Here is a 455,781-nt window from a genome sequence, read left to right on the forward strand (position 1 = left end):
CGGTCGACGCCGTCACCTGTGACGGACTGCGCTACTCCTTCGGGGAGACGCAAGCGGTGGACGGCCTTGACCTGTCCGTCCGTGACGGCGAGGTGTTCGGACTGCTCGGCCCCAACGGAGCCGGCAAGACCACGGCCATCCGCTGCATCACCACCCTGCTCCCGGTGCCGGCCGGCAGGATTCGTGTGTTCGGCCACGACGCGACCCGCGAACGCATGGCCGTCAGGCGCCTGCTGGGCTATGTGCCGCAGCAGCTCTCGGCCGACGCCGGGCTCACCGGGCGGGAGAACGTCGCCCTGTTCGCCCGTGTCTTCGACGTCTCCCGGCGCGAGCGCGCCCGGCGGGTCGAGCAGGCGCTGGAGGCCGTCGATCTCACCGCCGCGGCCGACCGGCTGGCCAGGACGTACTCCGGCGGCATGGTCCGCAGGCTGGAACTCGCCCAGGCCCTGGTGAGCGCGCCCCGGCTGCTGATGCTCGACGAACCGACCATCGGCCTCGACCCGATCGCCCGGACCAACGTGTGGGAACACATCAACGCCGTGCGTGCCGCCACCGGCATGACCGTCCTCGTCACGACCCACTACATGGACGAGGCCGACCAGTACTGCGACCGGCTCGCCCTGATGCACCGCGGCCGCGTCCGCGCGCTCGGCACCCCCGACGAGCTGAGGACCGGTCTCAGGGAACGGCTCGGCACCGAAGGCCCTCTGCCGACGCTGGAAGACGTCTTCCGCGACGTCGCCGGCAGCGGACTCGACGATCAGTCAGGAGACTTCCGCGATGTCCGAAGCACCCGCCGCACCGCGTCCCGTGTCGGCTGACCCCGTCCACCTGGCGGACCTCGACCTGCTGGTGGTCCCGCCCCGGGCCCGTACCGGCTGGAAGGTGCTGCCCGCACGGGTCGCGGCGCTGTGCGCGGTCGAGCTGCAGAAGCTGCGCCACGACCGCACCGAGCTGTACACCCGCGCGATCCAGCCGGCGCTGTGGCTGCTCATCTTCGGTGAGACGTTCACCCGGATCAGGGCGATCCCGACCGGCGGCATCCCGTACCTCGACTACCTGGCCCCCGGCATCATCGCCCAGTCCGCGATGTTCATCGCCATCTTCTACGGCATCATGATCATCTGGGAGCGGGACGCCGGGATCCTGACCAAGCTGCTGGTCACACCGACCCCGCGTTCGGCACTCATCACCGGCAAGGCCTTCGCGGCCGGGGTCAAGGCGCTGATCCAGGCGATCGTGGTCGTGCTGATCGCCGCCGTGCTCGGGGTCGCGATGACCTGGAACCCGCTGCGACTGCTCGGTGTGGCGGGGGCCGTCGTGCTGGGCTCGGCCTTCTTCTCCTGCCTCTCGATGACGATCGCGGGCATCGTCCTGACCCGTGACCGGCTGATGGGCATCGGACAGGCGATCACGATGCCGCTCTTCTTCGGCTCCAACGCCCTGTACCCGGTGTCCGTCATGCCCGGTTGGCTCCAGGCCATCAGCAAGGTCAACCCGCTGAGCTACCAGGTCGACGCCCTGCGCGGACTGCTGCTCGGGACGCCCTCGCACCTGCTGTCCGACTTCGCCGTCCTTCTGGTGGCCGCGGCCCTGGGCATCACCTCCGCCTCGTCGCTGCTGGCGCGCCTCGCCCGCTGACACGGCGGTCACCGCCTCTTCCAGAAGGAGGCCATCAGGTCCGCGAGGGCCCTGATGATCTCGGGACGATCCGCCGCCTCCGCCCGGCGCAGGCTGATGAGGAGCGACAGCAGGATCATGACGACGAAGAGGCCTACGACGTAGAGGAAGAGCTGCGGAGCGGCAGCGGCCACTTGCTCCAGCACGGTCCACACAGTGCCTCCCGGACGGTACCGGCCGCTGCTTCCGGGAGGCTTCGCCACGGTGCGAAGGCCTCGACGGAGGCAGGCGGACACCTGTCATCTCGCAGCGCCCGCCGGCTGCGGACCTGGCGGCACGGTCCCGGGAGGGAAGGCGGACCCCAGCGAGGAAGCCTTCCTCCACCCGGGCGGCATGGTGTGGCGCTCGTGGCCGAGCGGTTCGGCGCCACTGCCGCGTGTCCTGTCCCGCGAGTCCGGCGGGGACGGCGTCTTCGAGTCCGGCGAGTTCGGTGACCTGTACGGCCCCGTCTCGTCGACGCTGGCGGTGCCGGGGCAGACTCCTCGTCGCCGCCTGACCAGTAGCTTCGCGATATCGACCATAACCGCGCGAGCAACCCGAACACGCGTGACCCGCACATTCGTTCACCCGTTAGGTCGTGCGACGTCCTTGCGTCCGTGCATGCCGGGCGTGTGCACGGACGGGCCGCGCCGACCGTCCCGGGGCGGACGCGCCAGCCGAGGGCCCGGTTCTTAGACTGGGAACGGAGGCCCGGCTTCCGAAGGTCTGTCCGGTGCGGGAAGGCGGTGGCGCCGATGCCCTACGTGAGTGTGAGCGCGCTGAGTCATCCGGGACTGCTGCGCGAGCGGAACGAGGACAGTCTTGTCGTCGGACCGTGGACCCTGTGCGCCACGGTGACCGAGAATCCGCAGACCCTGGTCTTCCCGCCGGGGACGCCGCTCGTCGTCGCCGTCGCGGACGGGCTCGGCGGGCACCCCGGCGGCGATGTGGCCAGTGCCCTGGTGGCGCGTCGGCTCGCGTCGGTCGGCGCCGTCCTCACGGACGAGGACGCCGTGCGCGACGCCCTGGACGCCTGCAACCGCGCCGTGTTCGAGGCGTCCGGCGGCGACGAGGCGACCGTGCTCGCCGCCATGGGGACGACCGTCGCCGGCATCGTCGTACAGCCCGGCTCCCTCCTGGTCTTCAACGTGGGCGACAGCCGGGTCTTCCTCGTCTCCCACGACGGGCTGCGCCAGGTCAGCGTGGACGACAGCCCACCGGTCGAGCCCGGGCGGCGCACCACGTCCCTGGTCACGCAGTGCCTGGGCGGCAGCCTCACCCATCGCGCCGTCCGGCCGCATGTGGCCACCGCCGCCCTGGCGCCCGGCGACCGCTACCTCATCTGCACCGACGGTGTGACCGACCCGCTGACGACGGACGTGATCGAGGACGTGATGAGCGAGCAGGACGACTGCCGCGCGGCCTTCGAGCTGTGGAAGGCCGCCATCGCGGCAGGCGGCCCCGACAACATCACACTGGCGGTCGTCCGGATGACGGAGGACTAGCCGGGCCCCGGGCCGCCCCACGGGCGAGCTCCGGACCCTTGCTGTACCGCGCGGAAACCGTACGGAGCACGCGACGCTCCGCCCCGTCAGGCGAGATTGCCGATCTCGATCGCCGGGCAGTGGTCCATGACCATCTCCAGGCCGGCCTCACGGGTGCGGTGGTACGCCTTCTCGTCGACGACGCCCAGCTGGTACCAGACGGCCTTGGCGCCGATCGAGACGGCCTCGTCGGCGATCGAGACGGCCTCGTCGGCGACCGCCCCCGCCAGATCGCTGTTGACGAAGACGTCGACCACGTCGACCGGGAACGGGACGGCGTCCAGCGAGGGGTAGCCCTGCTCGCCGTGGACCGTCTCGGCCTTCGGGTGGACCGGCACGATCCGCTTGCCGAAGCGCTGGAGGACGGCGGCGACCCGGTAGGCGGGACGGTCCTGGTTCGTGGACAGGCCCACGACGGCCCAGGTGTCGCCCAGCTCGGTGAGGATCTTGCGGATCGTTGCTGAGTCGCCGTACACGGCCGGTCTCCTTCGACGTCCCCGGAGCGGCAGTTCCGCCCCGGCTGCTGTGGGGGCAACAGCGGGCCGGACACCGGGATTCCCCCAGGAACCGCGGGACATCGGTTCGTGCCCCGAGGGCTCTGTGTGTCCGGAAAGCCGCCCGCTTCCCGGCGCCGGGACGCTTGCACGCCTACGCTCGCTGCGTGCTCCGTATCATCGACGCCCGCAGCGGCGAGCCCACCGAGGTCCGTCCGGGTCTCCTCCGCGTCCACGCGCATGTGACCGCCGCCGACACCTCGGCCCTGCGGGTCCTGCTGACGGCCGACGTGCTGGCCCGGGCCCTGGAGATGGGCGGAACACCCGTCGTCACGGTCGCCGCCCCGACGCCCGCGCTCCGGGCACGCGCCGACGAACTCGGCATCCGGCCCGCCGAGCCGGACGCCCCGGGGGTCGGACGGGTGCTGCACGTCGTCGGGGTGCGGGACACCGCACCCGACGGGGTGCGGGTCGAGGTCGCCCCGGTGACCGGCCCGGCCGGCCCCGCCGGCCCCGCGTCAGCCGTACGCCTCGCCCTGCTCGCTCAGGCGCGCCGGCAGCCCGTGGACCTCGGCGCGGCATCCCTGACCGGGGCACGGGACACACTCGACCGCTGGCGCGCGGCCGTCGCCGTCTGGGCGACCCGGCCCTCCAGGCCCGTCCCCGAAGAAGTTCGGGAGGGGCTGCGCACCGCCTGGGAGGACGATCTCGACGTACCGGCCGTGCTGGCCACGCTGCGCCGTGTGGAGGACGCCGACGACATGCCGGACGGGGCACGCTTCGAGGCCTACGCCTACGCCGACCGCCTGCTCGGTCTGGAACTGACCCGGGAGATCGGGGCCTCGGCATGATCACCCGGTCCCCGGGGGGCCCGCTGCGCCGACTCGTGGTGCTCCGGCACGCCAAGTCCGCCTGGCCCGCCGGAGTACCCGACCACGAGCGGCCGCTCGCCCCGCGCGGCCGCCGCGACGCGCCGGCGGCCGGACGCGCACTCGCCGAGTCCGACTGGCTGCCCGATCTCGTCCTGTGCTCGACGGCCGTTCGCGCCCGCCAGACCTGGGAGCTGGCCTCGGCCCAGTGGGGCACCCCGCCCCCCGTGCGGTTCGACCCCCGGCTGTACGCCGCCGACGTGCCCGAACTGCTGGAGAGCGTGCACCACGCGCCCACCGAGGCGCAGACACTGCTGCTGATCGGCCACAACCCGGGGCTCACGGACCTGGTCCTCGAACTGGCCGGGGACGGCCTCGACGACACCGTGGACCGGGTCAGGGCCAAGTTCCCCACCTCGGGGATCGCCGTCCTCGCCCGGCACGGCGGAACCTGGGACTCACTGGCACCCGGCACGGCACTCCTGACGGACGTGATCGTGCCGCGAGGCAGGAAGGGGCAGGGCACCCAGGGCGGTACCGGTCCCGCCACTCCTCCGGGCTACCTCTGAAGGCCGTCGGCCACTCGTATCACATATCGTCACGATCGAGTGACATTCCGTGCATGCAGGCTTGGAGGTGGAGTATGCGACGCGATCCGTCCCGCGAACCCCCTGCCCAGCGAATACGCCCAGGCGTACGAATCGTCCTGGCGGCCGCGGCCGGCATGGCAGTGGCCGCAGGCGCCATGGCCCTGGTGCCGAGCTCCTCGACCGTCGCCGACAGCCCGGCACCCCTGGCGTCGTCGGCCGTGCAGCCGCCCGGTGATCGGGACTCCCCACCACAGGGCTACGCCGACGCGCCGCCGGGGGACAACGACCGGTCGCAGGAGAGGTCGTCACTGCCCACGGCCTACGCACTGCCCCCCGGCTGTCCGGCCGTCCCGCCACCCGCGTATGCGCTGCCGCCGGGGTATCCGAGCGCCCCCGCGACGGCCTACGCCCTGCCGCCGGGGTACGCGGCCGTACCGCCGCCGGTCTATGTGGTGCCGCCGGGGTATCCGATCGTGCCGCCGCCGGGCTACGCGCTGCCGCCCGGATATCCGAACATCCCCGCACCGACCGATGCGGCGCCCCAGGAACACCCGTCCACGCACGACGGCACCGGGTCGGCTCCTTCGGTGGCCCAGGGGGCGTACCTCCTCCCGGGCGCCGGCCTCACCCTCCCCGCGACCTCCTGATCGCGCCCCCTAGGCTGGTCGGATGCAGGACGAGTACCACACGGTCGCCCGCGCGGGCGTACACGAGACCGAGATCAACCGCTCCCGGTTCCTGTGCGCCCTGGCCCCGGCCGCCGGCGAGCAGGAGGCCCAGGACTTCATCGCCGCCGTCCGCAGGGAACACGCCGACGCCACCCACAACTGCTACGCGTACGTCATCGGCGCCGACGCCGCGGTTCAGAAGGCGAGCGACGACGGCGAACCCGGCGGCACCGCAGGCGTGCCCATGCTCCAGATGCTGCTGCGCCGCGACATGCGCTACGTCGTCGCCGTCGTCACCCGGTACTACGGCGGCGTGAAACTGGGTGCCGGCGGACTCATCAGGGCGTACGGGGGTGCCGTGGGGGAGGCCCTCGACACCGTCGGGACGATCACCCGCCGCCGCTTCCGGCTCGCCACGGTGACGGTCGACCACCAGCGTGCGGGCAAGGTGGAGAACGACCTGCGGTCGACGGGGCGTGCGGTCCGGGACGTGCGGTACGGGGAGGCCGTGACGATCGAGATCGGTCTGCCCGACTCCGAAGTGGAGGGCTTCCGTGCGTGGCTGGCCGACGTCACCGCGGGCACGGCCCGGTTCGAAACGGGCGGAGAGGCGTACGGGGACGCATGACGGACGGACCGGACGTCCGGGGCAGTCGGCCCCGAGGGGCTGATACGGGAGTAACCGCCCGTGGTGTCGGACCCGCCCGTTAGTCTCGGGGATCATGAGGCTGCTGCACACTTCCGACTGGCATCTGGGCCGGGCGTTCCATCGGGTGAACATGCTCGACGCCCAGGCCGAGTTCGTCGGCCACGTCGTCACCACCGTGCGCGAACGCGGTGTGGACGCGGTGGTCGTCTCGGGAGACGTGTACGACCGTGCGGTGCCGCCGCTCACCGCCGTCGAACTGTTCGACGACGCCCTGCACCGGCTCGCCGGCCTCGGCGTGCCCACGATGATGATCTCCGGGAACCACGACTCGGCGCGCCGCCTCGGCGTCGGCGCGGGGCTCATCGGGCGTGCGGGCATCCACCTGCGGACGGATCCCGCGGCCTGCGGCACGCCGGTCGTGCTGTCCGACGCCCACGGGGACGTGGCGTTCTACGGCCTTCCCTACCTCGAACCGGCCCTGGTCAAGGACGAGTTCATGGTGGAGCAGGCGGGCCACGAAGCGGTGCTCACGGCCGCGATGGACCGGGTACGGGCCGATCTCGCCACGCGCGCGCCGGGCACACGTTCCGTCGTCCTCGCCCATGTGTTCGTCACCGGCGGAGAGCCCAGCGACAGCGAGCGGGACATCACGGTCGGCGGCGTCGCCGCGGTCCCCGCCGGTGTCTTCGACGGTGTGGACTACGTGGCGCTCGGACATCTCCACGGCAGCCAGACCATCGGCGAGCGGATCCGCTACTCCGGCTCCCCCTTGGCGTACTCCTTCTCGGAGGCCGGTCACCGCAAGAGCATGTGGCTCGTGGACCTCGGAGCGGACGGCTCGGTCACGGCGGAGCGCCTCGACTGCCCGGTGCCGCGCCCCCTCGCGCGTATCCGGGGCCGGCTGGAGGACCTGCTCGAGGATCCTGAGCTGGCGCGCCACGAACAGGCATGGGTGGAGGCCACCCTCACCGACCCGGTCAGGTCGGCCGAGCCCATGGCCCGGCTGGCCGAGCGCTTCCCGCACACGCTCAGCCTCGTCTTCGAACCGGAGCGCGGCCCCGAGGAGCCCGAGGCGTCGTACGCGCGCCGGCTCGCGGGCCGATCCGACCAGGAGATCGCGGAGGACTTCGTCGCGCATGTGCGCGGCTCGGGGCCCGACGAGCGGGAACGGCTCGTGCTCCAGGACGCGTTCGACGCGGCGCGCGCCGACGCGGCGGCCCGGGAGGTCGCCCGGTGACCATGCGCCCGCCCCACACGGAGGAAGCCCAGTGAGGCTGCACCGGCTCGACATCACCGCCTTCGGACCCTTCGCCGGGACCCAGCGAGTGGACTTCGACGAGCTCTCCGCCGCCGGTCTGTTCCTGCTCCACGGACCGACGGGCGCCGGCAAGACGTCCGTCCTGGACGCCGTGTGCTACGCCCTGTACGGCGCCGTGCCCGGCGCCCGGCAGAGCGGCCAGGGTGTGAACCTGCGCAGCGACCACGCGACTGTGCAGACCCGCACCGGGATCAGGCTCGAACTCACCGTCGCCGGACGCCGGTTGGAGGTCACCCGGCAACCGCCGTGGGAGCGCCCCAAGAAGCGCGGCACCGGCACGACGACCGACAAGGCCCAGACCTGGCTGCGCGAGTACGACACGGTGGCCGGTGCCTGGAAGGACCTCAGCCGCTCCCACCAGGAGATCGGTGAGGAGATCACCCAGCTGCTCGGCATGAGCCGGGAGCAGTTCTGCCAGGTCGTACTGTTGCCGCAGGGCGACTTCGCCCGTTTTCTGCGCGCCGATGCGGAGGCCCGCGGCAAGCTGCTCGGGCGTCTCTTCGACACCCATCGCTTCGCCGAGGTCGAAAAGCGCCTCGCCGAGCGGCGCAGGGCGACCGAGTCCGAGGTGCGGGACGGTGACGCCGTACTGCTGGCGGACGCCCACCGGATGCAGCAGGCGGCGGGTGACGCCCTGCCCCTGCCGGAGCTCGCCCCGGGCGAGCCAGGGCTCGCCGACGCCGTTCTCGGCTGGGCCGCGGTCGCCCGCAGCACCGCCCGTGAGCGGCTCACCCATGCGCACTGCGCCCGCACCGCCGCCGAGTCGGCGCGGGCCGAGGCCGAGGGGCTGCTCGGTGGCACACGCGAACGGGCCCGGCTCCAGCGCATGTTCGCCGAGGCCCGGGAGCGGGCGGCACTGCTCGAGGAGCGGGCGGTCCTGCGCGGCGAGGCACAGGCGCGCCTGGAGCGCTCCCGCAAGGCCGAGAGGGTGGCGCCCGCGCTCGACCTGCGCGACAGCGCGGAGGCCGAGCACCGGCGGGCCGCCACCGACGAGGCACGCGCGCGTTCGCGGCTGCCCGGGACGTTCGCCCAGGACGGGGCGGCGGGGCTCGCCGCCGCGGCGCGCCGGGTCGCCGAGGAGCTCGGCGGACTCGAGTCGGCCCGCCGCGCCGAGCAGCGTCTGGCCGAACTCGCCGCGGAGCGCGCGGATCTGGAGCGCGAGGAGCGCGCCGACGAGACGGTCCTGCAGGATGCGGAGGAGTGGCTGGCCGGATGGGAGGAGATCCGGGCGGACCTGCGGGCCCGGATCGACGCGGCACAGCAGGACGCCGCCCGGGCCGAGCAGCTCGCGGTGCAGCGCGAGCCCGCGCAGCGCCGGCTGAGGGCGGCCCGTCAGCGTGACGAGCTGGCCCGGGACACCGAAGCGGCCCAGGCCGGTACCCTCGCCTCCCGCGAACGTGCGCTGAAGAGCCGCGAACACTGGCTCGACCTGAAGGAACAGCGGCTCAAGGGCATCGCGGCCGAACTCGCGGCGGGGCTCGTCGACGGCGAGCCCTGCACGGTGTGCGGCGCCGTCGAGCACCCCGCGCCCGCGCAGAAGGTCGCCGGACACGTCGACCGTGAGGCGGAGGAGCGGGCCCTCGCCGCCCACCGCGCCGCCGACGAGCAGCGCGCCGAGGACGAGCGGCGGCTCGGCCTCGTGCGGGAGGCGCTCGCCGCGGCGACGGCCGAGGCCGGGGATGCCCCCACGTCCCTGCTGGCCGAGGAGTCGGAGGAAGTGGAGCGGCTCTACGGCACGGCGCGCACCGGCGCCGCACAACTGCACTCCGCGCAGGAGGAGTCGAGGCGGAACGAGCACGAGTGGGAGCGGCGCACCACGCAGCGGCAGCAGGCCGCGCTGCGGGGAGCGGCCCGTATCTCCCGCAGGGACGCCCTCGACCGTGAACAGGCGTTGCTGGAGGAGGAGTTGTTGCGCGCCCGGGGTGACGCGGCCAGCGTCTCGGCGCGCTCCGGGCAACTGGAGCGCAGGGCCGCGCTGCTCGCCGACGCCGCCGACGCCGCCCGCGCCGCGCAGGACACCGCGCAGCGGCTGAAGGACGCCGACGCGCGCCTCGCCGACGCGGCGTTCCGCGCCGGGTTCGACACCCCCCGGGCGGCGGCCGAGGCCCTCCTCGACGACGAGGCCCACCGCGAGCTGCAGCGGCGGCTCGACGCGTGGCAGCAGGAGGAGGCCGCGGTGCGCGCGGTGCTCAGCGACGCCGACACCGTGGCGGCCGCGCAGCAGCCGCCCGCTGACCTCGAAGCCGCCGAACGGGCCGCCGAAACCGCCGTCCGGCGGCTCCAGGAGGCGGTTTCCGCCCAGGACGCCGCGGCCCGCCGCTGCACCGAACTCGACCGGCTGTCGGCACGGGCGGGCGCGTCCGTCCGCCGGCTCGCGCCCCTGCGCGAGGAGTACGACCGGGTGGCCGGGCTGGCCTCGCTGGCGTCGGGCACCTCCGCCGACAACGAACGGAAGATGCGCCTGGAGTCGTACGTGCTCGCCGCCCGCCTCGAACAGGTGGCGGCCGCCGCGACCCTGCGACTGCAGCGGATGTCCTCGGGCCGCTACACCCTGGTCCACTCGGACGACCGCTCGGGCCGCGGCCGCAGCGGTCTCGGCCTGCACGTCGTCGACGCCTGGACCGGGCGGGAGCGGGACACGGCGACCCTCTCCGGCGGGGAGACGTTCTTCGCGTCCCTGGCGCTCGCCCTCGGACTCGCCGACGTCGTCACCGACGAGGCCGGTGGTGTCCGCCTCGACACACTGTTCATCGACGAGGGGTTCGGCAGCCTCGACGACCAGACCCTGGACGAGGTCCTCGACGTCCTCGACTCGCTTCGGGAGCGGGACCGCAGCGTGGGCATCGTCAGCCATGTCGCGGACCTGCGGCGCCGTGTCCACGCCCAGTTGGAGGTCGTCAAGGGCAGGACGGGTTCGGTCCTGCGGCAGCGGGGCTCCGGCTGAGACGGATCAGCGGCCGAGGGGACGGCGGGGGAGGGGCGACGAGTAGACGACACTCGTCGTCACCGAACCCAGTGCGCCGATCCTGCCCGACACTTCCTCCAGATGCCTCATCGAGCGCGCCGCGACCTTGATGACGAAGCAGTCGTCGCCCGTGACATGGTGCGCCTCGAGGATCTCGGGCGTCGCGGCGACCAGGTCGTGGAACGGCTTGTAGTTTCCGTTCGGGTACCGCAGCCGCACGAAGGCCAGGATCGGCAGCCCGAGCCGCTCGGGATCGACGACCGCCGCGTACCCCTGGATGACTCCGGCCTCCTCCAGTCTGCGGACCCGTTCGGTCACCGCGCTCGCGGACATGGCCACGGCGCGGGCCAGCTCGGCGAAGCTGACGCGCCCTTCGTGCTGCAGGACGTCGAGAATGCGCCAGTCGGTGGCGTCCGGTGAATACGCGGTCATTTTCGAGAGATAACAGGCGGATCCCCGGCCGATCAAGAGGTGTGCCGTGGATCGCATCTTCAGGACGCCGAAGGACGACCGTAGATTTCGGGTCAACGAGACACCTCCCTGAAAGGGCCCGACGTGAGCGACACCACGACCCGCGCCAACCCCGTCCTGCGCATCCCGCCCGCCGCCCCCGCGATGGCCGCCGCCCACTTCCGGGCGAGCCTCGCCTTCCACACCGACGTGTCCGACGTGGCCTCCGCGCTGGCGACCGGGGACCCGGGATTCACCCTCCTGGACTCGCGGTCCACCGCGGCCTGGGACCAGGGACACATCCCGGGTGCGCTCCATCTGCCCACCGCCCTTGTTCCGGAGCAGGCCGAGCGGCTGCTCGACAGGTCCGTCCCGGTCGTCACCTATTGCTGGGGTCCCGGCTGCAACGGTGCGGCCCGTGCGGCCCTTGCTCTCGCCGAGCTGGGGTTCTCGGTCAAGGAGATGCTCGGCGGCTTCGAGTACTGGGCGCGCGAGGGTCTCGAGTTCGAGACCCGAGAGGGCCGAGGGCGTCACTCCGCCGACCCGCTCTCGGGCCTCGCGGGTGCTCGCACGGAGGAGCAACCTCCGGCGCCCGCACAGCAGTTGGACTGCGGCTGCTGAGGTTCCGCGGCCGCTCCGCCCACCCTGCGGAAGGGGTGCCTCCGCCGCGTCGCGTGCGTGTAGCTTCTGAGCATGGTCAGTCATACGGATCAAGGTGCGGTCGAGTGGGTGGAGTCGGGCGGCGGGCCGCTCATCGCGATACCGGAGGTGGTGCTGCCGTTCTGGGCGGGCGCCGACGGCGACGAGACGTCCTCCGACTACGACCGGGCCTGTGAGATCGAGGGATACATCGGGCTGGTGCCGGTCGGGGACACCCGCGCCCTGGTCCTGGGCGACGAGCCCGCCTCCACCGCCTTCCTGGCGGAGTTCGGCACCTTCGTACGCTGGTGTGCCGCGGACTCCGAGGCCGCGCTGCTCGACCGCGTCCCCGAAGCGCTCCGTACCGCGGAGTGGGAGCCGGAGGTGCACTGGGACGTGCCGGGCGACGTGGTGTTGTTCGACGCGGCCTGGCCGGGACACGAGTCCACACGCACGGATCATGTGCGGGTGGCGCTCGAACCGGGGCGGTACACGGTGCGGGCGGCGTACGTGGAGCCGGGCCCCGAGGTCTGGATGGGGCTCGTCCAGGTCCGCCGGACGGGCGGCTGACGTGCCACGGCTCCCGTCCCCCACCCTCGAGGACCTCCGGCGCGACCCCCTGCCCCTGCGCGGCAGGACCGCCCTCGTCACCGGCGCCGGCCGTCGTGGAGGCATCGGTTACGCGGTGGCCCGGCGGCTGGCCGCCTACGGCGCCGGCGTCTATCTGCACCACCATGTGCCGCACGACGCCGCGATGCCGTGGGGCGCCGACCGTCCCGAGGAGGTCGTCGCCGGAGTACGCGCGGCCCTCGGCGACCCGGCCGCCCCGGTCGCCGACGGGCCGGCCGACCTGTCCGACCCCGCCGCCCCGGCCGAACTGATCGCGACGGCCGCCGAGGCACTGGGCGGACGACTGGACATCCTGGTCGCCAACCACGCGCTGAGCGGCAGCGACGGGACGCTCGACACCGTCGACGCCGCCATGCTGGACGCCCACTGGGCGGTGGACACCCGCTCGGTCCTGCTCCTGGTCCAGGCGTACGCCCGGCTGCGCGCGGCGACGCCCGCGGTGGGAACGGGCGGACGGGTGGTGATGATGACCTCCGGGCAGGACATCGCGGGCGGTATGCCCGCGGAGATCGCCTACGCCCTTCAGAAGGGTGCCCTCGCCTCGATCACGCGCTCGCTCGCGACCGCGCTCGCGGAGCGGGGCGTCACCGTCAACACGGTCAACCCCGGCCCCGTGGACACGGACTACCTGACCGGTGATGCGTACGAGGCCGTCGCCGCCCGGTTCCCGGCGGGACACTGGGGCATGCCGGACGACCCCGCCCGCCTCATCGCGTGGCTCGCCACGGACGAGGCAGCCTGGATCACCGGTCAGGTCATCGACTCGGAGGGCGGCTTCCGCCGGTGACGGCCGGACCCGGAGGCGACGCCCCGGGACCGGCCGCCCGTCCGGCTCAGAGCCGCGACAGTTCGTCCACCAGGTCGTCCAGGCCCAGCGAACCCTGGGAGAGCGCCGCCATGTGCCAGGCCTTCGCGTCGAACGCGTCGCCGTGGCGCTTCCTGGCGTTCTCCCGGCCCAGCAGCCAGGCCCGCTCGCCCAGCTTGTAGCCGATCGCCTGGCCGGGCATCGACAGATAGCGGACCAGTTCGCTCTCCACGAAGTCCGCGGGACGGCTGGAGTGGGCGCCGAAGAACTCCTGCGCCAGCCCGGCCGTCCAGCGCTCGCCCGGGTGGAACGGCGAGTCGGCCGGGATCTCCAGCTCCAGATGCATGCCGATGTCGATGATGACGCGGACCGCACGCATCATCTGGGCGTCCAGATAGCCGAGCCGCTGCTCCGGGTCGGTGAGGAAGCCGAGCTCGTCCATGAGGCGCTCCGCGTACAGGGCCCAGCCCTCGGCGTTGGCGCTGACACCGCCCACGGTCGCCTGGTAGCGGGAGAGGTCCTGCGACACGTGCACCCACTGGGCCAGCTGCAGATGGTGGCCGGGGACACCCTCGTGGTACCAGGTCGAGACCAGGTCGTACACCGGGAACCGGGTCTGGCCCATGGTCGGCAGCCAGGTCCGGCCGGGGCGGGAGAAGTCGGCCGAGGGCGCCGTGTAGTACGGCGCCGCCGCGCTGCCGGGAGGCGCGATGCAGGACTCCACCCTCCGGACCTGCTCGGCGAGTTCGAAGTGCGTTCCGTCGAGGGCCTCGATCGCCTCGTCCATCAGGCCCTGCAGCCAGGCGCGGACCTCGTCGACGCCCTCGATGTGGGTGCCGTGCTCGTCGAGGTGCGCCAGCGCGACCCAGGGCGTCGCGGCACCGGGGAGGACCTTCTCGGCCTCCTTCTTCATCTCGCCGAGGAGCCGGTGGTACTCGGACCAGCCGTACGCGTACGCCTCGTCGAGGTTCAGGTCCGTGCCGTTGAAGTAGCGCGCCCAGCGGGCGTAGCGCTCGCGGCCGACCGTGTTCGGCGCGCCCTCGACCGTCGGCGCGTAGACGTCGCGCATCCAGTCCCGCAGCTCCACGACGGCCGCGGTCGCCGCACGGGCCGCCTCGTCGAGCTGCGGGCGCAGTGCCTCGGGCCCCTGGGAGGCGAAATCCTCGAACCAGCCGCGGCCCCGGCCGTCCGTGTCGGACCACTCGGTGAGCTGCTCGACGAAGGTCGCGGTCGGTCGCGGTCCCGCGTGCAGCTTGCGCTCGAGACCGAGGGCGAGGGACTCGCAGTAGCCGGCCAGTGCGGTGGGAACGGCGCGCAGCCGCTCCACGATCGCCGCCCAGTCCTCGTCCGTCGTGGTGGGGGTGATCGTGAAGACGTCACGCACGGAGTGCACGGGGCTGTGCAGGTTGCTGACCGTCCTGAGACCCTCGTCGGCCTCGTGCACGGCGAGTTCGGCGGTGAGCCGCTCGCGCAGCAGTCGCGCGCACCGTCGTTCGATGTCGCTGTCCGCGCCCGGGCGGCGCTCCGCCTCGTCGAGCCGGGCGAGGGTCGCCCGCGCCAGCTCGGCGAGCGCCTCCTGGCCCGCGGGCGATGTGTCGGGCAGCTTGCTCGAACTCTCCTTCACACCGAGGTAGGTACCGGTGACGGGGTCGAGGGCGACGAGGGCGTCGACATAGGCGTCGGCGACCTCCCGGGGCAGAGGGCTCCTGGTGGTGTCTGACATGCGGACCATCCTGATACGACACCGTGGTGCGCGTCACGGGGATTCCGCGCTCGGCTTAGGCCTGTTCAGTGGGTTTCGGCGGGCCCTGGCCCGGTGGCAGCAGGGGACCGCAGTCCCATTGCTGGAAGATCAGCCGGGTCTCCACCCGGGCCACCTCCCGCCGGGCCGTGAACTCGTCCAGCACGAGCCGCTGGAGATCCGTCATGTCCGCGACCGCGACGTGCACAAGGTAGTCGTCGGGGCCGGTGAGGTGGAAGACGGTCCGGGACTCGGGCAACGCCCGGATCCGTTCCACGAAGGGACCGACCAGCTCCCGCCGATGCGGTCTGACCTGCACCGACAGCAGCGCTTCCAGTCCGCGGCCCAGCTTCGCCGGGTCGAGCCGCAGTTGATGGCCGAGAATGACGCCCGAGCGGCGCAGCCTCGTCACGCGGTCGAGGCAGGTCGAGGGCGCGACGCCGACCTGCGCCGCGAGGTCGCGGTACGTCGTCCGGGCGTCGTTCTGCAACAGCCGCAGAAGATGGAGATCCACCGGGTCCAGTACGACGGATTCGGCCATACGGCGAACGTAGCACGGGCTTCGGCGCCATGACCCCGGCTTGTGTTCAGTCTGCCGTCCATGGACTCCCGTACTCATGGCACCTACGACGCGCAGGACGGATTCGCGGTGGATCTCCCCGCCCGACGGGCACTGGCCACCGAGGCCGTGCACGCCGGACGTGAGGACCTCGCCGAGTTGGGGCTGCACGCCCCGCCCCTCGACTTCTCCACGACCTACCCCTCGTACGACAGCCGCGACGAGGCCGCCCGTATCGACGCCTTCGCGGCCGACGGCGCGGAACCCGACGGGCCGCCCGTGTACGGACGGCTCGGCAACCCCACCGTCGCCCGCTTCGAGACCGCGGTCGCGCGGCTCGAGGGCACCGGGAGCGCGGTCGCCTTCGCGAGCGGCATGGCAGCGCTCAGCGCCGTCCTGCTCGCCAGGAACACGCTGGGACTGCGCCATGTCGTCGCCGTACGGCCCCTGTACGGCTGCAGCGACCATCTGCTGACCGCCGGGCTGCTGGGCAACGAGGTGACCTGGACCGACCCGGCGGGCATCGCGGACGCCCTGCGCCCCGACACCGGACTCGTCATGGTCGAGTCACCGGCCAATCCGACGCTCGCGGAGGTCGATCTGCGCGCGATCGCCCACGCCTGCGGCTCCGTTCCGCTGCTGGCGGACAACACCTTCGCGACGCCCGTGCTGCAACGGCCCGCCGGGCTGGGGGCGCGGCTGGTGCTGCACAGCGCCACGAAGTACCTCGGCGGGCACGGTGATGTGATGGGTGGGGTGGTGGCCTGCGACGAGGAGATGGCGTGCCGGCTGCGCCAGATGCGCTTCGCGACGGGTGCGGTGCTCCACCCCCTGGCCGGCTACCTGCTGCTGCGCGGTCTGTCGACGCTGCCGGTGCGGGTCAGGGCCGCGTCCGCGACCGCCGAGGAACTCACCCGCCGGCTCGCCGCCGATCCGCGGGTGGCCCGCGTCCACTACCCGCGCATCGGCGGCGCGATGATCGCCTTCGAGGTGCACGGCGACCCGCACGCGGTGATCGGAGGGGTCCGTCTGATCACGCCCGCGGTCAGCCTGGGCAGCGTCGACACCCTCATCCAGCACCCGGCGTCCATCAGTCACCGCATCGTCGACGCGACGGACCGCCGGGACGCCGGGGTGAGCGACCGGTTGCTGCGGTTGTCGGTGGGCCTGGAGGACGTCGAGGACCTGTGGGCCGATCTGGACGCCGCGCTGGGGGCGGAGTCGTCTCCGGCCCCATGGCGGCAGCGGGCGGCCGCGGGCCGTTAGGCCGGCTACGGGGTGCGGGTGTCGTCCGCGATCGGCCGGCCCCCGTACGGCGAACGGCCCGGCGGATCGCGCCGGGCCGTTCGGTCGGTCGTGTGTGCCGGGGTGCGGGACGGTCAGTCGCGTGCGCCCCGAGCACCGTGCGACCCGCCCGCCTCTCCGTACGGCAGGCGCGAGGCCACCGGGGTCGCGTCCAGCCGGGCGGTGATGACGAGGGTCCCGTCCTCGATCTGGTAGTCGAGGGGCAGTCCGAGACCGCGCATCGCGGCGACCATGCCGGTGTTGGACGCCTGGGTGACCGCGTAGACGTTCTCGCAGCCCGCCTCGACCGCCATTGTCACCAGGCGGCCGAGGAGTTCGGTGCCGATGCCGCGTCGCTGCCACGCGTCCTCGACGAGCAGCGCGACCTCCGTCTCGTCGCCGTCCCACAGCAGGTGTCCGAGGCCCACGACGCGGCCCGACGTCGTCTGCACCGCGAGGGTCCGGCCGAACCGCGGGCTGAGCAGGTGCCTGAGGTAGCGGTCCGCGTCCCCCACCGGCCCGTGGTAGCGCATGCCGAGCGTGCGGGCGGAGCACCGCTCGTGCATCTCCTTCGCCGCCTGGAGGTCCGCGGCGTCGGCCCGCCGTACGGTGATGGACTTGCCCTCGGGCAGCGTGAGGACGTCCTGGCTGCGGGGGATGCGCGGTCCGAGCCGGGCGTCCAGCTCGACCAGCGCCCGCGCCCGCGCGAACTCCGTGGGTGTGAACGGCAGATACGGCCGCTCCACCGTGATCACCCCGCCCTCCGGTGCCCGCAGGCGCATCACCGTGTCCTCGAGGGTTCCCTCGACGGGAACGTCGTCCTCCGGCCGGCCGGAGGCGGGGGAGACGGCGGGCAGGGAGCGGATGGTGCAGCGGCCCAGCAACTGCCGCAGCGCCAGCGGGAGTTCCGCCGCGTCCAGCGCGGTGCGTGTGGCCAGGCCCAGAACCCGGGTCGGAGCGTCGACCAGGTCGTGCGCGTCGGCCCGCTCGATCCAGGTCCCGGTGCCGCCCGCCGAGGCGACGACCCGCGAGATGCCGGCCGCCTCCAGCTCCGCCGGGGCCCGCAGCAGGAACTCGTCGACCGTGCCCTGCGCCAGTGGATGCGTCTGCAGGCTGAGGATGTCGATCCGGAGCGAGGCCAGCGCCGTGCACAGGGTGGCCAGCGAGCCCGGTTCGTCGCGCACCGTCGTCCGCATCCGCCACAGCGCGGTGGGGGTTGCGGCCGTGTCGGTTCCGGACGGCCCGGCCTGCCGCTCCTCGGCGGGGGGCCGGGCGCCGGTATCGCTCACGGGCGGTGCGTGACCGTGGCGGCGTGCCCACCATGTGTGGAATCCGGCCGTCGCGACCAGTGCCGCCGCGGACAGCCCGAGGAGCGCGGGTCCGTCGGGTCCGTGCCCGACGAGGTTGGCGACCGCGTCGGCGACCGCGACCGCTGTGAACAGGGCGGCGAGCTCGATGACGTCCCGGCGCCAGTGGTGCACGGGGCGGCCGTGCCTGGCTCGCCTTACATCAGACATGTCTGGAGTCATGCAACCACTGTGAAGGAAGGGTGTTGCGTGATCACGAACGTCGTGTGTCTGATGGGTAAAGTATGCTTCTGTCCTTTTTGTTGCTCTTTTGACCATGGCCTGGCGCACCGGTCCCCGTGGCCGGGTGCCCGCCCGTGAGCCGCGCACCGGGGGATGACTCCGGTGCGCGGCGTGGTGACCGAGGGTACGCGAGTCGGCGCCCGAACACGGAACCGGCAGCCGCGGTGCGGCGTTTCCGCTGCTCGGCGACCCTCCCCCTCAAGTCACCGTCAACGGGGGTGAGTTACTGCCCTACGCGGCCCGGTTGCAACACCTGGGTGAACAGCACGGTACCGTCCTGCTCCCGCAGCCGGACGGTCAGCTCCCCGCTGCCCCCGTCGATGTCGACCTCGCCGAAGAACTGGTAGCCGCCCGCCAGGGAGACGTTCGAGTCCGTCGGCGCCTTCACGAACACCCGCTCGGGGCCGAACGTGCCGTCGAGCGCGCTCGCGGGGAACGCACCGGCGTTGAGCGGCCCGGAGACGAACTCCCAGAAGGGCTCGAAGTCGGTGAACGCGGCGCGCGAGGGCTGGTAGTGCTGCGCCGAGGTGTGATGGACGTCCGCGGTCAGCCACACCGTGCCGGTGATCCGCCGGTGCTTGATGAAGCGGAGCAGTTCCGCGATCTGCAGTTCGCGGCCGAGCGGCGCGCCCGGGTCGCCCTGTGCCACCGCCTCGATGTTCGGCAGGCCCTCCGTGGTGTCGGGCACGACCAGCCCGATCGGCATGTCCGCCGCGATCACCTTCCACACGGCGCGGGACCGGGACAGCTCCCGCTTGAGCCACTCCAACTGCTCGGCCCCGAGGATGCCCTGCGGGTCGACGGCCTGGTCGTCGGGCGAGTTGGCGTTGCGGTAGGTGCGCATGTCCAGGACGAAGACATCGAGCAGCGGACCGTGCCGCATGACCCGGTACACGCGGCCGTGGCGGTCCTGCGGCTGGAGGGTCGAGAGGGGGAAGTACTCGCTGAACGCGCGCCGGGCGCGGGCCGCGAGCACGTCGATGCTCTTCTCGGTGTAGCGCGGGTCCGCGGAGGTGATGACCTCGCCCGGGTACCAGTTGTTGCGGACCTCGTGGTCGTCCCACTGGATGATCGACGGCACCTGGGCGTTGAACCGCCTGAGGTTCTCGTCCAGCAGGTTGTAGCGGAAGTTGCCGCGGTACTCGGCCAGGGTCTCGGCCACCTTGGACTTCTCCTCGGTGGTGATGTTCCGCCAGGCGCTGCCGTCGGGCAGGGCCTGGGTGGCGGAGAGCGGGCCGTCGGCGTAGACGTTGTCGCCGCTGCACAGGAAGAAGTCCGGGTCGAGCTTCGCCATCGCCCGGTAGATGGTGTAGCCGCCGAAGTCGGGGTTGATGCCCCAGCCCTGGCCCGCCAGGTCGCCCGACCACAGGAAGCGCACCCCCCGGCGCCGCCCGAGCGGCGTGGTGCGGAAGGTGCCCCTGACGGGTTCGCCGGTGCGCCGCGGGTCGTCGGGATCGGCCAGCAGCACGCGGTAGTGGACCTGCTCACCCGCGGGCAGCCCGTGCAGCCGTGTGGTGCCCGTGAAGTCGGTGCCGGCGCCCAGCAGCGGGCCGTGCCATCTGCGCGGATTGCGGAACGACTCGGTCGCGGCCGTCTCGACGATCATCCGGGCCGGGCGGTCGGAGCGCACCCAGACGAGACCGGAGTCCGCGGTCACGTCACCGGCCTGGACACCCCAGCCCGCCTTCGGGCGTCCCGACAGGGCCAGCGCCGGTGCCGCGCCGAGCGTGGCGGGCAGGGTGAGGGCGGCCGAGGCGGCCAGGGAGCCGCGCAGCACGCTGCGGCGACCGGGCGTGGGACGGTGTGACATGAAGCGCCTCCAGGTTCGGTTCCGGGCGATGGGCACTGCCACAACTACGCGTGTGCCGCAGCGCACATGGAAACCGCACATGAACAACTGACCGCCGTGACGCGGGGACCACGGACCGGATGCGGCATCCCGGGCCGGGGGAGGGGCGGCGGCGACACGGCGTCCGGCGCTGGTCGCGCGGGTGCCCCCGCGGGCGCCCACCGCAGCCCAGGCCGCCCCGGGCGCAGGCGCGTCGGGGCCGTCGGCGCACCGGTCCCGCCACCCTGCGGCCTCGCGGACCGGGACGGTCAGCGGCTGCCGTCCAGGATGACCCGCGCGACCAGCGCCGGATCGTCGTTCATCGGCACGTGACCGCAGCCGGGCAGTCGCACGAGCCGGGCCCTGGGGATGATCTGCTTGGCGCGGACGCCCTGACGGCGCACCAGAAGACGGTCCTTGGTGCCCCACGCCACGGTGACGGGCAGTCCTGGCAGGTCCTGTGTGAACCGGACGGAGGCACCCGCCCGGAGGGTCGCGGCGAAACCCTCGGCGCGGGCCAGCGCGAGCGTCTCGGCGACCACGGCCTCGGGCGAACGGCGCCCGGGGCGGGCGTAGATGGAACTGGTGAGCACGGTCCGGCCGGCCGCCGTGCGCGCCAGCCGCTGCACGAGCGGCAGCGGAATCCTCTGCGCCGTGTGGCGCATCGCGAGCAGCACCGCGAACGCGTACCGCCGCTCCGCCGGGGTCCAGAACCCCGCCGGGGAGAAGGCGGTGACGGATCGTGCGAGCTTCTCGCGACCCAGTTCCAGGGCCAGCAGACCTCCCAGGGAATTGCCGGCCACGTGCGGTCGGTCGACGTCCAGCGCCCGGCACAGCGAGCCGAGCGCGGGCACCACGGTCGACAGGCCGTACGCGAGTCCGTCCGGCAGGGCCGGGGACGCACCGAAGCCGGGGAGGTCGACGGCGATCACGTCGCGCTCGGTCGCCAGGATGTCCACCACCGGGTCCCAGGCCTGACGGTGATGGCCGATGCCGTGCAGCAGGAGCAGGGGTTCGCCGGATCCCACGCGTGCGTAGGAGACGGTCACGGTCCGCGGGCCGTGCGGAGAGGTGACGCTGAAGGAGACCGTGGCGGGCATACTGCTGCTCCTCGTCCGAAACACGCCGGCGAACTGTCGTAGACAGCTTGTCAGCAACTGCTACCGGCGGGTAGCCCCCGATCGTGGTGAACCCCGTGGGCACGGCGGCCCGTTGACTGTGTCCTGTCCGACAGGTGCGTCACCTGGACAGGGCGGAGCGTGTCGGATGGGATGGAACGGTGACCACCGACACCGCGACCGAGGTCTTCGAAGAGCATCGCCCCGTACTGATGGGTGTCGCCTATCGCATGCTCGGCCGGGTGAGCGACGCCGAGGACGTGGTCCAGGAGGCGTGGCTGCGCTGGTCCCGCGCCGACCGCGACGCCGTGCGCGCGCCGCGCGGTTACCTGGTGCGCATCACCACCCGGCTGGCGGTCGACCGGTTGCGTCAGGCGCAGGCGCGCAAGGAGTCCTACGTCGGTCCTTGGCTGCCCGAGCCGTACGCCACCGATTTCGGCGACGCGGTGCCGGACACGGCGGACCGGGCCGTACTCACCGACTCCGTCTCGCTCGCCGTTCTGGTCGTCCTCGAGTCCCTGTCGCCGCTGGAGCGTGCGGTGTTCGTACTCAGGGAGGCCTTCGGGTACCCCTTCGCGGACATCGCCGCCACCCTGGACCGCAGCGAGGCCGCGGTGCGCCAACTCGCCATCCGGGCCCGCAGGCACGTCGACGAGCGGCGGCCGCGCTACGAGGTCGACCCGGCCGAACGGCGCGATCTGACCGAGCGGTTCCTCGCCGCGTCGGTCGAGGGCGACCTGGACGGGCTGCTGCGGCTGCTGGCCCCGGACGTCCGTCTGGTCGGCGACAGCGGGGGCCGCACCAAGGCGCCGCTGCGGGTCCTGGAGAGCGCCGACAAGGTCGGCAGGTTCTTGGCCGGGGTGGCCGGGAAGGGCGTCCAGGACGTGTCGTTCCGATTCCTGGAACTCAACGGAGGCACGGCCCTTCTCGTCCTGTCGGGCGGCAAGCCGGACAGCGTCCTCCAGGTGGAGGTCGCGGACGGGCTCATCCAGTGCATCTATATCATCCGCAATCCCGACAAGCTGGGCTCCCTGTCCGTCGGCTAGCCGCCGTGCGGACCATCCCGTAGCCCCGGTTCATGAACGTCTTCCGAACCGGGGCTTCGCCGTCATGTCACCGGAGGCGTCCACCGCGAACGCCGTGTGAACGCTCTGCGGTGCGGAGCCTGTGCGGTGCGTAAGGGATCGAGGATTGGTCTTGACCAAGGGTGGGGGCCGCCCTATGGTCGCAGAGAAGTGCAACAACCTTTAATAAACAAGGGCGCTTAAACGCCGGCGCGCCACGGCGATTGCGGAGGACAGGGTGGGGACCACGCAGCTGGAAACGGTGCCGGAGCCTAAGTACTGGCACCTCAAGACCGTACTCACCGAAGCACTCGACTCCGAGTTCTCCGTGGGCGAGATCCTGCCCAACGAGCGGGACCTCGCGGCCCGCTTCGGAGTCGCCCGGGCCACGCTCCGCCAGGCGCTCGAACAGCTCGAACTGGAAGGCCGGCTGCAGCGCCGCCGCGGTGTGGGCACCACCGTCGCGCCGCCCCGCATGGGCGTGGCCGTGGGCTCCGAGCAGCACACCTGGCCGGGTGCGGCAGACGACGCCTGGAAGCCCACCGACTGCACGCTCGCGGTCCCGCCCGCCGCCGTGGCGGACCTCCTCGAGACCGACCGTGACGAGAACGTGCACACGGTGCGCCGTTCCCGGGTCAGCCACGGGCAGCCCGTCGCGGCCGAGCTCATCCACATCCCCGGGTCCTCGGTGCCCGACCTCTCCGCGATAGACGCGCCTTCGGGCCCGGCGCGGGCGCGTGCGCTGCTCCGCGAGCTGCAGCACCTCGAGCTCGAGGGCCAGGAGCAGTCCGTGGAGCTGGGTTCGGTCAGCGCCGAGGACGCGAGGGAACTCGACCGGCTGCCCGGCGCCCCCGTCCTCGTCGTCACCACCCGCTTCTACGCCGACGCGCGCACGGCGGCGGTCTCCGTCGCCACCTACCGTGCGGACACCTGCCGTCTGACCTTCGGGGCCACCGGCGGTGTGGAGATCCACCACGACCCGGAGCGCCGAGCCTCCTGACAGCTCCGCCCGGTGCCCGTGACCCCACCACGGTCCACCGGCCCTCCAGGGCTTGCCCACGACGTCGCGCCCCGGACCCATCGGTCCGGGGCGCGACGTCGTGGGCGCACCGTGCCGCCGTGCGGCCTGGCTCAGCGCCGTGCCGTCACGGTGCCCTCCACCGCGAACAACTGCTCCTCGACGTGGTCAAGCGCCAGCCGCAGGGCGCCGGTCGCCACCGCGGCCTCGCCCAGCTGCGAAAGGGTCACCTTCGGGGGGCGCAGGCAGTAGCGGGCCAGCTCGTTCCGCAACGGGGTGAGCACGCCGTCCAGGCCCGCCGCCCAGCCGCCGATGACGACCAGCTCGGGGTCGAGCGCCAGGACGAGCGCCGCCACATCGTGCACGAGCCGCTGTATGAAGCGGTCCACGGCGGCGCGGGCGCGCTGGTCGCCCTCCCGGGCGAGTGCGAAGACGTCCGCGACCTGTTGCTCGTCCAGCGGATGCAGCGGCTGGTCCGTGGTCGACAGCAGTGTCTCCGGGGTCGCCTCCCGGCCCAGCAGGTGCAGGGCCCCGATCTCCCCGGCCGCCCCGCCGAAGCCGCGGTGCAGCCGGCCGCCGATGAGCGCACCGGCGCCCGGACTCAGCCCGGCCAGCACGAACACGATGTCGTCGGACTCGGTGGCCGCGCCCTTCCAATGCTCCGCGACGGTCGCCGCGTTGGCGTCGTTCTCGACCAGCACCGGGCACTTGAAGGAACGGCTGAGCCGGTCGCCGAGCTTCAGCCCGGTCCACTCGGGCAGCGCCGTGCCCAGCCGTACCGTCCCGTCGGCCTCCACGATCCCGGGACTGCCCACGCCGACCGCCCGCAGCGAGTCGCGCGCCACGCCCGCCCGGCGCAGCAGCTCGGCCACCGTGCCCCGCAGCCGCTCCAGACGTTCGTCCGCCGGTGCCGTCTCGGAGATCTCCTTGGACAGGGTGCCGAGCTCCCGGCCGTCGAGATCGGCGAGGACCGCTGTCACCCGGTGCGCGCCCACGTCGATGCCCAGCAGATGGCCTGCCTCCGCCCGGAAGCGGAATGTCCGCGCGGGCCGTCCCTGACGCCGGGCGGCGCCCTCCTCGGCCGCCTGTTCCACCACCAGCCCGGCCTCGATCAGACCCTCGACGACGCCCTCCACGGTCGGCCGGGACAACCCCGTCACCCGTGTGATCTCGGTGAGGGTCGCGCGGTCCGTGGCGCGCAGCGCATGCAGCACCACCGCCGAGTTGATCCTTCTCAGCAGAGAGGGGTCCCCGCCGGTCAGCCGCCCCAACGTCCGTCCTCCCAGCTCGTGCGCGTGTTGGGCGGATCGTACTCGGCGCCGCGCACACCCGCGAGGGCCAGGCAGCAAACGAGCGGATCGACCTTCCGGGCAGGCCGCGCATCACGGGCGAGCCGGGCCCGCGCCCACCGCCGAATCGGTCCGGCACCACGAACCCGGACGTGCAGGCCGAGATCACGGCCTGCGTGCGGTCGCGCGCCCCGACGAGGCCTTCACGGTGCCGACTCGCGGCATCACCGGCTCCGTGGCGACGACCGGATGTACGGCGGTCTCCAGGTCCGGCGGGCAGCGCGCCATCAGGCGCAGCGCCTCCGCCCCCCGAACGGCCGGCGTCGCCCGGCGCAGCGTCTCCCGGGCTCGTGCTTGCCTGTGCCTCCGTACGCCGCGGCCCCACCCGACCGGTGATTCCGCATGAGACACCCGACGGGATGCTCGGACCGTGGACCGGGCTCGCCGTCACGGTCCGGTGCGGCGTTGCTCGCCGGTGCCCGGTGCCCGGTGCCTGGACCGCCGGGACGCCTCACACCTCATCGGGCCGCCGAACGAACCGAACCCACAAGGTGGCTGACCCCCCGCCAATTGTCAGTGACGACTGCTGTACTGGACGTATGACCATCGACCAGCACCTGGCCACGATCGACCTGCTGCGCGCGCGGGAGTTCCCCGCGCGGCGCGGTGCGTCGGACGTGGGCTTCGGGGGCCCGGGGTTCCACATCGCCCCGTTGGCGGTGAGCGCCGGCCTCGGTACGGGCGACGGTGCGGAGCGGGAGCGCTGGGCGGAGGACCTCGACGCCTGGAAGGAGGCCATCGCCCAGCGGCTGGACGACCGTTGGGGGGAGGGACTGCGCTGGTGGTCGCTGACCGTCGGGGTCCGCAAGGCACGTGGCGAGGAGATACCGGAGCCCTGGGCGACACTCGGCGACCTCGTGGACGAGCTGTATCTGTGGCGGCCGGACGGCAGCGGCCGATGGGTGGCCCTCGGCGTGGCCGAGCGCGACGGGGCGGACGAGGTACGGCTGCTGGCCGCCGTCACGGACCGGGACCCGCCCTGACCCGCTAGCTCTGCGCGGCCTCGCGCAGCCGCCCGTACTCCTGCGCCATGGTCGCCGCCGTCCAATGCGCGTTGAGGCCACTGGGGTTGGGCAGGACCCAGACCCGGCTCGACCCGATCGTACGCTCCTGCGGACCGACGACGGCCCTGCGGTCGTCGAAGGCCGCCCGGTACGCGGTCACCCCGACGACCGCGAGCCACCGCGGCCGCAGCCGCTCCACCTTCGCACCGAGAACGCGCCCGCCCTCCCGGAACTCCTCGGCGTCCAGCTCGTCCGCCCGTGCGGTCGCCCGCGCCACCACATTGGTGATGCCGAGCCCGTACGTCAGCAGCTCCGCCTGCTCCGACGGCTTGAACAGCCGCGGAGTGAAACCGGACAGGTGCAGTACGGGCCAGAAGCGGTTGCCGGGGCGGGCGAAGTGATGGCCCGTCGCCGCCGTCATGAGACCCGGATTGATGCCGCAGAACAGAACGGCGAGGCCGTCCGCGACCACGTCCGGTACCAGACGGTCGCGGGCGGCCTCCAGTTCCGCCGGGGTGAACCGGGTCAGAGGATCGCCCCCGGGGTGTAGCCTGCGGCCTCCGGGCGCTGCTTCACGATCTCGTCGACACGGCCGACGACCGCGCCGACCTGGTCGGCCGCGGCGCCCGTGAAGGACAGTTTGTCGGCCATGAGGGCGTCCAGCTCGTCGCGGTCGAGCGGGATGCGCTCGTCGGCGGCCAGCCTGTCCAGCAGCTCGTTGCGCTCGGCGCCCTGCTCCCGCATGGCCAGGGCGCAGGCGACGGCGTTCTCCTTGATGGCCTCGTGGGCGACCTCACGGCCGACGCCCGCGCGCACCGACGCCATCAGCACCTTGGTCGTGGCGAGGAACGGCAGATAGCGGTCCAGCTCACGTGCGACGACCGCGGGGAAGGCACCGAACTCGTCGAGCACCGTCAAGAACGTCTCGAGCAGCCCGTCCAGCGCGAAGAACGCGTCCGGCAGCGCCACCCGGCGCACCACCGAGCAGGAGACATCGCCCTCGTTCCACTGGTCGCCCGCCAGCTCACCGGTCATCGAGGCGTAGCCGCGCAGGACCACCATCAGGCCGTTGACGCGCTCGCAGGAGCGGGTGTTCATCTTGTGCGGCATCGCGGAGGAGCCGACCTGCCCCGGCTTGAAGCCCTCGGTGACCAGCTCGTGCCCGGCCATCAGCCGGATCGTCTTCGCCAGCGACGACGGGGCCGCCGCCAGCTGGACCAGCGCGGTGACGACCTCGTAGTCGAGCGAGCGCGGGTAGACCTGGCCGACCGAGGTGAAGGCCTGCGAGAAGCCCAGGTGGTGGGCGATCCGGCGCTCCAGTTCGGCGAGCTTGGCCGCGTCGCCGCCGAGCAGGTCGAGCATGTCCTGCGCGGTGCCCACGGGTCCCTTGACGCCGCGCAGCGGGTAGCGGGCGAGCAGCTCCTCGACCCGGCCGAAGGCCACCAGCAGCTCGTCGGCGGCGGTGGCGAAGCGCTTGCCGAGGGTGGTGGCCTGCGCGGCGACGTTGTGCGAGCGACCGGCCATGACCAGCTCGCCGTACTCGCCCGCCAGCTTGCCGAGGCGGGCCAGTACGGCCACCGTGCGATCGCGCATCAGCTCGAGCGACAGCCTGATCTGCAGCTGCTCGACGTTCTCCGTCAGATCGCGGGAGGTCATGCCCTTGTGCACGTGCTCGTGCCCGGCCAGGGCGTTGAACTCCTCGATCCGCGCCTTCACGTCGTGCCGCGTGACCCGCTCACGCTCGGCGATCGAGGCGAGGTCCACCTGGTCGAGAACGCGCTCGTAGTCGGCGATCGCCGCGTCCGGGACCTCGATGCCCAGGTCCTTCTGGGCCCGCAGCACGGCGAGCCAGAGCTGCCGCTCCAGCTTCACCTTCTGCTCGGGCGACCAGAGCGTGGCGAGCTCGGCGGAGGCGTAGCGTCCGGCGAGGACGTTCGGGATACGGGGCTTTGCGGGCGCAGCAGTCACGTGCACCGATTCTACTGGCGATTCGTGCAGGCCAGCGCCATGGGCCGATTCGGCGGAAACCACGAGACCTGCGTCACTGTGGACGGCTCCCCCGCAGCGGACGCGTGCGGGACTCGTGGTGCCCGGGTCCTACGACCGGTGCCCGGGGTCCCCGGGGCGGTCCGCGATCTCCGCCAGGATGTCGCCGTGGCACGGCTCGGGCGTGCACCAGCAGGCCAGTGTCCTGCCGCGCAGCGCGGGGACCAGCTCCAGCAGATCGGGGCGGGACCGCAGGTGCTCCCGGTACTTGTCCATCACCTCGGCCCGTGTCCCGTCGCGCTTCTTCTGCGGGGTGTCGATCTGCAACGGGTTGTACAGCGGGTGTCCGGGGAGGTGCCAGCCGCCCCTGACCATGCGGCGGCCGATGTAGACGACGTCCGCCGGGCCGTCGTCCAGTGCGGGGCCGAACTCCTGAAGGCGGCCCTTGAGGTTGATCACCGTCGTGGTCATGCACGGCCCCCTTCGAGGCGTTCCGTTCCTATACGGCGGGTCCCTCGTACGGCAGCAGGTCCGGGCGCTTGGCCGGGAGGCCGTCGCCGGACGAGCGGCCCGTCAGCCTGCGGCCCATCCAGGGCAGCAGATGCTGCCGGGTGAAGTGCACGTCCGCGGTCCGGCGGGCGAGCCAGTTCGGCGGTGCGGACGGGGGCAGCGGTGTACGCCACTCCGTGTCCGCGGCCTCGTACCCGAGGGTCTGCCATACCGCCTCTGCCACCCGGCGGTGCCCCTCGTCCGTCAGGTGCAGCCGGTCCACGTCCCACATTCGGGGATCGGAGAGCGACGCCGCCCCGTACAGGTCGACCACGAGGGCACCGTGCCGCTGTGCGAGCTCGTCCACGCAGGCGAACAGCTCCTCCATGCGGGGCCGGAAGCGCTCGAGGACCGGGCCCTGCCGGCCGGGGCTGCGCATCAGGACCAGCTGCTTGCACGACGGTGCCAGCCGCTCCACGGCCTCGGTGAGCAGGCCTCGGACCCGGCCCATGTCGCACCTGGGCCGCAGCGTGTCGTTCAGCCCGCCGACCAGGGTGATCACATCGGCCTGCATCGCGGCCGCCACATCCACCTGCTCGTCGACGATCTGCTTGATCAGCTTGCCGCGGACCGCGAGGTTGGCATACCGGAAACCGGGCGACCGCGCCGCCATCCGGCCCGCGAGGACATCGGCCCAGCCGCGGTAGGAGCCGTCGGGCAGCAGGTCCGACATGCCCTCGGTGAAGGAGTCGCCGACGGCGACCAGGCTGGTGTACATGGGGTTCGTCTGCATGGCGCCGTTGATGGTATCCCGCGCGCATACCCGCCGGTCGGTCGCCCCGCAGCCTCCCCGACGGCTCGAGCCCGGCCCGTCGGGGAGGGGGCGTGTCAGCCGACGGTGCCCGGCTCCCGCGGCTGTCCGAACAGCTCCCGCAGTACGTCTTCCATCGTCACCAGCCCGGCCAGCCGGCCGTCCTCGCCGTTGACCGCCGCGAGGTGCGTACGGTTGCGGCGCATGGCGGTGAGCACGTCGTCGAGCGGGGTGTCCTCCCGCACCCGCGGGACGGCACGGATGTCCCGCAGCCGGAACGGCTCGTCGGGCGCGGACGCGTCCAGCGCGTCCTTGACGTGCAGATAGCCGATGATCCGCCGGTTCTCGTCCACGACGGGGAAGCGCGAGAACCCGGACTCGGCGGAGAGCCGCTCCAGCTGATCCGGGGTGACGCCCACATGTGTGTAGACCACGCGTTCCAGCGGGACGACCACGTCCCGCACGGGCCGGCGACCCAGTTCCAGGGCGTCGTGCAGTCGCTCCTGGGCGCGGTCGTCGATGAGCCCCGCGGCGGTGGAGGCCTTGACCAGCCGTGCCAGCTCGTCGTCCGAGAAGGTGGCGGTGACTTCGTCCTTGGTCTCCACACGCAACAGTGTGAGCAGGGTGTTCGCGAAGGTGTTCACGGTGAAGATCACCGGACGCAGGGCCCGGGACAGTGCCACGAGCGGGGGGCCGAGCAGCAGCGCCAGGCGGACCGGCTCCGCGAGCGCGACGTTCTTCGGCACCATCTCGCCGAAGAGCATGTGCAGATAGGTCGCCAGGGTCAGCGCGATCACGAACGACACCACACGGCCCGCTTCCGGTGGGATGCCCACCGCATGGAAGACGGGTTCCAGCAGGTGTTCGATCGCGGGTTCGGCGACCACACCGAGGACCAGGGTGCACAGGGTGATTCCGAGCTGTGCGGCCGCCAGCAGCGCCGAAACGTGCTCCAGGCCCCACAGCACACTGCGGGCGCGCCGGTCGCCGGCTTCGACATGGGGTTCGATCTGGCTGCGGCGCACGGAGATCAGCGCGAACTCGGCGCCCACGAAGAACGCGTTCGCGACGAGGGTCAGCAGACCGATCAGCAACTGGACGACGGTCACGGCTCCCCCTCCCGCTCCACGACCGGCGCGTGCATGAGCACACGCGCGGCCCGGCGCCCGGAGGCGTCCACCACGTCCAGGCGCCAGCCGGCGACCTCCACGTGGTCGTCCTTGGCGGGTATGCGGCCGAGCTCCGCGGCGACGAGTCCGGCGAGCGTCTCGTACGGGCCTTCGGGCACCCGCAGCCCCACGCGGGCCAGCTGGTCGGTGCGGGCCGAACCGTCGGCGAGGTACAGCGTGCGGCCGGTGTCGTCCGTGCCGGCCGGGGCCAGGTCGGGCGCCTCCTGGGGGTCGTGCTCGTCGTGGACCTCGCCGACGACCTCCTCGACGATGTCCTCCAGCGTGACGACCCCGGCGGTGCCGCCGTACTCGTCGATGACGACGGCCATGGTGTTCTTGCCGGAGAGCCGGTCGAGCAACCTGTCGACGGTGAGGGACTCCGGGACGAAGAGCGGTTCCCGCATCACCCGGGCGACGGAGCAGTGCTGCCGCTTCTCGGCGGGCACGGCCACGACGTCCCTGATGTGCGCGATACCGACGACCGAGTCGAGGTTCCCGCGGTAGACGGGGAAGCGCGACAGACCGCTCGCGCGGGTCGCGTTCGCCACGTCCTCGCACCGGGCCTGCGCCTCGAGGGCCATGACCTGGACGCGCGGCGTCATCACGTTCTCGGCGGTGAGATCGGCGAGGTTGAGGGTGCGGACGAACAGTTCGGCGGTGTCCGCCTCGAGCGCGCCCTCCTTGGCGGAGTGCCGCGCGAGTGCCACCAGTTCCTGGGGGCCCCGCGCGGAGGCGAGCTCCTCGGCCGGTTCGAGACCGAAGCGGCGTACGACGTGGTTCGCCGTGTTGTTGAGATGGGTGATGAAGGGGCGGAAGGCGGCGCTGAACAAGCGCTGGGGTGTGCCGACGCGCCGGGCCACGGCCAGGGGCGAGGAGATCGCCCAGTTCTTGGGCACCAGCTCGCCGACCACCATCAGGAACACGGTCGACAGGCCCGTGCCGATGACCAGGGCGAGGGACGTGGCCGCGGAGCGCGACAGTCCCAGCGCTCCGAGCGGGCCGGCGATCAGCTTGGCGATCGACGGTTGGGCCAGCATGCCGACCACGAGGTTGGTGACCGTGATTCCGAGCTGGGCGCCGGAGAGCTGGAACGTCAGGCTCCGGACGGCCTTGAGGGCACCTGTGGCGCCACGCTCGCCGCGCCGGGCCGCATGCTCCAGGGCGCTGCGTTCGACCGTGGTGAGTGAGAACTCCGCCGCGACGAACCCACCGCAGGCGAGTGAGAGCAGCACCGCCACCAGCAGGAGGAGCACTTCGGTCATCGGGTCACCTCCGTCCCATGATCGGCCAGGGACGCGGGGACCGCGCGAGGTCGGATACTGGGAGGCTCGCCCATCGGCGGACGCTCACACCTTTCCATGCTGGGACGAGTTGACCCGTCCGGGGGAGGGCAGGACGCCTCCATGGTAAAGGATCGGCAAAGTTGCTCAGTCCGCGAGGGGTTTCACCCAGCGACGCCAGTGTTCCTCGGGCGTGTACCCCGACGACCGCCATGCGTGATGGGCGGTCGTGTTGCGCTGAAGGACCATCGCGTCCCCCCGGCGCCCGCCGAGCCGGACGAACCGTTCCTCGGCGGCGGCCAGCAGCGCGGAGCCGATGCCCGAGCGTCGCCGCTCGGGATGCACGGCGAGCCGGTACAGATGGCAGCGCCAGCCGTCGAAGCCCGCGATCACGGTGCCGACCAGAGTGCCGGCGTCCTCGGCCAGGATGAGCGCCTCGGGATCGCGGGCGACGAGGCCCTCCACACCGTCCCGGTCGTCGCTGATGCCCGTGCCCTCCGCGGCCGTCTTCCAGAAGGCGAGCACGGCGTCCAGGTCCTCGGGGCGCGCGGGGCGTATCCGCAGATCGGTCATGCGGGGATCCCATCACGGAGGGAGGCGGCGGACGCGGAATTTCCGGCATGCGGACGGCTACTTTCCGCGCAGGGACTCGATCACCGGCGCGAACGCCTCCATGTACGGCTCCAGAACCGTGAGATACGAGAATCCGAAGCGTTCACGCTGGGCCCGCACCCGCTCGACGATCTCCGCCAGGGGGCCGGCCAGGACGACGGGAAGCGCCAGAGCCCCCTCGAGGGTCAGGTCCGGGTTGCGCCCAAGCAGCGGACGGACCACACCGGCGGGGTCGTCGGTGACGGCCACCATCTGGATGAGCAGATTGAGTTCGGCGGGCTCCTCGCGGCCGGCCGCGAGCCGCCGGTACAGGGCGACGCGCGCGTCGAGCTCCTCGGCCGGGAGCGGGACCAGCCGGCCCGTCGTGCTCCCGGCGACCGGGCGCGCTCCGGTGAAGGCCGCGATGTCGGCGTGCTCCGCGGCGATCCTCAGCATCCGGTCGCCGTTGGCACCGATCAGCAGCGGCACGCGCGGCTTCTGCACCGGCCGCGGCAGATGCGTCTCCGCGCCGAGCAGCCCGTCCAGCTCCCGCACCGTCCGGTGCAGATGATCCACGCGTTCGCCCGGCGAACCGTAGGGCAGTGCGGCCGCGTCGTGCTCCGACTGCACGTATCCGGTGCCGAGGCCCAGCTCGAGGCGGCCGCCCGTCAGCGCGTCCGTCGTCGCCACCTCCCGCGCCAGCAGCGCCGGATTCCAGAAGCCCGTGTTCAGCACGAACGTGCCGACCCTGGGACGCTCGGTGGCGTCCGCGGCCGCGACCAGGGCGGGGAACGGCGCCGGCCGGCCGAGATGGTCCGGGACCAGGATGACGTCGTAGCCCAGCCGCTCGGCCCGGCGGCACTTGGCGCGCCACTCGCCGACCGGTGCGGGCTCGAGCAGGTTGACGCCGAAGCGGAACGGGCGCGGCATGAACTCTCCTCAGCGGGACGCGACTTGAGTACATGCCGAGTACATCATTCGTGTGCGATCGCCGCCAGCACATTCATGCGCGACGCGCGCAGGGCGGGCAGCAGCGCCGCGACCACACCCACGACCGCCGATCCCACGACCACGGCGACGATCGTGCCCCACGGGATCTCCAGGGCCTTCATCCCCTGCAACGCGAGCACCTGCTGGGTGCACACACCCCACACGAGGCCCAGGGCAAGACCGAGCACGGCACCGAACACGGCGATCACCACCGACTCCAGCCGGATCATCCGCCGCAGCTGTCTGCGGGCGAGCCCGATCGCGCGCAGCAGCCCGATCTCGCGGGTGCGCTCGACGACCGACAGGGCAAGGGTGTTGACGACTCCGAGCACCGCGATGACGATCGCCAGGCCGAGCAGCGCGTAGACCAGGTAGAGCAGCACGGCGATCTGGTCGTGCACCAGCTTCTTGTAGTCGGCCTGGTCGCGGACCTGGACCTGGGGGTACGGGTCCAGGGTCTTCTCCAGGCGGGTGCGCAACCCGTCCTTGGGGGTGCCGGGTGCGGCGTTGACGTACAGGCCCGAGTCCTGCCCGTCCGGCACGTACTTCTGGAGCGTCGCCATCCCGAAGTAGAGCCCGCCCTGGGTGCCGAAGCCGCCGGACCCGCCCTGGTCGGTGAGCGCGCCGACCCTGAGATCGGCGTGCCGCCCTGCCGGGAACGTGACGGGGACCGTGCCGCCGATGCGGACGCCGTGACTCGATGCGAACTTCCTGTCCATCGCGAGCGACCCGTCCGCGAGCGCGGCGGCGGTGTCGCCCCGGGTGTAGGCGATGTGGGCGACATCGTCGAGCCGCGGGTCGTAGCCGGCGGCCGTCGACTCGACGCGCTTGCCGTCCGGCAGCTGCACCGCGACGGGCGTGAACCGCTGGCGCACCACGAGCCCTACGCCCTCCGTGGCGCGGACCCGCGCGGTGATCTCCTGCGGGAAGGGCCGGAAGTTGCTGTTCTGCACCACGAAGTCGGCGCCCAGCGTCTTGTCGATCTGCTGGTCGAACGACGTGGACATGGACGCGCTGGCCACCGACATCCCGCCCACCAGCGCGAGTCCCACCATCAGCGCCGACGCGGTGGCGCCGGTGCGCCGTGGGTTGCGCAGGGCGTTGCGCTGGCTCATCCGTCCGACCGAACCGAACAGGGCCGGGAAGGCGCCGCCGAGCACCCGGATCACCGGTCGTACGAGCAGCGGTCCCGCGATGACGGTCGCGACGAGGGTGAGGACCACTCCCAGTCCCAGCAGGGAGGCCGCGGGCGCGGTCTTCGTCGCCCGGGCGCACCCGGCCAGCGCGGCCACGCCGAGCGCGCCGACGATCGCCCCCGCCACCGCGCGCAGCTTGAGCGGCCGACCGACACCGGCGACCTCGGCGTCGGCGAGGGCCGCCATGGGGGACACGCCGGCCGCGCGCCGCGCCGGGAGGTAGGCGGCCACGAAGGTCACCCCGACCCCGACCACGTAGGCGGCGACCGGCGTCGTCCAGCCGATCACCATCTCGGTGGACTTCAGGTTCATGCCGAAGGCGCTCATCAGCCGGATGAGTGCGGCCGCGAGCCCGATGCCCGCGGCCAGCCCCAGCGTCGAGCCGACCACGCCGAGCAGCAGCGCCTCCGTCAGCACCGACCGGCGCACCTGCCGCCGGTCGGCGCCCAGGGCGCGCAGCAGCCCCAGTTCGCGGGTGCGCTGGGCGATGAGCATGGAGAACGTGTTGACGATGAGGAACACGCCGACGAGCACCGCGATGCCGGCGAATCCCAGCATCACGTACTTGATCACGTCCAGGAACGTGCCGAGTCGGTCGGTGTCGGACTTGGCCTGTTCGCTCGCGGTCTTCAGGTCGTAGGCGGGGGAGCCGAGGCGTGCCGCGATCCGCTGTTCGAGCCGGGCGTCGCTGACGCCCGGCGCCGCGTCGACCGTGATGCTCGTGGCCGCCCCGGGACTGCCCAGCAGCCTGGTCTGGGCGGTCGCGGTGTCCAGGAAGACCAGGGCGGCGCCGGGGTTGGTGGTGGTGAAGGTGGCGATGCCGACGACCCGCACCGTGAACGAGCCGGGCCGGGCCAGGACCGTGAGCGTGTCGCCGATCGCCACGTGCTTGTGCCGGGCGGTGTCGGCGTCCAGGAGTGCCTCGCCGGGGCCCTGCGGCGCATGGCCGGAGGTGAGTTCGACCGGGCTGCGCTCGGTGACGTACCAGTTCTTGGCGATGGTGGGGGCGCCGGTCGTGGGTCCCACCGGGTCGTTCCTGCTGTCGACGACCGTGAGATCGGTGACGGAGGCGTCCACATGGGTGGCGGCGACGCCGTCGATCCCGGCGATCCGCGCGGCGAGCGAGGCGGGAAGCGTCGGTGTCACCCCGGACGGGATCTGCGAGGTCAGATCCTCCTTGGGGCTCACCGTCACGTCGGCCGCCGTGGAGGCGAACAGCCGGTCGAACGTCCGGGTGACGGTGTCCGAGAAGATCAGGCTGCCCGCGACGAACGCCACGGACAGCACGATGGCGAGCGCCGAGAGCGCGAGCCGTCCCTTGTGCGCGAGGAAGCTCCGCAGAGTCGCCTTGAGCACGGCGGACTCAGTCCCCGGGGCCTGACGCGTCGCCGAAGGCCGCCCGGATCGTGTCGAACCGCTTCATCCGCTCGAGCACCGCCTCCGCCGTGGGCCGCTCCATCTCGTCCACGATCCGCCCGTCCCCGAGGAAGAGCACCAGGTCGGAGTGGGCGGCCGCACCGGGGTCGTGCGTGACCATGACGACGGTCTGCCCCAGTGCGTCCACCGCCTCCCGCAGGAAGCCGAGCACCTCCAGCCCGGCCCGGGAGTCGAGGTTGCCCGTCGGCTCGTCCGCGAAGATCAGCTCGGGGCGCGAGGCGAGTGCCCTGGCGCAGGCGACACGCTGCTGCTGCCCGCCCGACAGCTGTGCCGGACGGTGCTTCAGCCGGTCCCGCAGCCCCAGCGTGTCGATCACCTGGTCCAGCCACTTCGGGTCGGGCTTCTGGCCCGCGATGTCCATGGGAAGCGTGATGTTCTCGGCGGCGTTCAGGGTCGGGATCAGATTGAACGACTGGAACATGAACCCGATCCGGTCCCGGCGCAGCCGTGTCAGCTCGCGGTCCTTCAGCCCGGTGATCTCGGTGTCGCCGAGCCACACCTGACCGGCCGAGACGGTGTCGAGTCCGGCCAGGCAGTGCATCAGCGTGGACTTTCCCGATCCCGAGGGACCCATGACGGCGGTGAAGCGGCCGCGTGCGATGTCCACGTCGACCGCGTCGAGGGCGAGCACCGTCGTCTCGCCCGAACCGTACGCCTTCGTCAGGCCCCGGGCGCGAGCGGCGGTGCCGTCCGACCCCGAGCGGCCCCGGGCGTGCTCGGCAGCAGCAGTGGACAAGACCGCCTCCTCGTTGGTGGACGTCCCCACGTTCCGGTCTCCCTGTCCGCAGAGCGTAGTGTGATGCGGCGCACACCCGGTATCCCCCCGAAGTCCAGACACCCCTCCACCGAAGGTCGTGCCCCTGAGGCCGGTGTAAGGGGCACCTTCCACTCCGCGGTGGAGGCCCGTCGCCCTCTTGCCGGTGCTAGCGCACTCGCGCTAGCGTCTATGTATGGCGAAGACCCAGCTGAACGTGCGGGTGGACGAGGACACCGCCCGAGCCGCCCGTGAGCGCGCCCTGGAGCGTGGCATGAGCGTCAACCGGTACATAGAAGAGCTGGTCCGGCAGGACACCGGAGAGGCCGGCCATACGTTCGTCGAGGCCGCCGCCGACTTCATGAAGCAGTACGAGTCGGTCTTCGCGGAGGAGTTCGGCGCCGCCCGGGGCGAGGGTTCGGGCGCACAGCGGAGCGAAGGTCGTCACTGAACCGTTGAACGACCTCTCCATCGACCTCGCCTGGCTGCTGATGGTCGCAGAACAGAAGACACCCGGCGACCCGCAGGTCACCGACTGGGGCGCGCTGGTCGCCGCGGTGAGCCGGCACGACGCGGAGATATTCGGCGTCCCGGTCTACGACACCCCGTACGCGCGCGCCGCGGCCCTCCTCCAACTCCTGCTGCACGTCCCGGCGCTGGAGCGGTCCAACGCACTGTTCGCCTCCGCCGTCGCCTACGGCTATCTGGTCGCCAGCGGCGTCAAGGTCGTCACCTCGGCGGAACAGGTGCGCGACCTCGCCCGGCTGGTCAAGGGCGGTGAGGCGTCGGTCCACGACATCGCGCGGGAACTGCGGCAGTGGAGCCTTTGACTAGTCCTCGGCGCCGGGCCGCCGCGCCGTGCCCAGGACGCAGTACGAGGAAGGCAGCCGGGGCCCCTTCTCCGGGACCAGCACCCGGCGGTAGGGGCCCGGTTCGAAGCCGGCCGACCTGATCGCGGCGATCGGGTCCCGGCCGACGTGGCAGTTGCCGAAGAGCCGCGGCCACACGGTGCGGTCCAGCGTCCTCTGGGTCACCTTCATCAGGCGCCCGCCGCCCCGGCCGTGTTCGAAGAACCGCAGCTCCCCACCCGGGCGCAGCACCCGCCGTATCTCGGTCAGGGCACGCGCGAGGTCCCGCACGCTGCACAGCACCAGCGAGGCGACGGCGGCGTCGAAGGCCTCGCTCTTGACCGGCAGCGCCTCCGCGGCGCCCGGCACCACGTCCACCGGCACGTCGGCGCGCAGGGCGGCGGTCGCTGCCAACTGCCGCAGCGCACGTTCCGGTTCGATGGCGACCACCTCGGCCACGGTGTGCGGGTAGTGCGCGAAGTTCAGACCGTTGCCCGCGCCGATCTCGATCACCCGCCCCGACAGACCGGCGAGGAGTTCGTCCCGGTGCGGGCCGACGGTGCGTTCGGCGGCCACGCTGCAGCGGGCGTAGAAACGTGCGAACAGCGGGTGGTGAACGATGTCCTGGGCTGCGCGAGGCGGCATGACGGGCCTCCCGGAGGGCGGGCGATACCGGGATTCTCCCCCGGATACGCCGGGCACACGCCCGCCCGGCCTTACGGCGAAGGGCGAACCGTCACTTCGTCGCGCCCGCCGCCCGGTGGCACGACATGGTCACCGGCCCGCCGCTACGACGCGAACTCCGAGGTGAACGCGCCCGCGTCCCATGTCCCGCCCAGCCGCGGTGCCAGCCACCCCGGCGCCGCGGCGCGGAAACCGGCCGGTGGGTGCGTCCCCGCTCCGGCGGGCAGCGCACCGAGCAGGGGTGATCCGGCGACCACCGGCAGGTCCGCGAGATTGCACCGTGAGGCCAGATCGGCCGCGACGGGCCAGCTGCCGATGACCACGCCCGCCAACTCAAGGCCTCGCTGCCGCAGTTCACGTGCGGTCAGTTCGGTGGAGTTCAGTGTGCCGAGACCCGCCGCAGAGACCACGAGCACCGGAGCGGCCAGCAGCCGGGCCGCGTCCGCCAGAGTTCCGCCCTCGTCGTCGAACCGCACCAGCAGTCCGCCGGCCCCCTCGACGAGCACGAGATCGTGCCCGGCGGCCAGTTCGGCCGCCGCCTCGGCCACCTCGTGCGGCCGCACGGCCCGCATGCCCGCCCGTCGTGCCGCGGTGGCCGGGGCCAACGGCTCGGGATAGCGCGCCAGTTCCCGGGTCGTCACGGCGCCGGCGAGCCGGGCCACCTCGTCGGCGTCCCCGCGTTCGTCGGGCCGCACCCCCGTCTGTGCGGGCTTGAGGACGGCCACCGACCGGCCCGCGGCGAGGGCCGCCGCCGCCACGGCAGCCGTCGTCACCGTCTTGCCGACTTCGGTGCCGGTCCCCGTGATCACCAGTACGGACATCTCAGCCCTCCCGTGCCGCCGCGCGCATCGCGCGCGCGATCCGTGCCACGTCCGCGTCCCCCGTGACATAGGGCGGCATCGTGTAAACGAGGTCGCGGAACGGGCGCAGCCAGACGCCCTCCCGCACCGCCGCCCGGGTGGCGGCCGTCATGTCCACCTCGTGGTCGAGCTGGACGACCCCGATGGCGCCGAGGACCCGCACCTCACGCACGCCCGGCACGGCCGCCGCCTCCGCGAGCCCCTCCGTGAGACCCGTCTCGATCCGCTTGACCTCCGCGTGCCAGTCCTGGCCGAGCAGCAGCTCGATCGAGGCACGGGCCACGGCGGCCGCCAACGGGTTTCCCATGAAGGTGGGCCCGTGCGCGAGCACCGGAACCTCTCCCCGGGAGATCCCCTCGGCCACCCGCGGGGTGCACAGTGTCGCCGCCAGGGTCAGGTAGCCGCCGGTCAGGGCCTTGCCGACGCACATCACGTCCGGGGTCACCGCCGCGTGGTCCGCGGCGAACAACGCGCCCGTGCGGCCGAACCCGGTGGCGATCTCGTCGAACACCAGCAGGACGTCGTGCGCGTCGCACGCCTCGCGCAGTACCCGCAGATAGGCGGGGGAGTGGAAGCGCATGCCGCCGGCGCCCTGCACCACGGGTTCGACGATCACCGCGGCCAGTTCGTCGGCGTGACGCGCGATCGTGTCGCGCAACAGGTCGGCGTAGGACTCCTCGTAGGCGGCCGGCGGTGCCTCGGTGAAGAGCTGCCGCGGCAGGACGCCCCGCCACAGCTCGTGCATCCCGCCTTCGGGGTCGCACACGGACATCGGATGCCAGGTGTCGCCGTGGTAGCCGCCCCGCCAGGTCAGCAACCGCTGTTTGGCGGGGCGGCCGAGCGACCGCCAGTACTGCAGGCACATCTTGACCGCGACCTCGACCGAGACGGATCCGGAGTCCGCGAGGAAGACATGCTCGAGACCGTCGGGCGACATGTCGACAAGGAGCTTCGCCAGCCGGACGGCGGGCTCATGGGTGAGCCCGCCGAACATCACATGGCTCATCCGCGTCAGCTGTTCGCGCACGGCCTCGTTCAGCACCGGGTGGTTGTAGCCGTGGATGGCCGACCACCACGACGACATGCCGTCGACCAGTTCGCCGGAGCCGTCGGCCGGACGCAGGCGCACTCCGCTCGCCGACTCCACGACGAGCGGCTCCTGCCGGCCGGGCATGGGACCGTACGGATGCCAGACGTGCTGCCGGTCGATCGCCAGCAGTTCGTCCACGGACAGATCAGGCATTGGGCGCGAGATCCGTTCCGGCGCCCCGGCGGCGGACGGCGACGAGATCGGTGCGGGGCTCGCCGGCCTGCGGCGCGGAGTCGGACCCACCGGCGACGCCGTCCTCGTGGGCCCCGCACCCCGCGCCTTCGTGGGCTCCGCATCCGGCGCCCTCGTGCGATCCGCAGCCACCGGACACACGGTGCTCGGGCAGCGTCAGCCGGTCCGTGCCCTCCACCTCGAACCCGGCGTCCGCGATCATCTCCAGGTCGGCCCTGCCCGCCTGGCCCTCGCTGGTCAGGTAGTCACCCAGGAAGACGGAGTTGGCCAGGTGCAGGGCCAGCGGCTGGAGCGTGCGGAGGTGGACCTCGCGCCCGCCCGCGATACGCACCTCCACATCGGGGCACACGAACCGCACCATCGCGAGGATCCGCAGACACCGCTGCGGGGTGAGGTTCCACTCCTTGGCGAGCGGGGTGCCCTCGAAGGGGATCAGGAAGTTCACCGGAACGGAGTCGGGGTCCAGTTCCCGCAGCGCGAAGACGACGTCGACCAGGTCCTCGTCGCTCTCACCCATACCGGCGATCAGTCCCGAGCAGGCCGACAGGCCGGCGGCGTGCGCCTTGTTGACCGTGTCGACGCGGTCGGCGTAGGTGTGGGTGGTGGTGATGTCCCCGTACGTCGCCTCGGACGTGTTGAGGTTGTGGTTGTAGGCGTCGGCGCCGGCCGAGTGCAGCCGTTCGGCCTGGCCGTCGGAGAGCAGGCCGAGGCAGGCGCACACCTCGACGCCCTCGTTCTGCTCCTTGATGGTCCTGATGGTGTCGGAGACCCGGTCCACGTCCCGGTCGGTGGGCCCGCGGCCGCTCGCCACCAGGCACACCCGTTTGGCCCCGCCCGCGACACCGGCCGCCGCGGCCCTGGATGCCTCCTCCGGCTTGAGCCAGGTGTACTTGAGGATCCCGGCCTTCGAACCGAGCCGCTGGGAACAGTAGGAGCAGTCCTCGGGGCACAGGCCGGACTTGAGGTTGACGAGATAGTTGAGTTTCACCCGTCGGCCGAACCAGTGGCGGCGCACCTTGCCGGCCGCGGCCACCACATCGAGCACGTCGTCGTCGGAAGTGGCGAGGACGGCCAGAGCCTCCTCGCGGGTCGGCAACTCGCGCCGCAACCCCTTGTCCACCAGCGTGTTCAGCAGGTCCATGGAGACCGATCCTGTCCTACCCGAGGGGTCCGGGCCAAGGAGACTTCGCACAACAGACTCCGTTCGACGTGTGGGTATTGCCACACCCTGGGTGGCTGGTCGTCCCGCTAGTGTCTGTGCACTGCCTACAAAAGACCCGGAGGACCCATGGCGTTCGGCTGGATCGACGAGCAGGCGCGGGCACGCCGCCGAGCGGGACTCGTGCGCACGCTGCGCCCCCGCGCCGCCGACTCCCCGCTCCTCGACCTGGCGAGCAACGACTATCTGGGTCTGGCACGCCACCCGGAGACCACCGAGGCGGCTGCGGAGGCGGCCCGGGTGTGGGGCGGCGGCTCGACCGGCTCCCGGCTCGTCACCGGCACCACCGAGCTGCACGGCGATCTGGAGCGCGAGCTCGCGGAGTTCTGCGGTGTCGAGTCGGCCCTCGTCTTCTCCTCCGGATATGCCGCCAACCTGGCGGCGGTCACCGCACTCGCGCCGCACGGCTCCCTGATCGTCTCCGACGCGGGCAACCACGCCTCGCTCATCGACGGCTGCCGGCTCGCGCGGGGCACCACCCAGGTCGTCGCGCACGCCGATCCCCAGGCGGCCCGCAAGGCACTCGACACCCACCGCGGGCCCGCCGTCGCGGTCTCCGACACGGTGTTCTCGGTCGACGGCGACGCGGCCCCGCTGGCCGAACTGGCGTCCGTCTGTCGTGAGTACGACGCCGGCTTGGTCGTCGACGACGCCCATGGACTCGGGGTGCTCGGCGCCGGCGGACGGGGTGCCGCGCACGCGGCGGGCCTCGCGGGCGCGCCGGACGTGGTGGTGACCGTGACCCTGTCGAAGTCGCTGGGCAGCCAGGGCGGCGCAGTCCTCGGGCCTGCGCGGGTGATCGACCATCTGGTCAACGCGGCCCGGACGTTCATCTTCGACACCGGGCTCGCTCCGGCCGCGGCGGGCGCGGCGCTCGCGGCGCTGCGCCTGCTGCGCCGCGAGCCCGAGCGTGCACAACGGGCCCGCGCGGTGGCGACGGCGCTGTACGCACGTCTCACGGCCGAGGGCCATGAGGCGGTGCGGCCGGACGCCGCCGTGGTCTCCGTGCGGGCGCCCTCCCCCGAACTGGCCCTGCGGTGGGCGGCGGACTGCCGCTCGGCGGGGCTCGCCGTCGGCTGCTTCCGCCCACCGTCGGTGCCCGACGGGATTTCACGACTGCGACTGACCGCTCGCGCCGACCTGACCGATGAGCAGGTCGAGCGCGCCGTACGTGTGATCGGCGAGACGCGGCCGTGAGTCGGCGAAACGGCCGTGCATCGCGCGTCGTACGGGTGGTGCGCCCGGAGTCGTAGGCAGTCGTGAGGGAGTGATCGCTACGGAAGTGACTCGGAAATCAGCGGAAATTTGGCTGATATATGCCTGAGTTGCTTCGAAGGTGATCAGCTCAGTCCGGTCAGAAAATCCTCCCAGGCGTCGGGGGTGAACAGCAGGGCGGGGCCGGTCACGTTCTTCGAGTCGCGCACGGCCACAAGTCCGGTCCAGCGCCCGGCGGTCGGCCGCGCGGTCTCCACGCAGTTGTTCATTCCCGTACTCCGGCTGCTGCGCAGCCATCGCACGCCGTGCAAGGAGGTACTGGCGGGGATGTGCCGAGGCAGTGCTGACATGGTGCCTCCTTATGCTTCGCCGGCCAACGCGGCGATGTAATCCAACGAGTCCTCGGGTGAAAGGGCGTGGATCTGAAGGGCGTCGAAGGCCTCGCTGTAGGCCTGGAGGTCTTCTTTCCGCTCGAGGTAGAGGCTACTCGTCAAGTGGTCGAGAACGACGACATCCAGATCAGATCTGCTCGGAAATGAGAAGATTACGAAAGGCCCGGTGACCCCGATGTGTGCCCCGGCGGCGAACGGCAGGACCTGAAGCCGCACCTGCGGCAGCCGGGCCGCCTCCCGGAGCCGCTGCAACTGGTGCGCCATCACCTGCGGGCCCCCGACCACCCGGCGCAGCACCGCCTCGTCCAGGACGGCGGACAGTTCGAGCGGGGGATCCGCACGCAGTACGTCCTGGCGGGCCAGCCGCACCTCCACCAGGGTGTCCAGCTCGGCCTCCTGAAGCGCGCCCACGGCGGCCCGGGTGACGGCGCGCGCGTACTCGGGCGTCTGCAGCAGCCCCGGCACCACGGAGGTCTCCAGCGTGCGCATCCCGCTCGCCTGCGACTCCAGACTGATGAAGTCGCGGTAGGTCGGCGGCAGCACCCCGCGGTACGCGTGCCACCAGTTCTGCCGCCCGCCGCCGTCCTCGGAGCCGGCCAGTACGAGCAGCAGTTCGCGCAACTCGGGGTCCTCGGCACCGTACGCGTCCAGCAGCAGACGCACATCGGTCGGTTTCACACCGCTGGCACCCGTCTCGATCCGGCTCACCTTCGACTGGTGCCAGCCGACGAGAGACGCGGCCTCACCACTCGTGAGCCCCGCCCCGGTCCGCAGGGCACGTAATTCGGTGCCGAGTTTGCGACGGCGCACCGCTGGTCCGTACTGCATGGCCGACTCCCTCCGCATGGCGCGCGGTTTTCACGGCGACGGTAGAGGATGCGTCCGTCACCCACCCAAATACGGTCGGTCGTCGCAGAGTTCACCGCTTCGGGCGACAGATATATGCATATCTCGAGGGATCGCACCCGATGGGGCCCTGGTGATGGCAGTGTGGCGCGCAGCACCAAGTCCGGGACCGCTACTGAACCAACCGCTCCGTGTCGGACTCCGGTCCCGAGGGAAAGGGACGACGTCGCCATGGCAGACCATCAGGAAGCATCCGTCACTCTGCCGAGCGATCCAGCCTCGGTGTCCGCCGCCCGACAATATGTTTCGAACGTCCTCGCCGAATGGGGACTGCCGAGCGACACCGAAGTCGCCGACACCGTACGCCTGATCGTCTCCGAACTCGCCACCAACGCGGTGCAGCACACCCTTGGTCAGTCCCCCACGTTCACGGTCGACATCGTGCTCGACCGGGACGAGTTGCTGCGCATCGGGGTCACCGACAGTCATCCGCGCTTCCCCAAGCGACTGCCCGCGGCCGTGCAGCAGGACAACGGCCGCGGCATGGTGATCATCCGCTGGCTGACCGCGGAGCACGGCGGCAGACTCACCGTGCGACCCACCCGCGAGGGAGGCAAGACGGTGGCGATCGAACTGCCGTGGGCCGCACCGGTGCAGTCCGTCACGGCCGTCGGTCAGCAGGAACCTTGAAGCGGCGGTGGCCGTGCCCGGACCGGCGGGCCCGACGCCGCGCCTCCTCAGACGTGCCGGGCCGCGCGGCCGAAGGCGCCGCGCAGCAGGGCCCGGAAGGCGTCGGCCGCGGGTGCCGCCTCGTCGGTGCGGTAGGCGACCGAGACAGTACGGCGCAGGGTGCCCGGTTCCAGATGACGCGACCCCACCGGTGTCGCCGCGGTCCTGGCCACCATCTCCGGCACCACCGCCACCCCGAGCCCCGCACTGACCAGTGCGCACACCACGGCGTATCCCGGTGTCTCCACCACCACGGACGGGGTGGCCCCGGCAGCGGCGAGAGCGGCCTCCACGCCCTGCCTGGCCGGGTGCCGCGGCGCCATGCTGATCAGCGGCTGCCCGGCCAGCTCGGCGGGGGGCAGCCGTGAGGCGTCCGCGGTGAGCGCGTGGCCGGGGCTGGTGACCAGCACCAGCTCCTCGACCAGTACCGGGTCCAGGGACACCGAGGCCGGCAGCGGTACCGGTTCGGCGGGCTCGTAGGTGTGCGTGAGCGCCAGGTCGATGTCGCCCGCCGCGACCGCCTGGACCCCGGTCGGCGGGTCGTAGTCCGCGACCGCCAGCTCGACGTCCGGATAGGCCCGGCGGAAGGCGCTCAGTGCCGGTGGCAGCAGATGGATTCCCGCGGTGGGGAAGGTGCCGAGCCGCAGGGTGCCACCCGCGAGGCCCGCCAGGCGTGCCAGTTCGTGCCGCGCCCGCTCCAGCTCGTCCAGTACCCGTCGAGCCCGCACCACCAGCAGCTCGCCCGCGCCGGTCAGCCGCGTCCCGCGGGCGTGGCGCACCAGCAGGGCCGCTCCCGCCTCGCGTTCCAGTTTGGTCAGCTGCTGGGAGAGCGCGGGCGCGGTGTAGCCGAGTCGCTCGGCGGCCCGGGTGATCGAACCGGCCTCGGCCACCGCCACCAGCGCCGCGAGTCGTGTCGGGTCGTACACATGGGCCCCTTGGGTTCGGGGGATCGACGAGACCAAAGAGATGCTTAAGACAGACCCAGGATATTCCATATACCTGCTGAAGGCCCGTGCCCGGCAGGGTGGGGCGCATGGACACACAGCTCATCGCCTTCACCGGGGTCGCCGCAGGCATGGTCGCCATGCCCGGTGCCGACTTCACCGTCGTCGTGCGCAACGCCTTGATCTCCCGGCGGGCCGGTGTCGCGTGCGCCCTGGGGATCGCGGCCGGGCTGCTCATCCACACCACGCTTGCCGTCGCCGGGGTCGCGACGGTGCTGGTGGCCGTGCCCGGGCTGTTCCGCACGCTCCAACTGCTCGGCGGGGCCTACGTCCTGTATCTGGGTGTGCGGGCACTGGGTGCGTCCTGGCGCCCGCGCCCCGCCGCCGCGCCGCCGCGGGCGGAACAGGAGGCCTCTTCGGGGCGGCCGATGTGGCAGGGGTTCGTGACCAACGCCCTCAACCCGAAGGCCTCCCTCACGTTTCTGAGCCTGCTGCCGCAGTTCGTGCCCGCGGGCAGCCCCGCGCTTCCCCGGACCCTGGAGCTCGCGCTGATCGTTCTCGTGCTCGCCCTGGTGTGGTTCCCCGTCGTCGCGCTGCTGGTCGACAGGCTCGGCAGGTGGCTGCGCAGCCCGCGCACGGCACGAGCGCTGGAAGCGGTCACCGGGAGTGCTCTGACCGCTCTGGGCCTGCTGCTCGTTCTGGAGCCGCTGCTGATCTGACGACGGCCCGCTGGACCAGCCGGGGCATGATGCGCCACAGCCCGGCGCAGACCACGAAGGTGCCGGTGGAGGCCGCGATACCGGCGGCGCGGCCGAGGGACACATCCACCACCAGCAGCACCGACCCGGTGAACGCGAGTGTGAGGACCACCAGTCCCGCGGCGGCCAGACGGGACGAGATCCGCACGATGGCCGGCTTGGCGTGCTGCTGGAAGAGCGTGCGGTGCAGCGCGGCGGGTGCCATGAACAGCACCGCGGCCAGCATGGAGAGCAGGAGGGTGCAGACGTATGTGGTGCGCTGGGCGGTGTCGAGGGACGGGAAGCGCTGGGTGAAGGCCAGGGTGAGCAGGAAGGCGAAGAGGATCTGCACACCTGTCTGGATGACGCGCAGTTCCTGCAGCAGCTCGGCGAAGTTCCGATCGGCGCGCTCCAGCGGCGTCTCGTTCCGTTCGTCGTGGGGGGATCGGTCGGCCATGGTCAACGAGTAACCGCTCCGGACCGCCTCACGCGCGGGTGGGGCGGCGGCGTGTCGCGCCGCCACCCCACCGGCCGGGTCAGCCGACCCGGCCGTACCACACGCGCTTCGTCCACAGCTTCTGGAGCCTCACGACGTCACCGGTCTTCGGTGAATGCCAGATCCTTCCCTTCCCGGCGTAGATGCCGACGTGGTAGACGTTCCGACCCGAGTGGAAGAACACCAGGTCTCCGGCCCTGCGCCGGGAGGCGGAGATGTGGTGCGTCCTGTTGTACTGAGCCGCGGCCGTCCGGGGCAGCTTCTTGCCCGCCTTCTTGAACGCGTACAGCGTGAGCCCCGAGCAGTCGAAGCGACGTGGCCCGGTGGCCCCGTACTGGTACGGGGCGCCCCTCTTCGCCGCCGCGACCTGGAGAGCCTTCGTCGCCAGGGAAGCGGCCGCCGCGTCGGCGCTGAGACCGGGGACGGTGATGCTGCCGCCGACGGCGGCGAGGGTGAGGGCCGAGGCGGTGCCGGCCCGGGTCAACAGCGACGGGACACGATTGAGCGCAGACATGCGCAACCCTTCGTCAGCCGCCTGTGAAGGATGACCTGTCGGATTCGGGCTGGCGAAGTAGCCCGGCCGCTCACGCGGCTTCACCCCAAGGACCGTCCGGATCTCTCTCGGACGGCCCGCCTTGCCGGGTCCTCCACTCCTGCCGATCCACTCCTGTCGACCGGTCGTCCGGGCGGCGGCAGGATTCGGCGTCCGCCCGGACCGCCCCGCCGCGGGTGGCGGGGGCTTGTCGTCAGGAAGGGATCTTCACGTACAGGCGTCGGAAAATCACAACGAAATCGGGGGTTTGTGGTGTTACTCACCACTCACTCGTTCGGCTGGACATCCCTGCGACCGGGGGCCGTTGGGGGGACGAGTGAGGCCCCGACCTGCACCGGAGCACCTCATTCCGCCCTCGGGCTACGCGCGTTGCCCAACTTCGCGGGCTCTCCGAAGGAGGGGTCCCTACTCCAACCAGGGGTACACCATTTGGTTCGTTTGAACCGCGCGTGGACGGTCGGTGCCCCCCGAAGCACCACACGACGACCCCTGCCGCCGCAACTCGCCGTCCACTGCGCGTCAGTCACATCCCGTCAATCCGCACCGGGCGGCAGCGCGATGCGGGCGGCGCGGCGTTCGCCGTCCAGGACCCGCAGCGCCCGGGTGAGAGTGGGGCCGTGCAACTCGTTCTCCCCCCTCTGGTGCATGAGCGCCAGCGCCTCCCGCAGTGCCGACGCCTTGCTCACCAGGGCCTGGGCGGCCCGCAGTCCGCGGTAGGTGTCACCGGAGTGCACCGGGTTGATGCGGCCGAGGAGATCGACCACATCGAGGTAGCGGTCGATCAACTCGGCCTCGGCGCGGGTGAGTGCGGGCAACGGGGGAAGTTCGGGGGGCAGCATCGGGCGCTCACCTCGCGCCGGGCGCGGTGCGGGACGCCTTGCGGCTCGTGATGATGCCGTCGACCAGCCCGTACTCCACGGCTGCCGGCGCGTCGAAGATCTTGTCCCGCTCGATGTCCGCCGCGATGCGCTCCGGGCTTTGGCCGGTGTGCCGTACGAGCATGTCCTCCAGTTGATTGCGGGTACGCGTCAACTCTGCGGCCTGAATGGCCAGATCGGTGGCCTGCCCCTGGACGGGCTCGGGCAGGGACGGCTGGTGGATCAGGATCCGTGCGCCCGGCAGTGCGAACCGCTTGCCGGGTGCGCCGCCCGCGAGCAGAACGGCCGCCGCGGACGCCGCCTGACCGAGGCAGACCGTCTCCACGTCGCAACTGACGTACTGCATCGTGTCGTAGACGGCGGTCATCGCGCTGAACGAGCCGCCGGGGGAGTTGATGTACAGCGAGATGTCCCGGTCCGGGTCCAGGTACTCGAGGTGCATGAACTGCGCCATCACATCGCTGGCCGAGATGTCGTCGACCGGCGTCCCCAGGAACACGATCCGCTCGTCCAGCAGCTTTGCGTACGGATCGAGGGTCCGCTGCCCGTAGCCGGTGCGTTCGGTGAACTCGGGCAGCACTGAGCGGGCGGTCGGTCGGTTCATGGCACGCGCCTCCTCGGGATCGCTTCTGTAAAAAATGTACAGGACGTACGTGCCTGGAGGAGGGAAGCACGCTGAGAGCGAAACGGCGCCGCCGCGGGACAGGGGGGACGGGCCGCCGGCCTTTTCATGTGTGCAACCGGACGGGGCTTTGGGGCGGGCGTTCCCCTCGGGGCAGAACGGGATCTTTGGTCGGGAGAGGCCGGTCAGGGCCTCCGTCTAAGCTGGACCACATGGCCTACGAGATTTCGGTGACGCAAGCCAGGGCTGAACTCGCCGATCTGATCAACCGTGTGGTGTACGGCGGCGAGCGTGTCGTCGTGACACGGCACGGCAAGCCTCTCGTCGCCCTGGTCTCCGCCGCCGACCTGGAGCGCCTCGCCGCACTGGATGCCGAGGAGGAGCAGGTGATCACCTCGGTCTCCAGCGTCCGCGAGGTCTCCTCCGCCCCGCGCGAGCGGCACCGGTTCGGCATCGCCGCCGAGCACCGGGGGCACAGCGCGTCCTGACGGCGTACCGCTGAGGGCACCGTCGTGGCGGCACCCGGCACCCGGTGCCCGCGTGCGCCGCCGGGGCGCGGTGGGTGCGGTCGGCGGTGCGGGTTCGGGTCGCGCTGACGGCTGTCGTGCGGTATACGGTCCCGCCCCCGCGTGCCCTGTTCCGGTACGGGTGCGAATCCCGGGACGGCCGGGATCGGCCCGGGACCCCGACGGCCGCGGAGACGCCGGAACGCCGTCGACGGGCCCGGTCGGCCGTACGGGGGACGGGCGCTCGTGGTCCGGTCGGGATCACAGCTCGGTTAACGTCCTGGAAACCCGGTCCAACTAACCTGCCCCTCCACGCCATCAGGGGCTCTGCCCCATGGCCGCGGCAGCCGGGCCCCGCCGGGTCCGAAGTGAGGACTGTGAGGTGGGACGTTGCAACTGACCCCGCACGAGCAAGAGAGGCTGCTGATCCATGTGGCCGCCGACGTGGCCGAGAAGCGCCGCGCCCGGGGACTGAAGCTCAACCACCCCGAGGCCGTCGCGCTCATCACGTCGCACATCCTGGAAGGCGCCCGTGACGGCCGTACGGTCGCCGAGCTGATGGCATCCGGGCGCAAGCTGCTCACCCGGGACGACGTGATGGCGGGCATCCCGGAGATGGTCCACGACGTCCAGGTGGAGGCCACGTTCCCCGACGGCACCAAGCTCGTCACCGTGCACGACCCGATCGTGTGACCAGGGAGCGGCCATGATCCCCGGAGAGATCCTGTTCGCCGACGAGCCCGTGCTCTGCAACGCGGGCCTCGATGTCACGCGGCTCACCGTCCTCAACGCCGCCGACCGGCCCGTCCAGGTCGGATCCCACTACCACTTCGCCGAGGCCAACCCCGGCCTGGAGTTCGACCGGGCCGCCGCACACGGCAGACGGCTGAACATCGCGGCCGGCACCGCGGTGCGCTTCGAGCCCGGAATCCCCGTCGCCGTCGAACTCGTCCCGATCGGGGGCGCCCGTGTGGTGCCCGGCCTGCGCGGAGAGACCGGAGGTGCCCTCGATGCCTGAGATCTCGCGTGCCGCGTACGCCGATCTGTTCGGGCCGACCACGGGGGACCGCATCCGGCTCGCCGACACCGATCTGATCGTCGAGATCGAGGAGGACCGCTCCGGCGGGCCCGGACTCGCCGGGGACGAGGCCGTGTTCGGCGGCGGCAAGGTCATCCGTGAGTCCATGGGCCAGTCGCGCGCCACGCGTGCGGACGGGACCCCGGACACCGTGGTCACGGGTGCCGTCGTCGTTGATCACTGGGGGGTCGTCAAGGCCGACATCGGCATCCGCGACGGCCGGATCAGCGCCATCGGCAAGGCCGGCAATCCGGACACGATGGACGGAGTGCATCCGGACCTGGTGATCGGCCCCGAGACGGAGATCATCGCGGGCAACGGGCGGATCGTCACGGCCGGCGCCGTCGACGCCCATGTCCATTTCATCTGCCCGCAGGTGGCGGAAGAGGCGCTCGCCTCGGGCATCACCACCCTCGTCGGCGGCGGCACCGGACCCGCGGAAGGCTCGAAGGCGACCACGGTCACTCCCGGTCCCTGGCACCTGGCCCGGATGATGGAGGCGATGGAGCAGTACCCGGTCAACCTCGGTCTCCTCGGCAAGGGCAACACCGTCTCGCACGACGCGATGCTCTCCCAGATCCGTGGCGGTGCACTCGGGCTGAAACTGCACGAGGACTGGGGCTCCACGCCGGCCGTCATCGACGCTGCCCTGACCGTCGCCGAGCGCACCGGCGTCCAGGTGGCCATCCACACCGACACGCTCAATGAGGCCGGTTTCGTGGGCGACACCCTCGCCGCCGTCAACGGGCGCGGCATACACGCGTACCACACGGAGGGGGCGGGCGGCGGCCACGCTCCGGACATCATGACGGTGGTGTCCGAGCCGCATGTGCTGCCCAGTTCGACGAACCCGACTCGTCCGTTCACCGTCAACACGGCGGAGGAGCACCTCGACATGCTGATGGTGTGCCACCACCTGAACCCAGCGGTGCCTGAGGACCTGGCGTTCGCCGAATCCAGGATCCGGCCCTCCACGATCGGGGCGGAGGACATCCTTCATGATCTGGGCGCGATCTCGATCATCTCCTCCGACTCCCAGGCCATGGGCAGGGTCGGTGAGGTGATCATGCGGACCTGGCAGACGGCCCATGTGATGAAGCGGCGGCGCGGCGCGCTCCCGGGTGACGGTCGCGCGGACAACCGCCGAGTGCGTCGCTATGTCGCCAAATACACCATCAATCCGGCGCTCGCCCAGGGCCTCGCCCATGAGATCGGTTCCGTCGAGACCGGCAAACTCGCCGACCTCGTCCTGTGGGAACCGGCGTTCTTCGGCGTCAAGCCTCATCTCGTCATCAAGGGCGGCCAGATCGCCTACGCGCAGATGGGCGATGCCAACGCGTCCATCCCCACCCCGCAGCCGATTCTGCCGCGGCCGATGTACGGGGCGATCGGGCGGGCTCCTGCGTCGAACTCGGTCAACTTCGTGGCACCGTCGGCGATCGAGGACGGACTGCCCGAACGGCTCTCGCTCGGCAAGAAGTTCGTGGCCATCGAGTCGACACGCCGGGTCACCAAGGCGGACATGCGCGAGAACGACGCACGTCCGCAGGTGCGGATCGACCCGGACAGCTTCGCCGTGCACATCGACGGGGAACTGGTCGAGGCGGTGCCTGCCGCCGAACTGCCCATGGCCCAGCGGTACTTCCTCTTCTGATGTCCAGGGCAGCGCTTCTCGTCCTGGCCGACGGCCGCTTCCCCGCCGGCGGGCACGCACACTCCGGCGGGGCAGAGGCGGCCGTGCGCGCCGGACGGATCACCGGGGCCGCGAGTCTGGAGGAGTTCTGCAGAGGGCGTCTGCACACGACCGGGCTGGTGTCGGCCGCGCTGGCCGCGGCGGCCGCACTCGGCGCGGACCCCGCCGTCCTGGACGAGGCCGCGGACGCCCGGTCGCCGTCGCCCGCCCTGCGTGCCGCCGCCCGCAGGCTGGGACGGCAGCTGTTGCGGGCCGCCCGGCCGGCGTGGCCCGGCCCGGAACTGGACGCGGTGGCACGGCAGTTCCCCAAGGGAGCGCACCAACCCGTCGTGCTGGGGCTGGTGGCACGGGCCGCCGGGCTCGGGGCGGCGGACGCGGCGCACTGTGCGGCGTACGAGTGCGTGGGCGGACCGGCCACCGCGACGGTGCGGTTGCTCGGCCTGGATCCCTTCGAGGCCACGGCCGTGCTGGCGCGGCTGGCGCCCGAGATGGACCGGGTCGCCGACCGGGCCGTCCGGGCCGCGTACCGGGTGCTGGACCAAGGGGCCGACGCCCTGCCCGCGGCCTCCGCCCCGCTCCTCGAGATCGGCGCCGAAGCACATGCCGCGTGGCCCGTACGTCTGTTCGCGTCCTGACCCGGACCCCGCCCGAGACCTTCCACCGACCTTGCCGTCCCGCCCCCGGGCGTCGGACGGCCGATGCCGGCCGACCCCGGCTGAACAGGAGCCGCAACCATGCATCTCGACCATGTGCACGACGGCCCGGCGGGCGTCGGCGCCGACGCCCGCCGGCCGGACGGCACCCGCCGTGCCCTGCGGATCGGGCTCGGCGGGCCGGTGGGTTCGGGCAAGACGGCGACCGTCGCCGCACTGTGCCGCGCCCTGCGCGACGAAGTGTCGCTCGGTGTCGTCACCAACGACATCTACACCCGGGAGGACGCCGCCTTCCTGCTGCGTGAGGCCGTACTGCCGCCCGAGCGCATCACCGCCGTCGAGACGGGGGCCTGCCCGCACACCGCCATCCGGGACGACATCTCGGCCAACCTCGAGGCCGTCGAGGACCTGGAGGACGACACCGGCCCGCTCGATCTCGTCCTGGTCGAGTCCGGCGGCGACAACCTCACGGCCACGTTCTCCAAGGGGCTCGTCGACGCCCAGATCTTCGTCATCGACGTTGCGGGCGGGGACGACATTCCGCGCAAGGGCGGTCCCGGGGTGACCACGGCCGATCTGCTCGTCGTCAACAAGACCGACCTCGCCCCCTACGTCGGCTCCGATCTCGCCCGGATGGCCGCCGACGCGAAGGCGCAGCGGGCGCAGCTGCCGGTCGTGTTCCAGTCACTGCGCACCGAGCCGGGTGTGACCGCCGTCGCCGACTGGGTGCGGGCGCGACTGGCCGCATGGACGGCGTGAGCAGGGGGGTCAGGGCCGCCGCGCGGATCGTGGCCCGGGGGGACGGACGGGGCGGCACATCCCTGCCGGTGCTCGAGGGCGAGGGGCCGCTCGCAGTGCGCCGCACTCGGGCGAGCGGGGACGAGGCGCGCGTCCTGCTCGTCGGTGCCATGAGCGGACCGCTCGGCGGCGACCACTTCACGGTCGAGGCGGAGGTGGCGGACGGCGCCCGGCTGCACCTCGGCTCGTCCGCCGCCACCATCGCCCTGCCCGGGCAGACCAAGGAGGAGGCCCACTACGAGCTCCGTCTGGACGTGGCCGCGGGGGGAGAGCTGCACTGGCTGCCGGAGCAGTTGATCTCGGCGCGGGGCAGTGGGCTGACCGTCACCGCACGCATTCGGCTCGCCTCCGGTGCCCGTCTCGTGTACCGCGAGGAACAGGTCCTCGGCCGCTTCGGCGAGGAACCAGGGCGGCTCACCAGCCGACTCGCCGTACGTCTGGACGGGCGGCCGCTGCTCGACCAGGAGCTGTCCTGCGGGCCCGGCGCCCCCGGTGGATGGGACGGGCCGGCCGTGCTGGCCGGACATCGGGCCCTCGGTCAACTCCTCGTGATCCGCCCCGAGTTCGCCGACACACCGGTGGCGGCAGGACCGCTCGGTGAGTACGCCGCGCTGTGCCCGCTCGCCGGACCCGCCGTGCTCGTCACCGCGGTCGCGCCCGACGCGCTGCGCCTGCGCCACGTCCTGGACGGCGCGTTGTGCGACCTGAGTTGAGTCCTCTTCTCCGCTCAACGGAGAGTGACGTACCGCTTATCGGATTGGCAAAGAAAGTCAAGCGACCCCTGTTCTCAGGGACCTCACAGACGGAAGGATCTCCGTACCCATAGGAAACCTTGGAGGGGGAGGTCCCACTTGAGGGGATTCAGACCGACGCGACGGGTCACCGCGCTCGCTTCCGCGGGGGCGCTCGTCACGGCGACGCTGATAGCCGGGGCCGTGGCGGCTCCGTCGGCCACCGCCGACTCGCGCCACGGCCAGGACCGGGAGGCGCGCGGCGCCGCGATCGCCGCGGCGCGTGCGGCCAGGACCGGCATCGACTGGAAGGACTGCCCGGCCGACTGGGGTCTGGTGAAGCCCATCCAGTGCGGGTGGGTCACCGTTCCACTCGACTACGCCCACCCGGACGGCAAGCAGATCAAGCTCGCCGTCGACCGTATCGGGAACACGGGCACCAAGCAGGAGCGCCAGGGCGCTCTCGTCTACAACCCGGGCGGACCGGGCGGCTCGGGGCTGCGCTTCCCCACCCGGGTGACCGGCAAGAACCCGATCTGGGCCAACGTGGCGAAGGCCTACGACTTCGTCGGCTTCGACCCGCGCGGTGTCGGCCACTCGGCGCCCATCTCCTGCGCCGACCCGCAGGAGTTCGTCAAGGCGCCCAAGGCGGACCCGGTCCCGGACAGCGAGGCGGACAAGTCCGCCCAGCGCAAGCTCGCCCGTGAGTACGCCCAGGGATGCCTCGAGCGCACCGGCCGCACGATGCTGCAGCAGATGACCACGCCCAACACCGTGCGCGACCTGGACGTCATCCGCGCAGGGCTGGGCGAGAACAAGCTCAACTACCTGGGCGTCTCCTACGGGACGTACATCGGCGCCGTCTACGGCACGATGTTCCCGGGCCACGTCCGGCGCATGATCGTGGACAGCGTGGTGAACCCGTCGCGCGAGAAGATCTGGTACGAGGCCAACCTCGACCAGGACGTCGCGTTCGAGGGCCGCTGGAAGGACTGGGAGGACTGGGTCGCGACGAACGACGCCTCCTTCCACCTGGGCACCACCCGTGCGGCGGTGCAGGCGAAGTGGCTCCAGCTGCGTGCCACGGCGAAGAAGCAGCCGATCGGCGGCGTCGTCGGCCCGGCCGAGCTGATCTCCTTCTTCCAGAGCGCCCCGTACTACGACTCGTCCTGGGTGCCGGTCGCGACCGTCTTCAGCCAGTACGTCGCCGGTGACACCCAGGCGCTCGTCGACGCGGCCGCGCCCGACCTGTCGGACACGGCGGGCAACATCTCCTCGGAGAACGGCAACGCGGTCTACACGGCCGTCGAGTGCACCGACGCCAAGTGGCCCACGAGCTGGCAGAAGTGGGACCGGGACAACAGCCGGCTGCACAAGGACTACCCGTTCATGACGTGGGCCAACGCATGGCTGAACCTGCCGTGCGCCACCTGGCCGGTCAAGCAGCAGACCCCGGTGAACGTGAAGACCGGCAAGGGCCTGCCGACCGTCCTGATCGTGCAGTCCACGCGTGACGCCGCGACGCCGTTCGACGGCGCGGTCGAGCTGCACCAGCGCTTCAAGGGCTCCCGCCTGATCATCGAGAAGGGCGCGGGCTCCCACGGCGTGACCGGTCTGGTCAACCCGTGCATCAACAACCGGGTGGACACCTACCTGCTCACCGGCAGGACCGACGGCTCCGACGTGACGTGCACGCCGCACGCCACTCCGCAGCCGTAACCGGGCACAAACGCGAGGGGGCGGCCGGAATCCCGGCCGCCCCCTCGTCGTACCCCTGCGGTGCCGTCAGGCGCACCGCAGGGAGTGTCAGTAGGGACCGTTGACGTTGTCGATCGAGCCGTAGCGGTGGTACGCGTAGTTGCACGCGGCGGTGATGTTGGCGACCGGGTCGTAGATGTCCCACGAGGTTCCGGACACGTGGTACGCGTTGAACGTGGGCTGGATCGTCTGCAGCAGGCCCTTGGAGGGGATGCCGGCGGCGGCGTTGGAGTCCCACAGGTTGATGGCCCTGGGGTTGCCGGAGGACTCACGCATGACGTTGCGGTAGATGCCGTTGTAGGACCCCGGAATGCCGTGCTGCGCCATGATGGCCAGCGACTCCCGGATCCAGCCGTCCAGGTTGTTGGCGTAGGTCTTGGCCGGGGTGGCGGCCTTCGCCGGGGTGGCGGTCTTCGCGGGGGTGGCGGCCTTGGCCGGGGTGGAGTCCTTCGTGGACGTGGCGGCCTTCGCGGGGGTGGAGCTGTCGCCGGAGTTCCCGTCGGGCGAGGTCGAGCCGTCGGGAAGGGTCAGGACCTGACCGATCGCGAGGTGGTGGGGGGACCAGATGTCGTTGGCCTCGGCGAGGGCCTCCCAGCCGCCCGGCACCTGGTAGGTGTGGGCGATCCGGTACAGCGTGTCGCCCGGCTGGACGGTGTAGGTGGCCGCGGACGACCGGGCGGACGAGCCGGAGTCGCCGCCCGACGAGGAGAGGTTCAGGACCTGGCCGGGCACGAGGGTGTAGGGGCTGGAGATCTTGTTGGCCTCGGCGAGAGCCTGCCAGCCACCCGGCACGTGCGCGGAGCGGGCGATCCGGTAGAGGGTGTCGCCGTTCTGGACGGTGTGGGTGGGCACGGAGTTTGCGGCCACAGCCTTGGCGGCGGGTGCGGCGTTGGCCTGGACGGTGCTCAGCACGGCCGTGCAGCACAGGGCGAACATGCCGACAACGGTGGTTCGTCCCCCGAGTCGTCGGACCCGGGCCTTTCGGTGAGAAGCAGGAATAGGCATGGTGCGGACCTCGTTCTAGCGATTGCCTGTCCGCAGCTGCCGATTCCCGTCGACAAACAGCCCCGCATTTCGGTTAGCGGCGCGCTGCGGCGGAGTCATTCTTAGCCGCCGCAAATTACTAATCAATTACCCTCTGTACTAAGCAGGCTAGTGGGGGCAGAGCCACTCAGGGTCCCCTTTGCCCCGGGAAATCAGGGCAGTAAGGACCGGATAAAGCACTAGCGGGCTTCGTAAGTGAAGTGCATCACGTTCCACGCAAAGCGGGAATGGGCGTGATTCAGGGAACAGTAATGCCGCTTTCTTCGTGCACTTAAGCGGCAGTTCATCTCAAGGGGGCCCAATGAGTCAAATAGCAATTAGTGCCGCAATGAGAATTAAAAGCCCAAATCGGACACGCGGGTGTCCGTTCGCCGTAGAGGCGAGGTGTCCCGGGGGCGCCGGCCGCGTCAGCTCAGCGGCATCCTGGGGAACCTGCCGGCCTTCTGTGCCGTGTCCTGGGCCTCTTCCGCCTTGACCGCGGCCGCGTACCGGTCGACGTACTCCTGCTCGGAGAGCGACAGGATGGCGTACATGATCTCGTCGGTGACGGCGCGCAGGATGGCCTTCTCGTTCTCCATACCGGCATAGCGGGAGAAGTCCAGCGGCTTGCCGAAACGGATCACCACCGGGTGGACGTTGGGGATGACCTGCCCGGGCGGCTGGGCCTCGAACGTGCCGATCATCGCGCAGGGGATCACGGGGACCCGGGCCTTGAGGGCCATCACCGCGACGCCCACCTTGCCCTTGTAGAGGCGGCCGTCGTGGGAGCGGGTGCCCTCCGGGTAGATGCCCAGCAGCTCGCCCTTGCGCAGCACGCCGAGGCCCTCGCGGATGGCGGCCTGCCCGGCGTCCTTGCCGGAGCGGTCCACCGGGATCTGCCCGGCGCTGCGGAAGAAGGCGGCGGTGAGGCGGCCCTTGATGCCCGGCCCGGTGAAGTACTCGGCCTTCGCGAGGAACGTGATGCGACGCCTCAGGACGGCGGGCATGAGGAAGTGGTCGGAGAAGGAGAGGTGGTTGCCGGCGACGATGGCCGCGCCGTCCGCCGGTACGTGCTCCAGGCCCTCGATGCGCGGCCGGAAGACCAGCCTCAGCAGGGGTCCCAGCACCACGTACTTGAGCAGGTAGTAGAACAAGGGGTGCTCCTCACTCCAGCGGATCGGCTCCACCGCCGCGTTCTAGCAGCTCAACCGGACTGTCGTGGGGAGTCTAGGGTCAGGTACGGTCCGCCGGAACCGCGGCGGACCGTACTCGCCCTGTCGGCGCCGTTTCTGACGGTCCGGCAGCGAGATGGGCGGGCCGCACACGCTTCGTGCGGCCCGCCGGGGCGGACCGCACGAAGCGTGTGGATGTCGCGGAGCGGGAGGTCACTGGTATTCGTCGTCCCCCTGCTCGAGGGAGAACGTCCTCTCCTCCGTCCGGCGGCCGTCCTGCCGTCGCGCGTCCTGCCGGTGCTGACGTTCCTGGCGCTCCTGCTCCTGGGCGCCGAGGGTCTCCTCTGTCATGTCCCTGAGGTGGCCCGATTCATCCGCGTACCGGTCATGTTCCCGATCGGTCATGTCGGCTCACTCCTCGACGAGGTGAGACAGGGGCGCAACTCCGCCCCCGATCAGCCTGGCACGAGTCGGATTCCCCTGCATATCGGCGGAGTGCGGGGCACGCGGGGTGCCTTATGTCTCCTCCTCCATACGGATCGACTCCCTGAGCTGTTCCATGGCGGGGCTGTCTTTGCCATCGTTCATTTCCAGCAATGCGCGCGATCGCGTCGAGCTTGCGCTGTACGGCGTGCTCTGCCCGCATCTCCGAGTTCTTGAGCAGCGCGAGGAGGAGCAGCGTGACCGCCGTCATGGACTCCCCGGCGAGCAGGAGCCACTCCAGCGGGAGCTTCGCCACATGGGCCGAGACGAAGAAGCCGACCAGGGCCAGGCAGATCAGGAAGAAGAGCGGGGAGCTCGTCAAATTGGAGACTTTCTCCGCGAGTTCCTCGAATCTGCCGCGCCGCGGACCGCCGCGCTCGGCGGGACTCTGAAAGGTCATGGCGGAAGAATCACCCGGCTTTGCCCGCGGCCGGGGGAGGCCCTACCGCCGAGCGGTCCTCCTGCACGGGGCATGCACCCGCGCGGGGGACCTTCGCGGCCGCGGCCCCTTGTGGCACCGGGACCCCCGGTGAGGCTGTGGGCCGTGGCGGTCCGCCGGGCGTAACGTGCCCGCGGGAGGTGGGCCGGCATGGCGGTGCAGGTGGCGGTGTGCGGACCGGCGCGGTGCGGCGAGCGGGAGTGGGACCTCGCACACGAGCTGGGGCGGCTGCTCGCCGAGCGGGGAGCGGTGGTGATCTGCGGCGGGCACGGCGGGGTGATGGCGGCCGTCGCGGCGGGCGCACGGTCCCGCGACGGCCTGGTGGTCGGAGTGCTGCCGGGCCCCGATCGCACGGGTGCCGGGCCCGATCTGAGTGTCGCGATCGCCACCGGTATGGGGCAGGCGCGCAACGCGGTCATCGTGCACAGCGGGGACGCCGTCGTCGTGGTCGGCGGATCCTGGGGGACCTTCTCGGAGCTGGCGCTCGCGATGCGCCGGGGCGGTGTGCCGGTGGTGCAGCTCGGCGACGGCTGGCGTCCGGTCGACGCCGACGGCCGGGATCTGCCCGGCGTCGGTTACGCGCGGACGCCCGCCGAAGCCCTCGACCTCACCGGGCTGTGGCCCTGACCGGCAGTTCGACCTGCCAGGTGTGCACGGCGTAGTGCAGGGCCATGCCGTGGCGCAGATACAGCCGCAGCGCCTCGGAGGTGTTCTGCGTGTCGACGCCGAGGCCCACCGTGTCCCGCCCACGGGCCGCGAAGGCGCCGAAGGCGTGCCGTAGGAGGTGGCTGCCGATCCCGCGGCCCCGGGCCGCCTCCAGGACGCCGAGATGGCGGATCCAGCCCATGCTCGTGTCGTCGTTCCTCGCCATGAGGACGCCCGCGTCGCCGAAGCCGGCCAGGGAGGCGATCCACACCAGTGACCAGTCGGTCCGGTCGGGGCCGAGACTCTCCAGCCATTGGTCGTAGGGGCGCGGGTGGTACTCGAAGTGGTCGGCGAAGGCGGCGTCCAGCAGTTCGTGCACACGCCGGCGGTCGGCGTCCGTGCGGCACTCGCGCGGCGTCACGCCCGTCACCGGGCCCGGCACGGGCAGTGGGTCCCCGGCCGCCGACAAGGGGCGGGTGAGCACGTTGAACCGCCGTATCACCCGCCAGCCGCGGGCGGCGAGCAGCGTCGTGTCCAGGGTGGGGGAGGAGTTGAGGTACAGGTGCACCACGGCGCTCGGGGCGCCGTTCTCCGCGGCCTTCTGCGCCGCCCGGGCCTCCATCAGCTCCAGCAGCCGACGTCCCGCCGCGTCCTCGGCGGGAAGCGTGTACAGGTCGACGTCGATCCGCTCTCCGCGGGCCACGTCCCACAGCAGCCCGTACGCCACGAACCGGCCGTCCCCGTCGACCCCGACCCATGAATCCCGCGCGAGGTCGACCCCCGGACGCCGCAGATCGGACTCGACGGTGTGCGGATCGGTCTCCGGCCGCCCGATCTCGGCCAGATCGACGGCGTTCAGGAGTTCGCACAGGCCGGTCACGTCGTCGAGGGCGGCCGGGCGCACGGTGAGGGTCATCCGCTCACTGTCGGGGAACCGTCCCGGACGCCGCAAACGGATTCGGGCGCGCCCGGGGGCCGTACGCGGGCACGGCGCCCGGGGCGGTTCCCGACCGTCCCGGGCGCCGTGCCGTGTCAGGCCGCCAGCGCCTTCTCCAGCGTCTCCAGGGCCGACCGCAGTTCCGCGTCCGTGACGGTCAGCGGCGGGGCCAGGCGGATCGTGGAACCGTGGGTGTCCTTGACCAGGATTCCCTCCTGCATGAGCCGCTCGCTGATCTCGCGGCCCGTGCCGATCGCGGGGTCGACGTCGACGCCGGCCCACAGCCCGCGGGAGCGGAAGCCGACGACGCCCTTGCCGACGAGCGCGGCGAGCCCGTCGCGCAGCACCACACCGAGCTCGGCCGCCCGCCGCTGGAACTCGCCCGTCTCGAGCAGGCCGACCACCGCGGAGCCCACCGCCGCCGCCAGCGGGTTTCCGCCGAACGTCGAGCCGTGCTCACCGGGCCGCAGCACGCCGAGGACGTCCCGGCCCGCCACCACCGCGGACACCGGCACGATGCCGCCGCCGAGCGCCTTGCCGAGCAGTACGACGTCCGGTACGACCCCTTCGTGCTCCACGGCCAGCGTGCGGCCGGTGCGGCCGAGGCCCGACTGGATCTCGTCGGCGATGAACAGGCACCCCGCCCGGCTGGTGAGGGCACGCACCCCCGGGAGATATCCCTCGTCGGGGATGATCACGCCCGCCTCGCCCTGGATGGGCTCGATCAGCACGGCCGCCGTCGTCTCGTCGACCGCCGCCTCCAGCGCGGCCAGGTCGTTGTACGGAACGATCCGGAATCCCGGTGTGAAGGGGCCGAAGCCCGAGCGTGCCGTCTCGTCCGTGGAGAAGCTGACGATCGTCGTGGTGCGGCCGTGGAAGTTGCCGGACGCCACCACGATGGTCGCCCGGTCGGCCGGGACGCCCTTGACCTTGTACGCCCACTTGCGGGCCACCTTGACGGCGCTCTCCACCGCCTCCGCGCCCGTGTTCATCGGCAGCACCATGTCCTGGCCGGTGAGCGCGGCCAGGGACGCGGCGAACTCGGCCAGTTGGTCGTTGTGGAAGGCGCGGGAGGTGAGGGTCAGCCGGTCCAGCTGGCGGTGCGCCGCATCGACCAGTACCGGATTGCGGTGCCCGAAGTTGAGGGCGGAGTAGCCGGCGAGCATGTCGAGGTAGCGGCGGCCCTCGACGTCCTCGACCCAGGCGCCCTCGGCGCGGGCGACGACCACCGGAAGCGGGTGGTAGTTGTGCGCGAGGACCGGCTCCTCGGCACGGATCAGCTCGGCGGACGAGCGGGTACGGGCGGGTGCGGTCATGGGCGGATCTCCTGAGTGCAGCACTTGATGCCGCCGCCAGCCTTCTGGAACTCCGACAGGTCGACGGGGACGGGGTCGTAGCCGTGCTCGGTGAGCCGGGCGGCCAGCGCCTCGGCCTTCGGGGCGATGAAGACATGGCGTCCGTCGGAGACGGAGTTGAGGCCGAAGGCCATGGCGTCGTCGTGGGTGGCGAGCACCGCGTCCGGGTACAGCCGGGCGAGGACCTCGCGGCTGCCGGGGGAGAACGCCTCCGGGTAGTAGGCGATGTTGTCGTCGTCGAGGACGAACAGCGCCGTGTCCAGGTGGTAGAAGTACGGGTCGACCAGGGTCAGGCTGATCACCGGGTGCCCGAAGAACTCCTGGACCTCGCGATGCGCCTCGCGGGTCGTACGGAATCCGGTGCCGGCGAGCACATAGCGGCCCGTCCACACCAGGTCGCCCTCGCCCTCGCAGACGGACTCGGGGCGATGGACGGTGTAGCCGGCCGCCTTGAACCACGTCTCGTAGTGGAGGGACTCGGGACGCCGCTCGGGCGCGTGGAACAGGGAGCCGAAGACACGGCCGTCGACGACGACCGCCGAGTTGGCGGCGAACACCATGTCCGGGAGACCGGGGACCGGCTCCACGGTGTCCACGGTGTGGCCGTGGTCGCGGTAGACGTGGATCAGCGACTGCCACTGATCCCGGGCCAGATCCACGTCCACCTGCAGGTCGGGATGCATCCAGGGATTGATCGCGTACTGCACGGCGAAGTGTCTGGGTTCGCAGACGAGGAAGCGCCGCCGCCGCGGCACACGGATGTCGGGCACAGAGGGGTTCCTCCGCTTCCTGGGGCGTTGACAGGGTGAGACCAAGGTAGGAAGCGACGGGGACGGCCGACAAGCAAGGATGGCTGCGCGTCGACGCATGAATGATGCGTCTTCGGGCTGGTCAGCGCACGTCTGCTGCGCTGTCGGGGGCGACGTGGCTCGCGCCCGCCTCAGGGCTCTCCGGGAGCAGATGGGACAGTACCATCACGCTGATCGTCTTCCGGATGAACGGCTCCGTGCGGATGCGTTCCAGCACCTCCTCGAAGTGCCCCACGTCCCGCGCCCGCACGTGCAGCAGCGCGTCCGCCCCGCCGGTCACGGTCATGGCGGCCGTGATCTCCGGATGGTTGCGCACGACCTCCGCCAGCCTCCGGGGCGGCGCCGCGCCCTCGCAGTACACCTCGACGTACGCCTCCGTGCGCCAGCCCAGCGCCGACGGCTTGACCGTGGCCGTGAACCCGGTGATCACACCCGTCTCGCGCAGCCGGTCCACCCGGCGCTTGACCGCTGTGGACGACAGGCCGACGGCCGCGCCGATCTCGGCGAAACTGGTCCTGGCGTTCGCCATCAGGGCGGTGACGATCTTCCGGTCGAGCTCGTCGAACGGCGCTGGCCTGCTGTTCATGCGGGCACTGTATCCAGCGGGAACGTCCATGCTGCGCACATGTCCACACGTGCGGAATGCTCCTAGACTCCACGTTCATGCTGCGCGCCCTCGCCGTCGACGACGAACGCCCCTCTCTCGAGGAGTTGTTGTATCTGCTGCACGCGGATCCGCGGATCGGCAGCGTGGAGGGCGCGAGCGACGCGACGGAGGCGTTGCGCCGCATCAACCGTGCCCTGGAGTCCGGGCCCGCCGGCCCCGACGCGATCGACGTGGTCTTCCTCGACATCCACATGCCGGGACTCGACGGCCTCGAGATGGCCCGGCTGCTGACCGGGTTCGCCCGGCCGCCGCTGGTGGTGTTCGTCACCGCCCACGAGGGATTCGCCGTACAGGCCTTCGACCTCAAGGCGGTCGACTACGTCCTCAAACCGGTGCGCCGCGAACGGCTCGCCGAGGCCGTGCGCCGGGCGGCGGAACTGCGGGAGGCCACACCGCTGATACCCGTGCACGAGCCCGACCCTGACCACATATCCGTGGAGCTCGGCGGTGTGATGCGGTTCGTGCCGGTCGAGGACATCACCCATGTGGAGGCGCACGGCGACTACGCCCGCCTGCACACCGCCCAGGGCAGCCACCTGGTCCGCATCCCGCTGTCCACCCTGGAGGAGCGCTGGCGCACGCGCGGGTTCGTCCGCATCCACCGCCGTCACCTCGTCGCCCTGCGCCATGTCGACGAACTCCGCCTGGACGCGGGCACGGTGAGCGTCCTCGTGGCCTCGGTCGAACTCCAGGTCAGCCGGCGTCACGCCCGTGAGCTGCGGGATCTGCTCATGCGCCGGACCACCGGCCGATGAGGGGCAACGGCGTGCCCCAGGACCCCACCGAACGGCGTGTCGTCGTCACCGGTCCGCCCCGGCGTACCCGCAGGACCTCCGGGTACTACCGGCCGCGTACCGAGATCGACGAGCAGACCACGCTCGGCCACACCTATGTCCGCTCGTTGATGCGCAGTCAGCTGCGTGTGGCCGTCGTCGTGTTCACCGTGCTGGTCCTCCTGGTGGGGCCGCTTCCCCTGGTGTTCGCCACCACACGGAACGCGGGCCTCGAATGGGTGGTGCTCGGCTTCTGCCTCTACCCGGCGCTCGTCCTGCTCGCCCGCTGGTACGTGCGCCGCGCCGAGCGCAACGAAAGAGACTTCGTCCGGCTCGTCGAGGACCGCTGAGGGACCGTCGTGAACCAGAACTACGTCGTTCCCGCGGTCGCCCTCGTCGTCCTCGCCACGGTGCTCGTCGGCGCCTTCGGGCTGCGGATCTCCCGCACCACGTCCGACTTCTACGTCGCCTCCCGCACGGTGGGGCCCCGTCTGAACGCCGCCGCGATCAGCGGTGAGTACCTCTCCGCCGCCTCCTTCCTCGGCATCGCGGGCCTTGTCCTCGTCCAGGGCCCCGACATGCTCTGGTACCCGGTCGGCTACACCGCGGGCTATCTCGTCCTGCTCCTGTTCGTCGCCGCCCCGCTGCGCCGCTCCGGTGCCTACACACTGCCGGACTTCGCCGAGGCCCGGCTGGCCTCGCATCCCGTGCGCAGACTCGCCGGGGCCTTTGTCGTCGGCGTCGGCTGGCTGTACCTCCTGCCCCAGCTCCAGGGCGCGGGACTCACCCTGACGGTGCTCACGGGTGCGCCCGACCCGCTCGGCGGGATCATCGTGGCGGTCGTGGTGGTCGCGACCGTCGCCGCCGGCGGTATGCGCAGCATCACCTTCGTCCAGGCGTTCCAGTACTGGCTCAAACTCACCGCTCTGCTTGTGCCCGCGCTCTTCCTGGTGCTGGCCTGGCAGGCGGACGGTGCGCCGCGCGGGGCCTTCGCCGAGCCGCCGGCCTTCCGCGACCACCGGGTGGTGCGGATCGACGAGAGCCTCGATCTGAAGCTGTCCCGCCGGCTCGACGTCACGGCCACGGGCACGGTCGACGGCCGGCGGTACACGGAGCAGCGCGTGGACCTGGCCCCCGGCGTCCACCACATCGAACGCGGTACCCGGCTCGCCTTCGGCAAGGGCGACCGGGTCCCCGTCGCCGACGGCGGCGGCAACGGCGACATGTCGACATCCCCTGAATCCGGCAGCGAGGAACGCCCGCTGTACGCCACGTACGGACTGATCCTCGCCACGTTCCTGGGCACCATGGGGCTGCCGCATGTGGTCGTCCGCTTCTACACCAGCCCCCACGGTGTCGCGGCCCGTCGCACGACGGTCGCCGTGCTCGCCCTGATCGGCGCCTTCTACCTCCTGCCGCCCGTCTACGGGGCTCTCGGGCGGCTCTACGCCCCCGAACTCACCCTCACCGGGGACGCGGACGCCGCCGTGCTGCTGCTGCCCGACCGGATGATCGGCGGAATCGGCGGGGACCTGCTGGGCGCGCTGGTGGCGGGCGGGGCGTTCGCGGCCTTCCTGTCCACGGCCTCGGGACTGACCATGGCGGTGGCGGGAGTGCTCACCCAGGACGTGCTGCCGACGCGGGGCGTACGCCACTTCCGGCTCGGCACGCTGCTGGCCATGGCGGTGCCGCTGGCGGCGAGCGTCCTCGTCGGCGGGCTCCCCGTGGCCGACGCGGTGGGGCTGGCGTTCGCCGTGTCGGCGTCGTCCTTCTGCCCGCTGCTCGTCCTCGGCATCTGGTGGCGCCGGTTGACGCCGCCCGGGGCCGCCGCGGGCATGCTGGTCGGGGGCGGTTCCGCGTTCGTCGCCGTCACGGCGACCATGGCCGCCTATCCGGGCACCGGGACCCTGCACGCCCTTCTCGCCTGGCCCGCGCTCTGGTCGGTGCCGCTCGGATTCCTGACCATGGTGCTCGTGTCACTGGCGACGCCGGGGCGGGTGCCGGCCGAGACGGACGCGATCCTGGCCCGGTTCCATCTGCCCGAGGAACTGCGGGCGGAGGTGAAGGCGTGAGCGGCTTCCTCGCGGGTCTGTGCGTGGCCGTACTCCCGCTGCTGGCCGCCGGGTTCTGGCTGGGGCGGCGCACCGCGCGCCCCGAGAGTCTCGGCGGGCTCGGCACCCCCGTCGAGCACGCCACCTTCCAGACCCTGCACACGGCTTCCCTGGCGGCTCCGCCGCTGCGTGCGGGGCTCACCGGGGAGACGGCCCGCAAGTCCGCACGCCGGCTGCGCACACTGCTCGGCACGGACGCGCTGTGCCTCACCGACAGGGCGGCGGTGCTGGCCTGGGACGGCGCCGGGGAACACCATCGCGACGAAGTGCTGGGCCGGCTCGTCGGCCCGCTGGAGACCGGCCGCGGTGAGGCCTTCCGCCTGCGGTGCGACGAGCCGGACTGCCCGCTGCGCTGGGCCGTCGTCGCCCCGCTCACGGTCGACGACCGGGTGCACGGCGCTCTGGTGGCCTGCGCGCCCCGGGAGTCCGCCGTGCTCGTCCGGGCGGCCGCCGAGGTCGCGCGATGGGTCTCCGTGCAACTGGAGCTGGCGGACCTCGACCAGTCCCGAACCCGGCTGATCGAGGCCGAGATCAAGGCGCTGCGCGCGCAGATCTCCCCGCACTTCATCTTCAACTCGCTGGCAGTGATCGCCTCGTTCGTGCGCACGGATCCCGAGCGCGCCCGCGAACTTCTGCTGGAATTCGCCGACTTCATCCGCTACTCCTTCAGAAGCCGCGGCGACTTCACCACGCTCGCCGACGAACTGCACGCCATCGACCACTACTTGGCGCTGGTGCGGGCCCGTTTCGGCGACCGCCTCTCGGTCACCCTGCAGATCGCCCCCGAAGTGCTGCCGGTCGCCCTGCCCTTCCTGTGTCTTCAGCCGCTGGTGGAGAACGCCGTCAAGCACGGTCTGGAGGGGACGGCCGACAAACGGCACATCAGCATCACGGCGCAGGACACGGGCGCCGAGGCCCTGGTCGTCATCGAGGACGACGGCTCAGGCATGGACCCCGAGCTGCTGCGCCGGATCCTCGCCGGAGAGGTCAGCCCGTCGGGCGGCATCGGCCTGTCCAACGTGGACGACCGGCTGCGGCAGGTCTACGGCGACGACCACGGGCTCGTCATCGAGACCGCGGTGGGTGCGGGCATGAAGGTCACCGCCCGGCTGCCGAAGTACCAGCCGGGGGTGCACTCGGCGGGTCGGTTCCCCCGGCAGTGACCCTCAGGAATTGCGGGTGGCGACCATGCCGAGGGTGATCAGGCCGAGCACGATCCAGCCGAACCACAGCCAGCCGCTGCCGCCGAGCGCCACCGTGTAGGCCGTCACCACCACGAGCCCACCTACGGTGAGCACCCCCATCGCCTTCGTGGAACCGGGCATCGCAACACCCTCCTCATGGTTCGTCGCTTCCCATGGTGCCCCGTTCTGTCTGCGTACGGTGCAGACGACCGGATGAGTTCCGGACATCCAGGCACCTTTGCCCGTCCACGAGGCCGATGCGCAGCGGGACAAGTGATGGCCGTACTCGCTCGGCGGCACGTCCCGCGCGCCTGCCGCGTCCGAGAGACTCCCGGTCTGCGCGAGGGCGGTGTCCGAGGCCAGCCGGGTGAAGCCGAGCATCTGCCGGTCGTGGTTCCCCCGGCAGGACACCGGCCGGCCTGCGACGGTCCCCGAGCGGCCCGTACACCGGTCCGTGCGCCCCCAGCGCCGGGCAGGCGGTGCGCCGCCCGGGCCGACTCGAAGCCGGCGCAGGTGGGCACCACGGCCAGGCTGCGGACGTCGGCGAGCCCTTCCCTGGCCTCCTGCGTCCGCTGCTCGCACTCGGCGCGTCCCCGGACGCGTGTCTTCTCGGCGGACGTGGTGGACACCAGGGCCATCACCTGCCCGTCCGGCGCCTTCCCGGCGCAGCCCCGGTCCACGGCCGGTCGTGGCGGTCCGCCCCGGAAGCGGACGCCGGGCCGGTCGGCGATGACACGGTCCCCGACCAGGACGAGTCCGGGGCCGCAGGCGGCCGGCGCGCGCAGCACGGGTGAGCGTTGCGGATGATGGTCGCGGCGGCCGAGCGGCGGGCCGAACCAGTGAAGCGTGATTGCCGCATCCGCCGAGGAGCGGTGCGCCGGCCGGCAGGAGACCGGTCCTCCGGACCGCCGATCTCCCGGCCCGTCGCACAAGAGCGCGCAGTGCCATCACCGCTCCCCCCGGGCGCTCCCGCTCACCCTGCGAAGCGGAGGCAGGGTGTCAGGCACCACGCTACCGAACCGGGCGGCAGTTCAGACAGGCTGAAGAGATAAGGGAATCAAGCGGTGCGACGGAACTCAGTTGCCGCGGGCGTTGAGCGAGGCGAGATAGGCGTTGTACGCCTCGAGTTCCTTGTCGCCGTCGCGGTCCGCGGCCCGGTCCATCCGTTTGGCCTGCCGCTGTTCGGAGCTGTACCACTGAAAGAGCAGGGCCAGGAGGACGAGCACCGAGGGGACCTCGCTGAACGCCCAGGCGATGCCGCCCGCCGAGGTCTGGTCCGCCAGCGCGTCGATGCCGAGGGAGGCGGGCGGGTGCTCGTACGTGCCGACCAGCGGGGTGGACGCCATCATCAGCGCGATTCCGAAGAACGCGTGGAACGGCATGCCCGCGAACAGCTCCAGCATGCGCATCAGATGGCCGGGGCGGTGCGGTCCCGGGTCGATGCCCATGATCGGCCAGAAGAACACCAGGCCGACGGCGAGGAAGTGCACCATCATCGCGATGTGCCCGGCCCTGGACGCCATCAGGAAGTCGAACAGGGGGCTGAAGTACAGGCCGTACAGGCTCGCGATGAACAGCGGGATCGTGAAGGCCGGGTGGGTGATGATCTGCATATAGCGGCTGTGCAGCAGCATCAGCAGCAGTTCGCGCGGACCCTTGCGGCCGCGGCCCGCGGTCGGCAGCGCGCGCAGCGCCAGGGTGATCGGCGCGCCCAGCAGGATCAGGATCGGGGCGAGCATGCTGATCACCATGTGCTGCACCATGTGCACGCTGAACATGACCATGCCGTAGTCGTTCAGCTTCGTGCACATGGACAGCATCACCATCAGCACGCCGACGGCGTAGGCGATCGTGCGGCCCACGGGCCACTTGTCGCCACGCCGGACCAGCCGTGCGACACCCCAGCCGTACAGTGCGAGCCCGGCCAGACAGGCGACGAGGAAGAACGGGTCCGTGGACCACTCCAGACCCCGTCCCAGCGTGAACGGCGGCAGATCCGTGGTCATGCCGTGCCCGCTGTGATCCATCCGCCGGCTCCTGATTCGTGGGGGTGTGCGCTGTCTGTCCGCACCAGAGTAGAACCGCCCCCGGTCGCGCTCGCGACCGGGGGCGGCTGGAGCCGGACGGTGCCTACAGGACCGTCTCGGCCTCGGCGTAGCGCTCGGACGGCACCGTCTTCAGCGTCTCCACCGCCTCCGCGAGCGACACCATCAGGATGTCGGTGCCGCGCAGCGCGGTCATCTTGCCGAACTCGCCCCGGTGCACCGCCTCGACGGCGTGCCAGCCGAATCGGGTGGCGAGCACGCGGTCGTACGCCGTCGGCGTGCCGCCGCGCTGGACGTGCCCGAGGATGACGGGACGGGCCTCCTTGCCGAGCCGCTCCTCCAGCTCCACGGAGAGCTGGCGCGCGATACCGGCGAAGCGCTCGTGACCGTAGACGTCCTTGCCGCCCTCGTCGAAGTCCATGGTGCCCGCCTTCGGCTTGGCGCCCTCGGCGGCCACCACGATCGCGAACCGCTTGCCGGCGTCGAACCGCTCACCCACCCGGGCGGCCAACTCCCCGATGTCGAAGGGGCGTTCCGGAACGACGATCGCGTGGGCGCCGGCCGCCATGCCCGAGTGCAGCGCGATCCAGCCGGTGTGTCGGCCCATGACCTCGACGATCAGCACCCGCTGGTGGGACTCGGCGGTGGTCTTCAGCCGGTCGAGGGCGTCGGTCGCCACGCCCACGGCCGTGTCGAAGCCGAAGGTGACGTCCGTGACGGCGATGTCGTTGTCGATGGTCTTGGGCACGCCGACGATCGGCAGACCGTTGTCCGACAGCAGCCGGGCCGCCTTGAGCGTGCCCTCACCGCCGATCGGGATGATGGCGTCGAGACCGAGCTCCTCGACATGGCCCCTGGCCCGCTCCATACCGTCCCGCAGATGCTCGGGGCGGACCCGGGAGGAGCCGAGGATGGTGCCGCCGCGAGCCAGGATGCCGCTCACCGCGTCGAGGTCGAGCTTGAGGTAGTCGCACTCCAGGAGGCCCTTCCAGCCGTCGCGGAAGCCGATGACCTCGTCGCCGTGGTCGACGACGGCGCGGTGCACGACGGACCGGATGACGGCGTTCAGGCCGGGGCAGTCACCGCCGGACGTGAGGACACCAATGCGCATAGCCCGAAATACCTTCTCCACGTGGGCCGGGGACCGGACCACGCTGTCCGGTTCGATCCCCGCCAGCCTACCGGCGGAGGGGGGCGGGGCCGCACTGTGCGTCCGCCTGCTGGACGCGCCCGCTCAGCTGTGCGGACAGGCCGTCAGACGGGCCGGTCCCGCCCGTCGGCCCGGCCGGCGTACACGCCCTCGGGTGGACGGCGGAGAACCGTTTCCGGGCCGGCGGGGCAGACCCTAGGCGGGCTGCTGGGCCGACGTGATGCGCTCGGTGCGCAGCGCCTCGTACCAGTGGTCGTCGACCGGCGGCAGCGCGTTCACGTCGAGCGCCAGTTTCAGCAGCATGTCCGCGATCAGCGGATTGCGTGCGAGGACGGGACCGTGCATGTACGTGCCGAAGACCGTGTCGTTGTACGCGCCCTCCGTACCGTCGCCCGTGCCGTTGCCCCGGCCGAGCCGCACCTGCGCCAGGGGACGGGCGGTGGGACCGAGGTGGGTGACGCCCTGGTGGTTCTCGAAGCCGGTGAGCTGGGGCAGGCCCAGGCGCGGGTCGATGTCCCCGAGCACGTCGCCGACGCACCGCTCGCCCTCGCCGCGCACCGACACCACGTCGAGCAGGCCGAGGCCCGGTTCACGCTGCCCGAGGTCGTTGACGAACTCGTGGCCGAGGATCTGGTAGCCCGCACAGACCGAGAAGACGATCGCACCGTTCTCGACGGCCCGGTACAGACCGCCGTCACGGCGCAGCCGCTCCGCCGCGAGCCGTTGCGGACGGTCCTCACCGCCGCCGATCAGGTAGATGTCGCCGGAGGTGGGGATGGGCTGGTCGCTGCGTACGTCCAGGCGTGCCACGTCGAGTCCGCGCTGACGGGCCCGGCGCTCCACGACGAGGGCGTTGCCCTGGTCGCCGTAGGTGCTGAGCAGGTCCGGGTAGATCCACACCAGACGCAGGCTGTTGTCACTCATCGAAGATCGTCCTTAGTGGTCAGTTGCCGACGCGGCGGCGCAGGTCCTGGAAGGCCGTGTAGTTCGCGATGACCTCGATCCGTCCGGGCGGTGCCTGCTGGACGGCCTGGTCGAGGTTCTCGCAGACCTGGAAGGACTGGTTCGCGACCTCCAGGCGCACGGCGAGGTCCAGCTTGCGGTCGCCGATGACGAAGATCGGGTGGCCGGTCAGCCGCGTGTAGTCGACGTCCCACAGCCAGGAGGTGTCGGTGCCGTCCGCGCCGCGGGCGTTCACCGAGAGGATCACCGGGGTCGGCGGCGGGTCAATGAGCGAGAAGGTCTCCAGCCAGCCGGCCGGGTTCTTCGCGAGCAGCAGGCGCAGGTCGCGGCCCTGGAACTGGACGACGTCGTAGCGCCCGGCCACCGCCTGGACCTGGTACATGCGCTCCAGGGCGACCTGCGGGGGCACGCCGAAGACGGCGGCCACCGCGGCCGAGCTGGCGGCGTTGGCCTTGTTGGCCCGGCCCGGCAGCTGGAGGTGGATCGGCCAGGCGGAACCGTGCGGGTCGAGGACATGGTCGCCGGACAGCGCCCAGGACGGGGTCGGCCGGCGGAATCCGCACTCGCCGCAGTACCAGTCGTCGCCGGGGCGCTGCATCACACCGCCGCAGGACGGGCAGGACCAGGCATCGTCCTTCCACATCTGCCCGGCGGCGACCCAGACCACGTTGGGCGAGGAGGAGGCGGCCCAGACGACCAGCGGGTCGTCCGCGTTGGCGACCACGACGGCCTTGGAACCGGCAAGCCCCTCGCGCCAGTTCTCCGCGAGCATGCGGGTCTCGGCGGCGCGGTCGAGCTGGTCGCGGGAGAGGTTGAGCAGCGCGATGCACTTCGGGTCGGTGTCCCGGGCGACGCCGGCGAGGTACTTCTCGTCGACCTCGATGACACCGAACTTGGCGTCCGAGCCGCCGGCCAGCGCCGAGGTGATGCCCGCGGGCATGTTGGCGCCGAGCGCGTTGGAGACGACCGGGCCCGCGGCGCGCAGCGCCTCGGCGATCAGCCGGGTGGTCGTCGTCTTGCCGTTGGTGGCCGAGACCAGGATCACGTCCAGGTTCTGGGCCAGTCGGGCGAGGAGGTCGGGGTCGAGTTTGAGCGCGACTCGGCCGCCGATCACCGATCCGCTTCCGCGTCCGGCGGCGCGAGATGCCGCAGCGACCGCCTTGCCCGCGGTCACGGCGAGCTTGGCCCGCGGCGTCAGCGGGTCCGAGTTGCCTGCCATCAGTTCTCGATCCTCCTTGCATACGGCGCCGCGCCCTGTCCCGGCAACGTGTGGACCTCAGCCTATCGAGATCCGTTCACGCACCCGAATCGTGGCACCACGCCGACGTTCGCGCCGCCTTGAGGACCGTACCCTTGCCGCCATGCGACATGGCTCGATCCCGGGCGCCCGAGGGCGCGTGAGGCCCGTCACCCTGCTCGGTGACCCGGTACTGCGCAACCCCTGCGAGCCGGTCACCGACTTCGGCCCCGAACTGGCCCGGCTCGTCGAGGACATGTTCGCCACGATGTACGCCGCGCAGGGAGTGGGCCTGGCAGCGAACCAGATCGGGCAGCCGCTGCGGGTGTTCGTGTACGACTGCCCCGACGACGAGGACGTCCGCCATCTGGGGCATGTGGTGAACCCGCGGCTGGTCGAGGCCGACGGGGTGGTGCTGCGCGGTCCGGAGGGATGTCTTTCCCTGCCGGGCCTCGAAGCGGGCACGGAGCGGTACGACCATGCCGTCGTCGAGGGCTTCACGGTGGAGGGCGAGCCGGTCACGGTGCACGGCACCGGCTGGTTCGCCCGCTGCCTGCAGCACGAGTGCGACCACCTCGACGGAGGCCTGTACGTCGACCGGCTCGACGGCCGCCGGCAGCGCCGGGTGATGCGGCAGGCGGCCAGGGAGTCCTGGGGCCGCCGGGTCGCCGCCGGCCCCGGTTAGCCGCGCCGGTCCGTGCCGTTCGGCGTCGGGTGGGTGCGCCCGGCCCCGGTGGAGCCGCCGCCGGGCGCCCGCTCAGAACCCCGGGCCGCCCACACGGTCCCCGGCGGCGGCCAGCCGGCCCCACAGCAGGTCCGCCAGGCTCCGCACCAACTCGGCCCGGGAGCAGGGCCGCTCGCCGAGCCACCAGTCGCCGGCCGCGTGCATCATCCCGACGATGCCGTGGCCCCAGACCCGCGCGAGCTGGTGGCTGCCCGGGCCGAGGTCCAGCCGCTCCTCGATGAACACGGCCAGCTCCTCACCCATCCGGCGCAGTACCGGGATGGAGTGCCGGCTCGTGTCGAAGCCCTGGTCGCTCGGCGTACCGCCCTCCGCCGGATGCATCAGGAAGCGATAGACCTGCGGACGGGCCTCGATCGCCGCGAGATAGGTGTCCAGCGTGGCCTCGACCCGCTCCCTCCGCTCGGCCGGGGCGTCCAGGGCCGCCCGCAGCGAGCCGAGGAGCGCGTCCGTGTGGCGCTTGGCGAGAGCGGCGTACAGGCCGCCCTTGTCGCCGAAATGGCGGTAGAGGATCGGCTTGGTGATGCCTGCCTCGGCGGCGATGGCGTTCATCGAGGCCCCTGGGCCGTCGCGCAGCACCACCCGGTCGGCGGCCTCCAGCAGCTCGCGCCGTCGGCGGTCGGCGGACCGCTGCTGATCGGCCCGCTGCGTGGTCTCCATGATCTCTCCCCACCCGTGCTGTATCGGTGACGCCTGCGCAAACTAACACTGAAACGCAGGTCGGTATCGAACGAGCTGCCGACCACCCGTCGAAGACCTTCGGCTCCGGCCGGGGAGTTGACTTTCCTACTGGTGAGTAACAGACTGAGGTTACCGCAAGTAACAGCTTAGCGCAGCGCTGGAGGGGACATGGCCGAGTTCACCATGGAGCTCAACGACGAACAGAAGGAGGTCCGGGACTGGCTGCACGGCTTCGCGGCCGATGTGATCCGCCCCGCGGCCGCCGAATGGGACGAGCGTGAGGAGACTCCCTGGCCGGTCATCCAGGAAGCCTCGAAGGTCGGCATCTACTCCCTCGACTTCTACGCCCAGCAGTACTTCGACCCCACCGGCCTCGGCATCCCCGTGGCGATGGAGGAGTTGTTCTGGGGCGACGCGGGCATCGCCCTGTCCATCGTCGGCACGGGCCTCGCCGCCGTCGGCGTCCTCGCCAACGGCACCGAGGAGCAGATCGGCACCTGGATCCCCCAGATGTACGGCGACCCGAACGACGTCAAGGTGGCCGCCTTCTGCTCCTCGGAGCCCGACGCCGGCTCCGACGTCGGGTCCATGCGCACACGCGCCGTGTACGACGAGGCCAAGGACGAGTGGGTGATCAACGGCACAAAGACCTGGGCGACCAACGGCGGCATCGCCAACGTCCATGTCGTCGTCGCGGTCGTCGACCCCGAGCTGGGTTCGAAGGGCCACGCTTCCTTCATCGTCCCGCCGAACACGCCGGGCCTCGCCCAGGGCCAGAAGTTCAAGAAGCACGGCATTCGGGCCTCGCACACCGCCGAGGTGATCCTCGACAACGTGCGCGTCCCCGGCTCCTGCCTGCTCGGTGGCAAGGAGAAGCTGGACGAGCGGCTCGCCAGGGCCCGGGAGAAGGCGAAGGCGGGCGGGGTGTCCCCGGGCGAAGGCTCGGGGCGGGTGAAGAACGCGGCCATGGCCACGTTCGAGGCGTCCCGTCCCGCTGTCGGCGCGATGGCCGTGGGCACCGCCCGGGCGGCCTACGAGGTGGCGCTGGACTACGCGAAGACGCGCGAGCAGTTCGGGCGGCCGATCATCGACAACCAGGGCGTGGCCTTCCAGATCGCCGACATGCGCACGCAGATCGACGCGGCGCGGCTGCTGGTGTGGCGGGCCTCGTGGATGGCGATCAACGGCAGGCCGTTCACGGCGGCCGAGGGCTCCATGTCGAAGCTGTTCGCCAGCGAGACGGCCAAGAAGGTCACGGCCCAGGCGATCCAGATCCTCGGCGGCAACGGCTACACGCGCGAGTACCCGGTCGAGCGGATGCACCGCGACGCAGGCATCTACACCATTTTCGAAGGCACGAGCGAGATCCAGCGGCTGGTGATCGCGCGTACCCTCTCGGGGCTGCCGATCCGCTAGTCACCGGTGCCTGAGCGGCGTCAGCTGCTCGATGTCGTACCGTCTGCGCAGTTCCTCGATCGCCTCGTGGTCCGGTGGTCCGGCCTGCCCCAGGATCTCCAGCAGCTCCTCGAAGTACCGTTCGTGATCGGGCGGCGGGGAGGCCTGGAAGAACATCTTCGCCGGGGTCTCCGTGGGGTTCGCGAAGGCGTGCGGGCACCCCGGCGGGACCACGATGATCGTGCCCGGGGTCGCCCGCACCACCCGGGTGCCCGACCGGGACTCCCATTTCTGCCAGTGGTCGGGGGTCCGCACGCGCGGTTCGAAGGCGAGCACGTCCAGCTCGCCCTCGAGCACGTAGAACAGCTCCTCGCTGCGTGTGTGCACATGCGCGCCGACGTCGAACCCCGGCGGCACGATCACCTCGAACGTGGACGCCGTGCGCGAGTGCGAGCCCGTCACCTTGAACGTCACATGCTGGGCCGGTGTGCGCACCACGCGTCCGTGGCCCGGCGGCACGAGCAGCCCTTCGCTCGCCCGGGCCTCGTCGCCCGCACCCGTGCCCTCGGCCGCCGCCATTCCTTCGGTCGTCGTCATGAGCCGCTCACCACGTCACAGGCGGGGCCTCGGGCCCACGGATCGACGCGCCCTTCCCGAAGGGGATCCGGGCGCGGGATACCGTGAGCCGCGGCCCCGGCATCCGGTCGAGAAGGGCGTCCACCAGCAGTCCGGCCCCCGGCCTCGCCGGCATGCCGCCGGGGCGGCAGTGCGGGCCGAAGCCGAACGCCCCGAGCAGCTCCCGCGCCCTCTCCCGCAGCCGGTCGACACCACGTGCCGTGAAGGCGGGCGCGACCGAGCGGCGCAGCCGGGTGCGGTCGGGCGGGTCGAGGAGGCCGACGGCGCCGGGCCGCGGCACGAAGTGCGCGGGGAACCGGGCGGATTGACGGCCCGCCACCGTCTCGCGGCCGGAACACGGAGCGTTCGCGACCGCGCGCACGGCGTCGTAGCCCGTCACGAGCCAGGACCGGCCCTCACCCTCGGGCAGTTCGATCCGGGTGACCGGGCCTTCGTGCATCAGCTCGGCCGGCGCCGGGTCGCATTCCACACCGATCGGCTCGGCGGCGGGCCGGGAGCGGACCGGCGGCAGGGTGCCGCTGATCGTCTCTTCGGTCATCTCGCGCCGCCTCACTGTCCGTGCCGGTGGTCGTCTCACTTGGACCCGTTGGCCGGGATGTGCCAGCGGCCCAACGCCATCTCCGCGGTGATGCCCGGTCCGAAGCCGGCCAGCAGACCGCGGGCCGAGTGCTCCGCGCCGCCCGCCTCGAACAGCCGGCGCAGGGCGTCCAGGACGACCGCGCTCGCGATGTTGCCGTACTCGGTGAGCGTGGCCCTGCTGAACCGGAAGGCATGGGGCGGCACCTGCAGAAACCTGCACAGATCGTCCAGGATGCGCGGGCCGCCCGCATGGACGATGTAGAAGTCCAGGTCGGAGGCGTCCCAGCCGTGTTGTCGCGCCAGTTCCTGAAGTGCCGGGGCGAGCGGTTCCATCGTGGTGGGAACCCGTTTGTCCAGCAGGAAGTGGAATCCGGTGGCCCGGACGTCGTACGCGATCCACTCCTCCGTCTTGGGGATCAGGTACGAGCCGTTGCGCTCCAGCTTGATGCCGGTACCGCCCTTGCCGCGGACGACCGCCGCCGCGATGCCGTCACCGAACAGGCCGTTGGACAGCAGTGAGCCGACGCCCAGATCGGTGGGCTGGTAGCACAGCGAGCAGAACTCGCAGGCCACGATCAGCGCGTTGGCGTCGGGGTACGCGGTGCAGAAGTCGTGCGCCCGGTTGATGGCCGCGCCGCCGGCGGCACAGCCCAACTGGGCTATGGGTATCTGCCGGGTGTCGGTTTCGAAGTCCATCGAGTTGATCAACCACGCGGTCAGCGAGGGCATCATGAAGCCGGTGCACGACACATAGATGATCACGTCGATGTCCCGGGTGAGCAGTTCGGCGTCGTCCAGGGCCTGCTGGACGACCGCGGGCACCCGGGCTTTGGCCTCGGCCTCGTAAAGGTTGTTGCGCTCCTCGAACCCGGGGTGCTTCAGCGTCTCCTCGATGGGCTGCACGATGTGCCGGGTTCGGACCCCGGTGTTCTCGATCAGTCGCAGTGCCAGCGGGAGTTGGGGGTGGTCCGGGTGGCGGGTACGCGCGAGTTCGAGCGTCTCCTCCATCGTGATCACGTATTCCGGAACGGAGACCGCGGGTCTGCACAGAGTCGCCATGGAGCGCGCCTTCTTTCGCCTTGGCGGGGGACTTTGCTCCCCCGGCGGAAGGGGGTGTTCACCCGTCTGCGGGTGCCCACCCACGATCACCCGGTGCCCCGGGGATATCTCGTCGGCGTACTCCACTTCAGCGATAAGCGCAGAGTGAACAGTTGATTACTATGGGTGATAGTTGCTGGTGGGGCCGGTCTCCCGGCCGAGGCGCGGTAGCCGCGGGGGCAACCAGCGCCCCGGTCGTCCTTCCCGTGCCCTAGCGGCGTGAACTGTGCGCGATGCAGGCCACGTCGATCCGGTCCGCCAACTTCGCGAGCTCGATGGTCAGTGTCGCCACCGTGTCCTCGTCCAGGCCTTCCTCGCCGGCCTCGACCAGGCGCACCCACCGGCCGCCGAGCGTACGCAGCAGCTTGCTGACGTCGGCGGCGGCCACCTGCAACGTGCCGTGGTCGTCGACGATCAGAGGGAGGGTCACTTCGCGGTTCACAGAGGGGATCGTAACCGTGGAACGCTCACGCTCCGTGCCATACCGTGGTGATGTTGCAGAACTCGCGGATTCCGTGCCCGGACAGCTCCCTGCCGTACCCGGAGCGCTTCACGCCGCCGAACGGGAACGCCGGATGGGATGCCGTCATCCCGTTGACGTACACGCCGCCCGCCTCGAGATCCTGTACGAAACGGTCCAGTTCGACGCCGTTGTGCGTCCAGACGTTGGAACTCAGTCCGAACGGCGTGTCGTTCGCCACCGCCACCGCCTCGTCGAGGTCCGCGACCCGGTACAGCGTGGCGACCGGGCCGAACGCCTCCTCCTGATGGATCCGCATCCGGGGGGTGATGCCGGCGAGGACCGTCGGCGGGTAGTACCAGCCCGGCCGGTCGGGGCGCTCACCCCCGCACAACACCTGCGCGCCCGCCCCGACCGCGTCCTCGACGAGTTCCTCCAGGTCCGCGCGGCCCTGTTCGGTGGAGAGCGGCCCGACGTCCGTCGCCTCCTCCATCGGGTCGCCGACCTTCAGTGCCGCCATGCCGGCCGCGAACCGTTCGGCGAAGGCGTCGAACACGTCCGTGTGCACGATGAACCGTTTGGCCGCGATGCACGACTGCCCGTTGTTCTGCACCCGTGCCGTCACCGCGACCTCGGCGGCCCGGTCGAGCTCCGCCGAGGGCATGACGATGAACGGATCGCTGCCGCCCAGTTCCAGCACCGTCTTCTTGACCTCGTCCCCGGCGACCGCGGCGACGGAGCGGCCCGCCGGCTCGCTGCCGGTGAGGGTCGCGGCCCTGACCCGCGGGTCGCGCAGCACCCGCTCGACGGCGCCGGAGCCGATGAGCAGGGTCTGGAAACAGCCTTCGGCGAAGCCCGCCCGGCGCAGCAGGTCCTCCAGGTAGAGCGCGGTCTGCGGGACGTTCGAGGCGTGCTTGAGCAGCCCGACGTTGCCCGCCATCAGTGCGGGCGCCGCGAAGCGGACCACCTGCCACATCGGGAAGTTCCACGGCATCACGGCGAGCACCGGGCCCAGCGGCCGGTAACGCACCAGCGCCCAGGAGGCGCCCGAGTCCTTCACGTCCCGCTCCGCCGGTTCCTCGTCGGCGAGCAGTTCCTCCGCGTGTTCGGCGTACCAGCGCATCGCCTTGGCGCACTTGGCGGCCTCGGCGCGGGCCTGCTTGATCGGCTTGCCCATCTCGGTGGTCATCACCCGCGCGATGTCCTGCTGGTCCTCGTCGAGCAGGTCGGCCGCCCTGTTCATGCGCAGCGCGCGTTCCGCGAACGTGGTCGTACGGTGGCTGCGGTAGGCGGCATCGGCGATGGCGAGCCTGCGTTCGATCTCCTCCTCGCCGAGGGCGTCGTACGTCTTGAGCGTCTCGCCGGTCGCCGGGTTCACGGTGGCGATGGGCATGGCTGACCTCCTGGGAACAGGCTGTGTCTCGACCTTCCCGCGCGACGGCGGCCACCGCAACGCGTACTGTGCACTCAGCCCGAGTGCTCCGCGAGCCGGTCGAGAAACGCCGCCTGGGCCGTCACGATCAGATCCCGGGCCCGGTCGAGGCCGAACCACTCCACGCGGTCCAGTTCGGGGAACTCCTTCAGCTGCCCCGACCTCGGCGGCCACTCCATGGTGAAGGTGCCCGGCACGACCGTCGCCGGGTCGAGGTCCGCCTCGACCGCCCACGCCGTGACGGTCTTGCCGCCCGCCTGCCGCACCTCACCGAGCGCAAGGGCCTCCCCGTCGGGCGGCGGCAGTCCCAGTTCCTCCTGGAACTCGCGACGGGCGGCGTCCCACGGGGGTTCGCCGGGCTCGTACTCGCCCTTCGGCAGGGTCCACGCCCCCGCGTCGCGGCGAGCGAAGAACGGGCCGCCCATATGGCCGAGCAGCACCTCCGGGCCGTGCTCGGTGCGCCGGAAGACCAGGAGGCCGGCGCTGCGCCTCGCCCGGCCGCTCACGGGGCCGCCTCGGGGTGGGCGGCCAGCACGGTCTCGACCGTGTCGGCCTCCTCGGGCCGCTTGTCCTCGCGGTAGCGCACCACCCGGGCGAACCGCAGGGTGACGCCCGCGGGATAGCGCGTCGACCTCTGCAGTCCGTCGTAGGCGATCTCGACGACCAGTTCGGGGCGTACGGTCACCACCCAGCCGGTGTCGTCCACGGCCAGTTCCCGCAGCCGCTCGGTCTGCCAGGCGAGCATCGTGTCCGTCATGCCCTTGAACGTCTTGCCCAGCATGGCGAAGGAGCCGTCCGGGTTGCGCGCGCCGAGGTGGAGGTTGGAGAGCTTTCCGGTCCGCCGGCCATGACCCCACTCGGCGGCCAGTACCACCAGGTCGAGGGTGTGGACGGGCTTGACCTTCAGCCAGGAGGCGCCGCGCCGGCCCGCGCTGTAGGTCGCGTCGAGCGCTTTGACCACCACCCCTTCGTGGCCGCGAGCCAGTGTCTCGGCGAGGAAGTCCTCCGCGGCGGGCACGTCCTCGGGCCCCTCCACCAGCGTGCGCCGCACCCGCATCGGCTCCGGGACGAGCCGGGCCAACTCGGCGTGGCGTCGGATGAAGGGCAGGTCCAGCAGGTCCCGGTCGTCGACGGACAGGACGTCGAAGAACACGGGGGAGACGGGCACGGCGGCGGCGGCCGTCGCCACGTCCACCCGTGACCCCACGCGTCCGGCGGTCTGCTGGAACGAGCGCGGACGCCCCTTCTCGTCCAGGGCGATGACCTCGCCGTCGAGGACGAACCGCTCGCCCGCCAGCTCCAGGGCGGCCGCGGTCACCTCGGGCAGGCGGTCGGTGATGTCGTCGAGCGTGCGGGTGTGGACGCGTACCGTGTCGCCGTCCCTGTGTACCTGGACGCGGATGCCGTCGAGCTTCTCCTCGACTGCGCAGGCGCCCAGCTTCGCGACCGCTTCCGCGACCGACGACGCCGTCCGCGCGAGCATCGGCAGCACCGGGCGGCCCACCGTGAGCCGGAACCGGTCGAGGGCCGCCGGGCCGTCGGCGAGCAGGGCCTGCGCCACGGTCTGCAGCGAGCCGGCCAGCATGACCGCCCTGCGCACGTCGGCCGGGACGGCCCCGGTCGCCTCGGCCAGGCCCTCGACGGCGAGGGCGTCCAGGGCGCCCTGGCGCACCTCGCCGGTGAGCAGTCCGACGAGGAACCGCTGCTCGTCCTCGGTGGCCGCCGCCAGCAGCTCGCCCACCAGCCGCCTGCGTGCGGTCTGCGACCCTGCGCCGGTCGCCGCCCCGATCCCGGTCAGCCGGTCGTCGACGTCGCGCACGGAGAGCGTCGGCCCTGCGGCGGGCGGAACCGGCTGACCGAGCAGCTTCCACCCGATGCCGAGCCGGCCCTGCGGCAGTCGCCCGGCCAGATACGGAATGACGATCGGCACGTCGTCCGGGTCGGCGGCCCGGAACAGCTCGCCGAGCAGCGCGATCTTCCGTGATCGCGCCGATGTGGCGGCGACCTCCCTGGACACCTGGGCGAGCCGGCTCAGCAGCATGCAGTCATGGTGCACCGCGGGCGCCGGGTCTACACCCGCGCGACCGCGTCCAGGTCGGTCATCAGCAGCTCGCCGTTGATGGCGGCACCGGCCCGGTAGCCGCGGCTGGCCGCGTTCACGACCTGCTCCGCGAAACCGCCGGCGTTGCCCGCCGCCCACAGGCCGGGCACGGTGGTCTGCCCCCGCTCGTCGATCACCGGGTAGCTGCCGAACGGGGTCTCGTTCAGCTCGGCACCGAGGCGCTCGAACAGGCCGATCTGCGGGACGGGGCGGGGTGCCACGAACAGCACCGAGCGGTCGTGAACCGTGCCGTCCGCGAGCCGGACGCCGGTGAGCCGGTCGTCGTCCACCACCAGCCCGGCCACCTCGCCCGGAACCACCGCGACCCCGGCCGCCGCAAGCCGGCGCAGGTCCTCGGCGGAGAGCTCGCCCTCGGTGACGGTGTGCAGGAACAGGGTCACGTCCTTCGACCACTGCGAGACCATCAGGGCCTGGTGCACGCTCATCGGTGTCGAGGCGAGCACCCCGAACGCCTGGTCGCGCACCTCCCAGCCGTGGCAGTACGGGCAGTGCAGCACATCATGCCCGAAGCGCTCGGCGACGCCGGGAACCGTGGGCAGCTCGTCCTTCAGGCCGGTCGCCACCACCAGTCGCCGGGCGTGCAGAACGGGACCTTCCGCGAGTGTCACCTCGAACTCCCCGAGCGCGTCCCGGACGGCGTCCACCACCCGGCCGTGCCGAAGCTCCACGCCGTACCGGGCGATCTCCTCGCGGCCCACGGCGAGGAACTCGGCGGGCGGCATGCCGTCGCGGGAGAGATATCCGTGCATGTGGGCCGCGGGCGCGTTGCGCGGCTCGCCCGCGTCGACGACGAGCGTGCGGCGCCGCGCCCGCCCCAGGACCAGGGCCGCGGACAGTCCGGCCGCACCGCCGCCGACGACGATCACTTCGTACTTCTCGGTCATGGTGACCACCTCCGCGGAGACAGTCGCCCGACCGGTGCGGGATTGACAAACAAGTTTGCCGTAACTGCAATACCTGTCATGACTACGGACGAGGTTCTCGCGGAGGTGGGTCCCCGGCTGCGGCGGATCCGGAAGGAGCGGGAGGTAACACTCGCGGGGCTGTCCGAGGCGACCGGCATCTCCGTGAGCACTCTCTCGCGGTTGGAGTCCGGGCTGCGCAAGCCCAGCCTCGAGTTGCTGCTGCCGATCGCGCAGGCCCACCAGGTGCCGTTGGACGAGCTGGTCGGCGCCCCGCCGGTGGGGGACCCGAGGGTGCGGTCCGAGCCGATCGTGCGCCATGGCCGCACCCACTGGCCGCTCACCCGCCAGCCCGGCGGCCTTCAGGCCTTCAAGGTGCTCGAGCCGAAGCGGCGTCCCGAACCCGATCCGCGTACGCACGAGGGCTACGAGTGGCTGTACGTCCTGTCGGGGCGGCTGCGGCTGGTCCTGGGTGAGCACGACGTCGTGCTCACGGCAGGGGAGGCGGCCGAGTTCGACACCAGGGTCCCGCACTGGTTCGGATCGACGGGGGAGGGCCCGGCGGAGTTCCTGAGCCTGTTCGGTCCGCAGGGGGAGCGGATGCACGTACGGGCGCGGCCCCGCCGCTCATGACGGGCGGTGCCCGCCGTTGACGCACCCGATGGTTCCCTGATCGGCAAGCGACCGCTTAGTATGCGATCGGCCCCGATCGGTCCCTTCACCGGCCGAGGCCCTCCGGAGGCGGACAAGACAAGCTGGAGGCCCCGCATGCAGGCATGGCAGGTGCACGAGAACGGCGAGCCGGGCGAGGTGATGCGGCTCCAGGAGGTGGACCGGCCCACGCCCGGCGACGGCCAGATCCTGCTCACGGTGCGCGCCGCGAACATCAACTTCCCGGACGCGCTGCTGTGCCGGGGCCAGTACCAAATCAGGCCGCCGCTGCCGTTCACCCCCGGCGTGGAGATCTGCGGCGTGACCGAGGACGGCCGTCGGGTGATCGCCAACCCCGTGCTGCCGTACGGCGGTTTCGCCGAGTACGCCGTCGCCGACGCCGCGGCCGTGCTGCCCGCACCCGATGCGCTCGACGACGCCGAGGCCGCGGCCCTGCACATCGGCTATCAGACGGGCTGGTTCGGTCTGCACCGGCGCGCCGCTCTGGAAGCCGGCGAGACGCTGCTCGTGCATGCCGCGGCGGGCGGGGTCGGCAGCGCGGCCGTACAGCTCGCAAAGGCGGCCGGCGCCACCGTCATCGGTGTCGTCGGCGGAGCCGGGAAGGCCGCCGTCGCCCGGGAACTGGGCTGCGACGTGGTGATCGACCGGCACGCACAGGACGTCGTCGCGGCCGTCAAGGAGGCCACCGGGGGCCGGGGCGTGGACGTCGTCTACGACCCGGTGGGGGGCGACGCGTACACGCAGTCCACGAAGGTCGTCGCCTTCGAGGGGCGGATCGTCGTCGTGGGCTTCGCCGGCGGGTCCATCCCCAGCCCGGCGCTCAACCACGCCCTGGTCAAGAACTACTCGATCCTCGGCCTGCACTGGGGCCTGTACAACACCAAGAACCCCAAGCTGGTGCAGCACTGCCACGAGCAGCTGACCGCACTGGCCGCTCGTGGCGCCATCAAGCCCCTCGTCAGCGAGCGGGTGCCGTTGAGCGGGGCGGCGGCCGCCGTCCAGCGCGTCGCCGACGGCGTGACCACCGGCCGGGTCGCGGTCGTACCGGGGAACGGAGCGTCCGCATGACCGACTCGGCCGAACTGCGGGACCGTACGCGGGAGTTGCTGGCCGCGCACCCGCCGGCCGCCGCCGGCCGCCTCGACTTCCTCAGGGCCCGCTTCGACGCGGGGCTCGCCTGGGTCCACTACCCGGAAGGGCTCGGCGGCCTCGGCGCGCCACGCTCGCTCCAGGCCGTGGTGGACGCCGAACTGGAGGCCGCGGACGCCCCCGACAACGACCCCCGGCGCATCGGTATCGGTCTGGGCATGGCCGCGCCGACCATCCTCCGCTACGGCACCGAGGAGCAGAAGCAGCAGTACCTCAGGCCGCTGTGGACGGGCGAGGAGGTGTGGTGCCAGCTGTTCAGCGAACCCGGCGCCGGATCCGACCTCGCGGCGCTCGGCACCCGGGCCGTCCGGGACGGCGAGGGGTGGAGGGTCAACGGGCAGAAGGTGTGGACCTCCAGCGCCCATCTCGCCCGCTGGGCCATCCTCATCGCGCGCACCGACCCGGACGTGCCCAAGCACCAGGGCATCACCTACTTCATCTGCGACATGACCGACCCCGGTGTCGAGGTCCGGCCGTTGCGGCAGATCACCGGCGAGGCCGAGTTCAACGAGGTCTTCCTCACCGACGTCCGCATCCCCGACTCCCGGCGTCTCGGGGATGTCGGAGACGGCTGGCGTGTCGCACAGACCACGCTGATGAACGAGCGCGTCTCCATCGGCGGCATGCGCATCCCGCGCGAGGGCGGCATGATCGGCCCGGTCGCGAAGACCTGGCGCGAGCGCCCCGAACTGCGCACCCACGACCTGCACCAGCGGTTGCTGCGGCTCTGGGTGGAGGCCGAGGTCGCCCGGCTCACCGGCGAGCGGTTGCGCCAGCAGCTCGTCGCGGGCCAGCCCGGACCCGAGGGGTCCGGGATGAAGCTCGCCTTCGCCCGCCTCAACCAGGAGATCAGCGGTCTGGAAGTGGAACTCCTCGGCGAGGACGGCCTGCTGTACGACGACTGGACCATGCGCCGGCCCGAACTCGTGGACTTCACCGGCCGTGAGGCCGGGTACCGCTACCTCCGCTCCAAGGGCAACAGCATCGAGGGCGGGACCAGCGAGGTCCTGCTGAACATCGTCGCCGAGCGTGTGCTCGGACTGCCCCCCGAGCCGCGCACCGACAAGGACGTCGCCTGGAAGGACCTCGCCCGATGACCGATCTGCTGTATTCGGACGAGGAAGAGGCGCTGCGGTCGGCCGTCCGCGACCTGCTGGCCGACCACTGCGACGCGGCGGCGGTGCTCGCGCGCATCGAGTCGGACACGCCGCACGACCGCTCGCTGTGGAAGCTGCTCACGGAGAGCATGGGCCTCGCCGGGCTCCTCGTGCCGGAGTCCCTGGGCGGCCAGGGCGCCACGCACCGTGAAGCCGCCGTCGTGCTGGAGGAACTGGGGCGCGCGGCGGCTCCCGTGCCCTACCTGACGAGCGCGGTGGTGGCGACCGAGGCCCTGCTCGCCTGCGCGGGGGCGGAGGCCGAGAAATTGCTGACGGAGCTGGCGTCCGGGCGGACCGTGGCCGCGCTCGCCGTCGGGCTCGCCGTACGGCCGGAGGGCGACCACGGTGTCGTACGGCAGGAGGGCAATGCCCTGTCCGGGCAGGTCACCGCGGTCGCGGACGCGGCCGTCGCCGATGTGCTGCTGGTACCGGCCGACGACGGGGGCCTGTACGCGGTGGCTGCGGACGCCGTGACCGTCACCCCGCAGGTCTCCCTCGACCTCACCCGGCCGGTCGCCACCCTCACGTTCGACGGGGCGCCCGCGCGCAGGCTCACCACCGACGCGCCGACCGCCGTACGACGAGCGCTGCGGGCCGGCGCCGGACTGCTCGCCTCCGAGCAACTCGGCGTCGCCGACCGGTGCCTGACCGAATCCCTGCGCCATCTCAAGGAGCGCAAGCAGTTCAACCGGGTGGTGGGCGGCTTCCAGGCGCTCAAGCACCGCCTGGCCCAGCTGTGGCTGGAGGTCGTGAGCCTGCGGGCCGCCGCCCGGAACGCCGCCGACGCGCTCGCCGGGGGCGGTGAGGACGCGGACATCGCCGTCGCCGTCGCAGCGGCCTATGCGGCACCCGTCGCGGTCCACGCCGCCGAGGAGGCCCTCCAGTTGCACGGCGGGATCGGGATGACCTGGGAGCACCCGGTGCATCTCCACCTCAAGCGCGCCAAGGCGGATTCGATCGCGTACGGAACGGCCGGTGCCCATCGCGAGGCACTGGCCCGACTGGCCGACCTGCGGCCGCCGGTGTAGGCCCCGCACGGAGCGGGCCCGCGACCCCGGGGGACGCGGGCCCGCTCCGGGACCGCCGCCCGGACGAAGTGAACGAGCGGCGGCGGTCCGGCCAACTCCTGCCGGGGCGGCGGAAGGCGAGCGCGGAAGGGCCGCATACTCCCTGAGGTCCGGTAAGGCCCTACAAGGGAGGCAGAGCATGACCCTCACCACCCGTCGCAGAGCCCTCACCACCCTCGGCGCCGCCCTCGCCGGCTCGCTCGCCCTGCCTGCCGCGGATGCGTGGGCGGGTGCGGGCAAGCACGGCCCCCGCCCGCTGTGGCGGGCCCACGCCCACAACGACTACGACCACCCGCGCCCCCTCTTCGACGCCCTCGACCACCGCTTCGGCAGCGTCGAGGCCGACATCTACCTGGTCGGCGACCAGCTTCTGGTCGCCCACGACCCCGTCGACCTCGACCCGAAGCGGACCCTGGAGTCGCTCTACCTCGATCCGCTGGCCGCCCTGGTGAAGGCCAACCACGGCTCCGTGTACCGGGGTCGGCGGGCACCGTTGCAGCTCCTGATCGACATCAAGACGGAGGGCGCCTCGACGTACCTGGAACTCGACCGTCATCTCAGGCGCTATCGGCACCTGTTCACGACCTGTGCGCACGGTCGTGTGCATCCGGGCCCGGTGACCGCGGTCGTCTCCGGTGACCGCGCGGCCCGCGCCCCGATGGAGGCGCAGACCGTACGGCGCGCCTTCTACGACGGGCGTCTCAGCGACCTCGGCACCTCCGCGCCCGCCTCCTTCATTCCCCTGCTCAGCGACAACTGGACGCTCAACTTCAGCTGGACGGGCGACGGTCCGTTCCCCGACGACGAGCGGCAGAAGCTGCGCGCGATCCTCACCGAGGCGCACGGTCGCGGACAGAAGGTGCGCTTCTGGGCGACGCCCGATGCCGCGGGACCGGCCCGGGACGCGCTGTGGAGCGCGCTCTTCGACGCCGGGGCCGACTACTTCAACACGGACGACCTCGCCGGCCTCGAGTCGTTCCTCGGCTCTCACCGACGGCCGTAGAACCACACGTTCGGGGGACACGTCAGCCGCCCGAAGGGACCCTCCGCTACGCCACACTTGCGGCCGAAAGCCGCGTAGTGACGTGGCGGAGGAGGCTGAGGGTGGCTATTTCCATCTCTGTGGTGCTGTTGCTCCTGATCATCATGGTGATCTACATGCGCAACGGCGCGCTGAAGATCACACACGCCATCGTCTGTTTGCTGCTCGGGTTCTTCCTGGCGAGTTCGAGCATGGCTCCGACCATCCACCAGGGGCTGGCGGCGACGGCGCAGATCGTCGGCAGCCTGCGCCCCTGACGCTCACGATCCGGAGAAGACCCCGACCCCGTCCGGGACCGGCCGCTCGGCGCCTCCGCTGGGGTGGTTGCGCACCGTCACCGTGCGCGCACCCGGAGCCCGGGTGACCAGTGTCGTGGAGCCTCCGCCGTCCAGGTTGAAGCCGTCCGTCGCGCCCGATGCCCGCAGGACAGCGGCGACTTCGGCGACGGTGAGGCCGCTGCGGTAGGCGGCCCCGCCGTCCGTGGCGAGCAGCAGCAGTCGGCGGCCGCCGTCCGCGATGCCCACCGCGGTACGCACCGCGGACGTCTCGCCGTCGAGTCGGGGCAGCGGCGCGCCGTGCCGCAGCACGGGGAACCCGCCGATCGCGAAGAGACAGGGAACGCCGGACGAAGCCGCCACCAGGCGGTGCTGCACCTGGACCGGTTCACCCTCGAACAGCTTGCGCAGATGCTGAGCCCCCGCCTCACGGCCGACCAGCACCGTGGTCCCGCGTGGAATGGAACCCCGGCCGGGAGCGTCGGCCGCGGCGACGACCCGTCCGTTCCTGACCGTCACCTCGTAGGTGTCGCCGCTGCACGGTGCGCCGCGGTCGGTGTCGGTGCCGCAGGTCGCCCGCACCCGGGACACGCTGCCCCAGTCCGAGGTGTACGCCCCGATCGAACCCTGGGGCAGTGCGTACTGGTTGAGCCCGCGCAGGGGCAGCCGTTCTTCGGGGGTGGTCACGGAGCCGGTGAGGGACAGCCGGTCGAGGCGGGCCCTGCGGTCGGTGCCGACCCCCAGCACGTCCTCGGTCGTCGTACCGGCAGGCAGGCCGGGACCGAAGCGCTGGCCGCGCGGCACGGCGGCCTTCAGCGCACGTCCGTTCGCGACGGCGGGGCCCACGGCCGAGTTCGTGGCCTGGACCCCCGGGTGCTGGGTCTCGGAGATGTTGAAGAAGTCGCCGTTGATCCCCGCCACGGCCCGCTGGGCGTCGGCGAGGTGCGACACGACGTCCCGCGCCGCGACGACACCGGGGTGCAACAGGCCCACGCGCACACGGGGGTTGCCCAGGTCGACGGTGACGAGGTGGGCGTGGGTCACCCCGTGCGAGGCGGAGATGTCGAACTGGCTGTACCGGACTCCCGGTGCGACCGTCCGGGCCTGGGCCGCGGCACCGGCCGGACCGGCCGCCACAAGAGCCGCGCCGGTCAGCGCGCTCCATGCCACGAGAATCGTCAGTGCTGTCCTGAACCGTCCGACGCGACGCGTCACAACTCCCCCTGATGTCTCGTCACCTCTCGGGATTTCAGGGGAAGTGCACCAGACCGGCGGGCCCCGCGCGGTGTTCAGGCGTCGACGACGCGGGAACGGATGAGAAAACGCACTCCTTCGGGTGCTTCCAGGGAGAAGCCGCTGCCGCGGCCCGAGACGACGTCGACGATCAGCCGGGTGTGGCTCCACACCTCGTACTGGCTGCGGGACATCCAGAAGCCCACCGGTTCGTCGACACCGTCGACGTCGAGCTCCGCGAGCAGCACGTCCGCTCCACCGGTGCGGAACTCGCCCCGGGGATAGCACATGGGGGCGCTGCCGTCGCAGCAGCCGCCGGACTGGTGGAACATCAGCGGTCCGTGGACCTCCCGCAGCTGCCGCACCAGCTCGGCGGCCGCGGGGGTGAGCTCCACGCGCGGAGTCATGTCCGTCGTCACGCGCCCCATTCCAGCGCGGGACACGTTGCAACGACGTTGCGCCGGCGGGACGTCACCGGCCTCGCTCAGATCCGGTAGCCGCGCAGCTTCCGGTAGAGCGTCGCCCGGCCGATCCCCAATGCGGCCGCCGTACGCGCCTTGTTGCCGCCGTGGCGGCGCAACGCCTCCAGGATCGTGGTGCGTTCGGCGTGATCCATCGGGCTGAGGGGCCGGGCCGCGGGCCCCTCGCGCACGGGGTCGGGCAGCTCCTCGCGCCGGACCGGTCCGGACGTCCGTCGGCCCTCGGCCAACGCCCGTACGACATGGGCGAGTTCCGTGACGTTGCCGGCCCAGGGATACCGTTCCAGCGCCCGCAGCGCGTCCAGCGTCCAGGTCAGCGGAGGCTGCCCCGGGGCCGGCCGCGGGGCCAGGGCGGGCAGCAGGTCCCGTATGTCCTCGGGGCGTTCCCGCAGCGCGGGGAGGGTGACCGAGCGGGCGGCGAGCGTGTCGAGGAGCCGTTGGAGACAGGGGCCGGCCGCTGCTCCGGGGGTGTAGGTCATGAGCAGCCGCGCGTCGGGATGCGTGTCGAGCAGGGAGTTGAGAGCGGCGACGCCGGACTGGGCGAGCCGCTCGGCGTGGCGGAGCAGGAGAGGGCGACCGGCCGCCAACTCGGCCAGGTCGGTGTCGAGTTCGCTGTCCTCCGCGGCGTCGGCCACCCGGGCGGACCGCTCGCCGAGCAGTTCCCGGGCCAGTGCCGTCTTTCCCGTCCCCCGCTCGCCGGTCAGCAGCAGCGGCTCGGGGACGCGGGCCAGGGCGACGGCGCGCCCGGTGGCATGCCGCCACGGGACCGAGGAGCCGATCAGGGCGACGGACCGCCGCGGCGGCGACGCCACGGCGCCGCTCAGCGGCTCGAGCACCGCCACGACACCGACGGCCACTCCCTCATGCCGTACCGGGGTGATCCGGGCGGTGCACCCGGTCCCCGCGGGCAGGTCCGGGACGGCGGGATGGCCGTTCCGGCGAACGGCGATCGCCGTACGCTCCAGAGCATCCAGGGCCTGCGGCGACAGGATCCGCTCGGCCGCCGCGCTGACCAGGCGGTTGCGGCCGTCCAGCACGGCCACCGCACGGCCCTGACCCTGCGCGGCCCGCAGATAGGCGTCGAGCAGCACCCGCTCGGTCCGCCGTGCCCGGGTGAGGAGTTCGGCCTCCACCGCCGCCGCGGCGGCCTCGGCGAGCGCCGCGCCCGGATGCGGTCCCGCTGCGGACCACAGCGGGGACACGACGGTCACCGTGCCGAGCGCCTGACCCGTCTCCGGGGCCGTCACCGGGACGCTGACGCCCGACACGTCCTGCCAGCGGTCGAGGAAGTGCTCGGGCCCGTGCACCTCTGCCCGGCGCCGGCTGCGCACCGCGAGGGCCGCGCTGTTGGGACCCACCGTCCGCTCCGACAGATCGGTCCACGGCTGGGGTCCCGCTGCGCCGCCTGTGCTCCACAGCACCCGGGGCCGCTCGTCGGTGAGGAGGAGGACGCAGTGATCAGTGCCGAGGGCGGGCGCGATCCGCTCCAGCACGGGGCGAGCGGTGCCGAGCAGGGCCGCCCCGGCCGGCCGCAGGGGGCCGGCGGTGCCCTTCTGGAGGTCGTGCGGCACTCCGAAGAACCGCGCGCGCCGCCATGAGGCGACGACTTCCTCCGGTACGCCCTCGGGCAGTGGGCGCCCGGACAGGAACCGTTCGCGGGCCCGGCGCAGCGGAGTGAGGGAGATGGCGGCGGGGGAGCGCTCAGTGGTGGTCACGACACCGCCCACCGTATCGCCTTCAGTTGAAGCGACAACAACCGCGGGCCCAGGGGTGTCCTCCTCGGCCCTGTCGGGCTGTCTCGTATTGAGACACCCACGACCCCGTGGGCCGCTCCACGATCTTGGATGCCTGGTGTCCGTTCCCACCGTCAGGAGCGTCCCGTGTCCACCGTCGTCGAGACCGACGTCCTCATCGTCGGCAGCGGCCCGGCCGGTGCCTCGGCCGCGCTCGCCCTGAGCACCTACGGTGTGCCGAACATCGTCGTGACCCGCTATGCGAGCCTGGCGGACACGCCCCGCGCGCACATCACCAACCAGCGCACCATGGAGGTGCTGCGCGACCTCGGCGTCGAACAGGACGTCATCGCACACGCCACTCCGCAGCACCTGATGGGCGACACGACCTTCTGCACCAGCCTGGCCGGTGAGGAACTGGGCCGGGTGCGCTCCTGGGGCAACGACCCGCTCGTCCAGGCGGAACACGAACTCGCCAGTCCCACCCGTATGTGCGACATGCCGCAGCACCTGATGGAGCCGGTTCTCGTGAACGCGGCCGTCGCCCGCGGCACCCGACTGCGCTTCCAGACCGAGTACCTCTCCCACACCCAGGACGCCGACGGGGTGACCGCCACCGTGCGGGACCGGCTGCGCGGGGACACCTACGAGATCCGGGCCCGGTACCTGATCGGCGCGGACGGAGGCCGTTCGAAGGTCGCCGAGGACGCGGGGCTGCCCATGGGCGGTCAGATGGGCGTCGCCGGGAGCATCAACATCGTCTTCGACGCGGATCTGAGCAGGTACACGGCGCACCGGCCGTCCACCCTCTACTGGGTCCTCGCGCCCGGCGCGACCGTCGGCGGTATCGGCGCGGGGCTGGTGCGCTGTGTGCGGCCGTGGAACGAGTGGCTCATCGTCTGGGGGTACGACGTCGAGGCCGGCGCCCCCGACCTGACCGCCGAGTACGCCGAGTCGATCGTCCGCAAGCTGATCGGTGACGACGAGATTCCGGTGACCGTCAGATCGTCCTCGGCCTGGACGGTCAACGAGATGTACGCCGAGACCTACTCCACCGGCCGGGTCTTCTGCGCCGGTGACGCCGTGCACCGGCATCCGCCGTCCAACGGCCTCGGCTCCAACACCTCGATCCAGGACTCGTACAACCTGGCGTGGAAGCTGAAACTGGTCCTCGACGGCGTCGCGGATCCGAAGTTGCTGGAGACCTACAGCGCCGAGCGCGCGCCGGTCGGCCGGCAGATCGTCACCCGTGCCAACCGGTCGATCCGGGAGACCGCCCCCATATTCGAGGCCCTCGACGGGCTCTCCCCGCAGACCCCCGAGCAGTTGTGGGCCAACATCGCGGCCCGCAAGGAGGCGACGGATGCCGCCGAGACCCAGCGGGCGGCACTGCGTGAGGCGATCGCCTTCAAGGTCTACGAGTTCAACGCCCACGGCGTCGACCTCAACCAGCGGTACGTCTCGGGCGGGATCGTGCCCGACGGCACCCCCGACCCCGGCTTCATGCGCGACCCCGAACTGCACCACCACCCCTCCTCGCGTCCCGGCGCCCGGCTTCCGCACGCCTGGATCACCTCCGGCACCCGCACCCTGTCCACGCTCGACACGGTGGGCAAGGGGCGCTTCACCCTGCTGACCGGTATCGGCGGCGAGTGCTGGGTGCGGGCGGCCGAGGCGCAGGCGATCGAGATCGCCACCGTGGTCGTCGGGCCCGGCCAGGCGTACGAGGACCCCTACGGCGACTGGGCCCGGCTGCGGGAGGTGTCCGACGCGGGAGCCCTGCTGGTGCGGCCCGACGGGTTCGTCGCCTTCCGGCACGCGTCGGCGGCCGAGGACGCGGCCGGACTGATCACGGACGCACTGGAGCGGATCCTGGGCCGCGCCTGAGCGCGCGACCATGGAATGAGCGGACCTCGCAGAGGAACGAGGAGCCGGGATGAGCACGGACGCCACCGAGACCACCGTCACCCCGTTCCGGCACGCCCGCTTCGATCTCGTGCTGGAGCGTGCGACATGACCGTCCCCGCCGAATTCTTCTACGAGACCCGGCCGGTGCGGGTCGTCTTCCGTCCGGGTGCCGCCGTGACCGCGACCCCGGACGAGGCCGGACGCCTCGGTCTGCGGCGGCTGCTCGTCGTCTGCGGCGGCCGCGGCGAGCCCATCGCGCGCACGGTCGCGCAGGCGCTGGGCGACGCCTGCGTGGGAGTGCACGCCGAGGCCCGTATGCACGTACCCGCCGACGTCGCCGACCGGGCCGTGGACGTGGCGCGGGCGGCAGGCGCCGACGGATGCGTCGCGGTCGGCGGCGGCTCGGCGATCGGCCTGGGCAAGGCGATCGCCCTGCGCACCCGGCTGCCGCTGATCGCCGTGCCGTCGACCTACTCGGGTTCGGAGATGACCCCGGTGTGGGGCCTGACCGAGCACGGCGTCAAGCGCACCGGCCGCGACCCGGTCGTCCAGCCCCGGAGCGTCGTCTACGACCCCGAACTCACCCGCTACCTCCCGGTGCCGCTCACGGTGACCAGCGGCATCAACGCCCTCGCGCACGCGGTGGAGGCGCTGTACGCGCCGGACGCCTCCCCGCTCGTCTCGCTCATGGCGCAGGAGGGCGTACGGGCGATGGCCGGGGCGCTCCCGTCGGTGGCCGCCGATCCGCAGGACCTCGACGCGCGGGGCCGTGCCCTGTACGGGGCGTGGCTGTGCGGCGCGTGCCTCGGCGCGACCACCATGGGGCTGCACCACAAGCTGTGCCACGTCCTGGGCGGCACGTTCGGACTGCCGCACGCGCCGACGCACACGGTGGTGCTCCCCTACGTCCTCGCCCACAACGCGCCCGCGGCGCACGGGGCCGTGGCCGCACTGAGCGCGGCACTCGGCGCGCAGGACGTACCGCGCGCCCTGTGGGAGCTGGCGGGTCGCCTCGGCGCGCCGCGTTCGCTCGCCGAACTCGGCCTGAGGCGCGGGGATCTGGCCGTCGCCGCCGCCCAGGTCGCGGGTCTGCCGTACGCCAACCCCCGTCCCGTGACGGCGGACGGGGTGCTGGGTGTGCTGACGGCGGCCTACGAAGGTCGGGAGCCGGACTCCCCCGGGGCACCGGGATAGGACGCCGGGTGTCTCGTAATGAGACACCCGCCGCACGGTGGTGTGCCACAAGATCAAGAAGGGGGGATCGTATGCAGGCGCGGCTGCTTCGGCGTGCCCACGACCGCCGCTCGCGCGGCTGCGCCCCGAAGAAAGGTGAACATCATGGCCCTCGCACTGCTCCGGCGCCGGCGGCCCAGGGGCGCCTCTGCCGCGGCGGCGGGCCTTTCGCTCCCCCTCCCGCAGGGCGCGGGCGCCGTCGCCCGTGAGGTCGTCGACCCCATGGGCTCGCCGATGGCGGCCGCCGACGTCACGGTCACCGCGCTCGAGACGCACCGGGTGGCCGCCCGCGGCACGACCGACCCGTACGGGTTGTTCCTCGCGACGCTGCCGCCCGGCCACTACAGCCTCCTGGTCGCAGCGGAAGGGCTGCAGCCGCACCGCGAGACGCTGGAGATCGTGGCGGGCACGACGCCGGCCGGCGAGCGGATCTGGCTGCAGCCGGCCGAGAGCCAGCAGCTTCCGGTGCCCGGCACTTGGCTCTTCGACCCCCCGCACACGGCGATCCGGTTCATCGCCAAGCACGTCGGCATGGCGCACGTCCACGGCCGTTTCGAACGCTTCGACGGCGGCATCCAGGTCGCCCAGGACATGGCGCAGTCGCGCGTCCACGTCCGCATCCACGCGTCGAGCATCACCACCGGCAACAACACCCGCGACAGCCATCTGCGCTCCGCCGACTTCCTGGACGTCGAACGCTTCCCGTACATCGACTTCGCGAGCACGCGGTTCGTGTACCGGGGCGGCAGCAAGTGGAGCCTCCAGGGTTCCCTGACGATGCACGGAGTGAGCCGGTCGGTGTCCCTGGACACGACGTACCTCGGCACCGTGAACGGCGGCTACGGCGAGGAACTGCGCTGCGCGGCCCTGGCCAAGGCGGAACTGCACCGCGAGGACTACACATTGAACTGGCGTTCGATGTTGGCCCGGGGGATCGCGGTGGTGGGGCCGACGGTGCAGCTGGAACTGGACGTCCAGGCCATGTACCGCACTCACGACACGCCGACGCCGCCGGAATAGGACCCCGGAAGGCCGGGCGTGCCCCAATGCGAAGGGGGTACGGCCCGGCCTCCGGTCGTTCGCGCCCGCGGCGATGACGGGCTCGCCCGTCCGGCGCGCCGGACGACGCCGGCGCGGGCCGGACCCACCGAGGCGGGGCCGCCGGGCGCAACGTGCCCTTCCGTTGCGGCTTCGTGGGCTTGGGGCGAAGCTCAAAGGGGACTGTCCGGCTACACGAGCTGGGGTGTTGCGGTGGGTGCCATGACTCCTCCGACGTCCGGCGGCCACCGGGAGCCTTCCCCCGGGCCCTTCGCCCCCAACGGGGACCCCGTCCTCGCCGCGCGGTTCAGCGTGCCCCTGACCCCGGACACCTTTGTGCGCCGGCCCCGTCTGACCGAGCGGCTCAGCCAAGGTGTGCGCGGCCCGTTGACCCTGGTCAACGGGCCCGCCGGAGCCGGCAAGACCCTGCTCGTCGCCGACTGGATCGCCGCCGAGGGGGCGCGGGAGCGGGCGGCCTGGCTGACGATGGCGCCCGAGGACAACGGGCCCGGCGTCTTCTGGACCTATGTGCTGGAGTCCCTGCGGCGGCACGGGCTCGCGGCCGGGGACGACATCGGCAGTCCCGCGCGCCCCGGCGAGGTGGACCACTCCCTGCTGACCAGGCTCGCCGCGCAACTGAGCCGACGCGAGGGGCCGCTGCTCCTGGTCCTGGACGAGTTCGACCGGGTGGGCACGTCGGCGGAGGTCGCCGAGGAACTGCAGTTCGTGCTCCGGCACGCCGGTGACGGACTGCGGCTGGTGATCATCAGCCGTACCGAGCCGCTGCTGCCGCTGCACCGGTACCGCGCCGCCGGCGAGGTCACCGACATCCGCGCCGCCGATCTGGCCTTCCGCCCCGAGGAGACGGCCGAGCTGCTGAGCCGGCACGGCATGCATCTGTCGGACGACGCCGTCACGGCACTGACCGACCGCACCGGCGGCTGGGCGGCCGGGCTGCGGCTGTGCACCCTGGCGGCACAGGGAGCCGATGACCCGGAGACCTTCCTGAAGGACTTCGAGGCCGGCCGGAGCACTCTCGCCGACTTCCTGCTCGCCGAGGTGCTGCACGCCCAGCCCGTCGAGACGCAGGACCTGCTGTTGCGCACCAGCGTCCTGGAACAGATCCACCCGGACCTCGCCAACGCGCTCACCGGCCGGGACGACGCGGAGGCGATCCTCGCCGGGCTGCAGCGGGCGAACGCCTTCGTCGAGACCATCGGGCACGCGTGGTACCGGCTCCACCCCCTGTTCGCCGAGATCCTCCGTGTACATCTGCGGGTACGGCACCCAGGGCTCGAGTGCGAACTGCATCGCAGGGCGGCGCACTGGCTGAGCGAGGCCGGCCTGCTCACCGAGGCCCTCCCGCACGCGGCGGACGCGGGGGACTGGGAACTGGCCGCCACCCGTTTCGTCGACGAGCTGTCGATCGGCCGGCTGCTGACCGGGCTGGACTCCGACCAACTGGACGCGCTCTTCTCCCGGATGCCCCCCGACGCCACGGGCCCGGCGGCGGACCTGGTGCGCGCCGCCCGCGAACTCGCCCGGCACGACATCGACCGCGGTGTCGAACATCTTCACCAAGCCGAACAGCACCTCCCGGCCGGCGGGGACCCCAGCTCACCGGCCCTGCGCCTCAGCTGCGCCCTGCTGCGTGTCCTCGCCGCCAGGATGACCGGCTCGGCCGACCGTGCCGAGGCCGCCGCAGCCGACGTGGAGACGGCGGAGCGGGCCGTCCCCGCCGAGTCCCTGGCCCGGCACCCGGAGGTTCCCGCCCTGACGCTCACGGACCTGGGCTCGGCCCAGCTGTGGGCGGGACGGTTCGAGGCCGCACAGGCCTCGCTGTCCGCCGCCGCCGAGGTGGACACGGGACCGGAGACGGCGTTGCCGCGGCACGAGTGCATCGGCCGGCTGGCCCTGATCGACTTCCTGAACGGCTGGCCGGGCCGCGCGGAGGCGCACGCCTGTGAAGCGGTGGCCGAGGCCGAGCGGTCGGGGCTGCCGCCCGAGGCATGCACCGGCATCGCCCAGCTGGTGCTCGGCGCCGTCGCCATCGACCGCGACGACCTCGACACGGCCCGGGCCCACCTGGACCACGCAGCCTCCTCCACGCTTCCGCGCGACCCCCTCGTCAGCGCGGGGCTGGCGCTGCTGCGGTCCCGCCTGCTGCTCGCCAAGGGCCATCCGCAGGCGGCACTGCGCCTGCTGGAGGAGCACCGGCGGACGCCGGCCCTCCTCGAGCCCTCGCCGTGGGTGAACGACCGGACGGCCCTGACGATGGCGGGTGCCTACCTCGCCGAGGGCCGTCCGCAGGCCGCGCAGGAGGTGCTCGAGGAGGAGGGAGGCGGCGGACCGGAGAGCGTGGTCGCCGCCGCCCGTGCCCGGCTCGCCACCGGAGACGGCACGGCGGCACACGATCTGCTCGAGGCGCTTCCCACGGGGAACGGGGAGGGGCCGGCCATCACGGTACGAGCGCTGCTGGCACGGGCCCAGGCGGCGGACGCGGCGGGCGACGGGAGAGAGGCCGAGCGCCTCGTCGCACGCGCTCTGAGCGTGGCCCGGCCGGAGCGCCTGCGACGGCCGTTCCTGGAGGCCGGGCCCTGGCTGCGGCGGCTGGCGCGCCGCAGGCCCGACCTCGTGCAGGGCCACGCATGGCTGCCGGCCTCGCTCGTCGGGCACGTCCCGGCGGCGGACGCGCCCGACCCGTCACCGGAACCGGTGACCGAGCCGCTCAGCGAGCGCGAGCACGAGGTACTGGAGCGGCTGGCGCAGATGATGTCGACGGAGGAGATCGCCGCCGACCTGTATCTGTCGGTGAACACCGTCAAGACGCATCTGAAGAGCCTCTACCGCAAGCTCGCCGCGACCAGGCGGGGCGAGGCCGTGCGCCGGGCCCGGGACCTGCACCTGCTGTGACCGGCGCGCCGCCCGGCCGGGCGGCGCAACCACGCAGGACGGCCCCCGTGTCACTCGGGAAGGCGCCGCATCTCCACGACGTGCAGTCCGAGGGACTGACAGCGGGCGAGAAGGCCGTACAGGTGCTCCTCGTCGACGATCCGGCCGAAGAGCACCGTCTGGTCGGGCACGACGACGCTCTCCAGCTCCGGGAACGCCTTGGTCAGCACGTCCGACATCTGGCCGTCGACGCGGAACTCGTATCGCATGACAACGCCTTCCGCGGCCCGCTCAGTGGACGAGCACCTTGGCCTTGGCCGCCTCGTACTCGGCGTCGGTGATGTGACCGTGGTCGTGCAGGCCGGCCAGTGCGGCCAGCTCGTCGGCCCTGCTCGTACCGGCCTCGGGGGCGGACGCGGCCGCCTCCCGCACGTACGCCCGGAAGGCCTGTTCCCGGGCCTGCGCACGCCGTACGGCACGCTCGCCCATGGACCTCCCCCTGGCGATCAGATACACGAGGACACCGGCGAACGGCAGCACGCACACGAACAGCATCCAGCCGGCCTTGCCCCAGCCGCTCAGTCCGTCGTCGTCGAAGACGTCCCTGACGACCCGGAACAGCAGCATGAACCACATGACCCACAGGAAGAACCACAACATGGTGAGGAAGGCGCTGAGCAGCGGGTAATCGCTCACGATGACCTCCGGTGCCGGCCCGCCCCTCGGCACGCGCGGCGGGCGGTGACTCCTGACGCACTCCACGGTGGGCGCGGTGCGGGTCCCTCGGATCACCCGGGGCGGGTGGCGTCGACGGGAACTCCGCGGGCGGAGACGACCCCCCGGTGACCCGCGGGCTCGGGATCTTCCGCCGGCTCGGGGAAGCCGCGATCGTGCACGGCGCTCATGGCGCTCCGGCTCCTCAGGGATCCGTTGCCCGCATCCGGTCCGGAAGCCGGGCGCTCGGCGCGCGGTGAGGGGCCGTACGGGCGGCCCCGGGGGCGCCTACCGCTCGGCGGCGTCCTTCGGCGCCACGCACAGGGCCCAGATGATGAACCCGTACAGCGCGATCAGCGTGAGCGACCAGACGGGGTAGTACGGGATCGACAGGAAGTTGGTGATGATCAGCAACGACGCGATCGCCACCCCGAGGATCCTCGCCCAGGTGGCCATCATGAACAGGCCGATGCTCACGATCACGGCGAGCGCCCCGAGGACCAGGTGGACCCAGCCCCAGCCCGTCAGATCGAACCGGAAGACGTAGTCGGGGGTGGAGACGAAGACCGCGTCCTGGGCGATCGCCATGATGCCCCGGAAGACATCGAGGACGCCGGAGACGAGAAGCATCACGGCGGCGAAGAGCGTCAGACCGGTCGCGGCCGCCAGGGTGCCGGCCGAGCGCTGGTGCGACGGGGTGGTGGCCATGGGGGACCTCCGTTCGTTGCCCGGCTGCTGCTCACAGCCTCATCTGTGAGCGTGCGCCCGGCGCGCGCCCAATTCCTCACCCGGGAGGGGTGAGGACACCAGCGCTCGCACGGGTGATCGACCATGGCCCTGCCGGGGAGACGGGGCCCCCGCCGTCGCGCGGTCGCCGGCTCTGCCAGGTCGGCCGGGCGCCCGTGTGAGACCCCCTCAGGGGCGTGCGGTAGGGTTTACGTGCGTGATCACGCGGAATGCCGCGGAAGACGCACCGGGACGTGGCGCAGCTTGGTAGCGCACTTGACTGGGGGTCAAGGGGTCGCAGGTTCAAATCCTGTCGTCCCGACGGTGCAGTACATTTCGTCGCAGTTCAGAGGCCGTCTTCGGACGGCCTCAGCTGTGTGCGGACCGCTCACAGCCAGTCGCGACGTGCCGCGTGCCAGGCGAGTTGCATGCGGGTGGCCGCGCCGGCGAGTTCCATCATGTGCTGGATACGGCGCTGCACGGTACGCCTGCTCAGGGCCATCTGGGTCGCGATCGCCTTGTCGGTCACTCCGGCCACCAGCAGGGCGAGCAGCCGCCGGTCGGTCGCGGAGAGCGGGTCCGGTCCGTTCGTGGCGTCGGCACCCGACAGTGCGCCCGTGTCGTCGGCGCCCAGCGGTACCGCGTCCTCCCAGTAGCGTTCGAAGAGGGCGATCAGGGCGGCCAGCAGATTGCTGTCGCGTACCAGCGCGGTGGTGGGTTCGTCCGGGCTGCCGTTGGGGCCTCCCGGCACGAGCGGGAAGATCGCGATCGAGCGGTCGGCTATCGCGAGGCGCAGCGGCAGGTGCGGCACCGCGCGGGCGATCTCCCCGGCGTGTACGCCCGCCACCACGTTGTCCATGGCGCCCTCGTCGTCGAAGAAGGCCTTCTCGTAGAGCACGCGGTACCGCACCCCGCGCTCCAGGGCCTCGAACTCCGCCGTGTTGCTGCCCGAGGGCATGGCCACGTACTGGGCCTTGCAGAACCAGAGCATCTCGTCGTGCGCACTCGCCTGGATCTGCCGCAGATGCTGGCGCAGCGCCTCCGCGCCGGTGATGACCTCGATCAGCTGGCCGGCGTCCTGCCTGCGCACGGTGTCCCGGTAGACCTCGAGCAGGCTGGTGGCCTCCGCCCGGGCCAGGTCCAGCGCGTCGGCGCTGCGCTTCAGCAGGGGCAGCAGCGCCACGTCGGGGGGAGTCGCCCGGAAGTACCGGGGGATGCCGTCCGTGTGGTTCGCCATGCCCTTGGAAGTGAGCATGTACAGGATGCGGGCGCACTCGGCCTCGTTCAGCCCGGTCCTGCGCGCGACGTCGACGGTGGTCGCCCGGCCCGTGTTCACCAGCACCCGGTACACGGACTCCTCGACATCCGAGACCCCAGCCGCCTCCAGCGTCACGGCGCCCTCCCCGAGACCTCCGGTCTTCAACGGTTGGACACCGTACTGCATGGAGCGCGTAAAGCGGAGGGTGATCATGCCGGATCGGTGTCTCGTACAGTTACGTGGGACCCTCTTCGAATCATCGATACGATAACTTCGCAGTCATTGATTACATGAGCTGTTATCGTCGACCACATGGACACGAGACAGGCGATAATCGAGGCCGCGGCCGAGCTGCTGGCGCGGTCACCGAGCGGTGACGTGTCCACCCGTGGGGTGTGCGAGGCGGCCGGGGTGCAGCAGCCGGTGCTCTACCGCCTGTTCGGCGACAAGGAAGGGCTGCTCGCGGCCACGGTCGACCACGTCTGGGACCAGTACCTGGGGGCCAAGCGCGCGGCCGAGAAGTCCGCCGACCCGCTGGAGGACCTGCGCGCCGGCTGGGACAGCCACACCGCGTTCGCGCTGGCCCATCCCAACGCCTACAAGCTGATGTTCGCCCCGACCCTGCGCTCCGCGCCCGAGGCGGCCCGGGAGGCGATGCGCATCCTGCGGGAGGTCCTCGAACGGCTCGCCGTGCAGGGCCGTCTCCGGGTGCCGGCCGACGTCGCGGCCCGCATGGTCATGTCGGCCAACACCGGGATCGCCCTGTCCCTGATCACCCGGCCCGCCCTGTATCCGGACGCCGGCCTGTCGACGCTCGTCCGTGACGCGATCCACCACGCCATTCTGGTCGAAGGGGGCGCGGACACCTCGGCCCGGGACGCCCGGGCGGCCGCCGCCGCCACCCTGCTCGCCTCGCTGGACGGGCTCGCCCCCGAACCCTTCACCCCCGCCGAGTCGGGCCTCCTCGAGGAGTGGCTCGAACGCATCCCCGCCGCCGGTCCGTCCGACTGAGTGTCGCGGCCGAGTAGGGAAGCCGCCCGCACGGCGCGACCGGGGGTGTCGTCCCGGCAGCCGTACGGCCTCCGCCCCGGTCGAAGGTGACGCTGTTTCAGCGCAGAGCGGCGACGGCGGTGCGCAGGAGGAGGGCCTCGGCGCGGTCCCACGAGGTGCCGTTCTCCACCACGAGCGTCCGCCAGCCCGACGGGCCGAACCAGAACCACAGCAGGTCCGCGGTCTCCCCGACGGTGTACGGGGGTGCCGGGGCGAGTGTGTGCAGATGACGGGCGGCGGCCCGGAGCGCGTCCCGGTACGCCGTGGTGTACCGCTCCCACAGTGCCTCGCCGTGCTCGTGCACGGGCAGCGCCTTGCGGATGGCCTCGTGCACCAGGAACTGGCTCTCGTTGCCGAACCGCGTGCCGCGGGCCAGCGCCTGGAGGACCGACTCCGGTGTCCGCAGGTCGAGCAGCACGGCCAGGGCCTGCTCGTAGTCCGACTCCCGCACCCCCTGTTCCACGATCCGGTCCAGGATGTCGCCCTTGCTCCCGGCGCTCGCGAAGACCGTCTTGGAGGCGACACCGGCCGCGGAGGCGATGTCCGCGACGGTCACCCGGGCATAGCCGCGGTCGGCGAACAGTTCCGTGGCCCGCTGGAGGATCAGCGAACGTGTACGGGCGGCGGCCTGCTCGCGCAACGGCGAGACATACGGGCGAGGAGTGGGCATGGGCGCCATTCTAGTGAACGTGATCACATGGTTGCTCTATTCATTAGGCGCCCTATAACCTCAATTTGCGCAGGCCGGTGGGCCGGGCGTGTTCAGGGCTGCCGTGGCCGTCGCATCGTCGTGCGGTACGGAGTCGCACGACTGCTGAGAGGCATGAACGTCATGGGTATGGACGCCACGGACCTGGCCGAGGGGCTCTTCCGGGTCCTCGCCACGGGGGATCCCGCATTGGCCGTCGACGTGGTGCACGAGGACTTCCGCAACCGGGAAGCGGCCGTGGCACCCGCGGCGTGCGCCCTGCCGGGGCCGGCGGGCACCCTCGCCTCGGGGGCGTGGATGCGGTTCGCCTTCAGCGATCTGCGCTTCCCCGTCCTCGCCGTCGCCCACAACGACGAACAGGTCTGGGTGCGCCTGCGTATGCAGGGCCGCCACACCGGCGCGTTCGTCCGCTACCGGGACGGCGCACTCGACCAGGCCATCCCCCCGACCGGCCGTGAGATCGACTTCGAGCAGATCCATGTGCTCGAACTCCGCGACGGCAAGGTGATCGGACATGAGGCGGTCCGGGACGACATCACGATGCTCGGTCAGCTCGGGGTCTTTCCCCCGGCCCCGCCCACCGCTCTGCGCATGGTCGCCTGGCGGGTGACCGGCCGGGCCTCCCGCGCCGCGGCGCAGGTCACGGCCGAGGCGGCCCGGGCGGCCGCCGCACTGGGCGCCTGACGCGGACGCGGGAAACCCGCCGGTGGCGGCGCGCGACAGGGCTCGCGGGCGGCGTCCGTGCGGGCCCCGCGTCCCTGTGCCGTGCCGGGACGTGGCAGCGCCGTACGCCTCGATGATGCCGGTGTGCGGGCCGCGGCAGCAGGTTTTTGAACGAGGACCGCGCCCGTGCACCGGAAGCTCAGTCCTGGGCCGCCCACATGCCTCGCACATGACCGAGGTGGCGGGTCATCACCTTCCGTACGGCCCCCTCGTCCCGCTCCAGCAGGGCGTCCAGAAGCTCCAGGTGCTCCTCGGCGGAGGCGAGCAGCCGGCCGGCCTCGACCAGAGCGGTCAGCCCGTACAGGCGGGACCGCTTGCGCAGGTCGCCGACGACCTCGACCAGATGCGCGTTCCCGGCGAGGGCGAGCAGTCCGAGATGGAAACGGGTGTCGGCCTCGACGTAGGCGATCAGGTCGCCGGCCGCCGCCGCAGCGACGATCTCCCGTGCGGCCGGTCGCAGTGCCTCGAGCGAGACGCGGTCCGCGGTCCGGGCCAGATGCATGGTGGTGGGAATCTCGATGAGGGAGCGCAGATGGCCGAATTCGTCGAGCTGCTTCTCCGAGACGTCCGTGACCCGGAAGCCCTTGTTCGGGACCGTGGCGACGAGACCCTCCTTGGCCAGGTCGAGCATGGCCTCCCGCACCGGTGTGGCCGAGACGCCGAAGCGGGCGGCGAGCGCCGGCGCGGAGTACACCTCGCCGGGACGCAGCTCGCCCGCGATCAACGCTGCCCGCAGGGCGTCGGCGACCTTCTCGCGGTAGCTGCTCTTCTTGCCGCCCAGCGTGGGCAGCGACGGAGCGGCGGGGGGCGAGCTGGGGCGCGGGGCGGCCATGGGGGTCTCCTCGAACGGGCATGTGCGGTGTGGCGGGCCGACATCGCTCAGCCCCCACGATGTGAGGGTGCAATGTCACGCACCACCAGTATCCCGTGTACGGGCGCGGCGGTGTGCCGCTACAGGACGAAGCCCGCGGGGAACGGGTCCTCCGGGTCCAGAAGGTACTGAGCCGTTCCGGTCACCCACGCCCGCCCGGTGAAGCTGGGCAGTACCGCGGGGACGCCGGCGACCTGGGTCGTGTCGAGCAGCCGGCCGGTGAAACGCGTACCGATGAAGGACTCGTTCACGAACTCGGTGTGCAGGGGGAGCTCGCCGCGGGCGTGCAACTGGGCCATGCGGGCGCTGGTGCCGGTGCCGCACGGGGAGCGGTCGAACCAGCCGGGATGGATGGCCATCGCGTGCCGGGACAGCCGCGCGGTGGACCCGGGCGCGTACAGATGGACGTGGTGGCAGCCGCGGATGGTCGGGTCCTCGGGGTGGACCGGTTCCTCCTCCGCGTTGATGGCGTCCATCAGCGACAGACCCGCGGCGAGGATGTCGTCCTTGCGGGCACGGTCGAAGGGCAGCCCGAACTCCTCCAGCGGCAGGATCGCGTAGAAGTTGCCGCCGTACGCGAGGTCGTACGTCACCGTCCGCCCGTCAGGCAGGGTGGCCTTGCGGTCGAGACCGACCGAGAAGGACGGCACGTTCTTGAGGGTGACGGCCTTCGCGGCTCCGCCCTCGACGGCGACCTCGGCGACGACGAGTCCCGCCGGGGTGTCCAGGCGAATCGTGGTGACCGGTTCGACGACCTCCACCATGCCCGTCTCGACGAGCACGGTCGCCACCCCGATCGTGCCGTGCCCGCACATCGGCAGATAGCCGGAGACCTCGATGTAGACGACCCCCCAGTCGCAGTCGGGGCGGGTGGGCGGCTGAAGGATCGCGCCGCTCATCGCCGCGTGCCCGCGGGGCTCGTTCATGAGCAGCTGCTTGATGTCGTCGCGGTGTTCACGGAACCACAGGCGACGCTCGTTCATGGTGCTGCCGGGGATCGTGCCGATCCCGCCGGTGATCACGCGGGTCGGCATGCCCTCGGTGTGGGAGTCGACGGCGTGCAGGACGAGTTTGCTGCGCATGGCCCTCCAATCATGACGCCCGGGTCGCCTCGGCGGCGCCCGGCCCGAGTCGAGAGACCCACCGTGCTCGGCGTCGCGCGGGCACGGGACCCCGTGCCCGCGCGACGCGTGCGCGAACCGGCGGGTTCACGCACGGTGGTCCGTTCACGCGAGGCCGGCGGCCACGGCCTTCTCCGTCGCGGCGCGGACCGCGGCCTCCTGCTCCGGCAGCAGCGGGACGCGCGGCGGCCGGACGGGACCGCCGTGCCGGCCGACGATGTCCATCGACAGCTTGATCGCCTGCACGAACTCCACCTGGGAGTCCCAGCGCAGCAGCTGATGCAGCTGACGGTACAGCGGAAGCGCGGTGTCGAGGTCGCCGGCGACCGCGGCTCGGTACAACTGCACCGACGCCCGGGGCAGGGCGTTGGGGTAGCCGGCCACCCAGCCCTTGGCGCCCGCGACCGCGAGTTCCAGCAGGACGTCGTCGGCACCGATCAACAGGTCCAGTTCCGGCGCGAGCTCGGCGAGCCGGTAGGCGCGCCGCGGGTCTCCGGAGAACTCCTTGACCGCCTGGACGAAGCCCTCGCGGTGCAGCTTGGCGAGCAGTTCGGGGACGAGGTCGACCTTGGTGTCGATGGGGTTGTTGTACGCCACGACCGGCAGGCCCGCCTTCGCGACCTCCTCGAAGTGGGCGAGAACGGACCGTTCGTCAGCGCGGTAGGCGTTCGGCGGCAGCAGCATCACCGAGGTGCAGCCGGCGTCACGTGCCTGTTCGGCCCAGCGGCGGGCCTCGGCGGCCCCGTACGCGGAGACCCCGGGCATCACCCGCTCGCCGCCGAGCGCGGACACGGCGGTCTCCACGACCCTGGCGCGCTCCTCGGGAGTGAGTACCTGGTACTCGCCGAGCGAGCCGTTCGGCACGACGCCGTCGCAGCCGTTCTCCACCAGCCAGGTGCAGTGGTCGGCGAACCGGGCGTGATCGACGGCGAGTTCGTCGGTGAGCGGGAGGGCGGTGGCGACGAGAACGCCGCGCCAGGGGCGGTGCTTCGGGACGGTCATGGGCGATCCCCCATCTCGGTGATGTGTGACATGGTACTGATGTTGGCGTGGGTCGGCCGGTGGCTCACTGTGCATCCGGCCGTTCGTGCAGTGGTTCACGGGCCAGCACGTCCAGCGGCACCGGACGGGCGAACGGGGTGCGCGTCGCCTTCTGCGCGCAGCCGGCGACCCCGGCGACCCCGGGAGCACAGATCCGGCCCTGGCACCAGCCCATCCCCGCGCGGGTGAGCAGCTTGACGGTGCGCAGGTCCCCTGCGCCGAGCCGGTCGACGGACTCCCGTACCGTCCCGGCGCGCACTTCCTCGCAGCGGCACACCACGGTGTCGTCGTCGACCTGCTCGGCCCAGTGGGCGGGCGGTGCGTAGACGCCGTCGAGCGCGGTGGAGAACTTCCGCAGGGCGGCGCGGCCGCGGGCGGCGCGTTCCCACTCCTGGGGATCGGGTGCGGTGCCGCAGAGCCGGGCGGCGATCGAACGACCGGCGATGTGGCCCTCGGCGAGGGCGAGTGCCGCGCCACCGATTCCGGTGGCCTCGCCCGCGGCCCACACACCGGGGACATCGGTGCGCTGTTCGTCGTCGACGGCCACGCCCGCCACCCCGTCGATCCGGCAGCCGAGCGTGTCCGCGAGTTCGGTGTGCGGCAGCATGCCGTGCCCGACGGCCAGGGTGTCGCAGGGGATGCGGCGGGCGGTGCCGGGCCGCGGACGTCCGCCGGAGTCCAGCGCGGCGACGGTCACCGCCTCGAGCCGTCCGTCCCCGTGGGCCTCCAGCACCGTGTGCCGGGGGAGGATCCGTACCCCGTGCCGCAGCAGCCGGGCGGCGTACAGTGCCCCCTCGACGGCCTTCCCCGGCTGGGCGGCGAGGGCTCCCGCATGCCGGGCGAAGTCCCCGGGGCCCGCGGACTCCACGAGCGCGGCGACGGCGACCCCCGCCGCCGCGAGCCCGGCTGCCACCGGCAGCAGCAGAGGTCCGGTCCCGGCCACGACCGCCCTGCGGCCCGGCACCACGAGTGTGCCCTTGAGCATGGCCTGCGCCCCGCCGGCGGTGAGGACACCCGGCAGGGTCCAGCCGGGGAAGGGAAGCACCCGCTCGTAGCCGCCGGTGGCCAGCAGCAAGGCGTCGGCGTGGACGGCGACCGGTTTCTCCTGCCCGGGTCCGGACAGCGCGTGGACGGTGAGGCCGGAGCCGGCCCGTTCCACGGTCCAGACATGGTGGTCCGTCAGATGCGTGACACGGCCGGCCGCGAGGTGCCGGTCGAGTCCTTCACGCAGCCTGGTCCAGGTGCGCCATTGATGGTGCAGGGCCTGTGCGCGCCGGGCGCCGAGCGCGGCCGCGGGCTGCCGGTAGAACTGCCCGCCCGCCGCGGGCGCGGCGTCGACGAGCGTGACGCGTACGCCCCGCGCGGCCGCCGCGATCGACGCGGCGAGCCCGGCCGGACCGGCACCGATCACCGCCAGGTCAGTCGCCATGGCCCGTTCCCTCCTGTGTGCGGATCACATCGCCGGGCCGTACCGCTACGAGGCAGGCGCGCTGGTTCGGCCGGTCGTTGACGGTCACGAGGCAGTCGAAGCAGACGCCGATGCCGCAGAAGATCCCGCGCGGCCTGCCGTCCCGCCGGGTGGTGCGCCAGGAGGTGATGCCGGCGGCCCACAGCGCCGCGGCGACCGTCCAGCCGGGCAGTGCCGGAAGCTCGCGGTCGTCGAAGGTGACCGTGAAGGCGGGCTCAGGCCTGGCGCCGGCCAGCTCCAGGGGATTCACACGGCCTCCTGTTCGAATCGTTCCGGCCGGAACGGGGTGAGATCGAGCTCCGGTCGGCCCCCGCCGAGGATCTGCGCGATCAGGTGGCCCGTGCCGGTGGAGAGCCCGATCCCGGCCCCTTCGTGGCCGCAGGCGTGGTACAGCCCCGGTGCCCGCGGGTCGGGGCCGATGGCGGGCAGGTGGTCCGGCATATAAGGCCGGAAACCCAGGTAGGTGCGCATCGCCCGCGCCTGTCCGAGGAACGGGAAGAGCCGGGTCGCGCCCGCTGCCAGCGCTCGGGCCACCGGCAGTGAGAACGACCGGTCGAATCCGACCCGTTCACGGCTGGCGCCGATCAGGACCGGGCCCGCGGCCGTGCCCTCGACGACCGGGGAGGTCTGGAGGGCCGCCGAGTCGCTGGCCACATCGGCGACATAGTCGGCGGCGTAGACCTTGTGCCGCACCCGCGGCGGCAACGGCTCGGTGACGAGGACGAATCCACGACGGGGGAGCACGGGCAGCGTGACCCCGGCGAGCGCGGCGACTTCGCCGCTCCAGGTCCCGGCCGCGTTCACGACGGCGGGTGCATGCACGTCGCCGTGGTCGGTGCGCACGCCGCGCACGGCCCCCTGAGGTGTGCGCAGTACACCGGTCACCGTCCGCCCGGTCAGCAGCCGGGCCCGCGAGGCCCGCACCAGATGGGCGGCGGCGAGGGCGGGCATCACCTGACGGTCCTGCGGGTACAGCACACCGCCCGCGAGCCCCGGGGCCAGGTACGGCTCGAGGTCGTGCAGCCGGTCCGCGGGGACGTCCACCGCCTCGACTCCGGCGGCCCGCTGGCCGTCCGCGAGTCCTTCGAGGGCCGCGAGTCCTTCGGGGGCCGATGCGACGACGACGCCGCCCTTGGGTTCGTACTCGACGGTCCGGCCCAGTTCGCCGGCCAGTTCGTCCCACAGCCTCAAGGAGAGCAGGGCCAGTTCGAGTTCCGGACCGGGCTCCTTGTCGGAGACGAGCAGATTGCCCTCACCCGCGCCCGTCGTGCCTCCGGCCACGGGGCCGCGGTCGACGAGCGCCACGTCCAGACCGGCGCGGGCGGCGTAGAGGGCGCATGCCGCACCCACCATCCCGGCTCCCACGACCACGACGTCGCAGGTCAGTTGCTCGCTCACGTCAGTACTATGTCACATGGTTCACCGGGGAAAGCAAGACCTCCCTTGCATCGTTCGCCAACTCGCCCGGCCAGGTCCGCATTTGAACGGCGTCAGCGGCCGACGGCAAAACCTCGGAAGCCTCCTGCTTCTTTTATTGACAGCGGAAAAGAACCCACTTAGGTTCCGGGGCCATGCCCTCGAGTCCTCCCACGGAGGCGTTCCCGGCGCACACGCCGGCCGCCTCACAGGTCTTCGTCACCGTGCTCTGCCACGGTCCCCTCACCCGCTCGGACATCGGCGGGCGGGCGGGGCTGTCGGCGGCCGCGGTGACCAAGGCGGTGCGGCCCCTGATCGAGGCCGGCTACCTGGTGGAGGACGCGGGGGAGGAGACCCGCCCGTCCCTGGGCCGGCCCGCGAACCCCGTGCGGGTGGACGGCGGACGCGCGCTGTTCATCGGGATCAAGATCACCGGCGACGAGATCATCGCCGTGCTGACCGACCTGTGCTGCCGCATCCGGGTGGCCCGGCATCTTCCGCTGACCGCCCGCGATCCCGGGGCGGTGCTGACCCTGGCGTCCGAGCTGGTGCGCGAACTGCTCGCGGAGGCCGACGGGTCGGGCGCCCCGGTGCACGGACTGGGCGTCGCCGTCTCCGGCGACGTGGACCGCGCGGCCGGTGTCGTGCGCTACTCGCCCTTCCTGGAGTGGCACGACGTCCCGCTCGCCGAACTCCTCGGGATGACGACCGGCCTGAAGGTCACCGTCGACAACGACGTGCGTGCGCTGACCGTCGCCGAGCAGTGGTTCGGCGCGGGCGTGGGACTGTCGGACTTCGCGCTGGTGACCGTCGGCGCCGGTATCGGCTGCGGTCTCGTGGTGCACGGCAGGGTCGTGTCCGGTGCCCACGGCGTGGCCGGTGAGATCGGCCACGTCGTCATCGATCCCGCAGGCCCGCCCTGCCACTGCGGCAACCGCGGCTGCGTCGAGGCCATCGCCGCGGACCCCGCGATCGTCGCCGCGGTGCGCGAGAGGACGGGCGTGGCCGTGACCGACGCCGCCGGGGCCCTGGAGCTGGCCCACCGGGGCGACCAGGGTGCCCGCGACGTCTACACCCGGGCCGGGGACGCCATCGGGCGGGCCATCGGCACCGTGGCCAATCTGTTCGGACCCGAACGCGTGATCATCTCCGGCGAGGGCCTCGTGGCCTACGACCTGTTCGCCGGGCAGATCCGTGACGCCTTCGCCGCGGCGGCCTTCGGCACGGCCGCGCAGTGCGATCTCAAGACCCGCCCGCTGCCCTTCGACGAGTGGGCGCGCGGTGCCGCCGCCACCGCCATCCAGTCCTTCATCCGATCCGAAACCCGCCACTGACACCCACGGGTGCCCCCAGAACCCGGTCACGGCTCCGCCCCGAGGGCCGTGATCTCCACCCATGCAGAGCCGCCCCCGAATCCACAGGAGGTAGGACCCATGCGGTCATCCTCGTCCTTTGTCCTGCCCGTCCGCACCCTCAGAGCCGCGGCCGTGCTGGCCGTCGCCGTGGGGTTCGCGACGGTCGCCCCGATCGCCCACGCGGGCCCGACGGCCGGGACCCCGGCCGGCGGCGTCCACCGGGCCGTTTCCGCGGCGGACGCCGCGGGCGGCCAGGAGCAGGCCGCCAAGCCCTACATGGGCTGGTCGAGCTGGAGCATGCAGTCGTCGAAGTACCCCGGCCTCAACCCGGACGGCGACTACAGCTACCTCACCGAGGCGAACGTCCTGAAGCAGACCGACGCCCTCGCCGCCAAGCTCAAGCAGTTCGGCTACGAGTACGTCAACATCGACGCCGGATGGTGGCGCGACAACGCGTGGAAGCCCGAATTCGACGCGTACGCCCGGCAGACGCCCGACCCGGTCCGCTTCCCGAACGGGATGAAGTCGGTCGCCGACCACATCCACGCGCGGGGCCTGAAGGCCGGCATCTATCTGCCCGTCGGCCTGGAGAAGGAGGCCTACGGCGACGGCAAGGCCCCCATCAAGGATGCTCCGGGGTGCACCACGGCCGACATCGTCTACGGCGACCTGCGCACCACCAACGGCTGGGACAGCGCGTACAAGCTCGACTTCTCCCGCCCCTGCGCGGAGAAGTACGTCGACTCGCAGGCCCGGATGCTCGCCGACTGGGGCTATGACTTCCTCAAGCTCGACGGTGTCGGACCCGGCTCCGGCAAGAGCGGCGACCAGTACGACAACGTGGCCGACGTCGCCGCCTGGCAGAAGGCCATCGCGGCGACCGGACGCCCGATCCACTTCGAGCTGTCCTGGTCCCTGGACCGGGGTCACGCGGCGGACTGGAAGAAGTACTCCAACGGCTGGCGCATCGACACCGACGTCGAGTGCTACTGCAACACCCTGGTCAGCTGGGAGAACTCGGTCGACGACCGCTTCGACGACGCTCCCGCCTGGAGCCGCCAGGCCGGTCCCGGCGGCTGGAACGACCTCGACTCGCTCGATGTCGGCAACGGCGCCATGGACGGTCTCACCAAGGCCGAGCGGCAGACCTACGCGACGCTCTGGGCGATCTCCAAGTCCCCGCTCTACACCGGTGACGACCTCACCCGGCTCGACTCCTACGGCCTCTCCCTGCTGACCAACCGCGAGGTCATCGCGGTCGACCAGAACGCCACGCCGGCCGCTCGCCCCGTCACCCCGGCCGACGCCCAGCAGGTGTGGGCGGCCGAGAACGCCGACGGCAGCTACACCGTCGCCCTGTTCAACCTCTCCGACGCGCCCGCCGCCGTCACCGCCGACTGGGCATCCCTCGGCTTCACCGGCAGGGCCTCGGTCCGCGACCTGTGGAACCATGAGAACCTCGGCACATACAAGAACAAGGTGACCGAGGCGCTTCCCGCCCACGGGTCCCGGCTGTTCACGGTCACTCCGCGTGACGGTGCGCTCACCACGACCGCCTACGAGGCCGAGGCACCGGCGAACACGCTCGGCGGCAACGCCTCCGTTGCCGACTGCTCCGCCTGCTCCGGCGCCCACAAGGTCGGCAACCTCTACCTCGGCGGCACGTTGCGCTTCAACGACATCGTGGTCCCGAAGGCAGGCACGTACACGGTGAAGATCGCCTACGTCAGCGGTGACGCCCGCTCGGCCGCGGTCTCCGTCAACGGGGGCGGTGCGACCGGCCACAAGTTCCCCTCCACCGGGGACTGGGGAACCGTCGAGACGGTCAGCGTGCCCCTCACTCTCAAGGCGGGTGCCAACACGATCACCTTCGACAGCGGCGAGTCCGGCTACGCCCCGGACATCGACCGGATCGACGTACCGAAGACGTCCTCCTGACCGAGCCCCCACGGAGCCCGACATGTCCTTTGATCCGTTCGACCGGCCGTCCAGACGCAGCCTGCTCGCCCTCGCCGCCGCCACCGGGGCGCTCGCGTCCCTTCCCGCCTTCACCGCCACCGCGGCGCCCCGCCGCCCCGACTCCGCGCCCGAGATCGACGGAGCTGCGCGCCAGGAGCTCTGGTGGCAGGCGCCCGCCGACGACCACTCGATGATCGAGCAGGGTCTGCCCGTCGGCAACGGCAGGATCGGAGCCCTCGCGAGCAACGACCCGGGCCGCGAACTCCTGCTGATCACCGACGCCACCATGTGGACCGGCGGCCTCAACGACTCCCTCGACGGGGACGGCCAGTTCCCCTACGACCGTGAGCACTTCGGCTCGCTGACCCTCCTCGCCCGGCTCGCGGTCGACATCCCCGACCACGACCTGTCGACCGTCTCCCGCTACCGACGCGCGCTCGACCTCGCCCGGGGCGTCGTGACCACGTCGTACGTCCGCTCGGGGGTCACGTACGAGCGGCAGATCTTCGCCAGCCGCCCGGACGACGCCATCGTGGTGCACTTCACCCAGAGCGGAGGCGGTCGCTACACCGGTACCGTCACCCTGGAGGGCACCCATGGCGAAACCACCGCAGGCGCCTCCTCGTTCGGGGCAGCCTTCCCCGGCGGTCTCCGCTACGGAGCGGCGGTCTCGGCGTACGGCAGCGGCGGCCGGGTGAGCGTCAGCGGCTCGCGCATATCGTTCGCCGACTGCAAGGACCTCACCGTGGTGGTGAGCGGCGGCACCAACTACGCCCCCGACGCCTCCCACCACTACCGCAACCCCTCCCTCGACCCCGAGCAACTGGCCCGCACCAAGGTGCGCGCCGCGGCCTCCCACTCGGCGGACACGCTGCTGCGCAGCCATGTCGCCGACTACCGCTCGCTGTTCGGGACGCTGGACGTGTCGCTCGGCACCTCGTCCGAGACACAGCGTTCGCTGGACACCTGGGAGCGGGTCAGGGCCCGCGCCCTGGACAGCGCCCCCGACCCCGAACTCGAAGCCGCCTACCTTCAGTTCGGCCGCTACCTGATGATCTCCGGGTCGCGCGGGAGCCTGCCGATGGGGCTCCAGGGGCTGTGGCTGGACGGCAACGACCCCGACTGGATGGGCGACTACCACACCGACATCAACATCCAGATGAACTACTGGATGGCGGATCGGGCCGGACTGTCGCAGTGCTTCGACGCTCTCACCGACTACTGCGTCGCCCAACTGCCGTCGTGGACCGAGCTGACCCGCACCCTGTTCAACGACTCCCGCAACCGGTACCGCAACTCCTCCGGGAAGATCGCCGGCTGGACCGTCGCCATCTCGACCAACCCCCACGGGGGAGGCGGCTGGTGGTGGCACCCGGCGGGCAACGCCTGGCTCTGCAACACCCTGTGGGAGCACTACGAGTACACGCTCTCCCGTTCCCACCTGGAGAAGATCTACCCGCTCCTGAAGGGCGCCTGCGCGTTCTGGGAGGCCCGGCTCCTGCCGTACACGCTTCCCGACAGCGGGCGCGAGGTGCTCATCGCCGACAGCGACTGGTCGCCCGAACAGGGCCCGCTCGACGCGAAGGGCATCACCTACGCGCAGGAGCTGGTATGGGCGCTGTTCGCCAACTTCCGTACGGCGGCGCAGGAGTTGGGCAAGGACACCGGGTACGCGAAGACCATCGCCGGGCTCCAGGAGCGGTTGTATCTTCCCCAGGTCAGCCCGAAGACGGGCTGGCTGGAGGAGTGGATGTCACCCGACAACCGCGGTGAGACCACGCATCGGCATCTCTCTCCGCTGATCGGTCTCTTCCCCGGGGACCGGATCCGTCCCGACGGCTCGACTCCGTCCGACATCGTCGACGGCGCCACCGCCCTGCTCACCGCCCGCGGCATGAACAGCTTCGGCTGGGCGAACGCCTGGCGCAGCCTGTGCTGGTCACGTCTGAAGAACGCGGAGAAGGCGTACCAACTGGTCGCGACGAACCTCCACCCCTCCACGGACGGCAGCAACGGCACGGCCTTCAACCTCTTCGACATCTACGAGGTGGAACAGGGCCGCGGCATCTTCCAGATCGACGCCAACTTCGGCACTCCGGCGGCGATGATCGAGATGCTGCTCTACTCGCGTCCGGGGCATCTGGAACTGCTCCCCGCGCTCCCCGACGCCTGGGCCGACTCCGGCTCGATCACCGGAGTCGGTGTGCGCGGCGGGTTCGTCGTCGACCTGAGCTGGCGGGACGGGAAGCCCACCGAGGCCCGTGTCCGCAGTGTCGGCGGACGGACCACGACGGTGGAGTTCGCGGGTGCGTCCCGCACGGTGACCCTGAAGCCCGGCGGGTCCGTCACGCTGAAGGGCTTCGCGCGGTGAGGCCCCGGTACGCACACGTGCGCCGTCTGTGCGCGGTGGTGCTGATCACCACGTGCCTCCAGGCGGCGCCCGCGGCGGCGCAGGCGTCCGGTGGCCGGCACGACGTGATCACCTGGGGAGCGAGCGCCGATCGCCTCGGTGACGCCGTCGCCGACCGGAGCTACCGGCTGGTCGTGCACACCAGCGCGGCCGGGGACGATCTGCGCATCCGGTTGTCCAACGCCTTCGGCGACCGGCCGGTGACGTTCGACAGCGCCTACGCCGGCCTGCGCCGCCAGGGCGCCGAACTGGTCCCCGGCAGCAACCGGCGGCTGACGTTCGGCGGCGCGCGGTCCGTGACCGCGCCCGCGGGGGCCACCGTGTACAGCGACCCGCTCCCCGGCCGGCTGGCCGCCGGGGCGGACCTGGTCATCAGCCTGCACGTGGCGGACGCGGCGGGTCCGGCGACCGGGCACGGGATGGCGATGCAGACGTCGTACGTCGCCCAGGGCGACCACACCGCCGAGGAGAACGCGGCCGGCTGGACGGGCACGACAGGTTCCTGGTTCTACCTCGACTCCGTCACCGTGCGGACCGGCACGGCCACGGGAGCCGTGGTCGCGCTCGGCGACTCCATCACGGACGGCTGGGCGTCCTCGTCCGACGCCAACCGGCGCTGGCCCGACTACCTCGCCCGACGGCTCCAGAAGGCGGACACCGCGGTCAAGGGCGTGGCGGACGAGGGGATCTCGGGCAACAAGGTCCTCGCGGACGGGGCGGGACAGAGCGCCCTGAACCGGCTGGACCGCGACGTACTCTCCCACCCCGGTGTGCGCACCGTCTTCCTCTTCGAGGGGGTCAACGACATCAAGGCCCACACCGGTGTCACCGCCCAGGACATGATCGACGGCTACCTGCAGATCATCGACCGTGCCCACGCCGCCGGGAAGTGCGTCGTCGCAGCCACCGTCGCGCCCTTCAAGGGCTGGTCGGAGTGGGACCCGGCGGCGGAGGCCGTACGACAGGAGGTCAACACGTTCATCAGGGACAGCGGCGAGTTCGACGGGGTCACCGACTTCGACCGGATCCTGCGCAGCCCCTACGACCCCGAACGGGTCATGCCGTTCTTCGACGGCGGCGACCATCTGCACCCCAATGACAAGGGCATGCAGGCGATGGCCGACGCGGTCGACCTCACGAGCCTCGACTGCCGCTCCTAGCGCCGGAGCGGCGGGATCGGCTGGACGCCGTGCAGCGCAGGCACCCGGGCCGCCCGGGTGCCTGCGCGGGGAGCCTGGCGGACACCCGGGACCGTGAAGAGTTCGGCTCATGACGGCGTTCCCCGTCGGACCACCCACCGAGCGCCCGCTGCGGACCACCTCGCGGGCCTGCTCCGGGAAGCGAGCGAGCGGTGGGTGCGCGGCCGCAAGGGCGACATCACCGTCGTCGACAGCCGGCACCCCGTCCTCGTACGGGGACCCGGACGGGCCCCCGAGCTCCGCGGCGACCTGCTGCGCCCGGCGCGGAACCCGCCGACGGGTGTGTGCGGTGCGGGATCCCCACAAGCGCGTGGACGCCCTGCCGAGCGGCCGTCATGCGCGCGTCGAGATCGACGGCACCGGGTTCGTGACCACCGAGCACAGCACCCGCTGTCCGTACAGGTCGGACCGGGACGGTGCCGACATCCCGGCGAAGAACGAGGCGGTCGGCCTCGTGGTGGACGGGAAACATCCGGAGCGGCCGGAGAGCCCGTTCAGCGCGATGCTGTCGCCGGCCCGGCGCCGTGGAGAGCGAGGCACCGGGCCCGACACGACGTTCAGGACAGGCAGCCGACGTGCGCGAGGGCCTGCTTGAGCAGGACCCCCTGGCCGCCCGGCATGTCGTTCTGGACCACGGCCGAAGCGGCCTCCTGCGGGCTGAACCACACGAGGTCGAGCGCGTCCTGGCGCGGGCGGCAGTCGCCGGTCACCGGGACGATGTAGGCGAGGGCCACCGCGTGCTGGCGGGGGTCGTGGAACGGGGTGATCCCCTGGGTCGGGAAGTACTCGGCGACGGTGAAGGGCTGCAACGAGGCCGGGACGCGGGGCAGCGCCACCGGCCCGAGGTCCTTCTCCAGGTGGCGCAGGAGTGCGTCGCGGACCCGCTCGTGGTGCAGGACCCGTCCGGCGACGAGCGTGCGGCTGACGGTCCCGTCGGGCCCGATCCGCAGCAGGAGTCCGATGCTGGTGACTTCACCGCTGTCGTCGACGCGCACGGGCACGGCTTCCACGTACAGGATCGGCATGCGGGCACGTGCCGACTCGAGGTCGTCGGCACTCAGCCAGCCGGGCGTGGTTTCGGTCGTGTCAGGCATTGCCCGATCGTACGGTCCACAACTCGCCTTGTCCGCGTGTCACTCCAGGTCAGACGCAAGTCACACGGACGGTGCTCCTCCCGGCCCACAGCCGGCCGCCGAGAGGGGATCCGGTCGCCCGACATCGCCCGGGCGCGGACGGCGCCGAGGGCCCGCCGTGGCCGCGCTGTCCGGGCCCCGGCACGGCCTGCGACGGCCGGCCGCCGCACCGGTCAGGTCCCCGTCGGTGCCTGGTCCCGCAGGGTGTCGCGCAGCCGCCTCAGGTCGTCCGCCGGCCGGCCCAGACCGTTCAGGCCGAGCCGGGCCGCCTCCGTCCGGGGGTCCGGGTGCGTGGTGAACGCGAGGTTCAGGGCCTGGCGCACCATCCACTGCTGGCAGACGAGCAGCCGGCCCGCGCGGTGCTGGGCCGCGACGAGGTCGGGGTCGGTGAGGGGCAGACTTCGCAGACGCCCGAGCAGCCGGTGCAGGGCGACGCTCTGCCGGTGGCAGTCCCGGGCGGTCTGGCCCGGCACGGGACCGGGCTCACCGCAGGCGGCCACGGCGCGGTCCGTCATGATCTGGAGCGCCACCGCCTCGTCGAGAATGCAGGTGAGGCCCTTCAACTGGGCGGTGCGCGGAACGAGCTCCACACTGGTGGGGTACCCGTTCGGCCCCGAGCTGATCCTCCGAGACGGCTTTCGTCCGGATCCCCGGCCGTCGCGCACGGCAGCACGCCGGGGGATGTGCACCCGGGCCGCGGCTCCGGGTGGTCGGGCGGTCGCGCCCGCCCGGCACCGGGTGCTGGATCGTCGGTCGCCGGGCCGGCCGGCTCGCACCAACGGCTGAGGAGGCGATGCTGTGAACTCGCTGTCACCCGGTTTCCGCGGGCGCGCCCGTTCCCTCGCCGAGCGGCTGCCTCCCGGGCAGTACCCGACCGAGTCCTTCCCCGTGCTGTCCGCGGGGCCCACTCCGAGGGTGTCCACCGAGGACTGGACCTTCACCGTGACCACGGAACGCGGCGACACGCGCACCTGGACGTGGGAGCAGATGACGGCCCTGCCGCAGCAGGGGATCGTGCAGGACATCCACTGCGTGACACGCTGGTCCAAGTTCGACACCCGGTGGCGCGGGGTGCCCCTGGACGCCTTCCTCGAGGATGTGGCGACGGAGGCCGGCTTCGCCGTGGTCAGCAGCTACGGCGGCTACACCAGCAACATGCCGCTGGAGGACCTGCTCGACGGCAGGGCGTGGATCGTCCACACCTACGAGGGGTATCCGTTGTCGCCCGAGCACGGTGGGCCCGCCCGGCTGCTGGTCCCGCATCTGTACCTGTGGAAGTCGGCCAAGTGGGTGCGCGGGCTTCGGCTGGCTCTCGAGGACGAACCCGGGTTCTGGGAGTCGGTCGGCTACCACAACTACGGTGACCCGTGGCGCGAGCAGCGCACCTGGGGCGACTGAGGATGGCCGTGTCCTGGCGCAGGGCCCGGCTGGTCGAGCGCCGCTCCCAGACTCCCAGCGCCCGTTCCCTGGTGTTCGCCGCACCCGGCTGGCCCGGCCATCTGCCCGGCCAGCACGTGGACGTGCGGCTCACCGCCGACGACGGCTACCGGGCGGTGCGCAGCTACTCGCTGGCCGCACCCGCCGACGGCGAGAGCATCGAGCTTGGGGTGCAGACGGTGCCCGGCGGGGAGGTCTCGCCCTATCTCGCCGACGATCTGCCGCTCGGTGCGGACGTGGAGGTGCGCGGGCCGCTCGGCAACTGGTTCGTGTGGCGCACCGAGCAGCCGGAGCCGGTGCTGCTGGTGGCCGGGGGCTCGGGTGTCGTCCCCTTGGCGGCCATGATCCGCGCCCATCACCGCACGCAGTCGCGCAGCACCTTCCATCTGCTGTATTCGGTGCGCACCCCCGACGACGTCTGGTACCGCGACCATCTGGCCGACGGCGACCCCCGGCACGACGTCCGCATCGTCTACACGCGGCAGGGCCCGCCGACCGGCACGCGCACACCGGGCCGGGTCGGACGGTCCGACCTCGACGGACCTGCGTCCCGTCTGCAACCGGCCAGTCCCGTCTACGTCTGCGGACCCACCGGCTTCGTCGAGGCCGTCGGCGATCTGCTGACCGACATGGGACGCGATCCCGCCACCATCCGCACCGAGCGCTTCGGGTGACCGGGCGCTCAGCCCCTCGGGAGGTATCCATGGCAGACGGCACCGACCACCTCGACGGCAACTGCCTTGCCGGCCCGCTGTCCGAGATCCTGGCCGTGGAGCCCACCACGGCGTGGTGGCGCTGCCCGGAGTGCACCCGGTCGGGGCCACTCGCCGGGCTCCATGTCTACGGGCCCGAGCCCGGTCTGACGGTCCGCTGTCCGGGGTGCGCATACATCGCCCTGCGGCTGGTCAGGGAGGGGGAGCACATCTGGCTGACGGTGGGCAGCGGCACCGGCGCGTTCCGCTTCAGCACGGCTTGAGGGGCTCGCGTTCCGCTCCTGCACGGTCTGAAGGGCGCCCACGGCCCGGACCGGCGGCAGGGGAGGCGGTTCGCTCAGCCGTCCGCGCCGGCCGTGGAGCCGGCAGCATCCGTTCCCGAGCCGCCGGCGCGGTACTCGGTGGTCCAGTACAGGAGCGCGAGGACCGGAAGGGCGGTGCCGAGGATGCCGACCGCGCCCCAGCCGCCGTCGCGGTAGGCGATCGAGCCGATCTGGGATCCGAGGGCGCCGCCGACGAAGAAGGTGGCGATGAACGCGGCGTTGAGCCGCGCCCGGGCGTGGGGGTCGAGCTGATAGATGGTGTGCTGGCCGAGGATCATCGTGGTCTGCACGGCCATGTCCAGCACGATGGCGGCCAGCGCGATCAGCACGATGCTGTGCCCGGCCACGCCCGCGACGGCGAAGGCCAGTGCGGCGGCGCCGAACGCGATGCCGGTCATGGTGCGGGTGAGCCCCCGGTCCGCCCAGCGTCCGGCGAGCGGGGCCACGGCCGCACCGGCCGCCCCGACCAGGGCGAAGAGGCCTACGCCGACCTGCGAGTAGTGGAAGTGCGGGCCGGTGAGGAGGTAGGAGACGGTGGTCCAGAAGGCGCTGAAGGCAGCGAACATCGCCGCCTGGTACAGGCCGCGGCGCACCAGTGCGGGATGGGTGCGCATCAGCGCGATCGTGGAGCGCAGCACCTGGGCGTAGGGCACGGTCGTCGTCGGGGCGTGCCGGGGGAGTGCGGCCCGCAGGGTCAGGGCCAGCAGGGCCATCAGGACGGCCGAGCCGAGGTAGACCACACGCCAGCCGGCGAAGTCGGAGACCAGGCTGCTGACCGTCCGGGACAGCAGGATGCCGGTGAGCAGGCCGCTCATCACCCGGCCCACGATCCGGCCGCGCGCATGGTCGGGGGCGAGGCCCGCGGCGAAGGGGACCAGGATCTGGGCGACGACCGAGGTGGCACCGCTGATCAGCGAGGCGGCCAGCAGCATGGGGAATCCGGTCGCGAGGCCGGCCGCCACCAGGGCGAGCGTCGTGACGACGAGCAGGGCGGTGATGAGGGTGCGCTTCTCGAGCCGGTCGCCCAGCGGGACCAGGAAGAGCATGCCGATGACGTAGCCGACCTGGGTGAGCGTGATCAGCAGGCCCGCGGTGGCCGTGCTGACGTGGAAGACCTCGCGCAGCGAGGAGAGCAGGGGCTGCGCGTAGTACAGGTTGGCGACCGTCATGCCGCAGGCGACGGCGAGCAGCGCGATCAGCCAGCCGGGTATGCCGTGGGCGGGTTCTGCGCTGGTCCTGTTCCGGTGTGCGGTTCGCAGAGCGGATGACTGAGGCACGGAGACACTTTTCTCGAGAGGCCGGCGAATCCGGCGGGGCAGGGACTGCCTGTGGTGGCCGTGCGGCTTCGTCGCCGCATCCACGAGGAAGTAAGCGTCCGGTGCCTCGTGGTACTTCCTCACCCGCGCTGATGATTCTTGATGGTGCCCATCTCTCACATCGATGGAGCGCGGGCCCGGGACTCCGGGCCCCGGAGCGAGGGTCACTGCGCGGCGGCTGCCCGTACCGGGTGCTTGCTCAGGATCGAGACCCGGTTGAACGCGTTGATGGTGATCGCCACCCAGATCACGGCGGAGACCTGGTCGTCGGTGAGCACCTCGCGGGCCGCGGCGTAGGCGGACTCCTGAGCGGCGGCGTCGGAAGGATCGGTGACCGCCTCCGCGAGGGCGAGCGCCGCGCGTTCCTGCGGGGTGAACACCGCGGTGTCGCGCCAGGCGGCCAGTACGCCCAGCCGCTGGGTGGTCTCGCCCGCGCGCAGGGCCGCCCTGGTGTGGAGGTCGAGGCAGTAGGCGCAGCGGTTGAGCTGCGACACCCGAAGGTTGACCAACTCCACGAGGGTGCGGTCGAGTCCTGCGTCGGCCGCGGTCGCTCGGACCGTCTCGGACGTCTGGAGCAGAGCGTGATAGGCCTTGGGGCTCTGCTTGTCGATGAAGATCCGCGAGCCGGTGGGCTGCGTGTCGGTGCTCAACCTGGGACTCCTTCGGGGTCGCCGCTCCGGCTCCGCTGGTGTGGGGTGCTCCGGTCGGGTTGTCGTCCTGTGATCACGATATACTTGTTGAAATTGAAACCATCATGGGGGTGGAAGGCGGTGTCCCATGAGTAACGTCGAGGCGGAGTCCGTCGAGCTGCGCTGCGGAGCGACGGTGGACGACCGGCGGGCGTCGAAGGAGCCGGAGATCGAGGTGCTCACCCCGCGCGACGTGCCGCTGGGCGGCCCACGGGCCATGACCGTGCGGCGTACGCTGCCGCAGCGTGCCCGCACCCTGATCGGCGCCTGGTGCTTCGCCGATCACTACGGTCCCGACGATGTCGCCGAGACGGGCGGCATGGACGTCGCCCCGCATCCGCACACCGGTCTGCAGACCGTGAGCTGGCTCTTCAGCGGCGAGATCGAGCACCGTGACAGCCTGGGCAGCCACGCCTTCGTACGGCCCGGCGAGCTGAACCTCATGACGGGGGGCTACGGCATCAGCCACTCGGAGGTCTCGACGCCGGGGACCACGGTCCTGCACGGGGTGCAGCTGTGGGTGGCGCTCCCCGGGGAACACCGCCTCGCCGAGCGGGACTTCCAGCACCACGTACCCGAGCCGGTGCGGCTCGACGGGGCCGAAGTCCGGGTCTTCCTCGGCTCCCTCGCCGGACACGACTCCCCGGTGCGGACGTTCACGCCCCTGCTGGGCGCCGAGATCGTCCTCGAGCCGGGAGCGACGGTCACGCTCGGCGTCGACCCCGCCTTCGAGCACGGTCTCCTCGTGGACCACGGCCGGGTCGGCATGGCCGGCACTCCGCTCGAGGCGGCGGAGCTGGGTTACGCGCCCACCGGCAACGACTCGTTGACGCTCGTGAACGAGTCGCAGGACAGGGCGCGGACGGTACTCCTCGGCGGAACCCCGTTCGAGGAGGAGATCGTCATGTGGTGGAATTTCATCGGCCGCAGCCATGAAGACATCGTCCGCGCCCGTGAGGACTGGCAGAACTCCTCCGAACGCTTCGGCGCGGTGGAGGGATACCCGGGTGATCGCCTTCCCGCCCCTGCCCTGCCCAACGCCGTCATCATGCCCCGCAGGAACCCACCGCGACGCTGAACCGCAGCTGAAAGGCACTGACATGAGCCAGCCGTCCGCCGAACCGACCGTCGAGCGTGTCGACGCCAAGCACCGTTACGAAATCCTGGTCGACGGCGAGCGCGCCGGTCTGACCGCCTACCGCGACCATGGCGACCAGCGTGTCTTCTACCACACCGAGGTCGACGACGCCTTCGCCGGACAGGGCCTTGCGTCGCGGCTCGTCCAGGAGGCGCTGACCGATGTGCGGGCCTCCGGCAAGCGCGCCGTGCCCGTCTGCCCCTACGTCGCCAAGTTCCTCGGCCGGCACGAGGAGTTCGCCGACATCGCCGACCCGGTCACCCCCGATGTCCTGGAGTGGCTGGACACGCAGCTGGGCTGACCGAGCGAAGGGCGGAGCCGTGGTCGAGAGGCCCGTCGGTGCGCGGCCCGGCCGCGCACCGACGCCCGCGGTCCCGGTCGGCCGTGCCCCTCACCCGCAGGGTCGTCCGGCGCGGTGCGCGGAGGGCCGACGGCCGGACCGGTGCGGCGGTGCGCCTACTCCGCCGCGCCCGGCAGCAGTCCGCGCAGTGTCTCGCACTGCCGGTGGTCGATCATGTGCCGGACGGCCTCGGTGACCGTCTCGGCCAGCGTCGGCGAGACCTCACGCAGCAGCCGGCGCCCCTTGTCCGTGAGGGCCACCTCGATGCCGCGCCTGTCGCCGCACACCGAGCGCCGAGTGACCAGATCGGCGTGGTGCAGACAGGCGATCTGATAGGTGAGGCGTGTCTTGGGCCGGCCCAGCAGCTCGGCGATCCGCGACATGCGCAGTGCCGCGCCCGGCTGGTCGGCCAGCAGGCACAGCACCAGGAACTCGTCGTGCGAGACGCCGAGGGTGTCCTTGACCTGGGAGCGCAGTCGCTGCTCGATGGCCCCGGCCGCGGCCAGCAACTGCATCCAGGCCCGCAGTTCGGCCGGCAGCAGCCCGCTCTCGTCCGTCCCGTCGGATGCGGGCTGGTCGGCGGGGGCGGGTGAATCGGCCATGGTCCCTGAGTTTACCGGTTGTCCAGAATTGGATGAGAGGTGGAGTTCGTCTCCGGGGCGAACCACCGCTCCTTGCTTCTTCGCCCCTTGCTTCTCACAGTGCGGACGCCCCTCTTGACGCGGGCCGGAGCCGGATCGACACTCGGAGTGAATTTCCTAGTGGATCAGTAGGGAAGCATGGGGTGCCTGGAGCCGGTCATCGGCAGTGTGAGCCGCACACGCCGGCAGCGCCTCCTTCTGACCTCCCGCCGTCACATCGATCTGCTGCGTGTCTGCAGCGCGGCCGGCCTCCTGCGCTGAACCCGGCCCGTGCCGGGCCCCGCCGCTCACCCCCGCGCCGCCCGGGCGTCCCGACCGACCGCGGGCAGCCGCCCTCCGCACCCTCGCGCACCAGCACCCGGGGAGACACATGTCCGCTCACGACCTGACCGCCCTCCCGACGCCCCGGCCCGTCCCGGTCTTCCGGGGCCGTATCGGCCGCGACGCGCGCAGCGGCCACTACGCCGTACCGCGCCGCTACCGCCTCCATCTGTCCCTGGCCTGTCCGCACTGTCTGCGGACAGCCGTCGTGCACAGCCTGCTCGGCCTCGAGGCCGACTGCCCCGTGACACTGTTGCCCGCGGTCCCCGACGGACCGGGCGGCGAGCACTGCGAACTGCGGCCGCTGTACGAGGCGAGCGCCCACCACTACCCCGGGGCCGCCGTGGCACCGGTGCTCAGCGACGACTGGTCGGGCCGGATCGTCAGTACACACGCCCCGGACATCATGCGCGATCTGGCCCGGCACTTCGGCACGGGCGCGGTGGCGCTGTATCCGCCGGGCGCCGAAGCCGAGATCGAGGGCGTCCGGCGGTTGTGCGAGCTGGGCGTCGACGCGGCCGCACAGCGCGCCGGGCGAGTCGACGCCGACGCCGAGGAGCGGGCCGCGGCGCTCGGCTCGCTGTTGCGCACACTCGGTGCGCTCGAAGGCCGGCTGGCGGAGGGGGAGTATCTGCTCGGTGGGCAACTCACTGCGGCCGACGTCGAGTTGTGGGTGAGTCTGGTGCAACTGGACACCGTGCACCGCTGGCACCTCGACGCCGCCGCGGTACATCGCATCGCCGACCACCCGCGTCTGTGGGCCTACGCCCGCGCGCTGGCCGCCCACCCGGCCTTCGGCGGCCTTCTCGACCTCGACGGCATCGCCCGCAGGCACCACGCGCACTGCCGGGGACTCGAGGCCGCGGGGGCGGCGGTGCAGATCGTGGACTGGTGCGGGCACCTGCCCGAACCGGCGCGAACGGTCGTGGACACCCGCCGATGACAAAGGCGGCCCCGGTGGTCACGGGCCGAACTCCTGCCCGCCGATGACGGCCTCGGTCCCCGTCACGCCGGACGGTGATACGCGACCGCCCCGGCCGGATCCGATCCGGCCGGGGCGGCTGCCAGGCTGAGGCCGCTGCCTACGCGAGGGTCGTCAGCGCCTCGTTCCAGGTCGCCGACGGGCGCATGACCGCGGCGGCCTTGGCCGGGTCGGGCTGGTAGTAGCCGCCGATGTCGGCCGGCTTGCCCTGGACGGCGGCCAGCTCCTCGACGATCTTCTTCTCGCCCGCGGCGAGCGTCTCGGCGAGCGGGGCGAACGCCTTGGCCAGCTCCGCGTCGTCGGTCTGCCTGGCCAGCTCCTGCGCCCAGTACAGGGACAGGTAGAAGTGGCTGCCGCGGTTGTCGATGCCGCCGACGCGACGGGTCGGCGACTTGTCCTCGTTGAGGAACGTCGCCGTGGCGCGGTCGAGGGTGTCGGCCAGGACCTGCGCACGCTGGTTGCCGGTGACCTTCGCGTACTGCTCGAAGGACGGCACGAGCGCGAAGAACTCACCGAGCGAGTCCCAGCGCAGGTAGTTCTCCTTGACCAGCTGCTGGACGTGCTTCGGGGCGGAGCCGCCGGCGCCCGTCTCGAAGAGACCGCCGCCCGCCATCAGCGGGACGACCGACAGCATCTTGGCGCTGGTGCCCAGCTCCAGGATCGGGAACAGGTCGGTGAGGTAGTCACGCAGCACGTTGCCGGTGACGGAGATGGTGTTCTCACCGCGGCGGATGCGCTCCACGGACAGCTTCGTGGCCTCCACGGGGGCCAGGATGCGGATGTCCAGGCCCTCGGTGTCGTGCTCCTGGAGGTACTGCCCGACCTTCGCGATCAGGTTGGCGTCATGCGCACGGGTCTCGTCCAGCCAGAACACGGCCGGGTCGCCGGTGGCACGGGCCCGGGTGACGGCCAGCTTCACCCAGTCCTTGATCGGGGCGTCCTTGGTCTGGCAGGCGCGGAAGATGTCACCCGCGGAGACCGTCTGCTCGAGGACGACGTTCCCGGCCTGGTCGACCAGGCGGACCGTGCCGGTGGTCGGGATCTCGAAGGTCTTGTCGTGGCTGCCGTACTCCTCGGCCTTCTGCGCCATGAGGCCGACGTTCGGGACGGAGCCCATGGTCGCCGGGTCGTAGGCGCCGTTGGCGCGGCAGTCGTCGAGCACGGCCTGGTAGACACCGGAGTAGCTCGAGTCCGGCAGCACCGCGAGGGTGTCGTGCTCCTGGCCGTCCGGGCCCCACATGTGGCCGGAGGTGCGGATCATGGCCGGCATGGAGGCGTCGACGATGACGTCGGAGGGGACGTGCAGGTTGGTGATGCCCTTGTCGGAGTCGACCATCGCCAGCTGCGGGCCCTCGGCGAGCTCGGCGTCGAAGGAGGCCTTGATCTCGTCGCCGTTGGGCAGGGCCTGAAGGCCCTTGAAGATGCCGCCGAGACCGTCGTTCGGGGTCAGCCCCGCCGCGGCGAACGTCTCGCCGTACTTCGCGAACGTCTTCGGGAAGAAGGCGCGCACCACGTGACCGAAGACGATCGGGTCGGAGACCTTCATCATCGTGGCCTTCAGGTGCACGGAGAACAGGACGCCCTCCTCCTTGGCGCGGGCGACCTGGGCGGTGAGGAACTCGCGCAGCGCGGCGACCCGCATCACGGAGGCGTCCACGACCTCGCCCGCGAGGACCGGCACGGACTCGCGCAGCACGGTGGTGGAGCCGTCGTCGCCCTTCAGCTCGATGCGCAGCGAACCCGCCTCGGAGACCACCGCGGACTTCTCGGTCGAACGGAAGTCGTCCCCACCCATGGTCGCCACGTTCGTCCTGGACTCGGAGGTCCAGGCGCCCATGCGGTGCGGGTGGGTCTTGGCGTAGTTCTTCACCGAGGCGGGGGCGCGGCGGTCGGAGTTGCCCTCGCGCAGGACCGGGTTCACGGCGGAGCCCTTGATCTTGTCGTAACGGGCGCGGATCTCCCGCTCCTCGTCGGTCTTCGGCTCGTCCGGGTAGTCCGGCAGCGCGTAGCCCTGGCCCTGGAGCTCGGCGACCGCGGCCTTCAGCTGCGGGACGGAGGCCGAGACGTTCGGCAGCTTGATGATGTTGGCCGCGGGGGTCTTGGCCAGCTCACCGAGTTCCGCCAGGTGGTCGCCGATCCGCTGGTCCTCGGTCAGGTGCTCGGGGAAGACCGCGAGGATGCGCCCGGCCAGGGAGATGTCACGCGTCTCCACAGTGACACCCGCCTGCGAGGCGTACGCCTTGACCACCGGCAGGAAGGAATACGTCGCCAGGGCCGGGGCCTCGTCAGTGTGTGTGTAGATGATGGTCGAGTCAGTCACCGGGTGCTCCGCTCCACGTCTGCAACATTGCTCGACATCAAGATATCTCGTGAGTGCGCCCGGCTCGAGGAGGGGTCCGCGCCGGAGACGCCCCGCCCACGGCGCTCCACCGGCGGGCGGTGGGCCGCGGGCCGCCCGCGGGGCCGGCGAAACCGGTACCCGGACGAGCCCCCGCCCGCTCCAGCGGATCCCCGCGGCGCCCGGCCGCCGTGACGGGGGCCGGGCGCCGCGGACACCGTCACAGAGGGTCGATGCCGCCCTGCGTGACCACCATGTCGTCACCGCTGCGGGGGTGCGGTATGACGGCCGAGCCCTGCTGGAGCGCCACCGTCCGGGTCGGTGCCGGGATGCGGATGCCCTCGGTCCGGTACCGCTGGTGCAGACGCTTGATGAACTCGTGCTTGATCCGGTACTGATCGCTGAACTCGCCGACGCCCAGGATGACCGTGAAGCCGATCCGGGAGTCGCCGAACGTGTGGAAGCGGACGGCCGGCTCATGTTCGGGGACCGCGCCGGTGATCTCCGCCATCACCTCGGCGACGACCTCGGTGGTGACCTTCTCCACGTGCTCCAGATCGCTGTCGTAGCCGACACCCACCTGCACCAGGACGGTCAGCTGCTGCTCGGGGCGGGTGTAGTTGATCATGTTGGTCTTCGCCAGCTGCCCGTTGGGGATGACGACCAGGTTGTTGGAGAGCTGGCGCACGGTGGTCTGGCGCCAGTTGATGTCGACGACATAGCCTTCCTCCCCGCTGCTCAGCCGGATGTAGTCGCCCGGCTGGACGGTCTTGGAGGCGAGGATGTGGATGCCCGCGAAGAGGTTCGCGAGAGTGTCCTGAAGAGCGAGCGCCACGGCCAGACCTCCCACACCCAGGGCGGTGAGCAGGGGTGCGATCGAGATGCCCAGCGTCTGCAGCATCACCAGGAAGCCCATGGCGAGGACCACGACCCGGGTGATGTTGACGAAGATCGTGGCCGACGCGGCGACCCCGGAGCGGGACTGGGTGACCGTCCGCACCAGGCCGGCGATCACCCGGGCGGCCGTTCCCGTCGCCACGAAGATGAGGAGCACGCTCAGCGCCTGGTCGACGTGGTGCTGGACCGTCGGTGTGAGCGGCAGCAGCGCCGCCGCCGAGGCCGCACCGCCGGCGATCGCCGCCCACGGCACCAGCGCGCGCAGAGCGTCCACGATCACGTCGTCGCCGCTCCACCTGGTGCGCCGCGCGTGCCCGCCCAGCCAGCGCATCACGATGCGCAGCAGGAACGCGGCGACCAGCCCCGCGACGAGGGCGATTCCGGCGAGTACCAGGTCGTCGAGGGTGAGCGCGCGGTTCACCGCCCACCTCCCGCGGCCAGGAGATCGCCCGAGGGCCGGATGTGAGGAGTCGTCACCTTGCCACCTGCTCGAATACGGACCGCACGCCCGCGCGCCCACGGACGCACGACGGCGTGCAGACGGGATGCACGATCACGCCCGGAGCGGATGTGCGCCGTCCGGAGCGAAGGTTCATCCTGCCGTATCCGGGTGGCAGGCCGTCACCCGGCCGATCCGAAACGGCCACTGACGTGCGCTCAGCGCATTCGCGCCGCCGGCCGGGCACGGCCGCGGTCATCGGTTCTCCGGCGCGCACGGGGAGTTCGTCGCACCGGGGGCGGTCACAGGTCCGTGAACGACCCGTGCCGCCCGGCCCCCGAGGAGAAGCGGGCCGCGCCCTCCAGGCCCTCCGCCAGCACGTCCATGCCGTAACGCAGTTCACCGCGCATGGCCGCGGCCTCCTCCAGGCCCTCCTGGTCGAGCACGGAGGCACGGTCGCCGCGCAGGCAGGCCTGCGGGAACCGGGCGATCCCGGCGGCCAGTTCCTCCGCCTCGGCGCGGGAGCGGCCCGTCGGCACGACGCGGTTGGCGAGCCCCATCTCCTGTGCCTCCTGGGCCGGTACGGGACGGCCGGTGAGAATCATGTCCATCGCCCGGCTGGTGCCGATGAGACGCGGCAGCCGCACCGTCCCGCCGTCGACGAGCGGTACGCCCCAGCGGCGGCAGAAGACCCCGAACACCGCGTCCTCCTCGACGACCCGCAGATCGCACCAGAGCGCCAGTTCCAGACCGCCCGCCACCGCGTGCCCGGCGACCGCCGCGATCACCGGCTTGGACAGCCTCAGCCGGGTCGGCCCCATCGGGCCGTCGCCGTCCTGGGCCACGTGGTTGCCGCGCCGGGTCCCGACGGCCTTGAGGTCGGCGCCCGCGCAGAACGTGCCGCCCTCGCCCCACAGCACCGCGACCCGTGCGGAGGCGTCCGCCTCGAACTCCCGGAAGGCGGCGGCGAGTGCGGCGGCGGTGGGGCCGTCCACCGCGTTACGGGCCTCGGGGCGGGAGAGCACGACGGTGGTGACGTACCCGTGACGTTCGATCCGGACCGGCATCGGGCTGCCCCTTTCACACGGACGGGAGGGCTGGCCCCGCCGAGGTTACCCGGGAGTACGGCCGATGTCCGGTCTCAGATCACCTTCAGCCGTACCAGCGCGCCCAGGGTCAGCGCACCGGGCAGCAGGGGCAGCCACACCGTGATGATGCGGTAGGCGAGGACGACCGCGGTCGCCAGGGCCACGGGGGCGCCCGCCGCCACCAGGGCGACGATCAGCGCCGCCTCCACCGAGCCGATGCCGCCGGGGGTGGGTACGGCGGCGACCGCGATGGTCGCGGCCAGGTAGGCCACGGCCATGTGCGCGGGAGGCACCGGGAGCTCCAGCGCCCGTCCGACCGCGGCGAGCCCCGCCGCCTGGAGCGCGGGGAAGGCCAGCGATCCGCCCCACAGGGCGATCGCGCGCGAGGGACGGGTGTGCACCGTGCGTGCCTCGCCGAGCGCCGAGCGCAGGAAGGTGAACACGGCGGTGCGCAGCTTCCGGACGGCGAGGACCACCAGGGCCGCCACGCACACCACCCCGGCCACGGCGAGCAGCACCGGACCCACCGCCGGAGCGGGCACGAGGCTGTTGAGGCGGAGGGCGTTCGGGAAGGCGATCAGCAGCGCCAGCAGCAGCCCGGTCCGGGCGATCGACTCGGCGAGCAGATACAGCGCGACCGCGGCGGAGGAACTGGCCAACGGCACCCCGCACACCGCCATGAAGCGCAGATTGACCGCGCTCGCGCCGAGCCCGGTCGGCAGCAGGTGGTTGGCCGCGCCCGCCGCGAACTGCGTGGCGAGCAGCCGGCGCACGGGCAGCCGCTGCACCACGGCGCCCTGCCGGGTGAAGGCGGCCGCGACCCAGGTCAGACAGGTCGCACCGGCGGCGGCCACCAGCCATGGCCACTCGGCCGAGGCCAGCTGGCCGAATCCCGCCGCGAGCACGGCCCGGTGCTGTACCGCGACCACCAGTACGAGGACGAGCGGGAGCAGGCACAGGATCTGGCGGACCGGAACACGTCTGGGGAATCCCTGGGGGAGACGTACGGCACTCACATCGGCAGAGGTTCTCCGCGCCGCACCAACGTGAGGTTGCGGGCGTGGGGACAGCGGCTGACGTGCTGGGCAAGGCACGGATACGCCGAGGTGCGCAGCCGTCGTCCGCCCGGGCGCGGCCGCCTTTTCGCCGGGGCCCTCGGCCCGCGCACCTCGTCCATTGACCTCAATATCGCTCGAGGTTCTAACGTCGGTCACATGAGTATGGAGACCACCGCCTGGCAGCAACTGCACAGTGTCATGACCGCGCAACGGGAGCGCCGTCCGTTCGACCGCGGCACGCTGCACCGCATCGGCGCGTTCGCCCGTCCGCACCGCCGCCGCATCGCGCAGTTCGTCGTGGTGAGCGTGGTGACCGCGCTGCTCGCCGTCGCGACGCCCGTACTCGCCGGACGTGTCGTCGATGCGATCGTGTCGCACGGCGACGGGGGGAGGGTCGTGCGGCTCTCGCTGCTCATCGCCGTCATCGCGCTCGCCGAGGCGGCGCTCGGACTCCTCGCGCGCCGGCTGTCGGCCTCGCTCGGAGAAGGGCTGATCCTCGATCTGCGCACGACTGTGTTCGATCATGTGCAGCGCATGCCGGTCGCGTTCTTCACACGTACGCGTACGGGTGCGCTCGTCAGTCGTCTCAACAACGACGTCATCGGTGCGCAGCGCGCCTTCAGCAACACCCTCTCGGGAGTCGTCGGCAACTTCGTGACGCTGCTGCTCACACTCGCCGTGATGCTGACGCTGTCCTGGCAGATCACCCTGCTCGCACTGCTGCTGCTGCCGGTCTTCGTGGTTCCGGCCAGACGGACGGGCAGCCGCATGGCACGGCTCCAGCGCGAGGCCGCCGACCTCAACGCGGCGATGGGCACGCGGATGACCGAACGCTTCTCCGCGCCCGGTGCCACGCTCGTGAAGCTCTTCGGACGGCCGGAGGAGGAGTCCGCCGAGTTCGCGGCGCGAGCCCGGCGGGTGCGGGACATCGGGGTGCGCACGGCCATGGCGCAGTCCGCGTTCATCACCGCGCTCACCCTGGTGTCCGCCCTCGCGCTCGCCCTCGTCTACGGACTCGGCGGCTGGTTCGCCCTGCGCGGCACCCTGGAGGCGGGATCCGTCGTCTCGCTCGCGCTGCTGCTCACCCGGCTCTACGCGCCGCTCACCTCGCTCGCGGGTGCGCGGGTCGAGGTCATGAGCGCGCTCGTCAGCTTCGAGCGTGTCTTCGAGGTGCTCGATCTGAAGCCGCTGATCGAGGAGCGGCCCGATCCGCGCGAGATCCCCGAGGGGCCGGTGGCGGTGGAGTTCGACAACGTCCGGTTCGCCTACCCCAGCGCCGACAAGGTCTCCCTCGCCTCGCTTGAGGAGGTGGCGGTCCTGGACACACGGGGCGGGACGGAGATCCTGCACGGGGTGTCGTTCCGTGCCGAACCCGGGCAGACGGTCGCGCTGGTGGGGTCCTCGGGCGCCGGCAAGTCCACCATCGCCGCGCTCCTCCCGCGGCTGTACGACGTCGACGAGGGCGCCGTGCGCGTGGGTGGCGCCGATGTCCGCGACCTGAGCGCGCGGTCCCTGCGCGAGACCCTCGGCATGGTGACCCAGGACGGGCACCTCTTCCATGACACGGTGCGGGCCAATCTGCTCCTGGCCCGCACGGACGCGACCGAGGACGACCTGTGGAACGCGCTGCGCCGGGCCCGCCTCGAGGACCTCGTGCAGTCCCTGCCCGACGGTCTCGACACGGTCGTCGGCGAGCGCGGCTACCGCCTGTCCGGCGGCGAGCGCCAGCGGCTGACCATCGCCCGTCTGCTGCTGGCACGGCAGCGTGTGGTCATCCTGGACGAGGCCACGGCCCATCTCGACAACACCTCGGAGGCCGCCGTCCAGGAGGCGCTGACGGAGGCGCTGGAGGGCCGCACCGCCGTGGTCATCGCCCACCGCCTGTCCACCGTGCGGTCCGCCGACCTGATCCTCGTCGTCGAGGAGGGACGCATCGCGGAGCGGGGCACGCACAAGGAGCTGCTGGCCGCGGGCGGGCGGTACGCGGAGCTGTACCGGACACAGTTCGACAAGGCGGCGGTCCGTGGGACCGGCGCCGAGGCGGTGGCCTAGTCGCGGTGGGCGTCCGAGCAGGCCGGACCTTAGCGTGAGGGTGGGGAGGGGCGCTGCTGAGGGAGACGGTGACGATGTCAGGGATGGATTACGCGGCACTGTTCGCCGCCACGCCGAGCCCCTATCTCGTGCTGGCTCCCGACCTGACGATCGTCGAGGTGAACCAGGCCTATCTGGACGCGACCAAACGGACCCGGGACAACCTCATCGGGCTGCACGTCTTCGAGGCCTTCCCCGACAACCCGGACGATCCCGAGGCCGACGGCGTACGGAACCTGAGCGCCTCGCTGCACCGGGTCCTGATCTCCCGGCGCCCCGACACGATGGCGCTGCAGAAGTACGACATCCCGATCATGGGCAGTCCCGGGGCGTTCGAGGAGCGCTGGTGGTCCCCGATCAACACACCGATCCTCGGTCCGGACGGCAGCGTGACGTGCATCATCCACCGAGTCGAGGATGTGACCTCCTATGTCCGGACCCACCTCCGGGGCCGCTGGCCGCAGTCCGAGCGGCTCAGCGCCCGCGAGGCGCTGGAGGCCGAGCTGTACTCCAGGGCGCGCGAGTTGCAGCGGCTGAACGAGGAGCTGCGGCTCGCCCACACCCGGGAGCGACGGGTGGCCGTGGCGTTGCAGGAGGCGATGCTCCAGTCGCCCGACCTGGCCCGGCACGAGAACGTCGCGGTGCGTTATCTGCCCGCCACCGGCTCCCTGAACGTGTGCGGCGACTGGTACGACTTCATCGACCTGTCCGACACCCGCTTCGCGGTGGCGGTCGGCGACGTCGTGGGGCACGGACTGGAGGCCGCCGCCGTCATGGGGATGCTCCGCAGCGCGCTGAGCGCGGCCATCCGCGCGCTGGAGCGGCCCGCCCAGGCGCTGGAGGTGCTGGGTCTGTACGCCCGGTCGGTGGAGGGCGCGCTGAACACCACCGCCGTCAAGGCCATGGTGGACACCCGCAGCAAGCTGATCATCTACAGCAGTGCCGGTCACCCGCCCCCGATCCTCGTCCACGTGGACGGGTCGCACGAGCTGCTCGACCAGGCGACGGACCCGCCGCTCGCGGCCCGGCCGCAGCATCTGCCCCGCCCGCAGGCCGGCCAGACCTACACCCCCGGCGACACCCTCGTGCTCTACACCGACGGGCTGATCGAACGCCGCGGCGAGCACATCGAAGCCGGGCTGGCCCGGCTGACCGAAGTGCTCTGCCGGCACTGCGCACTCAGCCCGGAACACCTCGCCGACGTCCTGCTGGCGCAGCTCGGAGTGGAGGGCGGCGCCCGGGACGACATCGCCCTGGTCGTCGTCCGGCTGTGACGGCCCGCCGCGGCCGCCTCCGGCGGACGCACCGGCCCCGGAGGAGCGACCGCGGCCCCCGGGGAGGCGCGGCCGCCGGACGTGCCGCGCGATGCTGCGGCGCGGCGCCCAAGGCGAAGCCCTTCTCCCGTACGTCGGAGCCGAGCAGCGGGGTGGGGTCGGTGCGGCGTAGGGGAAGATCCGGCTCCTCCGGCCGACGCCGGCCCCCTTCCGCCCGCTGCCGTCGGGCCGGCCGGCAACGGCGTGGCGCACACCGCGGTCCCGCTGCCTCGGGCACCGTCGTCGCCGGGAGGGCGGGCGGAGGCGGCCGGCTCAGTGGCCGATGGTGTCGAGCTCGGCTACGGCGTCGGCGGGCAGGACCAGATCGGCGGCGGCGATGTTCTCCCTGAGATGGGCGGGCGAGGAGGTGCCGGGGATGACGACGACGGCGGGTGAGCGCTGCAGCAGCCAGGCCAGGGCGACCTGCTGGGGCGAGGCCTCCAGACGTGCCGCCACCTTGTGCAGGGTCTCGGACTGCAGCGGGCTGAATCCGCCCAGCGGGAAGAAGGGGGCGAAGGCGATGTCCTCGGCCGTGCACCGGTCCAGCAGGGCGTCGTCCTGCCGGTTGGCGAGGTTGTAGAGGTTCTGCACGGTGACGACGGGCGCGATGGACCGGGCCTCGGTGAGCTGCGCGGCGCAGACGCCGCTGAGCCCGAGGTGACGGATGAGGCCCTGCTGCTGGAGCTCGGCGAGGGCGCCGAACTGCTCCGCCAGGGGTTCCCCGTCCGGGGCGTCGTGGCCGCCGACGCGCAGGTTGACCACGTCCAGGGTGTCCAGTCCCAGGTGTGTGAGGTTCTCCCTCACCTGCGCCTTGAGGTCCGCCGGGTCCAGTGACGGGACCCAGCTCCCGTCGGCGGCCCTGCGGGCGCCGACCTTGGTGACGATGTGCAGGCCGGCGGGGTACGGGAAGAGTGCTTCCTTGATCAGTTCGTTGACCACGGCGGGGCCGTAGAAGTCGGCGGTGTCGATGTGCGTGATGCCCGCCTCGACGGCCGCGCGCAGAACCGCGACGGCCTGGTCGCGGTCCCGGGGCGGCCCGAACACGTTCGGTCCCGCGAGCTGCATGGCGCCGTAGCCCATACGCGAGACGGTCATGCCGTCCGCGAGGTCGAACGTGCCGCCGGCAAGGGTGGTGGTCATCGGGGGTTCCTCTCGTTCCATGTCCCGCAACGGATCTGTGCCCTTGGCAGACCCGGATGCCGTCGCCGGGGGGATCGCCCGGCGTGCCGTCCATCCTCGAAGCGTGTCGAGGGCGACGGCAGTTCCCCGGTGTTCCTGGGACCGGCAGGACCAGCCAAGGACGTCCGGGCGGCCTGCCCCGGCCGCACCCGTGACCACACGCCTCCGCGTGACCAGGATCTCGTGGCCGGACTGTTCGAAATTCGGGCAAACCCTGCTAGGAATGTGTAATAGTCATCTATTTCCTTCAGGAAAGCCCGCTCATGGCCCACGAGAGCACCCCCGACCCTCACATATTCGAGATGGACCTCACCGCGGACGAGGCGCGCCGGCGTACGGAGTTCTTCGCGGCGATGGAACCGGACTGGGACCCGGTGGCGGCGATGGCGGCCGAGGACGAGGCGTACCGGATGCTGTACTCCGGCCTCGACGAGCATCAGCAGCGGATCTACGAGCGCCTTGTGGCCGCCGGAGTGCTGCCCCCCGACCTCGGGCAGGGCCGTGCTGCCGATTGATCCCCACGCCGACCGGGCACGCCGCGCCTGGCTCCCGTGTCCGAACTGCCGGGACCACGAGGACTGCGAGAACTGCCTGGCCGGCCGCACCTGCCACGTCCACTGGCGCTATCTGCTGTCCAACTCAGGGCCCGTGGTCCATCTGCAATGCCCGAACTGCACCCATGTGTGGTTCGAGGACACGGCGGCATGACCCCTTCGACGGGCTCCTGCGTATTCGGTGCGGCGAGGTCCGCCCGGCCCCACCGGGCAGGGAGCCTGCCTCGCCGAGTTTCTGCGGACCTGCGCTGCGGGGAGGGTCCTGGTGTACGAAGACCGCCGCCCGGCCTGGCGGTCCCCCCGCGAACAGGGCGGACGGGAAGTGGGACAGAGCGGGCGGCCGGGGCCCGACGGCCGTCGGACCGCACGCGGCCTTCTCCACGGAGTGATCACTCGGCCGCCGGGCCGGGCGGCTTGCCGCCCCGGAAGTCCGGGAGCCGCCGGCGGCGCGTATCGCGCTGAGCGCGGTGGTCTGCTGGACCCGGCGCCAAGTCATGTACGGCAGTCGATCCCGTCTACGCCTTTGATCACGCGTTCGCGTCCACCCACGAGTGGTCGGCCCGCCAACCAGTAGTGAGGCACACCGCCGACGTCGACAAGCCCGCGGGGATCGGCGTACCGGGCCGACCTCGGCGTACACGTGCTTGAACCCGTCGGCGGCCGGCTGCGGCTCATCCCAGACCTCGGCCCCCCGGGCAGGCTACCGGCGGCCACACCGTGTCGCGGCTCGTGGACAGCTCCGAGCGGATGTGTCGGCCCGCCCCGCGCTACGGCGAGGTGGGCGGGTGCGGGGAGCGGAGGACGAGCAGGGTGATCTCGCTGGGGGCGAAGACGCGGAACGGCGGGCCCCAGAAGCCGGTGCCGCGGCTCGTGTAAAGGAGGGTGCGGGTGCCGTGGTGGCTGAGGCCGGCGAGGGCGGGCTGGTCGATGCGGACCAGGTGGTGGAAGGGCCAGATCTGACCGCCGTGCGTGTGGCCGGAGAGTTGGAGGTCGATACCGTCGGCTGCCGCCCGGTCGACGAACTTGGGCTGGTGTGCCAGGAGCAGGACGGGCAGGGCGGGGTCGGCGCCGTTCAAAGCTTCGGCGAGGTCGGCGCGGTGACCTGCCAGGCCGGAGGACTCGGCGGTGACGTCGTCCACGCCGGCGACCACGAGGGTGTCGCCTCCGCGTTCGAGCAGCAGATGGCGGTTGCGCAGCGGCTCCCAGCCCAGCTCGTCCATCAGGTCGACCCAGCCCTGGGCCTCGCTGTAGTACTCGTGGTTGCCGGTGACGTACACACGGGCGCGGGTCGCCCGCACGGTACCGAGTGGGGCGGCCTGGGCGCGGCGGCGTTCGGCCGTGCCGTCAGCGATGTCCCCGGTGTGGCAGACCACGTCGGCTTCCAGAGCGTTCACTGTCTCGCACACCCGTGCCGACCAGCGAGCGCGATCGAGTGGGCCGTAGTGGGTGTCGGTGATGAGGACGACCCGGAGGCCGTCCAACCCGGCACCCAGTCGCGGGAGTCGCACGTCGAGACGGCGCACGCGTGGCACGCGGCGGGCCTCGGCATACCCCCAGCCGAGCAGTACGACGGCTGCGCCGAGGACGGCCCAGGTGACGATTCGGGCCCGGTCCTGGCTGCCGCCGACGCCGGCCACGGTCAGGGCGAGCCGCAGGAGGATGCCGAGCAGAACGGACCAGGTGAACAGAATCCAGCTGGTGCCCAGCAGGGTGTCACCGATGATCGCCGCCCGGTCCTGCTGGCGCCGGCCGTGGCCGCGCACCATCGCGAGCGGCATACCGATGAGGCCGAGGGCGAACAGGGCGGTGCCGACCAGCGTGACGGGCACCGGCCAGTGCTGGCCGGTGTACAGGAGCGCCCAGCAGGGCACGGCCCACAGCAGGACGGGGGCGATCAGGGGGATGTAGCGCATCAGGCGGTGCAGTCGACTCTGCCGCGGAGCTTGCGCCTCGCTGTCGGCGGGACGGGTGTCGCTGGTGTCGGTCACGCTTCCCCTCCCTGACCAGGCTGCCGTCTCGCGTACTGTATCCGGTCGCCTTCGGGCCGTCCGGACCGGCGTTCATGGGTGCGGCCCCTTGGGGCGGAGGGTTCTCCGCCGGACGGCGGGGCTGGCCCGCAGACACCTCCATCGGCATCAGCCGCGATCAGGGCGCTGCCCGCGGGTGAGCTGTTCATGCGGGCTGAGAGCGGATGTCACGCACCAACTCGACAGGTGATCCCGGGAAGTGACCCGCACTCCTATTTCGCTGATGTGACGTCAGGTGTGTCGGTGTTTCCTCAGTGGCAGTCCCGGCGCATTCGGCGACGAGGGACCGGGCAGGCGCACGGTCGGCGACGTCACGACAGCCGGGTTCGCGCGGAAGCCCGGGCCCGGGGCCTTCTCGGCAGGGGCAAGCGACGTTCCTGGCGATCGTCGGGTCCGACACGTGCCGGTGTAGGGTAAAGAACGCCCTTGACCTGCAGAAAGCGGGCAGGGAGCTGTCTTTCAGGAGCCCAAAATGCTGCGCACCATGTTCAAGTCCAAGATCCACCGTGCCACCGTCACCCAGGCCGACCTGCACTACGTGGGATCGGTGACCATCGACGCGGACCTGCTCGACGCGGCCGATCTGCTGCCCGGTGAACTGGTCCACATCGTCGACGTCACCAACGGCGCCCGGCTGGAGACCTACGTCATCGAGGGCGAGCGCGGTTCCGGCGTCATCGGTATCAACGGCGCGGCGGCCCATCTTGTGCACCCCGGCGACCTGGTGATCGTCATCAGCTATGCCCAGGTCCCCGACGCCGAGGCGCGGACCCTGCGGCCGAGGGTCGTGCACGTGGACCGCGACAACCGGATCGTCGCACGGGGATCGGACCCGTCCGCCCCGGTACCCGGCTCGGACCAGGAGCGCAGCCCGCAGGCCGTCACGGCCTGATCGAGGGGGAAAACGTGTCCACAGGCGACGGCGGGGGGCGCGGCGCGCTCGCCCTGCTGCACACCTCACCCGCCCACGTCCCCGTCTTCGACGCCCTGCGGGACCGGTTCCATCCCGGGCTCGAACTCAGGCATCTCGTGGCCGAGGAACTCCTCGAACGTGCCCGCGTGCACGGCCCGGACGCCGTGGCCGACGCCGTCCGGCACCTCCTCGACGCGGCGGTCGCGGCGGGCGCCCGCGCCGTGCTGTGCACCTGCTCGACCATCGGTGCGGTCGCCGAGCGCACGGAGGTGGACGTGCCCGTGCTCCGGGTGGACCGGCCGATGGCCGCCGCAGCGGTGGCGACGGGCCCCCGCATCGTCGTGATCGCCACGGTGGAGAGCACCCTGGCGCCCACGATCGCGTTGATCCGGGAGGAGGCGGCCGGAGGCGACGCCGAGGTGCGCACCGTACTCGTCGAGGGTGCGTGGGAGCTGTTCGAGGCGGGGGACACCGACGGATACGTGCGGGCGGTCGCGGGCAGCGCCGACACGGTCACCGGTGCCGACGCGATCGTCCTGGCCCAGGCGTCCATGGCCCCCGCTCAGTACCTGACCTCGACCGGTATCCCGGTCCTTGCCAGTCCTGAGCCCGGGCTCGCGGCGGCCGCTGCGGCGCTCCATGGCGCCGCACAGCCGACCGGGTAGATTCCGGGCGGTCGGTGGCCCACCCGGTCCTGCCGACGTCCCGCGACGGGGTGAGTGCCGATCGGTGCCCCGGGTACCCGGGGCACAAGTCCAGGGCCGATGCAGCGAATGGCTGGAGGACACGATGACGCATCCGTTCCCCGATCCCGCACGGCCGGGACCGCCGCCCGGACCGGGACCGACCCCGGGACCGGATCCGACCCCAGGACCGGTTCCGACCCCGGAGCCGGGACCCGCGCCGGGCCCGGAACCCGTGCCACCCGAACCCGTACCGCCCGGCCCGGCACCGGTGCCGCCCGGACCGGGCCCCGTTCCGCCCGGTCCGGGACCCGACCGTCCGCGTCCCGGACCGGAACCCGTGCCCGACCCGGAACCCCGGCCCACCCCTCAGCCGCCTCCGTCCCCGATCCCGGAGCCGCCGGGTCCCGACCCGGTGCCCGGGCCCGAGCCGGGACCGCCCCTGACATAGGCCGACCTGCGCGGTGGCCCGGTGCCCGGAGGGAGACCTCCGGGCACCGGGCCACCGTCACGCGCGGCGTGGGCGCGCTACGCCCCGACCTCCGTCCGGTCCCCGCCCCACAGCGTGTGGAACGAGCCCTCGCGGTCGGTGCGCCGGTACGTGTGCGCCCCGAAGAAGTCCCGCTGGCCCTGGGTGAGCGCCGCGGGCAGCCGTTCGGCCCGCAGCGCGTCGTAGTAGGCGAGCGCCGCGGAGAACCCGGGTGCCGGGACGCCCTGGCGGGTCGCCGCGACGAGGACCTCGCGCCAGTCGTCCTGCGCGTGCGCGATCTCACGGGCGAAGGTCTCGTCGGAGAGCAGGCTCGGCAGGTCCGGGCGGGCGTCGTAGGCGGCGCGGATCCGGTCGAGGAAGGCCGCGCGGATGATGCAGCCGCCGCGCCAGATGGAGGCGATGCTGCCGAGGTCGATGTTCCAGTCGTACTCCTCGCTGCCCGAGGCGATCTCGTGGAAGCCCTGGGTGTACGACACGATCTTCGACGCGTACAGCGCCTGCTCCACCCGGTCGGCGAAGGCCCGGGCCTCGTCCTCGGCCAGCGGCGCGGGCTTCGGGCCGGCCAGGTCGCGCGAGGCCTCGCGCAGCGCCGAGTGCCCGGACAGCGAACGCGCGAACACCGCCTCCGCGATACCCGACACCGGCACCCCGAGGTCGAGGGCGATCTGCACGGTCCAGCGGCCGGTGCCCTTCTGCTCCGCCTGGTCCTGGACCACGTCCACGAACGGCTTGCCCGTCGCCGCGTCCACGTGCGAGAGCACCTCCGCGGTGATCTCGATCAGGTACGAGTCGAGCCGCCCGGTGTTCCAGGTACGGAAGATCTCGGCGATCTGCGCGGGGGAGTAGCCGGCGACGTCGCGCAGCAGCTGGTACGCCTCGCCGATCAGCTGCATGTCGGCGTACTCGATGCCGTTGTGCACCATCTTCACGAAATGGCCGGCGCCGTCGGGTCCGACGTGGGTCACGCAGGGTGCGCCGTCCTGGGCCTTCGCGGAGATCTTCTCCAGCATCGGGCCGAGGGAGGCGTAGGACTCGGCCGAGCCCCCGGGCATGATGCTCGGGCCGTGCAGCGCGCCCTCCTCACCGCCCGAGATGCCGGTGCCGACGAAGTGGATGCCCTGTTCGCGGAGCTCCTTCTCACGTCGGCGGGTGTCCGCGAAGTGCGCGTTGCCGCCGTCGATGATCATGTCGCCCGGCTCCAGGAGCGGGGCGAACTCCTGGATCACCGCATCGGTCGGCGCTCCGGCCTTCACCATGATCATCAGACGTCGGGGCCGCTCGAGCGCCGCGACGAAGTCCTCGGCGGTCTCGGTCGCCACGAAGTCGCCCTCGTGGCCGAACTCCTTCACAAGGTCGTGGGTCCGTGCCACGGTCCGGTTGTGCAGGGCGACCGTATAGCCGTTGCGCGCGAAATTGCGGGCGAGGTTGCGGCCCATGACCGCGAGACCCGTGACGCCGATCTGGGCTGAAGTGCTCATAACGGTTGGCTCCTAGAGGTCCTGGAATCGGCGGTGCCGGTTCGGTCCTGAGGACGTCCTCAGGGGGTGGTGCCGGTCGTGTTCGTCAGTATTGCCCGGTGACCATCCTGACGTGCCGGTACGCCCGGCGCACATCCGCGTGTCGCGGCAGGGGCGTGCAGGTCGCACCCGCACCGGCCGGTCGTCCGGTCCCGTCCGGAAACGGGGGGCGGAACCAGGTCAGTTGATCCGCCGAAGAGGCCGATTGCCGTCTTGTCATGGCCTGTTCGCAACATTTACTTTTGCCCCTCCTGACGCATGTCGAGGGGGTCCCCATGGCCGTACGCGGCCGGCACCGCCGGTATCAGCCGACAAGGATCAACCGCGCCTCGCTCACCCTCACGGCGGGCGGTGCCGGCATGGCCATCCCGCTGATCGGCGCCGGGGTCGCGCACGCCGCGGACGTGGGCACCTGGAACAAGGTCGCCGCCTGCGAGTCGACCGGCAACTGGAGCATCAACACGGGCAACGGCTACTACGGCGGACTGCAGTTCACACAGTCCACCTGGGAGGCCTACGGTGGTACGGCCTACGCCCGGCGTGCGGATCTCGCCACCAGGGACCAGCAGATCGCGGTGGCCGAGAAGGTCCTGAGGGGGCAGGGCCCGGGCTCCTGGCCGGTCTGCTCGGTACGCGCGGGCCTCACCCTCGCCGGCCCCGGGACCCGTTCGAGCGGTCCCACCGGAGACACCCCCGGCCGCGACACCCCCGGCACCGCCTCGCGGGCCGCCGAGCGCTCCGTACGGGAGGTGAAACCGCAGACCACACCCCAGTCGCAGGCGGGCACCGCCGAGATGTACACAGTGGTGCGCGGGGACACGCTCTCCGGGATCGCCGACACGCATCATGTCCGGGGTGGTTGGCAGCGGTTGTACACGGCCAACCGTGAGGCCGTCGGGGCCGACCCCGATCTGATCCTGCCCGGCCAGCGGCTGGAACTGCGGGCCAAGGCCCCGGTGCGCACGGAACCCGCACCCTCCCGCACCCACAAGTCGTCCACCCACCGACCCACTTCGGACCGCACCGCCAGCCACTCCATGGTCGCCCCGGTGACCGCGGCCATGGGCACGCCCTACCATGCCGCGGGCGGGGCGTGGTCGAAGGGTTACCACACGGGCGTCGACTTCCCCGTGCCCACCGGAACCTCCGTGAAGGCCGTGGCGCCGGGACACGTCGTCGCCGCGGGCTGGGGCGGCTCCTTCGGCTACCAGGTGGTCATCCGGCATGCCGACGGCCGCTACACGCAGTACGCCCATCTGTCGGCGATCTCCGTGAAGGACGGGCAGAGTGTGGTGGGCGGCCAGCGCATCGGCCGCTCCGGCTCGACCGGCAACAGTACCGGCCCGCATCTGCACTTCGAGGTGCGGACGGGGCCCGCGTTCGGCAGCGACATCGATCCCCTCGCCTATCTCCGCGCGGGCGGCGTCAGGCTCTGACGCCCGTCGCGAGCGGTCAGGATTTCACGCGGGCCCGATGCCTGTCCGGGGCGGGCACGGGCACGAAGGGTCCGGCGTAGAAGGGGGCGTACAGCGGGGCCGGCTCCCAGCCGTCGTACGCGTCCTCCTCGACGGCCGTCGCCACGGGCACGTCCTCCTCGGCAGGGGCGGGCGCCTGCGCGGGGACCGCGGCGATCACCGTCTGGAGCGGCTCCGGCTCGGAGACGGGTTCCGGGGCGGCCGATGTGGCCGCTGCCGTGCGCTGCTCGCCGCCGATCCGCTCCGTGGTGAGCAGGATGAGACCTCCCGCGGCGACGACACCGCAACCCAGGGCGAGCGCGGTGCCCGTGGCGCCGTAGCGGAAGGTCTCGCCGAACATGGTGATGCCGACCGCGGCCGCCGCCACCGGGTTCACGACCGTCAGCGTGGCGAGCGGGGCGGCGAGGCCCGCACCCCGGTAGGAGGCCTGCGACAGCAGCAGACCTGCCGTGGCGAAGACGCCTATCACCGCGAGGCTCGGCACATCGGCGAGCGCGACCCCGCTCTTCCAGTCCACGGCGACCGTCTTCGTGAACACCGACGACATGCCGAACGCGACCCCGGACGCGACCGCCAGCAGCACACTGCGTACCGCCGGATGCCGGTGCGCCGCACGGGCCGCGACCATGAGCGCCAGCACGCCGCCCGCGGTGACCAGGGCCACCGTCACCCGCTGGGCGCCGCTCAGGGTCTGGGCGTCGGAGGTGCCCACCAGGGACAGCAGACCCGCCAGGCCGACGGTCGCCATGACCGCGCCCCGCCAGGCGGTCGCCCCGGACCTGCGGCCCACGAACAGGGCGGCCATGGGCAAGGCGAAGACGATGGTCAGCGCACCGAGCGGCTGGACCACGCTCAGGGGACCGTAGGCAAGCGCCGCGACGTGCAGCAACCCGCCGAGACCGTTCAGCACGACCGACGCCCACCAGGCCGGCCGGCGCAGCGGCGCGCAGGACTCGTCCGGCGAGGACACGGCGACCCGCTCCTGCACGATTGCTCCGCCGGCGTAGGCGACGGCGGAGAACAGGGAAAGGAGCACGGACAACGCGAGGGCGCTCATGAGCGGCTCCTCTGCGGGGGGCCGGAGCGTGGCGCCCGGCGCGGCTGACAGTCGGCTTCCATAATCAACACGATGCCGTGCGGAACCCTTCCCGTCGTCGTACCTGAGCACGCATTGGGTCATACTGCCGATGGAGTACGAACACGTTCCCGTCCTCCCCTGGAGGGGTGACCACGGATGGCTCCCCCCTGCTGAGAGGCCCGGCCGGCCTTGGTACTACTGGCCTTCGTGGACCTCGACCCCGAACTCGCCGCGCTCGGCTCCCTGGGCGGCTTCTTCGTACTACGCACCGGAGTGCCCCGGCGCGGGCCTCTGCCGGACCTCGCGTACGCGTACGCGGCCGCACCGTCCGACGGTCCCGACGACGCCTACCGGGATCCGGTGACTTTCCGTGTCCGCAAGGTCGCACGGAGTCTGCGCGCCCCGGAGGTCCGGGTCGCCGCCTCCATCGCCCACCAGGGACTTGCGGCCCGGCTCTGGTCCGTCGCGCTCGGGTGCGCCGCCCTGTACGGGAGGGTTCCCGACCTCGACCCGGGGCGGCTGTCCTGGGACCCGGACGGCAGCGCGCCCGAGGATCTGTGGCTGGACGAGGTGCGTGCGCTGCCGGTCGACGCGCTCGACGCGGTCGTGCGCGAGGCCCACCTCGTCCCGCTGACCGCCGCCCTGGCCTCCCGCAACGGTGTCTCCGCAGGGCTGTTGTGGGGCAACGCCGGCTCCGCCCTCGCGGGCGCCGTGCGCATGATCGGCCACTGGGCCCGGGCCGAGGGCCGCGCGGACGTCGCCGAGCGGGCCCACGGGCTGGCCGCCGGGTTGTTCACGCACCCCGACCTGTCCGGCACCCTCGATCCCGCGACCGGCCGGCGGCGTAGTTGCTGCCTCTACTACCGGCTGCCCGGCGGCGGTGTGTGCGGCGACTGCTGCTTCGACCGCCCGCCGGGCCGGGACTGACACCCGTGTGGTCTTCCGCAACCGCGGTATCTGGGTGACCATGTGGGAACCAGCCGCTGAGACAGGGGGTTCCCGGTGCGTGTGGGCCTGCTGACCCGGGAGTACCCGCCGGACGTGTACGGCGGCGCGGGTGTTCATGTCGAGTTCCTCGCCCGGGAGTTGCGCTCCCTCACCGACCTCGACGTGCACTGCTGGGGCGAGGGCGGTGCCGGGGGCGTGGTACGCCATCGGTCGTGGCCGGCCCTCGACACCGCCAACGACGCGCTGCGCACCTTTTCCGTGGACCTCTCCATCGCCGCCGTCCTCCAGGACCGCGAACTCGTCCACTCCCACACCTGGTACGCGAACCTCGCAGGGCATCTCGCCAAACTGCTGTACGGCATCCCGCATGTGATGACCGCCCACTCGCTCGAGCCGCTGCGCCCCTGGAAGGCCGAGCAGCTCGGCGGCGGGTACGCCCTCTCCAGCTGGGCCGAACGGACCGCCATCGAGTCGGCGGACGCCGTGATCGCCGTCTCCGGCGCCATGCGCGACGACATCCTCGGCTGCTACCCGGCCCTCGATCCCGCGCGGGTCCACGTCGTGCACAACGGCATCGACACCTCGCTCTACCAGCCGGACCCCGGCACGGACGTTCTCGCCCGCCTCGGCCTCGACCCGAGCCGCCCCTACGTCCTGTTCGTCGGCCGGATCACCCGCCAGAAGGGCGTGCCGCATCTGCTGCGCGCGGTCCGGCACATCGACCCCGACACCCAGGTCGTGCTCTGTGCCGGCGCCCCCGACACCCCGGAGATCGACCGCGAGTTCCGGGACCTGTTCGAGGAGCTGAGCAGACGTCGCGAGGGCGTCCACTGGATCCCCAGGATGCTGCCGCGTCCGGACGTGATCCAGCTCCTCACGCACGCCGCCGTGTTCGTCTGCCCGTCGGTGTACGAGCCGCTCGGCATCGTCAACCTCGAGGCGATGGCGTGCGGTACGGCGGTCGTGGCCTCGCGCACCGGGGGCATTCCGGAGGTCGTCGACGACGGGCGCACCGGCCTGCTGGTCGACGTGGACGACGACTTCGAGGAGCACCTCGCCCGCGCCCTGGACTCGGTCCTCGCCGATCCGACGGCGGCCGGGCGCCTCGGAGAGGCCGGCCGGGAGCGCGCGGTGAAGCAGTTCGGCTGGGACACGGTGGCCCGCCGCACGGTTCGTCTGTACGAGGAACTCCTCGAACAGGGGTAGTCAGTGAACAGAGAGCGGCACAACCGGGCTTAGAGGGGCGGCGGCATGCGGCGCGGTGGACCTTCGGTGCTGGGAATCGTACTGGCCGGCGGGGAGGGGAAGCGGTTGATGCCGCTGACCACCGACCGCGCGAAACCGGCCGTGACCTTCGGCGGAACATACCGCCTCGTCGACTTCGTCCTGTCCAACCTCGTGAACGGCGACATCCTGCGCATCTGCGTGCTGACGCAGTACAAGTCGCACTCGCTGGACCGGCACATCACCACCACCTGGCGGATGTCCAGTCTGCTCGGCAACTACGTCACCCCCGTCCCGGCCCAGCAGCGGCTCGGACCGCGCTGGTACCTGGGCAGTGCGGACGCCATTCTGCAGTCGCTGAACCTGATATACGACGAACAGCCCGAGTACGTGGCGGTGTTCGGCGCCGACCACGTCTACCGGATGGACCCGCGGCAGATGGTCGCCCGGCACATCGACAGCGGGGCGGGCGTGACCGTCGCGGGGATACGGGTGCCGCGCGCCGAGTCCCCCTCCTTCGGCGTGATCAGCCCGGGCTCGGACGGCCTGACCGTGGAGCGCTTCCTGGAGAAGCCCGCCGACCCGCCCGGGCTGCCGGACGACCCCGAGTGCGTCTTCGCCTCGATGGGCAACTACATCTTCACCACCAAGGCGCTGATCGAGGCGTTGCAGCGGGACGCCGAGGACCCGAACTCCGTGCACGACATGGGGGGTTCGATCCTGCCGGCCCTCACCGACCGCGGTGAGGCGCAGCTGTACGACTTCAGTGCCAACCACGTGCCGGGCGAGACCAGCCGGGACCGGGGGTACTGGCGGGACGTCGGCACGCTGGACGCCTACTACGACGCCCATATGGACCTGATCGCCGAGCGGCCGGCCTTCAATCTCTACAACCGCAGCTGGCCGATCTACACGCACTCCGGCCAGCTGTCGCCCGCCCGCTTCAACGCCGGTGGCATCGCCAGCGAGTCGATCATCAGCGCGGGGTCCCTGATCCGGGGGCAGGTGACGCAGTCGGTGCTGTCACCGGGCGTCGTCGTGGACCCCGGTGCCGTCGTACAGGGTTCGATCCTGCACGACAACGTCCACGTGGGACGGGGTGCGATCGTGCGCGGGGCGATCCTCGACAAGAACGTCGAAGTGCCGCCGGGCGCGACGATCGGTGTCAACCCGGACCGGGACACGGAGCTGTACACGGTGTCGAAGGGCGGGGTGATCGCGCTGGGGAAGGGACAGCACGTGCCGTAGGCGGTCCGGCCCGTGTGCCCCGCGACGGCGGCCGGGGCACACCGCACGGCCACCCGAATGACGCACCGGGCGGGCCCTCGGCAGGCAGGGCCCGCCGCCGGCCGCCTATCGTCGCCCATGAGCACGTGCCGATCGGCCCGGGAGCGAGGGGGACGCTCCGGCGCAGTACCCCGGGTCGGCGGGGGCCGACGAAAGCGAGGCCGGACATGACCGACGCGGGCGTGCACGCCCCTCTCCGCGGACGAGCGGGTCCCCGGACGCGCTCGTCGCGCGCGGCCCCCACGTCGCCGTCGGCGGCGGCACCCTCTCCAGGACCCGGAGGGGTCCACCCGTCCTGACGTCCCCACGGCGGGCCCGCCACCGATCCGGCCCCGCCCCGAACCGCTCCCCGCCGAGGGACGGGACGTCCGGACCCCGGACCGTGAACTCGCCCCGATCCCCCGGGTGTTCCGCGGCGCCAGACCGTCCCTCGCCGACTCCACGCACCCGCGCGGCCCCGCTGCCGGGCACCGGTCTTCCGCGACGCGCCCCAGGTCAACCGCCTCGGATGCTCCGGAATCCGACACGGCGCCACCACCATGTGGGCAACGACGTCGATCCTCCGGAGGTCTTCCCAGATGAGATGGACCCGGCGCCTGCGCCTCGCCGCCGCGGGCGCGGTCGCGGCCTCGGCCCTGTGCTCCCCGCCGGCCACCCCAGCCGCCGATCCGCCCGACGGCAGGCTCACCGACCTGGTCAACCCTTTCATCGGCACGCAGAACGAAGGCAACACCTTCCCCGGTGCCGCCGTTCCCTTCGGCATGGTCCAGCTCTCCCCGGACACCGGGCACAGAACCGGCTACGACTACACCCAGCAACGGATCCGCGGCTTCTCCCTCGTCCACCTCTCCGGCGTCGGCTGCGCCATCGGAGGGGATCTGCCCGTGCTGCCGACGACCGGTGACGTCACGGAGACGGACTACGCCAAGTACGCGGCCACGTTCAGCCACGCCGACGAGCAGGCGAGCCCCGGCTACTACCGGGTCCGACTCGGCGACGGCATCCAGGCCGAACTGACGGCGACGGCACGTACCGGAGTGCAGCGGTACACGTTCCCGGCCACCGGCAAGGCCAATGTGCTGCTCAACGCGGGCCAGGCGCTGCACAAGAACATCTCCTCCAAGGTCGAGATCCTCGACGACCGCACCGTGCGCACCACGATCACGGGCAGCGGCTTCTGCCGTTCGACGCGCCCGTACACGGTCTACACGGTCACCCGCTTCAGCCGCCCCTTCACGGCACACGGAACCTGGTACCAGGACTCGATCACCCCGAAGGCGACGAAGTCCTCCGGCCCCGGGCGCAACGGCGCCTACGTCACGTTCGACGCCACCAAGGACCGGACGGTGGAGGCGAGAACCGCGCTGTCGTACGTGGACGCGCGCGGCGCCGAGGCCAACCTCGCGGCCGCGCAGGCCGGTTCGTTCGACGACGTCCGGGAGGCGGCCCGTCGCGCCTGGGAGGACCGCCTCGACGACGTCCGGGTACAGGGGGGCGACCGCACCCTGCGGACCACCTTCTACTCGTCCCTGTACCGGTCGTTCCTCGCGCCGAACATCGGCAGCGACGCCGACGGCCGCTACAGGGGCTGGGACCAGCGGATCCATCGCGCCAACGGGTTCACGTACTACCAGAACTGGTCCCTGTGGGACACCTACCGCACCCAGGCCCAGCTGCTGTCCCTGCTCGCCCCGCGCGAGGCCCGGGACATGGCGCTGTCCGTGCTCGAGATCGACGCGCAGGGCGGCTGGCTGCCCAAGTGGGGCTACGGCACGGTCGAGACGAACATCATGAGCGGCGACCCGGTGACCCCGTACCTCACCCACGCCTACCAGCAGGGGCTGCTGAAGGGACACGAGGAGCGGGCCTACCGTGCGCTGAAGAAGAACGCGGACGGCGTTCCCCCCGCGAACACCATGTACGTGGGCCGGGAGGCGAACCGCGAGTACATCGCGAACGGCTTCGCGCCGTACATCAAGAACCGTCCGTACGCCAAGCCGGGCGACTCCGACTACCACTACGGCGCCTCGGTGACCCTGGAGTACGCGCTGTCCGACGCGATGCTCGCCCGGATGGCGCGCGACCTGGGCCATGACGCGGACGCGGCGCGGTATGCCGCCCGCTCGCGGAACTACCGGAACGTCTTCGACCGCTCGACCGGCTTCTTCCGCGCCCGGGACGCCTCCGGCGCCTTCGTGGGGCCGGCCGACCCGGCCAAGAGCGTGGGCTTCCACGAGGGCACCGCCTGGCAGTACCAGTGGCTTGTGCCGCAGGACCTGCGCGGCATGGTCGGCCTCATCGGGGGCGACCGTGCGGCCAACGACCGGCTCGACGCCTTCTTCGCCTACGACCGACTGCTCAAGGACCCCGCGGGGACCGCGCGCGACGTCTGGGTGAACGGGCCGTACGCCTACTACAACGCGGACAAGTACAACCCGCAGAACGAGCCGGACCTCATCGCCCCGTACACGTACCTCTCCACCGGCCAGCCCTGGAAGACGACCGACGTGGTGCACGCGGCGCTGACCCTGTTCACCGACGGACCGACGGGCATGACCGGCAACGACGACCTCGGCACCATGTCCGCCTGGAACGTGCTCTCGTCGATCGGGATCTTCCCCGTGCAGCCCGGATACCGCACCTGGGGGCTGACCACGCCCGTGTTCGACCGGGTCGACCTGGTGCTGGACCGGGCGTACTACCCCGGCGGCCGACTGACCGTCACCGCGCCCGGCACGTCCCACAGTCAGCGCTACATCCAGGGGGTGCGCGTCGACGGAAAGGCCTATGAACGGACGTACATCACCACCGACACCTTGCGCCGTCCGAGCACGCTGGAGTTCACGGTCGGCGCGCGGCCGTCCGGGTGGGGCACGGCACCGAAGGCGGCGCCACCCGCACTGAAGTGACCTCACGCGTCTCACAAAGTCCCGCCTCTCTCGGAGAGGCGGGACTTTATCTGCTGTTAACTGAGCGTAGCCTGATCGTACTTGACCGTAATCGCCAGTCGGAGGTTGACTTCGTGTTCTCCCATCGTCGACGCGAGGCAAGCCATTGACTTCCGACCTGCTCGCACCACTCGACCTGGCGTTCTGGAACATCGAATCCGCCCGCCATCCGATGCACCTGGGCGCCCTCGGGGTGTTCGCGTGCAACTCGCCCACCGCGGGTGCCCACGCCGCGGACCTGCTGGCGGGCCGTGCCGCTGCGGTGCCCGGGCTGCGCATGCGGATCCGCGACGTGTGGCTGCCGGACGGTCGGCTGAGGCGGGCCCTCCCCGCGGCGCGCCTCCCGCTCGCCCTGGGCGGCGCGGCCCGCGAGCCCGCACCGGACTTCGACCCGCTCGACCATGTACGGCTGCAGGCGCCCGCCGCCGACTTCCACGCCGCCGCCGGACGGCTCATGGAGCGCCCGCTGGAGCGCGGCCGACCGCCGTGGGAGGCGCATGTGCTGCCGGGGGAGTCCGGTACCTCCTTCGCCGTCCTGTTCAAGTTCCACCACGCGCTCGCCGACGGACTGCGCGCCCTCACGCTGGCCGCCGCGGTCATGGACCCGATGGACATGCCGGCGCCCAGGCCGCGTCCCCAGGCACCCGCCCGCGGGCTGCTGCCGGACATGCGCAGACTGCCGGGTCTGCTGCGCGGCACGCTCGCCGATGTGGGCCGTGCCCTGGACATCGGTGCCGCCGTCGCCGTGTCGACCCTCGGGACGCGTTCGTCGTCCGCGCTCATCTCCGAGCCCAGCGGCACCCGCCGCACCGCCGGCGTCGCCGTCGACCTCGACGACGTGCACCGGGTGCGCAAATCGGCGGGCGGAACCGTCAACGACGTCCTCATCGCGGTCGTCGCGGGCGCACTGCGCCGCTGGCTCGACGAGCGGGGCGACGGCAGCGCGGGCGTAGAGCCCCGTGCCCTGATCCCGGTCTCCAACCGCCGCCCGCGCACCGCGCAGCCACAGGGCAACCGGCTCTCCGGCTATCTGATACGGCTTCCGGTGGGCGACCCGGACCCGTTGCAGCGACTGCGGACGGTCCGTACGGCCATGGACCGCAACAAGCACGCCGGGCCCAACCGGGGCGCGGGCGCCGTCGCGCTGCTCGCCGACCATGTGCCCGCGCTGGGCCACCGGCTGGGCGGACCGCTGGTCAGCCAGGCCGCCCGGCTGTGGTTCGACATCCTGGTCACCAGCGTGCCGCTGCCGAGTCTCGGCCTGAAGCTCGGCGGCAACCCGCTCGCCGAGATCTATCCGCTCGCCCCGCTGGCCCGTGGTCAGTCCCTGGCGGTGGCGATCTCGACCTACCGCGGCCGGGTCCACTACGGGTTCGTCGCGGACGCGCGTGCGGTGCCGGACCTGGCGCGCCTGGCGCGCGCGGTGCCGGACGAGGTGGAGACGCTGCTGGCGGCCTGCCGCGTCTGAGCGGTTCGTCACATCCGTCGAGGGCGGCCGCACCGGTGCGCGGCCGCCCTCGACGCCGTCCGGCCGCGGGGGCGTGCGCCGATGCGGAACTCGCCCGCGCCCCCGACCGGACCTGCCGCTGTTCGCCGATCATCACGGGTTTGGAGACCCGGCCGCGCGCTCCGTAAAATTCGCTGTTCGAAAGCGAGCGCGGTCGGAGCGCTGCGCGGGTGAGCGAGGAACGGCAGCGCGATGACGGTGACAGAGGACGGCCTGGCAGGCGCCGGACCGGCGGCCATGGACGAGATGGCGTACGGCCCCGGCATCGACCCGGAGCGACTGGCCGTCTGCCTCGGCGTGCTCGCGGAACTCGACGACCTCGACGTGGACCACCCGGACGCGATCAAGGTGCGCCGGGCCACCTCGCACATCTACCGCTCGGTCAAGCAGCGCCGCCGCCAGGAGCGCCGTGCCGCCAAGACCGCCCACGACAAGGCGGTCACCGAGGCCACGGCGACCGGGTCCGCGCAGCGCATCGACGACGAGACCGAGGGCATCCTGCCGTCCTCGATCACCGGGTCCGGCCAGATCGCCGGCATACTCCAGCGCCCGCGCTCCTGCTATGTGTGCAAGTCCCGCTATGTCGAGGTCGACTACTTCTACCACCAGCTCTGCCCGAACTGCGCCGACGAGAACCGGTCCCGTCGCGAGGCCCGCGCCGACCTCACCGGCAAGCGCGCCCTGCTGACCGGTGGCCGCGCCAAGATCGGCATGTACATCGCGCTCCGGCTGCTCCGGGACGGCGCGCACACCACCATCACCACACGCTTCCCGAACGACGCGATCCGCCGCTTCAAGGCGCAGCCGGACAGCGACGAGTGGATCCACCGGCTGAAGATCGTCGGTATCGACCTGCGCGACCCGGCCCAGGTGGTGGCGCTGGCCGACTCGGTGGCCGCCGAGGGCCCCCTGGACATCCTGATCAACAATGCGGCGCAGACCGTGCGCCGTTCCCCGCAGGCCTACAGCGAGCTGGTCGCCGCCGAGTCCGCCCCGCTGCCCGCGGGCGAACTGCCGTCCGCCGAGGTCATCGGCGCGTTCGGCTCCGGAGCCGTCGCGGCGCTGCCGGTGGCCGGCGGCTCGCTGACCGCGCAGGACGTCACCGGCCTCGCCCTGGTCTCGGGTTCCGCCTCCCTGGAGCGGATCGCGGCCGGTACGGCGATCGACGCGGGCGGGCTCGTACCCGACCTGCACGACACCAACAGCTGGATCCAGGCGGTCGAGGAGGTCACACCGGTCGAGCTGCTCGAGGTGCAACTGTGCAACTCGACGGCGCCGTTCATCCTGATCAGCCGACTGCGGGCGGCGCTGTCCGGCTCCCCGGCCAGGCGGACCTACATCGTGAACGTCTCGGCCATGGAGGGCGTCTTCAGCCGCGGCTACAAGGGTGCCGGCCACCCGCACACCAACATGGCCAAGGCCGCTCTGAACATGCTCACGCGCACCAGTGCCCAGGAGATGTTCGAGAAGGACCGCATCCTGATGACCGCCGTCGACACCGGCTGGATCACCGACGAGCGACCGCATCCGGACAAGGTGCGGCTGGCAGAGGAGGGCTTCCACGCTCCGCTGGACCTCGTCGACGGAGCGGCCCGGGTATACGATCCGATTGTGCGCGGCGAGCAGGGCGAGGACCTGTACGGCGTCTTCCTGAAGGACTACGCCCCCGGGAAGTGGTGATCCGGAAGCGGTCCGGAGGGCGGCGGCGCGCCGCCCCTGGCGTGTGGCCCGTCGCCAAGTGGGAACTCGACCTGTCGTGAGTACCGCGCAAGGAGTTCTCATGGCCATTCCACACGAGATCGATCCACGCGCCACCGGCGATCCCCGCAACGTCTACACGAGCGACGAGCAGTTCTACCGGTCCGACCGTCCGGAGCGGCCTGTCCTGCCCGAGGACAGGCCGCGCGGTGGCAGGCCGGCCGACCCGGTGAGGCACCGCAGCACCTGGGCGACGGTGGCGCTGGTCGCAGGGATCATCCTACTGGTCCTCATCGGGATCGCACTGTTCCCGTGAGTGGCCGCCACCCTTCGAGCCCGTCGTCACGAACGAGGTGACGCCCGTGACATCAGATCCGATGCGGCGCACATGAGCGCAATCGATGCCGGATGGCGTACGTCCCGGAGGCGGAGGACTCCGGGACGTACGCGGGCCCGGCCCGGGTTCCGCCGTCGCCCGGCAGGTGGGTGCCGGTGATCCGGTCGGCCGTGTCCGACGCCGGCCGGAGCACGGCGCGGGCGACGTCCTCGAGCCGGCCGAAGCGGCGGAGCGGCATCCCTGCGGCGACGGCGTCCTCGCCGTGCGCCCGGACCGATCGGGCCGTCTCCGTGCGGACGAGCCCGGGGGAGTGACCCGCACCTTCGGCGCGAGTTCGCCGGCGAGATGCCGGGTGGGGTGCAGCAGGGCGGCCTTGCCGGTTCCGTGGTCGCCCACGTTCGGGTCCGCAGGCCCGCCACTCTGGGTGCAGATGTCGACCACGGTGCCGCCGCGCTCGCCCGTCCAGGCCCGCCGGATGCACTGGGCGAGCCGCAGCAGTGCCTCCACGCCGACGGTGAACGCCTCCCGTCGGCGCTCGGGTCCGGCCTCGATGAGGGGGGCCAGGGGACCGGTTGGTCGCGGCGTTGCCGACGAGAACGTCGATCCGTCCGAAGGAGCGCAGGGGCCAATGCGGTGAGCTCTTGCGGACGGACGGGGTCGGCGACGTCGCCCGTGACCCCGGTACCGCCGAGTTGCCCGGCGGCCGTCCGCACCCGGCCGCGGGTCCCGCGCACCAGGGCTCCGGCCGCCGCGGGAGCCCCCGCCACGGCCCTTTCCGGTCCCGCGCGACCCACCGGTGACGATGGCGACCCCGACCTGGAACCCGTACGGCGACGTCATCCCCGTACCGTCTCCGGACGCTCCGTCAGATGACAGGCCGGTGAGGTACGTCAGTACGAAATTCGCTGGCCGTTCCGGTGGCCGGGCGCCTAGCCTCACGCGCAGTCCCCGCCCCGTCAGGCCGGCCCGGAGCCGCCACCCGTACCGTTCGACCCCGAGGAAGGCGGCCGACCGTGAACGTCCCTCACATCCTGCTGTCCGGCATCGTCGGCTCGACGGCGTACGGGCTCGCGCACGCCGGCTCCGACGTGGACCGGCTCGGCGTCTTCGCCGTGCCCACGCAGAGGCTGCACGGCCTGCACCCGCCGAGGGAGTCCCACGTCGGTACCGATCCCGACCGGACCTTCCACGAGGCCGCGAAATGGTGCCGGCTCGCGCTCGGCGGCAACCCCAGCGCGACGGAACTGGTGTGGCTGGCGGACGAGTTGTACGAGGTCCGCACCCCGCTCGGCGACGAGCTGATCGGTATCCGCGCGTCGTTCCTGTCCGCCCGGCGCGTCCGGGCCGCCTATCTGGGCTACGCCACCCAGCAGGTCAGGAGGCTGGAGTCGCGGGGTGACCGGGACCCGTCGGCGGACGTGCGCAGGCGCACCGCCAAACACGCACGCCACCTGAAGCGGCTGTGCCACCAGGGGCTGGAGCTGTACTCCACCGGACAGCTGACCGTCCGCCTGGAGGACCCCCAGGAGTACCGCGCGTTCGGCGAGCGCGTGGCCGAGCACGCCACGGTCGCGAGGTCCTTGCTCCGGTACTACGAGAACGCCTTCGACGAGGCGCGCTGCGTGCTGCCGCAGGAGCCGGACGAGGCGGCCGCCGAGTCGTGGCTGCACCGGGTCCGTGCCCACTTCTACGCGCCGGAGGCCGCCCTCACCCGCTGAAGCCCGGGCCGGTCGGCCGCCGACCGTCGGGAGGCGGCGACGGCGAGCAGGGACAGCACGGCACAGACGGTGTAGGCTGTGCCCGGCCACGCCAGCAGAGCCGGGTACGGCGTGGGGTGCGGCAGCCCGTCTTCCATGCCGATCAGGAACGGCACCAGGCGGGTGGCCGTGGCCGCGAGCCAGGCCGCGGTCACCACCCGGCCGAGCAGCCGATGGCGCTCGGGCCCGTGGGCCGACCACATCATGGCCGGCAGGCACCAGACCCAGTGATGGCTCCACGAAATGGGAGACACCAGCAGCCCGTACAGCTCGGCGGCGACCAGGACGCCCAGCGCGTCCTGGTGGCGCACGGCGTTCCACAGTGCGCAGGCGGCCAGCGCGGTGGCCAGGGTCAGGGCCGCGCACCAGGCGAGTGCGATCGGGGTGTCGGGTCCGAGGAGCCTGCCGAGCGCGCCGAGCAGGGACTGGTTGCGCACGGACCACGAGGGGCCGATGCGCTGAGTCTGCGTCACCAGGCCGGTCCAATAGCGTGCCGACTCCTGCGGGGCGGCCACCCAGGCCAGGGCCGTGGCCGCGGCTGCGGCCACGGCAGCCCAGACGGCCGCCCGCCATTGCCGGGTCGCCAGCAGATACAACCCGCCGAAGGCCGGAGTGAGCTTCACCGCGGTCGCAAGGCCGAGGGCCGCGCCCCGGGCCGCCGCCGGGCGCGGCACGGCCACCGCCGCGAGGACCAGGGCTGCGAGCAGCAGGTTGACCTGCCCCTGGTCCAGGGTGTGCCGTACGGGCTCGAGCCACAGGCCCCCCGCCGTCCAGAGCATGACACGCGACATCCGGGGGCGGCCGCGGCCGGCGGACAGCAGCCGCTCGGCGCAGTGGACGATCACCCCCAGGGCCGCCACGGAGGCCGCCTGCCACAGGACGACCACGACCGTCCAGGGCAGGTGCGACAGCGGCAGGAAGACCAGCGCGGCGAACGGCGGGTAGGTGAACGGCAGCAGAGGGATGGGCGGGCCGGTGTGCAGCCGGTAGTCGTAGAGGTGACCGGAGAGCACCAGGGGGGAGGCGTCACGGTAGACGCGCAGATCCAGCGGCTCGGGGGAGAAGCAGACGGCAGCCAGGACGTGAAGGGCCACGGACGCGGCCAGGCACCAGCCGGCATGGCCGGCCGTCCACTTTCCGATCACGCGGAGCCGTGCCGGGGCGATTCCGTGTCGGCGGCACACTTCGCAGAGTCTGTCGCCGCCGGATCGTCCTGCTCGGTCATTACGCCGACGGCGGCATGTCGCAGGCGGCCGGGAGGCGGAGCCGCTCCCCGGCAGGAGGGCCGTCGGGGACCGCCGTCACACGGCTGCGGCCGTCGGCACGGCGTCGATGCGGTGCCGGGGCGCAGGACCGCGACGGTCGTGGTACGGCCCCGGAGGCCTCAGTCCATGACCCCCAGCCGGACCCGTCCCGCCGCCACCAGCTCCAGAACCGTGCGCCAGTCCTCCAGCACGCCGGCGTTGAGGCCCATGACCTTCGCCGCGTCATCCGCCTGACGCAGAGTGACCGCGTCCTCGGCCAGCGGGTCCCGTTCGAACGCGAGGACTTCCCGATGCGTCATGGGCCCGCCCTGGCGGCGCAGGGTGAGCGCGCTCTGCGGGGAGAGCCCGCGCTCCGGGGACACGGCCGCCAGATAGCGCTTGGCGGCCACGTGCAGGCGCACGAGGCGGGAGACCCGCTCGCCGAGCAACGGCCGTACCGCGTCGGCCGCGAGGTCGGCGTGTCCGGCGTCGTCGCCCGGCCGCAGCAGATGGCCGATGTCGTGGACCAGCCCGGCCACCTGGAGTTCCTTGTCCGCGGGGCGACTTCGGCGCAGCAGCGCGGCGGTCTGCAGGGCGTGGTCGTGCAGATCGACCGGGTCGCCGCTGCGGTCCGGGGTGTCCCATGCGCCCCGGCAGGCGTGCAGCAGATCCATCAGCTCCTCGACGCTGCGCAGCTCCATGCGTCAGTCCTCTCGCGAGAAAAGCCGTTGCCGAGTGTCAGCAGATCATGGCGAGCTTGCGACTCGGCCAACGGGACTTGAACTGAGCACGAGCCGAACCGCGCCGGGTCGAGCCACGCCGAGGAACGCTGATCCGGACATGTGAGGGAGCGATGAGCAGTTCGACGATTGCGCCGATCGGGTGTACCAAAACGGGATGACCAGCAACAAATTGGTTAATAATGAGTGGGAATGGGTGCCCCACGACTCAAGACAGTTACCTGGTTGTTTCAGCCCCATCGAGCGGCAGCCCGCTCATTTGGTTAACCTGGACCGAGCGGACAGCCATTGGGGTCCCACCCACACCCACGGTCCGTCCCGGGACAAGCCGGTTACCACGGCCTGCCCTCGTACGAGTTGCCGGCGCCACCGCGTCCGAACAGTTTCGACCCAGACCCGAGCGGACGCGCGGGGCCACGGCGGCAGGCCGGGGCGGCACGTCCCAAGGGTTACCCGACACATAAGGAGTGCGCGGTGACACCGGAGAAGACGCATCACGATGACCGCCCCAAGGAACGCGTGGAGCGCGGCGGCCTGCGGACGGAGAAGAAGCTCGGCAGCCTGGACGTCTGGGCGCGTTCGGCCCCGATCCGTCTGGCGGGCTACGAGGACGACCTTGCCGAACCCCACATCCTGCCGAGCGTCGACTGACCCGGCAGGATCCGTCGTGATCGCCTGCGGCATGGGCGTGTCGGACACGCGCCCATGCTGATCAGGGAAGCCGCGGCCGGTGACTGGCCGCGCATCTGGCCCTTCTGGCACCGGATCGTCGCCGCCGGGGAGACCTACACCTGGGACCCGGACACCGACGAGAAAGCGGCCCGCGCCCTGTGGATGGCGCCGGCCAAGCGTGTGTACGTGGCCGAGGACGACTCCGGGACGATCGTCGGTTCCGCCTTTGTCACCCCGAACTACGGCGGCCCCGCCGCCCGCATCGCGAACGCCGGTTTCATGGTCGACCCGGACCGGGCCGGCCGCGGGGTCGGGCGCGCCCTCGCCGAACACATCCTGGCCTCCGCCGAGGCCGAGGGCTATCGGGGGATGGTCTTCAACGCGGTCGTCGAGACCAACCCCGCGGTCCGGCTGTGGACGTCCCTGGGCTTCACGATCGTGGGCACGATCCCCGCGGCGTACGAGCATCCACGGTTCGGTGCGGTGGCGCTGCATGTCATGTACCGCGCGCTATGAGCGCAGGCGTGGCCGGAACCGGAGGCTCAGGCGGCAGGCGTGCCTGGCGCTCGGCGCCGTCGTTCTCTCCCCGCGTCCGGCGGTATGCGGTGTCGGGGAGGTTCGGTCACGCAGGGGGACGGGCCCGGGGGCCACGACCGCCGCGGACGCCTCATGGCCGTGCGCCGGTCCCGGCGCGGGCGCACACGATGCACAGCTCCGTGTGCGGCACCGCCAGCAGCCGGTCCCGGCCGATGACGTCGCCGCACACCGTGCACCGGCCGAACCCCGGCGTCCCCACCCGGGGGAGGGTCGCGACGACCCGGTCCAGCAGAATCCTGGCGCGGTCGGCGTCGGCGCGCAGGGCGGCGAGCGCGCTCACCCGCGCACCCACGTCGGCGGGGTCGAGGTCGCAGTCCGCGTAGAGGGCGGGCATCTTCGACTCCGCGTCCGCGAGTTCCTCGCGCAGTACGTCGGCCTCGGCGGCGAGCCGATCCGTGATCGCCTTCAGATCGTCGGCCGACAGTGTGGTGGGCATGGAGACTCCAGGTCGATCGGTGGGCGGCGCGGTCTCAGGGCTCGAGGAGGGTCTTGATCATCCCGTCCTCCTTGGCCTGGAACATCGCGTAGGCCTTCGGGCCGTCCTCGAGCGGTACGGCGTGGGTCTTGAAGCCGTCGACACCGAGTGGATCCTCGTCCGTGAGCAGGGGGAGGATGTCCTCCACCCACCGCCACACGTTCGCCTGCCCCATCCGTAGCTGGATCTGCTTGTCGAACAGCGTGAGCAGGGGCATGGGGTCGGCGGTCCCCCCGTACACCCCGGAAACGGACAGCGTGCCGCCTCGCCGCACCAGGTCGATGCCCGAGTGCAGAGCCCCGAGGCGGTCCACTGCGGCGTGTTCCATCAAGGGCTGGGCCACGGCGTCGGGCAGATGACCGGTGACCCACTGCGCCGCCTTGGCGAACGGCGCTCCGTGCGACTCCATGCCCACGGCGTCGATGACGGCGTCCGGTCCCCGTCCGTCGGTCAGGTCCCGTACGGCCTCGGTCAGGTCCCTGCCGTGCCGGCGCAGGTCGAAGCAGGTGACGCCGTTCGCCGCCGCTCGCTCCAGGCGCTCGTCCACCAGATCCACGCCGATGACCAGTCCTGCGCCGCGGTGACGGGCGATGCGGGCGGACATGTCGCCGATGGGGCCGAGCCCCAGTACGGCCACGCTCCCGCCCTGCGGAACCGCCGCGTACTCGACGGCCTGCCACGCGGTGGGCAGCACGTCGCTCAGGTACACGTATCGGTCGTCCGGCGGGCCTTCGGGCACCTTGATGGGCAGCTTGTTGCCGAACGGAACCCGCAGGAACTCGGCCTGTCCACCCGGCACCTGTCCGTACAGCTTCGTGTAGCCGAACAGCGCGGCACCGGATCCCCGCTCCTCCACCCGGGTCGTCTCGCACTGCGAATGCAGGCCCTGGTCGCACATGAAGCAGTCACAGCACGAGACGTTGAACGGTATGACGACGCGGTCTCCCGGCGAGAGGGCGTGCACCTGGGGGCCGACCTCCGCCACGACGCCCATCGGCTCATGGCCCAGGATGTCGCCCGGGTCGAGATAGGGGCCGAAGAGTTCGTACAGATGAAGGTCGGAACCGCAGATCCCGGTCGATGTGATCCGCACGATGATGTCGTCGGGCTTCTCGATCCGGGGGTCGGGGACGGTCTCCACGCGCACGTCCCGCCGACCCTGCCAGGTGAGTGCTCGCATCGTCTCGCTCCTCGAGGTCTCGTGTGCGGGGTTCGGCGCAGGCGGCGCGGGTGCCCCGGGGCGCTCGCTGTGACAGACCGCCGACGGGCCCGCCGTCGGCGGGCGTCACGGAGCGTGGTACGGCAGTCAAGTCACGGTGCCGAGCGTCCGCCGCCCGTCGCCGCGGTGCCGTCGGAGCCATGGGCGGCACCCTCCTGCCGGAAGGCCTGCGAGGGCGTCAGCGGCACACGAGGTACCGCCCTGCCGCCCCGGCGTGAAGCCGTCGGCCGGTGTGTCGTGCTCGGGTGGACCCGGCGGCCGCGACGACGTGCCGCGTGACAGCGGGCTCGCCCCTCGGCACGCCCGGGTGCGTTCCCGTGGGCCTCGACGCCCGAATCGCGAGCGCCGAGGTCAGTCCTCACCTCTGACGATGTTCGACTCCGGGCTGCGCCACGTCCCGGTACCCGTCCGGTCCTCGAGGGCCGGTATGCAGGTGCGCAAGGTGTTCTCGCGCGGGGTCCGGGACTTCGCCCAGCCCGTCTGAGGCGGGCGGACGACGGGTGTCTCGCTCGGGTGTGCGGTCACTGCGATTCATCTTCCTTCTGCATCCGACGGCGGCGAGGGCTCTCCCCACTCCGGCCACTCGGCGCCAGTCGGTCGGGTCCCCACCGACGGCTCCCCGAAACCTTCACCGTGCCCGTCGACGCCGTTGCGTCCTGCCGTCGTCACTGTCCGTGCACGCCGCGGGCCGTAACGGCCGGACCGGCCGGGCGGCCGTACCGCCCCGGCTAGCCCAGGGGTGCCGTGCGCCGCCAGGGCTGCAGCGCCTCCAGCCGGCCCGCCAGGTCCAGCAGTGCCGCCTCCGAGCCCGGCCGTCCGACCAGCTGCACCGCGCACGGCGCGCCGTTGGGGAACGCGCCGAAGGGAACCGACATCGCGGGCCAGCCCGTCAGGTTCCAGGGCGGCGTCATGGGGGAGCAGGCGGTGTTGACCAGGATGTTGCGCAGCCAGCCGCGCTCGTGCCACGGTTCCGCGGCCGGACTGCGGCGGGCGAGCGCCGGGGTCAGCAGGATGTCGTGCTCGGCGAAGAACGGCTCCAGGATCCGGCGCAACTGCTCGCGGCGGGCACCGGAGCGCGCGCCATGGACGAAGCGGCGGCCCACCGAGGCGTGGACCCGGGTGCGCCGCGCCAGCCGTCCCGTGTCCAGGCCCTCGGCGTCGACCGCCGTACCGGCCGTCCAGTGCGCAAGGGACGTCGTGCCCAGCCACCACGGGTAGGGCGGGTCGGCCGGGTGTACGTCGTGCCCCGCCTCGGCGAGCAGGGCTGCCGCGGATCGGGCCGCCTCCGCGTACGGACGGCTGACCCGCACGCCGAGCACGGGGCTGCGCAGGGAGAGCGCGACCGTGTGTGCGGCGGGCGGCTTCGTGCTTGTCTCCCGTCGGCCGGCCAGGACTTCGAACATCAGCCGCGCGTCCTCGACGGTCGTCGCGAGCGGCCCGTTCTCGGACATGCCGAACCAGTCGCCGTTGCCGATGCCCGCGGGGACCGTGCCGTGTCCCGGCTTGATGGTGACGAGCCCGCAGTTGGCGGCGGGGATGCGCAGTGAGCCCATTCCGTCGTTGCCGAGCGCGATCGGCACCAGGCCGGCGGCCACCGCCGCGGCACTGCCCCCGGAGGAGCCGCCCGCCGTGCGCGAGGTGTCCCACGGGTTGCGGGCGGCCCCGAACGCCCCCTCGGTGGTGCCGAAGACGCACAGCTCGGGCACGTTCGTGAGCCCGACCACGACCGCCCCTGCCGCGCGCAGCCGGGCCACCGTGACATGGTCGTGGTCGGCGGGCGTGTCCGGGGTCGCGGCCGAGCCGTTGCGGGTGGACTCACCACGTACGGCCAGATTGTCCTTGACGGCCACGGGGACGCCGGCGAGGGGGAGTTCGGCCAGATCGGTACGGTCCGCGACCTCGTCGGCCTCGGCCGGCGCGGAGTCCGCGCGTATGGTGCGGAAGGCGCCGACGCGGCCGTCGAGCCGCTCGATCCGCGCGAGGTGTTCGGCCACGACCTCGCGCGGGGTGGTCCGCTTCTCGCGTACGGCGGCGGCGATCTCTGCGGCGGTACGGCCGACCCAGCTGGTCACGGGCGCTCCCTGTCGGTGCTCGGCGCGGTCGAGGCGTGCACGTACTGGCGAGTACGTGCAGCACTGTGCCCTGCCGAGGGCGCCACGTCGAGACTCTGGCCGCGCCCTTGCCGCGGATGTTCCCCGGGTCACCGACGGGGTCGCCGTCTCCTCGCATCCGGGACTGAACGGTCATCCGATCACTTGCTCAAGTCCTATCGTTACGCGCCCCATTGACAGCCTCCCGGAGACAGCTCAATCATCAGACCTCCGATGAATTGGAGGTGCTCATGAACGCGTATCCAAGACGTCAGGTTCTCGGAGCCGCCGCGGTGGTGGCCGCGGGGGCGACCCTCCCCCTCTCCGCCCCGGCCTCGGCCCGGTCCACCGGCTCATCCGGCGCGGACGCCCACTGGGTTCCGGTCCCCGATCCCGTTCCCGTCGCCCTCGACGGCTACTTCGACAACGATGCCATCGACACCGCGTCCGCCCGCGGCGGCAACTTCGACGGTTCCGGCTACACCTTCCCGGGCGAGGAACTGCCCGCAGGACGCGTGGTCGTCGACGGCATCCTCTTCGACTTCCCGTCCTCCGCCGCGGGCGCCGCCAACAACATCGTCGCCCTCGGCCAGCGCGTCGACCTGCCCAAGGGGCGTTACCTCTCCGCCCTGTTCCTCACTTCGGGCAGCTACGGCAACGCCTCCGGCCAGGCCACCGTGCACTACGCGGACGGGACGACGACGACCGGCGGGCTCGGCGGGTCTGACTGGTACGCGGCGGGCGGTTCGCTGTCGGCTCCGTACCGCTATGCACCGGACGGCAGCAAGGACGAGCACACCGTCGGCATCGGCACGGCCGAGGTCTGGATCGACCCCCGGCGCGAGGCGGTCGGCCTCACCCTGCCGACCACCAACCCGGCCGCGGAGGGCAAGGCATCCCTGCACGTCTTCGCGCTCTCCCTGCAACCGGTCGCCGAGGGACGGGCGCTGGCGCTGCGCGACGCGCACTCCACGTTCTCCCTCCTCGAGGCCGGCGGTGCCCAGAGCGTGGAGGCGACCGTGGTCAACGCGGGCACGGTCGCCGTACTGGCCGCCGACGAGGTGGCCGTGAGCGTCGACGTGCCCGGTGCCCGTACCGTCGAACCGGGCCGGGTCAGGCGTCTCGACCCCGGTGAGCAGGCCCGGGTACGGATCGGCATCCGCAACCGCGGCGGCACGACCCCGGGCACGGTGCGGCCCGGCACGGTCGCGGTCCACAGCGGCCGCCGCCAGGTCGGCGCGCAGACGGCGGACCTCACCCTCGGCGTGCCGGACTACCGGCCCACCGACGCCTTGCTCGCCGGGCACCAGGCGCCCTATTGGTTCCACCGTGTGAAGTTCGGCATCTTCATCCACTGGGGTGTCTACTCCGTGCCGGCCTGGTCACCGGTCGGCCAGCAGTACGCCGAGTGGTACTGGAACAACCTGCAGAGCACGGACAACGCGGTGTACGCCTACCACGCGCAGACCTACGGCGAGGACTTCGCCTACGACGACTTCATCCCGATGTTCACGGCGGCCCGGTTCGACCCGCGGTCCTGGGTGGAACTGTTCCGGGACGCGGGCGCCCAGTACCACGTGCTCACCTCCAAGCACCATGAGGGCTTCGCCCTGTGGGACACCAAGCTCTCCGACCGCAACGCGGTGAAGATGGGCCCGAAGCGCGATCTGATCCGGGAACTCTTCGACGCCTCCGCGAAGTTCGCACCGGAGCTGCACCGGGGCCTCTACTTCTCGATGCCGGAGTGGTTCAACCCTGACAACCCGTGGATGGGCCACGCGCCGCGCAACCCGTACACCCTGGAGCCGGTCCCGTACACCGGATACACGGCGGGCAAGGACTATGTGAAGGACTACCAGGCCCCTCAGATGCTGGAGCTCGTCCACCGGTACGACCCGGCCGTCCTGTGGTGCGACATCGGCGGCGCCAACGACAGCCTCGACGTCGTCGCCGAGTACTTCAACCACGGTAAAAACCGGCCGAAGCCGTACGAGGTGGCCGTCAACGACCGCTCGGGCATCGCCTTCCACGACTTCACGACCCCCGAGTACACGACGTACGACAACACCGTCGTCGCCAAGTGGGAGGCGAGCCGGGGTCTCGACCCGTTCAGCTACGGCTACAACCGGGCGACCCCCGACGACCGCTACATGACGACCGAGGAGGTCGTGCACAGTCTGGTCGACATCGTGTCGAAGAACGGCAACTTCCTCCTCGACATCGGTCCTCGCGCCGACGGCACCATCCCGGAGATCATGCAGACCCGGCTGCGTGAGACCGGCCACTGGCTGAAGACCAACGGCGAGGCGATCTACGACACGACGTACTGGTCCCGTATGGCGCAGCTCGGTGAGGACCTGCGCTTCACGGTCCGGCAGAACGAGGCGTTCTACATCCACTCGCTGACGCAACCGGGCAGCACCCTGACGGTGGAGGCGCCTGTGCCGATCCGCGGCGGGGACAAGGTGACGATGCTCGGCCACGACCGGCCGCTGACCTGGCGGGTGCGCAACGGATCGCTGGTGATCGACGTGCCGCAGGCGGCACGCAGGGCGGGCCGCCATGTCTGGGTGTTCAAGGTGGAGTGGCACAGCTGAGGGAGCAGGGCCGTCGGCGGCGAACCTCCGGGCGTGCTGCCCGGTGCGGGGCCGGTTCGTCGCCGTTCGACGGTCCGGCGAGGGGGCGGGGCGGTCCGGTCGTCGTCCGGCCGGGGTGATCCCCGCCGCCTCCGGCGTTTCCACCGCCGTTCTCCCCGGGGGGACTACTCGCTCCCCCGGGGCAGGGGCCGCGAGTCGAGCGCCGCCCCGGTGCTCTCCCGCTCGATCAGTCGCGGCACGGGTACCTGGACCGTGCGGGCCGGGCCACCGTCCAGCAGCGCCGTCAGCTCTTCCGCCGCCTTGCGGCCGAACTCCACCGTGTCACGGGAGAGTGCGGACAGCCACGGCTTGACCATGCGGCACAGCGCCGAGTCCTCCCACGAGATCACCGAGACGTCGGTCGGCACCGCGAAGCCCAGCTCGGCCGCCGTGGTGACGCCGGCGAGCGCCATCACGTCGTTGTCGTAGACCAGCGCGGTCGGCGGTGCGTCCTCGGCCAGCACGCGGCGGGTGACGGCGGCGCCCTCCGCGTCCGAGTAGTCGGTGGTCACCGACCGCACTTCGCAAAGGCCCCGCCGTTCGGCCTCCGTGCGCAGCGTACGGATGCGGCGCTCGGTGTGCGCGAGGCCCGGAAGGCCCGCGATGTGCACGATCCTGCGATGGCCGAGCGCATACAACTGGTCGACCACCGCCGCCATCGCGCCCGCGTCGTCGGCCCAGACCGTGGACAGCCCGGGATGCCGTGCGTCCGGCACCCCGCCGATCACCACGGCGGGCAGGCCCAGTTCGTCGAGCAGATCGGGGCGCGGATCGTCCGTACGCGGATCGACCACCATCACGCCGTCCACCCGGTGCTCGGCCCACCAGCGCCGGTAGACGCCGCACTCCGCGTCCACGTCCTCCACCACCTGGAAGAGCAGGCCCAGGTGACGCTCCGCCAGTACCTCCTGGATGCCGGAGATGAGCTGGAGGAAGAAGGAGTCCACGCCCAGTGTGTCCGCCGGGCGCGCCACCACCAGGCCCACCGTGGCCGCACCCTCGCCGGAGAGCTGGCGCGCCGCGGTGCTCGGCCGCCAGCCCAGCTGCTCGGCGACCCGGCGCACCCGGTCGCGGGTGACCTCGGAGACGCCGGGCCGTCCGTTGAGCGCGAAGGAGACGGCGCTCTCGGAGACCCCGGCACGCCGGGCGATGTCCTTCATGGTCGGACGGCGTGCGGGGGACCGCTTGGCGGGCACGGCGGCCCCTTTCTGTGAGTGGACTAATGCGCTTGAGTACTCAGACCCTAAAGCGCATTAGTGAGAACCTGCAAGTATTCCTTCGAAGGGGCTCTGACCTGGACTAATGAGCGACGTATTTCATTAGCTGAGGCGAATCCATTGACTTCTCTCGAACGCGCCGTGCATGGTCGCTGGCGACACCAGCCGCCGACGCCGCAAGGGAGCCGTGTCACCGTGCCCACTCCATCCCGCAGAACATTCGCCGTCGCCGCCCTCGCCGCCCTCGTCCTGCCGCTGAGCGCCTGCGGTTCCTCGGACGACGGCGGTGGATCCACCGACGCCTCCGGCAAGGTCGAGGGGGACATCACCTTCCAGACCTGGAACCTGCGCGCCAACTTCAAGCCGTACTTCGACGGCCTGATCGCCGACTTCGAGAAGAAGTACCCCGGCACCCATGTGAAGTGGATCGACCAGCCCGCCGAGGGCTACGCCGACAAGCTCAGCGCGGACGCGGCGGGCGGGACCCTGCCCGACGTGGTCAACGTCTCGCCCGACCTGCTCGCCCCCCTGGTCAAGGCGGGACTCGCCCTCGACCTCGACAAGGCCGCGGCCAAGTACCGGCCCGAGTACCTGGACGGAGCGTGGACGGGGCAGCAGATACCGGGCGTGAGCGGTACCTACGCCTTCCCCTGGTACCTGAACACCGGCCCGATGTTCTACAACAAGGGCCTGTTCAAGAAGGCCGGACTCGACCCGGACTCGCCCCCGAAGACGTACGACGAACTCTTCACCGACGCCCTGCAGATGGCGCAGAAGAGCAACGGCAAGGTCGCCACCCTCGCCAATGTGCCCACGGTCGAGGACTTCGGCCGCTACGGCGTCGAGCTGATGAACAAGCAGGGCACGGGCTTCGCCTTCAACGACGCGAAGGGCGTCGAGCTCCTCACCAAGTACAAGGAGCTGTACGACGCCAAGGCGCTCGACCCGCAGGCCCTGACCGCCACGCCCGAGTCCTCCGGGAAGAAGTTCCTCACCGAGGCCGTCGCCATGAACCCGGGCAGCGCGCTGGACCTGGAGAACTTCAAGAAGCAGGCGCCGAACCTGTACAAGAACATCGGGATCACCGACCAGATCACCAGCACCGGTCACGTCAACATGTACGTGATGGGCGTGATGGTCAACTCCCGTACCAAGCGCACTCCGGCAGCCGTCGCCTTCGCGCACTACGTGACCGACGCGCAGAACCAGATGTCGTTCGCGAAGCAGGTGGCCATCTTCCCGAGCACCGCCGGCTCGCTCGACGACCCGTACTTCACCAAGGAGGACGGCACGGACGAGACGCGGGTGCGGATCGCGGCCGCCAAGTCCCTGAAGAACGCGGTCAACTACACGCCCGTGCTGTTCAGCGACCAGATGAAGACCGCGCTGCGCAACGAGGTCGCCAAGGCGCTCCAGGGCAAGGAGAGCCCCAAGGCGGCACTCGACAACGCTGTCAAGGCCTGCGACCAGCTTCTCCAGCAGCAGGGCTGAACCATCATGGCCACATCCACCGTGTCGCGGGTGCGGCGCCAACTGCCCACCAGCCCCTGGCTCTTCGCCGTGCCGGGGCTGGTGGTGACCGGCGTCTTCATCCTCTATCCGTTCGTCTCCACCGTGGTGAACGCCTTCACCGACCGCCGCACCCTGATCCCGGGCAGGTTCGTGGGGCTCGCCAACTTCCGCGAGCTGCTCCATGACGACATGTTCTGGATCGGCCTGCGCAACAGTGCGCTCTACGTCCTCGGGGTCGTCCCCGCGCTCGTCGTGCTGCCCCTGCTGCTCGCCCTGCTGGTGCAGAAGAACATCCCCGGTATCGCGTTCTTCCGCTCCGCCTTCTACACCCCGGTGGTCGCCTCCATCGTCGTCGTGGGCCTGATCTGGGTGTGGCTGCTGGACGAGCGCGGTCTGGTGAACTCGCTGCTGGAGACGATCGGAGTCGGCCGGGTCGGCTTCCTCAGCGACCAGTGGCTGCTCCTGCTGAGCGCCATGGCCGTCACGGTCTGGAAGGGCCTCGGCTACTACATGATCATCTACTTGGCCGCGCTCGCCCATGTCCCCCGTGAACTGCACGAGGCCGCGGCCGTGGACGGCGCGGGTGCCGTGCGTCGCTTCCTGACGGTCACCGTGCCCGCGCTCCGCTCCACCATGGTGCTGGTCGCCGCGCTCTCCTCGGTCGCCGCCTTCAAGGTGTTCTCCGAGGTGTACCTGATGGCCGGTCCCACCGGTGGCCCGGCCGGGGAGGACACGACCCTGGTCATGCTCGTCCAGCGCACCGGCACGGGCCTGACCGGCCGGGTCGGCTATGCCTCGGCGATCTCGCTCGTCGTGTTCGTCGTCACCGTGGCGCTGATGCTGCTCGTCCTGCGCGCGGACCGGAGGGAGGACGCATGAGCGTCGTGGAGAAGGCACCGCCGTCTGCCGCGCCGGCCGCCGTGCGCCGCGGACCGGTCACCGACGAGCACGGCCGCCGCATCCGGGTGTGGGAACTGGTCCTGAGGTACGTGCTGCTGCTGTGTGTGCTGGCCCTGACGGTCGGCCCGTTCCTGTGGCAGCTGTCCACCTCGCTGAAAGGCCCGACCGAGGACATCTTCAGCTCCCCGCCCTCCTTCCTGCCCGCCCACCCGACGCTGCACAACTACGCGCGCGTCGCGGACACCATCCCCGTGTGGGACTACGCCCTCAACTCGATGAAGGTCGCCACCGTCAACGTCGTGACCAACTGCGTAGGCTCGGCCCTCGCGGGCTACGCACTGGCCCGGTTGCGCTACCGGGGCCGCAGGGTCGCCACCCTCGTCTTCATCCTGGCGATGCTGGTCCCCGCGGAGAGCATCATCATCGCCCAGTTCACCACCATGCGGGAGCTCGGCCTCAACAACTCGCTGGTCGGCGTGGTCCTGCCGGGCAGCGTCGGCGCCCTGAACGTGCTGCTGATGCGCAACGCCTTCCTCAACCTCCCCTTCGAGATAGAGGAGGCCGCGTTCGTCGACGGCGCCAACGTCTGGCAGCGGTTCGTCAGGATCGCGCTGCCGTCGGTCAAGGGCACCCTCGCCGTCGTCGCGATCTTCGCGTTCATGTTCTCGTGGGACGACTTCCTGTGGCCGCTGATCGTGCTGAGCGACCCGTCGAAGTTCACCCTGACCATCGGACTCAACTATCTGCACGGCACCTTCGCCAACGACGAGCGCCTCGTCGCCGCGGGCACCGTCATCGCGGTGGCGCCGCTCATGGTCCTCTTCGCCTGCCTGCAGCGCTACTTCTTCCGCGGCGTGGGCGAGGGCGCCGTCAAGGGCTGAACCTCCGTACGCGCACCACTGTCTGAAGGAATCCGCATGCCGCATGACGTGCGCTTCGGCGTCAACTACACCCCGAGCGAGGGGTGGTTCCACCACTGGCTCGACTTCGACCTGGACTCCGTACGCGCCGACCTCGACTCGATCGCCGCGCTCGGCCTGGACCACATCCGGGTCTTCGCGCTGTGGCCCTACTTCCAGCCCAACCGCACCCTGATCCGCCCCCGCGCGGTCGAGCAGCTTCTCGCGCTCGCCGACGCGGCGGCCGAGCGCGGACTGGACGTCAATGTGGACGGTCTGCAGGGGCATCTGTCGAGCTTCGACTTCCTGCCCGCCTGGACGCAGACCTGGCACCGGCGCAACATCTTCACCGATCCGGAGGTCGTCGAGGGCGAGGCCGCCTACCTGCGGACGCTTGCCGCCGCCCTGGCCGACCGGCCGAACTTCATCGGCATGACGATCGGCAACGAGGTCAATCAGTTCGCCGCCGGCCCGCATCCGGACCCGGACCGCATCACCCCGGAACAGGCAGGGCGGTGGCTGACCCGATTGCTCGCCGCGTGCGCCGAGGGCGCCCCCGGCAGACTGCATCTGCACGCCTCGTACGACGCCGCCTGGTACCAGGACGACCAGCCCTTCACCCCCGAGCACTCGGCCCGCCTCGGTGATCTCACCGCCGTGCACTCCTGGGTGTTCAACGGAACCGCCCAGCGCCACGGCCGCACCGGGACCGCCACCGAGCACCACGCGGCCTACCTCGTCGAGCTCTCCAAGGCCTGGGCCGACGACCCGCATCGCCCTGTGTGGCTCCAGGAGGTCGGTGCGCCCGCCCCGCTGATTCCCGCGGAGCACGCCGCGGCCTTCACCGAGGCGACCGTCACCAACGCGCTCGACTGCCCGGACCTGTGGGGTGTGACCTGGTGGTGCTCGCACGACGTCAGCCGGGATCTCGCCGACTTCCCCGCACTCGAGTACGGGCTCGGCCTCCTGACCAACGACCGGCGGCCCAAGCCCGCGGCCGCGGCGCTCGCCCGGATCGCCGGTGCACAACGGGCGGCCGAGCCCGCTCCCCGCACCACCGCACTGGTCGTCGACACGACGGCCGGCCGCTCCGTCTGCGCTCCCGGCGGCCCCGTCTTCGAGGCCTTCGCCCGGCTGACCGCCGACGGGGCCCGGCCCACCACAGTTCTCGCGCGCCGCGCCGACGACAAGGAGCACCTCGCGGCGCGTGGCATCACCGAAGTCGTCACCCCCGATCAGGTCACCGAGTAGCCCGTCCCCACACCGTCCCCACGACGAAACGGAGCACACAGTGAACCTCAGCAGACGCGCGGTCCTGCTCGCCGGAGCGGCAACCGCGCTCACCCCCGTGCTGCCCACGCCCGGCGCCTCGGCGGCGACCCGAGACCTCCAGCCGCACGCCTCCTACTGGTACCCCGACTCCCTGCCCTCCGGCACCCCGGGCACCGGCATCACCTGGCGCAGCCTGAAGAACTGGAGCGCTGCCACCGACACGGACCTGGCCTTCAACGCAGCCTCCGTGCCGCTCGCCACCCGATTCACCCCCACCCCCGCGAACACCACCGCACGCTCCGGCCAGGCCCGCGTCCAGTCGCTGGTCTCGTTCGGGCCCACCTCGGCCAACCCCTCCCAGGGCGCGCCCACCGCCGACTACTACGCCCTGACCCACTGGGCGTACCTCGACGAACTGGTCTTCTGGGGCGGTTCGGCCGGCGAGGGACTGATCCTCGCGCCCAACGCCCCGATCGTGGACGCGGCCCACCGGCACGGCGTACCCGTCCTCGGCAACATCTTCCTGCCACCCGTGGCCTTCGGTGGACAGCTCCAGTGGACACGTGACCTCGTTCAGAAGGACGCCGCGGGACGCTTTCCGCTCGCCCGGCAACTCGTCGCGCTCGCGCAGGCGTACGGCTTCGACGGCTGGTTCGTCAACGCCGAGACCGGTGGCGGGGACAGCGCGCTCGGTGCCGACATGCTCGGGTTCGTCAAGGAGCTGAAGGCGCTGAGCGCGGCGAAAGGGCTGCGCGTCACCTGGTACGACGCGATGACCGTGAACGGAACGGTTTCCTGGCAGGGCGCCCTCGACAGCCAGAACCAGGCGTTCTTCCAGTCGGCGGACACCATGTTCGTCGACTTCAGATGGTCGAAGAGCTCACTGGCCTCCTCGGGCACGCTGGCCGGGCAGCTCGGCCGCAACCGCTATGAGCTGTGGGCGGGCGTCGACGTGGAGTCGGGCGGCACCGGCACCTCGGTGAACTGGGACGCGATCGTGCCGGCCACCGCCGCGCATGTCACCTCGATCGGCTTGTACCGGCCGGAGTGGACCCGTAACCACCTGCCCGCGAACCGCACACCCGGCGACTTCCACACGGCCGACGACCTCTTCTGGACCGGTGCGTCCCTCGACCCGTCCCGGCCGGACACCACGGCGAGCTGGCGCGCCCCGGCCCTGTCGGTCGCCGACCGGTCCACCGTCGACGCGCTCCCGTTCGCGACCGTCTTCAACACCGGGCACGGACTGAAGTGGTACGAGGACGGCGAGGCCACCTCTTCCACCCCCTGGAACCACCTCGGCCTCCAGGACCGGCTGCCGTCCCGCCGGTGGGTCGTCCGCACCAGTGGCACCCGCCCCTTCGTCGCCTTCGACTTCGCCGACGCCTGGCGCGGCGGCAGCAGCCTGCTGGTCTCCGGGACCCTCGATGCACCGGCCACGCTGGAGCTGTACGCGACCCGGCTGCCGATCGGCCCGCAGACGGTCGTCGAGGTGACCCATCGGGCCGACGCGGGCGACGTCCGCACGGAGCTGGCGGTCGCCACCACGGAGCCGGGCGCTGCGGGCCAGGCGCCCGCGTACACCTTCTACCCCCTGTCGGGCGGCGCCGGCTGGCAGACCACCACCGTGCCGCTGACCGGGCTGTCCGGCAGGGTGCGCAGGCTGGCCGTGCGACTCACCGGCAGCGGCGGCGAGGTGCGCTGGCGCCTCGGGCGGCTCGCCGTCCGCGACGCGATGACCGCCCCGGCGGCCCCGGTCGGCCTGCGCGTCATCGACGCCGACGGCGGTGACCTGCGCTTCGCCTGGCAGGCCGCCCCCGCCGCCCCCAGGGCCGGAGCCCCCGTCGTACGGCACCATGAGCTGTACCGGATCCTGCCCGACGGGACGCGCCGCTTCCTCGGCGGCACCTGCCAGTCGGCGTACTACGTCGGTGGGCTCACGGCGGAGCAGGGCGAGAATGCCGCACGGTTCGAACTGCGCGCAGTCGGGGAGCTCTACAACGTCTCGACTCCGGCCACGACGACCCACCGCTGGTAACACCCGCACCCACACCCCACGGAGCACCCCATGCATGACGACCGCACCCTGGTCGAAGCCCGCCTGCGCCGCGTCCTCGACGAGCGCATCCGCCCCGCCGTGTACCCCGAGTCCGTGCCGCTCCAGGTCGCTGTGTGGCACGCACCCGGGGAACCGGTACCGGTCGCCGAGGGCCTTGCGGCTCCCGTCGAACCGATCGCGGTGGGCGCTCGCTGGGGCGCCCCGTGGGGTACCAGCTGGTTCCGGGTGACCGGGACCGTGCCCGAGGCCTGGGCGGGCAGGACCGTCGAGGCGCTGCTCGACCTAGGCTTCGACGAGAACATGCCCGGCTTCCAGTGCGAAGGCCTCGTCTACCGACCCGACGGAACCCCGGTGAAGGGGCTCAACCCACGCAACCAGTGGGTGCGGATCGGGTCCCCGGCCGAGGGCGGCGAGCAGGTGGAGCTGTGCATCGAGGCCGCCTCGAATCCCGTCATCCTGGACTACCACCCCTTCCGGCCCACGCAGCTCGGCGACAGGGAGACGGCGGGCACCGAGCCGCAGTACCGGCTGGAGCGGATGGATCTCGCGGTGTTCGACGAGACCGTTTGGCAGCTGGTCCTCGATCTCGAGGTGCTCGGCGAGCTGATGGCCGAACTGCCGGTCGACTCGGCGCGGCGCTCGGAGATCCTGCGCGCGGTGGACCGGGCGCTGGACGCCGTCGACCTCCAGGACGTCAACGGCACGGCGGAGCGGGCCCGTTCGCAGCTCACCGAGGTCCTGGCGGCCCCTGCCGCGCCCTCCGCCCACCGCATCAGCGCAGTCGGGCATGCACACATCGACTCGGCATGGCTGTGGCCGCTGCGCGAGACGGTGCGCAAGGTGGCCCGTACGACGTCGAACATGACCGCGCTCGTCGAGGACGAGCCGGAGTTCGTCTTCGCCATGTCCCAGGCCCAGCAGTGGGCGTGGGTCAAGGAGCACCGGCCCGAGGTGTGGGCGCGGGTCAAGAAGGCCGTGGCGGAGGGCCGGTTCGTGCCGGCGGGCGGCATGTGGGTGGAGTCCGACACCAACATGCCGGGCTCGGAGGCGATGGCCCGTCAGTTCGTGCACGGAAAGCGGTTCTTCCTGGACGAGTTCGGCATCGAGAACGACGAGGCGTGGCTGCCCGACACCTTCGGCTTCGCTGCAGGACTGCCGCAGATCATCAAGGCCGCCGGGTCCAAGTGGCTGCTCACGCAGAAGATCTCGTGGTCGCAGACCAACAAGTTCCCGCACCACACGTTCCTGTGGGAGGGCATCGACGGGACCCGGATCTTCACCCACTTCCCGCCCGTCGACACCTACAACTGCTCGATGAAGGGCAGCGAGATCGCCCACGCCGCACGGAACTTCAAGGACAAGGGGGTCGCCAGGCACTCGCTCGCGCCGACCGGCTGGGGTGACGGCGGCGGCGGCACGACGCGGGAGATGGTCGCCAAGGCGGCACGTCTGCGTGATCTCGAGGGCTCGGCGACGGTGGTGTGGGAAACGCCGGAGAAGTTCTTCGAGAAGGCGGAGCGGGAGTACGCCCATCCGCCCGTCTGGGTGGGCGAGCTGTACCTGGAACTGCACCGCGCCACGCTGACCAGCCAGGCCAGGACCAAGCAGGGCAACCGGCGCAGCGAACACCTGCTCAGGGAAGCCGAGCTGTGGGCGGCCACGGCGGCCGTGCAAGCCGGATTCCGCTACCCGGGCGAGGAGCTGGACCGCATCTGGAAGACGGTGCTGCTCCACCAGTTCCACGACATCCTGCCCGGCTCCTCGATCGCGTGGGTGCACCGGGAGGCGCGGGCCACCTACGAGCGGATCGCCGGCGAGCTGAACGGGATCATCGAGGCGGCACAGCGGGCGCTGGCCGGTGAGGGATCGGTGCCGCTGGTGTTCAACGCGGCCCCGCACTCCCGGGCCGGGGTCCCCGCGGGCGGGGCGGGCGAGTCGGCCGGCGCGGGCGAGGTGTCGCTGACGGCGCGCTCCGAGGGCGGCTTCGTCCTGCACAACGGGCTGCTGCGCACGGAGGTCGATGCTCGGGGGCTGGTCGTCTCCGTGTACGACCTTCGGGCCGAGCGTGAGACGGTCGCACCCGGGTGCGCCGCCAACCTCCTCCAGCTCCACCCCGACTTCCCCAATATGTGGGACGCCTGGGACGTGGACGAGTTCTACCGCAACACGGTCACCGATCTGGTCGAAGCCGACGAGGTCGGGCCGGGTGAGGACGGCGTGTCGGTGCGCGTCGTGCGGTCCTTCGGCGACTCCCGGGTCACTCAGGTGCTGTCGCTGACGCCGGGGGAGCGGCGGCTGGAGCTCGACACGGAAGTCGACTGGCACGAGACGGAGAAGTTCCTGAAACTGGCGTTCCCCCTGGACGTGCATGCCGAACGGTATGCGTCCGAGACCCAGTTCGGGCACTTCCACCGGCCCACGCACACCAACACCTCCTGGGAGGCGGCGAAGTTCGAGGCCTGCAACCACCGGTTCGTGCATCTGGAGGAGCCGGGCTGGGGCGTGGCGGTGGTGAACGACTCCACGTACGGCCACGACGTGACCCGCACGGTGCGGGACACCGACTCCGGTACGACCACCACCGTCCGGGTCTCCCTTCTGCGTGCCCCGCGCTTCCCCGACCCGGAGACCGACCAGGGTGTCCACCGCTTCCGACACGCGCTGACGCCGGGAGCCACGATCGGGGACGCGGTGCGCGAGGGCTGGCGGATCAACCTGCCCGAACGGCGGATGGACGGTGGGCGCGCGGTGGAGCCGCTGGTGACGATGGCACAGGACGCGGTCGTGGTGACGGCGGTAAAGCTGGCCGACGACGGCAGCGGTGACGTCGTGGTGCGCTTCCACGAGTCCCGCGGCGGTCGCACCGAGGCCACGCTCACCGCGGGGTTCGAGGTGGCGGCGGCGGTGGCGACGGACCTGTTGGAGCGGCCGCTCGGCGATGCGCCCGCACCGCACCGCGAGGGCGGCCGGATCACGCTGCGGCTGCGCCCGTTCGAGCTGGTGACCCTGCGGTTGAAGCGGGCCTGAGGCGGACGCGGGGCATCGCGCGCTCAGTGCGCGGTGCCCCGCCGGGAGCCCACCGGGACGGTTTTGCGCCCTGGATCACCAGACGGCGGTGCGCACTCGATGTGACTCGTCCCGAGCACGGCCGTCTAGGGAGTGAGCTGCGCCCGCAGCCACTGCTCCACCTCGCCCACGTGCGCGGCGGCCGCCGCTCGGGCCGCCTCCGGATCGTGGGCCACCAGGGCACGGTGAATCGCCGCGTGCTCGCGGCGGGTGCGGGCGAAGGCGCCCTCCTCCTGGTAGCCGCGCCAGACACGGGCCCGGAAGGTGCGTGAGGACAGGCCCTCCAGTATCGCCGCCATGGTCTCGTTGCCGGCGGCGGCGGCGATCTCGCGGTGGAAGGCGAGGTCGTGCGCGAGGATCTCCTCCGGGTCCTCCGTCGCGTTCATCGCGGTCAGGTGCTTCTCGACCTCGGCGAGTTGTTCGTCGGTGATCCGGGCGGCGGCGAGGGCCGTGGCCGTCGACTCCAGGATGCGCCGGACCTCGAGCAGCTCGACCAGGCGCGGTCCGCGCGAGAGATCCGCCACCACACCGAACGTCTCCAGGAGGTCGCCCGCCTCCAGCAGGGTCACATAGATGCCCGAGCCGTGCCGCGCCTCCAGCACCCCGAGGACCGTGAGTGCACGGATCGCCTCCCGCATCGAGCTGCGCGAGATGCCCAGTTGGACCGCAAGATCGCGTTCCGTCGGCAGCCGCTGGCCCGGCTCAAGCCGGCCCTCGGCGATCATCGCCTTGATCTGCTCGATGGCGCGCTGCGTCACCGTCCCCTTCTGCGGAGCGTTCGCCGTCTTCTCCGGCTCCGTCCCCTCGGTCGGTGTCTCGTCCACGCCACTTCCTCCCGTTGCCGTGCGCGGCAGTCTAATCACTGATGTGGTCCGACCACTACGGTCGGATTACCGGAAATCTTGCCGCCGAAGGGTGTTGTGCGGGCTGAGTGGTCTGATAAGTATGCGGGCAACTGGTCGATCACGCTCGATGAGGAGCCGACAGATGGCCCGCAGGACAGTGCGGTACGGACGGCAAGGCAGGCGAATCTCGTCGTGGGCGGTGCGCGCGACGGCCGCGGCCGCCTGCTGCACCTTGGCGCTCACGGCATGCGGCAGTACGAAGGACGCCGGACCGGCCAGCGCCGGAGGCGACGGCACCGGGAAGGTCGGGGTGATCCTGCCCCTGCTGACCTCGCCGTTCTGGCAGTCCTACAACGACTACGTGCCCAAGATGGCGAAGTCCGAGGGGGTGGACGTCCTGAAGACCGTCAACTCCAACAGCGACCCGTCCCAGCAGATCACCGACATCAACAACGAGCTCAACCAGGGGGTGAAGGGCCTGGTCGTCGCTCCGCTGGACAGCGCCGCCATCGAGGCCGGGCTGGACCAGGCCGAACGCAAGGGCGTCCCGGTGGTCGCCGTCGACGTCGCGCCCGACAAGGGCAAGGTGGCGATGGTCGTGCGTGCCAACAACGTCGCCTACGGCGAGAAGGCGTGCGACTACCTCGGTCAGCACGTCGACGGCGGCAAGGTCGTGCAGATCATGGGTGACCTCGCCTCGGTCAACGGCCGGGACCGCTCCGAGGCGTTCCGCGACTGCGTCAAGAAGAAGTACCCCAAGCTGAAGGTCCTGGAGATCCCCGCAAAGTGGGAGTCCGACACCGCGGCCTCCAAGCTCGACACGCTCCTGAACGCCAACCCCGACATCAAGGGCATCTACATGCAGGCCGGCGGCGTCTACCTGGCGCCCACGCTGCAGACCCTCAAGTCCAAGAACATGCTGAAGACGGCGGGCCAGAAGGGCCACATCGCCATCGTCTCCAACGACGGCATCCCGCAGGAGTTCGACGCGATCCGCAAGGGCGAGATCGACGCCACCGTCTCGCAGCCGGCGGACTCCTACGCCAAGTACGGCATGTACTACATCAAGGCCGCCATGCAGGGGAAGACGTTCAAGCCCGGCCCCACCGACCACGGCTCCGAGATCGTCAAGCTGCCCAGCGGCATCCTGGAGGACCAGCTGCCGGCCCCGCTGGTCACCAAGGACAACGTCGACGACCCCAAGCTCTGGGGCAACACGGTCAAATGAGCACATCAGTCGTCACCCCCCTGGTGGAGGCGCGGGGGATCGTCAAGCGGTACGGCCCCACGGTCGCCCTGAGGGACGGGCAACTCACCGTGCTCCCGGGTGAGTCCCATGCCCTCGTCGGTCGCAACGGCGCCGGCAAATCCACCCTCGTCAACGTTCTCACCGGCCTGCAGGCCGCCGACGAGGGCACGATCCGCTTCGACGGCGAGCCCGCGCCCCCGCTCGCCGACCGCGACGCATGGCGGCGCAAGGTCGCCTGCGTCTACCAGAAGCCCACGGTCGTACCGGAGTTGTCGGTCGCCGAGAACCTTCTGATCAACAGGCAGCCGACCGGTCGTGGCGGACTCATCAGCTGGCGCAGGCTCAAGGCCGAGGCGGCCGAGGTCCTCGCCACCTGGGACGTGCACGTCGATCCGGACGCCCGCACGGCCGACCTCAAGGTCGAGGACCGCCAGATGGTGGAGATCGCCAGGGCGCTGAGCTTCGGCGCCCGCTTCATCATCCTCGACGAGCCGACCGCGCAGCTCGACAACCGGGAGATCGAGCGCCTCTTCACCCGCATGCGGGCGCTGCAGGAATCCGGTGTCACCTTCCTGTTCATCTCGCATCACCTCCAGGAGGTGTACGAGGTCTGCCAGACCGTCACGGTGCTGCGCGACGCGCGCTGGATCACCACCGCCCCCGTCGCGGATCTCTCCCGCGCGGCCCTGGTGGAGGCCATGGCGGGCGAGATCGTCGCCGAGCGCGCGACGTCGGCGCGGGACGCCGTGGCGGACGACGCCCCGGTGGCCCTCGAGGCGCGGGGGCTGACCTCCGAGTCGTACGACGGCATCGACCTCTCCGTGCGCCACGGAGAGGTCGTGGGACTCGCCGGCTCCAGCGGCAGCGGGAAGATCGAACTCGCGGAGACGTTCGCGGGACTGCGCACCCCGACCGGCGGCACGGCCCGGCTCGACGGCAGGCCGCTGCCGTTCGGCGATGTGCAGGCCGCGCTCGGGGCGGGCGTCGGCTGCGTGCCCCGGGACCGGCACGAACAAGGGCTCGTCGCCGGGATGACCGTCGGCGACAACGCCACCATGAGTGTCCTGGGCCGCCTGGGCAGGTACGGGTTCATCGGCACCCGGCGCAAACGCGTCTTCGCCGCCGATCTGATCCGGCGTCTCGACATCCATGCCGAGGGCCCGGACCAGCCGGTCTCCGACCTGTCCGGCGGCAATGCGCAAAAGGTCGTCATGGCCCGCGCCCTGGCCTCCGATCCGCGTCTGCTGGTCCTCATCAACCCCACAGCGGGCGTCGATGTGAAGTCCAAGGAGTCGTTGCTGGCCCGGATGGACAGCGCCCGTGAGGACGGCACCGCCGTGCTCGTCGTCTCCGACGAGCTCGACGATCTGCGGCGCTGCGACCGCGTCCTCGTTCTCTTCCACGGCCGGATCGTCGCCGAGCACCCGGCGGGCTGGCACGACCACGAGCTGATCGCCTCCATCGAAGGAGTGGACCATGGCTGACACCGAGGCCCCGCCGGTGAAGCCGGTGAGCATGCCCAACGGCCTGTCGGCGAGGGCGGTGCTGCTACGACGCGCTCGTGAACTCGCGCTCGTGCCCGCGCTGTTGCTGATGCTCCTGCTCGGGGCCCTGCTCAACGACTCCTTCTTCACCGAGGCCACCCTGATCTCCATTCTGGCTTCCTCCGCGGCGCTCGCGATGGTGGTGCTCGCCGAGTCGCTGGTGCTCATCACCGGCAAGTTCGACCTGTCGCTGGAGTCCGTGGTCGGTATCGCGCCGGCGGTGGCGGCGCTGCTTGTGCTGCCGGCCGCGAAGGCAGGCTGGGGCACCGAACTGCCCGCCTGGCTGGCCATTTTGGCCATCCCTCTGATCGGTGCGGTGATCGGTGCCTTCAACGGCCTGCTCGTGGTGAAGGTGAAACTCAACGCGTTCATCGTGACCCTCGCCATGCTGATCATCCTGCGCGGACTCCTCGTCGGCGCCACCAAGGGCAAGACGCTCTTCGACATGCCGGACTCCTTCTTCTCGCTGGCCACCACGACATTCCTCCGCATTCCGGTGTCGGTCTGGGTGGCCGGCGTCGCCTTCGCCATCGCCGGGCTGGTGCTCAAGTACCACCGTCTCGGCCGCTCGTTGTACGCGATCGGCGGCAACCTGGAAGCGGCCCGCGCCGCCGGTATCCGCGTCGACCGAGTACGGCTCGGCGTCTACGTCGTCGCCGGAGTCCTCGCCTCTGTCGGCGGCCTCATGTACACCGGCTACGTCGGCGCGATCGGCGCCAACCAGGGTCAGAACATGATCTTCACGGTGTTCGCCGCGGCCGTCATCGGAGGGATAAGCCTCGACGGCGGGCGAGGCACGATGTTCGGGGCGCTCACCGGTGTGCTGCTGCTGGGTGTGGTCAAGACGATGCTCACCATGGCCCAGGTGCAGTCCTTCTGGATCGACGCCATCTACGGCGGAATCATCCTGGCCGCCCTCATGATCGCTCGTGTGACGACGGGCCGTGCCCAGGACTGACCTTCCTCGTTGGCGCAGATCGCCGTACGACGTACGACCTCGCACGACCTCGTGCCCCGGACCGAAAGGCCTCTCGTGTCCCCAACTGCCGCCCGTATCACCGCGGTCGACACCTTCGACATCCGTTTCCCCACGTCCCGCGAGCTCGACGGCTCCGACGCGATGAACCCGGACCCCGACTACTCGGCCGCCTATCTCGTGCTGCGCACGGACGCCGCCGACGGCCTCGAGGGGCACGGATTCACGTTCACCATCGGGCGGGGCAACGAGGTACAGGTCGCGGCGATCGAGGCGCTGCGCGGACACGTCGTCGGAAGGGACGTGGACGAGCTGTGCGCGGACCCCGGCGCGCTCTTCCACACCCTGATCGCCGACAGCCAGCTGCGCTGGCTGGGGCCCGAGAAGGGCGTGATGCACATGGCGATCGGCGCGGTCGTGAACGCCGTGTGGGACATGGCCGCCACCCGCGCGGGCAAGCCCCTGTGGCGGTTGCTCGCCGAGGCCGAACCGGAGTGGCTCGTCCGCCAGATCGACTTCCGCTACATCACCGACGCGCTCACCCCCGAGGAGGCCCTGGACCTCCTGCGGCGCGGGAGGCAGGGCGCCGCGGAGCGCACCGCGCGGCTGCTGGCGGAGGGCTACCCGGCCTACACGACCTCGGCGGGGTGGCTCGGCTACAGTGACGAGAAGCTCACCCGGTTGGCCGCGCAGGCGGTCACCGACGGCTTCCGGCAGATCAAGCTGAAGGTGGGTGCGGACCTCGCCGACGACGTGCGCCGGTGCCGGGTGGCCCGTTCCGTCGTGGGGCCGGATGTCCGCATCGCCATCGACGCCAACCAGCGCTGGAACGTGGACGAGGCGATCACCTGGACCCGGGAGCTCGCCGAGTTCGACCCGTACTGGATCGAGGAGCCGACCAGTCCGGACGACGTGCTCGGTCACGCCGCGATCCGCAAGGCCGTGACGCCGGTGAAGGTCGCGACCGGCGAACACGTGCAGAACCGTATCGTCTTCAAGCAGATGCTCCAGGCGGGCGCCATCGACGTCCTGCAGATCGACGCGGCCCGCGTCGCCGGCGTCAACGAGAACCTGGCGATCCTGCTGCTGGCCGCCAAGTACGGGGTGCCGGTCTGCCCGCACGCGGGCGGGGTCGGGCTGTGCGAACTGGTCCAGCACCTGTCGATGTTCGACCTGGTCGCGCTCTCGGGCACGACCGACGACCGGGTCATCGAGTACGTGGACCATCTGCACGAGCACTTCATCGACCCGGTGGTGATCAGGGAAGGCCGCTACTCGGCGCCCACCGCGCCGGGTTTCTCCGCGGCGATGCGGCCCGAGTCCATCGCTCGGTACACCTTCCCCGGCGGTTCCTTCTGGGCCGCCGACCTCGAACAGAAGAAGGGGCATGCGGCATGAGCGACTTCGAGGGTCTCAAGGCCCTGGTGACCGGCGGGGCCTCCGGGATCGGCCGGGCCACCGCCGACCTTCTGGCGGCGCGCGGTGCCGAGGTGGCCGTACTGGACCTCGACCCCTCGCCGGTGGACAAGCCGCTGCTCGCCTACCGGGCCGATGTGACCGACGACGCGTCCGTCCGCGCGGCCCTGGCCGCCGCGGTCACCGATCTTGGCGGCCTGGACGTACTGATCAACAACGCGGGCATCGGCGCCCAGGGCACCGTCGAGGACAACGACGACGAGCAGTGGCGGCGGGTGCTCGACGTCAATGTCCTGGGCATGGTGCGCACGACCCGCGCCGCACTGCCCCATCTGCGGGAGTCGGCGCACGCGGCGATCGTGAACACGTGCTCGATCGCCGCGACGGCAGGTCTCCCGCAGCGGGCGCTGTACAGTGCCAGCAAGGGTGCCGTCCTCTCGCTGACCCTCGCCATGGCGGCCGATCACGTCCGCGAGGGCATCCGGGTGAATTGCGTCAACCCCGGTACGGTGGACACCCCTTGGGTGGCCCGTCTCCTCGACGCCGCCCCCGATCCGGCCGCCGAACGCGCCGCGCTCCAGGCCCGCCAGCCTGCCGGCCGCCTGGTGTCGGCAGCCGAGGTGGCGGCCGCCATCGCCTACCTGGCGAGCCCTCTGTCCGGCTCCACCACCGGCACCGCACTCGCGGTCGACGGCGGCATGCAGGGCCTCCGGCTGCGGCCGGTGGGTCAGTGAGCACCCTCGGCGGAAGCGGCATCGAGGTCGGTCCACTGGCCTTCGGCGCCGCCGGGATCGGCAACCTCTACACCGAGGTGAGCGAGGAGCGGGCGTACGAGGCGGTCCGGGTCGCCTGGGACAGCGGGATCCGCTACTTCGACACGGCCCCGCACTACGGACTCGGCCTGTCCGAACGCCGCCTCGGCGCTGCCCTGCGCGAGCACCCTCGCGCCGAATACACCGTCTCGACCAAGGTCGGCCGTCTGCTGGAGCCCGCGGGCACCGGCGGCGACGACCTCGCGAACGGCTTCGCCGTACCGGCCACGCACCGCCGCGTCTGGGACTTCAGCGCGGACGGCGTGCGGCGCAGCCTGGAGGACAGCCTCGAGCGGCTCGGCCTCGACCGCGTCGACGTGGTCTATCTGCACGACCCGGACGACCATGCCGAACAGGCGCTCCGGGAGGCCGCTCCGGCGCTGGAGAAACTGCGCTCGGAGGGTGTGGTGGGCGCGATCGGCGTGGGCATGAACCAGGCCGGGATGCTGACCCGGTTCGTCCGTGAGACGGACGTGGACGTGGTGCTGTGCGCGGGCCGGTACACCCTGCTCGACCAGCGGGCGCTGGACGAACTGCTCCCGGCGGCCGTCGACCGGGGCGTCTCCGTGGTCGTCGGCGGCGCGTTCAACTCCGGCCTGCTGGCCGATCCGAGACCCGATGCCACCTACGACTACGCGGCGGCGCCGACCGAACTGCTGGACCGTGCACTGCGGATGAAGGCGCTCGCGGAACGGCACGGCACGACGCTGCGCGCCGCGGCGCTGGCGTTCTGCGGCGCCCACCCGGCCGTGGCGAGCGTGCTCGTCGGCGCGCGCTCGGCGGCCGAGGTCCGCGACTGCGCCGAACAGTTCGCGGCGACCGTCCCGGCCGCGTTCTGGCAGCAGTTGAAGGATGCGGACCTGCTGCCGGCCCACGCACCCGTCCCCGTCGAGGAGCCGTCATGAGAGTCGCCCTGCACACCAGGGTCCGCGCCGATCGCATCGAGGCGTACGAGGCCGCCCACCGCGAGGTCCCCGAGGAGCTCACCCGGGCGATCAGGGCCGCGGGGGCCACCTCGTGGACCATCTGGCGCAGCGGGACCGACCTCTTCCATCTCCTGGAGTGCGAGAACTACCCGCGGCTGCTGGCCGAGCTGGAGGCACTCCCGGTCAACGTGGCCTGGCAGGCGCGGATGGCGGAGCTGCTCGACGTCGTGCACGACTACTCGCGCGAGGGCACGGACGCCGGCCTTCCCGTCGTATGGGAGCTGCCGTGACCGTCGACGCCCATCACCACGTCTGGGACCTGTCCGTCCGCGACCAGGACTGGATCACCGGGCCCGCACTCCAGCCCCTGCGGCGGAACTTCACCATGGCGGACCTCGCGCCCGAGGCACGCGCGGCCGGTGTCGACCGGACCGTGCTGGTGCAGACGGTCACGGTGGCGGAGGAGACACCGGAGTTCCTGGCCCTGGCGCAGGACGACGACCTCGTCGCCGGGGTCGTCGGCTGGACCGATCTGACCGCACCCGATGTCAAGGACGCCCTGGCCCGGCTGGGCGAACTGCCCGGCGGTCCGTACCTCCGCGGGATCCGGCACCAGGTCCAGGGGGAACCGGACCCCGAGTGGCTGCTGCGCCCCGACGTACGGCGGGGTCTGGAGGCGGTCGCGGCGGCGGGTCTGGTGTACGACCTGGTGGTCCTGCCCCACCAGCTCCCGGCGTGCGTCCGGGTGGCCGCCGATCTTCCCCGACTGACGTTCGTCCTGGATCACTTGGGAAAGCCGCCCATCACCTCCGGAGACCTCGAACCCTGGGCGTCCCGCGTGCGGTCGCTCGCCGCCCTGCCGAACACGGTGTGCAAGCTGTCGGGGATGGTGACCGAGGCCGACCATCGGGACTGGAGCCCGGCCGATCTGCGTCCGTACGCCGACACCGTGCTGGACGCCTTCGGCCCCGACCGGCTGATGTTCGGTTCGGACTGGCCGGTGTGCACACAGGCGGCCACCTATGCCGAGGTGGTGGACACGGCGGGCGCGGTCACTCGGGATCTCGGGGATTCCGAACGCGCACAGATCTTCGAGAACACCGCCGCCCGGGTCTACCGGCTCTGAGCCACCCGGGCCGCCAACCGCGTGGGCGGCAGGAACTCGCGGACATAGCTGCGTTCCCAGCATGCTCCCGTGCTGCGCAGTTCCTGCCAGGTCGTGTACCGGTAGCGGAAGAGCCGTGCCCGGACGAAACGGGGCGGAGCGTCCGGTGGGAACGGGGAGCGACGCAGGAGCCGCAGTGTGTCGCGGTCGTTCTCCAGCAGGCGCTCGACCAGTCCGCCGAACCAGGATCCCGCGTAGGCGGGGGAGAGCGCCGCGAACCACATCAGCCAGTCGAGCCGCAGATGGTACGGCGCGAACTGGCGCGGCCAGCGTCGAGGATCACCCGGCTTTCCCTTGAACTCGTACTCCCGCCAGTCGGAGTCCTCACGCGGCAGGACCTCGGCCGTGCCCTCGATCACCACCTCGTACCGGATCCGGCTGACGCTGCCGAACGCCCCGTAGGTGTTGACGAGATGCAGCGGATCGAAGGAGCGGTTCATGACCTGGCCGCGGGAGACCATGTTGCGTACGGGGTGGTAGCTGAGGACGACCAGGCCCACCGCGACCGTCAGCACCACGATCTCGTACCACAGCGGCGGCGCTGCCACACCGGGAGCTGTGGCCGGGAACCGGACCGCCGACAGGGCGAGCACGATGGTGATCCAGTTCAGCCAGGCGAAGTTGCCGGACAGGACCAGCCACAGCTGGGTCACGATCATCAGGGACGCGGCCGCTGTGGCGACCGGCTGCGGGGTGAACAGCAGGACGGGGACGAGCAGCTGGGTGACGTGGTTGGCCGCCACCTCGACCCGGTGCAGGGGCTGTGGAAGATGGTGGAAGAACCAGCTCAGCGGACCGGGCATCGGCTGTGTCTCGTGGTGGAAGTCCAGGCAGGTCAGCTTCCGCCAGCAGGCGTCCCCGCGGATCTTGATGAGACCGGCGCCGAACTCGACCCGGAAGAGGATCCAGCGCAGCAGGAACAGCACGACGACCGGCGGGGCCACCTCGTCGTTGCCCAGGAACACGGCCAGGAAGCCCACCTCGAGGAGCAGTGACTCCCAGCCGAACGAGTACCAGGTCTGACCGACGTTGACGATCGACAGATACATCGCCCACAGGGCCAGCCAGAGCACCATGCCTGCCCAGAGCGGCAGTTGGGAGTCGAGCCCGGCGACCAGCGCCACCGAGACCGCGCACCCCGCCCACGACCAGGCGGCGAAGAAGCGGTCCGAGTAGTGGAGGTGGAAGACGCTGGGGGAGTGCTTGAAGGGCATCCGGGCCAGATGGCGCGGCACGGGCAGTATGCCGCGCTCCCCGATCAACGCGCGGAACTGAAGCGCGGCGGAGAGAAAGGCGAAGAGGTACACGACGGCCAGGGCCCGCTGGAAGACCAGCCGGCTGAGCCAGTACTCGGGTGCCACGAACCAGTCCACGGTGACCGCTCCTCTCCCTCCAGTGTGACCCGGTACCCCGGTCCGGGCCGAGGGCTCCGTGACTCTCCGTGCGTTTCCTCTCCACTTGCGTAACTCGAGCGAGTGAAGCAGACATGTAGTGACGAATCGTCCTGGACGAAGCGGAGAACGCGGTGAAGACGCCCACCAGGTCGCTGAAGGCGCCCCTCAGGACACCCCATGCACCCGTCGCAACGATGAAGGCGCCCGCCAGGGCGCTGGCGGCCGCCTGCACGCTGTCGGCGGCAACCCTGCTGTGCGCCGGGTGCGGCGGGAAGGGACTCATACCGGGTCCCCCAGCCGGGGGTGACGTCTTCCTCCAGTCGGCCGCGGCCCGCGGCCCCGACCCCTTCACCGACTCGACGGTCCGCTCCGGCGCGCTGCCCGCGTCCGTCACCCGGGCGACGCAACCGGTGGCGTACGAAACCGGCGGGGCCGCACGGTCCGTCTCCGGCGCCACGCCCGGCCTGTATGCCGGTACCCGCTCCGTCGGCAGCTGCGACGTGGAACGGCAGGTCGCCTATCTGACCGCCGATCGGGTGAAGTCCCGGGCCTTCGCCCAGGCGTCCGGCATCCACGAGGCGTCCGTCCCCGCCTATCTGCGCGCCCTGACATCGGTCGTCCTGCGCGCCGACACACGCGTCACCGACCACGGTTTCCGCGAAGGACAGGTCGCCGACCGCCAGTCCGTGCTGGAAGCGGGCACGTCCGTCCTGGTCGACAACCGCGGCGTGCCCCGGGTGCGCTGTGCCTCCGGCAGCCCGATCGACGAGCCCACGTCACTGAGGGGCACCCCGACGACCCACGGCCGCCCGTGGTCCGCCTACCGCCCCGCCCAGGTTGTCGTCGTCACCCCGGCTCCGCAGACCATCGCCAACATCACGCTCGTCGACATCGAGAACACGAACACGTGGATAGAGCGCAGGACGGGGGACGACGGGCGCCGGGACATCGATGTCCGGCCGCCGCAGGCCGATGTGCAGCCTCCGCAGGTGGACGTACGGCCCCCGCGCGCCGCCGTACGGCCGCCGAGGTCCGACGAGCAGAGCGCCGCACCGGAGCGGTTCGGGATCTCCTTGCAGCCGGCGCCGATCCCGAGCGGTATCCCTCCCCTCGAGACCCCGGACCCGGCAAGGAGCGACGCCCCGCACGAGAAGAACCTGACGCTGGAGCGGCCCCGGGCCGGCTGCGTGCTGCCCAGCGTGACCGTCACCACCGCGCCGTTGACGACGCGCGAGACCCGGGTGCCGGGGGATGTCCCGCCCGGGGACGTCGACTGTCCCACCGCCTCCATCGCCGCCGCCGTCACCACGCCGCCGGTCTCGCCCGGGGCGGGCGCGCCGTCCGCCCGGCCGATCGCGCCGACGCCCGGTGCGTCCGTCGGCGGCAGTCCGGTCCCCGGCGACACGAGCACCGAGAGCCCGCTGTTCGACAGCCCGGCCGACGCGGTCGGCCGCTGAACCCTCCGGGGCGCCCGCGGCCCCGGAGACCGCTGGGCAGAAGTCGAAGATTCCGGCAAATCCTGACATCGTGGGCGCATGGCTGATCGGGCAGCGAGCGCCCTGTCGCGGTCGCAGGGCCGGCCCGCCCCACCGGATCCGATCCTGGCGCTCAACCGCATGGGCAGCTTCGACTGGGACCTGGACACCGGGCTGTTCCACTTGGACGCCCAGGCCTACGACATCCTCGACCTGCGCCCCGAGGAATACGACGGCCGCCCCGAGAGTCTCGCGCTGCGCATACCGCCGACCGAGGGCAGGCGCCTCGACGCCGTCGTCGCCCGCTCGATCAGGGACGGCAGCGCGAACTACGGAACCTACTTCCGCATCCGCCGCCGGGACGGCACCCTGCGCTGGACACACAGCCAGGGCTATATCCATCGGGACGAGACGGGCAGGCCGCACCGGATCATCGGCATCCTCCGCGACGCCACCCAGGAGCTGCGGGACGGCCGGGCCCGCAGCGAACAGACGCCCCAGGACGAGGCGCTGCGCCGGCAGACGGACGTCGTCCAGGTCACCACCGCGGCCCTGGCCCACGCCCGCACCGTGCAGGACGTCATCGACGTCCTCAAGGACAGCCGGGGTCTGACCCACCTCGGGGCGATGTCTCTCGTGGTGGGGATGGTGGAGAGCAGCCGTATCAAGATCGTCGCCGAGGGTCCCGAGGGCCGCTGCCTTCCGGGAGCCGGCGTCACGCGCATCGACGAGCCGTATCCCATGGGCGAGGCGATCAGGACGCTCACTCCGCAGTTCATCGAGTCACCGGAGGAGTTCGAGGAGCGCTACCCGATCCTGTGGCCGTACCTCACGCAGCTGGGCATCACCTCGGCGGCCTATCTGCCGCTGATCGTGCATGCGCGCCCCATCGGGGCCGTGGGTCTGCTGTACGACGACCGGTACGGCTTCACCGCCGAGGACCGCAACGTCCTCGTCGCACTGGGCAGCAGCATCGCGCAGAGCCTTCAGCGCGCCATGTTCTACGAGCAGGAGAAGGACCTCGCCCAGAGCCTGCAACAGGCGATGCTGCCGCGTTCCATACCCAGCGTGCCCGGCGCCGACATCGCCGTCCGCTACCGTTCGGCCTCCCTCGGCCGGGACATCGGCGGCGACTGGTACGACCTGATCCCGCTTCCCGGCGGCCGGGTCGGCGCCGTCATCGGCGACGTACAGGGCCACGACACACACGCCGCCGCCGTCATGGGCCAGCTGAGGATCGTCCTGCGGGCCTATGCCGCCGAGGGTCACACGCCGGCCACCGTGATGGCCCGCGCCTCGGTCTTCCTCAAGGAGCTCGACACCGAGCGCTTCGCGACCTGTCTGTACGCCGAGGCCGACCTGTCCAGCGGGGTGGTTCAGCTGGTCCGCGCCGGCCATGTCGATCCACTGCTGCACACGGCCGAGGACTGCTGCCGGCGGCTGCCCGTCGAGGGCGGGCTCCCGCTCGGGCTGTCCGCGGAGTTCGGCCGCCTCGAGTACCCGGTGACCACCGTCGAGCTGGACCCCGGCCAGACCCTGCTGCTGTGCACCGACGGACTGATCGAACAGCCCGGCACCGACCTCGACGACGGCATGCGGACTCTGCGGGACCTGGTCTGCACCGGCCCGGGCGATGTGAGCGACCTGGCCGACCGGCTCATCGCATCGGCCGAGGAGCGGGGTGGCCACGACGATGTGGCACTGCTGCTCCTCCGGCGCCGGGGGCTGGCCCAGCGGTCCGGCGGCCGGCTCCAGCACCATGTCGGGCCCGGTGACCCGCGGGCGCTCGGCGAGGCCCGGCGCATGATCCGCGCCGCCGTCCGCGCCTGGGGGGTGGGGGAGCGCTCCTACGAGATCGAACTGGTCGCCGACGAGCTGATCACCAACGTGCTCCTGCACACCGAGGGATCCGCGGTCGTCACACTTCGGGTCCTCGCCGGCCACGACCGCAGGCTGCGGGTGGAGGTCGAGGACTCCTCCAGCGCCCTGCCGCGCCGCCGGGAAGCGGGTGAGTCCGGTGTCTCGGGCCGCGGGCTGCTGCTCGTCGACCGGCTCACGGACGTGTGGGGAGTGGAGGCGCGGGGCGGCGGCAAGGTCGTGTGGTGCGAATTCATGGTTCCGCGACGCGGGTGAGACGCGTGACCGGTCGCGAAGCCGGGCGCGGGTGGCACTCTGGTACACATGCCGGAACTGCCCGAGGTCGAAGCGCTCAAGGATTTCCTGTCCGAGCATCTCGTCGGCCACGAGATGGTGCGGGTGCTGCCCGTCGCGATCAGCGTCCTGAAGACGTACGACCCCCCGGTCACGGCCTTCGAGGGCCGCGCCGTCACAGCGGTGCACCGGTACGGCAAGTTCCTCGACGTGGAGGCCGACGGACTGCACTTCGTCACCCATCTGGCGCGAGCGGGCTGGCTCCAGTGGAAGGACCGCCTGCCCGACGGCGTGCCGCGGCCCGGCAAGGGCCCGCTCGCCCTGCGGGTCGCCCTGGAGACGGGGGAGGGCTTCGACCTGACGGAGGCGGGCACCCAGAAGCGGCTCTCCGTCCACGTCGTCCACGATCCGCAGGATGTGCCCGGCGTCGCCCGGCTGGGCCCCGATCCACTGGCCGCCGACTTCGACGAGCAGCGCCTCGCGAAGCTCCTCGAGGGCGAGCGCCGCCAGATCAAGGGCGCGCTGCGCGACCAGAGCCTGATCGCCGGTGTCGGCAACGCGTACAGCGACGAGATCCTGCACGCGGCGAAGATGTCCCCGTTCAAACTGGCCTCGTCGCTCTCCCCGGCGGAGACGGGACGTCTGTACGAAGCCCTGCACAGCACGCTCACGGAGGCGGTCGAGCGCTCCCGGGGGCTCGCGGCAGGCCGCCTGAAGTCGGAGAAGAAGAGCGGTCTGAGGGTCCACGGCCGGACCGGTGAGCCCTGCCCGGTCTGCGGCGACACGATCCGCGAGGTGTCCTTCAGCGACTCCTCGTTGCAGTACTGCCCGACCTGCCAGACGGGCGGCAAACCGCTGGCGGACCGCAGGTTGTCACGGCTGCTCAAGTAGGGCCGCCGCCGGGGGCGGACCGGAGACCGGACCCACGCGGTCTCCTGCTGCTGTCCGGCGGATCGAGTGGACCCGAGCAACCGGATAGGTGGCACCGTCCCGGGCCGATGGTGCGGTGTCGCTCACGCCGGTCGCTCTTGCCGTCCGGCCGAGTGCAACCGGGCGTCGGCGGCGCGTGCCGGCGGTGCAGGCAGGGGGTCAGCGGGACTTCAGAGTGACCAGGTGCTGCCCGTCCCTGGTGCGCACCTCGAAGTGGTCGATCTGCCGGGACTGGAGCGCGGCGCCTCCGTGCACGGTGGTCGCCTCCCCGTCCTCCGCGGGCACCATCCAGCTCGTCACCGTCTGCTCCGAGCCGTCCTTGCCCACCGCGACGAGCCGGCAGGGGTGCGGCCCGGACCGGTCCTTGACCGTCACATCCACCTGGCTGCCCCAGATCCGGTCCTGCGTGCTGATCTCCGCCCAGACGCCGGTGTCCGGGTCGGTCGCGCTCATGGCGGTCGTGTCCGAGGACCCGCCGTGCCCGGAGCCGAGTGCCAGCGACGGGCCGCCGACCGCGAACAGCACGGCGGCCGCGACCGCGTACAGCAGGCGCTGTCGTCCGCTGCGGCGTTTGGCCGTCACCTCGTCGAGCACCCGCTCCAGCAGGCGGGGCCCGGGGGCCGCGAAGGGATTCACGGACCGCGGGGTCGCGTTGCGGTACAGCATCAGCTGCCGTGCGGCCGGACGGAACTCGCTCACGCGCGCCTTACAACTGGCGCATTCCATGAGGTGGTCCTCGAAGCGGAAGGCTTCCGTCTCGTCCAGAACGCCGAGCGCGTAGGCGCCGACGTCGCGATGGCGTTCCAGGGACCTCATACCAAATCCTCATGACCGGTGAGCGGGGTGGGGGTGGTGCTGCTGTTGCCCACCGGTACGGACCAGACACCCGAATCACTCAAGGCCGTTACCGAATCGCGGCCAAGACATTCGGAGCCGTCGGGCCGGCGGATTGGTCCCGGTTCAAAAAAGATGGATGGCGAGGTGCCCGAGGGGGAGACCCAGCTGCCAGGCCGGAGTCCAGACCTTGGGGCCGTCCTCCTCGCCCACAGGGACTCCGCCGGGCACCGCGTCCAGATCGGGGGCGAGCAGCTCGGTCTCCTCCAGCCAGCGCCAGGCCGCCGACGCGAGCTCCAGGTCCGGGGCGGGCCCGCCGCACGCGATCGCCTCGGCGGCCAGCTGGGCCATGCGCCGGCGTACCCAGTCCTGCCACGGCTGGTCGTACGCCGTCAGCGAGAGCCAGGTCTCCAGCTGCGAGACCACCCGGATCCCGGACAGCTCCCCGCCGGTGTCGGACAGGAAGATGGTCAGTGCCAGGGCGTCGCGCCCGGCACGGAACTCGAAGGACGTCGGCGGCATGAGGTCGCCCGTGCGGAGCAGTTCGTCCGCGATGTACTCGGCGTACAACCACGCCATGGGGACGGCCAGTTCACCGCCGCCGGTGCCGTCCGTGCTCTCTTGGCCTTTGTGCAGCATCCCTTCCTGCCTTCCTCCGGTGCGTGCGCGTCGCCCGAACCCGGGCCCCAGTCCGGAACACGGATGAAGCAAGCTGATTGCTCAACCATGGTCGGCAGCAAGGCGCTTTACGGAGGCTTGACCCAGCCTACGGTTTCACCGCAGGTCGGCCGCGTATCCCGGCAAAACTCGGCGCAGGGCGCGCAATGCGTAGTACGCGCGAGACTTCACCGTACCGGGCGGAATTCCCAGGGCCTCGGCGGCCTCCGCCACACTGGCCCCTCGGAAATACACCTGCACCAGTACGTCCCGGTGCTCGGGAGTGAGTGTCTTCACAGCCTCGCGTACGTCGAGCATCGCGGCGGATCGTTCCGCGTGGTCGGCGATCACCCTCGCGTTCTCCAGTACGGCGTCCCCGACCTCGGCAGGTCTCGCCTGGCGGGCTCGCCGCGCGTCGATCGCGAGCCGCCGGCCGACGGTCAGCAACCAGGGGCGCACGGAGTCGAAATCATGCGCTCGAAGCGCTTCGGGGTGTTGCCAGGCGCGTACGAACGTCTCCTGCAGCAGATCCTCGGCGCGTTGCCGGTCGCCGTCCGAGAGCCTGAGCAGCAGGGCGAAGAGAGGGCGGCCGTGCTCGCGCTGCAGCTCGGCCAGCTCGTGCTCGGCGGTCGTCCCGGTCGGGGTGGTGGTTACGGCCGTCATGGGCGTATGGCAACGCGGGCCGCGCCGTACGCACAGGTTCGGGACCGGGCCGTGCGGTGGGCGGTCGCTGTTCGTCGGTGAACGGTTCGGCGAGCGGTCGGCCGCCCTGCGGACGGCCGTGGGGCGCCGGTCTCCCGGACTCCGGAAGGGCGGCCGGGGCCCGGGCGACGTCAGGAGGATCCGGCGGTCCTCGCCAGCTTGGAGCGCTTGTACGAGTACCCGAAGTAGACGACCTGACCGATCGCGAACCACACCGCGAACCGCACCCATGTCTGCCACTGTAGAAACGTGATCAGCCAGACCGAGAAGACCACGCCCAGCGCGGGTACGAACGGCATCCACGGCGTGCGGAAGGAGCGCGGCAGTTCCGGCTGCCGGTAGCGCAGGACGATCACCGCCACGCACACCACCACGAACGCCAACAGGATCCCGATATTGGTCAGTTCGGCCGCCTCGCCGATGGGCAGGAACCCGGCGATGGCGGCGGAGGCGATTCCGACGATCCATGTGACGCGGGTGGGGACGTGCCGTGTGGGATGCGTCTTCGCGAACCATCCGGGCAGCAGTCCGTCCCGGGACATCGAGAACCACACCCGGGTGACGCCCAGCATGAAGGTGAACATCACCGTGAGGATGCCGATGATGGCCCCGACCGCGATCACGTCCGCCAGCCCGCTGAGTCCCACGGCCTTGAAGGCGCTCGAGAACCCGCTCTCCTTGTCGATGTCCTTGTAGTCCTGCATACCCGTCAGCACCAGGCAGGCCGCCACGTACAGAACCATGGAGATCCCCAGCGAGTACAGGATCGCCTTCGGCATGTGGCGCTGCGCGTCCCTGGACTCCTCGGCGGCGGTCGACATGGCGTCGTACCCGAAGACGGCGAAGAAGACGGTCGCCGCCCCCGTGAACGCCCCGCCGACGCCGTAGGGGAAGAAGGGGTGGTAGTGGCCGGTGTCGATGTGGAAGACGCCGACGCCGATCACGAGCAGGACCACGAGGATCTTGAGGGCCACCACCGTCGTCTCGAACCGGGCCGCGTTGCGGATGCCGAGGTTGAGCAGCCATGCGATCAGCAGGCACAGGACGACCGCGAACAGATCGACCCGGTGGCCCGCACCCGTGCCCGGGGCGCCCAGCATCCACGCCGGCAGATGCGCGCCCGTCTCACCGATGAGGAAACCGAAGTAGCCCGAGATGCCGATCGCGACCACGGCCACGATCGCCGTGTACTCCAGCAGCAGATCCCAGCCGATGAACCAGCCCGCGTACTCGCCGAGCACCGCGTACCCGTAGGTGTAGGCCGAGCCGGCCTTCGGGATGAGTCCCGCGAACTCCGCGTAGGACAGCGCCGCGCAGGCGCTCGCCACCCCCGCGACGAGGAACGAGACGAGGACCGCGGGTCCTGCCGTGCCGTTGGCGACGGTGCCGGCCAGGGTGAAGATGCCCGCGCCGATGATGCCGCCCACACCGATCGCGGTGAGCTGCCACAGCCCGAGTGAACGATCGAGCCGTGTGCCGTCGTGGACTTCCGTCTCTTCGATGCGTTCAATGGGTTTGCGGCGGAGAATCCCCTCACCCATCCTGAGCCGGGCCATGAGCCTCACCCCTTCGCAGACGGCAATGGGCTGACGGCGGATCATGATGGCGCAGGGAACGGGAGGGACGGAAGACCGCATGCGTGCCCCGGCCGGGACGAGCGCCCGCCGGACGCCGTCGGAGCCTGCGCCGCGGGCGTCGGCGGCGCCGCTACGGAACGACCGTCACCGGCCAGCGCCCCGCCTTGACCAGCCGGATCGCCACCGAACCGATGATGCGGTGGCCGGCCTGCTCGGAGGCGCCCACCACCACCGCGTCCGCCTTCAGCTCGTCGGCCGCCTTCACCAGCCCGTTGTAGGGGTCGCCGCGGAAGGTGTGGAACTCCCAGCGCACCTCGAATATCCCTCTGACGCGCTCCGTGGCGTCACGGATGTACTTGACCAGGTCCTCCGCGATCGCGTCGGTGGTGTCGGCCACCGGTACCCCGAGCGCCGCCCCCGCCGCCATCACAGGCTGCACGTAGACGACGGCCAGCAGCGCACGCTGCCGACGGGCGAGACCGCCGGCGTAGGCGGCGGCCCGGAGCGAGGAATCGGAGCCGTCGACGCCTACGACGATGACTTTGGGTCCGTCCGTCCCTCGCTCGAACTGATGCGAGTGCTGTTCCGTCACGGCCGTGAGGCTATCGGAAACCGCAGGTCCGGGGCCCGTTCGGGCGCCGGGGAATTCCACGCGGGTCGGCCGGACACGGTGGCTTGCGCCGATCCGTCCCGGGCTGTCCGCCGTCCGATCCGATCGCACTCACCGCACTTCGACCATGCGGGCGAACACCACCACGTTCCCCGCGTAACCGTGTTCCTCGGAAAAACCCCCTCCGCAGGTGATGACGCGCAGTTCCGGGGCCGCCTTGTTCCCGTAGACGCGGCTGCCGGGGAAGTTCTTCTTGTCGAAGACCTCGTTGCCGTAGACCTCGAACACGGCCGTCTTGCCGTCCAGGCGCCGTACCTCGACGCGGTCGCCCTGTTTCAGGGCGCCCAGTCCGTAGAACACCGCCGGGCCCACCTCGTTGTCGACGTGGCCCACGATCACCGCCGTGCCCTTCTCACCGGGAGAGACCCCGCCGGTGAACCAGCCCGCGAGATTGGTGTCCTCGGGCGGTGGCGCGCTCACCCAGCCGGAGGAGTCGAGGCCGACCGGTACGACGGGCGCGTCGACCTGGATCGCCGGGATACGGACACGGCTGACCACGGAGTACTGCAGCGCGGCGGGTGTTCCGGCGTGGCTCAGGGCGCCGGTGGTGCCCGCGGCCGCCGCCGAGGCCGGCTGCGGCGGGCCCACGTCGACGTGACCGGAACCATTGCGGACGAGGGCGAGGCCCGTCAGCAGGGCGATCGCCATCATGCCCCACGGGGCCCGCTTCTTCTGCCGGTCCTCCGCCCCGGCCGACCCGGACGCAGACATTCGCCAATCCCCTCTCGGCGCGGCCGTCACCACGGCGGTCACGATCAACAGCACGCTGAGCGCGCCGGAATGCGTGAGCGACGGGGAGGCGGCGAACGGGTGTCGGCCGTCGGGGGTGCGACGGCCGGGATCCCTCAGAGGGATCGTGACCTGTGGTGTGTCTCCCGGGCAGGAACGCCGTCGCCCCGGATCCGTTCGGGACCCGAGGCGAGAAGGTCCGGCTTTCAGCGTCGGGGAGGGGTACGCCGGCGCGCCATGTGCCAGGCCGCGCCGACCGTACCGATGATCAAGGCGGCACCGAGGCCGACCTCCTTGAGGTGGAACCCGCGGACGCTGCCGCCGACACCGGCCTGTACGCCGTGCTGCTCGTACCCGCCTTTGCCGCCTCCGCCGTTTCCATAACCCCCGCCGCCATTTCCGCCCCCGTACCCTCCGCCCCCGATGCCGCCGCCGTACTGGCCTCCGATTCCGCCCCCGTACCCTCCGCCCCCGATGCCGCCGCCGTACTGGCCTCCGATTCCGCCGCCGTACCCTCCGCCCCCGATGCCGCCGCCGTACTGGCCTCCGATTCCGCCGCCGTACCCTCCGCCTCCGATGCCGCCGCCCCCGTAGCCGCCTTCGCCGCCTCCGCTGTCGGGCGCACCCCCGCTGCCGCTCTGCTTGGGTCCTGCGGTTTCGCTGTGCGCGGCACCGACGGTGAGCTTGCGGTGGCCGTATTCATGGCCGCACCGGAAGGCCACGTCGTAGGAGGTGCCGGGGCGTGCGTTCCGGTCGACCACCGCTGTGGCCGAGATCGCGCCCTTGGGGATGGTGACCGTCTGGAACACGCCGGAGGTGACGGTGGCTTCCTCTTTGCAGCCCTGTACGGGCAGCGAGAGCCGGCCGCCGGGAGCGACGGTCTCCGGCTGGAGGTTGTAGTCGAAGGCCGGGTTGCCGACGTCGTCGCTGGCGGCGGCCGATGTGCATCCGGTGAGGGCGAGGGCGCCAAGGCCCAGCACTGCGGCCGAAAGTGCGCGTATCGCGGGCATGGAAGCCTCCGGGTCCCCGAGGAGCCTTGCTGCGGACGGATTCCGCTTGCGCCTGAAATGCACCTCGATGATCGAAACAGTAGGAAGGCCGCTTCGGGGGCGCGATCTCAGTCGTGCGAATGGGGCAAGCACGTGCGCCGCCCAGGGGACGCCCGGCCGTGAAAGGGGGTGGCACGGGCCGGCGCGGCGGGGAGGGTGCTCGCAGTAGGCGGCCGGGGCGGGAGTCCCGTGAGGTCCCGCCCCGGCCACCCGTGCGCGACGGCGCCGGGGCCGTCACCCGTGCACGTGCGGGAACAGCGTCAGGAAAGGCTCCGCGGACGCCGCGATTCCCCGGCTGTAGGGCGTGTCGAAGTCCCAGATGAGGAAGAGGAGGAAGGCGATGAGCGCGGAGAACAGCCCGGCGAGCACCAACTCGCGTGGCGTACGCCGGATCTGGAGTGCGAACACCATGCCGATGGTGATCACCGCACCGCCGATGAGCCCGAACCAGACCACCGTCGGCATGGTCGCGCCCGTGGAGTCGGCCCGGGCCGCTCGTGCCGTGTCGGCTGCCGCCACCTGATCGAGGAGCGGCTGGTAGGACTGGGCCTGGAAGTCTGTCTTCGGCTGATAGTCGGTGACGTCCTGACGGATCCGCTGGAGCAGTTCCGCGCCACGGGGGGTCACCTTGCCGTGATCCGTCATGGCCTTCCACTCCGCGGTCACGACATGGCCGACATACGCGTCGATGTCGTCGCGGACTCGGTCGCGGACGTCGGGCGGATAGACCCGGACGCGCTCCGAGATCTCGTGCAGTGCCTGAGCCTCGGCCTGCACATGGTCCTGGGCGGCGCTGCGGGCTTCCCAGACACCGGCGATGGCGAGACCCAGCACGATGGCGTACACCACACCGATCCACATCGTCATGTACTCGATCACATCCGGTGTCTCGGACGGATCGTCGTCCTCGGCGGCGGTGCGATGCCGAAGCAGGGTCACCGCGACCACGACGGCACAGGCGGCCGCCATCGCGAGGGCGAGAACAAGCCATTCCGACAAGAAGTGCCTCCAGGGGTCAGCGCGGACGCAGCGCGGCGACGGCGAATACCGCGGGCGCGGCGATGAGCAGGGTGAACATCAGCGGTGAGGGAGCGTCGTGCGGAGGGCGCGGCCGGGACACCGAGTGGTACCGGGGGTAGTGCACGGGAGTCGCCGACGGGCGCGGGCTCGGCCGGTGCGAGGGGGGCGGGGCCTGCGGTGGCGGGGGCGGCGGTGGCACCCGGACCGGCACCGGCCGTGGTGGCGGCGCCACGGGGGGCGGTGGGGGAGGGGGCGGTACGGGTCTCGGTGTCGGCCGTGGTTTCGGTGGAGGTGTGGGGGTCGGTGTCGGCGTCGGTGTGGGGCTCGGCGTAGGGGTCGGCGTAGGGGTGGGGGTCGGGGTGAAACACGGGGGAATGGGCCAGTGGCCGCCGCCCGCGACCGCCACCGCGTCCGTGCCACCGGGGCCCGTCGAGGCGTAGGCGCACGCGTCGGCCGACGCCGTTCCGGCAGGGGCGCCCACAAGGATCCAGACCATCGCCACCAGGGCCAACGCCCGTGGAACGAGGGTGGATCGGGGCCGTTCGGGTCGATGCACGACCGAGATCATCGGCGTGCGCGGGCCCCGCTACGCGTACACGCCGACGAATTGCCCTGAAAGGGCGAGATCCACTGTCCGGTGGTTTCGCGAACCGTGTCCGCCCTGACCCCGGTCGGGTACATGTGCGCGAGGGGGCTCGGGTGCGGCCGGGACGGGTGACCGGGGGCGGGTCACAGGTTCCGGAAAGAAATCTGTGGCCCGGTTGAACACATCAGGCGGTCCCGTCCGTACCTAGGTCCAGACGCGGCAAGGAGCAGAGAACGCCGCAACACCCAAGCAGATAGCGGGAGTTGAGAATGAAGACATCCTGGCGGAGCGCCTCCCTCGTGGCGACAGCTGCGGCCGTGCTGGCGCTCACGACGGCGTGCGGTCAGGAGAACGGCACCCAGTCGACGGGGAGCCAGAACGTGGGCGCGACCACAGCCGCAGGCGGCTACACGGACCCCGGAAACGGCTACGGTGCCGACTCCACCTCGGCGCCGAGCGCCGCGGCCGCCGCGGGGCAGTCCGCGGGCCGACTGGTCGTCGCCGAGAACGCGAAGCTCGGCAAGATCGTCACGGACAGCGCCGGATTCACCCTTTACCGCTTCGACCAGGACACGGCCTCCCCGCCGAAGTCCTCCTGTGACGGGGACTGTGCGACGACGTGGCCGCCGGTGCCCGCCGACGGCGCATCGGCCGCTTCCGGCATCGACCCGTCCCTGCTCGGCGAGGTCACCCGCGCGGACGGCACCAAGCAGCTGACCGTCGCCGGTTGGCCGATGTACCGCTACGTCAAGGACACCAAGGCCGGTGACGCCAACGGCCAGGGCGTGAAGGGCACCTGGTTCGCGACCGCGCCCACCGGCAAGAAGGCCGGCGCAGCGCTGCCCGGACTGTCCGTCCGCAACGACCCCAAACTGGGCCAGATCGTCGTGGACAAGAACGGCATGACGGTCTACCGCTTCATGAAGGACAAGGCATGGCCCAAGTCCGTGTCCAACTGCACGGGCGACTGCATCGAGAAGTGGCCGGCCGTCGCCCCGGTCGCGGCCAACGACACCAAGGGCGTCCAGAAGAAGGGCCTGATGGGCTTCACCCGCTCCGACGGCACCAAGCAGATGACCGTCAACTGCTGGCCGATCTACACCTTCTCCGGTGACACGGCGCCCGGGGACACCAACGGCCAGGGCGTGGGCGGCACGTGGTACGCCGTCGCGCCCGACGGAAAGCCGGTCGGCGCGCCCAAGTAGGGATCACCCCTCCCCAGGTTCGATCCATCACCCCGCCCGGTCGGTCGCACGACGCCGAAGGGAGTGGACACCCGGAGCAACAGAGTCGGCCGAACGGGACACCGGCGCGCAGGACCAGGCCCGCCCCCTCTCCACCGCACGGAGGGGGCGGGCCGCTTCGGCATGTGCGGGGACGGCCGGCGCCGGTGCGCGTGAGGGCTCGACGAGACCCCCGTCCCGCTGCGGCGGGACCACCGGAAACGGCGCGCTGACCGGGAACGGATGGTCAATTTCCGTTTTTGCTCGCTCCGTTGGCGGACGATCAGTAGCCTCTGCTCGAACACCGGATCGGCCACACCGTCGTCTACGCCTTGGAGAGCTGCATGGAGCGCCCCGCCTGGGCCCCGCGAAGCATCGACATCTCCGTGCCGAGCGTGTCCCGCATGTACGACTTCTACCTGGGCGGCTCGCACAACTTCGAGGTCGACCGGGTGGCGGCGCGCAGGGCGATGGAGTTCATGCCGGGCCTCCCCAAGATCATGCAGGCGAACCGGGCGTTCATGCGCCGGGTGGTCCGCTACGCCGTCGAGGAGGGCATCACCCAGTTCCTCGACATCGGCTCGGGAATCCCGACCTTCGGCAACGTCCACGAAGTGGCGCAGCAGGCCCACCCCGGCGCCCACGTCGTGTACGTCGACCACGACCCGGTGGCCGTCGCCCACAGCCAGGCCGTTCTCGAGGGGAACGACGACGCGGACGTCGTCGCGGCCGATCTCCGCAAGCCCGAAGGGATCCTGTCGAGCCCTCAAGTGGAGCGCCTGATCGACCGGAACCGGCCAGTCGCGCTCCTCCTCGTTGCCATACTGCACTTCGTGGAGGACACGGACGACCCGTACAGTGCGGTGGCCGAACTGCGTGACGCGCTCGCGCCGGGCAGCCTGCTCGTCGTCACGCACGCGTCGTACGACGGGATCCCGTTGCCGCAGGAGCGGGCCGAGGGCGCGGTCGACGTGTACAGGAACATCCGCAATCCGCTGATCATGCGCTCGCGCGACGAGATCGCGCGGTTCTTCGAGGGGTACGACATGGTGGAACCCGGGCTGGTGCCGATGCCGAAGTGGCGGCCCGACACGGCATCCGAGGACGAGGATCCGTATTCCTTCGCGGGGTTCGCCGGCGTGGGGCGCTCGGCGTGACCGCCGAGCCGGGGGGACCGGAGGACAGACTGCGCAGGTTCGCGACGATCTGGAGCCGGGCGGTCTTCCCGGTCACCTCCACGTCGCTGACCCGACCCGATTTCGAGGAACTGCTGCTGCCGCTGGCCCGCCGGCTGCGCGACGCGCTGCGGGCCAGGGCCTTCGACGCCGCCGTGGCCAAGGGGATCGGCGCCGCGCTGATCGAGGCGCACTGCACCGACCCGGAAGCGCTCAGCCGCACGCTGGACTGCGCCGACGCGTACCTGGTGCTCTACTGCGGTGATCCGGACGCTCCCGCAGAGGCACAGGAGGCGCTGCGCACCCGCTGCTCGCGGCTGCAGCACGCGATGGCAGCCGGGTTCGCCGAGGCGCTGAGGGAACGGACGCTGGCCGAGCAGGAGACCATCTCGCGGGCCGCCCTCACCGCCCAGGGCGCCGTGGCGCACGCGCTGCACACCAGCGAGGCGCGCTTCCGCGCCGTGTTCGAGGGCGCGGCGATAGGCATCTGCATCTCGGACCTCGACGGCAACGTCCTTCAGGTCAACGGCGCGTTGCTGCGTATGTTCGGCGGGTCCGAGAACCTGGTGCGCGGACGCAACGTCGTGGAGTGGACACACCCCGACGACGCCCCGCAGGTCTGGCGGCTGTACGACGAACTGGTCCGCGGCCAGCGGGAGCACTACCACGTCGAGAAGGCCTTCTACCGGCCCGACGGAACGGTGCTGTGGACCAATCTGACGGTGTCCCTGCTGCGGGACGCGGACGGGCGCCCGCAGTACCAGCTCGCGCTCATGGAGGACACCACCGAGCGGCGCCTGCTGAATCTGCGGCTGCGCTACGAGGCCACGCACGACGCCCTCACCGGACTGCCCAACCGCACCCTGTTCTTCGAGCGTCTGGAGAAGGCGCTCGCGGCGGGCGAGGGGCAGCGGTTCGGCCTGTGCTACCTCGACCTCGACGGCTTCAAGACCATCAACGACAGCCTCGGGCACGCCGCGGGCGACCGGTTGCTGGTCGAGGTGGCCGACCGTCTGCAGTCCTGCACCACCGCGCCCGGGGAGATGGTCGCCCGTCTGGGCGGTGACGAGTTCGTGGCGCTGACCACCGGGCCCGACACCGAGCGCAAGGTCGACGAGCTCGCGGGGCGGATCATGAACGCGCTGGTCACCCCGATCAGCGTCGACGGCCGGGAACTGACCGTGCGCGGCAGCATCGGCATCGTCGAGGGACCGGTGGGCGAGCGCGGTCCGGCCGAGGTGCTGCGCAGCGCCGACATCACCATGTACCGGGCCAAGTCCGCGGGCGGCAACCGCTTCGAGCTGGCCGACCCCGAGGCCGACGCGCGCGCCATCACCCGGCACGGGCTGACCACCGCGCTGCCGACGGCTCTGGACCGCGGTGAGTTCTTCATCGAGTACCAGCCGCTGGTCCACCTCGGCGACGGCACCGTGCACGGTGCCGAGGCGCTGGTGCGCTGGCTGCATCCGCAGCACGGTGTGCTCGGCCCCGACCGGTTCATCCCGCTCGCCGAGCGCACCGGGCTGATCGTGCCGCTGGGGCGCTGGGTCCTCGAAGAGGCGGTGCGGCAGGCCCGTTCCTGGCAGGAGAGACACGACCGGTCGGGTCCGCTGCGCATCAACGTCAACCTGTCCCCGTGCCAGCTCACCCACCCCGGTCTTGTGGCCGACACCGTGGCCATCCTGGAGCAGGCGGGACTCGAACCGGACGCACTCTGCCTGGAGGTGACGGAGTCGGCGCTCATCGGCGCGGACGACAGCCTCCTCAAGCCGCTGCGGCGCCTGGCCGAGATGGGGGTGGACATCGCACTCGACGACTTCGGCACGGGCTATTCCAACCTCGCCAACCTGCGGCGGCTGCCGGTGCGGGTACTGAAGCTCGACCGCTCCTTCACCCAGAGCATGCAGCAGTACCCGGCGGATCCCGTCGACCTCAAGATCGTCGAGGGGATCGTCTCCCTCGCACACAGCCTGGACCTCGCCGTCACGGTCGAGGGCGTGGAGACCGGCGCCCAGGCAGAACAGCTGCGCATCCTCGGCTGTGACACGGCGCAGGGGTGGTACTACGCCCGCCCCGGCCCGCCGGAGCGCCTGCACGAACTGGCGCTGCTGGACGCGACGGGCTGATCCCGGCTCGCCAGGAGACCCGCGGAACGTTCCCGCGGGCACGTCCGGCGTGGCCCGCCCGCCTGCTCAATCGGCGGGCGCAGGCTCCTGCGCCCGGGTCGCGTAGCGGCTGCGCATGACGGGGCTCGCCGCGGGGCCCGCGGCGAAGACATAGGCGTCGCTGTCGTCGAGCCGGCGACCCGTTCTGGCGTCCACGACCACGGGTTCGACCTCCTCGCCGCTGTTCGCGTCGACGAGGATCATGCTGCGCTGCTCGGGAGCGAGGCGGGCGTTGCCCCATGCGGCCAGGGCGACGATCACCGGGCGCAGCGAGCGGCCCAGTTCGGTGAGCACGTACTCGTACCGGACGGGATGGGTCTGGTACGGCCGCCGCTCCAGCAGCCCGTCCGTCACGAGGGTCTTCAGACGCGTGGTGAGCATGCTGGAGGAGATGCCCAGGTTCTCCTCGAACTGGTCGAAGCGGGTGTAGCCGTCGAAGGCGTCGTGGAGGATCAGCAGCGTCCACCACTCGCCGACGTGCTCGACCGTCGTGGACAGCGGGCACTCCCTGTCCTCCAGCCTGATGCGACTTGCCAAGGTGGCCATCTCCCCAGTCACTGCTAAAGTAGAAGTTACTTGGTGCTATTTTAGCAGTAAGTCGCCGGCGGTGGCCTCCCGCCGTCGGATCTCCCCATGGAAGGCTCGTTTGCCATGCCCATCAGCGACTCCCTCGACGGCCGGCGCGCGCTGGTCACCGGTGGTACCAGGGGTACCGGTGCGGCCGTTGCCGAACGCCTCCGGCAGGCCGGGGCCACCGTGCTCGTCACCGCCCGCACCCCCACCGAGGACGTCGAGGAGAAGACGTTCATCGCCGCCGACCTCTCGACCCCCGAGGGCGTCGCGCAGGTCGTCGCGGATGTGAACGCCCGCCTGGACGGAGTCGACATCCTGGTCCACAACCTCGGCGGATCGCAGGCCCCCGCCGGCGGCTTCGCGGCGCTCGGCGAGGACGACTGGGCGCGGGAGCTGAACACCAATCTGCTGGCCGCAGTCCGACTCGACCGCGCACTGCTCCCCGGCATGATCCGGGCCCGCGCGGGTGCGATCGTGCACGTCACCTCGATCCAGCGGCGCATGCCGCTGTGGAACGGCACACTCGCCTACGCGGCCGCAAAGGCCGCGCTCAGCACCTACAGCAAGTGCCTGGCCAACGAGGTCGCGCCGCACGGGGTGCGCGTCAACGCGGTCTCGCCCGGCTTCATCCTGACCGGCGCCGCGGACGACCTGGTCGGGCGTATCGCGAAGGAGGCGGACATCAGCCAGGAGACCGCGCTGGAGCGGCTCATGGACTCCTTGGGCGGCATCCCGCTCGGCCGCCCCAACCGGCCGGAGGAGGTCGCCGAGCTCATCGCCTTCCTGGTCGGCGACCGCGCCTCGTCCATCGTCGGTGCCGAGTACGTCATCGACGGCGGCACCACCCCCACCGTCTGACCCGTCAACCGTTGTGAGGACCCTCATGCCCGACGTCCAGCTCCGTGCCATCGCCCCCGACTCGCTGCCCGAGGTGGTCCTGCGCTACCTCGAGGCCCACCGCGTACGCGACAGCGCCACCGCGATCGCCACGTTCACCGACGACGCCACCGTGATCGACGACGGCGCCACCCACCGGGGGCGCGCCGCCGTCGAGCAGTGGCTCGACCGGGCCGCCTCCGAGTTCACCTACACCACCGAACTCGTCGGTGCCCAGCAGGCGGGCGACGCGCACTATGTCGCGACCCAGCACCTCGAAGGCGACTTCCCCGGCGGCACCGTCGACCTGCACTATCGCTTCACCCTCGGCTCCGGTCTGATCGAGCGGCTCGTCATCGAGCCCTGAGACCGGACGCGACCCGCCCGGCTCACCGCTCCAGCAGCATCCGCTGAAGCTCCCGCGCCGCACGCGGCGGGGCCACGTCGCTGCGGTGGGCCAGGGCGATCGTCCGGTACAGGCCGGGACGGGCCAGCGGGGTCACCCGCAGGCCGCGCCCGCTACGGGTGGCGACCATGCGCGGGACGACGGCGACGCCCAGTCCGGCCCGGACGAAGCCGAGCACCGCGTCCATCTCGCCGCCCTCCACCGCGAAATCCGGCTCGAACCCCTCGGCGCGGCATGCGGCCACCGTCAGCTCCCGCAGGTCGTAGCCGTGCCGGAACATCACCAGGCGCTCGCTCTCCAGATCGGCGACACGGACCGTGCGGCGGCCGCCGCCGGGTCGCGGGGCGTCCGGGGAGGACACCACCACCAGGTCCTCGCGCAGCAGCTCCACCGTGGTCAGCGCGGGGGAGGGGGTGGGCAGGGGCAGCACGACCAGGGCGAGGTCGAGGGCGCCGCGCGCCAGCTGCCGGACCAGGTCGTGGGAGCCGCCCTCCTCGATGAGGAGCTGGATGCCGGGATAGCGGTCGTGGAAGCCGCGCAGCACATCGGGCAGCAGGCCGGTGCACACGCTCGGTGTCGCGCCCAGGCGGACCCGGCCCCGGCGCAGCTGTGCCAGCTCCTGCACCTCGTACCTGGCCGTGTCCGTGTCGGCGAGGATGCGGCGGGCCAGCGGCAGCAGCGCCTCCCCCGCGTCCGTGAGGGTGATGTTGCCGCGGGCCCGCAGGAACAGGTCGGCGCCCAGTTCCCGCTCCAGCGCCTTGATCTGTTGCGACAGCGACGGCTGTGCCACATGGACTAGGTCGGCGGCCCGGGTGAAGTGCCGGGTCTCGGCGACCGCCACGAAGTACTGGAGCTGCTGGAACTGCATACCCCCAGCATAGGGCTTGGCTATCGAAACGAGCCGGACCATGTCTTGGACCGATAAGGACCTTCGGCCCTAGCGTTCCTGAACATGGCTCTGGCAACGCGGACGGACCGACGGACGTCCATGGCGCGCACCGTGTGGGACTCGACCGTCGGCAAGAAGACAGTGATGGCGATCAGCGGCCTGATCATGCTGCTGTACCTGGTCGCCCACATGATCGGCAATCTGAAGATCTACTTCGGGGCGGGCGAGTTCAACCACTACGCCCACTGGCTGCGCACGGTCGGCGAGCCCTTCATGCACTACGGGTGGACGCTGTGGCTGATCCGCGTGGTGCTGGTGGTCGCCGTCGTGGCCCACATCGTCTCCGCGTACCAGCTCAGCCGCCGCGACATCAAGGCGCGTCCCAACAAGTACGTGCACAAGAAGCCGCAGGCCAGCTACGCCACCCGCACGATGCGCTGGGGCGGGATCATCCTCGCCCTGTTCGTCGTCTGGCACCTTCTGGACCTGACGACCGGCACCGTGCACTCCGGCGGCTTCCAGGAAGGCCACCCGTACCAGAACGTCGTGGACACCTTCTCCACCTGGTACGGCAACGTCATCTACATCGTCGCGATGCTCGCCCTCGGCCTGCACATCCGGCACGGCTTCTGGAGCGCGGCCCAGACCCTCGGCGTCGGGAGCCGTACCCGTGACCGTGCCCTGAAGACCACCGCCAATGCCCTAGCGCTGCTGCTCACGGCCGGATTCATCGCCGTTCCCGTGGGCGTCATGACCGGAGTGGTGAGCTGACATGACTGCTTCCGCCGAATACACCGACTACGCGACCGGTGAGCCGGTCGTCGACACCAAGGCGCCCGAGGGCCCGATCAACGAGCGCTGGGACACGCGCCGGTTCGAGGCCAAGCTGGTCAACCCGGCGAACCGGCGCAAGCACCGGATCATCGTCGTCGGAACCGGCCTCGCCGGCGGCTCCGCGGGTGCCACCCTGGCCGAACAGGGCTACCACGTGGTCCAGTTCTGCTACCAGGACTCCCCGCGCCGCGCCCACTCGATCGCCGCGCAGGGCGGTATCAACGCCGCGAAGAACTACCGCAACGACGGCGACTCCGTCCACCGCCTCTTCTACGACACGGTCAAGGGCGGCGACTTCCGGGCCCGCGAGTCCAATGTGCACCGCCTGGCGCAGATCTCCGTCGAGATCATCGACCAGTGCGTGGCGCAGGGCGTCCCGTTCGCCCGCGAATACGGCGGCCTGCTCGACACCCGCTCCTTCGGCGGCGTCCAGGTCTCCCGCACCTTCTACGCCCGCGGCCAGACGGGACAGCAGCTCCTGCTCGGCGCCTACCAGGCGCTCTCCCGGCAGATCGCGGCCGGCAACGTCGAGATGCACCCGCGCAGCGAGATGCTCGACGTGATCGTCATCGACGGCAGGGCACGCGGGATCGTCGCCCGCGACCTGGTCACCGGCAAGATCGACACGTACTTCGCGGACGCCGTCGTGCTGGCCTCCGGCGGTTACGGCAACGTCTTCTACCTGTCGACCAACGCCATGAACTCCAACGCGACCGCCATCTGGCGGGCGCACCGGCGCGGCGCCTACTTCGCCAACCCCTGCTTCACGCAGATCCACCCGACCTGCATCCCGCGCACCGGCGACCACCAGTCCAAGCTCACCCTGATGAGCGAGTCGCTGCGCAACGACGGCCGGATCTGGGTACCGAAGGCCAAGGGCGACACCCGGCCGCCGAACCGGATCCCCGAGGACGAGCGCGACTACTACCTGGAGCGCATCTACCCCTCCTTCGGCAACCTCGTCCCGCGCGACATCGCCTCCCGAGCCGCCAAGAACGTCTGCGACGAGGGCCGCGGTGTCGGGCCCGGCGGCCAGGGCGTGTACCTCGACTTCGCGGACGCGATCAGTCGCATGGGCCGCAAGAAGGTCGAGGAGAAGTACGGCAACCTCTTCGACATGTACGAGCGGATCACCGCGGAGAACCCCTACGAGGTGCCGATGCGGATCTACCCCGCCGTGCACTACACGATGGGCGGCCTGTGGGTCGACTACGACCTGCAGACGACGGTCCCGGGGCTGTTCGCCATCGGCGAGGCCAACTTCTCCGACCACGGAGCGAACCGCCTCGGCGCCTCGGCGCTGATGCAGGGCCTCGCGGACGGCTACTTCGTCCTTCCGTCCACGATCAACGACTACCTCGCCCGCAACCCGCACCAGGACCAGGTGACGGTCGAACACCCCGCCGTGCAGGAGGTGCTGGCCGAGACCGAGGACCGGCTGAACCTGCTCCTGTCCGTCGACGGCGACCGCACCCCCGACTCCTTCCACCGCGAGCTCGGCGAGCTCATGTGGGAGTTCTGCGGCATGGCGCGTACCGATGCGGGTCTGCGCAAGGCCCTCGAGCGCATCCCGCAGATCCGCGAGGAGTTCTGGCGGCGCATCAAGGTCCCGGGCACCGGCGAGGAGTTCAACCAGTCGCTGGAGAAGGCCAACCGCATCGTCGACTACCTGGAGCTCGCCGAGCTGATGTGCCTCGACGCGCTGCATCGCAACGAGTCCTGCGGCGGTCACTTCCGCGAAGAGTCCCAGACCCCCGACGGTGAGGCCGCCCGCAAGGACGACGAGTTCGCCTACGGGGCCGCCTGGGAGTTCACCGGCACCGGCGACGCGCCGGTCCTGCACAAGGAAGACCTGGTCTTCCAGTACGTCCACCCCACCCAGCGGAGCTACGCATGAAGCTCACCCTGCGCGTCTGGCGGCAGCAGAACGCCGACGCCGAAGGCGCCATGTCCACATACGAGGTGGACAAGATCTCGGCCGACATGTCCTTCCTGGAGATGCTCGACACCCTCAACGAGGAGCTCATCCTCAAGGGTGAGGAGCCCGTCGCGTTCGACCACGACTGCCGTGAGGGCATCTGCGGCGCCTGCTCGCTCGTCATCAACGGCGACGCGCACGGCCCCGAGCGCACCACCACCTGCCAGTTGCACATGCGGTCCTTCAAGGACGGCGACACGATCGACATCGAGCCCTGGCGGGCCTCGGCCTTCCCGGTGATCAAGGACCTGGTCGTGGACCGTTCGGCCTTCGACCGGATCATCCAGGCCGGCGGCTACATCTCGGCCCCCACCGGCTCGGCACCCGAGGCCCACGCCGCGCCGGTGCCGAAGGCGGACGCCGACTTCGCCTTCGAGCACGCCGAGTGCATCGGCTGCGGCGCCTGCGTCGCCGCCTGCCCGAACGGCGCGGCGATGCTGTTCACCTCGGCGAAGATCAACCACCTGAACGTGCTGCCGCAGGGCGCACCCGAGCGCGAGACCCGGGTGCTGGACATGGTGGCGCAGATGGACGCGGAGGGCTTCGGCGGCTGCACGCTCACCGGCGAGTGCGCCACGGCCTGCCCGAAGGGCATCCCGCTCGTGTCCATCACCAGCATGAACAAGGAGTGGCTGCGCGCGAGCCGCAAGGCGGGCCGCCGATAGCACACAAGCAGGTCGGCGCTGCTCGGGACGGGGCGGCGCCGACCGTCGACGTTCGCCGTCGGAGTGCGGACGGGCGGGACCGGGGGTGGTGCTCCCCCGGTCCCGTCAGGCATCCCCGCGTCGGTAGTGTTCGCGCATGATCTTCGGACGTCGTGGCAAGGAGCGGCTGCTCGAGGCCGTCGCCGGGTTCGAGGCCGCCGTACGCGGCCGGGACGGTGCTCGGTCGGAGCGCGGAATACGCGAGATGCACCGGCACTTCGCCGATGCGGCGGACCACGAGGTGGCCCAGGCCGGGCCGCGGCTGTCCGCGCTGCTGCCTCAGGTGCCCGTGGAGCCCCGCGGCTTGATCGCCGTGATCGTCGGTGCCTGTGTCGAGCGGGGCGCGCAGGCGCCGCAGTGCGCCCCGGGCGTCTTCGACGGACTCGCCGAGGCACTCGAGGGTGCGGGCGAGTTCTGCGCCCGCTGGGAGGCGACGGGGGGCGGGGACCTGCCCGAGCCGCGGCCCGGTGATCCCGATCCGGTGATCGCCGAGCGGGTCGGACGGGAGGCGGCCGCCGGCTGGTGGACGCTGCCCCAGTGGGAGATGGCGTCCGTTGCGATGCTGAACGACCCGTCGGTGCGCACCGGCCTGGACGACGGCCGCCGCGCGGAGCTGCTTGCGGCCGTGCGGTCGGTACGGGATGCCTCCGGGCACGACTTCAAGTGCCTGGAGTACGCGCTGCTGGTGCTGGACGACGAGCCGCTCGTGGTGCTGCATCGCCCGAGCGGCACCGGCTACGCGCTGCGCATGAGTGGCATCGGCGACAACTTCCAGCTGCACACCCTGCTCGCCGATGTCCTGGTCGGCGGCGGTCATGTGCCCGGACGCGCTCCGTCCGCGCGGGAGGCCGCGGTGTGCCGGGACGCGCCGGGCCAGGTGCCGACGACGGGTGCCTTCAACCTGGTGACGCCCGGTGGGGAGTGGGTGTGGAACGAGGGGACGCCCACCGACATCCCCGTCGTACAGGGGGCCCGGCTGCTGGTCCTCGACCCGCCGCCGTACGAGCGGGGCTGGCCGGCCGGGCGGTTCTTCCCCGGCATGCCGGCAGACGTGGTCCTGGAGCGCGTGATGGCCGAGGAGGAGGCCCGAGGATGGTTCGCGCACTGCGTGGACGCGAGGTGAACAGTACGTCCGGACCCGGCTGCCGTCGGCGGCTGAGCGAGCCGTTCAACTAGCCCACACCCGCTCTCCCTGCTCCGGTTACGCGTAGGTCAGCCGGCATCGGAAGAACAGGGGCGGCAGATCGCATCCCAACGGTCTGCTCGCCGCTTCGCCGAACCGGCCCGTGACCAGGAGAGAGCCATGACCGGCGTTTCCACCCTCGCCAGCCCCCCACAGCCCGTGGCACCGACGCGCTACACCGTCACCCTCGCTCGTGACGAGGCGGACGTGCAGGCCGCCCAGCGGCTGCGCCATGACGTCTTCGCCGGGGAGATGGGTGCCCTCCTGTCCTCCCCGCAGCCGGGTCTCGACGTCGACCCCTTCGACGCGTACTGCGACCACCTGCTGGTCCGTGACACGGTGACCGACGAGGTCGTGGGCACCTACCGCCTGCTGCCGCCGGACCGGGCCGCGGTCGCGGGGCGCCTGTACTCGGAGGGCGAGTTCGACCTCGGCCCGCTGGCCGGTATCCGCTCCGGGCTCGTCGAGGTCGGACGCTCCTGTGTGCACCCGGACCACCGCGACGGCACGGTCATCGGCCTGATCTGGGCCGGGATAGCGCGCTACATGGTCGACGGCGGGCACGAGTGGCTGGCCGGCTGCTGCTCCCTGCCGCTCGCCGACGGCGGTGCGCTCGCCGCCGGCACCTGGGAGCGGGTGCGCACCAAGTACATGGCGCCCGAGGAGTACCGCGTACGGCCGCTGCTGCCCTGGCGCCCCGAGGTCGAGGCTCCGGCCGGGCACACCGAGCTGCCCCCGCTGCTGCGCGGCTACCTCCGCCTGGGCGCCTGGGTCTGCGGGGAGGCCGCTCACGACCCGGAGTTCGGCGTCGCCGACCTGTACGTCCTGCTGTCGATGCGCCGGGTCAACCCGCGCTACCTGCGGCACTTCCTCTCGCTCGTCCCGGCGTGATGAACACGACCCGGACCCGTGTGACGAACGTGTCCCGTACCGTCGTGACCTGGCGCCCGCGCCGCGCCGCACTGCTCGCGGGCCCGGGTGCGACCGCACTCCAGGCCACCGCCACGGTGACCGAGCCGCGGCGCGGGAGCGTCGCGCCCGAGGCGAGCGCACCGACGAGCGCCTGGCTGCCGAGCGCACCCTGCACCCCGAGGGCGTGCGTGGACGCGACCGCCTCGGCGGCGTCCGCACCGCGCGGCCTTCTGCGGCTGGCGGCCGTGCTGGGCGTACTGGTCCCGGGGATCCTCGTGTTCCCGCTGGTCCGCCGCCTGCCCGTGGCATCCCGGGGGCGGATCGTCAGGGCCTGGTGCCGGACCCTCGTGCGGGCGGCCGGCGTCCGGGTACGGCTCACCGGGACGGCCCCGCAGCAAGGCGGTCTGCTGATGGTCGCCAACCACATCTCATGGCTCGACATCCCGCTGCTCGCGGCCGTCCGTCCCGGCCGGATGCTCGCGAAGACCGAGATCCGGCAGTGGCCGGTCGCGGGTGCCCTCACCGCGAGCAGCGGTGCGCTCTTCATCGACCGTGACCGGCTGCGGGCCCTGCCCGAGACGGTCGCCCGGATCGCGGGCGCGATGCGCGCCGGGTCCGCGGTCGTGGTCTTCCCCGAGGGGAGCACCTGGTGCGGCCGGGCACAGGGGCGCTTCCGCCGGGCCGCGTTCCAGGCGGCACTGGACGCCGGCGTCCCCGTCCAGCCGGTGCGACTGCTCTACCGGTTCGACGAGGGCCCGGCCAGCACGGCGCCCGCGTTCGTGGGGAGCGACTCCCTGCTGACGTCGGTGTGGCGCGTCGTCTCGGCGCGCCGGCTCGTCGCGGAGGTGCGGGTCACGCCGGTGCTCGCACCGGACGGGACCGACCGGCGTGCCATGGCCGCCGCCGCGCAGCTGGCCCTCGGGCTGCCGACGGCCGAGCACCCGGATCCGTCGGCGCACTCCTGATGCACCACCACCGGGCCGGGGCGGATGCCCCGGCCCGGCCCCCGGGTCCCGCTGCGCCGCCCCGGAAGGACAACCCCCTTGTCCGGACGTCGTTTTGCGGATTGCTACGGTGCACCGGTGTCCGAATCTTCACGCGATACCGCCGAGGGTGCCGGCTGGGGCGACGCCCGGCCCGGTGAGTACCGCGCACTGATGCCATCTCAGGTCGAGAAGCTCTCCTGGCTCAACCCGAAGACCCTCTGGGCGGCCCGCAACGGCGTGCTGGCCTCGTGGTTCGGGGATCCCACGGGGCAGACCCGGAGCCGGTGGGCGGAGCAGCAGCAGGCTGCGGGCGCTCCCGCCGACAGGGTGATCAGACGCGACGGCCCCGACCGCTTCTCCTTCATGGTCATCGGAGACACGGGTGAGGGGGACGACCCTCAATACGCCGTGGTGCCGGGCTTCCTGAAGGCCGGTCAGGACACCGACTTCGCGGTGCTGGCCAGTGACGTCATATACCCGGTGGGGGCCACCGCCGACTACGGGACGAAGTTCTTCCGTCCCTACCGTGACTACCGGGCCCCGGTCTACGCGATACCCGGCAACCATGACTGGTACGAGGACCTTCAGGGGTTCATGAAGGTCTTCTGCGATGCCGCACCCCTCGCCCCGGCCCCGGCGCCACGCCCGCTGACGGGTGCCTGGCTGCGCTCGCTGCTGTGGCACAGGCCGGGCAGGACGGACGAGCAACGCCTCGACGAGGCACGGAAGTTGCGCTCCGCTCCCACTCAGCAGGCGGTGCAGCCGGGCCCGTACTGGGCGATCGACGCCGGGCGCGTCCGCATCGTCGGGATCGACACGGGTCTGCTCGGCACCCTCGACGCCGAACAGGGCCGCTGGCTGCGGGAGGTCTCACAAGGGCCCCGGCCCAAGATCCTCGTGACCGGTTCGCCGTTGTACGTGGACGGCGAGCACCACCCCTGCCCCATCCAGGGCGGAGGCACGGTCGACGACATCGTCCGTGACCCCGCCCACCACTACGTCGCGGCGATAGGCGGCGACATCCACAACTACCAGCGCTATCCGGTGGACGTGGACGGCCGCACCATCCAGTACGTGGTCTCCGGCGGTGGCGGCGCCTTCATGCACGCCACCCACACCATTCCGCGTGTCTCCGTCGCGAACGTCGGCGAGCAGGACTTCCGCTGCTATCCGCTGCGGGGCGACTCCCTGGCCTTCTACAGCAGGCTCTACGGGCGCCGGCTGCGACTGCGGCGCTTCTTCACCCTCACCGAGGCGGAGGCGACCGCCGTCGTCGCCGAGCGCCTCGGCATTCCCATGACCCGTGCGCAGGGCACACCGGCGCGGGTCACCCGGCGCATCCGGCTCGTCGCCCGTCTGCTGGGCGCCGGTGGCCGCCCGGACCGGACGGCGCGTTTCCGCCTGCCCGTACGCAAGCTCTACACCCGGCTCTTCTCGCCGGGTTCGGCCACCTACAGCCCGCCCTTCTTCAAGAGCTTCCTGCGTATGGACGTCACCGAGGAGGCGGTACGGCTGCGCTGTTTCGCGGCGACGGGGAACCTGCGTCAGGAACTCGACCCGCCCGTCGAGGACGAGGTGATCATCCCGCTGGTGTGACGCGGGAGAGGGTCTGGGCTCCACCGAACCTTTCCGCCGCCCTGCCGAGGCCCCCCGCGCCCACGCGGGGGGCCTCCGTTCGATCCCCCCGCTGTGGTGGCGGGGCCCCTCCGCAGCGCCCTTCGGCGAGGCGCGGTACTCCCGTCTTGCATGAGAATCACCGTTCTCGTACTGTGGTCGCCAGGGGAGAACGAGCGTTCTCTGGACGGAGATGACATGACGACCGATGCACGCCCCCCGTTCCCGCCCTTCACCCGGGAGACGGCCGCGCAGAAGGTGCGCCAGGCCGAGGACGGGTGGAACTCCCGCGACCCGGAGAAGGTCGCCCTCGCCTACTCGGTCGACTCCCGCTGGCGCAACCGTGCCGAATTCATCGACGGCCGGGAGGAGATCGTCGCCTTCCTGACCCGCAAGTGGCGGCGGGAGCTGGAGTACCGCCTCATCAAGGAGCTGTGGGCCTTCGACGGCAACCGCATCGCCGTGCGCTTCGCCTACGAGTCCCACGACGACTCGGGCAACTGGTTCCGTTCCTACGGCAACGAGAACTGGGAGTTCGACGACAACGGCCTGATGCGCAAGCGGTACGCATGCATCAACGACCTTCCCATCAAGGAGTCGGAGCGTCTGTACCACTGGCCGCTCGGACGCCGGCCCGACGACCATCCGGGCCTGAGCGACCTGGGCCTCTGACCGCCCGGCGGCGGGGGCCGCAGACCCGGAGAGGGGAGGCCCGTCCTCCCTACGCCGGCGTCTGCCCGGCGATCCGCGCGAGTCGGCGATAGGAGTCCACCAGCGCCGCACGGTCGTACGTGCTGGTCGTGACGAGCACCTCCTGCGCCCCGGTCTCCTTGAGCAGCCCCTCCAACTCGTCCGCCACCTGGTCCTCGGTGCCCGCGATGTGGCCGACGAGCCCCGCCTCGTAGATGCCGCGCTCCTTGTCCGTCATCGTCAGGGACTCCACGCGCTCGGCCGACGGCAGCGGCGGGAAGGTGCCGCGGGTTCGCGCGTGCGCCATCGACCACGCCTCGGGGAGCAGGATGCGGTGGGCGTCCTGCGGCGTCTGTGCCACCGCGATCGTGCCGGAGACGACGACATACGGCTCGCCCGCCCACACGGAGGGCCGGAAGGTCTCCCGGTAGAGGTCGATACCGCGCAGCATCCGCTCCCGGTTCCTCAGGTCCCCGATGACCATGGGCAGCCCGGCGCGGGCGGCGATCATGGCGCCCTCGCCCATGGCCAGCACGAAGGGCGGCACGGCCAGGCCCTCCGTGGGCCGCGCGTGGACCCCCGTGGCGGAGGTGCCCCGAAACCATCCCAGGAGCTCGTCGAGTTGGCCGGCGAAATCGTCGGCGTCGTCCTTGTCCCGGCCGAGCGCCTTGCGTACCCCGTCGGTGAAGCCGACGGAACGGCCGAGGCCCATGTCGACCCGACCGGGGAAGAGGGCCTCCAGCACGCCGAACTGTTCGGCCACGACGAGCGGCCGGTGGTTGGGCAGCATCACGCCGCCGGTCCCCACCCGGATGGTCCGGGTGGCGGCCGCGACGGCCGCCGCCAGCACCGTGGGTGCGGAGCCGGCCACACCGGGCACTCCGTGGTGCTCGGACACCCAGAACCGGTGGTAGCCGAGCCGCTCCATCTCCTGTGCCAGCCGCACGCTCTCCCGCAGGGCCTCGGTGCCGTCGTGCCCCTCTCGCGTGCGTGAACGGTCGAGCACGGAGAAACGGGTTTCTGCGATCGCTGAACTCACACAACGTTCAACGTCCCGGGCGGCCCGGGATTCCCGGTGGCGGAGCGGCCGCTCGCCGAGGTGTGCGGGCTTGGCTCCGATATATGAGGCGATATGGCGTCACTGCGGGGACGGGTACTCGTCCGGATCGAGACGAAGCCATGTCGGGAGAGCGCTCGCACATCGAGGAGTCCGCGGGCGCGCATCGAGCCGGTCGGCCATGTCCACTACGGCCGGGTGCTGGTCCGCCCCCGGCGGCGCACCGTCCGGCAGTGGCTGCTCCGTGAGTCCGCCGCCCACCCGTCGCGGACCGGCTGATCCGCCGGCCAGGAGGCCCGGGCCGCCTGGCCCACGCCTTCGCGGAACCGGCCCGCCGTCCCGGCTCAGCCGACGTGGACGCGAGGGCGGCGCATGCGGTCCGGTTCGGCCTCGCGCAGCACTTCGCGGGTCACCGGTGCCACCTCGCCCTGGCCGAAGAGGAAGAAGCGGAGGAAGTTGCGGAAGGGGTCGCCCTCGGTCCACTCGAAGTAGATGTGCGGGATGCAGCCGGTGGTGTCGCGGACATACAGCATGAGGGCGGCGAGGGCGTTCGGGATCGAGGACGACTCGAGGGTCAGTACGCGGTAGCGCCCGTGCAGCACCTCGCCGCGCACGGTCAGACCCGCCTCGAACTCGGAGGGGTCGCCGACGGTGACCTCCACGAAGACGAAGTCGTCCTGGGGCGTTATGTCGTTGTCGACGCGGATCTGCTCGATCTTGTCGCGGTACTCGGCGGCGTCCCTGCTGCCGGGCTCGTTGGCGATGAACCGGATCTTGCGGCTGGCGATGTCGCGGACGAACCGTTCCGCCATGGTGTCCAGGGTCACACTGGTCACCCGCAGCTCGAAGGCACGGGCCAGCCGGGAGAGCAGCGACACAAGGATGATGCCGGCGATGAAACAGGCGCCGATCTTCACACCGTCCGGCCGCTCGATGACGTTCACGACGGTGGTGTAGAGGAAGACGGCCGAGATCACCGCGAAGCCGACGGTCCAGTTGCGCTGGCCGGCCTTGCGGGCGGCGATGGTCACCGCGATCGCGGCGGAGCTGATCAGCACCAGCACGCCGGTGGCGTAGGCGCCGCCCTGCGCGTCCACGTCGGCGTCGAAGATCCAGGTGACCAGGAACGCGACCAGGATGAAGACGATGACCATGGGCCGCACGGCGCGCGCCCAGTGCGGGGCCATGCCGTAGCGGGGCAGATAGCGGGGCATCAGGTTGAGCAGTCCGGCCATCGCGGAGGCGCCCGCGAACCACAGGATCGCGATGGTCGAGACGTCGTAGACGGTGCCGAAGGCGTTGCCCAGGTACTCGTGCGCCAGATAGGCCAGCGCACGGCCGTTGGCGGCGCCCCCCGACCGGAACTCCCTCTCCGGGATCAGCAGGGTGGTGATGAAGCTGGTCGTGATGAGGAAACCGCTCATGACCAGTGCAGCGGTCGTGAGGAGTTTCTTCGTGTCGCGGATGCGGCCGGTGGGTTTTTCCTCGGTGTCGTCGGGGTCGCCCTGGACGTGGGGCATGACGGCGACGCCGGTCTCGAAGCCGGACAGGCCGAGGGCGAGTTTGGGGAAGACGATCAGTGCCAGGCCGACCATGACGAAGACGTTGCCGTGTTCGGTGGTCAGTGCGCCGGTCCAGTCGGTGACGACGTGGCCGGCGGTGGCGACGTGCCACAGGCCGACGACGACGACCACGGCGTTGAGTGCGAGGTAGATGCCGACCAGGGTGAAGGCGACGCCGATGGCTTCGAGGAAGCCTTTGAGGAACACCCCGCCCAGCAGGGCGATCAGGAGCAGGGTGATGACCATCTGGTGGCCGTGGAGGGTGCTGGTGAGGTGGGGGTTCTCGATGAGGTGGGTGGAGGCGTCGGCGGCCGAGAGGGTGATGGTGATCAGGAAGTCGGTGGCGGCGAAGCCGAGCAGGGTCAGGACGAAGAGCTTGCCCTTCCAGAAGGAGAGCAGTCGTTCGAGCATGGCGATCGAGCCCTGGCCGTGGGGGCTTTCCTTGGCGACGCGGCGGTAGACCGGGAGGGCGCCGGCGAGGGTGACGATCACGAGGACGACGGTGGCGATGGGGGAGAGGAGTCCGGCGGCGAGGGCGGCGATGCCGGGCTGGTAGCCGAGGGTCGAGAAGTAGTCGACGCCGGTCAGGCACATCACCCGCCACCAGGGCTGGCCCTTGTGCGGGGGTTCGGGTTCGGTGGGCGGCTGCTGCGCGGAGCCCCTGCCCATGTCGGACAGCCCCTCCAGCATCCACGCCCGCAGCCGGCTCGCGGGCGGTGGGTGTTCGGTGGTGGCCATCGGCGCGCTCTCCTGGCGTACGGCTCGGTGCGGGAATCGGCCATCACACGGACGGCCGCACCAGCGTATGCAGAGAGTGACGCGCGGGCCCACGGATGGAGGATCCGAAGGCGTCAAGCTTCCGTTAAGAACGATCGTGTCGGCATCAATGTCGCATCAAACCGGCATCAATGGCCCATCAAAAGGCCAGGAAGTCGGTGCACACAGGAGCCGAGCCGGTGAGGCGGCCGGCCGACCCGAGGTGAACACACAGCGTCACACCGCGGAGAAGGGCCCGCCTCCGGTGAGGAAGCGGGCCCCGGTCAGCGAGCGCCGAATGCGGCTGCCGCCTTTCCGGAGGGGTGCCTGCCGGGCGTGGGGCGACCGTTCCGGGCGGGGCTTCCGGCCGCGTGGTGCACGTATTCGCGTACCAGCCGGAAGCCGGCGGTCCAGGCCAGCAGCCTGCTGGCGCGGTTGAGCGTCGAGCAGTTCCAGCTGGGCCGGTGGCCGCGCGCGGTGATGTCCCCGCACAGGGCGGTGACACAGGCCAGGCCGAGGTGGAGGCGGCGTTGGTCGGGGCGGGTGAAGACGGACACGTCCTCGTAGAGGGTGCCGCGGAAGTGCGTGCTCGCGACCGCCAGAAGTTCACCGGCGCGGTCCACCGCCGCCCAGCCGTGACCGGAGGAGGCGAGTCCCGCCGGGCCGCCCCAGGCGTCGTGGATCCACGACGCGTCCGAGTCGAGCACCGCCAGGGACCGGGCGTCGCGCGGCTCGAGACGACGCACGGTCAGACCCCGCGGGGTCGGCGTGCGGTGAGGCTCGGCCTGCAGCGTCCAGACCATGCGTTCCCATGGTGTGAGCCGGTCGAAGGCCGAGCGCAGAGCGGGCAGGAACCGGGCGGGGGCGTCGATGTAGTGGTGCGCCAGGGGTGCCAGGGACTCGGGGGTGAGCGCATCGGGCGTTCCGCGCAGGACTGCGTATCCCGCGCAGGACACGGCCACCGCGCGTGGCCGGTCCGGCCTGTCCGCCCACCAGTGGCCGATGCCGGTGCCCAGTACGTGTTCGCCGACGACGGCCGGGCCCGGGGCGCCGGTGGGCAGCCAGCGGGTGAGCACCGGAAGCCGGTCGGGTGCGAGTTCGATCATTTCGACGCCTCCACGTCGGACGGTGAAGACGCTTCGACGGTCGTGGAGCCTTGACAGCGAAGTCGCTTCGGCGGTGGGTGAGGACAGCGGGGACGGGGCGGGCGTCGGGGGACGCCCGCCCCGCCGGCCGGCGTTACGCCTGGCCGGCCTTGGTGCCGTGGTTCGCCTTCTTCCTGCGGCGGGCCCTCTTCTTCCGGGCACGTTTGGACATGCGGGTCAACTCCCTTTCCTCATGGGTGGTTCAGGCGGCCCGGCCGACCAGCAGGTCCGCCAGCTTGTTGAGTCGCTTGACGGTGCGCTCCTCCTGGGCGGCCGGCGCCGGGTCGACGCGGTCGGCGCCGTCGTAGTAGGCGCCGTTGACGATCTCCACCGCCGGGTCGCACAGCCGGACCACGTGGGCGGCCCCCTCGGCGGGTGTGGCGCCCTCGAGCGCATAGAGCGGCAGGAGAGCGGTGTCGCAGACGCCCGGGTGCACGGAGACCGCGGTGACGCGCGGGTCGGCCGTGAAGACGGTGAGGGCGAGCTGGGACTGGGCGTAGGCCGCGAGCCGTGAGTAGCGGCGGGCCCGGTTGGGGTCGGACCACTGGATCGACGCCGTGCGGTGCAGGGTGGACGACACATTGACGACACGGCCGCCCGGGGCGCTGGTGAGTGCGGGCTCCAGGAGGCAGGTCAGCAGATAGTGCGCGAGGAAGTTGACCTGGAAGGCGATCTCGTTGCCGTCCGCGGTGACGGTGTGGCGTTCCGGTGCGGCCATCCCGGCGTTGTTGACCAGCACGTCCAGGCGCGGGTGCTCCCGCACCACGTGCTCCGCCAGGGCCTCGACCTCCTCGAGGCGGGTGAAGTCGGCCGCGTGGCAGTGCAGTCGGGCCTCGTCGATCCCGCTCGTCGAGATGAGACGGTCGACGGCGGCGCGCGTCTCATCGGCGGTGCGTCCGTGCAGCAGCACGGTGGCGCCGCGTTCGGCGAGCAGGCGCGCGGTCTCCAGTCCGATGCCGGAGGTGGCTCCGGTGACGAGGACGGTACGGGACGTCGGATCGGGCATGGTCCATCCAGGGATGCGGGCACACCGGCTCGGCCCGTGCGGGGCGGCCGGTCATGTGCGGATACGAGAAAGGGCGCCGGACGTGGGTCACGGCGCCCCTTGGGCTACGGAAGTCGCGTCGGCGTCAGAAGGCGGACGCGGGCGGTTCCGGGCAGCGAGGCGCACGACGGGCCGCGCCGGGATGCGGCGGCCGGTCGAAGAGGAGCCATGCGCTGTTCACGTGTCCATCCAAAGGGCCCCGCGGGTCCGGGACAAGTCCGGCACGCGTTCTCATACGCCGCCCTGACGAACCTGTACGCGTTCTTGGCGGGGCCGCTCGGCCCCGGGCAAAGGGCGGTTCAACCGAGGCCGGGCACCGCCGAGATCACCATGTCGATCAACTTGATGCCGACGAAGGGCAGGACCAGCCCGCCGAGCCCGTACAGCAGCAGGTTGCGGCGCAGCAGGTCGTGGGCCGACGAAGGCGTGTAGCGCACGCCGCGCAGGGCCAACGGGATCAGCGCCACGATGATCAGTGCGTTGAAGACGATGGCCGAGGTGATCGCTGACTTCGGGCTGTGCAGACCCATGATGTTCAGGGACTCCAGACCCGGGTACGCACCCGCGAACATCGCCGGGATGATCGCGAAGTACTTCGCCACGTCGTTGGTGATGGAGAACGTGGTGAGCGAGCCCCGGGTGATGAGGAGTTGCTTTCCGATCCTGACGATGTCGATGAGCTTGGTCGGGTTGGAGTCGAGGTCGACCATGTTGCCGGCCTCCTTGGCGGCGGACGTGCCCGTGTTCATCGCCACGCCGACGTCGGCCTGTGCCAGGGCCGGGGCGTCGTTGGTGCCGTCACCGGTCATCGCGACGAGCTTGCCGCCCGCCTGCTCCCGCTGGATCAGGGCGAGTTTGTCCTCGGGCGTCGCCTCGGCCAGATAGTCGTCGACGCCCGCCTCCTCGGCGATCGCCCGCGCGGTGAGCGGGTTGTCGCCGGTCACCATGACGGTGCGGATGCCCATCCGGCGCAGCTCGGCGAAGCGCTCGCGGATCCCGTCCTTGACGACGTCCTTGAGGTGGATCAGTCCGAGGACGCGTGGGCCGTCCCAGTCGGACACGGCCACCAGCAGCGGGGTGCCGCCCGAGGCGGCCACCGACTCCGCGAGGCTCCGGGCCTCGGGCGGGACCGGTCCTCCGTACATCTGCACCCACTCCAGGATCTGCGTCGCGGCGCCCTTGCGGATCGACTGCACCGCTCCGTTGTCCCAGCGCAGATCGACGCCGCTCATCCGGGTCCGCGCACTGAACGCGACCCGTCGCGCCTGACTCAACTCGCCCTCGGCGGGCGCCCGCAGGCCGTGCCGCACCTTGGCGAGGACGACCACCGAACGGCCTTCGGGCGTCCCGTCGGCGAGTGACGACAGTTGGGCCGCCCGGGCCAGGTGGCTCTCGGGGACCCCGGGCAGTGGCACGAACTCCGTGGCTTCGCGGTTCCCCAGGGTGATGGTGCCGGTCTTGTCCAGGATCAGGGTGTTCACATCGCCGGCGGCCTCGACGGCGCGGCCCGACATGGCGAGGACGTTGCGCTGCACCAGCCGGTCCATGCCCGCGATGCCGATCGCGGACAGCAGGGCGCCGATCGTGGTCGGAATGAGCGTGACGAGCAGTGCGACCAGAACGGTCGTCGGCTGGGCGGCCTTCGCGTACGCGGCCATCGGCTGGAGGGTGACCACGACCAGAAGGAAGATGACGGTGAGCGAGGCCAGCAGGATGTTCAGGGCGATCTCGTTCGGCGTCTTGCGCCGGGACGCGCCCTCGACGAGTGCGATCATCCGGTCGAGGAAGCTGTGCCCGGGGCGGGCGCTCACCCGTACGACGATCCGGTCGGAGAGCACGGTCGTACCGCCGGTGACGCCGCAGCGGTCGCCGCCCGACTCACGGACCACGGGTGCGGATTCACCGGTGACCGCGGACTCGTCGACCGCCGCGACCCCGTCGATCACATCGCCGTCGGCCGGGATCGTCTCGCCCGCTCCGACCAGAACGACGTCGAGCGGCCGCAGAGCGGTGGCCGGGACGGGCTCCGTGCGTGCCAGGCGCGGATCGGTGCCGTAGCGCCAGTCGAGCAGCCGCGTCGCCACCGTGTCCGTGCGCGCCCTGCGCAGCGACGCGGCCTGTGCCTTACCGCGGCCCTCGGCGACCGCCTCCGCGAGATTGGCGAACACCACCGTCAGCCACAGCCAGACGCTGATGACCCAGGTGAAGACGGTCGGGTGCAGGACGGAGGAGAGGGTGGTGAGCGTCGCGCCGACCGAGACCACGAACATCACGGGGTTTCTGACCAGCGCTCGCGGATGCAGCTTGCGCAGCGCGTCCGGGAACGAGCGGGCGAGCTGGGCCGGTTCGAACAGCCCGCTCGGGGCGCGGCCCCCGGCCGGTGGTTCCGCTGCGCCCTGCGGGGAGCGGGAGGTCGGGACCTGCGGAGGAGCGGTGGGAAGCATGGACACCTTCGTGCCTCGGTGGAAACCGGAGTCCACGCACCGGGGCACGCGGACGTACCGTTCGGGCCGCGGAAACGGGCTGGTCGCGGGGCCCGTGCGGAGCCGGGGCCCCGGCCCCGCACGGTTGCGCGCAGGACCGGACATGGGACGACGGGGCGCCGCGCGCTCGGCCGACCCGAGGCGTCTCGGAAGGGAGCTTCCGCAGGCGGGGCGTCATGCCAGTGACGTCCGCGGCCTCTTGGTCGGACCGCCGGAGACTCTAGCCGCGTCCGGCAGCCGAACTGTCCGGCTCGGCCGGGAATTTGCGGCACTCATACGCGGCACGAGCGAGGGTCGTAAAGGTCCCGTCAATGCGGCCTGAGAACGCATCAGGGGCGCGTCAACGCGGACCGTGCGTGGCCGGAACCGGTCGCAGACTGAGCGGCAACGGGGGACGGGCGACCGTCCGTGGTCAGACGTTGGAGGGTCCGTGACGATCACGGCCGGAACAACACGCGCCCCGAAGGGGGTGGGCGCGGAGCCACGGCAGCCGGCGGTCGTCCCGCCCGAGGGGGACAACGGCTCGCGGCCGAGAGGGGGACCGCGGCCGGGTGGGCGGAGGCGTCACCTCCGCCGCGGGACCGTGGCCGCGCGGGCCGCTCTGCGCCGCCGCTGCTGGGCCACCTCGCCCGCGCGGCTGCGCTTCCTGCGCGCGGTCACGGTCTCGCTCGCCGCCGCCCTGGCGCTGCTGCTCCTGCTGGCCGGCCGGGCCGCCTCCGGCACCTGGGACTCCGTCGCCGGCCGTGACGCGCCGCGCACCACCGGCGCCGCCGACCTGAACCTCGCCCTGAACGACATGGACGCCCAGGCCGCCAACATCCTGCTGTCCAGCGGGAACGCCGGCCGGGGCCGCCTGGTGACGCCCTATGAGAAGGCCGTCGGCTTCTACGGGGCCGCACGCCGCGAGATCGGTCACGATCTGCGTACCCTGGCCGTCGCGGCCCAGGGAGATCGTGCCGACGAGCGGACCGTCGAGTCGCTGACCGACGGCTTCGCCGAGTACCAGGAGCTGCTCGGCCGCGCGTTGGAGAACGACGGGCACAGCGGCGGGAAGACCGCCGCGCTGGCGGACTACCGCCGGGCGACGGATCTGCTTCAGCAGCACCTGCTGCCCGACGCGCGACGGCTGGTGGAGTCCAACGACAGGGCGTTCGACGGGCAGTACGCCCGTGCCCGCTCGGGCCTGTCCGTGCAGCTCACCGCCGTACTCGCCCTCGGCGTGCTGCTCCTCGCCGTGCTGGGCCTGCTCCAGTGGTGTCTGGCCCGCCGCTTCCACCGGGTCCTCAACCCCGGTGTGCTCGCTGCCACCGTCTGCACCCTGGTGGCGGTGGTCCTCGGAGCTCAGCTGCTCTCCTCCTCCGCCGCACATCTGCGGGTCGCCCGCCGGGACGCCTTCGCCTCCGTCGTCGCCCTCTCCCGAGCCCGCGCCATCGCCTACGACGCCAACGCCGACGAGAGCCGCTACCTGCTCGACCCCGAGCGCCGCGACCGGTACGCGCGCTCCTTCCTCACCAAGTCCCAGCAGCTGTACGGCATCAAGGACGCCACTCCGGCGACGTACGGCACCGGTGTCGCCGACACCTGGAAGGCCTACCGCACCGACCCGGACGACCTGCGTTTCACCGGTGAGTTCCGGCGTGAACTCGACAACATCACCTTCCCCGGCGAACGGGCCGCGGCCGAGAGGACGGTGAACGCCTACGCCGTCTACCAACGCGACGACCGCACGATCCGGGCCCTGCTCGCGGCGGGCAAGGAGCACGAGGCGGCCGAGTTCTGCATGGGCTGGGAGTCCGGCACGTCCAACGCCCACTTCGGCCAGTGGATGGCCGCGCTGGACCAGGTGACGGGCATCAACCAGGCCCACTTCGACTCCTCGGTGCGGGAGGGGCGCTCGGCCGTGGGCGCACTGCTGCCCTGGGCGGGTGGACTGCTGGTCGCCGCGGCCGCCCTCACCGTCCTCGGACTGCGGCCCCGGCTCGCCGAGTTCCACTGAGCCCGCCCTCACGAGTCGGCCAAGCGTGCCTCTTCGAGATCCAGGGAGCGTTGGAGGCGCCTACGGGTCGTGTCGCTGATGGCATGGCCGTCGTACAGGCGCCGCAGCTCCGCCGACTCGACCACGATCAGGTCGCGGCGCAGCTGGCGGTAGACCAGGTCGGCGGATTCCACGGGCACCCCGCCGTCGCTGTCCGTGAGGCGGTCGCGCGCGTCCTCGAGGCGGGCGTTCAGACCCCGGCGGAGCCGGTCGATGACGACGTCCGGTGCCGCCTCCAGCGCGGCCAGCTCGTCCAGGCGCCGGATGCCGGCCCCTGCCAGGCTGCACCGGGCCGAGGCCTCCTCGCGCTCGGTGTGGTCCGGCTCCAGGGCGATGCCGGAGCGCCGGACGACCGGGGCCAGGGTGAAGCCCTGGACGACGAGGGTGACGACCACGACCGATGTCGTGAGGACGAGCACGAGGGGCCGGTGGGACAGTGCGCCGCCGTGTGCCGTCGTCACCGGGATCGACAGCGCCGCCGCCAGGGGGACGACCCCACGGGTGCCCGCCCAGGTCAGGACCACCGGCACCCGCCAGTTCAGCCGTGGGAGGCCGCCCTTGCGCTGCACGACCGCGGACAGGGGCGCGAGCCACAGCAGGCGTACGGCGATCAGCGTCCCGGCGACGGCCAGGGCGTACAGCGGCCAGGTGCGGTCGCCGTCGGACAACGCCCGCACCTGCGCGGGCAGCGCCAGGCCTATGAGACTGAAGACGACACTCTCGAGCAGGAAGACCACCGTGCCGTAGACCGCGTGCAGCTGCAGCCTGATACGGGCGTTGGTGAGCCGGTCGCCCCGTCCGCCGAGGACCACCCCGGCGACCACGACGGACGTGACGCCGGACGTGTGCGCGGCCTCCGCGAGGACGTAGGCGGCGTACGGCGTGACCAGGGAGATGACGGTCTCCAGGACCGGCTCCTCGGTGCGCCGCCGGATCAGTGCGACCACTGCGGCCAGTGCGGCTCCGATGAGCGTGCCACCGCCGGCGAGCACCATGAACTCGGCGCCCGCCGAGCCCCAGTCGGCGGCCGCGGACGTCACGGCGACGCCCACCGCCACCCGGAACAGCACCAGGGAGGTCGCGTCGTTGAAGAGGCTCTCCGCCTGGACCAGCATCTGGACCTTGGGCGGCAGCGCGAGCCGTCGGCCGAGCGCCGTGACCGCCACGGGGTCGGTGCTCGCCAGCACGGCACCCAGCACGAGCGCCATCTGCCACGGCAGAGGCGTCACCAGCGAGGCCACCGCCGCGACCGCGGCCGCCGAGGCGAGGACCAGGCCCACGGCGAGCACCCCGACCGGCTTCCACACCGCACGCAGCTCGCGCCAGGGCATGTCCTCGGCACTCGCGTACAGCAGCGGCGGCAGCACGACGAGACCGATGATCTCCGGGCTGATCTGGATCTGCGGGGTTCCCGGCAGCAGCGCCACGGCGAGGCCCGCGACCACGAGCAGGGAGGGTGCGGGGATGCGCCACCGGCGGGCGAAGGTCGCCACGACGGTGGCCAGTACGACGAGTGACAGAACCGTCCCTACGCTGCGCATGCCGTCCCCTGGGGCTCGAACGGAGCCACCCTGGCTCCACGCCGACCAGACTTCCCGGCACACCGCGTTCACCCTATCGGTCCAGGGGGCGTCAAGGCAGTGTCAAGGTCCACGTGAGCGACGCCAAGGATCCGCTAACGGCCGCGCGGACGAGCCCGGGAAGGGCTTCCGTGGGAGCAGTGAGTACGAGAAATGACCTGTCCCCCCGTGGGAGTTGAGCCAGTGAGCGGAGCGCCTCGGCTGCGATGAACGACGTACGGCCCGGACGACTCAAGGTGTACCTCGGCGCCGCCCCGGGAGTCGGCAAGACCTTCCGGATGCTCGACGAAGGGCGGCGTCGGGCCGTCCGGGGCGTGGACGTGGTGGTCGGGTTCGCGGAGTGCCACGGTCGTCAGCAGACCGAGAAGATGCTGGAGGGCCTGGAGATCGTGCCCCGCGCACGGTGCGAGTACCGCGAGGGGGTGTTCCCCGAGATGGATCTGGACGCGGTGCTGGCACGCCGTCCCGATATGGCCCTCGTCGACGAACTGGCTCACACGAACGTGCCCGGCGGCGGGCGCAACGCCAAACGCTGGCAGGACATCGAACGGCTGCTCGCGGCCGGGATCGACGTGATCACCGCCGTCAACATCCAGCATCTGGAGTCCCTCAAGGACGTCGTCGAGAAGATCACCGGGGTGCCGCAGCACGAGACGGTGCCCGACGAGGTGGTGCGGCGCGCCGATCAGATCGAACTGGTCGACATGCCCCCCGAGGGGCTGCGCCGCCGCATGGCGCACGGCAACATCTACGCACCCGAGAAGATCGACGCCGCCCTCGCCAACTACTTCCGGACCGGGAACCTGACCGCGCTGCGTCAGCTGGCGCTGCTGTGGGTGGCCGACCGGGTCGACGAGGCGCTTCACACCTACCGGGCCGAACACGCCATAGGCCGGGTGTGGGAGACCCGCGAACGCGTGGTCGTCGCGCTGACCGGTGGCCCCGAGGGCGACACCCTGATCCGCCGGGCCGCCCGGATCGCCGCCCGGTCCGCCGGAGGTGATCTGCTCGCCGTGCACGTGGCCCGCAGCGACGGGCTCGCCGCGGGTGTGTCGCACGCCTCCCTCGCCCGGCAGCGCCGGCTGGTCGAGGACCTCGGTGGCAGCTACCACTCGATCGTCGGCAATGACGTCACCACCACGCTGGTGGACTTCGCCCGTGCCGAGAACGCCACCCAGCTGGTTCTCGGCACGAGCCGCCGGGGTCGCCTGGAGCAGTTCCTCACGGGCCCGGGAACCGGAGAAAGAGTGACGGCTCTCTCCGGTGACATCGACGTCCACATGGTCACGCACGAACGCGCGGGACGAGGCACGCTACTGCCCTCGCGGCGCCGCACGCTGTCGACGGCCCGGATGATCGCGGGACCCGTGGCGGGTCTGGTGCTGCCGGTGCTGCTCACCGCCGTCCTCGCCCAGGTGCGCGGCACGCTGAACCTCACCAGCGAGGCCCTGCTCTTCCTGCTCGCCGTGGTGGGTGTGGCGTGCATCGGCGGGGTCGCCTCGGCGGTCGTCGCCTCCGTGACGGCGTCCCTGCTGCTCAACTACTGGTTCATCCCGCCCATAGGGCAGTTCACCCTGAACGATCCGAACGCGCTGCTCGCCCTCGCGGTCTTCGCGGTGGTCGCCGCCATCGTGGCGGCCGCGGTCGACCGCTCCCTGCGCCTGTCCCGGCGCTCGGCGCGCGCCGCCGCCGAGGCGGAGACCATGTCCTCACTGGCGGGCAGCATCGTGCGCGGGGGCCAGACGATTCCCGCCCTGCTGGAGCGGACCCGGGAGACCTTCGGCATGGAGTCGGCCGAACTGGTGGACGAACCACCGGATGTCGAGGGCGTCACCGCCGTGCCCGCGGGCCCCGGCGCCTTCCTGGCGCTGCGCGGCCGCACCCTGTCGTCGTCCGAGCGGCGCGTGCTCGCCGCGTTCGCCGCGCACGTGGGATCCGCGGTCGAGCGGGCCAGGCTCGCCGAGGCCGCGGCCGAGGTCGAACCGGTCAAGGCCGCCGACCGGATGCGTACGGCGCTGCTGCGGGCCGTCGGACACGATCTGCGCACCCCGCTCGCGGCCGGATGGGCCGCCGTCACCTCGCTGCGCAGTCGCGATGTGCAGTTCTCGGTCGAGGACCGCGAGGAGTTGCTGGCGACCGCGGACGAGTCCATGGCGAAGCTCAACCGGCTGGTGGAGAACCTTCTCGACCTCAGCCGCCTGGAGGCGGGGGTCCTCACGCTGAAACTGCGGGCCACCGCGCTGGAGGAGGTGCTTCCGACGGCGCTGGCGGACTTCCCGGAGGCCGAGGCGGGGAACCTGGAGGACATCCCGGTGGTGCTGGTGGATCCGCCTCTGCTCGAACGGGTGATCGCCAACCTGGTCGGCAACGCCGTCCGCCACACACCGTCCGCCTCCAAGGTGCTGGTGACCGCCAGCGCGCTGGCCGGCCGGGTCGAGGTACGTGTCGTGGACCGCGGCCCCGGTCTTCCGCCGACCGGCCGTGACCGGCTCTTCGAGCCGTTCCAGCGGCTCGGCGACACCGACAACACCACGGGCCTGGGCCTTGGTCTCGCCCTCTCCAAGGGACTGGCCGAAGCGATGAACGGAACCCTCACCCCCGAGGACACGCCCGGCGGCGGCCTGACCATGGTGCTGTCGCTGCCCGTCGCCGAGGCGGCCGGGCATGTGTGTCCGCGGAGTGCGCACAGCGTAGGAGGTGCGTCATGAGCACCGAGACCGGTATCCGGAGACTGCACCACGCGGCGGGCCTCAGGGGTCCGATCGGCGCCTGGTCCCTGCGCGAGGGCCCGGCGGTCGTCGCGGGCCTCATGGCCCCGTTCGTGGTGGCACTGGCCCTCCTGCCGTTCCGCACGGACCTCTCGCACACCGATTCCGCCCTGGTCTTCGTCGTGGTGGTCGTGGCGATCGCCTCGATCGGCAGCCGCGCGGCGGGCCTACTCGCCGCGCTGTCGGCCGCGGCCTGGTTCGACTACGTCCTCACCCGGCCGTACTGGACCTTCGGCATCACCGACTCCTCCGACCTCGGGACGGCGCTCCTCCTGCTGGTCGTCGGACTGATCGTGTCCCGTCTCGCGGTCCGGGCCCGCCGTCTGGCGCGATCACGGACACCGACGCCGAATACCTCGCCCGCATCCATGCCACGGCCGTCCTTGCCCGGTCCGCCGGATCCGCGGACGTCGTGGTCGGCCACGTCCGCGGCGAACTGACGGAAGTGCTGGGTCTGCGTGACTGTCGTTTCGAGTTCGGCACACTGCCGGGGCAGCCGCCGCGGCTGCGACAGGACGGGACTCTGACGGTCGGCGGGCGCCGCCGTGCCCTCGATGCGGACAGCCGGCCCGAGGGAGAGATCGAACTGCGCGTCTACGGCAACGGCCGCTGTCAGGGGCGCTTCATGCTCACCCCGGGCGCCGGGCCCGTACCCCCGCTCCTGGCCCGTCTGGTCGCGGTGACCCTGGCCGGCGAGACAGGGGCGGTACTCGACACGCCGGGGCCGGAGCGCGAAGGCTGACCCCACCGCTCGGGGCGCCGTGGACATCGCCGGCCACCCCGAGCCGGGGTGCCGCTCCGAGTACGAGGCGTTCCGGAAGGACGAGTGGAGGGCGCCTGCCACGGAGGCGGCGGACGCAGCCGTCGTGCCGGCACACCCTCGCCGGGGGACCGGGTCCGGCGGGGCTGCGGAGCCGTCATTCCATCCCGGACATCTTGAACACCGTGTGGGCGGTCTCGCGTTCGATCCGCTCCTGGATGCGGCGCAGCGCGGTGGCCCCGCACAGCAGGGAGCCGAGATCGGCGGACTTCCGCACGTCCTCGTGGACGCGGTACCAGAGATCGGGGTTGTTCACCAGCACCTGGGGATCGAGCTCGACCCGCTTGCCGAACGCGTCCCGCAGCACGAGCCGCTGGGAGACGCCCTCGAGGCTGCGCAGCGACACCAGCATGTCGGTGCGGACCCGCTGGGTGCCGAGCAGTCCGCGTGAGGCCAGCCAGCCCTCGCCCGCCGACACCCGCCGTGGGTGGAGCACCAGGAAGAGCAGTACCGACAGCGCGAGCCACAGCGCGGCCCGCCACCAGGTCTGGTGGCCGGAACCCCAGTCGATCAGGAGCAGCATGCCGAAGAGCAGGGCCGCGCAGCGGATCGAGCTGTGCAGGTCCCCGGCCCAGCGCCGGTCGTACACCGCGTGGCCGGCCTTCTGCGCGTGCGCGCCCACCGTGTCGTCTCGCGCGTCGTTGCGGCGTCCCATACCGCTGACGATATGGACCGGACGAGCCCGGACAAGGCACCTTGATACGACTCTGACGAGGCACCGGCCGTTCTTGACGCGGCCGCAGCGGCGCGCGCCGGTCGGCCACGTCACAGGTGCGTCAGGGCGCTGTCAAGGTCGGCCGGTTCGGCGCGAAGAACGCGCAAGGGGCGGTCGGTCACGACGGGCCGCGCTCTCCTCGGACGCGCCGGCGACGGTGGCGTACGACCCCGAGGCGATCGTCCTCGTACGGCCCGCCGCCGGGCGCACGGCCTCGGGGTTCATCCTTCCCGTCACGCCGTCGCGGGACTGCCGGCCCTGCTCGCCGCCGCCTCCCCGGGCGTCACCCCGAGGACCGCGCCCGGACGCACGCCCTGGAGCGTGAGTGGGCCGCATGGGACCCCGGTGTGCCGCACGTCCGGCTCAGCGAGGAGCGCCGCTCCCTCGGCCGCCCCATCGCCGCCTACGTGATCTGCAGACTGCGCTTCCGGCTGTTCTGACGAAAATCCGGACCCGACGGCCATGCCTCCCCGCAGGCCCCCCAGGGGGCCGTAAGAGTCCCGTCAAAGGGGCGCAGAGCGCCGTAAGGGAGCCGTCAACGAGCGTCGAATCCGGACAGGAAGGCTGTTTCTCTTAACCGTCCTTGTTCCAACCGAACCTCATTCCAGGAGCTCACGATGGCCGATCTGGCCTTCGTCGTCACCACGATCGCGTGCTTCGCGCTGGTGATCTTCGTCGCCAAGGGGGTGACGAAGCTGTGACCGTCGAGAACACCGTCGGCCTGGTCGTGGCCGTCGCCCTGCTGGGCTATCTCGTCCTCGCCCTGATCTTCCCGGAGAGGTTCTGAGACACGACATGGGTCCCGTACTTGCAGGCGTGCTCCAACTGCTCGCCCTGATCGCCGCTCTGGCGCTCTGCTACATCCCCCTCGGCAACTACATGGCCAAGGTCTACACCTCCGACAAGCACTGGCGTGTCGAGAAGTGGATCTACAAGGGCATCGGTGCCAACCCCGACACCGAGATGCGCTGGCCCGCGTACCTGCGCGGTGTCCTCGCCTTCTCCGCGGCCGGCATCCTCTTCCTCTACCTGCTGCAGCGGCTCCAGGGCGTCCTGCCCGGCTCGCTCGGCTTCCAGGCCATCGACCCGGACCAGGCGTTCAACACGGCCGTGTCCTTCGTGACCAACACCAACTGGCAGTCGTACTACGGCGAGCAGGCCATGGGCCACGTCGTGCAGACCGCCGGTCTGGCCGTACAGAACTTCGTCTCCGCGGCCGTCGGCATCGCCGTCGCCGTGGCGCTGGTGCGCGGCTTCGCGCGCTCGCGCACCGGTGACCTCGGAAACTTCTGGGCCGACCTGGTGCGCGGCACGATCCGCATCCTGGTGCCGCTCGCCGCGGTCGCGGCGATCGTCCTGGTCGCCCTGGGCGCCATCCAGAACTTCTCCGGCATCCACGAGGTCGGCCAGTTCATGGGCGGATCGCAGCAGTGGAACGGCGGCGCGGTCGCCTCGCAGGAGGCCATCAAGGAGCTGGGCACCAACGGCGGCGGCTACTTCAACGCCAACAGCGCCCACCCCTTCGAGAACCCGTCTCCGTTCTCGAACCTGCTCGAGATCTTCCTGATCCTGCTGATCCCGCTCGCCCTGACCCGCACCTTCGGCGTGATGGTCGGCTCGGTCAAGCAGGGCTACGCGATCCTCGCGACCATGGGCACCATCTGGCTCGGCTTCACGGCCCTGATGATGTGGACCGAGTTCGCCCACCACGGCCCGGCCTTCCAGATCGCCGGCGGCGCCATGGAGGGCAAGGAGGTCCGCTTCGGCGTCGGCGGTTCGTCGATCTTCGCCGTGGCGACCACCCTCACCTCGACCGGTGCAGTGGACTCCTTCCACTCCTCGTTCACCGGCCTCGGCGGCGGCATCACCATGCTCGGCATGATGCTGGGCGAGATCGCCCCCGGTGGTACGGGCTCCGGTCTGTACGGCATCCTGATCCTCGCGATCATCGCGGTGTTCATCGCCGGTCTGATGGTCGGCCGTACGCCCGAGTACCTGGGCAAGAAGATCGGCTCGCGCGAGATCAAGCTCGCGGCCATATACATCCTGATCACCCCGGCGCTGGTCCTGGTGTTCACCGCGTTCGCGATGGCCCTGCCGACGCCCGGCAACTCGATGACCAACAGCGGGGCGCACGGATTCTCCGAGATCCTCTACGCCTACACGTCCGCCGCCAACAACAACGGCTCGGCCTTCGCCGGCCTGAACGCGGACACCCAGTGGTTCAACACCACCCTCGGCCTCGCGATGCTGTTCGGCCGTTTCCTGCCGATGGTGTTCGTCCTGGCGCTGGCCGGCTCGCTCGCCGAGCAGAAGCCGGTCCCGGCCACCGCGGGCACCCTGCGCACCGAGAAGCCGCTGTTCACCGGTCTGCTGGTGGGCGCGATCCTCATCATCACCGGTCTGACGTACTTCCCGGCCCTGGCGCTGGGCCCGCTGGCCGAGGGGCTGGCGTCATGACCACTCGCACAGAGAAGCAAGAGGACACAGTGTCCACAGCCACTCCGACCCGGGCGCCGCACAGCGACGTACCCACCGGGCACAAGACCGCAGAGGGCCGTGTCGGCGCGGGCCTCTTCGACCCGAAACAGCTGATCAAGTCACTGCCGGACGCCTGCCGCAAGCTCGACCCACGGGTGATGATCAAGTCCCCCGTGATGTTCGTGGTGTGGGTCGGCTCCATCCTGACCACGGTGTTCTCCTTCAAGGACCCGAGCGACTGGTTCGGCTGGGCGATCAGCGCCTGGCTCTGGCTGACCGTCATCTTCGCCAACCTCGCCGAGGCCGTCGCCGAGGGCCGCGGCAAGGCGCAGGCCGACACCCTGCGCAAGGCCAAGACCGACACCGTCGCGCGCCGGCTGCTGCACGACGGCAAGTCCGAGGAGCGGGTTCCCGGTACCGACCTGAGGATCGGCGACCTGGTCGTCTGCGAGGCCGGCGACATCATCCCCGGTGACGGCGACGTCATCGAGGGTGTCGCGTCCGTCGACGAATCGGCGATCACCGGTGAGTCGGCGCCCGTCATCCGCGAGTCCGGCGGCGACCGCTCCGCGGTGACCGGCGGTACGAGGGTGCTCTCCGACCGCATCGTCATCAAGATCACGACGAAGCCCGGCGAGACCTTCATCGACCGGATGATCAGCCTCGTGGAGGGCGCGGCCCGGCAGAAGACGCCCAACGAGATCGCGCTGAACATCCTCCTGGCGTCGCTGACGATCGTCTTCCTGCTGGCCTGTGCCACGCTGCCGCCGTTCGCGGACTACGCGGGCACGCATCTGACGATGGTCGTGCTGGTGGCCCTGCTGGTCTGTCTGATCCCGACCACCATCGGCGCACTGCTGTCGGCGATCGGTATCGCGGGCATGGACCGCCTGGTCCAGCGCAACGTCCTCGCCATGTCGGGCCGTGCGGTCGAGGCCGCCGGCGACGTCTCCACGCTGCTGCTCGACAAGACCGGCACCATCACCCTCGGCAACCGCCAGGCGGCCGAGTTCCTGCCCGTCAAGGGCACCACCGAGGCCGAGGTCGCGGACGCCGCCCAGCTCTCCTCGCTGGCCGACGAGACCCCCGAGGGCCGCTCCATCGTCGTCCTGGCGAAGGAGAAGTACGGTCTGCGCGAGCGCCACCAGGGCGAGCTGGCGCACGCCGAGTGGATCGCCTTCACCGCCCAGACCCGTATGTCGGGTGTGGACGTCGACGGCAGGAAGATCCGCAAGGGTGCGTCCGGTTCGGTCATCGCCTGGGTGCAGGAGCAGGGCGGCACGGTCGCCGAGGACGCCGACGCGATCGCCGACCGCATCTCCGAGGCGGGCGGCACCCCGCTGCTCGTCGCCGTCAAGGACGGGCAGGGCGCCCGTGTCCTCGGTGTCATCCACCTCAAGGACGTCGTCAAGGAGGGCATGCGCGAGCGGTTCGACGAGCTGCGCCGCATGGGCATCAAGACCGTCATGATCACGGGTGACAACCCGCTGACGGCCAAGGCGATCGCCCAGGAGGCGGGTGTCGACGACTTCCTCGCGGAGGCCACTCCCGAGGACAAGATGGCGCTGATCAAGCGGGAACAGGCGGGCGGCAAGCTCGTCGCGATGACCGGTGACGGCACCAACGACGCCCCGGCCCTGGCGCAGGCGGACGTCGGCGTGGCGATGAACACGGGCACGTCGGCCGCCAAGGAGGCCGGCAACATGGTCGACCTCGACTCCAACCCGACCAAGCTCATCGAGATCGTGGAGATCGGCAAGCAGCTGCTGATCACCCGTGGCGCACTGACGACCTTCTCCATCGCCAACGACGTCGCGAAGTACTTCGCGATCATCCCGGCACTGTTCGCGGCGGTCTACCCCGGCCTGGACAAGCTGAACATCATGCACCTGGCCTCGCCGGACTCCGCGATCCTGTCCGCGGTCATCTTCAACGCGCTCATCATCGTGGCGCTGGTGCCGCTGTCCCTGAAGGGTGTGCAGTACCGGCCGGTGAGCGCGGACAAGCTGCTCCGCCGCAACCTCGGGATCTACGGCCTCGGCGGCCTCATCGCCCCCTTCATCGGTATCAAGGTCATCGACATGATCATCTCCCTCATCCCCGGGATCGGCTGATCGCCATGAACAACTCCGTTTCGAACACCGCCCGGTTGCTCGGGGCGGGCCTGCGCGCCCTCCTCGTGCTGACCCTGGTGACCGGCGTCATCTACCCGCTGGTCGTCACCGGCATCGCCCAGGGGCTGTTCAGCAACAAGGCGAACGGCTCCGAGATCAAGGCGGACGGCAAGGTCGTCGGCTCCTCCCTGATCGGCCAGGCCTACAACCTGCCGCTGAAGAAGGGCCAGGAGACCCCCGATCCCGACCTCAAGTGGTTCCAGGGCCGTCCCCAGAACGGCCTCGGCTCCAACAGCGTCAACACCCAGTACAAGCTGATCCTGTCCGGCGCCACCAACCGTTCCGGTGACAACGCCGACCTGATCAAGTGGGTCAAGGACGCCAAGGCCGCGGTCGTCAAGGACAACTCGGTGGCCGGCTACACCGTCGAGCCGTCCGACGTCCCCGCCGACGCGGTGACGTCCTCCGGCTCCGGCCTGGACCCGGACATCTCCCCGCAGTACGCGGAGATCCAGGTCCACCGGATCGCCGACAGGAACGGCCTGCCCGTCGCCCAGGTGGAGAAGCTCGTCAAGGACCACACCACGAGCCGTACCCTCGGCTTCATCGGTGAGCCGCGGGTCAACGTCCTCGAGCTCAACATCGCGCTCAAGGGACTTGTGACCAAGAGCTGAGGCACCACGCGACCCGAGCGGGAGTCGGCGGTCCGGGAGGCATCCGGCCCCGCCGACTCCCGTCGCCATGAGGCCGGTTGCGCCGCCCCCGGCGCCCACGGCCCACGCACGACACGAAAGGCGCACACCCATGACCAGGGTGCTGGTGGTGGAGGACGACCCCCAACTCGTACGGGCCCTCGTGATCAACCTGCAGGCCCGCCGCTACGGGGTGGACGCGGCACCCGACGGTGCCACGGCCCTGCGCCTGGCGGCCTCGCGCCAGCCGGACGTGGTGATACTGGACCTCGGCCTGCCCGACATGGACGGAGTGGACGTCCTGAAGGCCCTGCGGGGCTGGACCCGTGTGCCGGTCATGGTGCTGTCGGCGCGTCAGGCGTCCGACGAGAAGGTCGCCGCCCTGGACGCCGGCGCCGACGACTACGTCACCAAGCCGTTCAGCATGGACGAACTCATGGCCCGGCTGCGGGCCGCGGTACGCCGCACCGAGGACGTGCCGCTGGCGCCGGAGACGACGCGGGTGGAGACGGGCGAGTTCGCCATCGACCTCCTCGCCAAGAGAGTCATCAGACACGGTCGCGACGTGCGGCTGACACCGACCGAATGGCACCTGCTGGAGATCCTGGTCACCAACCCCGGCCGGCTCGTGACGCAGAAGTACCTGCTCCAGGAGGTGTGGGGGGTGTCCCAGAGCAACAAGACGAACTACCTGCGGGTCTATATGGCCCAGTTGCGCCGCAAACTGGAGGCCGACCCCTCACACCCCCGCTATCTGATCACCGAACCCGGCATGGGTTACCGATTCGAGGGATGAACATGGCTCGCGGCAAGCTTCGGATCTACCTCGGTGCGGCACCGGGTGTCGGCAAGACCTACGCGATGCTGTCCGAGGCGCACCGGCGCGTCGAGCGTGGCACCGACTGCGTGGTCGCCTTCGTCGAACACCACAACCGGCCGCGTACCGAGGTGATGCTGCGTGGGCTCGAGGAGATACCGCGCAAGGAACTCGAGTACCGGGGCAGCATCTTCACCGAGATGGACATCGACGCTGTCCTGGCGCGCCGGCCCCAGGTCGCCCTGGTCGACGAGCTGCCCCATACGAACATCCCCGGTTCCCGCAACGCCAAGCGCTGGCAGGACGTCGAGGAGTTGCTGGCCGCGGGGATCGACGTCGTCTCGACCGTCAACATCCAGCACCTGGAGTCCCTCGGTGACGTCGTCGAGTCGATCACCGGGATCCGGCAGCAGGAGACGGTGCCGGACGAGGTGGTGCGCCGCGCCGACCAGATCGAGCTGGTGGACATGTCGCCCCAGGCGCTGCGCAGACGGATGGCGCACGGCAATATCTACAAGTCGGACAAGGTCGACGCGGCCCTGTCCAACTACTTCCGGCCCGGAAACCTGACCGCTCTGCGGGAGTTGGCCCTGCTGTGGGTGGCGGACCGGGCCGACGAGTACCTGACCGCGTACCGCAGCGAGCACCGCGTGTCGAAGATCTGGGGTTCGCGCGAGCGGATCGTGGTCGGTCTGACCGGTGGCCCCGAGGGGCGCACCCTGATCCGCCGGGCCGCGCGCCTCGCGGAGAAGGGCGCCGGCGGTGAGGTGCTGGCCGTCTACATCTCCCGCAGCGACGGCCTGACCTCCGGCTCGCCCAAGGAACTCGCCGTCCAGCGCACCCTGGTCGAGGATCTGGGCGGGACCTTCCACCATGTCGTCGGGGACGACATCCCGGCGTCGCTGCTGGACTTCGCACGCGGTGTCAACGCCACGCAGATCGTGCTGGGCGTCTCCCGCCGCAAGCCCTGGCAGTACGTCTTCGGGCCCGGCGTCGGTGCGACGGTCGCCCGGGAGTCGGGGCCCGACCTCGATGTCCACCTGATCACCCATGCCGAGGCGGGCAAGGGGCGCGGGCTGCCGGTGCCCCGTACGGCGCGGCTGGGCCGTGTGCGGATCATCTGGGGCTGGCTCGTCGGTGTGCTCGGCCCCGCGCTGCTCACGTTCCTCCTGACCGGTCTCTCGCCCGAAGTCGGCCTCGCCAACGACATGTTGCTGTTCCTGGCGCTGACGGTGGCGGCGGCCCTGCTCGGCGGGCTTGTGCCCTCGCTCGCCTCAGCGGTGGCGGGATCGCTGCTGCTGAACTGGTTCTTCACCCCGCCGGTGCACACGCTGACCATCGCCGATCCCAAGAACATCGTCGCGATCGTGATCTTCGTCGGTGTCGCGGTGTCGGTGGCCTCGGTGGTGGACCTGGCTGCCCGGCGCACCCATCAAGCGGCCCGCCTGCGCGCCGAGTCGGAGATCCTCTCGTTCCTCGCGGGCAGCGTTCTGCGCGGCGAGACCAGTCTGGAGGCCCTGCTGGAGCGGGTGCGCGAGACTTTCGGCATGGAGTCGGTGGCGCTGCTGGAGCGGGAGAGCGACGTGGCGCCGTGGACCTGTGCGGGAAGCGTCGGGCCGCGGCCTTCGCAATGCCCGGAGGACGCGGATGTCGACATGCCGGTCGGGGACCACATGGCCCTCGCCCTGACGGGCCGTGTGCTGCCGGCCGAGGACCGCCGGGTGCTGGCCGCCTTCGCCGCGCAGGCCGCGGTCGTGCTGGACCGGCGGCGGCTGCAGGAGGAGGCCGACCAGGCCCGGACCCTGGCCGAGGGCAACCGTATCCGCACCGCGCTGCTGGCCGCCGTCAGCCATGATCTGCGTACCCCGCTGGCGGGTATCAAGGCGTCGGTCTCCTCGCTCCGTTCGGACGACGTCGAGTGGTCGGAGCAGGATCGGGCGGAGCTTCTCGAGGCGATCGAGGAGGGCGCGGACCGCTTGGACCATGTGGTCGGCAATCTCCTCGACATGTCGCGTCTGCAGACCGGCACGGTCGCCCCGATCATCCGGGAGATCGACCTCGACGAGGTGGTGCCCATGGCGCTCGGCGGGGTGCCGGAGAACAGCGTCGAGCTCGACATCCCGGAGACGCTGCCGATGGTCCTGGTGGACAAGGGCCTGCTGGAGCGAGTCGTCGCCAACCTCGTCGAGAACGCGGTCAAGTACAGCCCGCAGGACGAGCCGGTACTGGTGTCCGCGAGTGCTCTCGGCAACCGCGTCGAGCTGCGTGTCGTCGATCGGGGGCCCGGAGTGCCGGACGAGGGGAAGGACCGCATCTTCGAACCCTTCCAGCGCTACGGGGACGCCCCGCGCGGTGCCGGAGTGGGTCTCGGCCTCGCGGTGGCCCGCGGCTTCACGGACGCGGTCGGCGGCACCCTCAACGCGGAGGACACTCCGGGCGGCGGCCTGACCATGGTGGTCAGCCTGCGGGTGGCCGAGGAACGTGCGGTGCGGCCCGTGCCCTCCACGATCGCCATGACGTAGGCCCGTGGGGCGGCTTCGCCCCACGGGGCTGCGGCCGCGAATGCGCTCTCCGCGGCCGGCCTTCCGCGCAACGGGCGGCCGGCCGCGGACCCGCACGCCGCCTACGGGCTCCTCTCGGCGCCGGCTGCGTCGTCCTGCTCGAGCCGTCCGACGTCCAGTCGCTGCCGCCGGAATCGATGGCGCCGCGCCGTGGCGAGTGCGGCCTCGAGTTCGGGGGGCGGCACGGCGAGGACGGGACAGCCGGCGTGGGCGAGGCAGTAGCGGCTCACCGGGCGGCCCAGGGCGCGGCGCAGACGGCCGCGGCGTCCGGCGCCGACGACGAGCACATCGCTGTCGCGATCGGCGACCTGTACCAGGACCCGGCCGGCCGGCCCGCGGCCGGCCACCAGATGGACGGGTACCCCCGGGCCGTCGTCGCCGAAGAGCCGGTCGACGACGTCGAAGAGTTCCAGGAAGGCGCGCTGCTCCCGCTGTTCGACCAGGAGGGGCGGGGCGGGGTTGTCCTGCGCCGTGATGTCACCGCCCGGTACGTTCCAGGCAGCCACCGCCCACAGTTCGGCGCCGGTGCGTCGCGCCTCGTCGACCGCCCTGCGCAGGGCGGTGATGCTGCCCGGTGAGCCGCTCACGCCGACAACCACCCGAGGGTGCCGGGGCGGTGGGGTGGAGGCCGAATGCTTCATGGCTCCTGTCGTCTCCTCACACGGTACGGAGTCCGCCCCTCCCATCTCACTCCTGGTCCGGGATCCGCGGGCACCTCGGGAGCGCATCTTGGCGCTCCTCTGACGTGTCGGCGGATCGTCCGCCACGAGTGAGCCCGGTCGGGGGTGCCCCTCCCGGTTCCTGGGGACGGGGTTTCACCGGCGGTCGGTGCTCGGGCACGTGTGCTGCCGCTCTGTGGTGAGGCAGTCCCCACGCCGGGGTCGCCGGGGGCGGCGACGACGGCGGCCGGGCCGGGGGCGGCCGGGCGCTCAGGAGTCCGACCGCTCCTGCGTGACCCGGAACACCTCCTGGTCCAGGCAGCCCGTGTCCAGGCCGAGTCCCAGGACGTTGCGGCGGTGGGCCGCGGTGAGTTCCGCCTCCAGGGGCGACGGAGGCACCGCGAAGACCGGGCAGGTGGCGTGGGCCAGGCAGTAGCGGCTCACGGACCGGGAGCAGGCGCGGTGCCAGAGGCTGCGCCGTCCGGCTCCGACGACCAGTACGTCGCCGGCGCGATCGGCTATCTCGACCAGGGCGAGGCCCGGGGTGCCCCGCGCGACGAGGGCACGCGTCACCACGCCCGGTCCGCCCTGGCCGAAGACATCGGCGAGGGCGGTGAGCATCCGCTGCCGGGCCAGGTTCTGCCAGGTCTCGATCATCGTGGTCGTGCCGGGGCCGTGACGGGAGGCGAGGTCGCCCCCGGGCGGCTCCCAGGCCAGCACCGGCCACAGTTCGGCCTCCCGCCGGCAGGCCTCGTCGGCGGCCCGGCGCAGGGCGGTGAGACTGCCCAGGGAACCGCTCACACCCACCAGGACGCGAGCAGGGGCTGTGGGGGCGGCGCCGGTACCGGGCATGACTTCACCGTTCCTCGTACGCGCCCGCGGGCCTGTCCCGTGGGCTGCCCTTGTGCGGGCCCCTCCATCTCACCCCTGGTCCGAGGGCCGCGAACAGCCCGGGGACCGTTTTCTTGGCGCTCCCTTGATGAGCTGTCCGAAGGCCGTCGTGCCCTCGTGTCAGCATCCCGTCAGCGTCGCCCCGATCGCCGTCAGCATCGCGTCATGAAGCATCCGAACCCCCGGGTGGTGGGGCATAGCGTCATGTGCGAGCCCCGGTACGCCTCCCCGCTGTCGGGGCCACCCCCCTATCTGATGAAGCACCCGGATCCTCCAGGAGGCATCCCATGACAGACATCCTGAGCGGTGAAGACCCGGAACCTTGTGAACGGTTCCCGGCCGGACCTTTGTTCGTCCCGGTTCGGTCGGGTCCGGTCGGGTGTGCGGCCCGCATCTTCCGCACCCCCCTCGGCGACCGTACGGCCGTCGGCTTCACCTCCGAGGAACGCCTGATCGCGACGCTCGGCTCCGACCAGCAGTGGATCCGGCTGGCCGAGCCCGCACTGCGCGCGCTCACCGCACCGCTGGGCGTCACCACCGTCACGGTGGACCCCCAGTTCTCCGCACCGGCCCCCACGCCGACCCGGGCCGCGGAGCTGCCCCGGGTGCCGGAGAAGCCCCCTGTGAGGAGTTCACGCACGAGCAGCTGGGATCCGCAGGCCGTCGGTGTGCTGCGGGTGACCGGTGCCGCCGCGCTCGTCTCGGCGCTGGCGCTCTGGATCGGTTGAGAGGGGAAGGCATCATGACCACCGTCCGCGAACCCGCGGTCACCACTTCCGAAGAGCTGTCGGTCTGGCCGGCCTCGACCGCCGAACACCACCGCGGCGATCTCGCGGTGGGCGGCGTCCCGCTGACCGAGGTCGCCGAGCGCTTCGGGACCCCGGTCTATGTCATGGACGAGGCCGAGGTGCGTGAGCGCTGCCGCACCTATCGGCACGCCTTCCCGGAGGCCGAAGTCCTCTACGCGGCCAAGGCGTTCCTGTGCCGGGCCATGGTCCACTGGATGGACGAGGAAGGCCTCGGCCTGGATGTCTGCTCGGGCGGCGAGCTGGAGCTCGCGGTCACGACCGGGTTCCCGGCCGAGCGGATCGTGCTGCACGGGAACGCCAAGTCCCCGCGCGATCTGGAGACCGCGCTGCGCCTCGGTGTGGGTCGCATCGTGATCGACAGCCCGTCGGAGATCGCGCGGCTGGCCGCCGCCGTCGGACCCGGGGGACGCCAGAAGGTGATGGTCCGGGTGGTGCCCGGCATCAGCGCCGGCGGTCACGAGAAGATCCGTACCGGTACGGCGGACCAGAAGTTCGGTCTGTCCATCGCCGACGGCTACGCGCAGCACGCCATCGGCCGCATTCTCGACCAGCCGCAGCTCGAACTGACCGGTCTGCACTGCCACCTGGGCTCGCAGATCACCAGCGTCAAGCCGTATCTGCTCGCGGTGCGCCGCATGGTGGGGCTGATGGCCCGGCTGCACGAGCAGCACGGGCTGGTCCTGCCCGAACTCAACCTGGGCGGCGGTCACGGCGTCGCCTACCGTCCCGGTGAACAGGCCCTGGACCTCACCGCGCTGGCCCGTAAGGTCCGTGCGGAGCTGAGCGAGGCGTGCGCCGCCGCCGGGCTTCCGGTGCCGCGCCTGATCATCGAGCCGGGCCGCGCCATCGCGGGCCCGTCGGGGATCGCGCTGTACCACGTCCTGTCGGTCAAGCGCACCGGCGACCACACGTTCGTGGCGGTCGACGGCGGCATGAGCGACAACCCCCGGCCCGCGCTCTACGGCGTGCGCTACGCGCTGCGGCTGATCGGCCGCCAGAGCACCGCGCCGACGGCGCCGGTGACCGTGGTGGGCCGCCACTGCGAGGCGGGCGACGTCATCGCCACGGACGTGCAGCTCCCCGACGACGTCCATCCCGGGGACCTGCTGGCCGTGCCGGTCGCGGGCGCGTACCACCTGTCGATGGCCTCCGGTTACAACATGGTCGGCCGGCCTCCGGTGGTCGCGGTCCGCGACGGCCACGCCCGACTCCTGGTGCGCCGGGAGTCCCTGGACGACATCCGCAGCCGGGACGTCGGGCTCTAGTCGCCCCGTCCCCGTCCGATCCACCTCCGGGCGAGTCGACGGCCCGGCCCTCGCCCGGAGGTGTTCCCAACCCTGTCCGAACTAAGAGTGAGGTCCTTGTGACGGCCGAGAACGTCGTGGGGCTGATCGTCGCGATCGCCCTGCTGGCCTACCTGGTGGTGGCCCTGATCAAGCCGGAGCGCTTCTGATGGCCGCCCCCGCGCCCGTGAGGGAGAAGCCGAAGCAGAGCGTGCCGGTGAGCGCCCCGGGGCAGTCGCGCAGGGTCGGCGCCGGTCTTCTCGACCCGCAACAGCTGTGGTCGGCCCTGCCGGCCGCTCTTCGCAAGCTCAACCCGGTGGCGCTGGCCCGCAATCCCGTCATGTTCGTCACGGAGGTCGGCGCGGCCCTGACGACGGGTCTCGCCATCGTGCACACGTCGTTGTTCGGATGGCTGATCGCCGCCTGGCTGTGGCTGACCGTCCTGTTCGCGAACCTCGCCGAGGCGGTCGCCGAGAGCCGAGGGCGCGCCCAGGCCGACACCCTGCGCGGGATGCGCCGTCAGACCGTCGCCCGGCGCGTGGTGGGCGGGCAGCACGGCGCCCCCGAGGGCTCGTACCTCGAGGAGAGCGTCGGCGCCGGGGAGTTGCAGCCCGGCGACCTGGTGGTGGTCGAGGCCGGGGAACTGATCCCCGGCGACGGTGATGTCATCGAGGGTGTCGCCAGCGTCGACGAGTCGGCCATCACCGGCGAGTCCGCGCCGGTGATCCGCGAGGCGGGCGGTGACCGCTCGGCCGTCACCGGTGGTACGCGCGTGCTGTCGGACCGGATCGTCGTCCGCGTCACCCAGGAGCCGGGCGGGTCCTTCCTGGACCGGATGATCTCCCTGGTCGAGGGCGCCGACCGGCAGAAGACGCCGAACGAGCTCGCGCTCAATCTGCTGCTGGTCATGATGACGTTCGTCTTCCTGGTGGCGGTCCTCACGCTCCAGCCGATGGCCGTCTTCTCCAAGGATTTCATGGCCGCCGCGCACGACAGCCAGGCGATCACCGCCGACGGCGTCACCGGGATCGTGCTGGTCTCGCTGCTCGTCTGCCTGATCCCGACGACGATCGGCGGTCTGCTGTCCGCGATCGGCATCGCCGGCATGGACCGGCTGGTGCAGCGCAACGTGCTCGCCATGTCGGGCCGCGCGGTGGAGGCCGCAGGCGACGTCAACACCCTGCTGCTCGACAAGACCGGCACCATCACCTTCGGCAACCGGCGTGCGAGCGACCTGCTCACCGTCGACTCCGTGACGGGTCGTCGGCTCGCGGACGCCGCGGCGCTGTCCAGCCTCGCCGACGAGACGCCCGAGGGCCGCTCGATCGTCGTGTACGTGCGCGACACGTTCGGCCTGGAACCCTCCGCGCCCGTGGACGCCGCATGGGTGCCCTTCAGCGCCGGCACCCGGATGTCCGGAGTGGACCTGACCGGGGACACCTCCCGGGCCGACGGGGGACCGCGACGGCTGCGCAAGGGCGCGGCGTCGGCGGTCGCGGCGTGGGTGAAGGACAACGGCGGCGCCGTACCCGCGGCTCTGGACGTGTGCGTGCGGCAGGTGTCCGCCTCCGGCGGCACCCCGCTCGCCGTCGCAGAGCAGTCCGGGGACGGCCCGGCCCGGGTGCTCGGTGTCGTCCACCTCAAGGACGTGGTGAAGCCCGGCCTCAGGGAACGCTTCGCCGAACTGCGCCGGATGGGCATCCGCACCGTCATGGTCACCGGCGACAACCCGGTCACCGCAAAGGCCATCGCGGACGAGGCGGGCGTCGACGACTTCCTCGCCGAGGCCACGCCCGAGGACAAGCTCGCGCTCATCAAGAAGGAGCAGGCGGGCGGCCACCTGGTCGCGATGACCGGTGACGGCACCAACGACGCGCCCGCGCTCGCGCAGGCGGACGTCGGCGTGGCGATGAACACGGGCACGTCGGCCGCCAAGGAGGCCGGCAACATGGTCGACCTCGACTCCGACCCCACGAAGATCATCGACATCGTGGAGATCGGCAAGCAACTCCTCATCACCCGGGGCGCGTTGACCGCTTTCTCGATCGCCAACGACATCGCCAAGTACTTCGCGATCCTCCCGGCCATGTTCGGCGGGGTCTACCCGGCGCTCGGCGCGATCAACGTCATGCGGCTCCACTCGCCGACGTCGGCGATCCTGTCCGCGGTCGTCTTCAACGCGGTGATCATCGTCGCGCTGATCCCGCTGGCCCTGCGCGGCGTGCGCTACCGGCCCAGCAGCGCGGACTCCCTGCTCACCCGCAACCTCTGGATCTACGGCATGGGCGGGCTGATCCTGCCCTTCCTCGCGATCAAGTTCATCGACGTCGCCGTCGTCCAGTTCATCCCCGGGATCTGACCATGACCTTTCTCTCCAGGATGCCCGCCTGGGTCGGCCACCACGTGGCGGCGATCCGGGTGGTCATCGTGCTCACCCTGCTCGTGGGCCTCGCCTACCCGCTGGGCATGACCGCCATCGCCCGGATCCCGGGGCTGGACCGGAGCGCGCAGGGCTCCGTCCTCACCGGCGCCGACGGCAGGCGGGCCGGCAGCGAGCTGATCGGCCAGTCCTTCCTCGACACGCAGGGCGACCCGATCCCCTCCTACTTCCAGCCGCGGCCCTCCAACGCGGGCACCGGGTACGACGCGTCGGCCTCGGCGGCCGGCAACCTCGGCCCCGAGTCGACCGTCGACGTCCTGCCGGTGAAGGGACAGCCGGACTCCGGCAAGCAGAGCCTGCTCACCCAGGTCTGCGCCCGCAGCAAGGCGGTCGGCGAGCTGGAGCACGTGGACGGCTCCCGCCCGTACTGCACGGCCGACGGTGCCGGCGCCGTGCTCGGCGTCTTCCGCGCCGGCGGCACCACCGGCAGGGCCACCCGCGTGGTCAGCGTCAACCAGGCATGCCCCGCCGCGCCGTTCGTCACCACGTACGAGGGCGTGACGGTCGTGTGCGCCACCCCGGGGGAGGACTACGGCAAGGCCGTGGTCACCCCGGTCCGCGGTGCCGCGCCCGCCCACCCCGAGGTACCGGCCGACGCGGTCACCGCGAGTGCCAGCGGACTCGACCCCCAGATCAGCCCCGCCTACGCCGAGCTCCAGGCGCCGCGCGTCGCCCGTGAGCGCGGTATGGGCGAGGCCGCCCTGCGCAAGCTGATCGACCGGTACACCAGCGGCCGGGGACTCGGAGTCCTCGGCGCACCGGCAGTGAACGTCGTCCAGTTGAACGCGGCCCTCGACCGCACGCACCCCGTGAAGGGCGTCTGATATGTACGCCTGGCTCCAGGCCGGCCTCATCCTCGCGGTCGTCGTCGCACTGCACGTACCGCTCGGCGACTACATGGCGAAAGCCCTGGACGGCGGTCCGCACGGGCGCGTCGAACGCGGCCTGTACAAGGTGTGCGGCGTCGACCCGGACCGTGAACAGGACTGGCGTCACTACCTGTTCGCGCTGCTCGCCTTCAGCCTGATGAGCATCGCGGCGCTCTTCTCCCTGTTCACCCTCCAGGGCGAGCTGCCCTGGTCCACCGGACACCAGGGCATGCCCTGGCGGCTCGCGCTGCACACCGCGGTGAGCTTCACCACCAACACCAGTTGGCAGAACTACGCGGGCGAGTCCACCACCGGTCACCTCGCGGTGATGGCGGGCCTCGGCGTCCAGGCCTTCGCCTCGGCGGCCGTCGGCATCTGTGCCGCGCTGGCCCTCGTCCGGGGCCTGATGCGCCGGGACACCACCCAACTGGGCAACTTCTGGGTCGATCTGATCCGTACGATCTTCCGGGTCATCCTGCCTCTGTCGATCGTCTTCGGGATCGTCCTGATCGCCCTGGGCGTCCCGCAGAACCTGGGCGGCGCGCACACCGTCACCACGGTCGCGGGCGGACAGCAGACCCTGCTCGGCGGTCCCGTTGGCTCCTGGGAGCCGATCAAGCTGATGTCCGGCGACGGCGGCGGTGTCTTCAACGCCAGCAGCGCGCATCCCTTCGAGAACCCGTCGGCGTACACCAACGCCCTCGAGATCGTGCTGATGCTGCTGATCCCGACCGCCTTCATCCGCACCTACGGACGGATGATCGGTTCGCTGCGGCAGAGCTGGACGCTGCTCGCGGTCGTCGGCATCCTCTTCGGCCTGCTGCTCGCGGCCGGCAGCCTTGCACAGAGCGCCCACTCCGGCACCGTGACCGCGGCGGTCGGCGGGCAGTACGAGGGGACCGAGACCCGTGTCGGCATCCCGGGGTCCACGCTCTTCGGTGTGGCGGCCACCGGTTCGGCGGACGGCGCGGCCAACGCCGCCTACGACAGCTTCTCCAGCTTCGGCGGAGGGGTGCTGCTGTCGGCGATGATGCTCGGCGAGATCGCCCCCGGCGGCACCGGCAGCGGACTGTACGGCCTGATCATCGCGGTGATGATCGCCGTGTTCATCGGCGGCCTGATGGTCGGCCGGACGCCCGAGTACCTGCGCAAGCGGATCGGGTTCCCGGAGATGCGTTACGTCGTCCTGTACGCGCTGGTCGCGCCGACGGCCATCCTGGGCTGCTCGGCCCTCGCCGTCGCGCTGGGGCAGGGGCAGTCGTCCATGGGCAACCCGGGACCGCACGGCCTGACCGAGCTGGTGTACGCCTACACCTCCAACGTCAACAGCAACGGAAGTGCCATGGCGGGCTTCAACGGCGCCACCGACTTCCACAATCTGCTGATGAGCGCGGCCATGCTGATCGGGCGCTATGTGCCGATGGTGTTCCTGCTCGCCCTCGCCGGGCGGCTGGCCCGTCAGCAGCCCGGCGTGGTCACCGTCGGCACCCTCCAGGCCCGTGGTGTCAACTTCATCGCCCTGGCCACCGGCGCCGCCCTCATCCTGGCGCTGCTCAACTTCCTGCCGGCCCTCTCGCTCGGGCCGCTGGCGGAGGGGCTCCTCTAGTTTCCATGAACCCCGGGCGGGCCGGTGCTCCTCACCACTGGCCCGCCCGGCCGTATCGCCGGGACGCGCCCCAGGACACCGCAGAGGAGACTGTGGGGGACCGTCCGACCGGCCGTGGTGAGGTCCCGATGGCGTATGGCCTGGCACGTCGTGAGCTGAGACCGAGAGTCCCCCTGCGTCCGGGTGAGGGCGAGAAGCACCATCTGACAAGCCTGGAGGGTCTGGCCGCACTCTCCCTGGACGCGCTCAGCTCGGTGGCGTACGGACCCGAGGCGATCGTGCTGGCTCTGGTCGTGGCCGGGACCGGGGCGCTGACCGCCACGCTGCCCATCACCCTTGCGATCACGTTCCTGCTCGCGGCACTCGTGGTGTCCTACGGCCAGGTCATCGCGGTACACCCGGACGGCGGAGGGGCCTACGCCGTCGCCAAGAAGGACCTCGGACGGACCACCAGCCTGCTCGCGGCGGCGAGTCTGGTCGTCGACTACGTGCTCACCGTCGCCGTCAGCCTCGCGGCGGGGGCCGACGCCTTCGCGTCCGCGTTCCCGGCGCTCGCCGACGAAAAGCTCGCCATCTGCCTCATCGGACTCGCACTTCTCACCGCGGTGAATCTGCGCGGAGTCACCGACAGCGCCCGGGTGCTCATGCTGCCCACCGTGCTGTTCGTCGTGGCCGTCCTGGGCATCGTCGTCCTCGGTCTGGTCCGCTCCCATCCGGTGGCCGTCGTCGGCACCCATCAGTCCTTCCCGGCGCACGAGTCGCTGGGCCTGCTGCTCATCCTGAAGGCGTTCTCGTCCGGCTGTTCGGCCCTGACGGGCGTGGAGGCCATCGCCAACGCCGTACCGACCTTCCGCACCCCGCGGGTCAAACGGGCCCAGCGCACCGAACTCATGCTGGGCGCACTGCTCGGGATCATGCTCATCGGACTCGCCCTGCTCATCCGCCGCGACCATGTCGCCCCGCGCGGGAACGTGACCGTGCTCGCCCAGCTCGCCGCGGGCGCCTACGGCACCGGCTGGGCCTACTACGCCACCAATCTGATCGTCACCCTGGTCCTGCTCCTCGCGGCGAACACCAGTTTCGGCGGACTGCCCGTGCTGATGAGCCTGCTCGCCCGCGACCACCGCCTGCCCCATCTGTTCGGGCTCCGGGCCGAACGGCCGGTCTACCGCTACGGCGTGGTGGCCCTGGCCCTGCTGGCCGCCGTGCTGCTCATCGCCGTCGACGCCGACACGCACCGGCTGATCCCGCTCTTCGCGATCGGCGTCTTCATCGGCTTCACGCTCAGCCAGATCGGTCTGGTACGGCACTGGACGACGCAGCGCCCCGCCCGGTGGCTGCACCGGGCACTGATCAACGGCACCGGCGCCGTGCTGACCACGCTGGCCGGAGTCATCCTCCTCGGTACGAAGTTCCTGGAGGGCGCCTGGGTGGTCGTCATCGCGGTCCCGCTGATGATGCTGCTGTTCGCCCGTGTGGAGCGCTACTACGCGGAAGTGGGGGAGGAGCTGGGACTCGGCCGCATCCCGGATCCCCCGGACAGGTGGACCGGAAGTCTGGTGATCGTTCCGCTGGGCGAGGTCAGCAAGCTCGCCCGGCACGCCGTCAGCGCCGCCCTCGCCCTCGGCGACGAGGTGGTCGCGGTGGCCGTCCACGCGGACCCGGAGAAGACCCGCGCGCTTCAGGAGGCATGGGACCGCTGGAATCCGGGCGTACGGCTGGACGTCATCGACAGCCCGCACCGCTCCCTGGTGATGCCGATCGTCGAGTACGTGCAGCGCGTGTCCCGGGACGGACGGCAGATCGCCGTGCTGATCCCCGAGGTGGAGCCCCGTCACCGCCGCTACGAGATCCTCCAGAACCAGCGTGGCCTGCTGCTCGCCACCGTGCTGCGGGCCCGCACCGACGTAGTGGTCTGCATGCTGCCGTACCGGCTGACCGTATGAGCCCGGCTGGTGCGACCGTGCACGGTCGGCCGGGTGACCCGTCCGGTCGATCGCCGTCAACCTCACGTACCGGTTACAGAACTCTCAACCTCTGGTGTCGAGGCAGTAAGGGGACGACGATGGGGGCATGACTCCGGCCCAGCGTGCCCTCCACAGACTCGACGCCTGGCCCGACCTGTCGACAGGTCCGGCGAGTTGCGGCGTCGGGCGGGCGCTCCGCTCGCCGCACAGCGAGATCGTCCACTTCCACACCGACCACGAGGCGGACCTCCATCTCACCACCAGGGCCATCCAGCGCATCTCCGGCGACCTCGCCGGATCGACCGCCATCCGCATGGTTCCCGGATCGCGATGGGTGACCGTGCACCTCGACTGCAACGCCGACGTGGACCTGCTGTTGAGCCTGGTCAGCGTGGCGCTCCAGGCGCATCAGACGCGTCCGCCGTCCGGCGGCGCGCCCGAGGCGTGCAACTTCCGTCGGGTGACGGTGCTTCCGCGCGACCGCCAGGGCGCCTGTCGCTGAGGGGCGAACCGGCCTTCGCCCCGGCGGCATGGGCGTCCGGTCCCGCCACGGCCGAGCCGCCGTGTCCGCGGGGCCGATACGCCGTTTCGTGATCAGCCCTGCCCGGCGTCGGTCCGGTCCGCGGGTCCCGACACCGCGATCGTGCCCTGGGCGACCGCGCACAGCGTCTCCACGCCCGCTTCGTCCACGCCGAACAGATCGCACCGGCACACGACGCGGGTGCGGCCGGCCCGGACGACCTGTGCGCGGGCGCGCAGGACCGCGCCCGTGGCCGGACGCAGATAGTCGATGGTGAAGCCCGAAGTGATCACCCTGCCGCCGGCCACGCTCCCTGCCGCGAAGGTCAGCGCGTTGTCGGCCGCGAAGCCGAGGACCCCGCCGTGGACGAAGCCGTACTGCTGGCGCAGTTCCTCGCGGATGTCCATCTCCAGCGTCGCCTCACCGCCGCCGAAGGCCACCAGCCGGGCGCCGACCAACACACTGAAGGGCTGCGCCCGCAGCACCTTCCGAGCCAGTGCCAAGTCCAGGACGTCGGTCACGCATACCTCACTTCGCCAGTGAAGTGAGAATGGCGCCCGTCGCCGGCGTCTGTCAACATCGGGCCATGGCCGAGCCGGACGACCGTCTGTTCTTCCTCCTGCAGCGGGTGGCGCATCAGCTGCGCACCACCGCGGACCGGCGGCTGCTGACCGCCGCCGGGATCACGACCGCCCAGCTCGGCGCCCTGTTCGCCGTCCACGACCGGCCCGGCCTCACTCAGCAGGAACTCGCCCGGGTCCTCGGGTTGCGCGAGTCGGCGGTGACCGGGCTCGTCGGACGGCTCGCCGCGGCCGGACTGCTCTCCAAGGGCGCGCACCCGCGTGAACACCGCGCGGTGGTTCTGGAGTTGACCGAGGCGGGGAGCGGAGCACTGCGGGCTGCCCGGCCGGAGATCGACCGTTTCAACGCGGAACTGCGCACCCTGCTCGGCGCCGACGGGTTCACCAGCACGGCGGCGGCGCTGCACGATCTGGCCCACTGGCGGCCCTGAGCGCGGCGGCCGGGCATCCGCAGGTGCCGCCGGCGCGGGGGACCGGCGGCCGTGGCCGCCGCCCGCTGCTCCGGGTGCCCGCTTCCGGCAGTGGGTGAGACCGTGTAAAGGGGTCGATACCGGGTACCCGCAAGCGCCGGGAAGGACACCGGACGGGAGCGGACACGGCGCCGACGTCATCGACCCGGGAGGAGGGCCGGCAGTGCCGCGGATGGCAGAGGACGAGGCACGGCGGCGGTTCGCCGGGTCCCCGGTCGCGCGGCTGGCCACCGTCGATCCGCAGGGGCGCCCCCATCTCGTACCCGTTGTGTTCGCAGTCCACGGCGACGCCGTCGTGATGGCCGTCGACCGGAAGCCGAAGAGCTCCCGGCGGCTGAAACGGCTGCTCAACATCGCCGCCCATCCGGCCGTGTGCCTGCTGGTGGACGTGTACGACGAGGACTGGGACCGGCTGTGGTGGGTACGGGCCGACGGCGGTGCCCGCACCGTCCCGCCCGACGCCCCCGGGGACCGGGACCGCGACGAGTACCGCAGTGCCCTCGCGCTGTTGACGCGCAAGTACCCCCAGTACCGGGACTGCCCGCCGGACGGACCGGTGATCGCGGTCGCCGTCCACCGCTGGAGCGGCTGGGAAGCGGCGTCCGGCCCCCGGGCGGACGGGTGAGGGGGCCGGACGACACCGTGACAAGGATTCCGGGAGGTTTCCATGAGCAGGATGGTTCGTGACGTGATGTCCCTCGACGCGGTCGCCGTCGAACCGATGACCTCCGTGGCGAAGGCGGCCCATCTGATGCGCGACCAGGACGTCGGCGGCGTGCTGGTGAGCTACGACCGCGATCTGTTCGGGATGCTCACCGACCGGGACATCGTGGTCCGCGCCGTCGCCGAGGACCGCGATCCGCGCACCACGCGCGTGGGTTCGGTGTGCACCCGTCCTCCCGTGGTGACCCTGGCGCCCGACGACACCACCGATCACGCGGCCGAGCTGATGCGCCGCTACGCCGTGCGCAGGCTTCCCGTCGTCGAGGGCGACGGGAGCCCGGTCGGCATCGTCAGCCTGGGCGATCTGGCCGCCACGGAGGAACCCGGTTCGCCTCTCGCCGACATCGGCAGGGCGTCCCCGGACCGCTGAGCCGGGCCGCCTCCCCGGGTGGCTCTTGGTGCGTGCGCCGAGGTCGCCGACCGGTTCTGCCGAAGTCGCGGACGCCGTGATCAACAGACGGCACAATGGCGGCGAACGACGGGCACTGCGACGGCCCGTGCACCGGGGGCGGCTGCCCCGGTGGACGAAGAAGGGGAGGGCGACGTGAGCGAGCACCAGCGTCCGTCGGGGGCGGCGCCCCGGCTGAACACCGGGGTGGCACACAACGCGCGGGTGTGGAACTACTGGATCGGCGGGCGGGACAACTACGAGGTCGACCAGCAGGTCGGCGACCAGGTCGCGGGGATGTTCCCGGTGATCCGGGACGTGGCCCGCGCGGACCGTGAGTTCCTCGGGCGCGCGGTGCGGTTCCTGGTCGGCGAGTGCGGCGTACGGCAGTTCCTGGACGTGGGCACCGGGCTGCCGACGTTCGACAACACCCATGAGATAGCGCAGCGCATCGCGCCCGATTCCCGGATCGTGTACGTCGACAACGACCCCATCGTGCTCGCCCACGCCCGCTCGCTGCTGACCAGCGCGCCCGAGGGGGCGACCGACTACATCGACGCCGATGTCCACGACCCGGAGACCGTCGTGCGCGGCGCGGCGGACACCCTGGACCTGAAGCGGCCGGTCGCGGTCATGATGCTGGGCATCCTCAACTTCGTCCTCGACATGGACCGGGCCCAGGAGATCGCTCGTACCCTCATGTCGGCGGTGCCCTCCGGCAGTTACCTTGTGCTCACCCACCCCACCACCGACGCCGACCTCGGCGGCCAGGGCAACGTCGACGCCATGCGGTTCTGGAACGACAACGCGACCCCGCCGATCACCGCCCGCACCCGCGAGGAGATCTCGACCTTCCTCGACGGCCTGGAGATCCTGCCCCCGGGCCTTGTCTCGTGTGCACGATGGCGACCCGACTCCGACTCCGACTCCGCGGCCACGGTTCCGCAGTTCGGCGTGGTCGCCGTGAAGCCCTGACGGACGTCCCCGGCCGGCCGCGCGCTCACAACGGCGTGCGGCTGGCCGTCAGCAGATAGGACCCGTAGGCCAGCGAGAGCACGGCAAGGACGGTCCCGATCAGCAGCACATGTTTCGGGCGCACCCGCCAGCTGCGCGCGAAGGCGAGCGCGATCGGGAACAGCAGGGGAAACGCGGGCACCAGGAAGCGTGGTTTCGACGCGTACGGTCCGGAGCCGCCGACCGTGATCAGTACGAGCATGCCGGCGTAGACGATGAGCGCCAGCGGGGCGCGGTCGAAGCACAGCAGGCAGAACAGCACGACGGCCGCCACGACGAGCACCAGCGCCAGCGGATAGACGACACGGCCCCCGTACAGCAGCAGTGCCTTGAGGAAGCGCACCGAACCGGCGCCGAAGTCGAAGCGGGAGTCCCAGGCGTGCTGCACCTTGAAGTAGCCGTCCAGCAGATCGCCCGTGCGGTGGCCGACCCACAGCACGAAACCCGCCCAGCCCAGGGGGGCGATGGCGGTGCCGATCCACAGCGACGGTGGAACGCGTGCGCGCCGGACGACGATCTCCCGCACCGCCACGGCGGCCACCGCCGCGGCCACGGCGAACCCGGTGGGCCTGGCCAGACCCGCCAGGGCGGCGAGCGCCCCCGCCCACATCCACCGGCCGGTCATCACGGCGTACAGGGACCAGGCGGCGAGCGCGGTGAGCAGCGACTCCGTGTAGGCGATGTCGAGGACCACGGCGTGCGGCAGGGCGGCCCACACACCTACGAGCGCGGTCGCGACGGCCCGTCCGTACACATGGTGGCCGATGGCGTAGATGCCGTACGCGGCCACGACGGCGGCGCTCCACGCGACCAGCAGGGCGACGACACCCCAGGAGACGGGCAGGAGGGTGTGGACGGCGCGGATCAGCCCCGGATAGAGCGGGAAGAAGGCCCAGTCCCGTTGGACGGCACCGGTGGTGGCGAGCACGTGGACGCGGGTGCCGTAGCCGTGCTCGGCGATGTGCAGATACCAGCGGGAGTCCCACGAGGTGGCCAGGCCCTTGAGCAGCGCGTGGCGGTCGAGGCGGTTCGCCAGGGCGATCGCGCCGATGCCGGCGAGACGGACGGACAGGAACAGGGCGAGCGCGGGCGCGGCGCCGGGCAGAAGCCGTCTGCCGAAGGGGAGGCGGACGCGACGGGCGGCGCCCCCGGCGCGTTCGGGGACGGCTGTGGGTGTGGACGCGCCCACGCCGTGCCCCTGCGGCACCGACGCGCGGTCCGCAACATGAAGTTTGGCCATGATTGGGTCATATACCACCGCTGTACGAGAATCTTCCGTGAGTCGGTGCTGAACTCGGTGAATCGCGCCCGGCCGCACGGGCTGGAACGGGCGCGGGACGGGTGAACAGCGCGCAGAACACCGCCACTCCAAGGGACTCGCTCGGGAGGCGGAAGAGGTTGACACTCCGTCGGGAGCACCGATGGGGCCGCCTCCACGACGCCGTCCCTAGAGTGGGTGGGTGACGAACAGCAGCCGGCCGCTCGCCGTATTCGATCTGGACAACACCCTTGCCGACACCGCGCACCGGCAGCACTTCCTGGAGGACCGATCGCGTGACTGGGGCGCCTTCTTCGCGGCCGCGCCGCAGGATCCGCCACTGGCGGAGGGTGTCGCGCTCGCGCTGAAGAGCGCCGAGGAGTGCGAGGTCGTCTATCTCACCGGGCGGCCCGCGCGCTGCCGCAGGGACACCGTCGACTGGCTCGCCGCCCATGGACTGCCCCGGGGGCGTGTGTACATGCGGGCGGGCGGCGACTACAGGCCGGGCCGTTCCACCAAACTGGAGATCCTGCGCGAGCTGGCCCGAGGCAGGGAGATCCGCATGCTCGTCGACGACGACGAACTGGTCTGCCGGGACGCCCGACGAGCCGGTTTCCCGGTCGTGCACGCCGATTGGGCGACGCCCTCAGCCGCACTGAAGGACGCGCAGGAACGGGAGGGGCGGACCTGAGCGGGTCCGGCCACCCGGCTAGTCCAGTCGGAAGCCCACCTTGAGGCCGACCTGGTAGTGCTCGATCTGCCCGTTCTCGATGTGACCCCTGACCTGTGTGACCTCGAACCAGTCCAGATTGTGCAGGGTCTGCGAGGCGCGGTCGATGCCGTTGCGGATCGCCTGGTCGATGCCCTCCGTCGAGCTTCCGACGATCTCGGTGACCCGGTAGGTGTGGTCGGTCATGCGGGTGCTCCTCTCCGCGCGGCGGCTGTGTCGCACGTCACTCCACGGTGCCGTACGGTGCGCCGGACCGCGAGACGTGGAATCACCCCTTGACCGCGGCATTGGTCCATACCAAAATCCCGGAACACCCGTACGAGCCTCGCGCTCGCCCCCCACGTCGGGCCCCGTCCCCTGTCCGCACGACAGAACAGGAGCCACCGTGAGACGCCGTCTGCTCGCCCTCGGCTGTGTATGCGCCTGCCTTCTCACCGCCTGCGGAGTCCTGCCCGGTGGTGGCGGGCCCGAACGGCGGACCGTGACCGTGTGGCTGATGAAGGACAGCGCCTCTCCCGCGTTCCTCGAGCGCTTCACCCGGGCGTTCGAACGGACCCACGACGACCTGCGGCTCGACATCCGCATCCAGCAGTGGACCGGGATCGGCACAAAGGTGCAGTCGGCGCTCGGGCGGACCGACGGCGGCGGTCCCGACGTCATCGAGGTGGGCAACACCCAGGTCGCCCAGTACGTCGACGGCGGCGGGCTGCTCGATCTGACGTTGGAGTCGATGCGCGACTGGGGCATGGACCAGTGGCTGCCCGGCCTCGCCCAGCCGGGCAGGTTCGGCGGACACCAGTACGGCATCCCCTGGTACGCGGCCAACCGCGTGGTGATCTACCGCAAGGACCTCTTCGCCCGGGCCGGCATCACCGAGCCGCCCAAGACCCGCGAACAGTGGCTCGCCGACACCGCGAAGCTCGACTCCCGGGCCACCCAGGGCATCTACCTGCCCGGCCAGGACTGGTACACGCTCTCCGGGTTCATCTGGGACGAGGGCGGCGACCTCGCCGAACAGACCTCGGCGGGCAGATGGGAGGGCACACTGCAGACGCCCGCCGCGCTGCGCGGAATGGCGTTCTACCGGCGGCTCCAGGCCCTCGGTTCCGGGCCCGTCGACGCCGACGAGGAACACCCCCCACAGGCCGGGGTCTTCGCCGAGGGGCAGGTCGCGCAGATCGTGGCGGTACCGGGGCTCGCGCAGGCCATCACGGAGAAGAACCCCGAGCTGGACGGGAAGTTGGGGTTCTTCTCCGTCCCGGGCAGGACGGCGGCCCGTCCCGGGGCGGTCTTCACCGGCGGGTCCGACCTGGTCGTGCCCAAGAACACCGGCGACCGTCCCGGCGCGACCGCGGTCGTCGCCGCACTCGCGGGCACCACCTGGCAGACCGATCTGGCCCGCACCATGAACTACGTGCCCAACAAGACCACCCTCGCCAGGGCGGTTGCCGACGAGGAGGGCGCCGCGGCGATGGCGGCGGGCGCCGCACGGGGCCGGGCGACGCCCGCCGCTCCGGCCTGGGCGGCCGTCGAGGCGGACAACCCCATCAAGACCTATATGACCGAGGTGCTCGAAGGCGCGGACCCGGCCACCGCGGCGGCCCGTGCCTCGCGCAGTATCACCCGGGCACTGGCCGACGGCTGACAGCGGGCCCCGCCAGGGTGCCCGCTGCCGGCCCTCACCGGGGCGCCGTCACCGCGCCATGCTCAGGGACAGCGCGAACCTCGCCTCCTCGTCCGTCCACCAGTGCGTCAAGGCCATACCGGCCGCGGCCAGTTCACGCCGTACGCCGTCCTCGCGGAACTTCGCCGACACCTCCGTGCGCAGCTCCTCGCCCTCCGCGAAGTGGACCGCCAGATCGAGCGCGGGAATCTTCACGGTTTGCTCCCGGCGCGCCCGCAGCCGCATCTCGATCCACTCGTTCTCGCTGTCCCACAGGGCCACATGGGTGAACGCGTCCGGGTCGAAGTCGGCGCCCAGTTCGCGATTGACGACGGTCAGCACGTTCTTGTCGAACTCCGCCGTCACACCGGCCTTGTCGTCGTACGCCGCCACGAGCACCGACTCGTCCTTCACCAGGTCCGTGCCGAGCAGCAGCGCGTCGCCCGGTGCCAGCAGGGACCGCACGGACGCGAGGAACTCCGCACGCTCGGCGGGCAGCAGATTGCCGATCGTGCCGCCGAGGAAAGCGACGAGCCGCGGCCCCGGAGTCTCCGGCAGGGTGAGGCCGGCGGTGAAGTCCGCGACGAGTGCGTGCACGTCGAGTTCCGGCCGCTCGGCGATCAGCGCCTGTCCCGCCTGGGTGAGCGCGCTCTCGCTGACGTCGACCGGCACATAGGTGCACAGGCCGGTCAGCGCGTCCAGCAGGTGCCGGGTCTTCTCGGACGATCCGGAGCCCAGCTCGATCAGGGTGCGGGCGCCGGTCGCCGCCGCGATCTCCCCGGAGCGCGCGATCAGGATCTCCCGCTCCGCGCGCGTCGGGTAGTACTCGGGCAGCTCGGTGATCTTCTCGAAGAGGTCGCTGCCGTGGGCGTCGTAGAACCACTTGGGCGGCAGCGTCTTGAGTGGCTGGGTCCCCTCCGCCCGGGAGGCGTCGGGACCTTGGGACAGGCCGAGGCCGCGCAGCACGTCGGCGCGCAGCGCCGCGTCCGCGGCGTCCTCGGCAAGGGTGCGGGTGAGATGGAACGGGCTCACGTGCTGGGCTCCTCGTGGGGTGCGGATGCCGGGTCGTCGTGAAGGTCCTTGAGTGGGGTCAGCAGGACGTCGGTGGGCGTGGCCGCGAGCAGCGTGCGGTCGGGTACCTCCTGCCACTGCGGGTCGTCGTCGTACGGCTCGGAGGCCACGACGGTGTACCGGCCGGGCTGGGAGAGATACCAGAGCGTGTCGCCCCACGCCGTCGCGGTGATCGTCCTGCCGTCGGTGAGCAGCAGGTTGAGCCGCGAGTCGGGGGCCGCCGCGGCGACCTCCAGCACGGTGTCGGCCAGTGCCTGGGCGCCTTCGTCACCGGCCCGTAGCCAGTTGAGGACCAGCGCCCAGACGATCGCCGAGTCGGTGCGCGCCTCCAGCGACAGCAGTTCGGCGGGCGGCAGGGTACGGGCGAGCTCGGCGACCGACCGGGGCCACCCCGCCACGGCGCCGTTGTGGCTGAACAGCCACCGGCCCGCCGCGAACGGCGCCGCGGAGGCCTCCCCTGCGGCACATCCCTCGGTCGCGTCGCGCACGGCGGCCAGAAGCGCGCCCGAGCGCACGACCCGCGCCAGATCGGCGAAGGACGGGTCGGCCCAGACGGGGCCCATCCGGCGGTACCGCGCCGGCACCGGGTCCCCCTCCGCGTACCAACCGACCCCGAAGCCGTCGGCGTTGACCGTGCCGTACCGCTGCCTGCGGGGCGCCCACGACTGCCGGTACAGGCTGTGGCCGGGCTCCACGAGGATCCGGCCGAGCGGCTCCTCGGGGCCCAGATAGGCCAGGTGGCGGCACATCAGGCGTCCCTCGCGGTGCGGAAGCCGGAGAAGATCTGGCGCCGGATCGGATAGTCCCAGTTGCGGAACGTGCCCCGGCAGGCCACCGGGTCCACGGCGAACGAACCGCCGCGCAGGACCTTGTGCTCCGACCCGAAGAACACCTCCGAGTACTCCTTGTACGGGAACGCCGTGAAACCCGGATACGGCAGGAAGTCGCTCGCCGTCCACTCCCACACGTCACCGATCAACTGCCGCACCCCGAGCGGCGAGGCGCCCGCCGGGTAGCTGCCGGCCGGGGCCGGCCGCAGATGCCGCTGGCCCAGGTTGGCGTGTTCGGGCCCCGGGTCGGCGTCACCCCAGGGGTAGCGCCGGGAGCGGCCGGTCTCCGGGTCGTGGCGCGCCGCCTTCTCCCACTCGGTCTCGGTGGGCAGCCGGCGCCCCGCCCAGCGGGCGTACGCGTCCGCCTCGTACCAGCACACGTGCAGGACGGGCTCGTCGGGCGGTACGACCTCGGTGACACCGAAGCGCCGCCGCAGCCACTGCCCGCCGTCCCGCTGCCAGTACAGCGGGGCCTGGAGACCGTGGGTGCGGATGTGCTCCCAGCCCTCGGGGGTCCACCAGCGCTCGTCGCCGTAGCCGCCGTCCTCGATGAAGGACTGATAGGCGGCGTTCGTCACCGGAACGGCGTCGATGCGGAAGGCGGGCACCAGCCGCTCGTGCGCGGGCCGTTCGTTGTCGAGCGCCCACGGTTCGGTCGAGGTGCCCATGGTGAACGGACCGCCGGGGACCAGGATCTCGGACGGCCCCGCGTACGGCGGCACGGGCTCCGGATCGGGGGCGGTGAGCGCCTGCGGCCCCCTGCGGAGCTGGTGCGTGATCAGCATCGTCTCGTCGTGCTGCTGTTCGTGCTGGGCGATCATGCCGAAGGCGAAGCCCTCCTGCGTCAGCCGCCGGCCCTCGAACCGCGTGTTCTCCAGCACGTCCAGGGCCCGGCCGCGCACCTCGGCGGCGTAGCGGCGGGCCTCGTCCGGCGCCAGCAGCGGCAGTGTGGGCCGCTCGGAGCGGGGGTGCTCGAAGGCGTCGTAGATGCCGTCGATCTCGGGCCGCATCGCGTCGCGGCCCGCGACCGTGCGCAGCAGCCACAGCTCTTCCTGGTTGCCGATGTGCGCGAGGTCCCACACCAGCGGCGACATCAGCGGGGAGTGCTGCGCCATGAGGTCGGGCTCTTCGACACAGGTGGTCAGCAGCGCGGTGCGGGCGCGGGCCGCGGTCAGAGCGTCCAGCGCGCGCTCCCTGAGCCGGTCGGGGTCAATCGGTGACCGCTCGTCGGTCATGTGTGGATGTCCTTCCCGTGGAACCGGGTGTCCTGCCCGCCGGAACGGGTGTCCTTCCCGTGGAACTGGAGCAGCAGATCGTCGGCGGGGCAGCGGCCCCGGGCCACGTAGCGTTCGGTGAACCGGGCGACGGCACTTTGGACCTCGTCCGTGGCGCCGAGCCGGGGCAGTGCCTCGGCCGCGGCCGCGAAACAGGCGGTGGCGGCCTCGCGCAGTTCGGGATCGGTGAGACCGTCGCGAGTGGCGGCGATCCACAGCGGATTGCCCGGAGCCGGCTGCGAACCCGCCCGCTCGGCGAGGGGTTTCACCGTCCGGTAGGCGGTCTCGGCGGCCTGGGGGTCGTCGAAGAGCGCGGTCGTCACGGCGAGCGGCACGATCCACCCGTCGTCGCCCGGCTGGGCGTCGATCATGCGGAGTTCGAGGTGGCCGCGTGGCCGTATCGGCGGGAACAGGGTGGTGAGGTGGTAGTCGAGATCACCGCGGTCCGGCGGATCGGCGGACCGGGCCCAGTCCCGGAAGGTCATGCCGGTCGGCACGCGCCAGGGCCCCTTCTCGGCCCGGATGCACATCACGGGCGCGTCCATCACATGCCGGGCCCATGCGACGCGCGGGTCGCCGTCGAGCGGCGGAGCGCTGCTGCGTCCCGGCTCCATGGCGGCCCAGAAGGACTGCCGCGTCGAGCGCCAGCCCGTGGGCCGGCCCCGGGACAGGGGCGAGTTGGCGAACGCGGCCAGCAGTACCGCGCCGAGGTGATGCGCCAGCCACCAGCGCCGGCCGTGCCCGAGCGGGCCCGGCTCCTCGTATCCGGCGTCCAGGCACACCTGGACCGACGCGGACGAGCACATCATGGAACGGCCCTCGGGGCCGGTGCGGTCGAGATAGCTCTCCATCGCGTCGTAACGCGGTTCATGGAGGTAGCGACGCGGAGGGTTCCAGGGATCGTGGCCGATGCCGCTGATGCCGATGTCCATCTCGCGCAGAACTGCGCGGACCGCGTCGAGGTCGGCCGAGACGGCCCCTATGCACTCCATCAGGGAGGCGGCGGGAGCGGAGCTGAGCTCCAGCTGGCCACCGGGTTCGACCGTGAGGGCCGATCGCAGGGGCAGGGACCGCAGTGCGGCGTAGGCCTTTCGGAGACGTTCGGGTGGTACGGGGAGCCACGGTTCGCGCAGCTCGTGGACGAGCCATTCCACCTCGACACCGAGTGTGCGGGGCGGTCCGGTCTTGAAGCAGATGCCGCGGACCAGTGCCTCCACCTCGGCGTCGGTGACGGCGGAGCGCTGCTCCGGACAGTCACTCACCGAATCTGACATGTCGGGATCCTCCTGAGATTCCACCATGCCGCCGACCAGGCCCCGGTTGGGCCGAGTCGGCACACACTCGTCCACCCAAGACCCTCGCACCGATTCGCACAAGAGTGCGCAGTGGTGCTTTTACGGCTTCTTGCTCTTCGTTTCCCGGTGGGAAATCAGTTGTTCTCGGGGCCGGGAAACCCTGTTGCGGCTCACGACCAGCATCGCTCAGGATGCGTTCATGAGCACGACGGGGGAAGCCGGCGCCACGCCGGGGGAGGCCGTGCGCCGCGCGCTCACGGCGCCCACGGGGGTGGCGCCGTGAGCGCGCGCCTGCGCGGGATCGGGCAGCAGACAGAGTCGATCGTCGCCGCGGGGGGCTACGGCACTTCCAGCGGGCGTACGGTGACCATCGCCGCGGCCGTCGATGCCGCGCGCGCCGGCACCCGGATGTTCGGACCGGACCCGGTGCGGACGCCGCAGGTCGCCGCGGTGGGCACGCGGTTCGAGGTCACCGGGGAGAGCAGCCTGGAGGCAGCCCGGCGGCTGGTGGGCCGATCGGGTGATCCGCCGGCCGTGCTGAACTTCGCCTCCGCGCGCAACCCGGGAGGCGGTTTCCTGAACGGCGCCCAGGCGCAGGAGGAGGCCCTGTGCCGGTCCTCGGCGCTGTACGCCTGCCTTCGTGAGGTGAAGGAGTTCTACGATCACCACCGGGCGCACCGCGACCCGTTCTACTCGGACCGCGTGATCCATTCACCGGGCGTGCCCGTGTTCCGCGACGACCGCGGCCGGCTGCTCGACGAGCCCTACCCGGTGGGTTTTCTGACCTCCCCGGCACCCAACGCCGGCGTCGTGCTGCGCAGGAGCCCGGAACGCGCCGGCGAGCTGCCGGGCGCTCTGGTGGCCCGGGCCGAACGGGTCCTCGAGACAGCGGCCGCCAGTGGCTACCGGCGCCTCGTCCTGGGCGCCTGGGGCTGCGGGGTGTTCCGCAACGACCCGGCGCAGGTGGCCGGTGCCTTCCGCACACTGCTGGTCGGGGGGCGCTTCGAGGGACACTTCGGCGACATCGTCTTCGCCGTACTGGACCGCACTGCGGGGGCAGCGACGCGAGCGGCGTTCACTGAGGCCTTTGCGGACGTGTGCGCTGTGTGAGTTCGGGGCCGGGTTTTCGCGGGGTGCCCGGGGCGGTCGGGGTGGCGTGCGGGGTTGCGCGGGTGTTGCGGCCGATGCGTGCGCTGACCCGTCGGTTTCGCTGTGCTGGTCGCCCTGCGGGGGCGGCTGTGCGAGCGGCGTTCGGTGAGGCGTTCGCGGACCCTGTCACTGCGTCGTTCGGCTTTGGTGGAGTGCCCGGGCGGGTCGGGTCTGCGCTTGCGTGATCATGTCGTGGGGGTCTGCGGTCCCGGGTGCGCTGCCCGACTGTTCGGCGGGTGCGCGCCGACGGCGGTGCGGGCAGACCTACGCCACGGCCCCGTACGGCTGGGCCGTACGGGGCCGTGGCGGCGGTCGGTCAGCCGGTCACCGGGTCGGCGGCCGTGGCGACGGGCACCTTGTCCGTGTCCGTGCCCGAGCCGCCGGTGAAGCCGCGCAGCGGCACATGGCGGATGAACAGGGCGATCACGATGCCGAGGACGGCCGCGGAGGCGCCCCAGGTGAAGGCGGTGTCGATGCCGTCGCTGACGGCCTTCGCGAAGGCGTGCCGGACGCTCTCGGGCAGGGCGCGCAGCGCCTCGGGCGTCATCTGGGCGACCGTGCCACCGGTCTTCCCGGCGTCGGCGGACGGGCCGGCCGCCGAGGTGAAGGAATCGGCGAGGGTGTGGGTGTAGAGGGCGCCCAGCACCGAGACACCGAGGGAACCGCCCATGTTCCGCAGGAACGTGGCCGCACCGGTGGCGGCGCCCATGTCCCGCAGCGGCGCGCTGTTCTGGGCGATGAGCATGGTGGTCTGCATCAGGCAGCCCATGCCCGCGCCGAGAACGACCATGTAGAGCGCGGTGATGGTGCGGGAGGTGTCCGGGCCCATGGTGGCGAAGAGGGCGAGCCCGACCGTCATCAGGAGGCTGCCCGCGATCGGCAGGGCACGGTAGCGGCCCGTCCGGCTGATCACGGCACCGCCCGCGAGGGAGAGCGCCATCGCGGCGATCATCATCGGCATGAGCAGCAGGCCGCTGTTGGTGGCGGAGGAGCCCTGGACGTACTGCTGGAACTGGGGGAGCAGGGTCACGCCGCCGAACATGGCGAAGCCGACGACAAGGCTGAGGGCGCCCGCGAGGGTGAAGTTGCGGTTGGCGAAGACCGACAGCGGCATGATCGGCTCGGCGGCGCGGCGTTCCACCATGACGAAGGCGGCGAAGGCGACGACGGTGATCACGGCCAGGCCGATGATCATGGCCGATCCCCAGTCGTACTCGGTGCCGCCCCAGCTGGTGATCAGGACCAGCGTGGTGATCCAGACGGTCAGCAGCGCGGCACCGGTCCAGTCGATGCGCACCTTGCCTGAGCTGCGCGGCAGCCGTGCGAGGACGAACCAGCAGACCGTCAGGGCGACGACACCCAGCGGCAGGTTGACGTAGAAGGCCCAGCGCCAGGAAAGGTGGTCGGTGATGAACCCGCCGGCCAGCGGGCCGCCGATCATGGCGACGGGCATGACCGCCATCATCACGCCCTGGTACTTGCCGCGGTCCCGGGGCGGGACGATCTCGGCCAGCACCGACATGACGCCGACCATCAGGCCGCCCGCTCCCAGGCCCTGCATCGCGCGGAACCCGATCAGCTCGCCCATGTTCTGCGACATACCGCACAGCGCGGAGCCGATCAGGAAGATCGCGATGGAGGACAGGAAGGTGATCCGGCGGCCGATGAGGTCGCCGAGCTTGCCCCAGATCGGAGTGGCGGCGGTCGAGGCGAGGATGTAACCGGTGGTGACCCACGCGAGGTGGTTCAGGCCGCCGAGATCGCCCACGATCGTGGGCAGCGCGGGCGCCACGATCATGTTGTCCAGCATGGCGAGCAGCATGGCGATGACCAGGCCGCTCATCGTCACCATGATCTCGCGGTGGGTGAAGCGAGCCGGCGGGGCTGTCTCGGCGCCGGCCGAGGCCGGTGCTGTCTGCGTCACGGGCGGATGCCTTTCAGCGGAGTAGGCGGAACGTCGGGATGCGCGAAAGACCGAAGAGTGAAGGAGGCGGGACGGTTGTGGTGAGAGCCGCGTCCGCGCGATGCCTCAGGCAGGAGAGAGGCGAATCACTTACCGGCCGGTCAGTAGATTACTTGCCGACCGGTAAGTTGGCAAGGGGGGGCCACCATGGCCACGATCGAGCCAGGCACTCAGTGCGGGAGCGCCGCATGCGAAGGGACGACATGGCGATGGCAGGGGCAGGGGCAGGGCACCGGCGGGGCAGCGACACGAAGGCCCAGATCCGCAAGGTGGCCATCGAGCTGTTCACCGAGCAGGGCTACGAGGCGACCTCGCTACGGGAGATCGCCGAACGCCTCGGCATCACCAAGGCCGCCCTCTATTACCACTTCAGCAGCAAGGAGGACATCGTCCGCTCGCTCTTCACCGACCATCTGGACGCCCTGGACTCCCTGGTCGCCTGGGCCCGGGAGCAGCCTCCCGGCCCGGACCTGCGCACCCGCGCCGTGGACCGCATGGTCGACATGGTCACCGGCAGCGGTATGTCGGTGATGCGGTTCGCCCTGGCCAACCAGCGTGTCGTGCGCGACCTTCACCCCGGCCGCGAGAACGCCTTCGAGCGACTCACCGAACTCTTCGAGATCGTCGCCGGACCGGACGCCTCGGTGGAGGAGCAACTGCGGCTGCGGGCCGCACTGCTCAGCGTCAACACGGTGCTGCTGGCCGCACAGGGACTGAAGGTCTCCGACGAGCGTGTCGCCGCGGTGGCCCGCGACATCGCACACCAACTCGTACCGCCGCTCGCCGACGACGCTTCGGCCGAATCAGGGTCCTGACATGACGTCCGACCCCTTGACCGCGGTCCCGGGTGCGGGTGGGGGCACGGCTTCGGGACGCGGGAACGGGGCGTCGGGACACCGGGCGGGTGTGATCGGTCGGGCGGGTGCGGTGCGTCGATCGGGTGTGATCGGTCGGGCCCGGGGGCCGATGATGTGTCCGGGGCCGATCTGCCGGGGGCGTCGCCTCCGGTCGGCCTGTCGAGGGCTTCGTCGGTGTCGGGTGACGATGAGCGATAAGAGGACGGGGCCGGGGCGATGATCCGACCGGACAACACGTCGGACCGCCGACTCCGCCGGCTCTCGGGCCAACTCACCTGGCATTGGGAGCACCAACTGCGCCCCCGGCTGTCCGGGCTCGAGGACGCCGAGTACCTATGGGAGCCGATCGCCGACTGCTGGTCCCTCCGCGCCCGGCGTGACGGCACGATCGCGCCGGACCGGGCTTTTCCGGCACCGGAACCGCCGCCTTTCACCACCATCGCCTGGCGCATGGCCCACATCGGCCAGACCCTCGCCCAGCGCGCCGACTTCCACTTCGGCGACCGGAAGTTGACCCTCGATCGAGTCCCATGGCCCGGGTTGACCGCGGCCGACGGCCTGGCCTGGATCGACAGGGGATATGCCGACTGGTGTGCCGGTCTGGACTCCGCCGACGACAGCCTGCTGAGCAGACGCAGCGAGGGCCCGCCCGGCACGGCCGACGGCCGGTACCCTTTCGCCGACGTGATTCTGCACGTGAACCGTGAGGTCATCCATCACGGGGCCGAGGTGGCCCTGCTCCGTGACCTCTACCGGAGCCGGAGACAGTGACAACGCCCTGATGCGGATGGAGCCGCAGGCGGCGCAACTCCGGCATGCGGATGAAGCCGCGGAACGCCCCTGCCGCCCGCCGACGGATGCTCAGAAGTCGTCACTGGTCCAGCGACGGTATGCGCGGACCGCTTGCTCCAATGAGGGGACGCGACGACGGCGACCGTCCACTCGGACGGGGCAAAATGTTGGCCGGAAGCCCTGCCTCTGCTGCACACTGGCCGCCATGTTGGCCGGCTGGGTAGGAACCGCGCATGCCTGAAGACCTGACCGTCGAACACGAACGTGCCTACAAGGGGCTCGAAGCCCTCGCGCGCCTGGTCGACGACTTCAGCGGAGCACTGCAACCCGCAGGTGAGGACGTGCGCCCGTTCTTCGTGGCATGGGGCATGCTGGCCAATGTTCACCGGCAGGCCGCGGCTGTTGTCCTCCTCCATCGCCAGGGCTTCGGCCATGAGACCGCCCCCAACCGGCGCAGCATGCTCGAACACGCGGCTCAGGTCTGGTGGCTGGCCGAAGACGGGCCGGACGCAGTGGACAGCATGAACCACGCGCTCCGGTACAAGCAGAGGAAGCTGCGGGAGGCGACCGACAGCGCAGGCATCACCTACGACACGACGATCGCCGACGCGGCCGTGGCCCTGCCGCGGAGCCCGGCGCAGACGTACAACAACATCGGGCACCTGCTGCAGCGCATCGGGGCGCCCCTGCACGCCGTCTACGCGGGGGAGAGCCTGCTCTCCCACGCCACGCTCACGTCCGCGGAGCGCTTCTACGCGGGCATCGACGCCGAGACCGTGCAACTGTTGATCGAGCCTCAGTACCCACAGCATGCCCCGAGCCCGGACGGCCGGGCGCCGTACATCGCGCTCGTGCTCACCTGGTTCGCGATGTCCTGCTTCAACCAGCTGCTGGCCGGCCAGCCATGGAGCGACGAGCTGCAACTCGTCGCCCGGGAGACCGGCATCGAGGACATCGCAGCACACACGAACGGCGCCCACTGACCGGGCACACCGGGCAGAGGGGCGCCGTTCCCGCGCGAGCGTGACGACGTGGTGCTCGGCAGAGACCTGGCGGGTCTCTTCGGACGACCCGACGATTGAGGTCGAAACGGGTGCCGACCTCGACGTCGGGGGGTAATGGCACGGCCATTACCCGGGGGCCGAACTCCTCCTCGAGTCGCGGGCGCCACCTGACGCTGGTCGAACACCCTCGGGATGCACCTCGCGGTGCCCGAGCGGCGGCACACCACCGGGGGACGCGGCAGCGGAAACCTGCCATGCCCCCGCACATGTCCGGTAGCTGCTGACGGTGACAGCCGGTGACCGACGCCCAGGGTGGGGCCCATGACGTTACCCAGGTGGCGAACACCGTTTCCGCCTGGCTCAGGGGGCCAGCACGATCCTGCCGAACACCCTGCCCGCGTCCATCTCGCGGTGCGCCGTCACGGCCTGGTCCAGTGGCAACACCTGGTGCACGACCGTGCGCAAGTCCCCGCGCGCGGCATCGGCGAACTGGGACGACCGTACGGCCTGCCGGTCCGGGACGGGCACGGTGTCCGAGCTGAAGGTGGCGAACGACAGCGACTTGCGGAAGGACTCCAGCAACCGCGTCCCGAAGTCCGCCGGTGGCTGCCCGCCGACCACGCCGACGGCAACGTACCGTCCGTCGGAATTCAACCTGTCCAGCACCAGCGGAAGCTGGGGACCCCCCACCACGTCGATGACCACATCGAAGCCGGACGGGGCGTCCGCGCCGCCGCCCTCGCCGGAGCGGTCGAGGACATGGGTCGCTCCCAGATCCCTCAGGCGGGCTCCGCGCTCCTCCGATGACGTGGTGACCACCACGGCGCCCGCGCCGCCCCTGGCGGCGAGCTGGACCGCGGTGATCCCGATGCTGCCCGCCGCACCGCGAACGAGAACCGTCTCGCCGGGCACAAAACGGGCGCGTTCCAGGGCAAAGTGGGCGACCACGCCGGAGCCACCGAGAGCCACCGCTTCGGCGCCGGTCAGGCCGTCGGGCAGCACAAGGACATCCTCGACCGCGGCGACGGCCTGCTCGGCGTAACCACCGGACAGGCCGGTGAACGCCCATACCCGCCGACCGATCCACGAAGCGTCCACTCCCTCTCCGACCGCGGTGACGCGTCCCGCGACCTCGCTGCCGAGGAGATGGCCCTCCTGGAAACCGTAGGCGGCGAGCGTTCCCCGGCGGATCACGGCATCCACGCCCCCCACGCCGATCGCCTCCGTGGCGACCCGTACCTGTCCCGGTGCAGGGACGGGTACGGGCAAGTCGACAACCTCCAGGCCGTCGGCGTCTCCGAACGTCTTGATCACTACGGCTTTCATCTCGGTTCCTCGAGTCGGTGGAAGGATGGGGCACAGCGGCGGGGGCCGTGGGTGGCAAGCCAGCCCCTGGGTCGAGGCGTCACCGGCGGAGTGTCGGTGCGGGGCGGGACCACCGCCATCGGAACGTAACGGACGCACCCGTCCGCTTGGCTGAAGTGAGAAACGATGACCGACCATTTGCCTCACACCGCTCGCTCCGACGCCCGCGACAACCGCGCCCGCATCCTGGAAGCCGCCCGCGCGGTGTTCGGCGAAGAGGGACTGAGTGTGCCCATGCGAGAGATCGCCCGGCACGCAGGCGTCGGCCCCGCCACGCTGTACCGGCACTTCCCGACCAAACGGGACCTGATCGGGGAGACCTTCGCCGAGCAGCGGCGAGCCTGCCACGCCATCGTCCGCGACGCCCTCGCGGACTCGGACCCGTGGCACGGATTCCGCGGCCTCGTCGAGCAGATCTGCGAACTCCATGCTCACAGCCGCGGATTCGCCGACGCCTTCATGACGGCCTACCCCGAGGCCATGGACTTCGCCGCCGACCGTGAGCCGGTTCTGCGCGCGGTCACCGAGCTGGCTCGCCGGGCCCAGGAGACCGGCCGGCTGCGGTCCGGCTTTGTCGTGGACGACCTGATCCTGATGCTCATGGCCCACCGGGGTGTCCAGGACGCGCCACGTGACGCCCGCCTCGCTGCCTCCCGCCGCTTCGCCGCCTATGTGATCGAGGCGTTCCGAGCCGTCCCGGGGTCGGCAGCATCTGTGTCACTGCCGCAGGCTCCACGCCTGCGGCTCGCGTACTCGCCCGCCACGCCCTGAACGCGTCGGCAGGAGGTCGGTCACTTCGGCAGCCGGACATGCTGTCCTGGTGCCACCACCAGCGGGCACCGTCTCCGTCGCGGCGACCCCGCCGAGGATCTCTCATCCGGCTTCCGGGGCCTCGGTCCTCCGTCGCGGGTCCGTGGCGATGCCGTCCCACTCCGGGCCGTGCAGCCACAGGTTCTCGGCCGCCTCCCGCATCAACTCCGGATCGTCCGGTCGCTGCAAGAGTCCAATCGGCAGGCCAGATTTCGAGCCCAGACAGGTAGCGGCCCGTCCATCACGTGCGGACACAACTCATGAAGCATGCCGAGGATGTCATCCACCTGAGGTCAAGGAGGTAAGGGCCGGCAATCCGGGCGATGCGAAGCCGAAGTCCATCGACGATCTGCCGCAGTCGGCCCTCGTTGTCGTCATCAACTGCGGTCTCCCTGACCGTGATCCAACCGTGGTCCTCGAACACCCCGCGATCCTGAGGAGATCATGTGCCCCACTGCGCCGAGAGCGGCAAGATCGCCCGGACAGAACCTGGCCGTCGGCGAGTTGGGGTGCTTCCTGCCGTCAGGTCGGGTGGGTGACCTTCCAAGCGGGCGAACGGCACTTCGACGAGGTCAACGCGGCTCGGCGCCGTTGTGACCTGAAGGGTCAGTGACACGGCCTTCGGCGTGGTGGTCGCGGATGGTGTCCAAGACCTCGGGGAGCCGGCCGCGGGCCGCAGCGGAGCGCAAGTGGTCCAGGTAGTCGCGGGATTCGACGATCTTTCCGTCCCTGACACGCATGATGAAGACGCCCGGGACGGTGAAGGGTTCGCCGGTCTCCACCACGATGCCTTCGTACTGGAACTCAGCAACGATGACCTCGGGATCGGCGGTCTCGTGCACGTTGATCCGGGTCGGACGGCGTCTGAGGGTCGGGCCCTGGTGCGACTGCGGCCCGCCGCCGAAGTGGGCTCGCAGCGCCTCGTGGGAGAGAAGCGGCGGTGCACCCAGCGGGTGGAACGGGTGCGAGACGTCAGTCTGCTCCGCGTAGAGGTCCACCACGTCCGTCCATCGCTCTTCACAGACGCCGTGCACGAGTTTCAGGAAGACTTCGCGAGGAGTGTCGGTCACCGGCTCACCATAGTCCGGCCCCTTCTCTCCGCGATGACTGGAACCGTGATCGGACTCCTGGGGGGCGATGACGAGCGAAGTCGCCGCCGAGGGCAGTGAGGGCACAGACGTCGAACGTCGACGGCATTCGGCGGGAACCCGGAACGGTAGCCGCGGGTGACCATCGGACCGACCCGCCATGGTGCAAGGACGTCCGCGGTGCTCCGCCTCAGTGATCGGCCAAGGTCGAGTGCCGGGCCGGGCTTCTTGGGGGAGAAGAGGCTGTGGGTCCCCAAGTCCACTACCCGCCGCCAGTTCTCAGCTGGAACGGGCGACGACCTGTCCGACGACGGAGAAGCGTTGCCCGCACTCCGGGCAGGTCGCCTCACCGAAGGCATGAGTGAGGGCGTGTGCGACCTCCTCATGGCCGTCCGTCAGGGCGAGGTCGTAGAGGCGCCTGCCGAGGCCTTCCAGGGCGCGTGGATCGGCCGGGTGGAGAGGGAAAGTCTCGACGTCGTCGGAGCGGGCGTAGTCCTCCACCGTACTGAAGAAGCCCCGCACTCCGAGAATCACCCACACCGACGCGCATCCGTCGGGATCGGGGCACTCGAGCTCGTATTCCTCGCTGACGACGCCCCAGATCAGGTCCTCCGCCCAATGGATGCCGCCCTCCAGGTTCAGGACCGCCTCGACCAGATAGCAGTAGTCATTCCGGTCGGTGGTGACCTGCCGACACCGGTGTGCGGCGCTCAGTAGGCGTGTGACTTCCGGTGCGTACTGGTGGCGCAGGTTCCGGGTCTCGTACCGCTGGTCGGCTTGGACGAGAAGCGCGCCTGCCAGGTGGAGGGCCGAAGCAGCCGTGTCGGCTTTGCCGGCCTCCGCCATGTCGGCCAGCGTCCGCAGCACCAGCGGATGGGCGACATCCAGGGAGCCGTTGTGGTACAGCTCCGTCCAAAGGTCGCTCCAGGCCTGGCTGTCCCGGCCCCGGACAGCGCGTTCCAGCAGGGACTTCAGCCGGTCGGAATCGGCGTCGTCTGCACGGGTGACAGGAGAACTCGTCGTCATCTTCGGCATCCAAGCAGACTGCCGTGGGAGCCGGGGTCTCGGAATCGTCGCGACCATGCGCTCGGGGCGTGGGGACAGCGGTCGGCTGCCTTGTGATGATCAACGGCACGGGCGGGTCATGCCTGGTACTCGGTGAGATCGATGGTGTGAACGCGCAGCGGGTAGCCGTACACCGGGTGTGCCGTCTCCCGCTCGGGCACCATGCCGAGCTTGCGGATGACGTTCTCGGAGGCGTTGTCACCGACCCGGTTGATGCTGATGACCCGGTCCAGGCCGCGGTCCTGGAGCGCGAACTCCAGCGTGGCGTGGGCGGCTTCGGACGCGTATCCCTGGCCCCAGAACTGTGAGCCGATCCGCCAGCTGATCGCCACGGCGGGCATCACCTCCGGCAGGAACTCGGGCACGGACAGCCCCGTGAAACCGATCAGTTCGCCCGAGGCCAGCAGCTCGACGGCGAAAAGTCCGAAGCCCTCCTCGTCCCACTCCTCCTCCCACCGCTCGATGTCCTCGGCGGTGTGGTCCAGGTCGCGCACCGAGCCGTCGTCGATCCAGTGCATGACCCGTGGGTCCCCGTTGATGTCCGCCATCGGCGCGAGGTCGTCGTCGTGCCAGCTACGGAGGAGGAGGCGGGGTGTGCGGATCTCGGTCATGCGCCCATCCTGCCGAAGGCAGGGGCCTCATCGGTAATCCGACGCTCGCACGTGCTGCCGCCGCGGAACCACAAGGCGTCAGGCCGCCTGCACCGCACGCACAGCGTGGCGAGTGACACAGGGAGCCGACGGCCGGGCGGACGACGTGCCACTTCGCCGGCACGGTCGAGACGCGAGACCGATTCGGCGGCAGCCCGCCACAGCAAGACCTTCGGGGGCCGATGCGGTCAGTGATCCCGCGGCGATGGGTCGTCGGGAAGACCTTTGGCCGGCTCCTGGACCCGGCTCATGACCACCGACAGCTCGCACAGGACTGCGAGGCCCTCCGCACCGCTCGGAGGCCGGCTCGGAGACCATGATCAAGCCGGCGATGGCCGACCTGATGAGCCACCGGCCGACCCGAGCGTCCGCTCCGAACTGGCGCGACGCCTGACCACTCACCAGCGGTCAGACGTCGTAGGGCCAGACCGTGACGTGTTCCTGTGCCACACGGACCTCGACCCACGACCCACCGACGCCGTCCGGTAGCGGTGGGCCGGCGAGATCGAACAGGATCAGCGTTCCGCCCACGTCCAGGACGGCCCCTCCGTCCTCGGTGAGGCTCAACTGTCCGCGAAAGACAATGCGGTCACCGTCCTCCCGCAGCTCAGAGGTGGCAACGGCCCCTGGCCGGGTGTTCCCTGCCCAGGCGATGTCCTCATCCACGGTCCACTCGACATGGTGTTCTCGCCCCACCGCCTCCGGGGTCCCCTGCCAGTGCGCCACAGCAGTGCCCACGACCGAGTGCACTCGGACAAGCACGGGCCTCGACGAGGCGCACAGCACCGCGTCTACCTTGACCAACACCTCGCCATCATCCTTGATCGGCTCACCGAACAGCTTCGCCGGGACACGTCGCTCTTTCAGACTGTGTTTGAGCCACATGCATGACGACCGACGCTCAACGCCAGCCGAGTTCCGGTGCCACATGGGTGAGGATGCTCTCCAGCACATGGGCGTTGTAGTCGACCCCGAGCTGGTTCGGGATGGTCAGCAGCAGGGTGTCCGCGGCCTGGATCGCCTCGTCATCCCGCAGCAGCTTCACCAGTTCCTCCGGCTCCGCCGCGTAGGAGCGCCCGAAGACGGCCCGGGTCGTGTCGTCGATCATGCCGACCTGGTCCCGGGAGTTGCGGTCGCGCCCGAAGTAGGCCCGGTCGAGGTCGTCGGTCAGGGCGAAGATGCTGCGGCTGACCGAAACCCGGGGCTCCCGGGTGTGGCCCGCCTTCCTGTACGCCTCGCGGTACGCCTCGATCTGCTTGCGCTGCTGGACGTGCAGCGGCTCGCCCGTCTCGTCGTCCTTCAGTGTCGAACTCTGCAGGTTCATCCCCAGCTCGGCGGCCCAGACGGCGGTCGCGTTGGACGCGGAGCCCCACCAGATCCGGTCGCGCAGCCCTTCGGAGTGCGGTTCGATCCGCAGCAGCCCGGGCGGGTTGGGGAACATGGGCCGCGGGTTGGGCTGGGCGAAACCCTCGCCGTCGAGGACCTTGAGGAATGCCTCGGTGTGGCGGCGGGCCATGTCTGCGGCCGTCTCGCCCGGCGCGGGGTTGTAGCCGAACAGGCGCCAACCGTCGATCACCTGCTCCGGTGAGCCGCGGCTGATGCCCAGTTGCAGCCGACCGGCCGAGATGAGGTCGGCGGCACCCGCGTCCTCGGCCATGTACAACGGGTTCTCGTAGCGCATGTCGATCACGCCGGTCCCGATCTCGATCTTCGACGTGCGTGCACCGATCGCCGCGAGCAGCGGGAACGGGCTGGCCGCCTGCCGGGCGAAGTGGTGCACCCGGAAGTAGGCACCGTCCACGCCGAGCTCCTCGGCCGCGACCGCAAGGTCGATGGACTGGTGCATGACGTCCGCAGCCGACCGGGCCTGAGATTGCGGGCTGGGCGACCAGTGACCGAAGGAGAGGAATCCGATTTTCTTCACCTGGTGATCAGCGTCCGGAGGCCGCGTTTGATTCCCTCGGCCGCTCGTGGCCCCGCGCCGGCGCCGCCCATCCCTCCAGGTCGGGAGCAGCACGAGCCCGGACGCGGTCGGCACCTCGGCGACGGCGAGCGCGTCCCCCCGCCGCATCAGGCAGGGGTGCTTGTCGGAGGTGCGTCCTGGCCCGGTGTGAGGAGCCCGCCGCCGTACTCCGGCGGAGCCGTCTCCTTCCGCTGGTTCGAGCGGGCGGGGTTGTCATGCGTCCGCGGCCCCGTTGTGGCTGGTCGCGCAGTTCCCCGGATTCCTCCTCAGTGCTGTCGGGTGACCGTGAAGTGCCGCTCGGCGCCTGGGCTTTCGAGTTCGTCCAGCACGGCCACGGCCAAGTCTTCGACGCTGATGCGGGACTCCCCGTCCGGGCCGAGGAGCAAGGTGCCCGTGCCGCGCCGGTACCGGCCGGTGCGGGCGCCGGGTTCCAGCAGGGCCGGCGGGCTCAGGTAGACCCAGTCGGCACCGGAGTGGGCCACACAGGTCCGCAGCTGGGCGACTCCGACGGCGGCCACCGCGCGGTACTCGGCGGCCACATACACGGGGTTGTCGGCGACCGGCAGATCCGGGGCGCCGGGGCTGCGCAGGGCGCCGGCGCCGCCGATCACGAGGACGCGGATCCGGAGCCGGGCCGCGGCGTCCAGCACCGTACGGGTGGCGGCGACCAGGAACTCCTCGTCGGCCGGGACGGTCCGCACGGTCAGGACGACGGCGTCCGCGGTGGCAGCGGCCAGTGACTCGCCCACCGCGGCTGCGTCATTCACGTCCACCGCGACCGGTGTCACACCCGGGCCCTCACTCGCCGGCTTCCGGGACAACGCCAGCACCCGGTGCCCGCGCCGGCTCGCCTCGGCGACCACCCTGCCGCCGACCATCCCGGTGGCCCCGAGCACGGCGATCGTCATGCGCTGCGTCATCGGACGTCTTCTCCTTCGTCGCGGTGTTCTTCCGTGCGGCCGGGCCGAGTTGCGCGGCCACCAACGCGGTCAGCGCCAGGGCGAAGCCCAGGGCCTGCGGCAGACTCAGCAACTCGCCCTGCGCGATCCCGATGACCGTCGCGACCAGCGGAGACAGCAGAACCAGGGGTGCGGAGGCGGCGACCGGCAGCCTGCCGATCCCGCGGAACCACAGTGCGTACGCGATCAGTCCGCCCATGCTCCCGAGCCACAGGTAGCCGCCCGCGGCGCCCGCGTCGATCCGTTGCGGCAGCCCCTCGACGGCCAGGGTGAGGGGCAGCAACAGCAGGCCGCCGACAGTCAGTTGCCAGCCGGCCAGGGTCAGCGGTCCGACACCCGCGGGCCGGCCCCAGCGTTTGGTGAGGACGACCCCGCCGGCCATGGTGGTCGTATGGCCCAGTCCGGCGAGCACACCGACGGCGTCCAGCCGGGCCTGCGGTCCCAGGACGACCAGGCCCACTCCCAGTACTCCCAGCACGCTCCAGGCCAGCCGCCGGGCCGTGGGCCGGTCGTGGAGCACCGTGAGGCCGAGACCGGCTACCAGCAGCGGCTGGGCGGCGCCGAGGGTGGCGGCGACACCACCGGGGAGCCGTTCGGCGGCCACGAACAGCAGGGGCATGGCGCCGATGTTGAGCATGCCGAGAACCGCGGTCTTCCACCACCACTTCCCGCGCGGCAGCACCCGGGTGATCGCCAGCGCGAGCAGCCCGGCGGGCAGGGCCCGCATCAGGCCCGCGAACAGCGGATGCCCGGGCGGGAGCAGCCGCGTGGTCACCACATAGGTGGTGCCCCAGGACGCGGGAGCGAGCGCGGTCAGCAGGACGGTCGTCGCCTGCGCCTTGTTCCGATGCATGAGGGGAGTCTCGACCGGACATACCGATGATTCCAAAGCATGGTTGTCATCACAGTCATGAAGGAGAACGATGGATGAGTGGACCTTCAGCAACTGCGCTACGTCGTCGCCGTCGCCGACACCCTCAACTTCACCCGTGCCGCGGAGCGCTGCCAGGTCGTGCAGTCCGCGCTGAGCCACCGGATCGCGGCGCTGGAGCGGGAGGTGGGGGTCCGGCTGTTCGCCCGGTCGAGCCGCCGGGTCGAACTGACCGGCGCGGGCGCCGCGTTTCTCGTGGGCGCGCGCGAGTGCCTGGCCGCCGCCGACCGTGCGGTGGCCGACGCCGCGGCCGCGGCCGGTGTGGTGCGCGGGCGGCTCGCCGTCGGCGTGATCGTGACCACGGCCGCCGTCGACGTACCGGAGGTGCTGCAGCGGTACCGTGCCCGGCATCCGGACGTCCGTGTCGTCCTGCGGTCCGGGCGCAGCGACGACCTGGCGGCGGCGATCCGGGCCGGGGAGCTGGACATCGCCTTTCTCGGCCTGCCGGAAGGCGAGCGGCCTGCCGGACTGGAGACCGTCGTCCTCGATCACGACCGGCATGTGCTGGTGGTGTCGGCCGGGCACCGGCTGGCGGGCGCCTCCGGGGTCGCGCTGACGGAGATCACCGACGAGACGTTTGTGGACTTCGTGGCCGGGACACCTGCCCGCGCCCAGTCCGACCGGGCGTTCGCGACCGCCGGTCTGGTCCGCGACGTCGCGTACGAGGCGGGCATGGTCGAGCTGATCACACGGTTGGTCGCGCGCGGACTGGGCGTCGCGCTGCTTCCGGAGGCGTTCATCCGACCGCTCGCCGAGGACGATCCCCGACTGGCCCTGATCCCGGTGGCCGATGGGCCGCGCCGCCTGGAGTACCTGGCCTGGAGCCGCTTCAACCCCAGCCCGGCCACCCGCGCGATGCTCGACGTCCTCGGTGTCAGCCAGCCGTCGCCACGGTCCTAGTCGACGGCTGAACACACTTGTTCGTCCTGCGTCCCGGCGACAAGCGTCCCGCCTCGTACGGGAAGGCCTGGGCACTGGGGACTGCGCCGGCGGTCACCGCAAGTGCGGGGAGCGCGCCGGGAGCCGGAGGGCGGGTGGCGCAACGTCACCTTGTTTCGCGCCGTGCGGGCCCTGGGGCGGTTCATCGCGTGGGGTGACCTTGCCCGGGAGGAGGTTGAGGAGGTTCGTGCGAGCGTGGAGCCACTACCGGATGATGTGCCGGTGTGCCCGCCGCCAATTCGCTCCCATGAGCACGAAGTCGGCCACGAAGATCACGGCGCCGATGATCAGAAGATAGAAGAGTCCCTGCATCAGTGCGCCGACGAGTCCCAGGGCGATCGCCACAAGTATGAAGAACAGGAAGAGTGCCACCATGGCTGTTCACTTCTTTCCGTCCGGTGATCGGCAGAGTGAAGCGGCGTCCGCGGACGGCGACGGACTCACAGAGCCTGTCGTAGCTTGCAGCCTGCAAGGAACTCCGTGCCCTCCACCTTACTCCCAATGGCCTTGACCTGGCCTTTTCCTTCGGCGCCGCCTTCTCGACCCGGGGCTGGTTCAGGGCGTGTCCAGGGGCTGCGGGGGTTCGGCGGCCGGGAGGGATCCTTGAGCAGCGCTGCGTGGGTCAGTGCCGCGCACGCCAGGTCGTAGTCGACAACCAACCACCCGTACAGGCCGGTGGGCAGCGCCGACCGGTGCAACGGGCCGTGCCGGCGCAGCGCCTCGCAGCGGCGCGGTGCATCTGCCGTGAAGCCGGCATCGGCGGAGCGGGCACGGTGACGTCGCCGTTCAGGCCATGTGTGTCGGCCAGTCACATCGCCCGGCGTCCGTCGAGTTCACACCGGTCATTGAGCCCGCTGTCCGGCTGAATACCTGCCGACGCCCAGACGCGGGTCTCTTCGCGAGCCGCTCAGCGCTTCGAGACGGGACGGGCGTCCGTGTGTTCGTCTGACGGTGGTATTGCCGGAAGGGACTGCCGTGGTGCCGTACGGTCCCGTGAAGCCGCGGCGAGCTGTTTATGCCGGTGCTCTCGCTCTTGGCCGTCAGGACGGCTGGACTTGGTCGAAGAGGGCGAGTGCTTCGGCGGGGTCCGGGCTGACGAGGCGTTCCAGACCGGCCGTCGTGATCTTCGCCCACTTGCCGGCCCGCGCCCACATCTGTTCCTCGAAGGCGCGGACGGCCTCGTCCAGATCTTCAGGGTCGGAGGCGATGGACTCGGCGAGTTCGGCGCCTTCCAGCATCGCGAGGTTCGCGCCCGCCCCCAAGGGGGGCATCAGATGGGCGGCGTCGCCCAGTAGCGTCACCCCGAAGACATGGGTCCAGGTATGGGACACGGGCAGGACGTAGAGGGGGCGGTGGACGAAGGCGGTGCCGTGGCGGAGGAGGTCGAGGACGGGAGCGGCCCAGCCGTCGAACAGAGCCAGCAGGCTCGATCGCACGGCCTCGACGTCGGCCAGGTCCAGGTTCGTGTGCCAGTCCAGCGGCGCGCGGAACTGGGCGTGCACCTTGACGTGGCCGCCGCTGTTGCGCTGGGCGACGAGCGCGCGGTTCACGCCGTACACAGCCATGGAACCGTCGCCGACCAACCGGGCGAGGCCAGGGTGGCGGGTGTCGACGTCGTCGAGGGAGGTCTCGACCGAGGTGACGCCGGTGTAGTGCGGCGTCACGGACGAGACTGCCGGGCGGATCCGGGACCAGGCGCCGTCCGCGCCGACCACGAGGTCGAACGTCTCCTGTCGCCCGTCCGCGAACCGGACCAGTACGCCGTCCCGGGTCCCCGGCACCACCTGCGTCACGCCCCGCCCCCACTGGACGTCGAGAGGGCCGAGCAGCAGATCACGGAGTTGCCCGCGGTCGACCTCGGGATTGGCCCGGTCATCTGGACGGGGTCGCCAGTCGCGCAGGACCGTCCCGGCCGTGTCCAGGATGCGCATGGCCTGCCCCTCGGGACGGGACAGCGCCTGGAACTCCGCCAGCAGCCCCGCCTTCTTCAGGGCGAGCTGGCCCAGCCCTTCGTGCAGGTCCAGCGTGCCGCCCGGGGGACGGGCGTCGGGGGCGGGATCGCGTTCGAGGACGGTGACAGGGTGACCATGGCGGTGCAGGACACGCGCGCAGGTAAGGCCGGCTGGGCCGGTCCCGACCACGGCGATACGATGGCTCATGGCGATACACTGTATTGCGGCGATACGGTGCATCGCAAGAGTACGGTGTGACCATGACTGTGTGGGACCGGCCGGAGCCGCCGACTCGCCCCGTGCCGCTCGACCGGGAGCGGATCGTAGCCGCCGCCGTCGCGCTGGCCGACGAGGGCGGGCTGGAGGCGGTGTCGTTGCGCAAGGTCGCCGGCCGGCTGGACGTCGGCCCGATGCGGCTGTACGGATACATCTCCACCAAGGAGGAGCTGTTCGACCTCATGGTGGACGAGGTCCAGGCCGAGATTCTCCCCGAGGAGCAGCCCGGTGACTGGCGGGAGGCGCTGCGCGTCCTCGCCCACCGCACCAGGCAGGCCGCTCTCCGCCACGCATGGCTGGCCGACCTGCTCGGCGGCCGCCCGACCCTGGGCCCGAACGGCCTCGCCGTGACCGAGGCCACGCTCGCCGCCCTCGACGGCCTCGCCGACATCGACACCGTGATGCGCGCCGTGGAAACCGTCAGCGCTTACTCCACTGGCGCGATCAGGCGCGAGATCGCGAACCTGCGGGCCGAGCGCGCCACGGGCCTGTCCAAACGCGACTGGCAGCGCGCCTCCGGACCGCACGTGACGAGAATGTTGGCAACGGGCCGCTTCCCGGCGCTGGCCAAGGCCGTGTACGACGGCACGGACGTGGACGCCGAGGCATCCTTCGCGACCGGCCTGGACTGGGTCCTCGACGCCGTGGCCGACAAAATCACCCGGCCGTCGGCGTGACGCTTCGCACTTGCGGAATGTGAGCGGGGTCGTGGCCGGTGTCCACGGGCCGTGCGGGCATGCGCCGCCGCCACGTCATGACGATGGAGTTGCCCTCGGGGCGCCGGGAGCGCCCGCTTCGTGGGTCGGGTCGTGCGCGTGCTGCAATCCGGCGCCCGAACGCGACCGCGGGCTGTGGGACATCCTCGACGAACTCCGGGAACGAGCCCTCCGACTCGGAGATCTTCGAACCGTTCTCGCTTCCGAGCCTGACCCGTACGGCCCGACGAGGCGGCCGACGACCGGGAATCGGGAAGCCTGAACGCCCGAAGGTTCGTCAGGAGTTGGCTTCCGCCCAGCCGGCCGCCGGTGCGCGATTCCCGGCTCCGGAAGGGACAGGTCTTCTTCCCTGTGGAAGCGGTCCGCCCTCCTCAGGCGGGCACCACCGGGGCGTCCCAGTCGATGCGGTACCGGTGCGTCCAGCCGAACATCCTCTCCGGCGTCAGGAACGTGCGCGTCGCCAGTGGCATCAGCAGGGCCGTGATCTTGGTCGCGACCGGGCCCATCGACTTCTGGCTGTTGGTCTTCGCGGCCTGGGCCGCGACCTTCTCCACCCTGCCCCGTCTCAGGTGCTCGTACGTCGCGAACGCCGCGCCCACGTCAGGGATGTCCCGCAGACACCGCGCCAACTGCACCGCGCTCTCGACCGCGAGGGACGCGCCCTGCCCCGAGCTGGAGGACGGCGCGTGGGCCGCGTCGCCGACCAGGACCATCCGTCCCCGGTGCCAGGCGGGCACCGAAGGCAGGATCTCCAGCCCTCCGAAGGTGAGGAGTTCGTCGTCGCCGGTGCCCCGGAGCAGATCGCGGCCGGGCACGTCCCCGGCGAACTTCTCCCGCAGGATCCGCATCCACGCGGCCGACGGCGTCGCACGGGCCTGCTCCGCACTGAGCGGCTCTTCGTACGGCAGGTTGCCGAACCAGGCGGTGCCTCCGCCCGGCACCGGCCAGTAGCCGAGGAACGCGTGCTCGCCGAAGGAGAAGTACATGGTGTCCGGCCGCGCCCGAGGGACCTCCGCCTTCGAGTGCGCGCCGAAGCCGAGCAGGCCGGTGTACCGGGGGCCGGGCGCTGCCGGGTCGATCAGCCGCCGGACCGTCGACCGGATACCGTCGGCCCCGACCAGCACGTCCGCGGTCACCCGGGTCCCGTCGGTGAACTCGGCGGTGACGCCCGCCGGGGTTTCCTCGGCGCCGGCCAACCGCTTGCCGTACACGGTCTGCACGCCCGCCGCGGCGGCACGCTCGCGCACCGCTTGGTACAGGTCGGCACGCCACATCACCTGGCTGGGCGGCAGACCCGTCAGGCCCGCGAACTCGCCCATCCGCCGGCCCCGTCCATCGGTCATGACCATGCGGTGGATCGGCTGACCGGCCAAGCCGTCGTCCACACCGGCGACTTCGAGGGCGCTGAGCCCGTTGGGTGCGACCATCAGCATGCCGCCGAGGCCGTCCGCCGTGTTCTTGTAGGCCTCGTAGACGGTCGCCTCGATGCCGGCTCTACGGAGTGCGAGGGCCGTTACCGGTCCGGCGATGCCGCCTCCGATGACCGCCGCCGTCTTGATCGCACTCATGTGTCTGTTCCTTTCCCGTGCCTGGGTCGGATGGTCAGCGGGCGTGCCGGGTCGTCGACGGTCGGGTGACCGCCCGTCCTGTGGGCGAGCCGCAGGTCCTGGAGGTAGGCGCGGGAGCACATGGCGCTGAGGAGCGCGATGCCACCGCGATGGACGCGGACCTCGCTGTCGGTTGCGACACCGGTCAGACGGATCCGACGGGCGCCGGTGAGGGCCGGTTGCGCGGTGGTCCGGCCCTGCGTGTCCTTGACCTTGCCGCGGGCGGTCCACCGCAGGTCCCAGTGCTCGACGACGGCGTCGTCCGGCACCAGCAGCTTGACCGTGGTGCGCTGGAGTTCCAGGCGCAGCTCGATGTCGTCGGGCAGGTCCGGGGAGCGCAGGTCGAGTACGGCCAGACCCCGGCGGGCGCGCACCTGGATATGTGCGGCGCGGGTCCAGTTGCCCAGCCGCTTGGTCACGGTGTGGTCGGCGTGGACGCGCTCGGTGGCGGCGGTCGTCTCAGTGCTGGTGGTGGTCATCTCCGTGGTCTCCGTCCGTTCGTGGCCCTTGTCGCTTCCTCTCGATAGTTGCAGTGCAACTAGTCTCATGTCAACTAGTTTCAGCGTGGGTAGTATGCGAGCATGAGCACCCCGCCCCGTAGTTCCCCGCTGGCGCTGACCGTGCTGGCCCTGTTGCACTTCCAGCCGCTCCACCCGTACGGGATCCAGAGATTGATCAAGCAGTGGGGCAAGGACGAGGTCGTCAATGTCGGCCAGCGCGCGAGCCTCTACCGGACGATCGACCGGCTCCTCGCAACGGGCCTGGTCACGGTCCGGGAGACCGGCCGCGACCAGCAGTACCCCGAGCGGACGGTGTACGAGCTGACCGACGCGGGGCGCTCGACCATGCGTGTCTGGCTCGACGAGATGCTGGCCGCGCCGAAACAGGAGTTCCCGCAGTTCCCCGCCGCGTTGTCGTTCGTCCTCATGCTCGCCCCGGAGGAGGCCCTCGACGTGCTGGAACAGCGCGCCGCGACCCTCGCGCAGACGCTTGACGCGCACGACAAGTCCTTGGCGGAGCAGACGGAGGTCCACGGCCTGCCGCGGGTGACCACACTCGAAGAGGAGTATCTGCGTGCGATGACCGCCGCAGAACTGGACTGGATCCGCGCCGTCACGGACGATCTGCGCAGCGGTCGGCTCAGCTGGAGTTTCGAGGAGCTGGCCGGTTTCGCCCAGAGCACGGGGCAGCAGGCCCTGGCCGGTCGAACGCCCTCGGAGCCGCACCTCGACCCACAGTGACCGCACGCCGTACATGGTTCGATGGGTCGGGCCGCCGAGCGATGCCGTGATCAACCGTCACAGTCGTTCGTACAGTGGCGTACTCCACCTTGGGTTCTGACGCCGGAGGCCGGCTGCCGGCCGCGCGATAGGCTCACCGGCCGTACAGACAGGGCTCAGAGGGTTGAGGGGGAGGAACCGTGCAGCTCACGGTGCACTGGGCGGACCTATGGGTGCCCGCTTCGATGATCATCCTGAGCGTCGTCCTCAGCTTGGTGACTCGTCGGAGGCGGCACAGGCGGCAGACAGCAGTCAGGCGGGGCTCACGGACTCACTGGGAATGGCTGCCGTTCATGTTCGGGCTGACCACGGCGCTCGGAGAGCTTTCGCTCCTTCTTGACCTGCCCGATCCCTGGACCACGATCATTGACGTGATCGCCCGTGCGTTCGCCCTCACCACTGTGTTCATGGTCTTCCGGACGGCTTTCATCCTTTTCGTGCGCGGCACTCGGCGGGTGTTCCGACGCCGAGGAGTGGACACCGGCATCTGACGGCAACTGCCGCGGATGCTGGAACGCTGGGGGCAGTCGGCGCCTCTCGGATGACATCAGTGGCTGACAGAACAGCAGTCCCAGGCATGTGCCTACCCGTGTTGACAGAGGCCGACGGCTTCTCGGCCTGATCAAGGCCTCCACCGCCACGGGAGCCGTGTGCTATCTGCTCGGCCGGCTTCAGGTCGTCTTCGCCTTCCCGTCGCATGCATGTCCCGATTACCTGGAGATGCGCCCCACCGTCCACGTCGATCGCTACGCGGACGGCGTTTTCCCACTGCAGGCCACCTGCTACTGGGACAACGGTGAGCAGAAGGAACTCGTGAGCAGCTGGATCAACCCACTCCTGTTCACCTGTATGGCCGTAGTGACCAGCTGCCTGGTGATGCTGGCAGCCCGCACATACCGCCGCTGCCGGCAAGGGCACACGCGTTGAGCGACACCGCCCACCGTAAGGACATCACCCGACCGGGCCGTCACACTCGGACCCATGCTCACCGCCATCCCTACGACAGCGGCTTCTGAAGGCAAACCTCGTGGCGGTGTGCACGGTAAGTACACGCCGCCCGTGACCGCACAGCGTGATCCGAACCAGTGCCTCGGGTCGTATGCCCCGTACGTTGTGACGGCACTTTCCTGAGCGGGTCCCGCCGGATCCCACCGATGCCGAAGGAGGGTCCTCACCCTCGCGAACCACCCCGGGCGTTGCCCGAACCATCCAGGCGAGCCCTTCGGTTGCGCCACCACGTCACCACCCACAGGATGTTCACCCCGCCCAGCGTGACCAGAACGGCCACCGAGTCCGCCCGGACCGCGAGACCGTGTCCCGGCCCGAGTCCCCGTACCGCGCGGGCCAGGAGGGTGAGGTCGGCGGGGAGGGTGACGGCGGCCATGAACGCCAGGCAGAGCACGGTGCCGATGACCAGGGCGACGCTGTAGATGCGGACGGCCCGGCGCTCGTGCGCGGGCAGCCGGCCGCTGGGATCAGCGTCCCCGGCCCCATCGGCAGGGAGTGCTCGTGTCGCCCTTCGGAACACGTACCGCGCGTAGGCCCGTCCGTCGCCGTAGAGGTTCCGGCAGCCGGTGAGGTCCTGGAGGACGAAGTAGAGGTCAGTGCGGGTGAACACCATGAGCTGGAAGGGCAGCGGCATCAGCGCCAGCAGCAGAGCGGCGGCGAGCAGTCGGTGAGCTGCCGTACCGGGGGCCGTCGCGTTGAGGAGCAGGACGACGGTCGAGGCGACGGACAGATTCAGGGCGATACCGGCCAGGTAGGCAGTCAACCGGTGCTGTCGGCGGGCGAGTTCGATGCCGCTGATGTCGGTCTGCATCACGAGGAACTGAAGCCGCGTGCCCAGCCGGATACGCCCCGGCACACCCGCCGCGCGCGCGGTGGCCAAGTGCGCCAGCTCGTGGGCCAGTACGAGCGTCCACCCGGCTGCGGCCCCGCTCAGCAGCACCAGGCTCCCGTGCGGACTCCACAGCAAATCCCGATAGTTAGGCAGCAGTTCGGGACGCCGGACCAGGACCACCACGGCGGCGGCAAGCAGCGCTACGACGGTGAAGGCGAGTGCCGGGTGCAGAGTGAAGCGGACGTGTCGCGGGCGGAGCCACGGCAGCGAAGGGCGCGGTGTCGCACGGTCCGCAAGCGTACGGTCCCCGATCCGTGCCACGAACCCCAGCGCGGCCAGGTCCGAGACGAAGTCCGCGATCTCGAAGTCCTCACCTGTCTCCTCGTGCAGCGTCCGCGCCGTACGGCCTACGCTCAGCCCGGCAGCGAGCAGTTCGACGGCTCGCGCACCGACGTCCGGAAGAGCGACGAAGGTCTGAGTCGCCATCCGGCCGACGATCCACTCGTCCCGGTCCCGCCGCACCGCGAGGTCGTGCAGCACCACGTGCGCCGACGGCTCGACAGGGCGAGCGCCGTCGGTCACCGCATCGCTCACGAGGGTTCCGCAACGGGGGAGTCGGCACTGGACTGCGCACCGCATGCGGGGCAGTCGGGACGTGGATCCGAGCGTTGCATGATCGGATCACCGGGGACCATGAGGTTGAGGCCGAACCGGTAACCGGGGTCGGTCGGCGGGATGCCGCACAGCAGCGCGATGGCCGCGTGCGCCAGCAGACCGCCCGACAGGCCCGCCGTCACGGCGTTGACCGGGTTCCACGGCATACGGGGCGACGCCACGTCCTCGTCCTGACCGGGTCCGAGCCGCAGATCCCGCCGCTCGGCCTCCGCGATGCGCAGGCACTCCCAGCACGCGCCCCGGCCCGGCGCGAAGACCCCGACGCTCACCAGCGGACCCCGGTAACCGGCCTCCGCCCACGGCATTCCGGCGCCCAGGCAGACCTCATTGGCCCATCTGCGGATCACGGCGGGCCGGTCGGCGGCAAGCAGGAGCAGATCGTACGCGGCCCCGGCCCCGTCTCCGCCCACCCCGCTCGACAGCAGCCCCGCCAGGTCCCCCGGCCCGCGCACTTCGCGCCGCTCACCGGTGACCGTGACCGCCGAGTTGAGTGCCCGCAGCACCCCCAGTGCCGCGTCGACTTTGGGCGTTCCGAGGTCACGCTCGCCGTACAGCGTCTGCCGGTTGAGGTTGGACAGCTCGACAACGTCCGGGTCCACACAGTGCAGTGCGCCGACGCCGGAGGCAACGAGGTCCCGTGCGGCGGCTCCGCCGGTGCCGCCGACGCCGATCAGCAGGACGCGGGCGCGGCGCAGTCGGGCCTGCGGCTCCCAGGAACTCTCCCTCGGTCGCAGGTCCATCCAGCGCAGCAGCGTCATTCCTCTGCTGTACCGCTCCCGTTCCGCCGCGGACAGCTCGGGCGGCGGCGCGGCATCGGCGTCCTCCACGAACCCGGCCTCGGTCAGATCGGCCATCACCTGGCGGATGTCCGCGGCCGGCACACCCAACTCGGTGTGCCGCAGGAGGACTTCCGTGACGATCTCCGAGGGGTCCCGCGTGCCGTCCATTGCCTCGACCAGGGTCCAGACCCATCCGTCGGGGTCTTTGACCTCGGAACCGATGCCGTAGACGACGCTTCCGATCCTGATGTGACCGTCCACCGTTCGGTAGGCCCGGTGCTCCGGCTTGATCCGGGGCCGCCGCATCACTCGCACCGTCATCTTCACGCCAATCTCGTCAACACCGGCTTGTCCAGCGGCAACAGTGATTGACAACGGTGACGGCTCACGCGAACTCTGGCAAGAGCACGTCGACCCTGCGCGGCCCATGCGGACCCCGCGCACACCGATCAGTCTCACGGAAGGACACGACATGGCGAAGAGCAAGATCGAGATCCGGCCGCTGGACAAGAAGGAGACCACTGGCGAGAGCGGCGGCAACGGCGGCTCCTGATCGGACACGCATTGAACGACCGTTACCTCACGGTTGCGGAAGTCACCGATTCGGCACGGCAGTTGGTCTCGCGGTTCCCCGGAACCGCACGACTGCGCCGGATCGGGACATCCCGTGAGGGCCGTCCGCTCCTTATGCTGTCCGTCGGGCACGGCCCTCACCACGCCCTGGTGGTCGCAGGACCGCATCCGGACGAGCGGGCGGCGGCCGGCACGGCCCTCGCGGTGGCGAAGTCGGCGGCACGAGGCGACCGGCTCTCCGCCGCAACCGACCCGTCGCTGGTCACCTGGGACATCGTCCTGTGCCTTGACCCGGACGGTGCTGCCCTCGCGGAGGCGGGAGCCCACGCCGGCCGTGGTCTCGGACGCGACTTCGATCCCGTATCCGTACCCGACCTCGGAAGCGGTTCCGGACCGGGATTCGGGCCAGGTCTCGGCCCGGGCTCCGCCAAGACACCCGCCAGCCTGGCAAGCTACTACCGCACCGCCTACCGCCCCGTGGCCGCCGAGCAACCCGAATGGGCCCCCGTCGCCGCTCACCCGATCCCGGAGACCCTTGCCCTCCTCGGCGTGATCGACGAACTGCGCCCGTTCGTCCAGTGTTCCCTGCACAGCACCGATGTGGGGGGAAGCTGGGTCCAGTTGACCCGCGACCTCCCCGGTCTGGCCGTCCCCTTCCGTGAGTCGGCCGAGGCGGTCGGCATCCCCCTCCAGCGGGGCACCTACGACGCCCTGTACTGGGAGAACCCCAGTCCCGCGATCTACGTCCTGCCCCCGCCGGACAGCGCGGTACGCCTGGCGGCCGGGTCGCAGGACATCGCCCGCTCCACCTGGTGCGCACCTCAGCACCATGGCGGCGTCACCGCCATCGTCGAAGTACCCATCTGGGCCACCCCCATGGTCGCGGACACCACCCCGGAACCGGAGGCCGCCCGCACCCTCAGTGACCTGGCCGACCTGGTGCGCGACGGCGGCCGACAGGTCACCGCGGTCCTCGGCAAGGCCCGCGGCTTCCTGCCCCCACCCGAGACCGACCCCCTCCGCCGCGTACTGGAGTGGATGGCCGCCGGCCTCTACGACCTGGTCGCCACCTCCTGGCAACCCCTGGCGCAGCAGGCCGCCGCCGCGAAAACCCCCGATGACCCACGCCATCTGACGAGGGCCCAGGTCACCACCCTGGACATCGTGGCCCGACGCCAACCCCTGAGGGCGGCGGGCCTCCTGCTGCGCCTGCTCGAAGCGTCGGACAACTCCGCCGCCCCTGCCCTCCACGACGAACTGAACGGCCTCTTCGCCACCTGGTGCGCGGATTTCGAGACCGCCGTGCACCCACGCCCCGTCCCCGTGCACGCCCAGGTGGCCCACCAGACCCGTACGGCAGTGGCAGCGGTGGAGTGCGCACTGAAGGCCCTCGGTCCGGACTGAAGACCTGGGGTCGCCGCACCCACCGTCAAAGCTCACCGCGACGTCGAAGGCCCCCGAACTCCGAAGGCCGCCTTGTCGAAGCCCGGTGCGGCCTCGGAGGGCGCTGTGGTCGGCGACGGGCCGAGCAGGGTGATGCCGTGCACGCGCTGCGCCTGCTCGACGTGTGCCCGGGAGGCGCAGCCGGAATCGACGACATGCTCGGCGGGCACCAGGTGCCGCTCGGCGAGCTTGTCGTGGTTGGTGCCGGTGAGCTCGACGACCTGGACGATGGATCCTGCGCACCGGGTCCGATCGCACACCGGAGATGACAGGAACCGGCCACTGACTGCGTGTGCGGCACGGCCCTGACACCGTGCCGCACGGGGACCCCACTCGCTCTGTCGGCAACAGACCGGGCAGAGAGGACCCACCGCGAAAAGAATGGGCTTCGACGCCCGAGTCAGGATCGGCTGAAGCCCTGACCGCGTCGACGAACCGGCCGCCGGTTCACCGCTTGACCGCACATCGGTGGCATGAAGTCACTGCTGCCGGGGCTTCTCCTGTGGTTCCTGTAGTTCGAGGTAGCGCCGCAGTGCCTGGCCTGCTTCACGGACGTGGCGTCGGATGTGGCGCTCCGCGGCACGGGGGTCACCCTTTCCGATCGCCTCCAAAATGGCCTCGTGCTCATCGACAGCGACGGACAGTCGGCCGGGGGCCCGCGCGGAAAGACGGTTGCCCAGGCGCACCTGAGCGATGAGGTTCTCTGCTATGGGGATGAGCCGTCGGCTGCCTGAGCCCTCCCAGATGAGGCGGTGGAACTCGAGGTCCAGTTCTCCGTAGCGGTTCAGGTTGTTCGCTTCGATGGCCGCTCGCTGTTCCGCCAGTAGCTGACGCAGTTGTGTGGCGATCCGGTCGTGATCCGATGCCACGGCCGTCCGGCGCGCCGCGAGGCCGTCGACGGCCTCCCGCAGCTCGTACAGTTCCAGTAGGTCGTCCGTGCCGGCTTCGGGGACGAAGTAGCCGCGGTGCGGAACGGCGATGAGGAAGCCTTCGCGTTCCAGCGCGGCGAGGGCGGTCTTGATGGGGGTTGGGCTGAGGCCGAGTTTTTCGGTCAGGGGGCGGACGGTGACGCGGGAGCCCGGGGTGAGGGAGCCGTCGAGGATGGCCGCCCGCACGTGGTCGTAGGCGGCGTTCAGCAAGGTGTGGCGCGGGACGGTCATGATCGCCGGTTCCCCCCTCTGTCTCCGTGTGTGTCGGCACGGAGGACGCTACCCGCCCGAAGGTGCAGGGCGCGGTGGGGCAGGTCAGTGCAGTCTGCGTTCGTACCAGCGCGAGAGCATGGTCAGCGGCAGGCAGATGACGAAGAAGACGGCGAGTACGGCGCCGAGGATCGGTACCGCGTGGGAGGAGCCGCCGGCGAGGGTGAGTCGTTCGATGGAGCGTTGTGACGCTTCGAGGATGTCGACGAGTCCGATGACGGCGGCCAGTGAGGTCTGTTGGGTCAGGTTGACGACGAGTCCGATGAGTGGGGGGAGCGCTCGCCTGGCGGCCTGGGGCAGGAGCACGTGCCGCATGCGTCCGCTCCAGGAGAAGCCCAGTGCCGCGGCGGCCTCGGCCTGCCCGCGCGGCACCGACTGGACGGCGCCGCGGACGACTTCGGCCACGTTGGCGCTGCCCCACAGGGACAGTCCGATGGCAGCGGCGATGAAGGTGTTCACCCGTACGCCGACGATGGGCAGGACGAAGAAGATGAGGAAGAGGATGATGATGATCGGCAGACCGCGCCAGATTTCGACATAGGCCCGGACCACGGCCCGGACGGGCCTGCTGGGCAAGGTGAGTACGGCACCGAGCAGGACGCCGACCAGGAGGCCGGCGGTGATGCTGACCAGGGCCAGCAGAGCGGTTTCGCGCAGGCCGCCTGCGAGGTAGTCGGCCACGGGTCCGACCCATACGGGCATCAGTGTCCTCCTGGTATCGCGAAGCGCCCCTCGACGGCTCTGGCGGCCAGCGACATGAGCCAGACCAGTCCCAGGTAGACGATGCCGATGGCGAGGAACATCTCGAACACCCGGAAGGTGACGGCGACCAGGTTGACAGCCGTTTCGGTGAGTTCCGGATAGCTGATCGCGACCATGAACGATGAGTTCTTGAAGACGGAGATGAGGATGTTGGTGACCGACGGCAGTGCGATGCGGGCGCCGATGGGGAGGGTGACGTGTCGGAAGGCGGCCGGACGGGGGAAGCCGAGAGCTCGGCAGGCTTCGACGTAGCCGCCTTCGACGGCTTCGAAGCCGGCGCGGAAGTTCTCCACGTTGTAGGCGCCGCCCCAGAGAAGCAGTGACAGCCAGCCGACGGTGAAGCCGCCGAGTTGCAGTCCGGTCTCCGGCAGTGCGAAGTAGAGGAAGAAGATCTGCACCAGGAGTGGAGTGTTGCGGAACATCTCGACGTAGACCGTGATCAGTTGGCGGGCGACCGGAATGCGGAGCGAGCTGACCGCGCCGAGCAGTGCACCGACGACCAGGGAGCCGGCCATGCCGATGGCGCTGATCGCCAGCGTGCGGAGCAGGCCGGTGCCGAGGTCGCCGAGATGGTCGACGATGAAGCCCGGATCGAAGTGGTAGCCGGAGACGTCGAGCATGTTCAGCACCGGATGGTGGAGCCGGACGGGTAGGTCAGGTCGTGGCCCGGGCGGGGCAGGTACTTCGCGAACTGCTGCCGTGCGGAGGTGTCGGTGACGGTCTTTTGGAATTCGCTCCAGAAGAAGTCGGTCTTCTGCATGTGGGCCAGGGCGCCGTTGATCCAGGCGAGCATCTTCGCGTCGCCCTTGCGGACGCCCATGCCCCAGGGACTGTCGGCCTTGGCGTCGCCGACGACCTTGAGGTGGGGGTTCTTCGCTGCCAGGTCGAGCAGAAGGGTGTCGTCCTGGGCGAATGCGACGCCGCGCTTCTGGTTCAGTGCGGTCAGCGCCTGGCTCGTCTGTGCGAACAGGTCCTGCTTGACGTCCTTCATGCACTGGGTCAGCCACAGGCTGGCGGTGGCGCCGCTGATGCTGATGACCTGCTTGCCGGCCAACTCGTCGAAGGAGGTTATCGGGGAGTCCTTGGGGACCAGCAGCTTCACCCCGCTCGCGAAGTAGGGGGTGGAGAAGTCGATGGTCTCGGCCCGTTCCGGGGTGTAGTTCATCGTCGCTTCGATCAGGTCGATGCGCTTGGAGGTCAGGAACGACACCCGGTTGGCTCCGGTCACGCAGGTGAGCGTCAGCGCGTTGGGGTCGCCGAAGGCGTAGGAGGCCAGCTGGTGGGCTATGTCGATTTCGAAACCCGCGTTCTTCGACGCTTCGTCGATGTATCCGAACGGCGGGTAGTCGCACTTGACGCCGAGGGCCAGCTTGCCCCTGCTCTTCACCTCGGCGGGCAGCGGCGCCCCCACGTCGACGGGGCGGGCGGACGAGCCGGAACCTCCGGCGGACGATGATGACCCCTCTGACGAGGAGGAGCAGCCGGTGGCGAGAGCCAGGACCATCGCCGCAGAGATGACAACGCCGAATCTCGATTTCACGACTCAACTTCCTTCTGCCCGCTCGGGCGGGCTATCTGAGTACCTTGCGCAGGAACTGGCGGGTACGGTCGTTCCGGGGCCGATCCAGCACATCGGCCGGACGGCCCTGCTCCGCGATCACGCCACCGTCGACGAACACCAGTCGGTCGCCGAGTTCGCGGGCGAAGCCCATCTCGTGGGTGACACACAGCATCGTCATTCCGGAGCGGGCGAGGTCACGCATCACGTCGAGGACCTCGCTGACCAGCTCCGGGTCCAGTGCGGAGGTCACCTCGTCGAACAGCATCACGTGCGGATCCATCATCAGCGCGCGGGCGATGGCGATCCGCTGCTGCTGACCACCCGACAGTTGCCGCGGGTACGCGTCGCCCTTGCCCGCCAGCCCCACTCGGTCGAGCAACGCGATGGCCCGCTCGTACGCCTGGTCTCTGGACAACCGCAGCAGCTTGCGCGGCGCCAAGGTGAGGTTGTTGATGGCGGACAGGTGTGGGAAGAGGTTGAACTGCTGGAACACCATGCCGATACGTCGGCGTACCTTGTCCAGGTCGACGCCGGGCCCGGTCAGATCCTCGCTCTCCAGCAGAACCTGACCGGAAGTCACCGGCTCCAGCAGGTTGACGCAGCGCAGCAGGGTGCTCTTGCCACCACCGGACGGACCGATGACGGCGACCACCTCACCGCGGGCCACCCTCAGGTCGATGCCTTTGAGCACCTCGACGGTGCCGTACGACTTGCGCACCCCGCGCAGCTCCACCATCGGCGCCTGCCCGTCGGCGGGTGACCGGGCGAGCGGACCGTCCACGCTCGGCGACCGGGTCATCGGGATGTCCGACGGCCACGGTCCGTGCCGGTCGTTTCGGCCGTGGAGGTCGCCTCCTGCGGCAGGTCCGCATCCCGTGCCAGCCGGGTCGGCCGGTCGACCTGCAGGCTGTCGGCGTATTTCAGCGCACTGCCGGTGTTGAGCACCAAGACCTCCTCGTCCCCGGCAAGCCACTTGTCGGCACGCAGTCGGCGTACCGCGGCCAGTGTCGCCGCCCCCTCGGGGCACATCAGCACGCCGTCAACGGCCGCGCAGGCCACCTGCTCCTCGAGGATGTCCTGGTCGTCGACGGCGATCGCCGTGCCGTTGCTGTCCCGCAGGGCGGACAGGATGAGGAAGTCGCCCAGCGCTGCGGCGACGTTGATACCGAACGCGACGGTGTGTGCCTGGTCCGCCGGCCACGGTTCGGCGGTCTCGGCCCCCGACTCGAAGGCCCGCACAATCGGTGCGCAGCCGCTGGACTGCACGGCCACGAACCGGGGCAGCCGCCCGGTGATCCAGCCCAGTGCGGTCAACTCGTCGAGCGCCTTGCGGATACCGATCAGGCCCACGCCACCACCGGTCGGGTACACCACGACATCCGGCACCCGCCAGCCGAACTGTTCGGCGATCTCCAGGCCCATCGTCTTCTTGCCCTCGATGCGGTAGGGCTCGCGCAGCGTCGCGGCGCTGAACCAGCCGTCCCGTACCGCCTGCCCCGCGATGCGGCCCGCGTCGCCGATCAGACCGTCCACGGTGTACACCCGGGCGCCCGCTGCAAGGGACTCCTTCCGGGTCACCTGCGGAGCGTCCTCGGGCATCACGACCAGACACTCCATACCGGCGCGCGAGGCGTAGGTGGCCCACGCGGCGCCGGCATTGCCGTTGGTCGGCAGCGTCAGCTGCCGTACGCCGAGTTCGTGGGCCCGGGAAACGCCGACCGCCGCGCCCCGCGCCTTGAAACTGCCGGTCGGCAGCATTCCCTCGTCCTTGGCCAGCAGACCCGGTACCCCGATCCGTCGGCCGTACCCGGTTAGCGGCAGGATCGGTGTCCATCCCTCGCCGAGGGTGACCACGTTCGCGGGGTCCCTTACCGGCAGCAATTCCCGGTACCGCCACAGGTCCGCTCCGCGTGAGGCGATGTCTTCCGGTCGGACCGAGGCCCGGACCCGGTCTAGGTCGTAGCGCACGAGCAGCGGCGAACCGCAGTGGCACACGTTCTGCGGCGCGTCCGCGTCGTACCGTTCGGCGCACCGTCCACACTCCAGGTGGGACAGCGCGCTTGTCCAGCTTCCGTCGTCGGGGTACAAGCGGGTTCTACCTCTCTCTGTCCGGCCGGGGACGGCCGGTGGTGGGGGCGGTAGGATCCGCCCCCACCATGCGATCTACTTTCCGAGGCGCTGGAACTGGGCGGCGGTGAGCTTCGAGGACGGCCCGTAGTACGCGGCGTTGAAGAGCATCCGCTGCTCGGACCGGTTCCAGGTGCGGAACCCGATCTCATTGCCGAAGGTGACGACGTAGCCGTTGCCGATCGTCCAGGACAGCCCGTTGACCGCCCCGTTGAGGTGTTCGCCGCCGATGAGCCAGCCGCTCTTCAGCTGATCACCGCTGTCGGGGTACTTGGCAACCACGTCCACCGGGTACGTGCTCGTGCTGGTCAGCTTGTACGCGTCGTCCGACACGAACCACACGGGGTTGTCCGCCGGCACCCCCCAGGCCGCCGGGTTGTTCGTGTCGAACTCCTGGCTCAGCAGCGATCCCGGGCAGTAGAAGTCCGAGTTGGAGCCGCTGGGCAGAGTGGAGGTGATGGGCAGGCTGAACAGCGACTGGGCCGTGGCGGTTCCGCTGCCGAAGGTGACCAGCGTGCCGCCGCCGGTCACGAAGTCGTGCAACTGGTTCCAGCCGGTTGTGCCGACGCCGAACGCCCAGGCCCACTCGGGCGGGTACTTCGCCGAGCTCAGGCCGTTGACGATGGAGTTCTTGCTGACCCCGTCCGGGATGATGATGGCGTCGTACGTGTCGGCGAGGTTGGCGTAGTCGCCCGCCTCCACGACCGAGTAGTTCACCCCGTACTGGTCGAACGTCCACATCAGCCAGCCGGACGGCATGTTGTCCGGGGGCTTGAGCAGGCCGATCTTCGTGCCCGGCTTGAGCTGGACACCGGCCACTGCCGGCACCGCTCGGATGGCGGACACCGGGATGCCGGTGTCCTTCGACTGGGTGTGCAGGAGCTCCCTGGCCGCCGAGGAGGGCGGGACGAGGAAGGTGCCGGCGGGGAAGGTGCGACCGCCGTCGGTGAACTGCGCTGCGGCACGGAAGGTGGGGATGTTCTCCTTCTGCAGGGCGGCGACGATCCGGAACACCCCATAGGACTCCGGCCCGATCGCGTAGGCCCCGCTGCTCGCCGCTGCGGACGGCTTGGCGACCACCGGAGGCTTGATGGAACTCAGCAGTCGGGTGTCGGCCGAGAAGGCCGTGGTGATGAGGTCGGCTTCGAAGCCGAGCAGCATCGGCAGGGTCTGCGCGGTGGTGTCGTACGGCCGCTGCGGCGGTCCACCGGGGTATTGCAGCAGCTGCGGGTAGCTTTGCACCTCCAGCAGCGTCTTGGCGAACGCCGCGTACGGCTGCTGCAGGTAGATGACGTACGACCCGGCCGGGTACTGCTTGCCGTCCGCGGTGAAGGTGCCCTGTGCCTGACGGATCTCCACGGCGCCGAGGTGGAAGATCTCGAGGGCGTCGTGGACGGCCTGCGGGTCGCGCTGCCCGGCCGGGATGACGTAGGCGTACGGGCTGGTCCGGGTGACCGCCTTGGTCCCGACACGGTAGGAGTTGTAGAGCCAGTTGTAGGTGTCGTAGGCGACCGCCTCCAGGCCCGAGTAGAAGGCCTGGGAGACCCAGTCGATGATGTTGCGCAGCGTCCAGGTGTTGGAGTCGTACGGCTCGATGAAGTTGATGTCGGTGCTCTGCTGGCCGAGCGGTTTCGTGCCCACGTTGGGGTAGGCGAGGTTGGAGGCTGCCGCCGCCTCGGTCAGGATGCGCGCCGAGCCGTGGTAGACGCAGTATTGCCGGGACGGGGACCAGTAGTCGTATGTCGAGCCCCAGCCGTTGCCCTTCATGCCGGCGACGGTCATGCCTCGCTGCATCGCCAGGCCCACCGTGTCGGTCTGCTGCACCAGGATGGTGTCGATGTTGGGGTCGTACGGCGACAGGTACGGCGGAGTGAACAGCCGGGGGGCATTGGCTCCGGCTCCGTGGGAGTCCTGGAACACCTGGGGTCGGTACTTGTTGAGGATCGAGACGTTGTATCTGCTCTCGATCTGGGTGAGCATGATCCAGTCACGGTTGTCGTCGTGTCCGGTGTACTTGTTGTACAGGTCGGGGTAGGTGCGCGAGTAGTCGGTGCCGGCCGTGGCGGCGAAGTAGTCGTTGACGAGGACGATGCCGTCCGGGTTCTGGCAGGGCTGAAGCAGGATGACCAGGTTGTCGAGGATCTTCTCGATGTAGTCGGACTTCTCGGTCGCCAGCCGGTAGGCCCATTCGATGGCGGCCTGGGAGTTGCCGACCTCGGTCGAGTGGATGCCGGCCTGCACGAAGTAGAAGGGCTTGCCCTCGGCGGCCAGCTTCTTGGCGTTGGCCTCGGACAGTCCTCGGGGGTCGGCGAGCCTGGCGTTGGTGGCGACCAGCTTGTCGAGATTGGCGAGGTTCTTCGGCGAGCTGATGGTCAGCAGGACGTAGGGATGTCCCTGAGTGGTCTTGCCGATCTCCTCGTACTTCACCCGGTCGCTGCGGGCGCCGATCAGCTGGAAATACTGGACCATCTTGTCCCATTGGGCCAGGAAGCCTTCGGTTCCGATCGGAGTTCCGAAGTACTTCACCGGGGCCGGGATGGACCCCTGCTGCCGCGTTCCGGCAGCCGGCTGATCGTGATCGGTCCGGGTCGGGGACATCGCGGGCGCCGCCGAGGCGGTGCCCGGACCGATCACCGTCGTCGCTGCGGCCGCGGCGCCGGCCACCGCGGTGGTTCGAAGAAGGGTTCGGCGGGACAGACTTGAGCTTTCGCTGCTGGTCATCTATCGACATCGCCTTTCACGGTCCAGCCGGGCCGGACCGTTGTCCGAGTGAAGTCGGGGGGTGGGCCGACTTCACTGCCCTGCGGGTGTCGTACAACGCCATGTGCGGCGCGGCGCTGCGCCACGATGGTTGCCGCGATGCCTGGGTGCCGCGCGCTGCTGCCGGGCAGAGCTGCGGTGATCCGCGAGCCTCCCGACCCCGGGCCGTGAAACCTTGCGCGCCAACACAATGTGTCAGCGGACAACCAGTGAGAGCAACGACTTCAGATTGGATTTAATATCAAGTACACACGGCGCAACATCTGGTGAGGCCATGGCAGCGGGGCGCTCGCAGGACGGGCAACCGACGATCGCCAGAGTCCGCTCAGCACGGCGACGGTCCTCCACCTGGCCCCTCACCGGCGGAGCACCGGTACCGCGTTACCTCATGTGCCGTTGACATCCCGGACCTGCCGCTGCCCGGATGGCAGCAGGCCGTCGACCAGGACTCCGAGCCGTGGCACCGCGAACAGACCGACGACAAGCCGCCCGCCTCACGAGGTGGAGGAGGCGCGGCTGGGTCAGGTCGTTCCAAGGAGGTGCGTCCACCATGACCGTCCCAGACGGTGAGACAACCGAGTTGTGCTGGTGCGCTGCCACCTCGATGTGGTTACCTGGGTGCATGACCGTGCTTGTGACCCGCCGCCACGTTGACTACGTGCGTGTCACCACCACGTGTTGTCGCGCCACGCGCTGAATCCGCGCTGCGGCATCTGACCACGTTCTTTTCACCGCACAGCGCTGAGCGCCAACCGGCTTGCCGGTACGTCGGCCTGTAGTGGTTTCTTCGCGCATTCCCGTTCCTTGCATTGCGAGCATCCGCGCCTTCCGCACAAGGGAGCACCTCCATGAGTCAACCCCTCGACTCCGTCACCGCCGGCCATACCCCGGAGGACGAACCCACCGGTCCCGACACCTCCGCATGGTCCTTCGAGACCAAACAGCTGCACGCGGGTGCCGCACCCGATCCGACGACGGGAGCTCGGGCGACACCCATCTTCCAGACGACGTCGTTCGTGTTCCGCGACACGCAGCATGCCGCCGACCTCTTCTCGCTCGCCGAGCCCGGCAATATCTACACCCGCATCCACAACCCCACCCAGGACGTCTTCGAGCAGCGCATCGCCGCACTCGAGGGCGGGGTCGCCGCAGTGGCGCTTTCCTCCGGGCAGGCGGCGGAGACCCTGGCGATCCTGACGCTCGCGAGCTCCGGCGACCACATCGTCTCCAGTACGTCGCTGTACGGAGGCACGTACAACCTGTTCCGGCACACGCTGCCGAAGCTGGGTATCGAGGTCTCGTTCGTGGACGACCTGGATGACTTCGAGGCCTGGCGGGCGGCGATCCGGCCGAACACCAAGGCGCTTTTTGCCGAAACGCTGGGCAATCCGCGTGGCAATGTTCTTGACGTGCAGGCGGTCGCTGCCGTGGCGCACGCGGCCGGGCTCCCTCTGATCGTGGACAACACGGTCCCGACTCCCTATCTGCTGCGACCGATCGAACACGGCGCGGACATCGTCGTGCACTCGGCGACCAAGTTCCTGGGCGGGCACGGTACGACCATCGCGGGTGTAGTCGTCGACGGCGGCACCTTCGACTTCGGGGCCCATTCCGAGCGGTTCCCCGACTTCACCGAGCCCGACCCCAGCTACCACGGGCTGCAGTACTGGCCGGCGCTCGGCCCGGGAGCCTTCGCCGTCAAGCTCCGGGTACAGCTCCTCCGCGACCTCGGACCTGCCCTCTCCCCGCACTCGGCCTTCTTGCTCCTGCAGGGCGTCGAGACGCTCAGCCTGCGCATCGAACGGCATTCCTCAAATGCCCAGGCCCTGGCCGAATGGCTCGAGCGGCGCGACGAGGTCGCCGCCGTGCACTATCCGGGCCTGGAGTCCAGCCGGTGGTACGAGGCGGGGCAGAAGTACCTGCCGCGCGGCACGGGTGCCGTGGTCTCCTTCGAGCTGCGGGACGGTGTCGAGGCCGGGAAGCGGTTCGTGGACGCAGTCGAGCTGTTCAGCCATCTCGCCAACATCGGTGACGTGCGCAGCCTGATCATCCACCCGGCGTCCACCACGCACAGCCAGCTCGACGAGGCCCAACTGGCCGCCACCGGCACGTCCCCCGGCCTGGTGCGCCTGTCCGTCGGCATCGAGAACCTCGCTGACCTCAAAGCCGACCTGGAGGCAGGCTTCCGGGCGGCAAAGGGCGCGTCCTGAACACCGTCCTGACGCCCTCCGCGGTTCCCCTCCCTCCGGCCTCCGGGGCCTGGCGGGAGGGGGACCCGCCCGGGCGCCGCCAGTGGTACGAGCGCGACGAACCGCTCTCCTTGGAGTCGGGACGTGAACTGCCGAACATGCGGCTCGCGTTCCAGACGTGGGGGCGGCTCGCCCCCGACCGCTCCAACGCGGTGCTCGTACTGCACGCCCTGACCGGCGACAGCCACGTCGTCGGGCTCGTCGAACCCGGCCACCCCACCCCCGGCTGGTGGAACGGCCTCATCGGTCCCGGGCAGGCACTCGACACGAACCGCTGGTTCGTCCTGGCTCCGAACGTGCTCGGCGGCTGTCAGGGCAGCACCGGCCCGTCGTCCTTCACACCTGAAGGTCGCCACTGGGGCAGCGCCTTCCCGTTTCTGACGCAACGTGACCAGGTCGCTGCCGAGGCGGGCTTGGCTGACGCACTGGGCATCGACCACTGGGCGCTGGTCATCGGTGGGTCGATGGGTGGAATGCGGGCGCTGGAATGGGCCGTATCGCATCCGGAGCGCACTCGGGCACTCCTGCTGCTCGCCACGACCGCGGCGGCGAGCGCCGAACAGATCGCCTGGACAAACATCCAACTGCATGCCATCCGCAGCGACCAGCACTGGCGCGGCGGCGACTACCACGATGCGGCCCCCGGGCTCGGGCCGCACACAGGACTCGGCCTGGCCCGTCGCCTCGCCCACATCACCTACCGCAGCGAACCGGAGCTACAGGCCCGCTTCGGCCGCACACCTCAGGGCACGGAAAATCCCTGGAACGGCGGTAGGTACCAGGTCGAGTCCTATCTCGACCACCATGCCAACAAGCTCGTGCGCCGCTTCGACGCAGGCAGCTACGTCACACTGGCAGAGGCCATGAACAGCCACGACCTCGGTCGCGGTCGGGGCGGAACACGCGCCGCCCTCGGCCGTGTGACCGCCAAGACGCTCGTCGCCGGAGTGGACTCCGACCGTCTTTATCCACTCTCCCAGCAGGCGGAGTTGGCGAACGGTATTCCCACAGCAGATCACGTGCGAACGATCGAATCCCCCTACGGCCACGACGGCTTCCTCATCGAAGTGGAACAAGTTGCCGCACTGGTGAGGGAACTGGACCTCTAGTTGTAAACCCCTGTGCGGATCAGTGGACGCCGAAGATGTCTTTGACCTCACGGACCGCGTAATAGACGAGCACATACCCGGCCGCGGGATCGGCCCACCACCAGCCGACCGCCCAATTGAGCACAAGACCGAGAAGGACGGCGGCAGCCAGCAGACCATCAATGAGGGTGACGCGGCCCTCAGCCTGCAGCACCAGGTTCCCCAGCGCAGCGCCCGTGCGAGCCTTGCCGAGCGCCAGAGCGAACATCACCACTGCGGTCACGGCTGTCCAGCCAACGCCAAGCAGCGAGTGATGTGGCCTGAATCCGTTGGCCAGCACCCATGTGGACTGCACCAGCAGATACACCGCCAGGAGAGCGAAGCCGAGGCCGATGAGCCGTAGAGCCCGACGCCGGCGCTCCTCGCCGGTGTCCGACAGTTCCCAGATCACCACCGTCGAGGCACCGATCTCGATCAGGGAGTCCAGGCCGAACCCGGCCAGCGCTACCGACTTCGCGGAGATCGCCGCGATGGTGAGCACCACGATGCCCACCACGTTCCAGCCGAGGGTGACGTACTCCAGGAGATATCCCCGGCGGAGCAAGTCTGAACGGGCAGCTCCATCGGTGCTGGTCACGGTGAGAGTCTGACAGATCACGCGCAGCCTCCGCACACACCCCGCCCTTACCGGCGGTGATGCCGATCGCAAGGGGAAGGGCGGGTGACCAGCCGGGATGTGTGGTAGGTACTGCCGCCTTGCCGATGAGTACCCGTACTCATCCCCAAGGGCGCCCTCCGGTCCATCGTGGGGTTCACCAACCCGGACGGATCGAAGGAACTTCGATGTCGAATGCCTCCCGCCCGCGCCGTATCCCGCGCCTGCGCCGACTCCTTGTGCTTGCCACGGACAACTGGCTCTCCCGGGGCTATCTCGCTCTGTTCGCCGCCTCCGTCCTGGGCACGTTCCTCTTCCCGGGCGGCGGCTTCGCCCCGGACCCTCTGATGCTCACGGCACCCCTCTCCCTCCTGGGTGTGGTCCTTCCCTATGGCCCTGGCACCGAGAGCAGCGGGGCGGTCGACGTGCTCGCCGTCGGCCTCTGGACCGTTTGGCTCCTCTTGTGCGCCCTTGTGAACGCGGCCGTGCTGGGTGCCCTCGTCCCGAGGTCCGTGACCACCGCACCGGCCGGTGCCCGTGAGCCCCGCCCGCGTAGCGAGGCCCCTTCTGAGCACGGTGGAACGGGCATGGCACATTCTGCGCATCCCCGCCTGCAAGGAATTCGGGCCCTGCTGGCGCCCGCCGTGGACAACTGGCTCGCGCGCGGCTACCTCGCTGTGGTCGCGGCGGCGCTGGCGTTCTTCCTGTACGCCGTGTACCTGTCGCCGGACCCGGGGTTCGCCGGGATCTGGCCGCTCATGGCCACGGCGCCGCTCAGCATCCTCGTCTCCCTGGTGGCGGCACTCGCGGACCACTCCTCGCTCTCCTGGCTGGGTCCGTTGCTTTTCTCCGCCGGTGTGGCACTGTCCGGACTGGTCAACGCTGTACTGCTCGGCCTGCTCACACGCAGGCTGCGGGCGCCAGGAACGCGCTCAGCCACCTGAGGGACGCCGAACAGCGGCCGGGGATGCCGTGGGCTTCTTCCGTTGAACGGCCGGGGCTTCGAGCCGGGGCATCGTCAGTAGACCACCACGGGTCTGCAGAAGTGCGAGCCTGTGCTCTCCTACACCGCGCATGGGGCGTACCTGCCTGGAGACATCGATCAGATCTTCAGGAAGTGATGAGTGAGGTGTATCCCGAAGAAGCAAAGGCCGAGGGGATGCTGCTCCGGAAAGCGTGCTGCCCGGGTCCGACGGCACCCAGGCAGCACGTCTGACATCCGGTTATCCAGTCCGTACGTGACTGCTGTGCACGCCTACTTGACCCGGACCGTTGCTGTAGCGGTTGTTCCGTTGTGGGCGGTGTCACCTGTGTAGGTGACGGTGTACGTGACCACCCCTCCCACCGGCGGGATGTCGTTGATCGTGAAGGTGTTCAGGCTGCTGACGCCGGCGGTGCCCACGCTGATGCCGTTGGGAGACGCCGAATCCGTGCGGGTCACGCTGACATCAGTTGCGTCCGGAATGGCGATGGGCGAGCTGAGCGTACCGTTCAGGGTCAGCGGCTTGTTGCGTTTGGCCGTGGCGGGAACCTGGAGCGTCATGGTGGTGTCGGCCTTGGCGGGCGTTTCCACATGCAGTGTGACGGGGCCGCCGCCGCTGGGCTGAGTGAGGGCGAAGAGGCGGTTGTTGAACGGATCCCACGTGAGCCCCGCAGGCACGAGGTCGTCGGAGAGATCGTAGTTCTGCACGGCTGTGGAGTTTCCGGGCAGGAAGACGGACAGGTCCGTCGAGGCCGGCCCGGCCATGCCCGTCGCAACCCTGCCGTCCAGGGAGATCGCCACGGCGTTCGGTGACCCGACGGTTGTGTAGTTGCCGTCTGCACTCAGGTCCGAGGTACGCAAGACCTGGGCATACTGCGGCGAAGCGCCGGCAGTGACGAGGTCCTTGCCGTCCAGGGTGAGGGCCATGTCCGACAGGTTGCCGCTGCCCTCACTGCCGGGGTCCGAGGCGTATGCCGTCGACACCGCGGTGCCGGACGAGACGTCGTAGACCTGCACTTCGGTCGGGCTCTGTCCGGTGGCTCCGGCCGCCAGCATCCCGGGCGCACCCGAAGACGACGCGAGGATCGGTGCCGACTTCCACGAATGGTTCCCGTCCTGGTTGAGCGCCATATACCAGCCGGCGCGGTCGAGGGAACCGAGCTTGCCCTGGAGTGAGGTGTCGTAGCCGAACCACAGCTTGCCGGCTGCGAAGGTCAAGTGCTGTGGCGCGATGCCGATTCCGGTGGAGCGGCGGGTTGTCTCCTGAAGAGTGGACCTGTTGATCAAGGAGATGGCGTTGGCACTCGGCAATGCGACGTAGACGAAATCCTCGTCCATCGCGAGCCCCGCCGCGCCGGACTGCGAAGGGATCTCGGTGACGACGGAGCCGTCGTAGTCGGTGACCAGGACGCTGCTGTCGGCGGGGTCGCTGATGAAAAGGTGCTGATAGACGCTGTCCACCACGATGTCCGAAGCCGAGGAGATCGGCAGCGAGACGCCACTGTCCGCAGCAGCCGGGGTGTTCCCGGTGCCCACCAGGGCGACGGCGGAGAGTAGGACGGTGGGCAATGCTCCTCTGCGGGTCATGCGACCGACGGGCATACGGGTCTCCCTTTGTCTGTGTGTGACTGGACGCGTTCCGACCACTTTTCGCGCACCGGTTCGCGCTGACGGCGGTGTAGTGGCACGGCTCAGGTTGTTTCGAGTTCGAACGGACTGTGTGAATCCGGGCGAAGGTCCGCGTGGCGGCACGAGTCAGAAACGCCGCGGTACGGCGCCTGCTGCGTAGCACCGGGCTCCCGTGGAGGTGACGTCAAAGCGGGGCGGCTCAGCGCCCACTGTGGCCCGCGAGCTGCCGTATCGCTCCGTGCGCTGGCGTCGCAGGCATGAGCCCGACGCGGCGTTGAACCCGTTCGTGGGGGCCGTCCGACGGCCGCGGCAGCGGCGACGTTGCGCGAGTTGCACCGGGTTCCGGGGTATCGCGGACGTGTCGGTGGTGGTGCCGCCGCTGAACTCGTATCCGTAGGGATACGTGTAACCGGCGCCGCCGTACGGATCCTCTCCGCGTGGTCTACCGCTTCTGTCCGTCCATCGCACGAGTCGTGCTCTCCCTCTCCTGGCCGACCGGCACGGCCGTCCGTTTAGAAAGAGCGAACTCGGCCGTGATCGTTACACCTTGGCCACGCGGGGCAGTACGAATCGGCTGAATGGGATGAGTCATTCAGTGATGGAACGTGGCAAGACATGGGCATGAGGCCGCCGTTGCCTCACCGGTCACGGCGCGCTGCGGCTGTCGCCCCGCCCTTGACCACAACACCGCGGCGCTCAAGGCTGTCCCGCACGTCAGGCCGTGGCTGTCATCCCGACCCGTGTGAGAGAGGATCAAGGGCAACCTGGTCCATCAAGTGTGCAAGAGGCAACTGTGGTTGACGAAGCGCGGACGCTCGAGCTCTTCCGGTTCGCAGATACGGTCCAAAGTGTCGCCGTTGAGGTGAGCTGCGATGCACCTCTGACGATGGGCGAAGAGCGGTACTACCCGGCTGAGATCGTTCTGAAGAGCGACTTCGTCAACGGGCGGGTCGGTCTACAGGTATCGCACGAGGATCTGGACGAGTGGGAGCGTTGTCTCGACGCCCTTCAGGCGGAGGAGGGGGCCGAGTGGCCGGCCGGTGGCCGCAGTGCCTGGCTGGACGTGGTTCCGGATGACCCGATGGAGGTGACGGTGCACGACTCGCCATCGACGCAGATCGCGGTACGTGTACCGATCGACGTCGCCTCGGACTGGCTGCAGGAAAACCGGCTGCGGTCGGCTCGTGTCCGAGCGGCTGTCTCAACGTCCCCATAGGGCTCTCAGGGTGTGATGATCTTCGTACTGCTGGTGCGATCGCGACGTTCGAGTCGTCTCGGACGGCACCGTTCACCGGCCTGAGCCCGTGCTCCTTCCGCACGTTGGTGACTGCACTGCACTGCGTCGCGACGGAGCGGACGCGGTCCAGCACTGGGCCTGGCGGCACACTCCAGCGCCCACACGAACCTGACTCTCACAGGCCCGAATCTGTGGGTCAGGGTGCCGGCCACTGCAGGAAGTCCTGCACGATGGGGTCCGGCTCACCCGTCTCGGGGTCGAGACCAGCGAGCCAGCGTCGTTGCTGCTCGCGCCAGTGGACGAAGGGAGCCGACCTACCCCAGAGGGGGCGTCACCTAAATGAATGAGTCCAAGGGTTGTCGTCGCAGTCAGTAGTCGTAGGCGATCAGCGATCGCTTCACCGGCTGGTCAGTCTTGTCGTTGTGCCAGATCGCCGCGGTGAGCGCCAGAATCCGCACGATCACCCCCGCTGGGCTCTTGCCGCCGTGTCGTTCCAGGTCGAGCTGGCCCTTTAAGGTCTGGTTGATCGACTCGATCACCTGGCGCAGCGGCTTGAACAGGTGCGCTCCGGCCCGCTCGGGCTCGCCCTTGCGGGTCGGACGCAGCAGCTTCAGGTGACGCTCAGCGAAGTCGTGCTCGAACTCGCGGTCGTAGTGGTTCTTGTCGCCGATGATCGTCTGGCTGGGATGGGATGCCACCACGTCCGGCGCGGTGTCGAGCATGTCGCGCAGCGTCTCGCGCTCGTCGGCCTTCGCGTCGGTGACGGCGAACAGGACCGGCAGCCCGCCGAGGGTGCACACCAGGTGCAGCCGCAGGCCCCAGAAGTAGCGCGAGTGTGACGCGCAGTAGCCGTACTGGGCCCAGCCGGCCAGGTCCGAGCGTTTGGCGGTCTCTCGCGAGCAGCCGCAGCCCACCGGGGTGGAGTCGACCGCCCATACGTCGTCGCTCCACAGCGTCGTGTCCGTCGCCAAAATGCGGATCATGTGTGTGAGCAAGGCCGATGCGGCGCGTAGGCGCTTGTTGTGGCCGGACTGGCCGGACTGGCCGGGCATGCAGGGGAACAGGTGCCGGAAGTCCCGGCCGGCCCGGCGCAGCCAGCGGCGTTCGGAGCTGTAGCCGAGCAGCGCGGACGTGACGGCGAGCGTGAGCAGTTCCGCGTCGCTGAGCGTAGCCGCGATCCCGACGGCGGGCCGAGCGGGAGCCAACCACGGCGAAGCCTTCAACTCGTCGTCGATGCGGGCATAGAGTGCCGTTGCGAGGGTGTCGAGATCGTTCGTCACAGGCTGATCATGGCCGCCCTCGCCTCATGCGCTCAGCCTCGAGGCTGTAGTGTCCGCGGTGATGGACGGCTCAGCAGGAGAACCTCAGCCGCCTTGGGATGCCGTGGCCGCGCTGGTGCGGGCGGCGCGGGCAGGCGACGTGTTGGCGATGGACGAGGTGCTGACCGTGGTGACGCCGTATGTGACCCGGTTGTGTCGGCCGATCGCCCTATCGGATTGCGAGGACGCCGTCCAGGAGGCGCTGACCGCGGTCTTCGTCGGGATGCGGGGACTGCGCGATCCGCAGGCGTTCTACGGATGGGTACGCACCATCACCGTGCGCGAGGCGATGCGGGTGGCGCGGCGCACCGCCGTCGAGCAGGCCGTCGATCCCGACACAGTCGCCCGCCTGCGCGGTCTCGTCGGCGTCGGTGACGGCGAGCTGTCGGCACAGGTACGGGACGTGCTTGCGCGGATGCCCGTGCATCATCGCGCCGTGCTCGTCCTGCGCGAGCTTGAGGAGCTTGATGAACGAAGTGCGGCCAAGGTACTGGGTATTGCGCCGGGCACTGTCAAGTCCCGGCTGCACCGCGCCCGTTCGGCGTTCCGGAAGGCGTGGCAGCAATGAGCGTTGATGCCGTGACCCGGCTACGGCTGCTGGCCGCGGGCCTGCACACCACGTTGTACGTGGAGGAGCGCCTGGAGTTGCCGTACGACAAGGTATGGGCGGTCGCCTCGGATCTGGCAGGCGAGCTGCCACAGCTCGTGCCTCTGTTGCGCGAGTTCCGCGTCCCGCCCGGCGACGCCGATCGCAAGCGCGCCTTGGCGGTGGGTCCGCTGGGCTGCCGCAGTGCCTTCGACGTGCGGCTGGCTCCCGGCTGGTGCCTGATGCAGTCGCGACTGGTGGTGGGGGGGATGGCTGCCGAGCCGGAGGGTGACGGCACGCGCTTCGCCATGCTCGGCGCGGCACGTCCAGCCGCCCTGCGGCCGGTTCAGTGGGCGTACGCTCTCGGGGCCCGCCGCAGCCGGGCCTTCATCCGGAAGGTCGCGTTGCGGGCGGCCCTGCGCCCATAGTCTTTCAACGCCCCGTCACGAACAGCTCCTTCATCGCCCCGGCGACCACGTCGGGACTCTCCCGAGGCAGAAAGTGGCCGATGCCCGGCACGATCCGCACGGTGAGATCGTCCGCGTGACTCTCGCCCCCGGCCAGCATGGACGGTGGGAAAACGTTGTCCCGCTCGCCGCCCAGCAGCACGGTCGGGACGGTCAACCGCTGCCCGCTCCACGTGCCGCGCAGCAGCGCCGGGATCTCCCGGACCACGTACTGCCAGAACATGGCCTGCCCAGCGTGCGCGGTGGCCTGGGCTGCGGCGCTGAACTCCGCGAGCTCGTCGGTTTGCCAGACTGACTGGTCGGCGACCTGGTGACGCAGCAGGAAGCGGGCGAACGCCGGCCAGCGGCGCAGCACGGCCCGGCCGATCACCGGGTACTCGATGAAGGCGGTGTACCACTGCCGCCAAAGGTTCGGCAGGATGGCCCGCTGCCGGGCCCACGGGTGCGCCATGTTGAGCGCCAGGTAACCACTGAACCGCTCTGGTGCCCGCAGGCACAGCCGGAAGCCGACGTGGGCACCCCAGTCGTGCCCGACCAGATCCACGCGATCAAGCCCGAGCGCGTCCAGCAGCGCAAGCATGTCGTCGGACAAGCCGTCGATGTCGTAGCCCCGCCGGGTCTGCTCCGACCAACCGAAGCCACGCAGATCCGGGCAGATCAGCCGCCGTCCGGCGGCCGACAGGACGGCGACCCGGTGCCAGGCGAACCAGTGCTGCGGGAAGCCGTGCAGCAGCAGGACCGGCGCCCCGGTCCCGTACTCGGCGACATGCAACCGGATGCCGCGCACCTCCAGCCAGCTATGCTTCGCCCCTTCGGCGTTCGGGAGCGGTCTGTCGACGGCGGCCGTGACCGAGGTTGTGCTCGATGTCATGGGAAACACCTCTCGCCTTCGGCGGGTCTCCTGAGGGCCCGCTTCGGCATGACAGGAGGCAGGACCGAGCCAAAACGTTCCCTCCTCCTGGTTGGAGAAGTGGGTCAGTGGTCGAAGGCGATCAGGGACCGGGCTGTGTGGTGCCCGATGGTGCTTTTGTCATGGACACCCTCGCATCATGCGCGCATGTGACCCCTTGGACTCATTCATCTAGAGGGCACTCGTCGAACTCGGCGCGCATCATCTTGACCAGGAAGTCGACCATGCCGCAGTCGAAAAGCCTTCATCGCGTGTCGCCGTAGCTGATCTGCCGGCGCCAGGCCACCACGGGCCAGCTGTCGGGGTCCGAGTCGAGCGTCAGCCAGCCCAACTCGTTGGCGTTGCAGCCGGAGCCCCAAGGCAGGACGGAGCCGCCGTCCGCGACGATGCCGGGGACACCACCGTCCCGGTCCCACAGGGCCCGGAACGCAGGCGTGCTGTCGGGAATGTTGCCCGGATCCCACTGCAGGAAGTCGACGGGCAGCGGCCCCAAGATGCCGAGTTCCCCGATGTCGCCCGCACCGTAGACGGACATGAACGCCTTGTAGTCACTCGGGAGACCGGCACCGAGAGCCTCTTCGGCCGCACGCCAGTTCACCTGCTCATCTGCCCCATGCTCAGCGGACACGAGGCTGGTCAGCGGCTTCAACGAGCTCGCAGCGGACATGACGCTCTCCGGGGCATCGAGGTTGGGTCATGGCCGTGACGACCGTCCCAGGGCGGAACGGCACCGCGGTGATCGCTGCAGGCGACGAGAACGGCGCTATCCTGCGATGGGACCCCAAGACCGGCGATCGGATCGGGGATCCCATCACCGGATCCCGCGCCCGGATCATGCAGATCACCTCGCTGATCCTTTCGACCGGCTCCACCCTCCTCATCGCCACGGACTCCGACAGCACCTTGTGGCGCTGGGATGCGTCAACGGGCGAATGGGTCGGGGAGCCGATATCTCTGGGCTCGGAATACCCGACAGTGGCCCCAGCTGTGGTGGAGGGTGCCGCGCGGCTGTTCACCTCGGGGACCGACAACATCGTCCGTGAGTGGGACACAGCAACCGGCGAGTTGATCGGGGTTCCGTGGGTTGGAATCGACATCGAAGTACTCGCGCGTGCCGACGGCAGCACATTGTTCGCCACCGGGTCACCCGAGGGCGACATCAGCTTGTACAAGTGAGAGTTCCCGCAGTGGCGATGCGCTGTGGCGCGTCTACACGAAGTCGTACGCTCTGCTCCAGCACGCGCTGGGTAAGCCGAGCTTTCCTGGTCGAGTCGGTGCGTCTTGGTACTCCAGCAGTTCGGCTGCCGGAGTACCAGGACTTTCGCATCCGGCGACTACTTGAGTGCTACTGCGTCACCGGCCGACACGATCCGGGCCGTCGTCGTCGTGCCAGGGAAGTACCAGCGCCAACTCCCCGCCGCTGTGACGGTCATCTTGGTGCTGAGCTGCCCGGAGCTGCTCGTCGTCACAGTCTTGACCGTGCTGTAGTGCGCGGCACCGGCCTTGCGGTACTGGAGCTTGACGACCTGCCCGGCGAACCCCTGGTACTTGAGGGTCTCCCAGTTCGCTCGCGACAGCTTGCCGGTGATCGTGAGCTTCGCGCCCTTGGCGACCGGTTCGGGGGCCGCGTCCGTCGTCAGCCGCGAGGCGCGCTTCACCTTGTACTGGGCGATGGAATCGGCAATCCGGTAGTCGCCGTCGTTGGCCTTGACCGTGGCGTTCACGGTCCAGAGACCGGCGACCTTGTTGGAGTCGATGTCGTCACTGTCCGGGATCCAAGCCGGGTCCACCGTCATGGTGGCCGTGCACACCGACGTGGTCGAGGTCTTCTTCCGGCACGTCGTGCCCGTCCAGTCGAAGAAGCCGTACAGGTTGGAGCGGTTGAAGGTGCTGACATAAGTGAGCCCCTTCACCCCTGAGTTGTCCTTGACGGTGATGGCGATCGGGAAGGTCACCTTCTTCGCCGTGCCAACCGTGACGTTGGCCCCGCCGTTGACGACGGCGGACACCACTCGGACGTCCCCCCGTCCTTCGGCGTGGGCTCCCGTCGTCGCCAGCAGCACCAGGGCGACCGCCCCTCCCGCCGCCATCCAGCCGGTTCTTCGCCTGGAGCGTGTTGTGCTTTTCATGGCCCTCCCCTTGTGAACCGATCATGAAGTCGATCAGTCGCAGAGGTTACACACGAGGTTCGCCACTACGCGTGCGCTTTGTCGTGACGTTGTGCGGAACCGCACGCTCGGACGCTCCCGGGGTGGTCTGAGCACGAAGGTCCATCTGGCGAACGACAGTCAGGCGCGGCCGCTCGCCATCCACGCCACCGCAGGGCAGCCGGTGACGCGCCGGCCTTCCAGGCGGTCGTGGTGCCGAGCCGGGTTCCGCGGGAATCGGGCGCGGGAGACCGAGAACCCGCCCTGCGGTCGTCCGCGCGGACACCCGCCCTGCGGTCGTCCGCGCGGAGCGGGCTTACTCCGCTCGCGCGATCCGTGGCCACTCCGTCGGCGGGCATCCGGCCGGTATTCCGCAGCACGCCCGACCAGACAGCCGCATGGTGGCGACAGCCCGCGCATGGTTCGACGCGAAGCCCGTCGTTGCTCTCGGGGTCGCGGCCCCCTGGGTCAGGCTGCGGGCGGCTACGAGGGGGAGTGCGCCGCAGCGGATTCCCTTCTCGCTTCGGATACGGGCGTGTTCTTTGCGTTCGGTGGCCAGGGCGTTGTGTGACGGGCGGCGCCGATCGACTTCAGTGCCGCCAGCGTGTTCGCGGCGCCCTTTCTGCGACTGGCGCAGGCAGTTGAGTCCGACGACGGAGCAGGGTCTCCAGAGCCGTTCGTCAGGATGTGCGGCGCACGGTCAGGACGTTGTCGGTGACGGTGGCCCGCTGGCCTTCGGGTCCGGTGGCGGTGCGTCGGGGGGCGTGGCAACGCTCGGGCGTCCACGAATCGTCCAATTCGAGTGAGGCGAGGACTTCGTCGGGGTGGGGGAAGCGGACGTCCTCTCCGGCTTGCCAGGACCACGGCGCGATGGAGGCGTGTTCCACGATGATCAGCAGTCCGCCAGGGGCGACGGCGGCCGCCGCGCGGCGCAGCACCTTTTCGCGGGGGATGTCGAGAGGGGTGTGGAAGTAGCTGGCGTTGACCAGGTCGAAGCGGCCTTCGGGAAGGTCGTGGGCGAGATCGTGGCGGGCGGGGTGCACGCGTTCGGTCACACCGTGGGCGCGGGCTCCGGTGGCCACGCGCTGCAGGGCGGTGGGGGATATGTCGACGGCGGTGACGTTCCAGCCTCGGGTGGCGAGCCAGATGGCGTCGCCACCGTGGCCGCAGCCCAGGTCGAGTGCTGTGCCGGGGGTGGGGGCGAGGGTGGTGACGAGGTCTGCGAGGACGGCGTTGGGTTTGGTGCCCCACTGATCGTCCAGGCCGGAGCAGTGCTTTTCCCAGAAGGCTGCGGAGTCGCTGCCGATGCTCATTGCGGGCTCTCTTTCGTCAACGGTGGCCGGATCAGATGGCGTGGGTGGGGGTGTCGGCTGAACGTCGGTGCGGGTGTGCTTTTTGATCAGTAGAACGATGGCGGCGAGCGCGAGACCGAACGTGACGGCGCTGGCCACGAACGCCAGGCGGTAGCCGTGGAGGTAGCCGGCCAGGCGTACTGTCCGGGTGATCTCGCCGTCGTGGTCGGTGAGGAAGCCCGTGAGGGCGGAGATGTAGAGGGTGTTGAGCAGGGCGGGGCCGATGGCACCGCCGATCTGCTGGGTGGTGCTGATCATGGCGCTGGCCACGCCGGTGTCGGAGGGGTCGATGCCCGCGAGTGCGGTGTTGGGCAGGGCGACGAAGAAGACGCCCAGGCCCAGACCGGTGAGGATCATGGCGGGCAGGATGACGGGCAGATAGCCGCTGGTGGCCTTGACCATGACCAGCCACAGGGAGCCGACCAGGGTGACGGTGAGCCCGGCCGCCATCAGCCGCTTGGGGCCCGTCCTGGCAACGAGCGGTGCGCCGAGGGTGGCGGCGGCGATGATGCCGACGCTGAAGGGGAGGAAGGCCAGTCCGGGGTGCAGGGGCTGGTAGCCGAGGTTGACCTGCAGGTGGTAGGTCAGGAACAGCATCAGACCGAACAGGCCGGCGCTGGTGAGCAGGGAGGCCAGGAACCTGCCCCCGCGGTTGTGGTCCAGGACGACGCGCAGGGGGAGCAGCGGGTGGCTGCTACGGCGTTCTACGGCGACGAACGCGACGAGCAGGATCGCTCCGGCGGCCAGCAGGATCCAGGTCAGTGCGCTGGACCAGCCCCCTTCGGCGGCGTGCGTGAGGCCCCGGACCAGAGCGATCAGGCCGGTGGTGACCAGCACGGCTCCCGGGACGTCGTAGCGGCGCGGCCCTTCGGCGCGGCTTTCCCGGACGGTGGGGATCGCGGCCAGGGCGGCGGCGAGCGCGATGGGGGTGTTGACGAACAGGCACCAGCGCCAGTTCGCGGTGAGCACACCGCCGGCGATGAGTCCGACGGCGCCTCCGGCGCCTTGCAGGGCGCCGTAGACGCCGAACGCCTTGGCGCGCTCGCGGCCGTCGGTGAAGGTGACCGCGATCAGTGACAGGGCGGCCGGCGCGAGGAGTGCGGCGAAGACGCCTTGCAGCGCGCGACCGGCGAACAGCGCCGCACCGTTGGGTTCGACACCGGCGACCATGGAGGCGAGGGCGAAGCCGACCAGTCCGATCATGAAAACGCGCTTGCGGCCCACGAAGTCGACGATGCGACCGCCCAGCAGCAGCAGACCGTCGAACGCCAGTGCGTAGGCGGTCACCGCCCACTGCCGGTTGGCGTCACTGATCTGCAGATCGGCCTGAGCCCGGGGCAGGGCGATGTTGATGATGGAGGCATCGAGTACCACCATCAGCGTCGCGACCGAGATCACGGTCAGCGCAGGCCAGCGCCGCGGGTCGAGCGCAATGCCCGGGCTCGTCGTCTCGGTCGTTGCGGTCATCACTGTCCAATCAAGGGGTGAGCTGGTCCAAAGGGGAGGCGGTTCGGGCCTCCGGGCGGGACCGCGCTCACGACGATGCACGCGTACCTGCCAAAGTTGCAAAGCTGGATGCCGTTTCGGCAACCTGGGTTCATGGATGAACAGAGGCGACACGATGTGCTGGCGGCCGTCGGTCCCCGGCTGCGGAAACTGCGGCGCAGCAAGTCACTGACGCTGGCCGACGTGGCGGCACAGACGGGGGTCAACGAGAGCACGCTCTCGCGACTGGAGAGCGGGGCGCGCAAACCGACCCTGGAACTCCTGCTCCCGCTCGCCGAGCTCTACGACGTTCCCCTGGACCAGCTCGTCGGCGCACCCCCCACCGGCGATCCGCGCATCCATCTGCGCCCGGTGAGCCGCGACGGCATGACCTATGTGCCGTTGAGCCGTCCCGGGGGCGTTCAGGCACACAAACTGCTGATCTCGCCGAGGCCGGAACGTGAGCCGGAGTTGCGCACCCATGGGGGTTTCGAGTGGCTGTATGTGCTGGCCGGACGGCTGCGCCTGATGCTGGGCGAGCAGACGCTGGTTCTCAAGGCAGGGGAAGCGGCCGAGTTCGACACCCACGTGCCGCACTGGCTCGGCCCGGACGACGACCAAGTCGTGGAACTGCTCGTGCTGTTCGGGCAACAGGGGGAGCGGGCTCACCTCAGGGCCCGCACCACCTGACCCCGCCCCGGCGGTGACACGATCCGGCGCCGGGGCGGGATCAGGCGCCCGAGCCGATGTCGAGACCGTGCACACGTGTGCCGAGAACCCGGCGGGAGACCTCTGCCTCCATCGCCCCGCTGAAGGACACGGTGTCGATCGTCCTCGTCGCGCCGGCCGCCTTCGCGTCGGCCGTCAGCAGGTCCATGTGTATCGCGGCCGCCGCCGTGACACCCGCCGCCGCGGCGTTCGGCACACCGGCGAACACATCCGCGACATTGCCCGCGGCCCACACCCCCTCGACGCCGGTGAACCCCGAGGGATCGACCTGTACCTGCTCGCCGGCACCCGAGGGATGCCCGACGATGCTCAGTCCCATTCCGTCGAGGAACCCGGCACGCGCCATGAAGCGGGGCGCGACGACCAGGTTGCGCACCGGGACAAGTCTCGCGGAGGCGAGCCGGACACCCTCCAACCGGTCGTCGCCGTCGATACGCAGAGCCGTCACCTCGCCGTCCACCACCACTACGCCGAGTCCGGCCAACTGCCGCCCTTGCTCAGCGCTCAGCTCGGTGCCGGTGTGACGAAAGAGGGTGACGTCCTTGGACATCTGGCGGAACAGCAGCGCCTGGTGAAAGCTGCCCAGTACGCCGATGGCCGTGTCGCGGACCTCCCAGCCGTGGCAGTAGACGCAGTGCAGCACATCGCGTCCCCACCGCTGGGCCAGGCCGGGTATGTCCGGTAGTTCATCGACCAGGCCGGTGGCCACCAGCACACGGCGTGCCCGCGCCCGTTGCCGGTCGTCCGTCACCACACTGAAGGCGCCGCCTTCCCGGTGGACCTCGGCTACCCGCGCGTCGACCACGCGGACGCCGTATCCCGCCACCTCCTCCCGCCCCAGGCGCACCAGCTCCAGGGGCGAGATGCCCTCACGGCCCAGGATGCCGTGCGCGCCGACACCGACAGCGGGGGCGTTGCGCGGCTCACCCGCGTCGATCACCACCACCGAGCGGCGTACTCGGCCGAGGCTCAGCGCCGCGGACCGTCCCGCAGCGCCACCACCGATGATCACGACATCCCACGGCTGCACGTCCGCCTGCACCGGACTTGTTTCGCTCATGCCCACAGCCTGGGAAAACCTCAGACAGATCGGCAAAGATTCATGCCGTTCCGGCAAGGAACTTTTTCCGGCGTGCTCCACTTAGAAGTTCTGACGTCGTTCTTGCCGACATCTGCTGTTCCGATGCTCCCAGGGGCAGGGGCAGGGGCAGGGGCAGGAGCCGGTGCCGGGACTGACCGCTGTCGGCGCAGCTTCGGGTGCGCTCCGGGTGGGCGGTCACGACGGAGCGCAGGGCGGTCTGCTCGGTGATGCCGAAAGGGCATTTGGCGAGGATGCCGGGCCGCCCGAAGGGTCCCGGCCGTGGTGCGCACGTCGTCTGCCGCCTCGGAGCGCCCTGGCCGAGTACCCCGGTCAAGACGCTGCCGGTGCGGGCTCTCATGGCCTGGTCGCCGGAGTTGCGCACCATGAAGTCGTCGTACGGCAGTGGCGTCGGGAGGCTGACGGAGCGTAGCCGGATGGGGTGCCTGGATGTGGCAGGATTGTGTTGTGAATGCGCTTCCCCCGTCCGGCGCGGGGACGGCAGGGGATGGCCTGCGGTCTGTCCTGGAGCGCTTCGACATCGGAGTCGTGGTGCGCCGGATGGCGGACGGCTTCGACCGGCTGGCGGCTTACACCAGCTTCGAGTGGCCCGTGGACCGGACGGCCGTGGTGCGCTGGAACGTCGACCTCGTCATGCGCTGGATGGTCAACGGGGTTCCACCGGACGACTATCTCCGGTCCGAACTGCACGAGTTCCTGCGGGCCCGTGCCGTCGCCCGTCAGCCGATCGAGGACAGCATCCTGGTCTACCGCCGTGGTGCGCGGATGTTCTGGGAAGCGCTCCTCGAGCTGGCGGGCGACGAGGATCGGGCGGTGCTCGTCGCGGAGTGGAACACGGTCTGGGGCTGCCTGGAGGACTACCTCGACCTGGTCGTGGACGTGTTCGTGCAGGCCTATGCCGACCAGCAGGATGCGCCCTCAACGGCCGGTGACCGGCGTGCCCGTGCGCTGTTCGACCGGTTGTGCGCGCGGCTGCCGGTCACGATCGAGGACCGTGACCGGGCCGCCCGGCTCGGGTTCGACCTGGTGGAGCCGTATCGCCCCTTCACCGCCCGGCTGGCCGGGGCCACGGTCGCCGGGCATGCCGATCTCGCCTCGCGGCTGCGCGCGTCGGGGGCGCTCGCGTTCACCGAGGGGTTCCGGGTGACCGGTCTGACACCGGACCGGTTCGTCTGGGCGGCGTTTGCCGACGACCCGCGGCTGATCCTGGCGCAGGATCCGCCCCTCGCACGCGATCAGCTCGGGTCGGCCGTCGACGGCCTGCGTGCGCTGATCGAGATCGCGGCCCGGTCCGGACGCCGGGGCCGGGTGCGCGCCGATGACTACCTGCCCGAACTGCTGCTGGCCGATTCACCGGAAGCCTCCGACCGGATAGTCCGGCGGGTCTTCGGCCCGCTGGAGCGGGCCGAAGCCGTAGACCTGGCGGACACCCTGCGGTGTCTCGCCGCCCACGGCTTCGACAACACGGCGACCGCGGCCCAACTCCCGGTGCACCGCAACACGTTGCTGTACCGGACAGCGCGGATCGAGAAGCTGACCGGTCTGTCGCTCAAGGATCAGCGGGACCGCACCCTCGTGCTGCTCGCGGTCACCTGGGAGACCATCACCGCGGACGTACGGTCGGCCTCGGGACGGCCGGAGGCCCACGGATAGGCCTCTCTGCGCACGTCGCCCGTTGGGGGAGAACGACTGATCACCGTGAGTCGGGCACCGATCGGTGCAGCGGTCCGAGGTACGGAAGCCGCCGAAACGCGATCACTCCACCACCCTGAGCACGCCCGAGACCGTGCGACACGGAGGACGGGGTCAGGTCGGTCGGGCGATATCCCGGATCCGGCGCGCAAGACCCAGCTGCATGGCGCCGAGCATGATCAGCCACAGCCCGGCCAGGAGGGCCAGCATCAGCAGCGACAGCCCCGGCCAGGCCAGCAATGTCAGGCCGGCGAGGACACCGAGCAGCCCGATGAAGACATTCCACCCTCGCCCGGGCAGGCCGGGATGGTCGACCGCCGCGAACACGGCCGTGAAACCGTCCACGATCCAGTAGACGCCGAGCAGAACCCCCAGCGCGAGCAGCGTGATCAGAACGTGCCGGATCGTGTACAGCCCGAGTAGCAGGCTCACCACGCCGAGGATCGCCGTGAGGGTGCGGGCGGTACTCGTCTCCTCCAGGCTTGCCGATCCCACCAGCCGAAACACCCCAGTGGCGATCAGTTGGGCGCCGAGGAGCACCGCGAGCACAACGAGGGTCGGACCGGGCCATGCCACGGCGATGACACCGGTGACGATCGAGACCAGCCCGTAGAGCAGATGCCAGGTCCAGGAGCCACCCATGCGGGCGGCAGGGCTCTTGTTCATGCCGCGAAACTATCGGCGCCCCCGGTGGGCGAATTCCCAAAATCCGGCCTCTTCTTCGTGCCCGTGCACAGGATGGACGGGCGTTGAATGGCGGGGGCAGAACGCGCATTCGGTGAGGAGCCTGTGCCCGATTTCGTCACGCACCGGAGGCCGACTGCGGTCGCGGCGCGGACCCCGTGGGAAGTGACCGCGGGGCATTGCGAGAGAGCGTTGCGGAAGCTGCCCCGACAGACGTGTTCCAGTTGGCGATGGGGAGAGTGCGAAGGTATGGCCGGTCTTGTTGACTGGGAGAGCTTCGGCGTGATGGCCGGGGGTGCCAGCGGTGCCCTCACCGGCCTGCTGTTCGTCGCGGTGTCCCTGAACGCCCAGCGGATCGCCGGACATCCGGTTCTGCGGGCGATCGCAGCGCAGACCCTTGTGCTGTTCATCGCACCGCTGGTCATGGCGACGGTTCTGCTGGTTCCTCGCCAGCCCGGCTGGGCCCTGGGCACCGAGTTCATCGCCGCCGGGCTGGCCGGGGGTCTGAGCCTGATGGTCATCGGGCGGCGCCGGCGCGGTCCGGCCACCGCTCCCGAACGGCCGGCCGGCCTGTTCGATCGCCGTGACACCGGCATCGCCGTCATGTTGCTGTTCGTGACGGGCGGAGCCGTCCTGGCGTCGGGCAGCACCGCAGGGCTCTACCTGCTGCCGCCCGCCTCGCTCGTGGCGTTCGTGAGTGGTGTGCTGAGCGCATGGAACTTTCTGCTGCCACCGCCGGACGTGCTGTAACGGCGCTGCGCCGAAGGACCTGTCTCCGGCAACGCGCCGGACAACCCACGGTGAACACGTACCGGTCGCCCCCCTGCGCTGGTTCCGGTCGGACGGACCGACGCATCGGCGGCTCCGGGCATCTTCGTGCGCCGGCCGCCACTGGCCGCCCGGGCGTCGGTTTCCACTGCCCCATGCCCCGGCGAGAGCCGGATCGCACCGAGCCTCTGGAAGGTAATAGAGATGCACGCCATGCCCCGGGCCGTCGGTGGGCCCGCGGCGGTCGGTCGGCTGCGCAGCGTTCTCCACGACCTCGACAGCGAGTTGCTGGCACGGCAGGTGGCCCGGGATCTCAGGGGCGCTCCGGTGGGTCGGATAGCCGCCCATGGCTGCCAGGCGGGCGTCATGGAGGACATCATCCGGCGCAGCCTGGAACTGGTCAGGAACTGGCTGCTGAGCGGGCAGGAGCCCGACGGGGGAGTGCTGTCCGACCTGTATGAGGCGGCGCGCGAGGCGGCGCGGCACGGTCTGGCCGCCGAGGACGTGATACGTGCCTGCTGTGCGGCGGCGCGGGCGGTACGGAGCACCGTGCTGGAAGCCGGCTCGCCCGAGGGCGGTGGTGTGCGGTTGCTGCCTCACCTGGATGTGCCGTGGGCGTTCCTCGACGTCGCCCTGACAACGGTCACGCGGGCGTTCGCCGACCAACGGGACCTTCCGTCCGCCGACGGCAACTCCCGGGCGGCGACGCTGTTCGCCCGGATCTGCGCACGGTCGGCGACGAGCATCGAGGACCTCGACCGGGCGGAGCGTCTGGGCTTCCGACTCGCCGGACCCCACTGTCCCTTCGTCGCGGCGATCGACGGCGGCTCGGCTGCTGCACACGCAGGCCTGGCGGCGCGCATCCGGTCCGCGGGTGCACTTGCCTGCGCCGAGGGTCACCGCGTTGCCGGTCTGACCGGGCCGGGCTTCGACTGGGCCGGTTTTCTCGCCGACAGCGCACTGATTCTCGCCGCCGAGTCGGCCATCAGCGATGCCGGGCTCGCGGACGCGGTCGGCGACCTGCACGATCTGGTCACTCTGGCGAGCCGGGACGGACGCCGGGGACGGATCCGCGTGGACGACTTCCTGACGGAGCTCATGCTCGCGAACTCCCCCCGGCTGGCCGAAGACATCGTGCGGCGGGTCCTTGGCCTGCTGGATGCCGAGGACCCCTCCGGGACGTTGTCACAGACGCTGCGGTCCCTGGCCGCGCACGGTTTCAACCGGACGGCGGCAGCGGTAGCGCTCCCGGCCCACCGCAACACCTTGCTCTACCGCATCAACCGGATCGAGAAGCTGTCCGGCCTCGACCTCGACCTGCACGCGCATCGTGAGCTGGCCCGGCTGGCCGTGGTCTGGAGGGACACAGTGGGCAGTGAGGTCCCGGCCCGGCACGAGTGAGAGCCGGCGGTGGGCGGATGCGCCGTCGCGGCCTGTCCTCGGGAAGCGGTCCGGTCGGGGGCCATCGAACGAACGCGTGCGCCGCGGCACCTGCGCAGTCGGCATCTTGAACTCAGCTGCGGTCGGACGTCGTTGCTGTGCACAACAGGGGGCGAAATCGTTGGGGCCGTGCACAGTGCGAGCGGCGGCATGCTGACTGCGGCAGGACAGAGTCGCCCGGGTGTCTGCCCGGGCCGCTGCCGTAGCGACAGAGGATGCTGACATGACTTCCGCACCGGACACGATCGTTCTGATCCATGGTTTGTGGATGACGCCGCTCGCCTGGGAGCACTGGGCGGCACGGTACGAGGAGCGGGGCTTCACCGTGCTGACCCCCGGATACCCCGGGATCGAGGCGGGGGAGGCCGGGGTGGCGGCGCTCCGCGAGGACGCCTCGGCGATCGCCGGTGTCGGAGTGCGCGAGGTGCTGGACCATCTCACCGAAGTGATCGAGAAACTCGAAACTCCGCCGATCATCATGGGGCACTCGTTCGGTGGGACGTTCGCCCAGCTGCTGGTGGGCGCCGGGCTCGGGGCCGCCGCGGTGTCGATCGACGGAGCCGCCGTCAAGGGTGTGAACGCGATGCCGTTGTCCGAGCTCCGCTCGGTCCTGCCGGTCCTGAAGGACCCGGCGAACATACACAGGGCCGTCCCCTTGACGGCCGAGCAGTTCCACTATGCCTTCACCAACACCCTGGATGAGAACGCGTCTCAGCAGGCATACGACCGCTACGCGGTGCCGACGCCGGCCCGCATCCTGTTCCAGGGCGGCTTCGCGGCTGTCACCCGGCACGCGGCTACGACCTTCGACTTCTCCGACAACGACCGGGCGCCGCTGTTGTTTGTCTCCGGCGGCAGCGACCACATCCTGCCCCCTGCCGTCCAGCGGCAGAACTACGAGAGGAACGCGAAGCACTCGACGGCGGTCACAGCCCACACCGTCTTCGAGGGCCGCGATCACTTCACCTGCGGCGAGCCCGGGTGGGAAGCCGTCGCCGACTTCGCCCTCGACTGGGCGCTGAGTCCGCGCGCCGGAGTCCTCGACGCCACGGCCGGCGAACGCTGACCGGATCCGACGGGACCAGGTGAGAAGGGAGACACCCACCATGTCGAAGACGGTGGCCGACGGCCTGTGGGAGATGCTGGTCAGCGCAGGCGTACGGCGCTGCTACGGAATCGTGGGCGATGCGCTCAATCCGGTGGTCGACGCCATGCGCCGCAACGGCCAGGTCGACTTCGTACACGTGCGAAACGAGGAATTCGGCGTCTTCGCCGCGGTCGCCGAGGCGAAACTGACGGGGCATCCGGTCGCCGTGTGCGGAACGGCCGGCCCCGGCGTGGCTCACCTGATCAACGGGATGCTGGACGCCCTCAAGGAGGAGGTGCCCCTCATCGTATTGGCCGGCGACACCGAAACCGGCCTGATGGACAGCGAGACCGTCGAAGAACTGAACCCGTACCGGTTCTTCGCGCACGCAGCGGTGTACGTGGGCCGGCTGGTCAATCCCGGCCAGCTCCGTACCGTTGTGACCTCGGCGGTGACGGCCGCGGTGACGCGGGGCGGTCCCGCGGTCGTCGCACTGCCCGGTGACACAGCGGCCGCGGACGCGCCGAAGGATCGCTACGAGATACGGCTGCCCCGGCCGGTGCGTGCGCCGGCCGGGGCGGAGGATCTCGCCGCGATGGCCGAGATGATCAACGAATCGGGCACGGTGGCGGTCTTCGGTGGCCAGGGCTGTGCCGGGGCGCACGCCGAGGTGACGGCGCTGGCCGGAAAACTGAGTGCGCCCGTCGGCTACTCACTCAAGGGCAAGCAGTTCCTCGAACACGACAACGCGAACGCGGTCGGGATGACCGGTCTCCTCGGCTACGGCGGCTGCCATCACGCGCTCCAGCACGCGGACGTGCTGCTGATGCTCGGCACCGACTTCCCGTTCGCCGGCTTCCTGCCGCACGGCAGGACCAGGATCATCCAGGTCGACCGGAACCCGGAACGTCTCGGCCGACGAGCACCGGTGGCCTTGGGCGTCACCGGCGACGTACAGGCCACCGTGGCCGCGTTGCTGCCGCTGGTCGAGCCGAAACCCGACGGCGGGTTCCTTACTCGCTGCGTGGAGGAGACCGAGGGGTTCCATCGCAGGGCACGGCACTACACGAGCAAGGGCCCTCGTATCAAACCGATCAGGCCCGAGTACCTCGCCGGTGTCCTCAGCGACCTCGCCGACGACGACGCACTGTTCTTCGCCGACACCGGCACCCCCGTCATCTGGGCCGCCCGGCACATCAAATACGGCCCGAAGCGACGGCTGTTCGGATCGTTCTCCTGGGCGTCGATGGCCACCGCCTCACCCGGCGCGTTCGGCGCCCAGCTCGCCTTCCCCGGCAGACAGACGATCGCGCTGTGCGGCGACGGAGGATTCACCATGCTCGCACTCGGCGATCTGCTCACGGAGGTACAGCGCCGACTGCCGGTCGTCCACATCGTGCTCAACAACAGCAGCCTGGACTTCGTCAGGATCGAGCAACAGGAAGCCGGCTTCGTCCCGTTCGGAACCGACTTCACCAACCCGGACTTCGCCGTCGTCGCCGAGGCCATGGGTGCCAAAGGCATTCGCATCGAAGACCCCGACGACGTCGCGGACGGCCTCGCGGCCGCGCTGGCACACACGGGTGGCCCGGTCGTCGTCGACGTCCTCGTCGACCCCTACGCACTCGCCGTCCCGGCCCATGTACCGGCCAGAACCGCAGTCGGATTCACGCTCAGCGCGGCGCGACAAGTCCTTGCCGGCCGTCTCGACGACGTCATCGACACCGCTACGCACAACGCCCGGCTCATCTGAACGGCCGCCCTGCCGAACAAGGAAGACGCACGATGTCAGACAGCCACAACTCCCCGCCGGAAACCGAGGGTGCCGCGCCCAACTGGCGCGAGATCCACCACGGCGGCTCACCGGAGGCCGAAGAGGCTCACTTCCGCGAGCTGGCGGACGCCATCGTCGGCGTCCAGCGGACCAACAAGCAGAAATCCGGCTCGCAGGTCTCCCGTCGCACGTTCCACGCCAAGATTGTCGTCGGAGTGGACAACGCCGAACTCGCCTTCCGGGACGATCTGCCCGCCGACCTGCGCGCCGGAGACTTCACCGCCGGGGCGCGGCTGGGGACCATCGTGCGGCTGTCGAACGCCGGCGGCATCGTCCGGTCCGACGGCAGCCCCGATCTCCGTGGCGCAGCACTCAAGATCGCCCTCCCCGGTGGCCGTGAGCACGACCTCCTCATGACCAGCTATCCGGTCTCCCACGCCCGTGACGCCGCCCAGTTCGTCGAGATCGCCAAGATCGGCTCCGGTCGCAAAGCCCTGGTCCTGCCGCGCATGCTGGCGAAGTTCGGCCCTTCGGAGACCGCACGCGTCCTCGGCAATCTCAAGAAGGCCAACCGCGCCTCGGTCAGCCTGGCGCAGGAGTCCTACTGGAGCCGCGGGGCCGTCCTGTGGGGCGATACCGGACCCGTCCGGTTCCGCCTCAGCCCGCTCGGGCCTTCCACACCTGCGGCTGCCCCGCCAGCGGGCGCGGCCAACCGGCTCCAGGCAGAGTTCGCCGCACGGCTGAGCACGTCGCCCGTCCGGTTCGCCCTGCACGTACAGAAGTTCGTCAGTGAGCGGCTGACTCCGATCGAGGACGGGGCCGTGGAATGGAAGGAACGCGACACGCCCTGGCTCGGCGTGGCTACCCTGACCATTCCGGTCCAAGACCTCCTCGATCCGCAGGGACAGGCCATCCGCGACCGCGTCGACAAACTCGCGTTCAACCCCTGGCATGCCCCCGCGGACTTCCGCCCGCTCGGCAATCTGAATCGTGCACGCCGTGTGGTCTATGCGGCCAGCGCCAGGGAGTGGCAGACCTGACGGAACGCCGAACAGGCGGGTCAGTGGGTTGGTCGCTCCGTCGGATGTCGACGTTGTCGGTCCCGCGATCGGCCCCGACCGACTACGACACCGCATGCGGGGTGGTGCCGGAGTCAGCGGGGCCGCCTTGCGGGTGCGTCATGCCGCCTGGCCGTTCCGGCGCCCCCGTGCGACGCCGGCGGGCCGGGCGGGCCTCTTCCATCAAGGACAGTGGGGACCGATCTGCGCGGTGGACGGCGCGCGTTCACGCCCGTCCGGGTAGGACCCCGGCCCTGCCCGGAGCACCCCAACGGAATGTCCTGGGGGCCGGTCGTGACGCAGCGCCCACCGGGCCCCAGGCCATGAACGGTCCGCGCGCGGCATCCACGGCTTCCGCGAACCCCGCCGGGATCGACCGGCGCGGCCGCCCACGTGCCGCACAATATGCCATCGATCAATTACTCTCCGCGTATGCGCTGCTTGCGGAGCGGAACGGGGACCCCGGGGCGGTCGGGGCATGTCGGCCTGCTCCTGGGGCTCGTTCTGCTGGTCCTCGCTCATCTCGCAGGCAGCGTCCACACCTTTTGGGCCGCAGGACCCCACCTGAGCGTCGGGGTCACCGCCTGCTTTCATCCCGCCCCGGACACCGATCACGGACTCCACCCGGCACCCGAGCACCGCCATGAAGCCGGCGCTCACATCGATCACGCGGTAGACCGGCCCAGGGCCTCGGACGCCACCGTCTGCGAGTCCGGTCAGCACGCTTCGGGCATCGCTCCCTCCGAAGCGGCGCCGACCACGGTCAGCCACTCCGCCTGGACCAGTCCGTCCCGTGCCCCGGTTGCTGCGGAAGGTCCCCGGACTCTCGCGCTCCACTGCGTCTGGCGTCAGTAGGCGCCGCCCGCACGCCCCGACCATGTGCCAACTCCGCGGTCGAGGCATGCCTGCGCGCCCTGATTCGCAACGACCTCACCCGCCGGCAACACGCGCGGTGCGAAGGAGACGCACGCCCATGCACCTTCCCCTGCTCGAACCTCTCGGGGCTCACGCGCCCCTCCCCGTGATCGCCCGCCGCCCCGCTCAGTTGGTCGGCAACACGCCCATCCTGTGGATCGACGAACCCTTCGCCCCGCCCGGCCGCGGTTTCTACGCCAAGCTGGAGGGAGCCAACCCCGGCGGCATCAAAGACCGCCCAGGCCTGCACATGGTCGCCGAAGCGCGACGACGCGGTGACCTCGCGCCCGGTGCGCCGATCATCGAGTCCTCCAGCGGCACCCTCGGCCTGGGGCTCGCCCTGGCCGGAGTGACGTACGGCCACCCGGTCACGGTCGTCACCGACCCCGGCATGGAACCGTCCATGGTCCGCCTTCTCACCGCCCTCGGTGTCCACGTCGACCAGGTCGCCGTCCCGCATCCGGAGGGCGGCTGGCAGGAAGCCCGCCGTGAGCGCGTGGCAGCACGGCTGACCCGAACTCCGGGCGCCTACTGCCCTGACCAGTACCACAATCCCGACAACGTGGCCGCGTACCGGCCGCTCGCCGCCGAACTCATCGCCCAACTCGGCCGCATCGACGTCCTGGTCGCAGCGGTGGGCACCGGCGGCCATTCGGCCGGCATCGCCGCCGGACTGCGCGAGTCGTTTCCCGAACTGCGGCTGATCGGGGTGGACGCGGTCGGCTCGACGATCTTCGGACAGCCCGCCGGACCCCGACTCATGCGCGGCCTCGGTTCGAGCATCCATCCCGAGAACGTGGACTACGCCGCCTTCGGCGAGGTCCACTGGGTGGCCCCCGCCGAGGCGGTATGGGCCTGCCGCCAACTGGCACGGCGCCACTACGCATCGGGCGGCTGGAGCGTGGGCGCGGTCGCACTCGTCGCCGGCTGGATCGCGCGTTCGGTCCGGGCCGGCACGCGGATCGCCGCGATCTTTCCCGACGGACCGCACCGCTACCTGGAGACCGTCTACAACGACGCCTGGTGTCGCGAGCACCGGCTTCTGGGCCAGGAGCCACCCGAGGAACCCGACGAGATCGCCGAGTCCGACGAGTGCGTGGTCACCAGCTGGACCCGGTGCAGCCAGGTCCGGGACCCCTTGGGCCGTGACGTCGTGAAGGCGGGTGTCCGATGAGGGAGTTGCGGGCCCAGGTGGCCTCCTTCGACCGGCCGGCACGGCTGCTGATGGCCAACCAGTTCGCCATCAACCTCGGCTTCTACATGCTCATGCCCTACCTGGCGGACCACCTCGCCCATGGACTCGGCCTCGCGGCCTGGGCGGTGGGTCTGGTTCTGGGCGTCCGGAACCTCTCCCAGCAGGGCATGTTCCTGATCGGCGGCACTCTCGCCGACCGCTACGGCTACAAGCCCATGATCCTGGCCGGCTGCGTGATGCGCACCGTCGCCTTCGGAGTGCTGGCGTCGGTCGATTCCCTACCCGCCCTGATCGGTGCCTCGGCCCTGACCGGGCTGGCGGGGGCACTGTTCAATCCGGCCGTCCGCGCCTACCTCGCCGCCGACGCGGGCGAGGAGCGACGTGTGGAAGCCTTCGCGGTCTTCAACGTGTTCTACCAGGCGGGCGTCCTCGTCGGCCCTCTTGCCGGACTCGCCCTGCTGGCCTGGGACTTCGGGGCGGTGTGCTCGGTCGCGGCACTCGTCTTCGGTGCTCTGGCCGTGCTCCAGGCCCGCGCACTGCCCCCGTACCCCCCGGCCGACCGGGGCGCCGAACCGGCATGGCGAGCGGTCGCCCACGACTGGCGCACCATCGTCGCCAACCGGCCCTTCCTCCTCTTCGCCGCCGCCATGACCGGCTCCTACGTCCTTGCCTTCCAGGTCTACCTCGCGTTGCCGCTCAAGGCCCGCGAACTCTTCGGCGAGCAGACCGGATTGGTCACAGGCGCCGTCTTCGCGGCTTCCTCGCTCGCCGCGCTGTCCGGGCAGCTGAAGCTGACCGCCTGGGCGAAACGGGCCTTGGCCGGTCCCCAGGCCATCGCATACGGCCTCATGGTGATGGGGGCGGCGTTCGCCCCCCTGCTTCCCGGCCCGTACGCGGGACCTCTCGGCCTCACGGCGGGCATCCTCGGACTTGTTCTGTGCGCCGCCCTGCTGGCTTGGGGCGGGGCGCTGCTCTACCCCTTCGAGATGGACACCGTGGTTCGGCTCTCCGGTGACCGGCTCGTCGCGACGTACTACGGCGCCTACAACACCGCCTCGGGCATCGCGATCTCGCTCGGCAATCTGGCCGTCGGCGCCCTGTTCGACACCGGGATCCCATGGCTGCCCTGGGCGGCGCTGGCCGCCACCGGGTTCACCTGCGCAGGACTCGTCAGGCGACTCCACCACGCCGGGCACCTGGCGCCGAAGCCGGTCCCCGTGCCGGGATGAGGTGATCCGCCGGGGCCGGGCCACGACGGCGCGGTCCCGGTCCCTCAGTCGACAGCGGGCTCGGGGAGGTCACGCAGCCCCAGCCGTAGGTGCTCGACGTGGTACAGGGCCTGCTCCAGGAGCTCGGCGACGTGGTTGTCGTAGAGCGCGTAGACGACCGACCTGCCCTGACGTTCCCCGGTGACCAGGCCGAGATTGCGCAGCAGGCGCAGCTGGTGGGAACAGGCGGACTGTTCCATTCCGACGGCGTCGGCCAGTTCCGTGGCCGCGCACGGCCCTTCCTGGAGGCGGGCCAGGATCCTCAGCCGCGAAGGTGTCGCAAGGGCCTGGAGGGTGGTGGCCACATCGACGGCGCCGACGGATTCCAGGCGCTCGCGTGCGGTGGCGGTGGTGTTGACGTCAGCTCCGTGGCCCATACCCACCATCCTACGGACATGAAGACATGAATGCGTGTTCATGTGTTCCTGTACGGTGGAGAGGTGGCACCGGCTCGCCCCGGTCGACTCCATCTCGTCATGCCGTCGTGAAGGACCCTTGTCTCCCATGCCCTCCACCCTCACCGCGCCCTCCACGGACCGGGCCGCGCCCCCGCGTGACGGCGGTGCATCCTGGCGCCGCACCCGGGTCTTCGGCCTGCCCGAGGCACGCTGGGCCGCCGCGGCCACCGTCCTTTTCCTGCTCGCGCTCCCGCTGCAGCCGGCCGGCGCCCCTGCGTGGGCGTGGGGACCCCTGTACGCACTGGCGTACGCGACCGGTGGCTGGGAACCGGGATGGGCGGGCCTGCAGGCGCTCAGAGAGAAGACCCTCGACGTCGACCTGTTGATGATCGTGGCCGCGCTGGGAGCGGCGGCGATCGGTCAGGTGATGGACGGCGCGTTGCTGATCGTCATCTTCGCCACGTCGGGCGCCCTGGAGGCGATCGCCACCGCGCGAACGGCCGATTCCGTGCGAGGACTGCTGGACCTGGCACCCGCCAAGGCCACCCGCTTCGACACCGATGGGAGCGAAGTGATCGTCCCGGTCGAAGCACTCGAGGTCGGGGACATCATCCTCGTGAGGCCCGGTGAGCGGGTCGGCGCCGACGGCCGTGTCCTGGACGGGGCAAGCGACGTCGACCAGGCGACCATCACCGGTGAGCCGCTGCCCGTCACCAAGGAAGCGGGCGACGAGGTCTTCGCCGGCACCCTCAACGGCACCGGCGCCCTGCGCGTACGAGTCGAGCGGGACGCCTCCGACACCGTGATCGCCCGAATCGTCCGGATGGTGGAGGAGGCGTCCGAGACCAAGGCGCCGACCCAGCTGTTCATCGAGAAGGTCGAACAGCGCTACTCGCTCGGCATGGTCGTGGCGACCCTTGCCGTCTTCCTCGTCCCGCTCGCCGTCGGCACAGGGCTCACCCACTCCTTGCTGCGCGCCATGACCTTCATGATCGTGGCCTCGCCGTGTGCGGTGGTCCTGGCCACCATGCCGCCGCTGCTGTCCGCGATCGCGAACGCCGGGCGCCACGGCGTGCTGGTGAAGTCGGCGGTGGTCATGGAACGGCTCGGACAGGTCGACGCGGTCGCGCTCGACAAGACCGGAACACTGACCGAAGGCACGCCACGCGTGACCGACGTCCGACCGCTCGCCGGGTCCGGGCTGAACGAGAGCGAACTGCTCACCCTCGCCGCAGCGATCGAGCACCCGAGCGAGCACCCACTGGCCCGTGCTGTCGTCGACGCAGCCCGCGAGCGCGGGCTCGACCTCCCTGTGGCGGACGACTTCGACTCCACGCCAGGGGTCGGGGTGAGCGCCTCCGTCGGCGGTCGGGCGGTCGCAGTGGGCACACCGGCACGACTGCTGGACGGATCGTCCCACCCGCACTCCGCGCAGGCGGCCGACGTCGTGCGCGCACTGGAGCACAGCGGCCGGACCGCTGTGCTGGTCACCGTGGAGGGGACCCCCGTGGGACTGCTCGCCGTCTCCGACCGGTTGCGCACCGACGCCACCGCGACCGTGGCCTGCCTGGCGTGCCTGACCGGCACGACGCCCGTGCTGCTGACCGGCGACAACCCGCGCGCCGCCGCCCGCCTGGCCGCCGAGGTCGGTATCAACGACGTACGGGCGGGGCTGCTGCCGCAGCACAAGGTCGACGCGGTCAGGGAAATGGAGCAGGCCGGCCACAGGGTGATGGTGGTCGGCGACGGCGTCAACGACGCCCCTGCCCTGGCCGCCGCCCACACCGGCGTCGCCATGGGCCGGGCAGGATCCGACCTCGCGCTGGAGACCGCCGACGCGGTGATCGTCCGCGATGAGCTGCGTACGGTACCCGTTGTGATCGCACTGTCCCGGCGGGCCCGCAGGCTGGTCCTGCAGAACCTGATCATCGCGGGCGTCTTCATCGCCGGTCTGGTCGCGTGGGATCTGATCGGCACCCTGCCGCTGCCACTCGGTGTAGCCGGCCACGAAGGGTCCACCGTCATCGTCGGCCTCAACGGACTGCGGCTGCTGCACGAGGCCGCGTGGAAAAGGGCAGTCCGGTGAGCCGCCGCAAGGTTTCCGCACCGGCGGAGCCCCGGTGCACGGTCACCGTGTGCCGGGGATGCTGCTGCGGCACGGACAAGGTCACCGGCGTGGACCACGCCGCACAACTCGCGGCGCTCAGGACCGAACTGTCGTCGGACGCCCGAGTCCGGGCGGTGAACTGCCTCGACGCCTGCGAGCAGGCCAATGTCATCGTCGTGCAGCCCTCGACGGCTGGGCGAGCCGCCGGTGGGCGCCCGGTCTGGCTCGGGCTGGTCAACGACCCGGAGGCGACCGCCGACATCGCGGCCTGGATACGCGCCGGAGGACCTGGCCTCGCGGAAACACCCGAGATCCTCGACCTGTACGCCTTCGCGCCGTCACGCCGGATACGACGGGCCGTCGAGGACTGAGCACCTCCGCCCGACCCGTTCCCTCAAGAGGTGCAGCGCGTCGGCCGGACAGGCGTGGCTGTGCCGCCGGCCGTGGGGCCCCGTACCGGTTTCACACGGTGCGGGTGGCCATTGCGGGCGGCGCCGAACGTCGCCCGGATGAACAGCGGCGCAGGCGTTAGCCCTGCGGGTTTGAGGAGTGGCTCAACGGGGCTGTGCCCGTCGGGATCGGTTGCCGACCACGACGGGCACAGCCCACGGAGATGGCGATCGCTGGGCAGGGTGGTTCGGCTGCCCGCTCGGATCAGGCCCGGTACGCCATCAGCGCCATCATCCCCGCCTCGCCGTGATACGCGTTGTGGCAGTGCAGCATCCACTGGCCGGGGTTGTCCGCGTCCAAGTAGACGGACACCGTCTTCTTCGGGAGCACCATCGTGGTGTCCTTGCGCGGGCCTTCGGTGCCGAGTTGGTAGGTGTGGCCGTGCAGGTGCATCGGGTGCCACATGGTGGTGTTGTTGACGAAGTCCAGGCGGACACGCTGGCCTTCCTCGACGAGAACCGGGTTCGCCGTCGGGTCGTTCATGTCGAACCGCTCGCCGTTGACGGCCCAGTCGTACGCGGCCATGCCGCCGGTGAGCTCGATACGGTGCACTCGGTCGGCCTTCCTCGCGGAGAGCCGGGCGTCGTCGGCGGCCCTCAACCGGGAGGCGCTCATGATCATGCCGTTCAGTTCCGCCGGCCGGACGGTGGACTTCGGTGCGCTGCCGGATCCAGTGCGGACCAGCGCCATACCGGTGGCGTTCTTGCCCTCGGCCAGGGCGATCAGAGGGAAGACACCGTCGGTGAGGGTGACCAGGACGTCGTAGCGTTCCCCCATGCCGACCAGCACGGCGTCGACTTGCTGATGCCGGACCGGGAACCCGTCCGTGTGCGTGATGGTCATCTTGTGGCCGCCGAGCGCGACCCGATACGCCGTGTCGCCGCCGGCGTTGATGATGCGCAGCCGGACCCGTGTACCGGGCTTGGCCGTGTAGACGTCCGGATCTGCCGGCACACGGCCGTTGATCAGGTGGTACGGGTACCTGACGTCCCCGGCGTCCCCGCCCAGCAGCGCACTGTCGGAGTGCATGAGCATGAACTTCATCGGCATCCCGCCCCCGGAGGCGGACGGCGAGGCACTCATCCCATCCATGCCTCCGCTCATGTTCATCCCATCCATGTGGCCCATGTCGTGGGAGTACGAGCCGGAGCTCTCCATGCCCGTTCCGCTCATGTCGCCCATGCCCTGCTTGAGCTCGGCGAAGACCTCGTCGGGCGTCCCCGTGACGCCGTCGACCCAGTCGTCGAGGACGACGACCCACTCGTCGTCGTAGTTGAGCGGCTCCCTGGGGTCCTCCACGATCAGCGGCGCGTACAGACCGCGGTCGAGCTGGACACCGACATGGGGGTGGAAGAAGTAGGTCCCGGGAGTGTCGGCGACGAACCGGTAGGTGAAGTCGGTGCCGGCTCGTACGGCGGCCTGGGTGGCCGGAGGCACGCCGTCCATGTCGGCGCGCAGAGCGACGCCGTGCCAGTGGACGGACGTGGTGGTCTTGTTCGGCAACTGGTTGGAGAATTCGGCTGCGAGCGTGTCACCGGCGGACAGCCGCAGCTCCCTGCCCGGGGCTCGGCCGCCGAAAGCCCAGCTCTTGGCCATGACACCGCCGCCAAGGTCAAGCATCGCGGGCGCGGCGGTCAAAGTTGCCTTGTGCACCTTGCCGGTGCTCTTGCGCTGCTTGTCCGCGGCGGCGACCTGCGGGCCGCGGGGGTTGATCAGGCGGGGCTCGGAGCTGGAGTTGCCGGAGCCGCTGCTGCACGCGGCGAGCGCGCCCGCGCCTGCGACGCCGAGTCCGGCCAGCAGGACGGAGCGGCGGTTGATGCTGTTCATGTGGTGGTCCTCTGTTCGATGTGCCGTCGGTCGGGCCGTATGCGGGCACACCTCACTCCCGAATGGGGCGCGAGGGCGCCTCGGGATCGCGGCCTAGATCAGCAGGCGAGAGAGGACAGAGAGATCGGGCGGGGCGCGAGGTGCCGTCCCCGGAGGCACGTGCCCGGCGAAGTCGCCGCACAGGCCGTCCGTAGGGGCGGCGAAGGGTGCAGCAGGAGGGGGCACGAGATGCCACGTGTTGATGCTCGCGCTGGAGCAGTGCCCGGTGATGAGACCGGAGCAACCGCTGTGGTCGCCGTCCATGGGCGGTGCGGCGACTCGAGGGGCCTCGTCGTCCATGACCATCGTCGCCGGCGTCATCCCCGTCGACGTGTGACTCATCCCGGACATCCCGCCCGTGGTGGATGCGGAGCCCGAGGGTGTCGTGGAGGGGGCGTCGTGGTGGACGAGGACGGCGAACGCGGCGACCAGCGCAATGATCACAGCACAAGTCCAGCGCGTGGCGCCGGCCGGGGATTCGCTCCGCCGGTGCAGGGCTGTCGTCATGGCTTGGGCACCTGATTCGTTCGAGTGCAACAGAAACCTCAATATACCGAGGTGGGGTATCACTGCCACTCGGGGTGCATCGTCGAGGTGCGCCGGACGCCACGGTGCCGACGGCCGCAGGAGCCATGGCGATGGTGAAAGCACGGACACCCCCGGTGCAGAACCGTCGCCCCCTCTGCCTTCTGGATGCCCGAGCGCGGGTGCCCTCCGGCCGGGCGCCGGAGGTGAACTTCTCGACCAGCGGGTGCTCGGGGAACCAGGCCGCACGGTCATCCATCGGGGCGCTTCCCCTCTTCAAAATACCCCCCGGGGTATCCCTGGTAGGGTGGGAGACAGATACCCCGGGGGGTACATCGCTCGCTCAATAGGAGTCGCAGTCGTGTTCTTCGTCGACACCATGGAAATCGAGGGCCTGGGCAACCGCAGCTACCTGTCCGGCGGGATGCGGACCGCGCTGGTGGTGGACCCGCCCCGTGATATCGAGCAGGTCATCGCCGCGGCGGCGCGACGCGGGGTGTGCATCGCCTTCGTAGCCGAGACGCACCTGCACAACGACTACGTCACCGGTGGTCTGGAACTGGCCCGCGTGACCGGGGCCCGCTACCTGGTGCCGGCCGGGGCGTCGGTCGCCTTCGCCCGCACCCCGGTCGCCGACGGAGACACGTTCACGGTGGACGAGCACCTGGTGCTGCGCGCGATCGCCACCCCCGGTCACACCCCGCACCACACCTCGTACGTGCTGGAGGAGGACGGCCGAGGGGTGACGGCGTTCACCGGCGGGTCCTTGCTGATCGGCACCGTGGGCCGGCCGGATCTGGTCGAGCCGCGACTGACCGAGCAGCTGGCCCGCGCCCAGCACGCTTCCGCCCACCGTCTGGCGGACGAACTGGACGACGAGGTACCGGTGCTGCCCACCCACGGGTTCGGCAGTTTCTGCTCCTCCGCTCAGGCGGAGGGAGACGCGACCACGATCGGTCGCGAGCGCCGGGCCAACGACGCGCTGACCCAGGACGTGGACACCTTCGTCGCCGAGTTGCTCGCCTCACTGGACGACGTGCCCGCCTACTACACGCACATGGGCCCGGCCAACGCGGCCGGCCCCGCGCCGGTCGACCTCACCCCGCCCGCGCCCGCCGACGGCGAGGAGATCGCTGCCCGCCTGGCCGCGGGGGAGTGGGTGGTGGACCTGCGCAGCCGGGTCGCCTTCGCCCAGGGACATGTGGCCGGATCTTTCAACTTCGAGGCCGAGGGCAAGCTCGCCACCTACCTCGCCTGGCTGATCCCGTGGGGCAAGCCGGTCACCTTGCTGGCCGAGACGTCCGAGCAGGTCGCCGACGCACAGCGGGAACTGGCCCGGGTCGGCATCGACCGCCCCGCCTCCGCCGCCACCGGCGATCCGGGCGACTGGATCCGGGCAGGCGAGGTGCTCGCCTCCTTCCCACGCGCCCGCTTCGCCGACCTCAGCGCGGTGCGTGAGCGCGGCGAGCAGGTGGTGGTGCTGGACGTGCGGCGCGATGCCGAACGTGCGGGCGGGTTCGTCGACGGCTCGGTCCACATTCCGCTCCACAAGCTGCCCGGCCGCGTCAGCGAGGTGCCGGACGGAGTGGTGTGGGTGCACTGCGCCGGAGGGATGCGCGCGGCCATCGCCGCGTCCCTCCTGGATGCCGCCGGCCGCGACGTGGTCGCCGTCGACGACGGCTTCGACGCCGCCGTCGCGGCGGGCCTCACCCTCGCCGGCCGCGATGACACCGACTGAACGACGTGCACGGAGCGATCAAACGATGTTTTCACCTCTCCGCCGCGGACCTGCCCGCCTCACCCCGCAGCAGGCCCACCGGCAGACCAGCGACAGGCAGGCGGTCCTGCTGGATGTCCGCGAGTTGCCCGAGTGGGAGGCCGGGCACGCGCTCGGTGCGCTGCACCTGCCGCTGAGCCGCCCGACAGCTGGGGCGGGCCTTCCCGAGGCTGCACAAGACATGCCGGTGGTCGTCATCTGTCGCTCCGGAAACCGCTCCCGCACAGCCGCCGACCTCCTCGACGCCCGCGGTGTCGAGGCCAGTGATGTCGTCGGCGGCATGACCGCCTGGTCCCGCGCGGGCCTGCCGGTCACCGGTGACCGCGGCATCGGCGGTGGCATAGCGTGAGTGCACTGATCCTTGCCCTGGTCGCCGGTGCCGTGGTGGGGCTCGCGCTCGGCGCGCTCGGCGGAGGCGGCAGCGTTCTGGCGGTGCCCGCGCTGATCTACTTGCTTGGCTTCACCCCGGCCGCCGCCACGACCGCGAGCCTGATCATCGTCACCGCCACTTCGCTCGCGGCCCTGTATGCCCATGCCCGCAGCGGCACCGTGCGCTGGCGAGCCGGCGTTCTGTTCGCTGCGGCCGGGCTCCTGCCCGCCGTTGTCGCCGGCGCCGCCGCCGCTCGCCTGCCGCAGCCGGTCCTGACCGTCGCGTTCGCCGTCGTCGCCGCGCTGGCTGCCGTGCGCATGCTGCGCCCCGGCCGGACGGACACCGGCCGGACGGACACCGGCCGGACGGCGGTCCGGCCGGTGAAGGCTGTGGGGGTCGGCGCGGGACTGGGGGCGCTGACGGGACTGCTCGGGGTCGGCGGGGGCTTCCTCGCCGTGCCTGCCCTGGTCGCGGTGCTGACATTCGAGATGCAGGCCGCCGTCGGTACCAGCTTGCTGGTCATCTCGGCGAACTCACTGGCATCGCTCGCCACCCGTGGCGCCACCACGGCCGGGGTCGACTGGGCGGTGATCGCGCCCTTCACCGGGGCCGCGATCCTCGGCGCCTGGGACGGCAAGCGCCTGGCCGCCAAGGTCAGCGGCATCCTGCTGCGGCGTGCCTTCGCCGTCATGCTGCTGGCCGTCGCCGTCTTCATGCTCGTCGACGCCGTTGTCTGAGCCCAGTGGTCCAGCCAGTGGCACAGTCCGTTCAGGCCAGCGACAGAAACAGCTTTTCCAGACGGGCGCGCATCTGCTCCCGGTCTTCCGGCGCGGCCATGTCCTCATCGGTCAGGCAGCGCTGCAGACCAGTGGCGATGATGGCGAAACCTGCCTTGTCCAAGGCTCGGGACGCGGCCGCAAGCTGCGTGACCACGTCCTCGCAGTCCCGCCCCTCCTCGATCATCTTGATCACACCGGCGATCTGGCCCTGTGCCCGGCGCAGCCGGTTGACCACGGTCTTCAGTTCCTCCGCCGCCATCGCCAAATCCACAGCCCACACTCCTTCGCGGAATACCCCCTTGGGTATCCTATCGAAGGGGGTAACCCATCAAGAACAAAGGAAAATCCTCCGTGGCACACACCACTTCCCTCACCGCCGAGCAGGCACGCGCCCGGCTTGCCGACCTGACCGTCATCGACGTACGCACCCCCGGCGAATACGCCTCCGGCCATCTGCCCGGCGCCCACAACATTCCGCTGGACCACCTGGACGCGGCCCTGTCCGTCCTGAAGACCGCCGCCGACCGCGGCGACCTGCTCGTGGTGTGCGCTTCCGGTGCCCGCTCAGCCCAGGCCCGAGAGCGCCTGACGGAGCACGGCATCACCGCCGCAACCCTGACCGGCGGTACCACCGCCTGGGTGCAGCTCGGCCACGACGTCCACCGCCCCGCTGGCGGCACCCGCGCCGCATGGGCGATGGAACGCCAGGTCCGCCTCGCCGCCGGCTCCCTCGTCCTGGCCGGGCTGCTCGCCGGTCGGCGTTGGCCCGCTGCGCGCCGGCTGTCCGCGGGTGTCGCCGGTGGTCTGGTCTTCTCGGCCCTCACCGACACCTGTGGCATGGCCAGAATCCTCGCCAAACTCCCCCATAACCAGCCCAAGGCGACCGACCTCGACGCCACACTCGCCGCCCTGGGAGGCTGACACCGCGCACCGTCGCAGCACCCGGCTGCGGATTCGGACAGCCTGCCGCCCGGCCGATGCGCACCGGCATCCGTTACGCATTGCCGGCCGAGGTGGCGGCTCTCCTCGTCGGTGCCGACGCTGCCGCCGGGGTGGTGCCTCAGCCGCGCCGGCAGCTGAGGGCGACTGGTTCTTCCTGCTGGAGCACAACCTTTTGAGGTCTGTCGCTCGTTCGTCGGAGATTCGGGCAACGGCTCCTGGCTACGGGCAACGAGCGGGCGGAGTCCGATTTCGTTGCCCGATCGTGCGCAGTTGCGTCCCTGGCGCTCCGTCGGTGCGGCTCCCGTCACATGGACCGCCAGGAGGACAGGTGCCCAGCAGTTCCATCACGAGCGTGTGACCCTCGGAGTCGACACCCACGCAGACGCCCATGTGGCGGCCCTGCATCACCACTGCGGACACACCGCGCTGAATACCGACCACCTGCCGGCCGCGCCTCCCCTTGTCTGAACAACACGGCTCGGGCGCGTATGTGGTGTGGTGATGGGGGCCACGGTGGCGCGCGCCGAGCTGCCCAGCGAGGAGTCCGACCTTGTGGACGCACGGTTGGTCCGGCCGGGCGTCCTGACCGGGCAGCGGGGCGCGTGCTGTTTGCCGACGTGTGGGCTCGGCGCAGGGGAGTGGTATTGCCGTCCCCGAGGCCCGGGCCGTTACCTGAGGAAGATGCGCAGGCCGAAGTCGTTGCCTCGGTGCCAACCGGTGCTGATCTTCGGGCTGTGGTGGGTGTCGCTGCCCCAGCCGTAGAAATGCTCCCAGGTCACGTCGTCGCCGTACCAGTGGTTGTAGTCCGTCTCCGCGTAGGCCTGTACGGCCTTGCCGTCGTGCCTGGTGTCCCACAGGTAGAAGGCGCCGGAGGCGTAGGACTTGCCGTTGACCTTCTTCGTGCACTCCATGTACTTGGCGGAGCCGCCGGTGATGTGGATCGTCTTCCAGCCGGAGCACTTGTTGGCCGAGGCCTTCACGGTGCCCGCGGACGGAGCTGACGGTGCGGCGGTCGCTGCCGGGGCGGCCGCGAGTGCGCCAGCGAGCGCCAGGCCGGCGGTTGTGAGGGCGATGTGCTTGCGTGAGATCACGGTGGATCCTTTCCTTCGGCCGACGGACGGTCCCCCCGTTGGGTGCCTTGTTGTCCGTCGGGCCAACACCACCGTGCCTGCCGCTCGGTCTCGCGGCAACGGTCTCATGGGGCGGGTTTCGTGAACCTGCGGAGTATGTTGCAGACGCAAGCGGACGACTTCGCTCCCTGAGCGGGTTTGTCCATAAGTGACCGTTATTGGCTTGGCTATACAGCAGAATTTGCGCCTTTCGTAATCCACGGAGCATGTTGCATGCGCAAGCAGATGGCTTTGCTTTCCGGGCGCGTTCCTCCTTGAGGGATGGTGTTTTGACCGGGTAGGGGAAGGGAGGTGACGTCGCGCTTCGGACCAGGAGGTCCGGCTCGGACGTGGGCACGCTCTCGGGTATCGCCGGGGCCCGCCCGGCACCGGACAGCTCACCATCGGCGGCGGCCCCGGTGGCGGCTCGCTCCGCCTCTCCGGATGCCGAGGCGGGTGCGGCGAGGGCGGCGGCAGCCGGCTCGGACGCCGAGGCCGGCGACGGTCGTCATCCACCCCCGGTGGCGCGGCACTTGGGTACGGCGCCCGTGGGCGCGGGTACTGGCGCGATCCGGGGACAGTGTTGACGGTGCTGCAGGAAGCGGGGGCATCGTTTTCAGCGAGCTGTGCGGATGATCCAGCCGTGCGCGTACTCAAGAGTGATCTCGGCTGTCATGGCGAGGCTTCACAGCGCACGCCCTGTCTCACCGCCTCGGGCAGTGTCCCGATGTGGCTTGCAGCTGTCATTGACCCCATCGGTCTTCGGCCTCTCACCGTGATCGGGGCTGTCGGTTGTGCGGAGTTGGGCGCTGACCGGCCCTTCCCGGATCAGTCCGTTGGCGTCTGTGATGGCCGTCGACACGGACCAGAGGCCCCCTTGGCATGTACGGTCTGGTCCCTACACTCGCCGTGTGAACAACTACACGTGCACGCAGTGCGGCACCGTTGGTCTGGCGGAGGGTTTCATCGAGGACGCCGGTGAGCATTCGCGCGGGTACGCGCGCTGGATCGAGGGCGCGTTGGAACGGGGGTTCTTCGGCGGCGCCAAGCGGATGGGCCGGCCCCGCCGGCAGATCGAGGCGTACCGCTGCCCCAAGTGCGGTCACCTCGAACTGTTCGCCGGCGCCCAGGTGTAGTGCCCTCCCGCTGTCCCGCCCTTGTGTCCGTCTGCCCGCCGAGACAAACCGCGCCAACCCCTACGTCCCTTCTGCCACGTTCGGCTGCGAGGACGTCCGCCCGTACCTGTTCGGCCCGAGTGAGGTCGACTGCAACCCGGCCACCGGCGTCAGCGAGGGTCCGTCCGTGCAGGGCCGGGAACAATGGAGCGGCCCGCGGTACGTGCGACGGCGCATAGATCACGACAACTCCAGCAGGGGGACTGGCACCATGGGACGGTGCCTGCTTCCTCCGAACTTCCCGACACCGCACAACCGGCCCTGGACGTGCTGCTGTGCGGTCTGGCCGGCAACCCGTCGGCGCCTGCGGAGGTCCTGATTCGTCTGACGGCGGCAAACATCGATCGCTCTGGGCTGGCCCGTCGCCGCGACCTCCCCGCGGAGGCTGCGGCCGCGCTTGCCACCGACCCTGATGTGGCCGTGCGGTTGGATCTCGCCTCGAATCCGAACCTCCCACCCGCGGTTCAGATCGTCCTCACCGACGATGACGACCCACGGGTGCGGGGCCGACTGGCGGAAGGAACGGAGTACTTCACCACGGTCGGTGTGCACGGGCGCCGAATCCCGGACCCGCTCTCGCGCGAGGCCTACGAACTACTGGCCCGCGACCCGGAGCCGAAAGTCCGCCGCGCGCTGGCCTTCAACCGTCACCTGCCGGACGATGTGCGGGCCGCGATGCTCGATGACGAGGACCCGCGAACGGCCGCCATTGCCGCTGCCGAATGGCCTTCGGCCCCGACCGACCGGATCGGCGAACTCCTGTCGCGGGTGACCGGCGCCTTCGGCCGGCAGATGCTTCTGCTCCGCCTGGACGGCCCGCTTCCCACAGAGGCAGCACACGCCATGCTCACCGACCTCGACTTCACTGCAGGCGATGAGTACAGCATGGGTCTGCTGCGGCAGATCGCCGAAGTCGTCGACCTGGACACCGGTCTGGTCGACCGATTCATGGCCAGTCCGGACCTTCGCGCGGCGGTGGCGGCCAACCCGACGCTGTCAGCCGAGTATGTCGCGGACTTGGCGCACGATCCGGACAACCGGGTCCGCGCGGCTGTTGTCGCACGGCGCGGCCTCGATCCTGCGTTGCGTGAGTCGATACCGGTCGACTACGACGACCGGAGCAGCGCCATCGTCGGCTGGCTGCTCACCGAGGACCTGTCCGGGCAGGAACAACTTGCGTTCGCCCGAAGCCGTCACCAGATCTTCCGCAAGACCCTGGCCATGCGGCCCGAACTACCGGAGGAGACTGTCGAGATCCTCGCCGACGACGAGAGCTTCGCGGTTCGACTGTTCGTCTGCGAGCGGCAGTCGAACGCCCCCGGCCGGCTGCTGGCCCAGATCGTCGAAGTGTGGGCCGGCTACAGCCGATGGGACATGCTCGCCCACAAGAACTTCCCCGCCGATGCCGCCACTCGCCTGGCCTGTTCCGAAGAACGCCACGACCGTGCGGTCGCCGCCGCACATCCCGGTTTGTCGGCCGACACGCTCGAGACCCTGCTGGCCGACGACGATGACACGGTCCGACGTCGAGCCGCGACCAACCCCGCCGTTCCAGCCGACCGGCTGATCGAACTGCTCGGGTCCGCCGACTCCACCATTGCCGCAGGAGCCGCCGCGAACCGGATGCTTCCCGTGGTCACGATGCGCCAGATGGTGGATCGAGCAGGGTTGTGACGACACGGCGCGATCACCGGCGTGGTCGAGATGATCGATGGCCTGTGGTCCGTCCACTGGGCCGAGCCGGAGCGGCACCGGACCACGACGTCCGCCTGCACCCGAAGGAAGGGTCACCCCCGGATGCCGACGCCGACCGTAGGTCCGTGACCTCGTTACCTGTGGTCCCTGGCCAGGAACTTGATGACGGTCTGGACGAAGTCGTCCGGACCGTCCACCCACGGGCTGTGCGCGGCACCCGCCTGGACGATGTGCTCGCCGCGCGGGAAGATCCCAGCCACCTCGGCGGCGGAGTCCGGGCGGGGGGAACCGTCCAACTCACCGGAGATGACCAGGACGGGCACGTCCAGTTCAGCCAGTACGGCGCGGGCGGCGGCCGCGCCGTCGAAGGCGCCCGGCGCCAGGTAGGCGTTCGCCGCCTCCATGTCGAACCACTCCTCGCACGCGGCGGCGTGCGCCTGCGCGGCGGCATCCCAGCGACCGTAGGAGAGGCGGTCGAGCAGTGCGAAGTCCTCGTCGCTCGCCTTCCCGGACACCGCCCGTTCGAAGGCCGGCCGGACCTCCTCGTACCAGGGCTCGTCACGGCGCAACTCCAGCGCCTCGCGGCGCCGTTCGACGGGGAAGTCGACGCCGGCAGTGCGCGCCCTCGCGCAGACCAGGACGAGTGAGTGCACCCGCTCCGGGTAGCGGGCCGCGTAGGCCAGCACGAGGTCACCAGCAGCCGAGTGACCGAGAAGGTCCAACTGTTCCAGTCCAAGGGCGACGCGCAGCGCCTCGATGTCCTCGGCCTGCCGGTCCACCCGGAGGCTCGCGAGGTCTGCGGGCTTGTCCGAGTCACCCGTGCCGCGCAGATCCAGCAGCACCAGCTCCCGCTGCGCGGCGAGCCCACCGAGGTCGCCGAAGTAGGCGGAGGGCATCATCGGCCCGCCGGGGATGCAGACGAGCGGTCGGTCACCCCCCGAGCCCTTTCGGTGGTAGGCGAGGCGGGTCCCGTCGGGCACGTCGAAGGTCAGCATGAGCGGGATGCTTGCAGGTGGCGCGATAACCCGCCAGGGAATAAGCGACCCGGTGCACCGATTTTGCAAGCCCTTCGACGGGCCTCGCGCTGCGGAACAGAAGAACTTGACCGGGAACACCACCCTGTGGGCCGTAGTTGATCGGACCTCTGGCGGACAGCGCGGCCCAACGTGGCCCGGTTCGTGTGGGCCCGATTGCTGAGGCCGGATGCGTCGGTGTAGCAGGTGCCGTAGGGCTTCTCTGGGGAGGCATTGGGGTACTCCTCGAAGGAGCGTCGCTGCAGTGCGGGCGGCCGGAAGCCCTCGACGCGGGTTCGCATTACGGCACGCCGTCACCGCCCCGAGCGTGGCCGAGGTATGTGATCGCCGGCTGTACTCGTAGTGTTCTGCTCGACCTACGATGACGCGGTGAAGTTCGTGATGGTGCCGGGTGGCTGGCAAGGCGGGTGGGTGTTCGACTCGGTGGCTGCTGAGCTGCACCGAGACGGTCACCAGGTCGAGGCGGTGACCCTGTCGGGGTTGGAGTCGGACGGCCCGGTCGATGTGGACCGTCCGCCGAACCTCGACACCCATATTGCCCAGGTGGCCGAGATCATCGACCGTGGCGACGGAACTCCCGTCGCGCTGTGCGGGCACAGCTACGGCGGGATGGTGATCGCCGGTGTTGCGGATCGGCTCAGCGACCGCCTTGATCAGCTCGTTTTCATCGACGCCTACGTCCCGGACGACGGAGATTCGTGCTGGTCTTTGACCAGCGACAGCTTCCGGGAGTTGTTCATATCCGGCGCCCGCGCCGACGGTCGATGGGTCGCAGTCCCCGAAGGGCTCGACCCTCGCGCGCGACCGCACCCATTGGCGAGCTTCGTCCAGTCGATCAGGCTGGGAGACAACTCCAGCCGCGCGCTCGGCCGAACGTTCATCAGTGGTGGCGCGTGGCCGGGTAGCCCGTTTGTGACCCTGACCGAACGGTTGCGCAACGACTCAGGCTGGCGGGTCCACGAGATCCCCGTCGGCCACAACATCGCCCGCCGCGACCCGCACAGCCTCGCTGCCGTTCTCGGCGCATTGCCGCCCGATTCCGCCTGACGCACAGCCGCTCACTCCTCTGTGTCGTCGCCCTCGTCAAGGTGGCCGGTCGCCGGGTCGCGCAGGGGCCGCAGGCCCTCCGTGCGGCGGGCCGGCGTCGAAGTTGTAGCGGCCCAGGCAGTTGAGGTTGGTGTGCTTGAGCGGGGAGACACGGGTGACGTCCTCGTCGCGGCCCTGGACACACCGAAAGGACCCCTCCCGCCGGATGTTCCGGCGGTAGAGCCCGACAGGCAACGCTGCGGGCCCTGGGTTTTGAAAGCGTGGCCCCGAACGGCGTCTAAGAATCACAGGGACGCTCCCCGGTTTCACTTGCGGCGGTACTGCCGGCGGTGGGGGTCGAGGGCCGCGGTCCGGAGCATCGGTGACGAGGTGTTGTCCAAGGGGTTCGGGCCCGGGTTCGGGTCCGTGGCGTCGCAGACGTATCGCGGGGCGGCTGGTCGAAATCGTCGGCGGGGTGGCTGGGGCAGGAGACGCCGCCGTACCGCCAGGTCCAGCCGGCCGAGGGGCTGCCGTCCTGTCCGTCACGGCCGTCGGTGCCGTCCTCGCTTCCCTGCCGGACCTTGAGCTCCGGCAGATCCTGGCAGCGCGGACGGGCCCGGTCAGTGGAGTCGGCGCCGTCCTGGCCCGCCGGGAGGCCCAGCAGGCTCGGACGGGCCGGTGACGGTGGGCGCCGGTTTCCCTGTCGGGCCGACCGACCCGGGATGGGTACCGGGACCTCGTACGGTTTCAGATTGCTGACCGCTCGAGAGGGGGCCGGCGTAACAGGAGTGCGCACCTGCGCGCCCAGCACGCCGGCGTCGCCCGCCAGCGTGGAGACGGCGGAGCCTCGCTGGGCTGCCTCGTCGGCCATCACGTCGGCACGCTGCGCTTGGCGGTCGATGGGGATGAGCTTCGTGGTCAGCGAGTCGTATCCGGTCAGGGCCCCGTTCTCATGAGCGGCCCGGTTCGCGACTTGGGCGGCCCGGGTGGCGCCGCGCGTGCTACATGGCCGCCGCCGCGGTGGCAGGCGTTGGCACCAGGTCGGCGATGGCCGTGAGCAGGGCGGCGTCCATGCGGCCTCCTCGGCGTGGTCACAGAGAGCTGATCGACCTCCTGAGTGGGCGGTCCTGCCTGCCCGCCCTTCGTCGAGGTAGCCCGCACGCTACGCGGCGCGATCCCGCTCGGTTTCAAGAGCGTGTGGTACGCGAGGCCGATCGCCAGAGCATCGATGAGGATGTCTGTCACGAGCGGCTTGCCGCCGAACGAATGCGTGAAGTACGGGGTCCCGAGGCCGTCACCGGGACCGAGCATTCCCCGGCTCCGTCGCTTCCATTTTAAGTGGCTCAGTCATTCACCGTCGTCGGGGAACTCCCAGTTCTCGGTGCCTCCCAGCAAGGCGGGAGGGTCCAGTCGGGTGACGGAAGGGCCGGGTTGGCGGCCGTGGACCCCACGACTGCTCAGGGCGCGGTGGCCCGGCGACGCTCGTACACTGAGGGTGTGTAATCTGTCACAAATTGTGACAATTGCAGCGACCGGGAGCCGAGCACCTGCGTGCATCAGCCGCCATGCGGCTCTGACAGGAGGGACACCAGTCATGAGTTCAGGCTCAGGTATAGGCCGGACCATCGCGGCCGCGCTGGCCGCGGCCGTCGTCGTCGCGCCGGCCGCGTTGGCTACCACAGCCGCTGCGGCGCCTCTGTCCACCTTGAGGTCGAGCACCCTGCCTTCCCCTCAGCCATCACCGAGTGACGCCCCGGCGATGCTGGCGCTGGCCCAGCGCTACGCCACCGCCCTGCGCGGGCTGAACGGCCCTGTGGTCGAGCAGACGTTCCTCGGCAACATGATCTCCCATCACGCCGCCGCGGTGGCCATGGCCCAGCTCGAGCTGACCCGCGGCACCCATCCCGAGGCCAAGACCCTGGCCAGGCAGATCATTACGGCTCAGAACCGCGAGATCACCGAGATGACCACCTGGCTACGGCAGTGGTACGGCCTGACCGCAGAACAAGCCCAGCAGAAGGCCCCGGCAACGATCCGGGCGCTGACCAACCACGTTCACAATGGCTTGCGATCAATGCAAAGTCGGTTGGCCGCAGTTCCGGCTGGTCCCAATTTCGACAAGGCGTTTCTGGCGGCGATGGTCCCGCACCACGAGATGGCCATGGTCATAGCTGACGCCATGCCCGGGCGCGCCACCCACTCGCAGGTGACCGCGCTGGCCCAACAGATCAGCACTTCCCAGACCGGCCAGGTGGCGCAGATGCGGGACTGGCTGCGCGCCTGGTACGGCGCCAGCGGCTGACCTGCACCGATCGGCTGCGGAGACCTGGATCGGCTTGAGGAGGGCTCGGACGTGATCTGCTCCGCCAAGTCCGGTGCAAGTCGACGTTGTACGAGACGAAGCGCCGCGAACAGCCCAGGAGGCGAAGATGCTCATCGAGGGCGTCATGCTTCTGTGGTTCATCCAGGTCGTGATCGGTGTGCTGTTCGTGGCCATCGACATTCACACGACGCCGGAGGCCACGGTGATGAAGTGGGGCTTCGTGATCATCACCGCGTTCAGCGGACTGTTCGGGGCGTTACTGTACGTGCTCAGCTGCCGGGAACCGCTGCCAGGAACCCACGAGCAGTACGTCTCCGCCAAGTGGCGGCAGGTGGTTGGCTCCACGATGCACTGCGTGGCTGGCGACGGGATCGGCATCCTCGCTGCGAAGGTCCTAACGTCGGGGGCCGGCTTGCCGATGTGGGCCGACGTCCTGTGCGAGTACGGCCTCGGATTCCTGTTCGGCTGGACCGTGTTCCAGGCTCTCTTCATGAAAAGCATGTTCGGCTCGTATCGCACGTCCTTGTCCAAAACCTTCATCGCGGAACTGCTGTCCATGAACGCCGTCATGGGCGGGATGACCGCAGTCATGGTTCCGTGGCTGACGCACGACATGGCCGCCACACACCCGACCGGCCCACGGTTCTGGTTCGTCATGTCCATAGCGCTGTGTGCGGGGTTCCTCGTCGCGCTGCCGATGAACTGGTGGCTGGTCGACCACGGTCTCAAACATGGGATGATGACGGTCCGCGGCGACGCCGGCCCGGTCCCCCAGGTCGCGGCACTTGCCCTCGCAGGCGCCGCGCTCGGCGGCGACCAGCAACACTCGCCCGCGCTTGCTCAGCACACTCCGATGTCCGGTAACGGTGTCATCGGTTCCGCAGATGCCACAGTGCCGCCCACCGGCCGTACACACCACATGGAACCGCGGATCAGCAGGGGCCGACTCGCCGTGATGACCGTGGTCAGTTTTGCGATCTTCGGTGCGGGCTTCCTCGTTGCGGGTCTGCTCGGAAACCTGACAATGCGATAGTCACCCCCGGAGCCTCGATTGCGCCAGGACTGACGACCACCAGCCACACCAAGATCATCACACCGAGGTCAGACGGAGGTCCCCAGCCCGGCTCTCACAACAGACCCGACCGGTAGGGAAGAGAGCTCCAGAGCGACGCGCCCGGTGTTCGGTTCGCGGTCCTCCCGCACCGCCAGAACGCTCTCCCCGATGTGGTCTGCGAACGGTGTCTCCTCGCCGATCGCTCCCACTGCGACGAGCCCTGAGTCGCCCATGTCGTAGCCAGCGTTCGGCTCCGATGCCTCAATAATCAGACACCAATCCGATCCGGTCGTGATGTGAACGGCTGCCCCCTGGTCATCGATCAGCCACACATCCAACGGGCCCGCAGGGTCATCACTGCCGTACAAGTGCCACGACCCGACGACCTCTGCGAGTCGACGCCCCACCAAACTCTGCGTGCTCACCCCAGCGCCATGAAGCGGGCACTCGTTCGACTTGTCAGACTCCATCGGCCGACAGTACCGCCGACCGACCTCCCAGCTCACAGCCTTGTACGGGACAAGCGTTTACGGTGTCGCCTCGTGGCGATCCTGATCATTGGTGGTTCCGGGTTCTTGGGTACCGAGTTGGTTCGGCAAGCAGCAGTGGCCGGGCACACGACGGTCGCGACCTACGCGACCAGGCCCGGGAGCAGTCGAGACGTCGAGTGGCACTCCCTCGATCTACGGGATCCGGAAAGCATTGAAGCGGTCGTGGCCGAGGTCAGTCCACGTGTCGTCATCAATGCGTCGAGTGGCAGGGCGGACTGGTCGGTCACGGCAGAGGGCCCTGTCCGTTTGGCGGTGGCGGCAGCGAAGTCCGGCAGCCGTTTGATCCATGTCTCCAGTGACGCCGTGTTCTCAGGCGCGAGCGTGCACTACGACGAGTCCTGCCCGCCTGATCCCGTCACTCCGTACGGGGCGGCGAAGGCAGCTGCGGAGACGGGGATTCTTCTCATGCATCCGGACGTCGTCGTCGCCCGCACCTCGCTGATCATCGGCGATGGGCAGTCCGTGCATGAACGTGCCGCGCACGAACTCGCCGCCGGGGCCCGGGCCGGCGTCCTGTTCACCGACGACATCCGCTGCCCGGTGCATGTGGCCGACTTGGCCTCTGCTCTCTTGGAACTCGCGTCGGGAGACGCGAGCGGTATCCACCACCTCGGTGGAAACGAGGCACTGAGTCGTCACGAACTCGGCATCCTCATCGCCAGGCGCGACGGACTCGACGCCTCCCAACTGCCCACGGGCCTGCGGGCGGAGAGCGCGCTTCCCGGAGCCCTCGATATACGCCTCGACAGCCGCGCGACCCAGCGCACACTGCGTACCATGCTCCGCGGCGGCCGCCAGTTCCTCACCCCTGCGGCTTGAAACGCCTGGCGGCCGACTGCCGGCGAGCTCGCATCCCCCTCCACCTCATAGCTGAAGGCAGCCAAGGCTTTTTCGGAGGCCCGCGGAGTGGCGGCTTTCACGGGAGGCGTTCGTCGTAGGGTGTGAGGTGCTCGAAAGAGGACAGCGGCCAAGGGAGCCACGTATGACGCGGTACCTGATCTCGTTCGATGATGGCGCGATGACCTTCCCCGAGGAGGAGTTGCCCGAGGTGGCCGAGGCCTCGCACGAGGTGGTGCGTAAGGCTCAGGATGCCGGTGTGTGGGTCTTCGGCGGTGGACTGGAGAGGCAGCAGGCAAGCGTCGTGGCCACCGACGGGACGGTCACCGACGGCCCGTACCCGGAGACCAAGGCGGTGCTCGGCGGGTTCTCGATCATTGATGTGGCCACACGCGAGGACGCGCTGGAGTGGGCTGCCAAGATCGCCGCCGCGTGCCGCTGTGCGCAAGAAGTCCGGGAGATCATGGCCGACCCGACCGTCTGAGCGAAGACGACCCGCTGCGGCTGGGGGCCTGGTTCGGGGGCTCGCTTGAAGGGGCGTGTGTCCAGCGCGAGTTGGCCGTCAAGCGCGCATGCCCACGCCCAACTGCCTGGCGATGTGACGAAGGCCGACCGCGCGCGTGCGATAGAGGCCGCTGCCTTGGCGGTGGAGTACGACGCCTCCGGACAACAAGATCTGCTCGTACTCAACGGCGTCCTGCAGGGCCTCGGTGACGTCGCACTCTGATGGGAGGCGAGGGGGCAGCGGTAGTTGAGTGATGACGAGATAGCCGATGAGGCACTGTTGCTGACCCAATCGCCCCGGTACGGGGCAACGGTTCAGGACCCCGGCGGCACGGTCCAAGAGGATGCGGTGGGTTGACTGTGCCGCCGGGCCGGGACGGTGGTCAGGGCACGATGTAACCGGCGGCGCGGAACAGGTCGTACCACTCCGCGCGGGTCAGCGGCACGTCCGACCCGAGGGCGGCGTCCGCGACACGCTGCGGTGTGGTGGTACCGATGACCACCTGCATCCGGGCGGGATGCCGGGTGATCCAGGCCGTCGCGATCGCCAGGGGCGGCACACCGTACTTCGCCGCCAGGCGGTCGATGACGGCGTTGAGTTCGGGATGGTTTGCCGAGCCGAGGAACGGGCCGTCGAAGAAACCGGCCTGGAACGGTGACCAGGCTTGCACGGTGATGTCGTGCAGCCGGCAGTAGTCCAGGAGCCCGTCGTCACGGGTGACCGACTGCTCCAGGCCCTGCATGTTGGCCGCGACGCCTTGCGCGATGAGCGGGGCGTGCGTGATCGACAGCTGGAGCTGGTTCACCACCAGCGGCTGGCTGACGTAGCGGCGCAGCAGGTCGATCTGCCGGGGGGTGTGGTTCGAGACACCGAAGGCCCTTACCTTGCCTGCCGCGGCCAGCTGGTCGAAGGCACGCGCGACTTCTTCGGGTTCGACCAGGGCGTCGGGGCGGTGCAGCAGCAGGATGTCGAGGTAGTCGGTGCCCAGAGCCTTGAGCGAACCGTCCACCGACTCGACGATGTGCTCGTAGGAGAAGTCGAAGTACGGGCCTTCACGGACGATGCCCACCTTCGACTGGATGATCAGCTGTTCGCGCTGTGAGGGGCCCAGTTGCATGGCCTCGGCGAAGCGGCGCTCGCAGCCGTGCAGCTCACTGCCGTACACATCCGCGTGATCAAGGAACGTGATGCCCGCGTCCATCGCGGTGGCGAGGAGTTCTCGCACTTCCTCGTCACTCTTGTCCTGGATGCGCATCAGGCCGAGCACGACGTTCGGGACGACCATGTCGGTGCCGGGCAGGTTGAAAGTCTTCACGATCGTGTCCTTGTCGGTAAGGGGTATGTCGGTGCCGTTACGGGGCGGCTCAGGCCGCCGGCAGGCGGGAAATCTGCTCGGGGGTGAACGTGACGTCGGTGGCAGCGCCGGGAGTTCGGGCGCGTTCGCGATCCCGCACGGCAGGCGCCACGGCAGGAACGCTGTGCCCAACTCCGGGCAGCGCTCCAACCGGCGCAGGCTGGAGCGGAACCTGGGTGAGAACCTGTTCCGGACCGACGCCAGACGACCGCCCAGGATCTCGTTCGCCTCGTCGATCCGGTCCACGGTCGCAGTTTGAAATGCCCGCCATGAGGATTACGCCCTCGTCCGGCGAGTCACGTATCGCATCGGCGTACACCACACATGGGTCGGGGCTGCGGAACCGGTAGAGGCCGATCACCTCGACGCCCAAGCCCTTCGCCGACTCCTTCGCGGCCCGCTCGAGATGGGCCGGATTGCCGCTCGCCGTCCTGCTGTCGTTGCAGGGCCGCAGGCGGCCCCCTTCGTCGCGTCGAGCACGTCGTTCGGGCCCCGATCGAACGCGCGCAGAGCCACGGCGATGAGCGACTCGTTGTACCTGACCTCGTCGGCGTCGCGGTGGGCCACGTCCGCCGTATCGATGAGCGTGACACCGGCGTCGAGTGCGGTGTGGATCGTTGCGATCGATCTGCGGGCTTCGTGGGTGATGGACAACGGCATGCCGTCGGGCCCCGTCGCCGAAACGGCCTGTCCGCCGATCGTGCGTTGCTTCATCGGAAATCTCCTCCGGTAACGGAAGACAGGTGGTCGAGGTCTCCTCGCACGGAAGGCCGGTCCTGCCCGAGCCTAAGGACCGCAAATCCAGAAGTCCAACAGTTGTTGGTCATGACATTGAGAGACGGAATGGATAAATGGATCTGCGGCAGGACTCGCCCTCGAGCAGCGCGCCGAGGTGGCCGTCTCCGCTCCGCACAAGTCCAAGGGGGGACGTGATTGGGTCCAGGTGACAATCGCCGACGACTTCACCTGGCCGAGAGACAGCGACCAAAAGGATGACATGAAACACGCCATCCCAGGGCCCAGGGCCCAGGGCCCATCGGCGACAGCGTGGGCTGCCTCGCCTACGTGGCCATCACCCGCACCTGCGGGCGCCTGGACATGGACGGTCTGTCGTGGATCGAGCACCACTCCGATGGAAATCCCGCAACCGGGCACACGCCCCGCATGCCCGGCCGCAACAGCGACGAGAGGTCGCTTCGGGACCGTACATGGTTATGGAAGATCCTCCGAGGCAGGCATCCTCTCTCTGCCTGACAGTTGCTGGGTCGGTTGAGCGCCTCCGGGCCATGCCGGCGTTCCTTGCTCTTCCATCGCCTGCCGCCGTAGGTGCGTGGTCAGTGCAGTGCGTGGGCTCTACTTACTGCGGGTTAGTGCTTATAAGTTCCCTATGCGCGATTAGTCGTACGCTAAGCTTCTTTACTGAGTCGTGACTCTCTATTGGGTGGCCGATTACTCAGTCTGTTGAGGTGGCCGTCTCCGGCGATTCTGGATCTGGGTGTGATGGGGGGACGTCAAATGGATCGACCTTCCCAGTCCGTCGACCTGCCGGTTGACGAGGCATCCTGCCGTCAACCCCAAGCGGCTGTCAGGACCGTGCGCATCGACAACACAGCTCGCGACAGCGTGCCCGATTCGGACGGCGCCGACCCAAGGCGCACACGCCCCTGAATCAGGTCCAAGGTCAGGGCCCTGAATCCCAAGTTGCGAGCGGACGCTGCTACGTCCTTGCCGTCCTGTGTCCCGCCAGGCAGTGAGGGACGCCTGCCACACCGCTGACCTGCTCCCCGAGAACCGCCTCGGTCACGCCGTCCGTTGACCGAGCGCTCCTCGACGCCCACCCGCATCGCCGATCCTGCCCGCAGCACCCGCCTGCCGCAGGCGCCGAGAAGGCGCAGACGCGGTCGCCGACAGCCGGAGGACTGACGCCCGTGCACAACACCGCCGCCATGCTCATCGAACTCGGGGTCATCATCCTCGCCCTGGGCCTGCTCGGACGGCTCGCAGGACGGGTCGGGTTCTCACCCATACCCCTTTACCTCATGGCAGGACTCGCCTTCGGCCACGGCGGCATTCTGCCCCTGCGAGCCAGTGAGGAGTTCGTCGCCACCGGCGCCGAGATCGGCGTCATCCTCCTGCTGCTCCTGCTTGGCTTGGAGTACAGCGCCTCCGAGCTCATCACCAGCCTCAAGACCCAATACCCCTCCGGCGTGGTCGACTTCGTCCTCAATGCGGTACCTGGCGCCGGGATGGCGCTGCTGCTCGGCTGGGGTCCGGTCGCCGCCGTCGCGCTGGCAGGTGTCACCTGGATCTCCTCTTCCGGGGTCATTGCCAAGGTCCTCGGTGACCTGCGGCGGCTTGGCAACCGTGAGACACCGGTGATCCTGGGCATCCTGGTCCTGGAAGACCTCTCCATGGCGGTGTACCTGCCCATCCTTACCGCTCTGCTTGCCGGGGTGAGCCTGGCGGGCGGTGCCGTCACCGTGCTGATCGCCCTTGGCACGGTCGGAGCCGTCCTGTACGTGGCGCTGCGGCACGGCCGACTCATCAGCCGTGCAGTCTCCTCCGACAATGCGGAAATGCTCCTGCTGGTCGTGCTCGGCCTCACCCTCCTCGTCGCCGGCATCGCCCAGGACCTCCAGGTGTCCGCCGCTGTTGGTGCCTTCCTCGTCGGCATCGCCCTGTCCGGCGAAGTCGCCGAAGGAGTCGGCAACCTCCTCACCCCGCTGCGGGATCTATTTGCCGCCGTCTTCTTCGTCTTCTTCGGTCTGTCCACCGACCCCGCAGACATCCCACCGGTTCTGCTGCCGGCACTCGCACTCGCCGTCCTGACGACCTTCACCAAGATTGTCACCGGGTACTGGGCTGCCCGTCGCGCCGGGATCTCGGCCGAGGGCCGATGGCGGGCGGGCGGCACTCTCGTAGCCCGTGGCGAGTTCTCCATCGTCATCGCCGGGCTCGCCGTCGGAGTTGAACCACGCATCGGCTCCCTGGCCACCGCCTACGTCCTGATCCTGGTTGTCGTCGGTCCGCTCACCGCCCGCTGTACCGAGCCCCTGGCCCGCCTCCTCGTCACCCGCACCTGGCAGGAGTCGCCGGATGCCGCCATGGTGACCGAACCCGTCGAGGCAACCGCACATGCCAACCGCTGAATACGCCGGAGCGGTGCCCGCTGCTGCGGCATCGCGTGCGCCCCTGCTCTCTTCACGGCAGTGCCCGAGCACACGCCCGACGACATCCGAACCGAGGGGAAACGACGTGACCATCCCGACCGTCATCGGGACGTTCCTCGATGGCTTCGAACAGGTCCTCTCGGACGCCGCCACCACGGGCCGCCGCCTGACCCGCGACGAGATCGAGTCGCATCGCGCTCTGGGCGCCAGAGCGGCCGAGACCGGACACGGCTGGCGTGATCTTGTGCGCGCCCACATCACCGCCGGCCGCGACGGCCGCCCCGTGGCAGCCGATCCGGTACATGTCCTGACGGTGATCGAGCAGGCAGTGGATGCCTTCGCCGACGGATATGAACGTGCGCAGCGACTGGTCGTCCGCAAGGAGGAAGCGGTCCGGCGCGAATTCATCGACGACCTGCTCCACGGGCGCGGCGATCCCGGCCAACTGGCCTCGCGTTGTGAGCGGTTCGGGCTGCGCCTGTCCCGCGGCCATGCGGTTGCCGTGGCACAAGGGCCGGAGACCTACGACGAGACCGACCGTGTCCCCCGGCAGGTGGCGGACAACTTGTTCGCACGCTTCGAAAGCCGCAGGATCCTCTTCACCACGAAGGACGGGCGGATGGTGTGCATCGCCCCCGGTGACCAGGAAGACGTCCTCATCCACTTCGCCAAGCTCGTATACGCTGCCACCGGCGCCAGCCAAGTGGCCATCGGCCGCCCCCGGACGGGAACCGTTGGCATCGGTCACAGCTACGAAGAGGCCCTCAACGCCCTGGACGTCGCTCAGCGTATGGGCTTCGAAGACCCGCTACTGCGCGCCTCCGAGATGTTGGTCTTTCCCGTCCTGGCCAGGGACCGGCAGGCACTGGTGGATCTGGTGCATCACACCCTGGAGCCGCTGGTGCAGGCGCGCGGTGGAGCACAGCCGCTGCTGGACACACTCACCACGTACTTCGACACGGGCTGTGTGGCTGCTGCAGCAGCCCGGAAGCTGTCGCTCAGTGTGCGCGCGTTGACCTACCGGCTGGAGCGCATCCATACGCTGACGGGCAGCGACCCGACCGACCCCGCCCACCGCTACACCTTGCAGACCGCGGTGCTCGGAGCCCGGCTGCTCGACTGGCCGAACAGACCCCTGTGAGACGGCTCGTCGCCTCCGACGGTATTGCCTGGCTTCATACGGAAGGACAGGTGGACGATGCTCACCGGCGACAACTCGACCAGCGCGGCGACCTCACCGCGGGCGAACCGGATACCACCGGTCCGCAGGCGCCCCATGGCGGCTGTGTTGGCCCGCTTGGCTGGACGGTACCCAGACGACCTTCACCAGCTCAGCGCGTTCGGAACGACGCCGCGCGAGTCGGCACGTCACCGGCTGGTGGGAGTGCCAGGAGAGTGGTGGCGCCTGTCGCAGAAGACCGGACTCGGGGCCCAGCGGCTCGATGCCGGACGGGCCCCTTGTCGCGGTTGGACGCGGATCTCAGCCGATTTCGACCCTTCCGTTGGCCACGGCGGTCGGTGTGGCCGCGGACTGTGTGTCGCTGTTGCGCCGAGTGATGCCCTTCAGCAGCTCGGAGAGGTCGACTCCGGTGCTGGAACTGAGCAGTTCAATGCCCTGGGTCACATTGTCGGCGACGGTCCGTGACAGCCGGCTCGCACCGTCGGTGGAGATGACCGTCATTTTGTCCACTGCGCTCAGCGGCTCGGACGCCTTGGCGACGACCTGCGGCAGTACCTCCACGAGCATCTGCAGTATGGCTGCGTCGCCGTACCGATCGAAGGCGTCGGCCTTCTTTTCCATCGCTGTGGCCTCGGCTGTGCCCTTCGCGCCGATCGCGGCCGCCTCAGCCTCACCCTCCAGCCGGACTGCCTCCGCGATCGCCGCACGCCGGGAGCGCTCCGCCTCTCCCTGCTTCAGCCCTTCGATGGCTTCCGCCTCGGCCAGCGCACTGCGGCGTTGCTTCTCCCCCTCACCGGTGAGCCGGGCCCGCTCCGCCTCAGCCTGTGCGGCAGCGATGCCGGCCAGCCGCTCGGCCTCGGCCTGCTTGACCCGGGCCACACGCCGTGCCTCGGCGTCCTGCTCGGCGGCGTACCGTTGGGCGTCAGCCGGCTTGCGTACCTGGGTGTCGAGCTGGCGGTCAGTCAGCGCGGCCTGCCATTCGGCGACCTTCTCCTGCTCGGCAAGGATCTCCTGCTGCCGGGCAGCCTCCGCCAGCGGCCCCGCGGCTGCCGCACGAGCCGCAGCCTCGTCGGTCTCCGCCTTGATTTCCGCCTGCTTCAGGGCAAAGGTCCGCTGGGCTATCGCGATTTCTTCCTCGGCCTTCAGCCGTGCCTGTTCGGCGGCCCGCCGGGCGACAGCCTCGGCGATGTCGGCTTCCTGCTTGGCGCGTGCGGCTTCCGGGCGCCCGAGGTCCTCCAGGTAGGAGCCTTCGGTGGTGATGTCCTGGATCTGGAAGGCGTCCAGCACCAAGCCCTGGCCGGACAGGCTCGCCTCCGCTTCCTCCGCCACCTGGCCCGCGAAGGCGGCGCGGTCGCGGATGATGTCCTCCACCGACATCCGCCCCACGATCGCACGCAACGCGCCGGAGAGCACCTCCTGGGTGAAGCCGACGATGCCGTCCTGCTGCATCAGGAACCGCTGGGCGGCAGCGCGGATCGAGTCCTCCGTGCCGCCGACCTTGACGATGGCCACGCCTTCCAAGTTGGCCTTCACCCCCCGCAGGGTCACCGCGCCCCGCACCGCCACGGGAATGTGCCGCGAGGACAGAGCAAGGCTGAACTTCTGCTGCACGAAAGGCACGACGAACACGCCGCCACCGACCACGACCTTCTGGCCGCTGTTGTCGGTGAACACCCGCCCGGTGTCCGGGTCGGTGGACTTCTTGCCGCGCCGCCCGGTCACGATGAACGCCTCGCTGGGGCCCGCGACCTTGTAGCGGCTGATGACGACCAATGTGAGAAGGACGAGGAGCACGACGATTCCCGCCACGCCAATAACGACTGAATTCATGGGTATTCCCCTCAAAATCGAAAGAGGTCAGGTCAATGAACGGCGCCGTCGCATCGGTGCAGCGGCAAAGACGGCGGGACCGCTCAGCGCTCTACCAGGCGCACGGACACCGCTGTGGGAGACAGCGCCTGTTCCACCCATACCTCGGCACCGCGAGCGACGGGACGGGGACTCCTGGCCGCGAGTTTCACGGGTTGCCCGGCGAGACGGACCAGTATCTCGCCGTATCCGTCGGCCGGGATTGCGGTCACCACGGCCCCCGATGCACCGATCAAGTCCCCCTCTCGAGGGGCGACTCCGGAGTGATCCCTCATCAACGTGCGGCTGAGACGATAGGTAAGCCAGGCCGTGACGACACCGGCCGGTGCCCCGACGGCGGTCGCTGCCACCGCACCCAGCCCGGTCGTGCCCATGACGATCGCCCCGGAGAAGCCGAGCATGGAGACGAATCCGGCGATCAGCGGCAGCGACAACAGCCCGTCTCCCAGGGCGTGCAGCCCATCAATACTGTCGAAAAGCCCTTCGAGCACACCATCAAAGATGAGCGACAGGGCAAGGAGGACGATCCCCGTAATGCCGAAACCCAGAAACCAGGCCATCCGCGCACACCGCCCCTCCTTGCCCTTCCCCCGGTCAGCACGCGCATCGTCACACGCGGGCATCGGTCGAGACATTGCCTACGTCCGGCAATCTTCGTCCGCGTTCAGTGCCGCGCTCCGGCGGATGCCCGCGGCGGCTCGTCGGAAGGCGGTGGTTCGTTCGGTGGCCATGGCAGGGGCGAATGATTGTCGATGCTGAGCTGCCGCTCGTACGTGCCTTCCGTTCTGCTCATACGTGCAACGCCCACGGCCGCCCCCTGTCTGATCCGGTGTTTCTGTGCACAACCCTCCATGGCACCCCCAACGAGGGATTCGAACTCGGCGTTCGCCGACCTTCCTCTCGAGCAGCCTGGGAGGATGAGACTTGGCCGGTCGCCGGCTCCACAGCGCAGAACCGGTCGGCGCATGTGTCTGCTGGGCGCGGAGCAGCGGAAGGAAACACGATCATGATCGAGTGGGTGCCCCTCCGTCCTGGGGCCCGTCCTGTTCCCGAACCGCTGGCCACGCCATTGGTGTGGGCTGCCGCGTCGTGCGGTGCGCTGCTGCTGGTGACACTCCTCAACGCGGTCGTCGGCCCCGCTCGACCCTCACTCGCCCTCGGCGTTCTGTCCCTGCTCGCAGCTCTGCTGGGAGTGCGTGCCCGCTTCACCGCTGCCCCGGGCACAGCGGCGCTGTGCTGGCTCTTCCTCAACGGCTTCGCCATCCCTCCCGCCGGCACCCTGACCTGGGCCGCACACCGCGACGCGTTCTGGCTCTTCTGCCTGTTGACCGCAGTTCTCCTGGGCACGACACTGGCCCGCCTTCTCCACGCCCGAGCCGCCTACCGCCGCCTCTCAGCTGGAATGGACGCCTCCATGACAGAGACCCACCGCGATGCGCACGGACGATGAGCCATAGGTCGGCAGTACATTTTCCGTTGCCTGCAACCTGAGTCACCCTGGGCAGAGGCGGAGGTTCCGCACCGGTCCTCACTCCGCGGGCCGTGGAAGCGGTACCCGTCGTCCCAGGCCGGAACTCCTGATCCGACGGCACCTCCTTCGACAAGGCCCGGTTGGGGAGCGTGGAAGTGACCCCTGCCGCCGAGGGGAGGGTTGTCCCTCGGCGACAGGGGCTTCTGGCGGAATCCGCGCTGGCGCTCGATGTCAGTGAGGTGTCTGCGGGACGAGGCGAGTTCGACGCGCGCTGTGTGGGAGCAGTGCTGCACGACGTCCTTGGCGAGGAGGAATGGCGCGATGGTGCTGTCTTCGAAGTAGGCAAGTGCTCGGCGACGTCGGCGTAGTCGTGGCCGACGTCGCCGTCACAGGGCGACCGCAGTGGCGCGAGGTTGTGGCAACCCGTGCCGAGCCTCGACGCACGGGCTACGCGATCTCATAGGTCGTCGCAGGCCCGGGCCTTGGCCGATGTTCGTACCGAGGCCTCCGTCGTCGGCCGCAGCAAGATCTTCGTCTCCGAAGGGTTCACCACCCTCTGCGAAACGCTTCGCTCATGAGTCAGCAGACACTCCTTCGAGGAGGGCCGCGTTCTGGCGTTCCAGCGCTTTGACCACCCCGCCGTACCAGCCCTCGGCGACAGACGCGGCCAGAGGGTCCGGGAAGATGTCCTCTTCGCCCTTCTCCACTCCGTCGAAGATGCTCCGCGCGACGGACCCCGGGGCGGTTTTGGGAATGTCGAGCACGCGGGACATGTCGGTGTCGACCGGCCCGCTCAGGACGGCGTGGACCCGTACACCCTGGCTGGTCAGCAGCGCGCGCATCGACTGGGACAGCGAGAACGCGGCCGCCTTCGAGACCGAGTAGGCCGGCATGACCGGCACCGCCGCGACGGCCGCCAGCGACAGTACGTTGACGATCGCTCCCCTCGAAGCGGTCAGCAAGGGCAGGAAGGCGTGGGTCACGCCGAACGTTCCGTACAAGTTGACGGCGAGCTGTTGCTCGAGCGCGGCCCGATCGCTGAGGTCTTCGTAGATCGCCAGCCCGGCGTTGTTGATGAGGATGTCCAGCGATGCGACGCTCTGGACGGCCGCGTGAATCTGTTCCGCGCTGGTCACGTCGAGAGTCAGTGGCGTGACGCGCTCGTCCGAATGAGTCAACGGCCGGCGCGTACCCGCGTACACGTGCTTCGCACCCCTGCTCAGCGCTTCCTCGACCAGCGCCTGCCCGATACCGCGGTTGGCTCCGGTCACCAGAACTGTCTTGTCAGTGATTGACATGCGTCCTCCTAGCTGTGCGGACGGTCCGCGTACTCCCGCCGTCCGAGTCGTCGAGGATGCAGACGTCGCACGGTCGCGAAATCGGGTGCCCGCAAGGCGCCCAGTTCGGACCTCGGCCGACGTCCATACTCCGAACGCCACACGTGCGGGAGAGAGGTAACGCGAGTGAGGACGGCTACCACCGACATGATCACCAGGGCGCGAGCCGGGGACGGCGACGCGTTCCGGCAGCTGACCGAGCCACACCGCAGGGAACTACAGGTGCACTGCTACCGGATGCTCGGCTCGTTTCAGGACGCGGAGGACGCTCTTCAGGACACGCTCCTGTCCGCCTGGCGGGGCATCGGGGCGTTCCAGGAACGTGCCTCGATCCGCACCTGGCTGTACCGGATCGCTACCAACCGGTGCCTCGACGCGCTTCGTTCGGCGAACCGCCGGCCGGCCGCACCGTGGGACGTCTCCGAGATCGAACCGCCCGAGCCGACCCGGCTCGGGGAGGCTGTCTGGATCGAGCCGTTCCCCGACGCCCTCCTTGAAGGTGCGATCAACACCCCGCTCGGCCCGGCGGCCCGGTACGAACAGACCGAAGCCATCTCCTTGGCATTCGTGACCGCACTTCAGCTCCTGCCGGCCCGCCAGCTTGCCGTGCTCATCCTGCGCGACGTACTCGGCTACCGCGCCAAAGAGGTCGCCGACATGCTGGACACGACCGTCGAATCGGTGACCAGCGCGCTCAAGAGGGCCCGTGCCGGGCTGCAGCGCCACCAGCTGCCACCGACCGGCAATCACGAACCGCCGCCCGCTCCCGGCTCCGCCGCCGAACAGGCGCTCGTGGCGAAGTTCACCCGGGCGTACTCGGCCGGCGATATCAACGCCTTGCTCGCCCTGCTGACCGACGGCATCTACCTCTCCATGCCGCCGATCCCCCTCGAATACCACGGCCGTACCGACGTGGCCCGCTTCTACGCCACCGTTCTCCGTCCGGACTGGACCTATGACTTCGTGCCGACACGCGCGAACGGCCAGCCGGCGCTCGGCACCTACCTGCGCGCCTCGGCCGGAATCCGCCACGGAATCGGCCTCGTTGTCCTCACCCTCAGCGGCGACCAGATCTCTGCGATCACCCGCTTCGACGCCGGCGTGCTCCCGTCGTTCGGCCTGCCACGCTCACTCCCGCGCTGAACTCGGTTCTGTCACTCGGGCCGGAAGGACCCTCAGGGCTTGCCCCGAACAGCCAAACCGGAAAGGCATCACAATGAACACACCGCCGATCGTCTCGCCACAGGAGTGGCAGGCTGCGTGGCAGCAACTGCTCGTGAAGGAAAAGGAGGTGACCCGCGCCCGTGACGCACTGGCCGCCCTGCGACGGCGAATGCCATGGCAGGCCGTGGACAAGGCGTACGCGTTCGAGGGACCCGAAGGCAAGGTGAACCTGCTCGACCTGTTCGAGGGGCGGCGTCAGCTGATCGTCTACCGTGCCTTCTTCGAGGTCGGCGTGGACGGCTGGCCCCACCATGCCTGCCGTGGCTGCTCCATGATGGCCGATCACGTCCCCGACCTTGCCCATCTGAACGCCCGCGACACAACGCTCGCCTTCGCCTCCCGTGCGCCGCAGGCGGACATCGAGCGCGTGAAGGCACGGATGGGCTGGAAGATGCCGTGGTACACGATTGCCGGCGACTTCGACATCGACTTCGGCGTGAACGAATGGCACGGCACGAACGCATTCATTCGCAACGGCGACAGCGTGTTCCGCACCTATTTCATCCACAACCGCGGCGACGAGGCATTGGGGACCACATGGAGCTACCTCGACATCACCGCGCTGGGACGCCAGGAACAGTGGGAGGACTCACCGGAGGGCTACCCGCAGACCCCGCCCTACGAATGGTGGGACTGGCACGACGCATACGGCGAGCACACACCGTCGCGGTGGTTCGGAGACCCCGACCCGGACCATCCCAACGACCAACGGCCGCCGCGTGTCGGCGTGGAAGACCGCGGCCGGCGTACGGCTGGCTGATGTAGACGGCCTCGAACCGGAACGCCCCGCCTGTCACGCACCGCACTCCCGTGGAGTAGTCCCCGAGCAGATGAGCTGTGGTGGTGCCGCGTCACGGTGGTGTCCTTCAGCGCGGCTGTCCCTGGCAGCTGCCACTGGAGGATCGGGTTCGAGGAGCGGGTGTTGCGGGTGGCGGCTTACTGACGCACGAATCTGATGTTGCGGCAGGCAGCGCCGCACAGATCAGGCGCTGAGCGTTCGTCGGCCCTGGTGGGCGGCTGACGGGGTGCCGGTCGCGGGGCCGGTCCGAAGCTGTTCCACGGATAACGCCCTCGTGTGGCCGGTGGTGAGGTTGGTCAGGGCTGTCTGGCCTTGCGACCGTCCTGACCGACGATCACAGCCCTCGTAGCAACCTGATCACCGGGTTGCTCCGCTCAGGCGATAGCGGATCTGGAGGTGCCCGATACCACTGCCAGACGGAACTTGGTTTCGTCCTCGGTATCGGGGGCTGCGGAGAGAACGACGATCTTGCGTTCCGCGTCGCCGTCGGTCAGGACGTCGCAGTCCACCGCGATCGGCCCGGTCGCCGGGTGCTGGACGATCTTGTGGTCTTCCCGGTGTGCGCCGACCACGCCGGAGGCCCACAGCTCGGCGAAGCGCGGGCTGTCCGTCGTGAGATCCCGGATCAGGCCGGCCAGGCGCTCGCTGTCCGGGAACCGGCCCGTGGCGCGGCGCAGGTCGGACACGACGGAAGCCTCGACCTCCGGCCGGCTGAGCGAGGTCACCGGCCAGTGCGACAGGGAAGCTGCGTCTCCGTCGGCCGGGAAGGTGTCGCGAGCGAAGTTGCGCCGTGCCGGAGGCACTGAGGACGGGTCGCCCAGCAACGCCGCCCAGCAACGGTTCCACCAGATGAGCTGCCAGTCCGCGGCGAACACGGCAGCTGCGGAGTCGCCGAGCCGGGTCAGCATGCGGCGCAGACCGGGCGGGATGTGGTCCGAGACCTCCCCGCCGCCCGGAGGGGCAAGCCCGGCCAGCCGGTAGAGATGATCCCGCTCGGCGTCGGTGAGTTGCAGGGCGCGTGCCAGCGCTGCGGTCACCTGCGCCGACGGAGTCACATGGCGTCCCTGCTCCAGGCGGACCACATAATCGACCGAGATCCCCGCGAGCTCGGCAAGGTCCTCCCGGCGCAGTCCCATGACCCGGCGCCGGTGACCGCTGGGCAGGCCCGCTGCGTCCGGTGAGAGACGACCGCGCCAGGTGCGCAGCATCGGGCCGAGTTTCGCGACGTCAGCGGTCATGAGACCGATGGTCGCACGCGACGCCACCCCGAAGGTGGTAATGGTTTTCCTACCGAATCCCTCTCTCTGGTCGCCGGCCCGGCGACCGACGACTCTCATGGACATGACCTTGACGTTCTCCCACGACCACGTGGGCATCACCGTTACGCAAGAGGACCTCGACCCCACCATCGCGTGGTATTCGCGCAACCTCGGATTCGATGTCGAACAACAGTTTGAGTCCCACGGTACGACGTTCGTCTTCCTCAGCGCAGGCGACGTGAAGATCGAGCTTCTTGCGGGCGCGTCGAACCGGGGCGCGGCGCCGACCGACAACATCCTCACGAGCATGCACACGTCGCGCCTGCATCACTTCTGCCTGGCCGTAGCAGATCTCGACGTGGCGCTGTCCCGGCTGCTCGAGCTCGACGTGCCGCTGATCGGCGGTCCCATGGACATACCAGCAGCCGGCCGGCGTATCGCCTTCATCACCGACAACGTCGGCACCATCATCGAGCTCAGCGACCCCGGCACACGGATCTCCGGCCGGGAGGCAGAGGCACAAGAGTGAGCGGCGCAGACTTGATCGGGCCCCGGGACAGCAGGGCGTCGTCGACGCTGACGGTCTGCATCACCGGGCTCGTGTCCGAGCCGAGCACGCCCTCTAACCCGCCCTCCCCTGCTGCCCACGACCGGTCGGGCGCTCGCGTCCCCACGCGGCCAGCGGCCGGAGTGCGTCGTCGAGGCGCATGCCGTCCTCGGTCAGCGAGTACTCGACGCGGGGCGGTACCTCGTCGTAGGAGAAGCGGTGCACGATGCCGTCCGCTTCCATCTCACGTAGGTGAGAGGCCAGCACCTTCTCCGTGATCCCCGGAAGCAGCCGACGCAACTCGCCGAAGCGCCGGTGGGGATGCTCGTGGAGCGCCCAGAGGATCAGCACTTTCCACTTGCCGCCGATCACCTCCATCGCAGTGTCGATCCCGCAGGCGTGTCCGTCTGGTGCGCCCGGCCGGTTCAGCGTCGTCATGCCCACCCCTCTGACGTGCTCGCTCACCCCGGGGTAACCACCCACTCCAAAGTAGGTACTTGATCGCCTCCGGGCATGTGACCAGCCTAATCGGCATGGCACAGAACACTGTTGAGAAGACCTCCGTCACCCTGCTGGGCCTCGGTGCGATGGGCACCGCACTGGCCCGTAGCTGGCTGACCACCGGCCACCTGCTCACCGTCTGGAACCGCACCCCGGCCCGCGCCGCGGCACTCGCCGCCGAGGGGGCGAGCGCCGCGGACAGCGCCGCCGAGGCGGTCGCAGCGAACACCCTCGTCGTTGTCTGCCTGTTGGACGACGCCTCGGTCGGCGAGGCGTTGGCCGGCACCGACCTGGTCGACAGGGACGTGGTCAACCTGACCACCAGCACCCCCGCCCAGGCCCGCGCCCGCGCCGACTGGGCCCGCGAACGTGGCGCCCGGTACCTGGACGGCGGAGTCATGGCTGTCCCTCCGATGATCGGCGTCCCGGAAGCCGGCGGCTACGTTTTCTACAGCGGTTCGCGGGAGCTGTTCGAGCGACACAAAGAGACCCTGGGCGTCCCGGCCGCCACTACCTACGTCGGCGCGGACGCGGGCTTCGCAGCCCTGCACGACGTGGCCCTGCTCAGCGCCATGTACGGGATGTTCGCCGGGACCGCGCACGCCTTCGCCCTGATGCGCAAGGAGGACATCGACCCCGCGTCGCTCGCCCCGCTGCTCGCCGACTGGCTCGTGGCGATGGCCCCGGCAGTTCACCAGACCGCCGACCATCTGCGGAGCGGCGACTACACCCATGGTGTCGTATCCAATCTCGCCATGCAGGTGGCCGGCACGCCGACATTCCTGAGTACCGCCGAGCAACAGGGCGTCAGCCCGGAACTGCTCCGCCCCTACTTCGAGCTGATGCGGCGCCGCCTGGCCGAGGACAACGGCGAGGAGGGCCTGACGGGCGTGATCGACCTGCTGGTGCACTGACGAGCCACGCTGAGTCGCCGCACACGCTCTGCGCCCCCTGCCGGCGGGTGCCCCGCGGGCGACGGGGAAGGCGTTCGGTGACGCCGAGGGCCTTGCCAAGGCCCTCGGCGGTCGGAGGTCCGGTGTGCCGCTGCTCGCCCAGGCTCCGCAGCGGTGGGAGGTCGGCCGCGTCGACCACTTGGTGACGTCGGCCGCAGTGAGACCAGGCCCTTGAGGGGCGTCCGCGCAGCTGCCGCAGTCCCGCCGACGCTCGGGATGGTGACAGCCGCGCAGACGTCGAGCGCCGTCCGCCTCAGAGCGTGGCGGCTGACCGTCCGCGGCTGATCAACAGCTGGAGGCGGTTCAGGCGGTCCGCGGTTTCCGTGCCTGGCACGGGTTGGAGCATAAGAAGTCGTTGCCGGGACAGTGGACTGGCGAGAACGACACAGTCCAGATCGAGGTGGCCCACGTGCTGGTTGAACACGATCTTGGTTGAGCAGTGCAGTGTCGACACCCGGTGCTGATTCCACATCTCGTCGAACTCCGCGCTGGCTTCGCGCAGATCGGAGACAAGTGTTGTCGCGGCAGGATCATGGCCGCGCTGGGCGACTGTGGCTCTGAGGTCGGCCACGTACGACAGGCTGGTCGCCTCTTCCTCCTGCGGTGACGCCGAGCGCAGTACGGAACGCCAGTGCGCGGAGGTGAACCACTGCCAGGTCAGGTTTCTTTGATGGCCGGGTCTGTCCGTGAACGAGCCGAGCAGTGCGAGGTTCAACGGGTTCTGCGCCACGACATTGGAGAGGTCGTCGCAGATGGACGCAGGTGTGGTGGCAGCCACCGCGTCCATTGTGTACGACAGTCCCGGGTCGATGTAGTGCGGCGGCTCGGCCGGCGTCGGAGGCGCCTGTCCGGCCAGCAGATACAGATGGTGCCGTTCGTCGGGTGTCAGCCGCAGGGCGGTCGCAATGCCGGCCAGCATCGAGGCCGATGGCTGTGGCCCGCGGGCCTGCTCGAGACTTTCGTAATAGGCGGTGGACATGTTGGCCATCGCCGCCACCTCGTCGCGGCGCAGCCCGGGAGTCCGACGCCGGGTGCCGGGGGCGAGGCCGAGGTCCTCAGGGCGCAAGGCCGCGCGGCGACGGCGCAGGAAGTCCCCCAATTGGATCCGGTCTGTCAATTGAGTGCCCGGGGTGGGCCTCAAGACCGCGTTTGCACCGCCGATCGGGTTGATGGCCGCATCGAAAGGGTTCTTCATGCATCGCATCGTCGCACTTGGGCCGTCGTATTGTGCAAACGGGCTGACCGGCGACCTGACTGCCGCCCGATTTATCCACCGCTCGTCAGTACGTGGCTGAGCCGTTCCTTCATCAACTTCACATGATTACAGTCCTGCTGGTCCCAGTTGTGTTGATGGATACGAAGGATGAGAGAGAACAATATGGATGCCACGCCCCCCGTCGTCCTCGTTCATGGTTTCTGGCACGGGAGTTGGTGCTGGAGTCTGGTGAGTGAGCAACTTGCGAGCCGTGGTGTTGCCTCGGTTGCGGTGGATCTCGACGGACATGGGCTGAAGAGCCGCTCGCCTCAATCACTGTGGCGGCGTCCTTTCGACGCCGGTGCCTTTGCCCTGGAGCCCTCACCGGTAGCCGGGATCACCGCGTCCTCGGCTGCCGCGAGCCTGGTTGAGCAGGTGCGGCGAATCGGAAACGGCCGGCCGTGCCTGGTCGTGGCGCACAGTATGGGCGGCACCGTGGCCACCGCCGCCGCGGAACAGGCGCCGGAGCTGTTCGCCGAACTCATGTACGTAGCGGCGTTCGCCCCTGTCAGCGGGATGCCGACAGGGCAATACATCAGTATGCCGGAGAACGCCGGGGAGTTGGTGGCGAGCGGACTTTCGGCAGACCCGGCTTCCGTCGGAGCGCTGCGCTTCGACACGGGCGACAGCGATGGGTGGGCCGCCATCCGCGAGACGTTCTACAACGACGAAATCGACGAGGCGACCGCTGTGGCGGCCATCTCGATGCTGACACCGGACGCACCTGCCGGGGTTGCCTTCGAACCGATCATCGTGACCGCCGAACGGTACGGTTCGATCCCGCACAGCTATGTTGTCTGCGCCCGGGACAATGCGATACGTCCCGAGTTGCAGCGCCTCATGGCGCGGGAGATCGACGATATTTCGACTCGGCCGACGACGGTTGTGGAATTGGATTCCTCACACTCGCCGTTCCTCTCCCAGCCGACCGCCCTCGCGGAGATCATCCAGGCGGCACACACGGCGATACATCGGAGTAAGCGGTCACAGCGGTCACGCACTGCCGGGGTTTGACGCGGCCCGGGCACGGCCTGGGCACCTGTGGACGTGCTGCCGGCGGTCTGAGGTCTGACGGGGGAGTGGCCTTGAGGACACCGAACACCTCACCGTCTTCGCAGGCCACCTGCGTCGCTGAATTGGGCGCCCGGTGCTCGGCCGGTCGTGATCGAAGGCGTCGTACTGTTCGGCGACGAACCGCACACCACCAAGCTGATCGTCCTGACCATGCTCGCCCTCACGACCGTAAGGAACGCAGCGCAGCCCAGTGGCGTGAGCCTTTCTCCTCCGCCGGATTCCACCTGGACCGCATCGTTTACACGCCTGATGACTACCCTTCATCGAGGCACTTCCGCGCTGACTGGCAGATCCGCCACATGGTGCGCGAAGGAGCGGCTCGGTCAGTCACTGCCGAGCCGACTGTGCAAGTGTCGGCGCCACAGTCTCAGTCACCGCGATGGGCGCGCCGTGGTGCAGTGCCCGATCGGCCTCTCGTGCCCGGTGAGCGGCGGCTGCTCGGGCGCGCGATTCCTCTGCTCCTACGGCCACAGGAGCTCATGGATCCTCGCGGGGACCACGGACCGGTGGTACGGATCCGGTTCTGCCGTCTGCCGTCTACGCCGTCACCGGCGGTGTGCAGACCAGCGAGGAGGTGACCCTGTGGTCCCGCACTTTCGGCAGGGGCGGGCGGCTTCTCGAGGCGCTCGGCCGATTCGCGGTCAACGGGTTGGCCACTCTGCCCGGTGGCGACACGCATCGCGTCCAGGGCAGGCTGATGCAAACCGTGCATCGTCCGAGCTTCACAAGTGAACAAGCAAGGAAAGGAATGTCGTGCTTCCGGCTCGTCGCACCGCCTCACTCACCATTCTCGCTGTCGGTCTCGCACTCACGTCGGCTGCGGGAACAACCGCCTCCGCAGCCAGGCCTGTTCCCTCACACACTCCGGTAACTGTCAGCCGCTCATTCCATGAACTCGAGCGCGAGTACGATGCCCGCCTCGGGGTCTGGGCACTGGACACGGGAAGCGGACGGAACGTCTCCTGGCGCTCCGGAGAACGGTTCGCCTACGCCTCCACGTACAAGGCGCTTGCGGCGGGCGCGGTGTTGCGGCAGGAGTCGGCCGATCAGCTGGACCAGGTGGTCACGTACTCCAAGGGCGATCTGGTCAGCTACTCACCCGTGACCAGTGAGCACGTCGACACCGGCATGACGCTAGGGGAGCTCTGCGATGCGGCGGTGCGGTACAGCGACAACACCGCCGGAAACCTTCTCCTTCGTCAACTGGGCGGACCCGCAGGGCTGGACAGAGAGTTGGCTCGGCTCGGGGACCGTACGACGCACGTCGACCGGTATGAACCCGAGCTGAACTCAGCCGTGCCCGGCGATGTGCGCGACACCACCAGCCCGCGGGCTCTGGGCAACGACGTGGAAAAGTACGCTCTCGGTGACGTACTGCCGAAGAGTCGGCGCGAGGTCCTCGACCAGTGGCTGCGGGAGAGCACCACCGGAGGGACCTTGATTCGAGCCGGGGTGCCTGAGAACTGGACGGTCGGCGACAAGTCCGGTGCCGGGGACTACGGAACGCGCAATGACGTCGCCGTAGTGTGGCGGCCCGATCGGGCACCTCTGGTGCTGGTGGTGATGTCGTCCCGCCGGACACAGGACGCCTCCTACGACGATGCGCTGGTCGCCAAGGCTGCCGGGGTGGCAGTCGAATCATTGAGGTAGAGCCGGGCGGCAGTCGTGGCACGGCTGCCGGTTCAACTGCTGGTGGTGGTAGGCGGCATGGGTACGGGGTTGGAGAGGATGGCGTGCAGAGGTAGGTTGCCTGATCCTCGGACCAGTGGTCCTTCCTCAAGTCGGCAGGCACGATGCGTTCCGCCGCCGCGGGTCGGTCGAGCCGGGCGGCGGCAAGTTCCCCAGGGCGGTCAAAAGGATCAACGACGGCCAGGACCAACTGCTGGCGTACTACGGCTTCCCGGTCGGGCACTGGACCCACCTGCGCACCACGAACCTCATTGAGTCGGCCTTCTCTGCTGTCCGGCTGCGGACCAAGGCGACCACCCGCGGCGCCGGCTCCCGTACTGCCGCCGCCCTGGCCATGGTCTTCAAGCTCGTCGAGTCCGTCCAGCAACGGTGGCGGGCCGTGAATTCGCCCCACCTCGTCGCCTCGGTCCGCGCCGGAGTGCGCTCCGCAAGCGGATACCTCGTCGAACGCCCCGAAGCCCACGCAGCCTGACGCACCTCAACCCAGGCTGTGTCCGTGCCGACGGTTAGTCTTCGGCGACGTGCGCGAGTCGGGAGGGGCAGTCATGGTTGAGGATCCGATCGACCTGATCCGCCTGGAGGGAGATGGCAACAGCGTCATTCTCCGGATCACGGGGAAGGAGGAACGGAAGCGTCCCACCGAGGCCGATTGCCTGGTCGGGGAGTTCGTGGTCGATACGCCCTTCGTCCGTGGCGCCCTCGAGACCTGGGTCTTCCCCGAGGACCTGCGGCAGTGGCAGCAGGCTCTCGACTCGCTCGACGCGGGACAGGACCTCGCCTGGCGCGAGGGACAACGCGCCCCGTGGCTGTTCATCGAACTCGACGAAGACGGCCGGTGCCAGGTCACGATCAACGACAACTCCATGTCCCTCACGACGATGACGGTCACCGTCCCACTGCCCGACGCCTGGTTCGACGACGCATACCGACGCCTGGACCTGGTCTGGGAGACCTGGCCCATGACCGAGGACTGAACCATCGCCAACGACCGAGATCGCCACCTCATGGGGCTGGAGACTCGCCACGGGCTTGATCCACAGGCCTTGAGGTTTGATCTACAGGCCTTGAGGTTTGATCTACTAGGTTGTCTGGCCCCCGTGTTGTCAGCCGATTGCACGCAAGGCACCGCTCTGTCCACGCAGCCCTCCGGTCCGAGGGTGGTGGCTCTCTCGGCACGGTTCATCGATCTTTCGCTTTCAGGAATGCAGGACGGAACCGAAATCCCCCGGTTGCTAGCTCTCGGCAAGCACCGGCTCCCAGGCGCTGTCGCTGTCGTGCCGATGCACGGCGGGCTCGGGCAGTGTGCGGAACATCAGCCAGCTCAGCGCGGGCATGACGATCAGCGGGGCCAGGGCGGTCTGCAGGGACGTTGCGTCGGCGAGGGCGCCGATCGCGGGACTGGCCAGTCCTCCGATGCTGACCGCCAGGCCGAGCGTGATCCCGCTCGCGGTGCGCACCCGGGACGGCAGGTAGTCCTGGCCGAGCGTGACCTGGAGGGAGAACGGGATGTACAGGCCCACCGAGGTCAGGGCGACGAACACGTACAGAGCCGGTCCCGGCACGAACACCACGCCCGCCACCGCCGCAACGCTCACGAGGTAGGACCAGGCGGAGATCGTCACCCGGTCCCATCGGTGCGCCCAACTCCCTCCCAGCACCGAGCCGACCACGCCGCCGGCGTACAGCACGAACAGTGCCGCGGTGCCCGCCACGGAGTTGCCGCCCATGCGCTGCGTGGCGTAGAGGGAGACGAACGCGCTCAGGCCGACGAAGGTGATCGAACGGAAGACCACCGCCAGCGAGAGCCGCACGAACGACGCTGCGTCATCGCTTCCCGTCGGCGCCGCCTTGATCGTCCCGTCGGCGTGCATGCGCCGCAGGGCCCGCAGCGCGGGCAGACACAGCGCGCTGCCCGCGAGGGCCGGCAGCACCAGCAGCGGAGTCCAACGCAGTCCTCCCGGACCCACGACGGCCGCCACCAGCAGCGGAGCCAACGCGAAGCCGACGTTGCCACCAGTGGAGAACCAGCCCATGGCGCGGTGACTGCCCAGGCTGGCGAGCCGTGCGACCCGCGCGGATTCGGGGTGATAGGCGGCCACCCCGATCCCGGAGATCGCCACGAACAGCAGGGTCAACCCGTAGGAATGGCTCAGCCCGCTCAAGGCAACACCGGCCCCGCCCAGCACTGTGGCGAGCGGCAACAGCCACGGCATGGCCCACCGGTCGGTCAGTGCGCCGAACAGTGGCTGCGCAATCGACGACAGCAGTGAGGCCGCCAGGATGAGACCTGATGCCGCAGCGTAGGTGTAAGCACGTTCGGAGACGAAGAACGGCACCAAGGCCGCCACGGCTCCCTGGTAGATGTCGACACAGGCGTGACCGACGGACAGAAAATTGATGGATGTATTCCTTCGCATGCAGTCATGCTGCGAGCCTCACCCGGTGTCGCGCTTTCGATAAACTGCCACATCATGAAGGAAAGCCGCCACTCTGTCGACACCCCGACATACACCCGGCAGCTGCGTTCGGGTACCGGGATCGACGCCCACCGGCACGACGACCACCAGGTGGTCTACGCGGCCCGGGGCGTACTGTCCGTGACGACCGAGGCCGGCACATGGATCGCTCCGCGTACGCGTGCCATCTGGGTGCCCGCGGGCACCGTCCACGAGCATTACGCCCACGGTGACACCCAGCTCCATCTCCTGGGAATCGCCGTACGCTACAACCCCCTGGAGCTGGACAGGCCCGCTGTTCTGGCGGTCGGCCCGCTACTGCGCGAACTGATCATCGCCTACACCCACACCCCCGACGACCGAAGTCCCGAGCGCGACCGCCTGCACGCGGTGCTCCTCGACCAGCTACGGGCTTCCCCTGAAACGCCGCTCTATCTGCCGACTCCCGTTTCCCCACTGCTGCGGGACCTGTACGGCATCCTGCGCGACGACCCCGCCGACAACCGCACCCTCACCGAACTCGGCCAGCGGATCGGAGCGAGTGACCGCACCCTCTCCCGCCTCTTCCGCAGCGAACTCGGGATGACCTTCCCCCAGTGGCGCACCCAGCTGCGCCTCCATCACGCTCTCATCCTCCTGGCCGACGGAATACCCGTGACCACCGTGGCCCACCAGTGCGGATGGTCGTCGGCCAGTACTTTCATCGACGTCTTCCGCCGCACCTTCGGCCACACCCCAGGAACCCATCTCGAAACCTGATAACCGGCCCATCTGGCCGGTTGGTTACAGGGCCAGCTGCACGGCGAGGCGGCCCTCCGACGAAGCGCAGGGCAGGCGGGCCGGGCCGGCGCACCCAAGGCGCTGGTGAGGGCACGGCCCACCGGCCTGGTCCGGGAGGACAGGACGCGAGGACGTACTGCTCGCGTTCGCCTACGCCGGCGACCCGCGCCACTCCGGGTGATCGGCCGCTGCGGCTCCGGTGCCGTCGTACCGTCGACGGGCACCCGCATCCTGTCCGCTCAGCAATTCCGCTGCGTGGCGCTGAGTGTGCAGCGCGGCGAGTTGCGCCTCGGCGACGACGTCACCGCGTTCTCGTATCAGGTCCTCGTAGATCGGCAGGTGATCGTTTTCCGTTGAAACGCGTGTCATGTTGGCCCAGTCTCATTGCGATCGATGAAGAGCCCGGTCCACTGTCAGGCTCGGTTGAGCCGGGCAGCGATCCCGTGACCGATCAGCAAATAGATGACGGCAGGCAGGCCATAATTGAGGACAACGCGTACGCCTTCTGTGTCCATTGTGAAGATGTCCTGTGCCCACCAGGACAGCCAGTTCGCCGTGCCTCGCACAAATTCAACGAAAACATTCGCGCGGTTCGCTTCGAGCAGGAACAGCATGATCCACAGGCCCAGCAGGGCCGCCGCAGTGTCGGCGATCGTGCAGATGGCGATGGCCGTACGCCGCGTGGTGGCCTGACGGCGCGCCGCGTGGTCCGGGCCCGGGGGCTCGTTGTACGCCCGGTATCCAGGAGTTGGGTCGAGGTTGCTCACAGGGAAATCCGATCTCACGTGGTGCAATGTCTGCACGCTCGGGCCGGGGTGCCGAAATTCAGCCGGTTCTGCACCCTGCTTCTCCCTGCTTCTGCGTTCCGCACGCACTGCGGTGTTACACCGCCGTTCGAGATGCCTCAAATGTGGCTGCCTATGTGAGCACTTGCCCATATGTTCACGCGTCAGGGCGCTTTTCCGGACAGGATGGAGGGGTGTGTTTCGGGTGCCGTCACAGTCCTCGGCCGTCAGTTTGCATAATTGGTTGCCAGGTTATGAAGTAGACCGGTGCGTCTCTTCACAGGGGTGTCGGTTTCGAAACTTTCTCCCGTCCCCTGTGGCTCTCCTGACGTGCGATGTGCCGTCGGCAAGGCCGCGGTGCCCATCCTCACGGTGCATCGGTGTTCTCCCTCCGGCTGGGCGGCCGAGCGCACGGCTCCACCGGTCTGCGCATGCGGGGAGTCATGGGTGCCGATCGGGCCGATCCTGCCGCCCCAGCCCGAGCGTTCTCCCGGCCCAGGCTGGTGCCCGATCGGTTGTGCCTGCAAGGCGTGGTCCTCAGGGCGGTCGGCGTCCGCTGAAACGCCAGGGACCGGACGGCGCGGTTCCGATGAAGCCGCGCCGTCGACGCGCAGAGAGCCGTCCAGGTGTCGGCCTGTCAGGCGCTCAGTGGGGGGATGCCGGCCATGCCTCGCCCCTGCCGCTCACGATCACTCACAGAGCAGCCTGTCCCGGTGAGGACGAGGGAGTGATGCCGACGGTCAGCGTGACGAGCAGCGTGGCGGTCGACCGGAAGGGCCCCAGGTGGTCGCGGTGAGCGAAGAGCGCCTGGGGCCCTTCCACTGGCACGCTCACGCGGCGCTCTGCGATGTGGACAACCAGGCGCGGTAGCGGCGCAGCGCCCGTCGCTGCTTGCGCTGTTCGGAGATGAGGGCGAACGCGGGGTGGGTGTTGGGCGTGGGCCGGCTTCCGCGGGCGATGCGGCGCAGCTGGTGGCGGACCTGTGCCATGCCGGCGGCGGAGGCGAGGGCCTTGTCGGACCAGTTGACCGACCGAAGCTGCTCGTCGGCCTCGCGGCCCTGGCGCCAGCGGTCGGGCAGGTCCGGAGTGACGGCGAGGGCAGTGCCCATTCCGATGATCGCCACGCCGCTGTCGAGGACTCGTTCCGCGGTGTGGCGCTGGGTGATGCCGCCGGTGAGCATCAGCGGCAGCGGGCTGGTCTTGACCAGGTCTTTCGCCAGGTCGAGGAAGTACGCCTCGCGGGCCTGGGTGCGCGCGTCGGCGGGGCGGCCCGACATCGCCGGGCTCTCGTAGCTGCCGCCGGACAGTTCGACCAGGTCGACACCGAGCGGTTCGAGCATCGCGATCACCTGGCGTGCGTCGTCGGCGTCGAAGCCACCGCGCTGGAAGTCGGCGGAGTTGAGCTTCACCGCGACCGCGAAGGACGGGGAGACGGCGGCGCGCGCGGCGCGGACGACGTCCAGCAGCATCCGGGCCCGGTTCTCCAGCGATCCGCCCCACTGGTCGGTGCGCTTGTTGACCAGGGGGGACAGGAACTGCGACAGCAGGTAGCCGTGCGCGGCGTGGACCTCCACGCCGTCGAAGCCCGCCTGTTCGGCACGCCGGGCCGTGACCGCGTACCGGGTCACGGTGGCCTGGATCTGCTCGGGGGTCATGGCGACGGGGCGGCCGAAGCGGTTGCTGTGCTTGCCCAGGTCGACGGCGACCGCGGACGGGCCGGTCAGTGCCTGGGCGTGGACCATGACGTTGCCAGTGATCAGGAGTCCGGTACCGCCGACGGCCCAGCGCCGGTACAGACCGAACAGCTCCTTGTCCGGGAGTTGGCCGTCGCCGGCCATGTTCTCCTCCATGGCCGCCTTGGCGATCCGGTTGTTCAGCATGTGCCCGGAGCGCAGGGACAAGGGCGAGAACAGCTCGCTGGTCATCCGAGTTTCCCTCTCGATCTGGATCGCTTAGCATGTATACAGCGTTCACATTAGGGCGACGATGTAAGCAACGTAAACATGAGGGAGTGTGAACTATGTCGCAAGCGGGCGGCACCTATCACCACGGCGATCTGCGCGCCGCCTGTCTGCGCGCCGCGCGGGAACTGCTCGAGGAGGACGGCAGCGCCGGGCTGTCCTTGCGGGCGGTCGCAAGGCGGGCCGGCGTGTCGGCGACGGCTCCCTATCGCCACTACGCGGACCGTGACGCGCTCGTCTCCGCGGTCGCCGCGCAGGGCTACCTCGAACTCGCCGAATATCTGGCCGCGGCGCATCCCTCACCCACGACTCCCGACGAGCTCGCGGCGGTCGCCGTCGCCTACGTCCGCTTCGCGCTCGAACGCCCGGCGCTGTTCCGGGTGATGTTCGCAGAGCCCTGCGATCCGAACAGCGAGGAACGGCTTGCCGCGACCACCGCAATCTCGGAATACGTGCGTCGTATTGTCCGTGGCGCCTTCCCCGGCGCCGACGTGGAGGCGCTGTCGATCACGGTGTGGGCCCTCGTCCACGGCCTGGCGTTCCTGCACCTCGATGGCAAGCTCGACACCTCGACCCCCGACGTGGTTGCCGCCCAGGTGCGCGCCGCCGTCCATGCCTTGTTCACCGCCCCTGCGGCGCTGTCGCAGGCGAGGGCATAGCAGCTCGCGCGCCATCCGCAGGGGCTGGCGAAGAGGCTTGCTGTCCTACGGGACGGCTGGTCTACGACCCCGTGCTTGCCAACCGTGAGGCGACGATCGCCACGAAGTGCTGCAAGAGGGCGAACGGCAGCGCCTGCGTCTCGTCGAACAAGAGCTCTGCCGGCTTCTCCTCCTCCGGGGTCGTAGTCAACCACCGTCGCGGCTGCCGGTCCGGGAGCCCGTGAGGCAGGCATGGCAGGGGTTCCGCCCGGAACCCTGCGGGCCTCGTTGAGCTCGAAATAGGCGCCCTCCTGTCCGCCGGCGCCGCAGCCACTTGCGGGCCGTGACCCGCGAAACTCCCATTCTCCGCAGCGACATGCACGATGGGACGCCCGGAACGAGCGGCTGCTGAAGGCGGTGCGGGAGCGGAGCGGCAACGGGCCGCGAAAGTGGGCGGCCGTGGTGTCTGCCGCTTGCTGACCGGGTGGCGACGGTCTACTACCGAACGAACCTCACCATGCGGCAGCTTGCTTCGCTGTTCGGCATCTCGGCTGCCACGGTGTGCCGGGTCATCCAGCGGCTGAGGCCTCTCCTCGCGCTCGAGCCGGTCTCACAGCCCGTCGATGCCGCAGACCAGCTGTGGATCGTGGACGGAACACTGGTCCCGGTCCGTGACCGCAAGGTCGGCGCCTCGAGCCGCAACTACCGGTTCTCCGTAAACGTGCAGGTCATCATCGACGCCGACCCCCGCCTGGTCGTGGCCACCGCCCACCCGGCCCCGGGCAACACGGCTGACACCCACGTATGGGGGGACTCCGGCCTGCCGCAGCACCGCCGAGGCGTCACCGTGCTCGGCGACGGCGCCTACATCAACCCCGGCCTCGTCGTCCCGCATCACAAACGGCCCGGCCGATCCCTCTTCGCCGTCGAGGAGGCCGACAATGCGGCGGCGCAGGCCAAGGACGGTTATCGGCCGGTCGATTGGCGGGCTTCTGCCACCACGCTCGCCGACCTCGCGGCAAGGTTCGCCGTGACGGCTGCCCAGGCCCTCACCTTCTTCTGCCGCACTTCCGGCACGTGCGGGTCATGGAGAGGAGCCGGAGGCGGACAGTTTGTCGTGATCGCAGGGGATGGCGCTGCGGGTAGTTGGATCCCATCCGGATCGAAGTCCTCGGACTGGCCGAGCACTTCGACGGTGCGGCGGCATCAAGGACGGGGGCTGCGACATGATCGCGCAGGGTCGCACTTTTTGTCACCACCCAGACCTTCCTGTCCCCCAGCAGGTGGTACCGTCCGGTCCTGTTCTATAACGGTTCACCGGTAATTCCGAACCATCATGAAGACCGGTGTGAGGGTGGGCTCATCGGTCGCATTCGGGTCGGCCTGAACGAGGCAAAGTCACCCGCTCAAGCAAGGGACCACGACGGCCGCCGTCATCCGGCAGCCGCAGGAAGTGGGCGGGCCACCGAACGCGGGTGGTTCTTTCCCCAGGAAGGGCTGAGAAATGACCACATCGCAACAGAGGGAGAGCAGCGCTCCTCTCGACAAGTCCGGCGACCGGCTGGACAAGGGGGTCCTCCTCGTTGCCGGCGTGATCGTGCTGGGCGGGATCATGTCGATCCTCGACATCACGGTGGTGTCGGTCGGGCTGCGGACGTTCCAGAAGGAGTTCGACGCGACCTCGGCCCAGGTGGCCTGGACGATGACGGGTTACACGCTGGCTCTGGCGAGTGTGATCCCGCTCACCGGCTGGGCCGCCGACAGGTTCGGCACCAAACGCCTCTATCTCCTTGCGGTCACCCTGTTCGCCGCCGGGTCCGCGCTGTGCGCGGCCGCCACCTCTTTGGAGATGCTGGTCGCGTTCCGGGTCGTCCAGGGACTTGGCGGCGGCATGCTGATGCCGCTGGGCATGACGATCCTGACGCGTGCCGCCGGCCCCGAGCGGGTCGGACGGGTCATGGCGGTGCTGGGCATCCCCATGCTGCTCGGTCCGATCTTCGGCCCCATCCTCGGCGGTTGGCTGATTGATGCCGCCTCGTGGCACTGGATCTTCCTGATCAACGTGCCGATCGGCGTGATCGCGCTGGTCTACGCGGCGAAGGTCCTGCCCAAGGACCACGTACAGCCGTCGGAGACCTTCGACTGGCTGGGCATGGTGATGCTCTCGCCGGGACTGGCGACCTTCCTGTACGGCGTCTCGTCCATACCGGAGACCGGCACGATCTGGGACGCCAAGGTGCTCGTACCGGCCGTCATCGGGCTGGTGCTCATCGTCGCGTTCGTGCCGTGGGCACTGCACCGGCGCAACCTCCACCCGCTGGTGGACCTGCGCCTGTTCCTCAACCGCGACATGAGCATCGCGGTGATCGCGATGTCGCTGTTCGCCGTCGCGTTCTTCGGCGCAAGTCTGCTGTTCCCGCTCTACTTCCAGCAGGTGCGCGGGGAGTCCGCGCTCGACTCCGGGCTCCTGCTCGCCCCGCAGGGCATCGGCGCGATGATCACGATGCCGATCGCCGGGATGCTCGCCGACAAGATCGGCCCCGGCAAGATCGTGCTGACGGGCATAACGGTGATCACTGTCGGCATGGGCATGTTCACACAGCTGACCGCCGACACCTCTTACACCTACATCATCGTTGCGCTCTTCGTGATGGGCCTCGGGATGGGCGCGTCGATGATGCCGATCATGGCATCGGCGCTGGCGACCCTGAGGGAACACACCGTAGCCCGGGGCTCGACGCTGATGAACATCGTCCAGCAGGTGGCGGCCTCGATCGGCACCGCCCTGTTCTCGGTGCTGCTCACCAACGGCCTCAAGGACATCACCTCGACCTCTCCCGCCGAGGTGCGCGACCAGATGGGGGACGCGTTCGCCTCGGTGTTCCTGGTGGCAGCCATCCTTATCGCCGTCTGCCTCATTCCCGCGGCCCTGCTGCCTCGCAAGAAAGTCAAGGCCGCCGACCCCACGGTGACGGTGGGCCACTGAGTTTCAGCATCTGCCAGTCGGAGTCGGTCACGAGGGATTAGGGGTGTATCACTGATCGCTGCGTTCGTAACGGGCCGCCGTGGGGGGCCGTGCTGATCTCCGAGGAGCGGCCCGGCCGTTCGGCCCCGTCCTGCCACCAGGTTGATCGTTTCCAGGACGCAGCGGCGCACGGTGGTCGCTGAGATGTGGTTGCCGTCGGCCATCTCGGCGAGCCGCTGGTCATGGCGCAGGACGGGCTCCGGGCCGGTTTGGCTGCAACGCACGTTGCTCGGTGCAGTGCACAGCGAGGCCCTGACGGGCGCCGGACCCGTCAGGGCCTCGCTGCGCGCTGCCGTCGAGCGGGAGGCGCTCCAGTTCATCGTCCGCCCTTGGCGGACGGCAGGATGCACCGCGCGGGCGTTCGCGGGCAGAGACCTTGAGTAACACGGTCCCGCTCAGCCCGTGCGGGTTCCTCCGACCGGCGGGAAGCCTCGCGTGTGGAGGCTCCCTGAGGTGGGCCCGTCTGCCGGAACGGCGGTGTGGACAGCAGGTGGGCTGCACGGGTCGCCTCCGGGCTTGCATGTGACCGATGCGTCGGGCAGGAGGCGCGCGCACCTTACGGGCCGGCCGACGGGGGCTTTCGGCGGCAGCGGCCGATGAGTTCGCGCGCCTTCAGGCTGAGTGCGCCTCCCGCTGCTCACTGTGGGGGTGGGTCCGATGAGTTTTCGACGGGGAAGGGGTCTACACGGTCATGACCACTCAGGTACTCAAGACTCCCGAGGTCGACCTCACCTACGACGTCCACGGCCCGGTGCCGACCGCCGATGGATCCCCACCGTTGGTCATGATCGGCCAACCGATGGATGCCAGCGGCTTCAGCACGCTGGCGTCGTACTTCCCTGACCGCACCGTGGTCACCTATGACCCGCGTGGCCTTGGCCGTAGCGCCCGCAAGGACGGCCGGGTCGACCATGCGCCCGGGATCCAGGCTGCCGACGTGCACGCCGTCATCGAGGCGTTGGGCGCGGGCCCGGTCGAGATGTTCGCGAGCAGCGGCGGCGCGGTGACCGCGCTCGCCCTCGTGGCGGCGTACCCCGACGACGTGACCACCCTGGTGGCGCACGAGCCGCCGATCATCCCGGTGCTCCCCGATGCCCAGGCTGCCGAGCGCGCCCGGGCCGGCGTCCGGGATGTGTACGAGCACAAGGGGCGGGGTGCCGGCATGGCGGCCTTCGTCGCGATGACGTCGTGGCGGGGCGAATTCACCGACGACTACTTCGCCCAACCCATGCCGGATCCCGCCGCGTTCGGCATGCCGACCGATGATGACGGCTCCCGGGACGACCCGCTGCTCTCCGACCGGTCGTGGGCGGTCAGCAGTTACCGGCCCGACATCGACGCTGTCATTGCGGCGCGGACGCGGGTCGTTGTCGCAGTGGGCGAGGAGACTGGAGACACCTTCACCGGACGCACCTCGGTGGCAACGGCCGAACTGCTCGGCCGGCAGGCGACGGTGTTTCCGAGCCACCACGGCGGCTTCCTCGGTGGCGAGTCCGGCTACGCCGGGCAGCCCGAGGCCTTCGCGCACAAGCTGCGCGAGATCCTCGACGATGCTCGCTGACGGTCTGCCCGCGCGGTTACGGCGGGCGTGTCAGGCATGGGGTTCTCCTCGTCGCTGCCCTCAGGGATAGGACCGGTGGGGCGTAGACCTCGCGTTGTACGGCGGGGTCCCCAGGGCAGGGGATGACGGCCTGCCGGAGCTCGGCCGTGTCCATGGGGTGCAGCCGCCCGCACCACACGGTCCAGCCGTACGCGTGGGGTGGGGTTCCGCGGCTGTGGTGGCGAGCAGGACGGCGCTCGGTACGGTGCTGCCTTCCAGCGCGGACACCAACAGCGCGCGCAGCGTGTCGACGAGGTGTCAGCCCTTCGTGGTGGCGTCACCGAAGTCGTACGTCGCGAAGTCAGCCACCGGCCGATAGCCGAGCCGCTGGTAGAGACCGTTGCTTGTAGGGTTCGCCAGGTCGGTGAAGAGCAGGACCTCCTTGGTACCCGATTCGAGCGCGGCCCGGCTGGCCTCGGCGGTGGCGCACCCCGCGTAGCCGCGGCCGCGCAGCGGCGCAGGAGTGTAGACGGTGGTGACGCGGGCCTGCCCGGCGACCTCGGGCGAGGCGCTCGCCATGGAGACAGGTGTGCCGTCGGGGGTCTCCCACAGCATGACCCCGCCCTGGGCGAGCCGGCTTTCGGTCCAGCTCTCCGGGTCGCGGGTCTCCGCGCCTACGTCCGTGCAGAACTCGTCGTACCACTGTGCGATCAGTTTGCTGTCGTCCGTTCCGGCGGCGCGGGCGCGTCCAGGGGGCGCGGGCTCAGGCGGGGTGAGCGTGCCGAGACGGTAGAGGCGCTGACTCATCGCGAGCCGGGCGATGGTGTTGGTACGTCGCTCCCAGACGGCCGCGAACTCGGCGGCCGCTTCCGCCGGTCCGAAGACCGACGGGACCGCCCTGTCGTCCTTGACGAGCCGTATCGCCAGCGTGTCAGCCGCCTCGCGGGGGAGAGCGGTGAGCTGGAGCTGGAACGGGGGCGTGTGCATGACGGTGGCGCGCACGGTGCCGTCACCGCTCACGAGCCGGCCGAAGTAGGGCGCATCCTCGCCGTACGCGGTGATCCCGGTCGTGCGCAGCATCTCGGTGACCGTCAGCTGGACGGTGTGCAACGCGGGCTCGGACCGGAGGAACCCCCCGGCTCGGTCGAGGAACTCCTCCACGTCCAGCGTGAAGTGCCAGCTGTATGCGTCTGTGGCCATGCGCCACGATCTCGCGAACACGGCACTGTCGCATACGAATTACACGGCCACCCGGCTCTGGCCACGGCATCGCCGGTTCTGGGTCCCTCGCGATGGTGACCGGCAGTTCGGTGCCGAGGAAAAGCTCGGCGGCCCGGCGGACGTACATCGCTGAGGCCGTGAGGTCCAGGACGGCCGAGCCGACGAACCTGTGGACAACGAGCCCGCCACTGTCCAACACCCCGGTGTATGCGAGGAGTTGACGATCAGACACGTGCTGGGGACTTCAAGCCTTGCTGTCCAGATCGCTTCCCGCCTCACGAGTCGTACCAGCGAACTCGACCGCCGTTTCACGGAAGACGCTCGAAGGGTTGATTCCGGCCAGGCCCGAGCGTATAAATAAGCAACTTTCTTTCTTACAGAGCGCTGATGGCGAGATGAGGGCACCGTGACCCGCCGTTATCCAGCAGGTCCGCAGCGGTTGCTGCGTTCGTTGAACGGTCGTGCCGTCCTCGAGGCGATCGACGAGGCGGGCCCGGTCACGACCACCGACCTGGCCGGGCGGATCCCGCTCTCCCGGCCCACCGTGGCCGCCGCGGTCGGGCTGCTGCTGGAGCGCGGGGTGATCACCGAGGTCGGCCCGGCGACCGGCCGCAAGGGACCGGCCCCCGCGCAGTACCGGGTGAACGCCGACTGCGCCTTCGGGATCGGTGTCGACGTCGGTCACCGGCGGATCCGTGCCGCGGTCGCCGACGTCACCGGCCGGATCCGGGCGCGGGCGGAGACCGGCCAACACGGCGACCGGGGCGCCGACGCCCTCGTCGGACAGGTCCTGGAGATGTGCGCGGACCTCGCGGGACAAGTCGGCCGGGAGCTGCGGGAGATCACCCAAGTCGTAGCCGGACTGCCCGCCGCCGTCGGTCCGGACGGACGCCGGCTGTCATACGCGGCCGGGCTGCCGGACGCCGGGAAGGGGCTCGGTGAGGCGCTCGGCCGGGCGGTCCCCGTGCCGCTCGTCCTGGAGAACGACGTGAACCTCGCGGCACTGGCCGAGCGCACCCACGGCCTCGGTACCGAGACCGACGACTTCGTGCTGGTGAGCCTGGGCGTCGGGCTCGGCCTCGGACTGGTCGTGGACGGGCGGGTCCGGCGCGGCGCCACCGGGGTCGCCGGTGAGGCCGGCTACCTGCCCAGCGACCGCATGATCGCACCGGTCGGGCAGCGCCGGGACCTGGTGCAGGAGCACCTGGGCGCCCGCTACATCAGCGCCGAGGCGCGGCGGCTGGGCCTGCCCGGTGACGGCAGCCCGCGCGCCGTCTTCGAGTTGGCCCGCGCCGGTGATCCCGGCGCGCTGGCGATCGTGGACGACACCGCCCGCAGCGTCGCCTATGTGGTGGCCTGCGTCGTCCCCCTCATCGACCCGGCGCTCATCGTGCTGGGCGGCGCCATCGGCGCCAACGGCGATCTGCTGCTCGAGCCGGTCGCCCGTCATCTGGCCGATTTCACTACCTTCCGGCCGCCCATCGTCGCCTCGGGGCTCGGCCAGGACGCCGTGCTCACCGGAGCCACGACCATGTCGGCGGAGCTGGCCCGCGAGGCCGCCTTCGCCGCCGCCACCACTCCCGTGCCGCAGGCTGAGCCGTCGACTCTGTCCTGAGAAACACCGCGGCGACGCTGTCTTGCCGGACAGCATCGCCGCTACTGGTCACCGGGCGTTGCCGCGCCCGTCGACCGACGACCGATCCGTCACCCAGGAAATCCCGTCTCCGAGGAAGGACGATCAGTGTTCAAACCTATCACCGGGGCCGCGGCCGCCACGGCCGCCGGAGTCCTGCTGCTGGCAGGCTGCACCTCCACCGGGCCCTCCGCCTCCCAGCCCGAATCCGCCATATCCGCCGGCGCCTCGCACGCGGCCACCACGGTCACCGTATGGACGTTCAACCACCTCCCCAACGAAGTGGCCGCGTTCAAGGCGACACTGAACCAGCTGCACACCAAGTACCCATGGCTGACCGTGAAGTTCGTGCCCAACAAGGACGACGCCGCCTACGCCAAGGCCGTCGCCGCGGGTGATCCGCCCGACGTCTTCATCAGCTCCGTGCCCGACAACGTGGGGAAGTTCTGTTACAACGGCACGGTCGCCGACGTCGGCCCCTACCTGACCTCGGCCAAGATCGACGCAGCGAAGACCTTCCCGGCCGCGACCCTGGCCTACACCCGCTACCAGGGCAAGCAGTGCGCGCTGCCGCTGCTGACCGATGCCTTCGCGCTCTACTACAACAAGCAGATGTTCAAGGCGGCCGGCATCACCGAGCCGCCGAAGACACTCGCCGAACTGACCGCCGACGCCAAGAAACTGACGGTCAAGAACTCCGACGGCTCCATCAAGACCTACGGCTTCGTGCCGCGCTCCGATTACGACGTCAACCGGTACCTCTTCACCGGCGCGCACAGCGGCACCGAGTTCTACGACGGCAACGGGAAGACCACCTTCGCCTCCGACCCCAAGTGGCAGCAACTGCTCAAGTGGGACCAGGAGTTGATCGACCACTACGGTGAGGCGAACGTCCAGAAGTTCGTCGGCCGTTACCAGCCGCACGCCGACGACGCCGGCAACCCGCTGCTGACCGGCGCCGCCGCCATGGAGCTCGACGGCGAGTGGCACGTCGGCGAGATCGCCTCGGAGAAGAAGGACTTCGACTACGGCGTGGTGCCGATGCCGGTCCTGGACGGCTCGTCGGGCACCTACGGCGCGGGCAGCACGCTCGGCACCGTCGCCTACCTGTCGGCCGGCTCGCAGCACAAGCAGGAGGCGTTCTTCGCGCTCCAGCAGCTCACCACCGACACCACGTTCCTCAACACCCTCGCCGACACCGTCTACAACGTCCCGACCACGTTCGCCGCGCTCAAGGCCTGGGACAAGCGTGACGACCCGCATTGGAAGCCGTTCGTCGACATCTTCGAGAACAAGCACTCCTCCTACAAGACGCTCACCCCGGCCGGCATCGAGGACCTGGACGCCTGGCGGGTGTTCCTGCTCGACTACGAGCAGGGCAAGGTGAAGGACGTGGCGAGCGGTCTCGCCGAGGTCGGCAAGAAGATCGACGACCTCAACTCCGAGAACGGGCAGTAGCGATGACGACCGTTCTCGCCCCCGTCGGCGACGCCCCGGGCACGGCGCACCAGCGCACCGCCCGGGGCGGGCGGCGCCGACCGAGCCGGGCCCGCTGGTGGCTCGTACTGGCCTTCCTGTCCCCGTTCATCATCGGGTTCTGCGTCTTCGTGCTGTACCCGGTGGCCGCCACGCTCTACTACTCGCTCACCGACTTCCAGGCCGGCTCCTACCGGCCGGTCCAGTTCGTCGGACTGCGCAACTACCGCGCCCTGTTCACCCAGTCCGACACCTTCTGGGTGTCCGTGCGCAACACCCTGTGGATGGTCCTCGTCATGGTGCCGCTGCGCACCGCCTGGGCCATGTTCACCGCCTGGGTGATCATCCGGGTCAAGCGCGGCCGGGCCGTGTACCGCACGCTGTTCTTCCTGCCGTCGATGGTGCCGGTCGTGGCCGCGGCCCTGTCGTTCATCGTTCTGCTCAACCCGGTCGGCCCGCTCAACCGGCTGCTGGACGTCTTCGGCGTCGACGGACCCGGATGGTTCTCCGACCCCGCCTGGTCCAAGCCCAGCCTTGTCCTGATGGCCCTGTGGGCGAGCGGCAACGTGATGGTCATCTTCTCCGCCGCCATGCTCGACGTGCCCCGCGAGCTGTACGAGGCGGCCGAACTCGACGGCGCGGGCACCCTGCAGAAGTTCCGCAGCGTCACCCTCCCGGCGATCTCCCCGGTCATCTTCTTCGCCCTGCTCACCGGGATGATCTACACCTTCCAGTACTTCACCGAGGCGTTCGTCGCCTCCAGCTCCGCGAACGCCACCTCGTCCAGCAACGACCTGATCGGCTACCCCGCCAACTCCCTGCTCTTCTACTCGACCGAGCTGTACCGGCAGGGCTTCGGGTACTTCAAGACCGGCTACGCCTCGGCCATGGCCTGGCTGCTGTTCCTCATCATCTTCGCGGCGACCGTGGTGTTCATCCGTGCATCGCGCCGCTTCGTGCACTACTCGGGCGGTGGCCGATGAGCACTCTTCAACTGACCAAGCGGCGTCCCGGGCGCCGTGCGCTGTACGTGGTCGCCGAGCACGCTCCCGCCATCGCCGTCGCACTGTGCTTCCTGCTGCCGCTGACCGTCTGCGTGCTCACCGCGTTCATGACCCAGCACCAGGCCGGCACCGGCTCCCTGTGGCCCTCGCCCTGGGAGTTCGGAAACTTCGGCGAGGTCTTCCATGCGATGCCGTTCGGCCGCGACCTGCTCAACACCATGCTGTACGCCGGACTTTCCACCGTCGGGGTCGTCGTCTCCTCGGTGCCCGTGGCCTACGCACTGGCCCGGCTGCGGTGGCGCGGCCGGGAGGCGGTCTTCCTGGTCGTCCTGGCCGCAATGATGATCCCGGCCCAAGTCACCAGCCTGCCTCTGTACGTCATGTACGCACACGCCGGCTGGGTGGGCACACTCAAGCCGCTCATCGTGCCGTCCTTCTTCGGCGACGCGTTCAGCATCTTCCTGCTGCGCCAGTTCTTCCTCACGATCCCGGACGAATTCACCGAGGCGGCCCGGGTGGACGGTGCGGGCGAACTGCGCATCCTGTGGCGGGTGCTGATTCCGATGGCCCGCCCGGCCATCGCGGCGGTCGGCCTGTTCGCCTTCCTCTACGCGTGGAACGACTTCTACAACCCGCTGCTCTACACGGGCAACAGCGACACCGGGCAGACCCTCGCCGTCGCCCTCAGCCAGCTCGCCAAGAACGGGCACCAGAACGCCTACCAGCTGCAGATGGCGGCCTCGCTGCTCTTCCTGCTGCCGGTCCTGGTGCTGTTCTTCCTGGCCCAGAAGGTCTTCGTCGAGGGCATCGCGCTGACCGGCGTCAAGGGCTGACCCGCATATCTCTCCTGGGAGCACGAGTGAAAATCACCGTTGTCGGCGGTGGCAGCACCTACACACCCGAACTGATCGAGGGCTTCGCCCGGCGCGCCGACGTGCTGCCGGTCGACGAACTCGTCCTGCACGACATCGACGCCGAACGCCTGGACGTCATCGGCGGCCTGGCCCGCCGCATCCTCGCCCGGCACGGCTTCCCCGGCCGACTGACCACCACGACCGCCCTGCCCCAAGCGGTGGACGGCGCCGCCGCAGTCCTCGTCCAGCTGCGCGTGGGCGGCCAGGCGGCCCGGCTGGTCGACGAGACCCTGCCGAACGAATTCGGCCTGCTCGGCCAGGAGACCACCGGCCCCGGAGGCTTCGCCAAGGCCCTGCGCACGGTGCCGGTGGTACTCGACATCGCCGAGGAGGTACGGCGCCGGGCCCAACCCGACGCATGGATCGTCGACTTCACCAACCCGGTCGGCATCGTCACCCGCGCCCTGCTGGACGCAGGCCACCGTGCCGTCGGCCTGTGCAACGTGGCGATCAAGTTCCAACGGCAGTTGGCCGCCCTGCTGGGCACCGACCCCGACCGGGTACGCCTCGGCCACGCCGGCCTCAACCATCTGTCCTGGATCCGCTCGGTCACCGTGGACGGCCTGGACCGGCTGCCGGATCTGCTGACAGGCGAGACACTCGACGAACTCGCCGCACAAGTCCGGGTCCCCGCAGGCGCACTGCGCGACCTCGGCGCCATCCCCTCCTACTACCTCCACTACTTCTACTGCACACAGGAGGAGATCCGGACCCAAAAGGCCGGCGCCCACCGCGCCCAGCAGGTCCTCGCCATCGAGAAGGAACTGCTCACGCTCTACGCGGACCCGACCCTCGACAGCAAGCCCGACCTGCTGGAGCAGCGGGGCGGGGCCTACTACAGTGAAGCCGCCGCCGCCCTGGTCACCAGCCTGCTCACCGGCGACGGCGCCCATCACTACGTCAACATCCGCAACGACGGGCTACTGGCCGGCCTGCCGGACGAAGCGGTGGTCGAAGTGGCCGCCGACGTCGACACGGCAGGGCCCCATCCTGTGCCCGTACCGCCGCTGCCACCCGAGATGCTGGGCCTCGTCCAGGCAGTCACCGCCTACGAGACCCTCACCGTGAAGGCGGCCCTGACCGGCGACCCCACGGTGGCACGGCGGGCCCTCATGGCCAACCCGCTGGTACGCGAATGGGGAGTTGCCAACACCCTGCTCGACGCCCTGATGGAGGCCAACCGCCGCCATCTGCCCCGGTTCTTCGCGAGCGAGGCGGCCGATGCCTGACCTCGTGGTGGGCGTCGACGGCGGGAACTCCAAGACCGACCTCGTCCTCGCGGACACCCAGGGGCGACTGCTGTCCTGGGTACGTGGCGCGGGCACCCGACCGCACACGGAGGGCATGGAGGCCACCACCGAACGACTCGCCCGCCTCGGCCGACAGGCGCTGGCGCAGGCGGGCTTGCCCGAGACCGCTCCGGTGACGGCCGGCGCATACTTCCTCGCCAACGTCGACCGGCGGGCCCAGGAACGGCTGGCCCAGCGGCAGCTGACACGGCTGGGTGTGGCCGAGCGGACCGTCGTGCACAACGACACCCTCGCCGTCCTGCGGGCCGGCGCCCCGGACGGCTGGGGGGTCGCGGTGGTGTCCGGCGCCGGCATCAACGCCGCCGCCGTCCATCCGGGCGGCCGCTCGGCCCGGTTCCTCTCCCTCGGGGACATCACCGGGGACTGGGGCGGCGGACTCGCGGTGGCCCGAGCCGGTCTGGGCGCCGCGGTCCGCGCGGGCGACGGGCGGGGACCGGCGACCCGGCTGCGCCGGGAACTGCCGGTGCACTTCGGGCTCGACAGCGTGGAAGCCGTCGCGCTGGCCGTCAGCGCCGGGGAGATCCAGGTCACCGCCCTGCACGCCCTGGCACCGCTGGTCTTCGCGGCCGCCGAGAACGGGGACACGGTGGCGCGCGGCATCGTGGAACGCCTCGGGGACGAGATCGCCACCATGGTGACGGCCCTGCTGCGCCGACTGCGTCTGCTGCGCACCACGACCCCGGTGGTCCTCGGCGGCGGCACCCTCCAGAACGACCACCAGCTGCTGCGGGACCACATCGGCGCCCGCCTGGCCGCCGAGGCACCGCTGGCCCTTCCCCGGGTCCTGGACGTAGCACCGGTCGCCGGGGCCACAGCAGAGGCACTGGTGACCGCGGGTGCCCCCGCCGAAGCGCAGGCACGGCTCCGCGAGACCATCGCCGCCCGGAAACCACCGGGCGCGTCCGCCGACCGAGCACCCGGCTTGGACCAGCGTGGGTGGCCGAGGACGGGATGATCTCCACCGACGACCCGCGGTCATGGCACACCCGCACGTCTTCCGAGGCCCGCCGTGACCGCGGTCAAGCGGCCGCTGAACTTGGCACCGGTCCGACCTCCGACCGTCTCTGACGTTGACGCCCTGGCGGGACAACAGCGACGCCACGGTGGGAACGACGAGCCGACATCCACGAAGCATTCCTGAAACTCGCCTGCTGCCTCCTCACCCATCGACAACTCAGGGCACTGCGCCGATGTCGGGATGTAAGGCTGCTGGTCGCCTATCGATGTCCAGGGTCATGCCATGATCCGGCCTCATGAGTGACCATTCGCTTTCACCCGCCTGGCTGGCCTCGTGGACAGACAGAGTCTCCGAGACCCTCACGGCAATGACAGGCGAGTTCGAGCGTCGGCACGGCTTTCCCCCAGGCGCTAACGAGGTTCGGTCGGCTAACCGCGACGATCAAATCGCGGCTCGCGCGCTTGCCCAAGCGAGCCTCATCCCGGCCGACCTGGTCACCTTCTACGACAGCATCGGCGACGTCACCTGGGCGGACGTCGGCAACGGCTACTTCCTCGACCCGGCAAGTGACGTCCTTCTGCTACTCCAGGAGTACGGCGTTGTCGACGTGGGCGCGGATCAGAGGGTCCACGGTCTGGTCATCGGCTCGAACGGTGGCGGCCTGTTCTACATCGCGGGCCCTGACGGGTCGGTTCATCGGACAAGTACGGCGTCGCTGGATGAACCGGAGCTCGGCAAGGTGGCAGATGACCTGCGGCAGTTTCTAGAACTGCTGGAGCGATCCTTGGCGCGGTTCGTCGCCGACGGCGAGCCGGGATCTCTGTAGGTCAGCCCGCGAGCGCCATTCTGTTAGCCATGCAGTTCGATCTTGGCAGCACGGACGAAGCGTGCTTCTGCCTCACTGAATTGGTCAGCGGCGTCGAGGTGTGACCTGCTAGCTGTTGGAGGACGAGACTGCCAGCTTTCCAGCAGGGCTTCGAACTTCTCGTTGTCCAGAGCATGAGGTGACAGCGCGCTCCGGGCCGCCTGGCAGGACCGCACCGTCGCTCGGGTTTCAGGAGTATCCGGCATACCCAGCTCATCGGGTCCCGAGGAATCAGTAGAGCGGAGACCGCCCAAGGCAGCCAGCGCCTGCATGAGTTCCACGGCAGGAGCTCTCACGCTCTGCGATTGATCATTCATTATTCGGTCAAGTTTGCCCCACGCTCGCTCGTAGATGGCCTGCTTGCCGAAGTTATAGGCCATCGTCTCAGCTGCGTCAGTCATCCCCGCAGCAGGGGCAGCTACGTCATCAGGACCTTCCAGTTCGATGATCGTTTGAGCCGCCTTAAGGGTCGTGAGAGCATTGTCAATAGCGGCCTTTCCGGCCCTGATGCTCTCCGCTGATAGATCTCCCCCGTTGTCCATGACGAATCGCTCGCCCAGCTCCTTTACGCGATTCGCTGCAAGGAGGAATGAGGCGTAGGCCTCCCGTTGGATGCCACGGCGCCACTGCAGGTGAGCAGCGTTCGCCTCGGCGCGAACAGCGTCCAACGCTGCACGGTATGCAGACCTTGCTTGAGCCAATCCCGCCTCGTGGGTGGCCTCCGCCGTGCGCAAGGCGGCCTTCATCTGCCATCGGCCGATGAGCACGCTGGCGGGAATCCCGATGAGCGCTACTGCGGCTGCGGACACCGCACCTATCCCCTGAAGGTCCATGTCGGTCATGGTGCCCCAACCGTAGGGCCCCGTTGCACGATGGGTCGGGGGAGTCCCATTGATCGTGGCAAACGGTAGAGCCCGCGGTCAGTGGTCGAAGAAGTGACGGGCAGGCTCGCTGACCTGCACGTAATCGATCAATGCTGCGACCTGCGACTTAGCTGTCGAAGGTTGTCGGCATTGGTCGTCGTTGAGTGCCCTTTGACGGCCCCGAGACGGCCCAGGGCTGCCGGGTCGGCCGAGTTGATCCAGCTTGCAGACGTCTTCTGGGCCGACGAGGAGCTCGGCATCGAGGAGTGAGTGCAGGGCAATGCTGCTTCCATCTGCCGTTGGCGTCACCACTGCCTAGAGCCAGACGCCGGCTGCACACGGCCCGACCGCCTGCTGCACGAGGCCAACAGGGAGTCGTACCAGTGCGGTTCGGCGGCCTGCCCAGTCGGACGATGTGCGAAGGCGGTGGTCGCCCGCATTCTGATGGACGGAAGCCACTCAGCGCAGTACGGCCGACAGCAGGTCGGTGCCCAGCGCCGCCAGGTCGGGCAGATTGAGGGAGTAACGGACGTAACGACCGTGCCGCCGAGCCGTGAGCAGCCCCGCACGGCGCAGGACGGCAAGGTGGCGGGACACCTCCGGGGATGAGAGTTCCCAGAAGTGGGCCAGCTCGCCGGTGGTGTGCGGGCCGCGGGCCAGAGTGCGCAGCAGCCGCAGCCGTACCGGATGCGCGAGCGCCTCCAGCCGGAGTGTGACCGTCTCCAGAGAGACCGGCTCGGTCGGACTCGGCTCGGCGACGGGGTACTGCACCACCGGATGCCACCTGGGCGCGTGGACCGCGACCAGGTGCGGGCGGCCGAAGACGCTGGGAATGAAGGTGACCCCGGCGCCACGGGCGGCGGTGGCCTTGTCCTGCACCTTGTCCACGATGATGCAGTCGCCGTCCGGTGCCAGGGTGACCGCGCCGGAGACCGAGGCGAGTGCCGCCTCGACGCCATGGCGCCTGAGCAGTTCGTTCTTCAGTCGCAGATCGGTGGCGAGCTGCACCGCGACGTCCGCCCAGGCGCTGTCGAAGAAGGCTTCGGCGCATTCTTCGAGGGTGTGGCGCACCCGCGCTCGCATCGCTGCAGGGTCCGCGAGCAGCCGTTCCGCGAAGGCCTCCTGCAGCGCGCCGCGGGCCTGGGCCACGTCCAGGGCCCGCTCGCGCGCCGTCGTGTCGGTGAGCGGCGACGCCCCGGGGAAATGGACCCGGTTGCTGCCGCACGTGGTGACGAGCGCGGCGGTCACATACGTCTCGTCGTCGATCCGGTCCACATCGTCCAGCTCCTCTGCGAGGGTCGGCCGGGGCCGCGCGGGGATCAGGAAGTCGGCCTGTGAGGAACGCCAGAGGAAGTCCGCCTCCCTGAGCCGCTCGGCCAGCTCCGGCCGCAGCCCGGCCCATACGTCCGCGGCCCAGCCGGCGAACTGCGGATGGTGACCGGGTTCGGCCAGCACGTGCAGCATCGCGGTCAGCTCGGCAAGCGGGGAGGCGGCGAACCGTACTCGCTCGGACGGTAGACCGCCGATGTCGATCCTCAGCGTCATCCCCCCATCATCACCGCCCCGACACCCCGGCGACGGCGTCGATTGACGATGTGCGTCAACCGACGTGCCCTGCCCCAGCGGCCGAACGCACCGTCTGACGCCATGGCAACCATCACCAGAGTTCAGCCCCGCGTCCTCGTCCGCGCCTCAGGAGGCCCCCGCTATGCCGTCGCCCTGGCCGTGGACGCGTTGGGCACCGGCCTGCTGCGGCCCTTTCTCCTGCTCTACGGCGTGACGGTACTGAGGCTGTCCGCTCCGGTCACCGGCACCGCCATGACGGTCGGCATCGTCACGGGTCTGGTGTGCATGCCCGCAGTGGGCCGCTGGCTGGACCGCGGCGCACGCAGCACGGTCGTGGCGGCGTCGATGCTGGTGCGGGTGCTGGGCGTGGCGCTGCTGCTGGCCGCCCCGGCGGGGCACGTCTGGCTTTTCGCGACGGCGGCACTCTTCCTCGGCATCGGCAACCAGGCATGGCCGACCGCCCACGCCGCGCTTGTGGCCACGGTCGCCCACGGCCGCGAACGCGACACCGCCCTCGCAGGGGCCCGCGCCCTGCGCAACGCCGCCCTGGGTGTCGGTGCACTCCTCGCCACCGCATGCCTGGCGGGCGGCACCACCGCACTGCGGGCGCCGGCAGCTGTCACTGCGCTCGCCTACCTCGCCGCAGCCGCCTTGGCGTGGTCGGTCCACGTACACGCACATCCAGCGGAGGCCGCACCGGCCAAGGACCGGGACGACGAGCCCGCACCCCGGATGCTCGCGCTACTCGCCGCCAATGTGATCTACGTCTTCTGCCTCAACGTCCCCGAGATCGCGCTCCCTCTGGTCCTGGTGACGCAGCTTCACGCGTCCCCGGTGTGGCCGGCAGCCGTCTTCGTGGCCAACACGGTGCTGGTCGTCACCCTGCAGGTGCCGGTCACCGTCCTCATGTCCCGCTTCTCCCGGCGGACCGTGCTGGCCCTCTCCGGCGTGGTGCTGACCGCGTCCTACCTCGGCTTCCTCGCGGCCACCTCACTGGGACACGGCTGGAGCACCCCGGCCATCGCCATGGTGTCCGTGGTCTGCACGATCGGCGAGATCATCTACGCCGGCAGCGCCACCGCGCTCGTCACCGCACTCGCCCCGGCCCATGTCATGGGACGCGCCCTTGCTCGCTTCCAGCTCTCCACGGGCTTCGGCCTCGCTGTCTCTCCCGCGGTCATCACCACGGTCGCACCCCACGGGCCGGCCGCCCTCTGGGGCAGCCTCGCCGCCGCGACACTCCTCTCCGCCTTCGCCGTCGCCACCGAGAAGGATCAAGAAACGCGGCTCAGCGGCAGCTGCAACCGGGAGCGAGCAGGGTTGTGAGTTCGGCAATCGCCTCTGGTGGGTCCTCAGCGAAGAGCCGCACCTCGACGGCGCCCCGGACGACTTGCTCAGCCTGGTGACTGCGTGCCTCGCCAAAGACACGGGCCACCGGCCGTCGTCCGCTGTCGTGGCGCGGCAGACCGCCGAACTGCTCGGCGAGCAGGCGACCCAGGTCCTCGGCGATGTCCACGACCGCCTTGCCGATGTCCCGAACCTGATCGCGGAGCAGTGCCACCCCCGACCGTTGAAGCCCCCGCCTGCCCGCCACCGCCATAGCCCTGCCCACAGCCGTGCCCGGCTCATTGTCGTGGCAGCCCCTGTGTTCGCGGCGGCCGCCGCTGAGCCCCGGGCCGGGATCCGAAACCGAGGGGGCCACTGCCATAGCAGTGCCGAGACATCCCTCGCCTCATATCGGCCGCCGATCACCTGGCGCGACACTGGGTCACATCGACGCTTCGTCCCTCTTGAGCCTTTCCAAGGGGCGAGGCGGGCGCGAAGCCCGGGTCCCTGCCGGCGCGCGTGGTTGCCCGCTGTAGCCCGCTTGTTCAGTCGCACGCGTGCCAGGGGCCAGGCCGCGAGTGCGCTCACAGCGCCGGGCGTGGTCAGCCGGAGGAGCAGTCGCCTGGTTGCTCGCTGCCGTACGCGACAGGCGCCCGTTCTGGAGTGCGGGCGCCTGCCGATACCGCGTCCGGGTCAGCCCTCGGTGCTCGCGGGGACCTCGCCGGGGCTGTCGACGACCCCGCGCTCCATGACGGCGTTGATGCCGTACAACGTGTCGGCGGTGACGCCCGTCCGCTTGTCCGCGGTCATGTATGAGCGTGAGCCGAGATAGGCGAGGGTGTTCTTGTTGAAGATCCACTCGTCGCGGGTGGCGGATCCAGGGTCCTTGCGGGTGATGCCGATGCCGTGACGGCCTGCAGCGTCGACCGTGTCGGGTATCACGGTGACTCCGGGGATCCTCTCGACGACCTTGTACAGAGCCGAGGCGGTGGCGGGCGGCATGATCGTCGAGCCCAGCAGCTCACCGACGTTCCTGAACACGGTCTCGTCCTCCGAAAGGCTGCCCCACGGCTCGGTCTGTGCGTAGAGCAGTGTGCGCAGGTCCTCGGGATTCGTGGGCAGTGTGTCCAGCCACTTGTAGGTGGGGTGGTCCAGGCCGGCACGCACGAGCGTGGTGGCGACAATCGGGATCCGCTCGCCGGGTATCACCGCGTCCTTGCCCGTTTCACGGATCCAGCCCGTCGTGGATGTGGGCGTGGAGCCCTGCACGGTCCACACTTCGTACGTGTGCAGCGCCCCGAGCCCGACCGGGCCGCCGAAGGCGCCCGTGTTCTCGCCGATCAGGCTCTCGGCATACACCAACTGGTTGTCCTTCACCGGCTTCACGTCCCGTGACATGGCCGCGGCGGAGATCCGGTCCAGGGAGGCGGACGCGCTGTTGCCCATGGCAGACTCGGCCGCGGAGGCGGCCCGCCTTGAGGCGGAGGTGTGGTCGTTGCCGGACGCGGTGACGACCAGCACGCCGGTCAGTGCAGCTACCACAGGGAGAACCATCGCGGGACGGAGCAGCCGATGTAGGGGCTGTGCCGTCGCCGTTCGGGTGTCGGCGACGCGGTACTGGTCGGACTTGTGCATCAGAACTTCCTTGTAGCGGAGATGACGGCTCGGCGAGAGGTCCCAAGGGGCGGAAGTCGCCGACAGTTCTTCCGGCTCACGCTCGGCCGGGCCGATGCCGTGCGGGTTGTCGGCGATCATCGGGTTTCCTCCTGCGGAAGGAGCGCCGCGAACGCGGCCTCGCTCTGTGTCTCTCCGCGAGCACCGCACGGTTCCACCCTGGCCTCACACCCTGGTGCGGCACTCGACTTGGCCGACCGGCTCCGGGCGCGCGAGGGCCGCGAACGCAGGGTGCCGACCGGGATGGCAGCCGCGCTTGTCGGTGTAGCCGGCCAGGACCGGCACCAGGGCCAGCACGTCGTCGACCAGGGCGGCGACGAACCGGGCGAGGTGGTCCTGGGGCAGCCAGTCGCTCAGAGACGGTGGCAGCAGAACCTGGTGCGGATCGAACGCCCGGAACGTCTTGTCCACCGCTGTCGCAGGACCCATCGGCCGCTTCTTCCAGACCGGCTCGACCTCGAACAGCCCGTCGGCGCCATGCATACCGCGATCACCCCGCCGCGATGATCACGAGTCGTAGGCGGGTTGCCCGTCAGTGAGACACGCGCTCCTGAACAACCGGCGCGCCGTTGGGGGTCACCGCACCCCGACCAGCGACGAATGCCGAGAACTCAGTCAGCTGCTCGGGGGTGAACGCGCGCTTGGGGAGCACGATGAAGAGTCGCGCTGACGGGTGAAGTAGGAAGGCTTCGCTTGTCTCTCGGATCTTGATGATGGCAGCCCACTTGAATTCACCACGCTCAAGATCCGTTTCGATCGTGAACCGATCCGCGGTCAGAAGCACTTGCGTGGGCTTGCACAGGCGAGAGGCTTGCTTCTTCACTCCCATCCTTGTGCCGAGTGTCAGCAGCAGGACGTACAGCACCCCGACGCCTATGCAGAGGAAGCCAGTGGAATCCGGGCCGTCGTCACCGCGCCCCAGCGTCAGGGCAAGGCCGAGTACCAGAAACACGATTGCGACGGCCCACACGATGATGCGTCTTCGCCGGGCCATCCTGAGGCGGGCGTGTATGAGCTCGTCCGGTTGCAATACGTAGGACAGATCGATGTTCACCATGGACCTCCGAGGCAGGGATGATGCGGCATCCTCCCAGCGTGTCCAGGATGCGATCAAGTTTGTACGTCGTAACCGACGGAACGAGTGCAAAAGCGCGAAGCTCTGTTCGACCACCCACCGGTGACACCCGGACCTGAGTCGCGGTCGGTGCCGCGACGGGCGACGACGGGGGTGTTCCCAGGGCTTGGGCCAGTGGATGCGCGTGGTCCCAGCCGTGGTCGGCGTGGAGCGCAACTGGTCGCCGTCGGAGCCGTCCCGCCGGACGCGCACGGTTGCTGCGGCCTGGAGCAGGACCGCCGGCACGGGGGGATCGCCCGGCGCAGCGTCAGCAGGCCCGAGGAGATTTCCTACTACATTGTCTACCGTCCCGCCGACATCACCAGGACGGGCTGATCCGCATCGCGGCAGCCGACGGTTGGTCGAGGAGTGCTTCCAGAGGGCGCAGCAGGAATGCGGCCTCGACGACCATCAAGTGCGCCGCTGTCCCAGCCGGCGCCGCCACATGACCCTGGCCATGGCTGCCCACGCCTGCCCTGACCGTTCTGCGCGCCCGCCAGCTCGACACGGACAACGCAGAAACGGATCCTCCCAGCTCATCCACCTCAGCCTCGCCGAGATCCGGCGCCTGATCGCTCGGCTCACCGACCGCCACCCCACCCCGGGCGATCACATCGTTCAGCGGTCGGCATGGCGCCGCAGTCGCCGACACCGAGATCGCCTCAGGCACTACAAACAGCGAGGCGCAGCCCGTGAAAGCTTCTCAGCAGTCCGAAAGCACCGTCGCAGTGCTTACAGGACAAGCTCAGACCAGTCCGGGTTGTGGTTTCGGTTGCCGCGCCAGTGCGGCTTTCGGTTCCCACAGTCTGGTGGTCCGGAGATAACCGTGCACCACTGAGGTCATCGCCAGAATGAGAAGCGGTCCGAACACCCATGGGTGGTCGGCCATCTTCACCGGCAGATAGCGATATGACAGCAGCAGTGCAGCGAAGACCGCTGTGCCGTGAGCGACCAGTTGGATTCCGGGCCGGTCCCAGCCGCGTGCGAGCGAGCGCAGACCCGCCTCGATCGTGTACGCAAAAACCACGCCGGCAACGATGTCCGCGCCGTAGTGGAAGCCGAATCCCAGCGTTGCGCCGAGCGTGGCGACGAGCCAGAACGTACCGGCGATGCGCAGAACGCGTGGACCCCGACGGGAGTGAATGAAGATCGTGGTAGCCCACGCGGTGTGCAGACTGGGCATGCAGTTGCGCGGAGTGATTCCGTCGAAGGGCATCAGGTGCGGTGCATTGACCGGCGTCGGGGTGTTCGGCCACAGGTCGCCCAGCGCCCAGCTCCCGCCGTCGGCGCCGAAGGCGAAGACCGGTCCGACCACCGGGAACAGCATGTAGATGCTGGGCCCGAGGAGGCCGATGACCAGGAATGTGCGCACCAGATGATGGTCCGGGAAGCGGCGTTCGGTCGCGACGTTGCGCAGCTGGTAAAGGGCCACGACGACCGCGGCCACCGCAAGCTGACCGTAGACGATGTTGAGAGCATGGGCGCCGATCGTGCCGGTGGACCTGACCATCCGGCCCACCAGCCACGAGGGGTTGCCCAGCGCGTGATCGGCGGTTGCCACGTACTGGTCGAGCACCATCGATCGGGTCTTCGATGTGATGAGCAGCCAGGTGTCACCGGTCTTGCGACCCGCCACCAGCAACAGGGCCAGCCCGACCCCCTTCAAGAGCAACATGCGTTCCTGGCCGGTACGGCGGGTCACAGCAAGGACGGCACAGCCCAGGATCACCCACAATGCGCCGTTCCCGAAGGGGTGTCCCTGAGTCACCCTGATGTGGGCCGCCCACCGCACGAGAATGAAGACGACGTCGATGCCGATCGCGATACCTGCCGCGAGGAACCGCTGCCGCCGGGGGAGTACCACCATCATCAAGGCCAGACTGGCGTACAGCAGGAAGCCTGACTTGGGCGGGACCACCACCTCTTGCACCTGCTGGGTGATCGGACCGGGCAAACCGTAGTGACGTGCGGTAATTTCCAGTGCGACGAGGAACCCGAGTGTCGTCACACCCGCCGCGGCCCACAGTATTGCCCGTGGTTGACGCCATGCGGAGAAGCTAATTCCGCGTCTTATTCGCGAAAACACCCGCGATGCTATCGATATCAATGATGGGCCGATTTGTTAGATGTTGGTCGATTAATTCACTTCGTGCTGGACGGCATGTTCTGTCGGCGAGGGGCGATCGGGTGATCGTCGCGAGTTCGAACATGTTAGCGGAATGTTCGTTCGGAAGACATGGAACGGCAGCCTGGCGTCAGGGTGTTCGCGCCGCGCTGCCACCGCGAACACCGCGAACACCGCGAACACCGCGAACACCGCGAACATCGCGAACATCGCGAACATCGCGAACATCGCGAACATCGCGAACATCGCGAACATCGCGAACATCGCGAACACAACCGTCCGCGCCCACCCGGTGCCTGACGGAGCATCGGTGGGTCGACACGACGTTCGAGCGTGTTCGGTGGTCGGCACGGTGGGGGTCGTGCGCCCTTGATGTTTCGTTGCGCTTCGGCGGGGCCTCCGTGCTCGACGCCGGGCGGCGCTCCGCGACATGGGGGACGGGGCGACCGGCGGGCGGTGAACCGCCGTCGACGCGAGGTGTCGGAACTGCCCTGAAGGCACAGCGTCGGACTCAACCGTCGGACAGACTCGATTGCCCGTCGCATCCGAGTCGAAGTCCGCCTTGCGGGGAACCCGGTTGAACGACAGACGCGGATCCACACACGGATGAGGTTCAGCCCGCAACACGCCTGTACTTATCGGCACATGACCGGACAGTGCGGGCCGTAGCCCTGCCGTGCGGCGCGGTCGACAGTGGTTCGCACCAGTGGGAAAACGTCGGCGAACTCCGAACCCCCGGCGCCGGGGTGACCTGCACACCGGGTACCTCCCGTACGCACGGAGCCGCGCCGAAGGCGAAGTCCCGCCGTACGCAAAGCCGGTACGTCGTCCTTACGGCGCCCCGCGCGCACGAACTGTACGATCGCTGTTAGCCCGCTGTACGCCTTCTCCATGTGTCATGGCGGACGGTTGTGAACGCGGCGGGTGCGATCCCGTGTGTCCACTGCCGACTCAGTCTGGGTTGCACGCCCGGCGGCCGGGCTGACAACGTTGTCTTCTGGTGAGGCCGGACCGTGCGTGCGTATCGCGACGCTGGAGAGGTTACGTGCCCATCAGATCTCATCCCCCCTTGCCCCGCGGGATCCTTCCGAGACCCGCCCACCGGCATCGCCGGCCACTGCGCGCGGCGTTGGCCGCGCTGCTGACAGGAGCGCTCGGGATCGCCGCGCTGGCGGGGGGCGGCGCGGCCGCAGCACTGCCCGCCGCGACCACGTCCGCAGGGTCCGCAGGGACATCCGGCGGCACGGACTACACCAAGCTCGTCGACCCGTTCGTGTCGACGGCCGGCGACGACGGCAACGACCTGCCGGGCGCCCAGGCGCCGCACGGTCTGGCCAAGGTCAACCCGCTGACCACGCCGAACCGCAACCACACCGGGTACGACTACAACGAGGACCACATCGCCGGGTTCACCGCGACGAACCTCGACGGCGTCGGCGGCTCGGGAGGCGGTGGTGACCTGCTGGTCGTCCCGACGTCCGTGCAGTACGACAGCCGCCCCGCCGCCGGCACATACGCCCACGCGTACAGCCACGACGACGAGAGCGCGACGCCCGGTTCGTACCAGGTGGGCCTCGGGGCGATCTCCGGAACCGCGTCGTCGGTGAAGCAGGACTCCGGCACCATCAAGGCCGAGATGACCGCGACGACGCGCACGGCGCTGGAGCGGTACAGCTTCCCCGCCGGGTCGAACCCCGAGCTCGTCCTCGACCTCGCGAACAACTTCACCAGCCGTACGCGCTCGACCATGAAGGCGACGACGCTCCCGGACGGGACCACTTCGATCGCCGGACTGATCGCGGGTTCGTTCAACGGCGCCTCGTACAAGCTGTACTACAACGCCACCACGAACGTCCCCGTGACCTCTCTGAAGAGCTGGGGCAACGACGGCAAGCTGAGCGACGCGACCACGCAGGACGGGTCCGACACCGGGGCCGTGCTCGGGTTCGACAAGTCCGCCGGGAACGACATCGAACTGCGTATCACGCTGTCTCCGATCAGCGCGGAGCAGGCCGCGACCGACCAGCGCAACGAGGTGGGCCACCTCACCTTCGACCAGGCGCGCGCGCAGTCCAAGGCGGACTGGAACAGCGCGCTCGGCGCGGTCGACGTGCACTCCTCGGCGAAGTCCGACCCCGGGTCGACGCTCACCAAGGAGTTCTACACGCACCTGTACCGCATGTACGCGCTGCCGGTGAACGCCACCAGCACCAGCGGAACGTACCGCGGCGCGGACGGAGCGGTGCACAAGGCGAACGGCTTCACGTACTACGACGGCTGGTCCACCTGGGACGACTTCCGCAAGTACTCCGTCGAGGCCTACATCGACCCGGCCACCTACCGAGACATGATGCAGTCGCTGATCGAGCTCTTCGCCGACGTGCACACCTCCGGCAAGAGCCTCGGCAGCCTCACCCACTCGGTCCCGACCGTGCGCTGGGAGCGCTCGGCCGTGCTGGTGGCCGACGCGCTGTCGAAGGGCTACAAGAACTTCGACCGGCTCGACGAGGCGTACCCGGCGCTGCTGTCCTACAGCGGCTTCTACACGGGCGCGCAGCTGCGGCAGGGATATGTCGCGAGTGATCCCGGTACGACCGTCCAGCGCGGCTACGACCAGTGGGCGCTCTCCGTCATCGCCGAGGCGCTCGGCAAGAAGGACGACGCGAAGAAGCTGCGGGCCCAGTCGACGATGGCGATCGACAACCTCGTGAAGTCCGGCGCCTGGACCGCGGCCGACGGCACCAAGGTGGGTCTGCTCACCCCGCGTGCCGCGGGCGGCGACTGGCAGAGCGCCGACTACGAGAAGTTCGAGGCGGCCGGCCTCTACCAGGGCACGCTCTGGCAGTACCACTGGTACGACGCGTACGACATGGGCGGCCTCATCAAGGCCATGGGCGGCGAGAAGGCCGGCAAGGCCGCGATCGAGCACATGTTCGGCGAGGACTCGAACGTCGACGACGGCTCGACCATGCTGCACTCCAACGCGAACGAGATCGACCTGCAGGCCCCCTACCTCTTCAACTACGTCGGTGAGCCGAGCCTGACGCAGAAGTGGGTGCGGTCGATCTACACCGGCACGACCTGGAATCGCTACATCGCGACGGGCTCCACGAACGAAGCCCCCAGCTCCGGCGGCCAGTTCACCCCGCCCGTCAAGACCCAGGTCTACAAGCTGTCCCCGAACGGCTTCCTGCCGACCATGGACAACGACGCCGGCACCATGTCGACCATGTTCGTCGGCGCCGCGCTGGGCCTGTTCCCGGTGACCGCCGGCTCCAGCCAGTTCCAGATCGGCAGCCCGTTCTTCGACTCCACGACGATCACCTACGCCAACGGCACCCGGTTCACGGTGAAGGCCGACGGGGTGTCGCCGAGCAACTACTACGTGCAGAGTGCGACCCTCAACGGCAAGCGGTTCGACAACACGTGGCTCGACTACGCGCAGATCATCGCCGGCGGAACCCTGGACTTCACCATGGGTTCCAAGCCCTCCCAGTGGGGCGCTCACACCGAGCCCGCGTACTCGCTGGACAGCGACTCGGGTGACACGGGTGACGGCGGCGCAGGCACGGACAAGGGCGACACCGTCGTGTCCGCCCGCCCGGACACCGTCGAGACCACCGCGGACGGCACCGTCGACGGCAGCGTGAAGCTCACCCTGTCAGGACCGGCGTCGTTCGCCGCCCACAAGGGAACCAGCCTCACCAAGACCGGCGCGGCGACCGTGACCGGCCTGCCGAAGGGTGTCACCGCGGACCTCCGCGTCAGCGACAAGCGGACGGCGACGCTGTCCCTCACCGGCACCACTGACGTCGACGCACGCTTCGGCATCACGTTCCGCGACGCGGCCTTCGCCCACGGTGTGCGGGCCGCGACGGTGAGCGGCACCGGGATATCCCCGACCGACCCGCTGCTCATCTCCGCCGCCGCGGTGCAGCGAGGGGCCCTCGGCACACTGGTCGACCAGGCATCCCTGGTGCGCAGCGGCAACTACTCCGACGGCTCCTGGAATCTGTTCAGGGCGGCGCTCGAACGCGCTCGTACCGTCCTCGCGGACACCACCTCCGCGACGGGCACGATCATGGCAGCCGACGATGCGCTGCACTCCGCGATCGACGCGCTCACCATCGACGAGGGCGGCTACGCCGTCCTGCAGGCCGAGGCCCCCGACCAGATGGAGGGCCCCAGCCTGGTGAAGGAGGCGTACTACTCGGACGGCGACCTCGGCGGTGTCACCGAGGGAGCGTGGGAGCGGTACAGCAAGCTGGACTTCGGCGGGGTCGCCCCGCGGAGCATCTCGGTCCGCTACGCGAACTCGCAGCCGACGAACGCCAAGCCGAGCAGCGTCGACATCCACGCGGGCGCCGCGGACGGCCCCGTCGTCGGCACCGCCTCGCTCCCCGGAACCGGCGGCTGGCAGTACTACACCACGGTGCAGGCGGCCATCACCGACCCGGACGCCCTGCTGAGTGCGAAGAGCGCGACGTTCGTGTTCCACGCCCCGTCCGGACAGCAGTGGGTGTCGAACTTCGACTGGTACCAGTTCTCGCCGAACGAGGTCTCCTCGTCGCCGTCGACCACGCTCGCCACGCTGACCGCGGTGAACAGCACCACGACCGGCAACGGCTCGCTGCCGCTCAACCTCTCGAACGGCATCTTCGAGAACGTGACGAACGGCGCGTGGGCGCAGTGGAAGGACACGAACCTCCGCGACGGCGCTGACATCGTCACCGTCCGCTATGACAAGCCCCAGTCGCGTGCGGCGTCGGACTCGCACATCGAACTGCACCTCGGTTCGAAGGACGGACCCAAGCGCGTCGACATCCCCCTCGAGTACAGCGGTTCGGGCTGGGGAACCATCGCCACCACGACCGTGCAACTCGACCCGAGCGTCTTCACCGGCGTCCAGGACGTGTATGCGGCCTTCGTCTCCAGCACGCAGACCGGCACCCAGCCCTACGTGGGCAACATCTACTCGCTGACCCTGGCGCAGGACGCCGACGCCCCCGTGGGCTTCGACGCCACCGCGTTCCGCTCCAACAGCGGCGGCGGGCTCAAGAGCGAGCCGGTCGGGTGGACCGGCGCAGGCTCCGCCACCGACCTCGGCGGCACGTACAACGGAGCCTGGCTCAACTACGGGGACATCGACTTCGGCAGCTCCCCGAAGAGCACCGTCACGATCACGTACGTCAACAACTCCGCGCGCTGCGGCACCGGTTCCGCCGTCCAGCTCTACCTGGACTCCTTCGACGCGGCCAACCCCGGAACGCCGTACGCGACCGTGCCGCTGCCGGTCACGGGAGCCGCGTGGTCGTCCGGAGGGACGACGAGCCTGACGCTGCCCAAGGCGATCACCGGCTCGCACACCGTCTACCTGCGGCTGACGACGAACCCGGACTCCTCGCACCCGTACGTCGCGAACCTGGGCCGGATCACCTTCAACCACGTCGACACGCCCGCCGTCACGGACAAGTCCGCCCTGCGGAAGGCGATCGACCAGTACGAGGGACTCTCCGGCGACGCGCAGCGCTACAACGCGATCGACTTCGGTGTGTACGTGCGCGAACTCGCGGCCGCACGCGCCCTGGTCGACGCCGACGATGTGACGCAGTCCGAAGTCGACGCACAGACGCGCAGCCTCACCCTCGCCGCCAACCAGCTGATCCCCCTGCCGAGGCTGAAGCTGGAGGACCTGGTCGCGACCGCGTCGGCCCTCGACAACGACCGCTACACGGACGCGTCATGGAAGGCGTTCACCGAGGCACTCGCCGCGGCGAAGACCGCGGTCGGGGACGACACGTCCACGGACGCGACCCTCACCGCACGGTACGACGCCCTTCGCCATGCGGTGTCCGCGCTCACCACGAAGCCCAAGACGGTGCCGGCCGCGCCCGACGCGGTGTCGGCGACGTCGTCCCGCACGAGCGTGACGGTCGCCTGGTCCGCACCCAAGGACGACGGCGGCTCTCCGGTCACCGGCTACAAGATCACCCTCGACGACGGCCACCAGGTCGAGATCGACGATCCGGACAGCCGGAGCACCACGTTCACCTGGCTGCGATCCGGCAGGTCGTACACGGCACGCGTTCAGTCGGTGAACACGTTCGGTGCCTCCCGCCCGAGCGCCGCCACGGCACCCGTGGTGGCCGACGGCGGCAGGCCGCAGACGCCCACCGTGACGGGTGTGATCACCGACGGCAAGCAGGTCCGGGTGACCTGGCGCGCCGCCGGCGACGGCGGATTCCCGATCATCGGCTACACCGTGGCCCTCGGTGACGGAACCACCGCGCACCTTCCCGCGACGGCCGACACGGCACTGCTCACGACCACGGGCAAGGCCAAGGCGCACACGGCCACCGTCACCGCGGTCACCCTGGCCGGCACCTCGGACGACTCTCCGGCGACCGCGCCGGCACCCGTCTCGGCGACGGCCTCGGCGGACGCCTCCGACCCGGCGTACGAGCCGTCCCCCTTCCCGGACGAGACGCTCAAGGCGAACTACGCCTCGGACACGTGGCCGGGGTCCGGCGACGGGACGGACTACTTCTACGGTTTGCTCAACGGCATCGGTGACCTCGGCTCCGGCATCCTCGGCGCCAACACCAAGGTGCCCTTCGGTACACCGCTCACCGCCGAGAACGACCGGATCGCCGTGCGCATCAACAACGCGGCGACGCAGAAGGAGGTGGACCGGGCCGAGGTCGACGCGACGAACAGCTCCACCGTCACCATGGCCGACGGCCTCGGGTCGCGGCTCGGCACGATCTACCTCGACGCCCTGAACGGCGGCCGACTGCCCAAGACCGGCGCGCTGTTCTCCCGTGTCACGCAGGGCCTCGACAAGGGTGGAGCGGCGAAGGACCACTTCGGCTACCTGCGTCCGTACGTGCGGCTCGGGTTCGTCGGCGACGGCGGTGACATCTACGAGTCGCAGGACGGCTCGTACGGCAGCCTCACCACCAGCGGCTCGTACCCGAGCGGCCACACCTACGGCGGCTACGAGGCGGGGACCATCCTCGCCACGCTCCTGCCGGAGCTGGCACCGTCGATCCTGGCGCGCACCTCGGAGTACGGGAACAACCGCATCGTCCTCGGGTTCCACTACCCGCTCGACGTCATGGGCGGCCGCATCACCGGCCAGGCCACCGTGGCGCACCGGTGGGCGGACCCCGACTTCGCGAAGCTGCTGATGCAGGCCCACACCGAGATGGAGAACGTGCTGCTGGCCAGTTGTGAGAAGGAGGGCTACGGCGACACACTCGCGGCCTGCGCGGGCGACCCCTACGCCGGACTGAGCACGACGCAGGACGTCGACCTGTACACGCAGCGCCTGACCTACGGCTTCCCCCAGGTGGGCAAGTCCGGGCAGACCCTCAAGACACCGTCCGACGCGGCGGCGCTCCTGACCACGGCCTTCCCGAACCTGACGGCCGAGCAGCGCACGCAGGTCCTCGAGCAGACCGCGACGGACTCGGGCTACCCGCTCGACCTCACCGCGGACGGCGAGGCGAGCTGGCAGCGGATCAACCTGGCGGCGGCGATGGCGGCGAAGGTGGTCGTGGGCGCCGACGGGTCCGTGAAGGTGACGAACCACTCGGACGCCACGAAGGCCAGTGTCGCCGACGCCGAGGCGATCACCGTCGGAGGCGTCGCGATCGACGGGTTCGATCCGGACGTGTCGACGTATGTCGTCGACTGGCCGAAGAACAAGGGGATCCCGGCCGTCACCGCCGTACCGGCCCAGTCCGGCGCACGGGTGAAGGTCACCGAGGGCAGTTCGGTCCTCTCGTCGACCGGGTCCCGGTTCACCACCCGCACCATCAAGGTGACCTCGGCCAACGGTTCGGTCACCCGGACCTACACGGTCGGGTTCCAGCGCACGGACCGCGATCACCGGCCGACCGCGGCCGGAGGTCACGGCGGAGACGGCGGTGACGGCGGATCCGGCCATTGGCTCCCCGGCACACGGGGCCACGGCTACAACGGAGCCGGCCTCGTCGGCGGCGCCGGACTCTGGTCGGCGTTGACGGATTGGGCGGAGCCCCTGTGGATCCCTCGGGCGCAGCGCACGACGTGACCGACGGACCTGCCGCACCCCATGCGGGTGCGGCAGGATCACGCTGAACCTTCGTGACGCAGGACCGCCGCCGACGGCCCCTCCGGATGAACGTGTTGCTGTTCATCCGGAGGGGCCGTCGGCATGACGGCACGGCCGTTCACGGCGGTGGCGTGGTGGTCCACCGTTGGGCGCGGGGGAGCCCTGGCCGCCGAGGCCCCGGCTGCCCGGCCGGCGAGGCACCCCGAACCCGCGTCATCACTGTGACGCTTCAAGGCAAGCTCCGTATCGTGGCGCCGTGACGGACGAAGAAGAGCCCAGGCTCCACGTGAACCGTTGGGGCGACACTTCAGGTGGGGCCCCAGGTGTGAGCGGGTCCCGCAGGGTGGACATGTGCTCGTGCTTCGACCGGTCCAGGCCGCATCCGCGAGCCCGAGTCGGCTTCCACCCCGAACGGCAGAACAGCTCCGCCCCGGGCCGGCGGCACCTGCTGGACTTGGTCGACGAGGCCGCAGACGACGAGCGCGAAGAGTTCAACGAACACAGCCAAGCGCCTCGGTGTGCCTGCTGCAGATCGTGATCCCGCTGATGGGCGTCCGGTGACAGCGAACCTTGACCACGCGCCATTGAAGGCTCGACTACTGGCCCTCTGGTGACAGCGCAGTTTGATCGCCCAGCTCAGGCCCGATGCGGCGTGCCGTTGGCGGGTGGCGCATGATGCCCGGCATGGAGGGCACGGTCGAGAAGATCAAGGTCTGGTTCCGGTTCGTTCCTCGCGAGGGGTGGTTTCCGCAGGATACCGAGGGCCTTTGGGCTACGATGCTCAGCGCTGACACGGCTCGTCTGCAGAACGTGCCCTTTCTTCAGGATGGGGTGGCCGAGGGTGACGTTGTACGGTTCCGGACTGACTCGGAAGGGCTTCACTGGGCCGTGGGGCGGGTCAGCGCCTCCGGCAACTGCACGATTCGCGTAGTGCCCCTTCCTTCCGGCCCGTTGGGACGAAGCCCTCAGGCACTTCATCAGTGTCTTTCGAGATTCGGGCTCGGTGGCGAGGTCTTCAGCCAAGACTTCCCGATGGTGGCCTACAACGCACCGGCCGGAGGCGACTTCCACGGGATCAAGGCGCTCCTGACCCGGGGCCAAGAGGATGGGTGGTGGCACTACGAAGTCGCCTGTGCCACCGATGAGTGGTGGAACGCCTGAGCTTCGCGCGCCGCGGGAAGGCCATCGGTGTGGGGCCCTTCAAGCCGCTGCGGCAGAACGACATGGCCCATCTGAACTCGGTCGGGCCGGCTCATGACTTCGATGCCGTCGGCCATCAGACGTTCAACATCGGTTGGGAGAAATCGTGTTCCGTCGCCTGGCCCGGATGTCGGCGTTGTTCGCGGGCGTGCTGCTGGTCGGGGGTCTGGCCGCCCGTGATCCGGACGGCCTGCACTCCGCCGAGCATGCCGGGCCGTTCCCGCACGAGTCTCCGTCGGACGCCGCCGACGTCAGCCTCGACCAGGCCCTGTCCGACTACGGTGTCCGCCTGCCCGAGGGGGCCGAGGACATCGCTTACGGTGCCCTCAAGGCATTGGACGGATACCCGTTCAACGTCCAGTTCTCCATGCCGTGCGCCGGTGTCCCGGCGTTCGTCCAGGACAACCGGCTCGCCTCCGCAGGTGAGAAGACGCCCGACCAAGTGCTGACGGATGTCGTGGACGCGGGGTTCACGCCGGACGCCGGACCGGCCTACACCCGGGCGAAGGGAACGAAGCTGCCCGAGGTCGTTGGAGCGGTCTTCGAACGATCGGGAACATGCAGGATGTTCCTCGGTGCCTGAGCCGATCGGAAGCTGTCGCAGTACCGGCGCCCACCTCGGGCCGGGCGGGTGACGGCCTGGCGAAGGGCACTCGCCCAAGCACGGCCGGAAGCCGGCACCCCCACAAGGGGGCCCCGGCTTCCGGCCTGTCGTCCGGCCGACCGATGGTGACCGGAATCGGGAAATGGCTGTCACGCGGAACCGGACGGCCTGGTCCAGGACCCGCCACATGATCGGCAGCGAGGCCACCGGACCGAACAGCTCCTCGCGATCGGTCAACACACCGATGCCGCTGATCGCGTCCGCGCCATCGGCCTACTGCCACGGCGAGATCGCTGAACACCCGCCCCCGGCCCATGGGTCGGCACGCCCTTGCAGTTGCCGGGCAAAGGGTCGGTGTCACCCTCAACCAGACCCGTGTACCCGGACAGCTCCCGCAGCGGACCGACCCCGGCGTGCGACACCACGCCCTGCGCGTCCGCGCTGAGCACGCCCCGACGTACCCGCTCGCTGCATCTCGTCCATGGAGTGCCGTCCACCTGACGATCCCCGGCACCTTCGAACAGCCCGAGAATCCCGACAGGACGGGCACGGCCCGACCATGGGCACGGACCACCACGGGTGTCGAACGGACGGTGCCCCGGGATCCCCTCCGGCCCCTTCCTGGCGATTCCAGCAGGGCGGACTCGACGTCCCACCGGCGGCTGTCCGCGTCACCGACCGGGTAGGTGTTCCTTCGTGTGTGCCGTGCGGCTACCGCTCGTGGACCGTGCAGGTCAGGTGGGTCACCCGCTGCGTGGGCTCCACGCGGACCTGCTCCAAGGCCACGCGGTCCGCGTCCACGCCCTCGAACAGGCGGATTCCGGACCCCAACAGCACGGGTGACAGCGTGATCGTGAACTCGTCGACCAGGCCGGCGTTCACGTACTCCAGGATCGTCGCGCCGCCGCCCGCGATGCGGACGTCCCGGTCGCCGGCGGCCTCGCGGGCCCGGTCGAGCGCGGGCTCGATGCCGTCGTTGACGAAGTGGAAGGTGGTCCCGCCCGGCCGTTCCCAGGGGTCACGCTTCTCGTGCGTGACGACGAAGACAGGAGTGTGGAACGGCGCCTCCTCCGGCCACGCCTGCTCGCCGAGGTCGAACATGCGCTTGCCCATCACGCTCGCGCCGGTGCGCTCGAACGTCTCCCGCGCGATGTCGTTGTCACGACCTTCCTCTCCGCCCTCACCGAGCTTCAGGTTCTCCCGGAAGAACCGCTGCGGGAATGCCCACTGCTGCAGTTCCGTCCACTGCGCCATCCAGCGCTGCTGCGCATCCGGGTCGTCCTTGCGCTCCTCGGGCGCGATGAACCCGTCCAGCGACATCGTCACGCTGAAGAACACCTTCCCGGCCATCAGTCCTCACCTCCCTTCCGAAGGATTTCGGCGACGTAGGCAGCCAGGTTGCCCAAGGTCTGCCGGCCGCCCTCGATCGCGTGGTACTTCTCGACCGCCTCGTCGCGCAGCTGCTTGGTGGGGAACACCGTGCGCATCTCGATCCGGGTCGCCGCGCCGTCGGGCGCGAACGTCAGGACCGACTCGAAGGCGTTCGGATCGTCACGGGACTCACCGTGGAGCAGCGCGATCCGCCCAGGCGGGGTGATCTCGGTCCAGGTGATCCACTCCTGGTAGTCCGTCCCGTCCGGTCCGTGCATCACGAAGTCCCACTCCCCGCCGGCGCGGAACTCGAACGCCCGCGTGGTGGTGGTGAACCCCTCCGGTCCCCACCACCGCGACAGGTGCCGCACCTCGGTGAACGCCTCGAACACCAGCTCCCGTGGGGCACTGATGGCCCGGGAGATCACGATCTCTCGGTCGGCTGTCGCGGACTGCGCCGGCGTTCCTCGTCCCGTCGTGCTCATCAGCTACTCCTCCTGCCTTGCCTGCTTGAGGTCCTGCACGTACTCGTCCAGCCGGTCGAAGCTCTCGTTCCAGAACCGCTCGAACCCGCCGGTCCACTCGTGAACCGGTCGCAGCCCGCGGGCGTCGAGGCCGTACAGGCGTTGCTTGCCTGCCCTGCGGTCCCGCACGAGTCCGACCTCCCGGAGCACCCGCAGGTGTTTGGACGCTCCGGGCTGGGTCATCCCCAGCTCCTGTGCCAACTCGGTCACCGGCCGCTCACCCGCCCGCAGCAGCAGCAGGATCTCCCGGCGCTGCGGCTCGGCGATCGCGTTGAAGACGTCCGACGTCGTCGCTGCTCGTGCCATGGAGCAATCATATGCCGATATCGGCATGCGTCAAGCCGGGGGCGGCCAGGCGGGTCCTGCCGGATGACGATGGTGACCCTCGTCAGCTACTGCGGAAACGCGCACCCCAGAGACGGCGCGCGCACGACGGCGGCGGGCAGGGAGGGCGATGGGTGAGCAGTACGCCGGCGGCCGGCGGGTGAGCCGGCACCGGCCGGTGGCCGACGCCACGGTGGGCATCACCGTCAACCCGATGTGGGCCCGTGACGTCCGGCGGCTCGTCGCGAGCGCGTCAGTGTTCCCCGGCCGTGGCCGCCCGTGCCTGTCTGAGCGTCCTTCGGGCCCGGGAGCTGGATGCCGGGAGAGCAGAAACGGATCCTTTGACCTCGTCTCCCTCAGCCTGCCCGAGCTCAGACGACTGATCGCCCGGCGCACTCACCGCAGACCGGCCGCCAGCGACCACATCCTGCACGGTCGCACCGGCGACACCGCCGACAACACCAAGCCCGCGCCAGCCGCGACAGGCGACGCGGCCCCAGCACCGGAAGCCGCCCACCCGTCACGGCACAGACTTTTGCGGTACTAGGCCTTACATGCGAGGAGCTGGACCTCCTGGAACTGCCGTTGGTCGGTGGGCTTGGGCTCGATCACCAGGCGGGCCGACTCTGCCAACCCGTGATCGCGCAGAAGCTCGGCGAAGAGATCGGGGGACCAGCGGTAGGCCGTCACCACCGTGTGGTCGTAGGCCTGCGTCTCCTTGTGGGGGCCGTCAGTCGCGGGGAAGTCGATCAACAGGTGGCCGCCGGGAGCCAGAACCCGGGCGATCTCGGCCAGGACGGCGGGCAGGTCCTTCGGCGGCGTGTGGATGACGGACCACCGCGAGAGCACCCCGCCGAGCACGCCGTCCTCGATGTCCAGCGCGGCCATCGAGCCGACCTCGAACCGCAGCCCGGGGTTGGCCTCGCGAGCGAGCTCGATCATCACGGGGGAGGCGTCGACGCCGAACGCTTTCAGGCCCAGCCCGTGGAGGTGAGCCGTGAAGTGGCCCGGTCCGCAGCCGAGGTCGGCGACCGCTCCGTCCCCGCTCGTCCGCGCCAGCTCCGCGAAGGCACTCAGGAGGGCACGCTCCAAAGGGCGGTCGTGCAGGGGGTCGTGGAACAGCTGCGCGTAGGTGGGGGCGATGGCGTCGTAGGCCTTGCTGGTGGCGTGCAAGGTGTCGAGTTCGGTCACCCGGAGACCGTAGCGGTAGGGGAGGTCCTGCGGGCGCGCCTTAATTGCCTTTCGTGCGCCGGCGAGCGGGAGCTAGTGTCTGCGCAGCGAGTGCCCCACGAGGAGTGAAGACATGGTCGGTCGTCCGAGCGCGCGTTGACATTGTGAGGCCGTGAGCGGCCTGTCATCGCGTGCTGCCCTTTGATGCGCGGCACAGCGAGCCGTCCTTTCCCCGCTGTCTGACATGGTCGGTGCGCCTGTCGTGCGCCGGTTGGCGGGTCTCGTCTTCGGTCATCCGAGAGGTCCCTGTGCCGTCCTCTTCCTCTGCTGTGTCCGATCCCGGTCGACCTGTTCCGTCACGCTTGTGGCGGGACGCCGACTTCCGCAGGCTCTGGGTGGGTCAGACGGCCTCCCAACTGGGCGAACACACAAGCCTGGTGGTTCTGCCGCTCTTCGCCGTCCTGACACTCCACGCCGGTGCCGGCCAGTTGGGCGTCCTGCGCGCAGTGGGGCAGACGCCGATCCTGCTGCTGTCGCTCTTCGTCGGCGCGTGGGTGGACAGGTGGCGGACCCGCACACTGATGGTGCTGGCGGACGCCGGTCGTGCCCTGGCCCTCGGCGCCGCAGCCGTGACCGGTCTCCTCGCCGGACTCGGCCTGCCCGCGCTGTTCGTGGTTGCCTTCGCGGTCGGGGCTCTGTCCGTGTTCTTCGACGTGGCCTACCAGGCGTCTTTGGTACGGCTGGTGGCGCGCGATCAGTTGGTGCGGGGGAACAGCGCTCTCGAGGGCAGCCGGTCCGCTGCGCAGATCGGCGGTCCCGCCCTCGGCGGTGTCTTGGTGTCCGTCCTGTCGGCGCCGATCGCGGTCGCATCCAGCGCAGTGTTCTTCGCGCTGTCGTTCCTGTCGATCCGGCGGATCGACCGCAGCGAATCCATCCCGGAACGCTCGGAACGACCTCCTCGGGTCTGGCGGCGGATCCACGAGGGCCTCCGCTTTGTCGCCGGCGATGCCTCGCTGCGGACCGTGTGCCTGGCATCAGCCGCCTTCCAGTTCTTCTTCGCGGCTGTGATGACCGTCTATCTGCTGTTCCTGCCTCGGGACCTGCACCTGTCGGGCACCGCCGTAGGGTTGGCGCTCGCGGCGACGGGGCCGGGCGCGCTCCTGGGCTCGCTGCTGGCCGCCCGCCTACCGAGCCGCTTCGGGCATGGCGCTGTGCTCGTGTCCGCGGCAGCACTCGGCGACGGCGTCTTCCTGTTCGTGCCCGCGCTGCACGGCACCTCGGTGGTGACGGTTCCCGCGCTCCTTACTGTCAACTTCGTCTTCGGAACGTTCAGTCAGTTGGTGAATGTCACGGTCATGGCCGTCCGGCAGACCGTCACTCCGGACGGCATGCAAGGCCGCGCGGCCGCGACGATCAACTTTGTCGGGATGGGGCTGACCCCGCTCGGCTCGCTCCTCGGCGGCTTTCTCGCGGAAGCCTGGGGGACGCGCACCAGTCTCCTGGTGACAGCCCTGGGCATGCTGGTGTCGCCGGCGCTGATGGCCCTGTCACCACTCGGCCGCCTGGGACGGACGCTGCCCGTTCCGTCGGGGACTCCGGTCCCGTCCGCGTGAGGGCCTTTGTCGCCCCGACGGCAACGAGGCGCCCGCACGGTCGTTCCGCTCGCCGTCTCAGGTGATGTTGATGTTGACGTGCCAGCCCATCCTCATCAGGCGCTGCTGGGTCTCCAGCGTCAGTTGGTGATGGGGACCGAGGGTGCGCACGTAGTGCCGGAGGATGTCGACGAGCAGCAGTCCGGCCTCGTGCCGATGTCCCAGGGTGTGCAGCGCGGCCACCAGATTGCCGCCCACGGCGAGCGTCTGGAGGTCGTCCGCGCCCAGGGCCCGCTGGTAGCCGGTGTACGCGCGGTTGAGCAGATCGTAGCCCTTCTGCTGGTCACCCGCCTTGAACAGCACGGAGCCCAGGAGCGAGGCAGTCTCGAGGGAGTCGGGGTGGCCGGGGCCCAGAACCGCGTCGCGGCCTTCCAGCGTCCGTCCGATGAGGGCGAGCCCTTCTTCCCACTCCTCGCCCATCACCAGTGCCGCCCCGAGATTGTGCGCGTAGGCGAGCGTGTCAGGGGCGTCGGCCCCGAAGTGGCGTGCCGAGCGTTCGTAGGCTTCGCGGTGCATCGCCTCCGCTTCGGGCAGATGGCGCCGCTGGTAAAGGGCGTGTCCCAGCGCGTCGTACAGCGCGACCGTCATCGGGTGAGCGGGGCCGAGGAGGCGTTCGTAGTCGGCGAGGAGGTCCCGCATCACCGGCTCCGCCTCCTCGTACAGCTCGCGGTCGAACAACTGCTGGGCGAGTCGCTGTCGTTGGACGGTCTCCGGTGGCAGATCCGGGGTGTGCTCGCCGCGCGGGCCCCCGTCCGGTGGTACGTGGTCCTGCCCGGGCTGTGCCGTGCCTCGGTGTTCCGGGTGCATGGTGTTCCTCTCGTCGCGATGGTGGATCAGATCCCCGAATGCACGAACGGCGCCCAGACACGAGGCGGGTGGCCGGCCCTCCTCAGTCCCCGGACCGCTTCGTACAGGGCCTGTGCCGCCTCGCCGGTGTGCAGGGTCCCGTCGGAGGCGAGCGTGGCGTAGAGGTCCGCGGTCACCTCGGCGGCCGTGGTGGCGCCGACGGACCACAGCGTGCCGACGACCTGCCGCCACCCGGTGTACTGGAGGGCACTGGTGACGGCCATGGCCTCGTCGGGGGCCCCGGCTCCGCCGAGAGCGGTCTGGCACGCGGAGAGGAAGACGAAGTCGCCGTGGGCGTAGTGGTCGGCACGCAGATCGGCCACGGTCAGCACCGCGTCGTGCAGCACCACGCCCCCCTGCGAGGGCCGTGTCAGGTCCTGGCCGCCGTGACAGCTCAGATGTGCCCAGCGGTGTGTGCGCAGCCCGGCGCGTACGGACCGCCGGGTCGCGTGCTCACCACGGAGCACGGTCGATGTGGGGAACGCCGCTTTCAGTACGGCCAGTTCGTCCTCGACCTGGGGCAGGGGACCGTAGCCGGGTGTCGACGGCAGTCCCACCGCCAGCATTCCGTCCCCCGGTGCGGAGGAACGGGCGTCGGCACGGCTGTCGAGCAGGGCGCGCAGGGTGGGCGTGTACGAGGGCGTCACCCGGTCCTGGACGCAATCCCCGGCCGCGTCGGCGGTACCGGCGCCGGAGTCCGGGATTCCGGCGGCATGCAGGGGCAGGAGCGCGAGCAGGCCGGTGGGGCACCACCACAGGCGGGGGAGGCTACCGTCTGTGGGTGGTCGGGTGGTCAACCCCAGTGCCCGCAAGCAGGGTTCGGTGATGTCCCGCCACAGCCATTCCAGCGTACGGGTGACGATGAGATTGAGCGTGACCTGGGCCAGCGCGTCGCGCGGTCCGGTCTCGTACCGCTGAAGTGCCGTCAGGTAGCGCTCTGTCCTGGCCAGAATCTGCGGATAGCCGACATCGAGCGGGACCGTCCGGGTGGCGGACGTGGTGACGATCAGCGCGTCGGTGCGCCACTGGCTCGACACCACCAGCACGACCGGACCGCCGGCCGCCGCCCGGCGCAGCTCCTCGATGCCTGCGGGGCGTCGGAAGTCCTCGAAGCCGGTCAATGTCCTGATATGGGCGACGAGGTCTTCGCGTTCGGCGGCCAGCGTCAGACGCCGGTCGGCGATCCGGCCCCACCACGGCTCGGCGGCGCCCGCTTCGGGTGATGTGTTCAACTCCCTTTCGACGACGGTCAGTCGCTCGGCCAGATCCGCCTCCACGACTTGCAGAGCGCCCAGTTCCGTACGTGAGTCGAGCAGTTGGGACCACAGCACGCCTCGCCCCTGTTCCAGCAGCTCCACCGCCCGATCCGGGTCCCCGGCGGCGACCGCGCAACTTGCGGCCTCCCCGGCGAGTCCGCTCCAGAGGGTGAGCAACTCCTCCTGCGCACGGGTGTCCTGGGCGGGGGACACCAGCGACGGCAGAATGTCGAGCGCCTGGGCGTACAGCTTGACGGCCGCGTCCCAGGCACCTCGCCGGCACCGTGCCCGCGCCGCGTAAGCAGCGGCCGAGGCGCGGGACGAGGGAGGTACCGAGGGGTCGGTGACGAGCCCTTCCCACAGCGTCACGGCCCGGTCGGTCTCTGCTGCCCCGCCCAGCTCGGCCAGCAGAAAAGCAAGCAGCAGCACCGCGTCGGCCCGCTGCGGATGCCGCGGCGCAGTCACCCGCACGGCCCGCTCACTGAGTTCGAGCGCCCGGTCGGCGTCGCCGCGCCGGTCGTGGAGACGGTAGAGGCTGTACGAGAGGGAGCTCAGGCCGCGGAGGCGGCCGCCCAGGTCCGGATGGTGCGGGCCGGTCTGCTCGACGGCGCGCAGCAGGCACTCGTACGCCTCCCTCACGTCCTCGAGGTCGGCGGCATCCGGCACCGCCCCGGACGCCCTCCTGCGCTCCCACTCGAGCTGTGCCGTCTCGTGGACGAGGTCGGTGAGGCCGAAGGGCGTGACCTGCCCGAGTAATCCGAAATTCCGGGCCATGAGCGCCTCGCCGAGACTTGTGAGATGGGCCGGCGCCCCCGGGTGGTGCCGCAGATCCGCACTCGCCGTCCGGGGGCGGACCGCCTCACGGAACGCTTCGACGGCCCGGTCGAGAAAGGACCGGTCGTGGGTGTACTCGGACGCGGCGAACAACGCCCGCCCGAGGGTGTGCAGATGATCCGCACGGCGTGCGAGGCCGGCTGTCCCCGCTTCCTCGCCCGGGCCCTCCTCAACGGCTCTCTCGCCCGCAAGGAGAGCGTCGTCCAGGTCCTGGACGACGCCGGTCTCCTCGAACCGGCTCAGCAGGGCCTTGCTCAGGCCGGCCAGAGACGGGGCCCGGTCGGGCGATGCGAGCGGTGTGGCGTCGGCGCCCTGCGTCAGCAACTCGATCGCTCGGTGCAGCGGGCGTGGGTCCCGGGTGAGGAGATACCGCGAGTGGTACGCGCCCCCGAGGCGGCTTCTCCGGGTGGCCAGGCCCCTGTCGTTCTCGGGAGTCCGCGCCAGCGCCCGCTCCAGCTCCTCGATGCCCTGGTCCAGTTCACCCGGGTCACCGGTCAGCTCATGGCGCCCGAGGCGCGCGCAGGCGAGTCTCTCCTCGAACATCGCACGCAAGTGGTGTTCCGGCGAAGTCGTCCGCACGGCACGGGCACTGAGCCGGACCGACTCGGCCCAGGCGACGGCGTCACCCGTGAACCCGGCCCGGTACTGGAGCACAGCGCTGAGATTGTCGAGGCGAAGCGGCAGTTCGGGGTCCCCTGGCTCGGTGCCGCGCACCGCGTCTCGCGCCGCCTGCTCCGCCCGCTCGAGATCCGCCGGGTCACCACGCCGGAAGTACCGCATGTGCAGGGCCAGACTCAGGTTCGACAGGTCCCCGGCCCAGAACTCGTGGTCCGGCGTGTATGCCTCGACCGTGCCGTTGAAGAGCTCGATCACCTCGTCGAGCTTGTTCAGGTCCTCGTCGACCTGTACCTCTTTCAGCAGGAGGATCGCCCGGCGCCCCCACTGCTCCGGGCCGATGAAGGAAGGGTCGTAGTTCCGCGGGTTGCGGGACAGCAGCGCTCGCACCTCGTCGGGCACCCGGACCGACTCGGCGCCCTCGATCGCGCCGTACAGCATGAGCGCACCCCACAGGTCATCGACGGGTCCGTCCTGGCCGAGGGCCACCGTGCGCGCCCAGTGCAGGCCGGCCAGTGCGTACACGGCCCCGACGGTGGTGCCCTGCCCGGTCAGGACGGTCCGCCAGATCCGCCCCGCCGGGGCCAGCACACCCGGCCCCGTCACCGCGTCCGGGTCGCCGCCGTGTTCCCATCGGCTCACCCGTTCCCGTACCGCGTCCACGGCTTCGTCCAGGTCCACGCAACTGTCCCCCGTAGCGATGCGTCCACAACTACCGTAGGAGATCAGGACCTTTGTGACCACGACAGGAAGGAAAGGCCGCGTTGCCCAGCGCCGAGGATCGAGCCCTGGCCGGGTGGCTGTGCGCCGTCGCGCCGGAGTTGCGCGCGGGCGCGCTCGGCGACGAAGAGGTGTTGGCCTGGATCGACGCGGCACTGGCCGCGGTACGGAATGGCGAACCCGCTGCCCCGGTGTGCCGTCGTCTGGGCTATCCGTCCCGGGCGGAACCGGACAAGCACACGGGTGATCTGACGGCTCTCGACGACTTCGGCTTCGATCCGGTGGTCGTCCGGGGCGAGTACCGATGCCCGACGGGACGCTGCTCGCGCAGGTCGCAGGCGGACGAGTCCGGCAGGGAGCCGCGCTGCCAGGTCGACGACGCGCCGATGATCCTGCGCGCGAAGCCCTGACGATGAACACTGTCCTGGCAGAGCTGGGCAAGAAGCTCGCCGACCGCTGGATGGGCGCTCTGCTGCTACCCGGACTGCTCTTCGTCGCCACCACCGTGTGCGGAGTGCTGCTCGGGCAGGGATCGGCACTCGACTCGGCGCACCTTGCCGACGAACTGACACGTCTCGGCGAACGGATGACGACCGGTCCGGCGGCGACGGCCCTCACGGTGGCCGGAGCCCTGCTGGCCGCCACCGTGTCGGGACTGGTCGTGCAGGGGCTCGCGGCCGCCGTACGGCGCGTGCGGGTCGCCCGCCGTCCCCGGCGCTGGGTGAGGTGGCGGCGGGAGAGGGCCCGCGCCGCACGAGAGCGGGCCGGCGGCACCGGTCCGGAGCGCTACCTTCCCGCGCGGATCACGGACATCGGCGACCGCTTCCGACTGGTCGACGAACGGGTGGACGCCCAGTACGGGCTTTCGGCGGCCCTGGCGTGGCCCCGGCTGTGGCTCCTCCTGCCGGAGACCACCAGGCCGCTGATCAGCTCCGCGTACTCCCGGTACCAGGGTTCGTCGGAAACCACCGCGTGGGGGCTCCTCACCCTGTGCCTGGGCCTGGTCTGGTGGCCGGCGCTGCCGGTGGGCGCGGTCCTGGGCCTCGTCGGCCGGCACAGGGGCCGAGCCTCGGGCGCGGCCCTCGCGGACCTGGTCGAAGCCGCCCTCGACCTCCATCAGCGGCAACTGGCCGAGGCACTGGGAGTCGACCTTCCGCACGGCCGGATCACGCCGGCGGAGGGGCTGCAGATCAACGACATGCTCAACAAGAGGGCGTGAGCAGTGGAGTCGACGACAACACGCCGCAACTGCGGCGGGAAACTTCGGGCCACGGCTTGCTCTTCCCCGCGCTCGCCGACGACAAGGGCCTGCTGCTGTGGCTGTCCGCGGCCCTCCCGGGACGGTTCTCGCGGCCGGTGCGGGGACCTACGGCATCACGGCGAAGACGGTGCGCCTGGCCGAAGCACTGCCGCGATGTATTCCTAATTTAATAGAAGCAAAGCGTGCCCGATGTCTTGACAGTCGCGTTGCGTGGCGGCAGTGTTCGGCAGCGTGTCGAGGGGTGGCAACGTTGTCATCCTGGTTCCACAGTCCGCCGTTCCCTGGATTTCGCCTGATCGGAGCCATGTTCATGCCGGATCAGTCCTCCGTGCCCTCCCGTCGTGCCGTACTGTCGGCGGGGTCGACCCTGTTGGCAGGGTTCGGTCTCGGGATGGGGCCGCTCGCCTCCGCCGCCACGGCCGGAGCCGGTCACCCCGACCGGGAGACGCCGTCGGGCGAACTCGCCGCATACCGGCCGGTTTCGGTGTCCTCGACCGACTACGCCCCCACGCCCGCGGAGTTCGCGGTGGACGGCCTCGCGGTGCGGGGGGTCAGGGGCAGCGGCTGGCGCGCGGCGGCAGGCGATCCGCAGTGGATCAAGGTGGACCTCCAGGCGCTGTGCGAAGTCACCTCCGTGCGGCTGGTGTTCGAGGCCACCTCGGACGATCCGACGTTCACGGAATCGCCGACCGGCAGCCCCCGCGACAACACCACCGGGCAGGAGATCCTGTCCAGTTGCGCCGTGGACTTCGTCATCGAGACCTCGCGTGACGGCAAGACCTGGACGGCGGTGTACCACACGGATTCCGGCAAGGGCGGCGAGATGGAGATCGTCCTGCCGAAGGCGGTCACCGCACGCTGGGTCCGCATGACGGTCGACAAGCGCTCCAACGCCAACCCGCTCGGCCTCAACGGACTTCAGGTCTACGGCAGCTGCCGCACGCGGCGCCCGGAGGTCACCGGCTGGACCGACTGGGGCGTGCGTGAGCGGCACCCCGAGCCGCTGAAGGTGGCCGGCGACGGCACTGTCCCGCTGGAGTCCGGCTGGGACCTGACCATGGACGACTGGGCCGGCGCCGACGGTGCCGCCCTGTCCCGCACCGCGTACGACACGAGCCGCTGGCTCCCGGCGACCGTCCCCGGCACCGTGCTGACCTCGCTGGTGGACCAGGGCCATCTGCCCGACCCGGTGTCCGGGTTCAACAATCTGCACGTGCCCGAGGCCCTGTCCCGGCACTCCTGGTGGTACCGGCGCGAGTTCGCCCTGCCCAAGGGACTGCAGACCGGCTCGGAACGGCACGTCTGGCTGGAGTTCGACGCCGTCAACCACGAGGCCGAGGTCTGGTTCAACGGCACGAAGGCCGGCTCCTTCACCAACCCGTTCTCGCGTGCCTCCTACGACGTGACCCAGTTGCTGGCGTCCGACGGCCAGGCGCTCGCGGTGAAGATCACCCCGATGCCGTTCCCCGGCAGTCCGACGGACAAGGGCCCCGCGGGCCTCGCGTTCGTGGACGCGGGCGCCAACATGATGAACCGCAACTCGCCCACCTACCTTGCCTCCTCGGGCTGGGACTGGATGCCGGCGGTGCGCGACCGTGCGGCCGGCATCTGGAACCACGTCCGGCTGCGCTCCACCGGCGCCGCCGTCATCGGCGACCCGAGGGTAGACACACTGCTGCCCGACCTGCCCGACACCGGCACCGCGGAGCTGACCGTGGTGGTCCCGGTGCGCAACGCCGACTCCGGCGACAAGCGTGTGACCGTGACCGCCGCGTTCGGCCGGGTGCGGGTCACCCGGACCGTGACGGTGGCCGGCGGCACCAGCACGGAAGTCGCCTTCGCCCCCGCCGACTTCCCGCAACTGCGCCTGCGGGACCCAGAGTTGTGGTGGCCCAACGGCTACGGCGAGCCGCACCTGCACGACCTCACCCTGACCGCGTCCGTGGACGGCCGGGAGAGCGACCGCCGCACCACCCGCTTCGGCATACGTCAGTTCGGCTACGAGTACGGCGCAGTGCCGATGACGTTCCGGTGGAGCAGCGACATCTTCACCCAGACCGTGGACTTCCCCCGGCAGAAGGCACGTTACATCCGCATCCTGTGCCACACCCGCGCCACCCAGTGGGGCTCCTCGATGTGGAGCCTGTCGGTCCTGAACAGCACCACGCCCGGCGACGACCTGGCCCTCGGCAAGAAGGCGACGGCGTCCTCCACCGACGACCCCTCGCGCGGGGCGGGCAACGTCACCGACGGCAACGGCGACACCCGCTGGTCGTCCTCCTTCGACGACGAGCAGTGGGTCCAGGTGGACCTCGGCTCCTCTGTCTCCTTCGACCGGATCGCCGTCAACTGGGAGCAGGCGTACGCGAAGACGTACACCGTCCAGGTCTCCGAGGACGGCTCCGCGTGGACCGACGTGCGCGACGTCGACAACGCCGCCGCTCCGCTGCCGTTCAACACCTCCGGCTCGGCGAGCATGCAGAACGTCGAGTTCGACGCGGTCACCGCCCGCTACATGCGGGTGTTCTGCCGGACCCGCGCCACCGGCTGGGGCTTCTCGATGTGGGACCTGGCCGTCGTGGACAGCGGCAGACCGGGTACCAATCTGGCGCTGCGCAAGCCCGCGACCGCCTCCTCCGAAGGCGAGGGCACGGTCGCAGGCAACGCGGTGGACGGCGACGTCAACACCCGGTGGACCTCGATCTACGAGGACGACAGCTGGATCCGGTTCGACCTCGGCTCCCCGGAACGGTTCGACCGGGTGGCGATCACCTGGGAGCAGGCGTACGCGCGGACATACACGATCCAGGTCTCCGACAACGGCACCGACTGGAAGGACGTCAAGTCGGTCGACAACTCGATCGCGCCGCTGAAGATCAGTGTCAACGGTGTGCGGGTGTTCTGCCGGGGCGGCAACTGGGGCTGGGACGAGTTGCTGCGCCGGATGCCGGCCGAGCGCATGGACACGGCGGTGCGGATGCACCGCGACATGAACTTCACGATGATCCGCAACTGGGTGGGCAGCAGCAACCGGGAGGAGTTCTACGCCAGTTGCGACCAGCACGGCCTGCTCGTGTGGAACGACTTCCCCAACGCCTGGGCGATGGACCCCCCGGACCACGACGCGTTCAACAGTACGGCTCGGGACGTCGTGCTCCGCTACCGCATCCACCCGAGCGTTGTCGTGTGGTGCGGGGCCAACGAGGGCAACCCGCCCGCCGCGATCGACGACGGCATGCGCGACGCGGTCCACTCCGGGGCACCCGGCGTGCTGTACCAGAACAACTCGGCCGACGGCATCGTCACCGGCGGCGGTCCCTACGGCTGGGTGGAGCCGGAGAAGTACTTCTCCGCCACGACCTACGGCAGCAAGAACTACGGCTTCCACACCGAGATCGGCATGCCGGTCGTCTCCACGGCGGAGACCGTGCGCCGCCTGGTCCGCGACGAGCCCGAATGGCCCATCGGCGGCGCCTGGTACTACCACGACTGGAGCACGAAGGGGAACCAGGCCCCGCAGAACTACCGCGCGGCGATCGAGTCCCGGCTCGGTACCGCGAAGGACCTGGACGACTTCTGCCGCAAGGCGCAGTTCCTCAACTACGAGAACCACCGCGCCATGTTCGAGGCGTGGAACGCCAAGCTGTGGGACGACGCGAGCGCCCTGCTGCTGTGGATGTCCCACCCCGCCTGGTACAGCACGGTCTGGCAGACCTACGACTACGACTTCGACGTCAACGGCGCCTACTACGGCTCCCGCAAGGCCGCCGAGCCCGTCCATGTGCAGGCGAGCCCGGTCGACGGGCAGGTCATCGCCGTCAACCACACCCCGCGCGAGATCCGTCAGGCGACTGTTGTGGCCCGCTGGTACGACCTCGACGGCCGCCAGGTGGCCGGCGAGCAGAAGGCGACCGTGGACATCGCGCCGTCCGCGACGGCGAAGGCGTTCATCGCCGACCCGAACGGCCCCCTGCCCGACCTGTACCTGCTGCAGTTGCGACTCATGGACGAGCACGGCAAGACGCTCGCGGAGAACACCTACTGGCGGTACACGACCCCGGAGGCCATGCAGGCGCTGAACAAGGCACGGCAGACCAGGGTCGCGGTGGACGTCGCCGGCTCGCACAGCGGGTCCGACGGACGGCGCGAGCTGACCGCGCGAGTGACCAACCGGGGCTCGTCGGTCGCGGCCATGCTGCGCGTCTCACTGGTGGACACCCCGTCGGGCCACCGGGTGCTGCCCGCCGAGTACAGCGACAACTACCTGTGGCTCCTGCCCGGAGAATCCCGGACGATCACCGCGACGTGGCCCGCGCATGTGGACGCAGCGCGGCCGAGGCTCCGGCTCGAGGGCTACAACGTGCCCGAGGTGACGAGCGGCTCGTAGCGGGGACCGGCCGCGACTGAGCGGCCTTCCGGTTGCCTCGGCACCGGGGGCCGCTTATCGGCCTTCCGTTCGCTCGAACTGGTCGTAGTCCTGGCCAGCGCCGATCCCGCTCCTCCTGGTGCCTTTCTCGGTGCTCACCGGGTCGACGGCCCACCGGGCTGTCCTGACCCAGTCCTTCTTCTAGCTCGGCTCCGCTGGTACGGGGGGCCCGGCCTTGAGGGCGTCAGTCTCGGTTGAGCGATCGACTCACGTGGGGCACACGATGGCTTCGCGATCCCCCCACGGCTGCCGCAGTGATGACACCCCAGAGCCTTGGCGACCTACGCCTACTGCACACACCGAAGGGGCAGTTGAAGGCCCAGCCCGGTAGTCGGCGCTTGATGCCGGGGGTGGGAGGCTCGAAGCGGCCCCGCTTGGTGCAGCTCCATGGCCAGGGCTATGTCGTTACCGGGGCGCAGAGAGCGCACAAAGTCACGAGATCGCCGACGGCGGAACCTGGTGTAGCGGGCATCGGGTGGGCCGCCGGGCCTGGCAAATGTCCCTTGGTATGCCAACCTGCCGCCTCAGAGGCGACGTATACACCCCTTCCACGCAGCCCACGGCGTCCAGCACGGCGACACCACGCCGTGGCCCTTGACCTCGACATCTGGCTGCGCACAAGGGCCGGCCACCCGCTACAGCGCTGTAGCACGGCAGCCCGACCCATTGCCACTAGACCGCTCGCACAACAGTTCCCGCGAGGCATCAGCCGGGTCCGCCCAGCACGATCTTCCACACCCGGGTCGCCACCTGGAGGTTGAGCCGATCCTCCACGTTAGCGAGGTCTTTGCCGCTGATGTCGCGGATGCGCTGGAGCCGATAGCGCAGCGTGCTGCGATGGATCGCGAGGGATTCGGCCGTCTCGTCGTAGTTGCCGCCGCAGTCGAAGTACCGGGACAGGGTCTCCACCATGGCCGTGTGATGCCGGGAGTCGTAGTCGATGAGCTGCCCGAGCCACTCGTGGACGAACGTCTCTAGTTCTTGGTAATCGTTGCCAGGTCCCAGGATGCGGTAGAGGCCGAGTTCGTCGAAGAACGTCGTGCCGTAGCACTCGCAGGAGTAGCGGCGCACTTCCAGGGCACGCTGGGCCTCCTGGTAGCGGTGAGGGATGTCGTCCAGGCAGTCGCAAGGGGCGCTCACTCCGATCGCCCCGGACCGTGTTCCGGTCTCCCGGGCGAGTGCCTCGTACAGTGCGCGGGCGTGCGGCCTGTCGTCGGCGACCAGGACCACGTGGTCGGAACGTCGGGTCAGCAGCGAGCGCATGCCCACGTTGGAGGCCGCCCGACCCACGGTCTGCGCGAAGGAATCGTCCGCAGTCCGGTTCGACCACTGCACCACGACGACGTAGTGGCTCCGGTGCAGGTCGTGTCCGACTGCCTCGGACCGGGCGTAGGCGCTCGCCTCGTCCGTCCCTGTCAGAAGGTCGTCGACCAACTCGCGGTGGAGCCTCAGCTCCACTTCGGCCAGATTACGCAGGTGCGCTAGCTCCGGGGCGAGCGCCGTGGCGGCCTGTTCCATCGCGAGCACGGTGTGCTCGTCGGCCTCGTCCCGGGGATCGACCAGGGCGAGCACGCCCAGGATCTTGCCGTGCGGGCGGATCAGCGTGATCAGCCGGTCCTTCATCCGAGCCGGCCCGGCCTCCCGGGCGACGGCGTGCAGCATTTCGTCCTGGCGCACGGGGTCCGGCTCCGGATAGGGGTCGGGGCGGTTGGGGCCGGTCCAGGACCTCAGTCGACCGAAGCGGTCCTCGACCACCGCGGGGAGCCCAGTCAGCCCATGCAGTGCGCGGGTGATGGCTTCTTCACCGCCGCCCGAGGCAGCGACGTCGGCCATGAGTGCGTGAACGGCTCGCTGGTACCCCAGCTCAGCCACGACGGAGATCAGCTGCCGCTGGAGGGCTGTGCGTTCCCCCCTGAGCCGGTGCAGCGCCAGCGCGTCCTCTTGCCGGCGGCGGTGTGCGAAGGCGACTGACAGAGCAGCAGCGGTGTGCCGGATGAGCGTGAGGAGCAGGGAGCGTTCAGCCTCGGTGGGCTGGGAGCGGGATGTAACCACGAGGTAACCGTGGAATCTCTCAAGTCCGCGCAACCCCAGGGCCCAGCCCCAGGGCCGGCCGGACACGGTCACAGGGCCGTCCTGCCCGGCCAGCTCCCGCACCCTCCGCTCCACGGCCAAGGCATGGATCCGCCCGTTCCTCGCGCTGGGGACCAGGTCGCCGTCCACTCTGAGGTATCCGGCCTCGGCGCTGTATCGCCCTGCGGCGGCTATATGGTCCATGGCCAGGCGCAAAATCTCGCCTTCGTCCAGGGTGTCGAACAGGGCCTTGGAGAGCACCATCAGTTCGTGGAGGGCATGGTCGGCTGGGGTTGACACGCGCGGACCGGGCCCTCTCCGCACGGCCATGTGGGGCCGCCCGACGCCGCCCCACGAGAGACCCGCCTCCCGGTCAGAGCGACGGGACAGGCTGTATACCCGACTGCCGGACATGGATCACTCCGTTCTCCCGAGCCGTTAGGGAGGCGAGCGGTGTTCCGGGTACCCGCTCTCGGGCAGGCTCATCCGAGATATGGGGATTCTTCCTCTAGTACTCGTGGGGCGACCGGACCCGCGCATTTCTGACTCGCCAGGCGCAGGCGTGGAGCCAATCGGCTCGCCACCCTGGGGAGTGTTCGAACCCCTCCGTGCGCACCGGCAGGAAGGGCTGGGCGATGACCGAGCAGCATGGCAGGCCGGCTGCCTCGTACAAGACGTACTGGGAAGCCGAACGCGCCGTGGACCACCTCCCTGACCATGGGTTTTCCGTGGAGGGGGTGGCGATCATCGGCCCGGACGTGCGCCTGGTCGAGCAGGTGATCGGCCGGATGGACTATGGCAGGGTCGCTCTTCACGGGGCGGCGAGCGGTGCGCTCCCAGGTGTCCTGACCGGACGGCTGTTCGGCCTCGTGAACTGGCTCGACCCCGTCGTCTCCGGCTCCTCGCTCTGCGCGGACTGATCTTCGGAGCTGTCGTCGGCGCGCTGTTTGGCATGCCGCTGCAGGGCCGCCGCCAGGCTTTCTCCTCGCTCCGTTCGACGCAGCCGAGCCGGTAGGAGGTCGCGTGGTGCTGACGAGGCTGTGCAGCTGATCAGCGCGCTGCAGACCACCGGCGGAGGTCCCATCCACACCTGAACGAACGTGATTCGGAGAGTCGGCGCAGGCCGCCGCACCAGGAGGAGATCTTCATGGCCAAGGCAGTGGGCATCGACCTGGGCACCACTAACTCGGTGATCGCCGTGTGGGAGGGCGGCGAGCCGTCCGTCGTGCCCAACAGCGAGGGCAACCGCACGACACCGTCCGTGGTGGCCTTCACCGACACCGGCGAGCGACTGGTGGGCCAGCTGGCCCGGCGCCAGGCGATCCTCAACCCGAAGGGCACCATCTACTCGGCCAAGCGGTTCATCGGCCGGCACTTCGACGAGATCTCCGACGAGGCCAAGGCGGTGGCGTACGACGTCGTCGAGGGCGACGGCGGGGCGGCCCGCTTCAAGGTGCGCGACAAGCTGTACGCGCCTGAGGAGATCAGCGCTCAGGTGCTGCGCAAACTCGCCGACGACGCTTCCAAGCAGCTGGGGGAGCGGGTCACGGAGGCGGTCATCACGGTGCCTGCCTACTTCAATGACGCTCAGCGCACCGCCACCAAGGACGCCGGACGGATCGCGGGACTGGAGGTGTTGCGGATCATCAACGAGCCGACCGCAGCGGCCCTCGCGTACGGCATGGACAAGAAGCAGCACGAGACCGTCCTCGTCTTTGACCTGGGGGGCGGCACCTTCGACGTGAGCATCCTCGACGTCGGCGACGGCGTGGTGGAGGTGCGCTCCACCGCCGGCGACAGTCACCTGGGCGGCGACGACTTCGACCGGCGTCTGGTGGATTACCTCGCGGACGACTTCCAGAAGGAGAACGGCATCGACCTGCGCAAGGACCCGCAGGCGCTGCAACGCCTGTTCGAGGCGGCGGAGAAGGCCAAGACCGAGCTCAGTTCGGTGACGCAGACGCAGGTGAGCCTGCCGTTCATCACCGCCGACGCCTCGGGCCCCAAGCATCTCACCGACTCGATCATGCGGTCCACGTTCGAGCAGATCACCAGCGACCTGGTGGAGCGGTGCCTGGGACCGGTCCAGCAGGCCATGGCCGACGCCAAGGTCGGCGAGAGCGACATCGACGAGGTCATCCTCGTCGGCGGTTCCACACGCATCCCGGCGGTCCAGACCCTCGTGCGTCGGCTGACCGGCGGCAAGGAACCCAACATGACCGTCAACCCCGATGAGGTCGTCGCCCTGGGCGCCGCGATCCAGGCCGGGGTGCTCAAGGGCGAGGTCAAGGACGTCCTGCTGCTCGACGTCACCCCCCTGTCGCTGGGTGTCGAGACGCGCGGTGGCGTGATGACGAAGATCATCGAGCGGAACACCACCATCCCCGTCCGTCGCACCGAAACCTTCTCCACCGCCGAGGACAACCAGCCCGCCGTCGACATCGTCGTCCTTCAGGGCGAGCGCGAACGGGCCGCCGACAACCGGGTGCTCGGCCGGTTCCAGCTCACCGACATCCGGCCGGCGCCGCGGGGCGAACCGCAGATCGAGGTCACCTTCGACATCGACGCCAACGGCATCCTCAACGTCAAGGCACGTGACCGGGACACCGGCAAGGAACAGGGCATCACCATCAGCGAGAGTTCCAACCTGGACCGCAGTGAGGTCGAACGCATGGTCCAGGAGGCCGAGCGCAACCGGGGCCAGGACCAGGCACTCCGCGAGGCCGTCGACGCCCGCAACGAGCTCGACGCCGTCGCCTACCAGGTCGAGAAGCGCCTCGCCGATCTGGGCGACGCAGCGCCCGCGCACGAGAAGGCACGCGCCGAGATGCTCGTGTCCGACGCCCGCGCGGCGGTCAAGGAAGAGGCGGGTGTGGAGCGCGTGCGGCCCCTGGCCTCCGAACTCCAGCAGGTGCTCGCCGGGCTGGCGGCCCATCAGGGCGCCACTACCACCGGCGGTCCCGGCCAAGACACCCCCGGGGGCGGCGCGACCGGTGGCCCGGGCGGCGGTGGCGGTGACGACGACGTCATCGATGCCGAGTTCGACAAGGACTGAGGCGCGCCATGCCCAGCCGTCCCCAGGAACCCGACCGGGCCGCGTCGGAGCCGGTCGAACCGGTCCCGGAAATCGCCGAACGCCCTCCTCGCGGGGATTTGCCCCAACCGGGCCCGCCCCGGCCCAAAGCGGCGAACGACGAACCGGGACCCGACGCCGCCGGCCCCACGCCAGCCGAGGACGAGTACACGACCGCAATCCAGGAACTGGAGGACCGCTGGCGGCGCGCACTCGCCGACCTCGACAACCTTCGCAAGCGCCACGCCAGGGAACTGGAGCGCGAACGGGCGGTCGAGCGATCCCGCACGGCGGCCGCCTTCCTGCCCGTCCTCGACAACCTCGAACTCGCCTTGACCCACGCCGGTGCCGATCCGGGCGCGATCGTGGAGGGCATCCGGGCCGTACGCGACCAGGCGGTGAACGTCCTCGAACTGCTCGGCTACCCGCGGCATGCGGAGACCGGCGTCGCTTTCGACCCGGCCCGGCACGAGGTGGTCGGTGTCGTCCAGGACCCCGACGCCCCACCGGGCACAGTCGTCGAGGTGCTGCGCCCCGGCTACGGGGACGGCGAACGGCAGCTCAGGCCTGCCGCCGTGACGGTCGCGAAGCGGGAGTGACCGGTCATGGCACGGGACTTCTACCAGGTGCTGGGCGTGTCACGGACCGCGAGCCAGGACGAGATCCAGCAGGCATATCGCAAACTCGCCCGCAGGTACCACCCAGACGTCAACAAGGACCCCGGGGCGGAGGAGCGATTCAAGGACCTCAACGAGGCATACAGCGTCCTGTCCGATCCCAAGACCCGAGCCCGCTACGACCGCTTCGGCGAGGATTTCCGTAAGATCCCGGAGGACTTCGACGAACGGGTCGCGGCGGGAGCGGGCGGCGGCTTCCGCGGTCGGAGGACCGCAGGCGGTGGCGGTCCTCGCGTCCGGTACACCACCGGCTTCGGCGACGACTTCGGCGCGGAGGGCATCGACATCGAGGACCTGCTCGGCTCCATGTTCGGAGCCGGCGCCGCCCGAGGCGGCGTCCCCGGAGCGGACCAGGAGGCGGAACTGCCGCTCACCGTCGAGGAGGCGTACCGAGGCGGCCGTCGCACCGTCACACTCGCCGGCCCCACCGGGCAGCCGCGGCGGTACGAGGTCGAGGTGCCGCCGGGCGTCACCGACGGGCAGAGGATCCGGCTGGCGGGTGAGGGCGGCCGGGGCAACGGTGACGCCGTCGCAGGCGACCTGTACCTGCGGGTGCGTATCCAGCCCCACCCCCGGTTCCGGCTGGACGGCCATGACGTGCAGGTCCAGGTCCCGGTCGCCCCGTGGGAGGCGGCCCTGGGTGCGACCGTGCCGGTGCCCACGCCCGGCGGCGGCACGGCCAAGGTCACGGTGCCCGCCGGCTCGTCCAGCGGCCGGCGGCTGCGGCTGCGCGGTGAGGGCATGCCGAACCCGCGGGGCGCGAACGGCGACCTGTACGCCGAACTCCGGATCATGGTGCCGTCCAGGCTCAGCGACCGGGAGCGCGAACTGTTCGAGGAGCTCGCCGCCACTTCCTCGTTCGACCCCAGGAGGACGCGATGAACGACCGACCCGCGGGAGCGGGAGGCATCGGCCGGGCCGGCGTGGGCGCCCGTCCGGTACGAACGGGCGCCGACACCACCGCCTCGACGGCTGTACGGTACGCGCTCGTCCCCGTCCCCAGGCTCTCCCTGGCCGCCGTGGCCCTTCGCTCGGGGCTCCACCCCGAGCTGATCCGCCGGTTCGTCGCTCTCGGCCTGGTCGACGCGGAGCGCGACTCCGCGGGGCGACTGGTGTTCGACGCCACGGCCCCGGTAACTCTCGCCCGTATTCAGCGGCTGCGCACCGGGCTGTGCCTCAACTACGCATCCATAGGCCTGGTGCTCGACCTGCTGGACCGCATCAGCATGCTCGAAGCCGCCCTGCGCCGCGCCGGTACGAGGAGTGAAACACCCCCATGGACATGAACCGTCTCACCCAGAAGTCCCAACAAGCCCTCCAGGAGGCCCAGAGCGCGGCCGTCGAGATGGGGCAGACCGAGGTCGACGGGGAACACCTGCTGCTCGCGCTTCTCGATCAGGAGGACGGTCTGATCCCACGGTTGCTGCAACAGGCCGGCACCGAGCCGAAGGAACTGCGCGCGGCCGTGCGCGAGGAACTCTCCCGCCGCCCGAAGGTCACCGGTCCCGGCGCGGCACCCGGCCAGGTCTTCGTCACCCAGCGCCTGTCCCGCCTGCTCGATGCCGCCGAGCGGGAGGCCAAACGCCTCAAGGACGAGTACGTGTCCGTGGAGCACCTCCTGCTCGCCCTGGCCGAGGAAGGCCCGGCGACCGCCGCCGGACGCCTGCTCAAGGAGCACGGCGTGACCCGGGATTCGTTCCTGAGCGCGCTGACCCAGGTCCGCGGCAACCAGCGCGTCACCTCCGCCAACCCCGAAGTGGCCTATGAGGCTTTGGAGAAGTACGGCCGCGACCTGGTCCTCGAGGCCCGGTCCGGGCGGCTGGACCCGGTCATCGGCCGTGATGCGGAGATCCGCCGCGTCACCCAGATCCTCAGCCGCAAGACCAAGAACAACCCCGTCCTCATCGGCGATCCCGGTGTCGGCAAGACCGCCATCGTGGAGGGCCTGGCCCAGCGCATCGTTCGCGGCGACGTCCCCGAGGGCCTGCGCGACAAGACCGTGTTCGCTCTCGACATGGGCTCCCTGGTCGCCGGCGCCAAGTACCGCGGCGAGTTCGAGGAACGCCTCAAGGCCGTGCTCTCTGAGGTGAAGGCCGCCCAGGGGCGCATCCTGCTCTTCGTCGACGAACTCCATACCGTCGTAGGTGCCGGCGCCGCGGAAGGGGCCATGGACGCGGGCAACATGCTCAAGCCGATGCTCGCCCGCGGCGAACTCCACATGATCGGCGCCACCACCCTCGACGAGTACCGCAAGCACATCGAGAAGGACGCCGCCCTCGAACGCCGTTTCCAGCAGGTGCTGGTCGACGAGCCGAGCGTGGAGGACACCATCTCCATCCTGCGCGGACTGCGCGAACGCCTGGAGGTCTTCCACGGCGTGAAGATCCAGGACACCGCGCTGGTCTCCGCGGCCACCCTCAGCCACCGCTACATCACCGACCGGTTCCTGCCCGACAAGGCCATCGACCTCGTCGACGAGGCGTGCGCCCGGCTGCGTACCGAGATCGACTCGATGCCCGCCGAACTCGACGAGCTCACCCGCCGTGTCACCCGCCTGGAGATCGAGGAGGCGGCCCTGTCCAAGGAGAGCGATCCTGCCAGCAAAGCCCGCCTGGAGGAGCTGCGCAGGGAACTGGCCGACCTGCGCGGTCAGGCCGACGCCAAACACGCCCAGTGGGAGGCCGAACGGCAGGCGATCCGCCGCGTGCAGGACCTGCGCCAGGAACTGGAGCAGGTCCGCCACGAGGCGGAGGAGGCCGAACGCGCCTACGACCTCAACCGCGCCGCCGAACTCCGCTACGGCCGCCTCCAGGACCTGGAGCGCCGACTCGCCGCAGAGGAGGAGCAACTGGCTGCCAAACAAGGGCAGAACCGGCTGCTGCGCGAGGTCGTCACCGAGGAGGAGATCGCCGAGATCGTCGCCGCCTGGACCGGCATCCCCGTCGCCCGCCTCCAGGAGGGCGAACGCGAGAAGCTGCTGCGCCTCGACGAGATCCTGCGCGAGCGCGTCATCGGCCAGGACGAGGCCGTCAAACTCGTCGCCGATGCCATCATTCGCGCCCGCTCCGGCGTCCGCGACCCGCGCCGCCCAATCGGCTCGTTCATCTTCCTCGGCCCCACCGGCGTCGGGAAGACCGAGCTGGCCAAGACCCTCGCGGCGGCCCTGTTCGACTCCGAGGAGAACATGGTCCGCCTCGACATGAGTGAGTACCAGGAGCGGCACACCGTCAGCCGGCTCATGGGCGCACCGCCCGGATACATCGGCTACGAGGAAGGCGGCCAGCTCACCGAGGCGGTACGCCGCAAGCCGTACTCGGTTGTGCTGTTCGACGAGATCGAGAAGGCCCACACCGATGTCTTCAACACCCTGCTGCAGATCCTCGATGACGGCCGCATCACCGATGCTCAGGGCCGCACCGTCGACTTCCGCAACACCGTCATCATCATGACGTCCAACATCGGCTCCGAGCACCTCCTCGACGGCGCCACCGCCGAAGGCGAGATCAAGCCCGACGCCCGCGCCCTGGTGATGGGCGAGCTGCGCGGGCACTTCCGCCCGGAGTTCCTCAACCGCGTCGACGACATCGTGCTGTTCAAGCCGCTCGGCGAGCGGCAGATCGAGCGGATCGTGGAGCTGCAGTTCGACGAACTGCGGCAGCGGCTCGCCGAACGCCGCATCACCGTCGAACTCACCGACGCTGCCCGGGAAGTGATCGCCCACCAAGGTTATGACCCGGTGTACGGGGCCCGGCCGCTGCGCCGCTACATCTCCCACGAGGTCGAAACCCTCGTCGGACGCGCCCTGCTGCGCGGCGACGTCCAGGACGGCGCCATCGTCCGGGTCGACGCCGAACACGGAGAGCTGGTCGTCACCTACGACCAGCCCGAGGACGGGAAGGGAGCGCGGGCGGCATGAGCACGATGCAGGCGCAGACCGTCAGCTGCCCTCACTGCGGGCGCACCAACCGCGTGCCCGTGGCCGCAGAGGGCCGCCCCAAGTGCGGCCACTGCAAGCAGCCCCTGCCCTGGATCGTCGACGCGGGGGACAACGACTTCACGGACGTGGTCGAGAAGGCCTCCGTGCCCGTCGTGGTCGACCTGTGGGCGACCTGGTGCGGCCCCTGCCGGATGGTCACCCCCGCCCTCGAACAAGTCGCCCGGGAGCTCGCCGGACGGATCAAGCTCGTCAAGGTCGACGTCGACAAGAACCCCCGGGTCAGCGGGCGGTTCCAGGTGCAGGCGGTGCCGACTCTGCTCGTCCTCGACCATGGCGAGTCGGTCGCCCGGCAGACCGGCGCAGCACCCGCGCACGTCCTGCGCTCGTGGGTTGAGCAGGCGGTGGCGGGCCGGCAAACCACTGCAGGAGGATGAACACGATGGGCCAGCCACCTCGGGAGCCCCACGGAAATGCAGTCCCGGAGAGTCTGATCTTGTACGGGGTCTATCCCCGGCTGACGGCCGAACAGATCGGCCTCCTCGCCTGTCATGGCCGCCACCAGGCAATTCACGCCGGTCAGATCCTGATCCGCTCCCAGGCCCTCGCCGAGCGCGGCCCGCTAGTCGCGAAGATCGAGCGGACCGTGGGGGAGGACGGGCACGGGGCGTTGGACGCTTCCGTAAGGCACTGCGAGGCGGTCCGCGAATCGCGTGCGCAGAGCCTGCCCGATGACGTCAATGCTCCGCCCAGCCGGTCCGCCGTGCCGGGCGAAGAAGGTTGTACGGCCGCGAACCCACGAGAAGACGGAGGTGATGGGCGATGACCTTGCCCGTTCGGCGCCACCGCGGTGGCGGAACGACGGAGCGGCCCGTCGGGTGGGCCCGCAATCCGCTGATGGAATTCGACGAGCTGCTCAACCAGATGAGCGGATTGCTCGAATCCACGGTGGGCGGCGCCGCGCCCGCGGCCGCGTGGACCCCCCTCGCGGACGTCATGGAGACCGATGACGCCTTCGAGGTCGAGATCGAACTCCCTGGCGTCAAGAGCAAGGACATCGACGTCGAGGCCCACGGACAGGAACTGGTGGTCACCGGAGAGATCAAGGAAAAGGAGCGCAAGGGCGTCCTGCGACGTGGTACCCGCCGGACCGGTGTCTTCGAGTACCGGCTGCGGCTGCCCGGAGAGGTGGACGCCGAAAAGGTCACAGCGGAGATGTCGGGCGGTGTGCTTACGGTCACCGTTCCCAAGGCGGAGGTCGCCAAGCCCCGTCACGTCCAGATCACCGAGAGCGGCGAGCGCGGCGAGAGCGGCGGTCGTTGAGCCGAGGAGCTCGGCGGTGCGGGACAACGGTCCGGCGCCGCCGAGCGCTCCGGGAGCGAAAGTGGCTTTGAGATGACCGAAACGAGTTTCTCCTCATTCGACACCATGGTGGATAGGGCTAACCGGCTCCTCAGGGAAATCGAGCAGGCCAACGGATGGCCCAAGGACCGCCGGAAGCAGTCGTACGCCGCACTACGCGCAGTCCTGCACCCGCTACGGGACCGGCTCTCCGTCGACGGGGCTGCGCACTTCGGGGCGCAGCTTCCGACCCTGATCCGCGGCATCTACTACGACGGATGGAGGCCGTCCGAGACTCCAGTGAAACTGAGCGGCGAGGAATTCCTCCAGCGTGTCCGGGACGACTTTCCCTACGCGGTCGACGGTGGTATCGAACGAGTCGTGCACACCGTGCTGGAGGCTCTGGAACGCCACGTCAGCGAAGGCGAGTGGGACCACCTCAAATCCAGTCTGCCGAAATCACTGGCATCCGTACTTCTGTAGCCGCTCGGCAACCGAACCGCCCGGCCAGGAACGGGGGGACGGCACGGTGCGCAAGGCCAGCCAGCACGAACAAGGTACCAAAAATGGCCATACTCGCGGGTATCACACGCCCGTCCAATTACCGGGGCAATGGGACGCCTGGGCCTGGCAGGTTAATTCAGGGAGGCTTATTGGTCCCGACATGCGCATGCGTTCCCGCGTCCCGTCGGCCAGGCTGACTGGGAAGCCCAGGCGCCGGGAGCCAACCCGGCGCCCGCAACCGGAGGTTGCCGTCATGACCGTGATGTCCATCGCCAGGTTCGAAAGATTCTTCCGCGCGGCCGCGGGCCTGGACGTCGACAAGAACGATCTCAAGCGCTATAGCGACTTCGTCGACGCCAAGCTCTACGATCTGCTGACTGTCGCCCAGGCCACTGCCAAGGCCAACGGGCGCGACATCATCCGGACCTGTGACCTACCGATCACGAAAGGCTTGCAGGAGAGCATTCACCACTTCCAGAAGATCGACCAGGAAGTAGAACTCAAGCCGATCCTAGAACAACTCGCCACCCACCCCGCTCTGGACCGGACGCCCGACGAGGAGACCGAGGCGGCCTATCCGGACGTCATCGGCGGACTCAGCCTGGCCCTTGCCCAGACCTTCAAGATCCTCCACCCCGACCTGAAGAACCCCCAGACCCAGCACTGGGACGAGGCCCGAGCCCTCTTCGACCTGCTGTTGTGAGTGGCAACCGGACCCGGCGGCGCAGGCCACCGCTAAACAGCGTCACCGCTATGCCTCCTCGGCTGCCGCAATGATCCTGCCGGCCTGCTCCAGGACCTCTCCACGTGCAGGGCGCTGCGCCGCCAAAGTTCCACCATCAGCGCCAGGCGGCCCAGGGCCCCGCAGAGTGCCGCGTCCGCGGTCGAACTCCTCCGAGTCTCGGTCGGGCAGGGGCCGCTTCTACGCGGCGGTTGTCACCTGCTTGTCGCCGAGTGCCCGACCGGAACGGCGCGCCGCGCGGGCCGGCGTCTTGCGTCGACCCTGCTCGTCGCCTTCCGTCTTCAGCGATGGCCTGGTCGATGTGCGGTCCACGGGGAGCCACAGCATCCTGTGCGGCGAAGGCTCCGGACGGCGCCTGGTGGACCACCCGCCGACAAGTTCCAGCAGGAGAACGGCAACGAGCTGCGCAAGGCCCCCACCCGCGCTGCAGCGGTTGTTCGAGGCTGTGGAATGAGTCAGGCCCGAGCTGAACTCGGGCACCGGCCTGTCGAGTTCAAGGTCGTCAAAAGGTCGATATCGACCGGTCGCCGGCGCTCGCGCAGCGGTTCCAAGTCGTGGCGGTGCCGACCCTGGCCCTGCTCGATACGGCAGTGGGGATGTCCGGCCGGGCGTCCTCGCCCCGGAGCTGAGCCGCTGAGTGGAGGAGACCATCGCGGGCCGCGGCCGAGCGGTCCCGCCCACGGAAGGAGCACCCTCATGGTCACGATTCCCGACCCGCACCTGGAGATGGTGCGCCCAGTGACTCCTCGTACCCCGGAGGGCTGCGAGGAGTGCCTGATGGAGCATTCCCCCTGGGTGCACCTGCGGCTCTGCCTCACCTGCGGCCACGTCGGCTGCTGCGACTCCTCGCCCCTCAAGCACGCCAGGCGGCACGCGGACAGCGCCGGTCACCCCGTTGTGCAGTCCTTCCAGCCGGGAGAGGACTGGCGCTGGTGCTACGTCCACGAGGCGATGGTCTGATGAGCACGGCCGAGCACAAACATGGTGCGGTTCGCGAGACACCGGACCGGCACGGGGCCTTCCCGTGCTTGGCACCGGAGCAACTGGAGGACCTGACTGCGCACGGTGAGCGCCGCAGGACCGCCGAGGGCGAGGTGCTGTACCGCGAGGGCGAGCCGTTCCGGGAGTTCCTCGCGATCCTCAGCGGGAGCGTCGAGATCCTCGAAGACCACGGGGGGCCCGACGAGCGCACGGTGGCGGTGCACGGACCCGGCAGGTTCCTGGGTGAACTCGGGCTGCTGGAGGGTCAGGCGGCGTTCGATACCGCCGTGGTGCGCGAGGCGGGCGAGATCCTGGCGGTACCGGTGGAGCGGCAACGTGCTCTGGTCGGCCGCGATCCCGTCCTCGGCGACCTGATCCTCCGCGCTTACCTGGGCCGCAGGTATCTGCTTATTGGCCTCGGTGTCGGCTTTCGGATTCTGGGGTCGTGTTATTCACCGGACACGCTGCGGCTGCGTGAGTTCGCCGCCCGCAACCGGCTGCCCCACCGTTGGGTGGATCTGGAGAAGGACAAGGAGGCGGAAGCGCTGCTGCGTCGGTTCTCCATCCGTCCTGAGGAGACTCCGGTGGTCATCTGGAAGGGCGAGCGGGTGCTGCGCAATCCGAGCAACGCCGACCTCGCCCGGCTCATCGGGCTGCCCGCCCCCTCGCCGGAGACCGGGCAGTGCGACGTGGTGGTGGTCGGTGCGGGCCCCGCGGGACTGGCCGCCGCCGTGTACGGTGCCTCCGACGGCCTCACCACGGTGACCGTCGACGCTGTGGCCACCGGAGGCCAGGCCGGTACTACGTCTCGCATCGAGAACTACCTCGGCTTCCCGTCGGGCATCTCCGGTGGCGAGTTCATCGAACGCGCGGTCCTCCAGGCCCGCAAGTTCGGTGCCCGAATCATGGTGCCGGCCCAGGTCAACGGGCTCACCCCGCAGGACGATGAGTACGTCGTCACCTTCACGGACGGCTCTCGGACCCGGGCGAGCGCCGTGGTTCTCGCCTCAGGAGTGCGGTACCGCAGGCTCGAGATACCCGGCATGGACCGCCTGGAGGGCATCAGCGTCTACTACGCGGCGACCGTCCACGAGGCCAGTCTCTGCCAGGCGGATCCAGTCGCCGTGGTCGGCGGCGGAAACTCCGCCGGGCAGGCGGCGCTGTTCCTCGCGAACCACGCGTCCAAAGTCCACCTCCTCGTCCGGGGCGGCAACCTCAACGCGGACATGTCGCGCTACCTGGTCGACCAGGTGGAACGGCACCCGAAGATCGAGGTACTGCTCCACACCGAAGTCCGGGGCCTCTCCGGGGAGGAGAAACTGGAGACGCTTACGGTCGAGGACAACGCCAGCCGTGAGCTCGGGGAGTTGCGGGCCGCTGCGCTGTTCGTGTTCATCGGGGCCCGGCCGCGCACGGAATGGCTCAGGGGCGTGCTTGCCCTGGACGAGAAGGGCTTCGTCCTTACCGGCGCCGACGCCCAGGGCGTGGCCGACGCGACCCGGTGGGCCGCACTCGGACGCGGTCCGTTGCTGCTGGAGACCACGCTTCCCGGGGTCTTCGCCGCTGGCGACGTCAGGAGCGGCTCGGTCAAGCGGGTGGCCTCAGCGACCGGTGAGGGTGCCATGGCGATCCGCCTCGTGCACGAGCACCGGGAAAAGACGGGCAACCTGGTCCGCACAACAGGCCCCGACGGGGGTTGGCCGGTGGCGGGCCGGCCCGTGTCCCGGCGCTCACCCTCACTGTGACGGACCCCGTAGGCGGCCCGGCCCATCCGCTGCCGTCCCACCTGCGCCCATGGCACGGCCGCCGGTTCCCATGGACGTGATGAACCGGGCGGAGGCAGAGGTGATAACCGGCATCGGGCTGGTGCCCGACGACCAGGCGCAACGACTCTGGTGCGACCAGGAACGCCCGTTGATATGGACGAGCACTCACAGCGTGGCGTGCAGGCAGCCAATGCCAATGGTGACGAGGTTGAACAGGCGGGCCTGGTGCCGAGCGATCCCGTCGCGCTGACGGTCCCACAGTTCGTGGTGTACCAGCCAGCCAGCCAGCCGTCGCGGAGCGGCACCACGTAAAGGTGACCCGCAAGATGTCGCTGTTGATGGGCCGAACGCCGCGGGGTGACCACGTCGGCGAGCGCTCGGGAGAAGCCGGAGCACGGCAGCCCGGGCCGGTCGACGCGGACCATCCCGCCTAGCTAGGTGAGCCGTGCGTTTGGATCATCGGATCGTTGGTCCGGGTGTCCCGTTGGCTGACGCGCAGTGGGCGCGGATCGAGCCGTTACTGCCGGGCCGGACACCGAAGAGGGATGGCTGGTGGCGCGGCGTGCGGTGTGGGCCGGGGTCGCGCGGAGCGAGTGTTCGCGGTGGCGCACGGGACCGTGGCCCGGTGGTGGGAGCAGGCCCTGTACGAGGAGGACGAGGAGATCTGACCGTACCGCCTGTGCCTGCTGGCGGGGGCCAGCGTGTCACGCGGCGTCGTCCTTACCTCGCGGGCATCCTGTGGGCACTTGCGATCGCGGGGGCAGCCGACGAGAAGGAGTCATGCGGGTGTCGTCTCAGGGCGTTACGGTCGTGGCTCTCCTGGCGGATCCGGACGCGCCGACGGAGATCGCGCAGCGCATGGCCCAGACACTTCCTACTCGGCTCGCTGACAAGTCAGGCCACGGGCGACGGTTCGACGTCGAGGTGATCAGTGAGCCATTCACCGCAGGAACCGAGGACCCGCCCACCTTGATGCGCCGGATCATGGAGCGCGGAAGAGCGGAGAACTGGGACATTGTCGTGGCCCTCACCGATCTTCCGCTGCACTCACACGGGCGCAAGCTCGTTGTGGATCTGAGTCACGAACACGGCTTGGCGCTGCTGTCTCTTCCTCCGCTGGGGGGCTTGCGTCTGCAGACGAGGGCTCGGCGGGCGGTGGAAGAAGCCGTGCTTGGCTTGGCGGGCCCGCGGGCCACTGGGGCTGACGGACCTCCGCAGAGTCAGCCGCTTCTGAGGCCCTTCGCCAGTCGTCTCGCGCCTATTCACCCGGGCCCGGTCGGTGAGGAGGAGACCGCTGATTTTCGGTACGTCGTCAGCGGGCCGCGCGGTTACCTGAGGGTGCTCTTCGGTATGGTCCGCGCCAACCGGCCATGGCGGTTGGTACCGGGCTTGTCGAAAGCCCTGGCGGCCGCACTCGCCACGGGAGCGGTCGCCACCGTGAACTCCACCATCTGGAGCCTGGCCGAGACCCTGAGCATGCCACGCCTCGTGATCGCCACGGTCGGCTCTGTCGGGCTCATGATCGGCTGGCTGATCGTAGACGCGCAGCTATGGCATCGACCAACAGAGGTCTCGCGGGAGGCGAGGCAGAGGGCGGGGCTCTACAACGCCTCGACCGTCATGACCGTGGGCCTCGGGGTGCTTGTCTGCTACGGGGGTTTGATCGTTATCAACTTGGTGTGGGCTCTGTTCATCATCAACGGCCGAGTGTTCGCTTCTGTGACACGAACACCATTGCACGCCACGGAATACTTGACGTTGTCATGGTTCGTCGCTTCGGTCGCCACCGTGGGCGGCGCGCTGGGATCCGGTTTGGAGAGCGATGAGGCGATCCGGGCAGCTGCCTACTCCAAGCGCGAACAGGAACGTCGCCACATGCTCCAGAACGGTCACAGTGACTAGCTGTGACCTGGGCGGGTTGGGCGGTGGTCGTCCGGGGTCCGAAGATTCCGGGTCGGTCGGTGCGTGGCCGTTTCGCGTCGGGAGTCGAGGGGGACCCGGAAGGCACGCCGCCGCAGCGCCCAAGCCTCGCCTGGCTGGCCGGCGGCGCCACCACCGTTCCACCTGAACCGTGTGAACGGCCCACACAGGCATGGCGGAGCCATGGACTCCGTCGTACCAACTTTCGGGAGTCTGGCTCTTTACGCCGTCTCCACCACCGCCGTGCTGCGCTCATGCCGCGGCAACGAAGGAAGCCATCATGAAGGCAGCGGTATACGAAGGCCCGCGAACGGTCACGGTGAAGGACGTACCGGACGCGAAGATCGAACACCCCTGCGACATCATCGTCAAGATCACCACCACCAACATCTGCGGTTCGGACCTGCACATGTACGAGGGCCGCACCTCGTTCGAGTCTGGTCGCACCCTGGGACACGAGAACATGGGCCAGGTCGTGGAGGTCGGCTCGGCCGTCCGCAAGGTCCAGGTCGGCCAGTATGTGGTTCTGCCCTTCAACATCGCCTGCGGCTTCTGCAAGCAGTGTGAGCGGGGTCTGACCAACTACTGCCTGACCATGCAGCCGGAACCGGCCCTTGCCGGAGCCGCCTACGGATTCGCCGACATGGGCCCGTACCAGGGCGGCCAGGCGGAACTGCTGCGCGTGCCCTATGGCGACTTCAACGCGCTGCGACTGGGTGAGGACGCCGCCGAGCGGCAGACCGACTATGTGATGCTCGCCGACATCTTCCCCACCGGCTATCACGCCACCGAGATGGCCCACGTCAAACCGGGTGACCAGACGATCGTCTTCGGGGCCGGTCCCGTTGGGCTGATGGCGACCTACTCCGCCCTCCTCAAAGGCGCCGGCCGCGTTTGGGTAGCCGACCACCAGCCCGACCGGCTGCGCAAGGCGGAGGAGATCGGGGCCATCCCGATCAACACCGCCGAGCAGAACCCGGCGGAGGTCGTCAAGGAGGCCACCATCGGTCTGGGCGCTGACAACGGCTGTGAGTGCGTCGGCTACCAGGCACACGACCCAGAGGGACACGAGGACGCCAGCCTCACGCTCAACGGACTGATCGACTCGGTCAGGTTCACGGGCGACATCGGCGTGGTGGGCGTGTTCCTGCCCGAGGACCCCGGCGGCGCCGAGGCCCAGGGGGAGCTGGAGGCGCAGGGCAAGGTCCCGATCGACTTCGGCATGATGTGGTTCAAGGGCCAGCACATGGGCACCGGGCAGGCGCCAGTGAAGAAGTACAACCGCGCGCTGCGGGATCTGATCGCCGGCGGGAAGGCAAAGCCGAGCTTCATCGTCTCCCACGAACTCAGCCTGGACGAGGCCCCCATCGCCTACGAGCACTTCGACGCCCGTGACGAGGGCTGGACCAAGGTGGTCCTGCATCCCAACGGACACGGCAACGGCCAGAAACGGTAAGGGACCCGAGGGCCGCCGTCCGCCTGCTCCCCCTCCGGACCGGTCCGGCAGACGGGCGGCGATCGCCGCGGCACCGGCCGAGGCAGACAGGCGGCGATCGCCCGGACCCGGTCGGACCTGAACCAGCGCACACGATCGTGGATGACCTGAACCAGCGCACACGATCGTGGAGTCAACGGAGACGGCCAAGTTGAGGCCCTCGTTGGCGCAGGCCCGGGCCAAACGCCCGTAGTAGAGCCTTGCAAGTTGCCGGATTTCTCGGGCAGGTGCACCCCCGTATCGGTCGGTGGAAGACGCGCCTCAGGCTGAGCAAGGGCAGCGGCAGCGCGATGTGCTCCGGCGCGTGATCATGGCGCTGACGGGACGGGTGTTGTCCGGGCAGGGCAGCTCCGACGCCGGGACTGAACAGGCGAAGCTAGGGGTGTGGTCACCCTGTACGCGCGGATGCCGGTTTGTGAGTGCACGTCGGCCCTGGGCCACACGCACGCCGGGCACAGCGCAGCCAAAGAGGCGGCGCGGCCAACGCGACCCGGTAGGGCGTCCCGGCTAGGCTCACACCCGTGACGTGGCTGCGGGCCTTCGCGGAGGTCGCACGATCGGGGCTCACGATCGAGGAGACGCGGCTGGAGCCCCTGCTCGCGCTGCGCACGGCCGCCGGAGTGGCGATCGTCATCGGGCCGGCCCTGTGGCTGGTCTCCCCTGCATACGCCGCGTCCGCAGCCCTCGGCGCCTACTCCGCAGGTGGGGCCACTTTCCAGCGCTCCTGGCGTCCACGCAAGGTGATCGCGCTCGGCGCGGGGGCGGGTCTGGCGCTCAGCACCTTCGTCGGCTACCTCGCGGCAGGGCGACTCGTGACGTTCCTCCCTCTGCTGGCCGTATGGGCCTTCCTCGCGGGCATGGCGTGGGCCGTGGGATCGACCGCCGGGATCGTCGCAGCGACGACGGTCGGCAGCATGCTTGTGACCATCACCCTGCCCACGAGCGGCGGCGGAGCCCTGGAGCATGCCGGGGTCATCGCGCTCGGAGGCGTGGCGCAGGCCGTGCTGATCTTGCTGTTCCCGATCCGCCGTTGGGGGGCACATCGTGACGCACTCGCTGACGCCCTGGCCGCTGTGGCGGATTACGCCCGCCGGCTGCGGCACGACCCGACCGCCCCGTTCGACCCGGAGCCGTTGATGACAGCCCGGGACGCGGCCGCCGTGACGCCGTCACAAGCCCGCACCCGTCCCCCCGTCCTCCACGGCCCCCGGGGCCTCGCCGAGCGCATTCGGCCGGTCGTCGCCGCGCTCGCCGACCCGGACGTCGGCGCCCCGGCGGAGGGACCCGGACGGGACCGCGCGCGGGAGCTGCTCAAAGCGGCCGCCGACGTCCTCGACGCGGCCGCCCGTTCGATTCGCCGCGGCACCCCCGCCAGCGTGCCGCCCGAAAGCGCGGACGTTCTGCGCGTGGACGAGGAGCACGAGGTACTGGAGGGGCCCGCCCGGCAGGCCGCCGAGCGGCTCGTGGAACTGCTCTGCGAGGCGATGGAGGTCGCTAGGAGCGGCGGTGCCTCCAGGAAGACGCCCCCGCCGCACGGTCCCGCGAGCGCCCAGTTCCTTATGCGCCCGACAATGTTCCGTCTACTCCCAGTCGTCGTCCGGGCGGTGCGACGTGAGCTCCGCCGGGACTCGCCCGTGTTCCGGCACGCCGTCCGCCTGGCGGCGGTGGCCACGCTCGGCTATGTGATCGCCGCCCGGCTACCCCTGGGCCACGGCTACTGGGCGCCCATCGCCTCGGTGATGGTGATGCGACCGGACTTCCACCGGACGTACGCGCGCGCGGTGGCCCGTTTCGCCGGGACCATGGCGGGGGTCGCCCTCGCCACCGGGATCGTTCGGGCCCTGGGCCCGGACGCCCATGTGTTCGGGGCGCTAGCGGTGGTCTCGGCGGGCCTGTCGTACACGCTGGTCCGTACCGGCTACGCCTACTCCCAGTGTTTCACCGCCGCGTACGTCGTCTTCCTGCTCGGCATGGGCGGCCAGGCGTGGGAGCAGACGGTCCCGGAGCGGATGGTTCTCACCCTTCTCGGCGGGGCCTTGGCAATGCTGGCGTACGTGGTGTTTCCCGCATGGGAGACGCCGCGGCTGCCGGGCCGGCTTGCGGACTGGCTCGCCGCCAACGGCCGCTACGCGGCCGCGGTGCTCCGCAGCTATGCCGAGCCGTCCCGCGAGCATCGTGCCGACATACGCAGGGCCCTGCTGGCGAGCAGGGAGGCACGTGCCGCCTGGCAGGAGGCCTTCGACCGCGCAAGGCAGGAACCGATCCGCCCCAGGGGCCTGACGTCGCGCGAGGCGGAGGAGGCGCAGGAGGCGCTCAAGCGGTTCGGCCGGGCGGCGATGCTCATGGAGAGCCATGTCCCGCGAGCCGACAGCCATTTCGCCCCCAAGGCGGAGCGGTTTGCCGAGGCCCTGGAGGCGGACACCGCGCAGGCGGCAGCCGACGTGCGCGAGCACAGGAATCCCGACTGGGGGCGCGTGGAGGAGGCGCTCCACGCGTGGGAGGGCGCTGCCGCCGAGGACCGGAGCCCGGTGGTGCGGCGCGGGGCGGAACTGCAGAAGCAGGCCTTGGAGGACCTCGCGACGGCCGTGAGCCGCACACCCCTGGAACGGGACGTCGGCTCTGCTCGCGAGGAGCAGCGGGTGCGGGCGGCCGTGGCGGCGGAAGGTGTGAAGGATCAGGAACCGTGCACCGGGGAAGGTGACGAAGTCGGCGACGGAGAGCGCCCCACGTCCTTGAGCGGGAAGTAGTCTCCCGGCCGCGTGGAGCGCCGCCACACGTACACCGCTGTCGCCATCACGAGGATCAGTCCCGCCAGGATGAGCAGTTCGATCCCTTCGACGTTCCACCGGAAGGACTTCTCCGCCTCGGCCGTCACGATGAGCACCTTGCGGATGCCGGCAATCAAGCCGACGACGAGGAACGGCTCCGCGTCGAGGGTCTGGTTCCTGATGGTGAGGCGGACGGTGTGGAGCAGTTCGGCCACGATGAACAGCACAAGGCCGTTGTCCAGGGCGGAGAGAACGACTGTCTCCTCGCGGTACGGCCCCTGGATCGACCTGATGACGTCGCGGACGACCCCGACGCTCAGGAGCCCCGCGAGCAGTACGAGGAACGCCGCGACGACGAGGTGGATACCGTCCTCGATGAGCTGCAGGAGGCCCTGTACCCGGCCGCCCTCGATCTTCGGGAGAATGGGTCGCACAGTCAGCATGCTAGAGGTGCCCCGGCCCGCAGGCACGGCGTGCTGCCGAACGGGTGGACCAGGGGACCCCTCTCTGTGACCGCGCAGGGGCCTGCCCGCCAGCACCGGTGGCACACGCCGACCAAGAGCGCGGCATGCGTACGCTGATGTCCTCGTTCAACGGCCAGCTGCGGACCATTCAGGTCCGCGCAGGGCCGCCGCCTCAGACGTCCCTGTCACCGAGAAGGCCGACCCGTCCGACCCGGGGCACGTGGCGGCGCCGTTCGCGGGGGTGGTGACCCTCGCGGTCGCCGAGGGCGACGAGGTGGACGCCGAGGCGACCGTGGCCACCATCGAGGCCATGAAGATGGAGGCGGCGAACACTACGCCGAAGGAGGACGGGTCTTGCGCCGCGCCATCAACCGCATCCAGCACGCGGAGGGCGGCGACCTGCCGGTCGAACTGGTCTGACGGACACCGGCGGGGCAGTCGCTCGACGTGAACGGCCAGCCCGCCGTCTCATGCCGCCAGGTGGGTCCACCGCCCCCGCCGTGCATCGTCGCGCGCACCGGCACCTCGAGCTGAGCTCACCCCACCGCCAGCGTCTGTCTCGCTCAAACGTCCCTACCTATGGGATCCCAGAATGGGTGCTGGTCCCGATTGCGGTCGCTGCGAAACACGGGAGATCGTGGAAGCAAGGATGCCGTTCCGGCTCGCTGATCATTGAGAGGAGGAACTGTGGCGTATATCGATGACAGGCAGCTGAAGATTTTCGAAGAGCAGCCTGAGCAGGGGAACCCACGACTCACCCAGGCCCTGGATCCTGGGCGCACACGCCGGCGGGGAGAGTACGGGCACGCACCCGTCTGGCGGGCCGTGGCCCCGCATCGGCGGCCGACGGGTGACCGTCCGCCTATTCGCGCACCCGCACCAGCCAAAAGAGGCACGCAATGGATCCATGGCTGATCTGGTTGATCACTGCAGCTGTGCTGGCAATGGCGGAGATCTTCACGCTCACTGCTGCACTCGGAATGCTGGGTGCGGCCGCGTTGGTTACCGCGGGATTCGCCGCGGTCGGACTGCCGTTGCCTCTCCAATTCTTGGTGTTCACCGTCGTCGCCGTAGCCGGTGTGGTGTTCCTGCGTCCCATTGCGTTGCGACACCTGCTCCACCCCCAAGTGGAGCGGTTCGGCATAGACGCATTGGTCGGCAGGACTGCCTATGCCGTTTCGGAGGTGACGGGCCTGGGCGGCAGGGTCCGCATCGACGGCGAGGAATGGACAGCCCGCACCTACGACGAGACGCTGGTGATTCCTCCCGGAACGACCGTCGACGTCATCGAGATCAGCGGCACCACCGCACTCGTCTACCCCCGGGAGTGAAACGATGGATGCGCTCCTCATCGCCGGCGTGATCGTCGCGCTCATCGCGGTGTTCACCGTGATGCGGGCGGTCCGTATCGTGCCCCAGGCACGCGCTCGTAACGTCGAGCGACTCGGCCGCTACCAACGGACATTGAAACCCGGTCTCAACCTCGTCATCCCCTACATTGACCGCGTTCATCCGGTGATCGACCTGCGGGAACAAGTCGTCTCCTTCAAGCCGCAACCGGTCATTACCGAGGACAATCTGGTCGTCGAGATCGACACTGTCCTTTATTTCCAGGTCACCGACCCACGAGCGGCCTTCTACGAGATCGCCAATTTCCTCCAAGCAGTCGAGCAGTTGACCGTCACCACCTTGCGGAACGTCGTGGGATCCATGGACCTGGAAAAGACCCTCACCTCCCGCGACGCCATCAACAGCCAACTCCGGGGCGTGCTGGACGAGGCCACGGGTAAGTGGGGACTCAGGGTCAACCGGGTCGAGATCAAGGCCATCGACCCCCCGCAGTCCATCAAGGACGCGATGCAGAAGCAGATGCGGGCCGAGCGGGACAAGCGGGCCGCGATTCTCGGGGCCGAAGGTCAACGCCAGTCGCAGATTCTCACCGCTGAAGGCGACAAACAGGCTGCTGTCCTTCGCGCGGAGGGCAATCGTAGCGCTGCGATTCTCCAGGCCGAGGGCCAGTCCCGGGCCATCGACGAGGTGTTCCAGGCCGTGCACCGTAACGACCCCGATCCGAAGCTGCTCGCCTACCAGTACCTCCAGATGCTGCCGCAACTGGCGCAAGGCTCGGGCAGCACCTTCTGGATGATCCCCAGCGAGGTCACCTCCGCACTCCAGGGCGTATCCCGCGCCTTCAGCGAGGTGCTTCCCCTGTCACCGGCCACCCGCGAGAAGTCTTCGGACGACATGGCTTCCAAAGCCGCCAACGACGCGGCGCAGGCCGCTGAAGCCGCGGCCGAGGCCGTCGCCGACGCAGCCAAGGCCGACAGCGTCGACGTCACCGATCCCTCCCGGCACCGACAGACTGAGCACTACCGCTAAGTCCAGTCAAGCAGGATCGACTCATCCGCGCCTCCGTCAGCCCTGGGCGGAAGCGCCGTTCGGCTGTCGACGCCACGGACGGGGCCTCGCCACGTCAGCCGACGTACTCGACGTCGATACCCTTCAGGCAGGCGGCGAACGCCACCCACGACCGTGCCCCGAACCACAGTGCCGCATCCCAGCCGCCTTGGCCGTGGCCACATATCGGGCCAGAAACCAGCACCGCGGTGCACAGGCATCAGGGCCAGTCGTATCGCGGGCCGGACCACCATCCCGCGAGGTCTTTTAGTCTCGATGGAAACGCCACCGGCCCTCAGTTACCACATCGACCTCGTCGTCGTGGACGCGGATGGCCGTCTCGTCGTCGATGAAGTAGACCGGGAAGTCGGCCCGCTCGACGATCCGATCGGCCCAGGCGTCGTTCCGCTCCGGGAAGTGCGGTGAGTACAGGTGGGGTTTGAGATACCAGTCGAAGAGTCCGAACGGCGGCCGCACCGTCGTTGCGCCGAGCGCGTGCAGGTCTGCGGTGTCGCCGATGACATCGGCCGAGTGTTCGCTGAGATGCTGGCTGAAGATCATCGATCCGGCGCTCACGCCCACGTAGACCCGGTCCTGCAACACGTCGAGGAACGCGTCGGCCAGGCCGTTGCCGGTGATGCTGCGTGCGAGGTGGTAGGGGTTGCCACCATGGACGTAAATGACGTCTGCGTGCGAGAGCCGGTCCACGACCATTCCCCGGGGCAGACCGTTGAGTTCCAGGAGGTCGAGCTCCCGCCAGCCAAGGCTGTGCAAGCGGCTGAGGTCTTCCACGAACCATCCGTGATCGCCTGGCTCGGCGACGGACGCGGTGGGGATGCAGACAAGCTTCGCCGACGTGAACGGCTTTCCCAGCATGTCCCGGAGCGCGATGCGCTGCGTCTCGTTGCGCAGACCGCTCGCCGTCAGCAGAAACTTCATCGGCCGAGTCAATCACTAGCAGCGCTTGCGATCAACACGCCAGGAACCGTCCCGCACTCAAGGGTTTCTGGGGGCGGCTTCGAGGGCTGACCCTAGCCGTTCGGACGGCGGATCGCCCAGGTGACCTCGAGTGCGAGGATGTCCGCAATGAGGTTCAGCGGCTCCGGCTCGTCGTCCGACGCGAGAGGGGGATCGTTGTCCTCACTGTTGACGATCAGGCAGTGTTGGTAGTCCCCTGCATGGGTGCTGGACCAACTGAGGGCCGTCATAGGCGCCGATGGTGCTGCGGGCCACGTCGGCACCGGAACCGGAGATGGTGGGTCAGGCCTTGGCTCGCATGTGCTTCTGTGCCCATACCTCGAAGCTGGTGAGGGGGATTCCGAGGTCCCTGGCGTACTGCGGGCGGCCCGGCTGGGCGGCCACGTTGAGCCACTCGTGGGTAGCGCCCATGGCTGGCATTCCGGCGGTGAGAGCCTCCTCCTCAGTCATGTTCGGTGCGGTCAGTGGCATGTCCAGGGCGCGGGAGAGCGTCTCGGCGATGTCCGTCATCGACAGGTAGTCGCCGGCCAGTTCCAGCTCGATTCCGTCGAATCGCTCCGGCGCGGCGATGGCGGCGGCCGCTGCCTTGCCGATGTCATCCACCGCGATCAGGGACAGGTGGGTCCCGGGGTTCAGGACGCTGACGAGGCCGCCCTTGATGCCGCGCGGGAAGAGGAACGCCATGGACGGGAGGAAGTTCTCCATGAAGAAGCCCGGCTTGAGGAGCGTCCAGTGGGGGAAGCCGGCCGCGCGGAGCCGGTCTTGGATGGCGGTTTTGGCGCCCAGGGTGGGTTCCATCGAAGCCCAGCGGCCTTCGGCCCACCCGGGGGTTTCGGTGTGTTGACCCGCTCCGGTGACCGACGTGTGCACGAACTGCGGCACCCCGGCGGCCATGGCGCCCTCGATGAGGTTGACGCCCTGGGCCACCTCGCCGTCGAAATCGAAGCCTTCCGCGGTCACAGCGGGCATTTGCACGGAGAAGACGGCGCGAGCACCCTCGGCGGCGCGTATTACCGAATCGCGGTCGTGAAGATCGCCGGTGGCCAGTTCGACGCCGAGCGCTTCGACGGCCTTGGCCCGGTTGGTGCCGGGGTCGCGCACCAGGGCGCGGACGGGAACGCCCGCTGCCCGCAGCGCGCGGGTGGTGGCCCCACCCTGTCGGCCGGTGGCGCCGGTGACCAGGACAGGCGCGGAATCTGCGGACATGGTGCTCCTCGGATACTCGACACGAAAACGGCGGGGCCCGCCGTTTTCGTGTCGGCTAGAATATGGCGGGCCCCGCCGCTTATCAATCCCTGGAGGTGACGCCATGCCCGAGGGGTTGCGCGCTGACGCCCGGCGCAACTACGCGCGCATCCTCGCCGTGGCCGAGGAGGAGGTCGCCGCCCATGGAGCCGGCGCCTCACTGGAACAGATCGCCCGCACCGCGGGAGTCGGCTCAGCGACCGTGCGCCGGCACTTCCCCACCCGCCAGGCACTGCTGGAGGCGGTCTCCCGGAAGCGGATCGAAGCCCTGTGCAATCGCGCCCGCGACCTGGCCGGCAGCGGCGACAGCCGCAACGCGATGCTGGAATGGCTGAGTGACGTCGTCGCCTACTGCGTCTCCGCCCGGGGACTGGCAGCCGCGCTGACCTATGACAGCACCAGGGCGGACCCGGCGCACGAGAACGTCTGCTCGGCGGCACTGGAAGAAGCGGGAGACCCTCTGCTGCGGCGCGCCGTGCAGGATGGCTCGGTGGCGACAGGCGTCACTGTGGCAGACCTGATCACGTTGATCGTCGGCATCGTCCTGGCCACGGAGTCCTACCCCGACCCCGCCGGCCGGGCGGACCGGTTGTTCCGGCTCGCCGTGGCGGGATTGAGCCCGCAGAGCTGAACAAGGTGCAGAGACTGCAAAGCCGAGAACGGGCCTGCGCCTTTCGTGGCACGCTCATCACCGCGACTCGTTCGCAGCGTCCGCCGGCCACGACCCGTCGGACAGGGTCTTGCCCAATGCTGTGAGTTGGTTGGTGATGTCGGCGCGTCACCCGATCGCTGTGCACGGGATGTTGACGTGGGTGGTCCGGCGTAGCGTTTCGGTTTCGATGTTGAGCCAGTGCCGCGAGAGGGTGACTTCGGTGCCGGCGGGGATCGCTGCTCCGGCCCTTGCGTGCGGTCCGTTGATGCATCAGAGGCAGCCCGCACAGCTGCGCGCCGACAGATCATGGACGCATGGGTGTAACCTACACAAGATATGGTTGCTTAGGTATACTACCTAATTCGCTTCGTTGCCGCCCCATACCCGAGCGGCGGACGATTCGGAGGAACGGACAAGCCGTGTCCCTACCTGACCAGGCACCTGTAGCTGCCTCCCCGCCGCTCGAGCGGGGCAGTCACTACAAGTGGATCGCGCTGTCGAACACAACGCTCGGCGTGCTTATGGTGATGATCAACCAGTCCATCGTGCTGATCGCCCTTCCGGACATCTTCCGGGGCATCCACCTCAACCCGCTGGACCCCTCCAACACCAGCTATCTGCTGTGGATGCTCATGGGCTTCATGGTGGTCACGGCGGTGCTGGTCGTGACCTTCGGCCGACTGGGCGACATGTTCGGCCGGGTGCGCATGTACAACATGGGCTTCGCCGTCTTCACCCTGTGCTCGATCCTGCTCTCCGTTACCTGGTTGCACGGCAGCGCCGGCGCCTTGTGGCTGATCGGCTGGCGCATCGTCCAGGGGATCGGCGGGGCGCTGCTCTTCGCCAACTCCACGGCCATCCTCACCGACGCCTTCCCGGTCGAGCAGCGCGGTACCGCGCTGGGTATCAACTCCCTGGCCGCGATCGCGGGTTCGTTCCTCGGGTTGGTCCTCGGCGGTGTCCTGGCCCCGATCGACTGGAAGATGATCTTCCTGGTGTCGGTGCCCTTCGGCGTCTTCGGCACGGTCTGGGCGTACCTCAAGCTGCGCGACACCGGGGTGCGGCAGCGGGCCCGGATGGACTGGTGGGGCAATGTCACCTTCGCCGTCGGCCTCATCTCCATCCTCGTCGGCATCACGTACGGCATCCAGCCGTACGGCTCCAGCACCATGGGCTGGGGAAACCCGTGGGTGCTCACCGCCCTGATCGGTGGCGCAGTGGTGCTGGCCGTCTTCGTGCGCATCGAGACAGTTGTCGCCGATCCGCTCTTCCGCCTCTCGCTCTTCCGGCTGCGCGCCTTCACCGCGGGCAATATCGCCAGCCTGCTGACCGCGCTCGGTCGAGGTGGCCTGCAGTTCATGCTGATCATCTGGCTGCAGGGCATCTGGCTGCCGCTGCACGGCTACAGCTTCGAACGGACACCGCTGTGGGCGGGCATCTACATGATCCCGCTGACCATCGGGTTCCTGTTCTCCGCGCCGGCCTCGGGCTGGCTCTCCGACCGTTTCGGTGCCCGCATCTTCACCGTCGTCGGCACCCTCGTCACCGCGGGCAGCTTCCTGGCGCTGATGACCCTGCCCACCGACTTCAACTACTGGCTCTTCGCCCTCCTCCTGCTTGTCAACGGCCTGGGCTCGGGCCTGTTCGCCTCCCCCAACCGGGCGGAGATCATGAACTCGGTGCCCGCCGAATCCCGGGGCGCGGGTGCCGGAATGACCGCGACCTTCCAGAACTCCGCGATGGTGCTCTCCATCGGCATCTTCTTCAGCCTGATGATCGCGGGCCTCTCCCACACCCTGCCGGGAGCCATGCACGACGGGCTGGTGCAGCAGGGCGTGCCGGAGGGGCAGGCGCAGCAGATCTCACATCTGCCGCCGATCGGGGTGCTCTTCGCGGCCTTCCTCGGCTACAACCCGTTCCAGCAGCTGCTCGGCGGCCACCTCGCCGGCCTTCCGGATGGCGGCGCCACCCTCACCAGCAAGGAATTCTTCCCACACCTCATCTCCGCGCCCTTCCATCGGGGCCTTGTAGTGGCCTTCTGGTTCGCGGTGGTCGCTTGCCTCATCGCCGCCGTCTCCTCATTGCTGACCGAACGGGTCGACCGCAGCCGCCGGGTGAAGGCCCCCGAGTCACTTGGTTCCGAGTTGGCGGCCGTGTCCGGCGAGGCCGGTCTTGCCCCCAGCGAGCTGGTGGTGCCGAGCGAGGACACGCCGGCGACCGGTGCGGTCGAGGCGCCGGGAAGCGGGACGCCGACGGGTCGGCAGCCACGCTGAGACGCGGTCGGGGACGGTGAGGTTTCCGCAGCGGTGATCACCTGCGGGTCCGTCCCGGCCCACTCGTTGCCGGTGGGTTCCCTCTCACGGGGTTGACGACGGGGGTGAACGGTATGCCTGTGCGGCACGGTGTCAGGGGCCGTGCCGCACAGGCGGTCAGTGGCCCGCTCGTACCATCTCGTGTGTGCGATCGGGCCCCGTGCGCAGGATTCCGGCGGTCCCAGCGGTGATCACGCACAGGACGGTCAGTAGCAGGAACGTGTGGTTCAGCGCCGCGAGATGGGTCATCCAACCGATGATCGCCGGGCCGGCGAGCATGCCGAGGTAACCGAGCCCGGCCACGCGGGAGACGTTGACGCCGGCAGCGGCGGGGTCGGCGTGCCCTGCCGCGCTGAACAGCTGGGGCATGCAGCCTGACAGTCCCAGGCCGAACAGCGCCCAACCGGCGAACGCCGCCCATATCCACGGGGAGACGGCAACGATCGTGATACCGGCCGCGGCCATGGCCGAGCCGTAGCGAAGAACGGCCATCGGCCCGAACCGTGCGGAGAAGCGGTCGGCGAGCAGCCGGCCGGTGGTCATCGTCGCCGCGTAGGTGCCGTAACCGAAGGCGGCGGTACTCGCAGGCGCGTCGAGGATGTTCTTCAGATGCAGGGCGCTCCAGTCGTTGGCGGCTCCCTCGCACAGCATGACCATCCAAGCCAGGGCGGCAAGCATCCAGATGCGCCCCGGCGCGGTGCGCTGCTTCGCTGCCGGTGCTCCCTCGATCTGCGCGGTGTCGGTGGCGGATGCCGCCGCCGAGGGCAGGAGACCGCGTGCCGAGACCAACGCGGTCACGACGCCCACGGCTCCCACGGCGCCGAGCGTCGCGGCCGGACTCATGCCGGTGCTCGCGGCGCCCGCTCCCACGAGGGCGGCAACGACGCCACCGACGGAGAACGTGGCGTGGAAGGCCGACATGACGGGCCGGTCGTACGCCTTCTCCACGTGTACGGCGTGGGCGTTCATGCTCACGTCGAGACAGCCGTTGCCGAAGCCGAAGATCAGCAGCGCGCCTGCCAAGGTCCAGGGATCCCGGGCAAGGCCCGGCAGTACGAGAGTCGCAGCGCAGAGCACGCCGGTGGCTGGGACCACGGCGCGTGTCCCGAAACGGTCGGCCAGTCGGCCGGCCACCTGCATACCGACGAAGGCACCGAGGCCCAGCAGTACCAGAAGGCCTCCCAGCGTGGCGTGGCTGATGCCCACGCGCTCCTCGACGGCGGGAATCTGCACCACCCACATGCCCACCAGGGCGCCGTTGAGGATGAAGTAGACGAAGGTCGCCACTCGGGCGGCTCGCAGCGAACGTTCCATGCCGGTGACCATAACGAACATTCGATATGTTTGAAATACCCATCTTCGAACATGTTGAATGTTCGTTCTCTGTGGTGTTCAATCGCTGCATGAGCAACGCGGAGCGTCATCGGCTGATCGTGCAGGCCATCAAGGAATCGGGCAGTGCCACGGTTTCGGAGCTCGCCCAGCTGACTGATGCCTCGGAGATGACCATCAGGCGCGACCTCGACACCTTGGCCGCGCAAGGCGTCCTCGAACGCGTCCGCGGCGGTGCACGCACCCTCCTGCTCAGAGGCGAGGAACCGCCCTTCGCGCTACGCGCCCACGAGTCCATCGACGCCAAGCGCCGGATCGCGTCCGAGGTGTCCTCACTCATTGCCGACGGCGAGACCGTCCTCCTCGACAGCGGCACCACCTGCCTGGAAGTCGCCCGCCTGCTGCGTGGACGGCAGGTCACCGTGATGCCACTGTCGCTGCAGGCCATCCACGTACTCAGCGACCCTCCGAGCCCGACCACGCTGCTGGTACCGGGCGGACAGCCCCGTGCCGCCGAGGGCGCCCTCACCGGCCCCCTCACACTTGCCTCCCTGTCCGCACTGCGCTTCGACACCGCGGTCGTCGGCTGCTGCGGCCTGAGCGCCGCCGAAGGCCTGACCGCTTACGACCTCGACGACGCGACAGTAAAGAAGGCGATCATTGCTTCCGCACGCCGCATCGTCGCCGCCGCCGACGGCAGCAAGCTCGGCCACACCGCCCACGCCTTCGTCGGCCCCTCCGCTCTCCTCCACACCCTCGTCACCGACACCACGGCCCCCGCCGACGAAGTAGCCGCACTAGACGGCGCCGGCACCCTCGTCAAGACCGTCTGACAAGGTCGCCGTGCGGGTCCACGTACTGCGATCCAAGTCCGCTGCCGACTCAGAGTGGTAGCAGCACCGTATGGCGTCATGGATCACATCGCCGATGCCGGGCTCGACGATGCCGCCCTCAGGTTGTCCTGCGGACTCGCCGTTACAAGGGGCAGTCAGCCACCGGCCGGTACCGGCGTCCGGCTACGCCCCGGACGCCGAGCGCGCAGACCAGGACCGCCCCCCAGGAAGGAGTGAACGACCGCCCTGCCGACAACACGGGGGTCGCCGACGCTACGGCCGAGCGGTGCGTTCAGGGCCTACGCCGCACGCGAAGACGGCGTAGGCAAACCATTGCTCAAAGCTTTAGTGGCTTTCAGCATTCCGGGCATTCCGGCCCGGAAGGTCCGTCTCGTCACCGGAGCGTGAGGGCTTCGGCGTGAGTACGGTCTCTCGCTTGTGTCTGCCGCTGGTGCGGCAGGGTTGCGCCACCTGCCCGCCCCGTCGTGGCCTTGCGGCTGTGGCGGGTGGCGCGGGTCTTCTGGTCGGCTCCGCGAGGCTTCGACGCCTTGACGGCGTCCTGGTCTCCGGCCACTCCGGTACCAGTCGTGCAGGCCGTCGCGAGGGCGGCGAGGTTGAGCGCGGCGTTGTCGTCCCGGTCCAGGACCAGGCCGCAGGCGTCGCATGCGTAGGTCCGGATGTGCAGCGGCAGCTTGGCTTTCACCGCGCCGCACCCGGAGCAGGTCTTGGAGGAGGGGTACCAGCGGTCGGCCACGATGGTGCGGGTGGCGTGGCGCTGGTGGGTCTTGTAGCCGAGCTGGCGGCGGATTTCGCCGAATCCGGCGTCGGCGATCTGGCGTGCGAGGCGCCGGTTGCGGAGCATGCCGGCGACGTTCAGGTCCTCGACCACGACGGTGCCGTATTCGGCCGTCACGGCGGTGGTGAGTTTGTGCAGGGCATCCTGGCGGATGTTCGCCACGCGGTGGTGCAGCTTGTTGCGGGCGGCGTTGGCCTTCTCCCATCGCTTCGACGGCTTGCGACCGGTGCGGCGGTCGGGGCCCTGGCGTCGGGACACCGTCCGGCAGGCGCGGCGCAGCATCTTCAGCGCACCGTCGTAGTGCCGGGGGTTTGGCACGGTGCGGATCTCGCCCGTCGAGTCGGCCATCACCGCCAGGCTTTTCACGCCGAGGTCGATGCCGACCGCCACGTCCGGACGCGTGACGCGTTCGAAGTCCCGCTTGACCTCGGCCTGGAACGAGGCGAACCAGCGTCCGCGCTCGTGCCGTACGGTCACGGACAGGATGCGTGCTGTCCGGCCTGCACCCGGGTGAGGAGGCCGGCGGTGGGCTCGTGGCTGCGGATCGTGCCCAGCCTGGGCAGCGTGATGTGTCGGCCGTCAGCGTCCACGCGGATGGTGCCGGTGGTGAACCGGCAGGCAAGGCGTGCCTTCCGCTTCGACTTGAACCGCGGCGCACCCATCCGCTTGCCGCGCCGCTCGCCGTTCTTCGACCTTGCGTAAGTGTCGAACGCGGCCGACGCGTTCGCCAGGCCGGTGTTGTACGCCTCCTTGGAGTTCTCCTCCCACCAGTTCGCGAACCGTGGGTCAGTCTTCTTGGCCTCGTTGAACGCCTTTCGCAGCGACGGCAGCGACCACGGCCGCCACTGCGTCAGGTCCGCTTCGGCAACGCCGTAGGTTTCCTCCGCCTTGCGCTGCCAC

The 455,781-nt window shown here is 70.4% G+C and carries 413 protein-coding genes, 1 tRNA gene, 9 pseudogenes and 1 riboswitch (2 of these 424 cut by a window edge); of the genes and pseudogenes, 230 read left to right on the forward strand and 193 right to left on the reverse strand.

Annotated features, from left to right (window positions below; translation table 11 throughout):
- On the forward strand, positions 1–821 hold the 3' portion of the coding sequence (locus tag ACSHXN_RS33950) for an ABC transporter ATP-binding protein (protein ID WP_355132850.1). Its footprint begins 34 nt before the window's first position; only the last 821 of its 855 coding nucleotides appear in the window; its start codon lies off the left edge, out of view; its stop codon occupies positions 819–821.
- Positions 781–1,641 carry an ABC transporter permease gene (locus tag ACSHXN_RS33955; RefSeq protein ID WP_059126662.1) on the forward strand — a complete coding sequence of 287 codons (861 nt, stop codon included), beginning with the start codon at positions 781–783 and terminating at the stop codon, positions 1,639–1,641. The genes ACSHXN_RS33950 and ACSHXN_RS33955 overlap by 41 nt, the downstream gene beginning before the upstream one ends.
- Before the next feature lie 8 nt (positions 1,642–1,649).
- Here the strand turns inward: ACSHXN_RS33955 and ACSHXN_RS33960 are convergent, their stop codons facing one another.
- Positions 1,650–1,826: a hypothetical protein gene (locus ACSHXN_RS33960; RefSeq protein ID WP_331268190.1), complete on the reverse strand. Its 177-nt coding sequence runs from the start codon at positions 1,824–1,826 to the stop codon at positions 1,650–1,652.
- A gap of 588 nt (positions 1,827–2,414) precedes the next feature.
- Between ACSHXN_RS33960 and ACSHXN_RS33965 the strand changes: the two genes are divergently transcribed.
- Positions 2,415–3,164, forward strand: coding sequence for a PP2C family protein-serine/threonine phosphatase (locus ACSHXN_RS33965; RefSeq protein ID WP_356295361.1), 750 nt, complete (start codon positions 2,415–2,417; stop codon positions 3,162–3,164).
- An 86-nt stretch (positions 3,165–3,250) separates the two neighbouring features.
- Here ACSHXN_RS33965 and ACSHXN_RS33970 read toward each other — a convergent pair whose 3' ends face one another.
- Complete coding sequence (locus ACSHXN_RS33970) at positions 3,251–3,679, reverse strand: CoA-binding protein (RefSeq protein ID WP_438304830.1); 429 nt, start codon at positions 3,677–3,679, stop codon at positions 3,251–3,253.
- Between the two features lie 185 nt (positions 3,680–3,864).
- Here ACSHXN_RS33970 and ACSHXN_RS33975 point away from each other — a divergent pair, with 185 nt between their 5' ends.
- From ACSHXN_RS33975 to ACSHXN_RS34000, 6 genes are all read left to right on the forward strand, one after another.
- Positions 3,865–4,548, forward strand: a complete 684-nt coding sequence (locus tag ACSHXN_RS33975) for a hypothetical protein (RefSeq protein ID WP_383354774.1) — start codon at positions 3,865–3,867, stop codon at positions 4,546–4,548.
- Positions 4,545–5,135 (forward strand): SixA phosphatase family protein, encoded by a 591-nt coding sequence (locus tag ACSHXN_RS33980; protein WP_355132840.1) that lies wholly within the window; start codon positions 4,545–4,547, stop codon positions 5,133–5,135. The genes ACSHXN_RS33975 and ACSHXN_RS33980 overlap by 4 nt, the downstream gene beginning before the upstream one ends.
- A 74-nt stretch (positions 5,136–5,209) precedes the next feature.
- Positions 5,210–5,803 (forward strand): hypothetical protein, encoded by a 594-nt coding sequence (locus ACSHXN_RS33985; RefSeq protein ID WP_438304832.1) that lies wholly within the window; start codon positions 5,210–5,212, stop codon positions 5,801–5,803.
- A 22-nt stretch (positions 5,804–5,825) separates the two neighbouring features.
- Positions 5,826–6,452 carry a YigZ family protein gene (locus ACSHXN_RS33990; RefSeq protein ID WP_355132836.1) on the forward strand — a complete coding sequence of 209 codons (627 nt, stop codon included), beginning with the start codon at positions 5,826–5,828 and terminating at the stop codon, positions 6,450–6,452.
- 94 nt (positions 6,453–6,546) lie between these two features.
- Positions 6,547–7,710: an exonuclease SbcCD subunit D gene (locus ACSHXN_RS33995; RefSeq protein WP_438304834.1), complete on the forward strand. Its 1,164-nt coding sequence runs from the start codon at positions 6,547–6,549 to the stop codon at positions 7,708–7,710.
- 31 nt (positions 7,711–7,741) lie between these two features.
- The gene (locus ACSHXN_RS34000) at positions 7,742–10,735 is read left to right on the forward strand and encodes an AAA family ATPase (RefSeq protein ID WP_438304837.1); all 2,994 of its coding nucleotides are present in this window, start codon (positions 7,742–7,744) and stop codon (positions 10,733–10,735) included.
- Between the two features lie 6 nt (positions 10,736–10,741).
- Here the strand turns inward: ACSHXN_RS34000 and ACSHXN_RS34005 are convergent, their stop codons facing one another.
- Complete coding sequence (locus ACSHXN_RS34005; protein ID WP_355132830.1) at positions 10,742–11,188, reverse strand: Lrp/AsnC family transcriptional regulator; 447 nt, start codon at positions 11,186–11,188, stop codon at positions 10,742–10,744.
- 183 nt (positions 11,189–11,371) lie between these two features.
- Between ACSHXN_RS34005 and ACSHXN_RS34010 the strand changes: the two genes are divergently transcribed.
- The 3 genes from ACSHXN_RS34010 (at position 11,372) to ACSHXN_RS34020 (ending at position 13,262) form a co-directional block, all read left to right on the forward strand.
- Entirely contained in the window at positions 11,372–11,827 is a 456-nt protein-coding gene (locus tag ACSHXN_RS34010) for a rhodanese-like domain-containing protein (RefSeq protein WP_355802834.1), read from the forward strand.
- Positions 11,828–11,899: 72 nt separating this feature from the next.
- A complete protein-coding gene (locus ACSHXN_RS34015; protein ID WP_355132828.1) occupies positions 11,900–12,415 on the forward strand; it encodes an immunity 21 family protein in 516 nt (171 codons plus the stop codon).
- Between the two features lies 1 nt (position 12,416).
- Positions 12,417–13,262, forward strand: coding sequence for an SDR family oxidoreductase (locus ACSHXN_RS34020; protein WP_383354787.1), 846 nt, complete (start codon positions 12,417–12,419; stop codon positions 13,260–13,262).
- A gap of 46 nt (positions 13,263–13,308) precedes the next feature.
- On the opposite strand, the gene ACSHXN_RS34025 is transcribed toward ACSHXN_RS34020, so the two are convergent.
- Together ACSHXN_RS34025 and ACSHXN_RS34030 are read right to left on the reverse strand one after the other, a co-directional pair.
- Complete coding sequence (locus tag ACSHXN_RS34025; protein WP_438304841.1) at positions 13,309–15,003, reverse strand: DUF885 domain-containing protein; 1,695 nt, start codon at positions 15,001–15,003, stop codon at positions 13,309–13,311.
- A 55-nt stretch (positions 15,004–15,058) separates the two neighbouring features.
- Positions 15,059–15,562 (reverse strand): Lrp/AsnC family transcriptional regulator, encoded by a 504-nt coding sequence (locus tag ACSHXN_RS34030; protein ID WP_355132822.1) that lies wholly within the window; start codon positions 15,560–15,562, stop codon positions 15,059–15,061.
- Between the two features lie 60 nt (positions 15,563–15,622).
- Here ACSHXN_RS34030 and ACSHXN_RS34035 point away from each other — a divergent pair, with 60 nt between their 5' ends.
- On the forward strand, positions 15,623–16,846 hold the full coding sequence (locus tag ACSHXN_RS34035) for a trans-sulfuration enzyme family protein (RefSeq protein ID WP_356111159.1): 1,224 nt from the start codon (positions 15,623–15,625) through the stop codon (positions 16,844–16,846).
- 113 nt (positions 16,847–16,959) lie between these two features.
- On the opposite strand, the gene ACSHXN_RS34040 is transcribed toward ACSHXN_RS34035, so the two are convergent.
- The 3 genes from ACSHXN_RS34040 to ACSHXN_RS34050 all read right to left on the reverse strand — a co-directional run bounded on the left by ACSHXN_RS34040 (position 16,960) and on the right by ACSHXN_RS34050 (position 21,381).
- On the reverse strand, positions 16,960–18,381 hold the full coding sequence (locus ACSHXN_RS34040) for a GNAT family N-acetyltransferase (RefSeq protein ID WP_355132818.1): 1,422 nt from the start codon (positions 18,379–18,381) through the stop codon (positions 16,960–16,962).
- 295 nt (positions 18,382–18,676) lie between these two features.
- Positions 18,677–20,263, reverse strand: coding sequence for an alkaline phosphatase D family protein (locus ACSHXN_RS34045; RefSeq protein ID WP_438304843.1), 1,587 nt, complete (start codon positions 20,261–20,263; stop codon positions 18,677–18,679).
- A gap of 287 nt (positions 20,264–20,550) precedes the next feature.
- Positions 20,551–21,381, reverse strand: a complete 831-nt coding sequence (locus tag ACSHXN_RS34050) for an alpha/beta fold hydrolase (RefSeq protein ID WP_355132790.1) — start codon at positions 21,379–21,381, stop codon at positions 20,551–20,553.
- A gap of 179 nt (positions 21,382–21,560) precedes the next feature.
- Between ACSHXN_RS34050 and ACSHXN_RS34055 the strand changes: the two genes are divergently transcribed.
- A complete protein-coding gene (locus tag ACSHXN_RS34055; RefSeq protein WP_355802829.1) occupies positions 21,561–22,445 on the forward strand; it encodes an RNA polymerase sigma-70 factor in 885 nt (294 codons plus the stop codon).
- A 256-nt stretch (positions 22,446–22,701) separates the two neighbouring features.
- On the forward strand, positions 22,702–23,463 hold the full coding sequence (locus tag ACSHXN_RS34060; RefSeq protein ID WP_355132786.1) for a GntR family transcriptional regulator: 762 nt from the start codon (positions 22,702–22,704) through the stop codon (positions 23,461–23,463).
- A 131-nt stretch (positions 23,464–23,594) separates the two neighbouring features.
- Here ACSHXN_RS34060 and ACSHXN_RS34065 read toward each other — a convergent pair whose 3' ends face one another.
- Positions 23,595–24,752 carry an ROK family transcriptional regulator gene (locus ACSHXN_RS34065; RefSeq protein ID WP_356111166.1) on the reverse strand — a complete coding sequence of 386 codons (1,158 nt, stop codon included), beginning with the start codon at positions 24,750–24,752 and terminating at the stop codon, positions 23,595–23,597.
- A gap of 617 nt (positions 24,753–25,369) precedes the next feature.
- Between ACSHXN_RS34065 and ACSHXN_RS34070 the strand changes: the two genes are divergently transcribed.
- Entirely contained in the window at positions 25,370–25,813 is a 444-nt protein-coding gene (locus ACSHXN_RS34070; protein WP_355132782.1) for a hypothetical protein, read from the forward strand.
- A gap of 4 nt (positions 25,814–25,817) precedes the next feature.
- On the opposite strand, the gene mug is transcribed toward ACSHXN_RS34070, so the two are convergent.
- The 10 genes from mug to ACSHXN_RS34120 form a co-directional block, all read right to left on the reverse strand.
- The gene (mug, locus tag ACSHXN_RS34075; RefSeq protein ID WP_355133005.1) at positions 25,818–26,363 is read right to left on the reverse strand and encodes a G/U mismatch-specific DNA glycosylase; all 546 of its coding nucleotides are present in this window, start codon (positions 26,361–26,363) and stop codon (positions 25,818–25,820) included.
- Positions 26,360–27,802, reverse strand: coding sequence for an adenylosuccinate lyase (gene purB, locus ACSHXN_RS34080; protein WP_355132780.1), 1,443 nt, complete (start codon positions 27,800–27,802; stop codon positions 26,360–26,362). The genes mug and purB overlap by 4 nt, the downstream gene beginning before the upstream one ends.
- Positions 27,803–27,931: 129 nt before the next feature.
- Positions 27,932–28,291 carry a DUF4326 domain-containing protein gene (locus ACSHXN_RS34085; RefSeq protein ID WP_438304847.1) on the reverse strand — a complete coding sequence of 120 codons (360 nt, stop codon included), beginning with the start codon at positions 28,289–28,291 and terminating at the stop codon, positions 27,932–27,934.
- A gap of 28 nt (positions 28,292–28,319) precedes the next feature.
- Positions 28,320–29,102 (reverse strand): SGNH/GDSL hydrolase family protein, encoded by a 783-nt coding sequence (locus ACSHXN_RS34090; protein ID WP_355132776.1) that lies wholly within the window; start codon positions 29,100–29,102, stop codon positions 28,320–28,322.
- Between the two features lie 95 nt (positions 29,103–29,197).
- Positions 29,198–30,229 (reverse strand): hemolysin family protein, encoded by a 1,032-nt coding sequence (locus ACSHXN_RS34095; RefSeq protein ID WP_355132774.1) that lies wholly within the window; start codon positions 30,227–30,229, stop codon positions 29,198–29,200.
- A complete protein-coding gene (locus ACSHXN_RS34100; protein ID WP_355132772.1) occupies positions 30,226–31,551 on the reverse strand; it encodes a hemolysin family protein in 1,326 nt (441 codons plus the stop codon). Before ACSHXN_RS34100 ends, ACSHXN_RS34095 begins: the two co-directional genes overlap by 4 nt.
- Before the next feature lie 165 nt (positions 31,552–31,716).
- Positions 31,717–32,142, reverse strand: coding sequence for a GNAT family N-acetyltransferase (locus ACSHXN_RS34105; protein WP_438304850.1), 426 nt, complete (start codon positions 32,140–32,142; stop codon positions 31,717–31,719).
- A 57-nt stretch (positions 32,143–32,199) separates the two neighbouring features.
- Complete coding sequence (locus tag ACSHXN_RS34110; protein WP_438304852.1) at positions 32,200–33,090, reverse strand: LLM class F420-dependent oxidoreductase; 891 nt, start codon at positions 33,088–33,090, stop codon at positions 32,200–32,202.
- 44 nt (positions 33,091–33,134) lie between these two features.
- The gene (locus ACSHXN_RS34115) at positions 33,135–35,702 is read right to left on the reverse strand and encodes an ABC transporter permease (protein WP_356111173.1); all 2,568 of its coding nucleotides are present in this window, start codon (positions 35,700–35,702) and stop codon (positions 33,135–33,137) included.
- A gap of 7 nt (positions 35,703–35,709) precedes the next feature.
- The gene (locus ACSHXN_RS34120) at positions 35,710–36,519 is read right to left on the reverse strand and encodes an ABC transporter ATP-binding protein (protein WP_355133003.1); all 810 of its coding nucleotides are present in this window, start codon (positions 36,517–36,519) and stop codon (positions 35,710–35,712) included.
- A gap of 214 nt (positions 36,520–36,733) precedes the next feature.
- On the opposite strand from ACSHXN_RS34120, the gene ACSHXN_RS34125 reads away from it, so the two are divergent.
- Together ACSHXN_RS34125 and ACSHXN_RS34130 are read left to right on the forward strand one after the other, a co-directional pair.
- Positions 36,734–36,988: a toxin-antitoxin system HicB family antitoxin gene (locus ACSHXN_RS34125; protein ID WP_355132764.1), complete on the forward strand. Its 255-nt coding sequence runs from the start codon at positions 36,734–36,736 to the stop codon at positions 36,986–36,988.
- 4 nt (positions 36,989–36,992) lie between these two features.
- Positions 36,993–37,367, forward strand: a complete 375-nt coding sequence (locus tag ACSHXN_RS34130) for a fic family toxin-antitoxin system, toxin component (protein WP_355132762.1) — start codon at positions 36,993–36,995, stop codon at positions 37,365–37,367.
- Here the strand turns inward: ACSHXN_RS34130 and ACSHXN_RS34135 are convergent, their stop codons facing one another.
- The 4 genes from ACSHXN_RS34135 to bioB all read right to left on the reverse strand — a co-directional run bounded on the left by ACSHXN_RS34135 (position 37,368) and on the right by bioB (position 41,352).
- Positions 37,368–38,030, reverse strand: a complete 663-nt coding sequence (locus ACSHXN_RS34135; protein ID WP_403845768.1) for a class I SAM-dependent methyltransferase — start codon at positions 38,028–38,030, stop codon at positions 37,368–37,370.
- Between the two features lie 143 nt (positions 38,031–38,173).
- On the reverse strand, positions 38,174–38,890 hold the full coding sequence (gene bioD, locus ACSHXN_RS34140; protein WP_355132760.1) for a dethiobiotin synthase: 717 nt from the start codon (positions 38,888–38,890) through the stop codon (positions 38,174–38,176).
- Position 38,891: 1 nt separating this feature from the next.
- Positions 38,892–40,172, reverse strand: a complete 1,281-nt coding sequence (locus ACSHXN_RS34145; protein WP_355132758.1) for an adenosylmethionine--8-amino-7-oxononanoate transaminase — start codon at positions 40,170–40,172, stop codon at positions 38,892–38,894.
- The gene (gene bioB / locus ACSHXN_RS34150) at positions 40,165–41,352 is read right to left on the reverse strand and encodes a biotin synthase BioB (protein WP_355132756.1); all 1,188 of its coding nucleotides are present in this window, start codon (positions 41,350–41,352) and stop codon (positions 40,165–40,167) included. The genes ACSHXN_RS34145 and bioB overlap by 8 nt, the downstream gene beginning before the upstream one ends.
- A gap of 147 nt (positions 41,353–41,499) precedes the next feature.
- Here bioB and ACSHXN_RS34155 point away from each other — a divergent pair, with 147 nt between their 5' ends.
- On the forward strand, positions 41,500–42,627 hold the full coding sequence (locus tag ACSHXN_RS34155) for an 8-amino-7-oxononanoate synthase (protein WP_355132754.1): 1,128 nt from the start codon (positions 41,500–41,502) through the stop codon (positions 42,625–42,627).
- Positions 42,628–42,770: 143 nt separating this feature from the next.
- On the opposite strand, the gene ACSHXN_RS34160 is transcribed toward ACSHXN_RS34155, so the two are convergent.
- Both ACSHXN_RS34160 and ACSHXN_RS34165 read right to left on the reverse strand, forming a co-directional pair.
- The gene (locus tag ACSHXN_RS34160) at positions 42,771–42,995 is read right to left on the reverse strand and encodes a DUF397 domain-containing protein (protein WP_355132752.1); all 225 of its coding nucleotides are present in this window, start codon (positions 42,993–42,995) and stop codon (positions 42,771–42,773) included.
- Between the two features lie 9 nt (positions 42,996–43,004).
- Positions 43,005–43,865 carry a helix-turn-helix domain-containing protein gene (locus ACSHXN_RS34165; RefSeq protein WP_355132750.1) on the reverse strand — a complete coding sequence of 287 codons (861 nt, stop codon included), beginning with the start codon at positions 43,863–43,865 and terminating at the stop codon, positions 43,005–43,007.
- Between the two features lie 249 nt (positions 43,866–44,114).
- Here ACSHXN_RS34165 and ACSHXN_RS34170 point away from each other — a divergent pair, with 249 nt between their 5' ends.
- Positions 44,115–44,573 carry an ATP-binding protein gene (locus ACSHXN_RS34170; RefSeq protein ID WP_331268228.1) on the forward strand — a complete coding sequence of 153 codons (459 nt, stop codon included), beginning with the start codon at positions 44,115–44,117 and terminating at the stop codon, positions 44,571–44,573.
- A 47-nt stretch (positions 44,574–44,620) separates the two neighbouring features.
- Here ACSHXN_RS34170 and ACSHXN_RS34175 read toward each other — a convergent pair whose 3' ends face one another.
- Positions 44,621–45,538 (reverse strand): LysR family transcriptional regulator, encoded by a 918-nt coding sequence (locus ACSHXN_RS34175; protein WP_355132748.1) that lies wholly within the window; start codon positions 45,536–45,538, stop codon positions 44,621–44,623.
- Positions 45,539–45,645: 107 nt separating this feature from the next.
- Between ACSHXN_RS34175 and ACSHXN_RS34180 the strand changes: the two genes are divergently transcribed.
- Positions 45,646–46,275, forward strand: coding sequence for a LysE family translocator (locus ACSHXN_RS34180; protein ID WP_355803429.1), 630 nt, complete (start codon positions 45,646–45,648; stop codon positions 46,273–46,275).
- Here ACSHXN_RS34180 and ACSHXN_RS34185 read toward each other — a convergent pair.
- The 4 genes from ACSHXN_RS34185 to ACSHXN_RS34200 form a co-directional block, all read right to left on the reverse strand.
- The gene (locus tag ACSHXN_RS34185; RefSeq protein ID WP_438304861.1) at positions 46,214–46,750 is read right to left on the reverse strand and encodes a DUF6328 family protein; all 537 of its coding nucleotides are present in this window, start codon (positions 46,748–46,750) and stop codon (positions 46,214–46,216) included. The two genes, ACSHXN_RS34180 and ACSHXN_RS34185, sit on opposite strands and share 62 nt — an antisense overlap.
- Before the next feature lie 79 nt (positions 46,751–46,829).
- Positions 46,830–47,303, reverse strand: a complete 474-nt coding sequence (locus ACSHXN_RS34190) for a C40 family peptidase (protein ID WP_355132742.1) — start codon at positions 47,301–47,303, stop codon at positions 46,830–46,832.
- 3 nt (positions 47,304–47,306) lie between these two features.
- Positions 47,307–47,504, reverse strand: a riboswitch (cyclic di-AMP (ydaO/yuaA leader).
- Positions 47,505–47,875: 371 nt separating this feature from the next.
- The gene (locus ACSHXN_RS34195; protein WP_355132740.1) at positions 47,876–48,181 is read right to left on the reverse strand and encodes a hypothetical protein; all 306 of its coding nucleotides are present in this window, start codon (positions 48,179–48,181) and stop codon (positions 47,876–47,878) included.
- Positions 48,182–48,188: 7 nt separating this feature from the next.
- Positions 48,189–48,824 carry an ATP-dependent Clp protease proteolytic subunit gene (locus tag ACSHXN_RS34200; protein ID WP_355132738.1) on the reverse strand — a complete coding sequence of 212 codons (636 nt, stop codon included), beginning with the start codon at positions 48,822–48,824 and terminating at the stop codon, positions 48,189–48,191.
- A 230-nt stretch (positions 48,825–49,054) separates the two neighbouring features.
- On the opposite strand from ACSHXN_RS34200, the gene ACSHXN_RS34205 reads away from it, so the two are divergent.
- The 8 genes from ACSHXN_RS34205 to ACSHXN_RS34240 all read left to right on the forward strand — a co-directional run bounded on the left by ACSHXN_RS34205 (position 49,055) and on the right by ACSHXN_RS34240 (position 56,020).
- Entirely contained in the window at positions 49,055–49,330 is a 276-nt protein-coding gene (locus tag ACSHXN_RS34205) for a type II toxin-antitoxin system Phd/YefM family antitoxin (protein ID WP_059126709.1), read from the forward strand.
- A 408-nt stretch (positions 49,331–49,738) separates the two neighbouring features.
- The gene (locus ACSHXN_RS34210) at positions 49,739–50,041 is read left to right on the forward strand and encodes an urease subunit gamma (protein ID WP_059126710.1); all 303 of its coding nucleotides are present in this window, start codon (positions 49,739–49,741) and stop codon (positions 50,039–50,041) included.
- 13 nt (positions 50,042–50,054) lie between these two features.
- Positions 50,055–50,366 carry an urease subunit beta gene (locus tag ACSHXN_RS34215; RefSeq protein WP_355132735.1) on the forward strand — a complete coding sequence of 104 codons (312 nt, stop codon included), beginning with the start codon at positions 50,055–50,057 and terminating at the stop codon, positions 50,364–50,366.
- The gene (locus ACSHXN_RS34220; protein ID WP_355132733.1) at positions 50,359–52,080 is read left to right on the forward strand and encodes an urease subunit alpha; all 1,722 of its coding nucleotides are present in this window, start codon (positions 50,359–50,361) and stop codon (positions 52,078–52,080) included. Before ACSHXN_RS34215 ends, ACSHXN_RS34220 begins: the two co-directional genes overlap by 8 nt.
- Entirely contained in the window at positions 52,080–52,754 is a 675-nt protein-coding gene (locus ACSHXN_RS34225; protein ID WP_355132731.1) for an urease accessory protein UreF, read from the forward strand. The genes ACSHXN_RS34220 and ACSHXN_RS34225 overlap by 1 nt, the downstream gene beginning before the upstream one ends.
- Positions 52,755–52,853: 99 nt before the next feature.
- The gene (ureG, locus tag ACSHXN_RS34230; protein ID WP_355132729.1) at positions 52,854–53,531 is read left to right on the forward strand and encodes an urease accessory protein UreG; all 678 of its coding nucleotides are present in this window, start codon (positions 52,854–52,856) and stop codon (positions 53,529–53,531) included.
- Positions 53,519–54,283 carry an urease accessory protein UreD gene (locus tag ACSHXN_RS34235; protein ID WP_355132727.1) on the forward strand — a complete coding sequence of 255 codons (765 nt, stop codon included), beginning with the start codon at positions 53,519–53,521 and terminating at the stop codon, positions 54,281–54,283. The genes ureG and ACSHXN_RS34235 overlap by 13 nt, the downstream gene beginning before the upstream one ends.
- Positions 54,284–54,421: 138 nt before the next feature.
- Positions 54,422–56,020: an alpha/beta hydrolase gene (locus tag ACSHXN_RS34240; protein ID WP_438304866.1), complete on the forward strand. Its 1,599-nt coding sequence runs from the start codon at positions 54,422–54,424 to the stop codon at positions 56,018–56,020.
- Positions 56,021–56,107: 87 nt separating this feature from the next.
- On the opposite strand, the gene ACSHXN_RS34245 is transcribed toward ACSHXN_RS34240, so the two are convergent.
- The 4 genes from ACSHXN_RS34245 to ACSHXN_RS34260 all read right to left on the reverse strand — a co-directional run bounded on the left by ACSHXN_RS34245 (position 56,108) and on the right by ACSHXN_RS34260 (position 59,137).
- Complete coding sequence (locus tag ACSHXN_RS34245; protein WP_355132723.1) at positions 56,108–56,995, reverse strand: LysM peptidoglycan-binding domain-containing protein; 888 nt, start codon at positions 56,993–56,995, stop codon at positions 56,108–56,110.
- Positions 56,996–57,510: 515 nt separating this feature from the next.
- On the reverse strand, positions 57,511–58,236 hold the full coding sequence (locus ACSHXN_RS34250) for a lysophospholipid acyltransferase family protein (RefSeq protein ID WP_438306519.1): 726 nt from the start codon (positions 58,234–58,236) through the stop codon (positions 57,511–57,513).
- Between the two features lie 231 nt (positions 58,237–58,467).
- A complete protein-coding gene (locus tag ACSHXN_RS34255; protein WP_355132721.1) occupies positions 58,468–58,659 on the reverse strand; it encodes a hypothetical protein in 192 nt (63 codons plus the stop codon).
- A complete protein-coding gene (locus ACSHXN_RS34260; RefSeq protein WP_438304868.1) occupies positions 58,640–59,137 on the reverse strand; it encodes a low affinity iron permease family protein in 498 nt (165 codons plus the stop codon). Before ACSHXN_RS34260 ends, ACSHXN_RS34255 begins: the two co-directional genes overlap by 20 nt.
- Before the next feature lie 189 nt (positions 59,138–59,326).
- On the opposite strand from ACSHXN_RS34260, the gene ACSHXN_RS34265 reads away from it, so the two are divergent.
- Complete coding sequence (locus tag ACSHXN_RS34265) at positions 59,327–59,803, forward strand: TIGR00725 family protein (protein ID WP_355132717.1); 477 nt, start codon at positions 59,327–59,329, stop codon at positions 59,801–59,803.
- Here ACSHXN_RS34265 and ACSHXN_RS34270 read toward each other — a convergent pair.
- The 4 genes from ACSHXN_RS34270 to ACSHXN_RS34285 all read right to left on the reverse strand — a co-directional run bounded on the left by ACSHXN_RS34270 (position 59,784) and on the right by ACSHXN_RS34285 (position 63,508).
- On the reverse strand, positions 59,784–60,737 hold the full coding sequence (locus ACSHXN_RS34270) for a GNAT family N-acetyltransferase (RefSeq protein WP_356111184.1): 954 nt from the start codon (positions 60,735–60,737) through the stop codon (positions 59,784–59,786). The genes ACSHXN_RS34265 and ACSHXN_RS34270 overlap by 20 nt on opposite strands.
- Positions 60,738–60,853: 116 nt before the next feature.
- Positions 60,854–62,074 (reverse strand): ornithine--oxo-acid transaminase, encoded by a 1,221-nt coding sequence (rocD, locus tag ACSHXN_RS34275; RefSeq protein ID WP_438304871.1) that lies wholly within the window; start codon positions 62,072–62,074, stop codon positions 60,854–60,856.
- On the reverse strand, positions 62,071–62,883 hold the full coding sequence (gene ddaH, locus ACSHXN_RS34280) for a dimethylargininase (protein ID WP_331268245.1): 813 nt from the start codon (positions 62,881–62,883) through the stop codon (positions 62,071–62,073). Before ddaH ends, rocD begins: the two co-directional genes overlap by 4 nt.
- Positions 62,884–63,004: 121 nt before the next feature.
- Complete coding sequence (locus ACSHXN_RS34285; RefSeq protein ID WP_355132711.1) at positions 63,005–63,508, reverse strand: Lrp/AsnC family transcriptional regulator; 504 nt, start codon at positions 63,506–63,508, stop codon at positions 63,005–63,007.
- 77 nt (positions 63,509–63,585) lie between these two features.
- Here ACSHXN_RS34285 and ACSHXN_RS34290 point away from each other — a divergent pair, with 77 nt between their 5' ends.
- From ACSHXN_RS34290 to ACSHXN_RS34305, 4 genes are read left to right on the forward strand one after another with little or no spacing between them, the layout of a single operon-like run.
- Positions 63,586–64,344, forward strand: a complete 759-nt coding sequence (locus ACSHXN_RS34290; RefSeq protein ID WP_355132999.1) for a LytR/AlgR family response regulator transcription factor — start codon at positions 63,586–63,588, stop codon at positions 64,342–64,344.
- A gap of 11 nt (positions 64,345–64,355) precedes the next feature.
- Entirely contained in the window at positions 64,356–64,712 is a 357-nt protein-coding gene (locus tag ACSHXN_RS34295) for a hypothetical protein (RefSeq protein ID WP_331268247.1), read from the forward strand.
- Positions 64,713–64,721: 9 nt separating this feature from the next.
- Positions 64,722–66,434: a sodium/solute symporter gene (locus tag ACSHXN_RS34300; protein WP_356111188.1), complete on the forward strand. Its 1,713-nt coding sequence runs from the start codon at positions 64,722–64,724 to the stop codon at positions 66,432–66,434.
- Entirely contained in the window at positions 66,431–67,636 is a 1,206-nt protein-coding gene (locus ACSHXN_RS34305) for a sensor histidine kinase (protein WP_438304874.1), read from the forward strand. The genes ACSHXN_RS34300 and ACSHXN_RS34305 overlap by 4 nt, the downstream gene beginning before the upstream one ends.
- A gap of 3 nt (positions 67,637–67,639) precedes the next feature.
- Here the strand turns inward: ACSHXN_RS34305 and ACSHXN_RS34310 are convergent, their stop codons facing one another.
- From ACSHXN_RS34310 to ACSHXN_RS34330, 5 genes are all read right to left on the reverse strand, one after another.
- Positions 67,640–67,798 (reverse strand): hypothetical protein, encoded by a 159-nt coding sequence (locus ACSHXN_RS34310; protein WP_355132705.1) that lies wholly within the window; start codon positions 67,796–67,798, stop codon positions 67,640–67,642.
- A gap of 935 nt (positions 67,799–68,733) precedes the next feature.
- Positions 68,734–69,684: a cytochrome c oxidase assembly protein gene (locus tag ACSHXN_RS34315; protein WP_355132703.1), complete on the reverse strand. Its 951-nt coding sequence runs from the start codon at positions 69,682–69,684 to the stop codon at positions 68,734–68,736.
- Positions 69,685–69,787: 103 nt separating this feature from the next.
- Entirely contained in the window at positions 69,788–70,813 is a 1,026-nt protein-coding gene (locus tag ACSHXN_RS34320) for a 6-phosphofructokinase (protein ID WP_438304877.1), read from the reverse strand.
- Positions 70,814–71,047: 234 nt separating this feature from the next.
- Positions 71,048–71,776, reverse strand: coding sequence for a type 1 glutamine amidotransferase (locus ACSHXN_RS34325; protein WP_355132699.1), 729 nt, complete (start codon positions 71,774–71,776; stop codon positions 71,048–71,050).
- A gap of 19 nt (positions 71,777–71,795) precedes the next feature.
- A complete protein-coding gene (locus ACSHXN_RS34330) occupies positions 71,796–73,034 on the reverse strand; it encodes a MurT ligase domain-containing protein (RefSeq protein WP_355132697.1) in 1,239 nt (412 codons plus the stop codon).
- Positions 73,035–73,176: 142 nt separating this feature from the next.
- Between ACSHXN_RS34330 and def the strand changes: the two genes are divergently transcribed.
- On the forward strand, positions 73,177–73,737 hold the full coding sequence (gene def, locus ACSHXN_RS34335) for a peptide deformylase (RefSeq protein ID WP_355132695.1): 561 nt from the start codon (positions 73,177–73,179) through the stop codon (positions 73,735–73,737).
- A gap of 72 nt (positions 73,738–73,809) precedes the next feature.
- On the opposite strand, the gene ACSHXN_RS34340 is transcribed toward def, so the two are convergent.
- Entirely contained in the window at positions 73,810–74,454 is a 645-nt protein-coding gene (locus tag ACSHXN_RS34340; protein WP_355132693.1) for a TetR family transcriptional regulator, read from the reverse strand.
- Between the two features lie 189 nt (positions 74,455–74,643).
- On the opposite strand from ACSHXN_RS34340, the gene ACSHXN_RS34345 reads away from it, so the two are divergent.
- Positions 74,644–75,891 (forward strand): acyl-CoA dehydrogenase family protein, encoded by a 1,248-nt coding sequence (locus tag ACSHXN_RS34345; protein WP_355132691.1) that lies wholly within the window; start codon positions 74,644–74,646, stop codon positions 75,889–75,891.
- Here ACSHXN_RS34345 and ACSHXN_RS34350 read toward each other — a convergent pair whose 3' ends face one another.
- The 8 genes and pseudogenes from ACSHXN_RS34350 to ACSHXN_RS34385 all read right to left on the reverse strand — a co-directional run bounded on the left by ACSHXN_RS34350 (position 75,892) and on the right by ACSHXN_RS34385 (position 83,081).
- Entirely contained in the window at positions 75,892–76,449 is a 558-nt protein-coding gene (locus ACSHXN_RS34350; protein WP_355132997.1) for a cupin domain-containing protein, read from the reverse strand.
- Positions 76,450–76,660: 211 nt separating this feature from the next.
- A pseudogene (locus ACSHXN_RS34355) lies at positions 76,661–77,044 on the reverse strand (cytochrome P450); the annotation flags it as partial.
- Positions 77,045–77,079: 35 nt separating this feature from the next.
- Entirely contained in the window at positions 77,080–78,270 is a 1,191-nt protein-coding gene (locus ACSHXN_RS34360) for a type III polyketide synthase (protein WP_355803466.1), read from the reverse strand.
- A gap of 124 nt (positions 78,271–78,394) precedes the next feature.
- Positions 78,395–78,625 carry a DUF6213 family protein gene (locus ACSHXN_RS34365; RefSeq protein ID WP_059126737.1) on the reverse strand — a complete coding sequence of 77 codons (231 nt, stop codon included), beginning with the start codon at positions 78,623–78,625 and terminating at the stop codon, positions 78,395–78,397.
- Between the two features lie 25 nt (positions 78,626–78,650).
- Positions 78,651–80,036, reverse strand: coding sequence for an NADP-dependent succinic semialdehyde dehydrogenase (locus ACSHXN_RS34370; RefSeq protein ID WP_438304881.1), 1,386 nt, complete (start codon positions 80,034–80,036; stop codon positions 78,651–78,653).
- Between the two features lie 74 nt (positions 80,037–80,110).
- Positions 80,111–80,581 carry an NUDIX domain-containing protein gene (locus ACSHXN_RS34375; protein ID WP_355132685.1) on the reverse strand — a complete coding sequence of 157 codons (471 nt, stop codon included), beginning with the start codon at positions 80,579–80,581 and terminating at the stop codon, positions 80,111–80,113.
- Positions 80,578–82,116, reverse strand: coding sequence for an ATP-dependent DNA ligase (locus tag ACSHXN_RS34380; protein WP_438304884.1), 1,539 nt, complete (start codon positions 82,114–82,116; stop codon positions 80,578–80,580). Before ACSHXN_RS34380 ends, ACSHXN_RS34375 begins: the two co-directional genes overlap by 4 nt.
- A 29-nt stretch (positions 82,117–82,145) precedes the next feature.
- Positions 82,146–83,081, reverse strand: a complete 936-nt coding sequence (locus ACSHXN_RS34385; protein WP_355132681.1) for an NAD(P)/FAD-dependent oxidoreductase — start codon at positions 83,079–83,081, stop codon at positions 82,146–82,148.
- A 78-nt stretch (positions 83,082–83,159) separates the two neighbouring features.
- On the opposite strand from ACSHXN_RS34385, the gene ACSHXN_RS34390 reads away from it, so the two are divergent.
- The 6 genes from ACSHXN_RS34390 (at position 83,160) to ACSHXN_RS34415 (ending at position 88,443) form a co-directional block, all read left to right on the forward strand.
- The gene (locus ACSHXN_RS34390; protein WP_355132679.1) at positions 83,160–83,732 is read left to right on the forward strand and encodes a helix-turn-helix domain-containing protein; all 573 of its coding nucleotides are present in this window, start codon (positions 83,160–83,162) and stop codon (positions 83,730–83,732) included.
- A gap of 135 nt (positions 83,733–83,867) precedes the next feature.
- A complete protein-coding gene (locus ACSHXN_RS34395; protein ID WP_355132677.1) occupies positions 83,868–84,839 on the forward strand; it encodes an NADPH:quinone oxidoreductase family protein in 972 nt (323 codons plus the stop codon).
- Positions 84,836–86,017, forward strand: a complete 1,182-nt coding sequence (locus ACSHXN_RS34400) for an acyl-CoA dehydrogenase family protein (protein ID WP_355132675.1) — start codon at positions 84,836–84,838, stop codon at positions 86,015–86,017. The genes ACSHXN_RS34395 and ACSHXN_RS34400 overlap by 4 nt, the downstream gene beginning before the upstream one ends.
- Complete coding sequence (locus ACSHXN_RS34405; RefSeq protein ID WP_355132673.1) at positions 86,014–87,105, forward strand: acyl-CoA dehydrogenase family protein; 1,092 nt, start codon at positions 86,014–86,016, stop codon at positions 87,103–87,105. Before ACSHXN_RS34400 ends, ACSHXN_RS34405 begins: the two co-directional genes overlap by 4 nt.
- Before the next feature lie 178 nt (positions 87,106–87,283).
- Positions 87,284–88,147: a phosphatidylinositol-specific phospholipase C/glycerophosphodiester phosphodiesterase family protein gene (locus ACSHXN_RS34410; RefSeq protein WP_355132671.1), complete on the forward strand. Its 864-nt coding sequence runs from the start codon at positions 87,284–87,286 to the stop codon at positions 88,145–88,147.
- A gap of 101 nt (positions 88,148–88,248) precedes the next feature.
- Positions 88,249–88,443, forward strand: a complete 195-nt coding sequence (locus ACSHXN_RS34415) for a hypothetical protein (RefSeq protein ID WP_059126747.1) — start codon at positions 88,249–88,251, stop codon at positions 88,441–88,443.
- Between the two features lie 3 nt (positions 88,444–88,446).
- Here the strand turns inward: ACSHXN_RS34415 and ACSHXN_RS34420 are convergent, their stop codons facing one another.
- The 3 genes from ACSHXN_RS34420 to ACSHXN_RS34430 all read right to left on the reverse strand — a co-directional run bounded on the left by ACSHXN_RS34420 (position 88,447) and on the right by ACSHXN_RS34430 (position 91,888).
- Entirely contained in the window at positions 88,447–89,676 is a 1,230-nt protein-coding gene (locus ACSHXN_RS34420; RefSeq protein WP_355132669.1) for a phosphodiester glycosidase family protein, read from the reverse strand.
- A 74-nt stretch (positions 89,677–89,750) separates the two neighbouring features.
- Positions 89,751–90,122 carry a DUF779 domain-containing protein gene (locus tag ACSHXN_RS34425; protein ID WP_355132993.1) on the reverse strand — a complete coding sequence of 124 codons (372 nt, stop codon included), beginning with the start codon at positions 90,120–90,122 and terminating at the stop codon, positions 89,751–89,753.
- A 56-nt stretch (positions 90,123–90,178) separates the two neighbouring features.
- Positions 90,179–91,888: a sigma-54-dependent Fis family transcriptional regulator gene (locus ACSHXN_RS34430; RefSeq protein ID WP_438304889.1), complete on the reverse strand. Its 1,710-nt coding sequence runs from the start codon at positions 91,886–91,888 to the stop codon at positions 90,179–90,181.
- Between the two features lie 129 nt (positions 91,889–92,017).
- Between ACSHXN_RS34430 and ACSHXN_RS34435 the strand changes: the two genes are divergently transcribed.
- The 4 genes from ACSHXN_RS34435 to ACSHXN_RS34450 all read left to right on the forward strand — a co-directional run bounded on the left by ACSHXN_RS34435 (position 92,018) and on the right by ACSHXN_RS34450 (position 98,998).
- Positions 92,018–93,793: an FAD-dependent oxidoreductase gene (locus ACSHXN_RS34435; RefSeq protein ID WP_355132665.1), complete on the forward strand. Its 1,776-nt coding sequence runs from the start codon at positions 92,018–92,020 to the stop codon at positions 93,791–93,793.
- A 126-nt stretch (positions 93,794–93,919) separates the two neighbouring features.
- Positions 93,920–95,008: a maleylacetate reductase gene (locus ACSHXN_RS34440; RefSeq protein ID WP_438304891.1), complete on the forward strand. Its 1,089-nt coding sequence runs from the start codon at positions 93,920–93,922 to the stop codon at positions 95,006–95,008.
- A 144-nt stretch (positions 95,009–95,152) separates the two neighbouring features.
- Complete coding sequence (locus ACSHXN_RS34445; RefSeq protein ID WP_355132661.1) at positions 95,153–96,067, forward strand: YceI family protein; 915 nt, start codon at positions 95,153–95,155, stop codon at positions 96,065–96,067.
- 240 nt (positions 96,068–96,307) lie between these two features.
- Positions 96,308–98,998: a LuxR C-terminal-related transcriptional regulator gene (locus tag ACSHXN_RS34450; protein WP_438304893.1), complete on the forward strand. Its 2,691-nt coding sequence runs from the start codon at positions 96,308–96,310 to the stop codon at positions 98,996–98,998.
- Between the two features lie 50 nt (positions 98,999–99,048).
- Here the strand turns inward: ACSHXN_RS34450 and ACSHXN_RS34455 are convergent, their stop codons facing one another.
- The 3 genes from ACSHXN_RS34455 to ACSHXN_RS34465 form a co-directional block, all read right to left on the reverse strand.
- Positions 99,049–99,246 carry a hypothetical protein gene (locus ACSHXN_RS34455; RefSeq protein WP_355132657.1) on the reverse strand — a complete coding sequence of 66 codons (198 nt, stop codon included), beginning with the start codon at positions 99,244–99,246 and terminating at the stop codon, positions 99,049–99,051.
- Positions 99,247–99,268: 22 nt separating this feature from the next.
- Positions 99,269–99,673: an SHOCT domain-containing protein gene (locus ACSHXN_RS34460; protein ID WP_355132655.1), complete on the reverse strand. Its 405-nt coding sequence runs from the start codon at positions 99,671–99,673 to the stop codon at positions 99,269–99,271.
- A gap of 306 nt (positions 99,674–99,979) precedes the next feature.
- Positions 99,980–100,399 (reverse strand): DUF7144 family membrane protein, encoded by a 420-nt coding sequence (locus ACSHXN_RS34465; protein ID WP_355132653.1) that lies wholly within the window; start codon positions 100,397–100,399, stop codon positions 99,980–99,982.
- A gap of 266 nt (positions 100,400–100,665) precedes the next feature.
- Between ACSHXN_RS34465 and ACSHXN_RS34470 the strand changes: the two genes are divergently transcribed.
- Positions 100,666–100,739: transfer RNA gene (locus ACSHXN_RS34470), tRNA-Pro, on the forward strand.
- Between the two features lie 66 nt (positions 100,740–100,805).
- Here the strand turns inward: ACSHXN_RS34470 and ACSHXN_RS34475 are convergent.
- Complete coding sequence (locus tag ACSHXN_RS34475; protein WP_355132991.1) at positions 100,806–101,810, reverse strand: helix-turn-helix domain-containing protein; 1,005 nt, start codon at positions 101,808–101,810, stop codon at positions 100,806–100,808.
- Positions 101,811–101,987: 177 nt separating this feature from the next.
- On the opposite strand from ACSHXN_RS34475, the gene ACSHXN_RS34480 reads away from it, so the two are divergent.
- Positions 101,988–102,686, forward strand: a complete 699-nt coding sequence (locus ACSHXN_RS34480; RefSeq protein WP_438304896.1) for a TetR/AcrR family transcriptional regulator — start codon at positions 101,988–101,990, stop codon at positions 102,684–102,686.
- A 97-nt stretch (positions 102,687–102,783) separates the two neighbouring features.
- On the opposite strand, the gene ACSHXN_RS34485 is transcribed toward ACSHXN_RS34480, so the two are convergent.
- On the reverse strand, positions 102,784–103,395 hold the full coding sequence (locus ACSHXN_RS34485) for a TetR/AcrR family transcriptional regulator (RefSeq protein ID WP_355132649.1): 612 nt from the start codon (positions 103,393–103,395) through the stop codon (positions 102,784–102,786).
- A gap of 168 nt (positions 103,396–103,563) precedes the next feature.
- Between ACSHXN_RS34485 and ACSHXN_RS34490 the strand changes: the two genes are divergently transcribed.
- A complete protein-coding gene (locus ACSHXN_RS34490; protein WP_355806156.1) occupies positions 103,564–104,118 on the forward strand; it encodes an ester cyclase in 555 nt (184 codons plus the stop codon).
- Positions 104,119–104,296: 178 nt separating this feature from the next.
- Here ACSHXN_RS34490 and ACSHXN_RS34495 read toward each other — a convergent pair whose 3' ends face one another.
- The 6 genes from ACSHXN_RS34495 to ACSHXN_RS34520 all read right to left on the reverse strand — a co-directional run bounded on the left by ACSHXN_RS34495 (position 104,297) and on the right by ACSHXN_RS34520 (position 110,056).
- Positions 104,297–104,989: a GntR family transcriptional regulator gene (locus ACSHXN_RS34495; protein WP_355132645.1), complete on the reverse strand. Its 693-nt coding sequence runs from the start codon at positions 104,987–104,989 to the stop codon at positions 104,297–104,299.
- 119 nt (positions 104,990–105,108) lie between these two features.
- Positions 105,109–106,110, reverse strand: coding sequence for a proline racemase family protein (locus ACSHXN_RS34500; RefSeq protein WP_355132643.1), 1,002 nt, complete (start codon positions 106,108–106,110; stop codon positions 105,109–105,111).
- A 144-nt stretch (positions 106,111–106,254) separates the two neighbouring features.
- Entirely contained in the window at positions 106,255–107,151 is an 897-nt protein-coding gene (locus ACSHXN_RS34505; RefSeq protein ID WP_355802319.1) for a dihydrodipicolinate synthase family protein, read from the reverse strand.
- 64 nt (positions 107,152–107,215) lie between these two features.
- Entirely contained in the window at positions 107,216–108,619 is a 1,404-nt protein-coding gene (locus tag ACSHXN_RS34510; RefSeq protein WP_438304899.1) for an NAD(P)/FAD-dependent oxidoreductase, read from the reverse strand.
- On the reverse strand, positions 108,609–108,908 hold the full coding sequence (locus ACSHXN_RS34515; RefSeq protein ID WP_355137209.1) for a (2Fe-2S)-binding protein: 300 nt from the start codon (positions 108,906–108,908) through the stop codon (positions 108,609–108,611). Before ACSHXN_RS34515 ends, ACSHXN_RS34510 begins: the two co-directional genes overlap by 11 nt.
- Positions 108,905–110,056, reverse strand: a complete 1,152-nt coding sequence (locus ACSHXN_RS34520) for an NAD(P)/FAD-dependent oxidoreductase (protein ID WP_356293072.1) — start codon at positions 110,054–110,056, stop codon at positions 108,905–108,907. The genes ACSHXN_RS34515 and ACSHXN_RS34520 overlap by 4 nt, the downstream gene beginning before the upstream one ends.
- A 173-nt stretch (positions 110,057–110,229) precedes the next feature.
- Here ACSHXN_RS34520 and ACSHXN_RS34525 point away from each other — a divergent pair, with 173 nt between their 5' ends.
- The 4 genes from ACSHXN_RS34525 to ACSHXN_RS34540 all read left to right on the forward strand — a co-directional run bounded on the left by ACSHXN_RS34525 (position 110,230) and on the right by ACSHXN_RS34540 (position 116,958).
- Positions 110,230–111,408, forward strand: a complete 1,179-nt coding sequence (locus ACSHXN_RS34525) for an ROK family transcriptional regulator (protein ID WP_355137205.1) — start codon at positions 110,230–110,232, stop codon at positions 111,406–111,408.
- A gap of 99 nt (positions 111,409–111,507) precedes the next feature.
- Positions 111,508–113,367 carry an alpha-galactosidase D gene (locus ACSHXN_RS34530; protein ID WP_355137203.1) on the forward strand — a complete coding sequence of 620 codons (1,860 nt, stop codon included), beginning with the start codon at positions 111,508–111,510 and terminating at the stop codon, positions 113,365–113,367.
- A gap of 22 nt (positions 113,368–113,389) precedes the next feature.
- The gene (locus tag ACSHXN_RS34535; protein ID WP_438304903.1) at positions 113,390–115,759 is read left to right on the forward strand and encodes a glycosyl hydrolase family 95 catalytic domain-containing protein; all 2,370 of its coding nucleotides are present in this window, start codon (positions 113,390–113,392) and stop codon (positions 115,757–115,759) included.
- Positions 115,756–116,958: an SGNH/GDSL hydrolase family protein gene (locus ACSHXN_RS34540; RefSeq protein ID WP_438304905.1), complete on the forward strand. Its 1,203-nt coding sequence runs from the start codon at positions 115,756–115,758 to the stop codon at positions 116,956–116,958. The genes ACSHXN_RS34535 and ACSHXN_RS34540 overlap by 4 nt, the downstream gene beginning before the upstream one ends.
- Before the next feature lie 596 nt (positions 116,959–117,554).
- Here ACSHXN_RS34540 and ACSHXN_RS34545 read toward each other — a convergent pair.
- Positions 117,555–118,091, reverse strand: a complete 537-nt coding sequence (locus ACSHXN_RS34545) for an NUDIX hydrolase family protein (protein ID WP_355137197.1) — start codon at positions 118,089–118,091, stop codon at positions 117,555–117,557.
- 212 nt (positions 118,092–118,303) lie between these two features.
- Positions 118,304–118,720 carry a hypothetical protein gene (locus ACSHXN_RS34550; protein ID WP_355137195.1) on the reverse strand — a complete coding sequence of 139 codons (417 nt, stop codon included), beginning with the start codon at positions 118,718–118,720 and terminating at the stop codon, positions 118,304–118,306.
- Positions 118,721–118,928: 208 nt separating this feature from the next.
- On the opposite strand from ACSHXN_RS34550, the gene ACSHXN_RS34555 reads away from it, so the two are divergent.
- From ACSHXN_RS34555 to ACSHXN_RS34565, 3 genes are read left to right on the forward strand one after another with little or no spacing between them, the layout of a single operon-like run.
- On the forward strand, positions 118,929–119,528 hold the full coding sequence (locus ACSHXN_RS34555; protein WP_355137193.1) for a molybdopterin-dependent oxidoreductase: 600 nt from the start codon (positions 118,929–118,931) through the stop codon (positions 119,526–119,528).
- A gap of 2 nt (positions 119,529–119,530) precedes the next feature.
- Positions 119,531–120,241, forward strand: a complete 711-nt coding sequence (locus ACSHXN_RS34560; protein WP_355137217.1) for an FAD-binding oxidoreductase — start codon at positions 119,531–119,533, stop codon at positions 120,239–120,241.
- A 29-nt stretch (positions 120,242–120,270) separates the two neighbouring features.
- The gene (locus tag ACSHXN_RS34565) at positions 120,271–120,543 is read left to right on the forward strand and encodes a DUF6510 family protein (RefSeq protein WP_355802331.1); all 273 of its coding nucleotides are present in this window, start codon (positions 120,271–120,273) and stop codon (positions 120,541–120,543) included.
- 74 nt (positions 120,544–120,617) lie between these two features.
- Here the strand turns inward: ACSHXN_RS34565 and ACSHXN_RS34570 are convergent, their stop codons facing one another.
- Complete coding sequence (locus ACSHXN_RS34570) at positions 120,618–121,814, reverse strand: MFS transporter (protein WP_438306520.1); 1,197 nt, start codon at positions 121,812–121,814, stop codon at positions 120,618–120,620.
- Positions 121,815–122,083: 269 nt separating this feature from the next.
- Positions 122,084–122,569, reverse strand: coding sequence for a carboxymuconolactone decarboxylase family protein (locus ACSHXN_RS34575; protein WP_356112977.1), 486 nt, complete (start codon positions 122,567–122,569; stop codon positions 122,084–122,086).
- Positions 122,570–122,696: 127 nt separating this feature from the next.
- On the opposite strand from ACSHXN_RS34575, the gene ACSHXN_RS34580 reads away from it, so the two are divergent.
- Together ACSHXN_RS34580 and ACSHXN_RS34585 are read left to right on the forward strand one after the other, a co-directional pair.
- Complete coding sequence (locus tag ACSHXN_RS34580; RefSeq protein ID WP_355137185.1) at positions 122,697–123,686, forward strand: pirin family protein; 990 nt, start codon at positions 122,697–122,699, stop codon at positions 123,684–123,686.
- A gap of 22 nt (positions 123,687–123,708) precedes the next feature.
- Positions 123,709–124,047: a GNAT family N-acetyltransferase gene (locus ACSHXN_RS34585; protein ID WP_059126778.1), complete on the forward strand. Its 339-nt coding sequence runs from the start codon at positions 123,709–123,711 to the stop codon at positions 124,045–124,047.
- Positions 124,048–124,202: 155 nt separating this feature from the next.
- Here the strand turns inward: ACSHXN_RS34585 and ACSHXN_RS34590 are convergent, their stop codons facing one another.
- Positions 124,203–124,688, reverse strand: a complete 486-nt coding sequence (locus ACSHXN_RS34590) for a MarR family winged helix-turn-helix transcriptional regulator (RefSeq protein ID WP_355137183.1) — start codon at positions 124,686–124,688, stop codon at positions 124,203–124,205.
- Positions 124,689–125,097: 409 nt separating this feature from the next.
- Between ACSHXN_RS34590 and ACSHXN_RS34595 the strand changes: the two genes are divergently transcribed.
- Positions 125,098–125,991, forward strand: coding sequence for a glutathione S-transferase C-terminal domain-containing protein (locus ACSHXN_RS34595; RefSeq protein WP_355137181.1), 894 nt, complete (start codon positions 125,098–125,100; stop codon positions 125,989–125,991).
- A 139-nt stretch (positions 125,992–126,130) separates the two neighbouring features.
- On the opposite strand, the gene ACSHXN_RS34600 is transcribed toward ACSHXN_RS34595, so the two are convergent.
- From ACSHXN_RS34600 to ACSHXN_RS34615, 4 genes are all read right to left on the reverse strand, one after another.
- Positions 126,131–128,350 (reverse strand): NADP-dependent isocitrate dehydrogenase, encoded by a 2,220-nt coding sequence (locus tag ACSHXN_RS34600; RefSeq protein ID WP_355137179.1) that lies wholly within the window; start codon positions 128,348–128,350, stop codon positions 126,131–126,133.
- Between the two features lie 238 nt (positions 128,351–128,588).
- A complete protein-coding gene (locus tag ACSHXN_RS34605) occupies positions 128,589–129,686 on the reverse strand; it encodes a mechanosensitive ion channel family protein (RefSeq protein ID WP_356293080.1) in 1,098 nt (365 codons plus the stop codon).
- Between the two features lie 320 nt (positions 129,687–130,006).
- Entirely contained in the window at positions 130,007–130,771 is a 765-nt protein-coding gene (locus ACSHXN_RS34610; RefSeq protein ID WP_355137175.1) for a crotonase/enoyl-CoA hydratase family protein, read from the reverse strand.
- 74 nt (positions 130,772–130,845) lie between these two features.
- On the reverse strand, positions 130,846–131,808 hold the full coding sequence (locus ACSHXN_RS34615) for a lysylphosphatidylglycerol synthase transmembrane domain-containing protein (protein ID WP_355137173.1): 963 nt from the start codon (positions 131,806–131,808) through the stop codon (positions 130,846–130,848).
- 204 nt (positions 131,809–132,012) lie between these two features.
- Here ACSHXN_RS34615 and ACSHXN_RS34620 point away from each other — a divergent pair, with 204 nt between their 5' ends.
- Entirely contained in the window at positions 132,013–133,902 is a 1,890-nt protein-coding gene (locus ACSHXN_RS34620) for an ABC transporter ATP-binding protein (protein ID WP_355137215.1), read from the forward strand.
- A gap of 74 nt (positions 133,903–133,976) precedes the next feature.
- Positions 133,977–135,215, forward strand: coding sequence for a PP2C family protein-serine/threonine phosphatase (locus ACSHXN_RS34625; protein WP_355137171.1), 1,239 nt, complete (start codon positions 133,977–133,979; stop codon positions 135,213–135,215).
- Between the two features lie 312 nt (positions 135,216–135,527).
- On the opposite strand, the gene ACSHXN_RS34630 is transcribed toward ACSHXN_RS34625, so the two are convergent.
- Positions 135,528–136,394, reverse strand: coding sequence for an oxidoreductase (locus tag ACSHXN_RS34630; RefSeq protein ID WP_355137169.1), 867 nt, complete (start codon positions 136,392–136,394; stop codon positions 135,528–135,530).
- A 302-nt stretch (positions 136,395–136,696) separates the two neighbouring features.
- Here ACSHXN_RS34630 and ACSHXN_RS34635 point away from each other — a divergent pair, with 302 nt between their 5' ends.
- Both ACSHXN_RS34635 and ACSHXN_RS34640 read left to right on the forward strand, forming a co-directional pair.
- Positions 136,697–136,948 carry a DUF6400 family protein gene (locus ACSHXN_RS34635; RefSeq protein WP_355802347.1) on the forward strand — a complete coding sequence of 84 codons (252 nt, stop codon included), beginning with the start codon at positions 136,697–136,699 and terminating at the stop codon, positions 136,946–136,948.
- Positions 136,935–137,141: a hypothetical protein gene (locus ACSHXN_RS34640; RefSeq protein ID WP_355137165.1), complete on the forward strand. Its 207-nt coding sequence runs from the start codon at positions 136,935–136,937 to the stop codon at positions 137,139–137,141. Before ACSHXN_RS34635 ends, ACSHXN_RS34640 begins: the two co-directional genes overlap by 14 nt.
- A gap of 613 nt (positions 137,142–137,754) precedes the next feature.
- Here the strand turns inward: ACSHXN_RS34640 and ACSHXN_RS34645 are convergent.
- The gene (locus ACSHXN_RS34645) at positions 137,755–138,975 is read right to left on the reverse strand and encodes a metallophosphoesterase (protein ID WP_355137163.1); all 1,221 of its coding nucleotides are present in this window, start codon (positions 138,973–138,975) and stop codon (positions 137,755–137,757) included.
- 511 nt (positions 138,976–139,486) lie between these two features.
- On the opposite strand from ACSHXN_RS34645, the gene panD reads away from it, so the two are divergent.
- Together panD and ACSHXN_RS34655 are read left to right on the forward strand one after the other, a co-directional pair.
- On the forward strand, positions 139,487–139,906 hold the full coding sequence (panD, locus tag ACSHXN_RS34650; protein WP_355137161.1) for an aspartate 1-decarboxylase: 420 nt from the start codon (positions 139,487–139,489) through the stop codon (positions 139,904–139,906).
- 14 nt (positions 139,907–139,920) lie between these two features.
- The gene (locus ACSHXN_RS34655; RefSeq protein ID WP_356293083.1) at positions 139,921–140,592 is read left to right on the forward strand and encodes an aspartate/glutamate racemase family protein; all 672 of its coding nucleotides are present in this window, start codon (positions 139,921–139,923) and stop codon (positions 140,590–140,592) included.
- 546 nt (positions 140,593–141,138) lie between these two features.
- Here ACSHXN_RS34655 and gndA read toward each other — a convergent pair.
- The gene (gene gndA / locus ACSHXN_RS34660) at positions 141,139–142,578 is read right to left on the reverse strand and encodes an NADP-dependent phosphogluconate dehydrogenase (protein WP_438304913.1); all 1,440 of its coding nucleotides are present in this window, start codon (positions 142,576–142,578) and stop codon (positions 141,139–141,141) included.
- 314 nt (positions 142,579–142,892) lie between these two features.
- Between gndA and ACSHXN_RS34665 the strand changes: the two genes are divergently transcribed.
- Complete coding sequence (locus tag ACSHXN_RS34665) at positions 142,893–144,053, forward strand: transglycosylase family protein (protein ID WP_438304915.1); 1,161 nt, start codon at positions 142,893–142,895, stop codon at positions 144,051–144,053.
- A 16-nt stretch (positions 144,054–144,069) separates the two neighbouring features.
- Here ACSHXN_RS34665 and ACSHXN_RS34670 read toward each other — a convergent pair whose 3' ends face one another.
- Positions 144,070–145,149, reverse strand: a complete 1,080-nt coding sequence (locus ACSHXN_RS34670; RefSeq protein ID WP_438304917.1) for a DMT family transporter — start codon at positions 145,147–145,149, stop codon at positions 144,070–144,072.
- A gap of 228 nt (positions 145,150–145,377) precedes the next feature.
- Between ACSHXN_RS34670 and ACSHXN_RS34675 the strand changes: the two genes are divergently transcribed.
- The 7 genes from ACSHXN_RS34675 (at position 145,378) to ACSHXN_RS34705 (ending at position 155,098) form a co-directional block, all read left to right on the forward strand.
- Complete coding sequence (locus ACSHXN_RS34675) at positions 145,378–146,097, forward strand: (2Fe-2S)-binding protein (RefSeq protein ID WP_355137151.1); 720 nt, start codon at positions 145,378–145,380, stop codon at positions 146,095–146,097.
- Positions 146,098–146,172: 75 nt separating this feature from the next.
- Positions 146,173–147,324, forward strand: a complete 1,152-nt coding sequence (glgA, locus tag ACSHXN_RS34680) for a glycogen synthase (protein WP_355137149.1) — start codon at positions 146,173–146,175, stop codon at positions 147,322–147,324.
- A gap of 45 nt (positions 147,325–147,369) precedes the next feature.
- Positions 147,370–148,590 (forward strand): glucose-1-phosphate adenylyltransferase, encoded by a 1,221-nt coding sequence (glgC, locus tag ACSHXN_RS34685; RefSeq protein ID WP_356112990.1) that lies wholly within the window; start codon positions 147,370–147,372, stop codon positions 148,588–148,590.
- A 617-nt stretch (positions 148,591–149,207) separates the two neighbouring features.
- Positions 149,208–151,538: a GH92 family glycosyl hydrolase gene (locus tag ACSHXN_RS34690; RefSeq protein ID WP_355802364.1), complete on the forward strand. Its 2,331-nt coding sequence runs from the start codon at positions 149,208–149,210 to the stop codon at positions 151,536–151,538.
- Positions 151,539–151,683: 145 nt separating this feature from the next.
- Positions 151,684–153,045 carry a wax ester/triacylglycerol synthase family O-acyltransferase gene (locus ACSHXN_RS34695; protein ID WP_355137145.1) on the forward strand — a complete coding sequence of 454 codons (1,362 nt, stop codon included), beginning with the start codon at positions 151,684–151,686 and terminating at the stop codon, positions 153,043–153,045.
- A 231-nt stretch (positions 153,046–153,276) separates the two neighbouring features.
- Entirely contained in the window at positions 153,277–154,764 is a 1,488-nt protein-coding gene (locus tag ACSHXN_RS34700) for an SDR family NAD(P)-dependent oxidoreductase (RefSeq protein ID WP_355137144.1), read from the forward strand.
- 100 nt (positions 154,765–154,864) lie between these two features.
- Complete coding sequence (locus ACSHXN_RS34705; protein WP_355137142.1) at positions 154,865–155,098, forward strand: hypothetical protein; 234 nt, start codon at positions 154,865–154,867, stop codon at positions 155,096–155,098.
- Positions 155,099–155,150: 52 nt separating this feature from the next.
- On the opposite strand, the gene ACSHXN_RS34710 is transcribed toward ACSHXN_RS34705, so the two are convergent.
- Positions 155,151–155,600, reverse strand: coding sequence for an SDR family oxidoreductase (locus ACSHXN_RS34710; RefSeq protein ID WP_355137140.1), 450 nt, complete (start codon positions 155,598–155,600; stop codon positions 155,151–155,153).
- A gap of 532 nt (positions 155,601–156,132) precedes the next feature.
- Between ACSHXN_RS34710 and ACSHXN_RS34715 the strand changes: the two genes are divergently transcribed.
- Positions 156,133–156,837 (forward strand): nucleotidyltransferase domain-containing protein, encoded by a 705-nt coding sequence (locus ACSHXN_RS34715; RefSeq protein WP_438304923.1) that lies wholly within the window; start codon positions 156,133–156,135, stop codon positions 156,835–156,837.
- Here the strand turns inward: ACSHXN_RS34715 and ACSHXN_RS34720 are convergent.
- Complete coding sequence (locus tag ACSHXN_RS34720) at positions 156,807–158,021, reverse strand: glycosyltransferase 87 family protein (protein ID WP_438304924.1); 1,215 nt, start codon at positions 158,019–158,021, stop codon at positions 156,807–156,809. The two genes, ACSHXN_RS34715 and ACSHXN_RS34720, sit on opposite strands and share 31 nt — an antisense overlap.
- Positions 158,022–158,260: 239 nt before the next feature.
- Positions 158,261–158,821 (reverse strand): HD domain-containing protein, encoded by a 561-nt coding sequence (locus tag ACSHXN_RS34725; protein WP_331268312.1) that lies wholly within the window; start codon positions 158,819–158,821, stop codon positions 158,261–158,263.
- 513 nt (positions 158,822–159,334) lie between these two features.
- On the opposite strand from ACSHXN_RS34725, the gene ACSHXN_RS34730 reads away from it, so the two are divergent.
- Positions 159,335–159,511 (forward strand): hypothetical protein, encoded by a 177-nt coding sequence (locus ACSHXN_RS34730; RefSeq protein ID WP_355137134.1) that lies wholly within the window; start codon positions 159,335–159,337, stop codon positions 159,509–159,511.
- 54 nt (positions 159,512–159,565) lie between these two features.
- Complete coding sequence (locus ACSHXN_RS34735) at positions 159,566–160,048, forward strand: GNAT family N-acetyltransferase (RefSeq protein WP_355137132.1); 483 nt, start codon at positions 159,566–159,568, stop codon at positions 160,046–160,048.
- A gap of 151 nt (positions 160,049–160,199) precedes the next feature.
- Here the strand turns inward: ACSHXN_RS34735 and ACSHXN_RS34740 are convergent, their stop codons facing one another.
- The 3 genes from ACSHXN_RS34740 to ACSHXN_RS34750 form a co-directional block, all read right to left on the reverse strand.
- Positions 160,200–160,565: a TraR/DksA family transcriptional regulator gene (locus ACSHXN_RS34740; protein WP_355802377.1), complete on the reverse strand. Its 366-nt coding sequence runs from the start codon at positions 160,563–160,565 to the stop codon at positions 160,200–160,202.
- Between the two features lie 34 nt (positions 160,566–160,599).
- Positions 160,600–161,784 carry an alcohol dehydrogenase catalytic domain-containing protein gene (locus ACSHXN_RS34745; RefSeq protein WP_355137128.1) on the reverse strand — a complete coding sequence of 395 codons (1,185 nt, stop codon included), beginning with the start codon at positions 161,782–161,784 and terminating at the stop codon, positions 160,600–160,602.
- Positions 161,785–162,551: 767 nt separating this feature from the next.
- On the reverse strand, positions 162,552–163,895 hold the full coding sequence (locus tag ACSHXN_RS34750) for an amidase (RefSeq protein WP_438304928.1): 1,344 nt from the start codon (positions 163,893–163,895) through the stop codon (positions 162,552–162,554).
- A gap of 269 nt (positions 163,896–164,164) precedes the next feature.
- On the opposite strand from ACSHXN_RS34750, the gene ACSHXN_RS34755 reads away from it, so the two are divergent.
- Positions 164,165–166,510 (forward strand): alpha-L-fucosidase, encoded by a 2,346-nt coding sequence (locus ACSHXN_RS34755; protein ID WP_438304930.1) that lies wholly within the window; start codon positions 164,165–164,167, stop codon positions 166,508–166,510.
- Positions 166,511–166,674: 164 nt separating this feature from the next.
- On the opposite strand, the gene ACSHXN_RS34760 is transcribed toward ACSHXN_RS34755, so the two are convergent.
- Positions 166,675–167,745 (reverse strand): LacI family DNA-binding transcriptional regulator, encoded by a 1,071-nt coding sequence (locus ACSHXN_RS34760; RefSeq protein ID WP_355137122.1) that lies wholly within the window; start codon positions 167,743–167,745, stop codon positions 166,675–166,677.
- Between the two features lie 216 nt (positions 167,746–167,961).
- Between ACSHXN_RS34760 and ACSHXN_RS34765 the strand changes: the two genes are divergently transcribed.
- Genes ACSHXN_RS34765 through ACSHXN_RS34790 form a run of 6 tightly spaced genes read left to right on the forward strand, consistent with a single transcriptional unit; the run spans position 167,962 to position 177,435 of the window.
- Positions 167,962–169,257 (forward strand): ABC transporter substrate-binding protein, encoded by a 1,296-nt coding sequence (locus ACSHXN_RS34765; protein ID WP_359458184.1) that lies wholly within the window; start codon positions 167,962–167,964, stop codon positions 169,255–169,257.
- Between the two features lie 6 nt (positions 169,258–169,263).
- Complete coding sequence (locus ACSHXN_RS34770) at positions 169,264–170,157, forward strand: carbohydrate ABC transporter permease (RefSeq protein ID WP_355137118.1); 894 nt, start codon at positions 169,264–169,266, stop codon at positions 170,155–170,157.
- Positions 170,154–171,059, forward strand: a complete 906-nt coding sequence (locus ACSHXN_RS34775) for a carbohydrate ABC transporter permease (protein ID WP_438304933.1) — start codon at positions 170,154–170,156, stop codon at positions 171,057–171,059. The genes ACSHXN_RS34770 and ACSHXN_RS34775 overlap by 4 nt, the downstream gene beginning before the upstream one ends.
- Before the next feature lie 36 nt (positions 171,060–171,095).
- Positions 171,096–172,328, forward strand: coding sequence for a glycoside hydrolase 5 family protein (locus ACSHXN_RS34780; RefSeq protein WP_355137114.1), 1,233 nt, complete (start codon positions 171,096–171,098; stop codon positions 172,326–172,328).
- 40 nt (positions 172,329–172,368) lie between these two features.
- A complete protein-coding gene (locus tag ACSHXN_RS34785; protein ID WP_438304935.1) occupies positions 172,369–174,387 on the forward strand; it encodes an endo-beta-N-acetylglucosaminidase in 2,019 nt (672 codons plus the stop codon).
- Between the two features lie 30 nt (positions 174,388–174,417).
- Entirely contained in the window at positions 174,418–177,435 is a 3,018-nt protein-coding gene (locus ACSHXN_RS34790) for an alpha-mannosidase (protein WP_438304938.1), read from the forward strand.
- A 125-nt stretch (positions 177,436–177,560) separates the two neighbouring features.
- Here the strand turns inward: ACSHXN_RS34790 and ACSHXN_RS34795 are convergent, their stop codons facing one another.
- Complete coding sequence (locus ACSHXN_RS34795) at positions 177,561–178,298, reverse strand: FadR/GntR family transcriptional regulator (RefSeq protein WP_355137108.1); 738 nt, start codon at positions 178,296–178,298, stop codon at positions 177,561–177,563.
- Positions 178,299–178,461: 163 nt separating this feature from the next.
- Here ACSHXN_RS34795 and ACSHXN_RS34800 point away from each other — a divergent pair, with 163 nt between their 5' ends.
- From ACSHXN_RS34800 to ACSHXN_RS34835, 8 genes are all read left to right on the forward strand, one after another.
- Positions 178,462–179,547, forward strand: coding sequence for a sugar ABC transporter substrate-binding protein (locus ACSHXN_RS34800; protein ID WP_356113012.1), 1,086 nt, complete (start codon positions 178,462–178,464; stop codon positions 179,545–179,547).
- Positions 179,544–181,052: a sugar ABC transporter ATP-binding protein gene (locus ACSHXN_RS34805; RefSeq protein WP_355137104.1), complete on the forward strand. Its 1,509-nt coding sequence runs from the start codon at positions 179,544–179,546 to the stop codon at positions 181,050–181,052. Before ACSHXN_RS34800 ends, ACSHXN_RS34805 begins: the two co-directional genes overlap by 4 nt.
- The gene (locus ACSHXN_RS34810) at positions 181,045–182,070 is read left to right on the forward strand and encodes an ABC transporter permease (RefSeq protein WP_355137102.1); all 1,026 of its coding nucleotides are present in this window, start codon (positions 181,045–181,047) and stop codon (positions 182,068–182,070) included. The genes ACSHXN_RS34805 and ACSHXN_RS34810 overlap by 8 nt, the downstream gene beginning before the upstream one ends.
- 75 nt (positions 182,071–182,145) lie before the next feature.
- Positions 182,146–183,486, forward strand: coding sequence for an L-fuconate dehydratase (locus tag ACSHXN_RS34815; RefSeq protein WP_355137100.1), 1,341 nt, complete (start codon positions 182,146–182,148; stop codon positions 183,484–183,486).
- On the forward strand, positions 183,483–184,238 hold the full coding sequence (locus tag ACSHXN_RS34820) for an SDR family NAD(P)-dependent oxidoreductase (RefSeq protein WP_356113014.1): 756 nt from the start codon (positions 183,483–183,485) through the stop codon (positions 184,236–184,238). Before ACSHXN_RS34815 ends, ACSHXN_RS34820 begins: the two co-directional genes overlap by 4 nt.
- A complete protein-coding gene (locus ACSHXN_RS34825) occupies positions 184,235–185,221 on the forward strand; it encodes an aldo/keto reductase (protein ID WP_356293106.1) in 987 nt (328 codons plus the stop codon). The genes ACSHXN_RS34820 and ACSHXN_RS34825 overlap by 4 nt, the downstream gene beginning before the upstream one ends.
- The gene (locus ACSHXN_RS34830; RefSeq protein ID WP_355137094.1) at positions 185,218–185,532 is read left to right on the forward strand and encodes an L-rhamnose mutarotase; all 315 of its coding nucleotides are present in this window, start codon (positions 185,218–185,220) and stop codon (positions 185,530–185,532) included. Before ACSHXN_RS34825 ends, ACSHXN_RS34830 begins: the two co-directional genes overlap by 4 nt.
- Positions 185,517–186,368: an amidohydrolase family protein gene (locus tag ACSHXN_RS34835; protein ID WP_355137092.1), complete on the forward strand. Its 852-nt coding sequence runs from the start codon at positions 185,517–185,519 to the stop codon at positions 186,366–186,368. The genes ACSHXN_RS34830 and ACSHXN_RS34835 overlap by 16 nt, the downstream gene beginning before the upstream one ends.
- Here the strand turns inward: ACSHXN_RS34835 and ACSHXN_RS34840 are convergent.
- Positions 186,356–187,780, reverse strand: coding sequence for a lipase maturation factor family protein (locus ACSHXN_RS34840; protein WP_355137090.1), 1,425 nt, complete (start codon positions 187,778–187,780; stop codon positions 186,356–186,358). The two genes, ACSHXN_RS34835 and ACSHXN_RS34840, sit on opposite strands and share 13 nt — an antisense overlap.
- A 152-nt stretch (positions 187,781–187,932) precedes the next feature.
- On the opposite strand from ACSHXN_RS34840, the gene ACSHXN_RS34845 reads away from it, so the two are divergent.
- From ACSHXN_RS34845 to ACSHXN_RS34855, 3 genes are all read left to right on the forward strand, one after another.
- Positions 187,933–189,258, forward strand: a complete 1,326-nt coding sequence (locus ACSHXN_RS34845) for a DUF6777 domain-containing protein (RefSeq protein WP_438304945.1) — start codon at positions 187,933–187,935, stop codon at positions 189,256–189,258.
- A gap of 78 nt (positions 189,259–189,336) precedes the next feature.
- Complete coding sequence (locus ACSHXN_RS34850; RefSeq protein ID WP_355137086.1) at positions 189,337–191,409, forward strand: SpoIIE family protein phosphatase; 2,073 nt, start codon at positions 189,337–189,339, stop codon at positions 191,407–191,409.
- A 48-nt stretch (positions 191,410–191,457) separates the two neighbouring features.
- The gene (locus ACSHXN_RS34855; protein ID WP_355137084.1) at positions 191,458–192,318 is read left to right on the forward strand and encodes an Fpg/Nei family DNA glycosylase; all 861 of its coding nucleotides are present in this window, start codon (positions 191,458–191,460) and stop codon (positions 192,316–192,318) included.
- Positions 192,319–192,516: 198 nt separating this feature from the next.
- On the opposite strand, the gene ACSHXN_RS34860 is transcribed toward ACSHXN_RS34855, so the two are convergent.
- The 9 genes from ACSHXN_RS34860 to ACSHXN_RS34900 all read right to left on the reverse strand — a co-directional run bounded on the left by ACSHXN_RS34860 (position 192,517) and on the right by ACSHXN_RS34900 (position 199,719).
- Positions 192,517–193,173, reverse strand: a complete 657-nt coding sequence (locus tag ACSHXN_RS34860; protein WP_355137082.1) for a zf-HC2 domain-containing protein — start codon at positions 193,171–193,173, stop codon at positions 192,517–192,519.
- Between the two features lie 144 nt (positions 193,174–193,317).
- Positions 193,318–193,830 (reverse strand): hypothetical protein, encoded by a 513-nt coding sequence (locus tag ACSHXN_RS34865; RefSeq protein WP_355137080.1) that lies wholly within the window; start codon positions 193,828–193,830, stop codon positions 193,318–193,320.
- Between the two features lie 135 nt (positions 193,831–193,965).
- Complete coding sequence (locus ACSHXN_RS34870) at positions 193,966–194,511, reverse strand: sigma-70 family RNA polymerase sigma factor (protein WP_059126833.1); 546 nt, start codon at positions 194,509–194,511, stop codon at positions 193,966–193,968.
- A 170-nt stretch (positions 194,512–194,681) separates the two neighbouring features.
- Positions 194,682–196,106, reverse strand: coding sequence for an amino acid permease (locus ACSHXN_RS34875; protein ID WP_355137078.1), 1,425 nt, complete (start codon positions 196,104–196,106; stop codon positions 194,682–194,684).
- Between the two features lie 151 nt (positions 196,107–196,257).
- A complete protein-coding gene (locus ACSHXN_RS34880) occupies positions 196,258–196,719 on the reverse strand; it encodes a universal stress protein (protein ID WP_355137076.1) in 462 nt (153 codons plus the stop codon).
- 129 nt (positions 196,720–196,848) lie between these two features.
- Positions 196,849–197,508, reverse strand: coding sequence for a class F sortase (locus tag ACSHXN_RS34885; RefSeq protein WP_355137074.1), 660 nt, complete (start codon positions 197,506–197,508; stop codon positions 196,849–196,851).
- A 224-nt stretch (positions 197,509–197,732) separates the two neighbouring features.
- On the reverse strand, positions 197,733–198,536 hold the full coding sequence (locus tag ACSHXN_RS34890) for a hypothetical protein (RefSeq protein ID WP_355137219.1): 804 nt from the start codon (positions 198,534–198,536) through the stop codon (positions 197,733–197,735).
- 273 nt (positions 198,537–198,809) lie between these two features.
- On the reverse strand, positions 198,810–199,574 hold the full coding sequence (locus ACSHXN_RS34895; RefSeq protein WP_355137072.1) for a hypothetical protein: 765 nt from the start codon (positions 199,572–199,574) through the stop codon (positions 198,810–198,812).
- Between the two features lie 16 nt (positions 199,575–199,590).
- Positions 199,591–199,719 carry a hypothetical protein gene (locus tag ACSHXN_RS34900; protein ID WP_267889234.1) on the reverse strand — a complete coding sequence of 43 codons (129 nt, stop codon included), beginning with the start codon at positions 199,717–199,719 and terminating at the stop codon, positions 199,591–199,593.
- Between the two features lie 731 nt (positions 199,720–200,450).
- On the opposite strand from ACSHXN_RS34900, the gene ACSHXN_RS34905 reads away from it, so the two are divergent.
- The 3 genes from ACSHXN_RS34905 to ACSHXN_RS34915 all read left to right on the forward strand — a co-directional run bounded on the left by ACSHXN_RS34905 (position 200,451) and on the right by ACSHXN_RS34915 (position 204,705).
- Positions 200,451–201,386, forward strand: a complete 936-nt coding sequence (locus ACSHXN_RS34905) for an SCO0930 family lipoprotein (RefSeq protein ID WP_356293112.1) — start codon at positions 200,451–200,453, stop codon at positions 201,384–201,386.
- A gap of 362 nt (positions 201,387–201,748) precedes the next feature.
- On the forward strand, positions 201,749–202,561 hold the full coding sequence (locus ACSHXN_RS34910; RefSeq protein ID WP_366776373.1) for an SAM-dependent methyltransferase: 813 nt from the start codon (positions 201,749–201,751) through the stop codon (positions 202,559–202,561).
- A complete protein-coding gene (locus ACSHXN_RS34915) occupies positions 202,558–204,705 on the forward strand; it encodes a putative bifunctional diguanylate cyclase/phosphodiesterase (RefSeq protein ID WP_355802419.1) in 2,148 nt (715 codons plus the stop codon). The genes ACSHXN_RS34910 and ACSHXN_RS34915 overlap by 4 nt, the downstream gene beginning before the upstream one ends.
- Before the next feature lie 66 nt (positions 204,706–204,771).
- On the opposite strand, the gene ACSHXN_RS34920 is transcribed toward ACSHXN_RS34915, so the two are convergent.
- Positions 204,772–205,290 carry a winged helix-turn-helix transcriptional regulator gene (locus ACSHXN_RS34920; protein ID WP_355137064.1) on the reverse strand — a complete coding sequence of 173 codons (519 nt, stop codon included), beginning with the start codon at positions 205,288–205,290 and terminating at the stop codon, positions 204,772–204,774.
- Positions 205,291–205,377: 87 nt separating this feature from the next.
- On the opposite strand from ACSHXN_RS34920, the gene ACSHXN_RS34925 reads away from it, so the two are divergent.
- Both ACSHXN_RS34925 and ACSHXN_RS34930 read left to right on the forward strand, forming a co-directional pair.
- Positions 205,378–206,175, forward strand: a complete 798-nt coding sequence (locus ACSHXN_RS34925; RefSeq protein WP_438304953.1) for an SDR family oxidoreductase — start codon at positions 205,378–205,380, stop codon at positions 206,173–206,175.
- Positions 206,176–206,200: 25 nt separating this feature from the next.
- On the forward strand, positions 206,201–206,560 hold the full coding sequence (locus tag ACSHXN_RS34930) for a nuclear transport factor 2 family protein (RefSeq protein ID WP_355137060.1): 360 nt from the start codon (positions 206,201–206,203) through the stop codon (positions 206,558–206,560).
- A gap of 22 nt (positions 206,561–206,582) precedes the next feature.
- Here ACSHXN_RS34930 and ACSHXN_RS34935 read toward each other — a convergent pair whose 3' ends face one another.
- Positions 206,583–207,467 (reverse strand): LysR family transcriptional regulator, encoded by an 885-nt coding sequence (locus ACSHXN_RS34935; RefSeq protein WP_355137058.1) that lies wholly within the window; start codon positions 207,465–207,467, stop codon positions 206,583–206,585.
- Between the two features lie 120 nt (positions 207,468–207,587).
- Here ACSHXN_RS34935 and ACSHXN_RS34940 point away from each other — a divergent pair, with 120 nt between their 5' ends.
- The 8 genes from ACSHXN_RS34940 to ACSHXN_RS34975 all read left to right on the forward strand — a co-directional run bounded on the left by ACSHXN_RS34940 (position 207,588) and on the right by ACSHXN_RS34975 (position 216,371).
- Positions 207,588–208,259 carry a succinate dehydrogenase gene (locus ACSHXN_RS34940; protein WP_059126841.1) on the forward strand — a complete coding sequence of 224 codons (672 nt, stop codon included), beginning with the start codon at positions 207,588–207,590 and terminating at the stop codon, positions 208,257–208,259.
- 1 nt (position 208,260) lies between these two features.
- A complete protein-coding gene (locus tag ACSHXN_RS34945) occupies positions 208,261–210,219 on the forward strand; it encodes a fumarate reductase/succinate dehydrogenase flavoprotein subunit (RefSeq protein WP_438304955.1) in 1,959 nt (652 codons plus the stop codon).
- Positions 210,216–210,965, forward strand: a complete 750-nt coding sequence (locus ACSHXN_RS34950; RefSeq protein ID WP_355137054.1) for a succinate dehydrogenase/fumarate reductase iron-sulfur subunit — start codon at positions 210,216–210,218, stop codon at positions 210,963–210,965. Before ACSHXN_RS34945 ends, ACSHXN_RS34950 begins: the two co-directional genes overlap by 4 nt.
- 136 nt (positions 210,966–211,101) lie before the next feature.
- Complete coding sequence (locus tag ACSHXN_RS34955) at positions 211,102–212,127, forward strand: hypothetical protein (RefSeq protein ID WP_355802422.1); 1,026 nt, start codon at positions 211,102–211,104, stop codon at positions 212,125–212,127.
- 180 nt (positions 212,128–212,307) lie between these two features.
- Positions 212,308–213,078: a GNAT family N-acetyltransferase gene (locus ACSHXN_RS34960; protein ID WP_355137050.1), complete on the forward strand. Its 771-nt coding sequence runs from the start codon at positions 212,308–212,310 to the stop codon at positions 213,076–213,078.
- 116 nt (positions 213,079–213,194) lie between these two features.
- Positions 213,195–214,064: a lysophospholipid acyltransferase family protein gene (locus tag ACSHXN_RS34965; RefSeq protein ID WP_438306521.1), complete on the forward strand. Its 870-nt coding sequence runs from the start codon at positions 213,195–213,197 to the stop codon at positions 214,062–214,064.
- 117 nt (positions 214,065–214,181) lie between these two features.
- Positions 214,182–215,681, forward strand: a complete 1,500-nt coding sequence (locus tag ACSHXN_RS34970) for a metallophosphoesterase family protein (protein WP_355137046.1) — start codon at positions 214,182–214,184, stop codon at positions 215,679–215,681.
- Positions 215,682–215,897: 216 nt separating this feature from the next.
- The gene (locus tag ACSHXN_RS34975; RefSeq protein WP_355137044.1) at positions 215,898–216,371 is read left to right on the forward strand and encodes a nuclear transport factor 2 family protein; all 474 of its coding nucleotides are present in this window, start codon (positions 215,898–215,900) and stop codon (positions 216,369–216,371) included.
- 49 nt (positions 216,372–216,420) lie between these two features.
- Here the strand turns inward: ACSHXN_RS34975 and ACSHXN_RS34980 are convergent, their stop codons facing one another.
- From ACSHXN_RS34980 to kdpB (ACSHXN_RS35005), 6 genes are all read right to left on the reverse strand, one after another.
- On the reverse strand, positions 216,421–217,428 hold the full coding sequence (locus ACSHXN_RS34980; RefSeq protein WP_356113030.1) for an LLM class flavin-dependent oxidoreductase: 1,008 nt from the start codon (positions 217,426–217,428) through the stop codon (positions 216,421–216,423).
- A 362-nt stretch (positions 217,429–217,790) separates the two neighbouring features.
- Entirely contained in the window at positions 217,791–219,746 is a 1,956-nt protein-coding gene (locus tag ACSHXN_RS34985) for an amino acid transporter (protein WP_438304962.1), read from the reverse strand.
- Positions 219,747–220,048: 302 nt separating this feature from the next.
- On the reverse strand, positions 220,049–220,870 hold the full coding sequence (locus ACSHXN_RS34990; RefSeq protein WP_438304964.1) for a GNAT family N-acetyltransferase: 822 nt from the start codon (positions 220,868–220,870) through the stop codon (positions 220,049–220,051).
- A 133-nt stretch (positions 220,871–221,003) separates the two neighbouring features.
- Positions 221,004–221,081, reverse strand: a complete 78-nt coding sequence (locus ACSHXN_RS34995; protein WP_374203157.1) for a 50S ribosomal protein bL37 — start codon at positions 221,079–221,081, stop codon at positions 221,004–221,006.
- Positions 221,082–221,111: 30 nt separating this feature from the next.
- On the reverse strand, positions 221,112–221,915 hold the full coding sequence (locus ACSHXN_RS35000) for an SDR family NAD(P)-dependent oxidoreductase (RefSeq protein ID WP_355130569.1): 804 nt from the start codon (positions 221,913–221,915) through the stop codon (positions 221,112–221,114).
- 338 nt (positions 221,916–222,253) lie between these two features.
- Entirely contained in the window at positions 222,254–224,398 is a 2,145-nt protein-coding gene (gene kdpB, locus ACSHXN_RS35005; protein WP_438304967.1) for a potassium-transporting ATPase subunit KdpB, read from the reverse strand.
- A 622-nt stretch (positions 224,399–225,020) separates the two neighbouring features.
- On the opposite strand from kdpB (ACSHXN_RS35005), the gene ACSHXN_RS35010 reads away from it, so the two are divergent.
- Positions 225,021–226,433, forward strand: coding sequence for a hypothetical protein (locus ACSHXN_RS35010; RefSeq protein WP_438304969.1), 1,413 nt, complete (start codon positions 225,021–225,023; stop codon positions 226,431–226,433).
- Positions 226,434–226,441: 8 nt separating this feature from the next.
- On the opposite strand, the gene ACSHXN_RS35015 is transcribed toward ACSHXN_RS35010, so the two are convergent.
- Positions 226,442–228,013, reverse strand: coding sequence for a Na+/H+ antiporter (locus ACSHXN_RS35015; RefSeq protein WP_438304971.1), 1,572 nt, complete (start codon positions 228,011–228,013; stop codon positions 226,442–226,444).
- A 245-nt stretch (positions 228,014–228,258) separates the two neighbouring features.
- On the opposite strand from ACSHXN_RS35015, the gene ACSHXN_RS35020 reads away from it, so the two are divergent.
- From ACSHXN_RS35020 to ACSHXN_RS35030, 3 genes are read left to right on the forward strand one after another with little or no spacing between them, the layout of a single operon-like run.
- A complete protein-coding gene (locus tag ACSHXN_RS35020; protein WP_438304974.1) occupies positions 228,259–230,760 on the forward strand; it encodes an ATP-binding protein in 2,502 nt (833 codons plus the stop codon).
- Positions 230,757–231,260, forward strand: coding sequence for a DUF4118 domain-containing protein (locus ACSHXN_RS35025; protein WP_438304976.1), 504 nt, complete (start codon positions 230,757–230,759; stop codon positions 231,258–231,260). Before ACSHXN_RS35020 ends, ACSHXN_RS35025 begins: the two co-directional genes overlap by 4 nt.
- A 5-nt stretch (positions 231,261–231,265) precedes the next feature.
- Positions 231,266–231,562, forward strand: a complete 297-nt coding sequence (locus ACSHXN_RS35030) for a hypothetical protein (RefSeq protein ID WP_438304978.1) — start codon at positions 231,266–231,268, stop codon at positions 231,560–231,562.
- 175 nt (positions 231,563–231,737) lie between these two features.
- On the opposite strand, the gene ACSHXN_RS35035 is transcribed toward ACSHXN_RS35030, so the two are convergent.
- Entirely contained in the window at positions 231,738–232,295 is a 558-nt protein-coding gene (locus ACSHXN_RS35035) for a hypothetical protein (RefSeq protein ID WP_438304980.1), read from the reverse strand.
- Positions 232,296–233,052: 757 nt separating this feature from the next.
- Between ACSHXN_RS35035 and kdpF (ACSHXN_RS35040) the strand changes: the two genes are divergently transcribed.
- The 6 genes from kdpF (ACSHXN_RS35040) to ACSHXN_RS35065 all read left to right on the forward strand — a co-directional run bounded on the left by kdpF (ACSHXN_RS35040) (position 233,053) and on the right by ACSHXN_RS35065 (position 240,981).
- A complete protein-coding gene (gene kdpF, locus ACSHXN_RS35040) occupies positions 233,053–233,142 on the forward strand; it encodes a K(+)-transporting ATPase subunit F (protein WP_355130555.1) in 90 nt (29 codons plus the stop codon).
- Positions 233,143–233,150: 8 nt separating this feature from the next.
- On the forward strand, positions 233,151–234,815 hold the full coding sequence (gene kdpA, locus ACSHXN_RS35045; protein ID WP_438304984.1) for a potassium-transporting ATPase subunit KdpA: 1,665 nt from the start codon (positions 233,151–233,153) through the stop codon (positions 234,813–234,815).
- Complete coding sequence (kdpB, locus tag ACSHXN_RS35050; protein ID WP_356292319.1) at positions 234,812–236,950, forward strand: potassium-transporting ATPase subunit KdpB; 2,139 nt, start codon at positions 234,812–234,814, stop codon at positions 236,948–236,950. The genes kdpA (ACSHXN_RS35045) and kdpB (ACSHXN_RS35050) overlap by 4 nt, the downstream gene beginning before the upstream one ends.
- A gap of 5 nt (positions 236,951–236,955) precedes the next feature.
- Positions 236,956–237,624, forward strand: coding sequence for a potassium-transporting ATPase subunit C (locus ACSHXN_RS35055; protein WP_356292318.1), 669 nt, complete (start codon positions 236,956–236,958; stop codon positions 237,622–237,624).
- A gap of 130 nt (positions 237,625–237,754) precedes the next feature.
- Positions 237,755–238,438, forward strand: coding sequence for a response regulator (locus ACSHXN_RS35060; protein ID WP_438304986.1), 684 nt, complete (start codon positions 237,755–237,757; stop codon positions 238,436–238,438).
- A 2-nt stretch (positions 238,439–238,440) separates the two neighbouring features.
- A complete protein-coding gene (locus ACSHXN_RS35065; RefSeq protein WP_438304989.1) occupies positions 238,441–240,981 on the forward strand; it encodes a DUF4118 domain-containing protein in 2,541 nt (846 codons plus the stop codon).
- 101 nt (positions 240,982–241,082) lie between these two features.
- Here ACSHXN_RS35065 and ACSHXN_RS35070 read toward each other — a convergent pair whose 3' ends face one another.
- Positions 241,083–241,607, reverse strand: a complete 525-nt coding sequence (locus ACSHXN_RS35070) for a universal stress protein (RefSeq protein ID WP_403845168.1) — start codon at positions 241,605–241,607, stop codon at positions 241,083–241,085.
- A gap of 342 nt (positions 241,608–241,949) precedes the next feature.
- Positions 241,950–242,531 (reverse strand): universal stress protein, encoded by a 582-nt coding sequence (locus ACSHXN_RS35075; RefSeq protein ID WP_355130541.1) that lies wholly within the window; start codon positions 242,529–242,531, stop codon positions 241,950–241,952.
- 326 nt (positions 242,532–242,857) lie between these two features.
- On the opposite strand from ACSHXN_RS35075, the gene ACSHXN_RS35080 reads away from it, so the two are divergent.
- The 8 genes from ACSHXN_RS35080 (at position 242,858) to ACSHXN_RS35115 (ending at position 252,046) form a co-directional block, all read left to right on the forward strand.
- On the forward strand, positions 242,858–243,298 hold the full coding sequence (locus tag ACSHXN_RS35080) for an SAV_915 family protein (RefSeq protein WP_355130539.1): 441 nt from the start codon (positions 242,858–242,860) through the stop codon (positions 243,296–243,298).
- 14 nt (positions 243,299–243,312) lie between these two features.
- Positions 243,313–244,644, forward strand: coding sequence for a diaminopimelate decarboxylase (gene lysA / locus ACSHXN_RS35085; RefSeq protein ID WP_355130537.1), 1,332 nt, complete (start codon positions 243,313–243,315; stop codon positions 244,642–244,644).
- A gap of 98 nt (positions 244,645–244,742) precedes the next feature.
- The gene (kdpF, locus tag ACSHXN_RS35090) at positions 244,743–244,832 is read left to right on the forward strand and encodes a K(+)-transporting ATPase subunit F (protein ID WP_063797361.1); all 90 of its coding nucleotides are present in this window, start codon (positions 244,743–244,745) and stop codon (positions 244,830–244,832) included.
- Positions 244,832–247,021, forward strand: coding sequence for a potassium-transporting ATPase subunit KdpB (kdpB, locus tag ACSHXN_RS35095; protein WP_356108991.1), 2,190 nt, complete (start codon positions 244,832–244,834; stop codon positions 247,019–247,021). Before kdpF (ACSHXN_RS35090) ends, kdpB (ACSHXN_RS35095) begins: the two co-directional genes overlap by 1 nt.
- 2 nt (positions 247,022–247,023) lie before the next feature.
- Complete coding sequence (locus ACSHXN_RS35100) at positions 247,024–247,926, forward strand: potassium-transporting ATPase subunit C (protein WP_355130532.1); 903 nt, start codon at positions 247,024–247,026, stop codon at positions 247,924–247,926.
- 1 nt (position 247,927) lies between these two features.
- The gene (gene kdpA / locus ACSHXN_RS35105; protein WP_355130530.1) at positions 247,928–249,577 is read left to right on the forward strand and encodes a potassium-transporting ATPase subunit KdpA; all 1,650 of its coding nucleotides are present in this window, start codon (positions 247,928–247,930) and stop codon (positions 249,575–249,577) included.
- A gap of 128 nt (positions 249,578–249,705) precedes the next feature.
- Positions 249,706–251,523 carry an APC family permease gene (locus ACSHXN_RS35110; RefSeq protein WP_355130528.1) on the forward strand — a complete coding sequence of 606 codons (1,818 nt, stop codon included), beginning with the start codon at positions 249,706–249,708 and terminating at the stop codon, positions 251,521–251,523.
- 127 nt (positions 251,524–251,650) lie between these two features.
- Entirely contained in the window at positions 251,651–252,046 is a 396-nt protein-coding gene (locus ACSHXN_RS35115) for a luciferase domain-containing protein (protein WP_355130526.1), read from the forward strand.
- 92 nt (positions 252,047–252,138) lie between these two features.
- On the opposite strand, the gene ACSHXN_RS35120 is transcribed toward ACSHXN_RS35115, so the two are convergent.
- Positions 252,139–252,585, reverse strand: coding sequence for a PaaI family thioesterase (locus tag ACSHXN_RS35120; protein WP_438304995.1), 447 nt, complete (start codon positions 252,583–252,585; stop codon positions 252,139–252,141).
- A gap of 65 nt (positions 252,586–252,650) precedes the next feature.
- Between ACSHXN_RS35120 and ACSHXN_RS35125 the strand changes: the two genes are divergently transcribed.
- The 4 genes from ACSHXN_RS35125 (at position 252,651) to ACSHXN_RS35140 (ending at position 255,201) form a co-directional block, all read left to right on the forward strand.
- Entirely contained in the window at positions 252,651–253,076 is a 426-nt protein-coding gene (locus ACSHXN_RS35125; protein ID WP_438304997.1) for a MarR family winged helix-turn-helix transcriptional regulator, read from the forward strand.
- A gap of 202 nt (positions 253,077–253,278) precedes the next feature.
- Positions 253,279–253,740 (forward strand): TIGR03668 family PPOX class F420-dependent oxidoreductase, encoded by a 462-nt coding sequence (locus tag ACSHXN_RS35130; protein WP_355130520.1) that lies wholly within the window; start codon positions 253,279–253,281, stop codon positions 253,738–253,740.
- 42 nt (positions 253,741–253,782) lie between these two features.
- Positions 253,783–254,208, forward strand: coding sequence for a CBS domain-containing protein (locus ACSHXN_RS35135; RefSeq protein ID WP_355130518.1), 426 nt, complete (start codon positions 253,783–253,785; stop codon positions 254,206–254,208).
- Between the two features lie 174 nt (positions 254,209–254,382).
- Positions 254,383–255,201 (forward strand): SAM-dependent methyltransferase, encoded by an 819-nt coding sequence (locus tag ACSHXN_RS35140; RefSeq protein WP_356108983.1) that lies wholly within the window; start codon positions 254,383–254,385, stop codon positions 255,199–255,201.
- Between the two features lie 25 nt (positions 255,202–255,226).
- Here ACSHXN_RS35140 and ACSHXN_RS35145 read toward each other — a convergent pair whose 3' ends face one another.
- Positions 255,227–256,480: a hypothetical protein gene (locus ACSHXN_RS35145; RefSeq protein WP_356108980.1), complete on the reverse strand. Its 1,254-nt coding sequence runs from the start codon at positions 256,478–256,480 to the stop codon at positions 255,227–255,229.
- Positions 256,481–256,700: 220 nt separating this feature from the next.
- Here ACSHXN_RS35145 and ACSHXN_RS35150 point away from each other — a divergent pair, with 220 nt between their 5' ends.
- Complete coding sequence (locus ACSHXN_RS35150) at positions 256,701–257,189, forward strand: LNS2 domain-containing protein (RefSeq protein ID WP_355130512.1); 489 nt, start codon at positions 256,701–256,703, stop codon at positions 257,187–257,189.
- 18 nt (positions 257,190–257,207) lie between these two features.
- Here the strand turns inward: ACSHXN_RS35150 and ACSHXN_RS35155 are convergent, their stop codons facing one another.
- Entirely contained in the window at positions 257,208–257,414 is a 207-nt protein-coding gene (locus tag ACSHXN_RS35155) for a dodecin (protein WP_059129244.1), read from the reverse strand.
- 199 nt (positions 257,415–257,613) lie between these two features.
- On the opposite strand from ACSHXN_RS35155, the gene ACSHXN_RS35160 reads away from it, so the two are divergent.
- Entirely contained in the window at positions 257,614–258,873 is a 1,260-nt protein-coding gene (locus ACSHXN_RS35160) for an extracellular solute-binding protein (protein WP_355130510.1), read from the forward strand.
- A gap of 48 nt (positions 258,874–258,921) precedes the next feature.
- On the opposite strand, the gene egtD is transcribed toward ACSHXN_RS35160, so the two are convergent.
- Genes egtD through egtA form a run of 4 tightly spaced genes read right to left on the reverse strand, consistent with a single transcriptional unit; the run spans position 258,922 to position 263,340 of the window.
- On the reverse strand, positions 258,922–259,923 hold the full coding sequence (egtD, locus tag ACSHXN_RS35165; protein WP_356108973.1) for an L-histidine N(alpha)-methyltransferase: 1,002 nt from the start codon (positions 259,921–259,923) through the stop codon (positions 258,922–258,924).
- Positions 259,920–260,711, reverse strand: a complete 792-nt coding sequence (gene egtC, locus ACSHXN_RS35170; RefSeq protein ID WP_438305004.1) for an ergothioneine biosynthesis protein EgtC — start codon at positions 260,709–260,711, stop codon at positions 259,920–259,922. Before egtC ends, egtD begins: the two co-directional genes overlap by 4 nt.
- On the reverse strand, positions 260,711–262,027 hold the full coding sequence (gene egtB, locus ACSHXN_RS35175) for an ergothioneine biosynthesis protein EgtB (RefSeq protein ID WP_355130504.1): 1,317 nt from the start codon (positions 262,025–262,027) through the stop codon (positions 260,711–260,713). Before egtB ends, egtC begins: the two co-directional genes overlap by 1 nt.
- On the reverse strand, positions 262,024–263,340 hold the full coding sequence (gene egtA / locus ACSHXN_RS35180; RefSeq protein WP_355130502.1) for an ergothioneine biosynthesis glutamate--cysteine ligase EgtA: 1,317 nt from the start codon (positions 263,338–263,340) through the stop codon (positions 262,024–262,026). Before egtA ends, egtB begins: the two co-directional genes overlap by 4 nt.
- A gap of 300 nt (positions 263,341–263,640) precedes the next feature.
- Between egtA and ACSHXN_RS35185 the strand changes: the two genes are divergently transcribed.
- The gene (locus ACSHXN_RS35185) at positions 263,641–264,471 is read left to right on the forward strand and encodes a TIGR02452 family protein (protein WP_356292313.1); all 831 of its coding nucleotides are present in this window, start codon (positions 263,641–263,643) and stop codon (positions 264,469–264,471) included.
- Positions 264,472–264,826: 355 nt separating this feature from the next.
- On the opposite strand, the gene ACSHXN_RS35190 is transcribed toward ACSHXN_RS35185, so the two are convergent.
- Entirely contained in the window at positions 264,827–266,434 is a 1,608-nt protein-coding gene (locus ACSHXN_RS35190) for an MDR family MFS transporter (protein WP_355130498.1), read from the reverse strand.
- A gap of 227 nt (positions 266,435–266,661) precedes the next feature.
- On the opposite strand from ACSHXN_RS35190, the gene ACSHXN_RS35195 reads away from it, so the two are divergent.
- The 3 genes from ACSHXN_RS35195 to ACSHXN_RS35205 all read left to right on the forward strand — a co-directional run bounded on the left by ACSHXN_RS35195 (position 266,662) and on the right by ACSHXN_RS35205 (position 269,105).
- Positions 266,662–267,288, forward strand: coding sequence for a TetR/AcrR family transcriptional regulator (locus ACSHXN_RS35195; protein ID WP_355130496.1), 627 nt, complete (start codon positions 266,662–266,664; stop codon positions 267,286–267,288).
- Between the two features lie 258 nt (positions 267,289–267,546).
- A complete protein-coding gene (locus tag ACSHXN_RS35200; RefSeq protein WP_355130494.1) occupies positions 267,547–268,101 on the forward strand; it encodes a DinB family protein in 555 nt (184 codons plus the stop codon).
- Positions 268,102–268,355: 254 nt separating this feature from the next.
- Positions 268,356–269,105 (forward strand): DUF5677 domain-containing protein, encoded by a 750-nt coding sequence (locus ACSHXN_RS35205; RefSeq protein WP_356108961.1) that lies wholly within the window; start codon positions 268,356–268,358, stop codon positions 269,103–269,105.
- A gap of 381 nt (positions 269,106–269,486) precedes the next feature.
- Here ACSHXN_RS35205 and ACSHXN_RS35210 read toward each other — a convergent pair whose 3' ends face one another.
- A complete protein-coding gene (locus tag ACSHXN_RS35210; RefSeq protein WP_356108958.1) occupies positions 269,487–270,452 on the reverse strand; it encodes a zinc-dependent alcohol dehydrogenase family protein in 966 nt (321 codons plus the stop codon).
- Between the two features lie 165 nt (positions 270,453–270,617).
- Between ACSHXN_RS35210 and ACSHXN_RS35215 the strand changes: the two genes are divergently transcribed.
- Positions 270,618–271,262 (forward strand): TetR/AcrR family transcriptional regulator, encoded by a 645-nt coding sequence (locus ACSHXN_RS35215; RefSeq protein ID WP_383358791.1) that lies wholly within the window; start codon positions 270,618–270,620, stop codon positions 271,260–271,262.
- 102 nt (positions 271,263–271,364) lie between these two features.
- On the opposite strand, the gene ACSHXN_RS35220 is transcribed toward ACSHXN_RS35215, so the two are convergent.
- The 9 genes from ACSHXN_RS35220 to ACSHXN_RS35260 all read right to left on the reverse strand — a co-directional run bounded on the left by ACSHXN_RS35220 (position 271,365) and on the right by ACSHXN_RS35260 (position 277,879).
- Positions 271,365–271,490 (reverse strand): hypothetical protein, encoded by a 126-nt coding sequence (locus tag ACSHXN_RS35220; protein ID WP_438305009.1) that lies wholly within the window; start codon positions 271,488–271,490, stop codon positions 271,365–271,367.
- 52 nt (positions 271,491–271,542) lie between these two features.
- Positions 271,543–271,725: an Imm7 family immunity protein gene (locus ACSHXN_RS35225; RefSeq protein ID WP_438305011.1), complete on the reverse strand. Its 183-nt coding sequence runs from the start codon at positions 271,723–271,725 to the stop codon at positions 271,543–271,545.
- A gap of 148 nt (positions 271,726–271,873) precedes the next feature.
- The gene (locus ACSHXN_RS35230; RefSeq protein WP_356108953.1) at positions 271,874–272,371 is read right to left on the reverse strand and encodes a nuclear transport factor 2 family protein; all 498 of its coding nucleotides are present in this window, start codon (positions 272,369–272,371) and stop codon (positions 271,874–271,876) included.
- A 297-nt stretch (positions 272,372–272,668) separates the two neighbouring features.
- A complete protein-coding gene (locus ACSHXN_RS35235) occupies positions 272,669–273,424 on the reverse strand; it encodes a hypothetical protein (RefSeq protein ID WP_438305013.1) in 756 nt (251 codons plus the stop codon).
- 107 nt (positions 273,425–273,531) lie between these two features.
- On the reverse strand, positions 273,532–274,065 hold the full coding sequence (locus ACSHXN_RS35240; RefSeq protein WP_355130480.1) for a GNAT family N-acetyltransferase: 534 nt from the start codon (positions 274,063–274,065) through the stop codon (positions 273,532–273,534).
- A 447-nt stretch (positions 274,066–274,512) separates the two neighbouring features.
- Complete coding sequence (locus tag ACSHXN_RS35245; protein WP_355130478.1) at positions 274,513–274,911, reverse strand: hypothetical protein; 399 nt, start codon at positions 274,909–274,911, stop codon at positions 274,513–274,515.
- Positions 274,912–275,005: 94 nt separating this feature from the next.
- On the reverse strand, positions 275,006–276,028 hold the full coding sequence (locus ACSHXN_RS35250; protein ID WP_355799598.1) for an LLM class flavin-dependent oxidoreductase: 1,023 nt from the start codon (positions 276,026–276,028) through the stop codon (positions 275,006–275,008).
- Between the two features lie 305 nt (positions 276,029–276,333).
- The gene (locus ACSHXN_RS35255; RefSeq protein WP_356292328.1) at positions 276,334–276,975 is read right to left on the reverse strand and encodes an NAD(P)-dependent oxidoreductase; all 642 of its coding nucleotides are present in this window, start codon (positions 276,973–276,975) and stop codon (positions 276,334–276,336) included.
- On the reverse strand, positions 276,866–277,879 hold the full coding sequence (locus tag ACSHXN_RS35260) for an EamA family transporter (protein WP_438305015.1): 1,014 nt from the start codon (positions 277,877–277,879) through the stop codon (positions 276,866–276,868). The genes ACSHXN_RS35255 and ACSHXN_RS35260 overlap by 110 nt, the downstream gene beginning before the upstream one ends.
- Before the next feature lie 78 nt (positions 277,880–277,957).
- Here ACSHXN_RS35260 and ACSHXN_RS35265 point away from each other — a divergent pair, with 78 nt between their 5' ends.
- Positions 277,958–278,857, forward strand: a complete 900-nt coding sequence (locus tag ACSHXN_RS35265) for a LysR family transcriptional regulator (RefSeq protein WP_356292307.1) — start codon at positions 277,958–277,960, stop codon at positions 278,855–278,857.
- A gap of 243 nt (positions 278,858–279,100) precedes the next feature.
- On the opposite strand, the gene ACSHXN_RS35270 is transcribed toward ACSHXN_RS35265, so the two are convergent.
- Positions 279,101–279,271 (reverse strand): hypothetical protein, encoded by a 171-nt coding sequence (locus ACSHXN_RS35270; protein WP_355130470.1) that lies wholly within the window; start codon positions 279,269–279,271, stop codon positions 279,101–279,103.
- A gap of 665 nt (positions 279,272–279,936) precedes the next feature.
- Positions 279,937–281,055, reverse strand: a complete 1,119-nt coding sequence (locus ACSHXN_RS35275) for an FAD-dependent oxidoreductase (protein WP_438305019.1) — start codon at positions 281,053–281,055, stop codon at positions 279,937–279,939.
- A gap of 53 nt (positions 281,056–281,108) precedes the next feature.
- Between ACSHXN_RS35275 and ACSHXN_RS35280 the strand changes: the two genes are divergently transcribed.
- A complete protein-coding gene (locus ACSHXN_RS35280) occupies positions 281,109–281,801 on the forward strand; it encodes a TetR/AcrR family transcriptional regulator (RefSeq protein WP_356292306.1) in 693 nt (230 codons plus the stop codon).
- Between the two features lie 410 nt (positions 281,802–282,211).
- Here ACSHXN_RS35280 and ACSHXN_RS35285 read toward each other — a convergent pair whose 3' ends face one another.
- Together ACSHXN_RS35285 and ACSHXN_RS35290 are read right to left on the reverse strand one after the other, a co-directional pair.
- Positions 282,212–283,408: an FAD-dependent oxidoreductase gene (locus ACSHXN_RS35285; RefSeq protein ID WP_438305022.1), complete on the reverse strand. Its 1,197-nt coding sequence runs from the start codon at positions 283,406–283,408 to the stop codon at positions 282,212–282,214.
- Positions 283,405–283,926 carry a hypothetical protein gene (locus ACSHXN_RS35290; protein ID WP_438305024.1) on the reverse strand — a complete coding sequence of 174 codons (522 nt, stop codon included), beginning with the start codon at positions 283,924–283,926 and terminating at the stop codon, positions 283,405–283,407. Before ACSHXN_RS35290 ends, ACSHXN_RS35285 begins: the two co-directional genes overlap by 4 nt.
- A gap of 102 nt (positions 283,927–284,028) precedes the next feature.
- Between ACSHXN_RS35290 and ACSHXN_RS35295 the strand changes: the two genes are divergently transcribed.
- The 3 genes from ACSHXN_RS35295 (at position 284,029) to ACSHXN_RS35305 (ending at position 285,654) form a co-directional block, all read left to right on the forward strand.
- On the forward strand, positions 284,029–284,688 hold the full coding sequence (locus ACSHXN_RS35295) for a PadR family transcriptional regulator (protein WP_355130458.1): 660 nt from the start codon (positions 284,029–284,031) through the stop codon (positions 284,686–284,688).
- Positions 284,689–284,867: 179 nt separating this feature from the next.
- Positions 284,868–285,218: a hypothetical protein gene (locus ACSHXN_RS35300; RefSeq protein WP_356108930.1), complete on the forward strand. Its 351-nt coding sequence runs from the start codon at positions 284,868–284,870 to the stop codon at positions 285,216–285,218.
- 88 nt (positions 285,219–285,306) lie between these two features.
- The gene (locus ACSHXN_RS35305; protein ID WP_356108927.1) at positions 285,307–285,654 is read left to right on the forward strand and encodes a hypothetical protein; all 348 of its coding nucleotides are present in this window, start codon (positions 285,307–285,309) and stop codon (positions 285,652–285,654) included.
- A gap of 244 nt (positions 285,655–285,898) precedes the next feature.
- Here ACSHXN_RS35305 and ACSHXN_RS35310 read toward each other — a convergent pair whose 3' ends face one another.
- Entirely contained in the window at positions 285,899–287,161 is a 1,263-nt protein-coding gene (locus ACSHXN_RS35310) for a hypothetical protein (RefSeq protein WP_356292301.1), read from the reverse strand.
- Positions 287,158–288,342 (reverse strand): HesA/MoeB/ThiF family protein, encoded by a 1,185-nt coding sequence (locus ACSHXN_RS35315; protein ID WP_355130576.1) that lies wholly within the window; start codon positions 288,340–288,342, stop codon positions 287,158–287,160. The genes ACSHXN_RS35310 and ACSHXN_RS35315 overlap by 4 nt, the downstream gene beginning before the upstream one ends.
- Before the next feature lie 106 nt (positions 288,343–288,448).
- Here ACSHXN_RS35315 and ACSHXN_RS35320 point away from each other — a divergent pair, with 106 nt between their 5' ends.
- Together ACSHXN_RS35320 and ACSHXN_RS35325 are read left to right on the forward strand one after the other, a co-directional pair.
- Positions 288,449–288,574 (forward strand): hypothetical protein, encoded by a 126-nt coding sequence (locus ACSHXN_RS35320; RefSeq protein ID WP_355130450.1) that lies wholly within the window; start codon positions 288,449–288,451, stop codon positions 288,572–288,574.
- An 11-nt stretch (positions 288,575–288,585) separates the two neighbouring features.
- On the forward strand, positions 288,586–289,998 hold the full coding sequence (locus ACSHXN_RS35325; RefSeq protein ID WP_438305028.1) for a M14 family zinc carboxypeptidase: 1,413 nt from the start codon (positions 288,586–288,588) through the stop codon (positions 289,996–289,998).
- A 32-nt stretch (positions 289,999–290,030) separates the two neighbouring features.
- Here ACSHXN_RS35325 and ACSHXN_RS35330 read toward each other — a convergent pair whose 3' ends face one another.
- From ACSHXN_RS35330 to ACSHXN_RS35365, 8 genes are all read right to left on the reverse strand, one after another.
- Positions 290,031–290,297, reverse strand: a complete 267-nt coding sequence (locus ACSHXN_RS35330) for a hypothetical protein (protein ID WP_356292299.1) — start codon at positions 290,295–290,297, stop codon at positions 290,031–290,033.
- Between the two features lie 219 nt (positions 290,298–290,516).
- A complete protein-coding gene (locus tag ACSHXN_RS35335; protein WP_355130444.1) occupies positions 290,517–291,197 on the reverse strand; it encodes a GntR family transcriptional regulator in 681 nt (226 codons plus the stop codon).
- Between the two features lie 84 nt (positions 291,198–291,281).
- Positions 291,282–291,938, reverse strand: coding sequence for an amino acid ABC transporter permease (locus ACSHXN_RS35340; RefSeq protein ID WP_355130442.1), 657 nt, complete (start codon positions 291,936–291,938; stop codon positions 291,282–291,284).
- Positions 291,938–292,618 (reverse strand): amino acid ABC transporter permease, encoded by a 681-nt coding sequence (locus ACSHXN_RS35345; RefSeq protein WP_355130440.1) that lies wholly within the window; start codon positions 292,616–292,618, stop codon positions 291,938–291,940. The genes ACSHXN_RS35340 and ACSHXN_RS35345 overlap by 1 nt, the downstream gene beginning before the upstream one ends.
- 2 nt (positions 292,619–292,620) lie before the next feature.
- Entirely contained in the window at positions 292,621–293,538 is a 918-nt protein-coding gene (locus ACSHXN_RS35350; RefSeq protein WP_438305031.1) for a transporter substrate-binding domain-containing protein, read from the reverse strand.
- A 31-nt stretch (positions 293,539–293,569) separates the two neighbouring features.
- Entirely contained in the window at positions 293,570–294,358 is a 789-nt protein-coding gene (locus ACSHXN_RS35355; protein WP_355130436.1) for an amino acid ABC transporter ATP-binding protein, read from the reverse strand.
- Positions 294,355–295,647, reverse strand: coding sequence for a threonine synthase (locus tag ACSHXN_RS35360; protein ID WP_355130434.1), 1,293 nt, complete (start codon positions 295,645–295,647; stop codon positions 294,355–294,357). Before ACSHXN_RS35360 ends, ACSHXN_RS35355 begins: the two co-directional genes overlap by 4 nt.
- A 75-nt stretch (positions 295,648–295,722) precedes the next feature.
- A complete protein-coding gene (locus ACSHXN_RS35365; protein ID WP_438305035.1) occupies positions 295,723–298,407 on the reverse strand; it encodes a M14 family zinc carboxypeptidase in 2,685 nt (894 codons plus the stop codon).
- Positions 298,408–299,294: 887 nt separating this feature from the next.
- Between ACSHXN_RS35365 and ACSHXN_RS35370 the strand changes: the two genes are divergently transcribed.
- The gene (locus tag ACSHXN_RS35370) at positions 299,295–300,656 is read left to right on the forward strand and encodes a bifunctional o-acetylhomoserine/o-acetylserine sulfhydrylase (RefSeq protein WP_438305037.1); all 1,362 of its coding nucleotides are present in this window, start codon (positions 299,295–299,297) and stop codon (positions 300,654–300,656) included.
- The gene (metX, locus tag ACSHXN_RS35375) at positions 300,653–301,804 is read left to right on the forward strand and encodes a homoserine O-acetyltransferase MetX (RefSeq protein ID WP_438306522.1); all 1,152 of its coding nucleotides are present in this window, start codon (positions 300,653–300,655) and stop codon (positions 301,802–301,804) included. Before ACSHXN_RS35370 ends, metX begins: the two co-directional genes overlap by 4 nt.
- A gap of 19 nt (positions 301,805–301,823) precedes the next feature.
- On the opposite strand, the gene ACSHXN_RS35380 is transcribed toward metX, so the two are convergent.
- Positions 301,824–302,420, reverse strand: a complete 597-nt coding sequence (locus tag ACSHXN_RS35380) for a cation transporter (RefSeq protein WP_356292296.1) — start codon at positions 302,418–302,420, stop codon at positions 301,824–301,826.
- A 206-nt stretch (positions 302,421–302,626) separates the two neighbouring features.
- On the opposite strand from ACSHXN_RS35380, the gene ACSHXN_RS35385 reads away from it, so the two are divergent.
- Positions 302,627–303,382 (forward strand): SCO4225 family membrane protein, encoded by a 756-nt coding sequence (locus ACSHXN_RS35385; protein ID WP_356108904.1) that lies wholly within the window; start codon positions 302,627–302,629, stop codon positions 303,380–303,382.
- A gap of 311 nt (positions 303,383–303,693) precedes the next feature.
- Here ACSHXN_RS35385 and ACSHXN_RS35390 read toward each other — a convergent pair whose 3' ends face one another.
- Complete coding sequence (locus ACSHXN_RS35390; protein WP_383357879.1) at positions 303,694–305,022, reverse strand: YncE family protein; 1,329 nt, start codon at positions 305,020–305,022, stop codon at positions 303,694–303,696.
- Between the two features lie 820 nt (positions 305,023–305,842).
- Here ACSHXN_RS35390 and ACSHXN_RS35395 point away from each other — a divergent pair.
- Positions 305,843–306,265, forward strand: coding sequence for a DUF5959 family protein (locus ACSHXN_RS35395; protein WP_355130422.1), 423 nt, complete (start codon positions 305,843–305,845; stop codon positions 306,263–306,265).
- Between the two features lie 389 nt (positions 306,266–306,654).
- On the opposite strand, the gene ACSHXN_RS35400 is transcribed toward ACSHXN_RS35395, so the two are convergent.
- Positions 306,655–307,566, reverse strand: a complete 912-nt coding sequence (locus tag ACSHXN_RS35400; protein WP_438305040.1) for an IS982 family transposase — start codon at positions 307,564–307,566, stop codon at positions 306,655–306,657.
- Between the two features lie 103 nt (positions 307,567–307,669).
- Between ACSHXN_RS35400 and ACSHXN_RS35405 the strand changes: the two genes are divergently transcribed.
- A complete protein-coding gene (locus tag ACSHXN_RS35405; RefSeq protein ID WP_356108901.1) occupies positions 307,670–308,173 on the forward strand; it encodes an RNA polymerase sigma factor in 504 nt (167 codons plus the stop codon).
- Positions 308,170–308,619: a hypothetical protein gene (locus ACSHXN_RS35410; RefSeq protein WP_355130416.1), complete on the forward strand. Its 450-nt coding sequence runs from the start codon at positions 308,170–308,172 to the stop codon at positions 308,617–308,619. Before ACSHXN_RS35405 ends, ACSHXN_RS35410 begins: the two co-directional genes overlap by 4 nt.
- A gap of 4 nt (positions 308,620–308,623) precedes the next feature.
- Here ACSHXN_RS35410 and ACSHXN_RS35415 read toward each other — a convergent pair whose 3' ends face one another.
- Together ACSHXN_RS35415 and ACSHXN_RS35420 are read right to left on the reverse strand one after the other, a co-directional pair.
- Positions 308,624–309,529 carry an alpha/beta fold hydrolase gene (locus tag ACSHXN_RS35415; RefSeq protein ID WP_355799632.1) on the reverse strand — a complete coding sequence of 302 codons (906 nt, stop codon included), beginning with the start codon at positions 309,527–309,529 and terminating at the stop codon, positions 308,624–308,626.
- A gap of 283 nt (positions 309,530–309,812) precedes the next feature.
- Positions 309,813–310,235: a hypothetical protein gene (locus ACSHXN_RS35420; protein ID WP_355130412.1), complete on the reverse strand. Its 423-nt coding sequence runs from the start codon at positions 310,233–310,235 to the stop codon at positions 309,813–309,815.
- A 29-nt stretch (positions 310,236–310,264) separates the two neighbouring features.
- Here ACSHXN_RS35420 and ACSHXN_RS35425 point away from each other — a divergent pair, with 29 nt between their 5' ends.
- Entirely contained in the window at positions 310,265–310,744 is a 480-nt protein-coding gene (locus ACSHXN_RS35425; RefSeq protein ID WP_438305044.1) for a hypothetical protein, read from the forward strand.
- A gap of 158 nt (positions 310,745–310,902) precedes the next feature.
- On the opposite strand, the gene ACSHXN_RS35430 is transcribed toward ACSHXN_RS35425, so the two are convergent.
- A complete protein-coding gene (locus ACSHXN_RS35430) occupies positions 310,903–311,697 on the reverse strand; it encodes a hypothetical protein (RefSeq protein ID WP_355130408.1) in 795 nt (264 codons plus the stop codon).
- Between the two features lie 106 nt (positions 311,698–311,803).
- Here ACSHXN_RS35430 and ACSHXN_RS35435 point away from each other — a divergent pair.
- Positions 311,804–311,896, forward strand: a pseudogene (locus ACSHXN_RS35435) (IS5/IS1182 family transposase); the annotation flags it as partial.
- Between the two features lie 499 nt (positions 311,897–312,395).
- Here the strand turns inward: ACSHXN_RS35435 and ACSHXN_RS35440 are convergent.
- Positions 312,396–314,534 (reverse strand): MFS transporter, encoded by a 2,139-nt coding sequence (locus ACSHXN_RS35440; protein ID WP_438305046.1) that lies wholly within the window; start codon positions 314,532–314,534, stop codon positions 312,396–312,398.
- 132 nt (positions 314,535–314,666) lie between these two features.
- On the opposite strand from ACSHXN_RS35440, the gene ACSHXN_RS35445 reads away from it, so the two are divergent.
- Positions 314,667–315,242 (forward strand): helix-turn-helix domain-containing protein, encoded by a 576-nt coding sequence (locus tag ACSHXN_RS35445; RefSeq protein ID WP_438305048.1) that lies wholly within the window; start codon positions 314,667–314,669, stop codon positions 315,240–315,242.
- 40 nt (positions 315,243–315,282) lie between these two features.
- On the opposite strand, the gene ACSHXN_RS35450 is transcribed toward ACSHXN_RS35445, so the two are convergent.
- Positions 315,283–316,341, reverse strand: coding sequence for an NAD(P)/FAD-dependent oxidoreductase (locus tag ACSHXN_RS35450; protein ID WP_438305050.1), 1,059 nt, complete (start codon positions 316,339–316,341; stop codon positions 315,283–315,285).
- A gap of 486 nt (positions 316,342–316,827) precedes the next feature.
- On the opposite strand from ACSHXN_RS35450, the gene ACSHXN_RS35455 reads away from it, so the two are divergent.
- Entirely contained in the window at positions 316,828–318,033 is a 1,206-nt protein-coding gene (locus tag ACSHXN_RS35455; protein WP_355130400.1) for a PucR family transcriptional regulator, read from the forward strand.
- Between the two features lie 153 nt (positions 318,034–318,186).
- On the opposite strand, the gene ACSHXN_RS35460 is transcribed toward ACSHXN_RS35455, so the two are convergent.
- Positions 318,187–318,738: an HdeD family acid-resistance protein gene (locus ACSHXN_RS35460; RefSeq protein ID WP_355130398.1), complete on the reverse strand. Its 552-nt coding sequence runs from the start codon at positions 318,736–318,738 to the stop codon at positions 318,187–318,189.
- A 267-nt stretch (positions 318,739–319,005) separates the two neighbouring features.
- Here ACSHXN_RS35460 and ACSHXN_RS35465 point away from each other — a divergent pair, with 267 nt between their 5' ends.
- The 7 genes from ACSHXN_RS35465 to ACSHXN_RS35495 all read left to right on the forward strand — a co-directional run bounded on the left by ACSHXN_RS35465 (position 319,006) and on the right by ACSHXN_RS35495 (position 328,222).
- Positions 319,006–319,506 carry a hypothetical protein gene (locus tag ACSHXN_RS35465; protein WP_355130396.1) on the forward strand — a complete coding sequence of 167 codons (501 nt, stop codon included), beginning with the start codon at positions 319,006–319,008 and terminating at the stop codon, positions 319,504–319,506.
- Positions 319,507–319,728: 222 nt separating this feature from the next.
- Positions 319,729–320,925: a helix-turn-helix domain-containing protein gene (locus ACSHXN_RS35470; RefSeq protein WP_438305053.1), complete on the forward strand. Its 1,197-nt coding sequence runs from the start codon at positions 319,729–319,731 to the stop codon at positions 320,923–320,925.
- Between the two features lie 262 nt (positions 320,926–321,187).
- Complete coding sequence (locus ACSHXN_RS35475; protein ID WP_355130392.1) at positions 321,188–322,030, forward strand: alpha/beta hydrolase; 843 nt, start codon at positions 321,188–321,190, stop codon at positions 322,028–322,030.
- Between the two features lie 40 nt (positions 322,031–322,070).
- Positions 322,071–323,804 carry a thiamine pyrophosphate-dependent enzyme gene (locus ACSHXN_RS35480; RefSeq protein WP_438305055.1) on the forward strand — a complete coding sequence of 578 codons (1,734 nt, stop codon included), beginning with the start codon at positions 322,071–322,073 and terminating at the stop codon, positions 323,802–323,804.
- Between the two features lie 32 nt (positions 323,805–323,836).
- Complete coding sequence (locus ACSHXN_RS35485; RefSeq protein ID WP_438305059.1) at positions 323,837–324,865, forward strand: hypothetical protein; 1,029 nt, start codon at positions 323,837–323,839, stop codon at positions 324,863–324,865.
- Between the two features lie 991 nt (positions 324,866–325,856).
- On the forward strand, positions 325,857–326,972 hold the full coding sequence (locus ACSHXN_RS35490) for a PLP-dependent cysteine synthase family protein (protein ID WP_438305061.1): 1,116 nt from the start codon (positions 325,857–325,859) through the stop codon (positions 326,970–326,972).
- The gene (locus tag ACSHXN_RS35495; RefSeq protein ID WP_356108873.1) at positions 326,969–328,222 is read left to right on the forward strand and encodes an MDR family MFS transporter; all 1,254 of its coding nucleotides are present in this window, start codon (positions 326,969–326,971) and stop codon (positions 328,220–328,222) included. Before ACSHXN_RS35490 ends, ACSHXN_RS35495 begins: the two co-directional genes overlap by 4 nt.
- Positions 328,223–328,266: 44 nt before the next feature.
- On the opposite strand, the gene ACSHXN_RS35500 is transcribed toward ACSHXN_RS35495, so the two are convergent.
- The gene (locus tag ACSHXN_RS35500; RefSeq protein WP_355130382.1) at positions 328,267–328,638 is read right to left on the reverse strand and encodes an ArsR/SmtB family transcription factor; all 372 of its coding nucleotides are present in this window, start codon (positions 328,636–328,638) and stop codon (positions 328,267–328,269) included.
- Positions 328,639–328,765: 127 nt separating this feature from the next.
- On the opposite strand from ACSHXN_RS35500, the gene ACSHXN_RS35505 reads away from it, so the two are divergent.
- Both ACSHXN_RS35505 and ACSHXN_RS35510 read left to right on the forward strand, forming a co-directional pair.
- Positions 328,766–330,745: a heavy metal translocating P-type ATPase gene (locus tag ACSHXN_RS35505; protein WP_438305065.1), complete on the forward strand. Its 1,980-nt coding sequence runs from the start codon at positions 328,766–328,768 to the stop codon at positions 330,743–330,745.
- A complete protein-coding gene (locus ACSHXN_RS35510; RefSeq protein WP_355130378.1) occupies positions 330,742–331,137 on the forward strand; it encodes a (2Fe-2S) ferredoxin domain-containing protein in 396 nt (131 codons plus the stop codon). Before ACSHXN_RS35505 ends, ACSHXN_RS35510 begins: the two co-directional genes overlap by 4 nt.
- 283 nt (positions 331,138–331,420) lie before the next feature.
- On the opposite strand, the gene ACSHXN_RS35515 is transcribed toward ACSHXN_RS35510, so the two are convergent.
- Entirely contained in the window at positions 331,421–333,043 is a 1,623-nt protein-coding gene (locus ACSHXN_RS35515) for a multicopper oxidase family protein (RefSeq protein ID WP_438305067.1), read from the reverse strand.
- A 93-nt stretch (positions 333,044–333,136) separates the two neighbouring features.
- Positions 333,137–333,589, reverse strand: coding sequence for a hypothetical protein (locus tag ACSHXN_RS35520; protein WP_356108865.1), 453 nt, complete (start codon positions 333,587–333,589; stop codon positions 333,137–333,139).
- Positions 333,590–333,968: 379 nt separating this feature from the next.
- Between ACSHXN_RS35520 and ACSHXN_RS35525 the strand changes: the two genes are divergently transcribed.
- Genes ACSHXN_RS35525 through ACSHXN_RS35535 form a run of 3 tightly spaced genes read left to right on the forward strand, consistent with a single transcriptional unit; the run spans position 333,969 to position 336,491 of the window.
- Positions 333,969–335,345 (forward strand): MBL fold metallo-hydrolase, encoded by a 1,377-nt coding sequence (locus tag ACSHXN_RS35525; RefSeq protein ID WP_356108863.1) that lies wholly within the window; start codon positions 333,969–333,971, stop codon positions 335,343–335,345.
- A 25-nt stretch (positions 335,346–335,370) separates the two neighbouring features.
- Positions 335,371–335,733: a rhodanese-like domain-containing protein gene (locus ACSHXN_RS35530; protein ID WP_438305070.1), complete on the forward strand. Its 363-nt coding sequence runs from the start codon at positions 335,371–335,373 to the stop codon at positions 335,731–335,733.
- Positions 335,730–336,491, forward strand: coding sequence for a sulfite exporter TauE/SafE family protein (locus ACSHXN_RS35535; RefSeq protein WP_438305073.1), 762 nt, complete (start codon positions 335,730–335,732; stop codon positions 336,489–336,491). Before ACSHXN_RS35530 ends, ACSHXN_RS35535 begins: the two co-directional genes overlap by 4 nt.
- Before the next feature lie 31 nt (positions 336,492–336,522).
- On the opposite strand, the gene ACSHXN_RS35540 is transcribed toward ACSHXN_RS35535, so the two are convergent.
- Positions 336,523–336,804 (reverse strand): metal-sensitive transcriptional regulator, encoded by a 282-nt coding sequence (locus tag ACSHXN_RS35540; RefSeq protein ID WP_355130366.1) that lies wholly within the window; start codon positions 336,802–336,804, stop codon positions 336,523–336,525.
- Between the two features lie 80 nt (positions 336,805–336,884).
- On the opposite strand from ACSHXN_RS35540, the gene ACSHXN_RS35545 reads away from it, so the two are divergent.
- The gene (locus ACSHXN_RS35545; protein ID WP_438305076.1) at positions 336,885–337,454 is read left to right on the forward strand and encodes a rhodanese-like domain-containing protein; all 570 of its coding nucleotides are present in this window, start codon (positions 336,885–336,887) and stop codon (positions 337,452–337,454) included.
- Between the two features lie 689 nt (positions 337,455–338,143).
- Here the strand turns inward: ACSHXN_RS35545 and ACSHXN_RS35550 are convergent.
- Positions 338,144–338,566 carry a hypothetical protein gene (locus ACSHXN_RS35550; RefSeq protein ID WP_355130362.1) on the reverse strand — a complete coding sequence of 141 codons (423 nt, stop codon included), beginning with the start codon at positions 338,564–338,566 and terminating at the stop codon, positions 338,144–338,146.
- A gap of 929 nt (positions 338,567–339,495) precedes the next feature.
- Here ACSHXN_RS35550 and ACSHXN_RS35555 point away from each other — a divergent pair.
- On the forward strand, positions 339,496–339,720 hold the full coding sequence (locus ACSHXN_RS35555) for a hypothetical protein (protein WP_355130360.1): 225 nt from the start codon (positions 339,496–339,498) through the stop codon (positions 339,718–339,720).
- 258 nt (positions 339,721–339,978) lie between these two features.
- Positions 339,979–341,433: a hypothetical protein gene (locus ACSHXN_RS35560; protein ID WP_438305079.1), complete on the forward strand. Its 1,455-nt coding sequence runs from the start codon at positions 339,979–339,981 to the stop codon at positions 341,431–341,433.
- Positions 341,434–341,588: 155 nt separating this feature from the next.
- Here the strand turns inward: ACSHXN_RS35560 and ACSHXN_RS35565 are convergent, their stop codons facing one another.
- The gene (locus ACSHXN_RS35565; RefSeq protein WP_356108852.1) at positions 341,589–342,449 is read right to left on the reverse strand and encodes an alpha/beta fold hydrolase; all 861 of its coding nucleotides are present in this window, start codon (positions 342,447–342,449) and stop codon (positions 341,589–341,591) included.
- A 408-nt stretch (positions 342,450–342,857) separates the two neighbouring features.
- Between ACSHXN_RS35565 and ACSHXN_RS35570 the strand changes: the two genes are divergently transcribed.
- From ACSHXN_RS35570 to ACSHXN_RS35580, 3 genes are all read left to right on the forward strand, one after another.
- The gene (locus tag ACSHXN_RS35570; RefSeq protein ID WP_355130354.1) at positions 342,858–343,535 is read left to right on the forward strand and encodes an alpha/beta fold hydrolase; all 678 of its coding nucleotides are present in this window, start codon (positions 342,858–342,860) and stop codon (positions 343,533–343,535) included.
- A 1,573-nt stretch (positions 343,536–345,108) separates the two neighbouring features.
- Positions 345,109–345,816 (forward strand): DUF305 domain-containing protein, encoded by a 708-nt coding sequence (locus ACSHXN_RS35575; RefSeq protein WP_438305081.1) that lies wholly within the window; start codon positions 345,109–345,111, stop codon positions 345,814–345,816.
- A gap of 127 nt (positions 345,817–345,943) precedes the next feature.
- Entirely contained in the window at positions 345,944–346,870 is a 927-nt protein-coding gene (locus ACSHXN_RS35580) for a DUF4396 domain-containing protein (protein ID WP_356108842.1), read from the forward strand.
- A 68-nt stretch (positions 346,871–346,938) separates the two neighbouring features.
- Here the strand turns inward: ACSHXN_RS35580 and ACSHXN_RS35585 are convergent, their stop codons facing one another.
- Positions 346,939–347,361: a hypothetical protein gene (locus ACSHXN_RS35585; RefSeq protein WP_438305083.1), complete on the reverse strand. Its 423-nt coding sequence runs from the start codon at positions 347,359–347,361 to the stop codon at positions 346,939–346,941.
- 72 nt (positions 347,362–347,433) lie between these two features.
- On the opposite strand from ACSHXN_RS35585, the gene ACSHXN_RS35590 reads away from it, so the two are divergent.
- The 3 genes from ACSHXN_RS35590 to ACSHXN_RS35600 all read left to right on the forward strand — a co-directional run bounded on the left by ACSHXN_RS35590 (position 347,434) and on the right by ACSHXN_RS35600 (position 349,006).
- Positions 347,434–348,261, forward strand: coding sequence for an SDR family oxidoreductase (locus ACSHXN_RS35590; RefSeq protein ID WP_438305085.1), 828 nt, complete (start codon positions 347,434–347,436; stop codon positions 348,259–348,261).
- Between the two features lie 163 nt (positions 348,262–348,424).
- The gene (locus ACSHXN_RS35595) at positions 348,425–348,763 is read left to right on the forward strand and encodes a YciI family protein (RefSeq protein ID WP_438305087.1); all 339 of its coding nucleotides are present in this window, start codon (positions 348,425–348,427) and stop codon (positions 348,761–348,763) included.
- A 114-nt stretch (positions 348,764–348,877) separates the two neighbouring features.
- Positions 348,878–349,006, forward strand: coding sequence for a hypothetical protein (locus tag ACSHXN_RS35600; protein WP_438305089.1), 129 nt, complete (start codon positions 348,878–348,880; stop codon positions 349,004–349,006).
- Between the two features lie 160 nt (positions 349,007–349,166).
- On the opposite strand, the gene ACSHXN_RS35605 is transcribed toward ACSHXN_RS35600, so the two are convergent.
- A complete protein-coding gene (locus tag ACSHXN_RS35605; protein ID WP_355130340.1) occupies positions 349,167–350,099 on the reverse strand; it encodes an aldo/keto reductase in 933 nt (310 codons plus the stop codon).
- A gap of 396 nt (positions 350,100–350,495) precedes the next feature.
- The gene (locus ACSHXN_RS35610; RefSeq protein WP_438305092.1) at positions 350,496–350,852 is read right to left on the reverse strand and encodes an aldo/keto reductase; all 357 of its coding nucleotides are present in this window, start codon (positions 350,850–350,852) and stop codon (positions 350,496–350,498) included.
- A 1,214-nt stretch (positions 350,853–352,066) separates the two neighbouring features.
- Between ACSHXN_RS35610 and ACSHXN_RS35615 the strand changes: the two genes are divergently transcribed.
- The gene (locus tag ACSHXN_RS35615; protein ID WP_438305094.1) at positions 352,067–353,287 is read left to right on the forward strand and encodes a cation:proton antiporter; all 1,221 of its coding nucleotides are present in this window, start codon (positions 352,067–352,069) and stop codon (positions 353,285–353,287) included.
- A gap of 106 nt (positions 353,288–353,393) precedes the next feature.
- The gene (locus ACSHXN_RS35620) at positions 353,394–354,449 is read left to right on the forward strand and encodes a PucR family transcriptional regulator (RefSeq protein WP_438305096.1); all 1,056 of its coding nucleotides are present in this window, start codon (positions 353,394–353,396) and stop codon (positions 354,447–354,449) included.
- 339 nt (positions 354,450–354,788) lie between these two features.
- Here ACSHXN_RS35620 and ACSHXN_RS35625 read toward each other — a convergent pair whose 3' ends face one another.
- On the reverse strand, positions 354,789–356,318 hold the full coding sequence (locus ACSHXN_RS35625) for a flotillin family protein (protein ID WP_356108823.1): 1,530 nt from the start codon (positions 356,316–356,318) through the stop codon (positions 354,789–354,791).
- A gap of 83 nt (positions 356,319–356,401) precedes the next feature.
- Positions 356,402–356,917 (reverse strand): hypothetical protein, encoded by a 516-nt coding sequence (locus ACSHXN_RS35630; protein WP_438305099.1) that lies wholly within the window; start codon positions 356,915–356,917, stop codon positions 356,402–356,404.
- A 446-nt stretch (positions 356,918–357,363) separates the two neighbouring features.
- Here ACSHXN_RS35630 and ACSHXN_RS35635 point away from each other — a divergent pair, with 446 nt between their 5' ends.
- On the forward strand, positions 357,364–357,807 hold the full coding sequence (locus ACSHXN_RS35635) for a hypothetical protein (protein ID WP_355130328.1): 444 nt from the start codon (positions 357,364–357,366) through the stop codon (positions 357,805–357,807).
- 593 nt (positions 357,808–358,400) lie between these two features.
- Here the strand turns inward: ACSHXN_RS35635 and ACSHXN_RS35640 are convergent.
- Positions 358,401–359,099 (reverse strand): SDR family NAD(P)-dependent oxidoreductase, encoded by a 699-nt coding sequence (locus tag ACSHXN_RS35640; RefSeq protein WP_356108820.1) that lies wholly within the window; start codon positions 359,097–359,099, stop codon positions 358,401–358,403.
- Between the two features lie 192 nt (positions 359,100–359,291).
- Between ACSHXN_RS35640 and ACSHXN_RS35645 the strand changes: the two genes are divergently transcribed.
- Positions 359,292–360,308: a sigma-70 family RNA polymerase sigma factor gene (locus ACSHXN_RS35645; protein ID WP_438305102.1), complete on the forward strand. Its 1,017-nt coding sequence runs from the start codon at positions 359,292–359,294 to the stop codon at positions 360,306–360,308.
- 73 nt (positions 360,309–360,381) lie between these two features.
- Positions 360,382–361,149, forward strand: a complete 768-nt coding sequence (locus tag ACSHXN_RS35650) for a DUF899 domain-containing protein (RefSeq protein ID WP_355130322.1) — start codon at positions 360,382–360,384, stop codon at positions 361,147–361,149.
- 413 nt (positions 361,150–361,562) lie between these two features.
- Here ACSHXN_RS35650 and ACSHXN_RS35655 read toward each other — a convergent pair whose 3' ends face one another.
- On the reverse strand, positions 361,563–362,426 hold the full coding sequence (locus ACSHXN_RS35655; protein ID WP_355130320.1) for a helix-turn-helix transcriptional regulator: 864 nt from the start codon (positions 362,424–362,426) through the stop codon (positions 361,563–361,565).
- A gap of 103 nt (positions 362,427–362,529) precedes the next feature.
- Here ACSHXN_RS35655 and ACSHXN_RS35660 point away from each other — a divergent pair, with 103 nt between their 5' ends.
- Positions 362,530–362,976 (forward strand): VOC family protein, encoded by a 447-nt coding sequence (locus ACSHXN_RS35660; RefSeq protein ID WP_355130318.1) that lies wholly within the window; start codon positions 362,530–362,532, stop codon positions 362,974–362,976.
- Positions 362,977–363,069: 93 nt separating this feature from the next.
- Here ACSHXN_RS35660 and ACSHXN_RS35665 read toward each other — a convergent pair whose 3' ends face one another.
- On the reverse strand, positions 363,070–363,432 hold the full coding sequence (locus ACSHXN_RS35665; RefSeq protein ID WP_355130316.1) for a winged helix-turn-helix transcriptional regulator: 363 nt from the start codon (positions 363,430–363,432) through the stop codon (positions 363,070–363,072).
- A 95-nt stretch (positions 363,433–363,527) separates the two neighbouring features.
- On the opposite strand from ACSHXN_RS35665, the gene ACSHXN_RS35670 reads away from it, so the two are divergent.
- Positions 363,528–364,409, forward strand: coding sequence for an NAD(P)-dependent oxidoreductase (locus tag ACSHXN_RS35670; protein ID WP_355130314.1), 882 nt, complete (start codon positions 363,528–363,530; stop codon positions 364,407–364,409).
- Between the two features lie 292 nt (positions 364,410–364,701).
- Here ACSHXN_RS35670 and ACSHXN_RS35675 read toward each other — a convergent pair whose 3' ends face one another.
- Positions 364,702–365,643, reverse strand: coding sequence for a helix-turn-helix transcriptional regulator (locus ACSHXN_RS35675; protein WP_356292266.1), 942 nt, complete (start codon positions 365,641–365,643; stop codon positions 364,702–364,704).
- A 168-nt stretch (positions 365,644–365,811) separates the two neighbouring features.
- Here ACSHXN_RS35675 and ACSHXN_RS35680 point away from each other — a divergent pair, with 168 nt between their 5' ends.
- The 4 genes and pseudogenes from ACSHXN_RS35680 to ACSHXN_RS35695 all read left to right on the forward strand — a co-directional run bounded on the left by ACSHXN_RS35680 (position 365,812) and on the right by ACSHXN_RS35695 (position 369,440).
- The gene (locus ACSHXN_RS35680; RefSeq protein ID WP_356292265.1) at positions 365,812–366,717 is read left to right on the forward strand and encodes an alpha/beta hydrolase; all 906 of its coding nucleotides are present in this window, start codon (positions 365,812–365,814) and stop codon (positions 366,715–366,717) included.
- Positions 366,718–367,530: 813 nt separating this feature from the next.
- Complete coding sequence (gene bla / locus ACSHXN_RS35685; RefSeq protein WP_356292264.1) at positions 367,531–368,427, forward strand: class A beta-lactamase; 897 nt, start codon at positions 367,531–367,533, stop codon at positions 368,425–368,427.
- 178 nt (positions 368,428–368,605) lie between these two features.
- Positions 368,606–368,938 (forward strand): annotated as a pseudogene (locus tag ACSHXN_RS35690) (transposase); the annotation flags it as partial.
- Positions 368,939–369,011: 73 nt separating this feature from the next.
- Positions 369,012–369,440 carry a DUF5959 family protein gene (locus tag ACSHXN_RS35695; RefSeq protein ID WP_356108793.1) on the forward strand — a complete coding sequence of 143 codons (429 nt, stop codon included), beginning with the start codon at positions 369,012–369,014 and terminating at the stop codon, positions 369,438–369,440.
- 258 nt (positions 369,441–369,698) lie between these two features.
- On the opposite strand, the gene ACSHXN_RS35700 is transcribed toward ACSHXN_RS35695, so the two are convergent.
- Complete coding sequence (locus ACSHXN_RS35700; protein WP_438305107.1) at positions 369,699–370,883, reverse strand: MFS transporter; 1,185 nt, start codon at positions 370,881–370,883, stop codon at positions 369,699–369,701.
- 54 nt (positions 370,884–370,937) lie between these two features.
- Between ACSHXN_RS35700 and ACSHXN_RS35705 the strand changes: the two genes are divergently transcribed.
- Positions 370,938–371,681: an AraC family transcriptional regulator gene (locus tag ACSHXN_RS35705; protein WP_438305109.1), complete on the forward strand. Its 744-nt coding sequence runs from the start codon at positions 370,938–370,940 to the stop codon at positions 371,679–371,681.
- Between the two features lie 171 nt (positions 371,682–371,852).
- Here the strand turns inward: ACSHXN_RS35705 and ACSHXN_RS35710 are convergent, their stop codons facing one another.
- From ACSHXN_RS35710 to ACSHXN_RS35725, 4 genes are all read right to left on the reverse strand, one after another.
- Entirely contained in the window at positions 371,853–372,071 is a 219-nt protein-coding gene (locus ACSHXN_RS35710) for a hypothetical protein (RefSeq protein ID WP_356108784.1), read from the reverse strand.
- 44 nt (positions 372,072–372,115) lie between these two features.
- Complete coding sequence (locus ACSHXN_RS35715) at positions 372,116–372,469, reverse strand: hypothetical protein (RefSeq protein WP_355130298.1); 354 nt, start codon at positions 372,467–372,469, stop codon at positions 372,116–372,118.
- Positions 372,470–373,180: 711 nt separating this feature from the next.
- Positions 373,181–373,321, reverse strand: coding sequence for a hypothetical protein (locus ACSHXN_RS35720; RefSeq protein ID WP_355130296.1), 141 nt, complete (start codon positions 373,319–373,321; stop codon positions 373,181–373,183).
- On the reverse strand, positions 373,318–374,412 hold the full coding sequence (locus ACSHXN_RS35725) for a 2,4-dienoyl-CoA reductase (RefSeq protein WP_438305111.1): 1,095 nt from the start codon (positions 374,410–374,412) through the stop codon (positions 373,318–373,320). Before ACSHXN_RS35725 ends, ACSHXN_RS35720 begins: the two co-directional genes overlap by 4 nt.
- Positions 374,413–374,507: 95 nt before the next feature.
- Here ACSHXN_RS35725 and ACSHXN_RS35730 point away from each other — a divergent pair, with 95 nt between their 5' ends.
- The 4 genes and pseudogenes from ACSHXN_RS35730 (at position 374,508) to ACSHXN_RS35745 (ending at position 379,672) form a co-directional block, all read left to right on the forward strand.
- Positions 374,508–375,107 (forward strand): TetR/AcrR family transcriptional regulator, encoded by a 600-nt coding sequence (locus ACSHXN_RS35730; protein ID WP_355130292.1) that lies wholly within the window; start codon positions 374,508–374,510, stop codon positions 375,105–375,107.
- A 378-nt stretch (positions 375,108–375,485) separates the two neighbouring features.
- Positions 375,486–376,078: pseudogene (locus tag ACSHXN_RS35735) on the forward strand (transposase family protein); the annotation flags it as partial.
- A 512-nt stretch (positions 376,079–376,590) separates the two neighbouring features.
- On the forward strand, positions 376,591–378,072 hold the full coding sequence (locus ACSHXN_RS35740; RefSeq protein ID WP_355130290.1) for a DHA2 family efflux MFS transporter permease subunit: 1,482 nt from the start codon (positions 376,591–376,593) through the stop codon (positions 378,070–378,072).
- A gap of 730 nt (positions 378,073–378,802) precedes the next feature.
- Complete coding sequence (locus tag ACSHXN_RS35745) at positions 378,803–379,672, forward strand: alpha/beta fold hydrolase (RefSeq protein ID WP_355130288.1); 870 nt, start codon at positions 378,803–378,805, stop codon at positions 379,670–379,672.
- Between the two features lie 297 nt (positions 379,673–379,969).
- On the opposite strand, the gene ACSHXN_RS35750 is transcribed toward ACSHXN_RS35745, so the two are convergent.
- On the reverse strand, positions 379,970–380,851 hold the full coding sequence (locus ACSHXN_RS35750; protein WP_438305114.1) for a GNAT family N-acetyltransferase: 882 nt from the start codon (positions 380,849–380,851) through the stop codon (positions 379,970–379,972).
- 427 nt (positions 380,852–381,278) lie between these two features.
- On the opposite strand from ACSHXN_RS35750, the gene ACSHXN_RS35755 reads away from it, so the two are divergent.
- The 8 genes and pseudogenes from ACSHXN_RS35755 to ACSHXN_RS35790 all read left to right on the forward strand — a co-directional run bounded on the left by ACSHXN_RS35755 (position 381,279) and on the right by ACSHXN_RS35790 (position 388,993).
- Entirely contained in the window at positions 381,279–382,487 is a 1,209-nt protein-coding gene (locus ACSHXN_RS35755) for an ROK family transcriptional regulator (RefSeq protein WP_355799727.1), read from the forward strand.
- A gap of 126 nt (positions 382,488–382,613) precedes the next feature.
- Entirely contained in the window at positions 382,614–383,963 is a 1,350-nt protein-coding gene (locus ACSHXN_RS35760; RefSeq protein WP_438305118.1) for an ABC transporter substrate-binding protein, read from the forward strand.
- Positions 383,964–383,965: 2 nt separating this feature from the next.
- The gene (locus tag ACSHXN_RS35765; protein ID WP_355130281.1) at positions 383,966–384,964 is read left to right on the forward strand and encodes a carbohydrate ABC transporter permease; all 999 of its coding nucleotides are present in this window, start codon (positions 383,966–383,968) and stop codon (positions 384,962–384,964) included.
- The gene (locus ACSHXN_RS35770) at positions 384,961–385,818 is read left to right on the forward strand and encodes a carbohydrate ABC transporter permease (protein WP_356292256.1); all 858 of its coding nucleotides are present in this window, start codon (positions 384,961–384,963) and stop codon (positions 385,816–385,818) included. The genes ACSHXN_RS35765 and ACSHXN_RS35770 overlap by 4 nt, the downstream gene beginning before the upstream one ends.
- A 26-nt stretch (positions 385,819–385,844) precedes the next feature.
- Positions 385,845–387,128, forward strand: a complete 1,284-nt coding sequence (locus tag ACSHXN_RS35775) for a 6-phospho-beta-glucosidase (RefSeq protein WP_356108769.1) — start codon at positions 385,845–385,847, stop codon at positions 387,126–387,128.
- Positions 387,121–388,164, forward strand: a complete 1,044-nt coding sequence (locus ACSHXN_RS35780; protein WP_438305121.1) for an N-acetylglucosamine kinase — start codon at positions 387,121–387,123, stop codon at positions 388,162–388,164. Before ACSHXN_RS35775 ends, ACSHXN_RS35780 begins: the two co-directional genes overlap by 8 nt.
- 146 nt (positions 388,165–388,310) lie before the next feature.
- Positions 388,311–388,397 (forward strand): annotated as a pseudogene (locus ACSHXN_RS35785) (IS5/IS1182 family transposase); the annotation flags it as partial.
- A 137-nt stretch (positions 388,398–388,534) separates the two neighbouring features.
- Positions 388,535–388,993: an SMI1/KNR4 family protein gene (locus ACSHXN_RS35790; RefSeq protein WP_438305123.1), complete on the forward strand. Its 459-nt coding sequence runs from the start codon at positions 388,535–388,537 to the stop codon at positions 388,991–388,993.
- Positions 388,994–389,016: 23 nt separating this feature from the next.
- On the opposite strand, the gene ACSHXN_RS35795 is transcribed toward ACSHXN_RS35790, so the two are convergent.
- Together ACSHXN_RS35795 and ACSHXN_RS35800 are read right to left on the reverse strand one after the other, a co-directional pair.
- On the reverse strand, positions 389,017–389,874 hold the full coding sequence (locus tag ACSHXN_RS35795) for a hypothetical protein (RefSeq protein ID WP_438305125.1): 858 nt from the start codon (positions 389,872–389,874) through the stop codon (positions 389,017–389,019).
- A 480-nt stretch (positions 389,875–390,354) separates the two neighbouring features.
- Positions 390,355–391,440: a DUF5937 family protein gene (locus ACSHXN_RS35800; protein WP_438305126.1), complete on the reverse strand. Its 1,086-nt coding sequence runs from the start codon at positions 391,438–391,440 to the stop codon at positions 390,355–390,357.
- 102 nt (positions 391,441–391,542) lie between these two features.
- Here ACSHXN_RS35800 and ACSHXN_RS35805 point away from each other — a divergent pair, with 102 nt between their 5' ends.
- Positions 391,543–392,787, forward strand: coding sequence for an MFS transporter (locus ACSHXN_RS35805; RefSeq protein WP_438305128.1), 1,245 nt, complete (start codon positions 391,543–391,545; stop codon positions 392,785–392,787).
- Here the strand turns inward: ACSHXN_RS35805 and ACSHXN_RS35810 are convergent.
- From ACSHXN_RS35810 to ACSHXN_RS35825, 4 genes and pseudogenes are all read right to left on the reverse strand, one after another.
- Positions 392,750–393,022 (reverse strand): hypothetical protein, encoded by a 273-nt coding sequence (locus tag ACSHXN_RS35810; protein WP_355130265.1) that lies wholly within the window; start codon positions 393,020–393,022, stop codon positions 392,750–392,752. The genes ACSHXN_RS35805 and ACSHXN_RS35810 overlap by 38 nt on opposite strands.
- Positions 393,023–393,480: 458 nt before the next feature.
- Positions 393,481–394,542, reverse strand: a complete 1,062-nt coding sequence (locus ACSHXN_RS35815) for a CU044_5270 family protein (RefSeq protein WP_438305130.1) — start codon at positions 394,540–394,542, stop codon at positions 393,481–393,483.
- 159 nt (positions 394,543–394,701) lie between these two features.
- Positions 394,702–394,872 (reverse strand): annotated as a pseudogene (locus tag ACSHXN_RS35820) (IS5/IS1182 family transposase); the annotation flags it as partial.
- 121 nt (positions 394,873–394,993) lie between these two features.
- A complete protein-coding gene (locus ACSHXN_RS35825; protein ID WP_355130261.1) occupies positions 394,994–395,518 on the reverse strand; it encodes a YcxB family protein in 525 nt (174 codons plus the stop codon).
- 288 nt (positions 395,519–395,806) lie between these two features.
- On the opposite strand from ACSHXN_RS35825, the pseudogene ACSHXN_RS35830 reads away from it, so the two are divergent.
- A pseudogene (locus ACSHXN_RS35830) lies at positions 395,807–396,147 on the forward strand (IS701 family transposase); the annotation flags it as partial.
- Positions 396,148–396,320: 173 nt separating this feature from the next.
- Here ACSHXN_RS35830 and ACSHXN_RS35835 read toward each other — a convergent pair.
- Complete coding sequence (locus ACSHXN_RS35835; RefSeq protein ID WP_355130257.1) at positions 396,321–397,583, reverse strand: phosphatase PAP2 family protein; 1,263 nt, start codon at positions 397,581–397,583, stop codon at positions 396,321–396,323.
- Positions 397,584–397,712: 129 nt separating this feature from the next.
- The gene (locus tag ACSHXN_RS35840) at positions 397,713–398,051 is read right to left on the reverse strand and encodes a hypothetical protein (RefSeq protein WP_438305132.1); all 339 of its coding nucleotides are present in this window, start codon (positions 398,049–398,051) and stop codon (positions 397,713–397,715) included.
- A 694-nt stretch (positions 398,052–398,745) separates the two neighbouring features.
- Here ACSHXN_RS35840 and ACSHXN_RS35845 point away from each other — a divergent pair.
- From ACSHXN_RS35845 to ACSHXN_RS35855, 3 genes are all read left to right on the forward strand, one after another.
- Positions 398,746–405,777, forward strand: a complete 7,032-nt coding sequence (locus tag ACSHXN_RS35845; RefSeq protein ID WP_438305134.1) for a glycoside hydrolase domain-containing protein — start codon at positions 398,746–398,748, stop codon at positions 405,775–405,777.
- Between the two features lie 705 nt (positions 405,778–406,482).
- Complete coding sequence (locus ACSHXN_RS35850; RefSeq protein ID WP_438305136.1) at positions 406,483–406,959, forward strand: DUF4265 domain-containing protein; 477 nt, start codon at positions 406,483–406,485, stop codon at positions 406,957–406,959.
- A 145-nt stretch (positions 406,960–407,104) separates the two neighbouring features.
- Positions 407,105–407,581, forward strand: a complete 477-nt coding sequence (locus tag ACSHXN_RS35855; protein ID WP_438305138.1) for a hypothetical protein — start codon at positions 407,105–407,107, stop codon at positions 407,579–407,581.
- Positions 407,582–408,313: 732 nt separating this feature from the next.
- On the opposite strand, the gene ACSHXN_RS35860 is transcribed toward ACSHXN_RS35855, so the two are convergent.
- The 4 genes from ACSHXN_RS35860 to ACSHXN_RS35875 all read right to left on the reverse strand — a co-directional run bounded on the left by ACSHXN_RS35860 (position 408,314) and on the right by ACSHXN_RS35875 (position 411,012).
- A complete protein-coding gene (locus ACSHXN_RS35860) occupies positions 408,314–408,952 on the reverse strand; it encodes a dihydrofolate reductase family protein (protein WP_355130247.1) in 639 nt (212 codons plus the stop codon).
- A complete protein-coding gene (locus tag ACSHXN_RS35865) occupies positions 408,952–409,458 on the reverse strand; it encodes an SRPBCC family protein (protein WP_355130245.1) in 507 nt (168 codons plus the stop codon). The genes ACSHXN_RS35860 and ACSHXN_RS35865 overlap by 1 nt, the downstream gene beginning before the upstream one ends.
- 3 nt (positions 409,459–409,461) lie before the next feature.
- Positions 409,462–409,803 carry an ArsR/SmtB family transcription factor gene (locus ACSHXN_RS35870; protein WP_355130243.1) on the reverse strand — a complete coding sequence of 114 codons (342 nt, stop codon included), beginning with the start codon at positions 409,801–409,803 and terminating at the stop codon, positions 409,462–409,464.
- Between the two features lie 561 nt (positions 409,804–410,364).
- Entirely contained in the window at positions 410,365–411,012 is a 648-nt protein-coding gene (locus ACSHXN_RS35875; protein WP_355130241.1) for a class I SAM-dependent DNA methyltransferase, read from the reverse strand.
- A 287-nt stretch (positions 411,013–411,299) separates the two neighbouring features.
- Between ACSHXN_RS35875 and ACSHXN_RS35880 the strand changes: the two genes are divergently transcribed.
- Positions 411,300–412,604, forward strand: coding sequence for an MFS transporter (locus tag ACSHXN_RS35880; protein ID WP_438305141.1), 1,305 nt, complete (start codon positions 411,300–411,302; stop codon positions 412,602–412,604).
- A gap of 57 nt (positions 412,605–412,661) precedes the next feature.
- Here ACSHXN_RS35880 and ACSHXN_RS35885 read toward each other — a convergent pair whose 3' ends face one another.
- Entirely contained in the window at positions 412,662–413,450 is a 789-nt protein-coding gene (locus ACSHXN_RS35885; protein ID WP_438305143.1) for a tetratricopeptide repeat protein, read from the reverse strand.
- 26 nt (positions 413,451–413,476) lie between these two features.
- Positions 413,477–416,875 carry a CHAT domain-containing protein gene (locus ACSHXN_RS35890; RefSeq protein ID WP_438305145.1) on the reverse strand — a complete coding sequence of 1,133 codons (3,399 nt, stop codon included), beginning with the start codon at positions 416,873–416,875 and terminating at the stop codon, positions 413,477–413,479.
- A gap of 83 nt (positions 416,876–416,958) precedes the next feature.
- Here ACSHXN_RS35890 and ACSHXN_RS35895 point away from each other — a divergent pair, with 83 nt between their 5' ends.
- The 3 genes from ACSHXN_RS35895 to ACSHXN_RS35905 all read left to right on the forward strand — a co-directional run bounded on the left by ACSHXN_RS35895 (position 416,959) and on the right by ACSHXN_RS35905 (position 422,562).
- Positions 416,959–417,324, forward strand: a complete 366-nt coding sequence (locus ACSHXN_RS35895) for a hypothetical protein (RefSeq protein ID WP_355799757.1) — start codon at positions 416,959–416,961, stop codon at positions 417,322–417,324.
- A 2-nt stretch (positions 417,325–417,326) separates the two neighbouring features.
- Positions 417,327–418,133: a hypothetical protein gene (locus ACSHXN_RS35900; RefSeq protein ID WP_355130231.1), complete on the forward strand. Its 807-nt coding sequence runs from the start codon at positions 417,327–417,329 to the stop codon at positions 418,131–418,133.
- A gap of 352 nt (positions 418,134–418,485) precedes the next feature.
- Positions 418,486–422,562 (forward strand): discoidin domain-containing protein, encoded by a 4,077-nt coding sequence (locus tag ACSHXN_RS35905; RefSeq protein ID WP_438305147.1) that lies wholly within the window; start codon positions 418,486–418,488, stop codon positions 422,560–422,562.
- Positions 422,563–423,306: 744 nt separating this feature from the next.
- On the opposite strand, the gene ACSHXN_RS35910 is transcribed toward ACSHXN_RS35905, so the two are convergent.
- Positions 423,307–425,001, reverse strand: coding sequence for a PucR family transcriptional regulator (locus ACSHXN_RS35910; RefSeq protein WP_438305149.1), 1,695 nt, complete (start codon positions 424,999–425,001; stop codon positions 423,307–423,309).
- Between the two features lie 305 nt (positions 425,002–425,306).
- Here ACSHXN_RS35910 and ACSHXN_RS35915 point away from each other — a divergent pair, with 305 nt between their 5' ends.
- The 17 genes and pseudogenes from ACSHXN_RS35915 (at position 425,307) to ACSHXN_RS35995 (ending at position 443,805) form a co-directional block, all read left to right on the forward strand.
- Positions 425,307–425,591 carry a general stress protein gene (locus ACSHXN_RS35915; RefSeq protein WP_355130227.1) on the forward strand — a complete coding sequence of 95 codons (285 nt, stop codon included), beginning with the start codon at positions 425,307–425,309 and terminating at the stop codon, positions 425,589–425,591.
- 227 nt (positions 425,592–425,818) lie between these two features.
- Complete coding sequence (gene dnaK, locus ACSHXN_RS35920) at positions 425,819–427,726, forward strand: molecular chaperone DnaK (protein WP_355130225.1); 1,908 nt, start codon at positions 425,819–425,821, stop codon at positions 427,724–427,726.
- A gap of 8 nt (positions 427,727–427,734) precedes the next feature.
- Positions 427,735–428,343 (forward strand): nucleotide exchange factor GrpE, encoded by a 609-nt coding sequence (locus tag ACSHXN_RS35925; protein ID WP_355130223.1) that lies wholly within the window; start codon positions 427,735–427,737, stop codon positions 428,341–428,343.
- Between the two features lie 6 nt (positions 428,344–428,349).
- Complete coding sequence (locus ACSHXN_RS35930) at positions 428,350–429,303, forward strand: J domain-containing protein (protein ID WP_356292238.1); 954 nt, start codon at positions 428,350–428,352, stop codon at positions 429,301–429,303.
- The gene (locus ACSHXN_RS35935) at positions 429,300–429,707 is read left to right on the forward strand and encodes a chaperone modulator CbpM (protein WP_331268623.1); all 408 of its coding nucleotides are present in this window, start codon (positions 429,300–429,302) and stop codon (positions 429,705–429,707) included. The genes ACSHXN_RS35930 and ACSHXN_RS35935 overlap by 4 nt, the downstream gene beginning before the upstream one ends.
- Positions 429,698–432,337, forward strand: coding sequence for an ATP-dependent chaperone ClpB (gene clpB / locus ACSHXN_RS35940; protein WP_355130219.1), 2,640 nt, complete (start codon positions 429,698–429,700; stop codon positions 432,335–432,337). Before ACSHXN_RS35935 ends, clpB begins: the two co-directional genes overlap by 10 nt.
- Positions 432,334–432,792 carry a thioredoxin gene (gene trxA / locus ACSHXN_RS35945; protein WP_331268625.1) on the forward strand — a complete coding sequence of 153 codons (459 nt, stop codon included), beginning with the start codon at positions 432,334–432,336 and terminating at the stop codon, positions 432,790–432,792. The genes clpB and trxA overlap by 4 nt, the downstream gene beginning before the upstream one ends.
- A gap of 385 nt (positions 432,793–433,177) precedes the next feature.
- Entirely contained in the window at positions 433,178–433,678 is a 501-nt protein-coding gene (locus ACSHXN_RS35950; protein ID WP_345550906.1) for an Hsp20/alpha crystallin family protein, read from the forward strand.
- Positions 433,679–433,750: 72 nt separating this feature from the next.
- On the forward strand, positions 433,751–434,179 hold the full coding sequence (locus ACSHXN_RS35955; protein WP_355130216.1) for a DUF2267 domain-containing protein: 429 nt from the start codon (positions 433,751–433,753) through the stop codon (positions 434,177–434,179).
- Between the two features lie 274 nt (positions 434,180–434,453).
- Positions 434,454–434,903, forward strand: a complete 450-nt coding sequence (locus tag ACSHXN_RS35960; RefSeq protein ID WP_331268628.1) for a DUF1931 family protein — start codon at positions 434,454–434,456, stop codon at positions 434,901–434,903.
- Between the two features lie 735 nt (positions 434,904–435,638).
- Complete coding sequence (locus ACSHXN_RS35965; RefSeq protein WP_345550903.1) at positions 435,639–435,902, forward strand: UBP-type zinc finger domain-containing protein; 264 nt, start codon at positions 435,639–435,641, stop codon at positions 435,900–435,902.
- Positions 435,902–437,668 carry an FAD-dependent oxidoreductase gene (locus ACSHXN_RS35970; RefSeq protein ID WP_355130214.1) on the forward strand — a complete coding sequence of 589 codons (1,767 nt, stop codon included), beginning with the start codon at positions 435,902–435,904 and terminating at the stop codon, positions 437,666–437,668. The genes ACSHXN_RS35965 and ACSHXN_RS35970 overlap by 1 nt, the downstream gene beginning before the upstream one ends.
- 174 nt (positions 437,669–437,842) lie before the next feature.
- Positions 437,843–438,001, forward strand: a complete 159-nt coding sequence (locus tag ACSHXN_RS35975) for a hypothetical protein (protein ID WP_355130212.1) — start codon at positions 437,843–437,845, stop codon at positions 437,999–438,001.
- Positions 438,002–438,234: 233 nt separating this feature from the next.
- A complete protein-coding gene (locus tag ACSHXN_RS35980) occupies positions 438,235–438,357 on the forward strand; it encodes a hypothetical protein (RefSeq protein ID WP_355130210.1) in 123 nt (40 codons plus the stop codon).
- Positions 438,358–438,469: 112 nt separating this feature from the next.
- Positions 438,470–439,591: a hypothetical protein gene (locus tag ACSHXN_RS35985; RefSeq protein ID WP_356292228.1), complete on the forward strand. Its 1,122-nt coding sequence runs from the start codon at positions 438,470–438,472 to the stop codon at positions 439,589–439,591.
- A 298-nt stretch (positions 439,592–439,889) separates the two neighbouring features.
- Positions 439,890–441,065 (forward strand): glutathione-independent formaldehyde dehydrogenase, encoded by a 1,176-nt coding sequence (locus tag ACSHXN_RS35990; protein ID WP_355130206.1) that lies wholly within the window; start codon positions 439,890–439,892, stop codon positions 441,063–441,065.
- Positions 441,066–441,625: 560 nt separating this feature from the next.
- Positions 441,626–443,805 (forward strand): annotated as a pseudogene (locus ACSHXN_RS35995) (FUSC family protein).
- Here ACSHXN_RS35995 and ACSHXN_RS36000 read toward each other — a convergent pair.
- Complete coding sequence (locus ACSHXN_RS36000; protein WP_355130202.1) at positions 443,779–444,315, reverse strand: phosphate-starvation-inducible PsiE family protein; 537 nt, start codon at positions 444,313–444,315, stop codon at positions 443,779–443,781. The pseudogene ACSHXN_RS35995 and the gene ACSHXN_RS36000 overlap by 27 nt on opposite strands.
- Positions 444,316–444,413: 98 nt before the next feature.
- Between ACSHXN_RS36000 and ACSHXN_RS36005 the strand changes: the two are divergent.
- From ACSHXN_RS36005 to ACSHXN_RS36015, 3 genes and pseudogenes are all read left to right on the forward strand, one after another.
- A pseudogene (locus ACSHXN_RS36005) lies at positions 444,414–444,756 on the forward strand (biotin/lipoyl-containing protein); the annotation flags it as partial.
- Positions 444,757–445,235: 479 nt separating this feature from the next.
- The gene (locus ACSHXN_RS36010) at positions 445,236–445,667 is read left to right on the forward strand and encodes an NfeD family protein (protein ID WP_355130200.1); all 432 of its coding nucleotides are present in this window, start codon (positions 445,236–445,238) and stop codon (positions 445,665–445,667) included.
- 4 nt (positions 445,668–445,671) lie between these two features.
- On the forward strand, positions 445,672–446,715 hold the full coding sequence (locus ACSHXN_RS36015) for an SPFH domain-containing protein (RefSeq protein ID WP_345550895.1): 1,044 nt from the start codon (positions 445,672–445,674) through the stop codon (positions 446,713–446,715).
- Positions 446,716–447,000: 285 nt separating this feature from the next.
- On the opposite strand, the gene ACSHXN_RS36020 is transcribed toward ACSHXN_RS36015, so the two are convergent.
- The 3 genes from ACSHXN_RS36020 to ACSHXN_RS36030 form a co-directional block, all read right to left on the reverse strand.
- A complete protein-coding gene (locus ACSHXN_RS36020) occupies positions 447,001–447,672 on the reverse strand; it encodes a Type 1 glutamine amidotransferase-like domain-containing protein (RefSeq protein ID WP_355130197.1) in 672 nt (223 codons plus the stop codon).
- Between the two features lie 92 nt (positions 447,673–447,764).
- Complete coding sequence (locus ACSHXN_RS36025; RefSeq protein ID WP_355130196.1) at positions 447,765–447,941, reverse strand: hypothetical protein; 177 nt, start codon at positions 447,939–447,941, stop codon at positions 447,765–447,767.
- Between the two features lie 52 nt (positions 447,942–447,993).
- Positions 447,994–448,917 (reverse strand): NmrA family NAD(P)-binding protein, encoded by a 924-nt coding sequence (locus tag ACSHXN_RS36030; protein WP_355130194.1) that lies wholly within the window; start codon positions 448,915–448,917, stop codon positions 447,994–447,996.
- Between the two features lie 103 nt (positions 448,918–449,020).
- Between ACSHXN_RS36030 and ACSHXN_RS36035 the strand changes: the two genes are divergently transcribed.
- A complete protein-coding gene (locus ACSHXN_RS36035) occupies positions 449,021–449,587 on the forward strand; it encodes a TetR/AcrR family transcriptional regulator (protein WP_355130192.1) in 567 nt (188 codons plus the stop codon).
- Between the two features lie 440 nt (positions 449,588–450,027).
- Positions 450,028–451,881 (forward strand): MFS transporter, encoded by a 1,854-nt coding sequence (locus ACSHXN_RS36040; RefSeq protein WP_355130190.1) that lies wholly within the window; start codon positions 450,028–450,030, stop codon positions 451,879–451,881.
- Between the two features lie 156 nt (positions 451,882–452,037).
- On the opposite strand, the gene ACSHXN_RS36045 is transcribed toward ACSHXN_RS36040, so the two are convergent.
- A complete protein-coding gene (locus tag ACSHXN_RS36045; RefSeq protein WP_355130188.1) occupies positions 452,038–453,234 on the reverse strand; it encodes an MFS transporter in 1,197 nt (398 codons plus the stop codon).
- 89 nt (positions 453,235–453,323) lie between these two features.
- On the opposite strand from ACSHXN_RS36045, the gene ACSHXN_RS36050 reads away from it, so the two are divergent.
- Positions 453,324–454,085, forward strand: a complete 762-nt coding sequence (locus ACSHXN_RS36050; protein ID WP_355130186.1) for a DeoR/GlpR family DNA-binding transcription regulator — start codon at positions 453,324–453,326, stop codon at positions 454,083–454,085.
- Between the two features lie 394 nt (positions 454,086–454,479).
- On the opposite strand, the gene ACSHXN_RS36055 is transcribed toward ACSHXN_RS36050, so the two are convergent.
- Positions 454,480–455,358 (reverse strand): RNA-guided endonuclease TnpB family protein, encoded by an 879-nt coding sequence (locus ACSHXN_RS36055; protein WP_355130184.1) that lies wholly within the window; start codon positions 455,356–455,358, stop codon positions 454,480–454,482.
- Positions 455,355–455,781: the 3' portion of a helix-turn-helix domain-containing protein gene (locus tag ACSHXN_RS36060; RefSeq protein ID WP_355130182.1), read on the reverse strand. It continues 152 nt past the right edge of the window; only the last 427 of its 579 coding nucleotides appear in the window; its start codon lies beyond the right edge, outside the window; its stop codon occupies positions 455,355–455,357. Before ACSHXN_RS36060 ends, ACSHXN_RS36055 begins: the two co-directional genes overlap by 4 nt.

Source organism: Streptomyces sp. HUAS TT11 (genome assembly GCF_051553595.1).
GTDB lineage: Bacteria > Actinomycetota > Actinomycetes > Streptomycetales > Streptomycetaceae > Streptomyces.

Excerpts from the sequence above, each read along its gene's own strand:
- ACSHXN_RS34410 (WP_355132671.1), top strand. The coding sequence starts at position 87,284 with ATGACCCTCACCACCCGTCGCAGAGCCCTCACCACCCTCGGCGCCGCC.
- ACSHXN_RS34665 (WP_438304915.1), top strand. The coding sequence starts at position 142,893 with ATGGCCGTACGCGGCCGGCACCGCCGGTATCAGCCGACAAGGATCAAC.
- ACSHXN_RS34920 (WP_355137064.1), bottom strand. The coding sequence starts at position 205,290 with ATGGCCACCTTGGCAAGTCGCATCAGGCTGGAGGACAGGGAGTGCCCG.
- ACSHXN_RS34105 (WP_438304850.1), bottom strand. The coding sequence starts at position 32,142 with ATGACCGATCTGCGGATACGCCCCGCGCGCCCCGAGGACCTGGACGCC.
- ACSHXN_RS35740 (WP_355130290.1), top strand. The coding sequence starts at position 376,591 with ATGACCACATCGCAACAGAGGGAGAGCAGCGCTCCTCTCGACAAGTCC.
- ACSHXN_RS34440 (WP_438304891.1), top strand. The coding sequence starts at position 93,920 with ATGACCGTCCCCGCCGAATTCTTCTACGAGACCCGGCCGGTGCGGGTC.
- ACSHXN_RS34885 (WP_355137074.1), bottom strand. The coding sequence starts at position 197,508 with ATGTCTGCGTCCGGGTCGGCCGGGGCGGAGGACCGGCAGAAGAAGCGG.
- ACSHXN_RS35655 (WP_355130320.1), bottom strand. The coding sequence starts at position 362,426 with ATGACCGCTGACGTCGCGAAACTCGGCCCGATGCTGCGCACCTGGCGC.
- ACSHXN_RS34110 (WP_438304852.1), bottom strand. The coding sequence starts at position 33,090 with ATGCCGCGCCCGTTCCGCTTCGGCGTCAACCTGCTCGAGCCCGCACCG.
- egtB (WP_355130504.1), bottom strand. The coding sequence starts at position 262,027 with ATGACCGACGAGCGGTCACCGATTGACCCCGACCGGCTCAGGGAGCGC.
- ACSHXN_RS35665 (WP_355130316.1), bottom strand. The coding sequence starts at position 363,432 with ATGACGACGCTGAACCGGCCGGGCGCACCAGACGGACACGCCTGCGGG.
- ACSHXN_RS35725 (WP_438305111.1), bottom strand. The coding sequence starts at position 374,412 with ATGACCAGCGAGCTGTTCTCGCCCTTGTCCCTGCGCTCCGGGCACATG.
- ACSHXN_RS36000 (WP_355130202.1), bottom strand. The coding sequence starts at position 444,315 with ATGCTGACTGTGCGACCCATTCTCCCGAAGATCGAGGGCGGCCGGGTA.
- kdpB (WP_438304967.1), bottom strand. The coding sequence starts at position 224,398 with ATGCTTCCCACCGCTCCTCCGCAGGTCCCGACCTCCCGCTCCCCGCAG.
- ACSHXN_RS35075 (WP_355130541.1), bottom strand. The coding sequence starts at position 242,531 with ATGCCCGGTACCGGCGCCGCCCCCACAGCCCCTGCTCGCGTCCTGGTG.
- ACSHXN_RS34380 (WP_438304884.1), bottom strand. The coding sequence starts at position 82,116 with ATGCTGCTGAGCCGGCTCGCCCAGGTGTCCAGGGAGGTCGCCGCCACA.
- ACSHXN_RS35450 (WP_438305050.1), bottom strand. The coding sequence starts at position 316,341 with ATGAGCGAAACAAGTCCGGTGCAGGCGGACGTGCAGCCGTGGGATGTC.
- ACSHXN_RS35965 (WP_345550903.1), top strand. The coding sequence starts at position 435,639 with ATGGTCACGATTCCCGACCCGCACCTGGAGATGGTGCGCCCAGTGACT.
- ACSHXN_RS34495 (WP_355132645.1), bottom strand. The coding sequence starts at position 104,989 with ATGGCCGCCCCGCGCCCCAGCTCGCCCCCCGCCGCTCCGTCGCTGCCC.
- ACSHXN_RS34890 (WP_355137219.1), bottom strand. The coding sequence starts at position 198,536 with ATGCCCGCGATACGCGCACTTTCGGCCGCAGTGCTGGGCCTTGGCGCC.
- ACSHXN_RS34350 (WP_355132997.1), bottom strand. The coding sequence starts at position 76,449 with ATGGCGGCGGCCGAGGGCACGGGTGCGGGCGACGAGGCCCGGGCGAGC.
- ACSHXN_RS34265 (WP_355132717.1), top strand. The coding sequence starts at position 59,327 with ATGGCGGTGCAGGTGGCGGTGTGCGGACCGGCGCGGTGCGGCGAGCGG.
- ACSHXN_RS35155 (WP_059129244.1), bottom strand. The coding sequence starts at position 257,414 with ATGACCGACCACACCTACCGGGTCACCGAGATCGTCGGAAGCTCGACG.
- ACSHXN_RS34740 (WP_355802377.1), bottom strand. The coding sequence starts at position 160,565 with ATGCCCACCACACTGTCGGCCGACGATCTGAAGGCGATCACGGATCGG.
- ACSHXN_RS34620 (WP_355137215.1), top strand. The coding sequence starts at position 132,013 with ATGGAGACCACCGCCTGGCAGCAACTGCACAGTGTCATGACCGCGCAA.
- ACSHXN_RS35035 (WP_438304980.1), bottom strand. The coding sequence starts at position 232,295 with ATGGGACGCCGCAACGACGCGCGAGACGACACGGTGGGCGCGCACGCG.
- ACSHXN_RS35025 (WP_438304976.1), top strand. The coding sequence starts at position 230,757 with ATGAGCACCGAGACCGGTATCCGGAGACTGCACCACGCGGCGGGCCTC.
- ACSHXN_RS35580 (WP_356108842.1), top strand. The coding sequence starts at position 345,944 with ATGCTCATCGAGGGCGTCATGCTTCTGTGGTTCATCCAGGTCGTGATC.
- ACSHXN_RS35200 (WP_355130494.1), top strand. The coding sequence starts at position 267,547 with ATGATCCGACCGGACAACACGTCGGACCGCCGACTCCGCCGGCTCTCG.
- ACSHXN_RS35650 (WP_355130322.1), top strand. The coding sequence starts at position 360,382 with ATGAACACACCGCCGATCGTCTCGCCACAGGAGTGGCAGGCTGCGTGG.
- ACSHXN_RS35335 (WP_355130444.1), bottom strand. The coding sequence starts at position 291,197 with ATGACCGTCCCGCGCCACACCTTGCTGAACGCCGCCTACGACCACGTG.
- ACSHXN_RS35480 (WP_438305055.1), top strand. The coding sequence starts at position 322,071 with ATGTCGAAGACGGTGGCCGACGGCCTGTGGGAGATGCTGGTCAGCGCA.
- ACSHXN_RS34255 (WP_355132721.1), bottom strand. The coding sequence starts at position 58,659 with ATGACCGATCGGGAACATGACCGGTACGCGGATGAATCGGGCCACCTC.
- ACSHXN_RS34235 (WP_355132727.1), top strand. The coding sequence starts at position 53,519 with ATGGACGGCGTGAGCAGGGGGGTCAGGGCCGCCGCGCGGATCGTGGCC.
- ACSHXN_RS35355 (WP_355130436.1), bottom strand. The coding sequence starts at position 294,358 with ATGACCCGGTCGCCGAGCGTGGACGGTCCGCTCGCCCGGTCACCCGCC.
- ACSHXN_RS34830 (WP_355137094.1), top strand. The coding sequence starts at position 185,218 with ATGAGAGTCGCCCTGCACACCAGGGTCCGCGCCGATCGCATCGAGGCG.
- ACSHXN_RS35800 (WP_438305126.1), bottom strand. The coding sequence starts at position 391,440 with ATGACGCTGAGGATCGACATCGGCGGTCTACCGTCCGAGCGAGTACGG.
- ACSHXN_RS35930 (WP_356292238.1), top strand. The coding sequence starts at position 428,350 with ATGGCACGGGACTTCTACCAGGTGCTGGGCGTGTCACGGACCGCGAGC.
- ACSHXN_RS34925 (WP_438304953.1), top strand. The coding sequence starts at position 205,378 with ATGGAAGGCTCGTTTGCCATGCCCATCAGCGACTCCCTCGACGGCCGG.
- ACSHXN_RS35925 (WP_355130223.1), top strand. The coding sequence starts at position 427,735 with ATGCCCAGCCGTCCCCAGGAACCCGACCGGGCCGCGTCGGAGCCGGTC.
- ACSHXN_RS35115 (WP_355130526.1), top strand. The coding sequence starts at position 251,651 with ATGACTCCGGCCCAGCGTGCCCTCCACAGACTCGACGCCTGGCCCGAC.
- ACSHXN_RS34510 (WP_438304899.1), bottom strand. The coding sequence starts at position 108,619 with ATGGCGACTGACCTGGCGGTGATCGGTGCCGGTCCGGCCGGGCTCGCC.
- ACSHXN_RS36035 (WP_355130192.1), top strand. The coding sequence starts at position 449,021 with ATGCCCGAGGGGTTGCGCGCTGACGCCCGGCGCAACTACGCGCGCATC.
- ACSHXN_RS35575 (WP_438305081.1), top strand. The coding sequence starts at position 345,109 with ATGAGTTCAGGCTCAGGTATAGGCCGGACCATCGCGGCCGCGCTGGCC.
- ACSHXN_RS34385 (WP_355132681.1), bottom strand. The coding sequence starts at position 83,081 with ATGACCGAGAAGTACGAAGTGATCGTCGTCGGCGGCGGTGCGGCCGGA.
- ACSHXN_RS35110 (WP_355130528.1), top strand. The coding sequence starts at position 249,706 with ATGGCGTATGGCCTGGCACGTCGTGAGCTGAGACCGAGAGTCCCCCTG.
- ACSHXN_RS33990 (WP_355132836.1), top strand. The coding sequence starts at position 5,826 with ATGCAGGACGAGTACCACACGGTCGCCCGCGCGGGCGTACACGAGACC.
- ACSHXN_RS35490 (WP_438305061.1), top strand. The coding sequence starts at position 325,857 with ATGCACCTTCCCCTGCTCGAACCTCTCGGGGCTCACGCGCCCCTCCCC.
- ACSHXN_RS34090 (WP_355132776.1), bottom strand. The coding sequence starts at position 29,102 with ATGCAGACGAACCCCATGTACACCAGCCTGGTCGCCGTCGGCGACTCC.
- ACSHXN_RS35790 (WP_438305123.1), top strand. The coding sequence starts at position 388,535 with ATGACAGGCGAGTTCGAGCGTCGGCACGGCTTTCCCCCAGGCGCTAAC.
- ACSHXN_RS34855 (WP_355137084.1), top strand. The coding sequence starts at position 191,458 with ATGCCGGAACTGCCCGAGGTCGAAGCGCTCAAGGATTTCCTGTCCGAG.
- ACSHXN_RS36010 (WP_355130200.1), top strand. The coding sequence starts at position 445,236 with ATGGATCCATGGCTGATCTGGTTGATCACTGCAGCTGTGCTGGCAATG.
- ACSHXN_RS35660 (WP_355130318.1), top strand. The coding sequence starts at position 362,530 with ATGACCTTGACGTTCTCCCACGACCACGTGGGCATCACCGTTACGCAA.
- trxA (WP_331268625.1), top strand. The coding sequence starts at position 432,334 with ATGAGCACGATGCAGGCGCAGACCGTCAGCTGCCCTCACTGCGGGCGC.
- ACSHXN_RS35470 (WP_438305053.1), top strand. The coding sequence starts at position 319,729 with ATGCACGCCATGCCCCGGGCCGTCGGTGGGCCCGCGGCGGTCGGTCGG.
- ACSHXN_RS35970 (WP_355130214.1), top strand. The coding sequence starts at position 435,902 with ATGAGCACGGCCGAGCACAAACATGGTGCGGTTCGCGAGACACCGGAC.
- ACSHXN_RS35410 (WP_355130416.1), top strand. The coding sequence starts at position 308,170 with ATGAGCGTTGATGCCGTGACCCGGCTACGGCTGCTGGCCGCGGGCCTG.
- ACSHXN_RS35065 (WP_438304989.1), top strand. The coding sequence starts at position 238,441 with ATGGCTCGCGGCAAGCTTCGGATCTACCTCGGTGCGGCACCGGGTGTC.
- ACSHXN_RS35215 (WP_383358791.1), top strand. The coding sequence starts at position 270,618 with ATGACCGACCATTTGCCTCACACCGCTCGCTCCGACGCCCGCGACAAC.
- ACSHXN_RS34790 (WP_438304938.1), top strand. The coding sequence starts at position 174,418 with ATGCATGACGACCGCACCCTGGTCGAAGCCCGCCTGCGCCGCGTCCTC.
- ACSHXN_RS34485 (WP_355132649.1), bottom strand. The coding sequence starts at position 103,395 with ATGCCCACTCCTCGCCCGTATGTCTCGCCGTTGCGCGAGCAGGCCGCC.
- ACSHXN_RS35765 (WP_355130281.1), top strand. The coding sequence starts at position 383,966 with ATGACGACCGTTCTCGCCCCCGTCGGCGACGCCCCGGGCACGGCGCAC.
- ACSHXN_RS35275 (WP_438305019.1), bottom strand. The coding sequence starts at position 281,055 with ATGAGCCATCGTATCGCCGTGGTCGGGACCGGCCCAGCCGGCCTTACC.
- ACSHXN_RS34125 (WP_355132764.1), top strand. The coding sequence starts at position 36,734 with ATGGCGAAGACCCAGCTGAACGTGCGGGTGGACGAGGACACCGCCCGA.
- ACSHXN_RS35425 (WP_438305044.1), top strand. The coding sequence starts at position 310,265 with ATGGCCGTGACGACCGTCCCAGGGCGGAACGGCACCGCGGTGATCGCT.
- ACSHXN_RS35710 (WP_356108784.1), bottom strand. The coding sequence starts at position 372,071 with ATGACACGCGTTTCAACGGAAAACGATCACCTGCCGATCTACGAGGAC.
- ACSHXN_RS34700 (WP_355137144.1), top strand. The coding sequence starts at position 153,277 with ATGACGGTGACAGAGGACGGCCTGGCAGGCGCCGGACCGGCGGCCATG.
- ACSHXN_RS33955 (WP_059126662.1), top strand. The coding sequence starts at position 781 with ATGTCCGAAGCACCCGCCGCACCGCGTCCCGTGTCGGCTGACCCCGTC.
- ACSHXN_RS35780 (WP_438305121.1), top strand. The coding sequence starts at position 387,121 with ATGCCTGACCTCGTGGTGGGCGTCGACGGCGGGAACTCCAAGACCGAC.
- kdpB (WP_356292319.1), top strand. The coding sequence starts at position 234,812 with ATGACCACTCGCACAGAGAAGCAAGAGGACACAGTGTCCACAGCCACT.
- ACSHXN_RS34425 (WP_355132993.1), bottom strand. The coding sequence starts at position 90,122 with ATGGGGCGCGTGACGACGGACATGACTCCGCGCGTGGAGCTCACCCCC.
- ACSHXN_RS34455 (WP_355132657.1), bottom strand. The coding sequence starts at position 99,246 with ATGCGATACGAGTTCCGCGTCGACGGCCAGATGTCGGACGTGCTGACC.
- ACSHXN_RS34165 (WP_355132750.1), bottom strand. The coding sequence starts at position 43,865 with ATGCAGTACGGACCAGCGGTGCGCCGTCGCAAACTCGGCACCGAATTA.
- ACSHXN_RS35465 (WP_355130396.1), top strand. The coding sequence starts at position 319,006 with ATGGCCGGTCTTGTTGACTGGGAGAGCTTCGGCGTGATGGCCGGGGGT.
- ACSHXN_RS34590 (WP_355137183.1), bottom strand. The coding sequence starts at position 124,688 with ATGGCCGATTCACCCGCCCCCGCCGACCAGCCCGCATCCGACGGGACG.
- ACSHXN_RS35445 (WP_438305048.1), top strand. The coding sequence starts at position 314,667 with ATGGATGAACAGAGGCGACACGATGTGCTGGCGGCCGTCGGTCCCCGG.
- kdpB (WP_356108991.1), top strand. The coding sequence starts at position 244,832 with ATGGCCGCCCCCGCGCCCGTGAGGGAGAAGCCGAAGCAGAGCGTGCCG.
- ACSHXN_RS35145 (WP_356108980.1), bottom strand. The coding sequence starts at position 256,480 with ATGGCCAAACTTCATGTTGCGGACCGCGCGTCGGTGCCGCAGGGGCAC.
- ACSHXN_RS35985 (WP_356292228.1), top strand. The coding sequence starts at position 438,470 with ATGCGGGTGTCGTCTCAGGGCGTTACGGTCGTGGCTCTCCTGGCGGAT.
- ACSHXN_RS34345 (WP_355132691.1), top strand. The coding sequence starts at position 74,644 with ATGGCCGAGTTCACCATGGAGCTCAACGACGAACAGAAGGAGGTCCGG.
- ACSHXN_RS36015 (WP_345550895.1), top strand. The coding sequence starts at position 445,672 with ATGGATGCGCTCCTCATCGCCGGCGTGATCGTCGCGCTCATCGCGGTG.
- bioB (WP_355132756.1), bottom strand. The coding sequence starts at position 41,352 with ATGGACCTGCTGAACACGCTGGTGGACAAGGGGTTGCGGCGCGAGTTG.
- ACSHXN_RS34395 (WP_355132677.1), top strand. The coding sequence starts at position 83,868 with ATGCAGGCATGGCAGGTGCACGAGAACGGCGAGCCGGGCGAGGTGATG.
- ACSHXN_RS35015 (WP_438304971.1), bottom strand. The coding sequence starts at position 228,013 with ATGCGCAGCGTAGGGACGGTTCTGTCACTCGTCGTACTGGCCACCGTC.
- ACSHXN_RS34535 (WP_438304903.1), top strand. The coding sequence starts at position 113,390 with ATGTCCTTTGATCCGTTCGACCGGCCGTCCAGACGCAGCCTGCTCGCC.
- ACSHXN_RS35910 (WP_438305149.1), bottom strand. The coding sequence starts at position 425,001 with ATGGCCGTGCGGAGAGGGCCCGGTCCGCGCGTGTCAACCCCAGCCGAC.
- ACSHXN_RS34565 (WP_355802331.1), top strand. The coding sequence starts at position 120,271 with ATGGCAGACGGCACCGACCACCTCGACGGCAACTGCCTTGCCGGCCCG.
- ACSHXN_RS35680 (WP_356292265.1), top strand. The coding sequence starts at position 365,812 with ATGAGAGAGAACAATATGGATGCCACGCCCCCCGTCGTCCTCGTTCAT.
- ACSHXN_RS35440 (WP_438305046.1), bottom strand. The coding sequence starts at position 314,534 with ATGACCGCAACGACCGAGACGACGAGCCCGGGCATTGCGCTCGACCCG.
- ACSHXN_RS34630 (WP_355137169.1), bottom strand. The coding sequence starts at position 136,394 with ATGACCACCACCCTTGCCGGCGGCACGTTCGACCTCGCGGACGGCATG.
- ACSHXN_RS34850 (WP_355137086.1), top strand. The coding sequence starts at position 189,337 with ATGGCTGATCGGGCAGCGAGCGCCCTGTCGCGGTCGCAGGGCCGGCCC.
- ACSHXN_RS34340 (WP_355132693.1), bottom strand. The coding sequence starts at position 74,454 with ATGGAGACCACGCAGCGGGCCGATCAGCAGCGGTCCGCCGACCGCCGA.
- ACSHXN_RS35990 (WP_355130206.1), top strand. The coding sequence starts at position 439,890 with ATGAAGGCAGCGGTATACGAAGGCCCGCGAACGGTCACGGTGAAGGAC.
- ACSHXN_RS34070 (WP_355132782.1), top strand. The coding sequence starts at position 25,370 with ATGACCATCGACCAGCACCTGGCCACGATCGACCTGCTGCGCGCGCGG.
- ACSHXN_RS35420 (WP_355130412.1), bottom strand. The coding sequence starts at position 310,235 with ATGTCCGCTGCGAGCTCGTTGAAGCCGCTGACCAGCCTCGTGTCCGCT.
- ACSHXN_RS35240 (WP_355130480.1), bottom strand. The coding sequence starts at position 274,065 with ATGACCGAGATCCGCACACCCCGCCTCCTCCTCCGTAGCTGGCACGAC.
- ACSHXN_RS34930 (WP_355137060.1), top strand. The coding sequence starts at position 206,201 with ATGCCCGACGTCCAGCTCCGTGCCATCGCCCCCGACTCGCTGCCCGAG.
- ACSHXN_RS34990 (WP_438304964.1), bottom strand. The coding sequence starts at position 220,870 with ATGATCGAACTCGCACCCGACCGGCTTCCGGTGCTCACCCGCTGGCTG.
- ACSHXN_RS35960 (WP_331268628.1), top strand. The coding sequence starts at position 434,454 with ATGACCGTGATGTCCATCGCCAGGTTCGAAAGATTCTTCCGCGCGGCC.
- ACSHXN_RS34985 (WP_438304962.1), bottom strand. The coding sequence starts at position 219,746 with ATGGCCACCACCGAACACCCACCGCCCGCGAGCCGGCTGCGGGCGTGG.
- ACSHXN_RS34400 (WP_355132675.1), top strand. The coding sequence starts at position 84,836 with ATGACCGACTCGGCCGAACTGCGGGACCGTACGCGGGAGTTGCTGGCC.
- gndA (WP_438304913.1), bottom strand. The coding sequence starts at position 142,578 with ATGAGCACTTCAGCCCAGATCGGCGTCACGGGTCTCGCGGTCATGGGC.
- ACSHXN_RS34865 (WP_355137080.1), bottom strand. The coding sequence starts at position 193,830 with ATGCTGCACAAAGGCCAAGAGAGCACGGACGGCACCGGCGGCGGTGAA.
- ACSHXN_RS35205 (WP_356108961.1), top strand. The coding sequence starts at position 268,356 with ATGCCTGAAGACCTGACCGTCGAACACGAACGTGCCTACAAGGGGCTC.
- ACSHXN_RS34260 (WP_438304868.1), bottom strand. The coding sequence starts at position 59,137 with ATGACCTTTCAGAGTCCCGCCGAGCGCGGCGGTCCGCGGCGCGGCAGA.
- ureG (WP_355132729.1), top strand. The coding sequence starts at position 52,854 with ATGCATCTCGACCATGTGCACGACGGCCCGGCGGGCGTCGGCGCCGAC.
- ACSHXN_RS34405 (WP_355132673.1), top strand. The coding sequence starts at position 86,014 with ATGACCGATCTGCTGTATTCGGACGAGGAAGAGGCGCTGCGGTCGGCC.
- ACSHXN_RS35595 (WP_438305087.1), top strand. The coding sequence starts at position 348,425 with ATGACGCGGTACCTGATCTCGTTCGATGATGGCGCGATGACCTTCCCC.
- kdpA (WP_438304984.1), top strand. The coding sequence starts at position 233,151 with ATGGGTCCCGTACTTGCAGGCGTGCTCCAACTGCTCGCCCTGATCGCC.
- ACSHXN_RS34370 (WP_438304881.1), bottom strand. The coding sequence starts at position 80,036 with ATGCCCATCGCCACCGTGAACCCGGCGACCGGCGAGACGCTCAAGACG.
- ACSHXN_RS35770 (WP_356292256.1), top strand. The coding sequence starts at position 384,961 with ATGAGCACTCTTCAACTGACCAAGCGGCGTCCCGGGCGCCGTGCGCTG.
- ACSHXN_RS34185 (WP_438304861.1), bottom strand. The coding sequence starts at position 46,750 with ATGGCCGACCGATCCCCCCACGACGAACGGAACGAGACGCCGCTGGAG.
- ACSHXN_RS35705 (WP_438305109.1), top strand. The coding sequence starts at position 370,938 with ATGAAGGAAAGCCGCCACTCTGTCGACACCCCGACATACACCCGGCAG.
- ACSHXN_RS35700 (WP_438305107.1), bottom strand. The coding sequence starts at position 370,883 with ATGCGAAGGAATACATCCATCAATTTTCTGTCCGTCGGTCACGCCTGT.
- ACSHXN_RS35980 (WP_355130210.1), top strand. The coding sequence starts at position 438,235 with ATGGCTGGTGGCGCGGCGTGCGGTGTGGGCCGGGGTCGCGCGGAGCGA.
- ACSHXN_RS34160 (WP_355132752.1), bottom strand. The coding sequence starts at position 42,995 with ATGTCAGCACTGCCTCGGCACATCCCCGCCAGTACCTCCTTGCACGGC.
- ACSHXN_RS34560 (WP_355137217.1), top strand. The coding sequence starts at position 119,531 with ATGGCCGTGTCCTGGCGCAGGGCCCGGCTGGTCGAGCGCCGCTCCCAG.
- ACSHXN_RS35195 (WP_355130496.1), top strand. The coding sequence starts at position 266,662 with ATGCGAAGGGACGACATGGCGATGGCAGGGGCAGGGGCAGGGCACCGG.
- ACSHXN_RS35020 (WP_438304974.1), top strand. The coding sequence starts at position 228,259 with ATGAACGACGTACGGCCCGGACGACTCAAGGTGTACCTCGGCGCCGCC.
- ACSHXN_RS34315 (WP_355132703.1), bottom strand. The coding sequence starts at position 69,684 with ATGGATCACAGCGGGCACGGCATGACCACGGATCTGCCGCCGTTCACG.
- ACSHXN_RS34290 (WP_355132999.1), top strand. The coding sequence starts at position 63,586 with ATGCTGCGCGCCCTCGCCGTCGACGACGAACGCCCCTCTCTCGAGGAG.
- ACSHXN_RS35805 (WP_438305128.1), top strand. The coding sequence starts at position 391,543 with ATGGCAACCATCACCAGAGTTCAGCCCCGCGTCCTCGTCCGCGCCTCA.
- ACSHXN_RS34005 (WP_355132830.1), bottom strand. The coding sequence starts at position 11,188 with ATGACCGCGTATTCACCGGACGCCACCGACTGGCGCATTCTCGACGTC.
- ACSHXN_RS36030 (WP_355130194.1), bottom strand. The coding sequence starts at position 448,917 with ATGTCCGCAGATTCCGCGCCTGTCCTGGTCACCGGCGCCACCGGCCGA.
- ACSHXN_RS34330 (WP_355132697.1), bottom strand. The coding sequence starts at position 73,034 with ATGGCAGGCAACTCGGACCCGCTGACGCCGCGGGCCAAGCTCGCCGTG.
- rocD (WP_438304871.1), bottom strand. The coding sequence starts at position 62,074 with ATGACCGCACCCGCCCGTACCCGCTCGTCCGCCGAGCTGATCCGTGCC.
- ACSHXN_RS34975 (WP_355137044.1), top strand. The coding sequence starts at position 215,898 with ATGACGACCGATGCACGCCCCCCGTTCCCGCCCTTCACCCGGGAGACG.
- ACSHXN_RS34995 (WP_374203157.1), bottom strand. The coding sequence starts at position 221,081 with ATGTCCAAACGTGCCCGGAAGAAGAGGGCCCGCCGCAGGAAGAAGGCG.
- panD (WP_355137161.1), top strand. The coding sequence starts at position 139,487 with ATGCTGCGCACCATGTTCAAGTCCAAGATCCACCGTGCCACCGTCACC.
- ACSHXN_RS34045 (WP_438304843.1), bottom strand. The coding sequence starts at position 20,263 with ATGTCACACCGTCCCACGCCCGGTCGCCGCAGCGTGCTGCGCGGCTCC.
- ACSHXN_RS34585 (WP_059126778.1), top strand. The coding sequence starts at position 123,709 with ATGAGCCAGCCGTCCGCCGAACCGACCGTCGAGCGTGTCGACGCCAAG.
- ACSHXN_RS35585 (WP_438305083.1), bottom strand. The coding sequence starts at position 347,361 with ATGGAGTCTGACAAGTCGAACGAGTGCCCGCTTCATGGCGCTGGGGTG.
- ACSHXN_RS34770 (WP_355137118.1), top strand. The coding sequence starts at position 169,264 with ATGGCCACATCCACCGTGTCGCGGGTGCGGCGCCAACTGCCCACCAGC.
- ACSHXN_RS34635 (WP_355802347.1), top strand. The coding sequence starts at position 136,697 with ATGGCCCACGAGAGCACCCCCGACCCTCACATATTCGAGATGGACCTC.
- ACSHXN_RS35610 (WP_438305092.1), bottom strand. The coding sequence starts at position 350,852 with ATGAAGCAACGCACGATCGGCGGACAGGCCGTTTCGGCGACGGGGCCC.
- ACSHXN_RS35730 (WP_355130292.1), top strand. The coding sequence starts at position 374,508 with ATGTCGCAAGCGGGCGGCACCTATCACCACGGCGATCTGCGCGCCGCC.
- ACSHXN_RS35905 (WP_438305147.1), top strand. The coding sequence starts at position 418,486 with ATGCCGGATCAGTCCTCCGTGCCCTCCCGTCGTGCCGTACTGTCGGCG.
- ACSHXN_RS35370 (WP_438305037.1), top strand. The coding sequence starts at position 299,295 with ATGAGTCAACCCCTCGACTCCGTCACCGCCGGCCATACCCCGGAGGAC.
- ACSHXN_RS35505 (WP_438305065.1), top strand. The coding sequence starts at position 328,766 with ATGCCCTCCACCCTCACCGCGCCCTCCACGGACCGGGCCGCGCCCCCG.
- ACSHXN_RS35675 (WP_356292266.1), bottom strand. The coding sequence starts at position 365,643 with ATGAAGAACCCTTTCGATGCGGCCATCAACCCGATCGGCGGTGCAAAC.
- ACSHXN_RS35745 (WP_355130288.1), top strand. The coding sequence starts at position 378,803 with ATGACCACTCAGGTACTCAAGACTCCCGAGGTCGACCTCACCTACGAC.
- ACSHXN_RS34145 (WP_355132758.1), bottom strand. The coding sequence starts at position 40,172 with ATGCCTGATCTGTCCGTGGACGAACTGCTGGCGATCGACCGGCAGCAC.
- ACSHXN_RS35365 (WP_438305035.1), bottom strand. The coding sequence starts at position 298,407 with ATGACCAGCAGCGAAAGCTCAAGTCTGTCCCGCCGAACCCTTCTTCGA.
- ACSHXN_RS36050 (WP_355130186.1), top strand. The coding sequence starts at position 453,324 with ATGAGCAACGCGGAGCGTCATCGGCTGATCGTGCAGGCCATCAAGGAA.
- ACSHXN_RS34755 (WP_438304930.1), top strand. The coding sequence starts at position 164,165 with ATGAACGCGTATCCAAGACGTCAGGTTCTCGGAGCCGCCGCGGTGGTG.
- ACSHXN_RS34040 (WP_355132818.1), bottom strand. The coding sequence starts at position 18,381 with ATGTCTGATGTAAGGCGAGCCAGGCACGGCCGCCCCGTGCACCACTGG.
- ACSHXN_RS34285 (WP_355132711.1), bottom strand. The coding sequence starts at position 63,508 with ATGAACAGCAGGCCAGCGCCGTTCGACGAGCTCGACCGGAAGATCGTC.
- ACSHXN_RS34450 (WP_438304893.1), top strand. The coding sequence starts at position 96,308 with ATGACTCCTCCGACGTCCGGCGGCCACCGGGAGCCTTCCCCCGGGCCC.
- ACSHXN_RS34945 (WP_438304955.1), top strand. The coding sequence starts at position 208,261 with ATGACTGCTTCCGCCGAATACACCGACTACGCGACCGGTGAGCCGGTC.
- ACSHXN_RS35270 (WP_355130470.1), bottom strand. The coding sequence starts at position 279,271 with ATGGTGGCACTCTTCCTGTTCTTCATACTTGTGGCGATCGCCCTGGGA.
- ACSHXN_RS35210 (WP_356108958.1), bottom strand. The coding sequence starts at position 270,452 with ATGAAAGCCGTAGTGATCAAGACGTTCGGAGACGCCGACGGCCTGGAG.
- ACSHXN_RS35495 (WP_356108873.1), top strand. The coding sequence starts at position 326,969 with ATGAGGGAGTTGCGGGCCCAGGTGGCCTCCTTCGACCGGCCGGCACGG.
- ACSHXN_RS34580 (WP_355137185.1), top strand. The coding sequence starts at position 122,697 with ATGAGTAACGTCGAGGCGGAGTCCGTCGAGCTGCGCTGCGGAGCGACG.
- ACSHXN_RS35850 (WP_438305136.1), top strand. The coding sequence starts at position 406,483 with ATGGAGGGCACGGTCGAGAAGATCAAGGTCTGGTTCCGGTTCGTTCCT.
- ACSHXN_RS35825 (WP_355130261.1), bottom strand. The coding sequence starts at position 395,518 with ATGGTGAACATCGATCTGTCCTACGTATTGCAACCGGACGAGCTCATA.
- ACSHXN_RS34190 (WP_355132742.1), bottom strand. The coding sequence starts at position 47,303 with ATGTCTGCGCTCAATCGTGTCCCGTCGCTGTTGACCCGGGCCGGCACC.
- def (WP_355132695.1), top strand. The coding sequence starts at position 73,177 with ATGCGACATGGCTCGATCCCGGGCGCCCGAGGGCGCGTGAGGCCCGTC.
- ACSHXN_RS35340 (WP_355130442.1), bottom strand. The coding sequence starts at position 291,938 with ATGCCCGTATGGGTCGGACCCGTGGCCGACTACCTCGCAGGCGGCCTG.
- ACSHXN_RS34800 (WP_356113012.1), top strand. The coding sequence starts at position 178,462 with ATGGCCCGCAGGACAGTGCGGTACGGACGGCAAGGCAGGCGAATCTCG.
- ACSHXN_RS35320 (WP_355130450.1), top strand. The coding sequence starts at position 288,449 with ATGCGGACCCCGCGCACACCGATCAGTCTCACGGAAGGACACGACATG.
- ACSHXN_RS35860 (WP_355130247.1), bottom strand. The coding sequence starts at position 408,952 with ATGGCCGGGAAGGTGTTCTTCAGCGTGACGATGTCGCTGGACGGGTTC.
- egtA (WP_355130502.1), bottom strand. The coding sequence starts at position 263,340 with ATGTCAGATTCGGTGAGTGACTGTCCGGAGCAGCGCTCCGCCGTCACC.
- ACSHXN_RS34435 (WP_355132665.1), top strand. The coding sequence starts at position 92,018 with ATGCCTGGTGTCCGTTCCCACCGTCAGGAGCGTCCCGTGTCCACCGTC.
- ACSHXN_RS34805 (WP_355137104.1), top strand. The coding sequence starts at position 179,544 with ATGAGCACATCAGTCGTCACCCCCCTGGTGGAGGCGCGGGGGATCGTC.
- ACSHXN_RS34705 (WP_355137142.1), top strand. The coding sequence starts at position 154,865 with ATGGCCATTCCACACGAGATCGATCCACGCGCCACCGGCGATCCCCGC.
- ACSHXN_RS35530 (WP_438305070.1), top strand. The coding sequence starts at position 335,371 with ATGTTTTCACCTCTCCGCCGCGGACCTGCCCGCCTCACCCCGCAGCAG.
- ACSHXN_RS35315 (WP_355130576.1), bottom strand. The coding sequence starts at position 288,342 with ATGACGGTGCGAGTGATGCGGCGGCCCCGGATCAAGCCGGAGCACCGG.
- ACSHXN_RS35750 (WP_438305114.1), bottom strand. The coding sequence starts at position 380,851 with ATGGCCACAGACGCATACAGCTGGCACTTCACGCTGGACGTGGAGGAG.
- ACSHXN_RS34835 (WP_355137092.1), top strand. The coding sequence starts at position 185,517 with ATGGGAGCTGCCGTGACCGTCGACGCCCATCACCACGTCTGGGACCTG.
- ACSHXN_RS34725 (WP_331268312.1), bottom strand. The coding sequence starts at position 158,821 with ATGGAGCTGCGCAGCGTCGAGGAGCTGATGGATCTGCTGCACGCCTGC.
- ACSHXN_RS34180 (WP_355803429.1), top strand. The coding sequence starts at position 45,646 with ATGGACACACAGCTCATCGCCTTCACCGGGGTCGCCGCAGGCATGGTC.
- ACSHXN_RS35235 (WP_438305013.1), bottom strand. The coding sequence starts at position 273,424 with ATGCCGAAGATGACGACGAGTTCTCCTGTCACCCGTGCAGACGACGCC.
- ACSHXN_RS34050 (WP_355132790.1), bottom strand. The coding sequence starts at position 21,381 with ATGCCCGCCACGGTCTCCTTCAGCGTCACCTCTCCGCACGGCCCGCGG.
- ACSHXN_RS34935 (WP_355137058.1), bottom strand. The coding sequence starts at position 207,467 with ATGCAGTTCCAGCAGCTCCAGTACTTCGTGGCGGTCGCCGAGACCCGG.
- ACSHXN_RS34500 (WP_355132643.1), bottom strand. The coding sequence starts at position 106,110 with ATGCGCAGCAAACTCGTCCTGCACGCCGTCGACTCCCACACCGAGGGC.
- ACSHXN_RS34205 (WP_059126709.1), top strand. The coding sequence starts at position 49,055 with ATGGCCTACGAGATTTCGGTGACGCAAGCCAGGGCTGAACTCGCCGAT.
- ACSHXN_RS34225 (WP_355132731.1), top strand. The coding sequence starts at position 52,080 with ATGTCCAGGGCAGCGCTTCTCGTCCTGGCCGACGGCCGCTTCCCCGCC.
- dnaK (WP_355130225.1), top strand. The coding sequence starts at position 425,819 with ATGGCCAAGGCAGTGGGCATCGACCTGGGCACCACTAACTCGGTGATC.
- ACSHXN_RS35475 (WP_355130392.1), top strand. The coding sequence starts at position 321,188 with ATGACTTCCGCACCGGACACGATCGTTCTGATCCATGGTTTGTGGATG.
- ACSHXN_RS35285 (WP_438305022.1), bottom strand. The coding sequence starts at position 283,408 with ATGAGTGCGATCAAGACGGCGGCGGTCATCGGAGGCGGCATCGCCGGA.
- lysA (WP_355130537.1), top strand. The coding sequence starts at position 243,313 with ATGACCACCGTCCGCGAACCCGCGGTCACCACTTCCGAAGAGCTGTCG.
- ACSHXN_RS35000 (WP_355130569.1), bottom strand. The coding sequence starts at position 221,915 with ATGCCCGATCCGACGTCCCGTACCGTCCTCGTCACCGGAGCCACCTCC.
- ACSHXN_RS34100 (WP_355132772.1), bottom strand. The coding sequence starts at position 31,551 with ATGACCGAAGTGCTCCTCCTGCTGGTGGCGGTGCTGCTCTCACTCGCC.
- ACSHXN_RS34310 (WP_355132705.1), bottom strand. The coding sequence starts at position 67,798 with ATGCCCGGTTCCACGAAGGCGATGGGGGTGCTCACCGTAGGTGGGCTC.
- ACSHXN_RS34735 (WP_355137132.1), top strand. The coding sequence starts at position 159,566 with ATGCTGATCAGGGAAGCCGCGGCCGGTGACTGGCCGCGCATCTGGCCC.
- ACSHXN_RS34465 (WP_355132653.1), bottom strand. The coding sequence starts at position 100,399 with ATGGCCACCACCCCGTCGCACCAGCGCTCGGCCGGCACCCTGGCGGCC.
- ACSHXN_RS35670 (WP_355130314.1), top strand. The coding sequence starts at position 363,528 with ATGGCACAGAACACTGTTGAGAAGACCTCCGTCACCCTGCTGGGCCTC.
- ACSHXN_RS34530 (WP_355137203.1), top strand. The coding sequence starts at position 111,508 with ATGCGGTCATCCTCGTCCTTTGTCCTGCCCGTCCGCACCCTCAGAGCC.
- ACSHXN_RS35955 (WP_355130216.1), top strand. The coding sequence starts at position 433,751 with ATGACCGAAACGAGTTTCTCCTCATTCGACACCATGGTGGATAGGGCT.
- ACSHXN_RS34940 (WP_059126841.1), top strand. The coding sequence starts at position 207,588 with ATGGCGCGCACCGTGTGGGACTCGACCGTCGGCAAGAAGACAGTGATG.
- ACSHXN_RS33995 (WP_438304834.1), top strand. The coding sequence starts at position 6,547 with ATGAGGCTGCTGCACACTTCCGACTGGCATCTGGGCCGGGCGTTCCAT.
- ACSHXN_RS34875 (WP_355137078.1), bottom strand. The coding sequence starts at position 196,106 with ATGGCCCGGCTCAGGATGGGTGAGGGGATTCTCCGCCGCAAACCCATT.
- ACSHXN_RS34390 (WP_355132679.1), top strand. The coding sequence starts at position 83,160 with ATGACTACGGACGAGGTTCTCGCGGAGGTGGGTCCCCGGCTGCGGCGG.
- ACSHXN_RS35385 (WP_356108904.1), top strand. The coding sequence starts at position 302,627 with ATGTCGAATGCCTCCCGCCCGCGCCGTATCCCGCGCCTGCGCCGACTC.
- ACSHXN_RS35260 (WP_438305015.1), bottom strand. The coding sequence starts at position 277,879 with ATGCATCGGAACAAGGCGCAGGCGACGACCGTCCTGCTGACCGCGCTC.
- ACSHXN_RS35915 (WP_355130227.1), top strand. The coding sequence starts at position 425,307 with ATGACCGAGCAGCATGGCAGGCCGGCTGCCTCGTACAAGACGTACTGG.
- ACSHXN_RS35630 (WP_438305099.1), bottom strand. The coding sequence starts at position 356,917 with ATGGCCTGGTTTCTGGGTTTCGGCATTACGGGGATCGTCCTCCTTGCC.
- ACSHXN_RS33980 (WP_355132840.1), top strand. The coding sequence starts at position 4,545 with ATGATCACCCGGTCCCCGGGGGGCCCGCTGCGCCGACTCGTGGTGCTC.
- ACSHXN_RS34780 (WP_355137114.1), top strand. The coding sequence starts at position 171,096 with ATGCCGCATGACGTGCGCTTCGGCGTCAACTACACCCCGAGCGAGGGG.
- ACSHXN_RS35415 (WP_355799632.1), bottom strand. The coding sequence starts at position 309,529 with ATGACATCGAGCACAACCTCGGTCACGGCCGCCGTCGACAGACCGCTC.
- ACSHXN_RS35390 (WP_383357879.1), bottom strand. The coding sequence starts at position 305,022 with ATGCCCGTCGGTCGCATGACCCGCAGAGGAGCATTGCCCACCGTCCTA.
- ACSHXN_RS34170 (WP_331268228.1), top strand. The coding sequence starts at position 44,115 with ATGGCAGACCATCAGGAAGCATCCGTCACTCTGCCGAGCGATCCAGCC.
- ACSHXN_RS35625 (WP_356108823.1), bottom strand. The coding sequence starts at position 356,318 with ATGAATTCAGTCGTTATTGGCGTGGCGGGAATCGTCGTGCTCCTCGTC.
- ACSHXN_RS33985 (WP_438304832.1), top strand. The coding sequence starts at position 5,210 with ATGCGACGCGATCCGTCCCGCGAACCCCCTGCCCAGCGAATACGCCCA.
- clpB (WP_355130219.1), top strand. The coding sequence starts at position 429,698 with ATGGACATGAACCGTCTCACCCAGAAGTCCCAACAAGCCCTCCAGGAG.
- glgC (WP_356112990.1), top strand. The coding sequence starts at position 147,370 with ATGCGGCGCGGTGGACCTTCGGTGCTGGGAATCGTACTGGCCGGCGGG.
- ACSHXN_RS35295 (WP_355130458.1), top strand. The coding sequence starts at position 284,029 with ATGAGCACCCCGCCCCGTAGTTCCCCGCTGGCGCTGACCGTGCTGGCC.
- ACSHXN_RS34810 (WP_355137102.1), top strand. The coding sequence starts at position 181,045 with ATGGCTGACACCGAGGCCCCGCCGGTGAAGCCGGTGAGCATGCCCAAC.
- ACSHXN_RS35125 (WP_438304997.1), top strand. The coding sequence starts at position 252,651 with ATGGCCGAGCCGGACGACCGTCTGTTCTTCCTCCTGCAGCGGGTGGCG.
- ACSHXN_RS34215 (WP_355132735.1), top strand. The coding sequence starts at position 50,055 with ATGATCCCCGGAGAGATCCTGTTCGCCGACGAGCCCGTGCTCTGCAAC.
- ACSHXN_RS35950 (WP_345550906.1), top strand. The coding sequence starts at position 433,178 with ATGACCTTGCCCGTTCGGCGCCACCGCGGTGGCGGAACGACGGAGCGG.
- ACSHXN_RS36025 (WP_355130196.1), bottom strand. The coding sequence starts at position 447,941 with ATGACGGCCCTCAGTTGGTCCAGCACCCATGCAGGGGACTACCAACAC.
- ACSHXN_RS34745 (WP_355137128.1), bottom strand. The coding sequence starts at position 161,784 with ATGCGAGCACTCACCTGGCAGGGTCGGCGGGACGTGCGCGTGGAGACC.
- ACSHXN_RS34200 (WP_355132738.1), bottom strand. The coding sequence starts at position 48,824 with ATGAACCGACCGACCGCCCGCTCAGTGCTGCCCGAGTTCACCGAACGC.
- ACSHXN_RS34245 (WP_355132723.1), bottom strand. The coding sequence starts at position 56,995 with ATGTTCGCCCTGTGCTGCACGGCCGTGCTGAGCACCGTCCAGGCCAAC.
- ACSHXN_RS35815 (WP_438305130.1), bottom strand. The coding sequence starts at position 394,542 with ATGATCGCCGACAACCCGCACGGCATCGGCCCGGCCGAGCGTGAGCCG.
- ACSHXN_RS34860 (WP_355137082.1), bottom strand. The coding sequence starts at position 193,173 with ATGAGGTCCCTGGAACGCCATCGCGACGTCGGCGCCTACGCGCTCGGC.
- ACSHXN_RS34195 (WP_355132740.1), bottom strand. The coding sequence starts at position 48,181 with ATGCTGCCCCCCGAACTTCCCCCGTTGCCCGCACTCACCCGCGCCGAG.
- ACSHXN_RS34155 (WP_355132754.1), top strand. The coding sequence starts at position 41,500 with ATGGCGTTCGGCTGGATCGACGAGCAGGCGCGGGCACGCCGCCGAGCG.
- ACSHXN_RS34820 (WP_356113014.1), top strand. The coding sequence starts at position 183,483 with ATGAGCGACTTCGAGGGTCTCAAGGCCCTGGTGACCGGCGGGGCCTCC.
- ACSHXN_RS35500 (WP_355130382.1), bottom strand. The coding sequence starts at position 328,638 with ATGGGCCACGGAGCTGACGTCAACACCACCGCCACCGCACGCGAGCGC.
- ACSHXN_RS34490 (WP_355806156.1), top strand. The coding sequence starts at position 103,564 with ATGGACGCCACGGACCTGGCCGAGGGGCTCTTCCGGGTCCTCGCCACG.
- ACSHXN_RS35900 (WP_355130231.1), top strand. The coding sequence starts at position 417,327 with ATGAACACTGTCCTGGCAGAGCTGGGCAAGAAGCTCGCCGACCGCTGG.
- ACSHXN_RS34595 (WP_355137181.1), top strand. The coding sequence starts at position 125,098 with ATGTCCGCTCACGACCTGACCGCCCTCCCGACGCCCCGGCCCGTCCCG.
- ACSHXN_RS34025 (WP_438304841.1), bottom strand. The coding sequence starts at position 15,003 with ATGTCAGACACCACCAGGAGCCCTCTGCCCCGGGAGGTCGCCGACGCC.
- kdpA (WP_355130530.1), top strand. The coding sequence starts at position 247,928 with ATGTACGCCTGGCTCCAGGCCGGCCTCATCCTCGCGGTCGTCGTCGCA.
- ACSHXN_RS34775 (WP_438304933.1), top strand. The coding sequence starts at position 170,154 with ATGAGCGTCGTGGAGAAGGCACCGCCGTCTGCCGCGCCGGCCGCCGTG.
- ACSHXN_RS34610 (WP_355137175.1), bottom strand. The coding sequence starts at position 130,771 with ATGCCGGTCCGGATCGAACGTCACGGGTACGTCACCACCGTCGTGCTC.
- ACSHXN_RS35100 (WP_355130532.1), top strand. The coding sequence starts at position 247,024 with ATGACCTTTCTCTCCAGGATGCCCGCCTGGGTCGGCCACCACGTGGCG.
- ACSHXN_RS34870 (WP_059126833.1), bottom strand. The coding sequence starts at position 194,511 with ATGACGGCCGTAACCACCACCCCGACCGGGACGACCGCCGAGCACGAG.
- ACSHXN_RS34910 (WP_366776373.1), top strand. The coding sequence starts at position 201,749 with ATGGAGCGCCCCGCCTGGGCCCCGCGAAGCATCGACATCTCCGTGCCG.
- ACSHXN_RS35695 (WP_356108793.1), top strand. The coding sequence starts at position 369,012 with ATGGTTGAGGATCCGATCGACCTGATCCGCCTGGAGGGAGATGGCAAC.
- ACSHXN_RS35135 (WP_355130518.1), top strand. The coding sequence starts at position 253,783 with ATGAGCAGGATGGTTCGTGACGTGATGTCCCTCGACGCGGTCGCCGTC.
- ACSHXN_RS34325 (WP_355132699.1), bottom strand. The coding sequence starts at position 71,776 with ATGAGTGACAACAGCCTGCGTCTGGTGTGGATCTACCCGGACCTGCTC.
- ACSHXN_RS34010 (WP_355802834.1), top strand. The coding sequence starts at position 11,372 with ATGGCCGCCGCCCACTTCCGGGCGAGCCTCGCCTTCCACACCGACGTG.
- ACSHXN_RS34030 (WP_355132822.1), bottom strand. The coding sequence starts at position 15,562 with ATGGCCGAATCCGTCGTACTGGACCCGGTGGATCTCCATCTTCTGCGG.
- ACSHXN_RS35080 (WP_355130539.1), top strand. The coding sequence starts at position 242,858 with ATGACAGACATCCTGAGCGGTGAAGACCCGGAACCTTGTGAACGGTTC.
- ACSHXN_RS35255 (WP_356292328.1), bottom strand. The coding sequence starts at position 276,975 with ATGACGATCGCCGTGCTCGGGGCCACCGGGATGGTCGGCGGCAGGGTG.
- ACSHXN_RS35345 (WP_355130440.1), bottom strand. The coding sequence starts at position 292,618 with ATGCTCGACGTCTCCGGCTACCACTTCGATCCGGGCTTCATCGTCGAC.
- ACSHXN_RS34960 (WP_355137050.1), top strand. The coding sequence starts at position 212,308 with ATGACCGGCGTTTCCACCCTCGCCAGCCCCCCACAGCCCGTGGCACCG.
- ACSHXN_RS35565 (WP_356108852.1), bottom strand. The coding sequence starts at position 342,449 with ATGCTGACCTTCGACGTGCCCGACGGGACCCGCCTCGCCTACCACCGA.
- ACSHXN_RS35485 (WP_438305059.1), top strand. The coding sequence starts at position 323,837 with ATGTCAGACAGCCACAACTCCCCGCCGGAAACCGAGGGTGCCGCGCCC.
- ACSHXN_RS35055 (WP_356292318.1), top strand. The coding sequence starts at position 236,956 with ATGAACAACTCCGTTTCGAACACCGCCCGGTTGCTCGGGGCGGGCCTG.
- ACSHXN_RS34690 (WP_355802364.1), top strand. The coding sequence starts at position 149,208 with ATGAGATGGACCCGGCGCCTGCGCCTCGCCGCCGCGGGCGCGGTCGCG.
- ACSHXN_RS34480 (WP_438304896.1), top strand. The coding sequence starts at position 101,988 with ATGGACACGAGACAGGCGATAATCGAGGCCGCGGCCGAGCTGCTGGCG.
- ACSHXN_RS35975 (WP_355130212.1), top strand. The coding sequence starts at position 437,843 with ATGGACGAGCACTCACAGCGTGGCGTGCAGGCAGCCAATGCCAATGGT.
- ACSHXN_RS35280 (WP_356292306.1), top strand. The coding sequence starts at position 281,109 with ATGACTGTGTGGGACCGGCCGGAGCCGCCGACTCGCCCCGTGCCGCTC.
- ACSHXN_RS33965 (WP_356295361.1), top strand. The coding sequence starts at position 2,415 with ATGCCCTACGTGAGTGTGAGCGCGCTGAGTCATCCGGGACTGCTGCGC.
- ACSHXN_RS35870 (WP_355130243.1), bottom strand. The coding sequence starts at position 409,803 with ATGGCACGAGCAGCGACGACGTCGGACGTCTTCAACGCGATCGCCGAG.
- ACSHXN_RS34035 (WP_356111159.1), top strand. The coding sequence starts at position 15,623 with ATGGACTCCCGTACTCATGGCACCTACGACGCGCAGGACGGATTCGCG.
- ACSHXN_RS35515 (WP_438305067.1), bottom strand. The coding sequence starts at position 333,043 with ATGAACAGCATCAACCGCCGCTCCGTCCTGCTGGCCGGACTCGGCGTC.
- ACSHXN_RS34625 (WP_355137171.1), top strand. The coding sequence starts at position 133,977 with ATGTCAGGGATGGATTACGCGGCACTGTTCGCCGCCACGCCGAGCCCC.
- ACSHXN_RS35795 (WP_438305125.1), bottom strand. The coding sequence starts at position 389,874 with ATGACCGACATGGACCTTCAGGGGATAGGTGCGGTGTCCGCAGCCGCA.
- ACSHXN_RS34955 (WP_355802422.1), top strand. The coding sequence starts at position 211,102 with ATGATCTTCGGACGTCGTGGCAAGGAGCGGCTGCTCGAGGCCGTCGCC.
- ACSHXN_RS34545 (WP_355137197.1), bottom strand. The coding sequence starts at position 118,091 with ATGCCTGACACGACCGAAACCACGCCCGGCTGGCTGAGTGCCGACGAC.
- ACSHXN_RS34270 (WP_356111184.1), bottom strand. The coding sequence starts at position 60,737 with ATGACCCTCACCGTGCGCCCGGCCGCCCTCGACGACGTGACCGGCCTG.
- ACSHXN_RS35430 (WP_355130408.1), bottom strand. The coding sequence starts at position 311,697 with ATGAAAAGCACAACACGCTCCAGGCGAAGAACCGGCTGGATGGCGGCG.
- ACSHXN_RS36045 (WP_355130188.1), bottom strand. The coding sequence starts at position 453,234 with ATGGAACGTTCGCTGCGAGCCGCCCGAGTGGCGACCTTCGTCTACTTC.
- egtC (WP_438305004.1), bottom strand. The coding sequence starts at position 260,711 with ATGTGCCGCCACCTGGCCTATCTGGGCCCCGAGGAGCCGCTCGGCCGG.
- ACSHXN_RS35865 (WP_355130245.1), bottom strand. The coding sequence starts at position 409,458 with ATGAGCACGACGGGACGAGGAACGCCGGCGCAGTCCGCGACAGCCGAC.
- bioD (WP_355132760.1), bottom strand. The coding sequence starts at position 38,890 with ATGTCCGTACTGGTGATCACGGGGACCGGCACCGAAGTCGGCAAGACG.
- ACSHXN_RS34905 (WP_356293112.1), top strand. The coding sequence starts at position 200,451 with ATGAAGACATCCTGGCGGAGCGCCTCCCTCGTGGCGACAGCTGCGGCC.
- ACSHXN_RS34135 (WP_403845768.1), bottom strand. The coding sequence starts at position 38,030 with ATGCCGCCTCGCGCAGCCCAGGACATCGTTCACCACCCGCTGTTCGCA.
- ACSHXN_RS34015 (WP_355132828.1), top strand. The coding sequence starts at position 11,900 with ATGGTCAGTCATACGGATCAAGGTGCGGTCGAGTGGGTGGAGTCGGGC.
- ACSHXN_RS35885 (WP_438305143.1), bottom strand. The coding sequence starts at position 413,450 with ATGCACCCGGAACACCGAGGCACGGCACAGCCCGGGCAGGACCACGTA.
- ACSHXN_RS35460 (WP_355130398.1), bottom strand. The coding sequence starts at position 318,738 with ATGAACAAGAGCCCTGCCGCCCGCATGGGTGGCTCCTGGACCTGGCAT.
- ACSHXN_RS35060 (WP_438304986.1), top strand. The coding sequence starts at position 237,755 with ATGACCAGGGTGCTGGTGGTGGAGGACGACCCCCAACTCGTACGGGCC.
- ACSHXN_RS34950 (WP_355137054.1), top strand. The coding sequence starts at position 210,216 with ATGAAGCTCACCCTGCGCGTCTGGCGGCAGCAGAACGCCGACGCCGAA.
- ACSHXN_RS34525 (WP_355137205.1), top strand. The coding sequence starts at position 110,230 with ATGCCCTCGAGTCCTCCCACGGAGGCGTTCCCGGCGCACACGCCGGCC.
- ACSHXN_RS34445 (WP_355132661.1), top strand. The coding sequence starts at position 95,153 with ATGGCCCTCGCACTGCTCCGGCGCCGGCGGCCCAGGGGCGCCTCTGCC.
- ACSHXN_RS35290 (WP_438305024.1), bottom strand. The coding sequence starts at position 283,926 with ATGACCACCACCAGCACTGAGACGACCGCCGCCACCGAGCGCGTCCAC.
- ACSHXN_RS35635 (WP_355130328.1), top strand. The coding sequence starts at position 357,364 with ATGATCGAGTGGGTGCCCCTCCGTCCTGGGGCCCGTCCTGTTCCCGAA.
- ACSHXN_RS34320 (WP_438304877.1), bottom strand. The coding sequence starts at position 70,813 with ATGCGCATTGGTGTCCTCACGTCCGGCGGTGACTGCCCCGGCCTGAAC.
- ACSHXN_RS34670 (WP_438304917.1), bottom strand. The coding sequence starts at position 145,149 with ATGAGCGCCCTCGCGTTGTCCGTGCTCCTTTCCCTGTTCTCCGCCGTC.
- ACSHXN_RS35935 (WP_331268623.1), top strand. The coding sequence starts at position 429,300 with ATGAACGACCGACCCGCGGGAGCGGGAGGCATCGGCCGGGCCGGCGTG.
- ACSHXN_RS36020 (WP_355130197.1), bottom strand. The coding sequence starts at position 447,672 with ATGAAGTTTCTGCTGACGGCGAGCGGTCTGCGCAACGAGACGCAGCGC.
- ACSHXN_RS34085 (WP_438304847.1), bottom strand. The coding sequence starts at position 28,291 with ATGACCACGACGGTGATCAACCTCAAGGGCCGCCTTCAGGAGTTCGGC.
- ACSHXN_RS34220 (WP_355132733.1), top strand. The coding sequence starts at position 50,359 with ATGCCTGAGATCTCGCGTGCCGCGTACGCCGATCTGTTCGGGCCGACC.
- ACSHXN_RS34505 (WP_355802319.1), bottom strand. The coding sequence starts at position 107,151 with ATGACCGTCCCGAAGCACCGCCCCTGGCGCGGCGTTCTCGTCGCCACC.
- ACSHXN_RS35520 (WP_356108865.1), bottom strand. The coding sequence starts at position 333,589 with ATGACGACAGCCCTGCACCGGCGGAGCGAATCCCCGGCCGGCGCCACG.